Origin of the sequence: Asticcacaulis tiandongensis (genome assembly GCF_006475605.1) — a bacterium.
GTDB classification, from domain to species: domain Bacteria; phylum Pseudomonadota; class Alphaproteobacteria; order Caulobacterales; family Caulobacteraceae; genus Asticcacaulis; species Asticcacaulis tiandongensis.
Genome location: NZ_SSBC01000010.1, coordinates 173,014 through 634,386, shown reverse-complemented (window position 1 = coordinate 634,386; position 461,373 = coordinate 173,014). Strand labels below are relative to the sequence as shown.

The 461,373-nt window shown below is 55.9% G+C and carries 418 protein-coding genes and 12 tRNA genes (1 of these 430 only partly in view); 177 read left to right on the top strand and 253 right to left on the bottom strand.

Annotated elements, in window-relative coordinates; translation table 11 throughout:
• Positions 1–3: 3 nt before the first annotated feature.
• Positions 4–555 (bottom strand): HAAS signaling domain-containing protein, encoded by a 552-nt coding sequence (locus E5201_RS06950; protein WP_140985347.1) that lies wholly within the window; start codon positions 553–555, stop codon positions 4–6.
• Complete coding sequence (locus tag E5201_RS06945) at positions 552–923, bottom strand: PadR family transcriptional regulator (protein WP_140985346.1); 372 nt, start codon at positions 921–923, stop codon at positions 552–554. Before E5201_RS06945 ends, E5201_RS06950 begins: the two co-directional genes overlap by 4 nt.
• Before the next feature lie 165 nt (positions 924–1,088).
• Here E5201_RS06945 and E5201_RS06940 point away from each other — a divergent pair, with 165 nt between their 5' ends.
• From E5201_RS06940 to E5201_RS06925, 4 genes are read left to right on the top strand one after another with little or no spacing between them, the layout of a single operon-like run.
• On the top strand, positions 1,089–1,958 hold the full coding sequence (locus E5201_RS06940; RefSeq protein ID WP_140985345.1) for a pirin family protein: 870 nt from the start codon (positions 1,089–1,091) through the stop codon (positions 1,956–1,958).
• Between the two features lie 7 nt (positions 1,959–1,965).
• Positions 1,966–2,382, top strand: a complete 417-nt coding sequence (locus E5201_RS06935) for an OsmC family protein (protein ID WP_140985344.1) — start codon at positions 1,966–1,968, stop codon at positions 2,380–2,382.
• 15 nt (positions 2,383–2,397) lie between these two features.
• Entirely contained in the window at positions 2,398–2,922 is a 525-nt protein-coding gene (locus E5201_RS06930; RefSeq protein ID WP_140985343.1) for a hypothetical protein, read from the top strand.
• Between the two features lie 12 nt (positions 2,923–2,934).
• Positions 2,935–4,851 (top strand): M61 family metallopeptidase, encoded by a 1,917-nt coding sequence (locus tag E5201_RS06925; protein ID WP_140985342.1) that lies wholly within the window; start codon positions 2,935–2,937, stop codon positions 4,849–4,851.
• Here E5201_RS06925 and pelA read toward each other — a convergent pair.
• On the bottom strand, positions 4,848–5,990 hold the full coding sequence (gene pelA / locus E5201_RS06920) for a pectate lyase (RefSeq protein ID WP_140985341.1): 1,143 nt from the start codon (positions 5,988–5,990) through the stop codon (positions 4,848–4,850). The genes E5201_RS06925 and pelA overlap by 4 nt on opposite strands.
• A gap of 97 nt (positions 5,991–6,087) precedes the next feature.
• On the opposite strand from pelA, the gene E5201_RS06915 reads away from it, so the two are divergent.
• The 3 genes from E5201_RS06915 (at position 6,088) to E5201_RS06905 (ending at position 10,397) form a co-directional block, all read left to right on the top strand.
• Entirely contained in the window at positions 6,088–6,843 is a 756-nt protein-coding gene (locus tag E5201_RS06915) for a 16S rRNA (uracil(1498)-N(3))-methyltransferase (protein ID WP_140985340.1), read from the top strand.
• Positions 6,844–6,932: 89 nt separating this feature from the next.
• Entirely contained in the window at positions 6,933–8,300 is a 1,368-nt protein-coding gene (locus E5201_RS06910) for a glutamate--cysteine ligase (protein WP_425456567.1), read from the top strand.
• A gap of 240 nt (positions 8,301–8,540) precedes the next feature.
• On the top strand, positions 8,541–10,397 hold the full coding sequence (locus E5201_RS06905; RefSeq protein ID WP_140985339.1) for a peptide MFS transporter: 1,857 nt from the start codon (positions 8,541–8,543) through the stop codon (positions 10,395–10,397).
• On the opposite strand, the gene E5201_RS06900 is transcribed toward E5201_RS06905, so the two are convergent.
• The 4 genes from E5201_RS06900 to E5201_RS06885 form a co-directional block, all read right to left on the bottom strand.
• Positions 10,398–11,300: a YihY/virulence factor BrkB family protein gene (locus E5201_RS06900; RefSeq protein WP_140985338.1), complete on the bottom strand. Its 903-nt coding sequence runs from the start codon at positions 11,298–11,300 to the stop codon at positions 10,398–10,400.
• 93 nt (positions 11,301–11,393) lie between these two features.
• Positions 11,394–11,963: a bactofilin family protein gene (locus E5201_RS06895; RefSeq protein WP_140985337.1), complete on the bottom strand. Its 570-nt coding sequence runs from the start codon at positions 11,961–11,963 to the stop codon at positions 11,394–11,396.
• Positions 11,947–13,089: a peptidoglycan DD-metalloendopeptidase family protein gene (locus tag E5201_RS06890; RefSeq protein ID WP_140985336.1), complete on the bottom strand. Its 1,143-nt coding sequence runs from the start codon at positions 13,087–13,089 to the stop codon at positions 11,947–11,949. Before E5201_RS06890 ends, E5201_RS06895 begins: the two co-directional genes overlap by 17 nt.
• 192 nt (positions 13,090–13,281) lie before the next feature.
• On the bottom strand, positions 13,282–13,797 hold the full coding sequence (locus E5201_RS06885) for a peroxiredoxin (protein WP_140985335.1): 516 nt from the start codon (positions 13,795–13,797) through the stop codon (positions 13,282–13,284).
• A 200-nt stretch (positions 13,798–13,997) separates the two neighbouring features.
• Here E5201_RS06885 and E5201_RS06880 point away from each other — a divergent pair, with 200 nt between their 5' ends.
• Entirely contained in the window at positions 13,998–18,089 is a 4,092-nt protein-coding gene (locus E5201_RS06880) for a DUF3971 domain-containing protein (RefSeq protein WP_219993568.1), read from the top strand.
• Here E5201_RS06880 and E5201_RS06875 read toward each other — a convergent pair whose 3' ends face one another.
• The gene (locus tag E5201_RS06875; RefSeq protein WP_140985333.1) at positions 18,090–18,473 is read right to left on the bottom strand and encodes a pyrimidine dimer DNA glycosylase/endonuclease V; all 384 of its coding nucleotides are present in this window, start codon (positions 18,471–18,473) and stop codon (positions 18,090–18,092) included. It abuts the gene before it with no gap.
• 2 nt (positions 18,474–18,475) lie between these two features.
• Positions 18,476–19,729: a tyrosine--tRNA ligase gene (gene tyrS / locus E5201_RS06870; RefSeq protein ID WP_140985332.1), complete on the bottom strand. Its 1,254-nt coding sequence runs from the start codon at positions 19,727–19,729 to the stop codon at positions 18,476–18,478.
• Between the two features lie 77 nt (positions 19,730–19,806).
• On the opposite strand from tyrS, the gene E5201_RS06865 reads away from it, so the two are divergent.
• Positions 19,807–20,928, top strand: a complete 1,122-nt coding sequence (locus E5201_RS06865; protein ID WP_140985331.1) for an anhydro-N-acetylmuramic acid kinase — start codon at positions 19,807–19,809, stop codon at positions 20,926–20,928.
• On the opposite strand, the gene E5201_RS06860 is transcribed toward E5201_RS06865, so the two are convergent.
• Positions 20,906–21,508: an alpha/beta fold hydrolase gene (locus E5201_RS06860; RefSeq protein WP_140985330.1), complete on the bottom strand. Its 603-nt coding sequence runs from the start codon at positions 21,506–21,508 to the stop codon at positions 20,906–20,908. The genes E5201_RS06865 and E5201_RS06860 overlap by 23 nt on opposite strands.
• Positions 21,508–22,161: an alpha/beta hydrolase gene (locus E5201_RS06855; RefSeq protein ID WP_140985329.1), complete on the bottom strand. Its 654-nt coding sequence runs from the start codon at positions 22,159–22,161 to the stop codon at positions 21,508–21,510. Before E5201_RS06855 ends, E5201_RS06860 begins: the two co-directional genes overlap by 1 nt.
• A 166-nt stretch (positions 22,162–22,327) precedes the next feature.
• On the opposite strand from E5201_RS06855, the gene E5201_RS06850 reads away from it, so the two are divergent.
• The 8 genes from E5201_RS06850 (at position 22,328) to E5201_RS06815 (ending at position 29,324) form a co-directional block, all read left to right on the top strand.
• Complete coding sequence (locus tag E5201_RS06850; protein ID WP_140985328.1) at positions 22,328–22,840, top strand: Rrf2 family transcriptional regulator; 513 nt, start codon at positions 22,328–22,330, stop codon at positions 22,838–22,840.
• Between the two features lie 3 nt (positions 22,841–22,843).
• Positions 22,844–23,968, top strand: coding sequence for a cysteine desulfurase family protein (locus E5201_RS06845; protein WP_140985327.1), 1,125 nt, complete (start codon positions 22,844–22,846; stop codon positions 23,966–23,968).
• Positions 23,968–25,434 (top strand): Fe-S cluster assembly protein SufB, encoded by a 1,467-nt coding sequence (gene sufB, locus E5201_RS06840; protein WP_140985326.1) that lies wholly within the window; start codon positions 23,968–23,970, stop codon positions 25,432–25,434. Before E5201_RS06845 ends, sufB begins: the two co-directional genes overlap by 1 nt.
• Before the next feature lie 18 nt (positions 25,435–25,452).
• On the top strand, positions 25,453–26,202 hold the full coding sequence (gene sufC / locus E5201_RS06835) for a Fe-S cluster assembly ATPase SufC (RefSeq protein WP_140986069.1): 750 nt from the start codon (positions 25,453–25,455) through the stop codon (positions 26,200–26,202).
• Positions 26,202–27,248 (top strand): Fe-S cluster assembly protein SufD, encoded by a 1,047-nt coding sequence (sufD, locus tag E5201_RS06830; protein ID WP_140985325.1) that lies wholly within the window; start codon positions 26,202–26,204, stop codon positions 27,246–27,248. Before sufC ends, sufD begins: the two co-directional genes overlap by 1 nt.
• Entirely contained in the window at positions 27,238–28,455 is a 1,218-nt protein-coding gene (locus E5201_RS06825) for an aminotransferase class V-fold PLP-dependent enzyme (protein ID WP_140985324.1), read from the top strand. The genes sufD and E5201_RS06825 overlap by 11 nt, the downstream gene beginning before the upstream one ends.
• 8 nt (positions 28,456–28,463) lie before the next feature.
• Complete coding sequence (locus tag E5201_RS06820) at positions 28,464–28,862, top strand: SUF system Fe-S cluster assembly protein (RefSeq protein WP_246050447.1); 399 nt, start codon at positions 28,464–28,466, stop codon at positions 28,860–28,862.
• Positions 28,863–28,928: 66 nt separating this feature from the next.
• Positions 28,929–29,324, top strand: a complete 396-nt coding sequence (locus E5201_RS06815) for a HesB/IscA family protein (protein WP_140985323.1) — start codon at positions 28,929–28,931, stop codon at positions 29,322–29,324.
• On the opposite strand, the gene E5201_RS06810 is transcribed toward E5201_RS06815, so the two are convergent.
• From E5201_RS06810 to E5201_RS06765, 10 genes are all read right to left on the bottom strand, one after another.
• Positions 29,305–29,706 (bottom strand): hypothetical protein, encoded by a 402-nt coding sequence (locus tag E5201_RS06810; protein ID WP_140985322.1) that lies wholly within the window; start codon positions 29,704–29,706, stop codon positions 29,305–29,307. The two genes, E5201_RS06815 and E5201_RS06810, sit on opposite strands and share 20 nt — an antisense overlap.
• Before the next feature lie 86 nt (positions 29,707–29,792).
• Positions 29,793–30,536: a lysophospholipid acyltransferase family protein gene (locus E5201_RS06805; protein WP_140985321.1), complete on the bottom strand. Its 744-nt coding sequence runs from the start codon at positions 30,534–30,536 to the stop codon at positions 29,793–29,795.
• Between the two features lie 83 nt (positions 30,537–30,619).
• The gene (locus E5201_RS06800) at positions 30,620–31,681 is read right to left on the bottom strand and encodes a GGDEF domain-containing protein (RefSeq protein ID WP_140985320.1); all 1,062 of its coding nucleotides are present in this window, start codon (positions 31,679–31,681) and stop codon (positions 30,620–30,622) included.
• A gap of 92 nt (positions 31,682–31,773) precedes the next feature.
• A complete protein-coding gene (locus E5201_RS06795; protein WP_140985319.1) occupies positions 31,774–33,258 on the bottom strand; it encodes a DEAD/DEAH box helicase in 1,485 nt (494 codons plus the stop codon).
• A gap of 171 nt (positions 33,259–33,429) precedes the next feature.
• Positions 33,430–35,484, bottom strand: coding sequence for a DNA topoisomerase IV subunit B (gene parE, locus E5201_RS06790; RefSeq protein WP_140985318.1), 2,055 nt, complete (start codon positions 35,482–35,484; stop codon positions 33,430–33,432).
• Between the two features lie 146 nt (positions 35,485–35,630).
• Positions 35,631–36,302, bottom strand: coding sequence for a TorF family putative porin (locus E5201_RS06785; RefSeq protein WP_140985317.1), 672 nt, complete (start codon positions 36,300–36,302; stop codon positions 35,631–35,633).
• A 363-nt stretch (positions 36,303–36,665) separates the two neighbouring features.
• A complete protein-coding gene (locus E5201_RS06780) occupies positions 36,666–37,346 on the bottom strand; it encodes a TorF family putative porin (RefSeq protein WP_140985316.1) in 681 nt (226 codons plus the stop codon).
• 275 nt (positions 37,347–37,621) lie between these two features.
• Complete coding sequence (locus E5201_RS06775) at positions 37,622–39,067, bottom strand: ammonium transporter (RefSeq protein ID WP_246050440.1); 1,446 nt, start codon at positions 39,065–39,067, stop codon at positions 37,622–37,624.
• 331 nt (positions 39,068–39,398) lie between these two features.
• Entirely contained in the window at positions 39,399–40,805 is a 1,407-nt protein-coding gene (glnA, locus tag E5201_RS06770; RefSeq protein WP_140985315.1) for a type I glutamate--ammonia ligase, read from the bottom strand.
• Between the two features lie 41 nt (positions 40,806–40,846).
• Complete coding sequence (locus E5201_RS06765) at positions 40,847–41,185, bottom strand: P-II family nitrogen regulator (RefSeq protein WP_023463888.1); 339 nt, start codon at positions 41,183–41,185, stop codon at positions 40,847–40,849.
• A gap of 370 nt (positions 41,186–41,555) precedes the next feature.
• Between E5201_RS06765 and E5201_RS06760 the strand changes: the two genes are divergently transcribed.
• From E5201_RS06760 to E5201_RS06740, 5 genes are all read left to right on the top strand, one after another.
• Positions 41,556–41,640, top strand: a tRNA-Leu gene (locus E5201_RS06760).
• Positions 41,641–41,786: 146 nt separating this feature from the next.
• On the top strand, positions 41,787–42,134 hold the full coding sequence (locus E5201_RS06755; protein WP_140985314.1) for an ArsC family reductase: 348 nt from the start codon (positions 41,787–41,789) through the stop codon (positions 42,132–42,134).
• A 128-nt stretch (positions 42,135–42,262) separates the two neighbouring features.
• The gene (locus tag E5201_RS06750; RefSeq protein ID WP_140985313.1) at positions 42,263–42,613 is read left to right on the top strand and encodes a PadR family transcriptional regulator; all 351 of its coding nucleotides are present in this window, start codon (positions 42,263–42,265) and stop codon (positions 42,611–42,613) included.
• On the top strand, positions 42,600–43,169 hold the full coding sequence (locus E5201_RS06745; protein WP_140985312.1) for a DUF1700 domain-containing protein: 570 nt from the start codon (positions 42,600–42,602) through the stop codon (positions 43,167–43,169). Before E5201_RS06750 ends, E5201_RS06745 begins: the two co-directional genes overlap by 14 nt.
• A 10-nt stretch (positions 43,170–43,179) precedes the next feature.
• The gene (locus tag E5201_RS06740) at positions 43,180–43,893 is read left to right on the top strand and encodes a GIN domain-containing protein (protein ID WP_181404559.1); all 714 of its coding nucleotides are present in this window, start codon (positions 43,180–43,182) and stop codon (positions 43,891–43,893) included.
• Here the strand turns inward: E5201_RS06740 and E5201_RS06735 are convergent.
• Complete coding sequence (locus tag E5201_RS06735) at positions 43,880–45,673, bottom strand: monovalent cation:proton antiporter-2 (CPA2) family protein (RefSeq protein ID WP_140985310.1); 1,794 nt, start codon at positions 45,671–45,673, stop codon at positions 43,880–43,882. The genes E5201_RS06740 and E5201_RS06735 overlap by 14 nt on opposite strands.
• Before the next feature lie 154 nt (positions 45,674–45,827).
• On the opposite strand from E5201_RS06735, the gene panB reads away from it, so the two are divergent.
• The 5 genes from panB to E5201_RS06710 all read left to right on the top strand — a co-directional run bounded on the left by panB (position 45,828) and on the right by E5201_RS06710 (position 52,375).
• Positions 45,828–46,646: a 3-methyl-2-oxobutanoate hydroxymethyltransferase gene (panB, locus tag E5201_RS06730; protein ID WP_140985309.1), complete on the top strand. Its 819-nt coding sequence runs from the start codon at positions 45,828–45,830 to the stop codon at positions 46,644–46,646.
• Between the two features lie 159 nt (positions 46,647–46,805).
• The gene (locus E5201_RS06725) at positions 46,806–47,564 is read left to right on the top strand and encodes a tetratricopeptide repeat protein (protein WP_140985308.1); all 759 of its coding nucleotides are present in this window, start codon (positions 46,806–46,808) and stop codon (positions 47,562–47,564) included.
• Between the two features lie 49 nt (positions 47,565–47,613).
• Entirely contained in the window at positions 47,614–49,023 is a 1,410-nt protein-coding gene (locus E5201_RS06720; RefSeq protein ID WP_140985307.1) for a PQQ-like beta-propeller repeat protein, read from the top strand.
• Between the two features lie 74 nt (positions 49,024–49,097).
• Positions 49,098–50,675 (top strand): ribosome biogenesis GTPase Der, encoded by a 1,578-nt coding sequence (der, locus tag E5201_RS06715; RefSeq protein ID WP_140985306.1) that lies wholly within the window; start codon positions 49,098–49,100, stop codon positions 50,673–50,675.
• A gap of 125 nt (positions 50,676–50,800) precedes the next feature.
• Positions 50,801–52,375: an ABC-F family ATP-binding cassette domain-containing protein gene (locus E5201_RS06710; protein ID WP_140985305.1), complete on the top strand. Its 1,575-nt coding sequence runs from the start codon at positions 50,801–50,803 to the stop codon at positions 52,373–52,375.
• On the opposite strand, the gene E5201_RS06705 is transcribed toward E5201_RS06710, so the two are convergent.
• The 13 genes from E5201_RS06705 to E5201_RS06645 all read right to left on the bottom strand — a co-directional run bounded on the left by E5201_RS06705 (position 52,365) and on the right by E5201_RS06645 (position 67,264).
• On the bottom strand, positions 52,365–53,096 hold the full coding sequence (locus E5201_RS06705) for an SDR family NAD(P)-dependent oxidoreductase (RefSeq protein ID WP_140985304.1): 732 nt from the start codon (positions 53,094–53,096) through the stop codon (positions 52,365–52,367). The two genes, E5201_RS06710 and E5201_RS06705, sit on opposite strands and share 11 nt — an antisense overlap.
• Complete coding sequence (purF, locus tag E5201_RS06700; protein ID WP_140985303.1) at positions 53,093–54,595, bottom strand: amidophosphoribosyltransferase; 1,503 nt, start codon at positions 54,593–54,595, stop codon at positions 53,093–53,095. Before purF ends, E5201_RS06705 begins: the two co-directional genes overlap by 4 nt.
• A gap of 47 nt (positions 54,596–54,642) precedes the next feature.
• A complete protein-coding gene (locus E5201_RS06695; protein WP_140985302.1) occupies positions 54,643–55,140 on the bottom strand; it encodes a CvpA family protein in 498 nt (165 codons plus the stop codon).
• Between the two features lie 9 nt (positions 55,141–55,149).
• A complete protein-coding gene (gene radA, locus E5201_RS06690) occupies positions 55,150–56,526 on the bottom strand; it encodes a DNA repair protein RadA (RefSeq protein WP_140985301.1) in 1,377 nt (458 codons plus the stop codon).
• Between the two features lie 293 nt (positions 56,527–56,819).
• Positions 56,820–58,277: a replicative DNA helicase gene (locus E5201_RS06685; protein WP_246050438.1), complete on the bottom strand. Its 1,458-nt coding sequence runs from the start codon at positions 58,275–58,277 to the stop codon at positions 56,820–56,822.
• 110 nt (positions 58,278–58,387) lie between these two features.
• Complete coding sequence (locus E5201_RS06680) at positions 58,388–58,738, bottom strand: hypothetical protein (protein ID WP_140985299.1); 351 nt, start codon at positions 58,736–58,738, stop codon at positions 58,388–58,390.
• Positions 58,739–58,746: 8 nt separating this feature from the next.
• Complete coding sequence (locus E5201_RS06675; protein WP_246050436.1) at positions 58,747–60,270, bottom strand: S41 family peptidase; 1,524 nt, start codon at positions 60,268–60,270, stop codon at positions 58,747–58,749.
• Between the two features lie 262 nt (positions 60,271–60,532).
• The gene (locus tag E5201_RS06670; protein WP_140985298.1) at positions 60,533–62,953 is read right to left on the bottom strand and encodes a TonB-dependent receptor plug domain-containing protein; all 2,421 of its coding nucleotides are present in this window, start codon (positions 62,951–62,953) and stop codon (positions 60,533–60,535) included.
• Between the two features lie 403 nt (positions 62,954–63,356).
• The gene (gene rplI, locus E5201_RS06665; RefSeq protein ID WP_140985297.1) at positions 63,357–63,944 is read right to left on the bottom strand and encodes a 50S ribosomal protein L9; all 588 of its coding nucleotides are present in this window, start codon (positions 63,942–63,944) and stop codon (positions 63,357–63,359) included.
• A gap of 12 nt (positions 63,945–63,956) precedes the next feature.
• A complete protein-coding gene (gene rpsR / locus E5201_RS06660) occupies positions 63,957–64,235 on the bottom strand; it encodes a 30S ribosomal protein S18 (protein ID WP_140985296.1) in 279 nt (92 codons plus the stop codon).
• Positions 64,236–64,249: 14 nt separating this feature from the next.
• A complete protein-coding gene (gene rpsF / locus E5201_RS06655; protein ID WP_140985295.1) occupies positions 64,250–64,624 on the bottom strand; it encodes a 30S ribosomal protein S6 in 375 nt (124 codons plus the stop codon).
• A gap of 149 nt (positions 64,625–64,773) precedes the next feature.
• Complete coding sequence (locus E5201_RS06650; RefSeq protein ID WP_140985294.1) at positions 64,774–65,301, bottom strand: peroxiredoxin; 528 nt, start codon at positions 65,299–65,301, stop codon at positions 64,774–64,776.
• 46 nt (positions 65,302–65,347) lie between these two features.
• Entirely contained in the window at positions 65,348–67,264 is a 1,917-nt protein-coding gene (locus tag E5201_RS06645; RefSeq protein WP_181404558.1) for an alpha/beta hydrolase family protein, read from the bottom strand.
• Between the two features lie 238 nt (positions 67,265–67,502).
• On the opposite strand from E5201_RS06645, the gene fabD reads away from it, so the two are divergent.
• The 7 genes from fabD (at position 67,503) to gmk (ending at position 73,738) form a co-directional block, all read left to right on the top strand.
• On the top strand, positions 67,503–68,447 hold the full coding sequence (gene fabD / locus E5201_RS06640; RefSeq protein ID WP_140985292.1) for an ACP S-malonyltransferase: 945 nt from the start codon (positions 67,503–67,505) through the stop codon (positions 68,445–68,447).
• Positions 68,448–68,532: 85 nt separating this feature from the next.
• Complete coding sequence (fabG, locus tag E5201_RS06635; protein ID WP_140985291.1) at positions 68,533–69,273, top strand: 3-oxoacyl-[acyl-carrier-protein] reductase; 741 nt, start codon at positions 68,533–68,535, stop codon at positions 69,271–69,273.
• A gap of 165 nt (positions 69,274–69,438) precedes the next feature.
• Positions 69,439–69,678, top strand: a complete 240-nt coding sequence (locus E5201_RS06630; protein WP_140985290.1) for an acyl carrier protein — start codon at positions 69,439–69,441, stop codon at positions 69,676–69,678.
• A 99-nt stretch (positions 69,679–69,777) separates the two neighbouring features.
• Complete coding sequence (gene fabF / locus E5201_RS06625; protein ID WP_140985289.1) at positions 69,778–71,064, top strand: beta-ketoacyl-ACP synthase II; 1,287 nt, start codon at positions 69,778–69,780, stop codon at positions 71,062–71,064.
• Positions 71,065–71,181: 117 nt separating this feature from the next.
• Positions 71,182–72,195 carry an endolytic transglycosylase MltG gene (gene mltG, locus E5201_RS06620; protein ID WP_140985288.1) on the top strand — a complete coding sequence of 338 codons (1,014 nt, stop codon included), beginning with the start codon at positions 71,182–71,184 and terminating at the stop codon, positions 72,193–72,195.
• The gene (locus E5201_RS06615) at positions 72,192–73,082 is read left to right on the top strand and encodes a YicC/YloC family endoribonuclease (RefSeq protein ID WP_246050434.1); all 891 of its coding nucleotides are present in this window, start codon (positions 72,192–72,194) and stop codon (positions 73,080–73,082) included. Before mltG ends, E5201_RS06615 begins: the two co-directional genes overlap by 4 nt.
• A 2-nt stretch (positions 73,083–73,084) precedes the next feature.
• Positions 73,085–73,738, top strand: a complete 654-nt coding sequence (gene gmk, locus E5201_RS06610) for a guanylate kinase (RefSeq protein WP_140985287.1) — start codon at positions 73,085–73,087, stop codon at positions 73,736–73,738.
• Here gmk and rsmA read toward each other — a convergent pair whose 3' ends face one another.
• The 6 genes from rsmA to E5201_RS06580 are packed head-to-tail and all read right to left on the bottom strand — an operon-like array spanning position 73,739 to position 81,779.
• Positions 73,739–74,560 (bottom strand): 16S rRNA (adenine(1518)-N(6)/adenine(1519)-N(6))-dimethyltransferase RsmA, encoded by an 822-nt coding sequence (gene rsmA / locus E5201_RS06605; RefSeq protein ID WP_140985286.1) that lies wholly within the window; start codon positions 74,558–74,560, stop codon positions 73,739–73,741. It abuts the gene before it with no gap.
• Positions 74,557–75,555, bottom strand: coding sequence for a 4-hydroxythreonine-4-phosphate dehydrogenase PdxA (pdxA, locus tag E5201_RS06600; RefSeq protein ID WP_140985285.1), 999 nt, complete (start codon positions 75,553–75,555; stop codon positions 74,557–74,559). Before pdxA ends, rsmA begins: the two co-directional genes overlap by 4 nt.
• A complete protein-coding gene (locus tag E5201_RS06595) occupies positions 75,556–76,872 on the bottom strand; it encodes a peptidylprolyl isomerase (protein ID WP_246050432.1) in 1,317 nt (438 codons plus the stop codon).
• Positions 76,873–76,918: 46 nt separating this feature from the next.
• The gene (locus E5201_RS06590) at positions 76,919–79,459 is read right to left on the bottom strand and encodes an LPS-assembly protein LptD (RefSeq protein WP_181404557.1); all 2,541 of its coding nucleotides are present in this window, start codon (positions 79,457–79,459) and stop codon (positions 76,919–76,921) included.
• Positions 79,460–79,485: 26 nt separating this feature from the next.
• Positions 79,486–80,619 carry an LptF/LptG family permease gene (locus E5201_RS06585; RefSeq protein ID WP_140985283.1) on the bottom strand — a complete coding sequence of 378 codons (1,134 nt, stop codon included), beginning with the start codon at positions 80,617–80,619 and terminating at the stop codon, positions 79,486–79,488.
• Complete coding sequence (locus E5201_RS06580) at positions 80,619–81,779, bottom strand: LptF/LptG family permease (protein ID WP_140985282.1); 1,161 nt, start codon at positions 81,777–81,779, stop codon at positions 80,619–80,621. The genes E5201_RS06585 and E5201_RS06580 overlap by 1 nt, the downstream gene beginning before the upstream one ends.
• 241 nt (positions 81,780–82,020) lie before the next feature.
• Here E5201_RS06580 and E5201_RS06575 point away from each other — a divergent pair, with 241 nt between their 5' ends.
• The 3 genes from E5201_RS06575 to E5201_RS06565 are packed head-to-tail and all read left to right on the top strand — an operon-like array spanning position 82,021 to position 84,268.
• Positions 82,021–83,487, top strand: coding sequence for a leucyl aminopeptidase (locus tag E5201_RS06575; protein WP_140985281.1), 1,467 nt, complete (start codon positions 82,021–82,023; stop codon positions 83,485–83,487).
• A complete protein-coding gene (locus E5201_RS06570; protein WP_140985280.1) occupies positions 83,484–83,942 on the top strand; it encodes a DNA polymerase III subunit chi in 459 nt (152 codons plus the stop codon). The genes E5201_RS06575 and E5201_RS06570 overlap by 4 nt, the downstream gene beginning before the upstream one ends.
• Positions 83,939–84,268: a proteinase inhibitor i78 gene (locus E5201_RS06565; RefSeq protein ID WP_140985279.1), complete on the top strand. Its 330-nt coding sequence runs from the start codon at positions 83,939–83,941 to the stop codon at positions 84,266–84,268. The genes E5201_RS06570 and E5201_RS06565 overlap by 4 nt, the downstream gene beginning before the upstream one ends.
• Positions 84,269–84,290: 22 nt before the next feature.
• On the opposite strand, the gene E5201_RS06560 is transcribed toward E5201_RS06565, so the two are convergent.
• Entirely contained in the window at positions 84,291–86,186 is a 1,896-nt protein-coding gene (locus E5201_RS06560; RefSeq protein WP_140985278.1) for an ABC-F family ATP-binding cassette domain-containing protein, read from the bottom strand.
• A gap of 95 nt (positions 86,187–86,281) precedes the next feature.
• On the opposite strand from E5201_RS06560, the gene ndk reads away from it, so the two are divergent.
• Positions 86,282–86,698, top strand: a complete 417-nt coding sequence (ndk, locus tag E5201_RS06555; protein WP_140985277.1) for a nucleoside-diphosphate kinase — start codon at positions 86,282–86,284, stop codon at positions 86,696–86,698.
• 105 nt (positions 86,699–86,803) lie between these two features.
• Here the strand turns inward: ndk and purN are convergent, their stop codons facing one another.
• Together purN and purM are read right to left on the bottom strand one after the other, a co-directional pair.
• Positions 86,804–87,385 (bottom strand): phosphoribosylglycinamide formyltransferase, encoded by a 582-nt coding sequence (purN, locus tag E5201_RS06550; RefSeq protein WP_140985276.1) that lies wholly within the window; start codon positions 87,383–87,385, stop codon positions 86,804–86,806.
• The gene (gene purM, locus E5201_RS06545) at positions 87,378–88,412 is read right to left on the bottom strand and encodes a phosphoribosylformylglycinamidine cyclo-ligase (RefSeq protein ID WP_140985275.1); all 1,035 of its coding nucleotides are present in this window, start codon (positions 88,410–88,412) and stop codon (positions 87,378–87,380) included. The genes purN and purM overlap by 8 nt, the downstream gene beginning before the upstream one ends.
• 96 nt (positions 88,413–88,508) lie before the next feature.
• Here purM and rnd point away from each other — a divergent pair, with 96 nt between their 5' ends.
• A complete protein-coding gene (rnd, locus tag E5201_RS06540) occupies positions 88,509–89,657 on the top strand; it encodes a ribonuclease D (RefSeq protein WP_140985274.1) in 1,149 nt (382 codons plus the stop codon).
• 112 nt (positions 89,658–89,769) lie between these two features.
• On the opposite strand, the gene E5201_RS06535 is transcribed toward rnd, so the two are convergent.
• From E5201_RS06535 to E5201_RS06525, 3 genes are all read right to left on the bottom strand, one after another.
• Positions 89,770–90,330 carry a winged helix-turn-helix transcriptional regulator gene (locus E5201_RS06535; RefSeq protein WP_140985273.1) on the bottom strand — a complete coding sequence of 187 codons (561 nt, stop codon included), beginning with the start codon at positions 90,328–90,330 and terminating at the stop codon, positions 89,770–89,772.
• Between the two features lie 101 nt (positions 90,331–90,431).
• Positions 90,432–91,232, bottom strand: a complete 801-nt coding sequence (gene mazG, locus E5201_RS06530) for a nucleoside triphosphate pyrophosphohydrolase (RefSeq protein WP_140985272.1) — start codon at positions 91,230–91,232, stop codon at positions 90,432–90,434.
• A gap of 6 nt (positions 91,233–91,238) precedes the next feature.
• Complete coding sequence (locus E5201_RS06525; protein ID WP_140985271.1) at positions 91,239–92,585, bottom strand: MFS transporter; 1,347 nt, start codon at positions 92,583–92,585, stop codon at positions 91,239–91,241.
• Positions 92,586–92,824: 239 nt separating this feature from the next.
• On the opposite strand from E5201_RS06525, the gene E5201_RS06520 reads away from it, so the two are divergent.
• Positions 92,825–94,531, top strand: coding sequence for a cation:proton antiporter domain-containing protein (locus E5201_RS06520; protein ID WP_140985270.1), 1,707 nt, complete (start codon positions 92,825–92,827; stop codon positions 94,529–94,531).
• On the opposite strand, the gene E5201_RS06515 is transcribed toward E5201_RS06520, so the two are convergent.
• The 3 genes from E5201_RS06515 to E5201_RS06505 all read right to left on the bottom strand — a co-directional run bounded on the left by E5201_RS06515 (position 94,515) and on the right by E5201_RS06505 (position 96,009).
• The gene (locus tag E5201_RS06515; RefSeq protein ID WP_246050431.1) at positions 94,515–95,534 is read right to left on the bottom strand and encodes a glycosyl hydrolase; all 1,020 of its coding nucleotides are present in this window, start codon (positions 95,532–95,534) and stop codon (positions 94,515–94,517) included. The genes E5201_RS06520 and E5201_RS06515 overlap by 17 nt on opposite strands.
• A 73-nt stretch (positions 95,535–95,607) precedes the next feature.
• Positions 95,608–95,823, bottom strand: coding sequence for a DUF4287 domain-containing protein (locus tag E5201_RS06510; protein ID WP_140985269.1), 216 nt, complete (start codon positions 95,821–95,823; stop codon positions 95,608–95,610).
• A gap of 96 nt (positions 95,824–95,919) precedes the next feature.
• Positions 95,920–96,009 (bottom strand) — tRNA-Ser (locus E5201_RS06505).
• A gap of 169 nt (positions 96,010–96,178) precedes the next feature.
• On the opposite strand from E5201_RS06505, the gene E5201_RS06500 reads away from it, so the two are divergent.
• Genes E5201_RS06500 through E5201_RS06480 form a run of 5 tightly spaced genes read left to right on the top strand, consistent with a single transcriptional unit; the run spans position 96,179 to position 100,287 of the window.
• On the top strand, positions 96,179–96,970 hold the full coding sequence (locus E5201_RS06500; protein WP_246050429.1) for a septal ring lytic transglycosylase RlpA family protein: 792 nt from the start codon (positions 96,179–96,181) through the stop codon (positions 96,968–96,970).
• 55 nt (positions 96,971–97,025) lie between these two features.
• On the top strand, positions 97,026–97,664 hold the full coding sequence (gene tmk / locus E5201_RS06495; RefSeq protein ID WP_140985268.1) for a dTMP kinase: 639 nt from the start codon (positions 97,026–97,028) through the stop codon (positions 97,662–97,664).
• 2 nt (positions 97,665–97,666) lie between these two features.
• Positions 97,667–98,671: a DNA polymerase III subunit delta' gene (locus tag E5201_RS06490; protein ID WP_181404556.1), complete on the top strand. Its 1,005-nt coding sequence runs from the start codon at positions 97,667–97,669 to the stop codon at positions 98,669–98,671.
• Positions 98,672–98,695: 24 nt separating this feature from the next.
• Complete coding sequence (locus E5201_RS06485) at positions 98,696–99,475, top strand: TatD family hydrolase (RefSeq protein ID WP_181404601.1); 780 nt, start codon at positions 98,696–98,698, stop codon at positions 99,473–99,475.
• Entirely contained in the window at positions 99,472–100,287 is an 816-nt protein-coding gene (locus E5201_RS06480; protein ID WP_140985265.1) for an MBL fold metallo-hydrolase, read from the top strand. The genes E5201_RS06485 and E5201_RS06480 overlap by 4 nt, the downstream gene beginning before the upstream one ends.
• Before the next feature lie 140 nt (positions 100,288–100,427).
• Here E5201_RS06480 and E5201_RS06475 read toward each other — a convergent pair whose 3' ends face one another.
• Positions 100,428–101,579, bottom strand: a complete 1,152-nt coding sequence (locus E5201_RS06475) for a bifunctional 2-C-methyl-D-erythritol 4-phosphate cytidylyltransferase/2-C-methyl-D-erythritol 2,4-cyclodiphosphate synthase (protein ID WP_140985264.1) — start codon at positions 101,577–101,579, stop codon at positions 100,428–100,430.
• A gap of 182 nt (positions 101,580–101,761) precedes the next feature.
• Here E5201_RS06475 and dusB point away from each other — a divergent pair, with 182 nt between their 5' ends.
• From dusB to E5201_RS06440, 7 genes are all read left to right on the top strand, one after another.
• Positions 101,762–102,748, top strand: coding sequence for a tRNA dihydrouridine synthase DusB (gene dusB, locus E5201_RS06470; RefSeq protein WP_140985263.1), 987 nt, complete (start codon positions 101,762–101,764; stop codon positions 102,746–102,748).
• 178 nt (positions 102,749–102,926) lie between these two features.
• The gene (locus E5201_RS06465; protein ID WP_140985261.1) at positions 102,927–105,185 is read left to right on the top strand and encodes a sensor histidine kinase NtrY-like; all 2,259 of its coding nucleotides are present in this window, start codon (positions 102,927–102,929) and stop codon (positions 105,183–105,185) included.
• Complete coding sequence (gene ntrX, locus E5201_RS06460) at positions 105,185–106,585, top strand: nitrogen assimilation response regulator NtrX (RefSeq protein ID WP_140985259.1); 1,401 nt, start codon at positions 105,185–105,187, stop codon at positions 106,583–106,585. The genes E5201_RS06465 and ntrX overlap by 1 nt, the downstream gene beginning before the upstream one ends.
• Positions 106,586–106,588: 3 nt before the next feature.
• A complete protein-coding gene (locus E5201_RS06455; protein WP_140985257.1) occupies positions 106,589–107,482 on the top strand; it encodes a D-amino-acid transaminase in 894 nt (297 codons plus the stop codon).
• A 102-nt stretch (positions 107,483–107,584) separates the two neighbouring features.
• On the top strand, positions 107,585–107,833 hold the full coding sequence (gene hfq / locus E5201_RS06450; RefSeq protein ID WP_140985255.1) for an RNA chaperone Hfq: 249 nt from the start codon (positions 107,585–107,587) through the stop codon (positions 107,831–107,833).
• Between the two features lie 15 nt (positions 107,834–107,848).
• Positions 107,849–109,153 carry a GTPase HflX gene (gene hflX / locus E5201_RS06445; protein WP_140985253.1) on the top strand — a complete coding sequence of 435 codons (1,305 nt, stop codon included), beginning with the start codon at positions 107,849–107,851 and terminating at the stop codon, positions 109,151–109,153.
• Between the two features lie 43 nt (positions 109,154–109,196).
• A complete protein-coding gene (locus E5201_RS06440; protein WP_140985252.1) occupies positions 109,197–109,553 on the top strand; it encodes an iron chaperone in 357 nt (118 codons plus the stop codon).
• Here the strand turns inward: E5201_RS06440 and E5201_RS06435 are convergent.
• Genes E5201_RS06435 through E5201_RS06425 form a run of 3 tightly spaced genes read right to left on the bottom strand, consistent with a single transcriptional unit; the run spans position 109,550 to position 114,025 of the window.
• On the bottom strand, positions 109,550–111,049 hold the full coding sequence (locus E5201_RS06435) for a Ppx/GppA phosphatase family protein (RefSeq protein ID WP_342774713.1): 1,500 nt from the start codon (positions 111,047–111,049) through the stop codon (positions 109,550–109,552). The genes E5201_RS06440 and E5201_RS06435 overlap by 4 nt on opposite strands.
• 25 nt (positions 111,050–111,074) lie before the next feature.
• Complete coding sequence (locus tag E5201_RS06430) at positions 111,075–113,324, bottom strand: RNA degradosome polyphosphate kinase (protein WP_140985248.1); 2,250 nt, start codon at positions 113,322–113,324, stop codon at positions 111,075–111,077.
• Positions 113,325–113,356: 32 nt separating this feature from the next.
• Positions 113,357–114,025 carry a P-loop NTPase family protein gene (locus tag E5201_RS06425; protein WP_140985246.1) on the bottom strand — a complete coding sequence of 223 codons (669 nt, stop codon included), beginning with the start codon at positions 114,023–114,025 and terminating at the stop codon, positions 113,357–113,359.
• Between the two features lie 217 nt (positions 114,026–114,242).
• Here E5201_RS06425 and aspS point away from each other — a divergent pair, with 217 nt between their 5' ends.
• Entirely contained in the window at positions 114,243–116,024 is a 1,782-nt protein-coding gene (gene aspS, locus E5201_RS06420; protein WP_140985244.1) for an aspartate--tRNA ligase, read from the top strand.
• Positions 116,025–116,089: 65 nt separating this feature from the next.
• On the opposite strand, the gene E5201_RS06415 is transcribed toward aspS, so the two are convergent.
• The 5 genes from E5201_RS06415 to E5201_RS06395 form a co-directional block, all read right to left on the bottom strand.
• The gene (locus E5201_RS06415) at positions 116,090–117,424 is read right to left on the bottom strand and encodes a PepSY-associated TM helix domain-containing protein (protein ID WP_140985242.1); all 1,335 of its coding nucleotides are present in this window, start codon (positions 117,422–117,424) and stop codon (positions 116,090–116,092) included.
• Positions 117,425–117,433: 9 nt separating this feature from the next.
• Positions 117,434–119,497, bottom strand: coding sequence for a TonB-dependent receptor family protein (locus tag E5201_RS06410; protein ID WP_140985241.1), 2,064 nt, complete (start codon positions 119,495–119,497; stop codon positions 117,434–117,436).
• A gap of 62 nt (positions 119,498–119,559) precedes the next feature.
• Positions 119,560–120,042, bottom strand: coding sequence for a hypothetical protein (locus E5201_RS06405; RefSeq protein ID WP_140985239.1), 483 nt, complete (start codon positions 120,040–120,042; stop codon positions 119,560–119,562).
• Positions 120,043–120,053: 11 nt separating this feature from the next.
• Positions 120,054–121,613, bottom strand: a complete 1,560-nt coding sequence (locus E5201_RS06400; RefSeq protein ID WP_140985237.1) for an AMP-binding protein — start codon at positions 121,611–121,613, stop codon at positions 120,054–120,056.
• A 65-nt stretch (positions 121,614–121,678) separates the two neighbouring features.
• Entirely contained in the window at positions 121,679–122,509 is an 831-nt protein-coding gene (locus E5201_RS06395) for an alpha/beta hydrolase (protein WP_181404555.1), read from the bottom strand.
• Positions 122,510–122,739: 230 nt separating this feature from the next.
• On the opposite strand from E5201_RS06395, the gene lipA reads away from it, so the two are divergent.
• Entirely contained in the window at positions 122,740–123,708 is a 969-nt protein-coding gene (lipA, locus tag E5201_RS06390) for a lipoyl synthase (protein ID WP_140985234.1), read from the top strand.
• A complete protein-coding gene (locus tag E5201_RS06385; protein WP_140985232.1) occupies positions 123,708–124,172 on the top strand; it encodes a type II toxin-antitoxin system RatA family toxin in 465 nt (154 codons plus the stop codon). The genes lipA and E5201_RS06385 overlap by 1 nt, the downstream gene beginning before the upstream one ends.
• Here the strand turns inward: E5201_RS06385 and E5201_RS06380 are convergent.
• The 3 genes from E5201_RS06380 to E5201_RS06370 form a co-directional block, all read right to left on the bottom strand.
• Entirely contained in the window at positions 124,169–124,702 is a 534-nt protein-coding gene (locus E5201_RS06380; RefSeq protein WP_140985230.1) for a CinA family protein, read from the bottom strand. The genes E5201_RS06385 and E5201_RS06380 overlap by 4 nt on opposite strands.
• 95 nt (positions 124,703–124,797) lie before the next feature.
• Entirely contained in the window at positions 124,798–125,409 is a 612-nt protein-coding gene (locus E5201_RS06375; protein WP_140985229.1) for a superoxide dismutase, read from the bottom strand.
• Positions 125,410–125,571: 162 nt separating this feature from the next.
• On the bottom strand, positions 125,572–126,183 hold the full coding sequence (locus E5201_RS06370; protein WP_140985228.1) for a hypothetical protein: 612 nt from the start codon (positions 126,181–126,183) through the stop codon (positions 125,572–125,574).
• Positions 126,184–126,549: 366 nt separating this feature from the next.
• Between E5201_RS06370 and E5201_RS06365 the strand changes: the two genes are divergently transcribed.
• Positions 126,550–126,894, top strand: a complete 345-nt coding sequence (locus E5201_RS06365; RefSeq protein WP_140985226.1) for a DMT family transporter — start codon at positions 126,550–126,552, stop codon at positions 126,892–126,894.
• A 371-nt stretch (positions 126,895–127,265) separates the two neighbouring features.
• Complete coding sequence (locus E5201_RS06360) at positions 127,266–129,449, top strand: TonB-dependent receptor domain-containing protein (protein ID WP_219993566.1); 2,184 nt, start codon at positions 127,266–127,268, stop codon at positions 129,447–129,449.
• A gap of 37 nt (positions 129,450–129,486) precedes the next feature.
• Here the strand turns inward: E5201_RS06360 and E5201_RS06355 are convergent, their stop codons facing one another.
• On the bottom strand, positions 129,487–129,933 hold the full coding sequence (locus E5201_RS06355) for an META domain-containing protein (protein WP_140985222.1): 447 nt from the start codon (positions 129,931–129,933) through the stop codon (positions 129,487–129,489).
• A 166-nt stretch (positions 129,934–130,099) separates the two neighbouring features.
• Here E5201_RS06355 and trpC point away from each other — a divergent pair, with 166 nt between their 5' ends.
• Together trpC and lexA are read left to right on the top strand one after the other, a co-directional pair.
• Positions 130,100–130,894, top strand: a complete 795-nt coding sequence (gene trpC, locus E5201_RS06350; RefSeq protein WP_140985220.1) for an indole-3-glycerol phosphate synthase TrpC — start codon at positions 130,100–130,102, stop codon at positions 130,892–130,894.
• A gap of 104 nt (positions 130,895–130,998) precedes the next feature.
• Positions 130,999–131,697, top strand: coding sequence for a transcriptional repressor LexA (gene lexA / locus E5201_RS06345; RefSeq protein ID WP_140985218.1), 699 nt, complete (start codon positions 130,999–131,001; stop codon positions 131,695–131,697).
• Here the strand turns inward: lexA and E5201_RS06340 are convergent.
• The gene (locus tag E5201_RS06340; protein ID WP_181404554.1) at positions 131,678–133,831 is read right to left on the bottom strand and encodes a ComEC/Rec2 family competence protein; all 2,154 of its coding nucleotides are present in this window, start codon (positions 133,829–133,831) and stop codon (positions 131,678–131,680) included. The genes lexA and E5201_RS06340 overlap by 20 nt on opposite strands.
• An 84-nt stretch (positions 133,832–133,915) precedes the next feature.
• On the opposite strand from E5201_RS06340, the gene gltX reads away from it, so the two are divergent.
• Together gltX and gltA are read left to right on the top strand one after the other, a co-directional pair.
• Positions 133,916–135,334, top strand: coding sequence for a glutamate--tRNA ligase (gene gltX / locus E5201_RS06335; protein ID WP_140985214.1), 1,419 nt, complete (start codon positions 133,916–133,918; stop codon positions 135,332–135,334).
• Positions 135,335–135,403: 69 nt separating this feature from the next.
• Positions 135,404–136,696, top strand: coding sequence for a citrate synthase (gene gltA, locus E5201_RS06330; RefSeq protein WP_140985212.1), 1,293 nt, complete (start codon positions 135,404–135,406; stop codon positions 136,694–136,696).
• A gap of 41 nt (positions 136,697–136,737) precedes the next feature.
• Here gltA and lpxB read toward each other — a convergent pair whose 3' ends face one another.
• The 23 genes from lpxB to rplM form a co-directional block, all read right to left on the bottom strand.
• Positions 136,738–137,877: a lipid-A-disaccharide synthase gene (gene lpxB / locus E5201_RS06325; RefSeq protein WP_140986061.1), complete on the bottom strand. Its 1,140-nt coding sequence runs from the start codon at positions 137,875–137,877 to the stop codon at positions 136,738–136,740.
• A 34-nt stretch (positions 137,878–137,911) separates the two neighbouring features.
• Positions 137,912–138,772, bottom strand: a complete 861-nt coding sequence (locus E5201_RS06320; RefSeq protein WP_246050427.1) for an LpxI family protein — start codon at positions 138,770–138,772, stop codon at positions 137,912–137,914.
• A complete protein-coding gene (gene lpxA / locus E5201_RS06315) occupies positions 138,765–139,565 on the bottom strand; it encodes an acyl-ACP--UDP-N-acetylglucosamine O-acyltransferase (protein ID WP_140985211.1) in 801 nt (266 codons plus the stop codon). Before lpxA ends, E5201_RS06320 begins: the two co-directional genes overlap by 8 nt.
• Entirely contained in the window at positions 139,562–140,050 is a 489-nt protein-coding gene (fabZ, locus tag E5201_RS06310; protein WP_140985210.1) for a 3-hydroxyacyl-ACP dehydratase FabZ, read from the bottom strand. The genes lpxA and fabZ overlap by 4 nt, the downstream gene beginning before the upstream one ends.
• Before the next feature lie 5 nt (positions 140,051–140,055).
• Complete coding sequence (lpxD, locus tag E5201_RS06305; RefSeq protein WP_140985208.1) at positions 140,056–141,072, bottom strand: UDP-3-O-(3-hydroxymyristoyl)glucosamine N-acyltransferase; 1,017 nt, start codon at positions 141,070–141,072, stop codon at positions 140,056–140,058.
• 35 nt (positions 141,073–141,107) lie between these two features.
• On the bottom strand, positions 141,108–141,755 hold the full coding sequence (locus E5201_RS06300) for an OmpH family outer membrane protein (protein ID WP_140985206.1): 648 nt from the start codon (positions 141,753–141,755) through the stop codon (positions 141,108–141,110).
• Positions 141,756–141,805: 50 nt separating this feature from the next.
• On the bottom strand, positions 141,806–144,226 hold the full coding sequence (bamA, locus tag E5201_RS06295) for an outer membrane protein assembly factor BamA (RefSeq protein ID WP_140985204.1): 2,421 nt from the start codon (positions 144,224–144,226) through the stop codon (positions 141,806–141,808).
• Between the two features lie 71 nt (positions 144,227–144,297).
• The gene (locus tag E5201_RS06290) at positions 144,298–145,494 is read right to left on the bottom strand and encodes a M50 family metallopeptidase (protein WP_140985202.1); all 1,197 of its coding nucleotides are present in this window, start codon (positions 145,492–145,494) and stop codon (positions 144,298–144,300) included.
• The gene (gene dxr, locus E5201_RS06285) at positions 145,491–146,690 is read right to left on the bottom strand and encodes a 1-deoxy-D-xylulose-5-phosphate reductoisomerase (protein WP_140985200.1); all 1,200 of its coding nucleotides are present in this window, start codon (positions 146,688–146,690) and stop codon (positions 145,491–145,493) included. Before dxr ends, E5201_RS06290 begins: the two co-directional genes overlap by 4 nt.
• Positions 146,687–147,547, bottom strand: coding sequence for a phosphatidate cytidylyltransferase (locus tag E5201_RS06280; protein WP_140985198.1), 861 nt, complete (start codon positions 147,545–147,547; stop codon positions 146,687–146,689). The genes dxr and E5201_RS06280 overlap by 4 nt, the downstream gene beginning before the upstream one ends.
• On the bottom strand, positions 147,531–148,316 hold the full coding sequence (gene uppS / locus E5201_RS06275) for a polyprenyl diphosphate synthase (RefSeq protein ID WP_140985196.1): 786 nt from the start codon (positions 148,314–148,316) through the stop codon (positions 147,531–147,533). Before uppS ends, E5201_RS06280 begins: the two co-directional genes overlap by 17 nt.
• A gap of 63 nt (positions 148,317–148,379) precedes the next feature.
• Positions 148,380–148,937: a ribosome recycling factor gene (gene frr, locus E5201_RS06270; RefSeq protein WP_140985195.1), complete on the bottom strand. Its 558-nt coding sequence runs from the start codon at positions 148,935–148,937 to the stop codon at positions 148,380–148,382.
• Positions 148,938–149,014: 77 nt separating this feature from the next.
• Positions 149,015–149,746, bottom strand: coding sequence for a UMP kinase (gene pyrH, locus E5201_RS06265; protein ID WP_140985193.1), 732 nt, complete (start codon positions 149,744–149,746; stop codon positions 149,015–149,017).
• Between the two features lie 198 nt (positions 149,747–149,944).
• A complete protein-coding gene (gene tsf, locus E5201_RS06260; protein ID WP_140985191.1) occupies positions 149,945–150,847 on the bottom strand; it encodes a translation elongation factor Ts in 903 nt (300 codons plus the stop codon).
• Positions 150,848–150,982: 135 nt separating this feature from the next.
• The gene (gene rpsB, locus E5201_RS06255) at positions 150,983–151,771 is read right to left on the bottom strand and encodes a 30S ribosomal protein S2 (RefSeq protein WP_140985189.1); all 789 of its coding nucleotides are present in this window, start codon (positions 151,769–151,771) and stop codon (positions 150,983–150,985) included.
• A 209-nt stretch (positions 151,772–151,980) separates the two neighbouring features.
• Positions 151,981–155,415, bottom strand: a complete 3,435-nt coding sequence (dnaE, locus tag E5201_RS06250) for a DNA polymerase III subunit alpha (RefSeq protein WP_140985188.1) — start codon at positions 155,413–155,415, stop codon at positions 151,981–151,983.
• Positions 155,416–155,678: 263 nt separating this feature from the next.
• Entirely contained in the window at positions 155,679–156,377 is a 699-nt protein-coding gene (locus E5201_RS06245) for an ABC transporter ATP-binding protein (protein ID WP_140985186.1), read from the bottom strand.
• The gene (locus tag E5201_RS06240) at positions 156,370–157,680 is read right to left on the bottom strand and encodes a lipoprotein-releasing ABC transporter permease subunit (RefSeq protein ID WP_140985185.1); all 1,311 of its coding nucleotides are present in this window, start codon (positions 157,678–157,680) and stop codon (positions 156,370–156,372) included. Before E5201_RS06240 ends, E5201_RS06245 begins: the two co-directional genes overlap by 8 nt.
• A 3-nt stretch (positions 157,681–157,683) precedes the next feature.
• A complete protein-coding gene (proS, locus tag E5201_RS06235; RefSeq protein WP_140985183.1) occupies positions 157,684–159,000 on the bottom strand; it encodes a proline--tRNA ligase in 1,317 nt (438 codons plus the stop codon).
• Between the two features lie 83 nt (positions 159,001–159,083).
• Complete coding sequence (locus E5201_RS06230) at positions 159,084–159,347, bottom strand: DUF1467 family protein (protein ID WP_140985182.1); 264 nt, start codon at positions 159,345–159,347, stop codon at positions 159,084–159,086.
• Positions 159,348–159,360: 13 nt separating this feature from the next.
• Positions 159,361–160,311 (bottom strand): N-acetyl-gamma-glutamyl-phosphate reductase, encoded by a 951-nt coding sequence (gene argC, locus E5201_RS06225; protein WP_140985180.1) that lies wholly within the window; start codon positions 160,309–160,311, stop codon positions 159,361–159,363.
• Between the two features lie 238 nt (positions 160,312–160,549).
• Positions 160,550–161,035, bottom strand: coding sequence for a 30S ribosomal protein S9 (gene rpsI, locus E5201_RS06220; protein ID WP_140985179.1), 486 nt, complete (start codon positions 161,033–161,035; stop codon positions 160,550–160,552).
• 2 nt (positions 161,036–161,037) lie between these two features.
• Entirely contained in the window at positions 161,038–161,517 is a 480-nt protein-coding gene (rplM, locus tag E5201_RS06215) for a 50S ribosomal protein L13 (protein ID WP_140985178.1), read from the bottom strand.
• A 267-nt stretch (positions 161,518–161,784) separates the two neighbouring features.
• On the opposite strand from rplM, the gene E5201_RS06210 reads away from it, so the two are divergent.
• Positions 161,785–163,200, top strand: coding sequence for an alkaline phosphatase PhoX (locus tag E5201_RS06210; protein WP_140985176.1), 1,416 nt, complete (start codon positions 161,785–161,787; stop codon positions 163,198–163,200).
• 16 nt (positions 163,201–163,216) lie between these two features.
• Here E5201_RS06210 and E5201_RS06205 read toward each other — a convergent pair whose 3' ends face one another.
• The 9 genes from E5201_RS06205 to coxB all read right to left on the bottom strand — a co-directional run bounded on the left by E5201_RS06205 (position 163,217) and on the right by coxB (position 172,781).
• On the bottom strand, positions 163,217–164,905 hold the full coding sequence (locus tag E5201_RS06205) for a putative bifunctional diguanylate cyclase/phosphodiesterase (protein ID WP_140985174.1): 1,689 nt from the start codon (positions 164,903–164,905) through the stop codon (positions 163,217–163,219).
• 179 nt (positions 164,906–165,084) lie between these two features.
• Entirely contained in the window at positions 165,085–166,353 is a 1,269-nt protein-coding gene (locus tag E5201_RS06200; RefSeq protein WP_246050425.1) for a M16 family metallopeptidase, read from the bottom strand.
• A gap of 2 nt (positions 166,354–166,355) precedes the next feature.
• Positions 166,356–167,072, bottom strand: a complete 717-nt coding sequence (locus E5201_RS06195) for an SURF1 family protein (RefSeq protein ID WP_140985173.1) — start codon at positions 167,070–167,072, stop codon at positions 166,356–166,358.
• Positions 167,073–167,207: 135 nt separating this feature from the next.
• Entirely contained in the window at positions 167,208–168,068 is an 861-nt protein-coding gene (locus E5201_RS06190; RefSeq protein WP_140985172.1) for a cytochrome c oxidase subunit 3, read from the bottom strand.
• 177 nt (positions 168,069–168,245) lie between these two features.
• Complete coding sequence (locus E5201_RS06185) at positions 168,246–168,794, bottom strand: cytochrome c oxidase assembly protein (protein ID WP_140985170.1); 549 nt, start codon at positions 168,792–168,794, stop codon at positions 168,246–168,248.
• Positions 168,795–168,799: 5 nt separating this feature from the next.
• A complete protein-coding gene (locus E5201_RS14770) occupies positions 168,800–168,961 on the bottom strand; it encodes a hypothetical protein (RefSeq protein WP_181404553.1) in 162 nt (53 codons plus the stop codon).
• A 2-nt stretch (positions 168,962–168,963) separates the two neighbouring features.
• Positions 168,964–169,962: a heme o synthase gene (gene cyoE, locus E5201_RS06180; protein ID WP_140985168.1), complete on the bottom strand. Its 999-nt coding sequence runs from the start codon at positions 169,960–169,962 to the stop codon at positions 168,964–168,966.
• A gap of 94 nt (positions 169,963–170,056) precedes the next feature.
• A complete protein-coding gene (ctaD, locus tag E5201_RS06175; protein WP_140985167.1) occupies positions 170,057–171,733 on the bottom strand; it encodes a cytochrome c oxidase subunit I in 1,677 nt (558 codons plus the stop codon).
• A 22-nt stretch (positions 171,734–171,755) separates the two neighbouring features.
• Complete coding sequence (gene coxB / locus E5201_RS06170; protein WP_140985165.1) at positions 171,756–172,781, bottom strand: cytochrome c oxidase subunit II; 1,026 nt, start codon at positions 172,779–172,781, stop codon at positions 171,756–171,758.
• 483 nt (positions 172,782–173,264) lie between these two features.
• On the opposite strand from coxB, the gene tldD reads away from it, so the two are divergent.
• The gene (gene tldD, locus E5201_RS06165; protein ID WP_140985163.1) at positions 173,265–174,698 is read left to right on the top strand and encodes a metalloprotease TldD; all 1,434 of its coding nucleotides are present in this window, start codon (positions 173,265–173,267) and stop codon (positions 174,696–174,698) included.
• A 166-nt stretch (positions 174,699–174,864) separates the two neighbouring features.
• Complete coding sequence (locus E5201_RS06160; protein ID WP_140985161.1) at positions 174,865–176,853, top strand: TonB-dependent receptor plug domain-containing protein; 1,989 nt, start codon at positions 174,865–174,867, stop codon at positions 176,851–176,853.
• A gap of 50 nt (positions 176,854–176,903) precedes the next feature.
• Here E5201_RS06160 and prfB read toward each other — a convergent pair.
• From prfB to E5201_RS06145, 3 genes are all read right to left on the bottom strand, one after another.
• A protein-coding gene (prfB, locus tag E5201_RS06155) for a peptide chain release factor 2 (protein WP_140985160.1) occupies positions 176,904–178,026 on the bottom strand; the annotation gives its coding sequence in 2 pieces (ribosomal slippage) (positions 176,904–177,956 and positions 177,958–178,026; 1,122 coding nt in all).
• Positions 178,027–178,096: 70 nt separating this feature from the next.
• A complete protein-coding gene (locus E5201_RS06150; RefSeq protein ID WP_140986058.1) occupies positions 178,097–180,460 on the bottom strand; it encodes a penicillin-binding protein 1A in 2,364 nt (787 codons plus the stop codon).
• A gap of 261 nt (positions 180,461–180,721) precedes the next feature.
• On the bottom strand, positions 180,722–181,960 hold the full coding sequence (locus E5201_RS06145) for an N-acetylmuramoyl-L-alanine amidase family protein (RefSeq protein WP_140985158.1): 1,239 nt from the start codon (positions 181,958–181,960) through the stop codon (positions 180,722–180,724).
• A 622-nt stretch (positions 181,961–182,582) separates the two neighbouring features.
• Here E5201_RS06145 and E5201_RS06140 point away from each other — a divergent pair.
• The 3 genes from E5201_RS06140 (at position 182,583) to E5201_RS06130 (ending at position 187,586) form a co-directional block, all read left to right on the top strand.
• Positions 182,583–185,270 carry an Rne/Rng family ribonuclease gene (locus E5201_RS06140; protein ID WP_140985156.1) on the top strand — a complete coding sequence of 896 codons (2,688 nt, stop codon included), beginning with the start codon at positions 182,583–182,585 and terminating at the stop codon, positions 185,268–185,270.
• Between the two features lie 124 nt (positions 185,271–185,394).
• A complete protein-coding gene (locus tag E5201_RS06135) occupies positions 185,395–186,795 on the top strand; it encodes a M48 family metalloprotease (RefSeq protein WP_246050423.1) in 1,401 nt (466 codons plus the stop codon).
• Between the two features lie 14 nt (positions 186,796–186,809).
• The gene (locus tag E5201_RS06130) at positions 186,810–187,586 is read left to right on the top strand and encodes a DsbA family protein (RefSeq protein WP_181404552.1); all 777 of its coding nucleotides are present in this window, start codon (positions 186,810–186,812) and stop codon (positions 187,584–187,586) included.
• Positions 187,587–187,620: 34 nt separating this feature from the next.
• On the opposite strand, the gene E5201_RS06125 is transcribed toward E5201_RS06130, so the two are convergent.
• The 13 genes from E5201_RS06125 to flbT form a co-directional block, all read right to left on the bottom strand.
• On the bottom strand, positions 187,621–188,469 hold the full coding sequence (locus E5201_RS06125) for a peptidylprolyl isomerase (protein ID WP_281280208.1): 849 nt from the start codon (positions 188,467–188,469) through the stop codon (positions 187,621–187,623).
• A 4-nt stretch (positions 188,470–188,473) separates the two neighbouring features.
• Positions 188,474–188,956 (bottom strand): pantetheine-phosphate adenylyltransferase, encoded by a 483-nt coding sequence (coaD, locus tag E5201_RS06120; protein WP_140985153.1) that lies wholly within the window; start codon positions 188,954–188,956, stop codon positions 188,474–188,476.
• Between the two features lie 35 nt (positions 188,957–188,991).
• Positions 188,992–191,772 (bottom strand): DNA gyrase subunit A, encoded by a 2,781-nt coding sequence (gene gyrA, locus E5201_RS06115; protein ID WP_140985152.1) that lies wholly within the window; start codon positions 191,770–191,772, stop codon positions 188,992–188,994.
• Positions 191,773–191,881: 109 nt separating this feature from the next.
• Positions 191,882–192,385 (bottom strand): single-stranded DNA-binding protein, encoded by a 504-nt coding sequence (ssb, locus tag E5201_RS06110; RefSeq protein ID WP_140985151.1) that lies wholly within the window; start codon positions 192,383–192,385, stop codon positions 191,882–191,884.
• A gap of 129 nt (positions 192,386–192,514) precedes the next feature.
• Positions 192,515–192,967: a hypothetical protein gene (locus E5201_RS06105; protein WP_140985149.1), complete on the bottom strand. Its 453-nt coding sequence runs from the start codon at positions 192,965–192,967 to the stop codon at positions 192,515–192,517.
• 11 nt (positions 192,968–192,978) lie between these two features.
• The gene (locus E5201_RS06100; protein WP_246050414.1) at positions 192,979–193,539 is read right to left on the bottom strand and encodes a hypothetical protein; all 561 of its coding nucleotides are present in this window, start codon (positions 193,537–193,539) and stop codon (positions 192,979–192,981) included.
• Between the two features lie 165 nt (positions 193,540–193,704).
• Complete coding sequence (locus E5201_RS06095; protein WP_140985145.1) at positions 193,705–196,518, bottom strand: transcriptional regulator; 2,814 nt, start codon at positions 196,516–196,518, stop codon at positions 193,705–193,707.
• Between the two features lie 193 nt (positions 196,519–196,711).
• Entirely contained in the window at positions 196,712–197,641 is a 930-nt protein-coding gene (locus E5201_RS06090) for a flagellin (protein ID WP_140985144.1), read from the bottom strand.
• Between the two features lie 176 nt (positions 197,642–197,817).
• Positions 197,818–198,165: a flagellar protein FlaG gene (locus E5201_RS06085; protein ID WP_246050413.1), complete on the bottom strand. Its 348-nt coding sequence runs from the start codon at positions 198,163–198,165 to the stop codon at positions 197,818–197,820.
• A gap of 113 nt (positions 198,166–198,278) precedes the next feature.
• Entirely contained in the window at positions 198,279–199,214 is a 936-nt protein-coding gene (locus E5201_RS06080; protein ID WP_140985142.1) for a flagellin, read from the bottom strand.
• Between the two features lie 271 nt (positions 199,215–199,485).
• Positions 199,486–200,316, bottom strand: a complete 831-nt coding sequence (locus tag E5201_RS06075) for a flagellin (protein WP_140985140.1) — start codon at positions 200,314–200,316, stop codon at positions 199,486–199,488.
• A gap of 223 nt (positions 200,317–200,539) precedes the next feature.
• Positions 200,540–200,911 (bottom strand): flagellar biosynthesis regulator FlaF, encoded by a 372-nt coding sequence (gene flaF / locus E5201_RS06070; RefSeq protein ID WP_140985139.1) that lies wholly within the window; start codon positions 200,909–200,911, stop codon positions 200,540–200,542.
• A gap of 2 nt (positions 200,912–200,913) precedes the next feature.
• Positions 200,914–201,309 (bottom strand): flagellar biosynthesis repressor FlbT, encoded by a 396-nt coding sequence (flbT, locus tag E5201_RS06065; protein WP_140985137.1) that lies wholly within the window; start codon positions 201,307–201,309, stop codon positions 200,914–200,916.
• 236 nt (positions 201,310–201,545) lie between these two features.
• Between flbT and E5201_RS06060 the strand changes: the two genes are divergently transcribed.
• Positions 201,546–203,354 (top strand): tetratricopeptide repeat protein, encoded by a 1,809-nt coding sequence (locus tag E5201_RS06060; RefSeq protein WP_181404551.1) that lies wholly within the window; start codon positions 201,546–201,548, stop codon positions 203,352–203,354.
• A 3-nt stretch (positions 203,355–203,357) separates the two neighbouring features.
• On the opposite strand, the gene E5201_RS06055 is transcribed toward E5201_RS06060, so the two are convergent.
• The gene (locus E5201_RS06055; RefSeq protein WP_140985133.1) at positions 203,358–204,209 is read right to left on the bottom strand and encodes a universal stress protein; all 852 of its coding nucleotides are present in this window, start codon (positions 204,207–204,209) and stop codon (positions 203,358–203,360) included.
• Between the two features lie 178 nt (positions 204,210–204,387).
• On the opposite strand from E5201_RS06055, the gene E5201_RS06050 reads away from it, so the two are divergent.
• Complete coding sequence (locus tag E5201_RS06050; protein ID WP_140985132.1) at positions 204,388–204,954, top strand: YfbR-like 5'-deoxynucleotidase; 567 nt, start codon at positions 204,388–204,390, stop codon at positions 204,952–204,954.
• A 16-nt stretch (positions 204,955–204,970) separates the two neighbouring features.
• Positions 204,971–205,915 (top strand): NUDIX hydrolase, encoded by a 945-nt coding sequence (locus tag E5201_RS06045; protein WP_246050412.1) that lies wholly within the window; start codon positions 204,971–204,973, stop codon positions 205,913–205,915.
• An 8-nt stretch (positions 205,916–205,923) separates the two neighbouring features.
• On the opposite strand, the gene E5201_RS06040 is transcribed toward E5201_RS06045, so the two are convergent.
• The 7 genes from E5201_RS06040 to tpiA form a co-directional block, all read right to left on the bottom strand.
• A complete protein-coding gene (locus E5201_RS06040; protein WP_140985130.1) occupies positions 205,924–206,523 on the bottom strand; it encodes a hypothetical protein in 600 nt (199 codons plus the stop codon).
• A gap of 81 nt (positions 206,524–206,604) precedes the next feature.
• On the bottom strand, positions 206,605–207,039 hold the full coding sequence (locus tag E5201_RS06035) for a hypothetical protein (RefSeq protein WP_140985128.1): 435 nt from the start codon (positions 207,037–207,039) through the stop codon (positions 206,605–206,607).
• A gap of 150 nt (positions 207,040–207,189) precedes the next feature.
• Positions 207,190–207,573 carry a RidA family protein gene (locus E5201_RS06030; RefSeq protein WP_140985125.1) on the bottom strand — a complete coding sequence of 128 codons (384 nt, stop codon included), beginning with the start codon at positions 207,571–207,573 and terminating at the stop codon, positions 207,190–207,192.
• 9 nt (positions 207,574–207,582) lie between these two features.
• On the bottom strand, positions 207,583–208,854 hold the full coding sequence (locus E5201_RS06025; protein ID WP_140985123.1) for an O-acetylhomoserine aminocarboxypropyltransferase/cysteine synthase family protein: 1,272 nt from the start codon (positions 208,852–208,854) through the stop codon (positions 207,583–207,585).
• Between the two features lie 29 nt (positions 208,855–208,883).
• Positions 208,884–210,518 carry a CTP synthase gene (locus E5201_RS06020; protein ID WP_140986053.1) on the bottom strand — a complete coding sequence of 545 codons (1,635 nt, stop codon included), beginning with the start codon at positions 210,516–210,518 and terminating at the stop codon, positions 208,884–208,886.
• Between the two features lie 179 nt (positions 210,519–210,697).
• Complete coding sequence (gene secG / locus E5201_RS06015; protein ID WP_140985121.1) at positions 210,698–211,120, bottom strand: preprotein translocase subunit SecG; 423 nt, start codon at positions 211,118–211,120, stop codon at positions 210,698–210,700.
• 162 nt (positions 211,121–211,282) lie between these two features.
• Positions 211,283–212,032, bottom strand: a complete 750-nt coding sequence (tpiA, locus tag E5201_RS06010; protein WP_140985118.1) for a triose-phosphate isomerase — start codon at positions 212,030–212,032, stop codon at positions 211,283–211,285.
• A gap of 211 nt (positions 212,033–212,243) precedes the next feature.
• Between tpiA and E5201_RS06005 the strand changes: the two genes are divergently transcribed.
• Both E5201_RS06005 and trpE read left to right on the top strand, forming a co-directional pair.
• Positions 212,244–214,151, top strand: coding sequence for a peptidylprolyl isomerase (locus tag E5201_RS06005; protein WP_140985116.1), 1,908 nt, complete (start codon positions 212,244–212,246; stop codon positions 214,149–214,151).
• 1 nt (position 214,152) lies between these two features.
• Complete coding sequence (gene trpE, locus E5201_RS06000; protein WP_140985114.1) at positions 214,153–215,649, top strand: anthranilate synthase component I; 1,497 nt, start codon at positions 214,153–214,155, stop codon at positions 215,647–215,649.
• A 26-nt stretch (positions 215,650–215,675) separates the two neighbouring features.
• Here trpE and E5201_RS05995 read toward each other — a convergent pair whose 3' ends face one another.
• Positions 215,676–215,930 carry a hypothetical protein gene (locus E5201_RS05995; protein WP_140985112.1) on the bottom strand — a complete coding sequence of 85 codons (255 nt, stop codon included), beginning with the start codon at positions 215,928–215,930 and terminating at the stop codon, positions 215,676–215,678.
• Positions 215,931–216,041: 111 nt separating this feature from the next.
• Here E5201_RS05995 and E5201_RS05990 point away from each other — a divergent pair, with 111 nt between their 5' ends.
• From E5201_RS05990 to E5201_RS05965, 6 genes are all read left to right on the top strand, one after another.
• On the top strand, positions 216,042–216,635 hold the full coding sequence (locus tag E5201_RS05990; RefSeq protein WP_140985110.1) for an anthranilate synthase component II: 594 nt from the start codon (positions 216,042–216,044) through the stop codon (positions 216,633–216,635).
• Positions 216,628–217,644, top strand: a complete 1,017-nt coding sequence (gene trpD, locus E5201_RS05985; protein WP_140985108.1) for an anthranilate phosphoribosyltransferase — start codon at positions 216,628–216,630, stop codon at positions 217,642–217,644. The genes E5201_RS05990 and trpD overlap by 8 nt, the downstream gene beginning before the upstream one ends.
• A 38-nt stretch (positions 217,645–217,682) precedes the next feature.
• The gene (locus tag E5201_RS05980) at positions 217,683–218,912 is read left to right on the top strand and encodes a mechanosensitive ion channel family protein (protein WP_140985107.1); all 1,230 of its coding nucleotides are present in this window, start codon (positions 217,683–217,685) and stop codon (positions 218,910–218,912) included.
• Positions 218,913–219,032: 120 nt separating this feature from the next.
• Positions 219,033–220,382 (top strand): glycoside hydrolase 5 family protein, encoded by a 1,350-nt coding sequence (locus tag E5201_RS05975; RefSeq protein WP_140985106.1) that lies wholly within the window; start codon positions 219,033–219,035, stop codon positions 220,380–220,382.
• Between the two features lie 96 nt (positions 220,383–220,478).
• A complete protein-coding gene (locus E5201_RS05970) occupies positions 220,479–220,712 on the top strand; it encodes a sulfurtransferase TusA family protein (RefSeq protein ID WP_140985105.1) in 234 nt (77 codons plus the stop codon).
• 93 nt (positions 220,713–220,805) lie between these two features.
• Positions 220,806–222,131 (top strand): GGDEF domain-containing protein, encoded by a 1,326-nt coding sequence (locus E5201_RS05965; RefSeq protein ID WP_246050410.1) that lies wholly within the window; start codon positions 220,806–220,808, stop codon positions 222,129–222,131.
• Here E5201_RS05965 and mfd read toward each other — a convergent pair.
• Positions 222,128–225,631, bottom strand: a complete 3,504-nt coding sequence (mfd, locus tag E5201_RS05960) for a transcription-repair coupling factor (protein ID WP_140985104.1) — start codon at positions 225,629–225,631, stop codon at positions 222,128–222,130. The genes E5201_RS05965 and mfd overlap by 4 nt on opposite strands.
• Before the next feature lie 6 nt (positions 225,632–225,637).
• Complete coding sequence (locus E5201_RS05955; protein ID WP_140985103.1) at positions 225,638–225,931, bottom strand: FAD assembly factor SdhE; 294 nt, start codon at positions 225,929–225,931, stop codon at positions 225,638–225,640.
• Between the two features lie 76 nt (positions 225,932–226,007).
• On the opposite strand from E5201_RS05955, the gene recG reads away from it, so the two are divergent.
• Positions 226,008–228,083 (top strand): ATP-dependent DNA helicase RecG, encoded by a 2,076-nt coding sequence (gene recG, locus E5201_RS05950; RefSeq protein WP_140985102.1) that lies wholly within the window; start codon positions 226,008–226,010, stop codon positions 228,081–228,083.
• Here recG and E5201_RS05945 read toward each other — a convergent pair.
• From E5201_RS05945 to E5201_RS05935, 3 genes are all read right to left on the bottom strand, one after another.
• Positions 228,080–229,237 carry a DUF3089 domain-containing protein gene (locus E5201_RS05945; RefSeq protein WP_140985101.1) on the bottom strand — a complete coding sequence of 386 codons (1,158 nt, stop codon included), beginning with the start codon at positions 229,235–229,237 and terminating at the stop codon, positions 228,080–228,082. The genes recG and E5201_RS05945 overlap by 4 nt on opposite strands.
• Before the next feature lie 115 nt (positions 229,238–229,352).
• The gene (locus E5201_RS05940) at positions 229,353–230,273 is read right to left on the bottom strand and encodes a lysophospholipid acyltransferase family protein (RefSeq protein WP_140985100.1); all 921 of its coding nucleotides are present in this window, start codon (positions 230,271–230,273) and stop codon (positions 229,353–229,355) included.
• Positions 230,270–231,058 carry a glycosyltransferase family 2 protein gene (locus tag E5201_RS05935; RefSeq protein WP_140985099.1) on the bottom strand — a complete coding sequence of 263 codons (789 nt, stop codon included), beginning with the start codon at positions 231,056–231,058 and terminating at the stop codon, positions 230,270–230,272. The genes E5201_RS05940 and E5201_RS05935 overlap by 4 nt, the downstream gene beginning before the upstream one ends.
• Before the next feature lie 75 nt (positions 231,059–231,133).
• Between E5201_RS05935 and sseA the strand changes: the two genes are divergently transcribed.
• Together sseA and E5201_RS05925 are read left to right on the top strand one after the other, a co-directional pair.
• Entirely contained in the window at positions 231,134–231,979 is an 846-nt protein-coding gene (gene sseA, locus E5201_RS05930; protein ID WP_140985098.1) for a 3-mercaptopyruvate sulfurtransferase, read from the top strand.
• A 32-nt stretch (positions 231,980–232,011) separates the two neighbouring features.
• Entirely contained in the window at positions 232,012–232,605 is a 594-nt protein-coding gene (locus E5201_RS05925; RefSeq protein WP_140985097.1) for a LysE family translocator, read from the top strand.
• Positions 232,606–232,626: 21 nt separating this feature from the next.
• On the opposite strand, the gene E5201_RS05920 is transcribed toward E5201_RS05925, so the two are convergent.
• From E5201_RS05920 to E5201_RS05875, 10 genes are all read right to left on the bottom strand, one after another.
• A tRNA-Arg gene (locus E5201_RS05920) sits at positions 232,627–232,703 on the bottom strand.
• 14 nt (positions 232,704–232,717) lie between these two features.
• Entirely contained in the window at positions 232,718–233,023 is a 306-nt protein-coding gene (locus E5201_RS05915; protein WP_140985096.1) for an ETC complex I subunit, read from the bottom strand.
• A gap of 494 nt (positions 233,024–233,517) precedes the next feature.
• Positions 233,518–233,594, bottom strand: a tRNA-Pro gene (locus E5201_RS05910).
• Positions 233,595–233,657: 63 nt separating this feature from the next.
• Positions 233,658–234,155 carry a DUF192 domain-containing protein gene (locus tag E5201_RS05905; RefSeq protein ID WP_140985095.1) on the bottom strand — a complete coding sequence of 166 codons (498 nt, stop codon included), beginning with the start codon at positions 234,153–234,155 and terminating at the stop codon, positions 233,658–233,660.
• Between the two features lie 95 nt (positions 234,156–234,250).
• Complete coding sequence (locus tag E5201_RS05900; protein WP_140985094.1) at positions 234,251–234,820, bottom strand: cold-shock protein; 570 nt, start codon at positions 234,818–234,820, stop codon at positions 234,251–234,253.
• A 262-nt stretch (positions 234,821–235,082) separates the two neighbouring features.
• Positions 235,083–235,157 (bottom strand) — tRNA-Glu (locus tag E5201_RS05895).
• Between the two features lie 50 nt (positions 235,158–235,207).
• Positions 235,208–235,282 (bottom strand) — tRNA-Glu (locus tag E5201_RS05890).
• A gap of 69 nt (positions 235,283–235,351) precedes the next feature.
• Positions 235,352–237,193 (bottom strand): single-stranded-DNA-specific exonuclease RecJ, encoded by a 1,842-nt coding sequence (gene recJ, locus E5201_RS05885; protein WP_140985093.1) that lies wholly within the window; start codon positions 237,191–237,193, stop codon positions 235,352–235,354.
• A complete protein-coding gene (gene glpX, locus E5201_RS05880; protein ID WP_140985092.1) occupies positions 237,193–238,161 on the bottom strand; it encodes a class II fructose-bisphosphatase in 969 nt (322 codons plus the stop codon). The genes recJ and glpX overlap by 1 nt, the downstream gene beginning before the upstream one ends.
• A 29-nt stretch (positions 238,162–238,190) precedes the next feature.
• Positions 238,191–238,601 carry a hypothetical protein gene (locus E5201_RS05875; RefSeq protein WP_140985091.1) on the bottom strand — a complete coding sequence of 137 codons (411 nt, stop codon included), beginning with the start codon at positions 238,599–238,601 and terminating at the stop codon, positions 238,191–238,193.
• 213 nt (positions 238,602–238,814) lie between these two features.
• On the opposite strand from E5201_RS05875, the gene phaC reads away from it, so the two are divergent.
• Positions 238,815–240,932 (top strand): class I poly(R)-hydroxyalkanoic acid synthase, encoded by a 2,118-nt coding sequence (gene phaC / locus E5201_RS05870; RefSeq protein WP_140985090.1) that lies wholly within the window; start codon positions 238,815–238,817, stop codon positions 240,930–240,932.
• Positions 240,933–241,053: 121 nt separating this feature from the next.
• On the opposite strand, the gene E5201_RS05865 is transcribed toward phaC, so the two are convergent.
• The 19 genes from E5201_RS05865 to E5201_RS05775 all read right to left on the bottom strand — a co-directional run bounded on the left by E5201_RS05865 (position 241,054) and on the right by E5201_RS05775 (position 259,662).
• A complete protein-coding gene (locus tag E5201_RS05865; protein WP_140985089.1) occupies positions 241,054–242,718 on the bottom strand; it encodes a ribonuclease J in 1,665 nt (554 codons plus the stop codon).
• A complete protein-coding gene (locus E5201_RS05860) occupies positions 242,715–243,494 on the bottom strand; it encodes a type III pantothenate kinase (protein WP_140985088.1) in 780 nt (259 codons plus the stop codon). The genes E5201_RS05865 and E5201_RS05860 overlap by 4 nt, the downstream gene beginning before the upstream one ends.
• Positions 243,485–244,237, bottom strand: coding sequence for a biotin--[acetyl-CoA-carboxylase] ligase (locus E5201_RS05855; RefSeq protein ID WP_181404550.1), 753 nt, complete (start codon positions 244,235–244,237; stop codon positions 243,485–243,487). The genes E5201_RS05860 and E5201_RS05855 overlap by 10 nt, the downstream gene beginning before the upstream one ends.
• Before the next feature lie 78 nt (positions 244,238–244,315).
• On the bottom strand, positions 244,316–245,749 hold the full coding sequence (gene nuoN, locus E5201_RS05850; protein WP_140985086.1) for an NADH-quinone oxidoreductase subunit NuoN: 1,434 nt from the start codon (positions 245,747–245,749) through the stop codon (positions 244,316–244,318).
• 11 nt (positions 245,750–245,760) lie between these two features.
• A complete protein-coding gene (locus tag E5201_RS05845) occupies positions 245,761–247,257 on the bottom strand; it encodes an NADH-quinone oxidoreductase subunit M (protein WP_140985085.1) in 1,497 nt (498 codons plus the stop codon).
• Positions 247,258–247,275: 18 nt separating this feature from the next.
• Positions 247,276–249,360: an NADH-quinone oxidoreductase subunit L gene (gene nuoL, locus E5201_RS05840; RefSeq protein ID WP_140985084.1), complete on the bottom strand. Its 2,085-nt coding sequence runs from the start codon at positions 249,358–249,360 to the stop codon at positions 247,276–247,278.
• Between the two features lie 8 nt (positions 249,361–249,368).
• Complete coding sequence (nuoK, locus tag E5201_RS05835; protein ID WP_140985083.1) at positions 249,369–249,677, bottom strand: NADH-quinone oxidoreductase subunit NuoK; 309 nt, start codon at positions 249,675–249,677, stop codon at positions 249,369–249,371.
• Positions 249,674–250,306: an NADH-quinone oxidoreductase subunit J gene (locus tag E5201_RS05830; RefSeq protein WP_140985082.1), complete on the bottom strand. Its 633-nt coding sequence runs from the start codon at positions 250,304–250,306 to the stop codon at positions 249,674–249,676. Before E5201_RS05830 ends, nuoK begins: the two co-directional genes overlap by 4 nt.
• Positions 250,307–250,318: 12 nt before the next feature.
• Positions 250,319–250,810: an NADH-quinone oxidoreductase subunit NuoI gene (gene nuoI, locus E5201_RS05825; protein ID WP_140985081.1), complete on the bottom strand. Its 492-nt coding sequence runs from the start codon at positions 250,808–250,810 to the stop codon at positions 250,319–250,321.
• Positions 250,810–251,892 carry an NADH-quinone oxidoreductase subunit NuoH gene (nuoH, locus tag E5201_RS05820; RefSeq protein ID WP_140985080.1) on the bottom strand — a complete coding sequence of 361 codons (1,083 nt, stop codon included), beginning with the start codon at positions 251,890–251,892 and terminating at the stop codon, positions 250,810–250,812. Before nuoH ends, nuoI begins: the two co-directional genes overlap by 1 nt.
• A gap of 4 nt (positions 251,893–251,896) precedes the next feature.
• Complete coding sequence (gene nuoG, locus E5201_RS05815) at positions 251,897–253,954, bottom strand: NADH-quinone oxidoreductase subunit NuoG (RefSeq protein ID WP_140985079.1); 2,058 nt, start codon at positions 253,952–253,954, stop codon at positions 251,897–251,899.
• Between the two features lie 34 nt (positions 253,955–253,988).
• The gene (locus E5201_RS05810; RefSeq protein WP_140985078.1) at positions 253,989–254,426 is read right to left on the bottom strand and encodes a TM2 domain-containing protein; all 438 of its coding nucleotides are present in this window, start codon (positions 254,424–254,426) and stop codon (positions 253,989–253,991) included.
• Between the two features lie 10 nt (positions 254,427–254,436).
• Positions 254,437–255,756 carry an NADH-quinone oxidoreductase subunit NuoF gene (nuoF, locus tag E5201_RS05805; protein WP_140985077.1) on the bottom strand — a complete coding sequence of 440 codons (1,320 nt, stop codon included), beginning with the start codon at positions 255,754–255,756 and terminating at the stop codon, positions 254,437–254,439.
• Entirely contained in the window at positions 255,756–256,421 is a 666-nt protein-coding gene (gene nuoE / locus E5201_RS05800) for an NADH-quinone oxidoreductase subunit NuoE (RefSeq protein WP_140985076.1), read from the bottom strand. The genes nuoF and nuoE overlap by 1 nt, the downstream gene beginning before the upstream one ends.
• A 6-nt stretch (positions 256,422–256,427) precedes the next feature.
• Positions 256,428–256,808 (bottom strand): hypothetical protein, encoded by a 381-nt coding sequence (locus E5201_RS05795; RefSeq protein ID WP_140985075.1) that lies wholly within the window; start codon positions 256,806–256,808, stop codon positions 256,428–256,430.
• A complete protein-coding gene (locus tag E5201_RS05790) occupies positions 256,808–258,022 on the bottom strand; it encodes an NADH-quinone oxidoreductase subunit D (protein ID WP_140985074.1) in 1,215 nt (404 codons plus the stop codon). Before E5201_RS05790 ends, E5201_RS05795 begins: the two co-directional genes overlap by 1 nt.
• 81 nt (positions 258,023–258,103) lie before the next feature.
• Positions 258,104–258,709 (bottom strand): NADH-quinone oxidoreductase subunit C, encoded by a 606-nt coding sequence (locus E5201_RS05785; RefSeq protein ID WP_140985073.1) that lies wholly within the window; start codon positions 258,707–258,709, stop codon positions 258,104–258,106.
• A gap of 9 nt (positions 258,710–258,718) precedes the next feature.
• Positions 258,719–259,294: a NuoB/complex I 20 kDa subunit family protein gene (locus tag E5201_RS05780; protein ID WP_140985072.1), complete on the bottom strand. Its 576-nt coding sequence runs from the start codon at positions 259,292–259,294 to the stop codon at positions 258,719–258,721.
• Positions 259,285–259,662 carry an NADH-quinone oxidoreductase subunit A gene (locus tag E5201_RS05775; protein ID WP_140985071.1) on the bottom strand — a complete coding sequence of 126 codons (378 nt, stop codon included), beginning with the start codon at positions 259,660–259,662 and terminating at the stop codon, positions 259,285–259,287. The genes E5201_RS05780 and E5201_RS05775 overlap by 10 nt, the downstream gene beginning before the upstream one ends.
• 360 nt (positions 259,663–260,022) lie before the next feature.
• Between E5201_RS05775 and E5201_RS05770 the strand changes: the two genes are divergently transcribed.
• From E5201_RS05770 to E5201_RS05760, 3 genes are all read left to right on the top strand, one after another.
• Positions 260,023–260,099: transfer RNA gene (locus E5201_RS05770), tRNA-Asp, on the top strand.
• A 54-nt stretch (positions 260,100–260,153) separates the two neighbouring features.
• Positions 260,154–260,230: transfer RNA gene (locus E5201_RS05765), tRNA-Asp, on the top strand.
• 278 nt (positions 260,231–260,508) lie between these two features.
• Positions 260,509–263,817, top strand: coding sequence for an autotransporter family protein (locus tag E5201_RS05760; protein WP_140985070.1), 3,309 nt, complete (start codon positions 260,509–260,511; stop codon positions 263,815–263,817).
• A gap of 75 nt (positions 263,818–263,892) precedes the next feature.
• On the opposite strand, the gene E5201_RS05755 is transcribed toward E5201_RS05760, so the two are convergent.
• Positions 263,893–264,516, bottom strand: coding sequence for a redoxin domain-containing protein (locus E5201_RS05755; RefSeq protein WP_140985069.1), 624 nt, complete (start codon positions 264,514–264,516; stop codon positions 263,893–263,895).
• Between the two features lie 24 nt (positions 264,517–264,540).
• Positions 264,541–266,565: a protein-disulfide reductase DsbD family protein gene (locus E5201_RS05750; RefSeq protein WP_140985068.1), complete on the bottom strand. Its 2,025-nt coding sequence runs from the start codon at positions 266,563–266,565 to the stop codon at positions 264,541–264,543.
• 170 nt (positions 266,566–266,735) lie between these two features.
• On the opposite strand from E5201_RS05750, the gene E5201_RS05745 reads away from it, so the two are divergent.
• From E5201_RS05745 to E5201_RS05735, 3 genes are read left to right on the top strand one after another with little or no spacing between them, the layout of a single operon-like run.
• Positions 266,736–267,890 carry a hypothetical protein gene (locus E5201_RS05745; protein WP_140985067.1) on the top strand — a complete coding sequence of 385 codons (1,155 nt, stop codon included), beginning with the start codon at positions 266,736–266,738 and terminating at the stop codon, positions 267,888–267,890.
• Entirely contained in the window at positions 267,887–268,909 is a 1,023-nt protein-coding gene (locus E5201_RS05740; RefSeq protein WP_140985066.1) for a hypothetical protein, read from the top strand. The genes E5201_RS05745 and E5201_RS05740 overlap by 4 nt, the downstream gene beginning before the upstream one ends.
• 9 nt (positions 268,910–268,918) lie before the next feature.
• Entirely contained in the window at positions 268,919–269,746 is an 828-nt protein-coding gene (locus tag E5201_RS05735) for a hypothetical protein (protein ID WP_140985065.1), read from the top strand.
• On the opposite strand, the gene E5201_RS15115 is transcribed toward E5201_RS05735, so the two are convergent.
• The 8 genes from E5201_RS15115 to E5201_RS05695 form a co-directional block, all read right to left on the bottom strand.
• Entirely contained in the window at positions 269,743–270,015 is a 273-nt protein-coding gene (locus tag E5201_RS15115; RefSeq protein ID WP_140985064.1) for a hypothetical protein, read from the bottom strand. The two genes, E5201_RS05735 and E5201_RS15115, sit on opposite strands and share 4 nt — an antisense overlap.
• Before the next feature lie 179 nt (positions 270,016–270,194).
• The gene (locus E5201_RS05725; RefSeq protein WP_140985063.1) at positions 270,195–271,244 is read right to left on the bottom strand and encodes a hypothetical protein; all 1,050 of its coding nucleotides are present in this window, start codon (positions 271,242–271,244) and stop codon (positions 270,195–270,197) included.
• Positions 271,245–271,335: 91 nt separating this feature from the next.
• Positions 271,336–272,520, bottom strand: a complete 1,185-nt coding sequence (locus tag E5201_RS05720) for a helix-turn-helix transcriptional regulator (protein ID WP_140985062.1) — start codon at positions 272,518–272,520, stop codon at positions 271,336–271,338.
• A gap of 213 nt (positions 272,521–272,733) precedes the next feature.
• Positions 272,734–275,874, bottom strand: a complete 3,141-nt coding sequence (locus E5201_RS05715) for an efflux RND transporter permease subunit (RefSeq protein WP_140985061.1) — start codon at positions 275,872–275,874, stop codon at positions 272,734–272,736.
• Between the two features lie 10 nt (positions 275,875–275,884).
• A complete protein-coding gene (locus E5201_RS05710) occupies positions 275,885–276,856 on the bottom strand; it encodes an efflux RND transporter periplasmic adaptor subunit (RefSeq protein WP_140985060.1) in 972 nt (323 codons plus the stop codon).
• Entirely contained in the window at positions 276,853–278,142 is a 1,290-nt protein-coding gene (locus tag E5201_RS05705; RefSeq protein ID WP_140985059.1) for a TolC family protein, read from the bottom strand. Before E5201_RS05705 ends, E5201_RS05710 begins: the two co-directional genes overlap by 4 nt.
• Positions 278,143–278,209: 67 nt before the next feature.
• Entirely contained in the window at positions 278,210–278,611 is a 402-nt protein-coding gene (locus E5201_RS05700; protein ID WP_140985058.1) for a hypothetical protein, read from the bottom strand.
• A 189-nt stretch (positions 278,612–278,800) separates the two neighbouring features.
• Positions 278,801–278,891 (bottom strand) — tRNA-Ser (locus E5201_RS05695).
• 164 nt (positions 278,892–279,055) lie between these two features.
• Between E5201_RS05695 and E5201_RS05690 the strand changes: the two genes are divergently transcribed.
• The 8 genes from E5201_RS05690 (at position 279,056) to E5201_RS05655 (ending at position 288,569) form a co-directional block, all read left to right on the top strand.
• Complete coding sequence (locus tag E5201_RS05690; protein WP_246050409.1) at positions 279,056–280,663, top strand: undecaprenyl-phosphate glucose phosphotransferase; 1,608 nt, start codon at positions 279,056–279,058, stop codon at positions 280,661–280,663.
• A gap of 9 nt (positions 280,664–280,672) precedes the next feature.
• Positions 280,673–282,127 carry a lipopolysaccharide biosynthesis protein gene (locus E5201_RS05685; RefSeq protein ID WP_140985056.1) on the top strand — a complete coding sequence of 485 codons (1,455 nt, stop codon included), beginning with the start codon at positions 280,673–280,675 and terminating at the stop codon, positions 282,125–282,127.
• 4 nt (positions 282,128–282,131) lie between these two features.
• On the top strand, positions 282,132–283,061 hold the full coding sequence (locus E5201_RS05680) for a glycosyltransferase family 2 protein (protein WP_140985054.1): 930 nt from the start codon (positions 282,132–282,134) through the stop codon (positions 283,059–283,061).
• A complete protein-coding gene (locus E5201_RS05675) occupies positions 283,061–283,843 on the top strand; it encodes a polysaccharide deacetylase family protein (protein ID WP_140985052.1) in 783 nt (260 codons plus the stop codon). The genes E5201_RS05680 and E5201_RS05675 overlap by 1 nt, the downstream gene beginning before the upstream one ends.
• Before the next feature lie 289 nt (positions 283,844–284,132).
• Positions 284,133–285,347: an NADP-dependent isocitrate dehydrogenase gene (locus tag E5201_RS05670; RefSeq protein WP_140985051.1), complete on the top strand. Its 1,215-nt coding sequence runs from the start codon at positions 284,133–284,135 to the stop codon at positions 285,345–285,347.
• A gap of 371 nt (positions 285,348–285,718) precedes the next feature.
• On the top strand, positions 285,719–286,687 hold the full coding sequence (locus E5201_RS05665; protein ID WP_181404549.1) for an SGNH/GDSL hydrolase family protein: 969 nt from the start codon (positions 285,719–285,721) through the stop codon (positions 286,685–286,687).
• 192 nt (positions 286,688–286,879) lie between these two features.
• Positions 286,880–287,491, top strand: a complete 612-nt coding sequence (locus tag E5201_RS05660; protein WP_140985046.1) for a DUF2939 domain-containing protein — start codon at positions 286,880–286,882, stop codon at positions 287,489–287,491.
• A gap of 154 nt (positions 287,492–287,645) precedes the next feature.
• Positions 287,646–288,569, top strand: coding sequence for an AEC family transporter (locus E5201_RS05655; RefSeq protein WP_140985044.1), 924 nt, complete (start codon positions 287,646–287,648; stop codon positions 288,567–288,569).
• 1 nt (position 288,570) lies between these two features.
• On the opposite strand, the gene E5201_RS05650 is transcribed toward E5201_RS05655, so the two are convergent.
• Positions 288,571–289,191, bottom strand: coding sequence for a GyrI-like domain-containing protein (locus E5201_RS05650; RefSeq protein WP_140985042.1), 621 nt, complete (start codon positions 289,189–289,191; stop codon positions 288,571–288,573).
• 281 nt (positions 289,192–289,472) lie between these two features.
• Between E5201_RS05650 and E5201_RS05645 the strand changes: the two genes are divergently transcribed.
• Positions 289,473–290,048 carry a TMEM165/GDT1 family protein gene (locus E5201_RS05645; protein ID WP_140985040.1) on the top strand — a complete coding sequence of 192 codons (576 nt, stop codon included), beginning with the start codon at positions 289,473–289,475 and terminating at the stop codon, positions 290,046–290,048.
• A gap of 27 nt (positions 290,049–290,075) precedes the next feature.
• On the opposite strand, the gene E5201_RS05640 is transcribed toward E5201_RS05645, so the two are convergent.
• The 5 genes from E5201_RS05640 to E5201_RS05620 all read right to left on the bottom strand — a co-directional run bounded on the left by E5201_RS05640 (position 290,076) and on the right by E5201_RS05620 (position 298,730).
• Positions 290,076–290,855: a glucose 1-dehydrogenase gene (locus tag E5201_RS05640; RefSeq protein WP_140985038.1), complete on the bottom strand. Its 780-nt coding sequence runs from the start codon at positions 290,853–290,855 to the stop codon at positions 290,076–290,078.
• Between the two features lie 11 nt (positions 290,856–290,866).
• Positions 290,867–293,506 (bottom strand): alanine--tRNA ligase, encoded by a 2,640-nt coding sequence (gene alaS, locus E5201_RS05635; protein WP_140985036.1) that lies wholly within the window; start codon positions 293,504–293,506, stop codon positions 290,867–290,869.
• Between the two features lie 169 nt (positions 293,507–293,675).
• Positions 293,676–294,749, bottom strand: a complete 1,074-nt coding sequence (recA, locus tag E5201_RS05630; RefSeq protein ID WP_140985034.1) for a recombinase RecA — start codon at positions 294,747–294,749, stop codon at positions 293,676–293,678.
• Between the two features lie 172 nt (positions 294,750–294,921).
• On the bottom strand, positions 294,922–296,757 hold the full coding sequence (gene typA / locus E5201_RS05625; RefSeq protein ID WP_140985032.1) for a translational GTPase TypA: 1,836 nt from the start codon (positions 296,755–296,757) through the stop codon (positions 294,922–294,924).
• A 326-nt stretch (positions 296,758–297,083) separates the two neighbouring features.
• The gene (locus E5201_RS05620; protein WP_140985031.1) at positions 297,084–298,730 is read right to left on the bottom strand and encodes an ATP-dependent nuclease; all 1,647 of its coding nucleotides are present in this window, start codon (positions 298,728–298,730) and stop codon (positions 297,084–297,086) included.
• Positions 298,731–299,332: 602 nt separating this feature from the next.
• On the opposite strand from E5201_RS05620, the gene E5201_RS05610 reads away from it, so the two are divergent.
• The gene (locus E5201_RS05610) at positions 299,333–299,623 is read left to right on the top strand and encodes a nucleotidyltransferase family protein (RefSeq protein ID WP_140985029.1); all 291 of its coding nucleotides are present in this window, start codon (positions 299,333–299,335) and stop codon (positions 299,621–299,623) included.
• A 49-nt stretch (positions 299,624–299,672) separates the two neighbouring features.
• Here E5201_RS05610 and E5201_RS05605 read toward each other — a convergent pair whose 3' ends face one another.
• Complete coding sequence (locus E5201_RS05605) at positions 299,673–300,179, bottom strand: DUF4844 domain-containing protein (protein ID WP_140985028.1); 507 nt, start codon at positions 300,177–300,179, stop codon at positions 299,673–299,675.
• 69 nt (positions 300,180–300,248) lie between these two features.
• Positions 300,249–300,722 (bottom strand): VOC family protein, encoded by a 474-nt coding sequence (locus E5201_RS05600; RefSeq protein ID WP_140985026.1) that lies wholly within the window; start codon positions 300,720–300,722, stop codon positions 300,249–300,251.
• Positions 300,723–300,965: 243 nt separating this feature from the next.
• Between E5201_RS05600 and E5201_RS05595 the strand changes: the two genes are divergently transcribed.
• On the top strand, positions 300,966–301,517 hold the full coding sequence (locus E5201_RS05595) for a hypothetical protein (RefSeq protein ID WP_140985025.1): 552 nt from the start codon (positions 300,966–300,968) through the stop codon (positions 301,515–301,517).
• 105 nt (positions 301,518–301,622) lie between these two features.
• Here the strand turns inward: E5201_RS05595 and E5201_RS05590 are convergent.
• The 7 genes from E5201_RS05590 to E5201_RS05560 all read right to left on the bottom strand — a co-directional run bounded on the left by E5201_RS05590 (position 301,623) and on the right by E5201_RS05560 (position 306,088).
• Positions 301,623–301,699 (bottom strand) — tRNA-Pro (locus E5201_RS05590).
• 117 nt (positions 301,700–301,816) lie between these two features.
• A complete protein-coding gene (locus E5201_RS05585) occupies positions 301,817–302,290 on the bottom strand; it encodes a MerR family transcriptional regulator (protein ID WP_140985024.1) in 474 nt (157 codons plus the stop codon).
• A gap of 3 nt (positions 302,291–302,293) precedes the next feature.
• Positions 302,294–302,599, bottom strand: a complete 306-nt coding sequence (locus E5201_RS05580; protein ID WP_140985022.1) for an integration host factor subunit alpha — start codon at positions 302,597–302,599, stop codon at positions 302,294–302,296.
• Positions 302,600–302,710: 111 nt separating this feature from the next.
• The gene (locus E5201_RS05575; RefSeq protein WP_140985020.1) at positions 302,711–303,688 is read right to left on the bottom strand and encodes a beta-ketoacyl-ACP synthase III; all 978 of its coding nucleotides are present in this window, start codon (positions 303,686–303,688) and stop codon (positions 302,711–302,713) included.
• 2 nt (positions 303,689–303,690) lie between these two features.
• Positions 303,691–304,770: a phosphate acyltransferase PlsX gene (plsX, locus tag E5201_RS05570; RefSeq protein WP_281280207.1), complete on the bottom strand. Its 1,080-nt coding sequence runs from the start codon at positions 304,768–304,770 to the stop codon at positions 303,691–303,693.
• 154 nt (positions 304,771–304,924) lie between these two features.
• Positions 304,925–305,473 (bottom strand): DUF177 domain-containing protein, encoded by a 549-nt coding sequence (locus E5201_RS05565; RefSeq protein ID WP_140985019.1) that lies wholly within the window; start codon positions 305,471–305,473, stop codon positions 304,925–304,927.
• A gap of 3 nt (positions 305,474–305,476) precedes the next feature.
• Positions 305,477–306,088, bottom strand: coding sequence for a ubiquinol-cytochrome C chaperone family protein (locus E5201_RS05560; RefSeq protein ID WP_140985018.1), 612 nt, complete (start codon positions 306,086–306,088; stop codon positions 305,477–305,479).
• Between the two features lie 155 nt (positions 306,089–306,243).
• Here E5201_RS05560 and bamE point away from each other — a divergent pair, with 155 nt between their 5' ends.
• The gene (gene bamE / locus E5201_RS05555) at positions 306,244–306,732 is read left to right on the top strand and encodes an outer membrane protein assembly factor BamE domain-containing protein (RefSeq protein WP_140985017.1); all 489 of its coding nucleotides are present in this window, start codon (positions 306,244–306,246) and stop codon (positions 306,730–306,732) included.
• A gap of 318 nt (positions 306,733–307,050) precedes the next feature.
• Here bamE and rpoC read toward each other — a convergent pair whose 3' ends face one another.
• The 5 genes from rpoC to rplJ all read right to left on the bottom strand — a co-directional run bounded on the left by rpoC (position 307,051) and on the right by rplJ (position 317,905).
• On the bottom strand, positions 307,051–311,232 hold the full coding sequence (gene rpoC / locus E5201_RS05550; RefSeq protein ID WP_140985015.1) for a DNA-directed RNA polymerase subunit beta': 4,182 nt from the start codon (positions 311,230–311,232) through the stop codon (positions 307,051–307,053).
• 78 nt (positions 311,233–311,310) lie between these two features.
• The gene (rpoB, locus tag E5201_RS05545) at positions 311,311–315,384 is read right to left on the bottom strand and encodes a DNA-directed RNA polymerase subunit beta (protein WP_140985014.1); all 4,074 of its coding nucleotides are present in this window, start codon (positions 315,382–315,384) and stop codon (positions 311,311–311,313) included.
• A gap of 272 nt (positions 315,385–315,656) precedes the next feature.
• Complete coding sequence (locus tag E5201_RS05540) at positions 315,657–316,739, bottom strand: glycosyltransferase family protein (RefSeq protein WP_140985012.1); 1,083 nt, start codon at positions 316,737–316,739, stop codon at positions 315,657–315,659.
• A gap of 220 nt (positions 316,740–316,959) precedes the next feature.
• A complete protein-coding gene (gene rplL, locus E5201_RS05535) occupies positions 316,960–317,343 on the bottom strand; it encodes a 50S ribosomal protein L7/L12 (protein ID WP_140985011.1) in 384 nt (127 codons plus the stop codon).
• A gap of 46 nt (positions 317,344–317,389) precedes the next feature.
• A complete protein-coding gene (rplJ, locus tag E5201_RS05530) occupies positions 317,390–317,905 on the bottom strand; it encodes a 50S ribosomal protein L10 (protein WP_140985010.1) in 516 nt (171 codons plus the stop codon).
• 392 nt (positions 317,906–318,297) lie between these two features.
• Here rplJ and E5201_RS05525 point away from each other — a divergent pair, with 392 nt between their 5' ends.
• The 3 genes from E5201_RS05525 (at position 318,298) to E5201_RS05515 (ending at position 320,269) form a co-directional block, all read left to right on the top strand.
• Positions 318,298–318,606, top strand: a complete 309-nt coding sequence (locus E5201_RS05525) for a hypothetical protein (protein ID WP_140985008.1) — start codon at positions 318,298–318,300, stop codon at positions 318,604–318,606.
• Between the two features lie 81 nt (positions 318,607–318,687).
• Positions 318,688–319,659 carry a DMT family transporter gene (locus tag E5201_RS05520; protein ID WP_140985007.1) on the top strand — a complete coding sequence of 324 codons (972 nt, stop codon included), beginning with the start codon at positions 318,688–318,690 and terminating at the stop codon, positions 319,657–319,659.
• Positions 319,649–320,269, top strand: a complete 621-nt coding sequence (locus E5201_RS05515; protein WP_140985006.1) for a MiaE family protein — start codon at positions 319,649–319,651, stop codon at positions 320,267–320,269. Before E5201_RS05520 ends, E5201_RS05515 begins: the two co-directional genes overlap by 11 nt.
• Before the next feature lie 95 nt (positions 320,270–320,364).
• On the opposite strand, the gene proC is transcribed toward E5201_RS05515, so the two are convergent.
• From proC to E5201_RS05500, 3 genes are all read right to left on the bottom strand, one after another.
• On the bottom strand, positions 320,365–321,165 hold the full coding sequence (proC, locus tag E5201_RS05510; RefSeq protein ID WP_140985005.1) for a pyrroline-5-carboxylate reductase: 801 nt from the start codon (positions 321,163–321,165) through the stop codon (positions 320,365–320,367).
• A gap of 121 nt (positions 321,166–321,286) precedes the next feature.
• A complete protein-coding gene (locus tag E5201_RS05505) occupies positions 321,287–321,814 on the bottom strand; it encodes a type III secretion system chaperone family protein (protein ID WP_140985004.1) in 528 nt (175 codons plus the stop codon).
• A 9-nt stretch (positions 321,815–321,823) separates the two neighbouring features.
• Positions 321,824–322,111, bottom strand: coding sequence for an accessory factor UbiK family protein (locus tag E5201_RS05500; protein ID WP_140985002.1), 288 nt, complete (start codon positions 322,109–322,111; stop codon positions 321,824–321,826).
• A gap of 140 nt (positions 322,112–322,251) precedes the next feature.
• Between E5201_RS05500 and lgt the strand changes: the two genes are divergently transcribed.
• The 9 genes from lgt to E5201_RS05455 all read left to right on the top strand — a co-directional run bounded on the left by lgt (position 322,252) and on the right by E5201_RS05455 (position 330,999).
• The gene (gene lgt, locus E5201_RS05495; RefSeq protein WP_140985001.1) at positions 322,252–323,103 is read left to right on the top strand and encodes a prolipoprotein diacylglyceryl transferase; all 852 of its coding nucleotides are present in this window, start codon (positions 322,252–322,254) and stop codon (positions 323,101–323,103) included.
• Entirely contained in the window at positions 323,103–324,212 is a 1,110-nt protein-coding gene (locus E5201_RS05490; protein WP_140985000.1) for a class I SAM-dependent methyltransferase, read from the top strand. Before lgt ends, E5201_RS05490 begins: the two co-directional genes overlap by 1 nt.
• Positions 324,213–324,252: 40 nt before the next feature.
• Entirely contained in the window at positions 324,253–325,035 is a 783-nt protein-coding gene (gene pgeF / locus E5201_RS05485; protein ID WP_140984999.1) for a peptidoglycan editing factor PgeF, read from the top strand.
• Between the two features lie 122 nt (positions 325,036–325,157).
• Positions 325,158–326,093, top strand: coding sequence for a ribose-phosphate pyrophosphokinase (locus E5201_RS05480; RefSeq protein WP_140984998.1), 936 nt, complete (start codon positions 325,158–325,160; stop codon positions 326,091–326,093).
• A gap of 350 nt (positions 326,094–326,443) precedes the next feature.
• Positions 326,444–327,679, top strand: a complete 1,236-nt coding sequence (locus tag E5201_RS05475) for a hypothetical protein (protein WP_140984997.1) — start codon at positions 326,444–326,446, stop codon at positions 327,677–327,679.
• A 210-nt stretch (positions 327,680–327,889) separates the two neighbouring features.
• Positions 327,890–328,486: a 50S ribosomal protein L25/general stress protein Ctc gene (locus tag E5201_RS05470; RefSeq protein ID WP_140984996.1), complete on the top strand. Its 597-nt coding sequence runs from the start codon at positions 327,890–327,892 to the stop codon at positions 328,484–328,486.
• Between the two features lie 74 nt (positions 328,487–328,560).
• On the top strand, positions 328,561–329,175 hold the full coding sequence (gene pth / locus E5201_RS05465) for an aminoacyl-tRNA hydrolase (RefSeq protein ID WP_140984995.1): 615 nt from the start codon (positions 328,561–328,563) through the stop codon (positions 329,173–329,175).
• A gap of 70 nt (positions 329,176–329,245) precedes the next feature.
• Complete coding sequence (gene ychF, locus E5201_RS05460; protein ID WP_140984994.1) at positions 329,246–330,358, top strand: redox-regulated ATPase YchF; 1,113 nt, start codon at positions 329,246–329,248, stop codon at positions 330,356–330,358.
• A gap of 14 nt (positions 330,359–330,372) precedes the next feature.
• The gene (locus tag E5201_RS05455; protein WP_140984993.1) at positions 330,373–330,999 is read left to right on the top strand and encodes a hypothetical protein; all 627 of its coding nucleotides are present in this window, start codon (positions 330,373–330,375) and stop codon (positions 330,997–330,999) included.
• Positions 331,000–331,047: 48 nt separating this feature from the next.
• Here E5201_RS05455 and E5201_RS05450 read toward each other — a convergent pair whose 3' ends face one another.
• From E5201_RS05450 to petA, 5 genes are all read right to left on the bottom strand, one after another.
• A complete protein-coding gene (locus E5201_RS05450; RefSeq protein WP_140984992.1) occupies positions 331,048–333,051 on the bottom strand; it encodes a diguanylate cyclase domain-containing protein in 2,004 nt (667 codons plus the stop codon).
• A gap of 90 nt (positions 333,052–333,141) precedes the next feature.
• Positions 333,142–333,684 carry an adenine phosphoribosyltransferase gene (locus tag E5201_RS05445; protein ID WP_281280206.1) on the bottom strand — a complete coding sequence of 181 codons (543 nt, stop codon included), beginning with the start codon at positions 333,682–333,684 and terminating at the stop codon, positions 333,142–333,144.
• 111 nt (positions 333,685–333,795) lie between these two features.
• Positions 333,796–334,662 (bottom strand): cytochrome c1, encoded by an 867-nt coding sequence (locus tag E5201_RS05440; protein ID WP_140984991.1) that lies wholly within the window; start codon positions 334,660–334,662, stop codon positions 333,796–333,798.
• Between the two features lie 5 nt (positions 334,663–334,667).
• The gene (locus tag E5201_RS05435) at positions 334,668–335,960 is read right to left on the bottom strand and encodes a cytochrome b (protein WP_140984990.1); all 1,293 of its coding nucleotides are present in this window, start codon (positions 335,958–335,960) and stop codon (positions 334,668–334,670) included.
• Between the two features lie 10 nt (positions 335,961–335,970).
• Positions 335,971–336,510, bottom strand: a complete 540-nt coding sequence (gene petA, locus E5201_RS05430) for a ubiquinol-cytochrome c reductase iron-sulfur subunit (RefSeq protein WP_140984989.1) — start codon at positions 336,508–336,510, stop codon at positions 335,971–335,973.
• A 245-nt stretch (positions 336,511–336,755) separates the two neighbouring features.
• Between petA and E5201_RS05425 the strand changes: the two genes are divergently transcribed.
• From E5201_RS05425 to E5201_RS05415, 3 genes are all read left to right on the top strand, one after another.
• Positions 336,756–337,226: a tRNA (cytidine(34)-2'-O)-methyltransferase gene (locus tag E5201_RS05425; protein ID WP_140984988.1), complete on the top strand. Its 471-nt coding sequence runs from the start codon at positions 336,756–336,758 to the stop codon at positions 337,224–337,226.
• Positions 337,227–337,243: 17 nt separating this feature from the next.
• Positions 337,244–338,116, top strand: a complete 873-nt coding sequence (gene hemF, locus E5201_RS05420) for an oxygen-dependent coproporphyrinogen oxidase (RefSeq protein ID WP_140984987.1) — start codon at positions 337,244–337,246, stop codon at positions 338,114–338,116.
• A 96-nt stretch (positions 338,117–338,212) separates the two neighbouring features.
• Positions 338,213–339,121, top strand: a complete 909-nt coding sequence (locus E5201_RS05415) for a bestrophin family protein (protein ID WP_140984986.1) — start codon at positions 338,213–338,215, stop codon at positions 339,119–339,121.
• A gap of 66 nt (positions 339,122–339,187) precedes the next feature.
• Here the strand turns inward: E5201_RS05415 and E5201_RS05410 are convergent, their stop codons facing one another.
• The 5 genes from E5201_RS05410 to E5201_RS05390 form a co-directional block, all read right to left on the bottom strand.
• Positions 339,188–339,898, bottom strand: a complete 711-nt coding sequence (locus tag E5201_RS05410; protein ID WP_140984985.1) for a type 1 glutamine amidotransferase — start codon at positions 339,896–339,898, stop codon at positions 339,188–339,190.
• 33 nt (positions 339,899–339,931) lie between these two features.
• Positions 339,932–341,146, bottom strand: coding sequence for a CCA tRNA nucleotidyltransferase (locus tag E5201_RS05405; protein ID WP_246050408.1), 1,215 nt, complete (start codon positions 341,144–341,146; stop codon positions 339,932–339,934).
• A 102-nt stretch (positions 341,147–341,248) separates the two neighbouring features.
• Positions 341,249–341,785 (bottom strand): DUF1285 domain-containing protein, encoded by a 537-nt coding sequence (locus tag E5201_RS05400; protein ID WP_140984984.1) that lies wholly within the window; start codon positions 341,783–341,785, stop codon positions 341,249–341,251.
• Entirely contained in the window at positions 341,785–342,312 is a 528-nt protein-coding gene (locus E5201_RS05395) for a GNAT family N-acetyltransferase (protein WP_140984983.1), read from the bottom strand. The genes E5201_RS05400 and E5201_RS05395 overlap by 1 nt, the downstream gene beginning before the upstream one ends.
• Positions 342,313–342,400: 88 nt before the next feature.
• The gene (locus tag E5201_RS05390) at positions 342,401–343,150 is read right to left on the bottom strand and encodes an enoyl-CoA hydratase-related protein (protein ID WP_140984982.1); all 750 of its coding nucleotides are present in this window, start codon (positions 343,148–343,150) and stop codon (positions 342,401–342,403) included.
• A 210-nt stretch (positions 343,151–343,360) separates the two neighbouring features.
• Between E5201_RS05390 and E5201_RS05385 the strand changes: the two genes are divergently transcribed.
• Positions 343,361–344,764 carry a hypothetical protein gene (locus E5201_RS05385; protein WP_140984981.1) on the top strand — a complete coding sequence of 468 codons (1,404 nt, stop codon included), beginning with the start codon at positions 343,361–343,363 and terminating at the stop codon, positions 344,762–344,764.
• A gap of 128 nt (positions 344,765–344,892) precedes the next feature.
• On the opposite strand, the gene E5201_RS05380 is transcribed toward E5201_RS05385, so the two are convergent.
• On the bottom strand, positions 344,893–346,221 hold the full coding sequence (locus E5201_RS05380) for a dihydroorotase (protein ID WP_140984980.1): 1,329 nt from the start codon (positions 346,219–346,221) through the stop codon (positions 344,893–344,895).
• A gap of 187 nt (positions 346,222–346,408) precedes the next feature.
• On the opposite strand from E5201_RS05380, the gene ygfZ reads away from it, so the two are divergent.
• From ygfZ to E5201_RS05350, 6 genes are all read left to right on the top strand, one after another.
• Complete coding sequence (ygfZ, locus tag E5201_RS05375) at positions 346,409–347,233, top strand: CAF17-like 4Fe-4S cluster assembly/insertion protein YgfZ (protein ID WP_246050407.1); 825 nt, start codon at positions 346,409–346,411, stop codon at positions 347,231–347,233.
• A gap of 218 nt (positions 347,234–347,451) precedes the next feature.
• A complete protein-coding gene (locus E5201_RS05370) occupies positions 347,452–348,009 on the top strand; it encodes a DUF805 domain-containing protein (protein ID WP_181404548.1) in 558 nt (185 codons plus the stop codon).
• Between the two features lie 61 nt (positions 348,010–348,070).
• Positions 348,071–348,673: a DUF805 domain-containing protein gene (locus tag E5201_RS05365; protein WP_140984977.1), complete on the top strand. Its 603-nt coding sequence runs from the start codon at positions 348,071–348,073 to the stop codon at positions 348,671–348,673.
• Positions 348,674–348,691: 18 nt separating this feature from the next.
• Positions 348,692–349,333, top strand: coding sequence for a ribonuclease HII (locus tag E5201_RS05360; RefSeq protein ID WP_140984976.1), 642 nt, complete (start codon positions 348,692–348,694; stop codon positions 349,331–349,333).
• Positions 349,334–349,652: 319 nt separating this feature from the next.
• A complete protein-coding gene (locus E5201_RS05355; protein WP_140984975.1) occupies positions 349,653–350,768 on the top strand; it encodes a site-specific DNA-methyltransferase in 1,116 nt (371 codons plus the stop codon).
• A gap of 60 nt (positions 350,769–350,828) precedes the next feature.
• The gene (locus E5201_RS05350) at positions 350,829–351,803 is read left to right on the top strand and encodes a hypothetical protein (RefSeq protein WP_140984974.1); all 975 of its coding nucleotides are present in this window, start codon (positions 350,829–350,831) and stop codon (positions 351,801–351,803) included.
• A 4-nt stretch (positions 351,804–351,807) separates the two neighbouring features.
• On the opposite strand, the gene mutY is transcribed toward E5201_RS05350, so the two are convergent.
• Positions 351,808–352,896, bottom strand: a complete 1,089-nt coding sequence (gene mutY, locus E5201_RS05345; protein WP_140984973.1) for an A/G-specific adenine glycosylase — start codon at positions 352,894–352,896, stop codon at positions 351,808–351,810.
• Between mutY and E5201_RS05340 the strand changes: the two genes are divergently transcribed.
• From E5201_RS05340 to E5201_RS05300, 9 genes are all read left to right on the top strand, one after another.
• Positions 352,895–353,431, top strand: a complete 537-nt coding sequence (locus E5201_RS05340) for a DUF721 domain-containing protein (protein WP_140984972.1) — start codon at positions 352,895–352,897, stop codon at positions 353,429–353,431. The two genes, mutY and E5201_RS05340, sit on opposite strands and share 2 nt — an antisense overlap.
• Positions 353,432–353,528: 97 nt before the next feature.
• Positions 353,529–354,164 carry a DsbA family protein gene (locus E5201_RS05335; RefSeq protein WP_140984971.1) on the top strand — a complete coding sequence of 212 codons (636 nt, stop codon included), beginning with the start codon at positions 353,529–353,531 and terminating at the stop codon, positions 354,162–354,164.
• 2 nt (positions 354,165–354,166) lie between these two features.
• Complete coding sequence (locus tag E5201_RS05330) at positions 354,167–354,832, top strand: thioredoxin domain-containing protein (protein WP_140984970.1); 666 nt, start codon at positions 354,167–354,169, stop codon at positions 354,830–354,832.
• Between the two features lie 14 nt (positions 354,833–354,846).
• Positions 354,847–358,314: a chromosome segregation protein SMC gene (smc, locus tag E5201_RS05325; protein WP_140984969.1), complete on the top strand. Its 3,468-nt coding sequence runs from the start codon at positions 354,847–354,849 to the stop codon at positions 358,312–358,314.
• A gap of 147 nt (positions 358,315–358,461) precedes the next feature.
• Positions 358,462–358,788 (top strand): AtpZ/AtpI family protein, encoded by a 327-nt coding sequence (locus E5201_RS05320; protein WP_140984968.1) that lies wholly within the window; start codon positions 358,462–358,464, stop codon positions 358,786–358,788.
• 53 nt (positions 358,789–358,841) lie between these two features.
• Positions 358,842–359,603 carry a F0F1 ATP synthase subunit A gene (locus E5201_RS05315; protein WP_140984967.1) on the top strand — a complete coding sequence of 254 codons (762 nt, stop codon included), beginning with the start codon at positions 358,842–358,844 and terminating at the stop codon, positions 359,601–359,603.
• A gap of 43 nt (positions 359,604–359,646) precedes the next feature.
• A complete protein-coding gene (locus tag E5201_RS05310; protein WP_140984966.1) occupies positions 359,647–359,871 on the top strand; it encodes a F0F1 ATP synthase subunit C in 225 nt (74 codons plus the stop codon).
• Positions 359,872–359,989: 118 nt separating this feature from the next.
• The gene (locus E5201_RS05305) at positions 359,990–360,643 is read left to right on the top strand and encodes a F0F1 ATP synthase subunit B family protein (protein WP_140984965.1); all 654 of its coding nucleotides are present in this window, start codon (positions 359,990–359,992) and stop codon (positions 360,641–360,643) included.
• Positions 360,644–360,652: 9 nt separating this feature from the next.
• Positions 360,653–361,138: a F0F1 ATP synthase subunit B family protein gene (locus E5201_RS05300; protein WP_140984964.1), complete on the top strand. Its 486-nt coding sequence runs from the start codon at positions 360,653–360,655 to the stop codon at positions 361,136–361,138.
• Between the two features lie 71 nt (positions 361,139–361,209).
• Here the strand turns inward: E5201_RS05300 and E5201_RS05295 are convergent, their stop codons facing one another.
• Positions 361,210–362,289 (bottom strand): 5-(carboxyamino)imidazole ribonucleotide synthase, encoded by a 1,080-nt coding sequence (locus tag E5201_RS05295; protein WP_140984963.1) that lies wholly within the window; start codon positions 362,287–362,289, stop codon positions 361,210–361,212.
• Between the two features lie 3 nt (positions 362,290–362,292).
• Positions 362,293–362,805: a 5-(carboxyamino)imidazole ribonucleotide mutase gene (purE, locus tag E5201_RS05290; protein ID WP_140984962.1), complete on the bottom strand. Its 513-nt coding sequence runs from the start codon at positions 362,803–362,805 to the stop codon at positions 362,293–362,295.
• A gap of 174 nt (positions 362,806–362,979) precedes the next feature.
• Here purE and E5201_RS05285 point away from each other — a divergent pair, with 174 nt between their 5' ends.
• Positions 362,980–363,627, top strand: a complete 648-nt coding sequence (locus E5201_RS05285; protein ID WP_246050406.1) for a GGDEF domain-containing protein — start codon at positions 362,980–362,982, stop codon at positions 363,625–363,627.
• Here the strand turns inward: E5201_RS05285 and E5201_RS05280 are convergent, their stop codons facing one another.
• Positions 363,628–364,788: a deoxyguanosinetriphosphate triphosphohydrolase gene (locus E5201_RS05280; protein ID WP_140984960.1), complete on the bottom strand. Its 1,161-nt coding sequence runs from the start codon at positions 364,786–364,788 to the stop codon at positions 363,628–363,630.
• A 122-nt stretch (positions 364,789–364,910) separates the two neighbouring features.
• Between E5201_RS05280 and E5201_RS05275 the strand changes: the two genes are divergently transcribed.
• The 6 genes from E5201_RS05275 to E5201_RS05250 all read left to right on the top strand — a co-directional run bounded on the left by E5201_RS05275 (position 364,911) and on the right by E5201_RS05250 (position 368,431).
• Positions 364,911–365,237, top strand: a complete 327-nt coding sequence (locus tag E5201_RS05275) for a HesB/IscA family protein (protein ID WP_140984959.1) — start codon at positions 364,911–364,913, stop codon at positions 365,235–365,237.
• A 9-nt stretch (positions 365,238–365,246) separates the two neighbouring features.
• Positions 365,247–366,044, top strand: coding sequence for an exodeoxyribonuclease III (gene xth / locus E5201_RS05270; protein ID WP_140984958.1), 798 nt, complete (start codon positions 365,247–365,249; stop codon positions 366,042–366,044).
• A 55-nt stretch (positions 366,045–366,099) separates the two neighbouring features.
• Positions 366,100–366,672, top strand: a complete 573-nt coding sequence (locus E5201_RS05265) for a hypothetical protein (protein WP_140984957.1) — start codon at positions 366,100–366,102, stop codon at positions 366,670–366,672.
• An 81-nt stretch (positions 366,673–366,753) separates the two neighbouring features.
• Complete coding sequence (locus tag E5201_RS05260; RefSeq protein ID WP_246050405.1) at positions 366,754–367,425, top strand: hypothetical protein; 672 nt, start codon at positions 366,754–366,756, stop codon at positions 367,423–367,425.
• Positions 367,426–367,432: 7 nt separating this feature from the next.
• Positions 367,433–368,119 (top strand): NnrU family protein, encoded by a 687-nt coding sequence (locus tag E5201_RS05255; RefSeq protein WP_140984955.1) that lies wholly within the window; start codon positions 367,433–367,435, stop codon positions 368,117–368,119.
• 123 nt (positions 368,120–368,242) lie between these two features.
• The gene (locus E5201_RS05250; protein ID WP_140984954.1) at positions 368,243–368,431 is read left to right on the top strand and encodes a hypothetical protein; all 189 of its coding nucleotides are present in this window, start codon (positions 368,243–368,245) and stop codon (positions 368,429–368,431) included.
• Here the strand turns inward: E5201_RS05250 and E5201_RS05245 are convergent.
• On the bottom strand, positions 368,422–369,366 hold the full coding sequence (locus E5201_RS05245) for a Gfo/Idh/MocA family protein (protein ID WP_140984953.1): 945 nt from the start codon (positions 369,364–369,366) through the stop codon (positions 368,422–368,424). The genes E5201_RS05250 and E5201_RS05245 overlap by 10 nt on opposite strands.
• Positions 369,367–369,542: 176 nt before the next feature.
• On the opposite strand from E5201_RS05245, the gene E5201_RS05240 reads away from it, so the two are divergent.
• Positions 369,543–370,448 carry a cobalamin biosynthesis protein CbiG gene (locus E5201_RS05240; protein WP_140984952.1) on the top strand — a complete coding sequence of 302 codons (906 nt, stop codon included), beginning with the start codon at positions 369,543–369,545 and terminating at the stop codon, positions 370,446–370,448.
• On the top strand, positions 370,445–370,774 hold the full coding sequence (locus E5201_RS05235; protein WP_140984951.1) for a YnfA family protein: 330 nt from the start codon (positions 370,445–370,447) through the stop codon (positions 370,772–370,774). The genes E5201_RS05240 and E5201_RS05235 overlap by 4 nt, the downstream gene beginning before the upstream one ends.
• Here E5201_RS05235 and E5201_RS05230 read toward each other — a convergent pair.
• From E5201_RS05230 to gatC, 4 genes are all read right to left on the bottom strand, one after another.
• The gene (locus E5201_RS05230; protein WP_140984950.1) at positions 370,767–372,125 is read right to left on the bottom strand and encodes an MATE family efflux transporter; all 1,359 of its coding nucleotides are present in this window, start codon (positions 372,123–372,125) and stop codon (positions 370,767–370,769) included. The two genes, E5201_RS05235 and E5201_RS05230, sit on opposite strands and share 8 nt — an antisense overlap.
• A 42-nt stretch (positions 372,126–372,167) precedes the next feature.
• Complete coding sequence (locus E5201_RS05225) at positions 372,168–372,527, bottom strand: hypothetical protein (RefSeq protein WP_140984949.1); 360 nt, start codon at positions 372,525–372,527, stop codon at positions 372,168–372,170.
• A gap of 240 nt (positions 372,528–372,767) precedes the next feature.
• Positions 372,768–374,252 carry an Asp-tRNA(Asn)/Glu-tRNA(Gln) amidotransferase subunit GatA gene (gene gatA / locus E5201_RS05220; protein WP_140984948.1) on the bottom strand — a complete coding sequence of 495 codons (1,485 nt, stop codon included), beginning with the start codon at positions 374,250–374,252 and terminating at the stop codon, positions 372,768–372,770.
• The gene (gene gatC, locus E5201_RS05215; protein ID WP_140984947.1) at positions 374,252–374,539 is read right to left on the bottom strand and encodes an Asp-tRNA(Asn)/Glu-tRNA(Gln) amidotransferase subunit GatC; all 288 of its coding nucleotides are present in this window, start codon (positions 374,537–374,539) and stop codon (positions 374,252–374,254) included. The genes gatA and gatC overlap by 1 nt, the downstream gene beginning before the upstream one ends.
• Before the next feature lie 100 nt (positions 374,540–374,639).
• Between gatC and ruvX the strand changes: the two genes are divergently transcribed.
• From ruvX to dprA, 7 genes are all read left to right on the top strand, one after another.
• Positions 374,640–375,110 (top strand): Holliday junction resolvase RuvX, encoded by a 471-nt coding sequence (ruvX, locus tag E5201_RS05210; RefSeq protein ID WP_140984946.1) that lies wholly within the window; start codon positions 374,640–374,642, stop codon positions 375,108–375,110.
• Entirely contained in the window at positions 375,110–376,054 is a 945-nt protein-coding gene (locus E5201_RS05205; protein ID WP_140984945.1) for an AEC family transporter, read from the top strand. The genes ruvX and E5201_RS05205 overlap by 1 nt, the downstream gene beginning before the upstream one ends.
• 53 nt (positions 376,055–376,107) lie before the next feature.
• Positions 376,108–377,160 carry an NAD(P)-dependent alcohol dehydrogenase gene (locus E5201_RS05200; RefSeq protein WP_140984944.1) on the top strand — a complete coding sequence of 351 codons (1,053 nt, stop codon included), beginning with the start codon at positions 376,108–376,110 and terminating at the stop codon, positions 377,158–377,160.
• A 79-nt stretch (positions 377,161–377,239) separates the two neighbouring features.
• A complete protein-coding gene (locus E5201_RS05195) occupies positions 377,240–378,229 on the top strand; it encodes an aspartate carbamoyltransferase catalytic subunit (protein WP_140984943.1) in 990 nt (329 codons plus the stop codon).
• A 5-nt stretch (positions 378,230–378,234) separates the two neighbouring features.
• Positions 378,235–379,536: a dihydroorotase gene (gene pyrC / locus E5201_RS05190; protein WP_140984942.1), complete on the top strand. Its 1,302-nt coding sequence runs from the start codon at positions 378,235–378,237 to the stop codon at positions 379,534–379,536.
• A gap of 17 nt (positions 379,537–379,553) precedes the next feature.
• Entirely contained in the window at positions 379,554–380,192 is a 639-nt protein-coding gene (gene plsY, locus E5201_RS05185; protein ID WP_140984941.1) for a glycerol-3-phosphate 1-O-acyltransferase PlsY, read from the top strand.
• A gap of 5 nt (positions 380,193–380,197) precedes the next feature.
• Positions 380,198–381,361: a DNA-processing protein DprA gene (gene dprA, locus E5201_RS05180; RefSeq protein WP_140984940.1), complete on the top strand. Its 1,164-nt coding sequence runs from the start codon at positions 380,198–380,200 to the stop codon at positions 381,359–381,361.
• 93 nt (positions 381,362–381,454) lie between these two features.
• Here the strand turns inward: dprA and E5201_RS14765 are convergent, their stop codons facing one another.
• A complete protein-coding gene (locus E5201_RS14765; protein WP_181404547.1) occupies positions 381,455–381,628 on the bottom strand; it encodes a hypothetical protein in 174 nt (57 codons plus the stop codon).
• 228 nt (positions 381,629–381,856) lie between these two features.
• Between E5201_RS14765 and topA the strand changes: the two genes are divergently transcribed.
• The gene (gene topA, locus E5201_RS05175) at positions 381,857–384,472 is read left to right on the top strand and encodes a type I DNA topoisomerase (protein WP_140984939.1); all 2,616 of its coding nucleotides are present in this window, start codon (positions 381,857–381,859) and stop codon (positions 384,470–384,472) included.
• Positions 384,473–384,517: 45 nt separating this feature from the next.
• On the opposite strand, the gene E5201_RS05170 is transcribed toward topA, so the two are convergent.
• Entirely contained in the window at positions 384,518–385,567 is a 1,050-nt protein-coding gene (locus tag E5201_RS05170; protein ID WP_140984938.1) for a COX15/CtaA family protein, read from the bottom strand.
• Positions 385,568–385,726: 159 nt separating this feature from the next.
• Between E5201_RS05170 and E5201_RS05165 the strand changes: the two genes are divergently transcribed.
• The 3 genes from E5201_RS05165 to E5201_RS05155 all read left to right on the top strand — a co-directional run bounded on the left by E5201_RS05165 (position 385,727) and on the right by E5201_RS05155 (position 387,039).
• Positions 385,727–385,996 (top strand): GlsB/YeaQ/YmgE family stress response membrane protein, encoded by a 270-nt coding sequence (locus E5201_RS05165; RefSeq protein ID WP_140984937.1) that lies wholly within the window; start codon positions 385,727–385,729, stop codon positions 385,994–385,996.
• A complete protein-coding gene (locus E5201_RS05160) occupies positions 385,993–386,238 on the top strand; it encodes a DUF2842 domain-containing protein (RefSeq protein WP_140984936.1) in 246 nt (81 codons plus the stop codon). The genes E5201_RS05165 and E5201_RS05160 overlap by 4 nt, the downstream gene beginning before the upstream one ends.
• A gap of 90 nt (positions 386,239–386,328) precedes the next feature.
• Entirely contained in the window at positions 386,329–387,039 is a 711-nt protein-coding gene (locus tag E5201_RS05155; protein WP_140984935.1) for a DUF6445 family protein, read from the top strand.
• Positions 387,040–387,080: 41 nt separating this feature from the next.
• Here E5201_RS05155 and lpdA read toward each other — a convergent pair whose 3' ends face one another.
• The 7 genes from lpdA to E5201_RS05120 all read right to left on the bottom strand — a co-directional run bounded on the left by lpdA (position 387,081) and on the right by E5201_RS05120 (position 395,588).
• On the bottom strand, positions 387,081–388,481 hold the full coding sequence (lpdA, locus tag E5201_RS05150) for a dihydrolipoyl dehydrogenase (RefSeq protein ID WP_140984934.1): 1,401 nt from the start codon (positions 388,479–388,481) through the stop codon (positions 387,081–387,083).
• 15 nt (positions 388,482–388,496) lie between these two features.
• Entirely contained in the window at positions 388,497–389,771 is a 1,275-nt protein-coding gene (locus E5201_RS05145) for a pyruvate dehydrogenase complex dihydrolipoamide acetyltransferase (protein ID WP_140984933.1), read from the bottom strand.
• A gap of 21 nt (positions 389,772–389,792) precedes the next feature.
• Complete coding sequence (locus E5201_RS05140; RefSeq protein WP_140984932.1) at positions 389,793–391,175, bottom strand: pyruvate dehydrogenase complex E1 component subunit beta; 1,383 nt, start codon at positions 391,173–391,175, stop codon at positions 389,793–389,795.
• Positions 391,176–391,181: 6 nt separating this feature from the next.
• Positions 391,182–392,204: a pyruvate dehydrogenase (acetyl-transferring) E1 component subunit alpha gene (pdhA, locus tag E5201_RS05135; RefSeq protein WP_140984931.1), complete on the bottom strand. Its 1,023-nt coding sequence runs from the start codon at positions 392,202–392,204 to the stop codon at positions 391,182–391,184.
• Between the two features lie 171 nt (positions 392,205–392,375).
• Positions 392,376–392,684 carry an FtsB family cell division protein gene (locus E5201_RS05130; protein ID WP_246050577.1) on the bottom strand — a complete coding sequence of 103 codons (309 nt, stop codon included), beginning with the start codon at positions 392,682–392,684 and terminating at the stop codon, positions 392,376–392,378.
• A 233-nt stretch (positions 392,685–392,917) separates the two neighbouring features.
• Positions 392,918–394,195, bottom strand: coding sequence for a phosphopyruvate hydratase (eno, locus tag E5201_RS05125; protein ID WP_140984929.1), 1,278 nt, complete (start codon positions 394,193–394,195; stop codon positions 392,918–392,920).
• Positions 394,196–394,283: 88 nt separating this feature from the next.
• Positions 394,284–395,588 carry an AmpG family muropeptide MFS transporter gene (locus E5201_RS05120; RefSeq protein ID WP_140984928.1) on the bottom strand — a complete coding sequence of 435 codons (1,305 nt, stop codon included), beginning with the start codon at positions 395,586–395,588 and terminating at the stop codon, positions 394,284–394,286.
• Positions 395,589–395,851: 263 nt separating this feature from the next.
• Here E5201_RS05120 and E5201_RS05115 point away from each other — a divergent pair, with 263 nt between their 5' ends.
• The 4 genes from E5201_RS05115 to E5201_RS05100 all read left to right on the top strand — a co-directional run bounded on the left by E5201_RS05115 (position 395,852) and on the right by E5201_RS05100 (position 403,140).
• On the top strand, positions 395,852–396,745 hold the full coding sequence (locus tag E5201_RS05115) for a glycine--tRNA ligase subunit alpha (protein WP_140984927.1): 894 nt from the start codon (positions 395,852–395,854) through the stop codon (positions 396,743–396,745).
• A gap of 5 nt (positions 396,746–396,750) precedes the next feature.
• On the top strand, positions 396,751–399,030 hold the full coding sequence (gene glyS, locus E5201_RS05110) for a glycine--tRNA ligase subunit beta (protein ID WP_140984926.1): 2,280 nt from the start codon (positions 396,751–396,753) through the stop codon (positions 399,028–399,030).
• 294 nt (positions 399,031–399,324) lie between these two features.
• On the top strand, positions 399,325–401,991 hold the full coding sequence (ppdK, locus tag E5201_RS05105) for a pyruvate, phosphate dikinase (RefSeq protein WP_140984925.1): 2,667 nt from the start codon (positions 399,325–399,327) through the stop codon (positions 401,989–401,991).
• 141 nt (positions 401,992–402,132) lie between these two features.
• Positions 402,133–403,140, top strand: coding sequence for a tetratricopeptide repeat protein (locus E5201_RS05100; RefSeq protein WP_181404546.1), 1,008 nt, complete (start codon positions 402,133–402,135; stop codon positions 403,138–403,140).
• A gap of 68 nt (positions 403,141–403,208) precedes the next feature.
• On the opposite strand, the gene E5201_RS05095 is transcribed toward E5201_RS05100, so the two are convergent.
• On the bottom strand, positions 403,209–403,814 hold the full coding sequence (locus tag E5201_RS05095) for a glycine zipper 2TM domain-containing protein (protein WP_246050404.1): 606 nt from the start codon (positions 403,812–403,814) through the stop codon (positions 403,209–403,211).
• Positions 403,815–404,105: 291 nt separating this feature from the next.
• Between E5201_RS05095 and rpmF the strand changes: the two genes are divergently transcribed.
• Positions 404,106–404,288 (top strand): 50S ribosomal protein L32, encoded by a 183-nt coding sequence (gene rpmF / locus E5201_RS05090; RefSeq protein WP_140984922.1) that lies wholly within the window; start codon positions 404,106–404,108, stop codon positions 404,286–404,288.
• 69 nt (positions 404,289–404,357) lie between these two features.
• Here the strand turns inward: rpmF and E5201_RS05085 are convergent, their stop codons facing one another.
• From E5201_RS05085 to E5201_RS05075, 3 genes are all read right to left on the bottom strand, one after another.
• Complete coding sequence (locus E5201_RS05085) at positions 404,358–405,212, bottom strand: 4-(cytidine 5'-diphospho)-2-C-methyl-D-erythritol kinase (RefSeq protein WP_140984921.1); 855 nt, start codon at positions 405,210–405,212, stop codon at positions 404,358–404,360.
• A gap of 3 nt (positions 405,213–405,215) precedes the next feature.
• Positions 405,216–406,988: a tetratricopeptide repeat protein gene (locus E5201_RS05080; protein ID WP_140984920.1), complete on the bottom strand. Its 1,773-nt coding sequence runs from the start codon at positions 406,986–406,988 to the stop codon at positions 405,216–405,218.
• A gap of 90 nt (positions 406,989–407,078) precedes the next feature.
• Positions 407,079–408,761, bottom strand: a complete 1,683-nt coding sequence (locus E5201_RS05075; protein WP_140984919.1) for an electron transfer flavoprotein-ubiquinone oxidoreductase — start codon at positions 408,759–408,761, stop codon at positions 407,079–407,081.
• A gap of 124 nt (positions 408,762–408,885) precedes the next feature.
• Between E5201_RS05075 and E5201_RS05070 the strand changes: the two genes are divergently transcribed.
• Complete coding sequence (locus tag E5201_RS05070) at positions 408,886–409,737, top strand: uracil-DNA glycosylase (RefSeq protein WP_140984918.1); 852 nt, start codon at positions 408,886–408,888, stop codon at positions 409,735–409,737.
• Positions 409,738–409,868: 131 nt separating this feature from the next.
• Positions 409,869–411,638: a lytic transglycosylase domain-containing protein gene (locus E5201_RS05065; RefSeq protein ID WP_140984917.1), complete on the top strand. Its 1,770-nt coding sequence runs from the start codon at positions 409,869–409,871 to the stop codon at positions 411,636–411,638.
• On the opposite strand, the gene E5201_RS05060 is transcribed toward E5201_RS05065, so the two are convergent.
• Together E5201_RS05060 and E5201_RS05055 are read right to left on the bottom strand one after the other, a co-directional pair.
• Positions 411,639–412,313, bottom strand: coding sequence for a glycosyltransferase (locus E5201_RS05060; RefSeq protein WP_140984916.1), 675 nt, complete (start codon positions 412,311–412,313; stop codon positions 411,639–411,641).
• 15 nt (positions 412,314–412,328) lie between these two features.
• The gene (locus E5201_RS05055) at positions 412,329–413,570 is read right to left on the bottom strand and encodes a class I SAM-dependent RNA methyltransferase (RefSeq protein ID WP_140984915.1); all 1,242 of its coding nucleotides are present in this window, start codon (positions 413,568–413,570) and stop codon (positions 412,329–412,331) included.
• A 229-nt stretch (positions 413,571–413,799) separates the two neighbouring features.
• Between E5201_RS05055 and E5201_RS05050 the strand changes: the two genes are divergently transcribed.
• The gene (locus E5201_RS05050; RefSeq protein WP_140984914.1) at positions 413,800–414,219 is read left to right on the top strand and encodes a glycine zipper 2TM domain-containing protein; all 420 of its coding nucleotides are present in this window, start codon (positions 413,800–413,802) and stop codon (positions 414,217–414,219) included.
• A gap of 182 nt (positions 414,220–414,401) precedes the next feature.
• On the opposite strand, the gene E5201_RS05045 is transcribed toward E5201_RS05050, so the two are convergent.
• Positions 414,402–415,544 (bottom strand): type I restriction endonuclease, encoded by a 1,143-nt coding sequence (locus E5201_RS05045; protein WP_246050403.1) that lies wholly within the window; start codon positions 415,542–415,544, stop codon positions 414,402–414,404.
• A 7-nt stretch (positions 415,545–415,551) separates the two neighbouring features.
• Complete coding sequence (locus tag E5201_RS05040; protein WP_246050402.1) at positions 415,552–416,667, bottom strand: glycosyltransferase; 1,116 nt, start codon at positions 416,665–416,667, stop codon at positions 415,552–415,554.
• Between the two features lie 169 nt (positions 416,668–416,836).
• Between E5201_RS05040 and E5201_RS05035 the strand changes: the two genes are divergently transcribed.
• The 3 genes from E5201_RS05035 to E5201_RS05025 all read left to right on the top strand — a co-directional run bounded on the left by E5201_RS05035 (position 416,837) and on the right by E5201_RS05025 (position 420,551).
• Entirely contained in the window at positions 416,837–418,003 is a 1,167-nt protein-coding gene (locus tag E5201_RS05035; protein ID WP_140984912.1) for a hypothetical protein, read from the top strand.
• On the top strand, positions 418,000–419,169 hold the full coding sequence (locus tag E5201_RS05030; RefSeq protein ID WP_140984911.1) for a hypothetical protein: 1,170 nt from the start codon (positions 418,000–418,002) through the stop codon (positions 419,167–419,169). The genes E5201_RS05035 and E5201_RS05030 overlap by 4 nt, the downstream gene beginning before the upstream one ends.
• A 191-nt stretch (positions 419,170–419,360) precedes the next feature.
• Entirely contained in the window at positions 419,361–420,551 is a 1,191-nt protein-coding gene (locus E5201_RS05025) for a hypothetical protein (RefSeq protein WP_140984910.1), read from the top strand.
• A gap of 5 nt (positions 420,552–420,556) precedes the next feature.
• On the opposite strand, the gene E5201_RS05020 is transcribed toward E5201_RS05025, so the two are convergent.
• The 5 genes from E5201_RS05020 to E5201_RS05000 all read right to left on the bottom strand — a co-directional run bounded on the left by E5201_RS05020 (position 420,557) and on the right by E5201_RS05000 (position 427,020).
• Entirely contained in the window at positions 420,557–423,649 is a 3,093-nt protein-coding gene (locus E5201_RS05020; protein ID WP_181404545.1) for a tetratricopeptide repeat protein, read from the bottom strand.
• A gap of 80 nt (positions 423,650–423,729) precedes the next feature.
• Complete coding sequence (locus tag E5201_RS05015; protein WP_140984909.1) at positions 423,730–424,506, bottom strand: MotE family protein; 777 nt, start codon at positions 424,504–424,506, stop codon at positions 423,730–423,732.
• Positions 424,507–424,524: 18 nt separating this feature from the next.
• The gene (locus E5201_RS05010) at positions 424,525–425,232 is read right to left on the bottom strand and encodes a DUF6468 domain-containing protein (protein ID WP_140984908.1); all 708 of its coding nucleotides are present in this window, start codon (positions 425,230–425,232) and stop codon (positions 424,525–424,527) included.
• A 4-nt stretch (positions 425,233–425,236) separates the two neighbouring features.
• Positions 425,237–426,391 (bottom strand): flagellar motor switch protein FliM, encoded by a 1,155-nt coding sequence (gene fliM / locus E5201_RS05005; RefSeq protein WP_425456573.1) that lies wholly within the window; start codon positions 426,389–426,391, stop codon positions 425,237–425,239.
• A 23-nt stretch (positions 426,392–426,414) separates the two neighbouring features.
• Entirely contained in the window at positions 426,415–427,020 is a 606-nt protein-coding gene (locus tag E5201_RS05000) for a flagellar basal body-associated FliL family protein (RefSeq protein WP_140984906.1), read from the bottom strand.
• A 280-nt stretch (positions 427,021–427,300) separates the two neighbouring features.
• On the opposite strand from E5201_RS05000, the gene E5201_RS04995 reads away from it, so the two are divergent.
• Positions 427,301–427,624: a rhodanese-like domain-containing protein gene (locus E5201_RS04995; RefSeq protein WP_140984905.1), complete on the top strand. Its 324-nt coding sequence runs from the start codon at positions 427,301–427,303 to the stop codon at positions 427,622–427,624.
• On the opposite strand, the gene E5201_RS04990 is transcribed toward E5201_RS04995, so the two are convergent.
• The 3 genes from E5201_RS04990 to E5201_RS04980 all read right to left on the bottom strand — a co-directional run bounded on the left by E5201_RS04990 (position 427,611) and on the right by E5201_RS04980 (position 431,527).
• Positions 427,611–428,630, bottom strand: a complete 1,020-nt coding sequence (locus E5201_RS04990) for a sulfate ABC transporter substrate-binding protein (RefSeq protein WP_140984904.1) — start codon at positions 428,628–428,630, stop codon at positions 427,611–427,613. The genes E5201_RS04995 and E5201_RS04990 overlap by 14 nt on opposite strands.
• Positions 428,631–428,712: 82 nt before the next feature.
• Complete coding sequence (locus E5201_RS04985) at positions 428,713–431,094, bottom strand: TonB-dependent receptor (RefSeq protein WP_246050401.1); 2,382 nt, start codon at positions 431,092–431,094, stop codon at positions 428,713–428,715.
• Between the two features lie 250 nt (positions 431,095–431,344).
• The gene (locus E5201_RS04980) at positions 431,345–431,527 is read right to left on the bottom strand and encodes a YezD family protein (protein ID WP_140984902.1); all 183 of its coding nucleotides are present in this window, start codon (positions 431,525–431,527) and stop codon (positions 431,345–431,347) included.
• 321 nt (positions 431,528–431,848) lie between these two features.
• Here E5201_RS04980 and E5201_RS04975 point away from each other — a divergent pair, with 321 nt between their 5' ends.
• From E5201_RS04975 to E5201_RS04960, 4 genes are all read left to right on the top strand, one after another.
• A complete protein-coding gene (locus E5201_RS04975) occupies positions 431,849–433,018 on the top strand; it encodes a glycoside hydrolase family 5 protein (RefSeq protein WP_246050400.1) in 1,170 nt (389 codons plus the stop codon).
• Between the two features lie 67 nt (positions 433,019–433,085).
• Entirely contained in the window at positions 433,086–434,423 is a 1,338-nt protein-coding gene (locus E5201_RS04970; RefSeq protein ID WP_140984900.1) for a glycoside hydrolase family 27 protein, read from the top strand.
• 126 nt (positions 434,424–434,549) lie between these two features.
• Complete coding sequence (locus tag E5201_RS04965) at positions 434,550–434,939, top strand: hypothetical protein (protein WP_140984899.1); 390 nt, start codon at positions 434,550–434,552, stop codon at positions 434,937–434,939.
• Positions 434,936–435,157, top strand: coding sequence for a helix-turn-helix transcriptional regulator (locus E5201_RS04960; protein WP_140984898.1), 222 nt, complete (start codon positions 434,936–434,938; stop codon positions 435,155–435,157). The genes E5201_RS04965 and E5201_RS04960 overlap by 4 nt, the downstream gene beginning before the upstream one ends.
• A gap of 2 nt (positions 435,158–435,159) precedes the next feature.
• Here E5201_RS04960 and E5201_RS04955 read toward each other — a convergent pair whose 3' ends face one another.
• The 10 genes from E5201_RS04955 to E5201_RS04910 all read right to left on the bottom strand — a co-directional run bounded on the left by E5201_RS04955 (position 435,160) and on the right by E5201_RS04910 (position 443,421).
• Positions 435,160–435,597: a hypothetical protein gene (locus E5201_RS04955; RefSeq protein WP_140984897.1), complete on the bottom strand. Its 438-nt coding sequence runs from the start codon at positions 435,595–435,597 to the stop codon at positions 435,160–435,162.
• 21 nt (positions 435,598–435,618) lie between these two features.
• Positions 435,619–436,011: a DUF6491 family protein gene (locus E5201_RS04950; protein ID WP_140984896.1), complete on the bottom strand. Its 393-nt coding sequence runs from the start codon at positions 436,009–436,011 to the stop codon at positions 435,619–435,621.
• A 5-nt stretch (positions 436,012–436,016) separates the two neighbouring features.
• A complete protein-coding gene (locus E5201_RS04945) occupies positions 436,017–436,463 on the bottom strand; it encodes a DUF6491 family protein (RefSeq protein ID WP_140984895.1) in 447 nt (148 codons plus the stop codon).
• A gap of 120 nt (positions 436,464–436,583) precedes the next feature.
• A complete protein-coding gene (mnmC2, locus tag E5201_RS04940; RefSeq protein ID WP_246050399.1) occupies positions 436,584–438,326 on the bottom strand; it encodes a tRNA (5-methylaminomethyl-2-thiouridine)(34)-methyltransferase MnmC2 in 1,743 nt (580 codons plus the stop codon).
• 95 nt (positions 438,327–438,421) lie between these two features.
• Positions 438,422–438,652 carry a hypothetical protein gene (locus E5201_RS04935; RefSeq protein WP_140984893.1) on the bottom strand — a complete coding sequence of 77 codons (231 nt, stop codon included), beginning with the start codon at positions 438,650–438,652 and terminating at the stop codon, positions 438,422–438,424.
• Positions 438,653–438,921: 269 nt separating this feature from the next.
• A complete protein-coding gene (motA, locus tag E5201_RS04930; RefSeq protein ID WP_140984892.1) occupies positions 438,922–439,791 on the bottom strand; it encodes a flagellar motor stator protein MotA in 870 nt (289 codons plus the stop codon).
• A gap of 105 nt (positions 439,792–439,896) precedes the next feature.
• A complete protein-coding gene (locus E5201_RS04925; RefSeq protein WP_140986046.1) occupies positions 439,897–441,165 on the bottom strand; it encodes a lytic murein transglycosylase in 1,269 nt (422 codons plus the stop codon).
• A 122-nt stretch (positions 441,166–441,287) separates the two neighbouring features.
• Entirely contained in the window at positions 441,288–441,593 is a 306-nt protein-coding gene (locus tag E5201_RS04920) for a winged helix-turn-helix domain-containing protein (protein WP_140984891.1), read from the bottom strand.
• Positions 441,594–441,595: 2 nt separating this feature from the next.
• The gene (locus E5201_RS04915; RefSeq protein ID WP_140984890.1) at positions 441,596–442,231 is read right to left on the bottom strand and encodes a hypothetical protein; all 636 of its coding nucleotides are present in this window, start codon (positions 442,229–442,231) and stop codon (positions 441,596–441,598) included.
• Positions 442,228–443,421, bottom strand: coding sequence for an acyltransferase family protein (locus E5201_RS04910; protein WP_140984889.1), 1,194 nt, complete (start codon positions 443,419–443,421; stop codon positions 442,228–442,230). Before E5201_RS04910 ends, E5201_RS04915 begins: the two co-directional genes overlap by 4 nt.
• A 270-nt stretch (positions 443,422–443,691) precedes the next feature.
• Between E5201_RS04910 and ykgO the strand changes: the two genes are divergently transcribed.
• The 4 genes from ykgO (at position 443,692) to E5201_RS04890 (ending at position 445,727) form a co-directional block, all read left to right on the top strand.
• Positions 443,692–443,817 carry a type B 50S ribosomal protein L36 gene (gene ykgO, locus E5201_RS04905; protein WP_013479043.1) on the top strand — a complete coding sequence of 42 codons (126 nt, stop codon included), beginning with the start codon at positions 443,692–443,694 and terminating at the stop codon, positions 443,815–443,817.
• A gap of 173 nt (positions 443,818–443,990) precedes the next feature.
• Positions 443,991–444,257, top strand: coding sequence for a nucleoid-associated protein GapR (gapR, locus tag E5201_RS04900; RefSeq protein ID WP_140984888.1), 267 nt, complete (start codon positions 443,991–443,993; stop codon positions 444,255–444,257).
• Between the two features lie 79 nt (positions 444,258–444,336).
• Positions 444,337–444,714, top strand: a complete 378-nt coding sequence (locus tag E5201_RS04895) for a hypothetical protein (RefSeq protein ID WP_140984887.1) — start codon at positions 444,337–444,339, stop codon at positions 444,712–444,714.
• Positions 444,711–445,727, top strand: coding sequence for a glycoside hydrolase family 71/99 protein (locus E5201_RS04890; protein WP_140984886.1), 1,017 nt, complete (start codon positions 444,711–444,713; stop codon positions 445,725–445,727). The genes E5201_RS04895 and E5201_RS04890 overlap by 4 nt, the downstream gene beginning before the upstream one ends.
• On the opposite strand, the gene bla is transcribed toward E5201_RS04890, so the two are convergent.
• From bla to E5201_RS04870, 4 genes are all read right to left on the bottom strand, one after another.
• The gene (gene bla / locus E5201_RS04885; protein WP_181404544.1) at positions 445,717–446,544 is read right to left on the bottom strand and encodes a class A beta-lactamase; all 828 of its coding nucleotides are present in this window, start codon (positions 446,542–446,544) and stop codon (positions 445,717–445,719) included. The two genes, E5201_RS04890 and bla, sit on opposite strands and share 11 nt — an antisense overlap.
• A gap of 79 nt (positions 446,545–446,623) precedes the next feature.
• Positions 446,624–448,747: a S9 family peptidase gene (locus E5201_RS04880; protein ID WP_140984884.1), complete on the bottom strand. Its 2,124-nt coding sequence runs from the start codon at positions 448,745–448,747 to the stop codon at positions 446,624–446,626.
• 91 nt (positions 448,748–448,838) lie between these two features.
• Positions 448,839–449,399 (bottom strand): NADPH-dependent FMN reductase, encoded by a 561-nt coding sequence (locus tag E5201_RS04875; RefSeq protein ID WP_140984883.1) that lies wholly within the window; start codon positions 449,397–449,399, stop codon positions 448,839–448,841.
• A 117-nt stretch (positions 449,400–449,516) separates the two neighbouring features.
• Positions 449,517–450,260 carry an endonuclease/exonuclease/phosphatase family protein gene (locus E5201_RS04870; protein ID WP_181404543.1) on the bottom strand — a complete coding sequence of 248 codons (744 nt, stop codon included), beginning with the start codon at positions 450,258–450,260 and terminating at the stop codon, positions 449,517–449,519.
• Between the two features lie 290 nt (positions 450,261–450,550).
• Between E5201_RS04870 and E5201_RS04865 the strand changes: the two genes are divergently transcribed.
• Together E5201_RS04865 and E5201_RS04860 are read left to right on the top strand one after the other, a co-directional pair.
• Positions 450,551–451,315, top strand: coding sequence for a pseudouridine synthase (locus E5201_RS04865; protein WP_140984881.1), 765 nt, complete (start codon positions 450,551–450,553; stop codon positions 451,313–451,315).
• A gap of 121 nt (positions 451,316–451,436) precedes the next feature.
• Positions 451,437–452,699 carry a cation:proton antiporter gene (locus E5201_RS04860; protein WP_140984880.1) on the top strand — a complete coding sequence of 421 codons (1,263 nt, stop codon included), beginning with the start codon at positions 451,437–451,439 and terminating at the stop codon, positions 452,697–452,699.
• On the opposite strand, the gene E5201_RS04855 is transcribed toward E5201_RS04860, so the two are convergent.
• Both E5201_RS04855 and E5201_RS04850 read right to left on the bottom strand, forming a co-directional pair.
• Positions 452,700–453,716 carry a hypothetical protein gene (locus E5201_RS04855; RefSeq protein ID WP_140984879.1) on the bottom strand — a complete coding sequence of 339 codons (1,017 nt, stop codon included), beginning with the start codon at positions 453,714–453,716 and terminating at the stop codon, positions 452,700–452,702.
• 60 nt (positions 453,717–453,776) lie between these two features.
• On the bottom strand, positions 453,777–454,346 hold the full coding sequence (locus E5201_RS04850) for a DNA-3-methyladenine glycosylase I (RefSeq protein WP_140984878.1): 570 nt from the start codon (positions 454,344–454,346) through the stop codon (positions 453,777–453,779).
• 605 nt (positions 454,347–454,951) lie between these two features.
• Between E5201_RS04850 and E5201_RS04845 the strand changes: the two genes are divergently transcribed.
• Positions 454,952–455,389, top strand: coding sequence for a hypothetical protein (locus E5201_RS04845; RefSeq protein WP_140984877.1), 438 nt, complete (start codon positions 454,952–454,954; stop codon positions 455,387–455,389).
• A 142-nt stretch (positions 455,390–455,531) separates the two neighbouring features.
• On the opposite strand, the gene E5201_RS04840 is transcribed toward E5201_RS04845, so the two are convergent.
• Both E5201_RS04840 and E5201_RS04835 read right to left on the bottom strand, forming a co-directional pair.
• Positions 455,532–456,221, bottom strand: coding sequence for a LuxR C-terminal-related transcriptional regulator (locus E5201_RS04840; protein ID WP_140984876.1), 690 nt, complete (start codon positions 456,219–456,221; stop codon positions 455,532–455,534).
• A 1-nt stretch (position 456,222) separates the two neighbouring features.
• On the bottom strand, positions 456,223–458,388 hold the full coding sequence (locus E5201_RS04835) for a sensor histidine kinase (protein WP_140984875.1): 2,166 nt from the start codon (positions 458,386–458,388) through the stop codon (positions 456,223–456,225).
• A 290-nt stretch (positions 458,389–458,678) separates the two neighbouring features.
• Between E5201_RS04835 and E5201_RS04830 the strand changes: the two genes are divergently transcribed.
• The 3 genes from E5201_RS04830 to E5201_RS04820 all read left to right on the top strand — a co-directional run bounded on the left by E5201_RS04830 (position 458,679) and on the right by E5201_RS04820 (position 459,652).
• Positions 458,679–459,167 (top strand): TIGR02300 family protein, encoded by a 489-nt coding sequence (locus tag E5201_RS04830; protein ID WP_140984874.1) that lies wholly within the window; start codon positions 458,679–458,681, stop codon positions 459,165–459,167.
• 184 nt (positions 459,168–459,351) lie between these two features.
• Positions 459,352–459,427, top strand: a tRNA-Ala gene (locus E5201_RS04825).
• A 140-nt stretch (positions 459,428–459,567) separates the two neighbouring features.
• Positions 459,568–459,652 (top strand) — tRNA-Leu (locus E5201_RS04820).
• Between the two features lie 73 nt (positions 459,653–459,725).
• On the opposite strand, the gene E5201_RS04815 is transcribed toward E5201_RS04820, so the two are convergent.
• Together E5201_RS04815 and E5201_RS04810 are read right to left on the bottom strand one after the other, a co-directional pair.
• The gene (locus E5201_RS04815) at positions 459,726–460,472 is read right to left on the bottom strand and encodes an ABC transporter ATP-binding protein (RefSeq protein ID WP_181404542.1); all 747 of its coding nucleotides are present in this window, start codon (positions 460,470–460,472) and stop codon (positions 459,726–459,728) included.
• Positions 460,469–461,373, bottom strand: partial view of a FecCD family ABC transporter permease gene (locus E5201_RS04810; RefSeq protein ID WP_246050397.1) — the 3' portion only. The gene runs 91 nt beyond the window's last position; the window shows 905 of its 996 coding nt (coding positions 92–996); the start codon falls outside the window, past its right edge — the gene reads right to left on this strand; it ends in the stop codon at positions 460,469–460,471. The genes E5201_RS04815 and E5201_RS04810 overlap by 4 nt, the downstream gene beginning before the upstream one ends.

Here is a 461,373-nt window from a genome sequence, read left to right as displayed (position 1 = left end):
GCTCTAGGTATTTTGCAGGCTGGTCTGGCTGATGGCGCTCTTTGTCGCCCCGATCAGGCAGATGCGCGCGAGGTAAAGGTCAAGGCCGATCAGCGCGATCAGCAAGGGGTAAAGGGCCGGGCCGGTAATGAAATCCGTCAGCGGCCCCTGTCCGAACGAGCGGATAAAGTGCGGCAGCCAGCCCGGGTGCAGCAGGTTCAGCACCATCAGTAGGGCAATAATGACCGCGGCGGCGGTGAAGATGAACGCGCCGATCAGCCCCAGACTTGAGGACAGGCTACGGGTCGTGCGCGACAGCAGGGCCTTTGTCATGGCCACGTGGCCGTTGGAATCGAGCGCCTGCGACAGGCGGTGATCCTCAAGGAAGGGGCGGGCATAGGCCTCGGCCTTGCCGAAGCCCTGAAGGGCGGCGATGGCGGTCTGTCCGGCAGCGACCTTTTCTTCGAGGTGCGCGCGGGCTTCGTTGACAATATCGGCACGCTCATCGGCGGGCAGGGTGTGCAGGACCTCGTCGAGATATTTCAGCCAGAGGTCTATATCGGTTTGTTCAGTCATTTCCCCTCCTGCTTCAGAAAGGCGTTGAGGCGTTCGCTCATCTCAAGCCAGATGTCGCTTTGAACCTTAAGCTCGCTAAGGCCCTGCGGTGTCAGATGATAATATTTGCGCGGGTGGCTGGCTTCGGCTTCGTGCCGCCACTCCGCCTTTATGAGGCCTGCCTTTTCCAGACGGTGCAGCAGGGGGTAAAGCGTCCCTTCGGACAGATCGAGACCTGCGGCTTCGCGTAAGGCCTCAAGGATGCGCAGGCCATACTGGGCGTCATCACGCAACAGGCGCATCAGGGCCAGTTCCAGAATGCCCTTGTACATCTGGGTGCGACGGGCTTCGGTGGTTTTGACCTGAGGGGTGACCTGTTCGGGAGGCATGCCGGTTCGGAAAATGGTTGCTTTGTTATGCAAGATATATGGTCGGGCAAAAATTATGGCAAGTGTAAAATTACCCGAAGTCTCATCAGCCATCACGAAAATAGTACATGACCGGCTTTGAGAAACGGCTTAATCGGTTTGGGTAAAGACTTGTCGGGGTGTGTTATGAGCAAGATTGAATGGATTATTGAGCCACGGGAAAAGGATCTGGGCGGGTTTGTCGTAAGGCGTATTCTGCCGTACGCCAAAAAGCGTCAGGTCGGGCCGTGGCTGTTCTTTGATCATATGGGGCCTGCGGTATTTGCGCCGGGTGAGGGGCTGAATGTACGACCGCATCCGCATATCAATCTGGCGACCGTAACCTATCTGTTTGAAGGTCATGTGCATCACCGCGATTCGCTTGGGAATGACGAGGTGATTTCACCCGGCGATATCAATCTGATGGTGGCGGGGCGCGGGATTGTCCATTCGGAGCGCGAACCGGCGGAAACGGCGCAACAGACGCGTAAGACCCATGGGCTTCAACTGTGGCATGCCTTACCGGAAGCCGATGAGGAGACTGATCCGGCCTTCTATCATTATGATGCCGCCGATATTCCGGCGCTGGAGGTGGGGGGCGTACCTGTGCGGGTGATGATGGGCAGCGCTTATGGTGTTACGTCACCGGTCAAAACCTTTGCCGAGACGCTCTATCTGGAGGCACGTCTGGCCGCCGCCCAGAGCCTTGAGATCAGCGCCGATACGCCTGAGCGGGCCGTCTATGTGGTGACGGGGGCGGTGGATATTGACGGGACTGTGGTCGAGGCGGCGCATATGGCGGTGCTGAAAGCCGGTGAGGTCGTGACTCTGACGGCGGTGGCCGATTCGCAGATCGCGGTTGTGGGCGGTGAGCCGTTCACGGAGCGGCATATTTACTGGAATTTCGTCTCGTCACGCAAAGAGCGGATCGAGCAGGCCAAGGCCGACTGGCGCGAAGGGCGTTTCCCCAAGGTGCCGGGGGACGAGATCGAGTTTATTCCCCTGCCGGAGGCCTGAAAAAAACATGACTGATCGTATAGATGCAGAGGTACATGAAACCCACATAACCCCCTTTAGCGTCAGTATGCTGGTGGGGGGGCATCGCTTGTCGGGTGACGAGCCCGAAGCTAAGGGCGGGCATAATCTGGCGCCGTCACCCTATGATTACCTGTTGGCGGCGTTAGGAGAATGCACGGCCATGACCGTGCGCTGGTATGCGCGGCAGAAGGACTGGCCGCTTGAGGGTGTCAGGGTCAGTCTGAGTTACGACAGGCAGGTGGGGCACGCGTCGGGCAAGGCGGATATCTACAGCAAGACCGTGACGATCATTGGCGAAAAGCTGACGGAGGATCAGACGCAAAAGCTGATTGAGATTGCCGCGAAATGTCCGGTACACAAGACCCTGACGGCCGGTGTGCATATCGATACGGTGGCGGGATAATATTCAGGGGGCGCTATGTTGAAGCCTGTCGTTCTGGCGACTTTGTTGGGTTTGGGGCTAATGGGGCCGGTTGTGGCTCAGGAGGCCCCCATGCGGGATATGCGCGGGTTTCCTGAGGCGGATGGGCCCTTCAGTGCGGCTTTGGTGGTGGTTGATGAGGCCGGTCACACGGCGTTTAATGCGCCATCGGATCAGGGCTTGCAGCTTACGGATGTTTCCGAAGTGGCGGTGGGGCAGCGGGTTTTTGTCAAGGTACTGTTTACCGGTATGGCGCTGAGTGACGGCTTCGGTCTGGTGACCTATGATGTCCGTCTTCTGTCGCCGGACGGGGCAGTATACAGTGAAACGGATCACAAGGGGCTGACGGCGTTTCGTGGGGCGACGACGCGACCGGAACAGATATTCAATAACAGCGCCACCTTAGGCATTCGTTTTGAAGACAAGGATATGGCGGGGCCTTACCGAATCGAAGTCACTGTGCAGGATGTGAATGGCAACCGTCATGTGCCGCTTGTGACAACGCTGCGGCTGGTTAAGTAGGGAGCTGCGGCTATGGCATTAAAGGGGCTGCTGAGCGGGATAGCCATTGCCCTGGCTGTTGTGGGGCCGGTTGCGGCGCAGCCTTTCAAGGACAGGCCTGCGATTCCTGTGTCTCAGGATATTCCCTATGGTGGCACCTTGCGGCTTTCGGTCGATGCCACAGATACCCAGCAACGCATTATCCGTGTCAGACAGGTGATTCCCGTGACGCAGGGCGGGCCGCTGGTGCTGATGATGCCAAAGTGGCTGCCCGGAAAACATGCCGCGCCCCGAATTGTGGATAAGGTAGCCAATCTGCGGTTTACAGCCGGCGGCGAGACAATTGGCTGGCTGCGTGATCCGCTTGAGGTCAATGCGTTCCATCTGGAGGTGCCGGAAGGGACCACGGAGGTGGTGGCTGAGTTCGAGTTTCTGTCGCCCATGACGGCGGCGGCAGGGCGGGTCATTGTCACCGAGACCATGAGCAACCTGCAATGGGAGTTATTGTCTTTTTATCCGGCGGGATATTACACGCGCCGGATTCCGATCGAACTGACGCTTAAGCTGCCGCCGGGCTGGGGGTATGGCAGCGCACTTGAGGTGGCGGGGACGTCAGAAGACAACCGCATCACCTTCAAGCCGATCAGCTATGATCATTTTGTCGATTCGCCGATGTTTGCCGGTAAGCATTTCAAAACGGTGGATCTGACGCCAAAAGGGCGGGCGCCGGTCAGTCTGTTTTTTATGGCTGATGAGGCCGGTGATCTGGTCATAACTGACGAGCAGATCGCCCTTCACCGCAAGATGGTCGATCAGACGCTGAAGCTGTTTCAGTCCGAGCCCTATGATCGTTACAGTTTCCTGCTGCATCTGTCGGATAATCTGGGGGATATTGGGCTGGAGCATCATCGGTCGTCGGAAAATGGTCATTCGCCGGATTATTTCAGGCTGTGGGCCACGGAATTTGTGGGGCGTGATTTGTTGCCGCATGAGTTTGTTCATGCGTGGAATGGCAAATACAAACGCGGCGCTGATTTGCTGACGCCGGATTTTCAGACGCCTATGCAGGGGAGCCTGTTGTGGGTTTATGAAGGGCAGACGCAATATTGGGGCTATGTGTTGTCGGCGCGGTCAGGGCTTTATAGTCGCGAACAGACCTTACAGGCACTGGCGCACATAGCGGCACATTATGATCTTCAGGCGGGCGGCGAGTGGCGGCCGCTGATTGATACCACCAATGATCCCGTCATTGCCCAGCGTGCGCCAAAAAACTGGGTGAGCTGGCAGCGGAGCGAAGACTATTATAATGCCGGTTTACTGGTCTGGCTTGAGGCAGATACGCTGATCCGTGAGCAGACGCGGGGGCGTAAATCGCTGGATGATTTTGCCGCTACCTTCTTCAAGGGGCCGGACGGTGATTTTGAGGCCAAAGCCTATCAATTCAATGATGTGGTTTCAGCACTTAATGCGGTTTATGAATATGACTGGGCCGGTTTTCTGAGCGAGAGGCTATATCAGGCTGGCCCGTCTGCGCCATTGGCAGGACTTGAGCAGGGGGGATACCGGCTGGTCTATCGCGATCGGCCAAGTGACTGGACGCGGGCGCGGGAGCGTCTGTTAAGGCAGACCGATCTGAGCCATTCGCTGGGGCTGGTTTTGGGAACCAATGGCGATCTGCAACAGGTGATATGGAACAGTCCGGCTCACAAGGCGGGATTGGGGCAGGGCATGACCCTGATCGCGGTCAATGGCGAGGCCTATGAGGCGGAGAAGCTTCAGGAGGCCATAGGGGTGGCTAAGACCGGTGGGGCGTTGGACCTTCTGATCCGGCGTGGAAAGACCTATCGCACCTATAAGGTCGATTATCGCGAGGGCCTGCGTTACCCGCATCTTGAGGTCATTGAGGGTCGGAAAAGCTGGCTCGATGAGATTTTGCGCGAGAAGCGTTAGGGCGCGTTGCGTTTCAACCAGGCCGGATAGTCTTCCTCAAGCAGTTTGGCGGGCCATTCGCCATACCAGGCATAGCCGGTGCGCCGTTCGTGATGAATATCCTGATAGTTTGCCACCCTTACGCCATCACGATTGGCGAGGATAACGCTATTGTCATTCAGGTCATAAAAACGTGCCCACAGCGGCGGGGCGGTCGTGTCGCTGACCAGACGGCGGTCGGTGGTCGCGGTGTGATAATCATAGCGTATGGCTTCATCCAGAGTGTAGGTTTCCAGACGCAAGCCATTGAATTTTGAAGACTCGATCCATTCAACTGCGGCAATAATAGCGGTACGTATTTCCGGTGACGGATTGTCGATGCGCATCAGATAGCGGACGACCTCGACGGTTTCCTGCGTCACTATGGCGGGCAGTTCAAAGCTGCGGCCTTTAACAGGCAATAGGGTTACAGGATCATATTGTCCGGCCCATCCCGTCAGGCGGCCATTTTGACGGATTTGCAGGCGTAACAGGCAGGATTCGCCTTTTTGGAGTGCGTTTTCGGCGCGCTGGCGGTGCGATTCGTCGATATGGGTGAAGGGGGCTTTACGTTGCGAGATGGTGCGCAACAGGGTCAGGTTACCGGAAGTGACCTCATCGGCCAGCGTGATCATCGGGTGATAGGATTGACGGGCGGGCACCGTATGGGGCCAGCCACCGCAGGTGTCGATCTGATGGGTCAGAATCAGATCAAGGCCCTTGAGGGCGGCCTGACGATAGCGATTGTCCTGTGTGCGTTCAAAAACCGCAAAGAGATATTCGACCTGCGTATAGATGTTGCGGTTGTCAAAGCTGAAGTCAGGATCGGCTTTTTCAGCCAGCGCCTGCTGGATTTCGGCTTCGCTGAGTATCCTTAAGGGGTCGCGGTTTTCGATCCAGCCGCCGTTATCCCTCTGGAGGAGCAGAATCGTGTCCGCAATGGCGACATAATTATCCGGCTGAAGACGTGCATAACCATCCCCGTGCTTATTGCGCCAGTGATGCACAGCGTCATTAAAGCCGCTGATGTCCGGGGCTGAAAGATGTGTCGGCGTGGCGCAGCTGCTGAGAAGCAGGGCACCCATAAGCCACAAACGGGCAGGCAGGGGGGCAGACGTCATGGCATTTCCTCATATTTTTTGACAGCATATCAAGTGAAACGACAAAATATCAATCCACATGCTTGGCGGGCGGGCCGGACAGGCTTAAAACAGGCTTATGATCCGTCTGTTTATCGCTGAAAATACGCCACCTTTTACCGAAGGTTTGACCCTGGCCCTCAATCCTGATCAGGGGCGCTATCTGGCTGTGGTCATGCGACTAGGGGTGGATGATGAAGTTTTACTGTTCAACGGGCGTGACGGGGAATGGCGGGCGCGTATCCATCTGGTGACCAAGAAACTGGTGACGGTTGAATTATTGCGTCAGACCAAGGCCCAGCCGCAGACAGGATATCCGCCGGTGCTGGCTGTGGCGCTGGTTAAGCGGGCGCGGCTTGAGACGATCATTGAGAAGGCGACGGAGCTTGGGGTAGGAGCTATCCAGCTTTTGATTACGCGACGCACCAATGCCGATCACACCAATGTCGGGCGGCTTCGGCTTATTGCGCAGGAGGCGGCGGAACAGACAGAGCGTTTGGATGTACCTTTGGTTTTAAGCCCAGTTAAATTAGAAGCTTATGTAAAAGAGTTAAGTTCTGACGACAGGATTGTCTATGGGGACGAAGACTCGACCCATGAGACAGAAGGACGTCAGATCAGGCCTATGACAGAGGTTTTAGGCAGGCTTGAGGCCAGCGGTCGGATTATAATTCTGATCGGGCCGGAGGGCGGGTTTGATGATCATGAGCGCGGTAATTTAAGACAGCATGATCAGGCCGTGGCCGTCAATCTGGGGCCGCGTATTCTGCGGGCGGATACGGCGGCCATATCGGCGTTGACGCTTTATCAGGCGACGCTTGGGGACTGGCGATAAATTAGTGAAAATGACTTGTGCGCCTGCACACATAGGCCCATATAGCCAGAAATTGTAACAGTCATTATTCGATTTAAAGGATAGGGCGCTTGGCCAGTTCTCCTGTAATTTCCGGCGATATCGCGCCCGTGGATAGCCATAAAACCCTGATCGATTATTTTGCGGCTGGTGAAAAGCCACAGGCGCAGTTCCGGATTGGTGCGGAACACGAGAAATTTGTTTTCCATCACAGTGATCTGAGCCGTCCGGCCTATGAGGGCGCCAGCGGTATTGAGGCGCTGCTTAAAGGCCTGACGCGCTTTGGCTGGGCCGAGGTGTATGAAAAGGGCAAGCTGATTGCCCTGAGCCGTGGCGGGGCCTCTGTGTCGCTTGAGCCGGGCGGACAGTTTGAACTTTCGGGCGCGCCGCTTGAGAGTGTGCATGAGATAGCCGCCGAGACCGCCCGTCATCTGGATGAAGTGAAGGTCGTTGGCGGAGAACTGGGGCTGGGGTTTCTCGGGGCCGGATTTTCGCCGCTTTGGAGCCGTGAGCAAACGCCGGTCATGCCCAAGGGCCGTTACAATATCATGCGTGCCTATATGCCAAAGGTCGGGAATCTCGGGCTTGATATGATGCTCAGGACATCGACCATTCAGGCTAATCTGGATTACAGTTCCGAAACCGATATGGTGCTGAAGTTCCGCGTGGCCTTAAGTCTTCAGCCGATCGCCACGGCTCTGTTTGCCAGTTCGCCGTTTACAGAAGGCAAGCCGAACGGGTTTGTGTCGGCGCGCGCCAATGTCTGGACGGATACGGATGCTGATCGGACGGGGATGCTCGGGTTCGTGTTTGACGACGATTTTGGCTATGAGCGTTATGCGCAATATGCGCTTGATGTACCTATGTATTTCGTCAAACGTGACGATTATATCGATGCGTCGGGGCAATCCTTCAGGGCGTTCCTCAAAGGGGAATTGCCAGCATTGCCGGGGCAGCGCCCGACGATTGATGATTGGGGGGATCATCTGACGACGCTTTTCCCGGAAGTACGCCTCAAGAAGTATCTCGAAATGCGTGGGGCCGACGGCGGTCCGCAGAGCCATATCAATGCGCTGGCGGCCTTCTGGGCGGGTATATTGTACGATCAGACGGCGTTAGAGGCGGCATGGGATCTGGTGAAAAACTGGACGCAGGCCGAGCGGTTACTGTGGCGGACGCAGGCGGCGAAAACCGGTCTTAAGGGCGAGATCGCCGGACGCGCCGTCAAAGACTGGGCTTTGGATGCGTTGAAGATCGCCGAAGCGGGGCTTAAGCGTCGCGGGCAATTGTCAGACACCGGTCAGGATGAGTCGGTTTGTCTGGCACCTTTGTTTGATATTGCCGATTCGGGGCTGACTCTGGCGGATCGCTGGCTTGAGAAATATTATGGCGAATGGGGTGGGGTGGTTGATCCGATCTATAAAGAAGCGGCCTATTAGTTATGGTCACAGCCACTTAAGCCTATAAGGCACGTGGTTGTTGGCTGTGTAAAAAGATACCCCTCCGTCTTTTTTGCGGATGCAAAAAATCCACCTCCCCGCAGAGCAGGGAGGAGGGAGATTTTGCGCCTTTAAGGTTTATATATTCGTCCAGACTGAGAGGAGGGAAGCACGGGATACAAGGCTTGCCAAATCCCGGCTTTTGGTTTCTGATCCCCAGACAATGATTGGGGATGTCCTATGAATATTGTTATTCTGGTCGGCATAGTTATCACCGTTCTGACGGCTATTCCGGTTCTCAGTCAGTTGCGCAAACACCCTAAGGGGTTGTTTGTCCTGTTTTTTGCCGAGATGTGGGAGCGGTTTTCCTATTACGGCATGCGGGCGTTGCTGATCTTTTATCTGACGTCGCATTTCCTGTTTTCCGATGAAATCGCCAATACGCAATACGCCTCCTATACGTCGCTGATCTATCTGCTGCCGCTGATTGGCGGGCTTATGGCGGACCGCTATCTGGGGACACGTAAGGCGATTGTGTTCGGGGCCATATTGCTGGTGATTGGTCACGGCAGTCTGGCGATTGAGGGTAAGCCCAATATTGCGACCCTGACCTATGAGGCGCAGACCTATGAATTTGTGCGCGACGGGCATCATCTGGGGCCGCAAAAGCTTAAGGTCGGTGAGGGGCTGTATGCTGTGGCGGCGGCTGAAAATGGCGGGTTGCGGATTGTTGATATTCCGGAGAGTGCGCCCTTGCCGCCGGTGCTTGAAGCGGGCAGTTATACGCAAGGTGTGGTCAAGGTTACGCCCTGGGCCGAGCAGGCGTTTTTCCTGTCGATTTCACTGATTATTCTAGGGGTTGGTTATCTTAAGGCCAATATATCTTCGATTGTCGGGCAGCTTTATCCGGAAAAAGACCCGCGCCGCGATTCGGGGTTCACGCTCTATTATTACGGCATCAATCTCGGGGCTTTCTGGGCGGCGATATTGTGCGGCTATCTGGGGGAAACCTATGGCTGGGGCTGGGGGTTTGGTCTGGCGGGGCTGGGGATGCTGGCGGGACTTATTGTGTTTGTCTGGGGCAAGCCGCTGTTTGAGGGTAATGGCGAACCGCCGGAGCCTGAGAAACTGAAAGCGCCGGTTTTCGGGCCGTTTAACCGTGAAACCCTGATCTACGGTTTGTCGATCCTGTCCGTCCCGCTGATCTGGTTTGCGGTTCAGCGCAATGAGGTCGTGGGCTGGGGTCTGGGGGCGGCGTCCGTAGCCATTATCGGCTATGTCGTCTGGTATATGGCACGTTATTTCGCGCGCGAGGAGAATTTCCGGCTGGGGCTGGCCTTTGTGCTGATTTTTGCCTCGGTGATTTTCTGGACGCTGTTTGAACAGGCGGGGTCGTCGCTTAATCTGTTTGCGGCGCGTAATACGAATCTGGAACTGGTCAGTCAGGCCGTTGTGTTTGATCTGTTTGGGCAGCTGATGGTGTTCGGGACACCGGCGCAACTGGCGGCGGTTACGCTTCCGGCAGGCTACTGGCATTTCGATACGACCTTTACCGCGTCACAGACCCAGTCGTTTAATTCGGCCTTTATTCTGTTGCTGGCCCCGCTGTTTGCCATTGGTTTTACCTGGCTGGGTAAGCGCGGACGCGATCCTGATCCGGTCAAGAAATTTGCCTTTGCGCTGGTCAATGCCGGTGTCGGGTTCCTGATACTGGTGTGGGGCGCGGGCTTCGCTGATAATGCCTTCCGGTTGCCGCTGGTGTTTCTCGGGGCGACCTATCTGGTGCATACGATCGGGGAGTTGGCGCTGTCGCCGGTCGGTCTGTCGCAGATCACCAAGTTGTCGCCGCCCGTTATTGTATCCACGATGATGGCGATCTGGTTCCTCAGTTCGTCAGCGGCACAATATATTGCCGGTTTCATTGCCGCGACCACGGCGACGGAAACGGTGGGCGGGCAGGTGCTTGATCAGCGGGCCTCGCTTGAGGCGGCGCTCAGTACATTTGAGGTGATTGGCTGGTGGGGTGTCGGGCTTAGGGTGGCGCTGTTTGGCCTGTCCTATGTGATTAAACACTGGGATTACGGGGCGAACCGGTAGTTATTTCGATATATTCGAGCGATGCGTGCGGGGTGTAATTTCGGTGCTGAAGTGGCGGGTATAGACTTGCGTAAATTCAGCACCGAAAAAGAATATTTGGGTGGAATAATAAATCCAGACCAGAAGCACGATCAGCGACCCTGCGGCACCATAGGCCGAGCTCAGGGCGCTCTGGCCGAGGTAAAGTCCGATCAGATATTTGCCGAATGAGAACAGAATGGCAGTGATGGCCGCACCCACCCAGACATCCCGCCATCTGATTCTGACGTCCGGCAGGATTTTGAAAACCATGGCAAACATAAAGGTCGTAACGATAAAAGATACGGCATGATTGATTATTTGGGCCATGAAAACCGGCGTGTAATCAGAGACAAAGGCGTTAAGCGCCGTCAATGCGGCGGAAATCACCAGTGATATCAGCAGCAAGAAGCCTATGCCGACAATCAGGGCGAAAGACAGAACGCGCTTGCGGATGAACCATGACCAGTGGCGTTTTTGGTTTTCATCAACATTCCATACCGCATTCATGGCGTCCTGAAGCTGGGCAAAGAAGCCGGTGGCGGAAATGATCAGAGTCACCAAACCGATCAGGGTAGCGACTATGCCTGAGCTTTTGCTGGCGCTTGAGGCGATGATGGCCTGTATGGCCTGAGCGCCAATATCACCTACGAGATCGCGGATTTCTTCGTAGAGATACCCGCTGACCGCATCACGCCCGAAAGCCAGACCGGCAATGGCAATGACGATAAGCAAAAGCGGGCCGATGGACAGGACACTGTAAAAGGCAAGGGCGGCCCCGAGGCGGGGCACCTTGTCATTAAGCCATTCCTGTCCGCTCTCCTTAAGCATTTTCCACAACAGGCGGAAGGTCAGGGGCGGTCGTGTCGGAATAGAGTCGCTCATACAGTCCTCACATCGTAAGTCCCTGTATCAAGCAGACAAAAAACCGGAAAAGGTCAATACCTTTTCCGGTAAGTGTGTAGCGTCATCTGTTTGTTATTTCAGATCCGAAAGTGCGTTCAGGTCATAGGCACTTGAATGAGCGGTCAATGACTCGGGCACCTGCACGGGTTTCACCACGGGTGCGGCGACTGGGGCTAAAGCCGGTCGGGTTTGCAGGCAGCGCCCCTGAAAATAGGCACCAATATCGATCGACAGGCTTTCGTGGGTGATATCACCTTCGACATAGGATGAGGCCATAAGCCTGACCTGTTTGCCGCTGATGGCCCCAAGCACGCGACCGCGAATCTCGATGGTTTCCGCTTCGACCGCACCTTCGATATTGCCCGCTTCTCCGACAATAAGATGGCCCACCTTGACGTCGCCGTGTACATTGCCGTCAATCTGAAGGTGACCGGCACCGGTGACATTACCATTAATGCTGATTTGCGGCCCGAGTATCGACGGCGTGCTGCGCACCGGTGTGACGGCGGGAGCGGATGTCGCCACCGGAGCGGCCGCCACAGGGCTTGGGGGTGATGCGGGAAGATCAAGCGGTGGAACCGCCGACGTGTGCTTTACCTGTACGGGTTTGGCCTGACGGGTGGTTTTAGTTTTGCTGAACATAATCTCCGGCCTTTATAAAGCGAGCAGGGTTTTGAGGACGTCCGTTGATCCACACTTCATAATGAAGGTGCACCCCGGTAGAGCGGCCCGTTGAGCCCATGGCCCCTACACGGTGGCCAACACTGACACGCTGGCCGGTCTTGACCGAAAGTGTCTGCAAATGGGCGTAACGGGTTTTGAAGCCGTTACCGTGGTCAATTTCCACAGTACGCCCGTATCCACCGCGCGTGCCTGAGAACGAAACGGTTCCGGGGGCGGTTGCGTGAATAGGGGTCAGGTAGGGCGCAGCAAAATCGAGGCCAAAGTGATTTTTGGGTCGACGGGTGAAAGGATCAAGCCGCACGCCAAAGCCCGAAGTCGTGCGCGCATTGCGCGTCGGGCGGGTAAAGGGAATGTGCTCGGCCGAGGTTTCAAGGCCACGCATGTCCGAGAGGTTAAGCGCGGCGTTACGAATACGTTCGGCAAAGCCCTGATCAACATTTAGATAGGCCGCCAGTTCCTGCGCATTACGGTGTTCAAGCAGAGGGCCATTGGAGGTGCGTCGGCTATAGCCTGCTGGATTGAGACCGGCGGTGCGGAAGGCCAGCCTGAGGCGTTCGGCCCGTGTCTTGGCCAGTTCTTCGGCGCGGGCCACGACCCGTTCCTGATCTGCCCTGACCGCATAGATGCGCTCAACTGGCGGCAGTGTATCGTCAATGGCGGCGGGGGCAAGGACAGCGGCGGCCCCCGGAACCCCCTTGAAGCCCGGCAGCATCTGGCCAAGCGCTATGTGTCTGTTTTCAACGGTCTTTGCCAGTTGTTCCAGCGAGCCGGAGGAGACTTCGTTCTGGCGCATCAGCACATCAAGGCGCGCCTGACGGTCGGCGACCCAGCGTTCGGACTGGGCTTTTAACATAATGATCTGTTTTTCAGAACCAGAACCGGCAGAGGCCGCCATGAATATAACGGCACCGGTGCTCATGGCCAGCCAGGTGATCAGAAAACTGGCCAGAATGGCGAGGGTGAACTGCTTTCCGGTGCCAAAACGATAGCCACGCGTCTCATCGCCTGAGCGGATATAGAGGTGCCGCTCAGGAAAGGTGTGTTCAAGCGCGTCTTTCAGGCGCTGAAAACGGCTTCTGTGCATAAGTTCCCCACTCCCCATCCGCAAATTAATTATGGCTTAACCAAACCTGTCTTGGCAAGCCTTAATCGAATCACCGGAATTGACGACGATACAGGGGGCGGGGTTTCAAGAATAATGCCAGCCCTGACCTTGTCAGGTGATGTACAGCTGTGGGCGGTTTTGGGGGTAATTCGGGGATGGTTTTGGGGTAACTCAGGCGCGCCGCAGGGTTTTAAGGGCTTCGAGGACCGCCTCGACATGGCCTTTAAAGCGCACCTTTCGCCATTCGGCGCGGATAAGGCCTTCGGGATCAATCAGGAAGGTTGAGCGGTCAGTGCCCATATATTTCCGGCCATAGAGACTTTTTTCACCCCACGACCCCAATGCGGAAATCAGGGTGGTTTCGGTATCGGACAAGAGCGGAATGGTCAGATTATGTTTGGTTATGAAACGCTCGTGGCTTTTGAGATCGTCTTTGGATAATCCTGTTATGGCACAATCAAGGGCGCTGAAGTCGGCCTGAGCCGCATCAAACGCCACGGCTTCCTGTGTGCAGGTCGGGGTATTGTCTGCCGGATAAACAAACAGAAGCTGCCATTGGCCACGGAAGTCTTTGAGCGAACGCATATCGTGCTGCACACCGTCTTTTTCAGCCACGGCGACGGGCAGGCTGAAATCGGGCACCTTATAAGGGGGGAATTCCTGTACGGACTGTAATTTTTTTGCCATGACATCGCCTTCTGTTACGCTTATGACTTTAGGGTGCGTTCGGATTAGCCACTTTGATTGCGACCGCACGGGACAAAGTGGATTCGCCTGATACTATAATAGAATAATAAACCGCCTGAATGCCTCCATTGGTAATAAAAATAATCGGTACGATCAAACGGCGGTGGAAGCTTTGTCTTGCAGGCGGATTGATCCTGAGTGTGTTTGCGGGCGGTGTACGTCTGGCGCAGGGGCCTGTGCGTATTGATGGCCTGAAAAATATCATTATTACGCGCCTTGAGCGCACGGTGCCGGGCAGTGACGCCAGTCTGAAACATCTTGATCTGGTATGGTTTCACGACACCAATGCGCTGGGGCTACGCTTTGAGGGGCTGGTCCTTAAGGACGATAAGCAGCGCACTATTGCGGCGTCTGATCAGCTTGAGGCGGCGCTGGCCCTCGATAGTCTTTTACTTTTGCATCTCGCGCCGGCGCATATATCCGCCGAAGGTTTTGAGATCGTCCTGTCCGTATCGCCTGAAGGGCGTTATGAACTGGGCTATGACGCCAGTGGTGACCCCGAAGCCTTTGCCATTGACGAGATTTTCCGTGATCTGACGGGGGATGAGAAACTGGGCCGTCCGGTGTCGTTTACACGCGCCTTCAGCCTTAAGGACGGTTCTATCCGCCTTGGTCAGGTGGGCACTGATCTGAACTGGCGTGCCGAGGTGGCGCGGATTGATTTCTCCAAAAAGCGCGATGATGTGCGGGCGGAAATTGGTCTGGCTGTCGATACGGGCGGGCATTGGTCTTACCTGAGCGCCAGGGCTGTTTCCAAGACGGAGCTTAAAACCGCGCAGCTTGATGTCGATATCAAGGATCTGGTGCCTTCGGATATTTTCCCGAGCGTTGGGGTAACGCGGCCCCTGTCTAGGCTTGAGGCCACGGTAAATGGTACGGGCCACTTAAGTTACAGCACGGCCAAAGGTATCGAAAAAGCATCACTGAATATAAGCGCCGGTCAAGGCAGCTATGATTTTGGCACCAACCGGCAACCGTTTGAGGCGATTGAGGCCAGGGCGGATTACCTGCCTGAAAAAAAGGCGATTAATTTTTCGACCTTCCGTTTGCAGACGCATCATTTGGACACCGACTTAAAAGGTACGGTCTTGCTGGTGCCGGAGAACAAGGCGGCGGATGCGCCCTACAGCATTGCCTTTGACTTTCATGGGCCCAGAATATCAGGGCATCTGGCAGAGGATTTTCCGGCTCAGACACTGAGGGACGTGCATTTTATCGGGGCCTATATCCCCGAACGTCAGCGTCTGGAAATCAAGTCAGGGCGGGGCCTTTTGAATAATGCCCCGTTACATACCGAAGGCTTTGTCTATACGGACGACAAGGGGCAGGTGGGCGCGGAACTCAAGGCGCGGGTTTCGGGGCAATTTGCCAAGGAACAGGTGTTTGCCTTCTGGCCGGAAACCCTGACCTCTGTGCTCAGGGCCGATCTTATCCGGCGCATCGAAGGCGGAGTTTATTCCAATGCCCGTTTCACCCTGAAGGCCCCGCCGGGCAGCTTACGGTCAAACGGCCTTAAGGATGAGCACCTCGATCTGACCTTTGATTATGCCGACATGGCCTTGCTGGTGCATGATGACCTGCCCAAGGCGCAAGGGGTGCGGGGTCAGGGGCATTTGCGGGGCAACAGTTTTGATCTGAGTATTGCCGGTGGAGAACTGGGGGGGCTTCCGGTTAAGGACGGTCGGGTTTCGGTCGAAAGCTTTGACAAGGCCGATAAGGGGCGTACCCATATATGGCTGACCAGTGGCGGCGATGTGGTGCGGGCGGTTGAGATTGTCGACCCGCTCACTGGCGGTCAGCTGGCGCGTCAGGGGCTGACGCGAGACCGTTTATCCGGTGAGACGGACTTTCGGGTTGATATTGGCTTTGTCAGCTTTGCCAGCCCGCTGAATTATGACGTCATGGACATCAGCTTTAAGGCCGATATCCGTAATGGGGCTCTGAGGCAGGCGGCGCTTGGGTGGGATCTCACCAACGGTGAGCTTAAGCTGAGGGGGGATTTGCGCGATGATGTGATTGAGGTGCGCGGCCCTGCGGATGTCGGGCCTTATCGTGGCGAAATCGGGTTCCGTACCGGTTTTGAAAGCCCGAAGTCCTTTATCGATTTCACCGGCAGTTTTAATGCCCGTCAGTTTGGGGGCTCGCCGACGCGGCGGGTGGCGCTTAAAGGTAATCTGGAACTGGCCAATAATATCGGCACCGGTACTATCGCCTCGGATATTTTCAACGGACGCGTGGACTGGAGCGGCACTGACGCCCGCCCGAACCGGGTGACGCTGAACGGGGCCACGCTTTCGGCGGGCATGAAGGGGCAGGGGCTGCCGATATTTGCCCGCTTCAAACCGGAAATTCCGACCGAAATATATCTGATGCGCTCAGGCGATGTCTGGAGCGGGCAGTTGCAGGCCGAAGGGTTTACCGGTGAACTGGCCTATGTCGAAGGGCGTAATCCGCGTCTGGTCTATAATGCGCTGATCACGCCGGATCGGGCGCGTTTGCTGGGCATAGGGGCCTTGCCCATATTTAACAAACCCCGCCGCCTGAGCGTCAATATCGGGCTGGATGCCGACTCGCGAGAGGCCCTTATCCGCCTCGATACCATCAATGCGGTGCTCGGCTGGTCGGACATGGATATGGATGACGAGCCGACGCGGACGCTTAAGGCGAAACTGACGCCGCATGATCTGCATCTTTTGGGGCTGCCCGAAGACTGGTTCACGCCTCTGGCTGATCTTGAGGTCGATGCCCTGTGGGAGCAGGACCGTCGCGGCATAAAGGGACGGGCACGTCTGGGGAATGCACAGGACGTGTTTTTTGACCTGCCGGATATGGATGAAATGGTTCTGACGAACCGGCCTCAGCCCTGGGCGACCATCAGTGCCGATATTGACGGAGCCTTCCTGAGGCAGATCGGCTATCGCGGCCATATGCTTGAGGTCAACGGGCGCGTCGCTCAGCAGCTTAGCCTTTATCAGACCGAAAACACGACCGAAGGAGCGATATCAACCGGTGAGGTGTCAGCGGCGGTACTCAATCTGGATGCCCGGAATGCGGAACTGAGGCTGGGGGGGGCGGACTGGGTAAAGCCGGTTGGAGAGGCCGCAAGCCTGAATTTCAGCTTTGACGAGGGTGGGCCGGAAGGCGGGGTCAATATGACCCGTATTCAGGGAGCAGGTGAGCGGTTTGCCGTCGAAGGTCGTGCGGCACTCGGGGCCGATAGTGATCTGGATTTTGCTGATTTTTCGACCCTTTATCTCAAGGATGTGATGCAGGGCAGCGTGCAGGTCTATCAGGTCGGTGAGCCGCAAACACGGATAATATCCGTAAAGGGCGCATTGATGGATATGCGGCCCTGGCAAAAACCCGCAAAGACCAAGACCGTGGTGAATGCGCGAGGGGCGGCAAAACCGCTGACTGTGCCGGAACCTGTGCCCGTGGTTCCGCAACTGCCGACACGGGTCATACTCAGTCTTGACCGGTTGAAACTGGCCGGTGACGGCACCTTCAGGGATGTACGTTTTGAGGGTGAATGGGACGGCCTTAATAGCTTGCGCGGTGAGGGTAAGGCCCTGACGGATAATAACAATCAGATTTCACTGACACTCCGGCCTGAGGCTGATCTGAGCCGTTTTACCTTTATGGCGGATGATGTCGGGGATCTGTTCTATACAGCCACCGGTGACCGGCGCTTACGCAGCGGGACGCTGATGATGAATGGCGTCTATCGCAATGGTCAGGTGGATGCGACCCTGAAAGGCGAGGATATTCGGGTCAGCCAGATACCTTTTCTGGGGCAGCTGTTGTCACTGGCGTCATTGCAGGGGCTTTCGGATACGCTGACCGGTGAAGGGATCGGTTTCTCCGACTATGAATTTCCTGTGCGTTACCGCGATAATTTCCTGTTTGTTCGTGACGGCTGGGCCAAGGGCGAGGCCCTGCGCATCAATATCCGGGGCGGAATGGATACCAGGGCCAATGTGGTTGACTATAACGGGACGCTTATTCCGGCCTATGGCGTCAACGCCGCCTTTTCGCAGGTGCCGCTTGTGGGGGAGCTTCTGACCTCAAGCCGTGGTGAAGGCGTATTGGGGATCAAGTATCGTCTGAGAGGTCATGCTGATGCGCCTCAGGCGGAAATCGATCCGTTCTCACTGGTCTTGCCCGGTTTCTTCCGGCGTCTGCTGGATAAGGATCAGCCGGACTTGCTCGCGCCTGTCGAAGACGGGAAATAATCAGGTTTTGGCTGGCGTGCGCTCGGCGATACGGGCGCGATTGAGGCTTAAGGCGCGATCGTCCGGCTGCCAGTCTCCGCACCAGCAGGCATCTATGCCGCTCAGAAGTTCCGAAGGATTGGTAAAGCTGGGCTGATAACCTCTGGCCTGCATTTCCGCGATCAGTTGCGCCTGACGGGTCGCCAGATAGCCCAGACGCGGATAGAAAAAACGCACATGCCCCTTGCCCAGCACATAGGTGCGGGGGTTGCGCGGATCATCCGGCGTTTCGCCACGGCCTGAGGCCGCCCGCACCAGTGCGAATATACGCGGCAATTCGCGATATTCGGCCACCAGATGCGGGCCGCTCAGTTCTGTCACGGGGACACAGTTGATCCGCGTCACGATCAGACTGGCCTTACGAGGACGATCTTTTTCTTGCCCTGTGAGACCTTGATGACGCCATCGCTATTGAGGTCGTTCAGGGTAATGTTCTGATTGCCATCGGTGATGGCCGCGTCATTGACCCGCAGACCGCCGCCCTGTGCCAGACGACGGGCTTCGCCGTTTGACTGGGTCAGGCCAATCTGGGTCGCCAGAGCCGCAAGCATGATGCTGGCTTCAAGATCGCTGCGGGCAATTTCAACCGTCGGCAGGTCCGCCGACAACACGCCCTGTTCAAACGCCTTTTGGGCGGTGTCGCGTGCCGTCTGGGCAGCGGCTTCGCCATGCACCATGCGGGTCGCGGCATCGGCCAGTATCTTTTTGGCCTCGTTGATTTCCGCGCCCTGAAGCTTTTCGAGACGAGCAATTTCATCGAGCGGAATATCAGTAAACAGTTTGAGGAACTTACCGACATCGGCGTCTTCGGCATTGCGCCAGTATTGCCAGTAGTCATAGGGCGACAAGGCATCGGCATTGAGCCATACAGCCCCGCCCAGGGTTTTACCCATCTTGGCTCCCGAAGCGGTCGTCAGAAGCGGGGTTGTCAGGCCGAAGGCTGGCTTCTGATTGAGGCGGCGCGTCAGTTCAACGCCGTTGACGATGTTACCCCATTGATCCGAGCCGCCCATTTGCAGGACACAACCATATTTGGAATTCAGTTCGCGGAAATCAACGGCCTGCATGAGCATGTAGTTGAATTCAAGGAAGGTCATTGGCTGTTCGCGCTCAAGGCGCAGCTTGACGGAATCAAAGGTCAGCATGCGGTTGATGGTGAAATGCGTGCCGAAGTTGCGCAAGAATTCGATGTAGCCGAATTCGGACAGCCAGTCGTTATTATTGACCATGATGGCGTCGGTCGGGCCGTTACCAAAGGTAAGGAAGTTGGTGAACACTGACTTGATGCCGTCCATATTGGACTGAATCTGTTCGTCGGTCAGAAGCGGGCGCTGCGTGTCCTTAAAGGTAGGGTCGCCGACCTTAGTGGTGCCGCCACCCATCAGGACGATCGGACGGTGACCGGTCTTCTGCAGCCAGTAAAGCATCATGATCTGCACCAGATGGCCCGCATGCAGCGACGAGGCTGTGGCGTCATATCCGCTATAAGCCGTGATGGTTCCGGCGCAAGCCTGAGCATCTAAGGCTTCCGCATCCGTGCACTGGTGGATGAACCCGCGCGATTGAAGGATGTTGAGGAAATCGGATTTGAAGGTGGTCATGATCTTTTACTTGAAAGCGTTATGGAATACGACTGTGCCTTTACCATGCGCACCTTGCTTTTCCATAGGTATTTCAGATGAAAATTATCGGCTTTATGACCGGCACCTCGCTTGACGGGATCGACATGGCGGTTCTGGAAACCGATGGTGAAGCGCAAGTGACGTTCGGGCCGTTCGCCGAAAAGCCTATGCCGTCGGAGATACGCAGCGTGATCGAGGCGGCGACTCAGGCGGCGTTGAACTGGCCGCGCGAAACGCCTGAGCCTGAGATTTTCAATGAGGCGCGGCGGGTGATTGTTGATTTTCACCATCAGTCGCTATTGGCCTTTGTGACTGAGAACGGTTTGAATCTGGCGGATTTCGACCTTTTGGGCGTGCATGGCCAGACGGTTTTGCATGAGCGCCCTATAGCCGGTGTTAATGGGCGCACGGTTCAGCTTTTTGACGGGCAGCGCTTTGCAGATTTGACAGGTGTGCCCGTGGTGTCCGATTTCCGTAGCGCAGACGTGGCCGCAGGCGGTGAGGGGGCGCCTCTGGCCCCTGTGTATCATCGTGCGCTGGTTGAGGCGGCGGGTGTTGCCCTGCCGGTCGTGGTTGTCAATCTGGGGGGCGTGGCCAATATCACGGTCATTACCGAAGATGACCTCTATGCGCTTGATACCGGTCCGGCCAGTGGTCTGATGGATCAGTGGATGCGGCAGCATACGGGCAAGCTGTTTGATGAAAACGGTACCGTGGCGGCGCGTGGCGTGGCGCGAGAAGATATTGTCGCACAGTATCTTGCGCATCCTTATTTTCAGGCGTCTGCGCCTAAGTCTCTGGATCGGTATGATTTCACGCTTAAGGCGGTTGAGAGCTTAAGTCTGGAAGAGGGTATGGCCACGCTTATGAGCTTTACGGTGGAAAGCTTGCGATATGAAATCGAGAAGTTTGGTTTTAAATTGCAAGCTATTTTTTTGTGTGGTGGGGGGCGAAATAATACGCATCTGGTCAAGGTGTTGCGTCAACGCCTGAGCGATCTGGGGCCAGTGAAAATTGCCGAAGATATGGGCTGGCGCGGTGGAGCGATTGAAGCTGAAGCCTTCGCCTATATGGCAGCGCGGTCGGTGAGGGGCTTGCCGATTTCGTATCCGAAAACAACGGGGGTCAAAGCGTCTCTGACGGGCGGTATTTTGGCTAAGCCTTCAGGAAATCACTAACCACCGGCGCCAGATGGTTGGCGTGGCTATGGATCAGGTCATGTGCGCCGCCGGAGACAATATATAGCCGTGCATCCGGCAGCATGGATTTGAGGCGGTATCCGGTTTCCACGGGGCTTATCGGGTCATTGTCACCGAACAGCAAAAGGCAGGGCTGGGTGACATCAGGCAAGTCGGTTGCCGCAGGTGGCGCATAGTCCGTTATCCAGTTTGCAGCATTGGGGAAATTGCGGCGATAGTCTGGTCGCCAGTTGAAACGGTCTATGCCGCTCATGTCAAAGCCGCCCGAGGTCACCGCCAGAATCAGTTTGCGTACCCGTTTCGGGTATTTGCGCGCCAGATGCAGCGCGATAACCCCGCCCATGGATTGGGCGAATATATCTACCGGCCCATCCCCCATATGACTTTCGGCTAAGGGAGTGAGGGCGTCAAAACCGGTAATAGCGGGATCATGTGGCTGGTTGCCGAGGCCCGGCCAGCTGATGAAACGGCTGTCGGCCTCAGGCAAAAGGTCGGACAGCGGCTGCCATATCCGGGCATCGCCTGAGGCACCGGGTAAGTACAGCCGCCGCACGGTCATCAGTCTTCGGCTTTTTCAGCCAGACGGCGATCGAGATAAGAACCGACATGATATTCGACTTCGGAAAGCTGGTCGTTCCAGAAGTGGTTGGCATTATCGACCAGTTCGTGATCGATGATGATGCCTTTTTGCGAACGCAGCTTGGCAACCACACGGTCGACTTCGGGGGGCGGGACAATGGTGTCATTGGCACCGTGCAGGAACAGGCCGGACGCCGGACAAGGTGCCAGAAAGCTGAAATCATAGGCATTGGTTGGCGGTGACACCGAAATAAAACCATCGGTTTCAGGGCGGCGCATCAGAAGCTGCATGCCGATATAGGCCCCGAAGGAATAACCGGCGACCCAGAATTGCGAGGCGGTCGGGTTTTTGGCCTGAAGCCAGTCAAGCGCGGTGGCGGCATCAGCCAGTTCACCTATGCCTGAGTCAAATTCGCCCTGCGATTTACCTACGCCACGGAAATTGAAACGCAGCACCGAAAAGCCGCGTGTCATGAACAGGTGGAACAGTTGTACGGTCACCGGATTGTTCATATGGCCACCCGCCTTGGGGTGCGGATGTAGAATCAGGGCGATGGGAGCGTTTTCAGTCTTACCGGCCGTGTATCGGGCTTCGATGCGTCCGGCGGCGCCGGCAAGGATCACTTCAGGCATATATTCACCTAGCTGTAACAAAATGTGTCGTTGTGCAGTGCGCAATACTTGACTACAGTAGTCGGAATTATTAAGTCCTCTGCGCTAAGGCTGAAAGCCCTGCAAGTTCGTGCGGTGTAGCACACTCTTTTCGCTTTGCGCAGGTTTTTCGTCATAAGGATCGGATATGAAACTATCGACTAAAGGACGATACGCGGTCATGGCCATGACGGATCTGGCGATGAATGCACAGGGGCGTCCGATTTCCTTATCTGAGATATCAGAACGTCAGCAGATATCGCTGTCCTATCTTGAGCAGCTTTTTGCCCGTCTGCGCCGTGCCGGACTGGTGCGGAGCGCGCGCGGGCCGGGGGGCGGCTACAGTCTGGCGCGCTCTTCGGAAAGCCTGTTTGTGTCCGAGATCGTGCTGGCGGTCGATGAACCCATTAAGGCGACGCGGTGTGCCCACACCTCAAACAAGCTGGGGGCCAACAAGCGTCTGTCGCCGGAAAATGCCGCCCGTGAGATTGGCTGTATGCCCGGCGGGCAGCGCTGCCTGACGCATAATCTGTGGGAAGATCTGGGCTTTGCCATTCATGACTATCTTTCGACTGTTTCGCTAAGTGACGTGGTGCACAAGCGCACCCGTAAAACCGTACGTATCGAACCCTTTTCGCCCTCATTATTGGAAACCGCCTGACCTATGGCCCCTAAGCCGCTCTATCTTGATCATGCTGCCACTTCGCCCGTCAGGCCCGAAGTGCGCGAAGCCATGTTCGCGGCGTGGGACATCGGGGCTAATGCGTCTTCAGTGCATGCCTTGGGACGTAAAGCCAAGCTGTTGCTTGAGGAGGCGCGTGATGCGGTTTTACGCGCCATTAACGGTACGGGGCCTGCGCGTCTGGTGTTCACGTCGGGCGGCACAGAGGCCAATCAACTGGCGCTGCGTCAGGCGAGGGGCTTTGACCGCGTGATTGTATCGGCCACCGAACACGACAGTATATTCAAATCCGCCAGTGCGACGGGCGTGCCGGTGACGGTTGCGCCGGTGCTTGGGAACGGTTTGATTGATATTGCCGCACTGGAGGTGCTGCTTGCTCAGGAGGAGCGTTCGTTCGTCTGCGTCATGCGGGTTAATAATGAAACCGGCATTATCCAGCCGATTGAGGCCATTGCGCCATTGGTCAAGGCTGTGGGTGGGTGGCTGCATGTCGATGCCGTGCAGGCGCTGGGTAAGATCGAGGTCGATTTTGAAGCGCTTGGGGCCGACAGTCTGGCCTTTGCGGCGCATAAGATCGGTGGCCCGCAAGGGGTTGGCGCATTCGTTTATGATGCCGACCGCGATATTGCGGCAGCGGTCACCGGTGGCGGTCAGGAATTCGGTCTGCGGGCAGGAACGGAAAATATCGCAGGCATTGCCGGTTTTGCCGAAGCCGTGCGTCAGATGGGTTTTAAGGGCAATGACGGGCAAGCTGATGCCGAAGCGGCTCTCGTTGCCGCTGGCGTGACTATTATCGGGGTCGATGCGCCGCGCGCCGGTGGCATATCTTGTTTCACAGTACCGGATTGGTCGGCGCAGTTGCAGCTTATCCATATGGACATGAACGGCATTTGCGTGTCCTCCGGTTCGGCCTGTTCTTCGGGCAAGGTTAAATCCAGTCGTATACTTGAGGCCATGGGGCTTCAGGGTGTGGCAGATAAGGCCTTGCGTGTATCTTCGGGCTGGAATACCAGCCCCGATGACTGGCAGCGGTTCGTGGCGGTATGGTCGAAAGGCTATGCGGCGCATAGATCGCGCCAACTGAGTAAAGTAAAGGAAAGCGCCTGATGGCAGCGGTCAAGGAAACCATTGATACGGTTCAAAAACTTGAGACCTATGAGCATGGTTTCGTCTCGGACATCGAGATGGAATATGCGCCCAAGGGGCTTAATGCGGATATCGTGCGCTTTATTTCGGCGCGCAAGAACGAACCTGAGTGGATGCTTGAATACCGTCTGGCGGCCTTTGAGCGCTGGCAGTCGATGGATGAGCCTGACTGGGCCAAGGTCAATTACCAGAAGGTTGATTATCAGGACCTCTATTATTATGCCGCGCCTAAGGCCAAGCCGAAACTGAACAGCCTTGATGAGGTCGATCCTGAGTTGCTGGCGGTCTATGCCAAGCTGGGGATACCGCTGAAAGAACAGGAAGTTCTGGCCGGTGTTGTCGGCTCGCCGAAATATGCGGTGGATGCCGTGTTCGACAGCGTGTCAGTTGTGACGACCTTCAAGGACGAGCTGAAAAAGCATGGCGTGATCTTTTGCGCCATCAGTGAAGCGATCCGTGAATATCCCGAACTGGTGAAGCAGTATCTGGGGACCGTGGTGCCTGTGTCGGACAACTACTTTGCTGCCCTCAATGCCGCTGTGTTTTCGGACGGATCGTTTGTCTATGTGCCTGAGGGCGTGCGTTGCCCTATGGAGTTATCGACCTATTTCCGTATCAATGCGGAAAATACCGGTCAGTTCGAGCGTACCCTGATCATCGCCGACAAGGGGGCCTATGTGTCCTATCTTGAGGGTTGCACCGCGCCGATGCGTGATGAAAACCAGCTGCATGCGGCGGTGGTTGAACTGGTGGCGCTTGAGGATGCCGAGATCAAATATTCAACCGTTCAGAACTGGTATCCGGGCGATGCCGAGGGCAAGGGCGGTATCTATAACTTTGTGACCAAGCGCGCCGATTGCCGCGGGGCGCGGTCAAAAGTGTCCTGGACGCAGGTGGAAACCGGTTCGGCGGTCACCTGGAAATATCCGTCCTGTATCTTGCGCGGTGACGACAGTGTGGGTGAGTTTTATTCCATCGCCGTCACCAACGGGATGCAGCAGGCCGATACCGGCACAAAGATGATCCATCTGGGTAAAAATACCCGCTCACGCATTATCGCCAAGGGGATTTCGGCAGGGCGGTCGTCTTCGACCTATCGCGGGCTGGTGTCGGCCCATGCCAAGGCTTCGGGTTCGCGGAATTTTACGCAGTGCGACAGTCTGCTGATTGGTAAGACCTGCGCATCGCATACGGTGCCCTATGTGGAGTCCGATACGGCTTCGGCGCAGTTTGAACATGAAGCGACGACCACGCGCCTGTCTGAGGATCAATTGTTCTACGCACAGCAACGCGGCCTGACGCAGGAAGAAGCCGTGGCGCTTCTGGTCAATGGTTTCGTGCGCGATGTGTTGCAGGAACTGCCGATGGAATTCGCCGTTGAGGCACAGAAACTGGTGGCCATCAGCCTTGAAGGCTCGGTAGGCTAAAAAGAGAAAAAAATGACAATGCTGAACATCGAGAATCTGACTGTAGCGGTCGAAGACAAAACCATCCTCAAGGGCCTGACGCTGAATGTGCCCGCCGGTGAGGTGCATGCCATTATGGGCCCGAACGGGGCGGGTAAATCGACGCTCGGCTATACGCTGGCCGGTCGCCCAAACTATGAGGTCAGCGCCGGTTCGGCGACACTGAACGGCGAAGACCTGCTGGAGATGGAGGTGCATGAACGTGCCGCCGCCGGTCTTTATCTGTCGTTTCAGTATCCGCTGGAAATTCCCGGCGTTCCGGCCATGACCTTTATCCGCACCGCGCTCAATTCACAGCGTAAGCTGCGTGGCGAAGATGAAATGTCTGCACCTGAGTTTCTTAAAGAAATCAGGGCCATAGCCAAGACACTTAAGATCGATGCGGATATGCTCAAGCGTCCGCTGAATGTCGGTTTTTCGGGCGGTGAGAAGAAGCGCATGGAAGTGCTGCAAATGGCGCTTCTGAAGCCGAAATTCCTCATCCTTGATGAAACGGATTCCGGTCTGGATATCGATGCGCTCAAGGTGGTGTCCGACGGGGTCAACGCCTTACGTGCGCCTGATCGCGGGATGCTGGTGATCACCCACTATCAGCGTTTGCTGGATCATATCAAACCCGACCGCATTCACATTCTGGTGGACGGTAAAATCGTTCATTCCGGTGGGCCTGAACTGGCGCTGGAGCTTGAGGCGCATGGCTATGATCGCTATGTCAATGAGGCCGCCTGATGAACGCGCCTGCCCGTAAGCTGGATATTTTTGATCCCGCGACCTATCCAACGCGTCGTGATGAGGAATGGAAATATTCCGACCTGTCGCGTGCCTTGCGTGAAGCGCCAAAGGCCGTTGGCCTGTCGCATATTCAGGCCGAAGTCGCCGATTTCAACGGCTTTTACTGGCACTGTGCCGGTGATGGTCAGTTGGGCGGGCTTCAGGAAGCCGTAAATCAGGCCAAGGGCCGCCTGTATCTCGATATGGGCGATTTTGGCACCGAAGGTGAAGTGTCCGGTTATCAGGGTGAGGGGCATATCCGGCTTGGGGCCGGTGAAAGCCTGATCCTGCTGGAGGACTATACCGGCGCTTTTGATTATGCCGCCCATACGACGATCCATTTTGAACTGGCCGAGGGTGCCAGCCTGATCCGCGTGGTCATTCTCGATGAGCCGGAAACGGCGACGTCGGTGCGCCGGTCAACCGTTAAAACTGCGCCGGACAGCGTTTATAAGCAATATGTCTTTGCCACCGGTGCGGCGTTTCAGCGTTTTGAAACCCATGTCGATCACGCCGGTCATGGGGCGGTTGTCGAGATGAACGGGGCTTACCTGCTCAAGGACAAGGCGCATTTTGACTACACGACGCGCGTGCGTCACGCTGAGATTGACGGCGTTACAAATCAGCTCATCAAGGGCTTGGTCAAGGATCGCGCCACGGCTGTGTTTCAGGGACGCATACTGGTCGAGCGTGGCGCGGACGGCACCGACGCCCGCATGCACCATCAGTCCCTGATGCTCAATGACGGGGCGCGGGTGCGGGCTAAGCCTGAGCTGGAAATCTATGCCGATGACGTGCAATGCGCGCACGGCAATACCATTGGCGCGATGGACGAGGCGGCTTTGTTTTTCTGTCAGTCACGCGGCATGGATGAGGCCACGGCGCGGGCATTACTGATGCAGGCTTTTGTCTTGCCGGTGGCTGAACAGATCGAAGACGAAACCGTGCGCGACATGGTGCTGAACTGGATTGAACACAAGGCCGGAGGATTCTATGGCCTTTGATGTACAGTCTGTGCGGCAGGATTTTCCGATCCTGTCGCGGGAAATCAATGACAAGCCGCTGATCTATCTCGATTCCGGTGCGTCGGCACAAAAGCCTCAGGCCGTCATTGACGCCATGAGCGGGGCCATGGCCCATTCCTATGCCAATGTGCATCGGGGGCTGCATCGTCTGGCCAATGAGGTCACGGATGCCTTTGAGGCCGGTCGCGAGACTGTGGCTAAGTTCATCAATGCTGCCCGTGTTGAGGAAGTCATCTTCACCAAGTCGGCAACGGAATCGATAAATCTGGTGGCCCAGACCTTCGGGCAAACGCTTCAGGCCGGTGATGAAATCCTGATCACGGAGATGGAGCATCACGCCAATATCGTGCCCTGGCACATGCTGGCGCAACGCAGCGGCGTGGTATTGAAATGGGCACCGATCCTAGATGACGGCTCACTGGATATTGAAGCTTTTGATACGCTTTTGACCGATAAGGTTAGGATTGTCGCCATTGCCCACATGTCCAACGTGCTGGGAACGATCAATCCTGTGAAGGCCATTGTGGCCAAGGCTCACGCCGTCGGTGCAAAAGTACTGATCGATGGGTGTCAGGGGGTCGTGCACCTGCCGGTGGATGTTCAGGATATCGGCGCTGATTTCTACGCCTTTTCCGCGCATAAGCTCTATGGGCCAACAGGTCTGGGGGTTCTGTGGGGGCGTTATGACCTGCTTGAAACTTTACCACCCTGGCAGGGTGGCGGTGAGATGATAGGCAGCGTCTCGAAAGAGCGTATTACCTATGCGGATGTTCCGCACCGCTTTGAGGCGGGCACACCGGCCATCCTTGAGGTCATCGGCCTGAAAGCGGCCATTGACTGGTTGAACCAATGGGATCGTGAGGCGGGTGTCGCCCATGAACAGGCCCTGTATCAGCGCGCCCATGCGGGCCTGAAAACCATTAATTCGGTGCGAATCTATGGTGAAGCGGCGGAAAAGGGGTCGATTCTGACCTTTTCTCTGGCCTCTGCCCATGCCCATGATGTTGCGCAAATCCTTGACCGATACAATATAGCTGTAAGGGCAGGGACACATTGTGCGGAACCTTTGATGACCCGTTTGGGGGTAACCTCAACGGTTCGTGCGTCCATCGCCCTTTATAATACCGAAGCTGAAATCGACGCGCTTATTGCCGGTGTCGAAAAGGCGCAGGGTTTCTTTGAGTAAGGTGTAACATGACTGATGCCGCCGCTGATCACAGAGAACAGTCTGAGCTGTTCACCCAAGCCGAAGCTCCGCCAGCCGTAGAACCGCTGAGTGAAGATGAGATCTCGCGCCTGACCGAAGAAATCATCGCGGCGTTTAAAACCGTGTTTGATCCGGAAATCCCCGTCGATATCTATGAACTGGGTCTGATCTATCGCGTCGATATTAATGACAGCCGCGAAGTGGTGGTCGATATGACACTGACCGCGCCCGGTTGTCCGGTGGCTGGCGAAATGCCCGGCTGGGTGCAGAATGCCGTAAAGGGGGTTCGTGGCGTGGCCGACTGTCAGGTCAATCTGGTGTTTGATCCGCCGTGGGAGTCGTCGAAGATGAGTGACGAAGCCAAGCTGCAACTGAACATGTTTTAAACATCACCCCAAAAGCGATTCGCTAAGGCTTAGTGTCCTTTTGGGGTGGGTTAATGGAGTGATGAGATGGAAGCGTCCGGTCAACCCGTGATTACGCCGCGGATACGTCGCCCTAGACCGGCGGTAGTATCCCTGACTGACAAGGCAGCGGATCAGGTTAAGGCCATTATGGCCCGCACCGACAAGACGTGCATTGGCCTGCGTATCGGCGTGAAGCAGGGCGGCTGTGCGGGGCAGGAATATGTCCTGTCCTATGCGGAAGCCGCTGAACCGCTGGATGAGGTCATTACCGACAAGGGCGTGACCATACTCATCGAGCCTAAGGCCGTGCTTTATCTGGTCGGTACGGTTATCGACTATGAAACTACAAAACTGGCATCGAAATTTGTGTTCAACAATCCGAACGAGACCGATGCCTGTGGTTGTGGTGAAAGCGTTACCATCAAACCGGTATCGGCGTAGTTGCTTTTAGCCAGTCAAGGGCCTCGTCCATGGTCTCAAAGGCACGATTTTCGTCTTTGTGAAGCAAGGCCGGGTCAAATGTATTTATACGTGCGCGTGTAAGCGCGTCGGGTGAAAGGATGGCCGTTTTGCGGTGTGGGGCCGTGGGTGGTTTCTGATCAACCCACCAGGCTTTCAGGCGCTTAACATCCTCATATTCGTAATGGCCGATGGCGTGACGGTAATCAAATAACCGGTTATAGATCCACACCTCTTTAACAATACTATGTGCCGCAATAAGCTGATCTGTCAGTGTGGCGCTAACGATAGTCCCACGCACCGAAAATGAAATGAGCTTAAGTGTTTCATCCACCTCGGTCCGAACGCGAAATCCCTCTTGCATTGGTCACCCCTTATTTTTGATAGACAGTAAGGGGCGGGATATTAAAAAAGCCTGATTTTACGCATTTAACAAAATCATAATATGATTTAATCGTTGATCATTATCGACGCTTTTGCGGGTTCACCTGTGGCTTCGGCAATCAGATTTTGGGTTGCGGTTTCTATCTGATCCTGAAGGAGGGCCATAAATTCGGCCTTCTCCAGGCCGGGCATAATTGGTGGCAGAAATTCAAGAACCGCCGTGCCTGATTTCTTTTCAAATTTTTCTTCCTGCCAGAACAGGCCGAGATTAGTGGCTACCGGCACGACCGGACGGTCAAAGTTTTTATACATATGCCACACGCCGGAACGATAGCGGCGATAGGTGCCCGGCGCATTGAGATGGCCCTCAGGGTAGATCAGTATATGGCGTCCGTCTTTGGCGGCCTGAGCGGAACGGTCACTCAAGGCTCTGCGTGCTTCATGCCCGCCGCAGTTATTGACGACGATGGCGCCCAGCTTGCGCAGAAGTGTGGCCATGAACGGATATTTTTCCAGATGGTCGCCGGTGACAAAGGCCAGATCTGCAAACTGCGAATAGATGCAGAAGCCGTCACCCCATGACTGGTGTTTGGCGGCAAAAATGACGGGTGTATCAGGGATGTTTGCCTTCCCGCGTACCTCAAGGTGAATGCCGGCAATATGGCGCATGCCCCAAACCATCCGGCGTGTGTAGCGCTGAATAACCCATAAAACAGGCTTGCGTCCGGGCATAAACGACAGCCCTAAAGCGAGCAGGCTATAGAGGATGGAGGTAAGCCAGTAGAAGGCAGAGAACAGGAAAGAGCGCATATGATTATCACAGAGGGGACAGGATCACCTCTGTGTAAATACAATTTGAACAATGTTCAATATGTATTTTCAAATTGCGGGCCTCAGGCGGCCGTGACGTCTTTCTGATTTGTGGCGGGCGCGCAGGTAACGCGATTGCGTCCGGCATTCTTTGAACGGTAAAGCGCCTTGTCTGCCCGATCCAGCAGATCAAACGCGTCTTCACCGGCATCACGTTGGGCCAGACCTGCAGAAATCGTCACGGTCCCCAGATCTTCGTTAGTAGAGCGGCGTTTAAGCACGCGCGAGGATATTTCCTGACGCGCTTCGTTCAGAAGACGCTCAACCGTATCAACGGTTTCACCCGGGAAGATCATGCCAAATTCTTCTCCACCGTAACGCGCTGCCAGACGCGGCGGGCGACCCATGCGCGCCAGCACCGAAGCGACATAACGCAGAACCTGATCACCGGTCTGATGACCCCAGGTGTCGTTAAAGCGTTTGAAATGATCGATATCGATGACCGCCAGCGTCAGGACGGCTTCCGATTCGGATTCACAGAACTTATCCAGCGCTTCGTCAAATGATTTGCGGTTGGCCAGATTGGTCAGGGCGTCCGTCATGGCTTCCATGCGAACCTGATCGAGGTGCTTGCGCAGGCGGGACACTTCGCGTGAGGATTCGCTTAGGCGTGTTTCAAGCGAGTTATGCTGCTGAAGGACGCGCTGGGTTGCTGTGGACAGTTCATTAACAAGCGTTTTCAGGCGTCCGGTATCCACATCCACAGCCATATCTGTGTGGGCGGCCTGAAGGGTCTGGCTGTAATGTCTCTGGGCCTTTTGCGCTTCGCCGATAACTTCGGTAATCGAGGCGAGTTCACGCGTCAGCTTAAGACCGGCGTCACGCACCTCATCATTCAGCTTCATGCGCAGAATGAATTTCGACGCCAGACTTTCGGAAATTTCCTCGGTAATCGTCTCGCCTGCATTTACGAGGCGCAGGATTTCCTGTGACAGGGACGAACTGGGGTCGCCGGCGACATGAAGCCACAGCTCATAATTCAGTGGCGTCGGCCATACCCCATGGGCCTCCATTAATCGGAGCGCTTCCTGAGCGAGTGCATAGGCTTGCGGACTTCTTACGCTTACTTCTATGTCGTTTGTCATAGGGGCTCTCAGGGCTTACCTTGGGTCGCGATTTTACGACGCCTTGATCTTACTCAAACTTCTCTGACAGGCGGTTAACAGGAATGTCTTTTTTATTTTTCCTGACCGGCATAGGCGCTTCTGAGGAGAAATGCCGGGACATGAGCACCAAATCCGTTGCCCTCAATATCATTATCTGTTGATTTTACTGGCTTTTTATCGACTTTAATTGGTTCAAGATCACGGTCAGGTTTTGCAGATGTTTTCTTGTTTCCACGCGGTTTGCGTTCCGGTTTCACTTCAAGAGGCGTTTCAGGCGGCGTTTCTGGAAGTTTTTGTTCAGCCGGTTGTTCACTTTTGCGCGGCCGATCCCGTGGCGTGTCCTTGCGACGTGAAGGTTTTTTATCGGCAAAGGCGCGGTTCTGACGTTCGGCGGCTTCTTCAAGCCCGGTCCAGTCAACCTCAAGCTCAAGCGCCTGAGGTTCCTGCTTAATGAGCTTCAGAACCTTGTCGTAGTTTTTTTCGTCATTTGCGGCCAGCAACAGATAGGCTTCGCCGGTACGCCCGGCGCGACCGGTGCGGCCAATGCGGTGCACATAGTCATCGGCATGATGAGGCACGTCAAAGTTAAACACATGACCAACAGCCGGTATATCAAGGCCGCGCGCCGCTACGTCTGAGGCCACCAGCAAGGTCAGTTCGCCCTTGCGGAAGGCATCCAGCGTTTTCATACGCAGGCCCTGATCGAGATCGCCATGAATAGGGGCGGCATTAAAGCCGTGAACGCTCAGGGACTTGGCGACAATATCGACATCGGTTTTACGGTTGCAGAAGACAATACCGTTCTTAATGTCGAGCGTACTGATCAGGGTGCGCAAAGCCATGCGCTTGGCCTTGGCGACAACTTTTGTGCTGTTGTGCGGCACGCGATAGACATACTGGGTGATGTTTTCACCTGTTGTCGCGGGACGTGACACCTCGATACGCACGGGATTTTTCAGGAAGGCCTGAGTCAGACGTGTGATTTCCGGCGGCATGGTGGCCGAGAAAAACAGGGTCTGACGCGATGGCGGTGTCAGCTTGAAGATGCGCTCAATGTCAGGGATAAAGCCCATGTCCAGCATACGGTCGGCTTCGTCGACAACCATGATCTGAACGCCATTGAGCATTACCTTTGAGCGTTCAAAGAGGTCAAGCAGGCGTCCCGGTGTCGCGATCAGCACGTCCACGCCCTTATCGAGCTTGGCGATCTGATCGTTCATCGACACGCCACCAATCAGCAGCGCCCAGTTCAGCTTGCAGTATTTGGCGTATTTCTCAAACGCCTCGGCAACCTGATCGGCCAGTTCACGGGTCGGGGCCAGAACAATGGCGCGCGGCATACGGGCGCGGGAGCGGCCAGCCGCCAGACGTTCGATCATCGGCAAGGTAAAGGCGGCGGTCTTACCCGTTCCGGTCTGGGCGATGCCCAGCACGTCAAGGCCGGTCAGCGCCACAGGAATCGCCTGCTCCTGAATGGCGGTAGGTGTGTCATAGCCTGTATCGGTAACGGCTTTTAAAACATCTGGACTAAGGCCGAGTTCGGTAAATTTGGTCATATATACGTAAGGGATAAGAACCGGAAAAAGGACGGAAAATCGTCAGGGCACCGCGAGGGGGCGCAAATCCACGTATTTCACACGCGAGTTCGGGCTCTCTACTAACAGAATTTATGAAAAATGACAGAGATTTGTTTGGATATAATTACCGTCAAAGAACCTGAAGGGCAGTTACACATCCAGGTCTTCGGCGGCAAATTCGGCATTTTCCTGAATGAAGCGGAAACGCAGTTCCGGTTTGCGGCCCATCAGGGTTTCCACCAGATCCTCGATTTCTGTCTCGTTCTCAGGCAGGGTTACCCGCGCCAGCGTACGGGTTTTAGGGTCCATTGTGGTTTCTTTGAGTTGCGCCGGCATCATTTCACCAAGGCCTTTAAAGCGGCTGATTTCTGGTTTCTTGCCTTTGAATTCCTTTTCGAGAATTTCAAGGCGGTGCGCATCGTCGCGGGCATAGAAAATCTTTGTGGCCTGACTGATGCGGTAAAGCGGCGGCATGGCCAGATACAGGCTGCCCTGACGGATCAGGCTTGGCATGGTGCGGTAAAAATAGGTGATGAGCAGGGACGCAATGTGTGCCCCGTCCACGTCAGCATCGGTCATGATGACGATGCGTTCATAGCGCAGATCGTCATCCTTGAACTTCGCTCCCGGCTGAACCCCAAGCGCCAGACCCAGATCGGACAGCTCCTGATTCGACCGAGCCTTGTCGCCGGTAGCCGAGGCCACGTTGAGGATTTTACCACGCAAGGGCAGAATAGCCTGTGTCGTGCGGTTTCGCGCCTGCTTGGCGGAGCCACCCGCCGAATCACCCTCGACGATGAACAGTTCGGTGCCCTTGGCGTCCTGGCGAGAGCAGTCGGCCAACTTGCCGGGCAGGCGCAGTTTGCGCGTCGCGGAGGCGCGTTGCACTTCCTTGTCCTTACGGCGCTTCAGGCGGTCTTCGGCGCGCTCGGCAATGAATTGCAGCAGGCGGTCAGCCTGTTTGGGCGATGAGGTCAGCCAGTGATCAAACGGGTCACGCAGGGCGTTTTCAACCAGCTTTTGCGCTTCGCTGGAAGACAGGCGATCCTTGGTCTGACCCTGAAATTCAGGATTACGGATAAAGACGGAAATAACCACACCAGCATGGGCCACCACGTCTTCGGCGGTGATGATGCCGCCGCGCTTGTCGCCGGTCATTTCCGCATAGGACTTGAGCGAACGCGTCAGGGCGGCGCGCAGACCCGCTTCGTGGGTGCCGCCGTCAGGGGTCGGGATGGTGTTACAGTAGGACTGCGTAAAGCCATCATTTTCGCCGAAACCGGCCCCTGACCAGACGACGGCCCATTCCACGGCTCCGGCTTCGCCTTTACGTTCGACGCGACCGGAGAAAATGTCTGACAGGGTTTCGGTGTCCTGTACCCGTTCAGCCAGATAATCCGCCAGACCATTGGGGAAATAGAACTTGTCTTCGGTCGGGGTCTGATCGGTAATTTGCGAGGCTGCACATTTCCAGTGGATCTGAACGCCGCGGAACAGATAGGCCTTGGCCTTGGCCATGCGATACAAACGGGCCGGGCGGAAATGGGCACCGACGCCGAAAATTTCGGCATCCGGATGGAAGCGCAGGCGCGAACCGCGTTTTTTAGACGGAGAAATCTGCTCAATTGATTTCTGGGCGTGGCCGCGGGAAAAACTCTGGTGCCATTCAAAACCGTCGCGCCAGATGGTCACATCCAGATGGTCAGACAGGGCATTGACCACGGAGACGCCGACGCCATGCAGGCCGCCTGAGGTTTCATAGGCCTTGCCGGAAAACTTGCCGCCCGAGTGCAGAACCGTCAGAACCACTTCGAGGGCAGACTTGCCGGGATATTTGGGGTGTGGATCAACGGGAATGCCGCGACCATCATCGCGCACACTCAGGAAACCGTCAGCATCGAGTTCAACCCAGATCGCCTTGGCGTGACCGGCTACGGCTTCGTCCATGGCGTTGTCGAGGACTTCGGCGAACAGGTGGTGCATCGCCTTTTCGTCTGTACCGCCGATATACATGCCCGGACGCTTGCGTACCGGCTCAAGCCCTTCGAGCACCTCAATTGAGGCGGCCCCATAGCCACCGGGTTGCGCAGGCGCGGGCGTGGCAGCAGACGGGGCCGGTTTGGGCGCCGGGGCGCTGACGTCATTAGAGGCGACGTCATCAGAACCAAACAGGGAAGATAGCGGCGTAGGAGGTGAATTCGACATGAAACCATACTGAGGTGATTCGGTTGCCTTGATGAATCCGGCAGGTGGGATTCATTGGGGGCAGTTACCAATGCTTTAGACATAAAGAAAAGGCCGCAAACCCGAAAGGGTCTGCGGCCAATTTTTTAACAGCTTAAAGACAGGTCTTAGAAAGCTGCCTTGATGCCGAGAGTGACTTGTTCCTTCGCGAGGCCACGGCCAGCGGCATTCCATGCCATGTCGTGGTCGCCCGTGTCATGGTAACGCAGGTCAAGTGAGATAACTTCGGTCAGGTCGTAACCCAGACCAACGTTCCAGGTGGTGTAGTCACCACCATCAAACTCTTGCTTGCCGATAGCGCCCGACAGAGACAGCTTGTCGGCGACCGGATAGGCGGCGTTCAGTTCGTAGTATGGGTTTTCAAGTGTTTCCCAGTTTACGTACAGAGCCGAACCGATGGTGCCACGGCCGAGCGGGTGGTTGAAGGCGGCCTTCAGTTCACCGGTGTTGTCGATGTCGTCTGAATCCGGATAGGTGTAGTAAACAACGCCGAAATCGAAGTTCCAGTTACCAACGGTCGGCGTTACACCGGCATAGAAGTCCAGCTCAACGCTGGCGTCGTCGTCGAAATCAACGGTCGAAGCCCAGGCGCCGGCGTAGAAGTTGCCGTTGGTGTAGTCGATACCGCCCTGAACGGCGGCGTCTTTATTGGACTGCGAAATGCCGCGCCATACGTAGTTGTTCGTCGCGCCGATGTTGTAGCTGAAGGCGCCTTCGGCCATGGCAGGAGCAGCGACCAGTGCGCTGAGAGCTACGGCGGCAAGGAGGAGGTTTTTCATGATCTGTATCCCTAATTATGATTCATTCGGGCAAGGCCCAATACGCGGTAAATGTATAAGGCAAGCTTTATATGTGGTGTGTTTAAACCTAGCGTTAATCTAGACTTTTTTTTGTCGCATAACACCCCCCGACACACGTTTAGAGATGGTTTGATGTAAAAATGTCACGAAAGGTTAATGGGGGATGATTTTGTCTTATAAATATCTGGAGTTATTGGTTTTATGAGATTTTTATACGAATCGTGTTTCGAATTGATACCTTGAACGGCTGTGAGCATTTCTGGGCTTAGAGGTAACTATGTCACATGAAAAAGCCGCCCTGAAACAGGGCGGCTTTTCCGTTTTTGCACAGATGTGCAGGCCTTAGAAGGCAGCCTTGAGGGTAACGGCTACGCGTTCCTTGGTCAGGTTGTAGGCTTGAGATCCGCCCAGGCCAAAGTCCGAACGCTTGAAGTCTGTGTCGTGATAACGCACGTCAACCGAGAACACGTCGGTGATGTTGTAGCTGCCACCCAGGTTCCAGGTGCCGTAAGAACCGGCGTCTGCAACTTCATAGGTGCCGAAAGCGCCCGAAACAGCGAACTTGTCGTTGATTGGGTAAGCGCCGTTGATTTCAGCGTAGTAGGTGTCGAAGGTGTCGTCAGTGTTGGTGTAGTAAGCTGCACCAACCGAACCAGCGCCCATCGGATAAGACACAGCAGCCTTAAGCTCAGTTGCATTCAGGTCATCTTCTTGCGGGTAAGCATAGTAGATAACGCCGAAGTCGAAGCTGAAGTTACCAGCGGTAGGCTTGATGCCTGCGTACAGGTCAACTTCGTAGTCAGCGTCGGTACCGAAATCAACGGTCGAAGCCCATGCACCTGCGTAGAACAGATCCTTGTTCCAGTCGATGCCGCCTTGCAGGGCAACGTTTTCATCGCTCTGGCTGATGCCGCGGAATACGTAGTCGCTGGTCAGGGCAACATTGTAGCTTACTTCGGCAGAAGCTGCACCAGCAGCGAACAGGGCGGTAACGGCCGTAGCAGCCAAAAGAAGTTTTTTCATTTTTAATTCCTCAGAAGGGTTTTTAAACCGCTCCGAGACGTTTCTCCCAAAGTCATGACTTCATCTTATGTGAAGCTTTTGTGACCTTGTGTATTCACCATACAGGTTCCGCAGGCCTTGCCAAGATGGGTGTAATTGAAACACATTTTGTGTGGCAATTTTACACTAGCGCTAAAATAGCGCCCATTACAAATAACGTTAATATTTTGAAATATTAACAAAAAATGGAGCGCTCATTTCTGAGCGCCCCATTCATTTGTGCAACAGTCTTTAGATTAGTGATCCATGGCTTCGCCGTGCAGGGCGCGGTCAAGACCGGCTTCTTCATCCTCTTCGGAGACGCGCAGACCTGTGGTGTATTTACAGATCAGCAGGATGATGAAGGTACCTACACCCGACCAGATGATGGTGAAGATCAGGCTGGTGAACTGGGTCCACACGCTTGCACCTTCAGCCGCGGCATTGATCAGCGGATCGGCAAAGACGCCGGTCAGGATCGCACCGAGGAAACCACCGGCACCGTGGATGCCGAAAGCGTCGAGTGAGTCGTCGTAGCCAAGCAGCTTCTTGATCCATGAGGAGAAGATGTAGCAGACGGGGCCCGCAATCAGACCGATGATCAGAGCGCCGGTCGGGTTTACGAAACCAGCGGCCGGGGTGATGGCCACAAGACCGGCAACCATGCCCGAAAGGATACCCAGCAGCGAAGGCTTGCGACGGATGCTCCACTCAACGATTTTCCATGTCAGGCCTGCGGCACAGGCGGCGATCATGGTGTTGAGCAGGGCGGTAGCGGCCAGTGAGTCGGCGGCGCCTGCGGAGCCTGCGTTGAAGCCGATCCAGCCAACGAACAGAAGTGAGGCACCGATCAGAACGAAGATCAGGTTGTTCGGTGGCATTTCTTCGGTGCCGTAGCCTTTACGGCGACCCAGGAACAGAGCGGCTACCAGACCGGCTACACCGGAGTTAACGTGAACAACCGTACCACCGGCAAAGTCGAGCACGCCTTCTTCCCCCATGAAGCCGCCACCCCAGACCTGGTGACAGATCGGTGCATAGACAAACACGGTCCACAGCGACATGAACAGAATCAGGCCCGACAGCTTGATACGCTCGGCAAAGGCGCCGGTGATCAGGGCTGGGGTGATGATCGCAAATGTCAGCTGGAAGGAGATCCATAGCATTTCAGGCAGTGCAGGCACGACGTTGAAAGCGGTTTCAGGCGTGACACCGTTCAGGAAAGCCGCATCAAAACCGCCTATAAACATATTTACGGTTGAGGCGGGCAGGCCGAGAACGGGGCCGGTTGGCGTACCGAAGGCCAGACTGTAGCCAACGACAAACCACAGAACGGTAACCACGCAGGTAACGGCAACGGATTGGGTAACTGTGGCGATAACGTTCTTCTTGCGCACCATACCCCCGTAGAAGAGCGCAAGACCGGGAAGGGTCATCATAAGAACAAGTGCGGTGGAAATCAGAATCCAGCCGGTGCTGGCTTCATTTAGTTCAAGTGGCACCTGATGGCCCAGAAGGGCGGGAGCAGGGGCTTCCTCAGCTGCGGGCGCCTCGACGGGCGCAGCTTCAGGGGCGATGGCCGATTCCACTACCGCTTCAGCCGAAGCGACCGTGGCGTCAATGGCCGCGTTTGCGGCGGGTGCCGCCATGAGCAATGCAGCGGCGACCGCTGTGGCTCGAGATAGTTTTAACCAGGTTTTCAAGGTATCCCCCTTGGGTAAGCGAAAGTGGGGTGGCAGATATTGCACGTGCTAACAGTGCGTCTGGAATGCCCCTTCGCAAAGGGATTTCACGGTCATTTCAAGGCTATAGACAGTCTTGAAACGCGGGTGCGTCTTTTATGTTTCAAATTCAACTATATTGGCACGAAATAGCCTTAATTTGATTTGGTTTCATTTGATATTATATTGGTATCAATTGAAACTATAATTTTGACCCCTGGTTTTGGGCTGTGAAGAGGGTGAAAAACAACAAAAAACAAGCCGCCCAAATGGACGGCTTGTTCTTATAATTCAATGCTTTGAGGGGCTGTGTTTAGCCCTTGTAGTAAAGCTCGAATTCGATTGGGTGCGGACGCAGTTGCAGCGCCATCACTTCTTCGGTCTTCAGTTCGATGTAGGAATCGATGAAGTCGTCATCGAATACGCCACCCTTCTTGAGGAAGGCGCGGTCCTTGTCGAGGGCGTCCAGAGCTTCAGCCAGGCTGCCGGCAACTTCGGGTACAGACTTTTGCTCCTGGGGCGGCAGATCGTACAGGTTCTTATCGGCTGCGGGGCCCGGATCGATACGGTTTTCGATACCGTCAAGACCGGCCATCAGAAGCGCGGTAAAGGTCAGGTATGGGTTGCCGAGCGGATCGGGGAAGCGGGCTTCGATACGCTTGCCCTTAGGTGAAGATACCCAAGGAATACGGATCGAGGCCGAACGGTTACGGGCCGAGTAAGCCAGCTTAACAGGGGCTTCGTAACCCGGAACCAGACGTTTATAGGAGTTGGTCGAGGGGTTGGCGAAGGCGTTGATAGCCTTGGCGTGCTTGATGATACCACCGATGTACCACAGGCACAGGTCGGACAGGCCAGCATATTTATCACCGGCAAACAAAGGCTTGCCATTCTTCCAGATCGACTGGTGAACGTGCATGCCCGAACCGTTGTCACCATACATGGGCTTCGGCATGAAGGTTGCCGTCTTGCCATAGGCGTGAGCAACGTTTTGTACGACGTACTTATAGAGCTGTGTACGGTCGGCCATGGTAAGCATGTCCGAGAACTTCAGGCCAAGCTCGTGCTGGGCTGGAGCCACTTCGTGGTGGTGCTTCTCAGGTTCCATGCCGAGTTCGCCCATGATCGCCAGCATTTCGCCACGCAGATCCTGTTCGGAGTCAATCGGGTTGACCGGGAAGTAACCACCCTTAGGTCCAGGGCGGTGGCCCATATTGCCTTCGGCATAGGTTTTCGACGAATTGGTCGGCAATTCGACCGAGTCAAACGAGAAGCCTGTGTTGTAAGGATCGATCGACCACTTAACGTCATCAAAGATGAAGAATTCAGCTTCGGGGCCGAAATAGACCGTGTCACCCACACCGGCGGATTGCACATAGGCCAGCGCCTTTTTGGCGATGGAGCGCGGATCGCGGTTGTAAGGTTCGTTGGTGTCCGGATTGATGACATCACAGAACACGAACAGGGTCGTTTGCTGGTAGAAAGGATCGATATAGGCGGTCGACAGGTCAGGACGCAGCTTCATGTCGGACTCGTTGATGGCCTTCCAGCCGGCAATCGAGGAACCATCGAACATGGTGCCGTCTTCGAGGAATTCTTCATCTACAAGGGCGATGTCGAAAGTCACGTGCTGCATCTTGCCACGCACGTCGGTGAAGCGAACATCGACGTACTTGACGTCTTTTTCCTTGATGAGCTTTAAAATGTCGTTTGCTGTCATTTTTGACGCCTTGGGTGCCTTAAGTAAGTGAGGGGAGTGTCTTAGACCGCTTGAGGGCCGGACTCTCCGGTGCGGATGCGAACGACATCGAGGATATCGCTCACGAAAATCTTGCCATCTCCAATCTTGCCGGTACGTGCCGCGGTCTGGATGGCTTCCAGTGCAGCAGGGGCAAGATCATCGGCGACAACCAGTTCGATTTTGATCTTCGGCAGAAAATCAACGACATATTCCGCGCCTCTGTAAAGCTCGGAATGTCCTTTCTGGCGGCCATAGCCTTTGGCTTCCAGAACGGTCATCCCCTGTACACCGATTTCCTGAAGGGCTTCCTTCACTTCATCCAGCTTGAAGGGTTTGATAACAGCTTCGATCTTTTTCATTAGCTATCCTGATCACTGACCGTGATGTTAGAAATCTGTTGCATTGCAGCGGAATGCAAGTCGGATTCTCACGTAACGGCTCACTTGACTGTAAAGATTTATTACGTTGCGTGAACGCACGCGTGGGCTTTAGCGGTTGCGGGGTGTTTTCACAAAAGAAAAATGCTCTGAATCCGCTTTTTTGCATGCGGTGAGCAGAGACGTTGTGCCGTTTATTAGCTGTTTTTCTCTTGTTTGGCGAGTGTGGAATTTCACAAGAGGTGCATAGGGTGAGGCGCACCTTGTGGGCTGGGTTTTTCAGAAAAGATCACAGCTTATTCGTGCTTCGGGCTTGCCAAGTCCGCCGCATAAGGGTAACTGCCCCCTCAATGCGGATGTGGCGGAACTGGTAGACGCACTGGGTTTAGGTTCCAGCGCTGAGAGGCGTGGAGGTTCGAGTCCTCTCATCCGCACCATTATCTCCGTTCACGCTTATGTTCGCGGCACGCCTCAAGTGAGGTGCGCTGTTCGCTCACCGCTCCACTGGGGCGGCAAACGCTTGCCGGGCCGCGGTCGCGGCCTGTTGGAGCTGTTGGCTGATTTCATTTGGGAGATTTGATCTGTGACCATCACGATATATGGCATCAAAAACTGCGATACCATGAAAAAGGCGCGGGTCTGGCTTGAGGCGCAAGGCGTGGGCTATCAGTTCCATGACTATAAGGTCTCAGGCATTTCCCGTGATAAGGTCGTGGACTGGGTAAAGCAGGCAGGGCTGGCGGTTGTGCTCAACAAGGCGGGCACGACGTTCCGTAAATTGCCTGAGGATATCCGGAACGCTCTGGATGAGGCGGGGGCCATTGATCTGATGGTGGTGCAGCCATCGATGGTCAAGCGTCCGGTGCTGGAGGTGGAGGATCGGCTGATTGTGGGCTTTAAGCCTGAGATATATCAGGCGGTTTTTAAATAAAATGGGCAACCCGTCGGTGTTTCCGGCGGGTTTTTTCATACCTGGTCATTATTTATAAAAAGGTATCTTGCATTAAATGGTAGCTTGTTATACTCAATGGGTAAGAGGGCTGATCTGAAGGAGTTGTGATGCCTGAAATCATTGATGTGCAGTTGAAGAAGGGGGTGCTTGTCCTCTGTGTGCTGGCGGTGCTGGCGCGCAAGGAAAGCTATGCCTATGAGATTGCCAGTAATCTGTCAGATGCTATCGGCATGGGGGAAGGGACGATCTACCCCCTGATGCGGCGGATGCAATCGGATGGTTGGGTTGAAACCTATCTGGTTGAATCCTCGTCTGGCCCGTCACGTAAATATTATCGTCTGACCGAGGCGGGGCATGCCGCCTTGAAAGCCCAGCGGAGTGAATGGCGCACCTTTGTGGTCGCCGTCGATGCCTTGCTGGAGCCTGTATCTCAGGGAGATCAAAATGACCCGAAATGAATTTATAGACAAATTACGTAAGGGCCTGAGCGATCTGCCCGAAGTCAGCGTCAATGAGATCGTCGCTGATTATGAAGCGCATTTCGCGGATGCCGCCGCCGCAGGCCGCAGTGAAGCGGAAGTGGCCAGCGCACTTGGCGATCCTGAGCGGCTGGCGCGTGAACTGCACGCCGAAAGCGGGCTTAAGCGCTGGGAAAAGGCGAAGACGCCGTCTTCGGCCATAGCCGCCATCTTCGCCTTTCTGGGGCTTGGGGCCATCGATATTCTTATTTTGCTGCCGATCCTTATGGGGATTGCCGGATCGCTGGTTGGGATATTTATCGGGGCCTTCGGAACCTTCTTTGCCGGTGGCATCCTGTTTGCCGCAGGGCCTTTCCTGAGCCTGCCCGGTGGGGTGGCGGGGGCCTTGTTGGGTGGGGTCGGGCTTATGGCCGCTGCGGTTATGGTCATCGCCCTGACGGCCATAGTCACTATCTGGATGGTCAATGCGCTGGTCTGGTTTGCCCGCCTGCATTACCGCGTTTTGAAACCCGCCTTAGAGCCACAATCCAACTGAGGGCATGATCATGATCCGCAAGCTTTTTATAATTGCCGGTGCGAGTTTTGTTCTGGCGCTGGGCTGCCTGAGTGCGGCTGTGGTTCTGGTCGGGCGCGATGGCGTGGCCCAGGGCTGGGATTGGCGTAATTTTGAAAAATACACAATCAGAGGGCATCACGATCCTGATGCACAGGTGTTGACGCGTACCCTTGAATGGGGTGGCGGTGAACAACTGATCGTCGGGTTGCCGGTAAAGGTAGTCTATACGCAGGGAACGGTGCCTTCGGTTACCGTATATGGCCGTCAGTCCTTTACGGATAAGGTCAGGCTCGATAATGGCCATATCCGGCTTGAGGGGCAGCAGGCTGATCTGCATGATGCCCGCGTCGAGATTGTTGCGCCTGATGTCAGACGGTTTGACTCAAATGGTGCGGGCAAGCTTGAAATCCATGCCTATAACCACCCCGACATTGATGTGCGTATCAGCGGTGCCGGAAAGGTTGAGGCCAATGGTACGGTTCAGAGCCTTAAGCTTGATATTTCCGGCGCCGGAGACGCTGATTTGGGGCAGCTTAAGGCGGTGGATGCCAATCTGAGCATCAGTGGCGCCGGAAAGGCCGATGTCTTTGCCACAGGTAAGGTTCAGGCGGGCATTTCAGGAGCCGGTTTCGTTAATCTTGAGACGCCACCGGCTTCGCTGCAATCCAATATTTCGGGGGCAGGGCGCATCAATCAGGATTAGTGGTTTGCGCTTCGGCCTCGCGTCTCAGGTAAAAGCGCGGGGCCTTGCCGTTGAAATAGGCCTTGCCCGCCTCAGGGCCAGCGGCCAGTTCAAGCTCAAGGCGTGACTGGTCGCGTTCGCGGGTGTTTTCGGTGATTTCTTCGATGTCATCGGGTTCTACACCCAGGACCTCAAGCGCCTTTTGCCCCAGAATCAGCGCCGATTCGAAGGTTTCACGGATCTGATAATCGACACCCGCCTGAATGAGTCTGGCCATGTGGTGGCGGTCAAAGGCACGGGCCAGTACCGGAATAAGCGGAAATTCGGATTTCATCAGTTCGACGATCTTCAGGGCATCATCGGGCTTATCGACGCAGACCAGCACCGCCTGAGCCTCATGCGCACCGGCGGCGTGCAGAATATCCAGACGGGTGCCGTCGCCGTAATAGACTTTGAAATTGTACTCACCGGCGGTTTTGATCATTTCAACATCATTATCCAGTATCGACACCTTGAAGCCGCGCGCCATCAGAAGCTGGCTGGCGATCTGACCGACACGCCCGAAGCCGATAATCAGTACATTGGCGTTCAGTCCGTTAGGGCCTTCGAGGCCCTCATCGGAAATGACGGGCTTAGGCGTCAGATATTTCATGGCGATAATGGCAATTGGTGTCAGCACCATCGACAGAATGATAATCGCCGTCAGAAGCGCATTCTGTTCGGCCGAGATGATCCCTTCGGAGAAAGCCGTCGTGAACAGAACGAAGGCAAATTCGCCTCCCTGTGCCATCAGCACAGCACGTTCGATGGCGACAGCATGTGAGGCTTTGAGCAGACGGGCAATGATATAGATCGCCAGAGCCTTAACGACCATATAGGCCACGACATAGAAGGCGACCATCTGCCAGTTGGCGGCGACAACGCCGATATTGAGCGACATGCCCACCGCCAGGAAGAACAGACCAAGCAATATGCCCCTGAACGGCTCGATGTCGGCCTCAAGCTGGTGGCGGAAATGCGATTCGGACAGGAGAACGCCGGCGAGGAACGCCCCCATGGCCATGCTCAGGCCGCCCACCTGCATCAACCAGGCCGAGCCGAGCACCACCAGAAGCGCGGCGGCGGTCATGACCTCACGCGCCTGCGTATTTGCCAGCACTCTGAACAGGGGGTTGAGCAGATAGCGTCCGGCCAGCACCATGCCACCCAGACAGGCAAGCGCAATGCCTATAGCGGCCCAGTCTATGCCGGCGTTTCCCGCCTGACTGGCGGCGACCGGTGCCAGAAAGGCGACGGCGATCAGTAAGGGAACAATGGCCAGATCCTCGAACAGGAGGATGGACACCATGCGCTGACCATTCGGGGTGTGCATCTGCTTGCGTTCGGTAAGAATCTGCATGACGATGGCCGTTGAGGTCATGACGAAACCGGCACCGGCAACAAAGGCCTGTGTCAGCGGGAAACCCGTCAGAAGCCCGACGGCGGTCAGCAAAAGCGCACAGAGGCTGACCTGCAACAGACCAAGACCGAAAATCTGATGCCTCATGCCCCAGAGTTTTGAGGGGCGCATCTCAAGACCGATGATGAACAGAAACATCACCACCCCAAGTTCGGCGATATGCAGGGCCGATTCGGGGTGGGCAATGGCCTTGAGGCCGAACGGGCCTATGATGACCCCTGCCGCCAGATAACCGAGCACCGACCCGAGCCCGAGACGCCTGAAAAGCGGAACGGCGATAACGGCTGCCCCCAGAAGCGTTACCACAGGCAACAGGTCTATGGCATGGGCTTCGGATGACATGATAATGCGCCTTTGAAGGGTGTTAGGGATGTTTTCACTTATCGACCATGACTTGTCCAGTATGTGTGCGCGACAGACGAAGCGAAAACGCACCTTTTTAATGGTGCAAATTCCGCTATGTATAGGGCCGCTTTAATAACCGGGACCGCCAATCGTGAGTAGCCACACCCTATCCGTTAAGCGCCTGACCGCGCCCGAAATTCGTGCCCGTAAGGGGAAGACGCCTCTGGTTTGCCTGACGGCTTACACGACGCCCGTGGCCGAGATACTGGATGAGGCTTGCGATATTTTGCTGGTCGGGGACAGTCTGGGGATGGTCGTGCACGGTTTGCCATCGACCATCGGCGTGACGATGGAGATGATGATTCTGCATGGTCAGGCGGTGATGCGGGGGGCGAAAAAAGCGTTTGTTGTCATCGATATGCCCTTCGGTTCCTATGAAAGCAGCCCCGAACAGGCTTTTCAGAACGCGGTGCGCTTACTGAAGGAAACCGGCGCGCAGGCGGTAAAGGTTGAGAGCGGGCCTACGGTGCATGAAACCATTGCCTATCTGACGCAACGCGGGATACCGGTCATGGGCCATGTGGGCTTAAGGCCGCAGGCGGTTAATGTCGATGGTGGCTTCAAGGCCAAGGGGCGTACGGCCAAAGAACGTGACATTGCCTTGCAGGAGGCGCGAGACAGCGCGCAGGCCGGTGCCTTTGCCATTGTTGTCGAGGGGGTGGCTGCCGATCTTGCCGGAATCATCACCGCCGAGGTCGATGTACCGACAATTGGGATCGGGGCATCCAGTCAGTGTGACGGCCAGATTCTGGTGACAGATGACATGCTGGGCCTGTTTGACTGGTCGCCCAAATTTGTCCGGCGCTATGCCAGCCTCAGGGAGCAGATTCGCGAAGCCGCCCTTTCCTATGCCCGCGATGTCGCCAGTCGCGACTTTCCCGCCCAACAAGAGACATATTTTACCAAGTAATATGCAGGCGGGGGAGACGTTTATCCTTAATCGTGCCCTAAACGTGCCTAAACGAGATTGCGTAACATCGCCTCTGAGGGTAGGTTCGCGCCCAGATAAGCCCCAGATGAGACGGTGTCCGGCGGATCACCGTCACTATGCTAAGACAGAGGATTCTAAGTGAGCGATATTTTTGAAGAAGCCGAAGAGGGCCTGCGCCGCGACCGTTGGGTCGCCATTGCCAAGAAAAGCGCGCCCTGGGTCGGTGGAATCCTTGGCGGGGCCTTGATTCTGTCTCTGGGCTACTGGGGCTATACGGCCTGGCAGGACCAGCAGATGAACAAAAGCTCCGAGGCCTATAATGCGGCTCTGGAAATCGCGGAAACCGGTGATCTTGAGAAGGCGAAGGCTGAGTATCTCAAGGTGGTTGAGACCGGCTCGGATGGTTATAAGGCGCTGGCGCTGATGCAGCTTGCCGGTATTGCGCTTGAGGACGATAAACCCGCTGAGGCACTGAAATATTTTGATGACGCGGCCAAGGCCAGCTCAGCGCCGCTGGTTTCCGATCAGGCGGCTCTGAAAGCGGCCTTTATCGCTATTGATACTGGTTCACTTGATGACGTCAAAAAGCGTCTTGAGCCGTTGATGAAGGACGGGCGGCCCTATGCCCCTCTGGCGCGTGAGGCTCTGGCCATGGCCAAGGTGCAGCACGGTGATATGGCGGGGGCCAAGACCGACCTTCAGCTTCTTTCGGTAAGCCTTGATGCCCCTGAAGGGGTAAAGCAGCGCGCCGAAGCAACGCTGGCGGCGATTGATTCCGGTGCTGCTGAAGCGGCACGTGAAGCGCTTAAGTTACCTGAAGCCCAGCTTCCGCAACAACCCCCTGCCCAATCCGCGCCAGTTCCGGCACCGGCACCCGTGCCAGCACCGGCCCAGTAACACGATAATAAAGCCCCTGACGAAAGATCGCACACGCATGTCTGCCCTGATGAAATTGTCTTCTTATGCGAAAACGTCTCTGGTTAAGTCCTGCGCCGTCACGGCGCTGGCGTCAGCGGTGTTTCTGTCGGGCTGTTCGACGGTCAATCGCTTCAATCCGTTTACCGGAAGCGAAGAGCCGAACGATGTAGCGACACAGGGCGAGCGCATCTCCATTGTTGCCTTTGAAGAAGGCGTCACAGCTTCCGAGCGTCTGGCGGGGCAGGACTATTACATCCCTGCACCGCGGGCTGTGGCGGCCTGGACGCTTAGCACCGGCCCTCAGGGAGCGGAAATTGAAAACATCGCTGCCGCGGCTGATTTTGAGATCGCCTGGTCGAAATCCGTAGGCGTCGGCTCTAAGGGCGAGTCTCAGGTTCTGGCTCAGCCGGTATCTGACGGCCAGCTGATCTACACTATGGACGGTGAGGCGCGTGTATCGGCCTTTGACGCTGAAACCGGTCGGCAGGTGTGGAGCGAGAATCTCAATCCGGATATTCGTCGGGATAAAAATGCTTTTGGCGGCGGGCTGGCGCTGTCGGGGGAAACCCTGTTTGTCACGTCCGGCTTCAGGTTCATCAGCGCGATTAACGCCAAAACCGGCGCAACGCTGTGGACGAAAACGCTGGAAACACCGGTGCGTGCCGCGCCGACCGTGACGCCAAAGCTTGTTCTGTTCACCGATATTGACAATCAGCTGATGGCGCTCGATCAGGCCACCGGCGAAATGGTCTGGAACTATCAGGCCATTGTTGAGCCTGCGCGTATTCTGCGCGCCTCGGCACCGGTCGTGAAAGATAATCTGGTGATTGCGCCATTTTCATCCGGTGAACTGATCGCGCTCGATATCACCAGCGGCACACCGGTGTGGACACAGGTTCTGGCGCGTACCACCCGTACCAATGCCCTGTCTGAAATCCGCGATATTTCCGGTCGTCCGTTGGTACAGAATAATCTGGTCTACGCCGCCAGCCATTCGGGTATGTTTGCCGCGCTTGACCTGAAGTCAGGTCAGCCCCGCTGGACCATTCCGACCGATTCGATCAATGCGCCGTGGGGCGCAGGTGATGCCGTATTCCTGACCACGGTTCAGGGGGAACTTCTGTCGGCTAATGCCAATTCGGGTCAGGTCTACTGGATCAAAGACCTGAATGAAGGGCTGGCCAAAACGAAAAAATCCTTCTTCTCCATGGGCTCAGGCAAGAAGGCGGCAAATCTGCCGGTATGGACGGGACCGGTGCTGGCTTCCAACCGTCTGGTAATGGTCAATTCGGTGGGGGAGGCGGTGACCTTTGACGCCAAGACCGGTGAGCGTCAGAAAACCCTCAAACTGGGTGATCCGACCTATCTGGCCCCGATTGCGGTGGGTAACAAACTTTATATTGTAACCAATGCAGGTAAACTGGTGGCTATCCGCTAAGTCACGCCGATAACTGCGTCAGCAAAATGAAGTTCGCCATAGCCACGGAAGGTTTTCGTCTGTAAAGACGGGGCATGACTCTGAAAATTGCTATTGTCGGCAGACCGAATGTCGGCAAATCCACCCTGTTCAACCGCCTTGCGGGTAAAAAACTGGCGATCGTCGATGATCAGCCGGGCGTTACCCGTGACCGGCGTTATGCGACAGGTAATATCGGTGACATCGATCTGGATCTGATCGATACGGCGGGCTTTGAGGATGTATCCGACCAAAGCCTTGAATCGCGTATGCGTATTCAGACGGAAAAGGCGATCGAAGAAGCCGATGTCGCTTTGTTCGTCGTTGATGCCCGCGAAGGGGTTACGCCACTTGATCGCATCTTTGCCGATATCCTCCGTCTGCGCGACAAGCCGGTTCTGCTGATTGCCAACAAGGCCGAAGGTCACGCCGGTTTTGCCGGTGCCGAAGAAGCTCACGTACTTGGGTTTGGCGCACCGATCCATCTGTCGGCCGAACATGGTGAGGGCATTTCCGAGCTTTATGAAGGGCTTGAGAAATATCGTCAGCTGATCGAAGGCGATTATATGCCTTCGGAAGATGAGGACGAAGATGACGATAGCAAACCTATTCGTATTGCCATTATTGGCCGTCCCAATGCCGGTAAATCGACGCTGATCAACCGTTTGCTGGGCGAAGACCGCCTGCTGACCGGCCCCGAGGCCGGTATTACGCGCGATTCGATTTCGGTGAACTGGGAATATGAAGGCCGTAATATTCGCCTTGTCGACACGGCCGGATTGCGCCGCAAGGCACGCGTTCAGGAACGTCTGGAAAAGATGTCCACCGCCGACACCATCCGCGCCATTACCTTTGCCGAGGTCGTGGTTCTGGTTATGGATCAGGAAAACGCCTTCGAGACTCAGGATCTGCAAATTGCCGATCTGGTGGAGCGTGAAGGTCGGGCGCTTATCTATGTCATCTCCAAATGGGACACGACCGAGGAACCTCAGGCCCGTCTGCACGAAATTCAGGAAGTGGCCGACCGCATGTTGCCGCAGTTGCGCGGTGCGCCTCTGGTGGCGCTTTCGGCGCTTAACGGACGCGGTCTTGATCGCCTGATGCCTGCGATCCTCAAGGTTTACCGTAACTGGTCGGCCAAGGTGAAGACGCGCGACCTCAATGACTGGCTGGCTCTGGCTATTCAGCGTCACCCGCCGCCCGCCGTGGATGGCAAGCGTATCAAGCCAAAATATATGGCGCAAACCAAGGGGCGGCCACCGACCTTTGTGCTGTTTGCCAGCCGTGCCTATGCCATGCCGGATCATTACCGGCGCTATCTTATCAATAACTTGCGCGAATCTTTTGATATGCCGGGTGTGCCTATCCGTCTGACGGTGAAGGCCAATACGGGCGAAAACCCGTATGATGATAATTCGGCGTCCAAGACGACGTCCGGCCCGCCACGTGTGCGCAAGATCAAGCCTAAGCCCAACGTAAAGCCCGCACATCCTAATCGTGTGCGGCAAAAGCCAAAATCAGCACCGGCAGCGCCGAAGGTCGTCGTTAAGGCGCGTTCAGAGCGTAAAACGGGGCCATCAACCAAGCCGGGGGCCGCAGCGCCGGGCGGGCGGACGCGTCCAAAGGGGAAGTAAGGGGCTTGAAAACCTGAGGGGCAGACCTTAGGTTTAGTGATAGATCATCAGACGGAGACTGTGTGTAATTATGGATTTTTCTTTGAAAACAAAGACCTTGCCCCTTGTTTTCGGAGATTTTTTCCATGCCTGCATCTGTTGTTCTGTCCCGCCTGTCCTGGTCGACGCCTGACGGTTTTCGCCTTTTTTCCGAGCTTGATCTCTCATTTGGACCTGAGAAAACCGGCCTGATCGGGCGAAATGGCGTGGGGAAATCTACGCTTTTACGTCTGATTACCGGTAGGCTGACGCCACAGGGCGGGCATATTAGCGTCAATGGCAAGATTGGTTTGCTGCCTCAGCTTACGGAAGTCGGTTCCGGCCTGACTATCGGTGATGTCTTTGGCGTGGCTGAAAGCATCGCGTGCCTGAAGCGTGTAGAAACCTCTGAGGCCAGCGACGCGGATTATGCCGAAGCTGACTGGACGCTTGAAGCAAGGCTTGAGGTGGCGTTACGACATATGGGGCTTTCATTCACGGCAGATTCACTGCTGTCGGACATGTCCGGTGGTCAGCGTACCCGCACGCTGATTGCTGCCCTTATGTTTTCACAGCCTGATATTATCATACTCGATGAGCCGACCAATCATCTGGATCGTCAGGGGCGCGAGGCCCTTACGGATTGGATCAGGGGTTACAAGGGGGCTATCATTGTCGCCAGCCATGACCGTGAACTTCTGGAGGCAATGGACACTATCATAGAATTGTCCGGTACAGGCGCACAGGTATTTGGCGGTAACTGGAGCCATTATCAGCACCGTAAGGCGCTTGAGTTATCAGCACACCAGCACGACCTTAGTGCAGCGCAGAAGCAGATTGATCTGATTACGCAGAAAACGCAGCAAATCCGTGAACGTAAAGCGCGGAAAGATGGCGCAGGCGCACAAAAACGCGCACGCAATGATATGCCGCGCATTCTTATGGATGCCCGTCGTAACACCAGTGAAAATACCAGCGGTAATAATGCGCGTCTGGCGCAAAAGCGTATTGAAGCGGCCAGAACAACGGTAGAGCAGGCGCGGGAATATATTGAAATCCTTGAGCCTATGCGGGTTGATATGGCTTCGACGGGTTTACCTCTGGGCCGCGAAGTGGTGCGCCTGACACAGGTGAGCGGTGGCTATGATCCCCATATACCGGTGTTCAGTAATATATCTTTGGTGGTGAACGGGCCGGAGCGTATCGCCATAGAGGGGGCGAATGGTTCAGGAAAATCGACTCTTTTATCCCTGATGACTGGTGCGCTTGAGCCTGTTTCGGGTCAGGTGAAGGTCAGTCGAAGCCATGTGTTTCTCGATCAGGATGTCGCCCTGTTGACGGCATCGGAGACCATTCGCGACAATTTCAGGCGGCTTAATCCGGCAGCAGACGAAAATCAGTGTCGTCAGGCACTGGCGCGGTTTCGCTTTCGCGCCGATGCCGCGCTTAAGGTGGTGGGAAATCTGAGCGGCGGCGAAAAACTGCGGGCCGCATTGGCCTGTGTTCTGGGGGGGACGCCCCCTGAACTACTGATGCTGGATGAGCCGACCAATCATCTTGATCTTGAGGCCATCGCCGCCGTCGAGGCCGGGCTGAGGGCCTATGACGGGGCGCTGATCGTCGTTAGTCACGACGAGGCTTTTCTTGAGGCGATCAATATCGACAGGCGATTTAAGCTGTAGGCTCTGCCCATTCGCGGCGGTCTATGGTCTCAAGTGGCGGCACCTTGTCGGCGCGGGCCAGATCAATGATCAGTGGAATGATCTCTTCGGGCGGGGGAAGGGCGCTGGCGTCTTCGCCGGGATAGGCGGAGGCCCGCATCTGGGTGCGCATAGGCCCCGGATTGACGATGGCCGCGCGGATCGGTGTCACATCCACTTCATCGGCCCAAGTGCGCACCAGCGCCTCCATGCCCGCTTTCGAGGCGGCATAGGCTCCCCAGAAGGCGCGTGGCTTAGAGGCCAGCGTGGTGGAGATGAAAATCGCGCGTCCGGCGTCCGAAAACCGCATGACCGGCTCCAGTGAACGGATCAGGCGATAGGAGGCGTTGAGATTAAGCGTGATGACGCGATTGAAATCTTTAGGCTCAAAGTGCGAGACCGGCGTTAGCGATCCGAGGGTTGCCGCTGCATGGACAAAGATATCCAGTTTTTTGAAACGGTCATAGACCGCTGGCCCGATACGTTCCAGCGCCCCGCCGTCAGCCAGATCAAATGGCATCAGGGTGGCATGCTTGCCCGTGGCGGCGAAGATTTCGTCATCAAGTTCTTCGAGCGCGCCTTGGGTGCGGGCGCAGGCGATGATGTGAGCCCCCGCTTTGGCCATGCCTAAGGCCGAGGCACGGCCAATACCACGGGATGCGCCGGTCACCAGCGCAATGCGACCTTCGAGAATACCGGTCATGAGTTGGCCAGAAGCGAGAGTTGCAGGCCATCGGATTCGGATTCGCTGTCGGCGATTTCCTTATCGGTGAGGCGTGTCGGGTAATCGCCGGTAAAATAGTGGTCGGTATATTGCGGCGCCTTATTATCACGGCCTTCATGGCCCATGGCCTTATAGAGGCCATCGACCGACAGAAAACCCAGGCTGTCGACCTCAAGCATGGCCTTCATTTCTTCGATCGTATGCTGGGCAGCCAGCAATTTATGGCGATCGGGCATGTCGATACCGTAATAATCAGGCCACAGGATCGGCGGAGACGCCGAGCGCAGGTGAACCTCTTTGGCACCGGCGGCGCGTACCATGCGCACAATCTTTACCGAGGTGGTGCCGCGCACAATTGAGTCGTCAATCAGGATGACCTTCTTGCCTTCAAGCACGACCCGGTTCGGCGAGTGCTTCTTACGCACCCCAAGATCGCGGATATGCTGGGTCGGCTGAATAAAGGTACGACCGACATAGTGATTGCGGATAATGCCCAGCTCAAACGGCAGGCCCGATTGTTCGGAGAAGCCCAGTGAGGCGGGTACGCCGGAATCAGGCACGGGCACAACGATATCGGCATCCGCCGGATGCTCTATGGCCAGTTGGCGCCCCATGCGCTTGCGCACTTCGTAGATTGACTTGCCATTCACAACCGAGTCGGGGCGGGCGAAGTAAACATATTCGAACAGACAGGGACGGGCGGATTTACGCTCAAAAGGCTTAAAGGATTTCAGACCTTCGTCGTCAATCTGGACGACTTCGCCATGTTCAACGTCGCGTACAAACGTCGCGCCAATCATATCCAGCGCACAGGTTTCCGACGCCAGAACAAAGGCGTCCCCCAGACGACCGATAACCAGAGGGCGGATACCGAGAGGGTCGCGCGCACCGATCAGGCCGTTACGCGTCAGGGCCAGAAGCGCAAAGCCGCCTTCGATGACACGCAGGGCATCGACAAAGCGGTCCATGATCTTCAGGCCGCGTGAACGGGCGATGAGGTGCAAAATGACTTCGGAGTCAGACGTGGACTGGAAGATCGCGCCTTCGGCAACCAGCTTTGTCCGCAAGGTCATGAAGTTGGTCAGGTTACCGTTATGCGCAATGGCAATACCGCCTGAGTCGAGATCGGCAAACATTGGCTGTACATTGCGCAGGTGTGAGCCGCCAGCGGTCGAATAACGGGTGTGGCCGATGGCTGAACGGCCGGGCAGGCGCTCAATGAGGTCAGCACCGGTGAACACATCCCCGACCAGACCGTGGGCGCGTTCGGTATAGAAGCGTCGGCCATCGCTGGTGGCGATGCCGCAGGCTTCCTGACCGCGATGTTGCAGGGCGTGAAGCCCCAGCACCGTTACGGCCGCAGCATCTTCCATGGCATAGATACCGAATACGCCGCATTCGAGGCGCAGACTATCGTCGTCGGGGTCGCGTGAAATAAAACTTTCAGACAGTTCCGAAGGCGATGAGGCGTTACGCATGATGTGTCTCTTTGACCTTAGCCGCGCCCGTGAGTGAGACGCGAAAACTATTTTTTACCGCTGGCGACCTGATCGGCATAGTGCGCCCAGGAGGGGGCCACCGATAATATGGTCTTTGCACACTGAACACTCAAGGGGTAGGTCTTGGCGTCCGTGAACCACTCGGGCTTGTCTTTAGGCAAGACGACCGAAAAAAGCAAATGGATAAACCCAAGAAAAACCAAAGCCCGTGCTACGCCGAAGCCCACCCCTAAAATTCGGTCGGCATAGCTGAGGACGGATTGTTTGTTTACCTTCTCGGCAACGGCATTGCCCATAAGGCGTATGCCGAAATAGGTCAGTATAAAGACGATCACCAGCGCAATCAGCGACACCATCTCATCGAGATTAAAGGTTTCTCTGAGCCAGGGGCTTAGCCAGATGGCAATCAGTACCGCCAGTATGAAGGACGCCGTCCCGACAATCTCACGCGTACCGCCCCTCAAGAGGCCCGACAGGACCGAAAACAGTAATATACCGAGAAAAACCAGATCGTAGACCGTCATTTTACCCCCCTATGTTTCAGTCAGGTCAAACGCACCCAGCGCATTAACCATGTGTGCATAGGCTTTTACCTCAAGTGGCGCATTTTCCAAAGCCTGACCGGGGGCGATAGCGGTTGAGAAGCCGAGCTTGAGGGCTTCTTTCATGCGGGTTTCCATGCGGGACACGCCGCGGATTTCGCCAGACAGGCTGATTTCGCCAAATATTACAGAGGCTTTGGGCAGAGGTTGATCAAGAAGTGCCGAAATAAGCGCCATGGCAGCCGCCAGATCGGCGGCGGGTTCGTTAATTTTCAAACCACCGGCAACATTGAGGTAGACGTCTTTCTGACCGAAACCCATGCCGCAGCGCGCCTCAAGGACGGCGAGAATCATCGCCAGCCGGCCCGAATCCCAGCCGACCACCGCGCGCCTTGGGGTGCCATAGGCGCTCGGGGCCACCAGCGCCTGAATCTCCACCAGCACAGGGCGTGAACCTTCGATACCGGCAAATACAGCAGAGCCAGAGGCGCGTTCATCGTTTTCGCCTAAAAACAAAGCCGACGGGTTGGGTACCTCACGTAGGCCGATATCCCCCATTTCAAAGACGCCGATTTCATCGGTCGCGCCAAAACGGTTCTTGGAGCCGCGTAAGATTCGGAACGGATAGCCGCGCTCGCCTTCAAAAGACAGAACCGCATCGACCATGTGTTCGACCACGCGCGGGCCGGCAATTTGTCCGTCCTTGGTGACATGTCCAACAAGGATCATGGCGGTGCGGCTTTTCTTTGCCAGCCTTACAAGTTCACTGGCACAGGCGCGTACCTGAGACACGGACCCCTGAGCCGCTTCCACAGCATCACTCCATAGTGTCTGAATGGAGTCGATGATCACCAGATCAAAGGTTTCACGCTTAAGCGCATCAAGAATAGTACGCAGTGAGGTTTCTGCCGCCAGATCAACGGGCGCTTTGGAAAGGCTCATGCGGGCGGCGCGGCCACGCACCTGTTCAACGGCTTCCTCGCCGGAAATATAGGCAACCTTGAGGCCATTCAGGGCTGCGCGGGCAGTCACTTGTAGAAGAAGAGTGGATTTCCCGACGCCCGGGTCACCAGCCAGCAAAATGGCAGAGCCCGGCACAATGCCACCGCCACAGACGCGGTCAAATTCTTCGATACCGGTGGCCATACGCTGAGGCGCTACGTCCACCGTATCAAGCGTTTCAAAACTGAGTTTACCCATACGCGAAATGCGCGAGGGCGATGTTTCCACCTTCAGGGCCCCCGGTGGCGCAGAGGCGTTTTCCTGAACCAGCGTGTTCCAGGCCATACATCCAGTGCATTGGCCCGCCCATTTATTGTGCACTGTGCCACAGGATTGGCAGATATAAACGGCCTGTACCTTCGCCATGTTCGCCCCTTAAACCGGAATCGCGCACAACATAGGTGAAGGCACAGAAAATTTAAAGAACAAAATATGAACTTTTTGGCTATTCGTGATAACTCTCGTAACGATCCTGACGGACAAGGTTGCCAAACGCCCTCAAACAGCGAAGCGGTAGGGCCAATAAAAGCGATTTAGCCGAACGGGTTGCGACTATTCGTGATAGCTATCGTAGCGATCCTGACGCGCGAGGTTGCCAAACGCCCTCAAACAGCGAAGCGTTAGGGCCAATAAAAGCGATTTGGCCGAACGGGTTGCGACTATTCGTGATAGCTATCGTAGCGATCCTGACGGGCAAGGTTGCCAAATCGCGTGACATTTTCGTCGAAGGCCAGCCGGACGGTGCCGATAGGGCCGTGACGCTGCTTACCGATAATGACTTCGGCGGTGCCGCGTACCTTGTCCATCTCGTCCTGCCAGGTCAGGTGTTCGGGCGTGCCTTCCTTGGGTTCGGCACGGCCTAAATAATAGCTTTCGCGATAGACGAACATCACAATATCGGCGTCCTGCTCGATCGAGCCTGATTCACGCAGATCGGACAGTTGCGGACGCTTGTCGTCGCGGCTTTCGACCTGACGCGAAAGCTGCGACAGGGCGATTACCGGCACCTGAAGCTCTTTGGCGAGTGATTTCAGGCCCATGGTGATGGTGGACACTTCCTGCACGCGGTTTTGCTGGCTGCCTGTGTCACCGAGCGTCACCAACTGAAGGTAGTCGACCACGATACAGTCAAGCCCGGCGGTGCGTTTCAGGCGACGGGCGCGCGCCGTCAGCTTGGCCAGACTCAGGCCACCGGTATCGTCGATATAGAGGGGATAGGACGCGATCTCCATGGCCGCATCCTTGAGGCGGGAGAACTCAACGGCGTCTATTTCCCCCTTACGCAGGCGATCAGACGACACGCCGGACGCATCGGCCAACAGACGCGTAGCCAACTGATCGGCGGACATTTCGAGCGAGTAAAAAGCCACAACACCGCCATCTACATTCTTGCGTGTCCCGTCGGGTTGCATTTCAAAGCGATAGCGTTTGGCGACATTCATGGCGATATTAGTCGCCAGCGCCGTCTTACCCATCGACGGGCGACCCGCAAGGATGATCAGATCAGATTTGTGCAAACCGCCAATCTGACGGTCAAGGTCATCCAGACGTGTGGCCAGACCGGACAGGCCGCCGTCACGGTGAAAGGCTTCTTCGGCATTGGAGATAGCGCCGGTGACGGCTTCGGAAAAGGTTTTGAAGCCGGTCGATGAGGTGCCTTTTTCGGCCATGTCATAAAGCTGGGCTTCGGCTTTCTCGATCTGGTCACGGCCATTCTGTTCGGTGGACGCAGCACGGGCAATGTCGCCGCCCAGACGGATCAGATCGCGCCGGAGCGCCAGATCATAGATGACGCGGGCATAGTCAGAGGCATTGGCCGCCGGAGGGGCGCGGTCCACGAGATCGGCCAGATAGCGTATGCCCCCCAGATCGTTGAACGCCTGATCGTTTTTGAACTTATCCATCAGGACAATGGGTTCTGCCAGATGGCCGACCCGTATCTGTTCTTCGATGGTGGCAAACAGTTTCTGATGGAAAGGTTCGTAGAAATGCCTTGCCGCTAGCCCGTCATACAGGCGCTCATAGGCTCCGTTATCAAACAGAAGGCAGCCAAGCAGGGCCTGCTCTGCCTCAAGGTTGTGGGGGAGGCTTTGGGGGGTGTCGGATGCGGTGGGCATGGGAGAATCTAACATGGCCGCAATTAAGCAGGTGCGCCTGTGTGTGTCTTCGGCATGTGGTGGCTTATCTACAGCAATCCTGTCCACGGTCTGTGGGTAACGGGGATAAGTCAGTCGGCGGCAGGCACACAGGCCCCCTGAGGGAGTTCCCGACTGTCGCCGGTATCGTGTCGCACGACATAGCATTTCCCGTCGCGTAAAATGAGATCAAAGCGCACGGGCAGGGCGGCGCTGCGGGTTTCGTGCTGACTGACCGGCGGCGGTAAAACCGTTAGGGAAGTGCTTTGGGTCGGGTCCGAAGGCCCCAGATCGATGTGCCTTGTCTGCATCATTTGACTGAGAGCCGTCTTAAGATCATTCAGGCTGTCAGCCTTCGGGGTGAGCCATGCGGCCTGATCCGCGGCCACAGACTGACAGGCTGTGAAGCCTAACAGGCCTGTCAGGGTAAGGATCAATCGCATGGTCACCTCTATCGGCCGGGCATGGTCATATCGCGGTTCGTATCCATAATCGATCGTGAAGGCGGCTTTAAGGCCGGATAGTTGCTGTAAGCATTGCCGAGCCGTGCGTTTGACGATCTGATGGCCCGTGTCGCCAGACTAAGCGGTGCCGGACAGCTGTTGGTTTGCCGATAAGCCAGGGCCGTGGCCAGCAGGCCTTCGTTTATGTTGCCGAGATCGTGCGCAAGGTCATCGCTCATTTCGCACCCCGGCAGACGTACCCCGTATGGGGCGGAAGAGTTCTGGGGTACGAAACCGTCGGCATAGTCGCCAAAGTCCTTGTTATTGACACCTTCGAACTGGATGGTGAAATAGGTTTCGCCGCAGTTATCAACGGCATAGAAGCCATAGGGTTTGCCACAGGTCGTATTGCCGATGAGGATAACCTCAACATCAATGCCGCGCAGGCTGTTGATTACGGCCTCGCTGGCGCTACAGGTCATATCGGTTGCCAGAACAAACACACGCGACAGGTTCAGATTAGGCAAGGCCGTGCCCTGTGGGACACTGAAACCAAGACCGGTATTCAGAAACGGGACAGGTGTATTTACCTTACCCGTTACAGGGTTCAGATTCCCCGCCGATGCGTTGAACTTTTGTTTTTCAAAGATTTTTCCGTCCGTCCGCGACGGACCGGCGATCATGTAGCTCAGTTGTGAGGCAATCGCCAGAAGCCCGCCGCTGTTGTAGCGCAGGTCAAGTACCAGATCGCTGACCGACTGATCGCTCAGGCTCTGCATGGCGTCAACAATTTCCCGCTCACTGGAAAAGGGGCTGAAGGTATTGAACAGGATATAGCCCACCTTACCGGTGGGGGTATCAAAGACCTGTGTCTGGTTGACCGGCTTTTCCTGTACATTTGCAGATGTTAGCGTGACCGTGCGCAACGTGCCGTCGACTTCGCGTAAGGTGAAGGTTGTTGTCGTGTTCACTGCGGACGGAAACAAAGCATTATTTATAAGATCAATCTCGGCGGTTGTGGCACCGCCATAGACCAGATCCATGCCGTTTACCGTCAGTATACGCGCACCACGCTGAATTTTAGGGTGTCCTGAACCGTCGGCCTGAGACGCAGGTGAGTTCGGCTCGACATAGGCCACACGGATATCCCGGGGCGCGTACAGTGAGATTGGTAGCAGGGTCATGCCATAGGAGGCCGGTGCCGCTGAATTACGCGCAGCCAGAAATTCCGATGTCGGCTGGCTGAAGTGATGTTCGTCTTTGAAGCGACCCGAGGCCGTCATCCGTACCGTGCGCAGCATGGCGAAATAGTCGGTCGGTTTGGGGTAGAGAGCAGGATTAAGGTCAGCCACCTCTGTGTTCCAGAGATAGGTTTCCTGCGTCCAGCTGCGCAGCCAGTTTTTTTCATGCAGAAGCGTGCCCGGTGTGTCCTGAAAAGGGGTACCTTCTATATCGGCACCGGTGCGCGGCGCAGCACATTTGTTTTTGAAGGTGCTGGCGGGTTCGTAAACACCTGTTTTCCAGGCCGTCACAGTACCACCTGGCGTGGGAGCCGGCGGTGTGGGCGTGCTGCCGCCGCCTGAGGAACCCCCGCCACCGCCGCCGCCTCCGCCACAACTGGCTAAAAGCAGGGGGGCCAGAAGGCAAATAAGCGCCGGAAAGTGCGGTGTCATGGTATGTGTTTTTTTCATGGCTGAGAAATGACCATGTTATTCAGATTCAGGCAATACCCTTCATGCGAAAAAACCCCGCCGGTGCAACCGACGGGGTTTCGTCATTTCAGCCTGTGCAATTTTACCAGTTATGGTTCAGGCGCAGATAGACGTAACGGCCGTTAAACCCAAACGGCGAGAAGCGCGTGAAGGCCAGTGCGCCAATACCGTTACCCGAGCCAATGTTGATGTTTGCCGGTGTGGCATCGGGATAGACGTCAAACAGGTTGTCGGCCCCCAGTACAACAGACGTACCATTGCCGAAGCTGTAGGTTGCCGAGGCATCGAAAATCGTCTTTTCACCGGAATGCACATCATTGAGGATGTTGTTCGACGGATCAATGACGTCACCATAATAGGTGGTACGTGTATTGACCGTCAAAGGTCCACCCGTCCAGTCAACACTCAAGGTCGCCTTGTTCTCTGGGGCGGCATTGGTCAGGATGAACTGACGGTTACGCGGGAACAGGGCGGGCGGATTAGTCACAATGGCGCTCAGGTTGTACTGTGGGTACTTCTTGATGACGGTGTTAGAGCTGTTGAGCGCCAGCGAGACGTCAAAACGACCAAGGCTGTCCGTCAGGTGACGGTAGTTGGCGACGATATCCACACCTGTCGTCTGGGTGGTGACGCCATTGGTAAAGAAGCGGGCTGAGCGCACGCCATATGGCTCAAGCAGGGCCAGAATCTCCGCATCACCCGTAGGCGTGTTGTCCGAGAGTACAATGCGGTCATTGATGCGGATGTCATAGCCATCGACCGTCAGCTGGAACGGGCCTTTGCGGAAGACAAAGCCCAATGCGTAGTTCAGGGACTTTTCCGCCTCAAGCGGCGTGGCTCCGAGCGCTACGGAAGCCGGATGCGTCGCCGGGAACAGGCCGGTTTCAATCACAACCGAAGGCGTGACATTGGTGTTCACGACTGATGCGGTTGAAGTGAAGTATTGCTGAGCCAGAGACGGTGCGCGGAAGCCGGTCGAAACCGAACCGCGAACGGCAAAGGCGTCGTTGAAGTCATAACGTGACGACAGCTTGCCTGAGAAGTTTCCGCCGAAGTCCGAATAATGTTCGGCGCGGGCCGCGACTTCAAACTGGAGCTTTTCAGTCGCTTCGACTGAGACGTTGGCATAGGCACCGACGTTATCGCGGTTGACGTCAACTTCGTTTGACGGCTGGAAGCCTGTGAAGCCTTGCGAACCGGGCGAAGCACCCGCTATGCCGCCGAAGGCATAGGACTGCTCTTCACCGCGACCGATCTGATAGGTTTCATGACGCGCTTCAACGCCCAATGCCAGTGTCAGTGGGCCGTACAGGCCGATATCGAACGGGCGGCTGATGTCGGCGTTGAAAACCACCTGATCATACTGAATGTTACCGGCATAGAATTCGGTTTTCGAGTTGGTGCCGTAGGACGGGCTGACGCTGTTCAGAACAGTGTAATCCAGTTCATTGCGACCCCAGCCGATGCTGTAATCGGAATCCCAGTCACCCCATTGGCCTTTAACGCCACCGGTAGCCGAATAATCCTTGGATTTGGCATTGATGAGCGGCAGGAAGCCGTTCGGGTGGATGGAGGGCACGTTACCGGTGCTGGCGGCCGGACGCGAGAAAGCGGCCGAGGTCGAATCGAGATCCTGATAGCTGGCGAAGCCATAGAGTGACCAACCATTTTGCAGAGGCAGACCGGCATTGGCAAACAGGCCATAGGATTCGGTTTCAGGATCACCGTAACGCGACGTGACGCGTGCGGGCGTAACGGTGTTGTTGATGTCGCCGCGGCTCGTTGGGTTACGCTTGCGGGCTTCACCGGAAACGGTCAGAAAGCCGTCCTGACCGAGTGGCAGGCCAATCCAGCCGCTCAGATTGTAGGTTTCTCCGTCCTTGACATCACGTGAGGAATTGGCTGGCTCGACCTTGGTGATGTACTGACCAACCGTTGCGGAGATGCCGCCGCCTTCACGGGCTTCGCGCAGGCGCAGGTTCAGGACACCAGCAATGGCATCAGAACCATATTGTGCCGAAGCGCCGTCACGCAGAACTTCGATCGTATTGAGACCAGCGGTCGGGATGGCGTTCAGATCAACCGCGACCGAACCGCGACCGGCTGAGCCACCGACATTAACCAGAGCCGAGGTATGGCGACGCTTGCCGTTGACCAGAACCAGCGTCTGATCCGGCGACAGGCCACGCAGCGAGGCGGGACGGATGCTGTCGGTGCCATCAACCGCGGAAATACGCGGGAAGGTCAGGGCCGGAGCGATACGTGACAGGGCCTGAGCCAGTTCGGTTGATCCTTGCGCGTCCAGAGCGTCTTTGCGAACGACATCGACGGGAGCGAGCGTATCAAGCTTAGAACGCTGAACGCCACGTGCGCCGGTGACGACGATTTCTGTGACTTCTGTATCGGTTGAGGATTGGGCAGAGGCGGGCACGGCCAGAGCCAGCGAAAGGCTCAAAGCGGTCGTAAGGCTTAAGGCCTTAAGGGTAAAATTAGTCGTTTTCATAAAAGCACCTGTCAAAGGGGAGGAGAGGTTGACCGTAATTTTGTGCTTTTTTGGCCAAATTTAAAGTATCACAAACAGGAGTTGTTATGTGATCACTAATTAGAAAAACTAATTCTGCACGTATTGGTGAAAAAGTTTTGTAAATCTGAAAATGGAATGTGGTAAAGTTATCAAATAAGTTCAGTGTGTTATAACTTTTTGTATCTATGTGGTTTGGTTGCGGCGCCTAATTTTTGGTAGCCGCTTATCAAATCCATACAAAGGGCTGGGATTTATCAGTATTAAATTGATAGGAATAAGTGGCTTGTATGTGACACTTTTTGCGAACGAATGTCACATTTGAGCCATAAAAAAGCCCCCCGGAAAAACCGGAGGGCTCTTAAATCGTGTCTTCAAAGAGCGATTAGAGCTCTTCGTACGACTCAGCAACGGCCTGACCGGCGCCACCTTCAAGCAGATCAGCCGTAGCGGCTTCATCAGCCAGACGATCTTCTTCAAATTGGGCAGCGATCACGTTTTCACCAGCGGCCTGACGCTCAGCTTCGTCTTCCGAACGGGCAATATTGACCGTAATGGTGACAAAGACTTCGGCGTGCAGGCGAACCTTAAGCGGGTGAACGCCCAGGGCCTTGATCGGGGTGTCCAGAACGATCTGGTTACGCTCAACCTTACCGCCTTCGGCAACAATCACTTCAGCAACGTCACGACCGGAAACCGAACCGTAAAGGTGACCGGTTTCACCCGCCTGACGGATGATGACGTATTGCGTACCGTCCAGATCAGCCGCTTGCTTTTCAGCCGCTGCCTTTGCCGCTGCGTTGCGGGCAATGATCTGTTCCTTCTGCGCTTCGAACACAGCCAGATTGGCCGAGGTCGCGCGCAGTGCCTTGTGACGGGGCAGGAGGAAGTTACGGGCAAAACCGTCTTTTACGGTGACGACTTCGCCAATGGTGCCGAGATTATCGACGCGCTCTAACAGAACAACTTTCATAGGGGCGTCTCCTTACTTCACGACGTAGGGCAGGAGTGCCAGGAAGCGGGCGCGCTTGATGGCCTTGGCCAGTTCACGTTGCTTCTTTTGCGACACAGCGGTGATGCGCGAAGGCACGATCTTGCCGCGCTCGGAGATGTAGCGTTGCAGCAGCTTCACGTCCTTGTAGTCGATCTTCGGGGCATTGGCACCGGAGAACGGGCATACCTTACGACGACGGAAAAACGGACGACGGGCAGGGGCGTTACCAACGGGCGCGCCCGGTGTTGCGGCGATATTTTCTTCAGACATGCGTATCCCCTCTCTTATTCGGCGGTGTCAGCTGAGCGGTCGCTACGTTCTGAACGCTCAGGGCGGTCACGGCGCGACAGGACGGGAGACAGTTCAAGGTCGAGTTCCTCAACGCGAACGGTCAGGTAACGGATGACGTCTTCGTTGATCGACAACTGACGTTCCAGTTCCTTTACGGCAGCGCCGGGGGCGTCGATAGCCAGCAGGGAGTAGTGGCCCTTGCGGTTTTTCTTGACGCGATAGGTGAGATTACGCAGACCCCAGTATTCGATCTTGGCGACCGAGCCGCCTTGTTCTTCGATAAGGGCTTTGATGGTATCGTTCAGAGCTTCCGCCTGTTGCGGCGAAATATCCTGCCGTGCAATCACGACATGTTCGTATAAGGCCATATGATCCTCTTCCGATGAGCGAGGCGGCGTAATTTCGGGCGGAAGTCCCGAAAATCACGATGGATCAGTCCCGACAATCAGGAATGACCGCCTCGCAGGTGAAGCGCGGCCTATAGGGGATAAAACCCTGTAAGGCAAGCCGTATATGGCTATTTCAGCTTTTTCGTCGCCTCAAGCAGGCCCGGCACATGCGTCGCCTCGTTCATGGAATCATGGGCGTAAAGGATGCGCCCGTCCTGACCAATGAGAAAGGAGACGCGTCCCGACATATCGACCGCCGGAAGTTTGGCGTCATATTGTTTGGCGATGCGGGCCTTGAGGTCTGAGCCTACGGGGAATTTACCGGCGCAGTCTTTTGTCGAAAAATCGGTAAGGGTATCAATGCCATCCGCTGAAAGGCCGATAACGGACACGTTTTTGGCTTTGAACTGATCTATGTTTTCCGAAAACTGCTGAGCCTGTAGCGAGCAGCCCTTGGTGAAGGCCTTGGGGTAGAAATAGACCACCACGGGCCCGTTTTTAAGGGCCTGAGACAGGGAGAAATCACCGACCTTGCCATTGGTGGCGGCCTTGACCTTAAAGTCAGGGGCCTTATCGCCGGGCTTCAAGGCCGCCAGCGAGGGTGTCGCCAAGAGCAGGGCGCTGGTTAGCATAGCGGATAAAAGCACAGATTTCATGATGATCTCTCCCGATTTTGGAACAGCTTACACCCAAATCAGGCAGTTAATAAGGCGGATTATGTGTCTCCAGAAACTGTACCATGGTTTCAAGCGTCTGAAGGCGGGTTGGCTCAAGGGATAACCAGTGATCTTCTTCTTTCAGCATGACAAATTCAAACGGTTTAGCTTCCTTTTTTAAGGCATCGCGCATGCGGTAGGATTGCTCGATAGGCACAACCGTATCGTCCTTACCGTGAATAAGCAGGATGGGAACCGTAACATTAGCGGCAAAACGATCCGGAGAAATGTCATTCCAGCGGGATTCGTCACCCAGAAAGCGTTTCCAGTACAGGATGGTGGAGGCGTTTTTCTTTCCGCCCTGTTCGCTGATTTCCCAGTTAATCATAGCCTTGATGTTGGATACACCAGCGATAGACACCGCGCAGCGATAAACGCCCTTATCAAGTGTTACGCCTGCCAGAGCGGCATAGCCCCCGTATGAGGCACCGGCGATACAAACCTTTTGCGGATCAATAAGACCTTCGGAGGCCAGATGTCTTACGCCGTCAGACAGGTCAGTCTGCATCTTTCGGCCCCACTCGCCGTGTCCCGCATCGATAAAACTTTGACCGTAACCGGTTGAGCCTCTGAAATTGGGTTGCAGTACGGCATATCCGCGTGAGGCCAGTGCCTGCGCCTGCCAGTCAAAGCCCCACTCATCGTTCGCCTGAGGGCCACCGTGTGGCAAGACAATCAGCGGCAAATCTTTGGCGTCGCGTCCGGGAGGCAGCGTCAGATAGGCATGGATTTCCAAACCGTCGGCGGCCTTGTAGGTAATCGCCCTCTGCTCAGCGATCCATTCAGCCGGAATGTGTGGGCGGCGTGAGCCCACCAATGCAAAGTCTCCGGAGATAAAATCGACGAAATAATAGGTGCCGGCATCGTCATCACTTTCACCATATAGAATGACCTTGCGCGGGTCATCGGCCATGGAGACGATGCGCTTGATCTTATAGCCTTCCATAGCTTCATCAATCGGCCCCTGGAGCTTCTGTAAAACCTTGTCATAGAAGGTGTACCTGACACCATCAGGGTTATATTCGGCGAAACCGGCCAGTTTGCGTGTCGCAGGATGAAAAATAGGTGCCAGCTGATAGCTTTCGAAATCAAAAGCTTCAGAAAATGTACCGTCAGGCGAGACTTCGTAATAATAGCCGCCATCATCACCTGTCTTCTTATAGACAAGCACAGACTGTTCGTCTCTGCCGCGCCCGACCAGTGAGGGGTAATCAATGGCCTCCTTGACACTATAGATGGATTTCCATGATTTTCCCTGCCTGTATCGCAGGTTCCAAACCTTGGTGTCGCGGTCGTGCTCGGCGCGTGCCAAAAGCTCACCATCAGGTTTAATGACCCAGTCATGTATGTGATGTGGATCTTCATCAAGCAGAAAACCACGCCCTGTGTCGAGGCTGAAGCCATACAGGCTGCGGAAGCCATCCCATTCGATTTTTACATTTGACGCAGTGACCTGATATTTGTCCTTCACCTTGATGCGATTAAAATCACCCATAACCACGGGATAGAATTTCTCCATCCCGCGAAACATGCCATGAGTTTTCCCCTTACGGAGATTGATGATCTGACCGGTGTACCATTCGCTGCTGCCGCCGACGAACTCTCTGAGGTTGGCCGTTTGCGAGGCCACCAGAATAATATGGTCATCGTCACCCCAGAACAGGGTTCGGATTTTAGACTTGGAGACGCTGGCAAATTTATTGTCACCGGTGGCGAGGTCATGATCAATGATAATGCGCTGGTTATCAACATCCTTCACCAGCGCCACGCGTGTACCTGAGGGCGACAGAGCGACATCCTCGATGTCTGGCAATTTACCATAGGCAGAAAGCGGCGGACGCGTTTCAGGGGCAGGTGCCGATTTGGGTGGTGTCTGCGCAATGCCCGTTATAGGTACCAGCATGCAGGCAAATAAGGCACTTATGCCACAAGCTGACATCAGCGCAGATATTTTCTTTTTCATTATCTTCCCCCCGTTCAAGACGCTTACTTACCCTGAATTGTAAACGGCAAAATCACGCCTTAGGCAAGGTGATTTTTTAATCTGTATACAGGGTTGTATATACAGGCTTGTCTTGGCCCTGAGTTTCCCCTAACCCAAGTGAATATTTGAGACTCAGCGGCTTTAGAGGGATACCAAGATGACACTGGCATTTGTTTTTCCGGGACAGGGCTCACAAAGCGTCGGTATGGGCGCCGAGCTTTATGATAATTTCGCTGCCGCACGTGCGGTGTTTGATGAGGTCAACGAAGCGCTGGGGCAGGATTTGTTCCGCCTTATGCGCGAAGGGCCTGAAACGGACTTGACCCTGACAGAAAATGCGCAACCGGCGCTTATGGCGGCGTCTCTGGCTGTTGTACGTGTTCTGAAAACCGATTTCGGCGTTGATGTGTCAAAAGCCGCCTTTGTGGCCGGGCACTCACTGGGGGAATATTCGGCGCTGGCCGCTGCTGAGGCTTTTTCGCTTTCGGACACAGCCAGATTACTGAAGCGTCGTGGTCAGGCCATGCAACGTGCCGTACCGGTGGGCGTCGGCGCTATGGCAGCCCTGATCGGAGCCAAAGCCGATCTTGATCTGGCCGAAACCGCTGTGGCCGCAGGCCAGTTGGTGGGTACGGTGTCGATTGCCAATGACAATAATGCCGGTCAGATCGTTATTTCAGGCCAGAAAGAGGCGGTCGAGGCTGCGATTGAAAAGGCCAAGGAGCTGGGGGCCAAGGCTATGCTCCTGAACGTATCGGCCCCTTTCCACTGTCCTCTTATGCAACCGGCGGCAGATGAAATGGCCGAAGCCCTGGCTCAGGTCGCTATCCAGACACCGAAAGCGACACTGGTGGCCAATGTCACGGCGCGTCCGGTTGCGGATCACGCTGCCATTTCCGGCCTGCTGGTTGAGCAGGTGACGGGTCGCGTGCGCTGGCGCGAATCAGTGCAATGGCTGGCCGGTGAAGGGGCTGTGACGCACTTTGCCGAACTGGGGACAGGCAAGGTACTGACCGGTATGATCAAGCGCATCGCCCCGGACGCACAGGCCATAGCCCTCAATAACGCCGCCGATTTCGAAGCTTTTGCCAAGAGCCTCTAGGCTTTGTCACCGGAAATAGACTTGATCGTTACGGGGCTTTGCTATACGGGGCTGCCCCTTACGATTTTTATCGCAGGAGCCAAATATGTTCGACCTGACTGGTAAAACCGCCCTTGTAACCGGTGCAACCGGTGGCCTTGGGGCGTCTATTGCCCGTTCGCTCCATGCGCGCGGTGCGAAGGTTGTGCTTTCCGGCACACGCGAAGCGGTTTTACAGGAACGGCTGGCTGAGCTTGGCGAAAACGCCTTTTCTGTCACCGCCAACCTGTCTGACGCTGCCGAAGTTGATAGCCTGATCGGTCGCGCTGAAGAGGCCGCGGGTTCACCGCTGGATATTCTGGTGGCCAATGCGGGCATTACCAAGGACGGTCTTATCCTGCGCATGAAAGACGAAGACTGGGACGCAGTTATTCGCGTTAATCTGGAATCCTATTTCCGTCTGTCCCGCGCTGCGGTTAAGGGCATGATGAAGCGCCGTCATGGCCGCATTATCGGCATCACATCCGTTGTCGGTGTGATGGGTAATCCGGGCCAGACCAACTATGCGGCGTCCAAGGCCGGTATGATCGGTTTTTCCAAGGCCCTGGCGCAGGAAGTGGCCAGCCGTAACATTACGGTCAACTGCATTGCGCCCGGTTTTATTGCTTCGCCAATGACGGACGTATTGAACGACGCCCAGCGCGACGCTATTTTAACAAAAATTCCGGCCGGAAAGCTGGGGGAGGGAAGTGATATCGCTTCCGCCGCCGTCTATCTGGCCAGTGACGAGGCAGGTTATGTCACAGGACAGACCCTGCACGTCAACGGCGGCATGGTGATGATCTAAAATCACGCATTATGCCTTAGCCGTGAACGGTTGTGGGCGGGTGACCACTTAAAATCGCTTGAAACCCACACTTAAGGTGAATAAAAGCGAGTTAACCCGGATTCTATCGGCCCCTTCAAAGGCGTAATCGTCGGGTCGTATATTTAAACCTCTAGAGGGCCTAATATGTCTGAAGTTCTTGAACGCGTTCGTAAGATTGTTATCGATCATCTGGATGCTGATCCTGAAAAAGTCACCGAAAAGGCGAGCTTTATCGATGACCTCGAAGCCGACAGCCTCGACATCGTTGAGCTGGTTATGGCTTTCGAAGAAGAGTTCGATATCGAAATTCCTGATGACTCAGCTGAGCATATCCTGACGGTTGGCGATGCGGTCAACTACATCAAGGAAAAGCTTTCCGCTTAATCCGTTGACGGATTTAAAGGCGCGGTTTCGTACGGCTTAATGTGGCCGGATCGAAGCCGCGCCTTCTTAGTTCTGATTGATTTATAAGGATAAGGTTACATGGGGCGTCGCGTCGTCATAACGGGTTTGGGTTTGATTTCGCCTTTAGGGGCCGGAGTTGATATCTCCTGGAAGCGTCTGCTGGACGGACAATCCGGCGCCGGTAAGATCACGGCCTTTGATACGACGGACTATGCCTGTCAGGTAGCCTGTGAAATCCCGACCGTAGACGGTCGTGGCGGGGGTTCGCCCGATTACGAAGGTGCCTTTGATCCTTCGACGGTTCTGTCCAACAAGGAACGTCGTAAGGTTGATGACTTTATTCTTTATGCTATTGCCGCGTCCGACGAAGCCCTTAAGGACGCCAACTGGCATCCTGAGACCGAGGATGATCAGTTTCGCTCCGGTGTGCTTATTGGTTCGGGCATCGGTGGGCTGGGCGTCATTGCTGAAACCGCGCTTGAGCTTCAGGAAAAAGGCCCCAAGCGTATTTCGCCTTTCTTTATTCCGTCTTCGCTGATCAATCTGGCTTCCGGTCAGGTGTCGATACGTCATGGCCTCAAGGGGCCTAACCATTCGGTCGTAACCGCCTGTGCAACGGGTGCGCACGCCATTGGTGATGCCGCGCGTCTGATTAAAAACGGCGATGCGGATGTCATGGTCGCCGGTGGCGCTGAATCAGCCATTGTGCCGATCGGGATTGCTGGCTTTATCGCCTGCCGCGCTCTGTGTACGGCCTTCAATGACGAGCCCACCAAGGCTTCGCGCCCCTATGACAAGGACCGTGACGGCTTTGTCATGGGTGAAGGCGCAGGCGTTGTGGTTCTTGAGGAATACGAACACGCCAAGGCGCGCGGGGCCAAGATCTATGCCGAGGTTCTGGGCTATGGTCTGTCAGGCGATGCCTATCATATTACGGCCCCTTCCGAAAACGGTGAGGGTGGCTATAGGGCTATGATCTCTGCTCTGAAAGACGCCAGGACTGATCCGTCCGAAATCGACTATATCAATTCACATGGCACCTCGACCATGGCTGACGGCATTGAGCTTAAGGCCATTGAACGTATGTGGGGCGAACGCGCCAAAACCGGCACCGTGTCGTCCACCAAATCGGCTATAGGCCACCTGCTTGGGGCGGCTGGAGCGGTTGAGGCCATCTTCTGTACGCTGGCCATTCGCGATCAGATCGCGCCGCCGACAATCAATCTGGATAATCCGGATGTGGAAACACCGATTGATCTGGTGCCACATAAGGCCAAGAAGATGAAAATCGACAAGGTGATGTCAAACTCCTTCGGGTTTGGTGGCACCAATGCGGCCATCGTTCTGGGTAAGGTCACAGACTAGGTTACGGGGAGCTGCGGGGGCATGAGTGCGAACAAAAATGGTGTCGCTAAGAAGCGCCCCCCGAAAAAACGTCTGACAAAAACGCCTTCTGGACGGAAGGCTAAAAGCAACCGCCTGATGGCTCCTTTTGTGGGCTTATTGGGCGGTATCCTGCTTCTGGTTACGGCGGCGGGGCTTTATGCCTTTGGTCCCGGACCGGCTGCCCGTTCAGGCGAGCTTACTGAGGTGACGGTCGAGCGCGGTCAGGGGCTTAATGCCATTGCCAGCAAGCTTGAAACCGAGGGTGTGATACGCTCTGGTACGGCTTTCAAAATTGCCGCCCGTCTGAGCAACAAGCCCAAAGGCTTGCGGGCAGGCACCTATGAATTTCCATCACGCCTTTCGATGGTTGGGGTTTTGAACCACCTGCTTGAAGGGCGTGTGGTTCAGCACTTTATCACCATTCCCGAAGGACGTACCTCGGCGCAGGCCGTGCGCATTCTAATGGCGGCAGAAAAGCTTACTGGCGATGTTGATATTCCGCCCGAAGGGGCCGTATTGCCTGAAACCTATCAGTACGAACCCGGAGAAACCCGTCAGGCTGTACTGGAGCGCATGTTGTCGGCGCAGCGGAAAGTAATGGATGAATTGTGGGCGCAACGTGCGCCTGATCTGCCGGTCAAGACCAAGGAGCAGGCGTTGATACTGGCGTCTGTGGTGGAAAAGGAAACCGGCATTGCCTCCGAGCGTCCACAGGTTGCCGCCGTTTTTGTTAATCGTCTGCGGCTGGGTATGCGGTTGCAGTCTGATCCCACGGTGGTCTATGGCGTGTCAAAAGGTGAGCCTCTGGGCCGTGGCCTGAGGCGCAGCGAACTGGATACGCACACGCCCTGGAATACCTATCAGATTGATGGCCTGCCGGTGACGCCAATCGCTAATCCGGGTAAGGCGGCAATTCAGGCTGTGCTTAATCCGCCGAAAACCTCTGATCTTTATTTTGTCGCTGATGGAACCGGTGGGCATGTTTTTGCCCAAACCTATGATCAGCATCTTGAAAACGTAGCGCGGTGGCGCGCCATTGAATCCAGCGGCGTGGTTATTCCGGTGACGCGTCCTGAGACCTCCAGAGAACTGACTACGGTAGAGCCATGAGTATATCGGCATTCCATCCGTCATCCATGACCGGATTTGCCCGCCATGAAGGCAGTTTCGGTGACATTCAGTGGATGTATGAAGCGCGTTCGGTAAACGGGCGCACACTGGATGTGAAACTGCGTTTGCCCTCAGGTTTCGAAGCGATCGACCGTGCCGCCAAAGAATTGGCGCGCGCTCGTTTCCAGCGGGGGCAGGTATCCCTTACCCTTAACATCAAGCGTCCGGAAATCAGTTCTGATTTCACCGTCAATCAGGCGGTGCTCAATCATTATCTTGAGATTGGTAATAGCCTGCTGGCGCAGGGGCAGGCGACCATGCCGAGTCTGGATGGCCTTTTGGCGCTCAAAGGCGTTATCGAGACCCAGACCGATGAGGCAGGTAGCGATGAGGGGCTTGAGGCCGTATTGCTGGCGGGGCTTGAGGTCGCGCTTGATAAGCTCAAACAATCACGCCTTGATGAAGGGCAGGCCCTGTCTATGATACTGACGCAGCATCTGGCGGGGTTGTCCTTATGCGTGACGCAGGCTGAAGCGCTTGCGGCCCAGCAGGTTCAGGTGATACGTGACCGCTTTGAGCGCCGTCTGTCCGAGCTGTTGCCCGGCGAAGATTTGCAGGAGCGCATACTACAGGAAGCGGCGGTGCTTGCGGTGAAGGCTGATGTGCGTGAAGAACTTGACCGCCTGAAAGCCCATATTGTATCAGCGCAGCAGCTATTGTCCGAAAAAGCCTCTCAGGGCCGCAAGCTGGATTTCCTCAGTCAGGAATTCATGCGCGAAGCCAATACCCTGTGTTCCAAGGCGGCTTTCACCGAACTGACCCAAACGGGACTGGAACTGAAATCGATTATCGATCAGTTCCGTGAACAGATACAAAACGTAGAGTAACCATGCCCCATACCCAACGCCTTCGCTCACAAATTCGTCGCGGTCTTATGTTGATCGTGTCGTCGCCTTCGGGCGCAGGCAAGACATCCTTGTGCCGTCGCCTGATGGCCGACCATGGTGACCTTGATTTGTCGGTTTCGGTAACGACGCGCGAGCCGCGTCCGGGTGAAAAGCACGGTCGGGAATATCATTTCATCGATAACCAGAAGATGGATGAACTGGTTGAGAACGACGCGCTTCTGGAGTGGGCCGCGGTGCATGACAATCGCTATGGCTCTCCGCGCGAACCGGTAGAGGCCGCGCTGGCTCAGGGGCAGAATGTATTGTTCGACATCGACTGGCAAGGCGCGCAGCGTATTTCCGCCAAGGCCCCTTCCGATGTGGTGCGTGTCTTTATTCTGCCCCCAAGTATGGAAGAACTGAAGCGCCGCCTCTATGCCCGTGCACAGGATTCCGATGAGGTGATTGAGCGCCGCCTCAGTCGTGCAAAGGGTGAAATCTCGCATTGGGCGGAATATGATTATGTCATCCTCAATGATGACTTTGACCGTTCCTATGCCGAACTGGTGCATATCTATCATTCGGAATCGGCACGGCGGTCACGCGGTCTGTGGATCGCACCGTTTGTCGATGACCTGATGTCTGAGCCGATCTGATTATATTAAACTGGCCAGACGCAGAAAATCCGCAGGCGCTATGACTTCTGCCCGTGCGGTTGGGTCGATGTCTGCTTTTTCCAGCAGGGTTTCGCCCCCCAGACCCTTTAGAGAGGCTCTGAGCATCTTGCGGCGTTGTCCAAAAGCGGCCGCCGTGACTTTTTCGAGGTTCTTTATGAGGGCCTCTGTCGGACGGTTTGCTTTGGGCACCAGCCTGACGACGGCGCTATCGACCTTGGGCGGCGGTGTGAAGGCACGGGCAGGTAAATCCATGACCTTTTCACAGTCACATAAGACCTGAGAAATGACACTCAGGCGCCCGTAATCATTGCTGCCGACCGGTGCCACTATGCGCAGGGCGACCTCAAGTTGAAACATCAGCGTCAGGGATTTCGGCTGCCAGGGGCCGGTCAGCCATTTGATCAACAAGGGCGTGCCGACATTATAGGGCAGGTTGGACACCAGATGCGCTTCGGATGGCAGATTGCGTTCAGCAAGCAAGGTGCGTTCATCGACCTTCGTGGCATCGGCTTCGACGACATCGAAACGTGCCGGATAGGCGTCATTCAGTTCCGTAAGCAATTCAATAAAGCGCGGGTCTTTTTCAATGGCCACAACCTGAGCGGCGTCGGATTCCAGCAAGGCGCGCGTCAGGCCGCCGGGGCCAGGGCCGACCTCAATGACCGTATCACCGGTAAATGGCCCGCCCAGACGCACAATCTTACGCGTCACGTTCAGATCAAGCAGGAAGTGCTGCCCAAAGCTTTTCTTGGCCATCAGGCCGTGCTGTTCAAGGCTTTCACGCAGGGAGGGGAGGGTCATGATACTCGGTTCAGGCTTATGTGGTGCGCGGCTTCTATGGCCGCAATCAGGCTGTCGGGGCGGGCTATGCCTTTGCCGGCGATGCTAAACCCTGTGCCATGATCGGGTGAGGTGCGGACGATGGGCAAGCCCAGCGTGATATTGACGCCGCCCCAAAAATCCAGCGTTTTCAGCGGAATAAGTCCCTGATCATGATAGAGGCACAGAACGGCATCATAGGTCTGACGTGCCTCTTCGTGAAATAAGGTATCGGCCGGAAATGGCCCCCTGATGTCAATGCTTTCGTTTTGCAACTGAGTTATTAAGGGCGTCAAAAGATCGATTTCTTCTCGACCGATGTTGCCATCTTCACCTGCATGCGGATTTAAACCGGCCATAACCAGACGCGGACGGGCAATGCCAAAATCACGCTTTAATGCTTCATGCGTGATGCGCGCCAGACTATAGAGACCCTCTGCCGACAGGTGCGTCGTCACCTCAGACAGGGAAATATGGATGGTGGCCAGTACCACCCGCAAATCTTTGGCCGCCAGCATCATGACCGGCCCGCGCGTGCCGGCATAGGTGACAGTTTTCGTCAGGTCGCCTAGATATTCAGTATGGCCCGGAAAGTTGAAGCCTGCGCCGTATAGGACTGATTTGGCAATGGGGGCGGTCACAAGGGCGCGTGCTGCACCAGAGAGGCAGAAATCAACGCCTGTCCTGATCCAGTTGGTGATAAACGGGGCATGGATCTGATCCGGCTGGCCGGTTATTGCCGGTTGCGACAAGGGATAATCCAGCACCGGCAGACGGTTGGAAAAGCACGCCACTGCATGATCAGGCGTGGAGATTAACGAAATGTCCGTGCCCGCATTGGCAAGCGTCTGTGCATCACCAATGACGGCAAACGCCAGTTCAGGCCTGTGGCGCAAGCGCCTGTGGGCCTCGGCAATCAGTTCCGGGCCTGTACCGCAGGGATCACCGAGACTGATGACCAGAGGGGCATGAGGCATCTATCGCACTTCGATGGTGGCACCGGCACGGATATCACGCAGATAGCGACGGCCCAGCATGGCCACCTTATCGGCCATCAGCTTGTCTTCAATCTGCGCACGGGTCGGGGCATTGTCACCGGCCAGTGTCTTGTCGCAGACATAAAGGACGTTCATATTCAGGTCGTTACGCATCGGCTCCGTCACCTGACCCGCACGCAGGGGGCGCAAGGTTTCGGCATAATCGTCACGCAGATCACTCAAAGGAGTCTCACCCAGATCGCTGATGCGAATCTGACCTGAGTTTTCAAGCTTGTCGCAGGATGTATTGCGTTGCTTATAAGCCGTAAGCGCGCGCTGCGCCGCCTGTACCGCGCTGGCGTCCGCGTCAGCGGGCAGGGTGATGGCGGCCTGTCTCAGGCGCACCTTGGTGTCGGCATTACCTTCGGATTTTTCACGCAGATAATAGATGTAAACACCGTCTTCGGTCACGATCGGGCGGGTCAACTGGCCCGGTGTCATGTTCTGTAGGGTAGTTTCAATGCGTGGGTCGATCGTACCGGACACAAGCCAGCCCGCATCGCCGCCTTCCGCGGCTGAAGGGGCATGTGAAAACTGACGCGCCACGGACATGAAGGGCGCGGCCCCCTGAACGATTTGGTCGAACAGTTGCGCGGCACCGGCTTCGGCTTCGGCCATACCGCCATCCAGCAATGTCGGATCGAGATAGATTTCAGCCACCAGATACTGTGGTTTCTGGCTTTCTTCGGTCAGACGCGCCATGAACAGGTCAACCTGTTCCTTACTGACGCGGGCCTTGGAACGGAATCGGCCATTGACCAGATAGTTCCAGCCCACCTCGGCCTTGATCTGGCTACGCAGGGTCTGTGGCTCAACGCCAACGCGTTGCAGTTCTTCAAGCAGTTGCGCACTGGTCAGGCCACTCTGGGCCGCCATACGGGCAATTTCCTCGTCGATTTCAGCGTCGGTAACCTCAAGTTCCCAGCGCTCCATTTCCTGAAGCTCAAGACGCTCATCAATCAGGTTGCGCAGGGCCTGCTGCTGAAAGGATTGATAGTTCTGTTGCGTGACCTGTACGCCGGAGGTGACAATCAAAAGCAGCATGCGCTGGCGCAGGTCATAGGACGAGATCAGGCGGTCATTGACCGTGGCGATAATACCTTCACCAATAACCGGTTGCGTGGCGACAGGGCTTTGCTGGGCCGTGGCCGCAGGGATGCCGAAACTGCATGACAACAAAAGCGCCGCCACACCTGCACGCAGGCCAGCCTTACGGTAAGATGACGGTGCGATATTTTTTATGGTTTTTATCATCATGAGAAGTACGGCAAGGCCTTGGCGAAGGAATGTATGGCGGAGATGCTTAACGGAAATCAGTAAAATCAGAATCTGATGTCGTCAATGTGGCAAGACTGATGCGGACAGATAATGAGGATGACGAGCGGGTGTTCTGCCCGCCACCGACAAGGGTTTCATCACGCTCATACACCAGTTCGAGGCGTGTGCAATCATCCCGATAGATCAGGGCGACTTCAGATCGTGTCCAGTTCTGATTGTTTATATCTCTGTTCAGGCGGCCGGAGACCCCCCAGTTGCGGGTGAAGAAGTGCTGGCCGCTCAACTGAACTTTTTCATAACGGGTATTGTCGTCAACAAATTGCCCGCCCACCAGGCCCGGTTGGGTATTGTCGACGATGTAGCGTAAGGTGGCACGGCTTTCCTTACGGCTATAGCTCAAACCGGTTTCGCCACGCCTAACCTTGCCATTATCGCTGTCGAGACGATAGCGGCTGTAGCCTCTCAGGCCAATGGGTGTACTGACTTCAGCCTGTACGATCCAGTCGGATTTTGTGCCCGCCAGACCGGAGGGATCATATTCATATACGGTTGTGCTGCCGCTGGGGATATATGTTTGCAAATAAACCGGTTCGACTTCGGCGCGATAGGTGCGGCCAATCAGGGTGCTGATATTATATCCGGAATTGAATTTCAGTTGGGTCTTAAGCCCGAGGCTCAAGCGCTGACCGTCTTCATAGAGGTCAAAGCCCGGGGATTTGTTGGCCCTAAACAGAGTCGACGCATCAAATTCAAACACCTGACTGTCTTCGTTGGTCAGATAGGGTTCAACTTGTGAATCCGGCGATATGGCCACCTGTGCCATGGGTTCAATAATGGCTGTGAAGCTATTGAATTTACGTATTAAAGGGTAGCTCAGATCAATCCCCGCCGTGCTCAGAGTGCGGGAAACACGGTAATCCTGACCGCTATTGTCATATTCTGAGATATTATATTCGTCATGACGGACATCGATAAAAGGCGCGACCTTAAGACCAACCGGCGTGATGATATCCCGCCGCCAGTTACCGCCGACGCTTAAGCGCGAAGAGTCCACCGAGCCTGTAGCGCCCTGACCGATGTCAGCAATTGGTCTTACATAGCGTTTTATGGCCACACCATTAAGCATAAAGCTGGTTCTGCCGCCTAATACGCGCATGTCGGGTGACCAATGGGCCTCAACCATAGGCGCGATAGCAGGCATGGTGTTCGATTGTGGCGCTATCATTCGGTATTCATCTGTACCGGCAATGAGCGAACGTGTGCCTATCCTCAGGTTTTGAAACGTCATCATCGATAGTGACGCATAGGCGTTATCGCTTTGACGGATGAGATTCGCCTGATTGATCAGTTGTCGCGAACTGGCGCGGAACTCACCGGTTCTCGGGAAGCCGTCGCTTACTTTGTAGCGCTCAAAGAAATTGGCATAGGTGCGGTTCGGATAAGCATCGGAGTCATCCGTTCTATCAAACACGTGCTGCGCCGTAAAATTCCAGCGCCAGTCCGGATTGATCTTAAATTCCCCATCGGCCAGCACATAGCCACGATTGTCTTTTTCCCCGAACCGGTCACCGCGATTGGTGAAATAGGCTTCATTCGTAAAGCCGAACCGCGTGTTTAGTTCGCCGGAATAGAATTTCCGGTTTACTTCCATATTCAGAAGCGGATTGATCTTCTGATTAAGCTGTGGACTGATGATGATGTCCGTATAGGGTGATACCGCCCACAGATAAGGCAACTCCAGAGACAGGCCACGCCGCTTTGAATTGCTGTACTTCGGCATCAGGAAGCCAGAAGCGCGATTCATGCTCGGGTCAGCATGCCATAAGATCGGCGTATAAAGTACCGGCACGCCCTTAGCCTTAAAGACGGCGTGGCGGTAATAGACCATGCGCCGGTTCTTATCCTGAACGATCTTAGCCGCCTGAATGGACCAGGTGGGTTCCTGCGTCTTGTCGTCCTTGACGCACAACTCACACGGTGTGAAAATAACTTCACTCAGTTGGCTGGTGTTATCGTCAATCCGTTCAACCTTGTTGGCGAATAGCTTGCTGTTGTCTTCGCTGATGGAAGCTACACGATCGCCTGAGCCGGTCTGCTCGCTGTCAATGAACTCCAGACGGTCGGCATATTGTATCGAGCCGTCCGGATTTATGGTCTGGGTATTACCGCTGGCAACAATATGGCCGGTTTGCTGATTATAGCGCACTTCATCAGCGCGTATCAGGCGGCCGTCATAACGCATCTCAACCTGACCGCGGGCGACGATAAGGTTTTTTTCCTCAGCTGTGACTTCATTGGCAGAAATAAAAGCGCCGTCATCCTTAAGGCCATCATCGCCTTTTTGCGAATTGGCCAGCTCCGCCCGGGCCTTGGCGTCTGCGGCATCCTGAAACGGGGTGGCACGGGTGACAATCGGGGCATCTTCGAACGCGACCTGATCTGTGACGATCGGATCGACAGCGTCCTGCGCCCAGGCAGGCACAGTCAAGCTGGCTGCTGAAATAAGCGTCGCGACGGCTACACCGAATTTAAGCGTCGTTCTGAGGGTAAGACAGGGTCTTGTCATTGTGTTTCCTGAGCCGTCCGTGCCTTTTAACCGTCTTCCGTATAAACAAGCAAGGTCATGGCCGACAAAAGCGCCAGCACCGGCGTTGCCCATCCGGCCAGAAAAATAGGAATGACCTCGGCCTTACCCATGGCCCCGCAAAGCTGGTTCACGAAAAAGACGGCAAAGCCAAGCCCAACCCCTGAAACCGCCAGCCGCGCCATGCCCCCCAGACGCATAAGCCTGAGGGAAAATACGGCCCCAAGGGCGGCCATGGCGGCAAACATGACCGGTGTCGCCAGAAGCTGGTGCAGTCTGAGAATATAGGGTGCCGCCGTGAAACCGGAGTTTTCGATCTGACGGATGAGCAGGGGCAGTTTCCAGAACGGTGTCGATTGCGGTGAGGCGCGTTTATGGAACGCATTACGCGGGTTAAGCGTCGACTCAATAGACAGGGCGGCATATTCCCGCACGGGCTCACCGACAAAGGCCTCACGGGCATTTTTAAGCTGCCAGGTACCGGGCTTCAGTATGGCTTCACCGGCGTCAATACGGCTTTCGAATTGCGGCGTACCCTTATCGTCCAGCACATAGGTCCAGAAGGTGGCATTGGTCAGCTGATTGCCTGTCTGACCGACCATGGCGCGGATAACCGTCTGCTTATTATCCTCACCTTGCCTCAGATAAATGATTCCGCCTTCGCCATTGGCGACAATATCCTTGCCTTCAATGGTGTTCTGTATCTGGTCGTACCGCTCACCCAGTGAAGAGGCGATCGGATTAAAGATCGTAATGGTCAGGACGCCGATCAAAAACGCCATTCCGGCAGCGGGCAGTACAAAACGCCAGGCCGATACGCCTGCCGCACGCATGGCCACAAGCTCACTGCGCCGGTTAAGGGATACAAAGGCCCCCAGGGTGCCAAACAGAAAGACAAACGGCAAAAGCACCAGAATGACGTTCGGCGATTTAAGGAACAAAAGACCGATAACGTGAATGCTGGTCAGATCCGCCCGCTGGCCAAGATTTTTGGAAACCTCAACATAGTCGATCAGAAATATAACGCTGGTTATGATCGCCAGAGTTCCGCCGATTGTGATCAGGCACTGCCTGAGAATATAGGTCTCAAGGCGGCGGTTGCGCCAGGGATTGATACGCTCCAGTATGGCACCAAATGACATCAGGCGGCTCCCTTCGCGTTGGGGGCGCCAATTTCACTCAGGCCGACAAGCTGGGATTTGCGGGTCGTGGCAATGGTGCGGTCACTTTTGTTGATAGTACGGATGCACATGAAAATCAGGCCGAGCGGCACCGCATATTGCAGTATATTCAGGGCCGGCGTACCGGAACAGGCGGCTTCAACCGCAAAGCCGAATATACGCGTACCTGCGGCAATGGCGGAGACAATGGCGATCCGGCGCCCATAGCCGTGGCGGCTGAAATGTCCACCCAGAACGCCGACGACGGCCAGCAGGCTGAAGCCCAGATTATACAGAGGTCCGGTTATGCGCGCATGACCTTCTGCCATAAGCTTTTTCCATGAGCCGCGTTCCCACTCCATAGCGGTATTGGGGAAGAAAAGTTCATGCATCCAGCGGTCGGAATCCTTGTAATGCAGGAAATCATCCGATGAAAAATATTGCGCCACATTAAAAGAATATTCTTCGAAAGTCAGGTGATTGAGGACACTATTTTCCGCCACCTGCTGGGTGGAGCCGTCACGCAATATCAGAATCTGTCCGCCGCCTTCAGGCTTCACCAGACGACCTTCGCGTGCCAGATAGGTACGGTCAGCCCCGGCTGGGCCGGGGGTGCGGATATAGATTTGTCTCAGAAGCCCGTTTTGCTCAATGCGCTGCACATAGATGGTCATGTCCGAGGTCGTGGTCGAGAAGTCACCTTCACGTACCGCCGCCGCGATCAGGTCTGTCTTTACGCGGAACAGTTCCTCACGCATGGCGCGCGACGCTGCGGGCTGTAAAAACAGACTCATGAGCAGGCTGATGAGGGTGATATAGACACCAAAGCGCACCACGGGAGACGATATCTGCTTCAGGCTCATGCCGTTGGCATAACAGGCGACGAACTCCTGCTCGTTATGCAGGCGATTAAGCGCAATCAGCGTGCCGACAAAGATAGCGATGGGGAAGATCAGGCCCGTCAGTTGCGGCAAGGCGAAAACGGTGATCTTCAAAAAAGTCATGACGCTTTGGCCGCGTTCGATGATCACTTCGATCTGGCTCAGGGATTGCGACAGAAGCGCCACCAGTGTCATGGCCAGTATGGCCCCGATAATTGGCGAGCGCATCTGGCGTGATATGTAGCATTCAATCGTGCGCATAAACGGAAGAGGGCCTTAAAATCAGGGGCTGGCTTAGTAAATGAGGATGCTCAGGGCTGTTCTGGCCCTATCCGGTAATCAGATCAAGTGATTTGCAAAACAGGCCATAAATTAATCACCCGAATGTGGCTTAAAAACGCGCATGGCATATAAAGCTGTGTACGCCATTGTGAGTAAGGTTGAAATCGGTGTAGGTCACACCCAGACTTTAATGGTTATACCGTTTCAGGAGTGTTACAACATGCTTATTCAATGGGCGCAGGCGCCAGCCGCCAATTCAGTTCTGGCGGTCATTGCCGGTGAAACCGATACCTTCAGTCCGGCCGCAAAAAAGCTGGGGGAAGACGCCCTGAAGGCCTCTCTGAAGCTTTATAATTTCACGGGCACTGCCGGTAAAAATCAGCTGGTTCCGGCCCCTGAAGGCGTAGCTCACCCCGCAGTAGTTGTCGCGGGCGGAGGTAACCTCACGACACTTGAAGGCTTACGCCTCGAATCACTGGCGGGCAGCCTTTATCATGCGGTTAAAACCTCTGGCTTTGATCACCTGAGCCTTGATCTGACAGGTTTCACGGCGGCACAGGCCGCCACGGCGCGGTATGCCCTGACTTTGGCCTCGTACCGTTTTGATAAATATTTCGGCCCCGCCAAGCAGGACAAGGCACCGGCGCTTAAAACCGTCACGATCGTTACCGATAATCCTTCCGCTGCCGAAGCCGCCTTTGCGCCGCTCAAAGCCGTCGCCGACGGAGTCATTCTGGCGCGTAATCTGGTGTCCGAACCGCCTAATGTGCTTTACCCCCAAGCCTATGCTGATCTGATCAGGGGCTATGAAAATCTTGGTCTGAAGGTTGAGATTTTGGGTGAAGAAGAACTGAAATCTCTTGGTTTTAATGCGCTTATTGGTGTGGGGCAGGGATCTGAACGCGAGACGAAGCTTGTGGTCATGCAATGGAACGGCGCTGATGATCCTCATGCTCAACCGGTGGCTCTTGTCGGCAAGGGGGTAACCTTCGATACCGGCGGCATTTCCATCAAATCCGCTGAGGGCATGGAGGACATGAAGTGGGATATGGGCGGTTCCGCGACCGTGGTTGGCACGCTTGTGGCGCTGGCGGGTCGTAAGGCTAAGGTCAATGCCGTCGGCGTTGTCGGTCTTGTGGAGAACATGCCTGATGGTAATGCCCAGCGCCCGGGCGATGTCGTCAAGGCCTTGTCCGGTACGACTATCGAAGTGATCAATACCGACGCCGAAGGTCGCCTCGTTCTGGCGGACGCGCTGTGGTACACGCAGGAGCGTTTCAAGCCTCAGTTCATGATCGATCTGGCGACCCTGACCGGCGCGATGATCATTGCTCTTGGGATGGATTATGCCGGTGTTTTCAGTAACAACGACGAACTATCTGAGAAACTCATTGAAGCGGCCAAAGGTGAAAATGAAAACCTCTGGCGTATGCCTTTGCCCACGCAATACGAAAAGCAAATCGATTCCAAAATCGCTGATATCCGCAATATTGGCGGCCGTCCCGCAGGTTCGATTACCGCCGCCCTGTTCCTGCAACGCTTCGTCAATAATGTGCCCTGGGTGCATCTGGATATCGCGCCTACGGCCTGGACGAATGAGCAACGCATCCCGACGGTGCCCGAAGGCGGCACCGGTTTTGGTGTGCGTACGCTCAATGCGCTGATCAGGGATCATTACGAGGCATGACCGAGGGCGTTGAGGTCTGGTTCTATCACCTCGAGCGCACGGCGTTGAAAGACGCCTTGCCTGACCTTTTGGAAAAGGTGCTGGAACGCGGCCTGAAAGCCTATGTGCTGGGCGAAGGCGAGGGGCTGTTATCCGATCTCGATCAACATCTTTGGGCCTGTAAACCTGACTCGTTTATTGCCCACGGACTTGAGACCGAAGATCAGGCCGAGCGGCAACCTGTCCTGATCGGCAGTTCTGAAAAAGCGGCCAATGGTGCGGATATTCTGCTGTGTGTCAGTGCCATGAATTTGCCTGATCTGTCAGGCTATAAACGGTGTCTGATACTGTTTGAAGGTCATGATGAGTCTCATCTTGGCTGGGCACGGCAACAGTGGAAGCAACTGAAATCACAAAGCCTTAATCTGGCTTACTGGAAACAAAGCGAACAAGGCAAATGGGAGCGGGCGCAATGAAAAAATGGATAGGCTTACTGCCGTTCTGGGTACTGGCCGCCTGTGCCACCACCGACACGCCTGCGCCGCAACCCGCAGCCCCGGCCCCCGTCGCCAGACCGGCCCCGCCACCTGAGTTTAAGCCGGTTCAAACGGATTCCTGCGGAGCCTATGCCTTGCAGGAACTGATCGGTAAGCCGCGCAGCGAAATTCCGGTACCTCTGGAACCATCGCGCCGTCGCGTGCTTTGTTCGACCTGTGCCGCTACCATGGACTTCAATGCCCAGCGTCAAACCATCGTGTTTGATACGGATACGGGTATTATTAAATCCATTACCTGTGGCTAGGGTTTTGTAAAAGCCGGACTTATTACAGTCCGGCTTCTGTCTTAGCGGTTTCATAGATTTCAGCGGCATCCATCCAGGCGGCCTCAAATTCCGCCATTTCTGTTTCAAGCTTTCCTTTTTGTTTCCCAAGGCTTACGGCGCCATTCGGATCTTTTACATAAAGATCGGGATCGCCAAGTTTTAGCTCGATCAACTTGATCTGGTTGCCGTGGTTTTCGATCTTGCGTTCAAGATCATCGGCTTTTTTCTTGAGTGGAGCCAGTTCAGCGCGCTTTGCAGCCGCCTGTTTGCGAGCCTCTTTGGAATTAACCGAGGGTGCTTTTTTGGCGGCAGGTTCGTCGCCGCCCGTGGCCGTCTTGGCACGTTCCAACACCAGCTTGGCGTAATCGTCCATGGTGCCCGTATAGGGTTTCACTGTGCCGTCATTGACCAGCCACAGCCGGTCAGCCACCATTTCCATCAGCGAACGGTCATGGGTGATAATCAGCACCGCGCCTTCATAGTCATTGAGCGCATCAAGAAGCGCACGACGGGAATCGATATCAAGGTGGTTGGTCGGTTCGTCAAGAATAAGCAGATGCGGGGCATCCATGGCCACCATATTCAGAAGCAATCGCGCGCGTTCGCCACCGGAAAGATCGCGACAGGTGGTTTCCACCTTGGTCGCCGTCATGCCGAATGACCCGAGACGCGCACGTCGTTTGGCTTCGGTTTCTTCAGGACGGGCGCGGCGCATCATATCAAGAGGGGTTTCATCCGGATCGAGCGCTTCGATCTGATGCTGATGGAACCAGCCTACCGTCAGGCGTCGATCACGCCAGTGCGTGCCGTGTTTTTCCTTCAACGCACCGGCAATCAGCTTGGCGAAGGTCGATTTACCCGCTCCGTTCACCCCCAGGACGCCAATGCGATCATCGAGATCAAGCCGGATGTTCACATTACGCAAAATAACGCGATCATCGTAACCAATCGCTACATCCTCAAGACGTAATATGGGCGGCGCCAGCGGCTTTTCCGGTGACGGCAGGATGAACGGGGCCACACGGTCTTCGATGCTTGCAGAAATCGGCGGCAGTTTCTCAAGGCGTTTCAGGCGCGACTGAGCCTGAGACGCTTTGGACGCCTTGGCGCGGAAACGGTCGACGAAGGATTGCAAATGGGCGCGTTCGGCTTCCTGTTTGGCGATATTGGCGGCATTCAGACGCGCTTTTTCGGCCCGCAGACGCTCAAAATCGTCATAACCGCCGCTGTAAAGCTCCAGTTTCTGACTCGCCACATGGACAATGGCATTGACCGACTGATTGAGCAGGTCACGGTCGTGCGAAATCACCAGAGCCGCATTCGGATAGCGTTTCAGGCGCGCCTCAAGCCACAAGGCCCCTTCTAGATCGAGATAGTTGGTCGGTTCATCCAGCAGCAACAGATCAGGTTCGGCCAGCAAGGCGCCGGCCAGTGCCGCCCGCATACGCCAGCCACCGGAAAAATCCGAGATCGGGCGTCTCAGGTCTGAGGTTGAAAACCCAAGTCCGCTCAGGATTTCCGCGGCCTTTGAAGGCGCACGGTCTGCGCCAATGCTGAACAGTTCGGCATGGATTTCGCCCTGTTGCATCGGATCTGCGGTTTCCAGCGCCTTAAGCAAGGTCTCACGCCGCACATCAAGGGCCAGAACCTCATCAATCAAAAGCTTGGGCGAGGCGGCGATTTCCTGATCGACCGAGGCGATACGCCATGATTTGGGCGTGGTAATCTCACCGCCGCCGGGTTGCAGCTGACCGAGTATAAGCTTGAACAGGGTCGATTTGCCCACGCCATTAAGCCCCACCAGCCCCGCCTTGGTGCCGGGCGGCAGCGAGAGCGTTGCCTCATTGAAAAAGCGGCGGCCATAGGCGTCGAAGACAAGTCCGGTAATTTGCAACATTCAGGAAACTTTAATACGAAATCGGGTTGGCGAAAGGTGCGGGCCTCGCTATAAGCCAGCGCACTTCAAACGCAAAGACAATTCAGGAACTTTCAATGTCCCGTACATTCTCCATTCTTAAGCCAGACGCCACTCGCCGCAATATCACCGGTGCGGTTAACGCCGTGATCGAGGCCGCTGGCCTGCGTATCGTTGCTCAAAAGCGCGTTCACTTCACCAAGGCTCAGGCCGAGCGTTTCTACGGCGTTCACTCTGAGCGTCCGTTCTTCGGTGAGCTGGTTGAGCAAATGACCGCCGCGCCTGTCGTTGTTCAGGTTCTCGAAGGCGAAAACGCCGTCGCCAAGTACCGCGAAGTTCTGGGTGCCACCAACCCTGAACAAGCCGCCGAAGGCACTGTGCGTAAGCTGTTCGCTCTGTCGATCGGTGAAAACACCGCGCACGGTTCAGACTCCGACGAAAACGCCGCGATCGAAATCGCCCAGTTCTTCTCGGAAGCCGAAATCGTCGGCTAGCAGGCAGGGTCGCGTACCCTGCACCCGTTTGCCCCGAGGTAAATGGAGCTTTCCATAATGAAAAACCCCCGTCAGGTTTGATCTGGCGGGGGTTTTCTATCCGCATTACAACGCGGAAAATATCTTCCGTACTGCTGCCGGATAAAGCTGATGTTCCTGCGCAAGCACCCGTGCCGCAAGGGCATCAGGTGTGTCACCATCAAGAATCGGCACGCGCGCCTGAAGGATCACTTCACCATCATCGACACCGGCATTGACCCAGTGAATGCTGGCCCCATGCTCCGTGTCACCGGCTTCGATCGCGCGTTCGTGGGTATGCAGGCCCTTGTATTTTGGCAGCAATGACGGATGGATATTGATCATCTTGCCCGACCATTGCCCCACAAGCCAAGGGGTCAGGATACGCATATACCCCGCCAGACAGATAAATTCGACACCGCGCTTACGCAGTTCGGAATCTATAGCCTTTTCATGGGCTTCGCGGTCTTTGTTAAAGTCGCGATGACTAATGGCAATGGCCTCAATGCCCTGCTGACGAGCCCATTCAAGCCCGCCTGCCTCAGGATCATTCGCCACAACCACCACATATTCCAGCGGAAAGTCAGCGGCTCTGGCGGCGTCCACCAGAGCCATCATGTTCGATCCGCGACCGGAGATAAAAATCGCCGACTTAATCTTATCAGGCATCGACCAGTTGTCCGCAGATGAAGGCGTCTTCTTCGGCATTCAGCAGCGCCGCGAGAACGGCATCGGCCTTATCGGCAGCGACATAAAGCACAAACCCGATGCCGCAGTTAAAGGTGCGTCGCATTTCATGCTCGGTGATATTGCCGGTTTCCGACAGCCACTTGAATACGGGCGGCAGTTCCCACGCATTGTAGTCAAATTCAGCCTTAAGGCCATCACGGATAGCGCGGCCGGGGTTTTCGATCAGGCCACCGCCGGTAATATGTGCGCCGCCCTTGATCAGACCGCCCTTGATCAGTGGCAAAACCGACTTGATGTAGATATGGGTCGGTTCAAGCAGTGCCTGCGCCAGTGATTTTTCCGGTGCAAACGGCGCGTCACTGGCCCAACTCAGACCGGAGACCTCAACTACCTTGCGCACCAGAGAATAACCGTTTGAATGCGGGCCGCTGGAGGCCAGACCAATGATCACGTCACCGGCTTTTTGCGCCTCAAGATTTGGCAATACCTTGTCACGATCGACGGCTCCAACCGAAAAACCGGCCAGATCATAGTCTTCGCCTTCGTACATGCCGGGCATTTCAGCCGTTTCACCACCGACCAGCGCACAGCCTGCACGCTTGCAGCCTTCGGCAATACCGGCAATGACACGGCGCGCCACATCGACCTCAAGGCGAGACGTGGCATAATAATCAAGGAACATCAGCGGCTCTGCGCCCTGCGCCAGTAGGTCGTTGACACACATGGCCACCAGATCAATACCGACCGTGTCGTGACGGTTGGTATCAATGGCAATGCGCAGCTTAGTGCCAACGCCATCGGTCGTAGTGACGATCAGCGGGTCATTGTAACCGGCAGCCTTAAGATCGAACAAAGCGCCAAAACCACCAAGACCGGCTTCGGCCCCCGGACGGCGTGTTGATTTCGCCAGCGGCTTGATGGCATCGACCAACGCTTCGCCTGCGTCAATATCCACGCCCGCCTGCGCGTAGGTTAAGCCTTTTTCGGGTGCTGACGGTTCGGTCATAAAAAATTACCTTAAGTGTTCAGTTAGGGCACGATTTATGCGGTACATATCCGCAAAGCCGCTTTTCGCGGGATTAAACTTTGCTATAGCTACAAAATGACACCAATTACAAATACCAAAGCGCTGATTCAATTTTGTGAGCAGATTTCTTCCGCCCCGTTTATCACGGTGGACACGGAATTTATGCGCGAAACGACCTACTGGCCCAAGCTGTGCCTCATTCAGGCGGCGTCCGCAGACCATTCGGCGATTATTGATCCGCTGTCCAAGGATCTGGATTTAAAGCCTTTTCTCGATATTCTGACCGACCCGAAGATTCTCAAGGTGTTTCATGCCTGCCGTCAGGACATTGAAATCTTCTATAATCTCGGGGCCATGCCCACGCCCGTATTTGATACACAGGTCGCGGCAATGGCCGCAGGCTTTGGAGATCAGGTGGCCTATGATTCGCTGGTGCGTCAGGTTGTCAAAATCGAGATCGACAAGGGCTCGCGCTTTACGGACTGGTCGCGTCGCCCCCTGAGCGATCAGCAATTACATTATGCGTTGGGCGATGTGACCCATCTGGCCAAGGTTTACCCCAAGCTGGTCGATAAGCTGGTGGCACAGAAACGTTATGAATGGGTTGCGGCGGAAATGGCCGACCTGACCGACCCGAAGCTTTATAACACTTCGCCGGATGACGCGTGGAAGCGTCTGCGTCCGCGCAAGCACAGCACCAAATATATGGCCGTCTTCAAGGAGGTCGCCGCATGGCGTGAGCGTGTGGCACAAGAACGCGATCAGCCGCGTGGCCGTATCCTTAAGGATGAAGGCGTAGACGAAATCGCCACCCAATTGCCGCTGGATGCCGGCGCCTTTGATCGTTTGCGTTCAACGCCCAAAGGTTTTGGCGCGTCCAAATTCGGCAGCGAACTGATTGAGGTCATTCGTCAGGCGCTGGACGATCCTGACGCCTATGCCCCCAAGGTTGAGAAATCGGCCCCACCGGTGCAGGTGCCGGGTTCGGTAGTTGAACTGCTCAAGGTTCTGCTTAAGGTGCGTTGTGAGGAAGAAGGCGTGGCCCCGAAACTCATCGCCTCGGTCTCAGAGCTTGAGAAAATCGCCCTTGATGACGAAGCCGATGTGCCGTCACTTCAGGGCTGGAGGCGAAAAGTTTTTGGCGAAGATGCCTTGCGTCTGAAACGCGGTGAACTGGCGCTGGTGCTTAATGGCACCAAGGTCGAACTGGTCGAACTCGATTAGGCAGGCAGGGTCGCGGACCCTGCACCCCTATGAGCCGAGCCAGATGGCCGTTTCCATGGTAATGAAAGACGCCCCGCACCTCGGGTCTTACGAACAGGGCCTGAGGCTCTGCCTAGAAGAGGCTCAGGGTTTCGTCCTTGTCGGCGGGTTTGGGTTGTGGTTTGGGTGGAACGAAATCACGGACGACCTTTTGCGTGAAGCCCGCCTTGTTCTTTTGCAGGGCCACCAGAAAATCCTTAGGCGTATCGGTAATGTGGTGGCGGTTTGACCATAGCATGATCTCGACCAGCACCGGTGCCAGATCCGCCCCTTTTTCCGTCAGCCTATAGATATATTTGCGCGCATCTTCGGGGTCAGCCTGTTTGCTGATCAGACCGGATTGCTCAAGACGCACCAGACGGTCGGCCAGAATATTGGTGGCGATACGCTCTTCGGAATTGAGGAACGCCTTATAGGTCGAATGCCCGCGAAACATCAGATCACGGATGATCAGCAAAGACCAGCTATCCCCAGCGGCTTCAAGCAACAGATTAATCGGGCATTTTGAACGCGGCTGACGCGGCGGCAGGGGCGTGACATTGGTTTTTGGCTTTGCGGCTTTTGGAGCGGCTTTTTTGACCGCTTTAGCAACGGGTCGATTAGCGGGCGCTTTTTGCGCGACTGACTTTGACATGGCTTTCGGCCCTGTGAATTGCGTTTTGAAATCAATGTCGCGGTTAATGGCAGATGACAAGTTAATTTATTGCCACCTGCATATCGATTTCAGTTTACAATCTATCTGACTTCCATCCGTTTGGCCGCGTTCCAGAGATCGTCCATTTCCTCAAGACTTGACTGATCCGGCGTCTTGCCGAGTTTTGCCAGTTCGGCCTCTATGGTCTCAAAACGCCTGACAAACTTGGCATTTGTGCCCCTTAGGGCATCTTCGGGTTCAACCCCCATCTTGCGCGCCAGATTGGCCAGCACAAACAATATATCGCCCAGTTCAGCCCTGGCTTTTTCCGTGTCGCCCGCTTGAATTTCGACCTTAAGCTCGGCCACCTCTTCGTCCAGCTTGGCGAAGACCTCATCGAGCGACGGCCAGTCAAACCCTACACGCGCCGCGCGTTTGGTCAGCTTGGCAGCACGGGTGAGGGCGGGTAATCCCACGGGTACATCCTCAAGCAGGCCGGTTTTGGCCTTGGCCTTACGCTCTTCGGCCTTCTGATCTTCCCATGCCTGATTTTGCTCATCTGCCGTGCGGTCGCCGACATCACCAAACACATGCGGATGACGGCGGATCAGCTTATCGGCCATGCCCTGGGCCACATCATTAAAATCAAACAGCCCCTGTTCGTTGGCCAGATGGCTGTGGAACACCACCTGAAACAGAAGGTCACCCAGTTCTTCCTTAAGGTCGCGCATATCCTTGCGTGCAATCGCATCGGCGACCTCATAGGATTCTTCGATCGTATAGGGCGCGATGGTATCGAAATTCTGCTCACGATCCCACGGGCATCCCGTTTGCGGATCGCGTAGCGCTTTCATGACCTCAATCAGTGCCTCAATGGGGTGGGGTGTTGGCTTTGAGGTCATGTGCAATTAATCCTTTGGGGCACTTAATCCTTTGGCTTTCAACCCGTCCAGAATCTGCGCGTGGCGTTCAGGCGTCAGGTCATAGGATTTCATAGCCCACGCCCCGAGCAATAGGAAGACCACAGGCAGGGCCACGAAGAATATCTGCACCCACATCAGGGCTTCGGGCGTGTTTTGAGCGGCACGGTTATCAAAACCCACTAGCGCCAGCGCCGATAGGGTCAGGATCGACATGGCATAGCCGAGCTTGGTCGTGGCCGACAGGATCGACATCAGCGTCCCCTTGTGGTCATTGCCGGTCTCAAGCAGCACTTCGTCGCCAATATCGGCCATCAGGGCGCGGGTCAGCAACAGATAGGCAGCATAGGGGATGCCCGCCAGAAACACCAGCACGGCGGTCAGCGGGAAATTACCTGCGGGTAAGAACGCCAGACAGCCATAGATACCGGCAAAGATCAGGCTTGAGACGATCAGGGTCTTATGCTTGGTGTATTTTTTCGACGCCCAGCTCCATAAGGGGGCACCAACCAGACCGGCGACAAAATAAAGCGCCATGGCGGCAGAACATTCGGCACGGCTCAGGCCTTTGGTCTGCATGAAGAAAAAGAAGAACAGCGCGCCCATAATCCCCGGCGCCAGACCCAGCAACAGATCCGCTAGCAGCACGCGAATAACGTTCGGTCGCCGGATCATTTTGAAATAGTCGCCCAGCCGGATGTCATTGGCCGACGTTTCACTGACGCGCTCAGGCACAACCCACAGGGCTATGCCAATCATGATCGGCAACAGCACCATAATAAATACACCCATGGCCTGTACGGCTGTACGGTAGGACTCATGAAGCACTGATTGGGTGATAACCGGTATCAGCAGCACCAGTATCATACCGACAATATTGCCGACCTGCCAGAAGGCGAATATCTTGGTACGCTCGTCGTAATTATCCGACAGCACCGACCCCCAGCTGGCCTGACTTAGGGCGGCCATCGAAAAGCCGGTGTAGGTTATAAACAGCCACACCCCAAGATAGACGGCAGATGCTCCGACCGGTGCCAGAAATAAAAAGCCTGTGGCAATGAACAGTACCGGCAGACAGGCCAGCATCCACACCTTGAAGCGTCCAAAGCGTGTGCGGGTCTTGTCCATGCCCCAACCGATCAACGGATCGGTAAATATGTCCACCAGCCGCACCAGCATGAACACCATACCAACCACGCCCAGATTTATCCCGATTTCGGTGGTGTAGTATTCGGAAATGATCACCGCCAGAGGCAGGCCGAGCGCTGCAAAAGGCAGGCAGGGGCCTGTAAAGGCCAGCAATTGTCGAAAACCAACCGTGCTTTTGACCGTCATGTCACTGTATCCTGAACAAATGACTCCTGTACAAACTGGTAGCACAGGTTTTTGAAATGAACAATGTTCATAATCTTTTCGCCTTACGGGCGATTTATTCCGACCGGTGCGGGCATAAGGCCTTGACGCATCAGGATAATACCGGAATTATCTACCGGTTTACAGGTTTGCAAATATTCGCGTTATCCGCCAGATAACACCCGTCATTTTTAAGTGCGCACGACTCCAAAAGGCTGCGGATGGATCATCACAATATCTCGCTCATTACCACCATTGCCTCCGGTTTCGGGCTGGCGCTTGTGTTTGGCTTTCTGGCCGAACGGCTTAAATTGCCAGCGCTTTTGGGGTATTTGCTTGCGGGTATTGCCATTGGTCCCTTTACGCCAGGGTTCGTGGCCGATGTTCAGATTGCCTCTCAGCTGGCCGAAATCGGCGTAATGCTGCTGATGTTTGGCGTCGGGCTTCATTTTTCCCTCAATGATCTTTTGTCGGTGCGCCGGATTGCCTTGCCGGGTGCCGTCGTTCAGATGGGACTGGCAACCCTTCTGGGGATGGGGATGGCCATGTGGTGGGGCTGGGGCGTGTTTTCCGCGCTTATCTTTGGCCTGTCATTGTCCTGCGCCAGTACGGTTGTGTTGCTCAAGGCCCTTGAGGCCAGAGGTGTGCTTGAGACGCAGAACGGGCGCATCGCCGTAGGCTGGCTGGTGGTTGAGGATCTGGCGACCATTCTTGTGCTGGTTCTGATGCCGCCTCTGGCGCAAATCATGGAATCCAATACCAATGGCGGCGGCATTCCGGCGGGTCTGATCTGGACGGTGGGGCAGACGCTTTTGGGGGTAGCCGTCTTTATTGCGGTTATGCTGGTGCTCGGGCGCCGCTTTTTGCCTTGGGTTTTATGGCAGATTGCCCGCACCGGTTCGCGTGAGTTGTTTACGCTATCTGTCGTCGCGGCCGCCATCAGTATCGCCTGGGGGGCGGCAGAACTTTTCAGCGTGTCCTTCGCGCTTGGGGCTTTCTTCGCCGGCATGGTGATGCGCGAATCGAAATTCAGCCATCGTGCCGCCGAAGAATCCCTGCCTCTGCGCGATGCCTTTTCGGTGCTGTTCTTTGTCTCGGTAGGTATGCTGTTTGACCCGCAGGTCATCATTCAGCAGCCCGTACATGTGTTGGGTGTCGTGGCCATTATCATTGTCGGCAAGTCGCTGGCGGCGGCCGGTCTGGTGCTGGCCTTCCGTTATCCGCTGAATACGGCGATGATCGTCTCGGCCTCTCTGGCGCAGATTGGTGAGTTCTCGTTCATTCTGGCCGGACTTGGGGTCACCTTAGGCATGCTGCCTCAGGAGGGTATGAATCTGGTTCTGGCCGGTGCCCTGATTTCCATCGCCCTTAATCCGTTATTATTCGCCAGTATTGAGCCCGCGAGCAAGTGGGTGCTTAAACGCTCTGCTTTTGCCCGCAGGCTTAATGCTCGCGAAGATCCGTTTGCTGAACTGCCCATGAGCACCGAGCGCAAATATCTGCACGGGCAGGTCGTCATCGTCGGCTATGGCCGTGTCGGCAGACGCATCGCCAATGCCCTTGAGGCCCACGATATTCCCTATGTCGTTGCCGAGCAAAACCGTGAGCGTGTTGAGGATTTGCGTGAACGGGGCATGGCGGCCGTTTACGGCAATGCCACTGAGCCTGAGGTGCTGATACAGGCCCATATTGCCAATGCCGCCATGCTGGTGGTGGCCACGCCGGATCTGCTGAATGTGCAACAGATGGTGGACAACGCCCGCAAGTTAAATCCTGAAATCGAGATCGTCCTGCGTACCCACAGCGAAGACGAAATGAAGTTCCTGCGTGACGAAAAGCTGGGGGACGTCTTCTTTGGCGAAGAAGAACTGGCCAAGGGCATGACCAGCCATGTACTGCAACGCTTTGCACCTAAGGCGGCGGCTTGAACCCTTTGAGCTCATCCTTGGTCAGGTATCGTTCCGACAGGTATGCCTTACGCACTGATGCGTCGGTATTGTGCTCACCGGGCTTGATCCACTGCGTGTGCCAGGTCAGGAACCAAAGCCAATCAGCGTCAGGCCCGAGCCCATCAGGATCAGGGATCGGGCCGTTTTCGTGCAGGCAGATAGGCACGGTATCGCCGACCTGTCCTTTTACGAACTGAAACAACTCGTTCTGTGGCCCATGATCCTTGGCGTATATGTCCGCTCCGGCGATATCGACATATTGCCGGCCGGGATAGTAGCCGTCCTTAAGTATGTGCGCGTAGCCTAATACCCATATCAGGTTGTTGAGGCCACGCTCTGCGGTAAAATAGGTGTGCATGGCGCGCCACAACGCCTTGAAGGCTTCGGGGCCTGTCATGCCCCACCAGAACCATTCACCGGTAAATTCATGCAACGGGCGCCACAGAACTGGTACGCCCTTGTCGCGCAAAACCGTCAGATGATCGGCGATAATCGCCATATCGCGCCACATGGCGGCATGTTCAGGCGTGCCTTCGGTTAAGGCCGCAGGCAGATCAAAATAGGTTTGTGAACTTTTATAGCCGGTACCCAACAGCGGGTTGCCCCAGTGCCAGCAAATTGAAGGTATGCCGTTCTCACGGCGATACCAGCGTGCGGCGCGGCGATTGACGCCTTTGTAATCCTTGGGATCAATGTAATCGAGACCGCGAATGGCCGGTAGTTTTCCTGTCGTGCGCTTAATGTAGTTCAGTTCGTAGCGTGATCCGCGTACCCAGGTGGATTCCTGCTGTCCCGTCAGGGTTTTTTTCCCATAGATGCCCCAGAGATAGTCATACAGCGCTTTGGCTTCGGGCGAAGGTGAGGGCACACTTAACTGCCCTTTGGCCGGTAGAGGTGCTGAGGTGGCCGAAGCCTGAGTGGCCGCCATCACAGTGGGCAGGCTACTTAAACCCCCAAGAACGATACGCCGCGAAACTTCCATGTCTTATTCCTCACCTTCAAGGAATAAATAAATTTGAAATTGTAATTCGGCAAGCCGTATTTTTTACTAACTCTCAGGCATCCTTATCCTGCTTCAGGGTGTAAGCAACGATGGCATTGGCGTGGCCATGTCCCATACCGTGCTCGTTTTTCAACACCGCCACCAGTTTCATGTGCTTCGCCGGATAATTTTGGCGGACTATATCCTGCCATTCGGCAATCGGTCGGCCATAGGTTTTTTCTATTGACGGAAAATAAGAGGCCGGGCCTCTGACGGGCTTATCGGGCATGGTTGCCTCCCTTCGAATACGTCATCATCGACGGCTTTGGGGAAAAGCACAACTTTGAAGGCGCTAACCCGTATTTGTAATGGAGGGAATGGGAAGTGGCGGACAGGGTGGGATTCGAACCCACGGTAGGCTTCCACCTACGGCGGTTTTCAAGACCGCTGCCTTAAACCACTCGGCCACCTGTCCGGCTTTAGGTGAGTGGACGGCGCTTTTAGCTTGGGAATGTGGCTTTGCCAAGAGGCAAGACGCATAAAAAATCAGGCTGCACACAGAAACTGTCTTAATGTCTGTTAACCAAGCTTTTCCCTTTTATCCATAAAGCTTTAAACGGGTATTCGTCACACACAGGAAACCAGTGACCGGACATATTACATTGAACGCCACTTTTGCCTTATCGCGTAAGTCTGCTGGCTTGTGGGTAATGCTGGCCGGTTTGATTTTTCTGTCGGCCTGTGCTGGCCCCAAACCAAGGTTTAATGCTGGCGGAGTGCCTGCGCCCAAAGTGGCCGATGAAGCGCAATACAGGCCCGCCAATCTCAGGGCCTATGAGATCCGTGGTAAAACCTATCGTCCCTATATCCCGCGCACAGGTGAAACCCAGACCGGCACGGCGACCTGGTATGGTCATGAATCCGGAAATCTGACCGCCACAGGTGAGCGGTTTGTGCCCGAAGGCATTAGCGCGGCCCATAAGACCTGGCCTTTACCCAGCATTATCGAGGTTACCAACCTCGATAACGGGCGTTCGCTGCGACTACGCCTTAATGATCGCGGGCCGTTCGTCGATGACCGTATTCTTGATCTGTCCAAAGGCGCGGCGAAGCATCTGGGTATGCACGAAGCCGGTACGGCGCGGGTACGAATCAAGTTTCTCGGGCCCGCAGAAGGCGGCGTGCCCGCCGGACAAATCATCGCCTCGCGACCACAAAATTCGGATAGCGATCGCTATCGTGTCCAGATTGGTGCCTTTTCCAATCGGGATAATGCCGAGCGGGCCAAATCCATGCTGAACGGGCGCATAGAACGATCACGCGGGCTATATGTTGTCTATCTTGGGCCATTCAAAGGCACGCAGCAGGCCGAACTTGAGCGGCAAAAAGCCATGTCACAGGGCTATTTTGACGCCATCTTGACCCGTGCACAATAATTCTGTCCCTTAAGGCTTGTAATGCGCGCCGATTTGACGATTTATCGCAGGTCTTATGAGAGGTCAGTTCATCACATTCGAAGGCGGCGAGGGGGCGGGTAAATCCACTCAGGTCAAGGCTCTGGTGGCACGGTTACGTGATCAGGGGTTTGAGGTGGTGCAGACACGCGAACCGGGTGGCTCAGGCGGGGCGGAAGCCTTGCGTGAATTGCTGGTGACCGGTGAGGCGGGCCGATGGTCGCCCATTTCCGAAACCCTGATGATGTATGCGGCGCGCGCCAATCACCTTGAGCAGACCATAAGACCGGCCCTTAAGCGTGGTGCCTGGGTGGTGTGTGACCGTTTCTCCGATTCGACCCGCGCCTATCAGGGGGCGGGTGGCGGGGTATCCACGGCTTTCATTGATCACATTGATCAGAGCGTGGTCGGCAAGGATCAGCCTGATCTGACGCTGATCCTTGATATGCCCGTAGAGGCGGGTCTGAAGCGGGCACTGTCACGCGGTGATAACGAGAACCGCTTTGAATCCAAAGGACTGGATTTCCATCAGCGTCTGCGTCAGGGCTTTATCGACCGCGCGGCCACTGACCCGCAGCGCTATCATGTGGTGAATGCCGACAAGACGATCCCTGAGTTGGGTGAGGACATCTGGCGTATCATCACTGGCCGCTGGCCCGCCCTTAAAGGGGCCTGAGCATGAATGCCGAGGTCACAACGGTTGCCCATCCGCGCGCCATCTATGAACTGATCCATGCCGAGGCGCAGGAGCAGGCTTTTCTTGAGGCCGTTTCGCGTGGGCGACTGCATCATGCGTGGTTGCTGACGGGGCCGGAAGGGGTTGGCAAGGCGAGCTTCGCTTATCGCGCCGCACGTTTCCTGATGGGGCATGACCGCGATAAATCCTATGGTTTACTGGGCATGTCGCCGGATGATGCTGACGCGCGCCTGATTACCGCTCAGTCACATCCTGATCTTCTGGTTCTTGAGCGCGAAGAAAAAGACGGCAAGACCCGCAAAAACATACTGGTTGACGCTGTACGCGAAGTCGGGGAGTTTTTCTCGAAGGCTCCGTCGCGTTCGGCCTATCGTGTCTGTATTGTCGATGCGGTTGATGACTTGAATGTCAATTCTGCCAATGCCTTATTGAAAATTCTTGAGGAGCCGCCTGAGCGTGGCGTTTTGTTTCTCATTTCCCATTCACCGGGCAAGTTGCTGCCGACCATAAGGTCCCGCTGCCGTCGGCTGGGGTTTACGCCGTGGGATGACGAAGCCGTCAAATACTTCATCGAAAGCCGCGCTGAAATCCCGTCGGAATCGCTTGAGCGTCTGGTGGTTATGGCCAGAGGTTCACCGGGCAGGGGTTTGCGTCTCTGGGCCGAAGGTGCCCTTGAGATGGATCAACTGGCGGAAAAGCTACTGTCCGGCGAACCGCCTTCGCGCATGGATATGCTGCCCTATATAACCCTGTTTAAAACCAATTCTGCCAAGGTCGATGGGCCGCAGAAGTTTGCCCAGTTCATCGCGGTATTAAGTAATCGCGTTCAGGAATTGGCCTTAAGTGCGGAAACGCCCGCCAAGGCACGTCAATGGTCAGAAATGTGGGCACGGTTGAGTACAGTGATTGCGGAAACCGAAGGTATTAATCTCGATCGTGGTGAGTATTTCTGGTCTATATACAAATCATTAAGCGATATTTCTTAAGTTAATTTGTAAGGTAAATCGATGCTGCTTATCGACAGCCATGTGAATTTGCATGCGCCCCAGTTTGACGAAGACCGCGAAGACGTAATCGCACGTGCGCGTCAAAGCGGCGTCGGTTTGATGCTCAATATCTGTGATCGTGTATCGAACTTTGACGCCTGCTATCAACTGGCAGATGACAATGCCGATATATGGGCCACGGTCGGCACCCATCCGCATGAAGCCAAGGAAAATCCTGACTTGACGGTTGCAGACCTTCTGAAACTTGCCGAGCGCCCGAAGGTCGTTGGTATTGGCGAATGCGGTCTGGATTTTCACTATGATTTCAGTCCCCGTGATATACAGGCGTCGGTTTTCCGCACCCATATAATTGCGGCCCGCGAAAGTGGCCTGCCATTGGTGGTCCACACGCGCGAAGCGGATGAGGTTATGTGGGAAATACTAAGCGACGAGCATCGCAACGGTGCCTTCAAGCTTCTGCTGCATTGTTATACGTCAGGGGCTGAACTGGCTAAGAAAGCCGCAGATATCGGCGCATGGTTTTCGGTATCCGGTATCGCCAGTTTCAAGGCCGCACAGGATGTGCGTGATATTGTTGCCGATATGCCCGCCGCCAAGATCATAGTCGAAACCGACTGCCCCTATCTGGCGCCGGTGCCCATGCGCGGGCGGCGTAATGAACCGGCCTATGTCACCCATGTTTATGATAAGGTGGCGGATATTCGCGGCTGGACGCGGGAAGATACCATTACCCGCACTAATCAGTCCTTTTTTGACCTGTTCGACCGGATTCCACAGCCATGATACGGATTCTGAAAACAACCATTCTGGGCTGCGGCTGCTCCACCGGTGTGCCGCGCGCAGATGGCTATTGGGGAAATTGCGATTCACAGAATCCAAAAAATCGCCGCAGCCGGTGCAGTGCTTTGTTTCGGGTCTACAGCGACGGAGAACCAGTCCCAACCAGCCTTCTGGTGGACACCTCACCGGATTTTCGCGAACAGGCCCTCAAGGCTGAACTGACTCATCTTGATGCCGTTTTGTGGACGCATGATCATGCCGATCAGACTCACGGTATAGACGATATGCGCGCCTTGGCGGCCATGGGGAAGCGTCAAATCCCGGGCTTTATGGATCAGGCGACACACGATTCTCTGATGGCGCGCTTTGGCTATGTATTCACCGGTAAGCTCGGCTATCCGCCTATCTGTACACCTGAATTATTGCCGCCATTAGGTGCGGCATGGGCCATAGACGGGCAGGGTGGCCCCGTACCGGTCACCATCTTCGATCAGGCGCACGGCCCTATTCGTTCGGTCGGGTACCGTATCGGTGATGTCGCCTATTCAAGCGACATAAGCGACCTACCCGAAAGCAGTTTTGACATCCTTAGAGGCGTGAAGGTCTGGATTGTCGATGCCCTGAGATATAAGCCGCACCCGACCCACGCGCATCTGGATAAAACCTTGTCCTGGATTGAGCGCGTCAGACCGGAGCGGGCCATATTGACCAATCTGCATCAGGAACTGGATTATGAGGTCTTGCGCCAGCAACTGCCTGCAGGCGTAGAGCCTGCCTATGACCAGATGACGATAGAGACCGTTTTAGCTGATTAAGTGTCTGGCCGACCGAAAGAGAGGTTTAAAATAAGGCCCGCAATAATAGCGATTGCGTAAAAAAGCCGACCAGACCTGAGGAGCAAACCATTAGTTCGCAGGTGCGTCATCCCCTGAACAGGGGGGCTGCCCGCAATTATTTATAGCATTATCAAGCACACGGCCTGAGCCGCCAGACCTTCCTCACGGCCAGTGAAGCCCAGTTTTTCCGTGGTTGTGGCTTTGACGCTGACCCGTGAGACATCAACCCCCAAAATTTCGGCCAGACGTTGCTGCATAGCCTGACGATGCGGTTTGATTTTGGGCTGTTCGCAAATAAGGGTCACATCGACATTGATAATTTCACCCCCGCGTTCGCGAATAAGCCGCGCGGCGTGTTCCAGAAAAATATAGGAGGGTGCGCCCTTCCATTGCGGGTCGGTCGGCGGGAAATGTTCGCCAATGTCCCCAAGGCCTGCTGCCCCCATAAGCGCATCAGTGAGCGCATGAAGGCCTGCATCGGCATCCGAATGGCCGATCAGAGTCTTGTCATGACTGATCTCAATGCCACACAGCCATACGCTTTGACCGTCTCCCCAGCGATGAACGTCAAACCCCTGACCGACTCTCATATTTCTTAAGGACAGCGGGGGGGACATCAGAGCCTCCAGAACGGCAAAGTCATCAGGATAGGTTAGCTTTTGCAGGCGCGCATCGCCTTCGACGATCCCGACCGCTATGCCTGCATGTGCTGCCATCATGGCCTCATCCGTAGCCTCCTGATCGGCGGGCCAGAGTGCAAAACCATGCGAAATATCCGCCAGACGGAACGCTTGCGGGGTTTGTGCATGCCACAGGTTTTCACGTGAAGGAGCGTCTGTAATGACTTGATCTTTAATTCTTTTCAGGGAATCGGCAACCGGCAAGGCCAGTATGGCCGCACGCATCGTCTTAAGCCCCTCAAGCAAGCGATTGACCAGCTCAACCGTCAGAAGCGGGCGCGCCGCATCGTGAATAAGTACAATGTCTTTAGGCCCCGCCGTCGCCTCAAGCGCCTTCAAACCATTTTCGACCGACAGCGCGCGCGTGGCACCACCACTGACGATACGCACATGGGGCAAGTCTCCGACAATGCTTTCGGCCAGCGCCATATCATCCACAGGCACGACAACGACAATATCGTCTGATCCGGCCCGGACAAAGGCGTCGACCGGCCACCACAGAACCGGACGCCCGCAAAAGGCGCGCCATTGCTTCTTGCCGCCGGAACGCAGGCCCGAACCGCCCGCTACGATGATAGATTTAAAACTCATACGGCCTGTTTAAAGCCTGAATTGTTTTTTGCAAGGCAGGGCCTCAGGCCCTGCCCCCCTATGAGCCGAGCCAGATGGCTCTTTCCATTGTGGCACCTAAACCTCGGGGCTATCGGGTGCAGGGTCCGCGACCCTGCCTGCCTGTCTTGCGGAAACTGTGTTTCGGCGGCATAAGCGCGGACATGACGCAGAATGGCCTGGAAATTGGTGACGTTACGATAGGTGGGCGGGTGCTGATTGCGCCCATGACCGGCGTGTCCGATCTGCCGTTCCGGCGGATGGCGTCCAAATTAGGCGCTGCCTATGCGGCCACGGAGATGGTCGCCTGTGCCGAGCTTGAAAAGGGCCGTCCTGATGTGGTGCGCAAAGCCCAGCTTGGCGAACATGCGGGCCTAAAGATTGTTCAGCTTATCGGGCGGGACGCGGATTACATTGCGCGTGGTGCGAAACTGGCCGAAGAGTCAGGCGCGCATATTGTCGATCTGAATTTCGGTTGTCCGGCCAAGGAAGTCACCGGCGTGTTGTGCGGTTCGGCTCTGATGAAGGACCTGGATACGGCCTGCCGTCTGATGGAAGCGGCGGTTCAGGCGACTAATCGCCCCGTGACGGTGAAAATGCGTCTCGGTTGGGACGATCAGAATCGTAATGCCGCCGAACTGGCCCTTAAGGCGCGTGATATTGGCGTCAGGGCCGTTACCGTGCATGGCCGTACCCGCCAGCAATTTTACAAGGGTCAGGCCGACTGGGCCTTTGTACGTCAGGTTAAGGAGGCGGTGGATATTCCGGTTATTGTCAACGGCGATATTACTGACGCCGACACGGCCCGTCAGGCGCTTGCGGCATCGGGGGCAGATGCCCTGATGCTCGGGCGTGGTATTTATGGTCGACCCTGGCTGGCGACGCAGCTTGATCGGGCGCTTAAGGGTAATCAGGCGGTGGAACCTCACTCATCGCTACGGCTTGAAATTGTTTTAGAGCATATGCACGACAGCCTGAGTTTCTATGGCACCGCGCTGGGCCTTAAGATGTTCAAGAAGCATTTGGGGTGGTACATTGAAGCGGCCGATTATAATGCCGATCCGCTGATCCGGCGTCACGATAAGGCACGGCTGTGCCGTCTGGATTGTCCGGAAGCCATTACACGCGAATTGCAGACCATAATGGCCTGAAAGGCTAATTTTGCTTACACAATGTGATGAATTTCTGCCAGATTCAGAGCCTATGTGATATATTGGTGTTGATATTCAGACACAGTGGTGCGCAAATGCCATGTGTGTTTTTGGCAACTACTTTGCCTGAGCAAACTGCCAGAAGGCCCATTATGATCACCTTCACAGGACCCGTTTTTTGAAGGACACAGGTATCAAGCGTCGGTTTGGGGTTGAGTGGCTGCGCCTGCAACGGGCAGCAAAAGGTGCGCGTCCGCAAGGGCTGGGCCTGCCCGCTGGCTATGCCTTATCTGCGCTGACCACCCTGCTGATCATTGGCATGATTATCGCCTCGCCTGATGCCGGGCCGGGGCCTTCGAGCACATTCCTATTTGCTATGGTCTGTGCCAACCTGCTTCTGTTGCTGGTCCTGACCTTCTTTGTCATCCGCCGCGTATTCCGCATCGCCCAAAGTCGGGGGGTGGATGCCGGTGCACGGCTTCATGTGCGCTTTGTGGCCCTGTTTGCGCTGGTGGCGGTGACACCAGCCTTTGTTGTGGCCCTGCTGTTCGGCGTGCTGGTCAATAAAGGCGTTGAGACCTGGTTTTCGGATCGCGTTCAGTCATCAGTCGAAAACGGTGCCTATATTGCCCAGACCTTTCTCGATGCGCAGGTCAATACTGCCAGCGATACCCTTACGGATGTGGCGACAGACCTTGAGCACGAACACATGCAGGCACTCTATCCCAATCGCCTGAGCTTTTCACTGGCCCTGCGTGACCTGATCAGCATTCGCGGTGAGTTGACGGCAGTTTATCTCATTGATGATTCCGGACATATTCTTGCGCGTGCCGAAAACCCCGGCGCGCCGGTCTATCTGGCACCATCCCAGACCGCGCTTGATACCACCGCCGAAGGTGATATCGGCGGCGGTGTGTTTGCCGATCCGGATGCGGTGCGGCTGATCTATCCGCTCAAAGGCTATGACGGGGCGAAGCTTTATGGGGTGCGTTTACTGCAACCGGGCATTCTCGCGCGTCTGAAAACGGCAGAGCAGGCCATTGTTGACCTGCGCGAGGTTTCCGAAAACAATGCCCGTGTGCAGGGCGTATTTGCGCTGGCCTATATTGAGACGGTGTTGTTGGTGCTGGTGGGGGCCATCTGGGCTGGTATTTCCGCGGCTGATTCGATTGCAGTGCCTGTGGCCCGACTTGTGCAGGCTGCCGATAAGGTGGCCTCGGGGGATCTTAACGCACGCGTCATGACTGAAAAGCAATCCGAAGACATTGCCGTTCTGTCGCGCGCCTTTAACCGCATGACGTCTGACCTCCAGAGTCAGCAGGCCGCACTCAAATCGGCTGGGGAAGAGGCCGAAGAACGACGACGTTTCATTGAAACCGTGCTGTCAGAAATATCCGCCGGTATTGTCGGTATAGACACCAGCGAATCCATTTCGGCGCTCAATCGCCATGCCGCCAACTTCCTGGGGATCAATGCCGAAGACGCTATCGGCGCGCCAATTCGCGAACTGGCACCGGAAATTGCCGAACTTATCGATAATGTGTCACCGCATAAGGTTGAAGAGCGCGAGGTCGATCTGATACGCCACAGCGAGACGCGTCGTCTGCGTGTGCGCGCCTCAAGCCTTGAAACCGGCGGCATGGTGCTGACCTTTGACGATATTACACGCCTCGTGGCTGCTCAGAGAAATGCCGCTTGGAAAGACGTAGCACGGCGCATTGCCCATGAAATCAAAAACCCGCTAACACCTATTCAGTTGTCTGCCGAACGCCTTAAGCGGAAATATCGCTCACAGATTGAGACAGACGTCGAAACCTATGACCGCCTGACCGATACCATCGTGCGTCAGGTCGGTGATATTGGCCGCATGGTCGATGAATTTTCGGCCTTTGCGCGCATGCCAACGCCTAATTTTGCCGAAGAAGATGCCGCCGAACTGGTGCGTCACGCGGTCTTTGCGCAACGCGTTGCCAAGCCTGACATCGACATTAGGATCGTTGATCCCTTGCCGGACATCAAGGTAGTCTGTGACGGACGCATGCTTTCTCAGGTGCTGACCAATGTGCTGAAAAACGGCGGGGAGGCCATTGCCTCGCGTCATGCACAGGCAGGCACGAGCGGCCCTGAAACCGGTCAGATGCGTGTCGAAATGTATCAGGAAGCCGGATTTGTCACCATCGATATCGAGGATGATGGTATAGGGTTGCCGGAAAAAGATCGTGACCGCCTGACGGAGCCTTATGTCACCACGCGTGAAAAAGGCACAGGTCTGGGGCTGGCGATTGTAAAGCGGATTTTAGAAGATCACGGCGGTGAATTCCATTTACTGGATGCCGTTCACTTAAGCGGCGCCCGTGCCGTTCTGCGTCTGCCCAAGACGCAGGAAGGTACTGGCGTAACGGAGGCTCCTGACGGAGCCAGACTGATGAGGGTATAATGAAAGTCTCTTCGGGTGTAGATATTCTGGTCGTGGATGATGAGGCCGATATCCGTGAACTGATTGCGGGTATCCTTGAGGATGAAGGCTTTGCGGTACGTACTGCGCCGGATTCCACTTCGGCCCTTAAGGCGGTCAAGGCACGTAAACCGTCGCTGGTGGTGCTCGATATCTGGATGCAGGGCGGGGGGCTTGATGGTCTTGAGCTTCTGGATGTGCTGCGTGAGCTTGATCCGGATATTCCGGCGGTGATGATTTCCGGCCACGGCACCATCGAGACCGCTGTGTCGGCCATAAAGCGCGGTGCCTATGACTTTATTGAAAAGCCGTTCAAGACCGAGCGCCTGATCATGGTCATTGAACGGGCGTTGGAAATGGCTTCGCTTAAGCGTGAAAACCGTCGCCTGAGAAATCAGGCGGTTGTACCTGATGGTCTGATCGGTAATTCGGCAGCTGCGCAGCTTCTGCGCTCGACCATCTCCAAGGTGGCGCACGCCAATTCGCGCATCATGATTTCTGGCCCGTCAGGTTCGGGTAAGGAACTTGTGGCGCGGATGATCCATGACGCCAGCCCGCGCGCCCAGTGTGAATTCCTAGCCATTTCTGCCGCTGGCATGACGCCGGAGCGACTCGATATCGAACTGTTTGGCGAAGAAGGCGAGGAGGGGCGTCCACGCAAGATCGGGGTGTTTGAACGCGCCCACGGCGGCACCTTGTTCCTCGATGAAGTGGCCGATATGCCGATGGAATCGCAAAGCCGCATCCTCAGGGTGTTGGTGGAGCAGCGGTTTGTCCGTGTCGGCGGGGCGCAGGACGTTCAGGTTGACGTGCGGGTTATTTCCTCAACATCCAAAGACTTGCAACAGGAAATCGCCAATGGTCGCTTCCGTGAAGACCTGTTCCATCGCCTGAATGTGGTGCCGGTACGGGTGCCGGGTTTGTCCGAGCGCCGCAGCGACATTGCCGAACTGGTGACCTATTTCATCGATCGCATCTCCAAGGGGCACGGCCTGCCGAAGCGCACGCTCAGCGAGGACGCCATGGCCACCCTTCAGGTGCACGAATGGCCGGGTAATGTCCGCCAGTTGCGTAACAATATCGAACGCCTGCTGATTCTGGCTTCGGGTGACCCCAATGAGCTGATCACCGCTCAGATGCTGCCGGCAGAGGTTGTCGAATCTGCCGTGGCCGGTGCTATCCGTCCTGAACGAATCATCGCCCTGCCATTACGCGATGCGCGTGAAGTCTTTGAGCGGGAATATCTGTCCTCTCAGATCGTGCGCTTTGGCGGCAATATCTCCCGCACGGCCAATTTCATCGGCATGGAGCGCTCGGCACTTCACCGTAAGCTGAAGTCACTGGGTCTGGCTCATATTCGTGGCGCTGAGGACGAAGAATAGTTCATGTCGCGTATCGCCTATGTCAACGGGGCCTATGTGCGCCAGAACCATGCCTCGGTGTCCATTGAGGATCGCGGCTATCAGTTTGCCGACGCCGTCTATGAGGTATGGGCAGTATTTGACGGTCGGGCAGCGGACTTAACAGCGCACCTTGACCGGCTTGAGCGCTCATTGCGCGAGTTGCATATTGCGCAACCCATGGGGCGGGCGTCTCTGGTGGTCATCCTTGAGGAGGTCATTCGCCGTAATCGTATCCGTGAGGGTATGATCTATCTTCAGGTCAGTCGTGGCGTCGCCCCACGCGACCATTTCTTTCCGGCCACACCCGTGAAACCCTCAGTGGTCATTACGGCGAAACCGGTTGATCGTGACGCGGCCCGCCGTAAGGCTGCCAAAGGCATCAAGGCTATCAGCCAGCCGGATATCCGCTGGGGCCGCTGCGATATCAAGACGGTCGGGCTTTTGCCCAATGTGCTGGCCAAGCAAACCGCGCGCGAAGCCGGTGCGGACGATGTGATTTTGGTGGATTCTAACGGCTATGTCACGGAAGGCGGCTCGGCCAATGTCTATCTGGTGAGCGGCGACAAGACGATCAAAACCGCGCCCCTGACGGCTAATATATTGCCGGGCGTGACCCGCATCAGCCTGATCAGCCTGCTGAAATCGCAAGGCTATACGGTCATCGAAGAGGCCTTTACGCTCAAAGACGCCTATGCAGCCTCGGAACTGTTTCTATCGGCGGCCTCAACCTTTGTCATGCCGATTGTTGACCTTGACGGGCATGTGATTGGCGATGGCATGCCCGGTGACGTCGCCACGACCTTACGCGAAGCCTATATCCAGGAAGCCACACATTCTGCGGGTGTTTGGTCGGCATCCGGAAATAATAATTTATAGCCCGAAGGTTGAATTACGGGCATTATCCATTATCATATAGCTTCTCTGTCTGTGTGGGGGGCGCTGTTGCCCTTCGTCATTTTAAAATAGAAGGGCTGAGTAATGTCCCACGATAAAAAACAAAATCTGCAAGACACTTTTCTGAACAGTGTCCGCAAAACCAAAACCCCTCTTACCATCTTCCTGATCAACGGCGTCAAGCTTCAGGGCATTGTGAGCTGGTTCGATAATTTCTGTGTGCTCCTGCGCCGCGATGGTCAATCGCAACTGGTGTACAAGCATGCGATCTCGACCATCATGCCAGCGGCACCTGTTCAATTGTATGAACAGGAAGAAGATTCCGAAGACTGAGTTTAAGGCCACCTATTGAGCCAAAAATTTGTAGACCGTCTGCCTGAAATTCAGCGCGCGGTTGTTGTAGATCCCGATACCGGTTCCCTATCCGCCGCTTTGCGCAGACACGATGAGTCACGTCTGGACGAAGCGGTGGGTCTGGCGATGGCGCTGGATCTCAAAATCGTCGGTACCCATACGGCGCGTGTTCGCAAACCCAATCCGGCGACCCTGTTCGGTCAGGGTAAGGTCGAGGAACTGGCCGATCTTTGCGAGCAGCTTGAGGCCAATGTGGTGATTATCAACACCACCCTGACGCCTATTCAGCAACGCAATCTTGAAAAAGCGCTGGAGGTGAAGGTCATTGACCGTACCGGCCTTATTCTCGAAATTTTCGGCCTCAGAGCGCGAACCAACGAAGGTAAGCTTCAGGTCGAACTGGCGCGCCTTGAGTACGAACGGTCGCGTCTGGTACGCACATGGACCCACCTTGAGCGTCAGCGGGCGACCGGCACCACCGGCGGCCCCGGCGAAACCCAGATCGAACTCGACCGGCGAATGATTGCCGACAAGATCAAGCGCTTGAAGGGCGATCTTGAGGAAGTGCGCCGTACACGCAACCTGCATCGTAATGCGCGGCGTAAGGTGCCCTATCCGATTGTGGCGCTGGTTGGCTATACCAACGCCGGTAAATCGACCCTGTTCAACCACCTGACCCGAGCCGAAGTTCTGGCGAAGGATATGCTGTTCGCTACGCTGGACACGACCTTGCGGACGCTGAACCTGCCTAACGGGCGTCCGGCAATCATTTCGGATACGGTGGGTTTTATTTCTGATCTTCCACACGAGCTTGTGGCGGCGTTTCGTGCCACACTTGAGGAGGTCATCGAGGCCGACCTGATCCTCCACGTGCGCGATATGTCAAACCCCGAAGCCGAAACGCAAGGGCGTGACGTTGAGCAGGTTCTGGAGCATATACATCCAGACCTTGATCGTTCACGCTTTGTTGAGGTGTGGAACAAGATCGATCTGGTGGACGAAGAGGCGCGCGACACCCTTTATGCCCGTGCTATCACCAGCAAAATGGCTAAACGCCCGATTCCGGTGTCAGCCATAACCGGTGAGGGGATAGACGCCTTGCTTGCGGCTATCTCACAGGGCGTTGATTCGGATGGTGCCGAGATCGATATCGTTCTGGCCCCGCATGAAGGGCAAAAGCTGGCCTTTCTCTATGATCAGGCACGCATTCTGAGTCGTTTTGAGGATGATCAGGGGCGGGTTCACTTGCGGGTGCGCCTGTCGGATCAGGCACTGGGTCGTCTGGAGCGCATGGGCTAGCCTGACGGTTGTTTTCGGACAGACTCAAAGGCATAGTGGTGCCATGATCAGGCCAGTTGACCACGACACCTATATTGCCGCAGCACCGGAGCCGTTTCGCACCGTGTTGGATCGATTGCGCACGCAGCTAAGGCGGGCTCTGCCTGATGCTCAAGAAGTCATGAAATATGACATGCCCGGATTTCAGATCGATGGTGTGATTATCGCGGGCTATGCCGCCTTCAGCAAACAATGCGGGCTATATGTCGATCCGGGTGCCATAGCGGCCCATACCAATGAAATTGAGTCCTTGAAACTTAAGGCGACCAAAACCGGAATTACCTTCTCACACACCAAGCCGATACCCGATGGACTGGTGGCGAAACTGGCCGCTAGCTCACGTAAGCAAAAGGGGTTTTAGTACGAACCCATTTTCAGATTGAGCTTCAGGGCATTGGACAGGGCCTTGGCCCGCTTGCGCGTTTGCTCACCCAACAACAGGTCTTCCCAGCCCGCTCTGGCCTCAAGCACCAGATCTGCATCCTGTCGGGAAAGCTGGGCGTGGCGTAACAGTTCCGCAGATTTTGCCGACAAATCACACCCAAGACGTAGGGCCAGCCCCAACTGTGTGGCCATAACCAACCCTTCATCACCTAAAATCCGGCGTATAAGCACCGGTTCCTTGGTGTAGGCATCACCGGAATAACGCGTGAACAGCGTACAGGCGAGAAACACGCGTTCCGAATGGCTTTGGCCGGGAATAGGGGCGCGCAAGACCTGATCACAGACCAGTTCGGCCCGATGATCGGGATGCAGGCAGGCCCCCATATCCGCCAACTTCGCCGCGGCACGAATCAAACGACGTTCAGGGCGGCTTTCCGATGCGACTTCAGCCTGATCATAAAATTCACAGACCCAGCGTGAAAGCGCGGAACCAATCTGGTTGGAAATGCCCAGACGTGCGCCAAGGGCAGCACAGCCCTCAATCAGCGGGTCACGTTTTTGTAAATCCGCCGGCAGGGCATCAAACAACAGGCCTTCCCGCAAACCGTTGGCCGAGAAGATGACGGTTTCAAATTCAAAACATTCAGTCAGGCACTGAAGCACCAGCGCGGCATAGGACAGGTTTTCCATGCGCCGTTTGGTGACTCCTCGAATCTTTTCCAGAGACGACGGCGACTGACTGGCGATCAGGGCGCAGATATTGATGACTTCGCGGGCAGGAAGTTCAAACTGCTGAACAATTTCCAGCGGGTAATTGGCTTGCTGCATCCAGATGACCGCCAGATTGCGCCAGGCGCCGCCAACAGCATGGAACTCACGGTGGCTGAATCGCGCCTTATGGGGCCTCAGTACCTCTATAATCGCGGCGCGCGTCCTGGTAATATCTATGGGCTTAGGGGAACCCAATGCAAACGGCCCGAGTGGCAGAGTGATGCCTTTAAACGCATCTTCGCCCTCAAGCGCCAGCAATTCCAGACTGGACCCCCCCAGATCGCCGACTATGCCCCTGGCCTCATTATGACCGCACACCACGCCGGATGCGGAATAAAAGGCCTCTTCGGAACCGCTTAGAATACGCACCTTAAAGCCGCTGTGCGCTTCGATCTGACGGGCAAAATCAGGCCCGTCCTCGGCTTCACGTATAGCCGCGGTCGCCACGGTATGAACATGACTAAGGGCATAGGAGTCGACGATGGCCCTGAAACGCCTGAGGGCGATCAGGGTTTCCTCACAACCGGCCGGATTGAGTTTGCCCGTGACAAACAGGTTCTTACCCAGTCCCGCAAGAACCTTTTCGTTATAGACCGGCCAGATCGAACGCCCTTCAATGCGATAAATAACCAGACGCACCGAGTTTGACCCGATGTCAATGACACCGGAAAAGTAGCTGTCAACCGGAGGCCTGGCTGACAAAGCGGTAACGCCTGTCGGCGCAGAACTATTTACGGACACCGACATGATCAAAGGCCTGGGGCATATCTTTCACGCCGCGACCTCTACCGGACAGGGACGGGTTTGTCATGAAATAATCGTGGGCCGAGAACGGTTTTTCCAGATGTGACACATCGTGCCGGTAATAACTACCATCCGAATTGAGATGCCAGGTCTGGGCTTCATCGTTCATATTGGCAACCATGATCTGATCCAGAACCTGACGGTGCACGGTCGGGTTTTCGACCGGAATCAGCACCTCAACCCGACGATCAAGGTTGCGGCTCATCCAGTCTGCGGATGAAATATAGAGCCGCGCCTGATCGGACGGTAGTTCCTGACCGTTACCAAAGCAGACAATGCGCGTATGCTCCAGAAAACGCCCCACAATGGATTGCACGCGAATATTATCCGAATAACCGGGCACCCCCGGTCGAAGGCAGCAAATGCCACGAATAATCAGATCAATCTGTACGCCCGCCTGTGACGCCTGATAAAGCTTGCGGATAATCACCGGATCGACCAGTGAATTCATCTTGGCCCATATCTGCGCAGGCTTACCCGCTCTGGCGTTATGAATTTCCTGATCAATCAGATATGTTAAACCTTTTTTCAACGTTACCGGCGAGAAATAGAGCTTTTCCATTACATCAGGCCGCGCATAGCCGGTGATGAAATTGAAGATGCGCATGGCATCACGGCCCAGCGCCGGATTAGCTGTAAACAGGCTGAGATCGGTATAGACCTTGGCGGTTACCGGGTGATAATTTCCGGTGCCAAAGTGACAATATGTTCTTAAGCTTTCACCTTCACGTCTGACAACAACCGACAGTTTTGCATGGGTTTTGTACTCAACAAATCCGTAAACCACATGTACGCCCGCCCGCTCCATGGCGCGCGCCCACTTGAGGTTCGCCTCTTCGTCAAAACGCGCCTTGATCTCAACCAGCGCCGTAACATTTTTCCCCTGTTCGGCTGCCTCAATCAGGGCCGCGACAATCGGCGAGTCTTTTGAGGTGCGGTAAAGGGTCTGCTTGATGGCGATGACGTTCGGATCGCGTGCCGACTGACGTAAGAACTGCACCACCGCATCGAAGCTTTCAAACGGGTGGTGAACCAGAATGTCTTTTTCACGAATAGCGGAGAATATATCTCCACCGGAATCGCGAATACGCTCAGGGAAACGCGGCGTATAGGGCTTGAATTTCAGGTCATTACGATCAGGCGGAATGAGCTGAGACAGTTCTGCCATACCCAATATGCCGTTGATAACAACGACATCTTCCGGCTTGGCATGAAGCTGCTCGATCAGGAACTCGCGCAGATCATCCGGCATGGTTTGCGATATCTTGACGCGTACCACAGACCCCAGACGCCTTTGTTTGAGCAGGGCCTCAAACTCGCGCACCAGATCTTCGGCTTCTTCTTCCATTTCAATATCGCTGTCACGTACGATACGGAAGACGCCCTTACCAAGGATGTCAAAGCCTGGGAAAATCTGGTTGACGAACATCATCACCAGCCCTTCAAGGGTGATGAATTTGCGCTTGGTGTTTGATCCACGCGATACGTTTCCGATTTCCCAGAACCGTTTGACGCCCGTTGGAATGGGAATCAACGCATAAAGTAATTTCTGATCAGACCGGCGCAATAGTTTGAGCGCAATAGAAAAACCAAGATTGGGTATAAAAGGGAAGGGGTGCGCCGGATCAACCGCCAGTGGCGTCAGAACCGGAAACAGTTGCTCATTAAACCGTTTTTCCAGCCAGATGCGATCCGTCTTATTGATGTTCTTATGGTCGATAAGTTGCAAGCCGCTTTCGGCCAGTTCTTCGCGCAGGCGCGACCAGATGCTTTGCTGCTTGAGCATCAGGCTTGAGGCGACCTTATTGACGGCCTCAAGCTGTTCGGCGGGAGTATGGCCATCCTCGGACAGGATACGTACACCTTCGCGAACCTGTCCCTGAAGACCGGCGACCCGAACCATATAGAATTCATCGAGATTGTTGGCTGAAATCGATAAGAACCGCAGCCGCTCCAGAAGAGGATGACGCGGATTTTCCGCTTCCTCGATCACCCGCCGGTTAAAGGCCAGCCAGGACAGTTCGCGATTGATATAGAGGGCATCGCCAAGCGTTTCGAGCGCATCAAGATCAAGATCAGCCTGAGGCACATGCGGTGCTTCGGCACTAACGGTATTGATCTGCCGCTCCCCGGAAAGTTCAGATGTTTCCTTGACTGCATCAGGAGCCGACATGGCGTTTTGTATCCTCTTATTAAACGGGGAAATTAAATCGCATCCCCGTCACTTAACCAAGACAAATTTTCGGTCTTTTCAATATATTCACGGGCCAGAGCACGTGTAAAAGCCCGGCCTCCGGCATATGCCTCGATTTCTGTGACAATTTTTTGAATTTCGGAAAAACTGCGATCGATGCGTCGGCTCAGATAGTCGAGAAACTCATCCGAAGGCGTGATGGCTCGTGCGGCAAAACGACTTTTGAGGACAGCCTTAATGCCCTCATCATCCGGTTGCGGCATGTCGATAATTCGCATGGCCAGAAGCCGCGACCGGAGGTCAGGCAACTTTATGTCCCATTGCAGGGGGTGTTGGCGTGACAGTAGCAACAGACGGCCATTTTCCGCCGCCGTTCGGTTACACAGGTGAAACAGATTTTCCTGATCGAACATATCCGCGTCATCGACGACAAAACATTGGCCCTCAGGGGGTAAATCGTCTCCGGCGTACAGATAGTGACCGCCACACAGGCGGGCGAAGACATGCGCCGTATGGGTCTTGCCCGAACCTTCCGGCCCGACCAGAAACAGATGCGGATTAAGCCAGTCATCATAGTCAGTCAGAAGCGCATGCAGTTCCGCATTGGCGCTTGAAACGACATAGTCCTTTGTTTCAAAGCGCGACGGCGTTGTCAGGTCGAGGGGCAGTTGCTGAGACACGAGTGGCCTTAAATCCGGTGCAGTTCGTACACTCTATGTAAGCAGAGCCGTGCGGCGTGGCAATGTGGGCCGTTTTGATAATTGCGGGCTAAAGCGGGGATAAGACAGGGAAAATGTGCCTTCGTTTCACCCTCACATTTCCCGAAAAAGCTTGACAAGGCGCGGGGTTCATGTGTCCTGCGCCCAAACATTTTGTCTGCCGGATTCAGAGACTTTCATGCATATTTATCGTTCTCATACCTGTGCCGCCCTGCGTTTATCGGATGCCGGTCAAAACGTACGCCTGTCGGGCTGGGTACACCGTAAGCGTGACCATGGCGGTCTTTTGTTTATTGATGTGCGCGACCACTATGGTCTGACGCAACTGGTGTTCAACCCCGAAAGCGCAGGCTTTGCCAAGGTTGAGCGCCTGCGGGCCGAAAGCGTTATCCGCATTGATGGCGTGGTTGTAGCCCGTGAAGCCGAGACCGTAAACGCCAATCTGCCAACCGGTGAGATCGAAGTGCGCGTCTCAGACGTCGAAGTGCTTTCTGAAGCCGCCGAACTGCCCCTGCCGGTATTTGGTGAGCCGGAATATCCTGAAGAAATCCGTCTGAAAAACCGTTTCCTCGACCTGCGCCGCGAGACCCTGCACAAGAATATTGTCCTGCGCTCACGTGTCATTCAATCGATCCGCACGCGCATGGTTGAGCAGGGTTTCCTTGAGTACCAAACCCCGATTCTGACGGCATCATCGCCCGAAGGCGCGCGTGACTTCCTTGTGCCGTCACGTATGCATCCGGGCAAGTTCTATGCCCTGCCTCAGGCGCCGCAGCAGTTCAAGCAGTTGCTGATGGTGTCGGGCTTTGACCGTTATTTCCAGATCGCACCCTGCTTCCGTGACGAAGACTTGCGCGCTGACCGTTCGCTTGAGTTCTATCAGCTCGATGTCGAGATGAGCTTTGTCACACAGGAAGACGTGTTCGCCTCGATCGAGCCGCTGATGCACGGTCTGTTCACTGAATTTGGTGAAGGCAAACGCGTTTCGCCTTATCCGTTCCAGCGTATTCCCTATAAGGAATCGATTGCCAAGTACGGTTCAGATAAGCCCGACCTGCGTAACCCCATCGAGATGCAGGACGTGTCTGACCATTTCCGTGGCGGCGGATTCGGCCTGTTTGCGCGTATTCTTGAAAATGCCGCTAATGCGGTCTGGGCTATTCCGGCTAAGGGCGGCGGGTCGCGAGCTTTCTGTGACCGCATGAATTCCTGGGCGCAAGGCGAAGGTCAGCCGGGTCTGGGCTATATCTTCTGGTCCGAAGATCAGGGCGCATGGGGCGGGCCGATTGCTAAGAATCTGGGGGCCGAAGCCACACAAGGCCTGATGGCTGCTTTGGGCCTGGGGCAGGGCGACGCCGCCTTCTTCGCCGCGGGTGATCCGAAGGTATTCTATAAGTTTGCAGGCTCGGCCCGCACCAAGGTCGGTACCGATCTCAAACTGGTGGACGAAGATCAGTTCCGTTTCTGCTGGATCGTCGATTTCCCGATGTTTGAATGGAACGAAGACGAGAAGAAGGTCGATTTCTCGCACAATCCGTTCTCCATGCCGCAGGGTGAGATGGAGGCGCTTCTGACCAAAGACCCGCTCGATATCCTCGCCTATCAGTATGATATCGTCTGTAACGGCTATGAACTGTGCTCCGGTGCCATCCGTAATCATAAGCAGGACATCATGCTCAAGGCGTTTGAAATCGCCGGTTATGGCCCAGAGTTCGTCGAAGCCCAGTTCGGCGGCATGCTTAATGCTTTCAAATATGGCGCACCGCCGCACGGTGGTCTGGCACCCGGTATTGACCGTATCGTCATGCTGCTGGCCGGTCAGACGGCGATCCGCGAAGTCATTGCCTTCCCGCTGAACCAGCAGGGACAGGACGTGATGATGTCGGCCCCGTCAGAGGTTGATGACAAGCAGTTGAAAGAACTGTCAATCCGCACGGCCCTGCCGATCAAGGTCTCCTGATCGGCGAAAAGCGCCTAACGACGTAGCTTAAAAAAGCCCCCTCAGTTTCCTGAGGGGGCTTTTTGTTACCTGAGGCCGAGCCACTTCCGCACCGGCGGGATACGCTTCAGAACCAGAAATTCAATCAGTGCCATGACAATAAGTGTAATCGCCATCATCGGCAGGAACAGCCCCAGAATGACGATCAATATGCCAAAACCGGACCCCAACCGTTCCTCCGGTAAGGCGGCAGGCACGCCAAGCGTCTGATCATCGGGGCGCCTCTGCCACCACATGACCATGGCCGAAACACACAGTGTTATCAGACCCAGAGCCGTCAGAACGCCAATCAATTGGTTGAGCGGCCCGAATAACTGACCTTCATGCAGGGATATGCCGGTACCCACCACCTTATCGACGATCTTTTTGTCGGCAAAGGTTTCGCGCGACACCATGGCCCCTGTGTGCGCATCAAGCCTTACAGTGACGCCCCTGGGCCGGTTCTGAGTCTGCGACACGCCCTGCCAGTGAGGGGTGCGCTCAGTCGGGCTGGTCAGTACGACCGGTGGCGGCAGCTTAAGGTCACGTACCGCCTGCGCGTAGATGTCGATATGGCTCAAATCGGCCGCAAGCGGGGCGCTATGCCAGCCATGATGGCCTTTGTTGGTGACTTTTTCGGCAGCCCGACCGCTTGACCAGTCGGCCTGTACCTGATGGGTTTCGATGGCCTGACGGATATTGCGGAAATTACTCCCCCAGACATTGGTCCACGGCAGACCGGTCAGGATCAGGATAATGGCGAAGGCCGAAACATATATGCCAACAACCCCATGCAGATCGCGCCAGAAGATTTTCCGCCCCAGTCCGGTACGTGGCCAGAGCACACCCGCCAGTCCTCGGGCCTGATGCGGCCACCACAGATAAAGACCTGTGATGATCATGATCAGCGCCCATGAGGCGGCGGTTTCGACAATCAGCGTACCAAATTCGCCCATCGTCAGTTCACCATGAATGTTCTTTACGATGCTGAAAAAGCGATCTTTTTCTTTGATGGTTTTGAGAATGGCAAGGCTTTCGGGATGCACATAGACCCTGACCCGCTCATCATGCTGCATGAGGGTGACCCGCGCCGCATCATTAAGGTCTTGCCGGACATCAACGGAAACAAACTGGCTGTGCGGCAGGGAGGCAAGCGCTGCCTGAACCTGCACCTCAAGGCTTTTGGGTTGCCCGCTTAAGGCATTATAGGGGCGGTCAATGGCCGCCTCGATCTGCGGCTTGAACAGATATATCGGCCCCGTAAGCGATAGAATAATCACAAACGGGATACAGAACAGGCCGGCATAAAAGTGCCAGCGCCAGATCATGCGATAATTGATCATGCCCCGTTTGCTTTTTCTGACGGCCTGTTCGTTTGACATGGTTACCTCCTATTGACCGGTGAGCTTAAGGCCAATGAAAACGGCGCGCCCCTCACCGGGCCAGAAGGCGGCTTGCGAAGCGAAATTAGTCACCGAATTGACGCTTGAGATATAGCGCTTGTCGGCCAGATTGCGGCCTTCGGCAAATAGCTCAAGGGACGAGTTTACGCGCTTGGACACCGCCAAATTCCACACCGTATAGCCGGGTGCGGTTTTCGTATTGGTGTAATCGACCCAGACGTCTTCGGGTACCCATTCGACCGAGGGCGCAACGCGCCAGCCATCATCGTGAGTGAAACTCAGTTCCCCGCGATAATAGTGTTCCGGCACCACGGGCAATTGTCCATTGCCGTAGGTCTTGTCGTTGTCGAACTTGAAATCCGACCAGGTATAGGTCTGGCGCAGAACGCTGACCCAGCCGCCGATATCAGCGATCTTCCAGTCCAGCGCCGCTTCAAGCCCCTGATGGATGGTATTTTCCGCATTGAAGGTGCCGGGAAGGTCCGGCGTTGCCGTAAAGGCCAGCATTTCACCGTCAATCTCGGTCCGATAGATGGCTATGTCCCAGATAAACCGGCCGTTGCGGCCCCGCGTCCCGATCTCAGCCGTCACAGCTTCCTGAGGCTGAACCGAAGTGAATTGCGGGAAGGGAGTCTGCACCAGCGCGCCATAGTTTGGCGCTTCGACCGACTTGGTAACATTGGCAAAGACCTGCTGACCATTGGCGTTTTGCCAGATAAGGCCGATGCGTGGGGCAAACCAGTCAAAATCCTTAGATGTACTGTTGGCGGCATTCAGATGATTGACATAGTCACGCTTCGTCCAGCCATAGGAGCCACCCGCCGTCAGCGCCACTTCGTCCGTGACAAACAGGCGGCCTTCCGCAAAAACATCCCAGCTTTCGGCGTTTTGCTTCGCTTCACCCATCACCATACCGGCAACGCCGTTTGCATTTGCGGCGGTGTGGGCATCCACCAGACCTTTACGATAATTCGCTCCGAGGAACAGATCATAGGCCTTTGACCCGATCATACCCTTGCCATCAAAGCGGGCAAACGCGCCATAGTTTTGCGATTGCTGATCGATATGAATGACGATGGGATGCACCAGATGCTTCCACGCCGCATAGACACCCCCTTCAAACACCCAGTCGTCATTTAACCGCCACTCGGTCTGCACGGTTGTCCGCAAAGATTTGACATCGCGGCCATATTTCAAATCCGGATAGTTAGGTGCGGTTGTGATTTTTGGATTATTCAGTGCATTGGCCAGACTTAATGTGCCGGATATGCGCTGCTCGAGATCATTGCCCTGAAAGATCAGACGCACTGAACGATCTTCGCCAAAGCTGCGGCCGACATTCAGGGTTATACGTTTGGCATCCTGTTCGGCATTATCACGCCAGCCATCGGCATGAAGCACTGTGGTGGACAAATAAAGATCATAATCACCGATGGTATCGGCAAAGGCCAGATGCCCGCGCTTCGTGCCAAACGAGCCGCCCTCAAGACGCAGCAGCGTACGATAACCGGCATTCTGGCCATTTGTGGTCACGAAATTGACCGCGCCGCCTAGTTGCGATCCGCCAAAGCGCAGGGCATTGCCGCCTTTGTAAACCTCGACATAGCGGGCCGCCAGAGGGTCGATTTCCTGAAAATCGCCTGAACCATCGGCCTGATTAAGCGGGATGCCGTCAATGCTCAGCCATGAGCCACGATTATGGATATTGTTGCCAATGCCGGACCCCCGGATAGAGAAGCGCGCGTCTTCACCGAACTTCTTTTGCGCAAAGACGCCCGAGACGTTTTTCAGCGTATCAAACAGACCCATGGCATAGCTGTTTGAATAGGTCTCATTGGCCACGACCGATACCGCACCGGGGGTACGCGACAGTTTGGTACGTGTGACGCGCACAGCCTGCGGGTCTTCGGGATTAAGATAACCGGTGACGATAACCGTGGGAATGTCTTCGACAGAATCGTCAGCCAGCACAGCGGTGGCATTAAGCGCGATAACAGATACAGCACACAGCAGCGCAGTGTTTTTGCGCCACGCAATATTACGGGTTTTCATAAAATAAACCTTGTCAGAAACAGTCAATCAGTCCGCGCTGCACGCGCAGACGGCTTCAGATTTCAGACAAGTTGCGGTGGACCACAGGAATGCGGGCGAGGGGGGGCACGCGCCTTCGGACGTTCGGACTCACGATCAGGTGTGAGGACTGGTGTCAGCGCAACATAGATAACCGGTGTAAAGACCTGATCCGGTTGCGGTAAGGCCGTCATCGACAGGAACACACAGTCGGTGCACTTTTTACCGATAGCGTCGCCTTTTTGCGCTTTCTCAGCCTGAATAGCGGAGATCAGCGGCTGATCAACAGCCGGCGCATCCATATTACAGAGCATAAAGCCCGAGCCATCGACCTTGGCGGCAAACAGATGCGCGGGAAATAACACCTGCACGCTGATCGCCATCGCCACAGCCATGATCGTCCAGAAGCGTAATTCGCTCCGGAAGGCGTTGGTCAGGAATCTGGGCATGTACATGGCCATACCTGCGGCCTTACGCAAGCCCATAGGCCCTGTCAAGGCAAAGCTATTGATGACAGATTGTCGCACCGGCCACAGCCTCAGGCGGCCTCAACCATCACTTCTGCCAGCTTTTGCAAGGTGACGTAATCGGTCTTGCCTGACCCCAGAACCGGTATGGCTTCAACCTTCACCAGCTTTTTGGGAATGGCAATCGCGGGCGTACCATGCGTCTTCGCCCAGTCACTGAGACGATCCAGATCAGGGGTCGGATGATCGGTAATCAGAACCAGCCGTTCGCCTTTCTTGTCGTCTCGCAAGGCCACGACCGCGTGGCGGTTATCGGGCCAGACCTCATCGGCAATGCGCTCAACGGCGGTCAAGGACACCATTTCACCGGCAATCTTGGCAAAGCGTTTGGCGCGACCAAGAATGGTGATAAACCCGTCCTTATCGAGGCTTACTATGTCACCCGTATCATGCCACCCGTCATGCGGGGCTTCGATACGATCGGGATTTTCCAGATCAATATAACCGGCCATGACGTTCGGCCCCTTGACGTGCAGTCGTCCGCCTTCGGGGATACCTTCAATAATTTCAAGCCTTAGCTGCATGCCGGGCAGGGCGTGGCCCACCGTACCATGGCGATTGTCATGCGGATAATTGACCGCCAGCACCGGTGAGGTCTCGGTTACCCCGTATCCTTCCAGCACCTTAAGGCCGCCATATCGCTCTTTAAACAGCTTATGGGTCTCTTCGCGTACCTTTTCCGCGCCACAGACAACGAACTCAAGACTTGCAAAATCATCCGGTTCGGAATTGCGCGCATACTGGTTGAGGAAGGTGTCGGTAGAAAATATGAGCGAGGCCTTTGTCTCCTTAAGTAACCCCGGAATCTGCTTTACATGCAGAGGCGAGGGGTACTGAAAACTGCGCAGCCCCCTGAGCAACGGCATAATCACCCCGCCGGTCAGGCCGAGAGAATGGAAAATTGGCATAGGGTTAAAGCAGACCCATTCCGGCTTAAGGTCTATATGGGTTTTGATCTGGGCGACATTAAGCACCAGATTGGCATGGGTCAGCACCACCCCCCGCGGCGTGCCGAAACTGCCGGAGGTGAACAAAATCACCCCTATATCCGAAGGCTTTGCATGATGAGCATGAAGACGCGGTAAGGTTGAGGCCCTTAGGCCGTAAAGCTTATCCGTCACGCTTACGGTTTTACGCAAATCATCAAGATAGATAATCCGCACGAAATGGCCCATGGCTTCAACCAGTTCCTGAAGTTTGGCCTGTTCGACAAACCGGCGCGCCGTAATGACGGTCTTGACCTTAGCCGTCAGGCAGGCCGATTTCACATTGGCCAGACCAGAGGTGAAATTGATCATTACCGGCGTGCGGCCATGGGCATGCAGCGCAAAAAATGACAGGGCACCACCCACGGAGGTTGGCAACATCAGACCGATACGCTTTTCACGCTTCAGGACACGGTCAAACAGGCGCGACAGCACAAAGGTGCGCAGAATGAAATCCTTATAGGTAATGGGCTGGCGGTCCTGATCCTCGATGATCACCTTGTTCTTGCCAACCGTATCCGCGGCATCCAGCAGGGCCGTGAACAGGGATTTGGTTTCCGCTTCAATATTAAAGGCTTCCGACATTCGTCCCGGTGTCTCCGCTGCGAGGGCAAGGCTTATAACCTGCACATATATGCCTGTTATTCTAATCAGGCCGCAAGTTGCGAGGCAAGATAGGATTTCAAAGCATTACGGTCAGGAATTGTAATGAACTGACAAGATTTACTGCGTTCACAAACGCTTTGGCTGCGGGCGATGTCGCTTTCTGCCTCAAGCCAGTCCACAGCCATGCTCAGCTTACGCCCCTGTGCGGCTTTGCGCGCTTTGTCGGTTTCTTTTAGCCAGCGCTCCGTGACCCCTTTTAGCCTCAGATCAGGATTGGCCCTTTGCCAGCGATGGGCGATGCGCCCCCAGTCATCCTCAGGCAACGAATCACCCGACCAGCCTTCGCTCTCCGCCTTATCCGGCCCGCCCCAGACCTGATGCAGATAAAGCTTTTGAATGGGCGGCTTATCAAGGAGAATGGCCGTCCACGCACCGGAGCCATGCCCCAAGACATACAAGGGCTTATGTGTATCCGGCCGGATAATATCGGAAATCAACGCGTCGGCACCGTTCACAGAATGTCTGAAGTCAGGCGTATCAACCTGTTGATTTTCAAGCATATAACGACCCGACCCGCCCTGTCCCGGGGCTTCATATATCCACACACTCATATTTTCAGCCTGAGCCAACCGGCCTATGTCGAAATAAACCTCCGCCGGCCAGGCCGCGTCGGCCAGAATAAGAAAATGTGCCTTCGGATTTACGGGCGGCGCACCCACGCCATAACGCGCCTCGGGCATCTTGCCCACCTTTAGCCCGCTCCAGACGAAACCGGCAGGCGGATAATGTTCCGGTGAAAGTCCCGGCGGAATTTGCGGGTCAATAAAGGCCTTGCCACGCGCGTCTGCCTCCTGACGCAGGCCGCATCCAGACATACCTCCAGAGACCCCTAAAGCCAGGCCTCCCCATAAAACATGGCGACGCGATAGATGTGACGTGCGGGAACAAACGGGGAGGGCCATATCCTCAATCTTAGGCCAGATTCGACGGCCTTGCTATCGGCTTGTTACAGCTTGTGACCGCCCCGGCATGTGGAATTGACTTGATATATAAGTGTAATAAGCCCAATTAGGACACCAAGGTTTCATAATGTAACGGCTTATAGATGGTCACCCTAATCAACCGGCTGGCTTCAGCACCCAAAGGTGAATTGCGACATCCGGAAAAACAGAACCGGCCTGAAACGCCGGTTTTGAAAAAACCTGACTGGCTGCGTGTCCGCGCACCGGGGTCGGCTACCTTTAATGCCACGCAGAAAACCGTGCGTGACGCCAAACTTGTGACTGTCTGCGAAGAGGCGGCCTGCCCGAATATCGGTGAGTGCTGGTCAAAGAACCATGCGACCCTGATGATTATGGGCGATACCTGCACGCGGGCCTGCGCGTTTTGTAATGTCAAGACCGGCATGCCTCAGCCGCTTGATGTCGACGAACCGAACCGTGTCGGGCAAACCGTAGCGGCCATGGGTCTGTCGCATGTGGTGATCACCTCGGTTGACCGCGATGACCTCAGTGACGGTGGCGCCAACCACTTCGCCGAAGTTATCCGCCAGATTCGCGCCCAGTCACCTAAAACCACTATCGAAATTTTGACACCGGACTTCCTGCGCAAGGACGGGGCCGCCGAGATCGTTATCGACGCCAAGCCGGATGTGTTTAATCACAATCTGGAAACCGTACCGCGCAACTATCTGAAAATTCGCCCCGGTGCGCGCTATTTCCATTCCCTGCGCCTGCTTGAGCGCGTCAAGGAACGCGATCCGTCGCAATTCACCAAATCCGGCATCATGGTTGGCCTTGGGGAAACCAAGGAAGAAGTCATGCAGGTCATGGACGATATGCGCTCTGCGGGTATCGATTTCATCACCATCGGCCAGTATCTGCAACCCACGCGTAAACACGCAGCCATTGACCGCTTCGTTACGCCGGATGAGTTCAAGGCCTACGAATCCATTGCCCGTGCCAAGGGTTTCCTGATGGTCTCGTCTTCGCCTCTGACCCGTTCCTCACACCATGCGGGCGAAGACTTTGAACGTCTGCGCGCCGCGCGTGCCGCTCAGGGTGCGGCGCACTGATGGCACGCTTCCATCTGGATCGTGTACTGCCCTATAGGGCAGAAGATCTGTGGCGTATGGTCGGTGACGTCCAGCGCTATCCGGAATTCATACCCTGGATTACATCTCTGCGTACCTATAATCCCGTGACGCCGGCCGAAGGCGTCTGGGCCTTTGATGCCGATGTCGCCGTGGGCTTCAAGATGCTGTCCGAGCGCTTTTCCACGCGCGTTACCAAACACGAAGCCGGTCACACCATCCATATGGGGCTTCTGCGCGGACCTTTAAAACGGCTTGATGGTTTATGGCGTTTCACCACGGTCGAAAGCGGCACCCGTATCGATTTTGACATGGACATGGACTTCAGAAATCCGCTGCTCAACGCCATGCTCAGGGCCAACTTTAATCTCGCCGTCAGTAAGCTGATGAGCGTCTTTGAACAGCGCGCCCATCATCTTTATGGCCAGACACCGTCTAATCCCTAAGGCGCGGCCTTAAGGTGTTTTAATGCCCACTGCAGGGCAAAGCGCACAGACTGCTCACGTATATAGTCGCGTCCGTTGTTTTCAAACACATGTACGCTGGCCAGCGAGGTCGGTGTTCCATCGGCTTCACGAAACCCGAGCCCGAAACAGACCATACCGACGGGCTTTTGCTCAGTGCCGCCATTGGGGCCGGCAATACCTGTGACGCTCATGGACAAATCCGCATTCACCGCCTTTAAAGCGCCCTTGGCCATGGCCTGAGCGGTCTGAAGGCTAACCGCGCCATATTCAACGATCGTCAGTTCCGGCACCCCCAAAAGCCGTGCCTTGGCTTCATTGGAATAGGTGACATAGCCTTCATGGAAGCATTCTGAAGCGCCTGCAACCCGCGTAAGCGCCGCGGCAATCAATCCGCCGGTGCAGCTTTCAGCGGTCGTGACAGTGACTTTTCGCTCACGCGCCAGCTTTAGAATTTCAGTCGCCGTGGCATTAATATCAATTCCGGCGTCAAAACTTTCTGCATCAAGCATAACCGACCTCCTTTGATTTTGAGCATATCTCAGGAGAAATAAAAAAGCGGGACAAAATGCCCCGCCTTCCTGAAATTCTTAGTCTAAAGTCTGACTTAGACACCCGGATGCAAAGGCGCATCAAGGTTGTTATTAGCAAATTCCCAGTTCACGAGGTTGTTCAGATAGGTCTCAATGAATTTCGGACGCAGGTTCTGATAGTCCAGATAATAGGCGTGCTCCCAGACGTCGATGGTCAGGATCGGCTTATCGCCCTTGGTGAACGGGGTTTCAGCATTAGCCGTCTTGACGACCTTCAGCTTGCCGTCTTCACCCAGCACCAGCCAGGCCCAGCCGGAACCGAACTGCGTAGCGCCTGCGGTCTTGAAAGCTTCGGCAAAGGCATCAAACGAACCGAAATCGGCATTGATTTTTTCGGCAATCTTGCCGGTTGGTGCGCCGCCACCATTAGGTGACATGGAATGCCAGAAGAAGGTGTGATTCCAAACCTGAGCAGCATTGTTGAATACGCCCTGATTATTCCCCTCGGAAGCCTTAACGACCTCAACGAGGCTCTTGCCTTCGAATTCCGTACCAGCGATCAGCTTGTTCAGATTGTCCACATAGGCCTTATGGTGTTTGGCGTGGTGGTAGCTGAAGGTATTGGCCGACATGTGCGGCTCAAGGGCATCGGCAGCATAGGGAAGGGGGGGGAGTTCAAAGGACATGGCGACCTGCTTTTTGAAATGGAGCAAAAAATAATTAGCTACGCCATGATATATGGAGGGCAAAATACCTTTTCAAGCCATATTTAATTGATAATGATTCGCATAAATTTCCATATAATTGAAACGGTTATAGAAAATTCAGCGCTCACGCGGTGTTCGACTTCATTCCGTCAGGTCACAGCCCGAATTTCCGCCATAAAACCGGCGTCTGTCATCTGAAGCATTCCGCGTCCGGCATCGCTCTGTATCCGAGGTTTGCGGAAACATACGGCTGGCCGGGACATCCAGCGACCGCCCGGTAATTCGCGCGCCCGGTAAGTGATCTCCGTACAGGTATGGATCATATCCGTAAGGTGAATAGTCGTAGGGATAGCCGTAGCCATAACTGTTCTTGCCGTGATCGGTTTTACTGAAAGCGATTCCGAGCATGCCATTTTTACCGAGCGGAATCGTTGAGGCAATATAGCCACTCCGGTATCCGCCCGTACCGACGCTGACGCCGAACTCGCTGCGAATTCTGGGCTTTTCAATAACCGGTTCGGCAAACGAGTCTGAAACTGGCTCAGAGCTGCCAAACGGGTAGTTGGTCACACGTTCAACCGGAACATAGCCTGATAGACGGGATAATACCTGATCCTGCGCCAGTGCCGAAACCACCGGAGACTTATCGGTTGCGGAATTATCCGAAGATACATTCTGGCTAGATGGCCTCACGACAGTGCGTGTGGATATGGCGGCATCATCAGCAGCTAAAGCCTCAAAGGCAAATGGCATTAGAAGCATAGCCCCAAGGTACGTAAATCTCCGTTTCAACTGACGATTACGCATAGCACGTCCTTCAGGCCCTGAACTGTCATTGACGCAACATGGCCGACAATTAAGGCTGCATTATAACGAACAATCTTGCCTTATATCCAGTTTACGACGGTATAATTTCTCATAATCTATATTATGCGAGAAATAGGTTAGATCACCGATAGAAAGGACACGCCTCTCACGGATAGAAATGACACAGTCCGTAAGATTGTTCTGCCTGCCGGGCCAGTCTCCACAGTGTCACAGCTTTGTTTGGTTCCTTCTTGCACATCTCCACATGCCCTCATAAGAAACCGTATATTCGGTATATTTCTGGAGCCCTTTATGAGCCCGTCGTTCATTGCCTATTCCGCACTGGGTTTAGCCATTCTCTTTGAAATTACCGGCACAACTTTTCTGATGAAGTCGGTTCAGTTTACAAAGTTGATACCCACGGTAATCATGGGCCTTTGTTACTTATGCTCATTCTTTTTCCTGGCACAGGCTCTCAAAGTTGTCCCTCTGGGTATAGCCTATGCCATGTGGGGTGGACTGGGTATTGTTCTGACGGCCATTATCGGCGTTGTCGTCTTCCGTCAGTCACTGGACGTCCCTGCCCTTGCGGGTATCGGCCTGATTGTCAGCGGCGTTGTGGTTCTGAACCTCTTTTCACACTCGACGACGCATTAAACAGTAGCGCGTAAAAACAGCCCGAACCTGTACAGGCGCACTCTGCTTGATGTAGCACGCGCAGGCTGGCTGAGCTCTCTGGTGCAGATATACCTGAACGCGCCTTGATGCAGGCGCATCTGATTGGCGCGACACACCGTCATCCGCAAGGGTTACATCAACACACGCAAAGTTATTGCGAATTAGTTTCATTTCCGCAACACTCGCCCTGCTTTAGGCTTATTCCTGCGATTTATTATCATTATTGTTATCAGCCGCCCTTGCATAAGGGCGGCTTGCGTGATTGAGAGGCGCTCGCAATTATGGAGTACCTCATGCTTACGAAAATGAAACGCACCCTCCGCTCTTTGTTATTAGCCAGCAGCTGCCTGATGATCGGCACGCTCGCATTGGCGGCACATGCGGATTCTGTGTCTGATGTTGAGGAAGTGACCGAAGTCGTTGTTACGGCTGCCGGTTTCCAGCAAAAAATCGAACAGGCTCCCGCCTCTATCAGTGTCTTATCACGTGATGAGCTTGCGTCTGAACGCCATCAAAGTCTTGCTGAAGCTCTGGCAAATGTTGAAGGCGTAGATGTAGGTAACTCGGCCGGTAAAACTGGTGGCCTGAATATTTCTATTCGTGGCATGGGTAATGACTATACATTGGTTCTGGTGGATGGTCGCCGTCAAAATCCAGCTGGCAGTGTGACTCCAAACGGCTTTGGCGAGACGGCCTCCAGTTTTATTCCCCCCATGTCAGCCATAGATCGTATTGAGGTTGTGCGTGGCCCAGTATCGACGCTTTATGGCTCAGACGCCATGGGCGGTGTGGTAAACATTATTACCCGCAAGGTTGGGACGCGCTGGGGCGGGTCGGTAAATATTAATAGCACAGTACAAAGTGATGATCAGTTTGGTAATATTTATGGCGGAAGCGTCTATGCTAATGGCCCGCTGATTCAAGATAAGCTAGGCTTGGCTTTGCGTGGCAGTTATCAAACACGAGAAGAGGCATCCCTATCTTATGAGAGAGCGGATGGTACAACGGCAAATGTGAGCACACGCGGCGAAAGCCCGGTTGAAAACAAAATATGGTCTGCGGGAGGGCGTTTAAGCTTCACTCCCAGTGAGAACCATGACATTTTGCTGGACTATGACGTAAACAAGCAGTGGTACGATAATTCCAAGGGCCAACTCGGGGAAGTAGGTGTTCGTGGTTATGCCAAGGAGCAGGAATTTGAAAATCAGGAAGCCATTTTAGGCCACAACTGGCGTTTAGGTTTCGGTGAACTGCAATCGACCCTCTCATATGGTAAGCGTGAAACAATTGGTCGCATTCTGCCGGATGATGTTCCAGGAACTGACCGCAAAAAGGGTGATCCCCGCACGCTTGAAGCCACTAACATAATTTTCGACACTAAATTCTTTTCTAATTGGCGCAACCATACCTTCACGGTAGGCGGTCAGTACTGGGATGCTGAGATGGTCGACGGCGTAGCTCCGGCACCATATGAGCACCAGCAATGGGCATTGTTTGCTGAAGATGAGTGGCGTTTTACGGATACGCTGGCATTAACTATCGGTGCGCGACTGGATGACCACAGCGTTTTCGGCCAGCACACAAGTCCCCGCGCCTATCTGGTATGGAATGCCACTAACAACTGGACTCTCAAGGGCGGTATAAGTCAGGGATTCAAAACACCTTTACTCGATTGGATTGCACCCGGAATCACCGGTTTTGGCGGTCAGGGAACATCACCCAATATCGGGACGCCTACTCTGAAACCAGAAACCTCGACTTCAACAGAGTTTGCGATATTCTATGATAATCGTAGTGATTTCCGTGCAAACCTGACTTTTTTCCACAACAAGTTTGAAGACAAGATTGTTACCAGCACTGACCGGCTTCTTAGCTGCGCTTATAATCTCACGCGCGCTCAATATGAAGCTGGCGAGAGAACACCAAACTGTAACGCTGATTACGGATGGTGGCCCGGCAGCTTCTATGTCGGAAGACCTGTTGAGCCTAGTGATGTGAGCATGCACCAATATTTCACTCAACGTGTGAATGTCGGCGAAGTAGAAACTCAAGGTATTGAAGGTGCCTTCAGATACTTAATTGGTGAAGGTTGGTCTCTAAGCGGCAACTACACCTATACAACAAGTGAAGAGAAAGACACAGCGACAGGTGAAAATGTTCGATACCAGAACACACCTCGACATATGCTAAACGGATCAGTACGTTATCAAGCAACGGATAACCTGAACCTGTGGTTGCGGGGTGAGTACCGCTCTAAACGCTATCGTTCGGAAGATAGTGCTACTAGCTTTGCCAAAGCCACCTATGGCGATTACAGAGCTTATGGTTTGTTCCATGTCGGCGGATCTTATAAATTTAATGATAAGGTCAGCTTGAACGCTGCAATTTACAATTTGTTTGACAAGGATTTTGTTTCATATGGGCCGTACAAGACCTTGAATAATAATGGTGTCGCCTCCACAGCATATACACGCATCTATGCCAATAATCAGGAACCGCGTCGCCTGTGGCTGTCATTGACCACCGAGTTCTGATTGATGAAAAACCCCGCCGGAAACGGCGGGGTTTTTGTTACTTCAGATAAACCGCTTCGAAACGCGCCAGCGGGGTCATGCGCGCCTTATTGAGTGACAGGTTGTTGCCATTTAAGGAATAATTGTCCGCCGTCCGCAGCGCTTCATGCAGGCCCTGCTCAACCTCCATCCCCTCGGCGCAAGCCATAAGGGTTGACGCTACACCAACAAACCGGACACGCAATGTCTCTTCATTAAGCTCATAACCGCCGCTGAAACCGTTGCAACCACCGAAGCCTGACACACGATTACCTTCAGCCTTCAAAATAAGGTGAGGCTCGCGCTCCAGCGCCTTAACCGGCTGTCCGTTTAGTTCAACCAGTTTCCAGTATGTCCCTTTAATATTGGCGGTAGGGGGTTCGGTTGATGATGCACTTCCATCGGTAGCACAGGCCCCAAGGGCTAAAAAACCCGCACAAGATATGGCAAACAGAACCGATTTCATAACCGCACCATCCCAATATTAAACATGCGCGATAGTAATAGGTATCGCTCGCATAAAATGTCGATAGGGCTTTGATGAGTTCCCAACGCATGAAAGCAGTAGCGTTTTGCCGCTACCGCCTATAGAAAACCATCACAATTATGCGTTTGCTTTCAGGAACCGGATTATGACCGACATTCTCGCCCAAATTGCCGCCTACAAACGTGAGGAGGTTGCCGATCGCAAGGCACGCGTCTCTGACGGTGAACTGGCCGCCAATATCGCTCAGGCGGGTGCGCCAAGGGGATTCATGGACGCCCTTGTCCGTAATAAACGGCCCGGAAGCCTGTCTCTGATTGCTGAAATCAAGAAAGCCAGCCCTTCAAAAGGGCTGATTCGCGAGGACTTTGATCCGCCCAAACTGGCCCGTGCCTATGAGGAAGGCGGTGCCAGTTGCCTGTCTATTCTGACGGACTCCCCCTCTTTTCAGGGCCACGAATCGCATTTTCAGGCCGCCCGTCAGGCAGTCGCCCTGCCCTGTATCCGCAAGGAGTTTCTGGTTGATTCATGGCAGGTAAGGGAATCGCGCGCCCTGGGGGCTGACGCCATTTTGGTCATCATGGCCATGATTGACGACGCCCTTGCGGCCGATCTGATTGCCGAAGCCCATGCCCTTGGCATGGATGCTCTGGTTGAAGTGCACGACGCTGAAGAAATGGAACGCGCCCTTAAACTGGAATCAAAGCTTATCGGTATAAATAACCGTAACCTCAAAACATTTGATGTCAGCCTATCCACAACGGAAACACTCTCATCAATGGTCGGGCCAGAGCATATTCTGGTCGCCGAAAGCGGCATCTTCACCGTCGATGACGTCAGACGTCTTGAGGCGACCGGTGCCACTTCCATGCTAGTGGGTGAAAGCCTGATGCGTCAGGCAGACGTCACAGAAGCCGCTAAAAAGATTCTGTCACTTGCTTGACAACACCTGTGAACACATGCAGAACACGCAACACAGGTTCATGACTTGTTCACTTTTTGAGCGCCATTATGGCGCAGGTGGATGAATCCGTTAAGGGGTGTGACATGCTGACGACCAAACAACGCGAACTTTTGATGTTCATTCATGAGCGCATCAAAGAGACGGGCGTTTCTCCCTCATTTGATGAGATGAAGGAAGCACTGGATCTCGCCTCCAAGTCAGGCATTCACCGCCTCATTACAGCCCTTGAAGAACGCGGCTTCATCAGGCGTCTGGCGCATCGGGCACGTGCCCTCGAAGTCATTAAACTGCCCGATCAGGCCACAACCGCTGCGCCTCCGCGGGGACGTCAGGCCTTTGTCCCTCAGGTCGTCGAAGGCTCAAAACCGACTCCTTTAGCACAACCGGCTGTAGAAGATGGACGTGAGTTACCGCTTCTCGGTAAGATCGCCGCCGGTGTACCGATAGAAGCCATTGGCCAGGAACGCGATCGTATCCGCGTGCCGGACATGTTTGTCGGTGCCGGTGAACATTATCTGCTCGAAATCGAAGGCGATTCGATGATCAATGCCGGTATTCTTGATGGCGATTATGTCATCATCAAAAAGAGCGATACGGCACAATCCGGCGAAATCGTTGTCGCTCTGGTCGAAGGTGAAACCGCTACCCTCAAGCGCCTGCGCAAGAAGGGGGCGTCCATTGCCCTCGAAGCCGCCAATCCGGCCCACAAGACGCGCATCTATAATGACGGTGAAGTAGCCATTCAGGGTAAACTGGTTGGCCTTATGCGCCGCTATCATTAAGCTTACGCGTCCACGGCCTCTGCCCTCTTTGCGGTTCAGAGGCCCTTATCTGCCATTGCCCCTTTGTACGCCTTAGTTCCATAGCCCCCAGTCGCTTGAAGTCACTGCGGGTAATGCGGTTCACCTTAGCACAGGCGCCGGGCCATGCCTCTATGTGGCTACGTATGATCACAAGGTCACTTTTGCGGCACAGGGCCTCAAGCCGCTGAATATCTGGCGGCTGATTGCCAAAGGCAAAACCCACCGGAAAGGCGGCCTTTTCTGTGGGTACACAAACATGGCGCTTACAGGCATAGTGTTCACCTAACTGCGCATCGCCGTTTTTCAGATGATAATGCTGAACCCATTTTTCGTAGCCGAACTGTTGCACCTTCGGGCGCAGTGCGTAGGCACCCGCCTCTGTGTGTATAGCGGCATTGGCCCCTTGCGGATCGAGCCATATGTCGGGTGGTGTCACTCTTGGCCAATATAACACGGCACAGGCGGCCAACAGTCCGGCCCAACGCGCCTTGCCCCTTATCAGACACAACCAGATAATACCCGCGAAGGACAACAGTATCGCTATATCCGGCGGGCTTGCCACATTTGCCACGGCCCCGGGCAATCCGGCAATGCCCGTTGAAATCCGGTCAACCACATATAATCCTGCACCGGACACGTATAGAAAAGGTGCGCCAAGAGATGTGCCGCTTAAGGCCGTACCGATGGCCAGCGCGGGCATGACAATCAGCGCCGTTACCGGTGCCTCAAGCATATTGGCCGGCAGGCTATAAAGCTGTGCGCGGTTAAAATAGAATATTCCGAACGGTGCGGTCGCCAGACCGGCCACCGTACTGGCCGCAACCGTCAGCCTGACCCAGCGCCAGCCGCCTTGCCATAACTTGACCCACACAGGAACACTCAGTTCCTTAGGCATTGGCCTGATCGTTTCCGCCAGCGCCAGCAAAGCTGCGGTCGCGCAAAACGACATCTGAAACCCGACCTCAAACACCGCTTCCGGCGTGATCATCAGAACGATAATGGCCGCCAGCGCCAGCGCCCTTAAGCTTAAGGCCCGACGGTCAATCAATATGGCCCCGAAGGCCACAATGGCCACTATGGCGGCACGTATGGCCGGTGCCGGTGCGCCGGAAATTGCCAGATACAGACATACGGTTACGATCCCGAAACATGCCGCCAGCTTTTTGACCGGATAATTTAAGGCTATAGCCGGAATTAACGCCATTATCGCGCGCGCCAGAAAAAATGAAAACCCTCCGACAATCGCCATATGCAGGCCGGAAATAGACAATATGTGCGCCAGCCCCGAATCACGCATATCCGCCACCAGATCGGGTTCAAGAAACGCCTGATGTCCGGTCACCAGCGCCGCGGCAAAGCCGCCCATACGCGTTCCCTGCCCCCACTGCCCCTCTAGCCTGTCAACAATCGTCTGCGTCAGACGCCAGCGAAACCCGTTCAACGCCATCTGGCGCGCAAGCCTGCCGGACACCTCAGGGGCCTCTGAAATAGTAATACTTCCGGGTATAAATCCCACACCACCAAAGGCATCAAACCAGGCTGAACGCGCAAAGTCATACCCGCCGGGCATGGAAGGCCCTGCGGGGGGATGCACAATGGCAAAGGCCCTTATGCGCTGTCCCGGCATCAGCGCTGGTTCGGTATTGCGTAATCCCAGCCGCAAGCGGATCGGCGTATTCTCCGGCGATAGACCCGACACTCTCAATGGGGCAACGACAATGCGCGGGCTGACGCTATCCTGACCGGTTATATCCAGAACAACGGCATCTATAAAAAACTGAGTCTCTTCTCCGCTCAGAACCGGGGCCGCCACGCTCTCGGTGCGGGCCTTACACAAGGCCATGCCCAATACAAAGACCAGCACCAGCCAGCTTAAGGTAACAAGCCCCCCTTGACGGTCACCCCGCCGACTGAGCCACACGCCTGCCCCACTTAAAACCGTCAACAGGCCGATCACCACCCACAAAGGCTCAAACGGCAGACTGAGATAAACCGCGCAGCCGCCCCCCAAAGCCACAGGCACCCACAGCATCAATCGTCCCGACTGGGCCTCGCAAGCCTTACCAATGGCTGCCTGCAAAACAGCGAAACGCGAAAAAAATGCTGATTTCACCCCGTCTCCCCCTAAAAGACTGTTCTGTGGCCCCAAGAAGCGTATAAGAACGCCATTCATATCCCTTAGAGTTCCATTATCATCATGGCTTCTGCACCCTCGCAACCCGTAGTTACGCGCTTCGCCCCTTCGCCCACCGGTTATCTGCATATTGGCGGTGCCCGTACGGCGCTGTTTAACCGTCTCTATGCTCAGGCCACGGGCGGCCGGTTTCTGATCCGCATCGAAGATACAGACCGTGAGCGCTCAACACCCGAAGCCGTGGACGCCATCTTCAAAGGCCTTGAGTGGCTTGGCCTGACCAGCGATGAACCGGTTGTCTATCAGAGCACCCGTGAATCCCGTCACAAAGAGGTTGTGCAGGTCCTCTACGCCTCCGGTCATGCCTATGCCTGCTTTATGACGCCAGAAGAAACCGAAGTTGCCCGCGAAGAGGCACGCGCCAATGGTCATGCCCTGCGCTCGACATGGCGCGACCGCACACCGACGGCGGACGAACTCATGCAGCCTCATGTCATCCGTTTCAAAGGCCCGCTGGATGCGCCTCTGATTATCGAAGATGCCGTACAGGGTCGGGTCACCTTCAACACCAAAGATATGGATGACCTTATACTTCTGCGGTCGGATGGGACGCCGACCTATAATCTGGCGGTCGTGGTTGATGACCATGATATGGGCATTACTCATATCATTCGCGGCGATGATCACCTGAATAACGCCGCCCGCCAGACCCTGATCTATCAGGCCGCAGGCTGGGATGTGCCGACCTTTGCCCATATTCCACTAATCCACGGGCCGGATGGGGCCAAACTATCCAAGCGCCACGGTGCTCAGGCGGTCGGTGATTACGAAGCTCTGGGTTACCTGCCCGAAGCCATGCGCAACTATCTGGCACGTCTGGGCTGGTCGCACGGCGATGATGAAATCTTCACTGATGCGCAGGCGGTTGAATGGTTTGACATTACCGATATCAACAAGGCCCCAGCCCGTCTTGATTTCGCCAAGCTTGGCCATGTCAATGCGCACTGGATCAGGGAATGTGATACGGATCGTCTGGTGGAGCTTGTCTGGACTGAGCTTTTGCGGCGCGGGATCGATGAATCACAGCGCGAAACGGTAACCGAACGCCTGCGTCTGGCCATCCCTCAGGTGGTTGAACGCGCCCAGACGATTCCGCTTCTGGCCGATGCAACAGCATTTGCACTGGTGAAACCGCCTTTTACCCTTGATGAAAAGACGCAGAAGCTGCTGACGGAAGAGAATTTAGAACGACTTTCACGCCTTCACGAAAAGTTGTTATGTCTGACAAAATGGAGTGCGGAAACTCTTGATGCCGAATTAAAGAATTTCGTTGAAAATGAAGGTATTAGCTTCGGAAAAATAGGCCCTGTCTTGCGTGGAATCCTCTCTGGCGGACAGCCCGCACCAGATATTTCACGCACACTTGCGGCTTTGGGTGCCACAGAAAGTGACGCCCGTTTCAAGCAGGCCCTTTTCATTTAGAATTGCAGTTTATATAGCAGGCGCAGCGAAAATAGTTGCATTGCACACTAACACGAAGGTGAGCCAAAAATGACCCAAGGTTCCAATCCGGCCAAGATTACCATCGGTGAACAGGTCATAGATTTGCCCGTTCTGAAAGGAACGCTCGGTCCGGATGTCGTCGACATCCGCAAACTCTATGGCGCAGGCGATGTGTTCACCTACGATCCGGGCTTCACCTCCACGGCATCGTGCGAATCCAAGATCACCTTTATCGATGGTGATGAGGGCGTTCTGCTGCATCGCGGTTATCCGATCGATCAGCTGGCTGAGAAGTCAAACTTCCTGGAAACCTGCTATCTGCTGCTGCATGGTGAACTGCCGAACGCCGCCGCCTATGAGCAGTTTGAAAACACCATAACCCGCCACACCATGCTGCATGCGCAGTTTGACCGTTTCTTCGAAGGCTTCCGTCGCGATGCGCACCCGATGGCCATCATGACCGGTGCGGTCGGTGCTCTGTCGGCCTTCTATCATGATAGCCTTGATATTCAGGACGCCAAGCAGCGTGAAATTTCGGCCCATCGCCTGATTGCGAAAATGCCAACCATTGCCGCGCGCGCCTTCAAATATTCAGTCGGCCAGCCCTTCGTTTATCCAAAGAACGACCTCAGCTATTCGGAAAACTTCCTGCGCATGTGCTTTGCCGTTCCGGCCGAGGAATATGTGCCGAATCCGGTTCTGACCAAGGCTATGGATCGTATTTTCATCCTGCACGCCGACCACGAACAGAATGCCTCGACCTCAACCGTGCGTCTGGCCGGTTCATCAGGTGCCAACCCGTTTGCCTGTATCGCGGCGGGCATTGCCTGCCTCTGGGGCCCAAGCCATGGCGGGGCCAATGAAGAAGCCCTGAACATGCTCAAGGAAATCGGCACGCCTGAGCGTATCCCTGAGTTCATTGCGGGCGTCAAAGACCGCAAGTACAAGCTGATGGGCTTTGGTCACCGTGTCTATAAGAACTACGACCCACGCGCCAAGGTTATGCAATCGACCTGTCACGAGGTTCTGACGGCTGTGGGTGATCCAAATGACCCGCTGCTTCAGGTTGCCCGTGAACTGGAACGTATCGCCCTGAACGATGACTTCTTCGTTTCGCGCAAGCTGTACCCGAACATCGACTTCTATTCCGGCATCACCCTGTCGGCCATGGGCTTCCCGACCACCATGTTCACCGTGCTATTCGCTCTGGCGCGCACCGTGGGCTGGATCGCTCAGTGGAAAGAAATGATCGAAGACCCATCGCAAAAGATCGGTCGTCCGCGCCAGATCTATACCGGTTCTGCGGCACGTGACTTTGTACCGCTGTCACAACGCGGTTAAGTCGAACAAAAAAACCGCTGCAGTTATCTGCGGCGGTTTTTTTATAGATTTAAGTGTTTTATGACCGCCGCCGCCGCCAGTTCCGCAGGCGGCTTTTGTCCCCGCCCCATCAGATCAAGTGCCGCAAACTGTTCCGCCGTCTGACGCGCCCTAAGACTGGGGTCATTCAGCCTTGTGCTCACAGCTTGCACCAGATTATCGGCCGAGCAGTCTTTCTGGATGAATTCCGGCGCGATGTCCTTATCCGCCACGATGTTGAACAGGGTGACATATTTAAGCGGTGAAAAACGCTTGAAAATAAAATAGGTCAGCCATTCCACCTTATAGGCGATAATCATCGGACAACCCGATAGCGCCAGTTCCGTACTCACGGTTCCCGAACAGGCCAGAGCCACATCCGCTGCCTGCATGGCACTGAGTTTATCCGCTTCGGTGTCGGTCATAATCAGGGGCAGATCAAGTCCCTGAACCTGTTCAAGCACCCGCTTACGCACTGTATCGGCAACCGGCATAACAAACCGAAGTTCAGGATAGACAGCCGACAGATGTTGCAGGGTTTCGATGAAAACCGGCATCAGGCGTCTGATCTCCGCCGGACGGCTGCCCGGCAGGACCAGAAGCAGAGGTGTATCCGGCTTCAACCCGTGGGCGTCGCGAAAGCCCTCAGGATCGGCACGGGAAAAATCGACATTGAGCGCCGGATTGCCAACGACAACCGTCTCAAGTCCTTCGGCCTCGAAATAGGGCGCATCCATCTTATGTAAAGCCAGAAGCAAATCAACGCTTTGCGCCAATGTCTTCGCACGGCCGGGACGCGTCGCCCACACCTGCGGCCCAACATATTTGATCAGGGGAACGTCCGGCATGACCTCACGAATGCCCTTGGCCACCCGCAGTGTGAATCCCCATGAGTCGATCAGGACCACAGCATCGGGCTTTTCCGCCAGCGCCAGCGCCACGGTGTCCGCGACACGCGCCTTGACGCGTTTGTAGGCCTTAAGCCCCTCGCTCATGCCCAGAATGGACAGTTGGGCAATATCGAAAGGGCTTTCGACCCCCAGCGCGCGCATCTGATGACCGCCTACGCCACAAAAGGTCAGCGGCGTTTCAGATTGCGCCACCAGCGCCCGCATAAGCCCTGCCCCCAGCGCATCGCCAGAAGCCTCTGCCGCAATGATCATCAGTTTTTTGGGCACCCCGGCGTCAGCCGTGGATTTATCCGGCGATATGGCCATAGATGAAAAGCCCCAGTTCTTCTGCACGCGCAAAGGTGCGCGCCTTATCGACAACCAGTATAGAGCCCGCCTGACCAACTATACCACATAAACCGGCCTCAGAGGCGGCCTCGACCGTCGCCACACCAATCGTCGGCATGTCCAGTCGCCGATCCTGAATGGGCTTGCAGACCTTGGCCAGCACCCCTTTGCGGTTATATGCATTCCCTATCAGAGGCTGAGGCAGGGCGGGAATGCGGCGAAGCATCGCATCTGTGCCTTCCTGTGCCTCAACAGCCAGCGTAATCTTGCCGGCCACCACAGCCGCCTGCCCGATGTCTAGCGCCCCTATAGCCGTCGCAATGCGAAAGGCTTCTTCAAGGTCTTCCCGCACCACCGGTGACGGTTCAGGCCCCGCTAGTAAGCCCTCCGTCAGCAATAACTGCGGATTGGCCTCGTGCGCGCCTTCGATAACAAAGCCCTGAGCCTCGAACATACGGGCGACCTGCCGCAACAGACCGTCATCACCACCGCGCCCCGCTTGCTCAATGGCCGGCAGATGCGCCACACCGCCGCTATCGCGCGGCATGGTGCCGAAATCCGGTCGCTTAACATAGCCAACCATGCAGATATGGCGAACCTGCGCCTGTGCCAGAGCGGTAAAAATCTCGGCAAAATGGCCGACAGATATATCCCGCCCCGGATGATCCGATAGCTCTACCTCCGCCATGCCTTCAAGGCGAACCACATAATAGGCGCGTCCGCTCTGCTTCAGATAACGCGCCACCTCGACCGGCACGGCACCGCCGCCCGCTATCAGACCGATCTTGGGCAGACCGATTTTAGGCTGAACCTCAGGCATCCGGCAAACAGATCGGACGGTTGGAGTCCTCACGGATGTACTGAACAATCTCTACGATTTGCGGAATATCAGAGAAGTTTTCCAGCACATCGTCCAGTCGCTCCTGAAACGTGCCTTCGGGGGCAAACATCATGCGATACGCCGTTCGCATGGAATTGATCAGGTCGCGCGAGAAACCACGCCGTTTCAGCCCCACCAGATTAAGCCCCTCAAGACGCGCATGATTGCCCCAGACGGAACCATAGGGAATCACGTCCTTGGTCACCATAGCGGCGCCGCCGACAAAGCTGTAACGACCTATGCGCACATATTGATGCACGCCGCAAAGCCCGCCGAGAAACACAAAGTCCCCGACATGCACATGGCCACCGATAGAGGCATTATTGGCCATCACGACATTGTTGCCGACTTCGGCATCATGAGCGACATGCGAGCCAACCATAAACAGGCAGTCATTCCCCACCCGCGTCTCACCGCCACCGCTGACCGTGCCGGTATGCATGGTGACATGCTCACGTATCTGGTTGCGCGCTCCAATAATCAGACGTGTATCTTCGCCCTTATGCGCCAGATGTTGTGGCGCACCACCTAGAACGGCAAAGGGATGCACATGGGTATCTTCGCCCACCTCGGTAAGACCATCCACCACGACATGCGATTGCAGATGCACACCGTCCTTAAGCGTCACCTGCGGCCCGACGATCGACCACGGCCCGATACGCACATTGCGCCCCAGTCTGGCCGCGGAATCAACTATGGCCGTAGGATGAATGACGGGCGTCGCCTCACTCATTTAGGCACCTCAACGACCATGGCGGAAAACTCAGCTTCGCAAACGACCTTACCATTAACCTTGGCTTCGCCACGGAACTTGAAGACGTCACCCCGGTGACGCACCACCTCAACATGCAGCTTAAGCTGGTCGCCCGGACGGACAGGACTGCGGAATTTAACGCCATCCACCCCAAGGAAGAAGATAGTCTTGCCTTCGACGGACACATCGAGAGACTTGGACATCAGAACCGCACCGGTCTGCCCCAGAGCCTCGATGATCAGCACACCCGGCATGACCGGATTTTCCGGAAAATGACCATTAAAGAACGGCTCATTGAACGTAACGTTCTTGATGCCGACCATTGATTTGTTCTTGATCCAGCTTTCACCGCGATCAATCAACAGGAACGGATAACGGTGCGGAATCCGCTTCAGGACTTCCTGATAGCCGACATCCAGGCCACTTTCTGCTTCCGCCACATCTGACGTATCTTCGATTATCATATCCGTTAACCCTTATCCTTAGACGCCGCGCTCTTGGCCAGCCAGGCCGCTTCACGCAGAAACTGGCGCGACGGCTTGGCCGGAAAACCCGACCACATCTGCCCTGCCGGTACATCCTTAAACACGATAGCGCCCGCCGCAACGATAGCGCCTTCACCAATATCAATATGGTCGATAATGCCCGCCCGTCCGCCAAACTTGGCGCCGTCAGCCACCTTAACCGACCCCGAAAGCCCTGAGTGGGCCGCCACAATCACATTTCGCCCCAGCCTGACGTTATGCGCGATTTGCACCATATTGTCGATCTTGGACGCTTCGCCGATTACGGTGTCGTCATAGGCCCCACGATCAACGCAGGTACCGGCCCCTATACTGACATCATCCTGAATGATAACGCGGCCCAGCTGCGGCACATCCACCAGACCCCGGGAATCATGTGACACGCCAAAACCGGCCTCACCAATTCTTACCCCCGCAGACAGTTGCACCCGATCACCGACCAAAGCACAATAGATAGTCGCCTGTGCGCCTATACGGCAATTGCGGCCAATCGCACAGCCTGGCCCGATGACCGTATAGGCATCGATACGCGTCCCGCTGCCGATTTCCGCGCCCTGACCGATAACCACCCCTACCCCCAGCGTAACATCAGGCTCGATACGCGCATCGGGATGAATTGCCTGCGCGCCCTGATGAAACTTGGGACTATAAAGGCGCGCCGATAGCCGCGCCCACGAGGCCTGCGGCGAACCGCTGATCAGGGCCACACTGCCCTCAGGCACCAGAGCGACATCCTTGCGATGCACAAAGACGTATTCGGCTCTGGTTTGTTTAAGACTGGATAGATAACGCCGGTCACTGAAATAGGTTGCCTCACCCCTGCCCGCTTCAGACAGAGGTGCGCAACCGGTCACATAGCCACATCCCCGTTGTGCTTCATCAGCCACAACGGCACCCGAGAGTTCCAATATCTGATCGAGTTCAATCCGCGACCCGACATCAAAAAACCGCAGATCCGGCATGTGTGCGACGTACTTTCCCGGTATTAACCGCCTTATTAACCGCCTTGCTGCGCCTCTTGCTGGGCCTTGAGTTGCAGCAAACGCTGACGGTCGGCCTCATTGATGACCACGCGCTTGATGTCTACCGTTACGTTCGAAGCATTGAGCTTGTCAATCACTTCGCTGGTGATATCCATAGCCGGATTGGCGAACAAAACAGCCGCGCGATCAACCAGCATACCGCACTTACGGCTTTCATAGGTCGTATTCAGCACAGGGCCGATGACCTGAGCCAGTTGGGCATTGGCCTGCTGTTCGGTGCGCGACAGCTCCTGATTGACGATGAACGCCTTGTCAGAGAAGGTCTGCGCCTTGGTGCTCAGGGCCTGAACCAGCGGCTGAAGGGTTTGCTGGGTTGCACCGGCCTGCTGTTGTTTCACAATAGCCTCACGTTCCGTCTCAAGCACCTTGAGATCAGGGGCCAGTTCGGCTTCGGCAGCGGTCGAAAGCTGCTCAAGGCGCGTCATGGCCGCCTTGGAAACGTTAGCGTTACGCATAACGGCTTCGTTGGAATAGACGCAGACGCCCGGAATGACCGGTCCGGGGTTGGTTACAGGTGCCGGCGCGGCAGGCGCTGCGGGGGTTTGTGCCTGAGCCACAGAGGCCACAAGCATCAGGCTGAGCGGAAGAAGATATGTTTTCATGTTCGTTTACTCTGTAGACCTATGAGATAAGGCGTTAACTTGAATTTGACTTAGAATTGTGTCGATTGCGAGAAGCGGAAGGTTTCCGTCTTGTCGTAGTCTTCCTTGCGGATAATCTGGCTGATATCGAACTGGATCGGGCCCATGGGCGACTTCCAGCGAATGGTGACACCGGCCACAACGCGCAGGGACAGATCATCGACAATGTTTGCATTGCGTTGTCCGGCCGCACACTGTCCAGCCAGTGCCTGCGTAGAGGTGCAGTATTTAAGGCGATCATCTACGCCACCCAGTGTCCCGACATCCATGAACAAGGCGGTTTTCAGGCCATATTGTTCAGGCAAGCCGTTAGGAATCCCCAACTCCACCGTCCCGATGGCATAGGTTTCCCCGCCAAGCGCATAGGTCGTTGAGTTGTCCCGCGGGCCGATACCGGCGCTTTCAAAGCCACGGAAGGTCGTGCCGCCCTTAAAAAAGCGGTCGTTGATGCGGATCGAGTCACCTTGCCAGGCAGCAATATTTCCGACCTGACCATTTACACTGAGGATCATGTCCTTGCGGAAGCCATGATACCAGCTGCCTTCCAGTTCGGAACGGATATAGGAGACATCGCCCCCAAGACCGGCGAAGTCCTGACGCAGATTCACAACCCAGCCACGCGTCGGCAGCATATAGTCGTTACGGCGGTCGAACGACAGCGTATAGCCGACCGATGAGGTCAGGCCGTTACCGCAGCTATAGAGCAGGTCATCACAGTTGAAGCTGGTGCCATAGTTCAGCTTGTCCTGACGCAGGTTATAACGCAGACGCAGTACACTGAAACCATTCAGGTTATAACCGACACGTACGGCCGCACCGGTGCTTTCGGACTGATAGCCGGAATAGCGCGCATAATCGAGCTGGCTGTGGAACAGGTCAAAACCGGCGGAGACATCACGGCCCATAAAGCGCGGCTCAGTAAAGCTGAAGTCGATGTTTTTCTGGATTGACCCCCAGGACACCCGCGCCCGCACGTTCTGACCGCGACCTCGGAAGTTACGCTCGGTAATACCGACATCGAGAATGAATTTTTCATAGGACGAGAAGCCCGCCCCGAAGCTCAGTTCGCCCGTTGGCTGCTCGGTGATCGCCACTTCAATATTGGTGCGATCCGGCTGGCCCGTCGGTTTATCGGTGATCTCAACATCCTTGAAGAAGCCCAGCGAGCCCACGAACATACGCGAACGCTCAATCAGCGCCTTGTTGTAGGCATCGCCTTCGGACACCAGCATTTCACGGCGAATAACGCGGTCGAGCGTACGGGCATTGCCGACAACATTGATCTTGTCGATATAGACGCGCGCACCTTCACGTACATTGAAAGTGACATCAACCGTGCGGGTTTCAGGGTTTCCGGTATCCTGCGGACGCACGTCCACAAAGGCGAAACCGGCCTGTCCAGCGGCATAGGTCAGGCCTTCGACGGCCTTTTCGATCAGGTCGGATTCATAAAGCTGACCCGACTGAACCGGCAACATGCGCTCAAGGTTTTCGGCGCTCAGACGGTCGTTTTCCGTCTTTACCGTTACGCGGCCGAAATTATATTTCTCGCCTTCGTCAATCGTATAGGTGATGGCGAAGTCCTTGCGGTCAGGCGTCAGTTCTGCCACCGCCGAGACTACGCGGAAATCATAATAGCCGCGATTAGTATAGAATTTCCGCAATTGCTCGCGGTCATAGTCAATCCGGTCAGGGTCGTAGTTGTCGTTCGACGAGAAGAACTTCCACCAGGATGATTTACGGGTAACGATCACACCCGCCAGTTCATTATCCGAATAAGCGCGGTTGCCGACAAAGTTGACATTGGAAACGCCGGTCTTGACGCCTTCATTGATCTCAAAAATAAGATCGACGCGCTTTTGCGGCAGTTCAACGATCTTAGGCGATACAGTCGCCGAGATACGGCCCGAACGGCGATAAAGCTCGATAATACGCTGAACATCGGCCTGAACACGGGCGCGCGTAAAGATGCCGCGCGGGCGAATGGTGACCTCATCACGCAGTTTGTCTTTCGACAGGGCGCTGTTGCCCTCAAAGACCACCTGATTGATGATCGGCGCTTCGACAACGCTGACGACCATTTCCTGTCCTTCAAGTACGATCTGCACGTCCGAAAACAGTTCCGTGCGGAACAGGGTCTTTACCGATTCATCAATCAGCACGTCATTGACCGTCTGACCGACCTGCACCGGCAGATAAGATGTGACGCTGGCGGCATCGATACGTTCATTGCCCTCAACACGAATACGGCTGATGGTGATGGTCGGAGACGCCGGTGCGCGTGTCGCCACCGGATCAGCGGGAGCCGTCTGCAACGGATCCGTCGGCGCACCCTGCGCCAGAGCGGCAGGAGCCGAAAATGCCGTGGCCATAACGGCCAGCATGAGTGCCGGAAGGCTTACGCCTGAATAAATAGATGAATCGCGTTTCATATGGCCTGTCATCTGTGATCTGTTCGTCCTGCCGAAAAAGCTCCGGCAGGCATTCTTATAATTTGATCCGCTCACGAAAAAAGCCCCCCGAAGAATTTGACCAGCCCCATGCGGTTCAGGTCATTCCATGTAGCGAACAACATTAAGCCTAACAAGGCCATTAACCCAAATCTGTAGCCTATACCCTGTACAGCGGCGCTCAAAGGCTTACGGAACAAGGCCTCAAAGGTATAAAAAACCAGATGCCCGCCATCAAGAACTGGTATGGGCAGCAGATTGATAAACCCGATTCCGACCGAAATAATGGCAGCCATCTGGATCATGGTAAAAATCCAGTTGATCGCCTTATGACCGTTCGGCACATCATCCGCCGCTACCTGAGCGGTCATGTCTCCGGCGACCTTTGTCATGCCCAGCACGCCACTCAACTGGTCACCACTTTCCTTACCGGTGAAAATGCGCCCGATATAGGTCACGGTGGTGTCCAGAATATTGCCGGTCATCTGGACGCCGCTCCACAGCGCCTCATGCGGCCATAACATGCGACGCGGCCCGTCGCCGACACCGATCCCCAGTTGTCCGCCATAGACAGGCACATGTTCGTCCGGGCCGGACATCAGCTTACGCGCCGGGGTCGCCGTAATCGTCAGGGGTGACCCATCACGCAGGACATCCATCCGCACAGGCGTATCAGCCCTCAGATGAATAAGCATCACTACATCCTGAGACCGTTCGATCTTGCGCCCGTCAACCCTTAGGATACGGTCGCCAACCTTGAAACCCGCCGCTTCAGCCACACTGTCAGGCATTACCTGAGAAATTGTGCCGGGCGCCATGCCTTTGCCCGTAATGCCGAAAACGACGGCAAACAGGATAATCGCCAGTACAAAATTGGCCATTGGCCCTGCGGCAACGATCAGGAAGCGCTGCCAGACGGGTTTGAAATGAAAATAGGCCTTTTCCGCCCCATAGCCCTCACGGGCCGCAATGGCTTCGCGTGCCAATTGCAAATCCTCAGCCGTTGGCGACATCGAGGACACATGCTCATCGCCTGAAAATTTGACGTAGCCCCCCAAAGGCAGGGCGCTGATGCACCACAGCACACCATTCTTATCCCGACGCGACCACAACACAGGGCCAAACCCAACAGAGAACCGGTCAACCTTGGTTTTAAACAGACGCGCAACACTGAAATGCCCCAGCTCGTGAATGGTCACGATCAGTGAAATCAGCAACAGAAACGGGACAATACCAATCAGGAAGTTCATATAGCTTTTCGTGTCTCCGCCGCGCCCAAAGTTTCTGAAACCACCTGCCGCGTCAGCCGATCCGTTTCAAGTATCGTGTGCATATCATGGCTTGTTGCCTGACTTAAAGCCATAGTTGGCGATTGCGCCTTCATCATGGCCATTTCCACCGATTCAGCAATGGCCATAAACGAGGCTTTTCCGTCGAGAAACGCCTGCACCATGACCTCATTGGCGGCGTTATAAACCACAGGCATCAGCCCGCCCGCCTGTAGGGCCTCACGCGCCAGCCTCAGCATCGGAAACGCCGCTTCATCCGGCGCATCAAAGCTTAAGGTGCCAATGGTTTTGAGGTCAAGCGTCGGTGCCTGCCATTTCAGCCGGTTGGGCCACCCCAGTGCATGGGAAATTGGCACGCGCATATCCGCAGGCCCCATCTGCGCCAGTGTCGAGCCATCGGCATATTCCACCAGACTATGCACGACGGATTGCGGATGGATCAGCACGTCAATCTTTTCCGGCGGCATATCAAACAGATAAGCTGCCTCGATAAACTCAAGCCCCTTATTGGCCAGTGTCGCGCTATCGATCGTAATCTTCGCGCCCATGGCCCAGTTCGGATGCTTCAGTGCCTGTTCACGCGTCACAAAACGCAACTGGTCGCGGCTATAGCCTCTGAACGGCCCACCCGAAGCGGTCAGGATCAGCCGGTTGATACGCGCCCGTTCGGACTCTTCAAAGACCTGAAAAATGGCATTATGTTCGGAATCGACCGGCAGAATACGGCCGCCATGCGCCTCGGCCCGCGCCAATAATGATCGTCCGCAGCAAACAAGGCTTTCCTTGTTGGCCAGCGCCACCACAGCCCCCGTCCCTGCCGCCGCCCAGACCGGTCCAAGACCCGCAATGCCGACAATCGCCGCCATGACCCAATCGGCCTTACGTCCCGCTGCCGCCGTTACCGCCTCAGCGCCACAGGCAATCTCAAGAGCGGAGCCCTGCATCAGTTCTTTGAACAGCGGCCACTGGCTTTCATCCGCCAGTACCGTAATCGCCGGTCTGAATTTACGCGCCTGTTCGGCCAGAAGCGTGGCATTACGTCCGGCACACAGGGCCTCAAGGACATAGTCCTCACCGGGCCGGAGTGTTTCCTCAATCAGATTGAGGGTTGAAATACCGATCGAGCCGGTAGAACCCAGAATGGAAATACGTCTCATATCACCGTCCCGAGCATGACCAGAACCCTGATGCCGCCAATGGCGACAATCGCAAACATCAGCCCATCGACCCGATCAAGCAGTCCGCCATGGCCAGGTATCAAGGTGCCGGAATCCTTGACGCCATACCGGCGCTTGAGCATCGATTCCCATAAATCCCCGCCCATGGTCGCCAGTGCCGTAATCAAGCCGACCAGAAGCGCGGCGGTGTTGGATTTAAACAGATTGGTCAGATCCGATAATGTCCCCGCCGTCAGCATGCCCGCGATCATGCCCCCGGCAAAGCCCGACCATGTCTTGTTGGGCGAGTATTTGCGCCACAGCTTAGGCCCGCCGACCAGTTTACCTACCAGATAGGCCGCACTGTCTGCCGCCCAGGCAATCAGAAAGGCGAAAAACACCCAGTAGGTGCCGTTATCCGTCCCTCTTAGCCAGATCAGCACCAGCGCTGGCCAGCCTATATAAAACACGCCATAGGCCGCATCGAGATAAGGGCCTTTCAGCAGACGGATATAAACACCCGCACAAAGGGTCCCAATCCCCAGGACCACCAGCCCCAGGAACATGTTCCCGATATAGACCGTAAGGGTTGCGGCAATAATAGCGATACATATGGCCGCCGCCATCTGACGCGCCAGTTTCGGGGCCGCCATTACCCCCCATTCATAACTCAGAAGCGCAACACCGACACACAAAAGCCCAAGAAAAGCCCACTGCCCGATGACAATGATCCACAAAACCACCGGTATCAGCACCAGAGCCGAGGCCACCCGAATGGGCAATTCACTATAGCTTTTCTTGCGTCTGGACGTAGCCGTTGCTGGCGTCACAGACCCTTTATCAGGCTGAGACGACATGACCGGCTCCAACCGCGCCGAATCGGCGCTCACGCCGCCGGAATATATCCAGCGCCTCTTTCAATGCCTCAGGTCCGTAATCCGGCCAGAGAATGTCCTGAAAGATAAATTCGGCATAGGCGGCCTCCCACAAAAGGAAGTTCGACAACCTGTGCTCACCTGAGGTGCGGATAACAAGATCAAGCGGCGGCAAACCACTGGTCGACAACAGACCCGTAAACCGTTCGATCGTCAGGTCTTCAGGTGCGGCCTCACCTCGCTGTACGGCACGGGCAAAATTTTGTGCCGACGCCACAATATCGGCCTGAGCCCCGTAATTCAGCGCTACCTGCAAATAAAAGCGCGAATTGTGTCTGGTCTGTTCATGCGCCTCATGAATATCCTGCACCACATCGGCAGGCAGATTATCGGTCTGACCAATAATGCGTACACAGACCCCTTCGCGCCTCAAACGTTCAAGGTCAGAACGGATAAAGGCCTTAATCAGGCCCATAAGGTCAGAGACCTCGCTTTCCGGTCGCCGCCAGTTTTCCGTAGAAAAGGCAAAGACCGTCAGATGAGACACACCCATTTCAGCCGCGGCACTTATGGTCCGTTTCAGGGCATTGACGCCCGCACGATGGCCAAAACCGCGCAACTGGTGCCGTGCCTTGGCCCAGCGGCCATTACCATCCATGATAATGGCCACATGCAATCCGTCAGACAGCCCCGTCCGTCCGTCAGCATCTGCTACGGCTTCAGATAAGGTATCGGGGCCGCTTAAAGCCATAGATTTAATCCCCTGCACTTAGGCCCTGATATCACCGAACCGCCACGGATAGCAAACAGGTGCTTAGACCTGCATGATCTCCGCTTCCTTGACCTTCAGCGCCTCATCTATACGCTTGATGGCTGCGTCGGTAAGTTCCTGAACCTGCGTCGTCAGCTTCTTTTGTTCGTCTTCTGAGATAACCGAGTCTTTTTCGGCTTTTTTCAGGTCATCATTGGCCTCGCGGCGAATATTGCGCACAGCTACACGCTTTTCTTCGGCATATTTGCCAGCGATCTTTACCAGTTCACGACGACGCTCTTCGGTCAGCGGCGGAATAGGCACGCGCAGAACCGTACCATCCGTCACCGGATTAAGCCCCAGGCCTGAGTTACGGATCGCCTTTTCGACCGCAATAACCAAGGCCTTGTCCCAGACATTGACGCTGATCAGACGCGGCTCAGGCACGGAAATCGCTGCACAGGACGTAATCGGCATGCTGGAGCCGTAGGCATCGACCGTAATGGTTTCCAGAAGACCGGACGAAGCGCGTCCGGTGCGCAGACCACCAAAGTCATCTTTCAGCGCGGCGACCGACTTATCCATGCGGTCTTTATATTTGGTCAGTTCGGGTTTGCTCATGCTTACCACCCCTTTGGTTTTAAGTTTCTGTTGTCACGCCATGTTTCCGGTGGCCGTTTCGGCACCGAAAATAGCCTCTAATTCTTCTCGGCGATCACCGTATAGATACCGTCGCCATTTACCACCTGTTTCAGGGCACCCGCCTGACGAATGGAGAACACAACGATCGGAATACCGTTTTCACGCATCAACGACACCGCCGACGCATCCATGACCTTCAGGTCCTTAGAGAGCACCTCATGATAGCTCAGGTGCTCATAGCGCGTAGCGTCAGGCACCTTCTTCGGATCGGCTGTATAGACGCCGTCAACGGACGTCCCCTTAAACAGGGCATCACAGTTCATTTCCGCCGCCCGAAGCGCTGCCGCTGTATCCGTCGTAAAATAAGGCGCGCCCGTGCCCGCCGCAAAAATAACGACGCGCCCCTTCTCAAGATGACGCAGGGCGCGACGGCGAATAAAGGGTTCACAGACGGCATCCATCTGAATGGCCGACTGCACGCGGGTATCCACCCCAAGCTTTTCAAGCGCATTTTGCATAGCCAGGGCATTCATGACCGTCGCCAGCATGCCCATATAATCGGCGCTGGAACGCTCCATCCCGACCGCAGCCTTCGAAAGGCCTCTGAAAATATTGCCGCCACCGATGACCAGACATAACTCAACGCCGGTACGCGCCACTTCGGCCACTTCTTCGGCCACCGCCTTGACGGTGTTCATGTCGATACCGAACCCCTGATCCCCCATCAGCACCTCACCTGAAACCTTCAGCAGGATGCGTTTATAGGCAAGTTCGGCGGGTGCGGTCATAGCAGGGTCTTTCATCTAAATATCCGCTGCGGAAACGTCCGGCAGCAGACCACAGTGCGGGCATCTTGATTCTTCAAAATATATCCCGCTCTAGCCGAGATTCACGGCTTTGAACAGTCAAAGGGCGCAGGTTCCGACATGCGGACTGCGCCCTTTAAACTTATAGCCGGCTAAACTTCAAGCCGAAACAGGCCTGTATCAGCCCTGTCCCATCATCGAAGCGACTTCAGCCGCGAAATCGTCAACCTTCTTTTCCACGCCTTCGCCGAGGGCGAGACGGGTAAAGGCCGTAACCTTAACCGGTGTACCAAGCGTCTTGGCCGTTTCTTCAATCAGTTGCTCAACCGTCTGATCAGGGTTCATAACGAAAGGCTGCTTCAGAAGAACAACTTCACGCTGGAACTTGGCAACCTGACCTTCAACGATCTTGGCCAGCATAGCTTCAGGCTTGCCTTCTTCGCGGGCTTTTTCCGTCAGAATGGCGCGTTCACGCTCAACGGCTTCCGGATCAAGGTCTTCGGTCGAAAGCGACAGAGGCTGCGTTGCCGCAACATGCATAGCGATCTTGCGACCCATTTCGTTCAGCGCATCGGCATCACCAGCTGATTCAACGGCCACCAGAACAGCGATACGACCGAGGCCCGGAGCAATCGCGTTATGAACATAAGAGGCCACAACACCCTGAGACACCGTATGACGAGCGAAGCGGCGCGCCACCATGTTTTCACCGATATTGGCGATCAGGTTGGTGATTTCATCCGAAATCGCTGCCTGCACACCTTCGATAGAGTCGTTGTTCAGACCGGCCTGAGCCGCATTGCGGGCCAAAGCCTGGAACAGATCATTACGCGCAACGAAATCGGTTTCCGCATTGACTTCAACCGCTACAGCCGTCGTGCCATTGCTGGCCACAGCCACCAGACCTTCGGCCGCAACGCGATCCGACTTCTTGGCTGCCTTGGACAGGCCCTTGGTGCGCAGCCAATCCGCCGCCGCTTCAATGTCACCATTGTTTTCGGTGAGCGCTTTTTTGCAGTCCATCATACCTGCGCTCGTCTTTTCGCGCAGTTCCTTCACCAGAGAGGCTGTAATTTCCGCCATGGAATCCTCCATAAATCTTAAAGCTGAACCCTCAGACGGATATCTGACCCAAGGGTGTGTCAAACCAATGACAAAAGACCAATGACAACGGAGCCCGAAACAATCAGGCTCCGTTACATGGCACGTACGTAAATATTAGGCTTCGCCGGCTTCAGAGCCAGCTTCCGCTGCGGCCTGAGCCAAAACCGGCTCAATCGGTGCTTCAGAGGCACCAAGATCGATACCCGACGCCGCCTGACCGGTCGCCAGACCATCAAGTACCGTGTCAGCGATCAGGTCGCAGTAAAGCTGAATAGCGCGGGCGGCGTCATCGTTACCCGGAACCGGGTAGGTGATGCCGTCAGGATCAGAGTTGGAGTCCAGAATACCGATGACAGGAATATTCAGCTTGCGCGCTTCCTGAATGGCGATGGATTCCTTGTTGGTGTCGATGACAAACATCAGGTCGGGGATACCGCCCATGTCCTTGATACCGCCCAGCGACAGCTCAAGCTTATCGCGTTCGCGCGTCAGGGTCAGAAGTTCCTTCTTGGAACGGCCAGCCGGATTGTGGTCCAGAACCTGTTCCAGTTCACGCAGACGCTGGATCGAACCGGAAATGGTGCGCCAGTTGGTCAGGGTGCCACCGAGCCAGCGGTGATTGACATAATACTGCGCCGAACGCTTAGCAGCGGCAGCCACCGGGCCAGCGGCCTGACGCTTGGTACCCACGAACAGTACGCGACCGCCATTAGCTGCGACTTCGCGCACCTTCAGGAGCGCCTGATGGAACAGCGGCAGGGTCTGCGACAGGTCGATGATGTGGATATTGGAACGCGAACCGAACAGGTAACGCTCCATTTTTGGGTTCCAGCGGTGGGTCTGGTGGCCAAAGTGCGTACCGGCTTCGAGCAGCGCACGCATAGACAGTTCAGGCAATGCCATAATCATAATTCCTTGTTTATTCCGATAATCCGCCGCAGATTGAAAAGCCCCTGAGGAACCTCGGAACGGACGAACCGGATATTCCCATTGGGAAAACCCGCTCAACCGCATATCCGCGTGAGAGATGCCGCGCACCTAGGCACAATCATTGAAAAAATCAAGCGATTTTCAGGAAAAACACAAATTTTCAGCGCTACATCGCACTGATTTCAGACATCTTCACAATAAACCACGCCTGTCATGACATTTAAAGCCCCTCTTAAGGTGCCGTCCAGTCTGTACCGATCCGGCAACTTAAGTTCGACCTCACGCTGGTTATCAATATCACCAAATACGGTGATTTCTCCACCTTCGCGACTACGTGCCGCGTCCAGACTGGCCTTAAAGGCCGCCAGATCGAAATGACGGGCACTGACATGCACCCGTAAGCCCATATCGTCAGTCTTCAGACTGCCGCTCATCGGTTCCGCCGCCTCACCAAAGAAGCGCACCTCACCGTCACTGCCCTTACACCGCACCCTGACAATAATCGATTGCCCCGGCTCGAGGTTTTCCCGATATTTGCGCAAGGCTTCCGGTTGGAACAGCACTTCATATTCACCGCTGGGGTCAGACAAGGTCACAAAGGCGAACTTTTCTCCGGTTCGTGCCGAAGCCCGCTCCTGACGTCTGCGCACGACACCGGCCATACGGAAGGCCTCGCGCCCTTCCTGTGCCAATGCCATCGCCTCAGCAAACAAGGTCACATTACGGCGCTTAAATACATCAAGCATGTCCTGCAACGGATGGCCGGACAGATAAAATCCGACCGCCGACAGCTCTTCATCCAGACTGTCGGAAGATGCCGCCTTAGCCACATTCGGCAGGCGCGGGCGCGATGCAGCGCTGCCACCAAATAAACTGACCTGCGCGGCGGCGCGCTCCGCCGCAACCGATTGCGCATAGGCCACCAATATATCCGCCGATTGCACAATTTGCGTGCGGTTGGGATGGATCGAGTCAAATGCACCGGCCCGCGCCAGATTTTCGATTGCCCGCTTGTTTACCGATTTCGGGTCGATACGTTCAAGGAAGTCAAACAAATCCTTAAACTTGCCCCCCTCTTCGCGCACCGCAACCACGGTCTGCATAGCCTCAAGGCCAACATTGCGTATAGCCCCAAGCGCATAAAGCACTTCACCATTTTCCACATCAAAATCGGCCATGGAACGATTAATATCCGGCGGGCGAATGGTCACGCCAAATTGCCGCGCATCCTGATAAAATACCGCCAGTTTGTCTGTGTTGGCGATATCAAGACTCATGTTGGCGGCAAAAAATTCAACCGGATGGTTCGCTTTCAACCAGCCAGTCTGATACGAAATGAACGCATAGGCAGCGGCGTGTGATTTGTTGAAACCATAGCCGGCGAACTTGTTGACCAGTTCAAAAATACTGTCAGATTTTTTTTCCGGTACGTTCTTTTCCTTGGCACCCGAAATGAACCTTGCCTTTTGCCGGTCCATTTCGTCTTTATTTTTCTTACCCATGGCCCTCCGCAAAAGGTCAGCTTCGCCAAGGCTGTATCCGGAAAGTATCTGCGCGATCTGCATCACCTGTTCCTGATAGATAATCACCCCATAGGTTTCCTTGAGCACAGGCTCCAGAGACGGGTGAAGCATATCAATATCAGCGCGACCAAACTTACGGTCGACATAGGTATCGATATTGTCCATTGGCCCGGGACGATAGAGCGAAATCAGGGCGGTAATTTCCTCAATCGACCCACAGCGCATCTTGCGCAGGGTGTCACGCATACCCTGACTTTCAAGCTGGAACACCCCAATCGATTGCCCCGAGGCCAGCAATTCATAAGTCGCTTTATCGTCCAGCGGCAAGGTGGAGTAATTCACCTCAACGCCACGTTTTTTCAGATAATGCCAGGCGCGATTCAGTACCGTCAGGGTTTTCAGGCCCAGAAAGTCGAACTTTACCAATCCCGCGCTTTCAACCCACTTCATATTAAACTGGGTCGCCGGAATATCCGAGCGCGGATCGCGATACAGCGGCACCAGTTGCGTCAGATCACGATCACCAATCACAATCCCTGCGGCGTGCGTGGAGGCGTTACGATAAAGCCCCTCCAGTTTTAGGGCTGTATCAAGAAGCTTGGCTACAGCCTCTTCCTCGTCGCGGGCCTCACGCAGACGCGGTTCAATTTCCACCGCCTGAGCCAGTGTCGTCGGATTGGCCGGATTGTTGGGCACCATCTTACACAGACGATCCACCTGCCCCAACGGCAGTTGCATAACGCGCCCCGTGTCCCGTAAAACGGCCCGCGCCTGAAGCGTACCAAAGGTAATGATCTGCGCCACGCGCTTACGACCATACTTCTCCTGAACATAGGAGATGACTTCTTCGCGGCGTTCCTGACAGAAATCGATATCAAAGTCGGGCATGGATACCCGTTCAGGATTCAGGAAGCGTTCAAACAGCAGGCCAAACCGCAGGGGATCAAGATCAGTAATCAAAAGCGCCCAGGCCACAAGTGAACCGGCCCCCGAACCCCGCCCCGGCCCGACTGGTATATCATGGCTTTTGGCCCATTTGATAAAATCCGAAACGATCAGAAAGTAACCGGGAAACCCCATTCTCTGGATAACACCGATTTCACGCTCAAGCCGATCCCAGTAATCCTGCTCAGGAAACGCAGGTGTTACCTCAGTAAGGCGTTTTTTTAGCCCTTCTCGCGCCTGAAACGCCAGTTCTTCGTTTTCATCGCGCCCTGCCCCCGTATCAAATCGCGGCAGGATCGGATCATGTTTAGGCACCAGAAACGCACAACGTTTGGCAATTTCCAACGTATTATCACAAGCTTCCGGCAGATCAGAGAAACTTTCCCGCATCAGAGCCGCAGGCTTAAACCAGTGATCCGGAGTCACCTTGCGCCGGTCAGCAACACCTAAAAAGGTACTGTCAGAAATGCACAAAAGGCTTTCATGCGCCTTAAACATACCGGCTTCGGCAAAATAAACATCATTGGTCGCCACCAGCGGGACATCATGCCCATAGGCAAAGCGCACCAGCCCCACTTCGGCAGGACTATTTTTTACGCCTCCATGCGGGCTTCCGTCATGGCGTTGCAACTCAATATAAAACCGGTCGCCAAAAACCTCATGCATTGCCTTAAGGGCGCTGGCGGCTTCATCCGGCCGGTTTTGCGTGTACAGCGGATCAATCGGGCCATCGGGTCCGCCTGACAGCAATATAAGACCCTCACTACGCTTCGCGACCTCTTCCCAAAGAACGTGGGGCTCATCCGTCGCCTCTATATCCACATAGGCTTTGGAAGACAGTTCCGTCAGATTGAGATAGCCCTGCTGATTTTGTACAATTAGGACAATAGTCGGGATCTTGGCCCAGCGTTCCGCTGACGTCCCGCCTATACCTTTTACGGGTATGGCGCAGGCAATAATGGGCTGAACGCCAGTATCCTTGCAAAGCTGCGAGAACTCGAGGGCACCGAACAGATTACTACGGTCACATATGGCGACGGCCGGTTGCCCCGCCTTTTGCGCAAGCTTGCCCAATTCGGAGGCCTTGATGGCCCCCTCAAGCAGTGAATAGGCTGAGCGCACACGTAAATGCACAAATCCGTCGCTCATGTTTCAACTGCCCTTCTTCATCAATCAGGCGCAATGTCCGGTGATTCACGCCACCAGAGAAGCCACCTGACACATCACGACTACAAAAGCGGTTACGGAAGCGAATGACAACAGGTTATGCAGAACAGCCATGGGATTATCCACCTTTTGATCCGAAGATTAATTCATGATTTGTTCTATATTCTCCATTTGTTCCACACGCAAGTCAAAACCATCCACACCGTGAACAAAAAATGTACACCGTTGTTTTATAATGAAATTATTTAAAACTCTTCCGGCATCATTTCGACCAGTTTGCCGTCCTGTAGACTGACTACCCGATCCATATGCCGCGCCAGACCCAGATTATGGGTCGCAATCAAAGCCGCAACCTTTTGTTCATGAACAATGTTCCGAAGCGCATCAAAGACGTTCTGTGATGTCTCAGGATCCAGATTTCCGGTTGGCTCATCGGCCAGCAGCAGCTTCGGTTGGTTCGCCAGCGCCCGTGCAATCGCTACCCGCTGCTGTTCGCCACCTGACATCTGATTGGGTTGGTGCTCCAGACGCGCGCCCAGCCCCATTTGCTCAAGCAGTGCCTGCGCCCGTGCCTCGGCCTCTTTCTGTGAACGCCCCAGAACCCTTTGCGGTAAGGCCACATTCCCCAGAGCCGTAAATTCCGGCAAGAGATGATGGAACTGATAGACAAAGCCGATCTTATGCAGACGGGCGCGTGTCCGCGCCGCATCGGAAGCCCGCGTGAAATCTTCATCATCAATGATCAGCCGCGCCTCTTCAGACGCTTCAAGCAGGCCAACACAATGCAGCAGCGAAGACTTGCCCGACCCCGAAGGCCCGATCAGCCCAACCACTTCACCGGCGCGCAGTTCCAGATCAACCCCTTTGAGCACCTGAAGTTGTCGACCGTCCCCCAGGGCATAGGCATGGGTCAGGCCCGTCAGGCTGAGAATGACATTACTCATTACGCAAGGCCTCCACCGGCTCCAGTTTCGAGGCCCACAGGGCGGGGAACAGGGTCGCCACACAGGTGGATAACATGGCAAAAACAACAATGATCGCGACTTCGCTGACCTCGACCTTGGCCGGAATATAGGCAAGATAATAGACTTCTTCGTTGAACACCTTGACGTTAAACACGTATTCAACCGCCTTCTGAATAGGCTGAATGAAGATGCAGAACAGCGTCCCGACCACCAGACCGGTCAGCGTCCCCCCTGCCCCGATTATCGAACCGGACAGAAAAAAGACCCGGGTAATTGACGCCCTGTCAGCCCCGAAGGTCCTTAGAATGGCAATGTCACGCGTCTTGTTTTTAACCAGCATGACTATGCCGGAAATAATGTTCATCGCCGCAATCATGATAATCAGCATAAGGATCAGACGCATCACATTGCGCTCAACCTGAAGCGCATTCCACATGGCTGCATTACGCTGCGTCCAGTCCTGCACCAGCGCCCCTTGCCCTGCCGCTTCCATCAAGGGCTGATGATAGTTGGCGATATGATAGGGATCATCGACCTTGATTTCGATGACGTCCCATTCGCCTTCACGGTCAAAGAACAGCTGTGCCTGCTCGATCGGCATAAAAACAAAGGCGGCATCCAGTTCACTGACGCCACTTTTGAACACGCCGCCGATCGTATAGGCCTTGCGGCGCGGCATGGCACCAAAAGCTGTTGATCCTGAAGGTGATAGAAGTGTTAATTCATCCCCTGCATTAACGCTCATGCTGCGCGCCAGCCCCTCACCAATCAGGATCAGGTCGCCGCCGAAATCACCTTCACCAAAGCCCTCAAACGAACCCTGCTTGATATTATCGCGAATGATGTCGGTATTTTTAAGCGCTTCGGCATCAACGCCACGCATATAGGCCAAGCCGGCCTGAGAATGCGGCCCCTGCGCCAGTCCGGGGGATTCAATATAGGGCGACGCCTTGTTGACACCCGGTATGGCCTCAAGCCGTTTCAGGGTTTCGTCACGATTTTCCCAGTCAGTCAAAGGCGCACCATAGACATAGGCGTGACCGTTGAATGCCACCAGTCGCGACACCAGTTCGTCGCGAAAGCCGCCCATAACGGACATGACGATAATCAGCACCGCCACCGCCAGCATGATACCGACAAAGCTGATTATAGCGATTAGGGCAATGCCACCATCCTTACGCTTGGTGCGCAGGTAACGCAGGGCCAGATCGAATTCCCACGCGGAAATTGAAAACAACGACTTCAGATCAAACGACCCTGCCTTGGCCCCTGCTTTTGCCATGGGTTATTCCGCAATCAGACGCGCCAGAAGCGCTTCATAATTTTCGGTTACGCGCTCACCGGTGGCACGAACCTTAAGCTCTGCCTGACCTTCGGCAATACCCTTTGGGCCAATGATCAGCTGCTTGGGTACGCCGATCAGGTCCATAGAGGCAAACTTGGCACCGGGCCGTTCGTCAGTGTCGTTATACAGAACATCCTTACCGGCTGCCGTCAGCGCCTTATAGGCTTTTTCACAGGCCTCATCACAGGCTGCATCGCCGACACGCAGATTGACCACGGCGACATCAAAGGGGGCCACGCTGTCGGGCCAGATGATGCCGTTCTCGTCATGGCTGGCCTCAATGATACCGCCCACCAGACGCGAGACCCCGATACCATAAGAACCCATATGGACATTGACCTGAGTGCCGTCGGGCGCACTGACTTTTGCCCCCATAGGCGCAGAATATTTCTCGCCGAAATAGAAGATGTGACCCACTTCGATACCGCGTGCCGAAAGCTGCTTATCGGCAGGCACCGCATTAAACGCGCTTTCGTCATGCATTTCTTCGGTCGCCGCATAGAGTGCCGTACGCTCATCGACAAGCGCTTGCAGGTCATCCCAGTCCACATCATGACCGGGTGCGGCCATGTCCACCAGATCCTTATGGCAGAAGACGGCACTTTCGCCCGTATCGGCCAGAATGATGAACTCGTGACTCAGGTCTCCGCCAATAGGGCCGGTATCGGCACGCATCGGTACGGCCTTGAGGCCCAGACGGTTAAAGGTGTTCAGATAGGCGATAAACATGCGGTTATAGGCACGTCGTGCCGCCGCTTCATCGATATCGAAGCTATAGGCATCCTTCATCAGGAATTCACGCCCGCGCATCACGCCGAAACGCGGACGCTGCTCGTCACGGAACTTCCACTGGATGTGATAGAGATTAAGCGGCAGGTCCTTATAGGATTTCACCGTGCCGCGGAAAATCTCGGTGATCATTTCCTCGTTGGTCGGCCCGTATAGCAGATCGCGCTCATGGCGATCCTTGATACGCAGCATTTCCTGACCGTAGTCGTCATAACGACCGGACTCACGCCACAGATCCGCAAGTTGCAAGGTTGGCATCAAAAGCTCGATAGCCCCTGCCTTTGCCATTTCCTCATGCACGATCTTTTCGATCTTGCGCAGCACCTTAAGCCCCAGCGGCAACCAGGCATAGATACCGGCGGCTTCCTGACGGATCATGCCGGTACGCAACATCAGGCGATGCGAGACAATCTGGGCTTCAGAAGGGTTTTCTTTGAGCAGGGGCAGCAAAAAGCGCGACAGGCGCATGGAGATATTCCGGTAACAGCAGGTTTGAGTTGGGCGAAAGCTAAAGCGCTTTGGCCGGTTTAATCAATGAGAAAAGCAGGCCCTTAGCCCGCTGCCGATGGAAATACCGGCAACGGAATGAGGTTGAAGTGAATAATGACCATCACCACGGTAAACACCACGGTGGCCGCAACCGTGGTAATGATCGCCTTTTTCTTGAGATTATGTACAACGGGCGCGCCGGGATCACCACCATCTGTGACCTCAAGACCGGCTTCGTGATGGCTGATATTGCCAATCGGCAGCACCATGAAGAAGCAGACCCACCAGATGATGAAATAGATGGCAAAAAACGTAAACGGCCCCATGTCAGCGTCCTTTTCAGATCAGGCTCAGGGTTTCATCCAGCCCCAGCACAATATTCAGGTTCTGCACCGCCGCCCCTGATGCCCCCTTGCCGAGGTTATCGAGAAGCGCCACCAGACGCGCCTGCTGGCCCGCCTCATCGCCGAATACATGGATGCGCAGGTGATTAGTGTCATTCAGGATTTCAGGCTGCAGGCCTTTCAGGGCTTGCGTTTCCTCAAAATCTGCCACCGTGACAAAGGTTTCACCGGCATAATAGTCGTCATAGACTTCAAACAGACGCCCCAGTTCCGGCTCATCGGGTAAGGCCCAGAGCTGCAACGGGATTTCAACAATCATACCCTGCGCATAGCGTCCCACGGCAGGCGTAAAGACCGGCGGAGACTCGAGGCCTGAATACTGCGTCATTTCCGGCAGGTGCTTGTGATTAAGCCCCGTGGCATAGATGCGATAGGCATCATCCGTGCCACCTTGAGCCGCTGATTTTTCAAACTCGGCGATCATCGACTTGCCGCCACCGGAATAGCCGGACACCGCATTACAGGTCAGTGGCCAGAACGGCGGCAGAATCCCCGCCTCCGCCAATGGCCGCGCCAAGGCGATAAATCCCGTCGCATAGCAACCGGGATTGGAAATGCGCTTTGACGCCGCAATCAGGTCACGCTGATCTGCTGTCATTTCGGCAAACCCGTAAACCCAGTCAGGATGCGTCCGGTGCGCTGTTGAGGCATCGATGACCTTAACCTCAGGACTGCTTATCAGGGACACAGCTTCCCGCGCCGCATCATCCGGCAAACACAGGATCACCGCGTCGGCTGAATTCAATGCCTCACGCCGAGCCTCAACGTCCTTACGCTTGTCTTCCGGCAGGCGGATCAGCTCAATATCCGTCCGGCCTTCCAGCCGCTGACGGATCTGCAATCCCGTTGTACCGACATCACCATCAATGAAAACCGTATGAGACATATTTTTATCCTGACCGCTGGGCCTTTTTATCCCTCCCATGACTTCGCACAGGCAGGAGAAGAAATTATGGCACCAGCTAAAGTTCATCAGCGTTTTGCGCAATAGAAAACCGCGCTCAAACAGCGAAGCGGTAGCGCAATAAAAAAGTGCGGAGCCTTTCGACTCCGCACCGGATAGTCCGTTTGGCGCAAACAGCCGCCCCAGACACCCGGTTTCGGGTGCAGGGGCCAAGCCCCTGCTAGCGCTTCGAGAACTGGAAGGAACGACGTGCCTTGGCGCGACCGTACTTCTTACGTTCAACAACACGCGAATCGCGGGTCAGGAAGCCAGCGGCCTTCAGGGCCGGACGCAGGTCAGGCTCAAAATAGGTCAGCGCCTTCGACAGGCCGTGACGGATCGCACCGGCCTGACCGGAAAGACCCGAACCCTGAACCGTGACGAATACGTCAAACTGCGTGGCGCGTTCGGTCAGGTTGAGCGGCTGGGCAATCATCATGCGCAGAACGGGACGTGCGAAATACACTTCCTGCTCGCGACCATTGATGATCCACTTGCCGGAACCTGGCTTGATCCATACGCGGGCAATAGCGTTCTTACGCTTGCCGGTAGCATAGGCGCGGCCGTACTTGTCCAGTTGCTGAACGCGCGGTGCCGGTGCGGCAGCGGCTTCGGAAGACAGAGCCTGCAACGACTCCAGACCTTGGGATGTAGTGGCTTCGGTCATAATCAGACGCTCCGGATGTTTTTACGGTTCAACGCCTTGAAGTCGATGACTTCCGGCTGTTGCGCTTCGTGAGGATGCTCTGAACCGGCATAGATACGCAGGTGCGTCATTTGCGTACGGGCCAGTGGGCTTTCCTTCGGCAGCATACGCTCAACGGCCTTGGTCAGGACGCGCTCAGGGTACTTGCTGTTGAGGATTTGCCCCATGGTGCGTTGCTTAACGCCGCCGGGGTGACCGGTGTGCCAGTAGAAAATCTTGTCAGCCAGCTTGTTGCCGGTGAAATGCACCTTGTCGGCATTGATGACGATGACATAATCGCCAGAATCGACGTGCGGTGTGTAGTCGGGCTTGTGTTTGCCGCGAAGACGGTTAGCGATGAACGCTGCCAGACGGCCGACAACGGCGTCCTGTGCGTCAATCACGATCCATTTCTTCTCGACTTCGGCGGGCTTAAGCGCCGCCGTGTTCGATGACAGGGCCATGGTAACTTCCTTAAAGATCAGGGGACGAAACATGGCCACGGAGACCGCCACACACCTTCCGTCCGGAAAGAGTTGTGCGCCTATAGACGACCCCAAACGCATCGTCAACCACTATTTTCACATAAACCTTATAGATGCCACTGAATTTATTGATATTTTCGCCAATGGTATTAAATTACCGCAATATATTGTCATAAAAACTTGACTGTTTATAAAGTCAGACACCGCCCATAGACAAACTGAAGATAAATGTTCCGAGGTCATCCTATGTCCGCCCTCTCCCGTCGTCGCCTCCTAAGCTCTGCACTGGCCGTTTCCACCGGCTTTTCAGGCATAACCCAACTGGCCCACGCCCATCGCATCACCGAAGGGGCCGCGGACACCTATGTCAACGAGATTGCGGGCTATGGCCCCCTTGTCAAAGACCCCGCCGGACTGATCGATCTGCCTGAAGGTTTCAGCTATCACATCTTTTCCCGACAGGGCGAAGAGATGAACGACGGCTTTCTGGTGCCCGGCATGCATGACGGCATGGCGTGCTTTCCCTATGCGAAGAATAAGGTCGCTCTGGTGCGCAACCACGAGATAAAGCCCGCCAGAACCGGCATCGGCCCCTTTGGCCCGAACAATGAGCGCGCTGACCGCCTTAAATCAGGCCTTGCCTATGCCTCAGCGCCCGACGGCACGCCCCTGCACGGCGGCACAACGACCCTGATCTATGATATCCAAAAGCGCGAACTGGTCAGGCATCACCTGTCCCTGACCGGCACCTCAACCAACTGTGCTGGCGGGCCAACCCCGTGGGGCTCATGGCTCAGTTGCGAAGAAACCTCCGACCGTGCGGGCGAAATCTCTGACAAAAACCACGGCTATGTCTTTGAAGTGCCGTCAAAATCCAGACGCCCTGTCAAACCGCGCCCGCTCAAGGCCATGGGACGCTTCGATCATGAAGCCGTGGCGATCGACCCGAAAACCGGCATTGCCTATATGACCGAAGATACCGGCGACAGCGCCTTTTACCGGTTCATCCCCAATGACCGCCGCCGTCTGCATAAGGGCGGCAGGCTTCAGGCTCTGGTCATTCGTGACCATCCGCACGCCCTGACCGACAACCGCACCGGCGGCCTGATCTGGCAGGCCGGACAAGCCTTCAATGTTGACTGGATCGACCTCGATGAGGTTGACAGTCCCAATAACGACCTGCGTCACCGCGCCCATGCCAAAGGGGCGGCGCAATTTGCCCGTGGCGAAGGCATCTGGTTCGGAGAGGGTGAGCTTTATTTCGCCTGCACCTCCGGCGGCGTGCATCAGAACGGTCAGTTAATGCGCTATGTCCCCGGCCCCTATGAAGGCACCGAGCACGACGCTACCCTCAGCGGCAAGCTTCAGCTGTTCGCCGAACCGAATAACGACCTGCTGTTCGATTACATCGATAATGTCACGGTCGCGCCGTGGGGACATATCTATGCCTGTGAGGATCGCTATTCCGACACGCTGAAAAACCACATCCGCATCCTGACCCGCGACGGTAAGGTAGCCACCTTCGCCCGCAATACGGATGTGAAGAATTCCGAATGGGCCGGTGCCTGCTTCTCACCCGATGGCTCGACCCTGTTCGCCAACCTTCAGGCCAATGGCTGGACCGTAGCCATCACCGGGCCTTGGGATCGTTTCAGGGCGTAACCTCAAAGCCCGAACCTCAGACCGAAAGCGCACCATCAGGCGTTTGCTTCAATGACCCAAGCATATAGCTTTCGGCCTCACCTTCCTTAAGGGCCTTGGCAAAGCCCCAACCCTGCCCGAAATGGCACCCAAGCTGCGCCAGATTCTCGGCAAGAACCATATCCTCGACCCCTTCGGCCACGACCTCAAGTCCGAAGTCACGCCCAAGCGTCAGAACCGAGCGCACAATCTTCTCAGACGCCCGTTCGGTGATCATGGTGCTGACGAACGACCGATCGATTTTCAGCGTATCGAGCGGCAGGCGCGCCAGATAGCTTAAGGAGGAAAAACCCGTACCGAAATCATCCAGAGCGATCCCTGCCCCCGCCTCCCTCAGCGACCCCAGCACCCGCGCGGCGGCATGCGGGTCACGCATGACATCGCTTTCGGTCACTTCCAGCTTGAGCGCCTTTACCGGCAATGCATGGCTGCGGATCAGGCGGGAAATATCCTCCACCAGATGCGCCCGCTCAATATCCGCCGCCGACAGGTTGACGCTGATGAAAAAAGAGTCCGGCAAATCATAGGCGGCCCGCCATTTCGCCAGATTTTTTACGGAATGACTGAGGATGATATTGGTCAGATCGCACAGCAATCCCATATCCCGCGTCAGCCCGAGAAAATGATCAGGGCGTATCAGGCCCCGCTTGGGGTGCGCCCAGCGGGCCAGCGCCTCAAAACCGGCGATACGTCCCGAACCGAGGTCGATAATCGGCTGATAGTGGGCGATAATCTCACCGCTGACAAAGGCCTTTCGCAACTCGGCCTCCAGCGCCAGTTGCGTCAGGCCGTCCGTCTCAAGATCGTGCTTGTATGACGCCACACTGCCGACGCCCTTGGCCTGAGCCACTTCAACGGCCATCTCGGCACGTCGCAACAATTCACCGGCCTCAAGGGCGTGCTCGCCCCCATCAACGGACACCGCGCCCATGGAAAAGGTCGGGTGAATATCAAAACCGGCCACCGTAATAGAACGCTCAAGCGCTGTGCGCATACGCTCGGACACACGCGGAAAACCGCGCAGGGTGAGAACGGCAAATTCGTCTTCGCCAAGCCGCGCCAGAAGTGCCTTATCGTCGAAAACCTCCCTGAGCCGCCTAGCCAAAAGCCCCAGAACCAGATCGGCGCGCTCATGCCCCAGCGCTTCGTTCAGACGGCGAAACCGGTTAAGATCACCAACCACAAGATCAAATTCACCCGACTGCTGCAAAATGGTTTGCGCGGCTTTAAGAAATCCGTAGCGGTTATAAAGGCCTGTCAGCGGATCGATATGCTCACTCGGCACCTTAAGCCCCTGCATCGCATGCATATGTGCCGGAAGGTCATCCGTCACATCCGTAACAAGGCCACTGATCAACGGCTGATCATGGCGCTTATTGCCTTTGAAATAGAGAACCCTGTTCGCCTCTGTCGTAAGAAAGCAACGTACCGCTTTCCCCTGCTGCATACCCGAAGTCAGGCTACTTAAGGCATCCGCTGCAAAAAGCGCATTCAGATCACTGAGGTCTGAGCCCTCAAGTTTACCCTGAAAATCAAACTGAGCGCGGATCAGGTCATAGGTCCAGGCCACGAACCCTGCGGCTTCGACATCACCCGCTAGTTGCGCCGCCCCTGCGTTGTGTGCAAGCACGCCGGATTTGGTATCCGATTTGGAAGCCGACTTCATCTGCACACCTGCCGCACGGCTCTCCGTCCCCCGACGGCTGAACCCAAAAAGACTAACGCCTGACATTACTCAACTCGGCAGAAAATAAAACTAAAGGCGGTTATAGCGGCCATTTATTTATTTTCAGATAAAATCAAAGTTTATTGAATAAAAATAATAAGAAATTCCCCTCGGTTTTCTCAGCCCCTCAGAAAGTCTGCCGGATCTTTTTTCATGGCCGGCCCTACAATGGCCGAAGCTATTCCACCAGACAGTACCCGCGCCCCTACCCGTTTCAGATCATCAACCGAAACCGCATCCAGCCGCTCAGACTGCGTGGTGAGGCTGTACACCTGCCCATAGGTCAGCATCTGACCGGATAAGGTGCCCGCGCGATGCGCCGCATTCTCGTCATTCAGATAAAGACCGGTCTTATACTGCGCCCGCGCCCGCTCAAGCTCTGCCTCAAGCGGCGCGTCCGCCAGATCGTGCATAACCGAGCAAATCAGCTGACAAAGTCCGGCGGCATCCTGAGGCGCACAACCGGCATAGACCCCCAAAAGCCCCGTATCCCTGAAGGCAGTGGTAAAGGCATCGATACTATAGGCCAGTCCGCGATTTTCACGCGCCTCCTGAAAAAGCCGTGACGCCATTCCACCCCCCAGTATCTCGCCATAGAGCTTAAGGGCATAGAGATCGTCATCATACCGGTTAAGCCCCGGAAACGCCAAAGCCATATGGGTTTGCTCGATTTTGCGTTTCTGACGCTCATGTCCGGCCATAAATACCGGCATCTGCGTGGCCTCACGCCCGCCGCGACCTTCGACCTCACTGAAATGACGCCCAATGGCCTCAAGGTCCTCCGGCCCGATACTGCCGGACACGCAGACAACCGTTTCCGATGGATTATAAAGCCCTTCAATATAGGCCCTGAGACTTTCCGACCGTGCCGGTGCCAGACTGTCAGACGTTCCCAATATAGGTCGCCCCAGGCTGTGATCGCCAAAGACCGCCGCCTGCAACAGGTCGAACACATGATCGTCAGGCGCATCAAAGGCTTCGGATATTTCCTGCTCGATGACCTTCTTTTCGCGCTCAAGCTCAGCCGCATCAAGCACCGGGCGGAACATCAGGTCACTGACCACCTCAACCGCCAGCGGCAGCAATTCACGCATGCCCCGCACTTCAAACCGCGTATGCTCATAGCCGGTTGACGCATTGATCGTACCACCCCGATGCTCAATGGCTTCGGCCAGTTCCCGCGCATTGCGACTGCCTGCGCCCTTGAAGACCATGTGCTCGCTTAAGTGCGCCCAACCGGATTGCGCCGGCGTTTCAAACCGCGCCCCGCCATGAATAATGGCCGTAAGCGCAAAGGTCTTGATCGGCATAGGGTCGCAAACAAGGCGTAGCCCATTCGGCAATGTGAGGGAAAATACACCGCCCGCTGCCGAAGAACTTGATAACATGGTCAAACTTTTTCCTTAGGTGCTGCCCGTAAACGGCGGCGAATAACAGCGACATAGATGGCCACAAGCGTCAGCCCCAGCGCATACCAGGTCAGGGCATATTCCAGATGCCGGTTGGTCAGGTTACGCGTCAGATCGACCGGCTTCGCCCCCAGCACATTACCTTCGGACAGGGCCAGATAGTAGTCATCGCGTAAAGTCACACCCCAGCGGGCCGATAAATCCTCAACCCGCCGCTGATACCAGTCATCGGCAGCCGGATTATTTGGCGGCATGAAACTGTTGGGAGTCTCAAAGGGCCGCAGGCGGCCCAAGACACCAGAAACAGTCACAGGCGCAGTCTCAGATGACTTTTCACGCAAGAAACCGATATCAGTGAGAATATATCCATCCGCCACCGGACAAGGGGTCAGCAGATGATACCCTGCCTCGGCATCGGCGACGCCATGCAGATAGACTATCCGTTCAGGTGAAATTTCACAGTCCCGCAACACCGCCTGCCGCCAGGCTACATTTTCCGGGCGATTAAGCAGGGCCTCGATGGCTACCGGCGGCACGACCTCGGTGCGCGCATAATCCGCAAGCAGGGCCTGCTTCCAGCCGAGACGCTGCAATTGCCAGGTCCCCAGCCCCACTAAGATGACCAAAGCGACAACGGTGGCAATGGTCAGACCGACCGGAAAACGTCCGGATGCACCCGATTTAAGCCCGTCCGACATGCGTCACCCTGCCCGTTCTCCGTATAAAAGTTCGCGGCCCTTATAGCCTATCAGAATCACAAAGACGACCGGAACAGTTCCGGTCGTCCTGTAATCATTATCTCAGTATGGACCGGTCGGCCATAAATGTTTGATCTACACAAACACCACATAGATGAAGGCAAAGAGGAACAGCCACACCACGTCAACGAAGTGCCAGTACCAGGCCGCCGATTCAAAACCAAAATGCTTCTGCGGGGTGAAATCGCCATTGAACAGACGGATCAGGCAAACCGCAAGGAAGATGGTTCCGACAATAACGTGGAAGCCGTGGAAGCCGGTGGCCAGAAGGAAGGCCGAGGCATAGAGGCCGGAATTGGCTGCTGCTTCGTTGAAGAAGTAATGGTGGTGGAAAATGTGGTGATATTCATAGGCCTGCACCGCCGTGAAGCTGACCGCCAGAACCAGTGTAATCGCCAGAGCCAGCTTGGCCCCACTGCGATCGTTTTTCAAAATCGCATGGTGCGCCCAGGTAACCGTTGTACCTGACAGAAGCAGAAGCAGGGTATTGACCAGCGGCAATTGCCAGGCACTGACGGTCTCAATACCTGCAGGAGGCCATGCCGACCAGGCCAGACGGACTTCTTCGATCGCCGAAGCCGCGCCCGCACGGTGTTCCCAGAACAATGCGCCTTCAAAGAAAATCCAGAACCAGGCCACGAAGAACATCACTTCCGAGGCAATGAACATGATCGAACCATAACGCAGACCAAGCTGCACAACCGGCGTATGGTCGCCCGCTTTCGATTCGCGGATCACATCACTCCACCAGAAATACATAACCGCCAGGACGCCTGCCAGACCAAGGATAAAAACCAAAGGCCCTTCCTGTCCAAAAAGCCCCTTCATCCAGATCACTGCCCCAAGGAACAGAACGACCGTTGCAATCGAGGCAAGCAAGGGCCACGGGCTGGGGTTGATGATGTGATAATCGTGGTTCACGCCGTGCTGGGCCATGTTCGCTCAACTCATCTCTGGTGTGTCGCGCGAAAACCTTGCGCGAACGGTTATTGTCTATCGGGACTAAAACCCTGAATGTCCGGTCTTAATCCAGATCGTTTTTAAACACAATCGGTTCGCGGGGCGTATCTGTTACTTTTTGCCACACCCTGCGCCATAAGGTCGCAGCTGCGTCTATTTCCCGGCCACCGCAGCCACATTTTGCGATTCAAAGAAGGTATAGGACATGGTGACATTGGTTGTCCCCTTGGTGTCGCTATTCTTCAGCATCTCCGGATCGAGGAAATAGACTACGGGAAAGGTGCGTTCCTCACCCGGTTGCAGCGTCTGATCGGTAAAACAGAAGCATTCCAGCTTCATGAAATAAGGCCCCATGACATCCGGCACGACATTATAGGTCGCCCGCCCCGTCTGCGGCTTATCGGAGTTATTCTTTACGGTAAAATAGAGCATGTTTGTCGCCCCGACCGTGGTCAGTTGCGACGGCTGCTCAAATTTAAACGTCCAGTCCAGCCCGTTCACATTGGTATCGAACAGGACCTTCACCGGCTTGTCCGTCACCAGCGTCGGCGCTGATTCGGCCTTCATAGTCGTGCCACCAAAACCCGTCACCTGACAAAACAGGCGATAAAGCGGCACTGAGGCATAGGCCAGACCAACCATGAAGGCCGGAACAATGAGAAACCCGATAAGAAACTTCTGATTACGCGACAGTTTCTTCATTGCATTTAATATCCCAGCCCTTGCCGGATGCGCACAACCGTCACAACAAACACCAGCACAATAAAGGCGGTCAGGGCCAGCCCAATGGCAATGTTGCGGCGTTTCTGAGCCGCCAGATAGGCCTTTTTGTCGGCATCCGTAACCGGAACAACAGGTTTATCAGTCATGGCTATACTCCCGTAAAGGCGTGGTGCAGCAACAGAGCGGCAAACAATGCCGTCAGATACAGAATGGAATAGGCAAACAGGTTACGCGCGGCGACCGCTTCCTTTTTCACATCATAAAGCGAATTTTCCCCACCCTCCGGATGGTCACCGGCCTTCGACAAAAACACCCGCATGGCCAGAAACACAAAGAACAGACCGCCAAGAACCGATACAACCGCATAGGAAATGCCGCCCATACCAAACAGGATCGGCACGCAGGCCACCGGCGCCATGACAAGGCTGTACAGCAGAATTTGCAGGCGCGTTGATTTCGCGCCTTTGGCCACGGGCATCATTGGAATACCGGCATTGGCATAGTCTTCGGTCGTATAAAGCGCCAGCGCCCAGCTATGGGGTGGCGTCCACAAAAAGATGATAGCAAACAAGACCCAGGCCTCAAGCGGCGCAACACCGGTTGCCGCTGCCCAGCCGATAACCGGTGGAAACGCCCCTGCCGCCCCGCCAATGACGATGTTCTGCGGCGTGCGGCGCTTAAGAATCATGGTGTAAAGCACGACATAATAGACAATGGTCAGCGCCAGAAGTCCCGCCGCCAGATCATTAACCGACAGCCACATCATCGACACGGACAAAAACGCCAGTACCCCGCCAAAGGCCATGGCGTCCTGCTTGGTGACGCGCCCTGCCGCCACAGGCCGACCACGTGTCCGGCGCATCAGGGCATCGGTCGTCCCTTCAAGCGCCATATTCAGCGCCCCGGCCGAACCCGCCCCAAGCGCAATACACAGCACCGCCACAAAGGCCAGCAACGGATGCATGTCCACAGGTGCCACCACCAGTCCCGTCAGACCGGTGAAAACCACCAGTGACATGACGCGCGGTTTCAGAAGCTGGAAATAATCCGCCGGAGAGGCCCGCAGCGCCTTTTGCGCATAGACGGCCTCAGCGCCGGATGCGGCTTCTTCGGGTCTGTCTTCAGTCAGGGCGGTGTTTGGGATCATGGCGCTCAACAGTATATAGCCGTTTAGATACGATTGGGGGATGAGGTGCCAATGCGCCCCATCCCCCGATAGTTTTCCCTAAAAGTTCAGGGAATTAGTGGTGACCGTCATCCTTGATCACAGGCAGTTGCGAGAACTGGTGATAAGGCGGCGGTGAGGACAGTGTCCACTCAAGGGTCGTAGCCCCTTCACCCCAAGGATTGGCCTCTGCCTTGCGGCGACGGATTGCGGCTTCAATCAGAAGGATAAAGAAGACGCCCACACCGACGATGGTGATCAGGTAACCAATGGTCGACACCTTGTTCCAGTAGGCGAAGCCTTCCGGATAGTCGATGTAACGACGTGGCATACCTTGCAGACCGAGGAAGTGCTGCGGGAAGAAGATAACGTTCACGCCAATGAACATGATCCAGAACTGGATTTGTCCCAGAAGTTCATTGAACTTCACGCCGAACATCTTCTCGAACCAGTAGAAGAAGGCCGCAAAGATCGAGAACACAGCCCCAAGCGACAACACGTAGTGGAAGTGTGCCACGACATAATAGGTGTCATGCAGTGAGGTATCGATAGCGTTGTTGGCCAGAACCACACCCGTCACACCGCCAACGGTGAACAGGAAGATGAAGCCGATGGCCCACAGCATAGGCACCTTGAAGTCAATCGACCCGCCCCACATGGTCGCGATCCACGAGAAGATCTTAACCCCGGTAGGCACAGCGATGATCATGGTCGCCATAACGAAGTAGGCACGCAGGTTGAAGCCCATACCGACGGTGTACATGTGGTGCGCCCACACGACGAAACCGACAACACCGATGGCCACCATAGCATAGGCCATGGCCAGATAACCGAAGACCGGCTTTTTCGAGAAGGTCGAGACGATATGGCTGACGATGCCGAAGCCCGGCAGGATCATGATGTACACTTCGGGGTGACCGAAGAACCAGAACAGGTGCTGGTACATGACCGGATCGCCGCCGCCAGCCGGAATGAAGAAGCTGGTGCCGAAGTTACGGTCGGTCAGCAGCATGGTGATCGCACCCGCCAGAACCGGCAGCGAGATCAGCAGCAGGAAGGCGGTGACCAGCAAAGCCCACGCAAATAGCGGCATGCGGTGAAGCGTCATGCCAGGTGCACGCATGTTAAAGATCGTGGTGATGAAGTTGATCGCACCGAGGATCGACGAAGCACCGGCTACGTGCAGGGCAAAGATCGCCAGATCAAGCGACGGCCCCGGATGGTATTGGGCGTTCGACAGAGGCGGATAGACGGTCCAGCCGCCCCCGAAGCCCTTATCAGAAGCACCGACACCGCCCGGAACGAACAGCGAGATAACCAGCAGAACAAAACCCGCCACCAGAAGCCAGAACGAGATATTGTTCAGGCGGGGGAAGGCCATGTCCGGCGCACCGATCATGAGCGGTACGAAATAGTTGCCGAAACCACCAACCGTTGCCGGCATGACCACAAAGAACACCATGATCAGGGCGTGGGCGGTAACCACAGCATTATAGCCGTGCTTGCCTTGGAAAATACCCAGTGAGTCGAGCATGCTGCCTTCAACAAAAAGCTGAAGACCCGGCTCATAAAGCTCCCAGCGGATCAGACCCGACAGGCCACCACCGATGATGGCGGCAAAGATCGAGAAGAAGATGTACAGAAGCCCGATATCTTTGTGGTTGGTCGAATAGAACCAGCGCTTAAAGAAAGGCGGCGTATGGTTGTCGTGATCGTCGTGATGATCATGAGCGACTGAAGCGTTCGTAGCCATTGCGTTCGTCTCTCTTTACTAATTATTGGGCCGCAGCGGCGGCAGAAGCTGATCCACCATCGGTGGCAGCGGCGGGCGCGTCGGAGGCAGCTGTGGCCGCGTCGGTGGCAACCGCCGAAGCACCAGCCGCTTCAGCCGTGTCCGCCGCGGCAGCGGCTTCTGCAGCCGCCTGTTGTTCAGCAAGCTTGGCCGCAGCCGCTTCCTGAGCGATCTGGGCGCGGGTCTTGCCACCGGCAGCGATGATATAGTCGTCAAATTCTTTTTGGGTCACAACGCGGATAGCGATCGGCATATAGGCATGGTCGATACCGCACAGTTCCGAACACTGGCCATAGAAGATGCCGGTTTCACGGGCCTTGAACCACAGATTGTTCAGGCGCCCCGGAACCGCGTCAATTTTCACACCAAAGGCCGGAAGGGCAAAAGCGTGGATAACGTCATAGGCGGTAACCTGAACCTGAACAACACTGTTTACCGGCACGATCAACTCATTGTCGACACCCAGCAGGAACGGCACATTGGCGGCACGCGCGCTCTCCAGTTCACGGGCTTCGGGCAGCAGCCGCGATTCGATACCTTCGACACCCAATTCAGGGAAATCATAGGCCCAGTACCATTGATAGCCGGTCGCCTTAACCACCACGTCAGGATCAGGCATATTCTCGTATTTACGCATCAGCGAGAACGAAAAGAACGCAATATAGACAAGGATCAGAACCGGAACGACCGTCCACAGAATCTCAATGGTCGTATTGTGTGAGAAGCGCGCCGGGGTTGGATTGGTGCGCTTGTTGTAACGCAACACGATCCAGATCAGCAGGCCCAGCACCAGAACGACAATCGCCGTAATGATGGGCAGCAAAATCCAGTCATGGAAGAAAATAGCGTCGTCCTTAAGCTCCGACACAGACTTTTGCAGATGGATGGCCTTATCAGTCGGCAGCCCTGCCACCTCTTCGGCGAAGGCCATACCGGCCCCCACAAACCACGCGCTCAAAGACGCTAGTATAGCGCCGATCCCAGCCTTACCGGCCCGGACGCCAGCCATGGTCAGCCTTCGGATGCCCATTCCCACTATCCTCAATAATGACGGCCTTTTGCCTGCCGCCTTTCAATCAAGGTGCGGCAGGTGCAAAGCCAGTTAATCCTCGGTCGCCGTCCCTGCCCTTATGAAACCGGTCAGGGTGACAGCGAAGGTGACGACTTATGACAATATGTCTCACCTTTGCGTACGGTTCCCATAATGCCATATGAGCAAATTGCAAAGGGCTAAAACGCGGATTCCCTGATATGAACAGGGAGAATTATTTCAAATCCCCTGCATCACCCTGACAGGTGCGATCTTTTGTCGCGGCTTTGAGCGCATGTGCGCCCGCCTCCCCATCTGACGGCTCATCTGACAATAAATTCGTACGCCCCATAGCCTTTGACCGATTTCGCACCTAAATAAAGAACAGTTTCAGGAATAATGACCGGTTTTGATATTCAGGCGAAACGGTCGCCGTTACCCGTTGTACAGAAGTGAGTTTCAATGCCCTTAGACCACGCCACCTCACCCGCTGCCTTCAAGGATCTGGACATTCAGGCCTGCCAGCGTCTTTTTGACGAGGCCATGACCGGTGCGGATGACGGGGAAATCTTCTTCGAATCACGTGAGACAGAATCACTTGTTTTCGATGATGGTCGCCTGAAGGGAGCCAACTATGGGGCCGATCAGGGATTTGGTCTGAGAATCGTCTCCGATGAGACCATAGGTTTTGCCAATGCCGCCGAACTGAGTCTTGAGGCCATCCGTCGGGCTGCCGATGCCGCTGCGCAGGCCAAACAGGGCAAGGCCCTCTCCTTAAGCCTGTCCACGTCTAATCCGCCGCGCAGCAACCAGCGCTATTACGGCGCGCACGATCCCATCAGCGACATGGATTTTGCCGCCAAGATTGCCCTGCTCGAATCCATCAACGCCTATGCCCGCGACAAGCATTCCGGCGTCGTACAGGTATCAGCCTCCATTGCCAGCGATCAGCGCCACATAGCCATTCTGCGTGCAGGCGGCGAAATCTATCATGATTACCGCCCTCTGGTGCGCATCTCGATTGGTGTGTCTGTCGAAAAGAACGGATGTCGCGAAACCGCCTCTACCGGCGGCGGTGGACGCATTGGCCTGACCGAACTGGTTGATCCGAACAACTGGCAGGCTCAGGTCGATGAGGCCTTAAGACAGGCTCTGGTCAATCTTGAGGCCATTCCCGCCCCCACCGGTGAAATGGACATTGTCCTCGGCAATGGCTGGCCGGGCGTACTGCTGCACGAAGCGGTCGGTCACGGCCTTGAGGGTGACTTCAACCGTAAAGGCACCTCGGCTTTTTCAGGCAAGATGGGACAGCAGGTTGCCGCCAAAGGCGTCACGGTCGTTGATGACGGCACGATTACCGATGCCCGCGGCTCATTGAATATTGACGATGAAGGCACGCCCACACAGGCCACAACGCTCATCGAAGACGGCGTACTGGTGGGCTATATGCACGACCGTCTGTCCGCACGTAAGATGAACGTGAACGTCACCGGCAATGGTCGCCGTCAGTCCTATGCCCACCAGCCCCTGCCGCGCATGACCAACACCTTCATGACCGGCGGCAGCGATACGCGCGCCGACATGATCGCCTCAACCAAACGCGGTCTCTATGCGGTTAATTTTGGCGGCGGTCAGGTGGACATCACCAACGGCAAGTTCGTCTTTCAGTGCACCGAGGCTTATCTGATCGAAGACGGTAAGGTCACCACGCCCGTCAAAGGTGCCTCGCTGATCGGTGACGGCCCCGCCGTCATGCGCCAGATCGAGATGATCGGCAATGACTTTGCCTTTGACCCCGGTGTCGGCACGTGCGGCAAGGCTGGTCAGAGTGTGCCGGTCGGAATCGGTCAGCCCTCGTTGAAAATTCGCGGCATTACGGTGGGCGGCACCCAATAAATCTCAATTATAATATAAATTAACCTTTTGTGTTTAATCGTATTTAGCCGCACATATGCCGCATTGAGGCTTTATGGGCTTGTGAAACTGTATCCGTTGTTACATAATGTAACCTATTGCCGCATCGGTATTTTTCGTAAAACCATATTCAAGGGTATCTGGTTTAATGCGCCTGAAGGCCATGACATCCGCATCGGTTCTGGCGCTTTGCCTTGGTTTCGCAGGGGGGCTTATGGGGCCGTCCGCCGCGGCCGCACAGGTAAGCTATACCCTTTCTGACTTTACCGGCAAATCTGTACATTCCGCTGAAGACATGGTGCGCCATATACCGAACTTTGTGCTTTCGGGCTCAAATGGAAACGGAAATGTACTGATTGATGGCCAGCGTCCGGGCGAAGGCCTGTCTGAGGCCCTGCGCCGTGTCCCCGCCTCTATGGTTGAGCGTATTGAACGCATCCCCGCAGGCACCGGCAGTCATGATTTTCAGGGCCACAACGAACTTATAAACATCGTGCGCAAGCCGACCGATAAGCCCGTCGTGACCCTCAACTACGGCGGCAATATCTATACCGGCGGACGCGTCAAACCGCAGTTCGGCCTGACATGGCTGAAAAAACGTGCGGGCAAAACCCTTGAAGCCGGTCTCAACTATTTCCAGAACAATGACGACGGCACAGGGCGCGGTGACAAATACACCACCTATGCCGACGGCACTGAGAAACACCACATCACTCAGTCACGCGGCAACAGCGAAGGCCTTGAGGCGCGGGTGAAATGGGCCGGTTCGGCCTATGGCGGCTATATGTCTCTCGAAGGCAAGGTGCGCCCTCAGGTGTCGGGTTTCGATGCCGACTACACCGGCGACACGCTGGAAAGCGAAGCCCGTAAGACCGAAAACCTGAACACTGAATTTTCCGGCAGCTATAACCGCGACGTCGTGAATAACGTCAACCTCAGGCTCGATATGTGGGCGCGTGAAAACCGCAACACCTATGAGCGCAACTACCTGAGGCCGACCTATACGTCGGATTATGTTGAGGAAAAAATCACCGCCGAAGGTAATCTCAGCGGTCAGGCCACATGGCGTAAGAATTCTGCCCTGACCCTTCAGGCCGGTGCCGAACACCGTTACAATGTCTTCGACAGCGAAAGCCTCTCGACCGGATCATGGATGACGCCTGACGATATTGTCACCCCCGGTGTGGTTCACGGTGAGGAAAACCGTGGCAAGGTCTATATCAGTTCCAACTGGCGGCCTGCAGACAATATAACCATCGATGGTGGTCTGATGGTTGAAACGGCCGATATCTATCATCGTGGCACCTATAGCGCGCGCGAGACCTACAGCTATTCCAGGCCGCGCCTGTCGGTGAACTGGCGTCCCGATGACCGCCTTCAGGTGCGCATCAGCCGCGAACGCGAAGTCGGCGGTCTGGGCTACTGGGATTTTGTATCTGTCGCGCAATGGCAATATGAAAAGCCCGAACAGCTTCTGGCCCCTGTCAATCTTGTGCCCTACCGTCAGTGGGCCGACCAGATCAGCCTCGATTACCGCTTTGCCGATAAGGGGCAACTGGTCATCAACTATCAGCAGTATCAGATCGAAGACGCCATTGAACGTGTCCCCGTTTATACCGAAAACGCGGTTCATGACGCCGTTGGCAATATCGGCGATGGTGAAAACCAGCGCCTGAGCACACGCCTGAGCCTGCCAACCGATGGCCTGCTGACGGACGAAGGCGGCATGGTGCATTTCAATGCCACCTGGAACGAATCCGAAGTCACCGATCCGGTCACCGGTGAAAAGCGCCGCATCTCTGGTCAGACGCCTGTCACCCTCTCCCTGAACTTCTCTCAGGACAAGCCGCTCTATTCGTGGGGCTGGTCGGTCGATAAGGGCTGGGACAACACCACATGGCGCTATAATCAGGTCAGCCGTTCGCTGGGATCACCGTGGGTCAGCCTCTATGCCGAATACCGCCCAAACCATAAACTGGCTATTCGTGGCGAGTTGCAAAACCTTGGCTCGCGCACCTCGACCTATGAGGCCACCCGCTATGAGGGCCTGCGCGGCATCAGCGAAGTCGCTTATCACGAAAGCTCAGTGCGCGATTCCGAGCCCCGCCTCTACCTGCGCATCCGCAACGAACTTTAACCAGCGCCTAAGGCAGGGTCTGAGACCCCGCCCCATAGAAGGCCCTGTTTTTACGATTCTGCCCCGTCGCGCGTTGCCCCGACGCGCTGCGCCAGAGCCGCCCCCATAAAGGCATCAAGGTCACCATCCAGAACCCCCTGACTGTCAGAGGTTTCCACGTCCGTGCGCAGATCCTTGACCATCTGATAGGGTTGCAGAACGTAGGATCGTATCTGGTGTCCCCAGCCAATGTCTGTCTTCTGGTCCTCAAGCGCCTGCTGGGCAGCTTCGCGCTTTTGCAGTTCCACCTCATAGAGCCGCGCGCGCAACATCTTCCAGGCTTCGTCACGGTTCGCATGTTGCGAACGACCGGCCTGACAGGCGACGGCGATACCGGTCGGAATGTGCGTCAGGCGCACCGCCGAGTCGGTCTTGTTGATGTGCTGACCGCCTGCGCCTGAGGCGCGATAGGTGTCGGTGCGCACATCCGCCGGATTGATATCGATTTCGATTGTGTCATCGACCACAGGATAAACCCAGACCGAGGCAAACGAAGTGTGGCGGCGCGCGTTGGAATCGAAGGGTGAAATCCGCACCAGCCGGTGCACACCGGCTTCGGTCTTCAACCAGCCATAGGCGTTCGGCCCCTTGATAGTCAATGTTACGGACTTGATGCCCGCCTGTTCGCCCGGTGTTTCTTCTTCGATTGAGACGCTCATACCATGCTGGGTCGCCCAGCGCGTATACATACGCAACAATATACCTGCCCAGTCACAAGACTCCGTGCCACCGGCACCGGAATTGATTTCGACATAGGCGTCATTACCATCGGCCTCACCGGACAGGAGGGCCTCAAGCTCGGCACGCGCCGCCCGCTCCTTGATGCCTTTAAGCATCGCACGGGCTTCCTCAAGCAAATCCTCGTCGCCTTCCATATCCGCCAGTTCGGCGTATTCGAGCGCGTCTTTCAGGTCTTTGGACAGAGCATGAACCGCATCCATGGCACTGGCCAGACGCGTGCGTTCCCGCATGACGGCCTGAGCGTCGTCCGGCTTGTCCCACAGGGTCGGGTCCTCGACCCGCGCATTCAGTTCGTCGAGTTTTCTGAGCGCCACATCCCAGTCAAAGACGCCTCCTGAGCAATCCGATGGATTGCTCGATGTCGGTGGCAGAAGCCTCCACATCCAGTCGCATGTTAATTCCTTAAGTCCTGAATATTCAATTGGTCGGGATACGCACCCGCGTTCAGCTTGGCAAGGCTTTCCTAATCCTCATCCACATAGCGCGGCGGTGGTGTCGCACGTGACGGATCAAACGGCACCAGATCAGGCGCGGTTTCGGTCAGACCATCACGCCATACTTCCGTGTAGGGACGTGGCCCCTGCTCGACCACAGGCGCTTCGACCGGTTTTGGTTCTGTGCCGGGACGGAAGGCCTCTTCGTGACCGCGAACTGAAACGTAGACCGCGTCTTTCGGTTTGTGGAACTCTTTAACCGGTTTGCCTTTGTTTGCCGTTTTCATAAAGTCGACAAAAATCGGCAAGGCCGTCTGCCCACCAGTTTCAGACGAGCCCAGCGGCCGGTTATCATCGAAACCGATAAACACGCCCACCACCAGATCGGGTGAAAAACCGACGAACCAGGCGCTGCGATATTCGTTGGTTGTACCGGTCTTGCCGCCAATCGGGCGCTCAAGTACCCGCGCACGCGTCGCTGTGCCGCGTTGAACCACGCCCTGCATGAAGGAATTGACCTGATAGGCAACAATCGGATCCATCACCTGCTGACCATCGGGAACAAGGCGCGGCGATTCCGTACCATCAAACGCCCTGCGACAACCCGACGGACAGTTACGGCGTTCGGCCTTATAGATCATCTTGCCTTCATGATCAGAGACCGTCTCAATCAGGTGCGGTGTCACCCGACGCCCACCGTTGACAAATAACGAATAGGCCGAAGTCAGCATAAAGGGTGTCGTTTCGGCTGCCCCCAGCGCGTTGGGCAGATAGGGCTCCATCTTGTCGACCGCGCCATAGGATATGACCTTTTGCGCGACATTCTTCATGCCCACCTTATCGGCCAGACGCACTGTCATGGCGTTACGCGACAGCTCAAGCCCCTTACGCAGGGTCTGCGGCCCGTAATAGGTGCGCGAATAATTGCGCGGCGCCCAAACCGAACCGCCCGCACCACGGAAGCTGATCGGGCCATCGACCACGATAGAAGCCGGTGTGAAATCCCCCTCAAGCGCCGTGGCATAGATGAACGGCTTGATGGCCGAACCGGGTTGTCTGCGGGCCTGCGTCGCCCGATTGAATTTCGACAGAGAATAGCTGTAGCCGCCGACCATAGCCATGACGCGGCCCGTCCACGGATCAACCGCCACCAGCGCACCATTGACCGCAGGTACCTGATGCAGCCGATAGACGCCATTGCTGCCCGTCGGTGAGACAAACACCAGATCACCAGCCTTAAGGCCCGCCCCGCCCCGTGCCCAGCTCAGGTCTTCACCGCGCAAGGTGCCACTGTCGCCATTGGACACCAGACGGATGCCGCCCGCGCCGGGACGATCGACCTGAGCCGCCTGCCATTCAGGCCGCTCAAACGGGGCCTGACGGTTCTCAGCCAGCGCCGTTTCCGCCTTACCGGCCAGATCCTGCCAGCCTTCGGAAAGCTCGACATTACCCCACGCCCCGCGCCAGCCATGGCGGCGGTCATAGACCTCAAGTCCATCCATCAGCGCGATACGCGCCGCTGTCTGCAACCTGGGGTCAAGGGTTGTTTTAACGTAATAGCCCGAAGAATAGATATCTTCACCAAACAGATTTTTCGCGCGGCGCTCAACTTCGGCAACAAAGAAATCGGCATCGCGGTACTTGGCCCGCTGGGGGGCAGCCTGCACCACAAGGTCTTCTTTTTGCGCGGCCTGCGCTTCGACCTGCGTGATCCAGCCGACCTGTGCCATTTCCCCCAGAATCCAGTTTCGGCGGGCAATGGCCTGCGCCTTACGGCGTGACGGATGATAGTTGGACGGCCCCTTGGGCAGGGCCGCCAGATAGGCCATCTCAGACAGAGTCAGTTGATCAACCGATTTGCCAAAATAGTTAAAGGCGGCGGTCGCCACACCATTGGAACGATAGCCGAGATAGATATCATTCAGATAAAGCTCAAGAATCTGCTCTTTACTGAGGGAGGTCTCAAGCCTGCGCGCCAGAATCACTTCTTTCAGCTTACGCCCCAGCGTCCGCTCATTGGTCAGAAGGACGTTTTTAGCCACCTGCTGGGTGATGGTTGATCCCCCCTCAAGCCTGCGCCCCTGCGCGGCATGTGAGACGTTTTTCATCATGGCGCGACTCAGGCCGCCAATATCCACACCCGAATGCGTGAAGAAATTACGGTCTTCCGCCGCCAGAAACGCCTGAGTCAGCCGCTCAGGCAGACGGTTATAGGGCACAAATATCCGCCGCTCCTGCGCATATTCGCCAATAAGCGTGCCATCCCAGGCAAATACGCGGGTGGAGGTCGGTGGCCGGTAGTCAGCGATTTCATTACCATCCGGCAGATCGTGAAACAGCCAGGCTGCATATATAGCCATGGCAAATCCGGCCACAGCGACGGTGACCATCATGATCACGCCCGCTACGGCAAACCAGCGTTGTGACAGCAGGTGTGACGCTGACCGGTGTTCTGAGGGTTGTGGCAAACGACCTCCGTAGCCTCGGGTGAGGCTTAATCATAGTTCTGCGCCGTATGTACCAAACCGTACGCAGCAGGCATAGCCATTGTCTGAAATTTCACCCTGTTGCGGCTTTTTTTCGGCATACCGATCATGAAAAAACCTCGCCACAAAGGACGAGGTTGATCCGGAAGACTATAGCTTTTTGGCTTTTTAAGGGATCAGCGCAAAGGAGGCATAGGCCACATCATTAGCGAAATACTGATCAATGGCCTTGGTCACCTGCCCCATCATCCGCGACTGATAGCCCGAATCATTGAGCAGTTTTTCATCCTCGACATTGGACATAAAGCCCATTTCAAACAGGATGGCCGGAACATCGGCCGCCAGCAGAACCACAAAACCGGCCTGCCTGTGGCTCGATTTCACTAACGGCGTGGTGCCCTCAAGTTTACCCAGCATCAGTTCCGCAAACGTCGCCGAGCGGTTCTTGGTCGCCCGCTGCGTCAAATCGACCAGAATACGATTGACCATCTTGTCATCAGACGCCTTGGGCAAGGACCAGTCACCGGCATTCATGGCGTTGCGCGCTGCCCGTTCTGTACCTGAGTCAGACAGGGTATAGACGCTGGCACCGCGCGTACCCGGACTGGCGCTGGCGTCGGAATGCAGTGATATAAACAGATCAGCATTGGCGTTGCGCGCAATACGCACCCGTGCCACCTTATCCACATAGGCGTCTGTCTCGCGCGTCATGATGACCCTGTAACGACCGGTGGCCTCAAGCTTCTTTTTCAGAGTCTTGGCTGCCGCCAGATTGACATCTTTTTCCCACGAAAAACTGCCTCTGGCCCCGGGGTCCTTGCCGCCGTGTCCGGCATCGATAACAATGATCTTCTTTGCGTTACGCTTATCGACGACCGGCACCGCAGCGGCACGCGGCTTGGGCGTGGGGGCTACAGCAGCCTGAACCACCTGAGGGGTAACGCCATTTTTCGGCACAACATCAATCACGTACCGGTAATGACCAACGCCATCACCTGGCGGCAATAAAAACCGGCGTGAAATTCTGGCTTCGCCATTAAATTCAATTTTCAGACGCGTGATACCGGCCATGCTCTCAAGCTTCCACGAACGGATAAGCCCGCGGCCCTCACCGGACTGCCCCTTAGGGATACCGCCCCCCGAAAGACCGAGCACCGCCTGTGAATAGTCTGTGTCACGACTTAAAAGTTCACCACGCACACTGGTGTCCAGATCGATGACCAGACGGGTCTGAGATTGCGTCCCCCCCAGTCTGACCTTTAACGTATCTGCCTTGTCTGCGGCGGCTACGGTGGGCACCTCAGCCACGGCCACACTTATGGTGGCGGCCATGAGCGCGCCAGCCCAGACCTTACCGGCTGCCTTAAAGCGGCCTATTCCTACAAAGCGGCAAAATTGCCGGATCATATAATTGCTCCACGCATCACGTATTTTATGTTTGTGTGTAAACTCTTACGCCACACCCGTAGCTATCCCGTTAACGCAGAAAATAATTGACGACTTTTCTTTTTGAGGTGCATGTTGCATAGTAACATGTCCTCTTTGAGACCAAAGGCGGGGTTTATTTCTCCCCGGCCGTATGATCAAGGTGACATGTTGCAGATTTCGGGGCAGACTCCGGGCCGGTTCGCTTAGTTCAGCGCCTTATATGTCCGACTGGTATTTGTGAAACGAAATGAAGAATTCAAAGCCCTGACGGCGACGCACTCGCGCTCAAGATCAGGCTTTGCACAGACGAAGATATCCGGTTGGTTTTCCCCTCAGGATATAAGCGTCACCCTGAATAGATTTAACGCCACGCCCCTTTAAGGGCCGACGCGTCCAGTTTTTAAGGTATCAACCTCCCCTATGGGCTGTGCTGCTATTATATTGCCGTTGTCCTCAGTGACCCGATGCGCCACGCGCGCCGGATCGGCCAGATGCGCACGCCTCTCAACCCAAATTCGTCACCGTTCATTATCGTCCCCAGTCCCCAAGGGTTCGCCCGGGCTTCTGTGCGCGCGACTGACACGGTGCCGAGGAGCACTCTATGTCCAAAACCATGTTAATAGATGCGACGCACGCGGAAGAAACCCGCGTCATCGTGTTGAACGGATCCCGCGTCGAGGAATTTGATTTCGAAAGCCACGCACGCAAACAACTGCGTGGCAATATATATCTGGCCAAGGTAACGCGCGTGGAGCCCTCGCTTCAGGCGGCCTTTGTTGAATATGGCGGAAACCGTCACGGTTTTCTCGCTTTTAATGAAATTCATCCGGACTATTACCAGATTCCGGTCGCTGACCGCGAAGCCCTTATGGCTGAGCTGGCCCGTGAAGCTGCCGCCAATCAGAGCGCCAGGGATAACGGCGATGAAAATGGCGAGGAAGAGGATCATGATGATCATGACGACCTTCCTGACGAAGAGCGCCGCCTGCGCGCCCACCTGATCAAGCGCTACAAAATTCAGGAAGTCATCAAGCGCCGCCAGATTCTTCTGGTGCAGGTCGTCAAGGAAGAGCGTGGCAACAAGGGCGCGGCCCTGACCACCTACATGTCGCTGGCCGGTCGTTACTGCGTGCTGATGCCCAATACGGCTCGTGGCGGCGGCATCTCGCGCAAGATCACCAATTCCAGTGACCGTAAGCGCCTTAAGACCGTTGCGGCGTCGCTTGAGGTGCCGCAGGGTATGGGGCTGATTATCCGTACCGCTGGGGCCAAGCGCACCAAGCAGGAAATCAAGCGCGACTATGACTATCTGTTGCGCGTCTGGGAAAACATCCGCGAAACGACTCTGCAATCCAATGCACCGGCGCTGATCTACGAAGAAGAAGATCTGGTCAAACGGGCTATCCGCGACCTGTTCGACAAGGACTTTGATTCGGTTCTGGTCGAAGGCGAGGACGGTTACCGGTCGGCCAAAGAATTCATGCGCATGATCATGCCGTCCCAGGCCAAGAAGATTCAGCTCTATAAGGCCAATTCGCCACTGTTTGCCCGTTATGGCGTCGAAGATATACTGAACCGTATCTATTCGCCGGTCGTACCCCTGAGATCGGGCGGCTATCTGGTTATCAACCAGACCGAAGCCCTGGTGGCCATCGACGTCAACTCCGGCAAATCGACCAAGGAACGAAATATCGAAGCCACGGCTTTGAAAACCAACCTTGAGGCCGCCGAAGAAGCCGCCCGTCAGATGCGTCTGCGCGATCTGGCCGGTCTGGTGGTCATCGACTTCATCGACATGGATGAGGCGAAAAACAACCGCGCCGTCGAAAAGAAACTGAAAGACGCGCTGTCCGAAGATCGTGCCCGCATCCAGATGGGCAAGATTTCCGGCTTCGGCCTGATGGAAATCAGCCGTCAGAGACGCCGCACCGGTTTCCTTGAAGGTACAACCGTTGTCTGTCCGCACTGCGAAGGTCAGGGGCGTGTACGTTCGGTCGATTCTTCTGCCTTGACGGCCATGCGTGCCATCGATCTTGAGGCCATGACCCATGGCGCCGGCGCCATCACCATCAAGCTGCCGCAGCCTGTGGCGCTTTATGTGCTGAACGAAAAGCAGGTGCATCTGGCCAAACTCAGGCTCGAATGGGGCCTGAAGGTCAATGTCGAGATCGATCCGGATCTCAGCCATGCCGAATTTGAAATCACCCGCACGGTTCATGCCGATGAGGTCGATTTCACACCGCCGGTACGCCCTGAGCCGATTATAGATCTCGGCCCCGATATCGAAGAAGACGAAATCGACGACGAGGAAGTTGAAGACGAAGCCGTCTCTGAACGTGACGGCGACGACAGCGAGGCGTCATCTGAAAATGGCAATGGCGATCGCAATGGCCGCCGCAATCGCCGCCGCAGACGTCGCGGCGACAGGGGCGACCGCGAAGAGCGCAAGACCGACGAAACGGCCTCCGATGAAGCCTCTGACGCAGACAATGACGATGGCGAAAACGGCAGCGAAGGCGAAGACCCGCGTGGCCGCAAACGTCGCCGTGGCCGTCGCGGAGGTCGTCGTGGGGGCTTCGACAGCCGTCCGCGCGAAACCTATGGCTGGGTACGCGCCCGCACGCCGTCGCTCGAAGACCCCTATGTGTGGATCGATCCGCATGAGGAGCACCAGAAGCGTTTTGAAACCCCTCAGGGTGAAGACAAGCCGCAGGTGACGGACACGACCACCTCTGAGGCCTCCGTTCTGGGTGAAGCCACGCAGTCACCGACCTCTCTGGTGCCTGAAGGTCTGCAAAATCAACCGGCACGTAAGGGCAAACGCCCACCACGTCGCGGTCGCAGGGGTTCCGGTGCTGAGGAAGCAGTCGCTGAAACCGTCACCGAACAGGCAACTCTAGCCGTTGAACTTGAGGCCCCGCTGCCCGAAGTCAAAACGGAAAGTGCGGAACCTACGGAGGCAGAAATTTCCAAACCTGCCCGCCGGACACGCACGCGCCGCAAGAAAACCGACGTGACGGAAACATCTGAAAACACAGAAGCTGAAGCACCTGTGGCTGTGGCTGAAACAGTTGCGCCCGAACAGCCCCCAGAGCCCGTAGCGGAAACGGTTTCAGAACCAGCCGCCGTAGCCGAAGCGCCCATCGAAGCGTCTGCACCAGTATCCGCAGAGCCTTTGGTGACCTCCTATGCACCAACCGTGAGCGAACCGGTGGACACGCCTGTAGCTGATCCATCCGAAATATCCACCCCGCCGGAAAAACCCAAGCGCGGCTGGTGGCGACGCTAACCCACTGCAAAGCCTCCGGTTTTTACCGGAGGCTTTTTCATTAAGCGCAGCGGACTTGCCTCAGGGCCTTAGATTTGTCACTGTTGCCGCTATATATTGCGGATTGGGGATTCATAGGGCGTATATGATGGCGTTTGGCGATCTGATCAGAAACAGGTTTAAACCGCTGGCGGCGGCCTCAATGATGGCGCTTGGCCTGATCAGTTTTTCGCCCAAGGCTGACGCGCAATCGATCATCCGTGACACCGAAATCGAATTGTTTCTGAAAACCGAAACAAAGGTTATTCTCGACGCCTCCGGCCTCAATCCTGATCAGGTGCTGTTCCTGCTTATTGCCGACAATCAGCTTAACGCCTTTGCCACCTCGCGTCAGATTATCGGCCTGAATACCGGCCTGATCCTTGAGTCTGAAACCCCGAACGAACTGTTTGGCGTTATCGCACACGAAGCCGGTCACCAGAGTGCCGGTCACACAGTTCGTTCGGACGAAATCTATCAGGCGGCCAAGGCCCCCATGGCCATATCACTTGGTCTAGGGATTATCGCCCTGCTGGCCGGTGCACCGGATGCCGGTGCGGGTCTGCTGGCCAGTTCGCAGACCTTTGGCACGCTTGGCGCGCTGCGCTACATGCAGACGCAGGAATCTGCCGCTGACATTGCTGGCATCAAGGCCCTGGAGCGCGCGGGCATGTCGGGCAAGGGCATGCTGACCTTCTTTGAGCGCTTCCGTAACGCCGAAACCTTCAGTAATGCCGAACGCTATCAGTATTTCCGCAGCCACCCCCTGTCACGTGACCGGATTGGCGTCCTGCGCAAACTGGTCGAGGCGCAGCCCCATTACAATGCCGTCGATACGCCGGAAACCATCTATCAGTTCGATATCATGAAGGCGAAGCTATCAGGCTTTCTGGAACATCCGATCTATGTCTTCCAGAAATACCCCGAAAGCGACACCTCCTACCCTGCCCGTTATGCCCGCGTCATTGCCTGGTACAAACAGACCGATCTGAAAAAAGCCCATTCCGAGCTTGATCTGCTGCTGGCTGACTATCCGGACAATCCCTATCTGTGGGAACTTAAGGGGCAGATATATTTCGAAACCGGTCAGATTGATCAGGCGATACCGGCGCATCAGCGGTCTGTCGAGCTCATGCCCGGTGCGCCGCTGCTTCAGCTTAATCTCGGTCAGGCGCTGGTAGCCAAGGGTGACCGCCCCAATCTGGAAAAGGCAGTATTTCACCTCAAAGAATCGCTCAAGGCCGAATCTGACAACAGTTTCGCGTGGAACCTGCTGGCACAGGCCTATGACGGACAGGGCCTGAGCGGCGAAGCGCGTCTGGCGGCCGCTGAGGCCGAATTTCATCGCGGCAATATTCAGCAAGCCCGCACTTTTGCCGTCTGGTCGCAGAAAAATCTTGAGACCAATTCACCGGAATATCGTCGGGCACGTGACATTGTGCTGACCACCTCATCACTGATGGGGATTGATCCGGTTGATGGCGAAACCCCCTCACGTCGCAAATAAACACAGGACTAATCGTGACCGACACCCCGACCGAACCGGTAATCTCATCGGCTAAGCCCACCGCTAATTTTTTCAGCAAAACCAATATTGCTCTGGCATTAGCTGCTAGTGCCTTTGTGCTGGCGGCAGCCCCTTATGTCGTACCACAGGTTCAGAGCCTGATTGTGCGCGGTGGCGTGCTGTCCGGCCCAAAAGTTCTTGAAGACGGCTACGAGGCCTTGCAGGCTCACAACGAAGCCGAAGCCGCCAAAGCCTTTGAGACCGCCTACAAGGCCAATGAAAGCGTCCTGATTCACCCCGAAGACCCGATTCTTGGTAATCCGAACGCACCGATCACCATCGTCGAATTTCAGGATTACCTGTGCGGCTACTGCCGACGCATCGCGCCACAATTGGCGACTTTTCTGAAAGAAAATCCGGATGTGCGCATTGTCGTGAAGGAATATCCGGTCATTACCCAAAACTCACGCCTGCTGGCGGCCTTGGCTCTGGCGACACGTGACAGCGGAAAATATGAGGCGGTTCATAACGCCATCTATGCGGTTGATCTGAAATCCGATGAGGACGTTAATGCCCTGCTGTCCTCAGTGGGACTTAATCCGGCAGAGATCATCGCCAAATCACAATCCGCCGAGGTTCAGGGCCATATCGACGAGACCCTGAAAATGGGTAACAGTCTGGGCCTTACGGGCACACCGGCTTTTATTATCGATGGCGTTCTGGTGGGGGGGGCCGATATGAAGCAGATTGAAACCCTAGTGGCCACGCAACGCTCCAAGGCCAAAGGATAAAAAAAAGCCCCGTCCGATAGACGGGGCTTTTACTTTATTCGACAACCCTTGCCGGAACCGACAGATCGCAACCGGAGAAATCCGCGCTGCTCTCTTTACGCTTCTGATCGATCAGCGCCTTAAACGCCGTACCCGAAGTATCCATGACCTCGACCTTCGGGCGTTCGGCTTCAGGAATATCCGCCAGAATCTGCACCTTAGTCATCTTGTCGGGATCAACCGGCGGTTCACCGAGTTTCAGCTTACGCACGACATCAAGGCCCACCAACGTCACCCCAAAAGCCGTATATTTGCGTTCCAGCACATTGTTATAGTTACGCATCAGGAAAAACTGGCTATTAGCAGAATTAACATCACCAGCCCGCGCCATACCCAAAACACCGGGGCAATATAAGCCCCAGGCATGCACCTTACCATCCTTGGTAATGGCCATCAGGTCATCAGACTGGGTCTGAACGGGCATGGCCTTAAGGTAGCCCACGACCGAACCGCGCGGCGAAGCGGCAACCGTCATCGGAAAGCTGGTGTCGCGACGAACGGTGAATTCTGCCGACAGGTTAGGCAAGTTGGAACCGCCTTCACCTGTGCCTTGCGGATCTCCGGTCTGGGCCATGAAGCCTTCGATGACGCGGTGAAAAATCTGGCCGTCATAAAAGCCCTGACGTGTCAGAGTTTTCATTCGCTCCACATGCTGCGGTGCCAGTTCAGGGTACATCTCAACAATGACGCGCCCCTTGGTGGTATCAATCACCAGCGTATTTTCCGCATCCGCATCCCGATAACCGGGTGCCGCGGCTAATGCGCTACCCGCCGTCATCACTGCGGCAGCCCCCAATACCATCACACGCGAAATCGTGCGCTTCATCCCCATAGTGAAAGCCATACAGTTATTTCCCAACCTTAAGCAAAAGCCGCTCTGCCACCAGTGGTGACACGAATGGCGAGATATTGCCGCCCAATTGGGCTATTTCTTTGACCAGACGCGACGCAATCGCCTGATGACGCGGATCAGCCATCAGAAAAACCGTTTCAATCTCACGGTTGAGTTGCTGGTTCATCGCCGTCATCTGGAACTCGTACTCGAAATCCGCCACCGCACGCAAGCCACGGATAATGACATTGGCCTCAACCTCCTGCGCAAAGTGCATTAGCAAGCTGTCAAACGGCAGAACATCAATCCGATCGGCATGCGCGCCACAGGTTTCACGGATCAGTTCAACCCGTTCCTCAAGGCTGAAAACCGGTGCCTTGCCCGTGTTTCGCGCCACGCCGATAACCAGACGGTCAACCAGCTTGACCGCACGACCGATAATGTCGCTATGGCCATTGGTGATGGGGTCGAATGTCCCCGGATAAAGCCCAATGCGCATGAACGGCTATCCCCTTACTTTACCCCAAAGCCTTATCAGGCTTCAGGCGCGTTATCCACATCGGGTGTATTATTGCCGTCGCTATCTTCGCCAGTCTCATTACCGGCTGCATCCTCAGCACTTTCGGCCAGACGCTCAACCGACACCACCTTATCGCCAGAGGTGCGGAAGATCGTCACGCCCTGCGTATTGCGTCCGGCGATGCGTACCTGCCCGACCGGCGTGCGGATAAGCTGGCCACCGTCGGTCACCAGCAAGAGCTGATCGCTGTCGTCGATAGGGAAGGAAGCCACTAGCTTGCCACCACGCTTGCTAAGATCGATAGCGACAATCCCCTGCCCGCCCCGACCGGTGCGGCGGTAATCATAGCTGGAGGTCCGCTTGCCAAAACCGGTATCGGCAATGGTCAGGATAAATTCTTCGGCGGCACCCAGTTCAGCTATACGCTCAGGCGGCAGAACGGCATCCTCAGTTGCTTCATCGCCCTCATCCTCAACGGTTACCGCAACATCTTCGCCCTCGCCACTGATCGCCGCACGCATAGCCGCCGCATGTTTCAGATAGGCCGCCCGTTCCGCAGGCGTTGCATTGACCCGACGCAGAATAGCCATCGAAATGACCGTATCGCCTTCGCCCAGACGCACGCCACGCACCCCGGTCGAACTCCGGCCCGCAAACACGCGAACCTCATCAACGGCAAAGCGGATCGAGCGCCCCGAAGCTGTGGACAAAAGCACGTCCTGATCGTCACGGCACAGGGCGACGCCGACAATTGCGTCATCGTCCTCAAGCTTCATGGCAATCTTGCCCGCCCGGTTGACATTGACGAAGTCGCTCAGCTTGTTACGCCGCACATCGCCGGAACGCGTAGCGAAGATAATATCCAGATTATCCCATGCCGCCTCATCTTCGGGCAGGGTCAGAATATTGGTAATGGTCTCTTTTGACTCAAGCGGCAGCAGGTTGACAAAGGCCTTACCCTTGGATTGCGGCGTCCCGAGCGGCAAACGCCAGACCTTAAGCTTATAGGCCTTACCCGCCGATGAGAAAAACAGCATTGGCTGGTGCGTAGACGCCGCATAGATGCCGGTGATGGCATCTTCGTCCTTCATCGCCATGCCCGAACGACCCTTACCGCCGCGATGTTGGGTACGATAGGCGCTTAAGGCCGTGCGCTTGACATAGCCGGTGTGGGTAACCGTGACGACCATGTCCTCACGCGGGATCAGGTCTTCGTCCTCAAGCTCAGCCTCACCATCCACAATGGTTGTGCGGCGCGGCACGGCGAACAGTTCACGCACCTCAAGCAGTTCATCGCGCACGATCCCAAGAATACGCTCACGCGACGACAGGATCGCCAGATAACCCGCAATGGCATCGGCCAGAGTGCGAGCTTCCCCAAAGATTTCATCACGCCCAAGCCCGGTCAGACGCGACAGGGTAAGCGCCAGAATGGCACGTGCCTGCTCTTCGGTCAGACGCACTTCACCGCCATCAAGGACGATGGAACGCGGATCGGCAATCAGGTCGATCAGCGGCGACATGTCACCGGCAGGCCAGTTGCGCGTCGTCAGACGTTCGCGCGCTTCGGTCGGATCGGCGGACGAGCGGATGATGTGGATGACTTCGTCGATATTGGCGACGGCAATCGCCAGACCGACCAAGACGTGCCCGCGGTCACGGGCCTTGTTGAGTTCAAACTTCGTGCGACGGTAAACCACGTCCTCACGGAATTCGAGGAACAGTTCCAGAAGCTTGCGCAGGCCCATCTGCTGTGGACGGCCATGATCAAGCGCCAGCATATTAACACCAAAACTGGTCTGAAGCTGGGTGTAACGATAAAGCTGATTGAGGATCACATCGCCCGAAGCATCGCGCTTAAGCTCAACAACCACGCGCATACCCTGACGGTCGGATTCGTCACGAATGTCGGAAATGCCTTCGATACGCTTGTCGCGCACCAGTTCGGCAATATGCTCGATCATCGTTGCCTTGTTCACCTGATAGGGAATTTCAGTAATGATGATGGCTTCACGATCCTTGCGGATGGTCTCCACCGAAGCCTTGCCGCGCATGATAACCGAGCCGCGCCCCGTCAGAAGCGCCTGACGTGCACCGGAACGGCCGATAATTTCAGCACCGGTCGGGAAGTCCGGCCCAGGCACGAACTCAAGCAGTTCCTCAAGCGGAATCTGGGGGTTATCCATAAGCGCCACACAGGCGTCAATGATTTCCCCCAGATTGTGCGGCGGAATATTGGTCGCCATACCGACCGCAATACCGCCCGCACCATTGACCAGCAGGTTCGGGATGCGCGACGGCAGGACCGTCGGCTCTTCTTCCTTGCCATCATAGTTCGGCTGGAAATCGACGGTATCTTTTTCAATATCCGCCAGAAGCGGCATGGCCGCCTTGGCCAGGCGACATTCGGTATAACGCATGGCCGCTGGCATATCGCCATCAACCGAACCGAAGTTCCCCTGCCCCTCGATCAACGGCAGCCCCATCGAGAACGACTGGGCCATGCGCACCAGCGCCATATAGATGGCCGAATCGCCGTGCGGGTGCAGGCGACCCATGACGTCACCGACCGGACGGGCGCACTTCACAAACGATTTTTCAGGCGTATAGCCTGACACCGACATCATATACAGAATACGCCGATGCACGGGCTTCAGGCCATCGCGCGCATCCGGCAAGGCTCGCGATACGATCACGCTCATGGCGTAATCGAGATAGGAACGCTTAAGCTCATCCTCAATCGAAATATGAGCTATGCCAGAAGGTAAAACGCCGGAAGTATCAGAATCGGTCATCAGGTCAATTTCTGTTTATTTTCATGCGGATAAAAGGAATCACAAGGTGGCTCCTTATGCAGAAGCCACCCTATCACCCTTAGGCGTGAATCCCAAATTTTCCTGAAATCTAGAACGGGATTTCATCATCCAGATCGAAATTCTGCGACGGGCCGGAACCTTGTGCCTTTGGCCCTGCCGATGACGGCGCACCATAGCCCGAATCGTCGCCGTAACCGCCGCCCTGATCATAGCCGCCGGAGGACGCGCCACCGCCGTCACCACGACCGCCCAGAAGCGTCAGGTTGCCGTTGAAACGTTGCAGGACGATTTCAGTCGTATACTTTTCAACGCCTTGCTGATCTGTCCATTTGCGGGTCTGCAAAGACCCTTCGAGATAGACCGTAGAGCCCTTGCGCAGGTACTGCTCGGCAATCTTCGCCAGACTATCATTAAAGATAACCACGCGGTGCCATTCAGTTTTTTCCTTGCGCTCGCCCGACATCTTGTCGCGCCATTGCTCAGAGGTCGCCACCGTCAGATTGGCCACGCGATCACCGGAATTCAGTGTGCGGATTTCAGGGTCACGGCCCAGATTACCAATGATAATGACCTTGTTGACTGAACCCGCCATGCCGGTTGTCCTTCTTTCTGGAATAGATATGCCTCAGGCGGAGATAAGCCGAAGGTGAAGCGCGGACACTAAAACGAAACGCCAGCCCCCGCAAATGACGTTAACTTTTTATTCACACCTAATCGACACTTAGCGCTTTTGCGCCGGAAGATTGTCCGGCACCGCTGTGACATCTGAAAAATCGGGCTTTTCCTGAACAATAGTGCCCGGCATCACCAGCCGTCCATCCGGTGCCTTAACCAGAAGCACAAACCGCGGCCCCTCATAGGTCTGACCGGTGCGGACACCGCGCGAATCAACAAAAAGGAAGGTGCCCTGATAGGTGCCCACCAGATTGGTGCGGGGTGATCCCATACGCAGGAAATCAATCCGCAGCTTGTCGAGATGCGCTGCGCAATATTCAATACTTTCAACGTCTTTTTCAACGACATTGAACTTGGGGGCCTGATCCTTGGGGAAGCCCACATGATAACACACGCCCCGATCCTTTGGGGCAATCAGCCGGTTATTGTCGCAGGCCGCAAGCCCCGCTACAGAGACAACCGCCAGCCCCCCGATAATCAGTCTGCTTACGACACGCATCGGATATGCTCCTACTTTACCGAACATCCGGCACCCTGCTCGACCAATGTGCGGAAATTGCGGTTGTCTTCAGAAATTTCTACCCGCTTGGGCACCAGACGCAGGCTTTGTGCACCCCACCGTCCGTAAGACGCAGATCCCGGACGCTCACAACGCCCATCATAGAGCAGCGTCACACACGCACCCAGGGTGAGCGAATCGGACAAACGGTTCCACTGACCACCCGAATAACGCAGGCATGCCGCCACAGGCCCTGATGCGGTTCTCGGAGCTTCTGGCACGATCTCCGAAGGCTCATTTGATACGGGCGCGGCACCGTCACCGGTCGCATCAAGCGATGGCAGTACCGGCGGCGGGGCAAGTGACGCCGTTGGCGCGGCAATCATTTCACCGCTTTCGTCAATACCAACATCGAGCGCCTGAGCGGCTACGCCGTTACGCTTGGCACATTCCGGAATCGATAGCATGCCGACGAATTCGCCATTCACAAAGCAACGCAATTCTTTCTGGGCATCAAGCGTTGGTGCCTCATCTATATTCAGCACCAGTCCGGGTGATGTCCCCTCGTTCATGCGGGGGCCGTCCTTATGTCTTGAGGAAAGGGAGAGCGCGAGAACAATAGCCAGCACTAAAGCGGCAGCGCCGCCAATTGCCAGCCATATCAACCGCTTTCTGTCCTGTACTGCCATAGAATGCGCCTTTGAATTGGGAAAACCAGTTTCCCTTTAAAGGCCTGTTTATCCGCCGCCTGTCAAGCGCGACAGCGCGGCCTGATAATTGGAAAGCTGGCTCGTCAGATAGGCCGGAACCTGACCGCCGGTTTTGCCGGGGGTATTTGCGCCGTCCTCTGACTGGTCACCATAGCGTACATGACGATAGGCACTACGGACATTGCGCATGGCCGCCGCAATCAAATCCTTGGTATCAGCCAGGGTATCGATATTGCCAATACTCAGTCCGGAATCGAGCGACAGACCAAACAATTTCATATCATTCTTACCCAACTTGGTCGCCGGAGAGGCTTTATTCGTCACCAGCCCCTCGCTTAAGCCCAGACTATCCAACGCATCACGACCATCCGCACCGCGCACAATCTCGATTTCAGCGTTCTTGTATTTTGGGGTAATGGTCAGAACCGATTCACCGCCTGATCGTGTAACCTTAACGGACATCTTGTGACCGGTGGCGCGGGTAATTTTGGTCGCCAAACTTTCGAGCGTGTCCTTACCGTCGATGGTGATTTTCTTTTTCACACCGGTTTTAGGATCACGGATGAAAAATTCATCGCCGGCACGGGCCGAAGTACCCGAGGTAACTGTGGTTGAATCCTTATATAGCAAGGTGCCCCCGGGCAGACCCAGTTGATCCAGCACACTGGTCGAATTTTTGGAAACCGCTATGGCATTGGGATTAACCTCGCCATCCTTACCTGTATAACGGGTTTGCCAGCCCACCTGACCGGTGGCAACATCCATACGCGCCAGAACCGCATCCTTTTCACCCAGCTTTGTCGTTCCCGCAACCTCGCCCGTCGTCTGGAAAGCAATCCAGGCCTGACCTTCCGAGAAAGTGACCTTCGCATCGCGCTCGGACTTATCCGAGCCGTAATAAGCCACCGTATCATGAGCCGTCTGGGCAAAATCCGTACTGACAGACAAGGCAAAAGCGTCGAAGCCACCCTTATGGGCACTGGATACGGCAGCACCACTCATCAGTGCGGGCTGACCGCCCGTAGACGTAATATCCGCACTCCCGCCCAGATAAACCTTATTGTCATGGATAGAGATCGAACTGATGCTGCCCCCTCCCAGATGCCCGAGATTACGGCTGTCAGTCAGAACCGGCTGGCCTGAACTCAGGTCATAACGATGCAGAACCGCCTGACCGTTTTCATTAGAGGCCACATAAAGATTGCTCCCTTCAACGGTCATGGCACTGACGGCGTCCGTACCGGTCGTGCCGAATTGTGTGGTGGCCTGATAGGTACCATCAGCCCCATAGGACATGACATAGGCATCCCAACCGCCCTGTGAACCAACGGCGGCAGGCGCGTCTGTGCCATCGGTTGCACCGGTCATCACACCTTGTGCCCGCCCGCCAACATAGACAGAACCGTCCTCACCAAAGGCAACCGAAAGACCCTCATCCTGTCCGATTGAGCCACGCCGTTGCGTCCACTCTTCGACACCACTGGCGTCAAAGACCGTCACGAAGCTATCGGTAATGGATTTATCGTATCCTTTTGAATAGTTGTAACTATTCTGACTGTAGACCGCCCCGCTATCCGTAGTAAAAGAGTATGTCGTTTCCGTTGTTAACTGCCCTTTGACCGAACCGGTAATAGCGACGCGCCCATCATCACTAATGGCCATAGCGTAGCCCGAAGCCGTATCGACCGCTCCAAGCGTACGCGTATAAACGACATTACCCGCTGAATCGTATTTAATAAGGGCGACGTCCTGCGCCCCCTTAATGCCCTGCCCGTCAATTTCACCATCGACATTCGCCAGCACATAAACCGAGCCATCCGGCCCTGAAACGGTCTGATGCACCGCCTTTATGGAGTCCTCAAGTGAGGATTGCGTAGACCGGCCCTCTACCCAATAGCTATCGCCCACGCCAGATCGCGTGACCGAGGCTTGAGTATCGGAAATATCAGCCTGAAACTTCAGTATCTGCCGGCTCAGGTCGTTAAGGGTCTCAGGCTTGTTTTTATTGTCATTATCTGTGTCACCGCTTGTTTGCACGACATAGACGGAATCAGACATTTTTTCCGCTGAAAAGCTGAGGATTTCAGTTGTCGACCCATTTACCTTAAGGGCAAAACTGTCCTTACCCTTATCAATGATCACTTCCTTGCCATTGACCATCGCCTTTTTGGGCACCGCCGGTGTGCGTTCAACGGAAAAGCGTGTGGACACGCCCTCTGCGCCAAGCTTTTCATTGATGAAGGCCGTGACATTTCCCATGCTGCGGGTAAGGCCGGGCTCCATATCCGCCAGATTAACTTCGATAACCTTGGGCTCGTAGATACCCGCCTTGGGCGGATCAATGCGGATGGTAAATTTAACATCGCCTTCAAATGCCTTAACCGAATCGGTCGCCGTTCCCTGATGCACCGGCTTGCCCACATAGGTCGGGTTGGCGCGCGGCACACCGGTCGTGCTTTTGAGGCGTTCAGTCAATTGCCCCTGAACCAGCCCCACATGTTCCAGTGTGGTCTTATCCAGATAGCCCTGTATCTCGTTCATACCCTTGGCAAAGACACGTTCCAGCGTCCGCATAGAGGTTGCCGAAACATTTTTTTCCTGCGCCCGCTCAACAATGCCCTGAAGGGTATTTAGCGCCTGATACAGGGTGAACAACTTTTTGTAATCCTGAGACGCGCCGGGCAAATCAAGGGAAATGTTGGATTCCCTGATAAATTTGGCCCCCAAAAGGGCTTTTTTAGCCAGATCAGACGACCCGTCTGCATTGGATTTGGCATCCCAGGGCGCCGTCGGTGCCTTGGTGGTACCGGTAGGTGATGCGTTTTTGACAGGGATATTCATCGCCGAGCCAGTACCGTTTTTGGCAGCGTAATAACTTGTCAAAAAGCTGGCATCGAAGGTGATCAAAACAGATAGGCCTCAGGTGCAAAATGGTTCTGACCGAGTATGCCGATACAGTCCTTAAAATGCGTTAATAAACGACAGAACCACTTGCGCAAAGGCTTTGAAAACAAGCCAAAGCGCTATATCTCTATTAACCGCCCCGGAAAAGACTCAATATGACCTGTGGCGCCTGATTGGCAATTGAAAGCGCTTGCGTACCCAGTTGCTGCTGTACCTGTAGTGCCTGTAGTCGCGCACTTTCCTTTGCCAGATCCGCATCCACCAGATTACCAATACCAGCCGTCAGAGAGTCTGTTAGTTTGCTAACGAAGGTCAGGTGCCCCTCAATCTGCTTGGCCTGCGCTCCAAGTGCGCCCAAGGCCGAATTGACATTTTTAATTGTCGTGTCCAGCCGACCCAGTATTTCCGTCGCTGCGGAAACCGACGCGCTTTTGCTTCCGGCAACGTACAATGAATCATCCGAGAACAGGCGGATATGCGGGATACTGGTGGTTGCAGGTGATGCCGTCGTAGCGACCGAAGCCGCCGATGCCGCCCCCGCAGCAGAAGATGTTGCATAGACCTTGAAGTTCTGCGAGCCAAGATTAATGGTCTGGCCTGCGTCCGCGTCAGCAATGAAATCAATGCCGGCGGGAAGCACACCATTGAGAATATTCGCGCCATCAAACTTGGCGCTCTCGCTCATCTGTGCAATTTGACGCAACAGAGCCTGAAACTGATCGTTATAGGCAATGCGTGATTGCTCATCGATAGAGGGGTCCATTGCCGCAACAACGTTCTCACGCATCTCATTCAACAGATCAGAGATGCTTTCCCCCGCCGCCATAGCTACATCTGCAATGGAAGTGGCGCGGTTCAGGCTGGTGGTCACCGCTGAAAGCGAACTGAGGTCAGCACGTTGCCCCTGCGCAATGGAATAGACGGACGCATTGTCCCGGGCGCCACTGATATTGAGGCCTGTGCTGATCTTATTTTGCGTTGACTCAAGCCGCGTCGTTGACGCGTTCAGATTCTGCAACGCAATCATTGCAGACTTGTTTGTGTGTACACTGGCCGTCATGTGCAAGCCCTCCATAATTCTGCGTTCCGGAGACCGATTCGTTTAACGGCCATAACTATAAACGCGACTCACAGTCTTAAGAATTATGGTAACCAAATAGTTAATGCACGCAAACAGCAATATCCGCACGCAGTTAAGCGTACGGTGGATAACAAACCTTAACCACAAACCGATGGTCAGATATCGGTCGTAATTACCGATCCTGGCTGATAGGCTGCTGAATGACGCATACTGACCAGTTCTTTCTGCGGAAGCTGACGCACCACTTCACCGGTATGACGATCTATCGCCTTATAGATAAACTCTCCCGTATCAGGGTCCTTATCTACCGTCAGTTTAAGCATGTAATTAGGCTGAGGATGCGCGTGCGATCTTTCAGATAAATCACTGCGCTTATCAGATTTTTTTGCCGCCTCTACAGTCGCGACACCGTTCACCTGCTTCACCAGTTCCGGTGACGCCCGTACCTGAGACACCTCAGGCGATACAGCAGGTACACTGACTATGTTGTTGATCATCTCCATAATTACGTCCGTTGAAGCCTGGGCTGCAACCAAACGCCCTCTGTTTACATATGGGCCTAAAGCAGACAGCGCCAGCTTCCTTTTCAGGGAGCCGGCGCCGCTGGTTTTTACGCTTAGCGGAACAGGCTCAGAACCGTCGAAGTAGACTGGTTCGCGATCGAAAGCGCCTGGATACCAAGTTGTTGCTTGGTTTGCAGCGCTTGCAGTTTCGAGCTTTCCTTCGCCAGATCGGCATCGACCAGGTTACCGATACCGGCCTGCATTGAATCCGACAGCTTCGAAATGAAGCTTGCCTGATTTTCAAGCTGCTTGGAACCCGTGCCCAGTGTGGACAGTGCCGAAGAGACATTGTTGATTACGGTGTCAATTTCCGCCAGACGGGTAGCTGCCAAAGCAGCAGAACTGGCATCCGTAGCAGCAGAGAAAGCGGCAATGCTGGCCATGTTCACACCGTCACCGGCACTGGACGTCGATGTGAAGTTAAATGACTTCAGTGAGATCATGTCCTTAGCCGATACTGCAGCCGCACCAGCCGTACCGGAAGGCCCGGTCGCGCCAGCAGCGGATCCTGCTGTTGGGCTAAGCCCTGAAATAACATTCAGGTTTTTGGTTGCATCAGCCTTATCACCGGTCAGCAGGTTCACACCATTAAAGGTGGCGCCGTTTGCTGCATCGTTGATTTGCGAGATGATCGACGTATAGCTCTCAACCAGAGCCTCACGCGCCTCATCCTTAACACCGGAGTCAGCAAGCGAAACGGTTACTTCTTTCAACTGACCCAAAAGATCAGAGATAGATTCACCGGCCGCCAGGGCTACATCAACGACAGATTGACCACGGTTCAGAGATTGAGACACCGCATTCAGAGCCGTCACGTCGGCACGCTGCGATTGGGCGATGGCATAGATAGCGCCATTGTCCTTGGCAGACGAAACCGCCAGACCGGTATTGATGCGGTTCTGGGTCGTCGTAAGTTGTGAGTTGGTTTTATTGAGGTTTTGCAGAGCTACGGCCGCGCCGAAGTTCGTATTAACGCTATTGAGCGCCATGAGGTCATTCCTTATTCTGGATGAACCGACGACATTTTGTCTGTCGGTAGGCATTTTGCCTGATGGAAAGATTGCAAAGAACGTTCCACTCGCAACTCTCAACTAAAATAATTTATAAAAATTTGATTTAATTGAATTTTTTTTAAATATTCAACCGAAACACCCCGGTAATTTTTGCCTCAACGCACAATTACCGGGAAGATTCTGCCGACCATGAGGAAAAATTTTCCTCATAAAAAAATGGCGGGAGCTTTTGCCCCCGCCTTTGTTGTCATTGCCCAAACAGGCTAAGCACCATTTGCGGTGCCTGATTAGCAATACTAAGCGCCTGAATGCCCAATTGCTGCTTGGTCTGCAACGATTGAAGCTTGGCACTCTCTTTTGCCAGATCTGCATCGACAAGATTGCCGATACCCGCCTCCATGGAATCCGACAGTTTGGATACGAATGTAATGTGGCTTGATATCTGCTTGGATGCCGTACCAAGCGACGACAAAGCCCCCGACACGTTCTTAAGGGACAGCTCAACCGCAGCAAATTGTGCCGCTGCCGCCGTAACACTTGCGAAAGTAGCTGCTGAGGACAGGGTCACAATAGTGCCACCCACATCCAGGTTTTTAGCCTCTACTCTCATCTTATCCCCCTTAGTGGAGGACAAGGGTGAAACAGATGTCTGGCTTCCGTCAATAATGTTTACACCATTGAAAGTCGCCCCCTGCGAAACCTGTCTGATCTGATTTCGCAAAGCCTCAAAGTCTTCTGCAAGGGTTGCCCGTGCCGTATCATCAAGCCCCGTATCCTGCGCGGCTAAGGTTATCTCCTTCATCTGAATAAGGATATCTGAGATACCTTCACCCGCCGCTAATGCCACATCCACTATAGATACAGCACGATTCAGGGATTCAGTGACCGCATTAAGGGCCTTAACATCGCTACGCTGGCTCTGGGCAATCGCATAGATTGCCCCATTGTCCTTAGCGCTGGCTACCTTCAGGCCTGTATTAATACGCGTTTGACTCTCATTTAGTGCCTTATTCGTTTTATTTAAGTTCTGGAGCGCAACCATTGCGCCCACGTTCGTGTTTACCGATACAGTTGCCATCGGTTATCCTTTCCATTCTGGTCGGGGATTTTAAGCGGCAATTTTACCGCAAAGCCATTTTGGCCCAACGACACTTTTGCAAACCAAATGCCAGCCAGAAAGGAAAAATTAACTTTCCAAGTAATTGATTTTATTTAATAAAATATAATTGAAAAAGGGCAGGAATCAAGATTCCCGCCCTTTAATCCGATATTCACCCGGCAATATTAGCCGAAAGGAAAAATTAACCGACCTGTTCCGTTCCTGCTGCGGGCATCAACCCCTGCATGATTATACGGTTGATCTCAATCAAAGGACCAATATCTTCCTTATTGCGGATAACCAGCGAAGTGTGACGACCAACCCAAAGGGACAATGAAATAATCTGCGCCCGTAGCGCAGGTGACAGACCATTTCCTTCCCCTGAACAGTCATTGGCAAAAACGGTCCAGACCTGACGATTATGGTCCAGAGCCGTTATACGGGTCTGCATATCAGTCTTATCAGCGTGTTCCGCCGCCATAAGTGCGCGTGTAACCTGAGCGAGCAGCCGGTACTCAGTTTGACGCGGATCTTCGTTGCGCGTTATCGCTGTTTGATAAGCCTGTAACGACATGCCTACTCTTTCGTCCCTAACCTGATATCTTCATAATCAATCAATTTGCGGCACCCCATAAGGGCTTTGTAGTATTCACCAGCCATAACAGCCCGTGAAATAGCTACACAATTCTGGAGAATCTCCGGATTGGAAATCACACCTACAAAATCATTCATACGCAGCAGGAACTCTTCCTGATACTTCGCGGCACCACCTTCATCCAGATACATCATCATTACGGGAAAATATATTCGTCTGGCTGGCGAATTGACTTCATTCTCTTGCATGATGTCTTTTTCACGCAGGACCGATGCCTTGTTCTGCAAAACCAGTGAACACCGTCTGTCACCGTTTTGAACAACCGCACCATTCAGAACAAACTTTTCTCCGGGCTTCAGAGACAGCTTCAGAGGCATATGGCTTTCCTTGGATCTGATCCGGCACAGACCTATAGTAAACCATAGCTTTGGCCGGGTTAAAACTTAGTTCATGCGCCTTAGAATTCCTTAGGGGTTCAGGCCCTATAATTCCTTAGGTAAGTGCGGCACGAATCTCTTATGACGTAATGACATGATTTACGCGTAATCGCACTATTCACCTTACGCACGAACCTTGCCGAATTATGCAGAACCCTGACGTAGCGGAGAAAAAAATGAACAAATCCTCCTTACCTTTTTCTCAGCCCACAACACCGGCCGACCTGAGTCAGGACATTCTGAACAATCTGCCAAGGTCGGATTTTATCAAGCCCTCCCTCATTGCTGCCGGTATGGTGGGCGACAGCGGGTCCCGTGATTCCCTCAAACGGCTCGAGGTTATTACCGATAAAAACAAACTCTCAAAGACTCTGAAAACACTTCGCGCTGCCCTGAAAGCCCTCCATCGCAATGATTGGAAAAAAGGCGCAGAACTGGCGCAGGAGGCGCTGAAACTCGATGCGGCCGCTGCTGATGCCTGGCATATTCTGGCTATCACGCAAGAGAAACAAAATCTTCTTGAAGATGCCTTTCACAGCTATGAACAGGCGCTAAAAATCCGCCCGCACAACTTGCCTGTTGCCAATGATCTGGGGCGTCTGGCCTACAGGCTCGGCCATTTGCCTATCTGTGAGAAACTGTTCAGTTACGTCCTCAGGCACGAACCGGATAACGAAGAAGCCGCGAACAATCTGGCGACGTCCCTTAGAGACCGAAGCCAGTTTGAAGATGCCATAGATATATTGCGTAACGCACTTCATTTTCACCCCCAAAGCGCTTTGTTATGGAACGCTATCGGTACGGTTGTGGAAACGCAGGGCGATTTAGAAAATGCGCGCATATTTTACAACGAAGCCATTACCTATGAGCCGCACAATTCACTGGCCCTGTATAATATGGGCAATACCCTTAGAGAGACCGGAGACTTTGAGGAAAGCATTTCGCACCTGAAAAAAGCGCTTCCCCATGCGACAACCGAAGAACGAAACAAAATTAATCTGTCCATCAGTTTTTCCAGCATGTGCATGGGACGCTTTGCATGGGATTATTACGAAGGCCGCCTGTACAAAGGCACCGATACCGAGATCATTCACCTGATCAACCGCCCGCAATGGACCCCCGAAATCGATATAAACGGTAAGCATGTATTTATATGCGGCGAACAGGGTCTGGGGGATGAGGTTCTGTTTGGCTCATTACTTCCCGATTTAATCAGGGATGTGGGGCCCTCAGGTAAGATTACGCTCGCCGTAGAGCCGCGTCTGGTATCGCTTTTCGCCCGTTCTTTCCCAGAAATGGATGTGATTGGCCATATTACCGTTAAATGGAACCAGAAACGCTTGCGCGGCTTCTCAAACCTGCCCGACCCCAATATCTTTGATGCATGGACACTGCTGGCTGAACCCGCCAAAAAATACCGGAACAGTGTGGCTGATTTCCCCGCTGAAAACGTTTTCCTGAAGCCTGACCCTGAACGGGTGGCGTACTGGAAGGCCGAGCTTGCCAAACTCGATGATGGCCCCAAGATCGGCATTCTGTGGAAATCACTCATCAAGCACTCTCAGCGGGACCGGCATTATTCACCCTTCGAGCAATGGAAACCATTGCTACACACGCCCGGAGCGCATTTCATCAATCTGCAATATGGTGACGCGAGCGCAGAACTGGCTGAGGCCGAACGTGAAGGCCTGAAAATCTGGAACCCACAGGGCATTGATCTCACCAAAGATCTGGATGACCTGTGCGCCCTGTGTCGTGCGCTCGATCTGGTCATTGCCCCGCCTAACGCCACCAGCAATCTGGCCGCCGCAGCGGGCGTCAAGGTATGGAAATTCAGCGCCGCCCATTCGTGGGTAAGACTGGGCACAGACTATTACCCCTGGTACCCGACGGTCAGAGCCTTTAAATATTACAATTATGACTGGTCAGCAGTAATTCAGGAAATACGCGAGGCGCTAATTAAGGAATTCAACCTGATCACCTGAGGATCAATGCGCCATATAGAGGTTCAGGCTCGTGTTTTGCAGCAGCGCACGGGTCGTGCCACCAAAGGCGAACTCCCTCAGACGTGACCGCCCGAACGCCCCCGCGACCATATATTGCGCATTATGCCGCTGATTTGCCTCAACAAGCGCGCCGACCAGATCATTGCCCTTGGACAAAAGGTCAATTTCGGTCGTCAGGCCATGATGGGCATAATATTGCGCCAGACGGCCCAGATCGGCGGGGGCATCCCCTACCGGCGCACCGGCTATGACCACCTTAGAGGCTTTCTTGAGTAATGGCACCGCACGGCGCGCCGCACGTGAGGACGGCTCCTTACCATCCCATGCCACCAGTGCCACGCCGCCAACCTCAAGGGGCTGACGCGCGATAAACACCCCTGCGCGCTCTTCCATCAGCACCTGCTGAAACGCCTCAGCCAGCAGCCCGCGACCGCGTGCGCTGTCGGCACCAAACACCACCAGATCAGACAGGCGTACCTCGGTAGCCAGATCCTGCCACACAGGTGATTTCAGGAACGAAAAAGCCTTATCCGGATAAGCTATTGCCTCATAAACTTCGCGTGCCGCCGCCTCGGCCTCATCGGCAGCGTTTTTCAGGCCATCCAGCGCCGCCATCTGCACGGTACCCATAAAACCCTCCCCCAGCCAGGGGGCCAGTTCTGCCGGATCGGGCGGTGTAAACAGCACATTCAGATGCGCACCAAAGCTTTCCGCCAGCTTCGCAGCGATTTCCAGCCCTGAATTCTCCGCCACAGCACCGGATACAGGCGTACTGACCCGCGCCCAGGATGTATGGTGATGGGCTGTGGATTTTGGTGCGATACCGGCAGACATGGCGCATCTCCGTTTGTATTATTAAGGCCTTGAGTATAGGCCACATAGGGCCGCAAGGGTACGCGGCATATGATCACGCACCTGCCGTTTCCGTCAATCTTTTGTGAGTTCAGCCTTGAAAGCCCCCGCTTCCCGCTCCCGCACTAATAAGTCGCCAGCCCCGCGCGCCTGGCAGCGTATGTTGTCGGGACGCCGGCTTGACCTGCTCGATCCGGCGGCGATTGACATTGAAATCGATGATATAGCGCTCGGGCTGTCACGGGTCGCCCGCTGGAACGGTCAGACCACAGGCGAACATGGCTTCAGTGTCGCCCAACACAGCCTTGTGGTCGAAGATATCTGCGGCCACCTCGATCCGCATCTGCCGGTAAGCTGGCGCATGGCCGCCCTCCTGCATGACGCTTCTGAATATGTCATCGGCGATATGATCTCGCCGTTCAAGACCGCGCTCGGCCTTGATTACAAGCGTTTTGAGGCGAGCCTAGAACAGGCAGTGCATATCCGCTTCGGCCTGCCTGCGCGTATGCCCCCTCAGATGAAAACCCTCATTAAACGGGCCGATCGCGCCTGCGCCTATTTTGAGGCCACGCAATTGGCGGGATTTTCGGATGCCGAAGCCCGGCAATATATCGGTGAACCGCCCAAAGGTTACAGTCTTATCCTCACTCCGCTTGCCGAAGCCGAGGTGCGCAGGCTATTCATAAGGCGCTTCAATGAATTGAACGCGAAACTTGTCAGGGAATAAAGGGAGCCAATACGGCGTGAGTATCGAACTATCCATCGAGCTGTCCGCCGTTGTCGTGACCATTAAGGACAATGAGGCGATGGTGCTGTGCCTGAGCGGTGCCGCCGACATGCCTGTTCCGGCCCTGCCGTCCGGCCCGTTTATACCCTCGGCCCACCGAACCTTTGATCTCGCCGTTCGGGCCTTTGTGACCGAACAGACCGGTTTTGATGTCGGCTATGTCGAGCAGCTCTACTCCTTTGGTGACGAAGGCCGTCAGGCCTTAAGTACCGGCCCCCAGTCGTCTCAAAGGGTCGTGTCGCTTGGTTATCTGGCCCTGACGGCGGACAGCGCTTTTCAGTCAGCCCTGAAGGCGCAATGGCGGCCCTACAGTGCCTTTTTCCCGTGGGAAGACTGGCGACGCGGAGAACCGCGCAACCTGAAGGACAATCTGCGCCCTGCCCTGAAGGACTGGTGTGCACAGGCCTCAAGTGAGACAACCCGTGATCTCCGGCAAGGCCGGATCGACACCCTGTTCCCCGATGATTTCGATCACTGGAACGAGGAACGGGTGCTGGATCGCTATGAACTGCTCTACAGCGCCGGATTAGTGGCCGAAGCCTGGCGCCGGACACCTGGAAAACCTGTGATTAATCACGGACTGAATATGGCCTCTGATCACCGGCGCATTCTGGCGACAGGTCTGTCACGCCTCAGAGGCAAGGTAAAATATCGCCCTGTTATTTTTGAACTTATGCCCGAACGCTTTACTTTGCTGGAACTGCAAAAATCACTTGAAGCCATAGCCGGTTTCAATCTGCACAAGCAAAATTTCCGCCGCGCACTGGAACGCACCGGCTTTACGGCCCCCACGGGACTATATCGCGATGATACCGGCGGACGACCTGCGGAACTCTATGTCTATAACCGTGACCAGTTCCGCTTTAGCCCCTCATTGGGCCTGAGCCTGCCACGGGTTTAGTGCGCCTCTCAGGCCGCCCTCTGCGCCAGACGTGCCGCCTGTGAAATCCAGTTTTCCCTGACAATACGCGGCGCAAAATGCAGGTGCCTGGTGAGCCACCTGACATGCTCAGGGTTCCAGCTTGCAATTTGCCAGTAATGAAAAATCCCCAAGCGATTCAACTCGTTTTCATTGACCATACCAATACCGGAAATAAGCTTCAGGTCATCGGCCATGCCTTCCGGCTCCGACAGCAGCACCGGCTCAAGGCTTTCGTCCGCTTCGCTGACCTTAAGCTCAACGACCTCAGGCGTCATATCGGCCAGCGCCGACCGTTGTGGTCGATCCGTTCGGTCAATGGGTTCACTTAAGGTATCATGAATGTCACTGACCGGCTCCTGAACCTCATTCGCAACCTGAGCGCTCTCAACGTCCGGCGCGGGGGTTATCCTGACCTCATCAAAGGGCGTATCAAGTCCGGAAAAGTCAGATTTTTCGCTAACCTCATCAAACAAACTGATACGACGCCTTTTCACTTTCGGTTTGGGCGCAAGACTCCAGCCAATAACCCCACTGATCAAAAAGGTGACCAGCAACAGCCCCAGTGAGTGTATCCACAGAATGATCATGACTTAACCTTCTGTGCCCGACGCGCCAGAAATCCGGTAAACAGGCCCAATAGGGTGGCGATTCCAATGAGCCAACGCAACTCAAAGACCAGATACAACATCAGTGATCCTTTCCTGTATGCGTTCAATGGTAAGGGGCTTACGCTCAGGCGCGGTGATGGCCTCCAGCACAGGGCCATAGACATAGCCGCCGCTTTGATTGATTTCAAAACGCAAGCTTTCCGGCAATTTCGCTGACATCCGCTCCGGCCAGTCATCCTTAAGCGCCAGAACCGTGTCCGCCGCTTCTTTCAGGCGTGCCTTTGGCTGAGGATGCGTCGCCCCGTCCTTCATCACAAGATATACCGACAGGCCGGACACCTCAGCCGTGACATCATCAACGCCTGCGGCAATCAGGGCATTATCCGCCCGTTCCTGTAATTCAGCTTCAATTGGTGGCAGCAGCTTATAAAGCCCGACAGCCGAAAACATCGCCAGCCCTAAAAACCCCAGACTCCAGACCGTTTTTGCAGACATACCCCTCCCCGTCCCCTTGCCACCCGACAGTTCCCGTCAAGGTTAACGCCATATGGCTCACAAAACAATGGCCGCAGGGCATAAACCCTGCGGCCATTAACCTAATGACGAATGATGTCATTGCCAAGACTTACGCCCAAAAGGCGAAAATCAGTCCTCGATCTGAGCCGAAGCTTCGATCTCGACCAGCCATTCGGGATTGATCAGGCCGGACGTACCAATGAACGACGACGCCGGACGGATTTCGCCAAACACTTCACCGTGGGCACGGGCTGCACCCTCCCACTGGGAAATATCGGTCAGGAAGATACGCGTGCGGATGATGTCCGTCACCTTACCGCCCGCCTGCTCAACAGCGGCAACGATGGTTTCCAACACAACCTTGGTTTGCTCATAGGTGTCGGAACCTACGACCTTGCCTTCGCGTACCGGCGTCGTGCCGGACACTTCGATACGGTTGCCGATACGCACCGCACGGGAAAACCCGATCTTGGGCTCAAACGGTGATCCCGACGTAATCAACTGACGCGCCATGTAAATTCCTTATGCCTTTTCAAGTGCCTGATCGACATCGGCAATGATGTCGTCGATATGTTCAATGCCTACCGAGATACGTACCAGATCTTCGGAAACACCGGCCTTGGCCAGTTCTTCGGGTGACAACTGACGGTGGGTTGTCGACGCCGGATGACAGGCCAGTGACTTGGCGTCACCAATATTCACCAGACGCAAAATCATCTGAAGCGCATCGATGAAACGGCCACCGGCTTCCTTGCCGCCCTCAATGCCGAAGCTCAGAATCCCCGAGCCGGAGCCCTTGCTGATCTTTTGCGCAAGCGCATTGTAAGGGCTGTCGGACAGACCGGCATAGTTGACCCATTTGACCTTGGGATGGTTTTTCAGATGCGTCGCCAGTTTGAGCGCATTGTCGCAATGGCGCTCCATACGCAGACCAAGAGTCTCAAGCCCCATCAGAATGTTGAACGCATTGGTTGGCGACAGGGCCGCGCCGGTATTACGCAGTGGCGCGACACGTGCACGGCCGATATAGGCCGCCGCACCCAAGGCCTCGGTATAGACCACACCATGATAGGACGGGTCAGGCTCATTAAGGATCGGGAAGCGCGCCTTGTTGGCCACCCAGTCGAACTTACCGGAATCAACAATGACACCACCAATCGATGTACCATGTCCGCCGATATATTTGGTCAGAGAATGCACGACAATGTCCGCACCGAAATCGAACGGGCGGCACAGGTAAGGCGTGGCCACCGTATTGTCGACGATTACCGGCACACCATGACGATGGGCAATTTCCGAAATCTTCGCAATATCAACAACATTTCCTGCCGGGTTACCAATGGACTCAAGGAACACCGCCTTGGTGCGGTCGTCGATCAGCTTTTCCAGACCTTCGTAATCGTCAAAGGCCGCCAGACGGCATTCGATACCCTGACGCGGGAAGGCATGGACAAACAGATTATAGGTGCCGCCATAAAGCTGCGAGATCGAGACAATATTATCGCCGACACCGGCAATGGTCTGAATGGCATAGGTGATCGCCGCCATACCTGACGCCAGCCCCAGCGCTGCAATCCCGCCCTCCATCGCCGCCACACGCGCCTCAAGCACGGCGGTGGTCGGGTTCATGATGCGCGTATAGATATTACCCGCCACCTTAAGGTCAAACAGGTCGGCCCCATGCTGGGTGTCATCAAAGGTATAGGAGGTCGTCTGATAGATCGGCACCGCCGCCGAACGTTCCGGCGCTGCGGACTGATAGCCATGATGCAGGGCAAGGGTTTCGAGTTTCATAGGCGTTTCCTTTGATTTATGATTACGGCTCAGACCAGACGGCTACGTTCCAGTGCCGCCGCAATGAAGCTTTTGAACAGCGGGTGCGGCGTAAAGGGACGCGATTTGTATTCAGGGTGATACTGAACGCCAACGAACCACGGATGGTCGTCACGTTCAACAATCTCAGGCAGCAGACCGTCAGGCGACAGGCCTGAGAACTTGAGGCCAACGGCTTCAAGTTGCGGAATATAGTCGCGGTTGACTTCGTAGCGGTGGCGGTGGCGCTCGGAAATCTCGGTCGAACCATAGATTTCAGCCACTTTTGACCCCGGACGCAAGGCGGCATCAAACGCGCCCAAACGCATAGTGCCCCCCAGATTGCCACCGGCGGCACGCTGATTAAGTTCATTGCCATTGAGCCATTCGGTCATCAGACCGACCACCGGCTGACCGCCTTCGCCAAACTCACTTGAGGTGGCCTTTTCGACACCGGCCAGATGCCGTGCGGACTCAAGCACGGCCATCTGCATGCCGAAGCAGATACCGAAATAGGGGATATTATTCTCACGAGCAAAGCGGGCCGCCGCGATCTTGCCTTCCGCGCCACGCTCACCGAAGCCACCGGGCACCAGAATGGCGTGAACCGTCTCAAGGCGCTGACGCACCGTATCGGGTTCATCCTCAAACAGTTCTGATTCTACCCACTCAATATTGACGCGGGCGCGATTGGCCATGCCGCCATGATAAAGCGCTTCGATAAGCGACTTATAGGCATCCTTGAGGACGGTATATTTACCGACCACGGCAATGCTGACCTCGCCATCCGGATGGGCATAACGCCCCGTAATGTCTTCCCACAGACCGAGATCAGGTTCCGGCGCATCATCAATGCCGAACACGTTCAGCACCTCGGTATCAAGGCCTTCCTTGTGGTAGTCGATGGGCACCGCATAGATATTTTCCGAATCCAGCGCCTGAATGACCGCGGTTTCACGCACATTACAGAACAGACCGATCTTCCGGCGCTCTTCTTTTGGGATTTCATGTTCGGTACGGCACAGCAGGATATCCGGCTGGATACCGATCGAGCGCAGTTCCTTCACCGAATGTTGGGTCGGCTTGGTCTTCATCTCACCGGCGGTCTTGACGAACGGCAACAGCGTCAGGTGAATGAAGCAGCATTGGCGACGCGGCAGTTCCTGCCCCAACTGGCGAATAGCCTCAAAAAACGGCAGGCCTTCGATGTCACCAACCGTGCCGCCAATTTCCACCAGAATGAAATCGGCATCCCCCTGATCGGACAAAACGAACTGCTTGATCTGGTCTGTGACGTGCGGAATGACCTGCACCGTCGCACCGAGATAGTCACCGCGCCGCTCTTTTTCGATGATATTGGAATAGATACGGCCGGTAGTGATATTGTCCGATTTACGCGCATTGACGCCGGTAAAGCGCTCATAGTGGCCGAGATCGAGATCCGTCTCTGCGCCGTCATCGGTGACGAAGACCTCACCATGCTGATAAGGCGACATGGTGCCGGGATCGACGTTCAGATACGGATCAAGCTTACGCAGACGCACCTTATAGCCACGCGCCTGAAGCAACGCCCCCAGAGCGGCCGAAGCCAACCCCTTGCCCAGAGAAGACACCACGCCCCCCGTAATAAATACAAAGCGCGCCATATCCTTGGTCTGAGCCGGCATATCAAGAAAGCCTCATACACGTCAGGGAAGGCGCGAACATACACGCAATCCCCGATGATCAATATTTAAAAAAAGAGTGGCCCAAAAAAATGTTTTTGCAAACACCCCTATGGGCCACCCACGATTATAGCTTCAGGCCCGAACAGCCTGAAAAGAGATTATTCTGCCGATTCCGAAGCGGTGCCTGCGGAAGGGGCCACGGTAACCGGTGCCGGAAGATCCGTCAGTGACGGCGCGGCTTCACGTGGTCCGGCAGGGGCCTGCGCACCACCCTGAGCCGGTGCCGTGGTCGCAGGGGCATCGAGCGTGATGGAATCAACACCGACGCGATCGACAACCGATGTCCCTTGCTGATCGTAGTTACCCACAATGGTCAGGGCGATACAGTTGATAAAAAACGCACCAGCCAGAAGCGAAGTCGCCTTGGTCAGAAGATTGCCTGCCCCCCGCGCCGACATAAAGCCGCCACCACCACCGCCGCCAATCCCCAACGCGCCGCCTTCGGAACGCTGAACAAGAATCAGCCCCACAAGCGCGAGACCAATAAGGATTTGTATGCAGAGGAGAATGACAAACAGCATCGGAGTTTTCGTATCTTTCGCCAGGCGATGAAGAGTTCGCGCTTACCTGAAACGCAGTTGGTGACGCCCTTAGCATCCTGCAAGGGGTTTTGCCATAGCCAATTGCATTACAAAATTCAGTTTTCGTGCCAAATTCAAGACAGCCTCAAGACAGATTTGAGACTAAGCCTGATCCGCACTGCGAATTATGCTGAGGAAATCCGGCGCTTTGAGCGAGGCCCCGCCAACCAGCAATCCGCCCACGCCCTCAAGTGACAAAAGATGTTGGGCATTATCGGGTTTTACCGAACCACCATACAAAAGATGCGGCACCACATGCCCCTGAAACCGCTTGTCCAGCACCTTGCCAATAAGGGCAAAGGCATCCCTGATCTGATCATCGGTCGCAATCAGCCCCGTGCCGATCGCCCAGACCGGTTCATAGGAGACATGAAACCTTTGCCCCTCCAGTTCCGCAGGTAAACTGTCGCGCAACTGACGACGCAAAACCTCGTGGGTACGACCGGATTCGCGCTCAGAGAGGGTTTCCCCGATGCAGATCATCGGCTCAAGCCCCGCTTTCAGGGCGGCCTTTACCTTCAGGGCTACCTGTGAACAGGGCTCCTTATGGCCATGACGACGTTCGGAATGCCCCAGCAGCACAAGCCCCGCGCCTGCGTCCTTAAGCATGGTGGCGGAAATATCCCCGGTAAACGCCCCTTGCGCCTCATAATGGCAGTCCTGCCCGCCCAATTCGATATGGGGGGCATCTTTAAGCGCCTCACTGAGACGCGACAAAAGCGTTGCCGGCGGACAAATCGCCAGACGCGCCGTCGACTTGCGGCTTTCGCGCGCAATCTCTTCGGCAACAGACACGGCTTCGCTCAGGCCGTGCATCTTCCAGTTGCCGACTATAAAGGGGGGATTTGGCATTTCTATTCTGATGGCTTTGTTTTTGTTTATGAACCTTTTTTGTAACCCACCATCGATCAGAAGGCCAACAAAAACCCCTCAACAAATAAATTCCTATTGTAACAGCCTTGATCCGGCCCTGATTGCTGCCTTATATGGCCGGATGCACTCCGGGGCGGGTATGGTGACTGATACCTCACGCCCCTGCTCACTTTAAAAGGTTCCTCGCCTCATGATCAGCGCTTTCCGGGCTTTCACCAAATCATTCGCCTTCAAGATACTTATGGCGTTGCTGGTTCTGAGCTTTGCCGTCTTCGGCATGAATGACGTTTTCAGAGGCGGCGTCAGCAACAACGTAATCGAAGCCGGGCCGCGCCATACGACGGCGGCGGACTTCAAACGGTCTTTCGACCTTCAGAAATCCAGTATCGAGGAACGCGCCGGTCGCCCCGTTTCCTATGAGGAACTGGTCAAGGAAGGTGTTCACCAGAACTATCTGAATCAACTGGCCAGCGACGATTCGCTCTATGGCGCGCTGCATAAGGCGGGCATTCGCCCCTCACCTTCCCTGATCGTCAGTCGCATCCAGAAATTTCCGGTATTTTTTGATTCGATCACCGGTCGCTTTGACAAGACCCAGTATCAGACCTTCCTCGGTCAGCAGGGGCTGAACGAAACGCGTTTTGAACAGATCATCAGCGATGAAATGGCCGGTGATCATTTCAGCACTGCCGTGGCCGCGGGCTTTAAGCCCCCACGTATCTATGCCGCGCTTCAGTCGTCTGTCTTCCTTGAGACACGCGAAACCAACTTCGTCATGCTGACACCGGAATCGGTGGAAAAGCCGGGTCAGCCGACCGAAGCCCAGCTCAAAACCTTCTATGAAGAAAACAAGGAACGCCTGCGTCGCCCTGAACGCCGTCAGTTCACCCTTGCTCGTTTCTCCGTAAAGGATTACCTCCCGCGCGTAACGATAGACGAAGCGGCCCTGCAATCGCGCTATGAGTTCCGCAAGGATTCGCTGTCGACACCTGAAACCCGCTCTTTCGTTCAGATCACCGTCCCTGATCAGGCCACGGGCCAGAAAGTGGTCGACGCCCTGAAAAAGGGTCAGGAACCTCAGGCTGTTGCGCAGGCCAACAAGGGTACCTCCCTTGTCTATGACGCCAAGCCAAAATCGGCCGTGGCAGACCGTAAGGTCGGCGATGCCGCCTTTGCCCTGAAAGAAGGCGAAACCTCTGGCGTCATTCAGGGCGACCTCGGTCTGGCGGTTGTACGCGTCAACAGCATAAGCCTCGGGGCCACCCCAAGCTTTGACAGCGTGCGTGAGCAACTGACGGCGGAATATCGCGAAGATCAGGCCAAGGAGCTTCTCTACAAGCAGGTTGAAGCTTTTGAGGCTGAGCGCGCAAATGGTCTTGATGTTCTGGCAGCCTCCAAAAAGCTGGGCGTCCCGCTTATGGAAATGCCGGCAGTGACCGCCGAAGGTGAAACCGCCGATGGCCAGCGTTACACGCAGTTCCCGCAAATCCTGAAGTCGGCTTTCGAGCAGCCCAAGGGCGGCGAAACCGATATTGCCGACCTCGGCAACGGCGAATATTACGCCCTGCGCGTCACCGAAATCTTCCCTTCAGAACTGCCGCCGCTCGAAACCGTCAAGGCTGATCTGACCGAGGTGTGGGTGACTCAGGAATGGAACAAGCGCGTTTCAGCCAAGGCTGACGAAGTAGCCGACAAACTGCGCAAGGGCGAAGACATCGCGGCTGTAGCTACGGCCGCCAAGGGGCGCGTTGAAAAGGTCCCGGCTCTTGATCGTCAGTCGGCCGGTCAGGCACTTGGCCCGCAATTGTCCGCTCAGATTTTCAATGCCAAATCCGGCGAAGTGTTCAAGACACCGTCACCGGATGGCCGCGCCTATCTGGTGGGCAAGCTTGAAAAAATCACCCGTCCGTCACCGGAACAGATCAATCAGGTCTCGGCTATGGTTGGCCCGCAACTGGCGCAAGGCTTGTTTGCCGATATTGGCGCAAGTTCACGTAACGGCGCACGCGCCCAGCTTAAGACCCGCATCTATCCTGAAAATGCGGTCAGGGCGCTGGGCCTGTCCGAAGACGTTACTACTTCCCAAGCTGCGAAATAAGATGGCCCAGACCGACCCCGATTCCGCAACGGCGCCTCTTTCTGAGACACGCCGCCCCCTTATTGTATCACGTCGACTGACGGACGATCTTGAAACCCCGGTTTCGGCCTATCTGAAACTGGGGCGGCAGCAGCCCTATTCGTTTCTTTTCGAATCGGTTGAAGGCGGCGCGCTTGCCGGTCGTTATTCAATCCTGACACTGCGCCCTGACCTGATCTGGCGCTGCGTCGGGGAAAAGGCGGAAATCGCACGTGGCGAAGCGGCCATTGCTGCCGGGACATTCACCCCCGAAACCCTGCCGAGCCTTGAGTCGTTAAGGGCATTGGTCAATGCCAACAAGCTCACCATTCCCGATGATCTGCCCCCTATGGCTTCGGGTCTGTTTGGCGTGTTCGGCTATGACATGATCCGGCTGTATGAACCTTTGGGGCCCGCCAATCCCGATCCGCTGAACTTACCGGACGCGGTGATCGTCAGGCCTTCGGTTATCTGCGTCTTTGATAATGTCAAACATGAGATCCTGCTGGCGACTACCGTATGGCCAGATAGTAACGATACGGTCGATGCCGCCCATGCGCGTCTTGATCGCGTCGAGGAAGACCTGCGTCAGTCGCTGCCGCCCAAAGCGGTTCCGGTTGAAAAGCCACAGGCACCATTCACCTCGCCTACATCTGCGGCTGATTATGGTAACATCGTCGAACGCGCCAAATCCTATATCGCTGCCGGTGATATTTTTCAGGTCGTCCCCAGCCACAGGTTCTCCGCGCCCTACAGCGCCGATCCCTTTGCCTTTTACCGATCACTGCGCCGTCAGAACCCCTCACCCTACCTGTTCTATCTGAACTTTGGCAATTTCCAGCTGGCCGGTTCGTCGCCGGAAATTCTGGTGCGGGTACGCGATGGTAAGCTGACCATTCGTCCCATCGCCGGAACGCGTCCACGTGGCCAGTCGGTCGCCGAGGACAAGGCGCTTGAGGCCGATCTGTTGGCCGATCCTAAGGAACTGTCCGAACATCTGATGTTGCTTGATCTCGGGCGCAATGATGTCGGGCGCGTCGCCAAACCCGCCAGCGTGCGCGTGACCGATAAATTCTATATCGAACGCTACAGCCACGTCATGCACATCGTCTCCAATGTCGAAGGCGACGCCCCCGAAGACCTTGATCCGGTCGATGCACTTCTGGCGGCGCTGCCTGCGGGTACCGTTAGTGGTGCGCCCAAGGTACGGGCCATGGAAATCATTGATGAGCTTGAGTCCGTAAAGCGCGGCGTCGGCTATGCCGGAAGCGTCGGCTATATCTCAGGCTCCGGCGCGGTTGATCTGTGCATCGTCCTGCGCACAGCCCTGTTCACCGAAGGCCAGATTCATGTTCAGGCCGGCGCCGGTGTCGTCGCCGACAGCGTGCCGCAGAGTGAATATAACGAGACCGTCCATAAGGCGCAGGCCCTGATCCGTGCGGCCTCCGACGCCTGGCGTTACGACACGGGCAATAGCTGACTTCGTGCCCCTGAGGCTTTACAGCCTTAGGGGATACGCGAAATCTCAAAACCGCCTGCCTCACCTGAAGTATCTGAGGGCCCGGGGATAAGGTCTGCGATGGCCTCCGCCTCACTTACCGCGCGCGGCCTGTCCCTGTCAGGGCCCAGAATCATCATCCCCGCCAGTGCTACAGCCGAAATCGCCAGTGCCACGGATGCCCCAAAGGCATAAAGCGGTGATGCCGGTCGCCTTTCGGGCGTCGTCAACATCTCTCTTATGGATTTGAGCCTGTCGGTCATTGCACAACTGTAGAATGATTCCCCACCACGCCCCAAACACGCCTCTTTCACTTTTTGACTGGATTTATGCCACCAAACGCCTATGTAAACAGGGATAACGGAGCCAAACCCATGATACTGGTCATCGATAATTACGACAGCTTTACCTATAATCTGGTGCATTATCTGGCCGAACTGGGGGCAGAGACCAGGGTCTATCGCAATGACGCCTTAAGCGTGCAGGATGCTCTGGCTCTTAAGCCCAAGGCGATATTACTGTCCCCCGGCCCCTGCGCACCGGATCAGGCGGGCATCTGCCTGCCGCTTCTGCGCGCCGCCCCCGAAGACCTGCCTATTCTTGGGGTGTGTCTGGGGCATCAGTCCATCGGTCAGGCTTTCGGCGGCGATGTTGTCCGCGCCAAAACCGTGATGCACGGTAAGACCAGCCAGATCAGCCACAACGATATCGGCCTGTTCAAAGGCTTGCCGGATCCGTTTACTGCCACACGTTACCATTCGCTGGCGGTAAAGCGCGAAACCCTGCCCGAGGAACTTGAGATCACGGCATGGACCGAAGACGGCGAAATTATGGGTCTTCAGCACCGCACCCGCCCGATCCACGGCGTGCAGTTCCATCCCGAATCCATCGCCACCGAAGGTGGGCATCAGTTACTGTCCAACTTCCTGTCTCTGGCCGGTCTCGAAAGCAAGCTTGTCTATGTCTGACGCCTTTAAACCGCTTCTGGCCCGCCTTGCTGACGGTCAGACCTTGTCCGAATCCGATGCCGAGGTGTTTTTCGCCGCCTGTTTGCGCGGTGAACCCACCGAAGCCCAGATTGCCGCCGCCCTGACCGCCATCAAGATTAGAGGCGAGACGGTGGGCGAAATCGCCGCGAGCGCCCGCGCCATGCGCGCGGCCGCTAAAATGCTTCAGCACCCTTATCAGGTGATCGACGTCTGCGGCACCGGCGGTGACGGGCTGCATACGCTCAATATCTCAACCGCTGTCGGTTTTGTCGCTGCCGGTGGTGGCCTTAAGGTCGCCAAGCACGGCAACCGCGCCGTAACCTCCAAATCAGGTACGTCTGATGTCGTCTCCGCCTTAGGTGTCAATATTGACGCCAGCCTGGAACAGCACCTTAAGGCGCTGGGCGAAGCGGGCATATGCTTCCTGTTCGCCCCTGCCCATCACGGCGCCATGAAGCATGTCGCACCCGTGCGTCAGCAACTGGGCTTCCGCACCATTTTCAACCTTTTAGGGCCCTTGTGTAACCCTGCCGGTGCCCGACGTCAGGTCATGGGCGTGCCCTCGCCACGCTTTGTTGAACCTATCGCCAAGGCGCTGGGCCAGCTTGGGGCTGAACGGGCATGGGTTGTGCACGGTTCAGGCCTTGATGAACTGACGACCACGGGCGAAACGGAGGTTGCCGAATGGTATGACGGGCGCATTCGCCTGTTCACCATTACCCCCGAAGCGGTTGATCTGCCACGCGCCGCTCTGGCCGATATTACCGGCGGCGATCCGGCCCATAATGCCGAACGCCTCAAGGCGCTTCTCGATGGCGAAACCGGCCCCTATCGCGATATTGTTTTGCTCAATGCCGCCGCCGCGTTTCTCGTCGGCGACAAGGTCGAAACCCTGCGTGAAGGCGTGGCACTGGCTGCCGAAAGCCTCGATAGCGGCAAGGCTAAGGCCGCCCTTGAGCGCCTTATTCGCATTACAAACGCGGCTTAGGTTTTGACAGGGCGGTAAGCTCTCCCTACAAAGGCGGCATGACTTTTCAAAGCCTGAATGCCGCCCTTTCCGACCTGCAGCCCTGGATGCAAAGCCTGATCGGCATGGCGGTCCTGCTGCTTATCGCGTTGGGCAGCCACATCATCCTTAAATTCGTTATTCTGCGCACGCTGAAAAACCTGTTCGGGGTTTTTGTCCGTACAAGCCATTCAGACCTTGTCGGCCGCATGGTGTCGCGTCTGGCCAATATTCTTCCGGCCATAATCATTGCCCGGGGCATTGAATGGATCGCCCACCTGCCTGAAGGCGTGGTCACGGTGGTCAACAACGTCTGTACAGCCTTTATCGTCGTCAGCATGTCCATGGCGCTGGGCAGCCTGCTTGATATCTTCAATCTTCTATATCAGAAACGCCCCGAAGCGGCGACCAAACCCATTAAGGGCTACATAGAGGTCGTCAAGATCGCCATCTATTCCATTGCCGCGATACTGATGATTGCGGTTCTGATTGATAAATCCCCGCTCCTGCTGCTGTCTGGCCTCGGGGCCATTGCCGCCGTCCTCATGCTGGTCTTCAAGGACACGCTTTTGTCGCTTGTGGCCTCGGTTCAGATCAATGCCAATGACATTTTGCGTGTCGGTGACTGGGTTGAGATGCCGCAATTAAACGCTGACGGCTTTGTCATCGACGTGGCTCTGCATACCATCAAGATACAGAACTGGGACAAGACGATCACCACCGTGCCGACCCAGAGGTTCATTTCCGATTCGTTCAAAAACTGGCGCGGCATGTTTGAATCGGGCGGGCGACGCATCAAGCGGTCTTTGTTTATCGATCAGCGCAGCATCAAATTTCTCAATGAAGAGGAAATCGCCCGTTTAAGGCGCTTTGCCCTGATCGATGATTATCTCGATGAAAAATCGAGAGAGCTTGATGACTATAATCTGCGCCTGACCGAAGCCGGACGCGATCCGGTCAATACGCGGCGCGTCACCAATATCGGCACCTTCCGCGCCTATATTCAGGCCTACCTGAAGTCGCACCCGCAAATTCATCAGGACATGCTGCTTCTGGTGCGTCAGCTGCAGCCAACCTCTCAGGGATTACCGCTGGAAATCTATTGCTTTACCTCCGAAACCGCGTGGGTGCTGCATGAAACCATTCAGGCCGACATATTTGATCACCTGCTGGCAACCATTGATAAGTTCGATCTGAAGCTGTTTCAGGAACTTAGCGACTCAAGCTTTCTTAAATCCGAAGCCGATTAATCTGCGCCCCAATTGCGCTCGATATAAAACAGCCTGAAAGGCACATTAAATATTTCAATTTTATTTAATGTGCCTTATAACAGGCTTACAAATACGATCATAAAAAAGAGAGGAAACATCATGACCTTTAGTCTGTCCCGACGTACGGCCCTGCTCTCCACCCTCAGTCTGGCCGCCCTTGCAGCAACGGGGTGCTCTACCAAGGCCGATAACAAAGCCAGCAAATCTACCGGTTTCATTACGGTTGAAGGCCCGCATTTCAAGCTCAACGGCGAAACCTATCGCTTTGTGGGCGCCAATATCTGGTACGGCGCCTATCTCGGGGCCGAGGCCGCTTTTGGCAACCGTGAACGCCTGCATCAGGAACTCGACACGCTGAAAGCGCTCGGTGTGACTAACCTGCGTGTTTTGGCTTCCTCCGAACTGTCCCCGCTTAACAATTCCCTTGATCCGGCCTTCCGCACCAAGGAAAACGGCAATTACAACAATGACCTGCTGACAGGCCTTGATTATCTGATGGCCGAGATGGCCAAGCGTGACATGAAGGCCGTACTCTATCTGACCAATTTCTGGGAATGGTCAGGCGGCATGGTGGCCTATATGGATTATGTCACCGGCAAATATATCAACAACGGTGATCCGAACCACCCTTGGCCCGCCTTTGCCAAGTTCTCATCACAGTTCTACGCCAATGCCGAAGCCGTAGCGCTCTATCATGATTATGTGCGCTTCCTTGTGTCGCGCACCAACAGCATCACGGGTAAGGCCTATGCCGACGACCCCACCCTCATGGCCTGGCAATTGTCCAACGAGCCACGTCAGGGTGGCGACGAAGTGGATGCGGCCGCCAATTCGGCTGCCTATCTGAAATGGATCAAAGATACGGCTGACCTGATCCGCTCTCTCGATAAAAACCATCTGGTCTCACTGGGCCACGAAGGCACCATGGGTGCCGTTGGCAGCGAACAATATGTCATCGACGCCCACGAACATATTGACTACCTGACTGCTCACATCTGGCCGCAAAACTGGAGCTGGGTTGACGGCAAGGACCTGCCCGGCACCTTTGACGCGGGCATGGAAAAGGTTCAGGCCTATATCGACCAGCATATCGCACTGGCCGTTAAGCTGAACAAACCCCTCACCTTTGAGGAATTCGGCTTCCCGCGTGACGATGTGAAATATGAACCGGGCACGCCAACGGTCTGGAAAGACAAGTTCTACGCCATGATCTACAAGGCCGTGGAAGACGCCGTGAAAACCGGCGGCCCGGTCGCAGGCTCCAACTTCTGGGCATGGGGCGGCTCAGGACGCGCGCTTAATGCCGATTACCACATGAAGCGCGGCGAAACGGCCTATATGGGTGACCCGCCGCATGAGCCACAAGGCTGGTACAGCGTGTTCAACACCGATACCTCCACTCAGGAACTGATCAAAAATCACGCCGCCGCCATAGCTGGTATTTCCTGAGCAAACCCACTTCTGACCGACTGACTGACAAGCCTTCTCCTCCGTGAGAAGGCTTTTTTCTTTTCAGCCTGTGAAATCTGGCGTATGGGCCCCGTTATGACCGCCCCCACCTCCAGCCTGAACATTGACGCCCGTGGCTTTCATTGCCCTGTGCCGACTCTTAAGCTGCGTAAGGCCATGGCCGATAATCCCGATACAAACGTCGTCGTCCTTATGGCCGACGATCCCATGGCCCGCATTGATGTTCCGCATTTCTGCAATGAAAACGGCTTCACTCTGACCGACATGCACGAAGACGGCACCGCATGGACATTTACGATCCACCGTTAAATCCGTGCCATCACAGACACCCATTGCCCCTTTACTTATAAGCGCAACGAATCGATATAGTTTCCGGGCGGGGACATTTCAGGAGCATTCAACTTGACGATACAGGCGCGTGTCCTGATGCTGACCAAAAAGCAGGACCCGGAGCAGGACTGTTTTGGGCGTCTGGGGCAGGAGCTCGACAGACTCGGGTGGCGTACCATTACGACATCGGATGCGGACGCCGCACAGGCCTGCGTCAGCGACCTGCAAATCGAAGCCATACTGATCGACAGCGCGCACCCCTCGGCAACCCCCGAAGGCCTGAGCCTCCTGCGATCGGCCTGTGCGCCGCGCCGCCTGCCCGTCTTGCAAATTGCCCAAAGCCGTGATTTGGAACTGCCTGATGGCTGGGACATGGTCTTTGATTATGACGCCCACGCCCAGCAAATCGCCCTCAGCCTTGAACATATTGTCCGGGCCAATGTCGCTCAGGAAGAATATGAGCTGCGCCTGAAAACCCTTGCGGCGCAAAATATTCCCCTCCCCGCACCGCCCGAAGACAGACCATTGTCTGTTTTATCCGTCGGCCCGCCGGTACCGGATTTTCTCGCCTTAAGTCATCATATGCGCGCCAGAGGCGCCGATGTACTGGCGGCTTTTTCCAGCTACAGCGCCTTTGATTACCTGCACGACCATACCTTTGATGCGGTCGTCCTGTGGGGCACCGATTCCGTCAGCGAGCCCCTGTCCATCGCCACAGGTATGCGCCGTAATACACGGCTTTATCATATGCCGGTGTTTCTGCGCCTGCAAAAGCCGGTGACGCTTGATCTGGGCGATGCCTATCTGCGCGGCGTCAATGATATTTCCGCACCGGATGCCAGCGAACCTGAAATAGCCGATCGCGTCATCCGTCTGGCGCAATCCTATCGCCGCCAGACCAATACCCGTCGCGCCCTTGAGGACATCCGCCATAATCCGCGCATGGATACCGATACCGGCCTGTTCACGCGTGAGCTGTTTGCTGCACATCTGGCGCGCCTGTCCGCTGCCGCATCCGAACGCAACCGGCCCTTAAGTGTCTGCGTACTGAAAATAGCGGAAACGCCCGAAGTCACTCAGGCAAGACAGCGCAAGGCCCTGCAACGCGCGATCCCTCAGATCGGCAACATGATCGCCCGCCTTGTCCGCGCCGAAGACACCGCCGGTCGCCTGTCGGATGAAGTCTTTGCTCTGGCCCTGCCGGCAACCCGTCTTGAAAACGCCCGCATTGTCGGTGAGCGTATCGCCGCCGTCATTAGCTGCACCGCCTTTGAATCCGGCGGTACCGAGCGCCCGTTCGTTGTCGAGTTTGAAATCGGTGTGGCTGAGCTTAAAGAAAATGAACCGGCGGCCGTTGCCCTGATGCGGGCCGCCGAGTCCATGAGCGTTTCCGCCTAAAGCGCCGCAATCCGCGCCAGTTCGCTTACGATTTTTTCCGCCGCATTGAGGCGTAAAGCCGCATCCGGCCATTCCCCCGGCACCAGCAACTTCTGGTCAGGACGTAACCGCCAGCCGGAACGGCTCTGGATCAACGCGATCAGGCCTGCCGGATTGGCAAAATGATCCTGCCGGAAGGTAAGCACGGCCCCCTTCGGCCCGACATCAAGCTTTGAAATATTGGCCTCACGACACAGGCCCTTGATGGCCACAACCTTGAGCAATTGCTGCGCTTCCTCAGGAATAGGCCCGAACCGGTCAATAAGCTCCGCCGCCAGCGCTTCACGGTCATCGCGCTTTTCGGCCTCGGACACGCGCCTGTAAAGCGACAGGCGGATATTAAGGTCGGGAATGTAATCCTCAGGGATCATAACCGCAGCACCGGCATTGATCTGTGGCGACCAGCCGCGCTGATCGGTCAGGGGTTCACCACTTTCTTTCATCTCGGCCACGGCGTCTTCGAGCATCTGCTGATAAAGCTCAACACCGATTTCACGGATATGGCCGGACTGCTCATTGCCCAACAGGTTGCCCCCCCCGCGTATATCAAGGTCATGACTGGCCAACTGGAAGCCAGCCCCCAGATTATCCAGAGACTGCAGCACCTTAAGACGCTTTTCCGAAGCCTCATTGAGAATCTGGTGCGGGCGCGTCGTCAGATAGGCAAAGGCGCGCGTTTTAGAGCGACCCACCCGTCCCCTGATCTGATAAAGCTGCGCCAGACCGAACATGTCGGCGCGATGCACGATCAATGTGTTGGCCGTCGGTACATCAAGGCCCGATTCGACAATGGTCGTCGCCAGCAGCACGTCATATTGCCCGTCATAAAAGGCGGTCATGACGTCCTCAAGCTGGGTAGGAGTCATCTGGCCATGTCCAACGATGAACTTCACTTCCGGCACCTGCTCACGCAGATACTGCTCAATGTCCGGCAGGTCTTTCAGGCGCGGCACGACATAATAGGCCTGCCCGCCGCGATATTTTTCCCTGAGCAGCGCCTCGCGAATACTGACACTATCAAACGGCAGAACATAGGTGCGCACCGCCAGACGATCGACCGGCGGCGTAGCAATGATCGACATATCGCGTATGCCCGACAGCGCCATTTGCAAGGTCCGCGGAATAGGCGTCGCACTTAGGGTCAGCATATGCACATCGGCCCGGAAACTTTTCAGTTTTTCTTTGTGCGTGACACCAAAATGTTGTTCTTCATCAACAATTACAATGCCTAAGTCCTTAAAGCTCACCTGATCCGACAACAGGGCATGCGTACCGATAACGACCTCTATCTCGCCGTTTTTCAGCCCCTCACGGGTTTCATTGGCTTCCTTTCGGGCGACCATACGCGACAACTGACGCACCTTGATCGGCCAGCCCTGAAAGCGCTGGGTAAAAGTCTTATAGTGCTGACGTGCCAGAAGCGTGGTCGGGCATATGATCGCCACCTGCTGACCGGACATGGCGACCACAAAGGCCGCCCTGAGCGCCACCTCGGTCTTGCCGAACCCGACATCCCCACAGATAAGCCGATCCATAGGCTGCCCTTTAGACAGGTCATCCAGCACATCATGGATGGCATTGAGCTGATCGTCAGTTTCTTCATAAGGAAACTGGGCGCAGAACTCGTCATAAAGCCCCGAAGGCGGATCGATCTGCACGCCCACCTTGAGCGCCCGCGCTGCCGCCAGCTTGATCAGGCCATCAGCCATTTCACGCAGTTTTTCCTTGGCACGGGCCTTACGCCCCTGCCAGCTGGCCGAACCCAGCTTATCAAGCTGTGCACTCTCAGAATCGGCCCCGTAACGCGTCAGCAGGTCAATATTCTCAACCGGCAGATAAAGCTTGGCGTCAGCTGCATATTGCAACTCAAGGCAATCATGCGGCGCATCATTGACATTCAGGGTTTTCAAACCATCATAGCGCCCGATGCCGTGTTCAACGTGAACCACCAGATCGCCCTGCGATAGGCTTGAAGCCTCCGCCAGAAAATTATTTGCTCTCCGACGCTTACGCGGACGGGCTAATCTGTCACCTAAGATATCGGTTTCGCTAATAACCACCAGTGCATCGGTTTCAAAGCCCTGCTCAAGCGGCAATATGGCCCGCTGAACCGGCTTGGCCTTGGTTCCTGCCACACCAAATGACACCGCATCGGCAAAGTCTTTGGCCAGACGCGTCTGCCCCAGACCGTGATCGGCCAGCATGACCCCAAGCCGGTCAGAAGACCCTTCAGTCCATGAGGCAAACAAGACGCGCTTACCTGACTTCGACAGAGCCTTGGCGTGATCAGCGACCGCGGTAAACAGATTGACACTGTCCTGCATACGCTCGGCCGCAAAGCTGCGCCCGACCCTCGCCCCAATATTGATGTCTGCCGCCTTACCGGCATCAAAGGCTTCGAACTGCCGCACGCGTCCGCGCGCCAGCCCTGATTGCCATTGGTCAGGATTCAGATACAGAAACGCTGGCGGCAAGGCGCGATAGCCGCCCTCCATTTTGACGCCGCCCTTGGCCATAACACGGGCGTCGGTCGATTGCGTGCGGGTCTCATACGCGTCCTGAATGGTTTTCTGCCGCTCGTTAAAGGCCTCCTGTGCCAAGGCATCAAGCAGAATCAGGCTCTTTTCCGGCAGATAATCAAACACGCTGTCCAGTTGCGCATAAAACAAAGGCAGCAACGGCTCGACGCCCTGACGGCGGATGCCCGAAGACACCGCGGCATAGATCGGGTCATCCCCCGGTGCGCCAAAATTTTCCAGATAGCCCTGACGGAAACGGCTGATACTGGCTTCATCCAGCAATATCTCGCTGACGGCCATAAATTCTATGGCCTTCAGTTGCTTCAGAGAACGCTGGGTTTCCGGATCAAAGCTGCGGATGGTTTCCAGCGTATCACCAAAGAAATCAAGCCTGACCGGCTCCTCATGCGCCGGTGAAAAGACATCAATAATCCCCCCACGCACCGCAAACTCACCGCGTTCAGACACGGTCGAGACACGGTTATAGCCATTACGGGTAAAATAGGCCTCAAGTTCTTTTGTATCTATGACCTGACCGGCCTTAAGGCCCAGATAGCTGTCAGCGGTAGCACTGCGCGGCGGCACCTTCTGGCTTAAGGCCCCCGCCGTGGTGAGAATAAGCACCGGCTTTTCCGTCTTACCCGCCGTCAGGGCCTGAAGCCGTGTCAGACCCGCCATACGCTGGGCAATCAAACCGGCGGTTGGGCTTACGCGATCATAGGGCAGACAATCCCACGCCGGAAACCGGATAATATCGAGATCAGGCGCATAAAAAGCCAGTTCCTCGGCTATGGCATTCATACGCGCATAATCACGCGCCACAAAGGTGATCAGACCTTCGGCGCGACACGTATCAGCGGCCACAAGACTGTCATAGCCCGGCGGACAACCGGTGATCGACAAATGGCCAGAGGCCTCGGTTATTCGGCGAATATCGGACATATGAACTTAAATCTTGGTGTAAGCCGTTTTATAGTACTGATTGAGCATATTCATGATTTCTGATTTATGCTCAGGCGGCGTCGGATCGCGCTCAATGATCCAGCCATAGAGATCCTGATCAGGCACCTCCAGCAGAACTTCAAAAATATCCAGTTGCTCAGGCGTCAGAACGGACAGGTAATCGTCGGCGAAATTACCCAGAATAATATCGGCCTCCTTGAAGCCGCGCCGCCAGGCACGAAACGACAATTTGCGTAAACGTGCCTGATGCGCATCATTCGTCTGATCGGCGTCGGTCATGCGTTATCCTGTCCTTTGCGATAATACGGACGCAATCAGGCTTCTCATCAGCCCCGTTTGGTGCTTGATAAGAGCCATGACTCGCGACCTCACATCCGGGCGGCGTCCCGAAATTCTGTTTCCCTATTACACGTCTTTGACCGCCCTGAAAGGGGTCGGGCCAAAAATCGCGCCGCACCTGATCAAACACACCGGCCCCTATGTACGCGACCTGTTGTTCACCCTCCCCGTACAGATGATCGAGCGCCCCGTCACCCGCATAGCCGAGGCCCGCGCCGGTCAGGTACAGACAATCCGGGTAACGATCGGTGCCTATCATACCTCAGCGGGCAAAGGCCCCCAGCGCATCAGCGTTTATGACGACAGTGGCGACTTGCAACTGGTCTATTTCCACGCCATTCGCGGCTTTGAGCAAAAGCATCCGGTCGGGTCACAACGCTGGATCAGCGGCAAGATTGAAGCCTTCGGTCAAACGCTTCAGATGACCCATCCGGACTATGTCGTTGATCAGGATTCCCGTGACCAAATACCGGAATTTGAGACTGTTTATCCGGCGACCGCCGCCGTGTCTTCGCGCCTGATGCGCAAATTTGTGCAGGCCGGTCTGCAAAACGTCCCCGATCTGCCCGAATGGCTGTCTCCGCCACCCGATAGTGGATTCTCCGAGGCCCTGCGTTCCGCCCACAGCCCCACGGCCCCCTCAGACCTCCTGCCGCAGGCGCCTGTGCGGCAACGTCTGGCCTATGACGAAGCGCTGGCGCATCAACTGGCGCTCAAATCACGCAAACAGCACCGGCAAGCCAGCCCGGCCCTGTCGATCAGTGAACACCTGTGGGCCGACAAGGCACTGGCAGCCCTGCCCTTTACCCTGACACAGGCTCAGTTTCGCGCCCTTGAGGATATACGTGACGACCTGCGCTCAGGCTTTCGCATGAACCGCCTGATTCAGGGCGATGTCGGCTCAGGCAAGACACTGGTAGCCCTCATGGCCATGATCGATGTCGCCGAGGCCGGTCATCAGAGCGTGATGATGGCCCCGACCGAAATTCTGGCGCGTCAGCACTATGAAAAATCCTTGCCGATCCTTGAAGCCTTGGGAATCAACACCATCCTTCTGACCGGACGCGACAAGGGCAAGGAACGCGAAGCCCGCCGCGCACAGGTCGCGTCCGGCGATGCGCGCGTGGTGTTCGGCACCCACGCCGTTTTTCAGGATGGAGTGGATTTCCAGTCCCTGCACTTCTGCGTCATAGACGAACAGCACCGCTTTGGCGTCGGTCAGCGCCAGCGCCTGTTTTCCAAGGGCGAAAGTGTACACTATCTCTCCATGTCGGCCACGCCTATTCCGCGCACACTGGCCCTGACGCAATATGGCGAAGCGGACTTAAGCATACTTGATGAAAAGCCTGCCGGTCGTCAGCCTATCCACACCGCCGTTATCCCGCGCGCGCGCCTGTCCGAGGTGTTTGACCGGTTGAAAGCGGCCATAGCCAGCGGCTCACAGGCCTACTGGATCTGTCCGCTGGTTGAGGAAAACCTCGAATCTGACCTGATTGCCGTCGAGGCCCGTCATAAATCCCTTCAGGACGCCTTGGGCCATGAGGTCGGGCTGGTTCATGGGCGCATGGCCTCTAACGATAAGGAAGCGGTCGTCAGCCGTTTCGCCAGTGGTGATCTGCCGCTACTGTGCGCCACCACGGTCGTTGAAGTCGGCATCGACGTGCCCAATGCCTCGATTATCATCGTTGAACAGGCAGAACGCTTCGGTCTGGCACAGTTGCATCAGCTGCGCGGGCGCGTCGGACGCGGTGCGGCCAAAAGCGCCTGCATCCTGCTTTATGACACACCATTGGGTGCGACAGCCAAGGCCAGACTTGAACTGCTGAGGACCACCGAAGACGGCTTTGTTATCGCCGAAAGTGACTGGAAACTGAGGGGTGAAGGCGACATTCTGGGGGCGCGGCAATCCGGTTTTCCGGCCTATCGCTTCGTTGATCCCGTCGCCCACGCCGACCTGATCAGTAAGGCAGCCCGAGAAGCCCAATATATATTACAACAGGAATCACAGCTTTCACCCGAACGGCTGAAAGCGCTGGATGTTCTACGCGGTCTGTTCGACTGGCGCGCCGATCAGGCCGATAAGGCCGATTAATTATCTTCTGCGTTTAATTCAATGCGGCGATAAGCGAACCATCTGGCCTCACTATCCACCTTAAGATCACCATAGAACAGATTATAATTATAAACTTTTTTCTTATCCGCCCACGACCCTTCACTATTGAAGGATGACAGTGATCTCTTGTTGACCGCCAGCACCCCGCCCCGACAGCGGGCACTCACTTTTCGCGGGATCAAGGCCGGCGCGACGCCCCACTCAAGTCCGGTGGCATTCGCCGCCCCCTGACTATGGCGCACATCGATATCTTCGTTAGTCACTGTGCCAGACAACGGATTAACACACAAAGGCCGTGCATTGCCCAGAGGCTCCAGCCAGTCGCCTTTCCAGGTCATGGCGCGTTGCAGACCCTGAATGGCCTTATCCGGTCGCACATTATCGACGCTGAAATAGGCAACCACACAACCGGCCTGTTCCCGCGCTATACAGGCCGGAACGGCTTGTGTTGGTCCATAGGCGTCTGACGGCGCCAGCGTCTCGAGAAAATAGGCCGCCACCAGTTTTTGCCGCAAAGCTTCATCCGGAATAATCACATCGTTGAGCAGACGCTGAGCGATCAGCCCCCCCTGCTCGACGCCAACAATTATAAATCCATCATCGTTTCGTCTCTGCCGCAGGAAGGCCTGAAACGCCTTTTCCACATCCCCATAAGCAAACTGCCGGGCTTCCCGTGCATCTTCACGACGCGTAAGTTGCGTATAGAGGCTGGCCTGACGGTATCGCGGCGCATAGACGTAGCCAATGGACGAAAACGGAGCGGCATAGTTCGGCAACTGAATGTCGACCACCTCACGTGCTGCCGCGCTATCATCCACGGCCCCAAGCCAGGCCTTGCCGTCGAAGCTGGTAGCATGGATGAAAAACACATCCACCTTCTGTGCATTGCGGTTACGCCGTATCTCACGGCTTTCGAGCGCCGGATTGAGATACCAACCGCTGCGTGTGGCATAGTCCGGTGCCCTTGGCGGCTGATAGGTCTGAAATGGCACCTTGGGGTCAAGATTGTGCCGCATGATATCGTCGCCCCAGAAGACAACGATCATGAGAAACACCCCAAGGCTGGCGATAATCACACCCACCAGAGCCAAAGGCTTAGCCTGCAACCATTTTCTATTGAACTTGATAGGCATATAGTAAAGCTATCCCACCGGACGCCTGCGTGACGAAAGGGCCATCTTGAAGCTATAGCCCCAAGTTACAAGCCTTCTTTTCTCACATATTGTGACGACAGTTGTCAGTCGGGCATTACCCGTCGATCCGGCGCTTATAGGCCGAATTGGGCCAGCGCTTATGCACCCAGAACCATTCTTCGGGGCGATCACGCACAACCTGCTCGACAAAGGCGCTGACCTTTTTGACCGTCGCCTCAATATCACCCGCACGGCTGCCGGTTTTCTCGACCTCAATTGGCTCGTGCACAATTACGCGAAAGCGCGCCTTGTTAAGCCGCTCAACCGTCATGGGCTGCAACACCGTACCAAATCTGAGAGCCAGCCGTGTCGGCCCCGGTGCCGTATCTACAGGCGTGCCAAAAAACGGCGTAGACACCCCACGATTGAATTTCTGATCATTCATCAGGGCGACCGATTCACCCTTACCCATAGCCAGCAACAGCTCTCTGGCCCCCTCTTCGCCCTTGGGCGCAAACAGATCGACGCCATAGCGCTTGCGACCTTCCTTTATGCGCTGATCGACATAGGGGTTATTGGCTTCACGATAGGTCATCTGGCAGCGCACACCGCAATCGACGATCGTAGACGGCATGATCTCCCAGTTGGCAAAATGGCCTGAAATAAACACCACCGGTTTGCCGGACTCCGCTATGGCCTTTAGCCGCTCAAGCCCCACGACCTCGACACGGCCATTGCCGATACGAATACGATCCATAATGGCAAATTCGGCAAAGGTGCGCCCGAGATTATCCCATTGCGCCCGGATGACACGCGCCTTCCACGCCTCATCCTTATCAGGAAAGGCGATGTCGATGTTCTGACGCACCGTCTTCTGCACCGGCGACAAAGGCCCGATAGCCTTGAGCAGCCAGGCCCCGAGATCCGAAGCCGTATCGACCGGCAGACTGCGGACAACAGCAACAAAGGCGTCATAAAACACCGCCTCAATGCGCCAGCTCAAATCCTGCCAGAATGAAGGGGGTTTTCTGCTCATTGTACCTTGGATAATCCGTTTTTACTCTGTTTGGCCTTCAATATGCGCCAAAGGCGTTTGACCCGCGCCTCTGCCGCCAGATGACTGCTGATCAGTCCGTCGATTCCCCCCGTAAAATGGCAGCGGAACAGGAAATACTTCACAAAAACCAGCGGATATTCAAAAGGCAAACGCAGCAAAATAACCCACGCAGGCTTTTTCAAGGCCTTGGCCTGTAACTGGGTATAAGAATCGAGCTTTTGACGAATGTGCGCATAGGAACGGGCGGAAAAATGCGTCGCTGAGCCTTTCAGTTGCCCAACCTTTTCGTCTTTGGTGTCAACCGTGTCATGCACGGGCGATTCGCGAAAGCGTACCTTTGTCCGGTCATAGAGACGGACATAGTTATGATAATCCGCCCAAAGACGCGGCTTTGATTTTCCCGGATAGACGTTCTTCAGCTTAAACCGATAGGCACTCAACGCCGGCCCCGTTGCCATCAGCGCCCTGATTTCGGCAAAAAGCTCTGGCGTCACCACCTCATCGGCATCAAGATTCAACACCCAGTCATGGCTGGCACAGTCTTCACTGAAACGCTTTTGCGGCCCGTAGCCCGTCCAGTCATTATAAAAAACCTTCGCGCCCAAACCGGCCGCCACCTCACAGGTCTTGTCAGTCGAGCCACTGTCAACCACCACCACCTCATTGGCCAGCCCTTCAACCGCACGAATGCAATTACCGATACGATCGGCTTCATTTTTGGCTATGATGCACACACTTAACGGCGCAGGCTTCGGGCGGGGCATATCCTATACCTTTATTCGGTGATAAGGCTTTGTCACCCGTACAAGGCCGCGTCAACCCCATCTGCCGGAGTCCTCATGAAAGCGCAAATCAGTGTGTCCGAACTGTCGCCCCTTATCGATGAGGGTAAGGTGAAAATTCTCGACGGCAGTTGGGCGCTGGATGGCACCGACATGCAGGCCCTTTACCGCGCTTCACACATACCGACCGCGCAGTTTTTTGACCTTGAGGCCATTAGCGACCGGCAAAGTTCTCTACCGCACATGGCCCCGCCCCCTGAGGTTTTTGCCGGGGCCGTCAGCCAGATGGGCATTGCGCCCACGGACCATGTTGTAATCTATGACCGGCAAGGCCTGTTTTCCGCCGCCCGCGTCTGGTGGACATTTCGACTGATGGGACATGAGACCGTACAGGTTTTGCGTGGGGGGGTGCCCGCCTGGCAGGCTGCGGGCCTGCCTGTATCTTCTGATATGTTGCCTAAACAACCCGCGTCATACCCCACCCCTCAGGTCAATAACTTATCCATTAATATCAATGATCTGAAAGATATTCTTAAATCAAACACGTCGGCAATTCTAGACGCACGACCTCTTGCCCGTTTCAAAGGTGAAGCGCCTGAGCCCCGCGCAGGCCTGCGGTCAGGCCATATCCCTGAAAGTCTTAGCCTGCCGTTTTCTGCCTTGCTGCATGACGGTGCCCTGAAACCGGAAAATGAACTGAAAACCCTGTTCAGTGCGCTTGGCCTTAACAAAGACACGCCGGTCATTACCACCTGCGGGTCAGGCATTACCGCCGCCATTATCGCACTGGCGCTTTTTGAAGCCGGCTATGACAAGGTAAGGCTCTATGACGGCTCATGGGCCGAGTGGGGGCAGGAAGGCCTTGATACGCCCGTTGCCACCGCCGCCTCATCGCTAAGCTGATCTACCCATCGCGTTTGAAGGGCACGCATTTCATGTCCGCTGATACCCTTATTGCCCTGATACTCTTTGCCTTCACCACCTCCATCACCCCCGGCCCAAACAACATGATGCTGCTGGCCTCCGGCGTAAACTTCGGCTTCAGGAGAACAGTCCCTCATATGCTGGGGATAGGCGCAGGCTTCTTAAGCCTGTTACTGGCCACAGGCTTTGGCCTCGGCGCCTTGCTGCATTCTGTTCCTGTTCTCTATACCGTGCTAAAATTCGCTGGCGGTGCCTATCTCTTGTGGATCGCGTGGAAAATCGCCACCTCAAGAACCCTCTCCGAAGGCAGGACGACAGCCACGCCCATGACCTTCACTCAGGCGGCTATTTTTCAATGGGTCAACCCGAAAGCCTGGGTCATGGCGGTGACGGCCATGGCGACCTATACTGACGAAACCAATTATGGTCTGAGCATCGCTGTCGTCAGTCTGGTCTTTACGCTGATCAATGTCCCGAGCGTGTCAACATGGGCGGGGTTTGGCTCAGCCCTACGCGACTGGCTGTCTCATCCGCTGCGCCTGAAATGGTTCAATATCACCATGGCCTGTCTGCTGGTTTTCAGCCTCTGGCCTATGCTGAAATAGGTTGCCACATCCCCTAAGAAATGGCGACTCCGACAGGAATCGAACCTGTAACCGTCCGCTTAGAAGGCGGATGCTCTATCCAATTGAGCTACGGAGCCATTAAAAAAGCGAATCAGTGCGTCCAGCTTTGACGGCGATTAGGCGCAAAATTATCTGCATAGGCCTTGATAATCTTGGGCGGTACTTCCGGTTCAATCAGACGGAACGGAATACCGTGCGTCTCCGCATAGGCAATAGCCTGATCCTTGGAATCAAAGGTCAGACGTACCTGAGCCTTGGTATCAGCGGAACTCGTCCAGCCCATTAGCGGATCCGGCTTGCGCGCCGTCGCAGGCACAAACTCGAGTATCCAGTCTGTGGTCTTGGCCCTGCCAGACTGCATAGCTGTTTTTGCCGGTTTATAAATACGCGCGAACATGGCCGAACCTCTTGCCACCGGGGACTGATAACGCCCCCTGTTACTATTAACCCCGCCCCTTGCCAAGGGGTAGAGACCGGTTTCCGTGAGAAAGAGAGGAAAAGGTTTGCACATCGCGAGGCGAGAAGATTGGCTGCGCCGCGTCTGAGCCCAAGCAATGTTCGGAAAAGTGTGCAGCGGTTTTCCGCAAAACATTGCGATCAGCAAAAAATGCAGAGGCCTGATGCAATCAGGCATATGCACCGTCGAACCTCTTAATCGGTTCGAACCATGCGCTGAATATTCATTAAAAAAGCCTGCCCCAGAATAAGGAAGAAAGCGGCCTGTGCTAAAGCGAGAGGATTGGCTCCACTTCGCTCCGCCGCGTCTGCGCGTAAATAGTATGCAGACGCATACTATTTCCTACTGGTCGTCGAACCTCTTAATCGGTTCGAACCATGCGCTGAATATTCATTAAAAAAGCCTGCCCTTTGGGGGCAGGCTTTTTTAATGAATGGTCGGGGCGAGAGGATTCGAACCTCCGACCTGCTGCACCCAAAACAGCTGCGCTACCAGGCTGCGCTACACCCCGAACATTACCCTCTTACGAGGAGGCCGCTTATTGCCACTTTCGTATTCGCTCTGCAAGTGGAAATTACTGCGGTTTTGGCCCCTTTCCCTCGAAAAAGCGATGTTCGATGCGATCTCCGGGCTTTATCCCCAACTGATCGCTTAATCCGCCGTTGATTTCGAGCACCGCTACCGCTGCCCCAAAGGAAGGCAATGGCGTCCGGTCATAGGGAATCGCATTTCTCTGAATGGAGACCACCTGCGCTGACGACGAAATATAGATAATATCAAGCGGCAACGGCGTATTGTGCATCCAGAAACTGCGCTCAGCCATATCCGGGAATAAAAACAGCATCCCGTGATCCGCAGGCATGGATTCACGATACATCAGCCCTTTGGCACGCTCATATTCATCATCCGCGATTTCCACCTTGAAATCACGCACCCCGTCGGCGGTTACGACCCGAACCGGCTCCAGCGCCACCTTGGCCACCGGTGCCGATGTTTGCGCACACGCACTTACCGGCAACGCCCCGGCCAAAGCCAGCGCAAGAATCAGCGCCTTAACAAATCCGGTCTTCATTTTTACGTCCTGAAAAAGCAATGACCACGGAATCCGATGAATCCGTGGCCATTTCAAGGAAATAGTTTTTTATCAGTCCTGAAACCTCAGACCCATCAGGCCATGGCTCTGGGGCGCACCTCGGTTACCACAAGCCCCTTGGGGCCCTCACCAAAGCGTACCTGCAACACGTCGCCTTGCTGGGCATCTTCGATACCAAACCGGCGCAAGGTCTCAATATGGATGAATATATCCGTAGGATCATTGCCACGCACCACAAAGCCATAACCCTTGGTGCGGTTGAACCACTTGATTGTGGCTTCCTCAAGTTCGCCAACGGCGACCGAATGCGTATTAACGTAATGACTAGAACGAACCGCAGACGGATCACGCTCAGGCCTTACGGGCGGCGCACCGGTTTCTTCAAGCGATTCAATCGAGATAACCTGCCAGCCCTTGGCGCGCTTGGCGATGGTGCAATGAATAGCCGCCCCTTCAGAAGCAAAATCGCGCCCCATGTCCCTGAGCGTGGACACGTGCAACAATACATCACGCATCCCCGTCAGGGTCGCATTCTCGGGAACAATAAATCCATACCCCTTGCCCGTATCAAACCATTTCACACGACCCTGAACCTCAAGGCGTTCTTCGGAGTCGTCACGGTCATTATAATCAAACAAACTCATTATCCTCACCACACCCCATAGCTGAAGACTTTGGGACACCCTCTAATATAACGTCGGTATATATAACAGGCAAAATTATACGCCCGCCAACTTGTCGTTTTGCGGGAAACTACACCAATAAATCGCTTATAGCGAGAGAAAAGTGAACAGAAAGCCCTCTGCGGTTTCCAAATATCCTTGCCCGCAGTAAAAAACAAATCGCAGAACAACATTCTGCATAAATATCTGGCAGGTGCAATTGCAAGTTTTGGGTGAAATACCTTGGCAGTCCCTAGGGGAATCGAACCCCTCTTTTCAGGTTGAAAACCTGACGTCCTAACCGATAGACGAAGGGACCGCACTTAAGGTCTTAGCCAGCTTGATTCAGCGGCTTATGTAAAATCTCTTTGGCAGTCCCTAGGGGAATCGAACCCCTCTTTTCAGGTTGAAAACCTGACGTCCTAACCGATAGACGAAGGGACCGCACTTAAGAGGTGCGCTAGATAGCCTCACAAAATCAGTGATGCAAGCGCTATTTTCACCTTTATTGCCCTAGCTTGTGAATATATGGGCAATATCCTCAATTTCAAACTGCACACCGTTACGTCCCATATAATCATCGGCCTTAAGTCTGCCGACAACATGTACAGCACCGGCCGGACGCAGCAGGGCCTGACCAACGGGCGTATCCTCGGCCCGCCAGGCCATGGCCTTTATTTTACGCCCCTGCTCGTCCACAAGTTCACAGCGTACATGCCCGCCCTTGAGCGCCGAGGCATAGCCTACCCGCATATTGGGCAAAGCAAATACCGGCTCAGGGTTTCCCTGACCAAACGGGGCCATGACCTCAAAATGATTAAGCAGGTCACGCGTTGCGCCGGCCCCACTTAAGGCGGCGTCAATCTCAAGCCGCTCGCGACGGTCTTCTTCGGACGTCCGCGATGACACATAGTCATTCAGAAACGCACGCAGTTCATCAATGCGATCCCGGCTCACACTTAAGCCCGCCGCCATGGCATGTCCGCCGCCGGCCATAAGGATGCCTGCCTCATAGGCCGCCCCGATAGCCTGCCCGAGATTTATACCGGTCTGCGAGCGTCCGGAGCCCTTGCCCACGCCGCCGACCGGATCAATGCCAATCACGATGACCGGCTTGCGCCAGCGCTCACGCAAACGCCCCGCGACAATGCCGATAACCCCCGGATGCCAGTCTTCGTGCGACACCACGATCACCGGATCATCTGTCGGCCACAGCTTGCGCGCTTCAGCCAGTGCCACCGCCTGTTCCAGCACAGCGGTTTCCACATCACGTCGCGTCTGGTTCAGTTCATTCAGTTCCTGCGCCAGCTCCAGCGCTTCGGCCTCATCTTCGGTAGACAAAAGCCTGACCCCGAGATCAGCCCGCCCGATACGCCCCCCCGCATTAATGCGCGGCCCCAGCACAAAGCCGGAATGAAACACGCTCATCAGTTGCGGTGTCTTTTGCGGATCACTCAGGCCGGCCACCTGCATCAGGGCCTTAATGCCCTTGTTCTCAAGGCGCGACATGACCTTAAGGCCCTGTGTCGCCAGCGCCCGGTTAAACCCCGTCAGTGCCGTAACATCACAAATCGCCCCCAAAGCCCCTAGATCAAGCCATTGTGTCAGATCGGGCTTGGGGCGGTCGGCAAACAGGCCGCGTTTTTCCGCTTCACGATTAAGCGCCGCCAGCACAACAAACACCACGCCCGCCGCCGCCAGGTTACCCTGCCCCGATGTACATCCGGGCCGGTTCGGATTAACAACCACCCGACATTTCGGCAGGTCTTCGCGCATCAGGTGATGGTCGATGACCACGACCTCAAGACCGATTGACGCGGCATAATCCAGCGCCTTATGGGCCGAAGCGCCGCAATCCACCGTAATAACCAGTTCCGCCCCTTCGGCCTTTAAGCGGTCAAAGGCCTTTTCCGTCGGCCCGTAGCCCTCAAGAATACGGTCGGGCACATAGACGTTCAGTTCATGCCCCATATGCCGGAACCAGCGCACCAGTTGCGCCGCACTCGTTGCCCCATCGACATCATAATCGGCAAAGACATAGGCCTTGCGCCGCGCCACAAGCGCCTCAAGGATCGCCTCCACCAACAGCGACATATCCAGAAAACTGTCCGGTTCAGGAAACAGAGCCTTCAGGGTCGGCTTAAGATAATGCTCCAGCGTTTCCGGTGTTATGCCGCGTCCGGCAATCGAACGGGCGACCGGATCGGCATAGGCGTCAGGCACCACATTTTTAAGACTCAGTTGCTGGGTGATATGCTGAAGGTGACGCGGGTTAGTACCTCGCGCTGCCCAGAAACGGCCCGATACCGAGGCTTCAACCCCGAGATAGGCTTGTGGCGTTTGCGTATCGGCCATCACCACACCAGCGGACGGCGGGTATGTATCTTGCGGCTGGTGCGTGTGCGCGAGTCAAGCACGAGGCTTTCGGTGGTGACATAGATATCCCCTCCAGTCGCCACTTCCTTTTGCACCCCGCGCAACAAAGCCCCGTTTGTCACGCCCGTCGCCACGAATACAGCGTCACCACTGACCAGATCGTTCAGGCCATATTTGCGATCAAAGTCCGTCAGACCAAGCCGCTCGGCGCGTTTGCGCTCTTCATCGCGCTTAAAAACCAGCCGCCCCTGAAACTGACCGCCGACCGACTTCAGCGCGGCACAGGCCAGCACCCCTTCGGGTGCCCCACCCTGCCCCAGATAGATATCAATGCCGGTTTCCGGCTGCGCCGTATGGATGACACCCGCCACATCACCGTCGGTAATCAGATGCACCCGCGCACCGGCCTTACGCAGTGAGGCAATAATGCCTTCGTGACGCGGTCGATCGAGCACACAGGCGACAATCTCATTGACCTTGACGCCCTTGGCCTTCGCCAGAGCCTGCACATTGTCTTCGGGGCTGGCATCGAGATCGACCACATCCGCGGCATAGCCCGGGCCAATCGCCAACTTGTCCATATAGGTATCCGGCGCATGCAAAAGTCCGCCACGCGGCGCAAAGGCAATGACCGCCAGCGCATTGGCCTGCGCCTTGGCCGCAAGGGTCGTCCCCTCCAGCGGATCAAGCGCGATATCGATCTCCGGCCCTTTGCCTTTGCCAACCTTTTCACCGATATAAAGCATAGGGGCCTCATCACGCTCCCCTTCCCCAATCACGATACGGCCGTCAATATTCAGCGCATTCAGCGCCGTGCGCATGGCGTCAACAGCGGCCTGATCGGCCCGCTTCTCATCGCCGCCACCGACCTCACCATAGGCAGCGACCGCTGCATCTTCGGCCACGCGGACAATATCGAGACTTAAGGTAAACTCACGGTTTGGCATTGTTTCTACCCGTTTTTTTATTATGTGGATCAGTCAATCAACGGCGGCGGCACGGCACGCGCGGCCTGTTCGGCTGCGAAGCGATTGGCCGCGTCACGTATATTCTGCGTGACAGGCTTGCTGAGTTCGGGATCAAGCCGGGCAATCGTACTCAGCGAAAAGCTGTCCGGATCATGGCGATCCCACTCAATGGCCGCCACCTGCGCCAGTAACTGACGCTCGCGCGCATAGATATCGCTCACTTGCGCCCTGATCACGGTGGTGCTGGGGACGTTTTGCGGCAGGGGCGGAAATTCCGACCATCGCGGATAGCCCTGTGCACCCGGGTTCCCACCTTGGGCCATTACCGGCGCAGCCAACACGCCAGCCGCCATCAGGCCAAGCGCCAGACACGATATTTTCGGCCGGTTTCCGGCACGTTGTAAAACCTCACGGGTCATAGAGAACCCTCCTGATGATTTACTCAAAAGCAAAAAAGCGCCTCGATGAACAGTCATAAAGTGCGCCGTGCGGCATTTAAATGGCTTTGCACTGAAATGCGTTCACATTTGTGACCACAGACCGACATGAATTGATTACCCGAAGCGCGTTTAATGTCGCCGCCCGCCCCTCAATTGGTCTAAACAAAGATACGCGATTCACAGGAGACCGTCATGCCGAGCCCCCGCCGTCCACGCCCCTCAGCCCAAAAGACCGTATCCGCACCTGAAAAAACACAGACCGAGCCGTCGGCAAAGGCTGCGGCAAAAGCAAAACCGGCGCCTAAAAAAGCCGCTGTCAAAAAAGCGCTCCCTGAGAATACGGCGCCCGTTAAAAGCGCCCCCGTTAAAAGTTCCGGGGCAAAACCAGCACCGAAAAAAAACACAAAGCCAAAGCCTGAGCCTAAAGCACCTGAGCTTGAAACGCCTGTGTCACCGCCGCCTGCCGATAAACCGCCTCATGAACAGACAGGCCGCGAAAAGCCAGAGGCGGCGGCATCCGCAAGCCCGTTCGATACTGAAATGTTCCGGCGGCTTGAGGACATTTCGGTCAATATCACCAAGGCGGCCCTGACGGCGCAAACCGCCCTCGCCCAGGCAGCCGTAAAGGCGCAGGACCTCAATCAGGCAGGCAATGCGGTCGATCCGATGCAGGTCGGCCCTGCCATGACCAATGTCATGACCTCTCTGGCCTCGAGACCGGAAAAAATCGTCGAAGCGCAGGCTGACCTGCTGAACGGCTATATGTCGCTGTGGTCGGACGTCACCCGCCGCACCCTAAGCGGTGAAACAGCCGCTGACGGCACCACTCAGAAAAAAGACAAGCGCTTTGCCGACCCGATGTGGGAGCAGAACATCGTCTTTGACATGATGCGTCAGTCCTATCTCTTGTCGTCAAACTGGATCAACGGCCTCGTCTCAAGCGTCGATGACATTGACCCGCTTGAAAAACGGCGTGCCGAGTTCTTCACCAAGCTGGTGACCGACGCCTTTTCGCCGTCTAATTTCCTGATGTCCAATCCGGCGGCTTTGCAAACCCTTATGGAAACCAATGGCGAGAGCCTTGTCAAAGGCATGCAGAAATTCGCCGACGATCTGGCACGCGGCAATGGCAAGCTGAAGATTTCACAGGCCGATTATGAGCATTTCGAGGTTGGTAAGAATGTCGCCACCTCCGAAGGCAAGGTCATCTGGCGCGGGCCTCTGTTTGAACTGATCCAGTACAACCCCACCACGGAGACAGTGCGGGAAATACCGATTCTCATCTTCCCGCCGTGGATCAACAAATTCTATATACTTGACCTTCAGCCTAAAAATTCACTGATCAAATGGCTGACGGATCAGGGCTTTACCGTCTTCATTACCTCATGGATCAATCCGGACGCTTCCCTGAAGGACACCACTTTTGAGGATTATATGTTCGGCGGCATCTATCAGGCCGCCCACAAGGTAAAGGAACAGACCGGCGCCAATAGCGTCCACGCCGTCGGCTACTGTATCGGCGGAACCCTTCTGGGCGTCGCGCTGGCCCACATGGCGGCCAAGGGCGACACAAGCATCAGCTCAGCGACCTTTTTCACCGCCCAGCATGATTTCTCCGAGGCCGGAGATCTTCTGCTGTTCACCAATGAGACATGGTTGAAAGAACTTGAGCGCCAGATGGATGCGGCAGGCGGCGTCCTGCCCGGTGCCGCCATGGCCGATACCTTCAATGCCCTGCGCGCCAATGATCTGGTGTGGTCGTTCTTTGTCAACAACTACCTGCTGGGCAAGGATCTGACGGCGTTCGACCTTCTGTGCTGGAATGCCGACCAGACGCGTATGCCCAAGGCCCTGCACATGTATTATTTGCGCAAGTTCTACAATGAAAATGCGCTGTCACAGGGGCTTATGAAGCTGGCAGGCGTCGATATCGACCTGAAAAACGTCACCATCCCCATTTTTGAGCAGGCAGGTCGTGAAGACCATATCGCGCCGCCGGTATCGGTGTTCAAAAGTTCACGCCTGTTCGGCGGGCCGGTTAAGTTCGTGCTCGCCGGTTCCGGTCATATCGCCGGCGTGGTCAACCCGCCTGCCGCCCAGAAATACATGCACTGGGTCAATGACGAACCGGCGGAAACCTTTGGCGAATGGCTGGAAAAGGCCGTCGAACATAAGGGGTCATGGTGGCCGCTTTGGGCCAAATGGCTGCATGAACGCACCGGAAAGCTGATCCCGGCCCGCGATCCCTCCAAGGGCAAGCTCAAGCCAATCGAAGACGCCCCGGGCAGCTATGTACGTGTAAAAAGCTAGGCAGGGCCTCAGGCCCTGCACCCATATGAGCCGAGCCAGAGCCCCCTTTCCATTGCGATGGAAAGGGTCACTTACCTCAGGTGTGACGGGTGCAGGGTCCGCGACCCTGCCCCTGCCCTGCTTAGAGCCTTAAGATAATCGTTTCCACGATCGGACGACGACCCCAGATATTCTGAGCTGCCTTCTTCAAAACGCGGGCCACGGTAATTTCTACCGTTTCATCGTCTTCACGCTCTTCGCGCGACAACTTGGTGATCGCCTTTTCCACCAGATCGCACATCATCTCCAGTTGATCCGAAATGGTGTCATCATTCTCAAAGGCCAGCCCCAGACCGCGCACATCCACATAGGACGCCAGCTGGTTTTTGGCATTAAGCGCGAACGAGACAAACAGCATACCATTATGTGCCGCATGACGGCGCTCACGCAGGGCATCAGAGGCTTCGGATACAAGCACCCCCCCATCAACGAACAAACGGCCCGCAGGCACTTCGTCGATGATCTCAGGTTTGCCCGGAGCCAGACGCACCATGTCACCGTTGCGCGGCGTCACCTGCTCGGGCACACCGATTTCGGCGGCCAAACTGGCGTGCTTTTGTAAGTGGCGACGTTCGCCATGGGTGGGCACAGCAATTTTCGGCCGCGCCCAGCCGTACATCTCGATGAGTTCCTCACGGCACGGATGGCCTGAGACGTGAATACCCGGATGATCCTTTTCGGTGTGGATTTCGACCCCAAGATCAGACAAACGGTTCTGAAGCGAACGGATACCGATCTCGTTGCCCGGAATAACGCGCGAGGAGAACACGCAGGCGTCACCCTCTTTCAGCTTCACCTGCGGATGGTTGCCATCGGCAATACGCGACAGAGCCGCACGCGGCTCGCCCTGCGATCCCGTACACAGATAAAGCACTTCATTGTCTTTCATCCGCGCCGCTTCGCCTTCGGTGACGAACTCATTAATACCGGCCATAAGCCCGACCGACTTCGCCGCTGCCGCCATACGGTGCATGGAACGCCCAACCAGACAAACCGAACGGCCACAGGCTTCGGCGGCACGGATCACGCTATCCATCCGCGCCACGTTTGACGCAAAACAGGCCACCGCCACACGCTTTTTCAGCGTCCGGATCAGCTTTTCCAGTTCCACCTTCACATCGGCTTCGGAACCGGCACGGCCTTCGACAAAGACATTGGTCGAATCGCAGACCATAGCCAGCACGCCCTCGTCCCCCAGCGCCGTAATGGTGCTGATGTCCGTAGGTTTGCCTGTGATAGGATCGGGATCGATCTTCCAGTCACCGGTATGCAGGATCGTCCCCAGTGGGGTCTTGATCGCCAGTCCGTTCGGCTCAGGAATCGAATGGGTAATCGTCACATAGTCGATGCCGAATGGCCCCAGATCGACATGCCCACCCAGCGGTACTTCGGTCAGTTTGAAATCATCCACACCCGCTTCACGCAGCTTTTCACGGATCAGGAAGGCGGTAAACGGCGTGGCATAGAGGGGGGCCTTAACCTTGTCCCACAACCAGCCGAGCGCCCCGATATGGTCTTCGTGCGCATGGGTCAGGATGATCCCGAGAATTTCCTCGCCCTCAAGGAATTTCGGATCGGGCACGATGACCTCAATGCCCGGCGTCGTCAGATCACCAAAGGTCACGCCGACATCGACGATGATCCATTTACGGTCATGCTCCGGCCCGAACCCGTAAAGGTTCAGGTTCATGCCGATTTCATTCGATCCACCCAGCGGCAGAAACACCAGTTCGTTGTTATTTTTCATCTTTTGTTGTGTTCAATCGTACGTTTATAGATTTCAAGAAGACCCTTAAGGGTCAGGTCAGGATCAAAGTGATCAATTTTTGTGGTTGCGCCTTCAAACAGTGAGGCCACGCCTCCCGTTGCCACAACCGTCATGGACTGGCCGTATTCGGCCTTTATATGGTCAATCAGATATTCAATCAGGCCGACATAGCCCCAATAGATACCTGACTGCATGGCAGACACCGTGTCCTTACCAATATAGTGTACCGGTTTCTCAATTGCTATGCGCGGCAGCTTGGCCGCCGCCTGATGCAGGGCCTGCACCGACAAATTGATCCCCGGAGATATGGCGGTCCCCTCAAGCGCTCCATCCGCCGCCACAACATCAAAGGTCGTCGCCGTACCCGAATCGATGACAATCAGCGGCCCGCCATGTTCGATAAAGGCCCCGATGGTGTTCACAAGCCGGTCAGCACCCGCCTCAGAGGGCTTATCAATACGCACCTCAATCCCAAGGTGGGTATTGTCACCCACAACATAGGGCGTAATCTGGAAATAGCGTTGCGCCAGCTTGCGCAAATTAAACAGGGACTGCGGCACAACTGACGAAATAATACAGGCATCAATCCCGCTGAAATCCATGCCACGCATCTGTAACAACTGATGCAGCCAGACCGCATATTCATCGGCCGTGCGCGTAGATTCGGTCGCCGCGCGCCATTGCGCCACCCAGTGCGCGCCGTCATGTACGGCAAACAGCGTATTGGTATTGCCCTGTTCAATCGCTAAGAGCATGAAACCTCCTGATAACGCACTGTCCCCGAAGATACCGCCTGAGTGACACCTGATTCGGTCTCTATAAGCAAAGCCCCATCCCCGTTGAGACCCGCCATCCGTCCCGTAATAAGGCCCTCATCGGCGATGCACTTCTGGTCACGGCCATAGGCCACAGCGAACCATTCTTTGGCCATATCGCCAAAGTCCCCCGCCTGCCATTGCGCGAAACGGATTTGAAAGTGATGACTCAGGCGCATCATCAGAAAATCAGCGCTCACATCTGCCTGAGCGATATCATTGAGCGCAGCCGTGCCATAGGCCTCAAGCTTCGGAGCCGATGTCACATTCACACCGATCCCGACCACGACCCCCGTCCGACCCGTCTCCAGAGGCGCACTCTGAACCAGTATGCCACAGAGCTTATGCCCGTCATAAAGCACATCATTGGGCCATTTGATGCGTAACCGGGCGGCCTCACGCACCAGAGGCCGCAGCACATCATGCACGCTTAAGGCCGCAACAAAGGCCAGTTGCGGCATGTGCCGTAAATCCAGTTCAATCGCCTGATACCATGAGGCGAACAGATTGCCCTCCAGACTTTGCCAGACAGGCCCCTTGCGGCCCAATCCGGCCGTCTGCGTACGCGCCTGTATCCAGCGCGGGCCATAATCCCCCGTCCTCAGACGTGACAAGGCTTCGGTCTGAGTGGACTCAAGACGGTCAAATACCTCTATGGGCACAATGGCTGGATGATCGACCAACCGACCTCCGTAAAAGAAGCAACGGGGAAAGCGCTGAAGCACCCTCCCCGTTATACTCAGGTTAAATTAACTCAACGCTCAATTCAGTCCGAAACTTTTGATCGCGTTTTCCGCCAGCGGATAGAGCCAGATCAGGGCAAAGGCTGACAGCGGGAAGGCAAAAGCGGCACTGGCATACAAAATCCATTTTGTCGCTGCCGGTGCGGCGTCGATCTCTTCGGCCCCGCCATCAAACCACATCAGCTTGATGATGCGCAGATAGTAGAAGGCCGCAACAACCGAAGCCACCAGACCAATGGCTGCAAACACCCAGTGACCGGCTTCGATGGCTGCCCCAAAGACGAATACCTTGGCCCAGAAGCCTGAGAAGGGCGGCATGCCCAGAACCGACAAACACAAAAGCGTAATGGCGATAGTGATCGGCATGCTGACCTTCGACAGGCCCGCCAGCTGATCGATCCTTGTCAGCGGAACACCCTTACGGCTCAGGGCCATCTGCGCCGAGAACAGGCCGGTCGTGTCGATGGTGTAAAGCACCATGAACAGCAACAGAGCCTGAACGCCATAGCCTGTACCTGCCGCCAGAGCCAGCAGCGCATAGCCCATATTGGCAATCGACGAATAGGCCAGCAGACGCTTAATGTCTTTCTGCATCAGACCACCCAGCGCGCCCACAAGGAACGAGAGTGTCGCCAGCAGCAGGATAACCTGTGACCACTGGCTGTACAGATCGGCAAATGTATCGGTCAGGACACGGGCAAACAGCACCAGTGCGGCAAACTTCGGCACACCGGCAAAGAAGGCCACAACCGGTGTCGGCGCCCCTTCATAAACGTCCGGCGTCCACATATGGAACGGGGCCGCCGAAATCTTGAAAGCCAGACCGGAGATCAGGAAGACGAGACCGAAAATAACGCCAACTTCGGTATTGACCTTCAGCGCCTCAGCAATGGCTTCAAAGTTCATCGAACCGGTGAAGCCATAGATCAGCGATGCGCCATAAAGCAGCAGACCCGACGCCAGTGACCCAAGCACAAAATACTTCAGACCGGCTTCAGACCCCTTGGGGTCGTCACGACGGAAGGCCGCAAGGATATAGGCCGACAGGGACTGAAGCTCGAGGCCGACATAAAGGGCAATCAGATCCCCCGCCGACACCATCATGCTCATGCCGAGCGTCGCCAGCAGGATCAGGATGGGGAACTCGAACTTGGTCTGGTTCAGGCGGTCAAAATACCCCTTGCTCAGAACAATAATGGCAACCGCCACAATATAGATGAACACCTTGGCATAGACGGCCACGCCATCGGAAATGAACGAGCCGGAAAAGCCCGAACCGTGGCTGCCGAAAGCCGCCGCGAATGCCGCAGCAATCAGGGCCGCACCCGACAGGGCATTGACCGTAAAGGCCGACTTGTTACCGCGCAATGCGCCGTAAACCACTATGCCCAGAACCGATATCGCAAGGATCAGTTCAGGAAGGGCCAGATTAAGGGAGGCAGATAAATCCATTAAGGCCGCTCCTATCCGCCGATCAGTGTCTGATATTGCGCAACAAGCGCATCAACACTGGCGGTGGTAAAGTCAAAGACAAAGGCCGGATAGACACCCAGCGCAATCGTACCGACAATCAGCGGTACAAAGATGAGAATTTCCCGCGCCGTCAGATCAGGATGACCTTTAAGCGCCTCGTTGGTCACTTCGCCGTACATGACGCGCTTATAGAGCGTCAGGGCATACATGGCCGACAGGATTACACCGGTCGCGGCGACAAAGGCCGCCCAGGTCGACACCTGATACAGGCCGGTCATGGTCAGGATTTCCCCGACAAAACCGGACGTACCGGGCAGACCGACATTGGCCATGGTGAACAGCAGGAAAACAAAAGCAAAGTGCGGCAAAAGCTTCGTCAAACCGCCATAGAAGACGATCTCACGCGTATGCCAGCGGTCATAAACCACACCCACACAGAGGAACAGCGCACCTGAAATCAAGCCGTGGCTGATCATCTGATAAACCGCGCCCTGCACACCTTCCTGATTGCCGGCAAAGATACCCATGGTCACAAAGCCCATGTGCGCCACAGAGCTATAGGCGATCAGCTTCTTGATATCCGTCTGGCGGAACGCAATCAGCGAGGTCACGACAATGGCAATAACCGAAAGCGTCAGCACGAACGGCGTGAACATTTCCGACGCCAGCGGGAACATCGGCAGGTTAAAGCGAATAAAACCATAACCGCCGAGTTTCAGCAAAATACCGGCCAGCATGACCGAGCCCGCGGTCGGGGCCTGAACGTGGGCATCCGGCAACCAGGTATGCACCGGCCACATCGGCATCTTGACGGCAAACGAAGCAAAGAAAGCCAGCCACAGCCACGGCTGCGCCGCTGCCAGAAACTCGTATTGTGCAAGTTCCGGAATGCTTGAGGTACCAGCCACGCCAACCATGTACAGCATGGCCGCCAGCATCAACACCGAGCCCAGAAGCGTATAGAGGAAGAACTTGTAGGACGCATAGATACGGTCCTTGCCGCCCCAGATACCAATGATCAGGAACATCGGCACCAGACCGAATTCAAAGAACATATAGAACAGGAACAGGTCGAGCACGGTGAACACACCGATGACCGCCGTTTGCAGCACCAGAAACGCGATCATATATTCGACCAGACGTTCCTTGATGTTCGTCCATGAGGCCAGAATACACAAAGGCATCAGGAAGGCCGTCAGGGCGACAAACAGAACCGAAATACCGTCAACGCCCATATGGTAGCTGAGGTAAGAGAACCACTGCGCCTTTTCCACGAACTGATAGTCCGTCGTCGTGCGGTCAAACTGCGCCAGCAGGACAATCGTAAGCGCCAGCGTTGCCAGCGTCGTCCACAGGGCAATCCATTTGGCATTGGTGCCGATCACCGCCTCATCGTCTTTACGCGACAGGGCCTTGACCGCCAGTATCACCAGCGCCCCCGCCAGAGGCAGGAAAGTGATCAGACTAAGGAGATTGGGAATAGCCATTGTAAAACCTGAAACTCCTTAGCGTGCCAGAAAGAAGACAACCCAGGTCAGAAGACCGGCGATGCCAAGGAACATGACGAAGGCGTAGTGATAGAGGAAACCGGTCTGTGATTTGACGAGATTCTTAGCCGACTTAAGCGCCGTAGCCGCCACCCCGTTCGGCCCAAGCCCGTCAATGATCTTCACATCCAGAATCTTCCAGAAGAAGTCACCCAGTGCCTTGGAACCCTTAACAAACACAACCTGATACAGCTCATCGAAGTACCACTTGTTGTACAGGAAGCGGTAGAAACCACCCTGTTTTGCGGCCATGGCCTTGGGCACATCCGGACGCATCAGGTAGTAATAGACCGCCCCGAGCGTACCGAGCAATGTGACCACCAGCGGGGCAAACTTGACCCACTTTTCTTCGATATGGTGCGCATCATGCAGCACATGATTATGCGGGCCATGGAAAATGGCATGCCCCCAGAAATCGTGCGCATGATCACCGACAAAGTAAGGTGCGAACACGAAACCGGCAGCCACAGCCCCGACCGACAGGACAAACAGCGGGATCAGCATGACCAGCGGACTTTCATGCGGCGTATGGGCATGGTGCCCGTGCCCGTGATCATCATGCGCATGATCATCGTGCGCATGGTCATCATGATGCGCTACAGCCGCATGCGCATGATCGCCATGAGCCTCATCATGGGAGTGATGATCGTCATGACCGTGTTCCCACTGCTTCTTGCCGTGGAAGGTCATGAAAATCAGACGCCAGCTGTAGAAGGCCGTCAGCAGAGCCGCAACAACACCAATCCAGAAGGCGAACATGCCTTGCGGTGTACCGGCTGCCGCCCATGCGGTTTCGATGATCGTATCCTTCGAGAAGAAGCCGGCAAAGCCGATTTGCGTATAGGGAATCCCCAGACCCGTGATGGCAATCGTACCGATCATCATGACGGCATAGGTCGCGGGCAGATACTTATAAAGCCCGCCCATATTCCGCATGTCCTGCTCATGGTGCATGCCATGGATAACCGAACCGGCCCCAAGGAACAGCAGTGCCTTAAAGAAGGCGTGCGTAAACAGGTGGAACATAGCGGCCTCATAGGCCCCTACGCCAGCGGCAAAGAACATATAGCCGAGTTGCGAACAGGTAGAGAAGGCAATGACGCGCTTGATGTCGTTTTGCGTGAAGCCAATCGAGGCGGCAAAGATCGCGGTGATCGCACCGACATAGGTGACAATCATCTTGGCGACCGGTGCCAGTTCAAACAATGGCGACAACAGACAGACCATATAGACACCGGCGGTCACCATGGTGGCCGCGTGGATCAGCGCCGACACAGGCGTCGGACCTTCCATGGCGTCAGGCAACCAGGTGTGCAGGAAGAACTGCGCCGATTTACCCATGGCCCCGATGAACAACAGGAAGGCGGCCAGATCAAGCGCCGAGAAGTGCCAGCTTAAGAACGCCCAGCTTGTCGCCTCTTTCGAAGCCAGCAGCGGGAACAGTTCAGCAAAGTTGATCGTGCCAAATTGCCAGTAGATAGTCATGATCCCGAGCGCGAAACCGAAGTCACCGACGCGGTTGACGACGAACGCCTTGATGGCCGCGCTTGAGGCAGAATCCTTATGGAACCAGAAACCGATCAGCAGGTAAGACGCCAGCCCCACCCCTTCCCAGCCGAAGAACAGCTGCATGAAGTCAGCGGCGGTCACCAGCATCAGCATGGCGAAGGTAAACAGCGACAGATAGGCAAAGAAACGCGGCTTGGACGGATCTTCGGCCATATAGCCCCAGCTATAAAGGTGCACGAGCGATGATACGCTCGTCACCACGATCAGCATGGTCGCCGACAAAGCGTCTATGCGGATCGACCAGGCCGACTGGAAAGTGCCTATATTAATGAAGTCCAGCAACTTGACCGTGAACGGCTCAAGCCCACCCCATGTATGCTGGGCGAACACATACCACGACAGGGCACAGGACAAGAACAGAAGACCGGTCGTCACACCCTGAGACAGGGTATTGCCGATGCGGCGACCAAACAGGCCCGCAATCAGTGCACCCAGAGCCGGTGCCAGAACCAGTAAAGTAACAAGCGTTTGCATGATGATGCTTACCCTTTCATCATGCTGGCGTCATCGACTTCGATGTCACCGCGATTACGGAAGAAGGTCACAAGGATCGCCAGACCGATAGCCGCTTCGGCAGCCGCGACGGTCAGGACGAACATGGCCATGATCTGCCCCTGCACATTATGCAGGTGCGCCGAGAAGGCCACGAAATTGATATTCACCGCCAGAAGGATCAGTTCGATCGACATCAGGATGATGATGATATTGCGCCGGTTCACGAAGATGCCGAACACCCCGATGGTGAACAGCATGGCCGACACGACCAGATAGTGCGTCAGATCGATGTTCATTTGTTGATGTCCTCAGGGATTTGGATGCCTTCGCCGGATTTGACCGAAACAATTTTCACCGCGTCCTTACGACGGCGTGTGGTTTGTTCGTGAATATCCTGACGCTTGACGTGCGTGCGGTGTTGCAGGGTCAGGACGATCGCACCGATCATCGACACCAGAAGCACCAGACCCGCCGCCTGAAACAGATAGACGTAATCGGTATACAGAACGCGCCCGATGTCCTCGATATTGCTCATCTCAGGGCCATAAACCTTAGGCCCCTTGCCAGCGGCGGCCCCGCGTGTCGCGACCGCATTAACAATGAGCACCAGTTCCACCAGCAGGAAGGTTCCGACCACGCCGCCAATCGGCAGATAGCTGGCGAACCCCTTGCGCAGTTTCACAAAGTCCACATCCAGCATCATGACAACAAAGAGGAACAGCACTGCCACCGCGCCGACATAGACGACGACCAGCAGCATGGCTAGAAACTCGGCGCCCATCAGCACGAACAGACCGGCCGCGTTGAAAAAGGCCAGAATGAGGAACAGAACCGAATGCACCGGATTCTTAGACAGGATGACCATAGCGCCGGAAAACACCGTCACCGTGGCCAGTAAATAAAAGGCTATCGCCAAAACACTCATGATCCGCGCCTCTTACCTGTAGGGGGCATCAAGTTCAAGCGCACGGGCGATTTCGCGTTCCCAGCGATCGCCGTTGGCCAGAAGTCGTTGCTTGTCATAATAAAGTTCTTCGCGCGTGTCGGTGGAGAACTCAAAGTTCGGTCCCTCGACAATCGCATCGACCGGACAGGCTTCCTGACACAGGCCGCAATATATGCACTTCACCATATCGATGTCGTAACGCGTCGTGCGGCGCGAGCCGTCCTCGCGCGGTTCAGCCTCGATGGTGATGGCCTGCGCCGGACAGATGGCTTCACACAGCTTACAGGCGATGCAGCGTTCTTCCCCGTTTGGGTAGCGACGCAGCGCATGCTCACCGCGAAAACGTGGGCTGAGCGGCCCCTTCTCGAACGGATAGTTGATCGTCTTTTTGGGCCTGAACATGTATTTCACCGCAAGGCCCGTGGCCCCGACGAAATCCAGCAACAGAGCGCCTTTGACGGCTTGGGTCAAACGGCCGATCATTAGAAGTCACCTCCGAATACGCGGTAGGCCGCGATCAGAACAACCGCACCCAGCGAGGTCGGCAGGAAGATTTTCCAGCCCAGACGCATCAGCTGATCATAGCGGTAACGCGGAACAATAGCCTTGGCGATGGCGAACATGATGAACCAGAACACAACCTTGAGCACGAACCAACCGAGGCTGATCAGGTTGAACCAGATCGTGCCAGGGGCCACGAAGCTGTCCATCGGAATGGGCGAATGCCAGCCACCGAAGAACAGAAGCGTGATCATGGCGCACATCAGAACGATGTTGGCATATTCGCCGATCATGAACAGAAGATAGGGGGTCGAGGAATATTCAACCTGATAACCGGCCACCAGTTCGGATTCCGCTTCAGGCAGATCGAACGGCGGGCGATTGGTCTCGGCCAGTGCCGAAATATAGAACATGATCATCATACCGAACATGATCGGCAGCTTGATGATCCCGAGGCCCAGCAAACCGCCGCCGCCAAGGAAGTTCCAGTTCCAGAACCCTGCCCCTTGCGCATCAACAATCTCGGTCAGGTTCATCGAACCGGCCAGCAGTACGACCGTGATGATGATGAAGCCGAGAGACACTTCATAAGACACCATCTGAGCCGCAGAACGCAGACCGCCAAGGAACGGATATTTCGAGTTCGACGCCCAGCCACCCATGATGATGCCATAGACACCAAGCGACGAAATCGCGAACAGGTACAGGATACCGACATTGATATCCGAGCCGACCCAGCCCGGTGCGAACGGAATAACCGCCCAGGACATAAAGGCCAGAATAAAGGTCAGCAGCGGTGCCAGCAGGAAGACCGGCTTATCGGCGCCGGCGGGAATGATCACTTCCTTGAACAGGAACTTGAAGAAGTCGGCAAAGGACTGGAAAAGTCCGAACGGGCCAACCACGTTCGGGCCTTTGCGCATCTGCACACCGGCCCAAACCTTGCGGTCGCCCCACAGAAGAAAGGCCAGCGAAACCATGACGCCCATGATCACCGCCAGAGCCTGAAGGCTTGCGAGAATCGTCCAGCCGATCGGGCCTGCCCAGAATGAGGGTTCAGTCATCATCTTACTCCGCAGCCTGAATCAATGGGGCCGCTCTTACGCCCGAACATTCCGCCATCGCCGTAGAGGCGCGGGCAATCGGATTGGTCAGATAGAAGTCGCCAATATTCGACGCCAGAACACCTTCGGCAACATCGCCCTTAGCGCCCAGAGCCTTAATGTCAAATACCTTCGTCGAAGGCTTCACATCTACACGGCCAAAAGTCGGGTGATCGGTAATCAGGGCCTGACGCAGATCGGACAGGCTGTCATACGGCAAGGTCTTACCCAGACGCGCCGACAGGGCACGGAAAATTGACCAGTCTTCCTTGGCCTCGCCCTTTGGGAACACCACGCGCTCGGCAATCTGAACGCGCCCCTCAAGGTTGACATAGATGCCGGTCTTTTCCGTATAGGCGGCACCGGGCAGAATAACATCGGCCACACTGGCCCCCGCATCCCCATGCGTACCGACATAGACGACAAAGCTGTCCTTCAGCTTCGTAGTGTCAATTTCATCGGCCCCGATCAGGACAACGACCTCTAATCCACCATTGACAATTGCGCGTGTATTCAGCCCGCCCTCACCCGGCACAAACCCGAGATCAAGCGCCCCCACACGGGCCGCCGCCTGATGGACAATATTGAAGCCGTTCCAGTCGTCACGCACCACATTGGCCGTCGCCAGAACCTCAGCAGAGATCAGGTTCAGAAGCGCCGCGCCATCTTCACGTGACAGTGGGCCGGAACCGACCAGAACTACCGGATTTTTGGCCTGCGCAAAGCGCTTGCCGAAATCAGATTTCTTAAAGCTCTTCAGGGTCTTGGCATCCGTCCCCAGATGTTCGTACTCATAGGTCAGGTCATAGGCTTCACCGATCACAGCAATATCGACCGCGCCCTTAAGCCATGTTTTGCGAATGCGGGCATTGATCAGCGCCGCTTCGTGACGCAGATTCGTGCCGATCAGCAGAATGGCATCGGCCTGTTCAATACCGGCAATGCCCGTATTGAACAGATAGGTTTCACGCTGTGAACCCGCCGCGCCAAAGGCCTCGCCATACTGACGTGAGTCAATATTGATAATTCCAAGCGACGTGAACAGATCCTTGGCCGCCTTAAGGCTTTCGGCGTCCTGAAGGTCACCGGCAATTACCCCCACCTTGTCCGCAGGCGCAGCCGTCAGTTTCGCCGCCACCGTATCAAGCGCTTCGTCCCAAGACACGGGCGTCAGTTGACCGTTTTTACGCACATAGGGGCGATCCAGACGCTGACGCGCCAGACCATCAACCGCATAGCGTGACTTGTCGGTGATCCACTCTTCGTTGATCTCTTCCTTGAGACGCGGCAGAGCGCGCAGAACCGCCGCCCCGCGGTTATCCACGCGGATATGCGCCCCCAGAGCGTCATGCACGTCAATCGTTTCGGTCTTGGTCAGTTCCCACGGACGGTAGTTAAACGACCAGGGCTTGTGCGTCAGCGCACCGACCGGACACAGATCATTAAGATTACCTGAAAGCTCCGAAGATACGGCCTGCTCCAGATAAGACGTGATCTCAGCGCCTTCACCGCGCGAAATCATACCCATTTCCGTCACACCGGCGACTTCGGTCGAGAATCGCACACAGCGCGTGCACTGAATGCAGCGGGTCATATAGGTCTTGATGGTCGGGCCGAGATACTTTTCTTCAACGGCGCGCTTGTTTTCCGAATAGCGCGAACCGTCACGGCCATAGGCCATGGCCTGATCCTGAAGGTCACACTCACCGCCCTGATCGCAGATCGGGCAATCCAGCGGGTGATTGATCAGCAGAAATTCCATCACGCCTTCGCGGGCCTTTTTGACCATTGGCGTATTGGTGAAAATTTCCTGCCCCTCGGCAGCCGGCAGCGCACAGGAAGCCTGCGGCTTCGGTGGTCCGGGCTTTACTTCCACAAGGCACATGCGGCAGTTACCCGCAATCGACAGGCGCTCATGATAGCAGAAACGGGGGATTTCCTCGCCTGCCAGCTCCGCGACCTGAAGCACGGTCATGCCGGGATCAAATTCGACCTCGACGCCATTTACTTTGGCTATGGGCATGGGCCTTAAACCTCACACTTCGTCATAAGAGGGATCAGAACCATGTCCGTTTTCCCACAACATATTCTTCGTAAAATTTCTGATCCGACTTCACCAGATAGACGATGAACTCGATGAAAGCGATGACACAGACGGCCAGACCGGGCAGAACCAGCAGCCAGCCGATCGTTCCGCACACCAGCATGATTATACCGGCGGTCGTATAGCCGAGGTAGAATTTGTGAACTCCGAACATACCCAGAAAGAAGGCCAGCAAAGCCGCTACGATCTTGTTCTTCTCGCTGCCGGTCTGCAGGATATAGACGCTGCGCCCTACACCGTTATCGCCTTCAAAATCGACCGTGGTACCGGCCGCGACCGAACGCGCCCCGCCCCCCAGATCGCCACGCGTAAAGCTGTAACGGTTACCGTCATCGCCGGAAATCAGGCCCTGAGCGGTATTATCGTCAAAAGATAGAACCTTGCCACGCATACGCCCGCTCCTATTCTGCCGCTATGGAATGACCGGCGAAGTTGGACTTCGTCGAACGATAAAGCGTAATGCGGTCTTCGATCTCGTGACGGAAATGACGGATCAGGCCCTGAATAGGCCAGGCCGCCGCGTCCCCGAGCGCACAGATGGTGTGCCCTTCGACCTGCTTGGTAACCTCAAGCAGCGTATCGATCTCCTTCGGATCGGCATCGCCCTTGACCATGCGCTCCATTACGCGCCACATCCAGCCGGTGCCTTCGCGGCACGGCGTACACTGACCACAGGACTCGTGCTTGTAGAAATAGCTCAGACGGGCAATGGCCTTGATGACGTCAGTGGACTTGTCCATCACGATCACCGCCGCCGTCCCGAGACCGGAACCGAGCGCACGCAGGCTGTCGAAATCCATAGGCAGGTCTTCGCATTGTTCTGCCGTAATCATCGGTACGGACGAGCCGCCCGGAATAACCGCCTTGAGGTTGCCCCAGCCGCCACGAATACCGCCGCAGTGATCATCGATCAGCTTGCGGAATGGGATCGACATGGCCTCTTCGACATTACACGGACGCTCGACGTGACCGGAAATACAGAACAGCTTGGTGCCCGCATTGTTTGGCGCGCCAAAGCTTGTGAACCACTCCGCCCCGCGACGCAGGATCGTGCCAACGACGGCAATCGATTCGACATTGTTCACCGTTGTCGGGCAACCATAAAGACCGGCACCGGCAGGGAAAGGCGGCTTCAGACGCGGCTGGCCTTTTTTGCCCTCAAGCGATTCCAGAAGCGCTGTTTCTTCACCACAGATATAGGCCCCGCCGCCGTGATGGACGAAAACGTCAAAATCCCAGCCGTGGATATTATCTTTACCGATCAGCTTCGCCTCATAGGCCTGCTTGACAGCAGCCTCAAGACGCTCACGCTCATGGACATATTCACCGCGCAGGTAAATATAGGCGGCATGGGCCTGCATGGCAAAAGACGCGATCAGGCAACCTTCGATCAAAAGATGCGGATCATGACGCATGATCTCGCGGTCCTTACATGTGCCGGGTTCGGATTCATCGGCATTGACCACGAGGTAATGCGGGCGATCCTTGACTTCCTTCGGCATGAACGACCACTTGAGACCGGTCGAGAACCCTGCCCCGCCCCGACCGCGCAGGCCGGAGTTTTTCACATTGGTGATGATCCAATCACGGCCAAAGGATAGAATATCCTTGGTAGAATTCCACGCCCCGCGCTGCTTCGCGCCTTCAAGGCCCCAGTCATGGAAACCATAAAGGTTGGTGAAGATACGGTCCTTGTCTTCGAGAATACCCTTGAGTGCCATTACGCCTTCACCTCTGCTTCGGGAGCGTTGGGAATTTTCACCGGCTTGGCCGCCGAACCGTCATAGAGCGACGCCTCAAGCAGGCTCGTCGCGCCCCCCAGAGGCTCAGACGTATGACGACCATTATACGGGCCGGGCTTTGGTTCTTTACCCGCAGCGAAATCATCGATGATCTGAGTCAGGTTTTCCGGCGTCAGGTCTTCGTAATAATAGTCGTTGATCATGGCCATGGGCGCATTGGTGCAGGCCCCCAGACATTCAACTTCCTGCCAGTAGAACTTGCCGTCCGCCGACAATGTGTCCTTCGGCCCGATCTTGTCCTTACAGACCTTCATCAGGGCTTCGGAACCGCGCAACTGACACGGCGTCGTACCACACACCTGAATGAGCGCTGCGGAACCCACCGGTTCCAGCATGAACATCGTATAGAAGGTCGCAACCTCATAGACGCGGATTTGCGGCATATTAAGCAGCTTGGCCACGGCAGTAATTGCAGGTTCTGAAACCCACCCTTCCTGCTTCTGCACCAGCCACAAGGCCGGAATAACCGCCGATTGACGACGGCTTTCAGGATATTTCTTGATCCACCAGTTCACTTTTTCAAGCGTTTCCGGCTTGAATGCGAAGCTTTCCGGTTGGACGGCACTGAGACGGCGAACGGACATCAGGTCTTACTCACCCTTTTGGTCTGAAGGCATTTTATCCGCTTCCCAGCGCTTGTTACGCGCATCCAGAAGGCGGGCAGACGCCGCTTTGGCAACCGGCAGACGACGCGCCACAAGCATGGCTGCCACCGCAATGACCACCGATCCGAGGATCAGCGGTGAATTATCCGGCTGAGGATTATATTCGAGGTAAATACGCACCCCGAAAATGATGATCAGCAACGGCACATATGAGGCAAACACCTCAAGCAGAATATCATTCAGATATCCCTTTGCGCCGCCACCGTGATAGGGCCAGGCCGCCTTGCCGAGGCGGTAGCGCAGGAACACCGCCAGCGCCAGAAACACCGCAACGATGCCTACGGAAAAAAGAATGTTACCTTCCATCAGCGATCCACCTCTCCAAACACGATATCAAGCGAACCGAGGATCGCCGATACGTCAGCCAGCATGTGGCCGCGATTCATCCAGTCCATCGCCTGAAGGTGCGCAAAACCGGGCGCTCTGATCTTGCAGCGATAGGGCTTGTTGGTGCCGTCAGACACCAGATAGACACCGAATTCGCCCTTAGGCGCTTCAACGGCGGCATAGACTTCACCCTCAGGGGTCTTGAAGCCTTCGGTATAGAGCTTGAAGTGATGGATAAGCGCTTCCATCGAATTCTTCATTTCGGCCCGGCGCGGCGGGGTATATTTGTGGTTCTGCGCCAGCACCTCACCATCGGTTACCCGAAGCAAATCAATGACCTGTTCCATTATCTTCAGAGATTCGCGCATTTCTTCGATGCGACAGAGATAACGGCTCCAGCAATCGCCCTTCTGACCGAGAACAATGTCGAAATCCAGTTCGTCATAGCACTCATATGGCTGCGAACGACGCAGATCCCACTCAATGCCGGAACCGCGGATCATGACGCCTGTCATGCCCCAGTCAAAGGCCTCCTGAACACTGACCACACCGATATCAACATTGCGTTGCTTGAAGATGCGGTTCTCAGTCACCAGCGCCTCAAGATCCTTAAGGAACGGCGGGTATTCCTTGCACCATTTTTCGATGTCATCGATCAGTTCAGGCGTAATATCCTGATGTACACCACCGGGGCGGAAATAGTTGGCGTGCAGACGCGCGCCCGACGCACGCTCATAGAACACCATCAGCTTTTCGCGTTCCTCAAAGCCCCACAGCGGCGGCGTCAAAGCGCCCACGTCCATGGCCTGAGTGGTGACGTTCATCAGGTGGTTCAGAACACGACCGATTTCACAGAACAGCACGCGGATAAGCTGACCGCGTCTGGGCACTTCCAGCCCCAGAAGCTTTTCGATCGCCAGACAGAAGGCATGCTCCTGATTCATCGGCGCCACATAGTCGAGGCGGTCGAAATAGGGAATGTTCTGCAAATAGGTGCGATATTCCATCAGCTTTTCGGTGCCGCGATGGAGCAATCCGATATGCGGATCGACGCGCTCGACGATTTCTCCGTCAAGATCAAGCACCAGACGCAAAACCCCGTGCGCAGCCGGATGCTGCGGGCCGAAATTGATCGTGAACTTGCGGTTATCGAAATCCGCCGCTGCCGATCCTTGTCTTACATCATCCGCCATGGGTAAAACCCTTTACTCCGTTTGCCGCCCCCTTATCGGAAGGCGGCGATTTTGCTTTCGTCCCTTGCGGGCCAATACGCCTTACTTCTGCTGCGCCTTCTCGTCGCCGGGCAGCACATACTGCGCCCCTTCCCACGGCGACAGGAAATCGAACTTGCGGTATTCCTGCATCAGCTTCACAGGCTCATAGACCACCCGCTTCTGCTCATCGTCGTAACGCACCTCGACATAGCCGGTCATCGGGAAGTCCTTACGCAGCGGATGTCCCTCGAAACCATAGTCCGTCAGGATGCGACGCAGATCGGGATGTCCTGAAAACAGGATACCGTACATGTCAAAGGCTTCGCGCTCATACCAATCTGCGTTCGGATAGACATCCCGCGCGCTGGCGACCGGAACGGTCTCATCGGTCTCAACCTTGATACGCAGACGAATATTCTGCGTCATCGACAGGAGATGATAGACCACATCAAAGCGACGCTCGCGCTTTGGATAATCCACACCCGTCAGGTCGATCAGTTGCTGAAAATTATAAGGCGAGGCCTTAAGCTTGGTCAGCACTTCAATCAGGCGCTCACGCGCGAAGGTCACCGTAAGCTCACCAAAGGCGAACACCGATTCGATCAAGCCGTCTTTAAAGTCGGCCTTGAGCTTTTCCGCGAGGTTCAGGAGTTTTTCTTCAGACATGCCCTGCTCCTAGCGCCGGATATTGCCGTTACGGCGAATCTTTTTCTGCAATTGCAGAAGACCGTAGATCAGTGCCTCAGCCGAAGGCGGGCAACCGGGCACATAGACATCCACCGGCACCACGCGGTCACAACCGCGCACCACCGAATAGCTGTAGTGATAATAGCCGCCGCCATTGGCGCAGGAGCCCATCGACAGGACATAACGCGGATCAGGCATCTGATCATAGACTTTGCGCAGCGCCGGTGCCATCTTGTTGGTCAGGGTGCCCGCAACGATCATCAGGTCGGACTGACGCGGTGACGCGCGCGGGGCCATACCGAAGCGCTCCATATCATAACGCGGCATCGAAGCCTGCATCATTTCCACAGCACAGCACGCCAGACCAAAGGTCATCCACATCAGCGACCCGGTACGGGCCCAGGTGATGACGTCATCGGCCGAAGCGACCAGAAAACCCTTGTCGTTCAACTCAGCCGAAACGGCCTCGAAAAACTTGTCATGCACGGCGGGATCATAACCCTCAACCGTGCTGCGCCCAGCCTGACCATAGTCCAGACCTTTTGGGGGAACGATTACTCCCATTCGAGCGCTCCTTTATTCCACTCATATATAAAGCCTACGGTCAGAACCCCCAGAAACACCATCATCGACCAGAAGGCGAACTGCATCTCGGCCTGAGGCAGATCGAACATCGATACCGCCCAGGGGAACAGGAACGCCACTTCAAGGTCAAAGATAATAAAGAGGATCGAGACAAGATAAAAACGCACGTCAAACTTCTGACGGGCGCTGTCGAAGGCATTGAAACCACATTCATAGGCCGACAGCTTTTCCGTGTCCGGTGCCTTAGGGGCGATAATCAGCGCCCCGATCAGGAAGGCCAGACCCAGAACAAGGGCGATACCCATAAATATGACGATCGGCAGATAATTAATAAGCAGGGCTTCCATAGGACGTATGAACCTCACCTTGCCGCCGCGTCACCGGTTTTACACTAAAAACACGTCTGCCGGAGCGGATTCGTCAAAACAGCCGCAAATCAGTGCAGCCACAATCGAGTGCCTATTAGACCACCTCGCGCCAAGCTTCAAACCATACAAACAAAGAAATTTACCTAAATGCCCTTTTTATACCAATTTTATTAGCGATTGAAAATCAGTTGCAGATTAAAGGCTTCCATCCACAGCCAAATCGAAAAACCACTGGTTTTATAAACTCAGCGCTTGACACCCCACCTGCTTGCGAACTATCTAGCGCACCTCCTCGGCAGACACCTTCGGGCAAACGCTGAGGCGGTAAAATTCAGGACTGCGGGTGTAGCTCAGTTGGTTAGAGTATCGGCCTGTCACGCCGAGGGTCGCGGGTTCGAGTCCCGTCACTCGCGCCATCCTTAACCGGATGGCTTCGCAGCCTGAATTGAACCATATATAAAAAGTGTGATGCGGGTGTAGCTCAGTTGGTTAGAGTATCGGCCTGTCACGCCGAGGGTCGCGGGTTCGAGTCCCGTCACTCGCGCCATCCTTAACCGGATGGCACCGCATCTCATCACTTTTCCTTTTCTTCCTGAAAATTTGCATAGGCATTCCGGACGGATTGCGTATAAATCACCGGCAACACGTCTTTGCGGGGGAAGATGCCTTTGGGTGTTTCGAGTCTTGGTCACTGAACCGGTTCATAGTTTCCGGCTTGTGACTTAATGACATAGAATAGCCCACATTCCTCCGGAAACATTTCCGCCATCGGACTCAGTGCCTGATCCATTCAAACACAATTTATAACGAGTGAAACAAAAGACCATGCGCAAATCCCACCTGTTCAACGCCACCGCCCTCGGCCTGATCACCGCGTCTGGTCTGATCTTTACCGCGCAGGCTCAGGCGGAAACAACGATTTCGACCGCGCGCACCACGCCTGCGCTGACGGCGACTATCAATTCCGGCAATCCGGATGACATCAAAATCGCCTCGGCAGGCAGCATAGCCCTCGAAAGCGGGACCGCCCTGACGATCAATTCGAATCATAAGGCCGTCATCGAAGGCTCTATTACCATCGCCAAACCGGCTGATAATGCGACCGGTGTACTGATTGACGGTGCCCGCACAACCGGCCTGACCATGAATGGCGGCACCATCAGCATCACCGACGACTATACGGCGACCGACACGGATGACCCCAAGGACGGCCTGATCGACGGTGATTTCGCCAAGGGCACAAACCGTTACGGTATTCGCTCTACCGGCGCTGTCACCGGCGATATCGCGATTAACAACACCACCACAACCACGGCCCGCATCGTTGTCGAAGGCAATCAGTCAGCCGGTATAGCCCTTGAAAACGGCCAGACTGGCAATTTCACCTTCGATGGCAATCTGAGCATCACCGGCACTGATGTCACCGGCATCCGTCTGGCTGGCGACCGTACCGGTAATGTCTATGTCAGCGGTGCGATCACCTCTCAGGGGCCGAACGCGACAGGTCTGGATATTTCCGGCACCCAGACCGGCTCGGTCATTATTGATTCGAGCATCGGCAATTCCGGCTATCGCTATCCTAATGGCGTGAGCACTGACCTGCTTGAAAAGCTCAAGGCCGAGCACAAGCAACAGGGCAAGTCCGCTGTCTCCATCTCCGGTGATGTCACCAAAGGCATCCTGATTGGGGGTGCCGTGGCTGATACGGACGCAGACAAACCCGTCGCCGAGAGAAACAACGATGAAAACGGCAACGGTCTGACCGATTCGACCGAAAGCACTGCGGCGATTGTCCAATACGGCAGCGCGCCAGCTTTCCTGATTGGCTCAGCGACGCAGGACATCACCATCGGTGCCGTGACATATAACTCTAATGCCACCGACCGGTATAAAAACCAGACCTATGGACTGGTCAATCGCGGTTCGATTTCCGCCAACGGCGTCTATAGCGGCATGAGTGCCACAGCCCTGCAGGTCGGCGGCCTCGGTCACACAGTGACGCTCGAAAACGGCATCTACTCCTCCGGCACCCTGAGCGCCGCGTCTCTGGACGCTGATGCGCGTGCTGTCGCCCTGTTGGCAGGCACACAAGCGGATAAATTCATCAACGCCGGAAGCATCACTTCCGGTGCCGGAAGCGCCGAAGGCGCACATTCGGCCTATGGTCTGTCCATTGGTTCGGGCGCACAGGTTCCGGCCATTGAAAACTCAGGCGCTATCACAGCTCAGGCCACGGGCAAAAACATCAAAGCCTATGCCGTGCATATTGGCTCGGGCGGTCAGACCACTTCACTTCTGAACAGCGGTGCCATTGGCGTTCAGGCCACAGGCAAGGATGCTCAGGCCGTGGCTATCTTTGATGGCGCAAATACCCTCACCAGCCTGACCAACACCGGCAGCATCTCTGCGGCTATTTCCGGTGGTGCCGACAGTGACGGTAATGCCCAGACGGCGACCCATCGCCCGATTGCCATCGACACCCGCGGCAATACGGTTGGCCTGACCCTGATCCAGAATGATACTTCGACCACAGAAGCCCCAAAGCCTGCGCCCTTCATTGCCGGCGACGTTCTGCTTGGGGCAGGCAATGACGTCATCACTATCAATGGCGGTTATATGCTGGGGACACTTGATTATGGTGCCGGTCAGAACAGCCTGACCATCGATAAGGGCGGTCGTGTTGGTGGCATCCTGAAAGGCACGGGTACACTTGCGCTTGATATTATCGACGGGCGTCTGGAGCTCGGACGCGGCACAATCGCCAATCTCAGCCAGTTGAACGTCCGCAAAGACGGTGCCCTGCGCTTTAATCTGAACACCGAAACGCCCACTCAGGCCGTGCTGATCTCCAGCGGTGCCGCCACCTTTGAAAATGGCGCAAAGGTAGAACTGGGCTTCGACAAGATCGTCCGCAGCAGCACCCGCTATACCCTCCTCACCGCCTCGAACATTTCGTTCGGCACGGTGAATGTTGAAAACCTCGATCAGTCCCTGCCCTATCTGTACATGGCAAGCCTTTCGACAGACACAGCCAGTACGGCCCTCTATGCCGATGTGCGTGTCCGCACTCAGGCCGAGTCCGGCCTGTCCGCAAGCGAATACGGCGCGTTCGATGCCGTTCTGACGGCGGCTCAGGGCAGCACAGCGGCGACCAATGCCCTTCTGGCCCCCACAACAGAAGCCGCTTTCCTCAAATCCTATATGTCCTTCCTGCCGGACTTCTCGGGTGAAAACATCCTGACGCTGGCCAAGGGTAACGAAGCCCTGAGCCGCACCCTGTTCGCCCAGTCGGTCGTCCCCTCTGCCGGTGAAACCCAGTACTGGCTTCAGGAATATGGCTATGAAATCACGCGCGAGCGTGGCGACAGCGCCGGTTTCGAAGCCCGTGGCTTCAGCTTTGCCGGTGGCGTTGAACGCGGCCTGAGCTCCACACAGGCCGTCGGCCTGTTCCTCGGCTATACCGCCGCCTCTCCGACCGATTCCTTCGCCACCCCCGAAGAAGACCTGAGCGCCACAGACCTGAGCCTCGGCCTTTACTGGCGCGTGGATAACGGCAGCGGCCTCAAGGCCTGGGCACGCGGCGGCGTTGGTCGCGCCAGCTTTGAATCTGAGCGTCATATCCTTGAGACCAACTTTATTGCCAACGGCAAATCAAAGTGGAACGGCGTCTCCTATAACGGCAGCGTCGGCGCCAGCTATGAATTTGGCGCCGGTTTCCTGACGGTCACCCCCTCGGTCAGCGCCGACTACTATGGCCTGAAGGAAGATGCCCATGACGAAACGGGCGGCGGGGCCGCATTTGACCTGTCGGTCGAAGAACGCACCAGCCATCTGTTCAGCGGCACGGCCCTGCTTAATGTCGGACGCGCCAACAAAGACGCCCTGTTCAAGCCTGAGGTCTGGGTAGGCTACCGCAATAACTTCTCGGCCGAACTGGCCGACACGGTCGCCAGCTTCGAAGGTGGCAACCCCTTCACCCTCACCGGCGGTGAGGTCGAAGGTGGCGGGCCGGTCGCGGGTGTGCGCATTGCCGCCAGCAACCAATACAGCTACTTCGGCATCGAAGCCGAATATGAAAAACAGGATGCCTACGAGAACAAGTCTCTGGCCATCCGCGTGCGCTTCCAGTTCTGATAAGCGCAACGATCAAAATAAAAAAAACCGCCAGTTATCTGACTGGCGGTTTTTTTATGCGTCCCTGCCTCAGGCCTATGAGTCAGGAAACTTGATATTACAGCCATAGGGTTGCGTAGCGGCCGGACTGGGCTTTTTGCCCGCCAGAACCGCATCAATGGCGTTGGCCCCGTGCGGCACCGCCTTGGCCAGTGTCTCCGCCTTGGCCGAAGGAATGCTGTCTATAGCCCCGTTATATTGCAGGACTCCTGCCTTATCGATGACATAGATCTGCGGCGTCGTCTTGGCATCATAGGCCCGCGCCACCTTGCCGTCATAATCGGTCAGCACATATGTGGCCGCATTTTTCACCCGCACATTTTCCTTTTTCATGTCTGCGGGCGCATGATAGCCCTGCTTACCCGGAGCAGACGAATGGATGGTCAGCCAAACCACGCCCTTGTCTGTATATTTCTTCTGCAAGGCAGGCAGGTTGCCACTCTCATAGTGCATCTTGTCAAAGGGGCACTGATAATTGGCCCAGTCAATGACCACGACCTTGCCCTTAAGGGACGCCAGCGTAACGGTCTTGCCGTCAACGTCCTTAAGGCTGAATGCGGGGGCCGCAGTGCCCGGACGGGCAGCATGGGCGATATAAGGCCCAAAGCCTATGGCGGCTGCCATCAAACCAACGCTTACTAATCTACGCGAATATTTCATAAGACTAACTCCTTCTTGTATAAATCAGGACAGTTTTTCCCGCACAATGGCGGGGGTCAGGACTTGGGGGAGGACAACCGGCTCACCAGATGGCGGATAATAGACATAGAGCGGCACGCCATTACGGCCAAATTGCGCCAGCCAATCCGTGATCGCCGGATCGGCATTGGTCCAGTCGGCGCGGATAACCGTTATATTCCTTTCGGCCATAAACGCCTCCACCTCAGCCGTATCAAGCGCCACGCGCTCATTGACCTTACAGGTAATACACCAGGCCGCCGTGCCATAGACAAACACCCCCTCGCCGCTGGCCCGCGCCTGTTCAATGCGGTCTGTGGAAAAGGCCGTGCCTGTATTCTCAACCTGTGCCTCCCCGCCGCGCGCCAGAATCACAAACGGGAACAGAGACACAAGCGCAATAAGCACAGCCATCACGACCCGCACCTTTCCGCCCGATACACGCCGCCATACCCACACGGCCAAAGTGAAGACCACTAACCCCGTAAGCACCAGAGCCGCGGCATTGATGCCGCCCTGCTGCCCCAGTACCCACAAAAGCCACACCGCCGCCAGATACATCGGAAAGGCAAGAAACTGCCGGAAGGTTTCCATCCACGGCCCGGGCTTCGGCAACTTACGCAACAGGGCAGGAAATACGGACAGCAGCAAAAACGGAAAGGCCAGCCCAAGCCCCAGCGCCGCAAATACTCCAAGCGCGCCTATTGCTGGCAAGGTCAGCGCTGCCCCAAGAGCCGTAGCCATGAATGGGGCCGTACAGGGCGTGGCCACCAGCGTCGCCAGCGCCCCTGTGGCAAAGCTGCCGCTCCAGCCATCCGTCTGCGTCAGGGACTGTCCACCGCCAAAACTGAGCGTAATATCGTAAAGGCCCGACAGATTAAGCCCGATGACAAACAACAGATAAATCAGGGCCGTCACCACCAGAGGTGACTGCATATGGAACCCCCACCCCACCGCATCACCGCCTACCCGAATAAGCAGGAACAGCCCGCCGATCAGCAGGAAACTGATCACCACACCCGCCGTATAGGCCAGCCCATCACGGCGGATATGCGCATCGCCCTGTCCGGCTTTACGACTGATAGCCAGCGCCTTAAGCGATAAAACCGGAAAGACGCAGGGCATGGCATTGAGAATGATGCCACCGGCAAAGGCCGACAACAGAATCAGCCAGAATCCCGTGCCGACATCGGCGGATGCGCTGACCGGCGATACATCCGGTGCTGTGATGACATAATGCCGCAAACCGTCCGCATCACGCACTTCCAACAGCCCCTCAAAAGCGTCGGGCACCTCAAGCATGCCACGCGTCAGCCGCACCGTCAGGACATTGTCCTTAAGGTCAAACGGCTGGGCGGCCACGGTTTCAATGACCCCCGCCTCACGCGGGTAAATGTATAAATCCTGAGGCCGTGCACCCTGATAAGGCAAACGCAGTGTCAGGCTGGTCTCATCACTCGTGAGTTCAGTTATCGGCAGGGCCTCTAGGCTTGCCGTCTGCACCAGCCGTTTAATATCCTCAGACTGTGCAGACGCCACGGACACCTCGCCTACAGGCACTGTCAGGCTTAGTTCCGCCTCCTCGGGGATACATTCCTCCTCACAGACCAGCCAACTCGCACTGACCTTAAGCGGCAAAGAGCCTTTTAGCCCCTCTTTAGGCGGCGTAATCTGCACCAGATGATAGGCTACATCACTGTAACCATAGTTCATAAGCGGCCCAAAGGGCTGGCGGTGCGGCGGCTGCCACACGATCTCACCGGCCTGAACGCCCTCAGGTAAATCCCACTCCAGAGACGGGGCAAGACCCGAATCCCCCGGATTAATCCAGTAGGTGTGCCAGCCCTCCTGAATATCCAGCCGGAACAGCACCCAGAACGGTGACTTACCAGCAATCTGGCCATCAATCTGGCTATATTCGGACACAAGCGACGCTGTCGTGTGCTCAAGCGCAACCCGCTCCGCCGCCAAAGCCCGCAAAGGCATAAGCGCGGCCAGCATAAGGCACAGGCTGAGGAACCATCTGTTCATGCGTATATCTTCCGTGATCAGGCATTAAACGCACGCCACACGCATTTCCGTCTGCTTTCCTCAATGAACACGCCTTAAGCTTATAAATAATCACCTCCCTCCTCCAGATTGAGGAGGCAGAGACACCGCGCATAAGGCTTAGTGTCCGTCTGGTAACCCGGATGTTGCAAATGCGCTCATTGATGCTGATCCCGTCGTTGATTTTCAGTTTTGTTAGCGTGCCGCTGCACGCTCAGACCATCAACAGGCCCACCACCAGCGTCAGGCAAATCCCTAACAACATCGCGTTTAATAAGGCCGCCACCTTATGCCGGATTGATAACTTCAAACATTCCGAAAAACTGATCCCCGGCGGGCTTTTTTTTGTCAGCACGCAACCCAAACGCGCCGCCGCGCCGGTCGTGGCGAGAACCGGCAATCAAGTGCTTTATGGCATTCCTGCCGATGCCCAGCAGAACACGACCGGTCCGACAATCAAAAAAGTCTATTTTTCATATGAAGTGGTTAATCCCTATAGCCACTGGCGGGTGGCTTCGGTCGAAACCGTACAGGGTGCCATTCCCACAGGCACGACCGACTGGGTGGAATTCCGCGTCCCGCCCCTCAAGGAACCCTTCCTGCCACAGAAGGTTACGGTGCACGTTGAAACCAGCCAGTGCAACACACATTTCAGCATGGATATTGAACCAAAATATGTTCGCCAGCGCTGGTTTCCGCCTGTAAATACAACCGTTTGCAGCCAACCCGAAGGCCCGAACCGGCATCTGTGGCGTGAATTTCAGCCCGGACCCACCGCACAGACACGCTTTGGCGGCATGCGCACCAATTTCTGCGGCCCCTGGACAACCTATCATTACGCAGATGCGGCCCTGATTGATTCAAACGGCCGAGTGTCCAATAAGCGCCGTGATGCCTATGAAATATGGCACGGCGGCGTGGCCCGCGACATACGCGTCGGCATTGTCCATCTGACAAGTGACGCCTGCACATTTGAAGAAACCATCACTCAGGCAGCCGTCTCAGAGGGTCAGGGCGGGCCATATGCCCTTAAGGATAAGGTCGCTAACGGCGTCTCCAGAGCCAGCACGCATATCTCGGTCGATTGGTATTCCAGAACGCGCGGCGGCGCCATGTGCCCCTACCATCTGTTGTTCGAAGCCTCGGTTCCGCGCGGTTTTCCGGCAGACTGGTCGACGCCCGTAAAATGGACCGCGTCAGGCCGCCCCACCCAAACCGTACGCATGACTCATGATCAATCCGCGTCCGTTTTCCGCTGGCTTGATGATAATGGCAAACTTCAGGAGCAAAGGCTGAACCTCAAATGAGTCCCCTTTTCCTTCGTAGTGCCCACATCCTAACGGCACTCAGCTTTCTTCTGGCCTCATCAACGCACGCTCTAACGCTTCCGCGGAGCGAAACCCTGCGCCAGCCACCTGATATTTTACGCGGGCCAGTCAAACGCCTGAGTCCAGATCCTTGCGGCACCGGACGTATCGCCTCCACACAAATATATCCAGGCACACCAACAGGTAATCTCAGGATTGATCTGGCCCCCGGCGCGGCAGATTATCTCAAGACGAAAATCGACATAAAATCGGCCTATATTGAGTATTCCAAGGCACAACGCGGCAACAGCTGGTCGAAGGCCGACCCCATAAAGGTCGATCTCATCAAGGTTCATGCCACAGGTTCAACGGCAGAATTCAAGGTTCCGGATAGTGTCTCACAGCACCTGACGCAAACCGTACGCGTAACCCTTTTTTCCGGCACCTGCATCATACGCTTTAATACCGAGCTGAAAACCTCGCCGCTGGGTACAGGGCGCTGGTTCCCTCCGCTCAGGCGCGTTGCCTGTGCGGCTAAAGCCGCCAACAGCGGACAGGGCAGTCTCCAGTTTCAGGGGCGGGTCAATACGCAGGTCGGTACGGCGGACATCTGTCCGGCGGATGACTGGATCGGCGCCCATACCAAAGGCGGTACCCATACCGGCAGCGGGGGCTGGGCCGAAGACCGCATCCAGATCATAGACGACGGGCAGATTCATGGCCGCAAGATCAGTCTGGTTGATAATGGGGCCTGTGATTATCAGCTTAGGGAAACCCCGATCACCACGCACCACAGCTATGGCGAAAGGCCGGTGGGCTTTACAGGCAGGGCGGTCGAGCTGAGCGTTCGCTTCAAATACAAATCCGGCCAGAACTTCTGCTGGTACAGCATTGTCGTCAAAGGCCGCGCGCCGGAAAACCTGTTCAGCCGCAGCCACGCCGGGTCGTGGAACGGCGCAGATCAGAAAACCTCGACACTCGAAATCGGCGGTCGCAAACACGTGCTTCGCAACAACTAGGGGAACCTAATGAAGGCTTTGTTTTTAACGGCCATATCAGCCTCGTGCCTCGTGGCCCTGCCCGCCATGGCGGCCACAGAATCGACACCGGTCAAATGCCGAAATGTATTTGAACCCTATACCGGCCCTGCCGATGAATTAGGCTCCGGCGGTTACATTGTTGTGACACAATTTCAGATTCCCGACATGCCTTACCCTAAGGATTTTGTGGCCAGAGGCGACTTACTGTTTCGCGGTGACGACTTCAAAAAGCTGATTAACAAGCTTCCTGAATCTCAGTGGGTGCGTGGCGGTTGGGGACAGGTGGGCCGTAACCGTGTTGGCGTGAATTGGGCCTATGGCTGCCGGGCAACCCTCAGCTGGACAAAACCAACGATGACGCTAGGCACCCCCGTTCTGTCAAACCGTCCCTCAGACCTGACACAGAAAAGGCAACTGATTGTTCCGTCGGCGCAAGCACCGCTCGTTAAACTTGCCGACGGCAGCTACATCAGCAATGTCGATGGCAAGCGCGAAAATATTGTCTTCAAACTGGGCAGTACGCACCGTATCAATGGCAAGGGCTTGTCCGGCGGTACAGCCGGATGGATTCTCGGGACAACCTATGGCGGCTCAATGCTTGAAATCGTCAGCGAAAGCGATACGCAACTGGTCGTGAAGGTAACAGCAGTCTCAGGTGCCCGAACCCGCTGGCCCGCCAACCAGATTCAATATAAAAACCAAAGCAGCGTCCGGATGCGCATTGAGGCCAAACACGGTGATCGTGTTTTTGAATTCAGCCTGCCCAACTCTGTCTATGACTGCAAACGCACTGAAGCCAATTGCATCGGCAATTAACTGACAATCTGAGGCAATGTAGCTTTCCGCCCGGGCCACAGTATAAACAACCCCAGTAAAAGGAAAAAACCGGCAAAGCCGGCAGCCAGCAATGGCTCAAACCACAGGCGCAGAAAGTCCGCAGGCATGGCCGTCTGCGGCACACCCGGCTTATACACCACCTCAAGTATCTCCCGATCCTTAAGTGCCAGAAATTTAAACTGGGTCCTGTAAGGCGCATTAATCAGACGCCCTTCCGGCGTTTCAAAAGCGATCAGCGCATGATGCATAGTGCTGCTTCGGCCTCTGGGCGGAACCTCCCATGTATGTATAGTCTCGGCCTGCACCCGCAGCGCCGTCTCAAGGAAACGCCGCCGCTCATTAATTTTATCGGCGCCAAACCATAAAAATGCGCACTGGGCAACAACCAACCCAATGATCAGCCACCGTGCATAAACCGGTTGACCCGTCACCGGAGTGGCACACCACGCGGGCCGTTGATATTCAGCGTCAGGCGATAGATCGATTCACACTGTGACGCCCCTGCATACAGGGTCCACGGTGCCGATCGCCTGCGCTGCACCCCCCAGTCAATCATAATGTTATCGCCGTCCCATCGGTGGCTGTACTGGCCAAAGCCGGTATAGCGTATCTCGCCAACGTCGGTATCGACACGGGATTCGAGCCTGGGGAACCAGACATCGAAACTATGCACCCAGAAACCGGGCTTGAGGTTGAGCTTTGTCGTATCAATACGGTCGGTGCCCGGCTGAAAACAGGCGTCATTAGCGCCTTGTTCGACATAGCGCCTTATGGTCGCACCATTGGTAGCATTGGTCACCGTATCGGCAAAGCGGCCCTTGGGATAGCCCAGAACCCCTGCCGGAAACACCGTCAGCCTGTGCTCCTCACGCGCGGCATAGAAACCATTGCTGCGGTTTTCGAGCGCGTTCGCCCCGACCGGCCCGACCACCAATGTTACCTTCGGCACATCCGGCACGCCGGAGAGGTCGGCAGGGATTTCGGCATAGATACGCTCATCCGACCAATGCAGAATGTTGAGCGCAATGGACTTACCGAGCGCATTTTCCTTGAGGAACACCGTGCCCTTACGCGTCCCGAAACCCTTACCGCGGATCTGGTATTGCCCGCCCGGTTCATAACGCCCGTTATCCACGCCATCAATGCGCGCAATATGCGGGCCGGTGATCGTAAGCGGCACTGTGATCGTGGCAATCGTTTTCGTTTTGGCGTTGGCTGCGGCTACCCGCGCTTTCTGCTGCGCCGCATTTTCCTGTCGTCGCGGATGTACCAGGCGTTGTGGCGCCCGCGCCTCCAGCCGTGATACCGGCTCAAGTTGCCTCGCCTTGTACTGCTCAAGCCTTTTGGCATCCACAGTCACCACCGCCTTCGGCGCAGTCTTGAGGGTGGGTCTGGGTGACGCGCTCTGGGCCAAAGCCGCAAACGGAGCCAAGGCCACACACCCACTGAACAGCAACGACACGGCATATGGTTTCATGTAAATTCCCGCAATTAACACTACAGGGATTTACGATAGCCATCTGACACGCATGACTGTCATCCTTCAGATTAAGGAGGCGCACAAATAATCACATCTCGTCACGCTTGAGGGCTGGCAGGGCAAGCTGCGACATCAGCGCCAGCAACTCCCCCTGATGCCTTACGTCCGCCTTCGCCAGAATACTGGAAATGTGCGATCTCACCGTAGATAACCTGATGGCATACAGTGCGGCCACTTCCTGAGCCTGAAGCCCCTTACCCAGAGCGACCGCGACACGGGCCTCAGCCGCCGTCAAACCAAAAACACTGATCAGATGATCTGCCTGATGCACCTGTGCCTCAACAGGCTTGAGGAGTATCAATGCACATTTACCGCCGTCTGCACCCTCAGGGGACGCAAAGGGGCTGACATGCGCCGTCACCATCGCGTCACTATCCTCTGGCGTACGCAGGGTGACATAGCCGCTTTGGCCAATAGCCGCGTTACTGGCGCCAGCCAGAAGCTGCTCCCACTGCACCCGGCAATCAGGCCGGCGCACATAAAGTTCACCGCGCATACAACGGAATACCCCATCCGCTCTTGACACAATACGGTCGCCCAGACGGTTAGCATATTGCAACCGCCCCTGAGCATCCACCAGTATTGCCCCTATCGACAGAGCATCGAGCGCCCCTGCGGCATGGGCATGTTCAATACGCAGGCTTCCCAGTTGTTCCCGTAAAGACAGCGCCCGCTGCACGGTGCGCCCGATAACGCGCAAAAGACGGACATCGGCCTCATCAAACTCCGCCTGGGTACGTCCCCGCTCAAGATCGAACAACCAGCTTTCGCCTTTGTCACTTTTCAGTCTGTAACCAAGTGTGCTGTGGAAATCCTGCGGCGCCATCCACTCATTCCAGAACGCCGTCCGGCGTAATTCGCCGCCCTGCACAGGAATGTCATGGCTATAGACCGTGTCGGGCCTCAGACGCTCCGCCGCCTGCCAGAGCAGGTTGTGATCCACATAATAATCAAGATAGGCAAACTGAAAATCGGCATCAGCGGCGCTGGCTAAAACATTTCCGGCCGCCCGCCCCGACCTGCCGATACATACCCCCGAAGCGTCAAAGGTCTGCCTTATGCCCTCAAGCGCCACTGGCCAGCACTGATCGTCGTAGGCTGCCTGATAGATGGTATCCACCACACCGGAAATGGCGTCGAAATCACTCAGACTCAGATTACGTGGCAAATCCTGAGAGAAAGGTGTTACCGCAACTGGTGGATTTCGGCGCATACTGACTTCCCAACCCTCTCCCCGCCTGACAAAGCATTTGTCTAAGAATTCACCGCTACGCACACATTACAGGAACATTAAAATAGGCATTATCCTTATACAACCACGAACTTGCGCCAAGGTGCTTCGCTGAAATCAACCATCGGCCCCGCCCGTGAGAGCCGCAGGCCAGAGGGGCCGGATCTGACAACAGAGCCCGCCCCCCTCCGTGCATTACACGCTTTCTTCGGCTGCCCTTTTGACAGGCCGGCCATGCACCAGACGGTAAAGCGCCGGCAGCACCACCAGTGTCAGAAGCGTCGAGGAAACGATACCGCCGATCACCACCGTCGCCAGTGGTCTTTGCACCTCTGAGCCAACACCAACATTGAACGCCATAGGCACAAAACCCAGTGACGCCACCAGTGCCGTCATCAGCACCGGCCTGAGACGCGTAAGCGCCCCCTCGCAGATGGCCGGTTCGAGCGGCTTGCCTTCCTCACGCAAGGCCTTGATGAAGCTTAGCATCACCACCCCGTTGAGCACCGCTACCCCCGACAGGGCAATGAACCCTACCCCTGCCGAAATCGACAGCGGAATATCACGTAAGGCCAGCGCCACCACCCCGCCGGTCAGCGCCAGAGGCACGCCGGAAAAGACAATCAGCGCATCGGTCAATGACCTGAAAAGCAAATACAAAAGACCGACAATCAGCAACAGTGTCATCGGCACCACGACCTGAAGCCGCTTGGCCGCCGAGGTCATATGTTCAAACGTACCGCCGTAACTGAGCCAGTAACCTTCGGGCAGCTTAACCTCACGTGCCACCTTGTCCTGCACACGCGACACAAAGGTCCCCAGATCCTCACCCCGCACATTGGCCGTGACCACAACGCGGCGCTTGCCCTGTTCACGACTGATCTGGTTGGGGCCATTGATCATCTCAATAGTGGCCACATCCGACAGGGGTATGAAGGCCACCGCCTCCCCATTGCGCACCGGCACCCTGAGACGCCCGATTTCCGCCAGATTGGCCCGACGGTCTTCGGGCAGGCGCACGATCACGTCAAACCGCCGGTCCCCTTCGAATATCTGACCGGCCTGCGTCCCCCCAAGCGCCGTCGCAACCACATCCTGCACATCCGCTACACTCAGACCCAGACGCGCCATGGCCGCCCGATCAGGCGTGATCTGCAACATAGGCAGACCTGACACCTGCTCAACGCGGACATCCTGCGCACCGGGCACAGTCGCCATGACCTTTTGAATGTCGTTGCCAGTTTCCAGCAATTGATCCAGATCATCACCGAAAATCTTCACCGCCACATCCGAACGCACCCCTGAGATCAGTTCGTTAAAGCGCATCTGAATCGGTTGCGTGAACTCGTAATTATTGCCGGGAATAGTTTCGACCGCTGTCTGCATCCGTTCGACCAGACTGTTTTTCGACTCCTTGGGATTGGGCCATTCTTTGCGGGGTTTAAGGATCACAAATGTATCCGCTACCGAAGGCGGCATAGGATCGGTCGCCACCTCTGCGGTACCAATCTTGGCAAAGACCCGTTCGACTTCGGGGAAGGCTTTCAGTTTCGCCTCAACCGCGCCCTGCATCGCCACAGATTGCGTCAGGCTGGTGCCGGGGATACGCATGGCATGTAAGGCCACATCACCTTCGTCCAGTTGCGGAATAAACTCCGCCCCCAGACGTGTGGCCAGAAAACCGGCCAGCACCGTCAGCACCACCGCCCCACCGATCACCACCACACGCGCCTTCAACGCCCAGCGCAAGACCGGCGCATAAAGGTTACGCGCCCCGCCCATGATCGGGCTTTCCTTTTCCTGCACCTTGCCTGTAACAAACATAGCCACAGCCGCCGGCACAAAGGTCAGCGATAGCACAAGCGCCGCCGTCAATGCCATGACAACGGTCGCTGCCATCGGATGGAACATCTTGCCTTCCGTGCCCGACAGGGCAAATATCGGCACATAGACCAGCGTGATAATCAGCACCCCAAACAAAGACGGACGGATGACCTCGGCCGATGCTTTTGACGCCAGTTCAAACCGTTCTTCACGTGTCAGCAGGCGCCCCAGATTATGTTGCGCCTCACCAAAACGCCTCAGGCAGTTTTCAATAATAATCACGGCCCCATCGACGATCAGGCCGAAATCAAGCGCCCCAAGCGACATCAGATTACCGGACACCCCTGCCTGAAGCATACCGGTCAGGGTCATCAGCATGGTTATGGGAATAACCATCGCCGTAATGATCGCCGCCCTTATATTCCCCAGCAGCAGGAACAGAATAACGATAACCAGCAAGGCCCCTTCGGCCAGGTTTTTCTCGATGGTATTCAGCGTGCGCTCCACCAGCGTCGTACGATCATAGACCGCCACCGCACTGACCCCTTCGGGCAGGGCGGCATTGGCGACCTTAAGCTGCGCCGCGACGGCCCTGGCCACGGTGCGACTGTTCTCGCCGATCAGCATATTGACCGTGCCGATGACGACTTCCTGACCGTTCTGGGTCGCGGCACCGGTGCGCAATTCCTCACCGAGTATGACATCGGCAACATCCGCTACCCGCACCGGAACCCCCATACGGGTCTCAACCACTATCTGCGACAGATCAGCAATGGTGCTGGCCTGACCGGGGACGCGCACCAGAAACTGCTCGCCGCTTTTTTCGATATAGCCTGCGCCGCGATTGGCATTGTTGCGCTCTAACGCAGCAATCACATCACTGAGCGTCAAACCATAGGCTGATAACCGTTCCGGATAGGGTGTGACATGATATTGCCGCTCAAAACCACCGATCGTATTAACCTCGGTGACCCCTTGTGTGTTGCGAAGTTGCGGACGGATCACCCAGTCCTGAAGCGTACGCAAATCCTCAGCGCTATAGGGCGACCCATCGGCCTTGCGGGCATTGGCTTCGGCCTCAAGCGTGTACATGAATATCTCGCCCAGTCCGGTCGAGATCGGCCCCAGTTGCGGCTCAAGACCTTCCGGCAACTGGCTGCGCACCGATTGCACCCGCTCATTGACAAGCTGCCGCGCGAAATAGATATCCGTGCCTTCCTTGAAGACCACGGTGACCTGCGACAGGCCATAACGCGACAGAGAACGGGTATATTCAAGCCCCGGCAATCCGGCCAGCGCCGTTTCAACCGGATAGGTAATCCGCTGCTCGGCCTCAAGCGGTGAATAGCCCGCCGCCTCGGTATTGATCTGAACCTGAACATTGGTGATATCCGGCACCGCATCAATCGGCAGGCGCAGGAAGCTTGAGACACCTATGGCCGACAAGGCCAGCACAACCACCATGACGATCCAACGATGCCGGATCGATTGCGCAATTATCTTTTCCAACATAATGCGCCCCTTAATGCTCATGCCCCGCAGCGGACTTTTCAATGTCCGCGCGGATCAGGAAAGCGCCTTTGGTGACATAGGTTTCCCCCGCCTCAAGACCGCTCACTATCTCGGTCGAAGTGCCGGTCTGACGTCCGGTCTGAACAGGCCTTGCCCTATAGGTCGTACCGGTTTTCACAAACACAACGCTACGGCCTTCATAGGTCTGGATTGCATCGGCAGGTACTACAATGTTGGCCTCGGTACTGCCGGTGACAAACTGGCCTTCGATGGCCATACCCGCTCGAAACGCCCCTGCCGCCGAGGCAGGCAGCTTCACAATCGCCGTAGTGGTCTGCGTGGCCGGATCAAGCGACGGCAAAAGGGCGGATACCTTTGCCGCAATCACCTTCCCCCCCAGCGTACGAATATTCACCGACTGCCCCGCCCGCACCGTTTCGGCATCACGCGGAAACAAAAAGAACGCCGCCCGAAGACTGTTCGGATTGGCAATCACATAGATAGGCCGGTCATAGGCCATATCACCGACATTGGCGTTCTTCTCAACGATTACGCCCGAAATGCCCGCCGGTATCGCATAGGTCTGAAGGCTCTCGCTTGATTCGACCCGCGCCAGTGTCTGGCCCTTCTTAACCGGCTGCCCCACCTGTGCAGACAAAGACATGATGCGCCCCGGATACCAGGCCCGCACCTCACCGCGTCCTTCGGGTGAAATTTCGATACGACCGGCAATGTCAATGCTCTGCTCAATCAGGCCAGCACCGGCAATGCCAACCTCTACCCCCGCCGCCCTGGCGGCTTCGTCCGTCAGGCTTGTGCTATCGCTTCCTTCATCGCCGTGCTCATGACCATGGCCGTCATCGTGGCTGTGCCCCTCTTCGGCATGGTCATGGTCGCCCTTGGCAGACACAGGTTTGTCACCGCAGGCGCTCAGAGCCAACAGGGCCGCACCAATCACCAAAAAAGATTTTGTCGTTTTCATTGTGCATCCCCTGATACGTCACCAGCCCTGTCAGTCACAACAGAGGCAATCAGCGGCACCCATTGCCCCGTCAGACGGTCACGTTGCGCGCGCTCCAGATGATAGTCTTTAAGCACCTCAAGACGTCGGGCCTTGGCGGCAATCAGCACCTCCTGAGCCCCCATTACGTCACGATAGGTAAAGCCGCCCCGGGCAAAACCGGCCCGCACTTGCGTCACCGCCCGCTCGGCCTGTGGAATAAGCTCGGCCTCTATGCGCCGCACTTCTTCGGCATAGCCCTGCATGCGCGCCGTGCTGGCAGCTATGTCCCGCGCGCGCTTCTGCTCCCAGACGGTAATATCTGCCGCCGTCGCGGCATTTTCCGCCTGCGCTCTTTCGATATTGCCGCGATTGGTGTCGTAGATACCCAACGGAATGGAACCGCCTACTAAAAAAGCCACAGCCCCATCCGCCCGATAGTGACGCACCCCGACCTGAAGGGTCATGTCCTGTGTTGTGCGCGTGCTTTCCACCCTGACCTGTGCCGAAGCCAGACGGGTCTGCGCCCGCATGACCTCAAGCTCCGGCGTATCCCTTATAACCGGCACAAGATGCGCCGCACTTGTGTCCCCAAGCCAGCCGGCATCCAGTTCAAAATCCGCCGCCCCACCCCAATAGGCCGCCAGTTGCGCCCGTGCCTGACGCGATTTGGCTTCTGACTGATCAAGGGCAATCTGCACACGGGTAACCTCCGCATCCGCCAGAGAACCGGCAAACAGAGGGTCACGCGCCGCCGACACCCGACGCCCGATCTCCGACTGCGCCTGCCGCGCCATCATCAGCCGTTCCCGCGCCAGATTAACCTCGGACGCCGCCACGGTCGCCTCGACCCATAGTGTCTGAACCTCGCCCATCACCCCATAGGCGCGAAGACGGCCCTGAGCGACAGTGACATCCCGTTCAGCAGACGCCGCGCCGATACGGGCCTGACGCTTGCCGCCCCGCTCAAGGGTGTGCTCATAGCTGAGGGTCGTTTCGACCTGATCAATCCCGCTGTAGGGATTTGATCCCAGCATGTTTTCCACTTCCAGACCAATGGACGGATTAGGCCGCACACCGGCCTGACGCACACCGGCGTCAGACGCCGCTTTGCGCTGTTGCGCCGCTTCACGCGCCGGATCAGCACTGGCCGCACGGATCATGGCCGTGGACAGGCTTAAGGGCTCAGCCTGAAGTGCGCCTGGCACACCCGTCCACACCAGCGCGGCACCTGCCAGAAGCAGATGGCGCATATATTTGATTTTCATAAGGAAGTATCTCTCTACACCATTTCTGAACGCACCGCGACGGCGGCGCACGAATTGTCAGAAAGGCTCAGCCTCGTGGCGGCTGATCGAGAGAAGACGGCAAAACACCTGTAAGAGAAACAGTCTCCCCCGGCCGTAAGGTCAGGTTACGCACACAGCCCGACGACGAAGCCTGCGCCATCTGAGGCAAGGGCGCAGACACCGTCTCGCTGAAATGGTGGTGGTGTTCAACGCCTGTATTGTCGCTGTGATGTTTCACAAGCGGTGCGTGGTCGTGGCAACCGGCACCTTCGCCGCCACAGGCGGTTGCCCAACCACCGTCAGGCAGCAGAATATCGCCGCTGGCCATATGCACGGTGTTCTGAACCTGCGCGTCCACGGTGATGACGGACATGTTGACCACAGCCGCCAGGCACAGGGTCAGGCAGAACATCCAGTAGCGCGACAAATGATGGCGAAACGCTTGCATAATGCAGTAACTCAGGGGCGTACAGACCCCACCTATCACACAACAAGAAAAAAGCAACCCTTTTCAATATGTTACGTGATAACAGAACCATATCCCTGCCTGACACGCGTCCCTATTGCGGAACCATTCGGCTACGACACAGCAAGGCTTACCCACCTCAGCTTAGTTTATGTATTTTAAGAGGGAAGATGGCGGAGACGGTGGGATTCGAACCCACGGTACCCTTTTGGGGTACGCTCATTTAGCAAACGAGTCCCTTCGGCCTCTCGGGCACGTCTCCGTTAAAACCCACTTAGCGTGATCATTTATAAAACGCAACGGGCAAACGTGCGCCAGTCGTTGATAAAATCCCACGCCTGCAGCATTCACCGTTTCAAACCCTCCTGTATAAAAAAGTGCGGGCCGTTAACCGAAGCCTAAGCCCGTTAGGATTAGGTTGCCCCCATGACACCCGATCAGCCCAGACAGAAGGTTATGCTGGAAGCTTTGAAACGCGATAAATCTGCAAAACCAGACGCATCGCGCCCCACTGATGACTTCGAGCCTGTTGATCCGGCCCTGAAACCACAGATCAGGGCCGTTTCACCGCACGCACCCTCGCCCCGTGACCGGCGCGGGCCTTTTCGACCTGAGCGACTGATTTCCCTGCGCGAACGCCGCGCCAATGACATGTACGCCCGCATGTTCCGCTTTGCCGATGCGGTTGTGCTGGCCTTTCTCAGCTTCATCTGCGCCAGCCTGACCTCAAGTGCGGGCTGGCTTGAGGCGCATGTTTCCGAAACCCTGCCCTTCCTGACCGCCCTTCTTCTGGCTTGCTGGGCCTTGGGCAGTTTTGGCCTTTACCGCTTTGCCCGTACCGAAAGCCTCGGCATCCACATAGCCAAGGTCAGCCTTGCCGTGGTCGTTTCCGCAGGCCTGAGCGCCATTGTGGCGCGGGTTTCATATGACGTCACTCAGGTTTTATCACTTCTGGGCCTGTGGGCTCTGACCGCTCTGGGCAGCCTTATCCTGTTACACCTGTCATGGTTTTTGTGGGTTACCCGCTGGCGGCGCTTAGGGCTCCTGACGCCCAATATTGTTATTGTCGGGGCTACAAAGCACGCCCGCCGACTGGTTGATGAGGCCCTGAAACGTCGCGACGTCAATATTCTCGGTGTGTTTGATGACCGCCTGTCGCGCAATCCGGACTCAATCGGCGGCGTACCGGTTCTGGGCGATACACAGTCCCTCCTCAGCCACAAGATCACCCCCTATGTCGATCAGATCGTCATTGCGCTCGATCCCTCGGCCAAGGCGCGCGTCAATGCGATCATTGAAAAGCTGAAAGCCCTGCCCAACGACGTGTCGCTGCTGGTCGACATCCATAACGAAAGCGGCCGTCAGGCCGCCCTGTCGCGCATGGCTGACCTGCCGCTGGCCAAGGTCTCCGGCATCTCCGAAGACGAGAAAAAAGCCTTCCATAAGCGCGTACAGGATGTCTTTATCGGCACCACCGCCCTGATCGTGTTTTCCCCGATCATGCTTCTGGTGGCACTGGCCATCAAACTCGACAGTCCCGGCCCGATTTTCTTCCGTCAGCGCCGCCACGGCTTCAACAACGAAGCCATAGGCGTCTGGAAATTCCGCTCTATGCGCGTCGAAGCGACCGATGCCACCGCCTCGCGTCAGGTGACAGCCGGAGATGACCGCGTCACCCGGGTCGGCCGCTTCATCCGTAAAACAAGCCTCGATGAACTGCCGCAACTGTTCAATGTGCTTGCTGGCGAAATGTCGCTGGTCGGCCCCCGTCCGCATGCGATTGGCATGAAGACAGGCCCTGACGAATCCGCCCTGCTGGTCGCTGAATATGCCTGGCGTCACCGCATGAAGCCCGGCATGACCGGCTGGGCCGCCATTCATGGTTCGCGTGGCCCGCTGCACAATGCTGAAGACGTGCGCCGTCGCATTACGCTTGATGTCGAATATATAGAGCGTCAGTCGGTATGGCTTGATCTGTACATTATGGCCCTGACCGTTCCGTGTATCCTCGGCGACCGCCAGACCATAAGATAAAGGCGTCAGATGTTCTGGAAAGGCTTATGGGGTTATCTGCCCGCCAATATCCTGCAAGGGGTGATCGGTTTCGCCACCCTCACCGTCTTTACGCGCATATTATCGCCGGATGACTATGGCCGCTATGCGCTGGCCATGGGAGTCTCCAGCCTTGCACAGACGCTGTTTTTCACCTGGATCGAAGCGGCCATGGCTCGCTTTTATCCCGCTGAATCCCTGAAAAACCCCGAAGCGCCCCGCCTTTACGGCACTCTCTATCGCCTGTTTGCCGTCGTCACTGTCCTGTTCGCGCTCGTCTGTGGCTTAGGCTTATGGCTGTGGCCCGCCGAAACCGAAGGTGCACAGGCCCTGAAACTGGCCATTGGCTGTGGTCTGGGGGCCGTGGTGTTCCGCAGCCTCATCAAGATGGTGCAGGAACAACGCCGCTCCGCCGGACGTGTTGGCCCGGCCTCTCTTATTGATATGGTTCAGACCGCAGGCGGTTTCGGCTTTGGTGTGTGGCTGGCCACGCTCGGCCTTGGCGGTGGTTCGCCCCTGCTTGGGGTCGCCCTCATCGCCGCCCTGACCCTGCCCTTTATCGTCTGGGAAGACTGGGGCCGCGCCTTTAAGGGGCGTTTTGATAAGCGCCGTGCCCGTCACTATGCCGCCTATGGCTTTCCCGTTGCCGCCAGCCTCATTCTGACACTTATTCTCTATACAATTGACCGCTTCCTGATCGCGCACTTCCTTGATGAGGCTCAGGCCGGTGCCTATCACGCAGGCTACAGCCTCGCCTCACGCATCCTCGATGTGCTGTTCATCTGGTTCGGTGCCGCCGGAGGTCCCGCCATGGTACATGCGCTGGAAAACGGCGGCTATGAAGGCCTGAAGGCCACCGCCAGAGAACAGATCAACACCATGGCACTTGTGCTGTTTCCATCTGTCGGCGGCCTGATCATGGTTGCCCCGCCACTGGCAGAACTTCTGATCGGTGAAGGCCTGCGGGCACAAGCCCTGTCGATTACCGGCATCATCAGTGTGGGCGCGTTATTCTCCGGCCTGAATACCTACTACTTCCTTCAGGCCTTCACCCTGTCAAAAAAGACAAAGCTGCTGATACTGGCCATGAGCGTACCGGCGGTCGCCAATATAAGCCTTAATCTGCTGCTGATCCCGCTGTGGGGCCTGTGGGGCGCAGGTGTCGCCACCACCCTAAGCTTCGCCATCGGCCTTGTCGGATCATGGCTTATCGGTTTGCGCACACTAGCCCTGCCCGTCCCATTCTGGAATCTGGCAAAAATTGCGCTATGTACTCTGGCCATGATGGCTGTGCTTTACATCATCCCGTCACTGGGCGGCATAGTCGAACTGCTGCTCAAAAGCATTATTGGCGTGATCATCTATGCCGGACTGGCCCTGCTGCTGAACCTGAATGGCGTTCGCGATGTTGGTCATCGGATCTTCAGACGTTTCGGTATAGGTTAGGCCCATGACCCGTTCTGCCGCCCGCCTGACCGATAATCCCGCCTATGAAGCGGCCACACCGCGCCTGTCGGTGCTGATCCCTTTCTACAAAGAAAGCCCCGTCGCCCTGTTCAAGGCTCTGTGCCTTGAGGCCACGCCGGATATCGAAGTCATATTGCTTGATGACGGTTCACTCATGCCGGAACTGACCCATGAGGTCGAGACAGCCATCGAAACCGCCCCTCTGGCGGCGCGACTAATCACCTTACCGGCCAACGAAGGCCGCGCGCGGGGCCGTAACCGCCTGACCACCGCCGCCCGCGGCGGCTATTTCCTCTGCCTCGATGCCGACATGCTGCCCGACAGCCCGGACTTCCTGCGCCGATGGTTGGACACCACCACAGATAATCCGGCGGTCGTCTTTGGCGGCTTCAGCCTGCTTCAAGCCCCGAAGGACAAACGCTTTGATGTCCATCGCCTGATGGCCACCAAAAGCGATTGCCTGAATGCCGCTACCCGTTCGCAGCAACCTGAAAAATACGTCTTTACCTCGAACCTCCTGATCCGCGCTGATGTCTTCGGCGCTCAGGATTTCGATGCTGATTTCACAGGATGGGGCTGGGAAGATGTTGAATGGGCGATGCGTATCGCCAAGACATATGGCGTCGGCCACATCGATAATACCGCCACCCATATGGGCCTTGATACGCCTGAGACCCTGACGCGCAAATACGAGCAGTCGGTGCCTAACTTCGCCCGCGTGGTCAGAAAACACCCCGAAGTCGTCTCTCAATATCCCAGTTATAAGGTCGCAAAACTTATCAGGAAACTACCCTTCCGATCCCTGCTGCGCCAAAGCGTTAAATCCGCAGGTCTTAATACCAAACTGCCGGTCAGAAGCCGCGCCTTTGCCCTCAGGCTTTACCGCGCTGCCCTTTATGCCGAGGTGGTCTGATGCCAAATGACGTTTCTGAGACTTACGCCAGCGCCTATTCCGCCGACCGCTCGCTTTATGGAAAGCTGCGTCGTCGCGCCTCAAAGCTCATGCATCGCAAACCGGCACAGCTGAGCGGCCTCGAACGCCCGCTCCTGACCTTTTCGTTTGATGATGCCCCCCTGACGGCTGCCACCACTGGCGCGGACATCCTCGAAGCGCACGGCTTCAAAGCCACCTATTATATTTCTGCGGGCCTGATGGGGCAGGACAGCCATTTCGGCCCCTACGCCGACGCCGCACACATCAAGGCCCTCAATGACCGTGGCCATGAAATCGCCTGTCACACCCTGCTGCATATCGACTGCGGACGCGCTTCCGCTTCAGAAATCGCCTTAAGTACAGACGAAAATCAGAAGCTTATTCAATCTCTTGATATAAAATCCTCAGACACTTTCGCCTACCCCTATGGTGACGTCTCGCCTCAGGCCAAGAAGGTACTGAAAACCCGTTACACCGCATCCCGCGCCTTGCACCACGGCCTGATCACCACCGGCACTGACCTCAATCAGACACCCGCCGTAGGTATTGAAGGCGACAACGGCAAAACACTGGCCCTTGACTGGATGCACCGCGCCATCAACGCCCCCCAAAGCTGGCTCGTGCTCTATACCCATGACGTGCGCGAAAATCCGTCACCGTGGGGCTGTACACCTGATACCCTTCGCGAACTCGCCGTCACCGCCGAACGCCTCGGCTTCGAGGTCGTCACCTACACCCAAGGCGCCCACCGCGCCTCTTAGGCTTCATACCTCCCCATCTGTGATGGGGAGGGGGACCGCTTTGCGTATGCAAAGGGGTGGTGGGGCATCTTCCCCCCCCCAAAACCCCCTTCTCTCACCCCGATTATTTTCACCAGAACAACACCGCTTCACGGGTGACAAACCAGCATCCGCAAAACCACAATTTTACGAGTAAAAACACTCTCCACCCCCGCGCCACGCGTTTTCCCCTTTGCAGCCCTGCGGCCTTGGGGCTATAGGAAGCGCGAACCATTCCCGCCCATCTGACTTTAATTAAAGGATATTCTTCATGGCGAAGATCAAGGTAGCCAATCCGGTCGTTGACATCGACGGCGATGAAATGACGCGCATCATCTGGCAACTGATCAAGGATAAGCTGATTTTCCCTTACCTTGACATTGACCTGAAATATTTCGACCTCGGCATCGAAAAGCGTGACGAGACGAACGACCAGATCACCATCGACGCCGCCGAAGCCATCAAGCAATACGGCGTGGGCATCAAGTGCGCCACCATCACCCCTGACGAAGCCCGCGTTGAAGAATTCGGCCTGAAGAAGATGTGGAAGTCGCCAAACGGCACCATCCGTAACATCCTCGGCGGCGTTGTCTTCCGTGAGCCGATCATCTGTAAGAACGTACCGCGTCTGGTACCGGGCTGGACCCAGCCGATCATCGTTGGCCGTCACGCCTTTGGCGATCAGTACAAGGCCACCGACTTCCTGTTCCCGGGCAAGGGCACCCTGTCGATCAAGTTCGTTGGCGACGACGGCGAAGTCATCGAACACGAAGTCTTCAAGGCCCCGTCTTCGGGTGTGGCCATGGGCATGTATAACCTCGACGAATCGATCCGCGACTTCGCCCGCGCCTCGTTCGAATACGGCCTGAACCGCAACTATCCGGTTTACCTGTCGACCAAGAACACCATCCTCAAGGCCTATGACGGTCGCTTCAAGGATCTGTTCCAGGAAGTCTTCGACGCCGAATATGCCGATAAGTTCAAGGCCGCAAAGCTGACCTACGAACACCGTCTGATCGACGACATGGTCGCTTCGGCCCTGAAGTGGTCCGGTGGGTTCGTCTGGGCCTGTAAGAACTACGACGGCGACGTACAATCCGACACGGTGGCTCAGGGCTACGGCTCGCTCGGCCTGATGACTTCGGCTCTGGTGACACCGGACGGCAAGACCCTTGAGGCCGAAGCCGCCCATGGCACCGTGACCCGCCACTATCGTCAGCACCAAAAGGGCGAAGCGACCTCGACCAACTCCATCGCCTCGATCTATGCATGGACGGTTGGCCTGAAACACCGCGCCAAGCTTGATGGCAACGAAGAGCTTAAGGTCTTCGCTGAAACCCTTGAGCGCGTCACGGTCGATACGGTCGAATCCGGTTTCATGACCAAGGATCTGGCCCTGCTGGTCGGCGATACCCAAAGCTGGCTGACCACCGAAGGCTTCCTCGACAAGGTTTCCGAAAACCTGTCGAAGGCTCTGGCCAACTAAGCCCCGTACATACCTCCCCATCTCTGATGGGGAGGGTGGCATCGCGAAGCGATGACGGGTGGGGCAACCCTTAAACATTAAAACCGTCGGTCAACCATGACCGGCGGTTTTATTTTGTCCTCTCACAACATCCTCCCCTGTAGCGCAGCGTACGGGGGAGGTGCCGAGCGAAGTCGAGGCGGAGGGGGCAATCCCTTGACTCCCCCTGCCTGACGGTATTCATTGCCGCAAACATAATTGCGGGGAATATCATGTATAAAACGGCGGCTTTCTTACTACTCGCCTGTACCAGCCTGTCCTTCTCAGCCTGCGCTCAGAAAACCGCTGAAAACCTAACGCTACACATAGAAGGTCGCGTAGCTGAATCTGATATGGTTTTGCCGGATACGACCATCCCCCGTTACACTCACCAATGGCCGGGCGTATATTTTGAAGCTCCATTCAAGGGTACCAGCGTTACCCTGCATTTCGAAGACCCGCATAATCGCTATAAGCTTTACATTGATGATCAAGCCCCACGCCTTATTGATCGTCCCGGTAATACACCTGTTGAAATCAAGGGCCTTAAAAACGGACGGCATAATCTGAGGCTTGAAAAAATCAGCGAAAGTCAGGCCCATCAGGGGTCTTTTTACAACATTACTTCCGCCGGAAACCTGAGCGCCGCTCCCCGCGCCCGTCAGATCGAATTCATCGGCGACAGCTTCACCGTAGGCTACGGCAACACCTCAACCACCCAGACCTGCACCGAAGCCGAGGTCTGGAAAACCACCGACACCTCTCAGGCCTTCGGCCCCCTGACCGCCAAGGCCTTCAGCGCCGATTACCAGATCAACGCCTTCTCAGGCCGTGGCGTTGTGCGTAATTACGACAGCTTCAAAGGCCCGACCCTGCCCGAGCTTTACCCCTACGCTCTGTTTGATGGCCAGACCGTCTATAATAACCCCGACTGGCAGCCTCAGATTATTGTCATCGGTCTTGGCACCAATGACTTTTCGACCCCTGTCAAACCAGACGATAAATGGGCCGATACCGAAGCCCTGCACGCCGATTACCGTCGTGGCTATGTTGCTTTCGTCAAGGACCTGCGCACCCGCAACCCCAATGCGCATTTCATCCTGATGTCGTCTGACCGCTTTGACGGCACTTTGCGTGATAATGTCCGTCAGGTCGCCGATACCTTGCGCGCCGAAGGCGAAACCCGCGTCGATACGCTGTTTTTTGAGGGCCTCGACTATGGCGGCTGCCATTTCCACCCGTCACTGGCAGATCACCTGAAAATCAACGCTCTGCTGAAAACCCACCTCACCGCCCACCCCGAACTCTGGCAAAATAAATAACGCCCCCTTTCATACCTCCCCCTGCTTATAGGTGCTGCCCCTTCTACTCCTCCCTGCCTTTGGCGGGGAGGGGGACCGCGATCCGTCAGGATCGGGGTGGTGGGGTATCTTTCTTTTTCACTCGGCCTCTCCCTGACAAATCCGATTTTCATGCTACGATAGGGTTAATACCGGTCATGGGGGAACAGGCGCGTGTTGAAACTCTTATCTCTAACTATTGTATTGCTGATTGCCGGTGCGCTGGCCGCCTTTGCCATAGGGCCGGTCTGGGCGTTCTACGACCTGCGCTCAGCCGCCGAATCCGAAGACATCAAAAGCCTATCCGAACTCGTGGCCTTCGATGACGTGCGCACCTCCCTGCGTAATCAGCTTCTGGCCGATGCCGCCGGTCAAACCACTGCCTCTGCCCCGCCCCCCAGCGTCCTCAAAGACCCCGTAGGGGCATTAGGCGCGGCCATCGGCAAGACCATTACCGACATGACCGCCCCCCCGGCCCTGAAACCTGCTGCCGTCAATCCCGATGCCTATCTTACGCCGCGTGCGCTTCTGGCCCTGTCCTATGGGGCCGGCAAATCCGCCAGTACCGCAGACCCCAAATCGGTAATTTCCGGCAAACCGCCCCTGCCCAAGGTCTTATACTGGAGCATCGACCGCGCGCGCCTCGGCGTTGTTCATCCCGATAGCGGCCAAACGGTCTTTTCCATGAAGCGTCGCGGCCTGTTCAGCTGGCAGGTGACTCATATCGGCCTGCCCAATCCCGAAACCATCCCTGATGTTCCAACATCAGCTTCAGCGGTCGAATAGAGGGTTTGCCTGTTCACCCTGAACGCTCTTGGGATTTTGTCTTGTCGCGTATCCGAAAAGCGCTTCACACTTTTCAGAATGCGCTATTTACCTTGTCGCGCATTTTGATCTGAAAAGCTCTTCACACTTTTCAGAATGCGCTATAGGACGACGCATGTTTGACAGCCTGAGCCGCGTTCTCCTTTTTTTCAGCTTTGTCGGTCTCGGCATTGTGCTGGTCAGGCTTGGGCGCCTGAAATCCGAAGGCCTCGATGGCTTAAGCGCCTATTTCTACTGGCTGGGCTTCCCCGCCTATCTCATCCATGCCTTTTCCCATACAGCCCCGCTAACCCTGACATCGGTCAAATGGCTTGGCGTCTATGGTTTGGGCTTTCTGATCACCGGCCTGTTGTGTTTCCTCACCGTCCGCAAACTCGAGGGCACCACAGGTGACGCCAGCGGTGTCGGCATGGCCGCCTTCATTTCCAACTCGGCTTTTCTCGGCCTGCCCATAGCTACCGGCCTGTTTGGCGCAGGCGTACGCGATATCGGCCCGGTCTTTTTTATCGCCGATTTCCTGATCCTGTTCTTTATCGGTTGCGCAGCCCTGTCGATGGCGGGCGGCAAGGGCACAGGCTTTGCCCTGAAACAAACCGCGCGCAACCCGACGGTGATCGGCAGCCTGACCGGCCTCGCCATCCTGTTTTCCGGCATCACCTTGCCCCCCATGCTTGATCAGGCCCTGAATATTATGGGTCAATCTTCGGTGCCTGTGGCACTGGTCGCGCTCGGCGGTATGCTCGGCCTGATGCCGGCTTCCAAACTCCTGAGCCTCAACCGTCTCAACAGCATCGCCGTTGTCGGCAAACTTCTTCTCGCGCCCGCCCTGATCGCGCTACTGATGTGGGCCTTCGGCGCACCACCGCTTGTCCTCAAAACCGCCGTCCTTTTGTCCGCCTGCCCTACCGCCGTCAGCGTCTTCATTCAGGCCCGCATGTACGGCCTGTGGTACGAAGGCGCAGCCATTTCCATCGCCCAGAGCACCCTTCTGTCTCTGCTCACCCTGTCCGGTCTGGCCATTGTCCTGACGGCTTTCTGAACTAAAACGGCCTCACGGGCTGACGTAAAAGGGTCTTGAGCTTACGGGCTTCCGTCTTGCGCGGGTCGCTCAGATAAATCTCATGATGCGGGCCATTAAACGTCAGCCCTGCCTGCGGCATGACCTCATGATGCAATCTGGCCAGCAGTGGCCCTTCATCATCATAGCTGCCGACATGCAGGGCCTGAAGCGCCTCCCCTTCCGCATAAATCTCAAGACGTAAACTTTCCGGCGGCCTCGCTCCCTCGCGCTTCAGAGCCACGCGTCTTACCGCCTCAGCAAACATTTCATCCGTGATAAAATCGGGCGCCATGATCATCATCGTCCAGCGCCACATATCCTTTTGTCGTGTCAAGAAATGCGCAGGGTCATCCGCCCACCAGAGCCCTTCAAGCGGCGGCACAACATAATCCCGCCCAAAGCCTGTCTTTGCCGCAAATTTCAGGCTAAAACTCACTCCATAAAGCCACACAACGGCATCCCTGTATGCCGGTGACGTATTTGGGTCTCCCTCGCCATCCACCTTCAGAAACTGCATCGACGGCACCTTAACCGACACAAACCTGTCCACGGGCGCACTAAAAAGCGGCTTCAGCGTCTTTTTGTAATCGATCTTTTCCATCTCACCCCTGCTTCGGTAAATACCGGTAAAAACCCTAACATCCCTTGACCCCTGTGCAACAGGTGGCTAGAAACACGCCCATCCCTAGGGGAGTAACCGCGTCGGGCCAAGCACCCGATGGATAAGGTCAACATACTTGTCCGGCATGGACATGGCCTTATCGCTCTGATGTCTTATGACTTCAGGATCAGGTGAGACCTGCGATCTGCCTTGTCGCCAAAGATTGGCCGCGACAGTGCGGATTGTTGTGTCTGACCTTTGGCCGATCCTGATTGCACCCTATGCCCCCCTATCTCGATGCCTTCCTGAATTCCACACTTCTGGTGGCCGTCTCTGAAATCGGCGACAAGACGCAGATTCTGGCCCTGATCCTCGCTGCCCGATACCGCAAATCCGTACCCATAATATGGGGCATATTCATTGCGACCCTGGCAAATCACGCTTTAGCAGCATGGGCCGGACATTTTATCTCCGGCCTTGGTGTTACGGATTATTTGCCCTGGCTTGTGGCCATTGCGTTCATCGTTCTGGGCTTATGGATACTCATCCCCGATAAGGTCGATGATGACGAAACCCCGAAACGCGATTTTGGCCCCTTCCTGACCACCCTCGTAGCGTTTTTCCTCGCTGAAATGGGCGATAAGACCCAGATTGCGACGGTCTTTCTCGGGGCTAAATACGATGCCCTGTTTGCGGTTATCCTCGGCACCACGATCGGCATGATGATCGCCAATGTGCCCGCCGTCCTGTTCGGCGATAAACTCCTGTCGCGCATACCTATGCAATGGGTACGTTACACAGCCTCGGTTCTGTTCATAGGCTTTGGCCTCTTCAGCCTGTGGCAAGTACTCAGTTAATCGGGGCGCGGGACGGCACTTTCCGCCCTATTTAGGCGAAGAGGCCGTCCCCGCCAGGACCCCACCGTCAATATTGAACTCGGAACCGGTAATAAAGGTCGCTTCATCAGAGGCCAGTAATAAAACCACAGCCGCCACTTCATCAGGGCGTCCGAACCGGTGCAAGGGCGTACCCGCGGCCACCGCTTCCCTGTCGGCCTCGTCCTTAAGCATGGCTTCCCACATCGGCGTAAGGATTGCCGCCGGATGTACGGAGTTACAGCGGATATTCAGCTTTTGCTCAGCACAATAAAGCGCCACTGTCTTGGTGTGATTACGCACCGCTGCCTTGGACGCCGCATAAGCCGCCTGATGCGGTATGCCTACCAATCCTGATCGTGACGACATATTGATTATGGAGCCGCCATTGGGTTTCATCACCCGAATGGCGTGCTTACAGCCCAGAAACACCCCGTCCAGATTAACCCGCATGACCCGTCGCCAATCCTCAAGCGAGGTATGTTCGGGATCATTCGGCACCCCATTGCCGCGGCCCGTGATGCCGGCATTATTGACCAGAATATCCAGACGGCCGAACTCCGCAATGACATCATCCAGCGTCTTTGCCCATTGAGTCTCTTCGGACACATCCAGATGACGATAAATCGCCGCCGCGCCAATATCCGCCGCCAGAGCTTCCCCGTCATCCGGATCAATATCGGTGATGATAACCCGGGCACCTTCATTGGCAAAAGACCTGACTATGGCCTCTCCAATACCCTGCGCCCCGCCGGTGACTAACGCTACCTTGTTATGCAACCGGCCCATATCATCTCCTTTTAAACCAAAGCGGCCCTTATAGCCTCAAGCCCGGCCTCAGCCTTTGACGCATCCGGCGCACCACCTTGCGCAAAATCAGGCTTGCCACCCGCCCCCTGCCCCCCAAGAGCAATCACCGCAGCCTTAGCCAACTCCGCCGCATTGAACCGGCCCACCAGATCAGGTGTAATCGCCACCGTCACCGCCGCCTTGCCCTCAAGCACACCCACAAGCGCGACAATACCAGACCCGACCTGCTTTTTGAAATCCTCCGCAAGGGGCCGAAGATCTTTACCGCCTACGCCCTCAAGCACACGGGCAATCAGCTTAACGCCATTGACCTCTTCAGGGCCGGAAGCCGCCCCACCGCCGCCCACCGCCAGTGCTCGCTTGGCTTCCGCCAGTTCTTTCTCCAGACGCTTGCGCTCATTGACCAGCGCCTCAACCCGCGCGCCAACCTGCGCCACCGGCACCTTGAACTGATCCGCCAGAGCCCTTGCCACACCGGCCTGTTCCAGCAAATACTGACGCGCTGCCTCCCCGGTCAGGGCTTCAATCCGGCGCACACCCGCCGCAATGCCACTTTCCGAGACGATCTTAAACAGCGCAATATCACCGGTGCGGGCAACATGCGTCCCGCCACACAACTCCACCGAGAACCGGCCTTCGCCCTCAAGCGCATGCCCAAGCGTCAGAACACGCACTTCCTCGCCATACTTCTCACCAAACAACGCCACCGCACCGGCTTCAATCGCCGCCTCAGGGGCCATCAATTCGGTCCGCGCCGCCTCATTTTGCAAAATGACCGCATTGACCTCAGCCTCAAGACGCTCGATCTCTTCCGGAGACAAAGGTGCGCCATGACTAAAGTCAAAACGCATGCGCTCGGCATCAACCAGTTGCCCCTTCTGCGCCACATGCGGGCCAAGTACCCGTTTCAAAGCGGCATGCAGCAGGTGCGCCGCCGAGTGATTGGAGCGCGTGGTCGTGCGCTTGTCACCATCGACCTCCAGATGCACCAGATCACCTACCGCCAGAATACCATCCGTGATTTCCACATGGTGCACATACAGGTCACCGGCCTGTTTCTGCGTATCCACAATCCGGCCTTCGCCACCCTGCCAGCTTAAGCGGCCCGTATCACCGGCCTGCCCGCCGCCCTCGGCATAGAAGGGGGTGCGATCAAACACGACCTGCAACGCCTCACCCACCAGACCTTCGGAAACGCTTTCGCCATCACGCACAATAACACGGGCATGGGCCTGCGCCCCCAGATGCTCATAGCCGACAAATTCCGTCGCGCCGACCTGATCACGCAGACCAAACCATTCCGTCGCAACAAACTTTTCACCGGAACCCGTCCAGTTGGCGCGTGCGCGGTTACGCTGCGCTTCCATAGCGGTTTCAAAACCATCGACATCCACGGTCAACCCCTTGGCCCGAACCGCATCCTGCGTCAGATCAAGCGGGAAGCCATAGGTGTCATAAAGCTTGAAAGCTGTTTCGCCCGCCAACATACCACCTTCGGCAAGGTTACGCGTCGCATCATCCAACAGGTTCATGCCACGACCCAGGGTGCGACGGAAGCGCTCTTCTTCCTGACGCAGGGTTTCGACAATCGTCGCTTCCGCACGCTTGAGTTCACCGTAATGATCGCCCATTTCGCGCACCAGCACAGGTGCCAGACGCGGCAGCAGCGGAGTCTCGGCCCCCAGCAGATAGGCATGGCGCATGGCCCGACGCATGATCCGGCGCAGCACATAGCCGCGACCTTCATTCGATGGCGTCACCCCGTCGGCAATCAGGAAGCTTGTAGAACGCAAGTGATCAGCAATAACGCGATGTGACGGCAAGGCCTCACCCTCAGCGGCCACACCCGTTTCAGACACACTGGCAGAAATCAGGTTACGGAACAGATCAACATCATAGTTGTTATGTACGCCCTGCATGACCGCTGCCACGCGCTCAAGGCCCATGCCCGTATCAATCGACGGCTTCGGCAGGTTCAGGCGTGTCCCGTCTTCCTGTTGATCATACTGCATGAACACGAGGTTCCAGATTTCGACGAACCGGTCACCATCCTCTTCCGGTGTTCCCGGAGGGCCACCCCAGATATGATCGCCATGATCATAGAAGATTTCGGTACACGGGCCACAGGGGCCGGTATCCCCCATGCTCCAGAAATTGTCAGCCCCCGCGATCCGCGCAATCCGCGACTCAGGCAGGCCGGCAATCTTCTTCCAAAGCGCAAACGCTTCGTCATCATCCACATAGACCGTCGCCATCAACCGGTCAGGATTAAGTCCATATTCCTTCGTAACCAGCTTCCAGGCATGCTCAATCGCCTCCGCCTTGAAATAGTCCCCGAACGAGAAATTGCCGAGCATTTCAAAGAAGGTGTGGTGACGTGCCGTATAGCCGACATTATCCAGATCGTTATGCTTGCCACCTGCCCGCACCACCTTCTGCGCCGTCGTCGCCCGCTTGTAGGGACGCGTCTCTGCACCGGTAAAGACATTCTTGAATGGCACCATGCCCGCATTGGTGAACATGAGTGTCGGATCATTCTGCGGCACCAGCGAGGATGACGAAACGACTTCGTGGCCATTGGCAGCAAAGTAGTCCAGAAAAGTCTTACGGATATCGTTTAAGGAAGGCATGGGACTCCGGAGGGCTCAACGCGTTTGCCACAAGGCGCAACTGACAGATTCAGCCGTATATAAAGGGGCCTGAGAGCAATCGCAAAGACCTTTGATGCAGAGCGGATATTTTTTACAAATAAGGCGCTTTTCCATCATGGGAAAAACGCCTTACTGTGTTCAAAACGACCTATTCGTCGCCATCGCCATCAACTTCAGGCGTCCCGAGCAATTCCTCCGAAAGCACACCCGACTTGGAACGAACCGCGTTTTCGATCTCCGCCGTCATTTCGGGATTGGCCTTCAGGAACTCACGGGCATTTTCCCGTCCCTGCCCAATACGGGTCGAATTATAGGAATACCAGGAACCGGATTTTTCAATAATACCGCCCTTGACCCCAAGGTCGATGATTTCCCCAAGCTTGGAAATACCTTCGCCATAAAGAATATCGAACTCGACCTCACGGAACGGCGGCGCCACCTTGTTCTTGACAACCTTGACGCGGGTGCTGTTGCCCATCACCTCATCACGCACCTTAATGGCACCGGTGCGGCGAATATCCAGACGTACCGAGGCATAGAACTTCAGCGCATTACCACCGGTCGTCGTCTCAGGCGATCCATACATCACACCAATTTTCATACGTATCTGGTTGATGAAAATGACAATACATTTCGACTTGGAAATCGAGCCGGTAAGCTTACGCAGAGCCTGAGACATCAGGCGCGCCTGAAGACCAGGCAGGCTGTCGCCCATATCGCCTTCGATTTCAGCCCGCGGCGTCAAGGCGGCCACCGAATCGACCACGACGATATCCACCGCGCCCGACCGCACCAGCGTATCGGTAATCTCAAGCGCCTGCTCACCATTATCAGGCTGCGACACCAGCAGATTATCGAGATTCACCCCCAGTTTCTGGGCATAGGTCGGATCAAGCGCATGCTCCGCGTCGACAAAGGCCGCTGTCCCGCCCGCTTTTTGAATTTCGGCCACCGTATGCAGGGCCAGAGTCGTCTTACCTGACGATTCCGGGCCATAGATTTCAATGACACGCCCTTTGGGCAGGCCACCAATACCCAGCGCAATATCAAGCCCGAGTGAACCAGTGGATACCGATTCAATTTCGACCACCTTGCCGCCTGTGCCCAGTTTCATAACCGAACCCTTACCGAAGGCACGGTCGATCTGCGCCAGCGCCGATTCAAGGGCGCGTTGTTTTTCTGCGTCGTCTTTTGCCACGAGTTTCAATACCGCCTGAGACATAACCAAACCCTCCTATGTCACGATTCCCACCCCGAAGGTCTATCCCTCATCGTGAATCTCCGGGTTTTAGTCGTACCCCATTTGTTCCAAGTTCGCAATATGTTCTCAAAAATAATTTCCCCCCCCATCACACACCATAAAAAAACGGCCCCGTTTCCGGAGCCGCTTAATCCTAGTCCACCTTTTCGCGACGCTTGCGGAAAGTCGGGTTCAGGGTCTTCTTACGCAGACGGATGTTCTTCGGTGTAACTTCCACCAGTTCATCGTCCTCGATATAGGCAATCGCCTGCTCAAGGGTCATGCGGCGCGGCGGCGTCAGGCGGATCGACTCGTCCTTACCCGAAGCGCGCACGTTGGTAAGCTGCTTGGCCTTCATCGGGTTGACATCGAGGTCATCCGAACGTGAGTTCTCACCGATGATCATGCCCATATAGGTCTTCTCACCCGCATTGACGAACATAGTCCCGCGCTCTTCGAGGTTCCACAGCGCATAGGCCGCCGTTTCGCCGTCCGAGTTAGAGATCAGCACGCCCTTACGCTGCTGGTCGATCGGGCCCTTATAGCCTTCATAGTGGCTGAACACACGGTTCAACACACCCGAACCACGCGTATCGGTCAGGAACTCGCCCTGATAACCGATCAGCGACCGCGAAGGCGACTTGAGGGTGATACGGGTCTTGCCCGCGCCCGAAGGCCCCATGTCCTTCAGTTCAGCCTTACGCGCCGACAGCTTTTCGATCACGATACCGGTATAGTCATCGTCCACGTCGATCATGACGTCTTCGATAGGCTCCATACGCTCACCCGTCTCAGGGTCCTGCTGGAAGACCACGCGCGGACGCGAGATCGCGACTTCAAAGCCCTCGCGGCGCATGTTTTCAATCAGAACGCCCAGCTGAAGTTCACCACGACCGGCAACTTCATAAGCGTCTTTTTCAGCCGTTTCCGTGACGCGGATAGCCACGTTGGACTCAGCTTCCTTCAACAGGCGATCACGAATGATACGCGACTGAACCTTGTCACCTTCACGACCGGCCAGCGGCGAGTCGTTAACCGAAACGGTCATCGAGATGGTCGGCGGATCAATCGGTTGCGCCGGCAGCGCATCCGTCAGCGACATGTCACACAGCGTATCGGCAACCGTTGCCTTAGCCAGACCCGCAATAGCCACGATGTCACCAGCTTCGGCACCTTCGTCAATCGGCTGACGCTTCAGGCCGCGGAAAGCCAGCACCTTGGTGATACGGCCGCGCTCGATTTCGTTACCGTCACGATCCAGCGCCTTGATGGCCAGACCCGGCACCGCCTTACCCGAAGCAATACGGCCGGTCAGAATACGCCCGAGGAACGGATCGGATTCGATCAGCACCGACAGCATCTGGAAAGGCTCGTTGACCTTCTCGACCACCTTTGGCGCAGGCACGTGATCGACAATAAGGTCGAACAAAGGCGCCAGATTATCGGACGGCTGATTAAGATCGAGCGTCGCCCAGCCCGAACGGCCCGAGGCATAGATGTGCGGGAAATCGAGTTGTTCTTCGGTCGCGCCCATAGCGGCGAACAGATCGAAGGCTTCGTTGTGCACGCGGTCAGGATCGGCGTGAGCGCGGTCAACCTTGTTGATACACAGGATCGGACGCAGGCCGAGCTTCAAAGCCTTACCGAGCACGAACTTGGTTTGCGGCATGACGCCTTCTTCGGCGTCCACAAGGATGACGCAGCCGTCAACCATGCCCAGAATACGCTCAACTTCACCACCGAAGTCAGCGTGACCTGGGGTGTCGATGATGTTGATGCGGGTTTCACCGGCCTTGCCGTTCCACAGAACGGACGTACACTTGGCCAGAATGGTAATGCCGCGCTCACGTTCCTGATCATTGGAGTCCATAGCGCGTTCGACGGTCGCTTCGTTGGCTCGGAAAACGCCGGACTGGGCCAGAAGGGCGTCGACGAGCGTTGTTTTACCATGGTCAACGTGGGCGATAATGGCGATATTGCGTAAGTTCATGTGACTCCGGGGGCACCTTGGGTTTCGGTAAGAACCTGTTCTTTTCCAACGAAAAAAGGGCCTTTCGCTTTCGCGCACCACAAAAGGGATGCCCGACAGGAGGCCCAGAAAAGAAGCAATTCTGAGTGGATTTCGCGCGCTCTATAAACGAATCGAGACCATAAAGCCACCCCTGCCCCGCATTTTTTCGCAGATGCGGGAGGAGAAGGTTTATGAGACGTTCGGAAACTGTAAGTCAGATTTGCGCCCAATGCGGATCTTGGCGGTGGGCTACGATGAAACACCAAAAACAGACATTCCGGACTGTTCTGGACGCAAGTCTACACTTAAGTCCCCTTTCGACCCGCGTCTTTGATCCATCCAACAACCTTTTCAATGAACGCCCATACGTCATCCGTTCCCGCCTTGACGTAATCCTCTGCCACGGGATCGCCGCCTAGTCGTTCAAGCATCGCTATGGTCCAATCTGTTTTCTTACCAGGCACATTTAAATTTGGCAGCCAGTCCTCCAGCTCACCGCGTCGCACTGTAAACACGCCATATTTTTCGAGGCTGCTAAAAAACTCATCTGCGGCCGCTAGCTTATCGCCTTCTAATATTTCCAGACCGCCATCGTTTTTCATGTCCTTACCGGACTCTTTTAGGGCTTGGAGCACTGAAGCACGCTGCTGCCCCAACCCGATATGGAGCATTTCCGGCATTTTGGCTCCTGTCAGCCAGTCTGTAAAAACCTTGCCTCCATCTTTCACGATATCAATGTCAGGAATGGCCGCCGCTGGAACACCAAATTCCCTCAATGGCCCCATGATGTCCTTGATGGTTTGCTTGTTCTGTGCGTTTACGAATAGAATTGAGGGATAACCGGAGCGCCCTTCTGACAGGCGATAATAAATCTCCGAGTAAAATGCACGATCGTTATCTGACTCTAGGATCACGACACCATCGTGAAACAAGGCGGAAATCACGTTCGCGCTCCGCATCAAGGGACGCTTTAGGAAGCCCTCAAGTACCTTATGATTGATTACGCGTGCGCGTGACTTACCGTTGCTATATTCGAGGCGAACCACCTGAACAGGCGTTGAACCTTGAACGCAGCCCATTAAAAAATCCGAGCTGTGTGTAGATGCCATTAGAATACCATCGCGCTCACCAGCGATCTCGCTTAAGTTCTTACCTAGTTTTCGCGCCAGCGGCGGATGGAGAAACGCTTCGGGCTCGTCGATCAAAATTGTATGAAATTCACCTGAACAGACGGCCGTGACGATACCCGTAAATGCTTGAACACCGTCACTCGCATCCTTAATGTGGATGGCCTCAGAGAAAAACTTCCGTGCTTCCGCGTTCAGGGATTGCTCATCTGTAAGCACCGGTTTCGTGGAAAGCCTGACCCTTAGCTGTCCAAGATTTGTTGGATCGATAACGAAATTGAGATCAAAAGCTTCATTGACGAGCTTTCTAACCTTACGCCTCGTCGGATCATCCTGAAACAAATGAGCCAAGGTATTCTGGGGCGGGCCGAGAAGATCTTCTCCTAATTGGTCATTAGTCAGATTGAACCGGGATCGTCCATCCAGCCTTAACACACCCCATTTGAGATATTGATTCATCAGATAATGTTTATTAGATCTGATTTTTACTTGGGATCTAAAGGATTCCTCGTGGATGTGGTGGACCTCTCTTCCCCCTTGGCTAATCCGCGCCATTTCAACATGCCCAGTGGGTACTTGTTTCGAGGATCGAATACTGTTTTTTGTTATGGACAGATTTACCTGTTCTATCGTGGGCCACGAGACCTGAAAGTCTTTCAAAATTATAGATTTAAGTGGCCCTTGGAATAGGCTGAAGGCTTCCTCAATTTCTTTGAGGACAAGGCTCTTTCCTGAATTATTAGGACCGACGAACACCGTAATACCTTTCGTGGGCAATACGAGCTTACCGGTCTCGGTGAAATTCAGTTCAATTGACTCAAGCATACTTCCCCCGATTATCACACTGGTGCATATCTACCGCTAGATAGAGGTGCCCTTTTCCGAACAGAACAAGTTATATTGTCTTTTTGGTATTTCAAGGCAATGATTCGAGGTTGTAATATCCGCCATAAGGCGCGCAGGTGGTGAGGCGGTTCGTAGTTGATCTCCGAATTTACGAAAGCGTTGTCGAAATCCCCGCTAATAGCGCTGGCAATCATTGTACTACCCAAGACTGCTTCGCATTGACGACGGTGTGGATTAACAACGACGGGTAGCTTAACACTCTTGGTGAAGAGGCTCACATCGCGACGCCAATAAATGTGCGGCCCGTTACTTCCAAGCGGTAGCTGACGCGGAATGGAGCTAGGAAGTCAATGGAATATAGCTCCGCCGTAGCGCTGCAAGCATGTCCACTTTTCGCGCTTTGAACAAATGTGTGAATGTAGCCTTAGGGCTATTACGCGCCCCCATATCCTAACCCCGCACAGCCGCCTCGATCTTGGCGACATCGATCTTGTGCATCTGCATCATGGCCTCAAAGACGCGTCGCGCCACCTCACACGACAGATTGCCACCTGCGCCATGATTGGGTACATTCCATACCCATGAAGCCGTCTGACGCCTTAAACCTTAACCGCAGAAGTATCCGACGCCTCACTGAGCGCTTCGGGCTCAAAAATCCGCGTGTTTTCGGCTCAGTCCTCAAAGGCACCGATAAGGAAACCAGCGACCTCGACCTTCTGGTTGAGCCACGCCCTGAAACCACCCTGTTTGATATCTGCGGCCTTCAGGTCGAACTTGAGGAACAACTGGGGGTGCGTGTCGAAGTTCTCACCCCTGACGACCTGCCCCCGCGCTTCCGCGATCAGGTCGTCCGCGAAGCCGTCGCCATATGACTGCCCGCGATAGCCGTTTAGTCTGAGCCTGACCTAAGCCCTTATCACACTACAGGATACGACGCGGCTGATCTGAAGCCGTCCAACCCGGCGGAAGCGGCTCTCCATACCCTTCAGGCAATGTATAATAAGAGCCGTAATTGAAATGACCTATCGCCCCCTTAAACCCTATAATGTACCAGACTTCCCGAAAATAATCATAGGCACGGTCACGGTCTGCCGTTTCCAGCCACGCCACGGACTTGATCCCCTTACCAATATGGTCTGATGTCTCTTTTGCAGAAACCTTGTCATTTGGCATGGCCAGAACGCCATCAATAAGGGCATGAATAGCCGCATTGGCTATCCTCTCATCCTCAGGCGTTGCCATGCCCGTGTACATATCATCAGCGGCAAACTTCTTTTCCGAACGCAAGCGCTTGAGCAACGCACGCTTTTCAGCCGTAAGGTAAACCACCTCGTCAGAAGCGATTTGCGTTGCATCTGTCATTCTGAACGCCCCAAGCCCTATGACCCCTGCTATCAGCGCGATGATTACAATAACCGCTATCCGCATAGTCGATCCCCCGTTTACCCTCAGCACATTACCTGAACCTCACGCTTTCACAAAGCAGTTCTAAAAGACCTAACCCCGCACCGCCGCCTCGATCTTGGCGACATCAATCTTCTGCATCTGCATCATGGCCTCAAAGGCGCGTCGCGCCACCTCGCCACCTTGCGCCAGCGCTTCGGTCAGTACACGCGGCGTAATCTGCCAGGACAGGCCCCATTTGTCCTTGCACCAGCCGCATTCACTCTCAACACCGCCATTGCCGACAATCGCGTTCCAGTACCGGTCGGTTTCCGCCTGATCTTCGGTGGCAATCTGAAACGAAAAGGCTTCCGATTGCGGGAAGATATCCCCGCCATTAAGCCCGATACAGGCCACACCGCACACCGTAAATTGCACCGTCAGCACATCACCGGCCCTACCACCCGGAAAATCCGCAGGCGCCCGAAACACCGCATCGACCGAACTGTCCGGAAAGGTCTCGGCATAAAACCGCGCCGCCGCTTCCGCATCGTTGTTGTACCACAGGCAAATCGTATTCTTGCTCATCACGTCCTCCTTTTGGTTATCCGACACTTCCCCACCAAAACCGGACATCATTAAGGCAAAAAATCATACCTCCCCAATTCATTGGGGAGGGGGACCGCGCCGGTTTACCGGCGGGGTGGTGGGGTATCTTCCAGTCCCCCCTTCATGGGGCGGGGGCAAAACCGGCCTGCCGTGGGTGGCTCTTTTTTCGCATTTTCCCACCCGTTTTACCCCCGTTTTCGCATCTCACCCTATGATAATCCCATGGCTATGAACCCACGGACACCGCAACAGTTGACTCCCGAAGACCGCAGAGCACGCCTGTGCGCCTTTGCCGACCGGATGCTCATCTGTGCCGAGAACATGGCCCCTCCCGAAGACATGCTTGAGCTGGAACGCGCCGTGCGCGTCGCGACCCTCATTGAACGCATCTATGCGCGTGTTCACCTTACCGAAGTCAGGGCACCCGCTCTCGCCGGTGAGCACCTGATGAACCGCCTTAAGCTTCAGGAAGACAAACACTATGTGCGCACCGTGCTCAAAAGAACGCCTGAACTGAAACCCGTCAGGGCCTTAAGCACTGCGGCTGCGGTCCCTGCAAAAGCCCCAATAGCGGGCGAAACCTTCAACGATGACGATTTGCTGGCCCTGCACGCGCTGCTGATGCCATTTGCGCCTCAGGCAACGCCGTTACGCGCCCCCTCTTTTCAGACTCCTGAAAATCCGCTACGGCAGAGAGATAAGCCCGAAAAACGGGTGCTCTCAGGATTGCCGTCTACATGTCAACCGCAGCCGCCCCCACCTCGAAGCCCGTAAATTCACCGGCTCAGGTTCTGCTTGCCAGCCTTGACCATGCAACCGCATTACCCACCCTAATTAAAAAAGGGACGCCCTTAAAAGGACATCCCTTTTTTAATTAAATGGTCGGAGCGACAGGATTCGAACCTGCGACCCCTTGACCCCCAGTCAAGTGCGCTACCAGGCTGCGCCACGCTCCGACATCTGTTCAAATATATGAAGCAGAGGACGGCGCTTATAGAGAGGAAACCGCCCCCCCGCAATAGCGGAAAAGCCTTTTTCCACCCAAAACCGTAAAACTTTCCGCACGCTGAGGCTTAAGACGAATGCCGACCGATGTGCCGCCCCAAAAGCGCCTGCGCGATCTCAAGATTTCGCGCAATCTCCAGAAACTGCGCCCGCGTCTCGTCCCCGAGCGCCTGAATACGTGCCTCACTGAACACGACTCCTTCAGGCGTCTCTGCAACCGGTTCCGGCTGAACTGACGAGCCCCGAACCGGCTCAACCTCAGGCGCGACAGCCCCCTTGTATGCCACCACCAGCGCCTTCAGACCTTCCTCGGCATAGAGCTTCTGCACGCCACGGATCGTATAACCCTGATCATGCAGCAAAGCCTTTACACCCGCCAGAACCTCAACGTCCTGCGGGCGATAAAACCGTCGTCCGCCTGCACGTTTCGTTGGCGTGATAAAAGAGAATTTGGTTTCCCAAAAACGCAGCACATGCTGAGGCACGTCCAGAGTTTCAGCGACCTCGGAAATCGTGCGAAAGGCTAAGGGGCCCTTTGACACGTCCTACTCACCTGCCCCTGCATCAACACGGGCTTTCATGATTTGCGAAGCGCGGAATGAAATCACCTTGCGCGGATCAATGGCCGCAGGCTTACCCGTCTTTGGGTTCCGTCCGACGCGGGCGTTTTTCTCACGCACCTGAAACACACCAAAGCCAGACAGCTTGACGGTTTCGCCTTTTTCGAGCGACTCAATCACCAGATCAAGCGTGCGCTCGACCAGAGCCGCACATTCCTGACGGGGCAACCCCAGATCATTATGGACACTTTCGAAAAGTTCTGCCCGCGTTAAGGTAGGCCCCTTGCTCATCATCCACTCCCGTTAGAGTCATGCAACCCGAACAGGATACGCATTTTTTCCCGTTCGCGTCAAAGACTTATGCGCGTCACATCATCAAATATCAGAGAAGACACAAAATCTCTAAACCCGGATGGCCGCCGCAGCCCATGTCAAACCGCCCCCCAGCGCCTCGATGAGCACCAGATCACCGGTCTTGATCCGACCGTCTTTCGTCGCCTCATACCAGGCCAGCGGAATAGACGCCGCCGAGGTATTGGCATGGTTAGCCACCGTGGACACCACCTTGGCCCGATCAAGCCCCAGCTTGTCCGCTACGCCATCAAGGATACGCTGATTGGCCTGATGCGGCACAAACCAGTCCACATCGTCATGGGTGATACCGGCCTTTTCAATGGCTGCCTCGGTGGCCTGCGCGATTTTCTGCACGGCGTGACGGAAAATCTGATTCCCGACCATACGTATCTTGCCGATGTGGTTGTTATTTTCGAACACGCCGCCATCAACATACAAAAGATCGGTCTTGGTACCGTCGCACTGCAGGTCAAAGCTGAGAATGCCGCGATCCGCAGACGTCCCCTGCCCTTCAACCGGCTCAAGCACCACGGCACCCGCCCCGTCCCCGAACAGGATACAGGTGCCCCGATCCGTATAATCGATGATCCGGCTCATGACCTCAGCCCCGATCACCAGCGCCGCTTTGGACAATCCGCGCGCCACGAAACCGTCAGCTACACTTAAGGCATAGACAAAGCCCGAACAGACCGCCTGAACGTCAAAGGCAGCGCCCTTGGCACCCATCTTTGCCTGCACGATCGACGCCGTAGACGGAAAGGTCATGTCGGGCGTCGTCGTCGCGACAATGATCAGATCAATGTCAGAAATATCACGCCCCGACGCCGCCAGCGCCACCTTGGCCGCCTCTACCGCCAGATCACTGGTGACCTGACCTTCGGCCGCCTTATGGCGCTGCTTTATACCGGTGCGTTCGACAATCCATTCGTCAGACGTATCGACCATGCGCGTGAAGTCAGCATTGGTCAGAACCTGCTCGGGAAGATATCCCCCGATGCCCGTCACAGCTGTACGTATCACACTCATGCTCACGATACCTTTTCGTCCGCCCGTTCAGCCACTTCGGCTGTTTCGGCCATGGATTGCCTGACCTGCGCCAGAGCGCTGCGAATGTCGTTCACGTAATTGGATGCCGCCAGCGAAATCGCCACCGACACCGCATTGGAATAGGCCCAGGCCTCAGCCCCGCCGTGGCTTTTGACCACAATCCCATTCAGCCCCAGAAGCGGCCCGCCATTAGCCTGACCGGGATCAACCCGACGCGCCATTTTCTTTAGCGCCGGTGCCGCCAGAAGCGCGCCCAGCATAGCCAGAGGTGATGACTTTAATGCGTCCTTAAACAGATTTTTGACAAACCGCGCCGTACCTTCGGCGGTTTTCAGGGCGATATTACCGGTAAAACCGTCCGTCACCACGACATCGGTCGTCCCGAGCGCAATATCATCGCCCTCGACAAAGCCATGATAATTGATACCGAAGCCACCTTCCCGCAGAAGGCGATGGGCTTCACGCACCTCTTCATGGCCTTTCACATCTTCCGAACCGACATTCAGCAGGCCCACGGTTGGCTTATCGACACCGCGCACCGCGCGATGGAAAGCCGTGCCCATGACGGCAAATTCAATCAGTTGCTGCGCATCCGACGTCACATTGGCCCCGACATCAAGCACCGTGCCCATGCCCTTGAGATTCGGCCAGCCACAGGCAATCGCCGGGCGCTCAAGATCCGGCGCCATCATCTTGAGGATCATTTTCGACAGCGCCATCAACGCGCCAGTATTGCCCGCAGACACAACCGCACTGGCCTCACCGGACTTGACGGCGGCAATGGCCATAAACAGGCTGGTGCCCTTACGACGCAGCGCCTGCGCTGGCTTTTCATTCATCGCCACAGACTGATCTGTATGCACGATGCGGCTGATCGCCTTAAGCGCCGGATAGCGCGCCAGTTCAGGCGCAATCAGGGCTTCGTCACCATGAAACTGAAAGCCCAGGCCGGCGATATTTTCGCGCTCAAGCGCCTGCGCCGCGCCAGCAACCGTGACACGCGGGCCATGATCTCCCCCCATGGCGTCAATGGCTATGACCACACCCTCCGTTTTTTTCACGGATGGGCGCAGACTATCGGAGGGTTCAGACGTATTTTCAGATGACGAAGACAAAGGAAACGCTCAAAACCTCTCACAACGGAAAACCGTGATAACAATGCTGTGAAACACCTATTCATAAGAAAACGCAACGGAAAAACGCGTTTCCCGATGGTTAGTCGTTGGGCTTTAACTGCGACAGCACCGCGAACGGTGACGGTTCCGGCGCGACATCAGGCTCCTCGAATACCGCACCCGGTTTGCGCGCAAAGGGATCATAGGCCTCTCCCAGCGCTTCAATGACATATTGCCCGATATCGATCTGACCATTTTCAATACGATCCGGCTCATCAAGATCATCAAGGCTCAGTTCCTGCTCAGGCTCATCGCCCTCAGCCGACCGGCGCTTTTCCACCAGCGCACAGACCACATCAATGTCAGCCTCAATTTCGTGACGGAACAGATCAAGCGTCACCCCACATTCCTGCGAGACCTCGGCCTTTACCGCGACGCTGACGACCACCACCTCGCCCCGATTGCCTTGCGTGCTGCGGGTTTTTATACGCGCCTCAAGGTGATGCAACTCACTCATGCCAAAGCCCTCGGCAATGACCTTAAGCCGCGCCGTATCGGCCCCAAGCGTCAGATCAAGCCCGCGCGCGGCTTCATCGAAACGCACCGTATGCGGCCACAATGGCGAATCAGGTGTCTGGGTATCAGTCATGGCTTAAGCCTCTGCGTTAAGATGTGATGTTTCGCTGACCGGCGGCCAGTCCGTCTGCAACCAGTCAGCCTGACCGGTCAGCAAACGCGACGGCTCAATGCCTGAGCGTATACGTGTAATATAGTGGCTAAAGGCCTCCGCCCAAAGGGGACGCCGCGAATCAGCCTCTTCTTCGTCCCCAACGGCATACACCGTGCGCAGCAGGTAATCAGTCTGCACAGCATGGTCACCGCCCTGATCCCAGATATCGATCCAGGCATGCAAACGCGCATTGACGGTTTCCGTCAGTTTCTTCATCTTCTTTGGTACAGTCAGGTCACCCACCCCCTGCTCACGCAAGGTGTTGTCCAGCGCCAGAAGAAACGCATCAAACAAAGCCTGAGCCGTTTCCTTACGCTGCTCGTCATCGGCCTCGGCCCGCAATATGCCAATAAGAATCAGCACATGGACGGTCAGCACCTCAAACCGCGCCCCGATCTCGTCCTTGACGCCATAATCGGTGAAAAGACGTACATCACGCGCCTGAGCCACCGTCTGGGCATAGAGCGTACGGCCAATCGCATCCGATGGACGGGGCTTAAGCCCGATAATGGCCTTCATTAGCTTGTCGAGCATGATGCGAACCTGTAAACTGACTTGCAAAGCACATATAAATATGGCCTTCATTCAGCCTTAACTATGCAGTAAGTGCCTTAAGTGCAATGCGAAAAGTGTGAAGCGCTTAAAGTGTTTCGCGTGCTGTACAGGTCAAACCCCGCCTATGGATTAATATGAAAAAGCTGTCGTCTCTTCTGCCCCTCAGTCTTGCTGCCCTCTTAGGCCTGAGCGCCGCTGCCTGCGCGCCTACCATGTCACGTCAGGGCTATCTGGCTATCGAAGCGGACCCGGCCAAGGACATCAAGGTTGGCGAAGACACGCAAACCTCGGTACGCACAAAATTCGGCTCCCCCTCTCAGGTCGCCACCTATGATCCGGGCATCTGGTACTATATTAGCCAGAGCAATATGAAGATGACCTATAAGCCGACCACCGTGACCGCCCGCAGCGTCACAGTTGTCGAATTTGATCGTGACACGCAGGTCGTCAAGGAAGTTCGCAACCTGTCACTGGCCGATGGCCGTGACTTTGCCCTCAACCCCAACAAGACTCCGACCCGTGGCCGCGAACTGACCGCGTTGGAACAGATTCTCGGTAACGTCGGCCGTCAGACCATCGTCAACGAAGAAGACCAGCTGGGTGGCCAACGCCGCCGCGAGTAGGCAGGGTGCTAGCACCCTGCACCCGTTTGCCCCGAGGTGTGGGGCTTCTTCCATGATTAAAAAAGCTCCGAAACTTCCTCGGAGCTTTTTTGTTGTCTTCATCCTCCCCTGAAAGCGGCGGAGGGGGCATCTCTCCTCCCTACGCTTGCGTGGGGAGGTGGCTCGGCGCTTTAGCGACGAGACGGAGGGGTATAAACCCAATCGCCCCATACGCTTTCCCCCTTCCAATTACCCACAAAAAAACCTCCGCAGTTGCCTGCGGAGGTTTTTTTCATATAACCGGCCCCACATACCTCGGGGCTAACGGGTGCAGGGCTATTAGCCCTGCGGCCCCTCAAGCAGAACTTCTGCCGGCAACGGTTCCATAGCTTCTTCACGCTGGTGCGCCAGAGCTTCGTCACGCTTGGTGGCGATACGCTGGAGCGAGCGCAGATAGGCACCCGTACCTGCCGGAATCAGACGACCGACGATTACGTTTTCCTTGAGGCCGTCGAGCGTATCGATCTTGCCGTTGACCGAAGCCTCGGTAAGAACGCGCGTCGTCTCCTGGAACGAAGCCGCCGAAATGAAGCTGCGCGTTTGCAGCGATGCCTTGGTGATCCCGAGCAGAACCGGCTGCGTAAGTGCCGGACGGCCCCCACGACGCTCGGCCTTAAGGTTTTCGAGGTCAACTTCCGGCTTGTCGAGGTGATCACCCTTGATCAGGCCAGTATCGCCCGGCTCAAGGATTTCGACCTTTTGCAGCATCTGACGCACGATGACTTCGATGTGCTTGTCGTTGATCGGCACGCCTTGCAGGCGGTAAACTTCCTGCACTTCGTTGACCAAATACTCAGCCAGAGCCTCAACACCCTGAATACGCAGCAGATCATGCGGATCTGGGTTACCGTCGATGATATAGTCACCCTTCTGGATGATATCGCCGTCATGGACGGAGATATGCTTACCCTTAGGGATCAGGAACTCGACGGCTTCACCACCATCTTCCGGCGTGATCTTGATGCGGCGCTTGTTCTTGTAGTCGCGACCAAATTCTACGCGGCCATCCATTTCGGCGATGACGGCGCAATCCTTCGGACGACGGGCTTCAAACAGTTCAGCAACGCGCGGCAGACCACCGGTGATGTCGCGGGTCTTGGCACCTTCTGTCGGGATACGGGCGATGATTTCACCGGGGCGAACCTCATCACCGTTACCGACCGACAAGATAGCCCCGACCGGCAACAGGTAGCGGGCTTCCGCACCACTGGCCAGACGCAGGTAAGCCCCATCGGCATCAATAATGCCCATGGTCGGACGCAGTTCCTGTGCCTTGGAGGCGGCACGGAAATCAACAACGACGCGGTTGGTGATGCCGGTGGCTTCGTCGGTTTCCTCACGGACGGACTGACCGTCATTAAGGTCTTCGAAGCGAACCTTACCACCCACTTCGGTGATGATCGGGTTGGTATAGGGGTCCCACTCGGCCAGACGCTGGCCTTTTTTGACCTCGTTACCCGCCTCAACGCGCAGACGCGAACCATAAGGTACCTTATAGGATTCACGATCCTTGCCATCATGATGGATAGTGATGATCAGGTTACGGCTCATGGAGATCAGATCGCCATGCGAACCGCGAACGGTCGGCGCCGTATTGAGCTTCACCACACCGTCAGAGGTGGTTTCGTAGAAGGACTGTTCAGCCACCTGAGCCGTACCACCAATGTGGAAGGTACGCATGGTCAGCTGGGTTCCAGGTTCACCGATAGACTGAGCGGCGATAACACCGACCGCTTCACCCATGTTGACGCGGGTACCGCGGGCAAGGTCACGACCATAACAGGCCGCGCAGGTACCTTGTTCGGCTTCACAGGTCAGTACCGAACGTACCTTGACCGACTGAACGCCCGAAGCGTCAATGGCATCGACAACATTTTCGTCAATATAGGTATCGGCAGGCACCACGACTTCACCGGTAGCGACGTCCTTGATGTCTTCCGCAGCCGTACGACCCAGAACGCGCGCGCCCAGAGACACCAGCACATCACCGCCTTCGACCACAGCGCGCAGCGTAATGCCACGTGTCGTGCCGCAGTCTTCTTCCATGATGATACAGTCTTGTGCCACGTCCACCAGACGGCGGGTCAGGTAACCGGAGTTAGCGGTCTTCAACGCGGTATCCGCAAGGCCCTTACGCGCCCCGTGGGTCGAGTTGAAGTATTCCAGAACCGACAGGCCTTCCTTGAAGTTCGAGATGATCGGCGTTTCGATGATCTCGCCCGAAGGCTTGGCCATCAGACCGCGCATACCCCCCAGCTGCTTCATCTGGGCCTGAGAACCACGAGCCCCTGAGTTGGCCATCATATAGATCGAGTTGATCTCTTTTTCGCGGCCATCTTCATGCAGGTGCTTACGGCTGATTTCCTTCATCATTTCGTCGGAAACGCGATCGGTCGCCTTCGACCAGGCATCAACCACCTTGTTGTACTTCTCACCCTTGGTGATCAGACCGTCGGCATATTGCTGCTCGTATTCTTCAACCAGCTTACGGGTTTCTTCAACGATCCCCTTCTTGGTTTCAGGGATAACAATGTCGTCCTTACCGAACGAGATACCGGCGCGCGCCGCTTCCTTGAAGCCCAGAGCCATGATCTGGTCAGCAAAGATCACCGTCGCCTTCTGGCCGCAGTGGCGATAAACCACGTCGATCAGGTTACCGATTTCCTTCTTGGTCAGGTTCTTCTCAAGAACCTTGAGGCCAATCGAAGCGTGACGCGGCAGAAGCGCAGCAATTTTCATGCGGCCCGGTGTCGTATCAACAACGCGGGTGCGGGTGACGCCGTCAGGGTCCACTTCGGTGAAGCGGCACTTGACCTTGGCATGCATCGACACCACAGCAGCATCGAGAGCCGACTGAATTTCGTTCAGGTCGGCAAAGATCATGCCTTCGCCCTGCTCGTTGTCCTTAACCAGCGACAGGTAATAGAGACCCAGCACGATATCCTGCGAAGGCACGATGATCGGCTTGCCGTTGGCAGGCGACAGGATGTTGTTGGTCGACATCATCAGGACGCGGGCTTCAAGCTGGGCTTCAAGCGACAGCGGTACGTGCACAGCCATCTGGTCGCCGTCGAAGTCGGCGTTAAAGGCCGAACAGACGAGCGGGTGCAGACGGATCGCCTTACCTTCGATCAGCTTAGGCTCAAAGGCCTGAATGCCAAGACGGTGAAGCGTCGGTGCGCGGTTCAGCATCACCGGATGTTCGCGGATAACCTCTTCGAGGATATCCCAGACCTGAGGCTGTTCGCGCTCAACCATACGCTTGGATTGCTTGACGGTACCCGACAGGCCCTTGGCATCCAGACGCGCATAGATGAATGGCTTGAACAGTTCCAGAGCCATCTTCTTCGGCAGACCGCACTCGTGCAGTTTCAGTTCAGGTCCAACTGTAATAACCGAACGACCGGAATAGTCGACGCGCTTGCCGAGCAGGTTCTGACGGAAACGACCCTGCTTACCCTTAAGCATGTCAGCCAGAGACTTGAGCGGACGCTTGTTGGCACCGGTGATGACACGGCCACGACGACCGTTGTCGAACAGGGCGTCAACCGATTCCTGAAGCATACGCTTTTCGTTGCGGATAATGATGTCCGGCGCACGCAGTTCCATCAGACGCTTCAAACGGTTGTTCCGGTTGATAACGCGACGGTACAGATCGTTGAGGTCGGAGGTGGCGAAACGACCACCATCCAGCGGCACCAGCGGACGCAGTTCCGGCGGGATCACCGGCACAACCGTCAGCACCATCCACTCAGGCTTGTTGCCGGACTCAAGGAAGGCTTCGATCAGCTTAAGACGCTTGGACGCCTTCTTGGCCTTGATTTCCGAAGGATTATCCGCCAGTTCCGCGCGCAGCTTGTCGGCAACCTCATTGAGGTTCATGCCCATCAGCATGTTGCGGATGGCTTCAGCACCGATTTCAGCCGTGAAGCTGTCGTCGCCGAATTCTTCCTGATAGCGATAATATTCGTCTTCGCTCAGAAGCTGGTTCAGCTTCAAAGGTGTCAGGCCAGGCTCTGTGACGATATAGTTTTCAAAGTACAGAACGCGCTCAACGTCCTTCAGTGCCATGTCGAGGAACATGGAGATACGCGAAGGCAGAGACTTCAGGAACCAGATGTGGGCAACCGGCGACGCCAGTTCGATGTGGCCCATGCGCTCACGACGCACGCGGCTGAGCGTAACTTCGACACCACACTTTTCACAGATGATGCCCTTGTACTTCATGCGCTTGTACTTGCCGCACAGGCATTCGTAATCCTTGGTCGGGCCAAAGATACGCGCACAGAACAGACCATCACGCTCAGGCTTGAACGTACGATAGTTGATGGTTTCCGGCTTCTTGATTTCACCGAACGACCACGAGAGAATTTTCTCAGGTGCCGCCAGTGTGATGCGGATCTGGTCGAAGGTCGGGGCGACCTGTACCGGATTAAAGATATTGAGGACTTCCTGGTTCATTCCAGTGACTCCATGTGCGCCTAGGCGCCTAAAAATTCAGCAGATAGTGGCGGAGGGTTGGGGGGTAAGGCTTGCGCCCTACCCTTGACCGTTTTCCAGTTCCACATTCAGACCCAGCGAACGCATTTCCTTGATCAGGACGTTGAACGACTCAGGGATACCGGCTTCGAAGCTGTCATCGCCACGGACGATGGCTTCATAAACCTTGGTACGACCGGCGACGTCATCGGACTTAACGGTGAGCATTTCCTGAAGGGTATAGGCGGCACCATAGGCTTCAAGCGCCCAGACCTCCATTTCCCCGAAGCGCTGACCACCGAACTGCGCCTTACCACCCAGCGGCTGCTGCGTGACAAGCGAGTACGGCCCGATAGAACGTGCGTGGATCTTATCGTCAACAAGGTGGTGCAGTTTCAGCATGTAGATGATGCCGACCGTAACCGGACGCTTGAACTGCTCACCCGTCAGACCATCAAACAGGATCGACTGACCCGAACGCTCAAGACCGGCAAACTCCAGCATGTTCTCGATGTCACCAATGTGGGCCCCATCGAATACCGGTGTGGCAATCGGCACGCCGCGTGCAAGGTTCTTCGCCAGTTCAATCAGTTCTTCTTCCGTTTCCGGAAGTTCCTGATCGGCGCCATAGGCCCCCTTCAGGTGATCGATAAGCGCCTGCTTCTGGCCGCCATTCTGCCACTCTTCAAGCAGGTTAGTGATCTGCTTGCCGATGTTGGCGCAGGCCCAGCCGAGGTGGGTTTCAAAGATCTGACCAACGTTCATACGCGAAGGCACGCCCAGCGGGTTCAGAACGATGTCCACATGCTCACCATCCGCAAGGAACGGCATGTCTTCCACGGGAAGAATTTTCGAGATAACCCCCTTGTTACCGTGACGACCGGCCATCTTGTCACCGGGCTGAAGCTTGCGCTTCACGGCAACGAAGACCTTGACCATCTTCATGACACCAGGAGGCAGTTCATCACCGCGTTGCAGCTTCTCGACCTTGTCTTCAAAACGACGGTCAAGACGCTTACGGGCTTCCTCGAACTGACGCTTCATGGCCTCAAGTTCGCCCATGACCTTTTCGTCTTCAAGGGCGATCTGCCACCACAGCCCGCGTGAGATTTCCGAAAGCTTGTCTTCGGTGATCACGCCACGACCAAGACCCTTAGGGCCAGACAGGGCGTTCTGACCGAGGATAACCTCTTTCAGACGGCCATAGATGTTACGCTCAAGAATCGTCAGTTCGTCGTCGCGGTCCTTGCCCAGACGTTCGATTTCATGACGTTCAATCGCCAGAGCGCGTTCGTCTTTTTCGACACCGTGACGGTTGAAGACACGTACTTCAACGATCGTACCGGCAACGCCGGGCGGCAGACGAAGCGAGGTATCGCGAACGTCGGACGCCTTTTCACCAAAGATGGCGCGCAGGAGCTTTTCTTCCGGCGTCATCGGGCTTTCACCCTTTGGTGTTACCTTACCGACCAGAATGTCACCCGGTTGCACTTCGGCACCGATGGCCACAATACCGGCTTCGTCGAGGTTACGCAGGGCTTCTTCACCGACATTCGGAATGTCGCGGGTGATTTCTTCAGGCCCAAGCTTCGTATCGCGGGCCATGACCTCGAATTCCTCAAGGTGGATCGAGGTGAAGATGTCGTCACGCACGATACGCTCGGAGATCAGGATCGAGTCTTCGAAGTTGTAACCGTTCCACGGCATGAAGGCCACGAGCACGTTACGACCCAGTGCCAGATCACCCAGATCGGTCGAAGGACCGTCAGCGATGATATCGCCACCGGCCACCTTGTCGCCAACCTTAACGATCGGACGCTGGTTGATACAGGTGTTCTGGTTCGAACGCTGGAACTTCGACAGACGATAGATATCGACGCCGGGCTTGGCCGGATCGGTTTCTTCGGTTGCACGGACAACGATACGGGTCGCATCCACCTGCTCGACCACACCGGTACGGCGGGCAGCAATGGTTGCACCGGAATCGCGGGCCACGACTTCTTCCATGCCGGTACCGACGAAAGGCGCATCGGCCTTAACGAGCGGAACGGCCTGACGTTGCATGTTCGAACCCATGAGGGCGCGGTTCGCATCGTCGTTTTCAAGGAACGGGATCAGGGCCGCCGCGACCGAAACAACCTGCTTCGGCGAGACGTCCATATAGTCAACCTGTTCAACACCCGCCAGCGTCACGTCGCCGTTGATACGAACCGTCGTCAGATCGTCAATGAACTTGCCATTGGCAATCGACACATTCGCCTGAGCGATGGTGTGCTTGGATTCTTCCATGGCCGACATGTAGGTCACGTCTTCCTGAACCACACCGTCGATCACACGACGATAAGGTGATTCAATGAAGCCGTACTTGTTGACGCGGGCATGGGTAGCCAGCGAGTTGATCAGACCGATGTTCGGGCCTTCCGGCGTTTCAATCGGGCAGATACGGCCATAGTGAGTCGGGTGAACGTCGCGGACTTCAAAGCCGGCGCGCTCACGCGTCAGACCACCAGGGCCCAAGGCCGAAAGACGACGCTTGTGCGTGATTTCCGACAGCGGGTTGGTCTGGTCCATGAACTGCGACAGCTGCGACGAGCCGAAGAATTCACGCACCGAAGCCGCGGCAGGCTTGGCATTGATCAGGTCATGCGGCATGACCGTGTCGATATCGACCGAGGACATACGCTCCTTGATGGCGCGTTCCATACGCAGCAGACCGATGCGGTACTGGTTTTCCAGCAACTCACCGACCGAACGTACACGACGGTTGCCGAGGTTATCGATGTCATCGATTTCGCCACGGCCGTCACGCAGACCAACGAGGATTTTCAGAATCTTAAGAATGTCGTCCTTGCGCAGGGTGCGCTCGGTGTCGGCAACGTCCTGCTCAAGACGCATGTTCATCTTGACGCGACCAACGCTCGACAGGTCGTAACGCTCAAGTTCAAAGAACAGGCTGTTATACATGGCCTCAGCCGCTTCGATGGTCGGCGGCTCACCCGGACGCATGACGCGGTAGATGTCAAACAGAGCATCTTCACGTGACGTGTTCTTGTCTACGCGCAGGGTCGAACGCATGTACGGCCCAACCGTTACATGGTCGATATCGAGCACGTCGATGGTCGAGAAGCCCTGCTCCTCAAGCACAGCAATCGCCGCCGCATCCAGTTCATCACCGGCTTCGGCATAGATTTCACCAGTTTCGAAGTTCACGGCGTCACGGGCCAGATAACGGCCATTCAGCGCGTCCGGCGACAGCAGCAGCGAAGAAACGGTTTCCCCCAGCTTCTTGGCGGTACGGGCCGAAATCTTGATGCCGGCCTGCGCAATCACTTCGCCAGTATCAGCATCAACCAGATCAAACTCCGGCTTCACACCGCGCCAGCGTTCCGCCTTATAGGGCGTGACCCAACCGGTCTCGCGCTTCTCGTAAGGCACAACATCGTAGAAGGTTGTGAGAATCTCTTCACCGTCCATGCCCAGCGCCATCAGGAACGATGTGGCAGGCAGCTTGCGGCGGCGGTCGATACGCACATAGACGATGTCCTTGGCGTCGAATTCAAAGTCGAGCCACGAACCACGATAAGGAATGATACGCGCCCCGAACAGAAGCTTGCCCGAAGAGTGGGTTTTGCCCTTGTCGTGATCGAAGAATACGCCCGGCGAACGGTGCATCTGGGAAACGATAACACGCTCCGTACCGTTGACGACAAAGGTACCCTTGTCGGTCATCAGCGGGATATCGCCCATATAGACGTCCTGCTCCTTGATGTCCTTGACCGAACGGGCGCCTGTGTCCTCGTCGGTTTCAAACACGATCAGGCGCAGCTTGACCTTCAGGGGTGCGGCATAGGTGATGTCACGCTGAATGCACTCTTCGACATCATATTTCGGCTCTTCGAACTCGTAGGACACATACTCAAGCGTCGCCCGATCGTTGAAATCCTTTACCGGAAATACGCTCTTGAAAACGGCCTCAAGCCCTTCGTCATTGCGCTCCACGGCGCGAACGAAGCGTTGCAGGAACTGTTCATAGGATGAGCGCTGAACCTCGATGAGGTTCGGCATGCGGATAGCTTCGGGGATACGGCCGAAAGACTTGCGAATCCGCTTTTTCTCGGTGAACGATAAGGTCATCGTTATTCCTTGTGCGTGGGACGCGATAAATTTTCAGGTTTACCACCCCTTGCGGGGCGTTTTGAGAAACGTTCAACGTGCCTGCTCTTTTATGATGATGGCTCATCAAAGACACTGTTTTTCAAAGGCTTTCAGTTCCGAAAGCGTAAGCCCCTCGCCGGTAGAAAGAGCATAAGACCGGCTTCAGGCCTATATTCAAGGCGCAATACGCCTCAAAGGGGAGCGTGCCATACCGCACTTATCCCCGTTTGTCGAGGGGAAACTTCATGCAACTACAATCGGTTTTTATTCAACAATTCATGAGACAAAGCCACGTGAGCCGCCACATAGGCTTGTGAGGAATAATCTGCCCTTGTTCTTTGCGCTGCACGTTTCGCCTTACCTGTTGCTTCATCACGGTTTTGGCGAATATGCACGGCAGAATCATACAGGGATGTATTTGAAGCGTGTTCCGCGAAATAGACCTCGTCATTAGAAAAATAACCGTCGATTCCACCAATATCTGTAACGATGAGCGGCTTTTCAAACAAATTTGCCTCAAAGATAGCCGTTATCCCCGAAGCATGCAGATTATGCTTCAAAGGCACAATGGCAATATCAGCCTCCATATAGGCCTCAATCAAATCGGCTTGCCGTGAAACGGGGCTTATATTAATATTTGAAGGCAAATCTCTTTTGCTGACGCGCGTAGATACAATGCGCACATCAAAATCGGTATTGGAAAATTGCGCAATAAGGGCATTCCAGTCACGGTGCCTGTCATTCCCAACCGCCATGATTTTGCGCCGCTCTTTTGCCGGAACGCCGCTATTTAAGACACCAAAACCGTCAGGATTAATGCCAAAATGTACCATGCGTACATCTTTGTCTGGTAACAGCTTCCGACAGGCGTCCCTGTTCCACTCAGAAAGAAAAGTTAAAACATCGGCCTGCTTTAGTAATCTCAAATACAACCACTTATGCAGCGGAGACAAACGGTTAAATTCGTCCATAAGCCAAACACTTTGACATATCATTTTGGGGCGCTTGATGTTGAAGAGCATACACAGGCACAAAATAGATAGATGCTGACTTTCGGTATGCGTCCAGATTACATCCGCCTTCTTCCATTCACCACGATTTCGATAGGCATGCAAAATATCAAACCCAAGCAAAAGGCGCAGCGCGCCTCTTACGAGCATTTGTAGAAAATTATACGAATGATCCGTTGAATAGGTAACGCGACATCCCAATGCCTGTGCCAGATAATATCCGTAGGCGTAAGCATCATTACAGCCTACCAATTGCCCGTTGATATATTTTTTGTGCCAGTTTTCCGCACCAAATCCATAGGCAACATGCACAAATACATTCATAAAACCCTCTTGAAATTGCCCAACATTATCACCGTACAATCACGCCTTCACATTTCCAGAAAAATAAAACTGGCGACACTTTGCCCCAGATTTAAGGCCCGCCACACCCGTTCAATCGAAAAAACAGCCCGCCACAAGTGTACCGTACATTCTAAACACAAAACAGGCCCGAAGGTTTCCCCTCGGGCCTGCTGTCTTGTAAATTTGGCAAAAGCCGGAATTACTTAACTTCGATCTTGGCGCCAGCGTCTTCAAGCTTCTTCTTGATGTCGGCAGCTTCTTGCTTAGAAACGTTTTCCTTAACGTTCTGAGGTGCGCCCTCAACCAGATCCTTGGCTTCCTTCAGACCGAGGTCTGCACGGATGCCACGGATTTCCTTGATCACGTTGATCTTCTTGTCGCCGCCGTCAACCAGAACAACGGTGAACTCGGTTTGCTCTTCAGCAGCTTCAGCCGGAGCAGCAGCAGCGCCGCCAGCAGCAGCAACAGCAACCGGAGCCGCAGCCGAAACGCCCCAGGCTTCTTCAAGAGCCTTCGACAGCTCAGCAGCTTCGAGAACGGTCAGGGTCGAAAGTTCTTCGACCAGCTTTTCAATCTTAGACATGGTATTTCCTTAAAAGGGTAGTGTGTGTGAATTACGGAACAGCTGATTAAGCGGCGTCTTTGGTCGCGTAAGCGTTGAACACGCGAGCCAGTTGACCTGCCGGAGCCTGCAGTACGCCTGCAACCTTGGTTGCCGGAGCTTGCAGAACGCCAACGATCTTGGCGCGGAGTTCGTCCAGAGACGGCAGAGTGGCCAGAGCCTTGATACCGGCTTCATTGAGGACTTCCGTCCCCATCAGGCCGCCAATGAGCTTGAGCTTGTCATTTTCTTTGGCGTACTGAGCGGTAATCTTGGCGGCGGTCACAGGGTCTGAACCATAGGCCAGAGCGACAGGGCCTTTGAACAGGGCATTGCCTGCGTCACCGACCGAGCCATCAAGCGCCTTAACGGCCAGACGGTTTTTGAACACCTTAAGCACAGCGCCTTCTTTACGAAGACGGTTGCGCAGTTCAGCTAATTCCACAAAGGTCAGACCCGAGTACTGGGTCACAACCACGACGCCGGATTCGGCGAAGACGCCCTTGAGCTCTTCGATCGAACTGGCTTTTTGTGCGCGGTCCATTGCGGCCTCCAATTGAGGTGGTGCCTTGCAGGAACAGCCCTGCAAAGCGTAACAACGACAAATACGCCAGAGACTAAACTCTGACGGCCTGCCGACTGTCCATGTGATGAGAAGCTATACCCCAATAAGGCTGCACCGCTTTCCTTTTAACGGGAAAACCATGTAAATCCTTGTGGCGTTGCGTCCCGTCTATTTTCGGCGTCTGAAGGCTTTCAGACAATTATGGCTCAGGTGGCCCCTGCGCCCCGAAGGTCTCGGACAGAACGACCTGAAGGTTGCCCTTCATGCCGAAGGCCGCCCAATACACACAATGCCCGGTGAAATCAAGCCTGTTCCGCGCACTTGCTTAATCTTATAAGGAATTTCAGAGTGAGAGGGGAGCTAACCGGCTAATGAAACTACCACTTATTTTTCAACGATCACATCGCGCCAAATCGCTTAAATTCATAGGCATTATGGTCGTATTACTCGTTTTGTTTTTTGTGTGCGATGAAGAATTTATCAGCAATTCCCGAAAATTAGGCCGCCTTGCAGAGGCAATTGGCGTGACGCCTGTCATGTGGGGAATGCGTATATTCTTCATGTCCCTGTTTCTCCTTTTACTTTTGGCATTACCGGACGGCGCAAAAACGGATGAAACTATCGACCGCATGGCCCGCCAAAAACATCAATTCGACAACAGTATCCGGCGCGAAAAATAGCCCCTACTCTTTTACCGCCCAACCGCCTATAGGGAGCGCGTTTCCCACTTACCCCGCTCCGTAGGCGGGGATGAGGCCCCTATGCGTAACCCTGCCGTTGTCGCCTGTATACTGGCGCTGTTTTCCGCCCTGTGCTGGGGCATTGCCGGTACGCTGGCCCAGTTTCTGTTTCACCACAAAAACATAAGCCCCGAATGGCTGGTCACGGCGCGTATGCTTGTGACCGGTGTTCTGATGACTGCCTTTGCCCTGATACGCCGCCCCAAAGTAACCTTGTCTGTTTTCTCAGATCGCAAAGACACCTTGCGGCTCTTATCCTTCAGCATCCTGGGCATGTGGTCGGTGCAATATACCTATTTCGCGGCTATAAATGCCTCGAATGCTGCCACCGCGACCATCATACAGTATGTCGGGCCGGTATTGATTGCGGGCTGGTACGCGGCCATAGAAAAACGCTGGCCCCGCCCCCTTGAGTTCCTGTGTCTGTTCATGGCTATCGGCGGCGTCTTCCTTCTGGTGACGCACGGGCGTCCGGACAGCCTGAGCCTGTCGCCCATGGCCCTGTTCTGGGGCTTGCTCGCCGCCGTCGCACTGGCGGTCTATACCATCCAGCCCCTGCAACTGATGTCGCGCTATCCGACCGAAGCCGTCATTGGCTGGGCCATGCTCATCGGCGGCGGCCTGTTCAGCCTCATAAGCCAGCCCTGGCATATCGAAGGCGTCTGGGACCCTCAGTCCTTAAGCGCCTTTGCCTTCATTGTCGTCTTCGGCACGCTTTTGTCGTTTCACGCCTATCTGACTGCCGTAAAGCTGATCGGTGCCCGCCCCGTCAGCCTGATGGCCTGCGCCGAACCCCTGGCCGCGGCAGGCATAGGCATTGTCTGGTTGAAAATACCCTTCGGAGCCTATGACTGGCTGGGGGCGACCCTTATTCTTGGCACCATCCTTATTCTGACGCTTCAGGAACAAAAACCGCCAAACACAGAGACCGTGAAACCTGCAACCGCTTGCACACCTTCAGACCTGCTGGCAAAAGACGCTCATGCTGAGTGAGATACACGCCTTTTTGCAGTCCGAAACCCCGCCGGAGTGGGTCGATGCCGCCCTGTCTAATCAGGAGCTTCTGCTGCTGGATCATAAGGCCTGCGAATACAAGGCCGCCTCCAATGCGCTCAACCTGATGGCCAAATACAATACCCATGTCGAACTGATCGACGCCATGAGCCGTCTGGCGCGTGAGGAGCTTGTGCACCACGAACAGGTCATGAAGCTGATTAAAAAGCGCGGCATCGCCTTAAGGCCGATTTCCGCCGCCCGTTATGCTTCGGGCTTACGGGCGCATATCCGGCGCAAAGAGCCGCACATGCTCGTCGATGTATTGGTGATTTCAGCCTTTATCGAAGCCCGTTCCTGCGAACGCTTCGCCGCCATAGCACCGCATCTCGATGCAGAACTTTCAAAGTTCTATTTCGGCTTGCTGGCCAGCGAAGCCCGTCATTATCAGGGATTTCTGAAACTGGCGCATCTCTATGGCGACGCTGATGACATTGCCGCCCGCATCCAGACCCTTCGCCCCATCGAACAGGCGTTAATTGCTGACCCTGACCCCGAATTTCGGTTTCACTCAGGGAAGCCACAGGGCCTCAGGCCCTGCACCCATTAGCCCCGAGGCAGGTAACGCCTTCCTTTATCCTCCCCTGTAGCGCAGCGTACGGGGGAGGTGGCGAGCTTGTCGAGCCGGAGGGGGCAAACAGGCGATTACCCCAGTTCCCGTGATCGCTTTTGCGCCGCCAACACGGTTGCGGTAATCAATTCATTCAAGCCCTGCCCTTCGGCCCGCAGAAATTTCAGACCCGCTTCGGTCGTTCCACCGGGAGAGGCGACTTTCTTGATCAGCGCCTCAGGCTCCTCACCGGAAATATCCAGCAGGTTAGCCGCAGAAATCAGTGTCGCCCGCGCCAGCACCCGCGCATCATCCGCCTCAAGACCGGCCTCAAGCCCCGCTGCCTCAAGCGCTGCCGCAAAGGCATAGACATAGGCAGGCCCCGATCCGGAAACCGCCGTCGCCGCATCAATCAGCCCCTCATCACCCAACACCACCGTCGAAGCTATCGGCTCAAAAATACATTTGGCCGCCTCAAGCGCTTCGCTTTCAGCTGCATAAAGACTGGCCACGCCCTTGCCGGTCGCCACGCCTGTGGTCGGCATGACCCGTGCCACCTTGCGCGCGCCAAAGGCCGCCGACAGATCAGTGGTGCGCACACCGGCCATAACCGATACGATCACGGCATCAGCCCTCAGCTTGTCACCAAAGGCTTCCGCCACCGCCCGCCAGCCCTGTGGCTTGACGGCGACGATCACGGTTCGGGCTTCGGCCAGCACATCAGCCTCAGGATTAAGCCTTGCCCCCAGTTCGCCATAGGCCTGCGCCTCTGCCTGTGGATGAAGATCAAGGATAATAACGTCTGACGGATCAACCGTCGTCGTCACCCGCAACCCCTTAAGGATCGACCCTCCAAGCGCCCCTGCGCCGATAATCATCAAAGGCAAAGCCAGCATCTTAAAATCCGGAAATTAAAGTCATATTCAGGCGACGGGCCGCCCCGAGCCTGAATATGTCAAATCAGAAACCATGAAAAACGTATTTTGGCCAAAGGCCAAAAACTTTTTCATGATCCCCCTATGCCTCCCCCACCGTCTCAAACAGACAGGCCGTTATCGCGTCAGCAGGCGACTGCCCGCCACGAATAAGGAAATCAAACGCTGGATAGAAACGGTCAACCGTCTCTGCCGCGCTGTTGATCATGTGGGCGGTTTGCATTGGGCTTGGGCGCTCCGCCGGACTAAAGGCCATGGTGTGCCTGAAGACAATATCCGCCACAGACGCGCCATTGCCGCCGATTTCATCCTGATACAGTTCAAAATGCCCGAACCACACCCGCTGATTAACCAACGTCAGAAGCTCATAGAGCCTGAGCAACTGCACTTCGGTAAACGGCAGATCAAGCGTGCAACACAACTGTATGCACTCGCCTTCCGGTCGCCAGGAAAACCACAGGTCATAGGTTTTCCAGTCCCCTTTAAGCGAAAAGATCACCTCGCCCTCAGGCGTGCGTTCAAAATTCAGCCCTTCATCGCTCAGAATGGTTTCGACCATCTCAAGCGGGTCGGAACTCATGTCGGCATCATAGGCCTGTGGCAAATCCATAATATGTACTTACTCTGCGTCAGTCTCGGGGGTAGTGTTTTCTGGTGTCGCTGTCTTTTTGGCCGCAGGCTTCTTCACTGAAGCAGACCTTAGTTCGGCAATCTCAAGCCTTAAGGCCGCGATCTCATCCTTCAGCGCCAGTAATTCATCACGGCGCACCAGATCAAACTCGGCGACAAACTTGTCCCCCTGCGCCTGAAACGCGGCCTTGGCCTCATCGCCTGCCGATTGCATCAGCGACATGGCATTGGCTGACATCTTGGCAAATTCATCGAGGAACGGATTTTTCGACTGCACGACTAAAGCTCCTGTTAAACGGGTGTCACGCCCCGCCTATACGCGTTACGCCTACTGAAAGAAAGTTTTTCACGATTCTTGCCCCGCTTCGATGATTCCTTTAGGTCTGAAGCAACTGTTTCACAGGTTTGCACCACATCATGACATTACCGGATATCGATCCTATTCTCCTGCAGATCGGCCCTGTGGCGATCCATTGGTATGCTCTGGCCTATATTGTCGGTATTGCGCTGGGCTGGTGGTATCTGCATCGCCTGATCAATAACGAAGCCCTGTGGGGCCCCAAGGGCGCGCCGCTTGATAATACCCGCCTTGAAGACATGGTTCTGTGGCTGGCGCTGGGTATTATTGTCGGCGGGCGCATCGGTTACATTCTGTTCTATGATCTGGCCGCTGTCATGGCTGATCCGCTGCGCGCCTTCCGCGTCTGGGAAGGCGGCATGGCCTTCCATGGCGGTTTTATGGGCGTGGTTATAGCCGCGCTCCTTTATGCCCGTGCCCAAAAGATCAATCCATGGTCTCTGGGGGATTTGCTGGCCTGTGCCGCTCCTATCGGCCTGTTCCTTGGGCGTATGGCCAACTTCGTCAATGGCGAGCTTTGGGGCCGCCCGACTGATGCACCGTGGGGGATTGTCTTCTGCAACAGCTATACGCCAATTAACGCACAGGGCGCGTGCATTGCCGGTCTTGCCCCCCGCCACCCGAGCCAGCTCTACGAAGCCGCCCTCGAAGGCCTTCTGTTGTTTGTCATTCTGTTCGTCCTCACCCATGTCTATAAAAAACTGCGCCAGCCGGGCCTGCTGATGGGCATTTTCATCGCCGGTTATGGCCTCAGCCGCATTCTGGTGGAAACGGTTCGCAACCCCGATGAGCACATGACCAATTTTCAGGTCATCACCATGGGCATGATCCTGTCGACGCCGATGGTGCTGGCGGGCCTGGTGATCATCGCACTGGCTCTGAAAGGAAAGACGCAGGGAAAGCCTGACTGATGGCTGACCTGCCCCCCCTCAAAGTCCGCCTGACCGAGCAAATCCGCCTCGATGGCCCGATGACCATTGCCGACTATATGTGGGCCTGTCTGCATGACCCATATGGCGGCTATTACGCCACCCGTCCGGCTCTGGGGGCAGAGGGTGACTTCATCACCGCCCCGCTGGTTTCTCAGGTATTTGGCGAACTGTTGGGCCTGTGGGTGTTGCAGGTCTGGCAGGATATGGGCGCGCCAGAGCGTATAAATCTTGTCGAAACCGGCCCCGGTGATGGCACCCTGATGGCCGATATGCACCGCGCCTTTGCACTGATGCCCGCGTTTCAGACCGCCGCCACTATCTATATGCTTGAGGCCTCCGCCCCTCTCAAAGCCCGTCAGCTTGAGCGTCTGCCGCATATCAAACACCTCGACAGCCTGCACCATATCCCGACCGACGCGCCGGTGATTGTTATCGGCAATGAAATCCTTGACTGCCTGCCCGCCCGTCAGTTCCAACTGGCCCCTGATGGCTGGTTTGAACGCCGCGTCGGCCTGACTGAAACCGGCGAACTTTGTATCGGCCTGATCCCTGCCCCCGAGGGCTTTACCGCCCCGTTTGACGCCGTATCGCCACAGGTGGCCGAAATCTCTCCGGCGCAAAACCAGTTTATCGAAGCCATTTCCGGCATCGTCAAATCCGCCAGCGGGGCCGCCCTGTTCATCGACTATGGCCGCGACACCCCCGAAGCCGGCGACACGCTTCAGGCCCTTTACCGCCACGAAAAGCGCGACCCGCTCGAAGCCCCCGGCGAACATGACCTGACCCAGTGGGCGGATTTTCCCTCGCTCATGGCCACCGCCGCCCGTTCCGGCCTGCATGTCGCCCCCCTGACGCCTCAGGGTCTGTTCCTGCAACGCCTTGGCATTGAGGCCCGCTTTGAGGCGCTGGCCTCGCAAAACCCTGATCAGGCCGAAAAACTGTTCCATCAGTTTGAGCGCCTGACCGCCGAAGATGAAATGGGCACCCTCTTCAAGGTCATGGGCCTCAGCTACCCGCCCAAGCCCTTACCCGCTCTGGATCCGTCTTCATACTCCCCTATCTCTGATGGGGGAGATGTCACGAAGTGACAGAGGGGGAATCTTACTTACTAAAAAGGCATAATGCCCCATGACAGCCCCCCTGCCCCCGCGCATCCTGCACCCGCTCCTTGACCTGCCGGAAATCACCCACGGTTTCTTCACGCGTCTGGGCGGCGTCTCCGAAGCGCCCTACCTCAGCCTCAATGCCGGAGCCGGTTCCAAAGACGCCCCCGAAGCCGTCGCCGAAAACCGTCGCCGCATCGCCTCTGCCTTTGATCAGCCCCCTGAACGCCTCCTGACCTGTTATCAGGTACATTCAAGCCGTGTCGTGACCGTAGATGGCCCATGGGTAACCGATGCCCGACCTGAAGCCGATGGTCTGGTGACCCGCACCTCCGGTCTGGTGCTCGGAGCACTGTCCGCCGATTGCGCGCCGATATTATGGGCAGATCCGGTTAATGGCGTCGTCGGGGCCTGTCACGCAGGCTGGAAGGGGGCGCTTCACGGCATGATCGAAGCCGAATACGACGCCCTGATCGCTCAGGGCGCACAGCACGACCACCTCAGAGCGGTCATTGGCCCCTGCATCGCACAAGCCTCCTACGAAGTCTCAGCCGACTATGAGACCACCTTCCTTGAAAATGACGCCGATAGCGGCGCGTTTTTCCTGATGGGAGACACGCCTGACAAACGCTGGTTCGACCTGCCGGGCTTTTGCCTGATGCGCCTGAAACGTCTCGGTCTGACGCAAATCGCCGCCACCGGCCACGACACCTGCGCGCAGGCCGACCTCTTTTTCTCAAACCGCCGCACCTTCAAACAGGGCGAAGCGGACTATGGCCGCCTGATCAGTGCGATCGCCTTGCGTTAAACTCACCAAAACCACACCCGACGGATATTTTAACACTTTTGAGACAAAGCCCTTGCCCCTGTCGACGCACCTGTTAAAAGCCCCGAAATAATCCAAACCTGCTCCGCACCGGAATTGATATCATGAAACTTCTGTCGGCAAACTCCAACCGCTCTTTGTCTCAGGCCATTGGCAAATATCTCGATGTCCCCCTGACCAAGGCCCGCGTTCAGCGCTTTGCCGATAATGAAATCTTCGTCACCATCGACGAAAACGTGCGCGGCGAAGACATCTTTGTCATTCAGTCGACCAGCTATCCGGCCAACGACAACCTGATGGAACTGCTGATCTGTATTGACGCCCTGACCCGCGCCTCGGCCAAACGCATCACCGCCGTCATCCCCTATTTCGGCTACGCCCGTCAGGATCGCAAGACCGGTGGTCGCACCCCTATCTCGGCCAAGCTGGTTGCCAACCTGATCACGCGTGCCGGTGCGCACCGCGTCCTGACCATGGACCTGCACGCCGGTCAGATTCAGGGCTTCTTCGATATTCCGACCGATAATCTCGTGGCCATCCCGTTCATGGCGCGTGACATCAAGGACAATTACGAAAAATCAAGCGACATCATGGTCGTTTCCCCCGATGTCGGCGGTGTGGTGCGCGCCCGCGCCCTGGCGGACCGCCTCGGCGGCGATCTGGCCATTGTCGACAAGCGCCGCCCCAAGGCCGGTGAATCCGAAGTGATGAACATCATCGGTGAGGTCGATGGCCGCGACTGCATCCTGTTCGACGATATCGTCGATTCCGGCGGCACGCTGGTCAATGCCGCCAAGGCGTTGATCGATCGTGGTGCAAAATCCGTTTCGGCCTATATCAGCCACGGCGTCCTGTCGGGCGAAGCCCTCAACCGCGTCGACAGCTCCGTCCTCAAGGAACTGGTCATCACCGACTCCATCGAGGTACCGGAAAAAATCCGCAATCACCCGAAGATCCGCATCGTCAGCGTTGCCCCGCTGATCGGTGAGGCCATCCGCCGTATCGCCAACGAAGAGTCGGTCTCAAAGCTGTTTGACTAAAAGAGTGGCAGCAGGTCCTGATCCTTACAGGCTTTTTACATCTGCTTAACGTCATATTAACCCTGAAACCGCGTCATAAGGCCGTAACATTCGCGCCGTTAAATGAGGCGGTTCGGGTGTGCATTTCCGTTTTCCTCCCCTGAGTCCCTCAGACACCACGTCATACTTTTGGCGCTTTTGTCTGGGTTCTTTCTCATTTGGGGAATCGTATTCTGTCAGCGGTTGTAATTCATTCCTTTCGGCGCAGCATATGCTGAATTACCCGCAGGGATTGCCCAAAGGCAGAGTGCCGATGACAGAGTGTCAATAAATCGTTTTACCTGCCCAGGGCCACAGGGGAGTAATAGGTTATGAATTTCGCTATCGGGGCATCGCAACCCGTCTCAAAGAAACGCTTCTGGTTACGCTTAAGCGCCGGTGTTGTGACACTGGCCATGGTTGCGGCCTGTAAAACCGTTGAGCCACCTCCCCCGCCACCGCCGCCTCCAGCGCCTGCTGGCCCACCGGTGTCCCTGTCGCCGCATGTGTCTGATGCGGCTTCGATCTATGTCACCTATGTCAATCTGGCCCGCAATATGGGTTCGGGCCTTGCCGATGGTCAGGCGGTAGCCACCCGTCTTCAGGAAGGGGCCAGCTACGAACCCACCCAGATGGCCACAGGTGCGGTGGCCTATGGGGCCATTGTCGCCATGCAGGAACCGGCTTTCCGCTCACAGCTGCGCGGCTACGCCTCCGATGAAGCCACCCGTCGTGAGATGGTTGATCGCCTGATCCGCGACCCGTCTTACGCGGCCTCGATCCCCGGTGCCAATATCGCCGCCCGCCGCGTCATTCTGGCCCTGTCGTCTGACGGCGAAGCCATCTACAAGAAAGGTGCCGAGTTCAAACAGGCGGCCTATTCCATCCAGAAAGAAAAATGGGCCAAGGGCGTTGTCACTGGCCCTGCCGAGCGTCTGGCAGCCACCAAACTAGCCTCATCAACCAAACAAAGCGTCTTTGCAGACGAAAGTGCCCACCTTATGGCTTCGGCCCTGTCGGGTCAGGGCCTGAAAACCTACGCCTCAACTGGTGCCTTAAGCGCCGAAGCCTCGGCCTATGACGCAGGCACCGCCACCACTCCGGCACCTGTCGCAGATCAACTGGTTACCACGGCAGCCACCCCCGGTGCCTTTGCCCGCGAAGACCTGTTTACCACGCCCTATACGGCCGGTGTAAACCGCTCACTGGCCATTGCCGCCCTCTCCATTCTCGGTGAAGGCACAGGCGCTAACGAAGAAGCCATTCAGGCCATGCTGAATGACGGCCATTCCTCGCGCTGCCTTAACGAATCAAAGCTGAACCTCAACCAGTGTCTGGCGGCCTCGCGCTTCCATTTTGATGATGTCTTCTGTGTCGGACAGCACATTCTGATGGATACGGGCAACTGTATCGGCGAACTGTCTTCCAATGCGCTGGACCTCTCCCCCAAGCGTCAGGTGGCCCTGAATGCCGATGGCACCGAGGCGATGAAATACGCCAACGCCAAGCCCTATATACAACCGGCAAAACCGGCGGCCAGAAAGACAGCGGCCAAAAAGAAGAAATAACCTGCCAAAAGCGGCCCTGACGGGCCGCTTTTTTTATCATTGCCTCTGGACAAAGGCATAAAGACAGGTTTTAAGCGCCGCAAATGGTTGCGTTCTACGCATATTATGTGTATCTACGCGCCTCTTGAGATTTACGGGATATTCCCACGCTGCGGTTGTCGGGCGTTATGTCATGACGACGGCGGCGCGTTTTGTTTGAGGAAATGGCTGATGGCCGATATCGTTTTAGACGTAGAAGTTCGTGAGCGTACCGGTACCGGTGGCGCCCGTGAGACCCGCAATGCAGGTAAGGTCCCCGGCGTACTGTACGGTGGCAACAAGGAGCCTGTGGCCATTGCGGTCAAGCTCAATGAGTTCAAAAAGGCCCTCTTTACCGGTCGCCTTAACGGTCACCTCGTGACCGTTAAGCACACCAAGGGAACCGAGAAAGCCATCGCCAAGGCGATTGACTTCCATCCGGTCACCGACGTGCCCCTGCACTTCGACCTGTACCGCGTCGAAGAAAACCAGTCGATCAAGATCAATGTGCCGGTGCACTTCAAGAACAACGAAGCCTCTCCCGGCCTGAAAAAGGGCGGCGCCCTGAACATTGCTCTGCACGAAGTTGAAGTTCAGGTTCCGGCTGGCCACATCCCTGAGGATATCGTGGTTGACCTGACCGGTCTCGAAATCGGCCAGAGCGTTCACATCAGCGACCTGAAGCTGCCTTCAGACGCCGCCGCCACTCAGGCAGGTGACGTGGTTGTGGCTTCGATCACCGGCGTTGCTGCTGCTGAGGAGCCTGCCGAAGGCGAAGCTGAAGCCTAAGGCTTTCAAAAACATTGCAAAAAGACCCTGTTCCTGCCAAAGGGACAGGGTCTTTTTGTATCTGAGGGTTCGATATGTATCTGATCGTGGGCCTGGGTAATCCCGGTGGGCAATATGCCAAAAACAGGCACAATATCGGCTTCATGTTCATCGACGAGTTGATCCGTTCCTCAGGCTTCGGCCCTGAGCGTAACAAGTTCCAGTCGGTCATGTCCGAAGGCACGGTGCAAACCGCCAAAGGCCCCGTAAAGGCTCTCGCCCTCAAGCCCCAGACCTATATGAACCTGTCCGGCAATGCCGTGAAGGAAGCCGCTGCCTTCTACAAGATCGATCCCGACCACATCATCGTCTATCATGACGAGCTTGATCTCGCCCCCGGTCGCCTGCGTATGAAACTCGGTGGCGGGCATGCCGGTCACAATGGCCTGCGCTCGATCATGAGCCACCTAGGCCCCAACTTCGTCCGTGCGCGTATGGGCATCGGCCACCCCGGCCAGAAAGAACTGGTACATAGCTGGGTGCTGTCAGACTTCTATAAGGCTGACACATGGGTTGAACGCCTGAATGACGCCGCCGTATCCGCCCTGCCGCTGCTACTGGCCGGTGAAACGGAAAAATACCAGACCGAGGTGATGCGTCTGGCCCCCGCTCCCAAACTCGACCCGAAACAGGCCAACCCTCAACCATAGTCTCTGGTCAAAACCCGTCTGGCATGTTAGCCACGCGCCAATTCCTTTTTACAGACACCACCGGATTATCATGGCCCTGAAAGTCGCTATCGTCGGTCTGCCCAATGTCGGCAAGTCCACCCTGTTCAACGCCCTGACGCAAACCGCTTCAGCACAGGCTGCCAACTATCCGTTCTGCACCATCGAACCGAATACCGGTGACGTGGCCGTGCCGGAACCGCGCCTTGAGGTGCTGGCAAAGATCGTCGGCTCAAAGGAAATCATCCCGGCCCGCATCAACTTCGTTGATATTGCCGGTCTGGTGCGCGGCGCGTCAAAGGGCGAAGGTCTGGGCAACCAGTTTCTCGCCAATATCCGCGACTGTGACGCCATCGCCTTTGTCGCCCGTTGCTTCGTCGATACCGACATCACCCATGTCGAAGGCCGCATTGACCCCTTAAGCGACCTTGAGATCATTGAAACCGAGTTGATGCTCGCCGATCTCGAATCGCTCGAAAAGCGCTTGCCGCAACTGGAAAAGCGCGCCAAGACCGGCGGTGACAAGGAAGCAGCGCTTACCGTGTCTCTAATCAATGCCGCTCTGGCCGAACTGCGCGAAGGCCGTCCGGCGCGCATCGCCGACGAAAAGGGCAAAATATCCAAAGAAGACCGCAAGGCGTGGGAGATGCTCCAGCTTCTGACCTCAAAGCCTGCGCTTTATGTCTGCAACGTCGATGAAGGCTCCGCCGACAAGGGCAACGACCTGTCCGACTCCGTCGCCGTCCGCGCCAAGGCAGACCATGCCAATTCCGTGGTCATCTCGGCCCAGATCGAATCGGAAATCGCCCTGCTTGATTCTGAAGAGCGTAATGAATTTCTTGAAACCCTCGGCCTTGAGGAACCTGGCCTCAACCGCCTGATCCGCGAAGCCTACAGCCTTCTGGGCCTGCAATCCTACTTCACCGTAGGCCCCAAGGAAGCCCGCGCCTGGACCATTCCCGTCGGAGCCACCGCCCCTCAGGCCGCCGGTGTCATCCATTCGGATTTTGAAAAGGGCTTCATCCGCGCTGAAACCATGGCCTATGACGACTTCGTCAAGTTTAACGGCGAAGCGGGCTGCAAGGAAGCCGGAAAATTCCGTCAGGAAGGCAAGGAATATGTCGTCAAGGACGGCGATGTCCTGAACTTCCGCTTTAATGTCTAGTTATTTGAAGCTCAATGCCGGAAATCACACGATGTCGTAAACGCATTGCTCTCCTAACTGTTTTAGCAGGCGGAAATATACTGGTTTCTCTATTGATTATCAGTTCCGCATGGTGGACCGATGCTCCGGTTTATATGCGTATAGCTGGCCCATTCTTTGGCATTTTCTGGCTTATATATAGCTCTAGAGAGATGTTCAGCCGATTTAGGACGTCTCTCTACATAGCCGATTATGGTGTGGGGATAAGCTATGGCAATGGTCCCTTAAAATGGATACGCTGGGATAGCCTGAATAACGCGTCTGAGATTTCTTTGTCGCATGTCCGCTTCTTACGGTTTCGCCTGAAAAACCATACCGACTGGTTATCTCAGTTCACCGACAAGGAACTAAAATATTTATCGCACGTTATGATGTTCAATATATTTTCCCGGCCCTTCAAACGGCTAACTCATGCGCATGTTGAAAGCACTACAGTATCTTTTCCAGAAAGCAGGCTGAGAAAAAAGCTGACAGAATTTTATCTGCGCGATCGTCAGGATCAAGGGCTGGATATAACCTTTAGTCACCTTCTTTGTTCAAAGGACGATTTAAGAAAAATCGAAGCATCCTACCTAAAATGGGTAAAAGACCATTCGAAATGACCGCCCCCCTTCCTGCGATGCTGAGCGAATATAACGAAGCTACCCTACCTAATGAATCAACTGATCCGGCGGCACCTCATGCACCCTGTGCCCGCCGCGCCCGCCGCGCTTGGCCTTATACAGCGCACCATCGGCCTGCTTGAGTATCTGGTCAGCGCTATCATTACTGCGGATAAGACTGATACCGACACTGGCCCCGATGCTCACCGCATGCCCCTCGATCCTATAGGGCGCACTCAGCTTCTTCACCAGACGCCGCGCCAGCCCTTCGGCATCGTCTTCAGACTGTATATCCGTCTGGATAATGGCAAACTCATCGCCCCCAAGACGTGCCACCGTATCGCTTTCACGCACCAAAGCCCTGATACGCGCCGTTACCGCCACCAGCAGCGCATCGCCCACCGCATGGCCCATGGTGTCATTGACGGCCTTGAAGCGATCCAGATCAATATAGTGCATGGCATGCAACCGCCCCTCACCTGATGTCTCAATGGCCTCCCCCAGCCTCTCCCTCAGCACCACACGGTTACACAGCCCCGTCAGAGCATCATGATGCGCCAGATAGGCAATGCGGCTCTCGGCCTGCCTGCGCTCGTTGACGTCCTCGAGGACACCGATCCACTGCGTCCCACTTCCCTCACCTGTTCTGAAGCGTGCACCGCGTGCCCGCACCCATACCCAACCACCCTGAGCGGTGCAGACACGAAATTCGACATCAATGTGCCCCTTGCCGTCCAGAGCTTTTTTCCATTCAACCGCCACGCCGCTACGATCATCGGCATGGATTTTCCCCATCCAGCCGTCCCCCAGCGCGTCCGTTTCCGTCTGCCCTGTAAGCTCTTTCCAGCCGGTCACCGTGCGCACCTCACCGGTTTCTTCACGTATCCAGAACACCAGCGCCCCCGCCTCAGCCAGCGTCCGGTAGCGGCGCTCACTTAAGGCCAGAGCCGCCTTCGCCTGCTGCTCAGCCTCAACCTTTTGCCTGAGCACGTCTTCGGCCCTTTGCAGGCTCTCACGCAACTGATCAAACTCCCGGACAAAGCTTTCCGGTACATGGGGCGGAATGTCGTGATCCGCGCCCTCGTTTTCAGCAATATATTGCGCTCGTTCTGCCAAAGCCCTGACCGGCAGCAACAGCTTGCGCGTCGTCCACAGCGCCAGAAAAACCCCCAGCAACAGGGCAAAGGTCAGAACAACTATCAGCACCACCAGAGGCGGCGCCCACCTGGCTGTATGAGAGCCGGACGCCTCACCCACCGTCACCATCCACCCTGTACCGCCGACAATGTTTCGGGCGGCATAGGTGACCGGTTCCCCAAACAGGGTATAGCCCTGAAAGCGGTCCCCGTCGTCCGGAAGATGCTGAAGTTTGCTCCAGTATTTCGTCTGCCTGCCGATACTCTCGGCAGCCTTTTCTGAGCGCGCAATAACACGGCCATTGGCATCCGTTACCGTAATCAGAAGCCCCCTGCCGCTCTGCTGATCACGCTGAATCCCCCTCAGAAGCCGCTCTGCCGGTATAATCTGAACCGCAATGCCCGAATGGCCTCTCCCGCGTCCCTGAGGCACGGACATGGCAATGCTGGGTTTGTCTGGCCACGCAGATCCGGCGTCCGGCACAAACACTTCCGACAGAGCCATTTTGTTGGGAAAAGCTATCTGTGCGGCAATTGCCTGCGAAAGGCCCTGAGCCTTTAATTCTTCGACCCGATCCGTACCGGCGGCGAATATAACCGGATTGCGCAGGGCTTCAGTATCGGCGTAGCTGTGTATATCCGAAGCGGTGCCCTCGCCATCGATGAGCAACGCATTAGCCCTGCTACGAAATATAACGGCATTGATCGACAATTCGCTACCGATACTCTGCGATAGCGACCGTGCGGTTTCCGAAAGCTGCGCCCCTGCGGCATCCTGATAGGCCTTACCCGCCCACCACACCGCCACTACCGAGGTGGCGACAACCGGCAGGAAGGCAATAATGAAAGACCCAACCGCCAGTGTACGGGCACGTCTGCCCTTTAACAAGCTGCCGAAGAAGTGAGTAATTTTCACACGCACCTGCCTGATCAATGTGAATCGGGCGTCATAGCCAACAGGCCAATACTATCAGGCCTTTATAATTTTTCGATAGACAAGCCAGACTTAATCAAAACTTACCAGCGTCACAACCTCATGTCCTGCCGCTCTTAACCGCGCCGCCCCACCCAGCTCGGGCAGATCAATCACAAAGGCGCAGGCCACGATCTCAGCCCCCGCCTGCGTCAGAAGCTCCACTGCCGCCAGTGCGGTCCCGCCCGTGGCAATCAGATCATCCATCAGCAGAACCCGCTCACCGGCCTCAATGGCATCGGCGTGCATTTCTATGCGGTCATGACCATATTCCAGTTCATAGCTCGTGCTCAGGCGCTCCCCGGGCAGCTTTCCGGGCTTGCGCAACGGCACCATACCCGCCCCCAGCTGATGCGCCAGTGCGCCCCCCATAATAAAGCCCCGCGCCTCAATACCGGCAACCTTGTCGATATGCAGACCGCTGAAATGGCCCGTCAGTTCATCCACCGCCTGCGCAAAGGCGTGCTTGTCCCCCAAAAGCGTGGTGATGTCGCGGAACATGACACCGGGCTTCGGATAGTCGGGGATGGTGCGTATGGCGTTTTTCAACATATTTGCCGTAACGGAAGGTTTCACTTGCGGCCCCCATAGGCGTTAAAAGCGTCAGGATTGCGACACCCTAACAAAAAACCCCCTGAGTCGCCTCAGGGGGTTTTTACATCTCAATCAGACCCTCAGGCCTGCACCTTAGTGCTTGCCGTGCCAAAGCTGACGGTAGGCCGCATAGGTCAGTCCGCCGAACAGGAACAGGTAGATCAGAACCGCCACACCGGTCTTCTTGCGAAGCGTGGTGTGCGGGTCGCCTGCCCACTGAAGGAACGCCGAAACGTCCTTGGCATAGTTGTCGACTGTTTCCGGCGTACCGTCATCATAGGTTACCGCGCCCTGATTAAGCGGCGGCGCCATGGCCAGAACCCCACCGACGGGCACGTGATGTGGATCACCATCCCATTGGGTAGCCAGCGAACCGGCCATATAAGGGTTATAGTACTGGCCCGGAGCGACATTCAGCCCCTTAGGCGGCGTCACATAACCTGTCAGCAGCGAATAGATATATTCCGCGCCACCATGACGGGCCTTGGTGATAACCGACAGATCGGGCGGGATAGCCCCACCGTTACCGGCAGCGGCGGCATAGGTGTTCGGATATTTCTCAGGGAAGTTATCCGAAGGCGTGGCCGGACGGGTGATGTCTTCACCGGTGTCGGTGTCGATATCGGGCACTTCAAATTCCGCCGCAATCGCCTTCACGACAGGGTTGTCGTTCGGGTTCTTGTACTTCGGATCGTAGAAAGGCCCGCCCTTCTGCCCCAGGTTACGGAACGACATAAGTGTCGCCGAGTGGCAGTTGGCACAAACTTCCTTATAGACCTTATAGCCGCGCTGAAGCTGTCCCTGATCAAAGGTGCCAAACGGCCCCTTGAACGTGAAGTCAACGTGCTTGGGGTGTTCGGCCCCACCGGCCGCATAGGCGCCCGAGGCCCCGGCGAGGGCAGCGGCAACAGCCACCGCTCCCAATACCTTTTTGAGGCTTTTTGTCATAAAAGCAGACATCTGACTTAGCCCTTCTTCTTGGCATGTTCGGCGAGAATAGCCTCGCTGATGGACGCCGGTACCGGCAGAGGTTCTTCCTTCAGACCGATCCACGGCATGATGACAAGGAAGAAAGCGAAGTAGTAGAGCGTCAGGAAACGCGTCAGCCACAGATAGGAGTTAAACGCCCCATCGATCAGGTTGAAGCTTGGCAGGCCAGGGATAACCGGCGTGTCAGGCAATTGCGCCCCACACCAGCCCAGCGCCAGACAGACCACAACAAAGATCACGAAGAACCAGCGCATTACCGGACGGTAACGCATGGACTTCACCTTCGACGTATCAAGCCATGGCAGGATGAACAGCACGGCAATAGCCGCGAACATCGCCACAACCCCAAGGAACTTGTCCGGAACAGCGCGCAGGATGGCGTAGAACGGCAGCAGATACCATTCCGGCACGATGTGCGCAGGCGTCACCAGCGGGTTAGCGGGGATATAGTTATCCGCGTGACCCAGTGAGTTCGGCAGGAAGAAAACGAAGATGGCGAACAGGAACAGGAAGATAATGATCCCCAGACCGTCCTTGACCGTTGCATAGGGCGTGAACGGAACCGTGTCTTCTTTCGACTTGATCTCAACGCCTGCCGGGTTGTTCTGGCCGGTGACGTGCAGCGCCCAGATATGCAGGATAACCACACCGGCAATAACGAACGGCAGCAGGTAGTGCAGCGAGAAGAAGCGGTTCAGTGTCGGCTGGTCGACGGCGAAACCACCCTGCAACCAGGTCAGGATCGGGCCACCGATGACGGGGATCGAACCGATCAGGTTGGTGATAACCACCGCGCCGTGGAACGACATCTGGCCCCAGGGCAGAACATAGCCCATGAAGGCGGTCGCGATCATCAGGAAGAAGATGATACAGCCGAGGATCCACAGAACTTCGCGCGGGGCCTTGTAGGACCCGTAATAAAGACCGCGGAACATGTGAATGAACACGGCAAAGAAGAACATGGACGCGCCGTTGGCGTGTACATAACGGATCAGCCAGCCATAGTTGACGTCGCGCATGATACGCTCGACCGACGCAAAGGCGTGATCGATATGCGGCACATAGTGCATGGCCAGAATGATGCCGGTGACGATCTGAATGACGAGACAGACGGACAGAATACCGCCGAAGGTCCACCAGTAGTTCAGATTACGTGGCGTGGGATAATCGACGAAGCTGTCATAGGCCAGCCGCACGATCGGCAGACGCTTGTCGAGCCATTTCTCGACACCCGTCTTGGGGTCGTAGGTTGAAGGATGTTCGCTCATGATGTCCTCGTTAACCGATCTTTACGCGGGTGTCGGTCAGATATTCATAGGTCGGCACTTCCAGATTGGTCGGCGCAGGGCCAACGCGGATGCGGCCCGACGTGTCATAGTGCGACCCGTGGCACGGGCAGAACCAGCCACCGAACTGACCTTCACCGAAGGTCGGCACACAACCAAGATGCGTACAGGAACCGACGAGGATCAGATATTGTTCCTTACCGGCGGTCACGCGATCGGAATCGGCCTGCGGGTCCTTAAGGTCAGACAGCTTGACCTCCTGCGCCGCAGCAATTTCCTTGGGCGTGCGATAGCGGATGAACAGAGGCTTACCGCGCCACTTGATCACCACCTGCATACCTTCGCTGACCTTGCTGAGATCAAACTCGGTCGAAGCCATAGCCAGTGTATCGGCTGCCGGATTCATTTGCGCCACCAGAGGCACAACCACCGCACCGACCGCACCGACCGCTGCCGCGCCCGCCGCTATATAGATAAAATCGCGGCGGTTAGGGTCACCTTCGCCGCCATGATCCTTTTCAGGTTCGCTCACCTTGACACCTCATTCGTCTTGCGCAGATGCGCAGCCCACATTTCGGGGCATATATTTCAGACACGTCTTGCGGCGGATTACCCCAAGCCCGTATCCTTGAAATTCCCAAAGAACCGTTTATGCCCCTGTTGGCTGTTGGACACAGTCCATGAAGCAGGCGCGACTCTTTGAAGCAAGCCTCGTCGTCTATAACCACAATTGCGTGACGGATACAAACCACCGCTCGCAAAAAACATGGCCTTAAAATGCGTTTAGCTCTTTTTCAACCGGATATTCCACAAAATCTCGGCAGCGCTATCAGATTATCGGCCTGTCTGGGGGTGTTTCTTGACATAATTGAGCCTTGCGGCTTTCCGCTAGACGACAAAGCCATAAAAAGAGCGGCCATGGATTACACCACCTGCGCCAAAGTGTCGCGGCACGCCTCATTTGACGCTTTTTGCGATTTTCGCCGAAAACTCGCCGATGATGGGCGCGTCATCCTGTTTACGACCAAAGCGGCACAGCCCTATACGGACTTTGCCTTTCGCCCCTCGGACATCCTGCTGATGGGCCGCGAAAGTGCAGGTGTCCCTGACAATGTCCATGCCTATGCCGACGCACGGCTCTATGTCCCCATGCAAGCGGGTGCGCGCTCCATCAATGTCATTAATACCGCCGCCATGGCTTTGGGCGAAGGCCTGCGGCAAACAGGCGGCTTTGCAGCCCCGCTCTGAGAGGCTATAGGCGACCCATGACCGATATTTCTGATCTTGAGACCCGCCGCGCACAGGCCGCCACTTGGTTCAAATCCTTACGTGATTCGATCTGCGCCGCCTTTGAAGCCCTCGAAGATGACGCCCCCCCTGCCCTTTACGGCGATAAGGCCGGACGCTTTGAGCGCACCCCCTGGACGCGCGAAGCCGGCGGCGGCGGTGAAATGTCGATGATGACCGGCCGCCTGTTTGAAAAGGTAGGCGTACATATCTCGACCGTTCACGGCACCTTCAGCCCTGAATTTGCCCAAACCATTCCGGGCGCTGCCGGAGACCCGCGTTTTTTCGCCACCGGCATCAGCCTGATTGCGCACATGACCAATCCGCACGTCCCTGCGGTGCATATGAACACGCGCTTTATCACCACGACCATGAGTTGGTTCGGTGGCGGGGCCGACCTGACCCCGCTTCTGGCGCAGGATCGTTCTCAGGACGCCCCTCAGGCACAGGCCTTTCATGCAGCCTTCAAAGATACCTGCGACCGCTTTGACCCCGCCTATTACGATAAATTCAAAAAATGGTGCGACGAATACTTCTTCCTGCCCCATCGCAATGAACCGCGCGGCATCGGCGGTATCTTCTACGATCACCTGACCTCTGGCGATCATCAGGTGGACTTTGACTTCACCAAAGCCGTGGGTGAGACCTTCCTCGATATCTATCCCCGTCTGGTGCGTGAAAAAATGCACCATCCATGGACCGAAGACGAACGCGATCAACAGTTGATTCAACGCGGACGCTATGTCGAATTTAACCTGCTCTATGATCGTGGCACCTTGTTTGGCCTGAAAACCGGCGGCAATATCGACTCTATCCTGTCGTCCATGCCCCCCCTCGTCAAATGGCCCTGACCCTCACATTCATACTCCCCTAGCTACGCGGGGGGAGATGTCACGAAGTGACAGAGGGGGTATCTTCCTTTTTGTCGCCACTTCCGGAAACACCTGATGATCGTCCGACCGCGCCCGACCCTTTTACACCTATTTATCGTCCGGCGCGGTTCGATCCTCATCCGTATCTGGCCCCAGATTCTGGTTGTCGGTTTGCTCTCGGTTCTGGTGGTCATCAGCCATGACCTGTGGCCACGTTATCTGCCGGGCTTCAGCAGCGCCCCCTTCGCCCTGCTCGGTATCGCCCTTTCCGTCTTTATGAGCTTCCGCAACGGGGCCTGTTACGACCGCTGGTGGGAAGGCCGCAAACAGTGGGGCGAACTGATCTTCCTGACCCGTAACCTCGCCCGTCAGGCCCTGATCCTGCCCGAAGCCCACCGCGAACGCCTGATCCGCCTGACCATCGCCTTTACCCATGCGCTGGTTCAACACCTCCGCCCCCAAAGCGATACCCGCCCGCTTGTGCGCCCCTTCGTAACCTCCGAAGACATGGCTTTTCTTGAGGCCAGCCCCAACCGACCCAACGCCGCCCTGCACATCTTAGGCACAGACCTGAGCCAGATGCACAAAAGCGGTCAACTAAATGACATCCCCTTTCAATTGCTCGATAAAACTGTTTCTGAAATGGCGCTCGTTCAGGCGGCCTGCGAACGCATACGCTCAACCCCCGTGCCCTTTGCCTACAGCCTGCTGCTGCACCGCACGGCTTATCTGTTCTGCTTTCTGATGCCGTTTGCCTTTGCCGATACGCTCGGCTGGCTGACACCTCTGGCGGTTATGCTGGTCGCCTATACCTTCTTCGGCCTCGATGCCTTGGGTGACGAACTTGAAGAACCCTTCGGCCTTGAAGAAAATGACCTGCCCCTGTCAGCCCTGGCCACCACCATAGAGCTAAACTTACGCGAAGCTCTGGGCGAGACCAACCTCCCGCCCTTACCACAACCCGTTGATTATCAACTGACTTAACAATACCTCCCCATCTCTGATGGGGAGGGGGACCGCTTTGCGCAAGCAAAGGGGTGGTGGGGTTTCTTATTTACCCTCCAGAAACCGCGAAATAGCCGTCAGCATGCTGTCACGCGTTGAGTCTTTCTCAAGGCTTTCCACAGCCTGATCAATCAGCTTGTCGCCAATCTTGTGCCTGCGTCCTTCCCACAGATCACGGGCATAGGCTGCCGAGAACTCAGGATGGCACTGAAACGAAATCGCCTTGCGATCCGTATAGCGCAACGCCGCATTAGGCGTAAAATCAGATGTCGCCAGAACCTCCGCCGTTTCAGGTTTTTTCACCACCTGATCCTGATGCGACACGGCAACCCGTATCTGCGCCTCATCCTTACCCGTCAGGGCTTGCCAGGTATTAAGGTCGCAAACCTGATAGTCATGCAGCCCCACGCCCCAGCCCTTGTCTGATTTCTCGACATGCCCGCCCCAGGCCTGTGCCATGATCTGATGACCAAAGCAGATACCGGCCACTGGCACAGACGGATCAAGGGCCTTAAGCCACTCAATCAGGTCTGAAATCCACGGATCATCCTCATAGACCCCTGCCGGAGAACCGGTAATCACCACCCCATCCAGCGGTGCGCCCTCAGGCGGCAATTCCCCTTCAAGGGTTTTAAAAACACGAAATTGACGCCCCGGCCCTGCCAGCCCCTCAATGAACATATCCGCATAGCTGCCATGCGCCTCATCAAGCCCGTTAGGTGGCACACCGGTTTCAAGAATGGCAATATAGGACATGATTAAACTCTCGGGCTACGCGCTCAATTTAACTTACCCGCCTATGTTTGTCCGATTTCTTATATCGTCAACGGCCTTTGTGATCACATTTTGCGAAAAACCATTATTAAGCCAATCGGTCTCAATGCGTTTAAGCTCACGCCCCAGTTCCGGCCCTGCTGATATCCCTGCTGCCATCAGATCCGCAGCTTTCAGCGGAAACACCGGCACAGTCATATCCGCCAGCCTCGCCTGTCCCTCAGCCCATACCTCCGGCGTCAACCCATCTCGTGCGGCCCTGAGCGTCAACACATCCTGAAGCACCGCACGCCCAAGTACATAAAGCGCCTTGTAGTAATCACCTTCATAATCAATATGTTCAAGTGCATTTTTAAGTCTAGAACTGAACTTACCTGAAAGCCTTAAACGCCTGACAACCGCCTGTATGGCCTCCGGCGTCGCCCCTTCCGGCCACAGCAATCCGGCCAGTCGCAGTTCAGCGTAAGGCGTCAGGGCGCACACCGCCCTCAGCAACCGCCCACTGACCGCGACACCGCCCAAGGCCTGCGCCATAACGCCGTCCGCGATCATGCGTTCACACACCGCCACCGGATCAGGCACGGCTAAAATCCGCAGTAACTCCTGCGCAACCCGCTCCCCCGACAGATGATCTATCCCCGCCTTCAGCGCCTCACAGGCCTTAAGTGACGCCGCATCAAACCCGTGCCCATAGCCTGCCGTAAATCTGAAAAAACGTAATATCCTCAGATAGTCTTCGCGGATTCTTGTCTCGGCATCTCCGATAAAGCGCACCCGTCCCGCTTCGGCATCCTTAAGGCCCTGTCCGGTCGGATCATAGACCTGCCCGCGAATATCGGCATAAAGCGCATTGATATAAAAATCGCGCCTGAGCGCATCCTTGCCCCAGTCATCGGTAAAACTGACCACCGCGCGTCGGCCATCGGTTTCAACGTCTTCGCGCAATGAAGTGATCTCATAGGACACCCCCTCAACAATGGCGCTTATGGTGCCATGTGCCTTGCCTGTCGGCACATGGCGGATACCCGCAGCACTCAAGGCCGCCTCGGTCTCATCAGGCAAAAGCTGCGTACAGAGATCAATATCGCCCGCCACGCGTCCCATTATAACATCACGCACGCAGCCTCCGACAAAGCGCACACAGCCCGCCCCGCCCTGAGCCTCCAGCGCAGCAAACACCCGCTTCACGGCAGGCTCAGTCATGGATTCGGGTAAATCAATCTGTTTCACGCATACAGGTTAAAGCCCATTCCCCCTGTTAGGCAACTCTCTTCATACTCCCCCGGCTTGCAGGGGGAGATGTCGCTGCGGAGCCGCGACAGAGGGGGTATCTTACTTACCGCCCTCACACAAAGGCACCTCAAACCTTTGCCCCTCAAGCGTCAGCCACACACAGCCCTCGCCCGTCTCAATCTGCACGGCATCAAATAACCGATAGGTTTCCGCCCGCGTCATCCGCGCCCAGAGATCGCCTCTGACCCGCAGGCGCGGCAACCATTCATCGCCGAGTACATCGATCATCAACGGATGCGCCTCCCCCAGAGGCAGCCGCACCCCCTGATCGCTGACAAAGGTCAGCCCGTCCCTGTCCACAATACGAAACGGCAGATCCTCGACGGTGATCCGCAGCTTCTCAACCGGCGTCACAAGGAAATAGCCCCGGTCCTCGTAACGCAACAGCTTGGCAAACAACCGCACGATCTCCGCACGTGCAATCGGACGGCCTTCATGCAACCAGGTGCCATCCTTTTGGATCAGCACATCCATTTCCCCACACAGGGTCGGGTTCCACTTATCTACCGGATAGGTTTTATCAGGGAACCGCTCTGCCTCGGCCCAAAGCGCCGATATGTCGGGTTCCCTGTCCATCAGCGCCGAACCAGCCCCGTCAAAGGCTTGCCCTGAAAGGCCGGACTATAGGCGATCATCACCCGCCGGTAATCGACCGGCCCGGGCAGGCTCAGGTCCTCTGCCCCTTCAAAACCGAATTTTTCAAAATAGGCCGGCGTCCCCACCAGCACCACCGCCCCAAGGCCTTTGGCAAACGCCGCCTTCAGCGCCGCCTCGACCAGCAACCGCCCGATCCCCGTTGACTGACAATCCGGATCAACCGCGATGGGGCCTAAAAACGCCACTTCGGTACGGGTTTCCTTTACGGGATCATGAACCGTAACCGGCCACAGACGCACAGAGGCGACAAGCTGAGGCACACCGTCCTCAGGCAACTGACGCGCCACAAAACTCAGATCCGCATAGGGCGCATTGTTTTCGCGCAACCGCTCCGCGGTCTTGGCGAAGCGTCCCGGCCCGAAGGCGCGCCCTACCACCTGCTCAATCAAGGGCGCATCGGCCTCGGCCTCAGGTTCAATCAGACGCTTAAAAGATAAGGTATCCAAGCTGAAAACACCTGCGGTCACACGGATAACAAAAAAACGCGATTACGCTCAAACCTTCAGCGGGTCAACAGAATCGGCAAAGAAAACCCTATCCCCTGCTGGCAAAGGCAGCAAAGGCGGCCTGCGCCTCAGGCGACGCCAGCTGCTGCCGGAAAATAGCCCCTTCACGCAGTATGTGCTGCCAGACCTGATCGGGATTGCGCATCAGCGCCTTGGTATGCACCACCGCCTGCGGCGACAATTGCGTCAGCCTGTCTGCTGCCGCCTGCGCCTTGTCCCCAAGCGTCTCCCCGTCACATATGCCATTGGCCAGCCCCCAGCCAAGCGCCGTTTCGGCATCGATCACCCGCCCCGAGGTCAGCCAGTCAAAGGCCCGCACATGCCCGATACGCTGCCTCAGCAACAAAGATGACCCCGCTTCCGGCACCAGCCCCAGCCGCACAAACGGCAGGCTCAGGCGTGCGTCCGGCCCCAGCCACACCTGATCACAATGCAGCAGCATCGTTGTGCCGATACCCACAGCCTGTCCCTGCACCGCCGCCACCAGCGGCTTGGCAAAAAAAGTCAGGGCTTTCAGGAAACGGAACACAGGCATATCTTCGGGCGCGCCCTTATGCGCTGCCATGGCCGGAAATTCCATAATATCATTACCTGCACAGAAATCAGGCCCCTCTGCGCTGATCAGAACGGCACGCACCTCCCTATCCTCACCGGCCCGCAGCAACTGGTCGCTTAAGGCCCCATAGGCCGCCCCGTTTAAAGCGTTCTTTTTCGCCGGCCGATCAAGCCTCAAGCTCAGAACCCCGTTCTGTAAATTCACGGCAATATTGTCAGACATTTACACCTCCTGAGCCTTTATTTGTCATATAGTTAGCCCCTGTTTCAGACAGTTTTTTCGCTTCACCCCCAAGACCTTATTTTTTCCTTACTTCGGGTGAGTCATTGCCTTGCCGTGGTCACATCTTGCAGATAAACCATGCACAGGTTCAATACCGGCCTCAATGCCGGTCCAAGTTAGACATGTATGCACTTCAGGGAAGCCCCTTCTATGATCAAACTTAGTTTACCAGTCGGGTTCACGCGCAGCCTGAAGCCTCTGGCCTTGACGCTTCTTATGGTTGCCGGCTCCGGTCTGGCCACCGCCAATGCCCAGCAGGCTCAGCCGAATGACAAGAACCGCGAACGGGCTCAAAAAGATGTGCCTGCGCTTATTGCCGCAACGGGGGCCACCTGCGCACTCGCTGACACCTTTTTCGTCGGCGAATCCAAGGGCAAAAACGCCGAAGGCAAGACCACCAAGACTCTGGTCTACGAAGTCGCCTGCACCGGTACCAGCGGCTACATCCTGAGCCAGACGGAAGGCAGCAACAGCATTGACGTCCTAAGCTGCACACAGGCCCACGCCCAGAACGCCGCTGACCCTTCACGTATCAAATGCGTCCTGCCGGGCAATCAGCCACACCATGCCTGGCTGAACACCCTGATCCAGACCAAAACCCCTGACTGTACCGTCGCTGACGCCCGCTGGCTCGGCAGCGTACCTGACCAGAAATTCGACCGCTACGAATATAGCTGCACCGATAAGGCCGGTGCGATTGTTGACGTGCCTCAGGCCGGTTCCACCTATCCCCTGACCCTGACCCCGTGTCTTCTGACCGTTGGCACCAGTTCGGCCTGTACCCTGAGCACCGCGGACCAGATTGCCCAGACCCTCAGCCCTCAGGCCAAACAGGCCTCGGCAAGCTGTCAGGTCAATAATGCCCGCTGGCTCGGCCGCATTGCCGCAGAAAGCACTGACTATTATGAAATCGGCTGTGCCAATGAGCCGGGCTTCCTTGTCGCCACGGACCTTCAGGGCACCTTCAAAACCACCGTCGGCTGTGACCGCGCCGGTACGCTCGGCCCTTGCCAGTACACGGACTCAGCCGCCCTCGAGCAGGCAGCCAATACCAAGCTTGCCAATACCCTGAAAGCCGCAGGCCGTACCTGCACCGTCAGCGACTATAAGGTTCTTGGTACCCAGACCGGCACTAACCGCGACCTGATCGAATTCCAGTGCCCCGAACAAACCTATGGTGTAATGGCTTTCATCCCTAATCCGGGCAGCACCTCTCAGGCAGATATCTTCGACTGCTACACGGCCGCGGGCCGTAACCGCGCCTGTGAATTTGTCACCGAAGACGTTCTGATGAAAAACATCGACGCCCTGGCCAAGGCTGAGAAAAAAGACTGTGACGTCAAGGAAATCCGCTACGTCGGTATTGCCGATGATGACGCCGTAATCCTCGAAATCGCCTGCACCAACAAGCGTGGCTACATCGCTGATCTGCTGAAATCCCGCAAAGGCTTCGGTGCGATCGTTTCCTGTAACATAGCCAAGAGCCGTGGCTATGAAACCTGCGCCATCCCCGGCAACGGCACCTACGTGTCCACCGTCGGCGCCAACGACTGATCTATAGCCAGACCTGAAAAAAAGCCTGCGAGGATCACCTCGCAGGCTTTTTTCTTTTAATCCGGCCCCGTTTACGGGGAAGGTGGCAGGCCAGCCCTGAGGCTGCGCTGTCGGAAGAAGGAACGTGTCTAAAGCGTTTCCTGAAAACGACAGGCCTCACCCTGTGACGGCAGTACAATCTCATCGTCACGCATGACCACCTTGCCGCGCACGATCGTCGCCTTGGGCCAGCCGTGAGCCTCAAAGCCATCAAACGGCGTCCAGCCACAACGCGACCGCTGCTGCGCATGGGTAATGACCCGCTTTTCTTTCAGATCAACCAGAGTGATATCGGCATCATAGCCCTCGGCCATGCGCCCCTTGCCCGCCACACCAAATACACGCTGCGCCCCTGCGGACGTCAGATCCACAAGCCGCTCCAGCGACATGCGCCCCGCCGCCACATGAGTCAGCATCACCGGCAACAGGGTCTGCACCCCCGGCATCCCCGAAGGCGACGCCGGATAGGGTTTGGATTTTTCCTCAATCGTATGCGGCGCATGGTCAGACCCCAGCACATCCGCAATACCGCCATTGATCCCGTGCCACAGACCATCGACATGATACTGGTCACGGATAGGCGGGTTCATCTGCGCATAGCCCTTCAGGCGCTGATAGGCCTCAGGTGCCACCAGCGTCAGATGCTGCGGCGTGATTTCCACCGTGGCAATATCCTTGTTCTGCGCCAGAAATTCGATTTCCTCAGCCGTCGTCACATGCAGGACGTGAATACGCTTACCGGCCTCACGCGCCAGCTTGACCAGACGATGCGTCGATTGAATGGCTGACTGGGCATCGCGCACAAAGTCGTGGCTCGTCCAGTCCCCTTCACGCGCCAAAGCCCGACGCTCCGCCAGACGATATTCGTCTTCCGAATGGAAGGTCGCCCGACGCCGCACGTTCTTCAGAACGTTAAACACGCCCTCGTCATCGGCGATCAGAAGCGTCCCCGTTGAGGCCCCCATAAACACCTTGACGCCGCAACAGCCGGGCAAACGCTCAAGCTCGCCCAGTTGCGTCACATTTTCATGCGTCCCGCCGACATAAAAGGCATGGTCACAATGCATCCGGTGACGGGCGCGTTTGATCTTGTCCTCGAAATTCGCCACATCTGTGGTGTTCGGATTGGTGTTGGGCATTTCAAACACGGCCACAACGCCACCTAATACCGCCGCCTGCGATCCGGTCTCGAGGTCTTCCTTCCACTCAAGGCCCGGTTCACGGAAATGCACCTGCGTATCGATGACCCCCGGCATGGCCAGCAGCCCCGAAGCATCAAACACCTCCGCCGCCGACGCCTGAGACAGATCGCCGAAAGCAGCAAACTTCCCGTCACGAATACCAATGTCGCCCGCCCCCCGTCCGGCGTGATTGATGATGTCGGCATTTTTGATAATCAGATCATAGGTCGCGGGCATGTCTTATCTCTCAGTAATCATATGCCTGTTACATATACCCATATGAATGTCTTAAAAACGATAATCCGACTTGCCGTCTGAAAAAACACCCTCATCTTATATTATACCTCATGCCTCCCCATCTGTGATGGGGGGACCGCCGCGCAGCGGGGGTGGTGGGGCTTCTTCCTTTCTGACTGAGCATCTCATGACCCTGATCGCCCTGCCCCATCGCGCCCTGATTGGTTTTACCGGCCCTGACTGGGCCGTATTCCTCAATGGTCAGACAAGCCTGAATACCGAATCTATCCTGCAGGACGTGTTAAATAATACGGCCACCCCCCTGTATTACGGCAGCATTCTAACCCCTCAGGGCAAGCTGATCTGTGATTTTTTCCTGCACCCGCTTAATGCCGAAGAGGCGTGGATCGAAGTCCCCGAAGCCTTGCGCGACGAACTTTATAACCGCCTGAACCTCTATAAGCTGCGGGCGAAGATCAAGCTCTCCAAACCCGACGCCCGCGCCTATGCCGCTATCGGTGACGCTTCCGGCCTGCTGCCCGACCCGCGTGCCACAGCTATCGGCCGCACCGACCTCTATCGCGGCTATGGCGATTTTACTGCCGACACGCCCCTTGACACCTACATCGATTACCGCCTGACCTATAATCTGGCTGATCCGCTGGCCGACTTCCCCAAAGAATATCTCTATCCGATCGACATCAATCTTGATGTCTTAGGGGCGATCGACTTCAAAAAAGGCTGTTTCGTGGGGCAGGAAACCACGTCACGCATGAAGCGACGCGGCACCATCAAAAACCGCCTCCTGCCCCTGACGCACACTCACCCGTCACTCCCCTTCGGCGCTGAAGTCCTGCTGGGTGATCGCCGTGCCGGTGAAATTCTCGCCTCCGCCAATGGCCGCTCACTGGCCCTGATGCGCCTTGACCGCATGGACGGCGACCTGACCGCTGAAGGCCACGCGGTCACCCTGTCCCTTCCCGACTGGCTCAAACCTGTCGTTACAAGCTAACCCCACCAATCCTTCCTTGTTTACGGGGAATGTGGATTTTTTGCGTTAGCAAAAAAGACGGAAGGGGCATTGCAGCCTCTCAGGGTTTCAATTGTCCCAAGCGTTTCAATTGCCCCAAGGGTTTCAATTGTCCCAAGGTTTCAATTGTCCCAAGGGTTTCATTTGTCAATGATGCGGCCTGTCTATATGGTCAGGCTGTTACACCATTGAGGATTCCCATGACCGACCTGAGTCTCGCCATTCAGCCGCTGAAAAAATATTTCGATTTCAAAGGCCGCGCACGACGCACCGAATACTGGCTGTTCTTCGCTCTTCAGGTCGCAATCAGTGTCGTTTTCAACCTGTTTCAGGCCGCAGGCGGGGCCACCGCAGGCATCGCTACAGGTTTAGGGATGCTTGTCTCGCTCGGGCTTCTGATCCCTTCGCTGGCCGTCGGCGTGCGCCGCTTCCATGACACTGGCCGCACCGGCTGGTGGATTATCTTTTATCCGGTTGTCTATATCATCAGTGTGTTTGCCTTCGCCTTCACTCATCCGCATCTGGCCGAAGGTCTGGCAGGCCTTGACCCCAGCACCCTGGAATCCGGTGATCCCGAAGCCCTTACAGCCTTTTTCAATATTCTCGGCCCTCAGGCAATTCTCTGGGTCGTGCTGCCGACATGGATCGCCAGCCTTGTGACCTTTGTGTTCCACGTTCAGGACGGGCAGCCTCAGCCCAACAAATTCGGTGACGACCCCAAAGGCCGCGGCGTCACCAGCAACGAATATATTTTCTAGCCCCCTTGCGTCCCAAAGCGGCCTCATTTACCCCTGTCTGACCATCAGGGAGGGGAAATTCATGTCATTACAACTTATGTTCCAGCCGCTGCGTAAGTATGCGGATTTTCACGGTCGCGCCCGCAGGACTGAGTACTGGTTGTTTATGCTGTTTCAATTTATGCTGCTCGGAATCATTCAGGCCATTCTGATGGTGTCCGTATTTTCAAACTTTGCCGCTATCGATATGACATCGGATACGCCTCCTGATTTTGCAGGTCTGACCGGATTAATGCTTATTGGCAATCTGGCTAATCTGGCGTCATTGGCATTTTTAATCCCAAATCTGGCCGTCGGTGTGCGCCGCCTGCACGACACCAACCGCACAGGCTGGTGGTTAGTCATGCCGACGGGCGTATTGATAGCGGGCTTTACCTTGTTTTTGATTCTCAATGCCGCCACAATTGGTGAAATATTCCGTGCAGAAAACCCGCCTCAGGAGGCTTTCTTTTCGATTATCGGACAAGCCATTTTATTGATCTGGCTGCCAGCTGTTATTGCCGGTCTGGTGGTGTTTGTGTTCACGGTTCTGGAAGGCACAAAAGGCCCCAACAAATACGGCCCTGATCCAAAAGCGCCCGCAGCGCCTCCATCACCTGCTTTCGAAGCTGACGCCCCCGCCTGAATCGGCTAAGACACATACATGCCTGATTTTTCGATTGAATCCGCTTTGATCGGCCCTATATGCGGCGTAGATGAGGCCGGTCGCGGCCCCTGCGCCGGCCCCCTGTGCGTCGCCGCAGTTATACTCGACCGCGACAACCTGCCCGAAGGTATAGGCGATTCCAAAAAATTGACGGAAAAACAGCGCTTTGCCCTTGAACCGCTGATCAAACAAAGCGCTCTGGCCTGGTCGGTCGTGGAAATATCCCCCGCCGACATCGACCGCATGAATATCTTTGCCGCCACCATGTCCGGCATGTCACGCGCGGTGGAAACCCTGTCGCTTAACGCCGCCCATGCCCTGATCGATGGCAACAAATGCCCGCCCATGTCGATACCGGCCCATGCCATCGTCAAGGGGGATGACAAATCCCTGTCGATTGCCGCCGCGTCTATTCTGGCGAAAACCGCCCGCGACCGCATCATGATCGACATGGATATCCATTATCCGGTCTATGGTTTCAAAAAGCATAAGGGTTATCAGGCGGCCGCGCACATCGAAGCCATCCGCCTCCACGGCCCCTCGCCCATCCACCGCATGTCATGGGCGACGGTTAAAAACGTCCTAGCCCCTTCATACTCCCCCATCAGAGATGGGGGAGATGTCACAGCGAAGCTGTGACAGAGGGGCAGCAGGGTCGCGGACCCTGCACCCGTTAGACCCGAGGTGCGGGACTTCTGACATCTCCCGCTCACCTCTCCTCCCTATGCGTCAGCATGGGGAGGTGGCTGGCCAGAGGCCAGGCGGAGGGGTATCCTTCCTTAGCCAAAAGAACAAAACGAATCCAAAAGTGAGTCTTTTTCGACTCACCCCGATTAAAATGCACCAGCCGATTCGCACCGAGTCAAGTTTTTACCTTTTGTTAACCGCTAAAGATTCTATTCCTTAGGATTCAGCGCCTTACTCTTTTGAGGCTAACCGCTTATCCCAAGGATCGACCATGACCCGTCCGGTTTCCACCAAGTCCGTTGTCAATTCAACCGCGCTTGAACTGGATACGATTCTGATCGGCGAATGCGTCGAAAAGCTGAAAACCCTGCCGGACAAATCGGTTGATCTCGTCTTTGCCGATCCACCCTACAACCTGCAACTCGGCGGTGATCTGCTGCGCCCCGATAACTCAAAGGTCGATGCGGTTGACGACGAATGGGATCAGTTCGCTTCATTTGAAGCCTATGACAAATTCACCCGTGAATGGCTCAAGGAATGTCAGCGCGTCCTCAAAGACGACGGCGCCATTTGGGTCATCGGCTCCTACCACAACATTTTCCGCCTTGGGGTAGCCATTCAGGATCTGGGCTTCTGGGTGATGAACGATGTCATCTGGCGCAAATCCAACCCGATGCCAAATTTCAAGGGCACACGCTTTACAAATGCCCACGAAACCCTGATCTGGGCCACCAAGGGCAAGGGCCAGAAGCGCTATACCTTCAATTACGATGCCCTCAAGGCGTTTAACGAAGACACCCAGATGCGTTCAGACTGGACGATCCCCCTGTGCACCGGCGAAGAACGCCTGAAAGACACCAACGGCGACAAGGTACATCCGACTCAAAAACCCGAAGCCCTGCTCTATCGTGTGCTGCTGGCCAGCACCAAGCCGGGCTATGTCGTGCTTGACCCCTTCTTCGGCACCGGCACCACAGGCGCTGCCGCCAAGCGTCTGGGCCGTCACTTCATCGGCATCGAACGCGATCAGACCTACGCCAAGGCCGCTCTTGAGCGCATCTCCAAAGTCGTTCGCGCCAATGAATCCGACCTCAAGGTCATGGGCTCGAAAAAAGCCGAACCCCGTGTACCTTTCGGTGCACTGGTCGAAGCTGGCCTCCTGCAACCGGGCGACACGCTTTATTGCCCCAAGGGTCAGAAAACCGCCCGCGTCCGCGCTGATGGCTCATTGGTACATGGCGAACTAAGCGGCTCGATCCATAAGCTGGGCGCCATGCTGGAGCAGGCCCCGGCTTGCAACGGCTGGACCTACTGGCGCTTCAAATCCGATGCGGGTTTGAAACCCATCGATGACCTGCGCTCACGCATCCGCGCCGACATGAACTGAGACTTGATTTCCCCCTTAGATATATGCTCATAGACGGCATATACTTAAGGGGGAAATTCCATGACAGGTTTCATTTTCGACAACCGCGCTAATGGCGCAATGGCTATCATTCTGGGTCTTTTGCTGTCCTTCAGCCCAATAGCAGGCGTAAGTTTACCCAAAGCGCAGGCCCAGACGCGCCCTCCCGTAACCTACACCCCACCGACACGCCCCTTACCCCCTCCCAATTCACGCACCAGAACGGACGCCTCTGGTCGCACGACCTTCAACCGCCCGCCCGCTGCCTTAAAGGCAGGCAATCTGAAAGTTATACAAAAATGGGCGACACAGGCGGATGCGGCATGCGAAGTCATTAGCGAAACACAAAACAAAAACGATACCGTCATCCGCGACGGAAAACCTCTGCCCGGTCAAATTTACGAAGTCGCCTGCCACAACACGCGCGGCTACATTCTGTTGATCAAAGGCTCAAAACTATCCGAAGCCATCCCCTGCCACATAAGCTGGGAAATGCGTGGCCAGAACCCCAAATCCTACGCCTGCCGTATTCTGGCCAACCGCTATTCCCCTGACTGGATCAGCGATCGGGCCAATGCCAAATTACCAGACTGCAGCCCGGTTGACGCCTTATGGATCAGTGGTTTTGGCAAGGACACCAGTATCATCGAAATCCATTGCGCCAACGGTCTGGGGGGCGTCCTGTCCTTCCCCTCCCGACGCGACACCTCCGATTCTCAGGTGACCCTGATTTCCTGCCTTAAACTTCTGGACACTGAGGCCAAATGTCAGAACACCAATGCCACACAGGCGGCAAAGACCTTCGGTGCAGTATTCGCCGACAAACTACCGGCCTGTACGATCAATAATGGCCGCTTTATCGGTGCGAATGCCACGGTCGAATTTTACGAAATCGGCTGCGCCGACGCTCCGGCGTTTATTCTGGCCACCTCTGGCACCGGCCAGTTCCTTGATCTTCTTGGTTGCGAAAAAGCCGCCAATGTCGGTGGCTGCCAGTTTAGCCCAACGCGAAACTGAGCGCTTAGGCCATATCGATAAATTTCAAAGCCTTGCCGAAAACCGTCGGCAGGGCTTTTTTATCGCTCCACGTCAATAGTTGATACTTATTGTGCTGTCGCAAATATTCGGTCATTTCGGTCACGGAAAGACAACGCACCAACACCTCCTGCCTAAGGGTGAAGTGGGTAAAAACATGGGTGTAATTTCCGGCACAAATTTCGCCGTTTTTTGCCGAAATTCCCTCATTTTCCCCTATGCGCCCCCACGGCTCCACCCGCCACTCCAGATGCGGCAAACCAAGCATCCCCCCCAGCAATCCTTTGTCGGGGCGACGCTCGACCACCACCCCTTCCTCCGAATAAACCACAAAGACAACCCCGTGCCGTACAGGCTTCGGCACCTTCACCGCCTTGACCGGATAGGCCTCCGGTCGCCCTTCCACAAACGCCTGACACCCTGAATTTAAAGGACATTTTTCACAAAGAGGTGACTTTGGCCGGCAAACCAGGCTGGCCATATCCATCAAAGCCTGCGGCCAGTCCCTTGCCCGTTCCGGCCTGACCCAAAGCGCCGCCAGACGCCGCAATTCCGGCCGCGCCTCAGGTACTGCGGTTTTTACCGCATAGAACCGGCTCATGATGCGCTCAACATTACCATCGACCACATTGGCCGCTTCACCAAAGGCAAACGCCATCACCGCCGCCGCTGTATAGGGGCCAAAACCCGGCAATTTCAGCAACTTACTTTCATCTTCTGGGAAAGCACCTTCATAATCAGAAACCACTATCCGCGCACATTTCAGCAGGTTTCTGGCCCGTGAGTAATAACCAAGTCCGGCCCATTCCGCCATGACCTGCGCATCTTCTGCGGCGGCTAAATCCCTGACCGTCGGCCACAACTGTGTAAACTTTTCAAAATAGGGCGCGGCATGGGGCACCGTTGTCTGCTGAAGCATGACTTCGGACAGCCAGACCTTATAAGCATCAGATTTTTCTTGAGATTCAGGCCCAACACGCCAGGGCAGCACCCGCGCATGCGCATCGTACCACGCCAAAAGGCGCTGACGGAAAACCGAGACATCATCCGCCGAAGCCGCTATAGTCATATCCATGAAACGCGACCTGCCGTCCCTTGAAGAAGCCGTACACATCTTACGCTCAACGCGTACCCGTCGTGCGCCAAAACCGCCACCGCCGGTTAACCGACAGATAGCGCCCCTTTTGAAATCGCTCAATGAGAGATTTGAAGCCTATGACACTGGCGCAGGCCGCCTCAAAAGCCGCTGGCCTGAGATCGTCGGCGAAACCGTTGCCCGCCTGAGCGAACCGGCCAAAATCATCAAGGGCAAGGCCGGCACCCTGGAACTTAAGGTCGAAGGGGCCTATGCCGCTGCCATCCAGCACCAGAGCCAGCCCATCATAGACCGCGTCAACCTGTTTCTGGGGGCAGGCACCATCAGCCGTCTGCGTATCGTTCAGGGGCCGGTGACCAAGGCCAAAACCACAACCGCACCACAACCCCTTAAACCGCTTCCTGCCGCCGAAGACCTGAAACTTCAGCAAAGTCTGAGCGATATAAGCGATGAGAAACTGAAACGCGAGCTTCTGAAACTGGGACGCGCGGTTTTACAAAAAGGTAAATCCTAGAACGCCTTACCGCGGGCTGTAATCACTTGCCAAACGCCCCGATATGGCTCTAGGAATGAGACCCAAGGATTCCGCCACAAAACACAAGAGGCCCCTCATGACCCTGACTCGCAAAACCCTTGTCAAAAGCGCATTGGCGACTGGCCTTCTGCTCGCGGGGCTTGGACTCGCTGCCTGTGGCAACAAGGCCGCAAATATCGGTGCCGATGACATGAGCATGGGTCCGGCAGACGCCAAAGTGACCCTGATCGAATATGCCTCGGTCACCTGCGTGCATTGCGCGACCTTCAATGAAAAGGTCTTTCCGGCCATCAAGGAAAAATACATTGATACCGGCAAGGTACGCTACGTATATCGTGAATTTCTGACTGGCCCGGCCGATGTCTCCGCTGCGGGTGTACTGGTTGCCCGCTGCGCCGGTAAAGATAAGTATTTTCAGGTAATTGACGCGGTGATGCGTTCTCAGAACGAAATCTTCACTTCGGGCGATTCCAAAGGCGTTCTGATGCGCATTGCCTCATCGGCAGGCCTGTCGGAAGAGCAGTTCACGCAATGCGTAAACGACCCCGAAGGCGTAAAGCGCATCAATGACAATATGGAAACCTACGTCAAAACCTATAACATTACCGGTACGCCGTCGTTCTTCATCAACGATAAGAAATACGAAGGTGATATTACTGATCCCAATGCGCTCGGGGCTGCGCTTGATGCCGCCCTGGCCGAGGCGAAATAAGCATGAACCTCTCGGTCCGGCATAGCCGCAAACTCGGAGCGCTGGTCATAGCTGGCGCCATCATCAGTGTCGCGGCGACCCTGGCCTTTCAGGTTTTTGCCGACACGAAGCCGGTTCTGATTTCGCCTTCCAAAGGCTCGGATAAGGCACCGGTTACCCTGATCGAATATGGCTCTGTGACCTGTAGCCATTGTGCCAACTGGCATAAGACGGGCCTGCCCACCATTGAGAAAAAATATATCCGCACCGGTCAGGTCAGATATGTCTTCCGCGAAGTAGCCACCTCGCCGGCCCCGATTGCCTTTGGCGTCTATCTGATCGGTCATTGTGCGGCCAATAAAAAGACCCTGTTCGGCACAGGCGGGCAAAAGGCCTACTTCACTGTGATCGACGGCTTTTTTGCCAATTACGACAAGGTCATGGAGACAGGTGACGCCCAGCCAACGCTGAAATCTCTGGCCAAAAAGGCGGGCCTGTCCACGGCCGAATACGATGCCTGCCTTAAGGATGAAGCCCTGCTTGAGGCCATTTCATCACGTATGCAAAACCGTATGGAAGCCGATGATGTCAAAGGCACACCGTCGTTTTTCGTCAATGGCAAACGCGTCAGCGGCCATGGCCTGAAGGACGTCGAAGCGGCCATACAAACCGCACAAAAAGCGCAATAGACGTCAGGTGCGGTTTGCAGTTTCAACGGCTGAAACTTTCAGGCTTTAAATCCTTTGTTGAGGCCACGGAATTTCGCATTGAACCCGGCCTGACGGGCATTGTCGGGCCGAACGGTTGCGGCAAATCGAACCTCCTCGAGGCTCTGCGCTGGGTCATGGGCGCTACCTCTGCCAAGGCTATGCGCGGCGCGGGCATGGACGATGTGATCTTCGCCGGATCGGACAAACGTCCGCCGCGCAGCCACGCCGAAGTTACCCTCACGATTGACAACAGCTCCCGTCTGGCCCCACAGCCGTTCACTGATCAGCCTGTGCTCGACATTGCGCGGCGCATAGATCGCGGTCAGGGGTCAACCTATCGCGTTAATGGCAAGGAAGTCAGGGCGCGCGACGTTCAGCTTCTGTTTGCCGACGCTTCGACCGGCGCCAATTCTCCGGCTCTGGTGCGTCAGGGGCAGATTTCCGAACTGATTGCCGCCAAACCGCAAAACCGCCGCCGCGTGCTTGAAGAAGCCGCAGGCGTCTCAGGCCTGCATACCCGCCGCCACGAAGCCGAACTGCGCCTCAGGGCAGCGGAAACCAACATGTCGCGTCTGGACGACATATCCCGCGAACTCGATTCGGCCCTGTCGCGCCTGAAACGTGAAGCCCGTCAGGCCGATAAATACAAGAAAATATCGGCAGAAATCCGTGCCTTGCAAAGGGCAATCTGGCACGCCAAATGGCTTGAGGCCATTACCGCTTTTCAGGCCGCCAATGCCGATATGCAGGCACGATCCCTTCAGGTTGAACAAACCGCCAGTGCCGTGGCTCAGGCACAGGTCACAGCGCTAAAAGCCGCAGAAGCCATCGGCCCCTTGCGTGAGGAAGAAGCGGTTGCCGCCACCCTCACCCATCGCCTGAACATTGAAAAAGAACGCCTGGACCTTGAGGCACAACAGGCACAGATTGAGATCGAACGCCTGAAAAGCGATCTGCGTCGGCAACAAACCGACCATGCCCGCGAGCTTGAACTGGCCGAAGACGGCAAAAGCCAGATCGCCCGCCTGACCGATATGCTTGAGCGTGTGCGTGAAGACATCAAAGACGCCCCATCGCGCGAACCGGAACTGAAGGCCGCCGTGCTGATTGCCGAGGGCGAACGCGTCGAAGCCGATCAGCGCATCGAAGAACTGGCGGCGGAACTGGCGGCCCTGACCGAGCGTCAGCGCCTTGAAAGTACACGCCTGAAAGAAGCTCAGTCACGTTTTGAGCGTCTGCTGGCCCAGTCCAATCAGGCCGAGCGCGACAAGCAGGCCCTGGGCCTGTTCGACCACAGCGCTCTTAGAACGCTTCAGGACGCCACGCTTACCGCTCAGACCACCCTCGATGCCGCCCGCGAACAGGCCGAGACGCTGGAAAGCGAACGCCCAACGCACGTCAATGCAGAGGCGCAGGCGCGTAAGACGGTGCGTGATATCGAAGACCGGCTGGGGCGTCTGACGGCTGAGTCACGCGGATTGGCCCAGATACTCAACACCAATGCCCATAAGGCGTCGAAGCCTGTGCTCGATACGGTGCGCGCCGATAAGGGCTATGAGCTGGCGCTCGCCGCCGCGCTCGGGGATGATCTCAATCTCAGCCTGTCGAAACGCAGCGCACAGGACTCACTTGCCTTCTGGAGTGAGGACTTTGCCTCCGAAGCCACCCTGACCGACCTGAAAAATCTGGGCGTCAGGCCGCTGGCGGAGGTCGTCACCGCTCCCCCTGCCCTTGCCCTGCGCCTTAAAGCCATCGGCATTGTCGATCAGGCACAGGGCGATGACCTGCAATCACGCCTGCCTGCGGGCGCACGCCTTGTGTCCATCGAAGGCGATCTGTGGCGCTGGGACGGCCTGATTGTCCGCGCCAGGGCCCCAAAGCCCGCCGCCATACGCTTGTCGCAACGCACGCGCTTTGAGGAGCTGGAAAACGAGATTGATGGCCTGAAACCGCAACTGACGGACGCGCAGACACGGTTGACGGAGGCCACCAACCGTCTGAAAGACTATGAAGACCGCCTGCGTCAGGCCCGTCAGAAACTGCCGGAACTTGAGCGCGATCTGCGGCTTAAGGTGAGCCAGTCCGAAGAAAGACAACGCGCCAAGGCCCAGCATGAGGTGCGCCTCGAAGGCCTTGAGGCGACGCTTAAACGGCTTGGGGACGAATTGCGTGAGGCCAAGACCACCTATGAACAACTGGCGGACGCGCAATCGACACCGGAAAACCTGTCGGAACTGAATGATACCCTGATCACCGCCCGTCAGCAGGCGCAGGAAAAGCGTCAGGCCGTCCTGTCAGCACGCTCCGCACTGGATGAAGACAATCGCAACCGTACCGCCCGCGAAGGGCGCGAACGTAACCTCAGCCGCGACCTCAACGACTGGACGCGCCGCCACGCAGACTCAGGGGCACGGGTGGCAAAGCTGTTGGCTGAGCAGGAACAGACGGCTTCATTGCTGCAAAAAGCCGAAGCCGCACCGGATAGCTTTGAAACCCGACGTCTGCAACTCGTTGATTCGCTGCATCAGGCTGAAACGCGCCTCAATGCCGCGCGTGAAGCCCTAAGTCAGGCCGAGCAGGCCAAACGAGACGCCGATCAGGCCGAGAAAGCCTCCGAACAGGCGGCGTCTCAGGCGCGTGAGCATCGCGCTACGGCTCTGGCCCGCCTTGAGGCCGCGACCACTAAAAAGGACGAGATCACCAGCCTCATTGCTGATCAGACGGGCGATACGCCTGAAACGCTCGGTCATAAGCTTAAGGAAGAGGCCATCGCGACCCCTGCCGATGCGGCAGGTGCCGAATCACTGCTCTCAGGCCTTGAGCGCGAACGCGATCAACTGGGGGCCGTGAACCTCAGGGCCGAGGAAGAGGCCAGCGAATATCAGGAGCGCCTTGAAAACATAAGCCGTGAGCGCATTGACCTGACGACCGCCATCGGCAAACTACGAGACGGGATTGATGAACTGAATGCCGAAGGGCGTGAGCGGCTTCTGGCAGCCTTTGAGGTCATCAACGCCCATTTCAAGACCCTGTTTGTTGCCCTGTTCGGCGGCGGCTCTGCGGAATTGCGGCTGGTCGAATCAGACGATCCGCTTGAGGCAGGCCTTGAAATCTATGCCTGCCCCCCCGGAAAGCGGCTTTCGACCATGAGCCTGATGTCCGGTGGCGAACAGGCCCTGACGGCTACGGCCCTGATTTTCGGGGTATTTCTGGCCAATCCCGCACCCGTTTGCGTGCTCGATGAAGTCGATGCACCGCTCGATGATGCCAATGTCGATCGCTATTGCCGACTGCTGGCGGAAATGCGTACCCGCACCCAGACGCGCTTCATTGCCATCACCCACAACCCTGTAACCATGGCGCGGATGGACAGATTATTCGGTGTGACCATGGCAGAACGCGGCGTATCACAGCTGGTCAGCGTTGATTTATCTCAGGCCGAAGCGTTGGTCAGTGAATAGAAACCGCTGAACAGACTTTATAATTCAAATAGATCAACTTTCTGTCATTGCGTTGCTTGACCTTTTAACGCACTACGATTAGGTTCCGCGCCGTTCGAAACAGGGTAGCGGCCTCAAAACCGTTCACCTGCCTGCAAAGTTCTGAACATGACACATGACCCCGATCAGCAAGACTCCGAACTGGAGAAGCTTGAGGATATCGACCGGAAACTTAAGGCCATTGAGGCCCGTAAATCCGCGAAGACATCTTCTCATGCTGAAAATGAAGTGGGCGCCGGTAAGGGCTATCAGGCTCTGGGCGAACTTCTTGGGGGGATATTTGTCGGTCTGGGGCTTGGGTGGCTAAGCGATACCTATCTGAACACCGGCCCTTTCGGCGTGATTGTCGGAACCATCGGCGGGATGATTATCGGGGTCTATCTGGTTGCCAAAAGCGCCAATGGCCATAGTCGTCAGGATTCGAAAAAAGATTAAGGCCGCTATTTGTGCGGTTTCTAGTGCTTAAATATAGATGAGGTTGAGGGCTTATGGCCGATCCGTTGCACCAGTTCCAGATTCAAAAAGTCGTGGAACTTCCGGCGTTTGAAGTTGCGGGTATCCCTGTTGACCTGTCAATTACCAACTCGGTTCTGGCGATGATGTTCGCTGTCGCCGCTGTAATTGTTTTCTTTTCGCTTTCCACCGCCCGCGCTGGGATCATTCCCGGTCGCGGACAGGTGATGGCCGAGGGCCTGTTCAAACTGGTAGACGACCTGACCGAGTCCATTATTGGTCATGACGGTCGCGCCTTCTTTCCGTTCGTCTTCACTCTGTTTCTGTTTGTCCTGAGCTGTAACCTTATCGGGATGACCACCTATTTCACGGCGACGTCACAGCTGGCGGTCACCCTTACCCTTGCACTTCTGACTATCGGTACAGTGATCGTGGTTGGCGTACTGCGCAACGGTCTGGGCTTCTTTAAGCTGTTCTGCCCATCGGGCGTGCCTCTGCCAATCCTGCCGATCCTCATCCCGATTGAAATCATTTCGTTCCTGATGCGTCCGATCACCCTTACCCTGCGTCTGTTCGGGAACATGGTTGGCGGTCACATCGTTATGAAAGTCTTTGCAGGCTTCATCGTGTCTCTGGCGTCTCTGGGCTTTCTGGGGTATCTCGGCGGCTTCGTGTCTCTGTTTGCGGTCGTAGCCCTTACCGCGCTCGAATTCCTTGTCGCCTACCTTCAAGCTTTCGTGTTCGCGGTTCTGACGTGCGTTTACCTCAATGACGTGGTCAATCTTCACGACCACTAATTATCTAATACTGTCTTTCTGATCCCTACTTCTGGAGTTTAAAATGGATCTCACGGCTTACAAGTTTATCGGTGCTGGTCTGGCTATGCTCGGTATGATCGGCGCTGGCGTCGGTCTCGGCATCCTGTTCGGCAACTTCTTTCAGGGTGCTATGCGCAACCCTTCGGCTGCAAAGTCGCAACAAACCAACCTCTTCATCGGCATGGCGCTGACCGAAGCTCTGGGCATTCTGGCGTTCGTTATCGCCATCATGATCCTGAACGGCTAATTCAGCCTTTTGCCTGAATTTAACGGCGGGTCAGGCTTGAAATATCAGTCTGATCCGCCCGTTTGTTACAGACCCTGACTTCGCAAATCCTGTTTTGCGGATCATAAAGGATCACTCCATGAGCGTTACCTCAAGTTCTGAGGCACCGGTGACCACGGTCGCTACGCTTGAGCCAATTGTTACCGCACCGGCTTCGGCTGAAGCGGCTCATGATGCGGCTCATGCGGACAGTCACGCCGCGACAGCCCACACCGAAGAAGTCCACGGTCACGGCGATGCACACGCATCGGGCGGCCTCCCACAGTTCCAGATGGAACACTGGGCCGGTCAGATGATCTGGCTGGTTATCCTGTTCGGTATTCTGTTCCTGCTGATTGCCAAGGTATTTGCCCCGCGTCTGCGCAAGGTCATTGATAATCGTGGCTCGACCATTGCCGAAGATCTGGCCAATGCCCGCGCTATCCGTGATGAGGCTGAGGCTCAGGCCAAGGCCGCGGCGGCTGAAACCGCTCAGGCTCAGGCCGCTGCACGCAAACTGGCGTCTGACGCAAAGTCAAAGGCTGCGGCTGAACTGGCTGCCGCTCAGGCGGCCGAAGATGCCCGTCTGAACGCGGTTCTGGCCGAGTCCGAAGCCCGTATCCGTACGGCCCGTGACGAAGCTCTGTCGCATGTCGCAGAAATTGCGACTGACACCGCTTCAGCTCTGGTTGAAAAGCTGACCGGTAAGGCCCCGACCAAGGCCGCCCTGTCCGCAGCCGTGAAAAAAGCGTAGGAGACACCGATGTTTGAAAATCCCGAAACCTGGGTACGCATCGGTATCCTTTCGTTCTTCGCACTTCTGTTTGTTCTGAAGGTTCCGCAAAACCTGTGGAAATCCCTCGGGGCTACAGGCGATGCCGTACGTGCCGAACTTGATGAAGCCGTGCGCATCCGTCAGGAAGCGCAAGGTCTTCTGAACAGCATCAAGGCCCAGCGCCTTGAGGCCGAACAAAAGGCCAAGGAACTGGTGGCGTTTGCTGAAGACGAAGCCAAGCGTCTGGCAACCGAAGCTCAGGCTAATCTTGAGGAGTCGATCAAACGCCGTCAGGCTCAGGCCGAGGCCAAGATTGCTCAGGCCGAAGCCCGCGCCGCTTCGGACGTTAAGGCCGCTGCGGCGGATCTGGCAACCCAGATCGCCGAAGATGTTCTAGCCAAGCGTGCCGCCAGCCTGAAAGGCGACACTCAGGTTGATGCCGCTATCAGCCAGATTGGCAAGCGCTTCGCCTGACAGGCATACGCCCAATAAAAAACCCTCCGGTTCTGCCGGAGGGTTTTTTATTGGGCGTATGCCTGCACATACTACAAAGTCGATTTGATACGGTTGATATGGCCCATCTTGCGGCCTTCGCGCGGCTCGTCCTTACCGTAGATATAGAGACGTGAATCCGCCTCCTGAGACAGGGCCTCCCACGCCAGAATGTCCGGCCCCAGAAGGTTTGTCATCTCAACCTGAAAACGGGCCATCGTATCGCCCAAAGGCCAGCCAGCAACCGCCCGAATATGCTGTTCGAACTGGTCACACAGGCACCCGTCCTGCGTCCAGTGGCCGGTATTGTGTACGCGTGGCGCAATTTCATTGAGGATCAGCTGGTCGCCCTCAAGCACAAACAGCTCGACCCCCAGCACGCCGACATAATCAAGCCCTTCCAGCACACGTCGGGCAATATCTTCGGCGCGGCCTTTCAGGGTCTCTGACACCTCAGCCGGTGCCAGTGTCGTCGACAGAATACCCTTAATGTGATGGTTTTCACCGACCGGATAGACGCGTACCTCGCCGTCATATCCCCGGGCAGCAATCACTGAAATTTCACGCTGGAAATCAGCCCTGGCCTCAAGAATAGCAGCGCGGCCGTTCAGGCTGCTGAAAGCCGCTTCGGCCTCGGACACATCCCTGATCCACACCTGCCCCTTGCCGTCATAGCCTTCACGGCGGGTTTTCAGCAAAGCGGGCACACCGTTTTCAGCTAGCGCCGCCTCAAGATCGGACAGGCTGTTGATTTCATAGAAATCGACCGTGCCTATCCCTGCCTCACGGGCAAAGCTTTTTTCGAGCACGCGATCCTGAGTGATCCCCAGCGCCCGCGCATTGGGGGCGACCCGTGCGCCCTTCCCCACCAGATATTCCAGCGAAGATACAGGGACGTTTTCGAATTCAAAGGTAATTACATCACAGGCGGCGGCAAAACGATTCAGCGCTTCCTGATCCGTATAGCGGGCCACCTTGGACACCGCCGACACATTGGCCGCCGGTGACATGGCGTCAGGGCCATAGACCACGACATTGAACCCTAGACGGGACGCAGCCTGAGACAACATACGGCCCAACTGGCCATCACCCAGAATGCCTATTTTCGAACCTAACGGAAGCGGAGCCGTCAAAACCTAATCCTCAACACTATCGGGAACACCATCGGTCTGCGCCGCCCTTAAGGCCTCGACACGCGACATCAATTCGGGATCGTTCAGCGCCAGTATCTGCGCCGCCAGTAGACCGGCATTTTTCGCGCCCGCCTCACCTACCGCCAGCGTACCGACCGGCACACCGCCCGGCATCTGGACAATCGACAAAAGGGAATCGATGCCTTTCAGGCCATCACGTACCGGCACAGGCACGCCCAGCACCGGCAAAGGCGTCAGGGATGCCGTCATGCCCGGCAAATGCGCTGCACCGCCCGCACCGGCAATAATGACCTCAAAGCCATTATCTTTTGCCGATTTGGCAAATTCGACCATACGCTCAGGGGTACGGTGCGCCGAGACGACACGGGCCTCATAGGCAACCTGAAGACTATCCAGTGCTTCAGCGGCTTTTTTCATGACCGGCCAGTCCGACCGCGATCCCATAATGATCGCGACTTTCGGTTTTGCGGCCGGATTTGCGGCTAAAGACCCCATGATTCGCACCCTTGTATGTGGACAAAGCGAAAAGACGGCGTAGTAAAGCCATATAGGCTTAACGGCAAGCCTAAATCAGTCTGCAAAAGAATCCGTTACGCCAGCAGTGAATCAGTTCATGAATCACGCAGAACGGCTTTATTCACTCTGTGTTTGCGGAATCCGGCTCGCCTCATGAACCTCAGTCGCCACGTCCTTACACTTATGGATACGCCCAAAGATACTGAGGCGCAGACGGGTGACGCCTGGCCATTTGCGGCACGCGCCCTGATCGACAGCCTGTTGCGTGAAAATGCCAACCTCAGGACTGAGATCAAAAAGCTTAACGAACGTATCGAACTGGCCGAGCAGACGGCCTCACAGGATGTGCTGACGCCGACCCTTAACCGGCGGGCCTTTGTGCATGAAATGACCCGCGCCATGGCCGATTGCAGACGGTATGGCGAGGAGGCGTCGCTGATCTTTCTCGATATGGATGGCTTCAAGGCGGTTAACGACACCTATGGCCATGCCGCCGGTGACGCCGCCCTGATTTATGTCGCGGAAACCCTTAAGTCCAATATCCGCGAAGGCGACAGTGTCGGGCGCATTGGTGGCGATGAATTTGCCGTGCTGCTGCGCCATGCCGATGCCGATATTGCCCGCGCCAAGGCGGGTAAGCTTGAGGCCGAGCTTGAAATCGGCACGTTTGCGCATGGCGGGCTTTACCTGAAGATCGGCGGATCGTTCGGTGTGCGGGCCTATGAAAACCACCACAGCGCCGAAGCCTGGCTGGCCGAAGCCGATGCCGCCATGTTCCTCGTGAAGAAATCTTCTCGCTGATTATATAGAAAACAGGCTGCGGTGCTGCTCGATGGCATAGGCATCCGTCATGCCCGCAATGTAATCACAGATCACCCGCGCACGTCCGGTTTCATTATCGCGGGCCTGTAACCGGCCATACCAGTTAGGCGGCAGCACCTGTGGCTCACTACGATAAAGCTCGAACAACTGATTGAGAATGCGCCGTGCATGGGAACGTGAGCGATTGACCTGCCAGTGCTTGTACATCCGGGCATGCAAAAACAGTCGCAACTGCTTCAGGCCGCGCTGTGTCTCACCTGAAAAGGCCACCATCTGGCGTTTGGCGCGCCTGACGTCTTCGGCGGTTTCAATGCCGTCTTCGGTAATGCGCCGCAGGGTTTCATCATAGACATCGACAATCATATCACCAATGACACGCCGCACCGCCTCAAGCCGCCACATGCGTTTGTCCATCAGCGGCCAGTCAGCCTTAACCGCCTTAAGCGCGGGGCCGATCAGTGGCACCTCAAGCAGGTCTTCGATATCAAACAGGCCTGCCCGCAAACCATCATCAACATCATGGTTGTTATAGGCAATGTCGTCGGCAATGGCAGCAATCTGCGCCTCAAGCGAGGCATAGGTGTCAGGCCGCAAATCCCAATCGGCGGTGAAATCACTAATCGCCTTCCATGACGGCTTATCCAGCCGGTTGGCCACCGGCCCGTTATGCTTGACTATGCCCTCAAGGGTTTCCCACGTCAGGTTAAGCCCTTCAAAGGCTGGATAGCGGTGCTCGATGCGCGTAACGACCCGAAACGCCTGTACGTTATGATCAAACCCGCCCCACGGCTTCATCAGCACATGCAGTTCGTCCTCACCGGCATGACCAAAGGGCGGATGGCCCATATCATGCGCCAGAGCAATGGTTTCGGTCAGGTCTTCATCCACCTTAAGGCTATGAGCCAGCGAACGGGCGACCTGCGCCACCTCAAGCGAATGGGTCAGGCGATTACGGAAATAGTCGCCTTCATTAGCCACAAACACCTGTGTCTTTCCCTTTAGGCGGCGAAAGGCGGTCGAATGGATGATCCGGTCACGATCCCGCGCAAACGGTGTGCGCGTATGGCTTTCGCGCTCCTCATGCAGGCGCCCCCGGGAGGCGGCAGCGTTTTCAGCGTAAGGGTTCAGAAGCTGGGTCATGGATCGAAAACGGCTCAGGTGACAGGGTATTGAAGGCGGCTATACCGCAATATTTGCATTTGATTTAAAAATAAGCCGATTCCCCTCTAAAAACCTGCGCGCTCATGGATTATATTGCCTGCATGACCGATATCAGCCTCTCCCGCGCCGCCGCCCGTCAGATCAATCACCTGAGTGATGAGGCTGGCCACACGATTATGCTCCGCGTTGCCGTGGACGGTGGCGGCTGCTCCGGCTTTCAGTACACTCTTGATCTGGTCGAAGTCTCAGAACCTGAAGACACCCTCATCGAGCTGGATGGCGCGAAGGCGCTTGTGGATGAGGTCTCCGTGCCCTTCCTGAGCGGTTCAATTATCGACTATGTCGACGAACTGGCCGGTTCGCAGTTCAAGATACTGAACCCTAACGCCAAAACCTCCTGTGGCTGTGGCGTCAGTTTTTCGATATAAGTCCGCTTCATGAAAATCTTTACGTTCAACGTCAATTCGGTCAATGCCCGTTTGCCGGTCATTCTTGACTGGTTCCGCGAAGCCGAACCCGATGTCTGCGCCCTGCAGGAACTTAAGTGCATCGACGAGAAGTTCCCTTACGAAGCGTTTGAATCGCTTGGGTATAATGTCGCTGTACACGGCCAGAAAACCTATAACGGCGTAGCACTTCTGTCGAAATACCCCTTGAGTGAAGTGACCAAAGGGCTTGCGGGCGAAGACGAAGACGACCATGCCCGCTACATAGAGGCGCTGGTCGAAGCCCCTGTGCCGGTTCGGGTGGCGTCTGTCTATCTGCCGAACGGCAATCCGGTGGGCACCGAGAAATATGCCTACAAACAGCGCTGGTATAAACGCCTGCAAGACCGTGCGAAGGCGCTTTTGGCATTAGAGGAACTGACCGTCCTCAGCGGGGACTTCAACACTATTCCGGCGGCTGAGGATTGCTATCGGGAATCGGTCTGGCTTGATGACGCGCTCTATCAGCCGGAAATCCGTGCCGCTTACCGTACCTTGAAAAACCTCGGCTATACCGATGCGTTTGATGCCATGCCCTGCGCTGACAATCGTTATACCTACTGGGATTATCAGGCCGGTGCCTGGCAAAAAAACGAAGGCATCCGCATCGACCATCACCTCCTGTCGCCACAGGCGGCCGACCGGCTAAGGGGTGTTGAAATCCACAAACATGTACGTGGCTCTCAGCACGAAAGCGCCAAGCCGTCCGACCATGTGCCGATCGGGGTCGATTTACATACCGAAAATTAACACCCGCGCCGTAAGGTTTGATTAAGCATATCTTTTTCAAGGCATTTGAGTACGGATGGAACAGGCGGCGCGCGTCGTATTATGGTTTGTCTTTGCTGGCGTCGTTTTGCTGGCGGTGACATCGACGCTGTTGTGGTGGTTTGAAAACATCCGCAGATTAACGCGGGGCCTGACCGGTGCGCTGGGTAAGCCCGCCGACGCCACCGTTTATGATGTCTATGCGCAAAAAGCCGCCGGGCTTGATTTTACCCACGGCGATCTGGCGATTTTGTGGAACACAGGCCGCAACGGTCTGGTCTTCGCCTTTGACGAGATCGACGGAGCGGAACTGATTGTCGATGAGCGTGTAGTCGCCCGTGCGCAAAAAGGCGAACCACGTCGGGTACTGGAGGAAACCTACCCCAATGCCTCGCAGGTGGTATTGCGCCTGCTGTTTTCGGACATGCGCACACCTGAGTTTGAACTGCACCTCTATGGCGACCTGCCAAGCGGCAATGTGCAGCCCAAAACCGCGACCGAAGCCGTGCAACTGGGGCGTAAATGGCTGTCGCACATTGATGCCGTGATCAAACGCCAGCCTGCCAGCCGCGCAGATCCCGAATACGCCCCCGAAGACGCTTCCGCCTGAATTCCCCTTAACTCTTTCCTGCATTTATGGTTAAGATAAGGCTGCACTTGTGATGGGGGGAATTGTCAGGTGGATCCGTTCATGCCGACATTGATCATACTTACGGCGGCAGGACTGGCGATTTTGCTGATCATCTATCGCATCTGGGATTCCCGCGTTGAGGCCCCGCGCAAGCTTGAAGATGAAATCAGCGATGCCCTTGAGGGGCGACGTCCTGATGTCGAATCCATAGAACCCGTGCGCGCGGCTGCGGCGGCCTTAAGCTATTACAGCAACAAGATCGTCATCGTGCGCAATTTCGGAAAGACCCCGACCAGGGTTTATCCGATACGCGACCTCATCGGCATTGAGGTCTTTGTCGACGATAAGGTTGTCGCCCGTATATTGCGCTCAGGCCCGCACAAGATGTTTGACGACATCGCCCCTCAGGTGACGCGCGTCACCATCCGGCTGGTCTTCAGCGATCCGGCCCATCCGGATTTTGAGCTGCCCCTGTGGGACCCACAGGATGCGCTCACCGCCCGCGCCGAAGGGCCTCGGCGGGCTATGGAGACGGCACGACGCTGGTTTTACCATGTCGAGGCGATTATCCGCCGCCCCCTCGATGAAATCGTCAAGGAAATCGAACCGCAACCGGTTGTACTGGCGGCCCCAGCCCCGTCCATAACGCAAAGCCCCTCGCCCTCACCGGCAAAGCCTGCTAAGACCGACGAAGGCGATATATTAAACGCCCCGATCATCCCTTATCTGTAAGTTTCCCATGCTTTTACTGGCTTTAGCCTGCGCTTTCTTTCTGTTTCTGCATCTGTTTGTGGCCGGTACATCCGTCAAGGCACGGATCATCGCCCGCATAAGCGCCCCTGCCTATTTTGCGCTCTATGGTCTGGCCTCATTGTTTGGCCTGATCTGGATATTTTTTGCCTATTTTGGTGCCATGGGTGACCCGCTGAATGCCCAGCTTTGGCACGCGCCCTACTGGCTTAAGATCGTCGCCCTGCTGGTTAATTTCCTGGCCATACAACTTATTGTGGTCGGCACCTTAAGCCCGTCGCCCGTGCGCCTGAAAGCCAATGCCGTACAGCCGGACAAGCCCATCAGCGGCATTATCCGTGTGACCCGTCATCCGGTTCTGGCGGGCCTGAGCCTGCTGGCTTTCATGCATATGATCTGTAATGGCAATCTGGCGTCATGGGTCTTTTTCGGCACCGTTCTGGCTCTGAGCTATCTCGGGTCCTACAATCTCGACCTGCGCCGCGAAGACCGTTTGGGCGATCACTATCGCACCATCCTGAAACACACGTCTTTCCTGCCCTTTGTTGCCATAATACAGGGCCGCACGCGGTTTGAATTTCTCGAACTGGGGCTCCTCAGACTGCTGGTCGGGACGTCGCTTTTCGCCGTTTTAGTGACCTTGCATGAACTTCTGTTCTTGCGTCAGGCGCTTTAAGCGCATTTTTTTGCCTGAGGCACAGGCTTGCCTGAAAGTAACCGTTGAAATTATCCCCACAGTCTGAATAATTCAGACCACCGCTGGCGGGAGCGGACAGGTGTGATCGGGCATTGGGGGCACATGAAACCGACAGCTGAAACCTTATTGCTGTTTTTCATATCGGCAGCACTGGTTATGGCCAGTCTGATCGGCCACTTCCGCCTGTTTGATGCGACGGCGGTCGATGTCATGACCCATTACAAATATCCGCTGATGGGTGTGGGCTATGGAATCCTGAGCCTGAGCCTCATCCTCAGGGATCAGCCCTGAGGCGCCACCGCCGCATCCACCATTAACGCCAGCTCCAGCGCCAGAAGCGCCTCATCGCCACCGGCCAGCGGACGCCCGCCCTCACCCCGCACAGCGCTCAGGAAACGCCCGACACTGGTACCCAGCGGATCACGGGCAATATCAGCCTCAGCAAAATCCGGATTAAGCGCAAACGGCGTGTGGTTTTCGAATTTGCGGTTGAGCATATCGATGAACACTTCACCGGACGGGTAAATAAGCTTCATCGTGCGTTCGCGCGCTTCGGCCATGCGTGAGGCTGAGAAGCTGGCACTAAAACCATCGCCAAATTCGACCTCAGCCTTAAGTTCATCCGCCCCCACGGCCTTATAACCTTCGTCCTGACGGTAGCGCGCGGTGGCGGTCACCGCCTCTGCCTGCCTGCCCGCCAGTGTAAGGCCCAGATCAAGATCATGGATCATCAGATCAAGCCCCACCGACACATCGAGATTACGCGTCGAGGCCGTGCCATTTCGTACCGCCTCAAGGCGGATCGGACGCTCAGGCACATCATAAAGGCCCATGGCTTCAAACACCGCCCGCTCCTGATGGCCACAAGCCAGAACGAGTCCCTTTTCCGCCGCCAGAGCGACCATGGCCTGACCGTCCTCAAGGCTTATGGCCAACGGCTTCTCGACATAGACATGGACGCCCGCCTCAAGCGCCTTAAGCACCACGCCGGCATGTGCAAAGGCCGGAACCGCTACGGTCAGTACATCGATCTGCGAAACAAATTCGCCCCACTGATCCCCGGAAAAGGCTTGCGTGCCGACATTTGCCGCCGCTGTTTCGGCGCGGGCGGTATCAAGATCATAGATGCCCACGAAGGTTATGGCGTCAGCCTGTTTATACTTGTTGGCATGATAGCCGCCAAATACCCCAGCGCCTGCAACACCTGCGCGCAACACCTTTGTCATATCGTCCTCATGAGTCGGGTCTGATTACCGTGAGCCGTTTTACACAGCTTTCCCAAAAACTTTAAAACAGAAATTGATAAAAACCGGCGCTTATCCATAAACGGGCTTTAAACAGCGCATGGTTTCGGGATACAACCGCGCCGGATTATTCTAACTCAGACTGGAGCCTGTGCGCTGTGTCCCGCTTGTTCGGAGCCTATGTGATTGTTGACTGGAGTGCCGCCGAAGGTAAGAAAACCGGCGAGTCCTCCGTTTGGATTGGTGTGGCCAAACGCGATGTTCGTTTCCGCCTGACCTATGAGGCGCATAATCCGGCCACGCGTGCCGAGGCCGTCACCCTTCTGAAAACGATCCTTGCCGACCTGCATAAGCGCGGTGACCGCATTTTCCTGGGCTTTACCTTTGCGCTGGGCTTCCCGCGCGGCACCGCCTCAGCCCTGAAACTCGAAGGCACCCCTTGGGAAGCCATGCGCGATTTCGTGCTGAAAAATATTGTCGATAAGGCGGACAATACCAACAACCGCTTTGCCGTTGCGGCCAAATTCAACCGCCTGACGACCGATGAGGCCTGGCCGTTCTGGGGCGCGCCCAAGTCACAGGCCCAGAAATGGCTCTCGACGCTTAAGCCCGACAGTTTCGGCAACTTCCCCGAACTGCGCCTGACGGATGAAGCCACCCACCACCTGCCCAAACTGGCACAGGCCAGGAGCCTGTGGCAGATGCACGGGGCCGGTGTCGCGGGCGGACAAACCTTCTTAGGCCTTCCCGCCGTTAAGGCTATCAAGGATACACTTGGCGACAAGGCGAAAATCTGGCCATTTGAAACCGGCTTTGGCGCATTGAATGACGCCGCACTTGAGGGCATCAATACAGTCATCGCCGAGGTACATCCGCCGATGTTCTCAGGCACGCCCGAACCGCTTGAGGTCAAGGACGCCACTCAGGTACGCCTGACCGCCACGGCCTTTGCCGAACGCGACGACAAGGGTGAGCTTGGGGCTCTGTTTGCGGCCCCCAAAGCCCTGTCAGAAGCCGACCTGAATACGGTTCAGACCGAAGAAGGCTGGATACTCGGTCTATGAAAACCCTGATCATATATGTGCTGGCGGCCTTAAGCGAAATTGCGGGCTGCTATAGCGTCTATATGATCCTCAGGCTGCAAAAGACGCCGCTGTGGCTGATACCGGCGGCGATCTTTTTGATGCTGTTCGCTTATTTGCTGACGCTGACCGATACAGATACGGCGGGCCGGACCTATGCCGCCTATGGGGCCATCTATATTGCCGCCTCCATTACATGGATGTGGCTGGTCGAAAAGCAGCGCCCCGATACCTGGGATATGGGTGGGTTGTTACTGTGCTTGATTGGCGCGGGTGTTATCCTGTGGGCACCCCGCGCCGTTATATGACCGCCTTGATCGGACGCTTATCAAGCCAGAAAAACCGCCCGACGAGGAAGGTGCCAGACATCAGGCTGGCGACAATCACCGCATAGATCAGGCCGGGCACACCGTGCTTAAAGGTTATGGCAAACAGCCACCCCAGCGGCATCATGATCAGGCCGTAGGAAATGTAATGGATGACGGTCGGCATGACGACATCCTTACGCGCCCGAAGCGCCTGAGCCGCCACAACCTGAAGCCCATCCGGCAGGAAAAACAGACACGACAGCAAGAGCGCCGCCTGAACCCCCGCAATGAGCGCCACATCATCGGTATAGAACCGCGCCAGTGCCCCTGCCCCGATCACCACCCCTAAGGTCACCATGATCATAAAGGCCGCTGCGGTCATAAAGCTCACGCGTCCCATCATCCTGATAGCCTGAGGATCACGCGCCCCAAAGGCCCGTCCGACCAGCACCGAACAGCCCACGGCTACGCCCATCGGCACCATGAACACCAGTCCGGCAAAATTGAGCACAATCGCCCACTGCGCTACCTCGACCTCCCCCAGACGACCGGCAAAGAAGGTCATGGCCGCAAAGGCCCCGACCTCGATGAAATAAGACGCCCCTGCCGCGTAACCAATCCGGCGCTGATCGACCGCCGCAGGTTTATCGGCAGGATGTTTTTTGAAAATACCATATTCACGCGCCTGAGGCAGGCGGGCGACATAGATCAACATGGCGACCATCATCATGGCCCGCGCAATCAGGGTGGCTATGGCCGCCCCCACAGCGCCATGTATCGGTTCAATATGACCCGGCACCAGCAGAAACAGCAGCGCGACATTGACGACATTGGCCCCCATCATGATGAACATGCTCTGACGCGTGCGCCCAAGGGCTTCAAGGAACTCTGAGCAGCCTATAGACACCATATAGAAGGGCATGGACAGGGCAAAGATCATCAGCGGCACGGTCGCACCCGCCGCAAGGGTTTCGGTGACGCTGGCACGGAAAAGCGGCGGCGCAAACAACATCATCAGAACCATTGAGCCAACACCCAAACCCAGCGCATAGCCCATGCCGCGCCGGAACACCGCCCCGATACGGTGGGTTTCCCCTGCCCCCAGATAGTGTGAGGTCTTGACCTGAAGTCCCACCAGAAGCCCGATGGACGTCACCAGAAATACACTGGTCGGTGCCCAGGCCATCGAATGAAACCCAAGCTCAACCGAGCTATAGTGACCGACAATCACCGTATCCATCAGGCCCATCAGCATGATGCCAAAACGCGCAATCACCACCGGCCAGGCTAGGGTGAACAGCGCACGGAAGGCAGAACCATAGGTCGAGGCAAGGGGCACAGATACGGACATGTGCGCCCTGTACCTCAGTCCGGCCCAAAGGTCTATCTGTGATCACTTATGGCGCGATGAAGCTTTTTTGTCAGGCCGCAAACCGACGGCGCGGGCCGAGTCCTTAAGCTGATCGGCAATCAGGCCTTCGTCTTCGGGACGAAGCTTGCCGTCATCAAAAATACGCGCAATGACATCGCGATATTCACGATAGTGACGCAGTTCATAGGCCGCCGCCATCTTATCGGCCTGACTGGCGTCTTCACGGCTCAGGTCACGCATGATCTGGTAAAACCGCTGGTAGCGTTCGTGGCGTCTGCGCTCAAGCGTCGTCTCGATATAGACGCTACCCGCCCACGCAAGCACAATCAGGGGCAGAACCAGAAGCCCCCATCCGATCATGTCCTGAACACTTACCAGCATATGTCACCTTACCAGAGGAAGCCTCAGTTTACGCACTTCACGCCGAAAACTAAAGACATTCTCCTGAGGCGGTATTATGGCTCAGGTGATCACAGCCCCTCCTCCCTATCGTGTAACGATGGGGAGGTGGCGGCGAAGCCGTCGGAGGGGTACTTTCTTTGGGTTGCCCCTAAGAAACCCTCTCGTCACCTTGCTCACATCCCCCCTTCCGCACAGCACGAGGGAGAAATCACAAACAACCTACCACCACTTCGACGGTTTTTGCGTGAAACCTGCCGCCTGTTCCAGCACAGAAGCGATGGACAGGACGGTACCTTCGTCCAGCGCCTTACCAATGACCTGAAGGCCAAGCGGCAAACCTTTGGAATCAAGCCCCGCAGGTACTGACATGCCCGGCAATCCAGCCAGATTGGTTGTAACCGTGAACACATCGTTCAGATACATCTGTACCGGATCGGCCGCCTTGGCCGTATCCCCCAGTGCGAAGGCCGATGACGGTGTCGCAGGCGTCAGAATGACATCGCAAGCGTTGAAAGCATTGGTGAAATCTTCGGCAATGCGGCGACGCACCTTAAGGGCCTTGACGTAATAGGCATCATAGAAACCCGCCGACAGCACATAGGTGCCGATCATGATGCGGCGCTTCACTTCCTTGCCGAAGCCTTCCGAGCGCGACAGCTCATAGGTATCGGTCAGGCCCGTAACGTCTTCGGCACGATGACCGAAACGCATGCCGTCATAACGGGCAAGGTTCGACGAGGCCTCAGCGGGGGCCACAATATAATAGGTCGGCAGGGCATATTTGGTGTGCGGCAGCGAGATTTTGACGATCTCGGCACCGGCATCCTGAAGCCATTTGATCCCCTGCTCCCACAGGGCATCGATTTCCGCCGGAATACCATCCAGACGATATTCGTCAGGAATACCAATGCGCAGGCCCTTGACGGATTTACCAACAAACGAGGCAAAGTCCGGCAGTTCAATGTTCAGGCTGGTGGAATCCTTAGGATCGTGGCTGCACATGGATTGCAGCAGGATCGCGGAATCCTCAACCGTCTTGGTGATCGGCCCCGCCTGATCGAGCGAGGACGCAAACGCCACCATGCCGAAGCGTGAGGCACGGCCGTAGGTTGGCTTGATGCCCACCGTGCCGGTAAAGGCCGCCGGTTGACGGATTGACCCACCGGTATCCGAAGCGGTCGCCGCCAGACAGAAATCAGCGGCTACCGCTGCTGCAGACCCGCCCGAAGAGCCACCGGGGGTCAGTTCAGCATCCGAACCACTGGCCTTCCACGGATTGACCACCGCCCCCCAGTAAGAGGTTTCGTTCGATGAGCCCATGGCGAACTCGTCCATGTTGAGCTTGCCCAACATAACTGCGCCCTGATCCCACAGGTTCTGCGTGACGGTTGATTCGTAAGGCGGGATGAAGTTGCCGAGGATTTTGGAACAGGCGGTCGTGCGCACACCCTTGGTGGCATAGAGATCCTTGATGCCCAAAGGTGCGCCTTCAAGCGCGCGGGCCTCACCCGAAGCGATACGCTTATCAGAGTCTGCCGCCTGTTCACGCGCCTTGTCAAAGGTCGTCAGCACATAGGCATTGATCTTGGGGTTGCCCGCTTCGATCGCGCCAATAAAGGCTTCGGTCAGTTCGCCCGAGGAAAATTGCTTGCTTTTCAGGCCATCAACAGCGGCCTTAAGCGTCAGTTTGGTCAGATCGGACATTACTCAACCACCTTAGGCACAACAAAGAAGCCATCTACGGTTTTGGGCGCATTGGAGACGACATCAGCGACCTTATTGCCATCGGAAACCACGTCATTACGCAGAGGGGCCGCGACCTCAACTGCCGAGGTCATGGGCTGAGCGTCGGACACATCGACCTCATTGAGCTGTTCAATCCAGCCGAGAATACCGTTCAGTTCCCCCGCAAGGCTTTCCAGCCGCTCATCCGCTTCGCGCAGACGCGACAGGCTGGCTACTTTCTTCACCGTCGCCACATCAATGGCCATGAGATAAGGCTCCTTAAAATCTATGGTTCTCGGTTAGCTTTTGACAGCCGCTTTGACAAGGGGTAAGCCCCAAAAACCCTTTTCTCTTTTGATCTGTATCATGGCCGTTGTCGATATCACCGAACTGAAATCCGCCCTCACCCCGCGCACGGGTTTGCTGGGGCTTGATCTGGGAGAAAAGACCATCGGCGTTGCCGTGTCCGACATTTCCCTGATAATTGCCACGCCGCTGGAACTGATTAAAAAGACCAAGTTCACCCATGAGGCCGAGCGCCTGTTTGCCCTGATGGCGAAGCGCGAAGCCTCGGGCCTGCTGATCGGTCTGCCGGTCAATATGGACGGCACCGAAGGCCCGCGCTGTCAGTCGGTAAGGGCCTTTGCCCGCAACATTCTGCGCCTGCGCGATGTGCCGATTGCCTTCTGGGACGAACGCTGGTCCTCAAGCGTCATGAACCGCTTTCTGATCGAAGAAGCCGACCTGACCCGCGCCAAACGGGCCGAGGTCATCGACCGCTCGGCAGCGGCCTATATCTTACAGGGCGCACTGGATCGGATGCGCAGCTACGACTGATGGGCTTCTGGAGCACGCTCACCGGCATAGCCCCCGTCTTCATGCTAATTGCGCTGGGCTATATCCTCAAAAAATCAGGCTTCCTGCCGCTCAATGTCTGGGGGCCAATTGAGAAATTTGCCGTCTATGTCCTCTATCCGGGCTTTCTGGTTCCCGCCATCTGGCACGCCAACCTGAGCGGGGCATCCGCCGGAGCGGTCGGCCTGTCGGTTCTGGGGGCCGCGCTGATTTCAGCGCTTCTGGCCATCAGCCTGCGCCCCGTCCTCAAGGTCACCGGCCCGACCTATACGAGCGTGTTTCAGGGCCTGATCCGTTTCAACACCTTTGTTTTCATCCCTGTGGCTACCACGCTTTTTGGCGAAGGCGTCATGAACATGGCGGCGGTAGGCTTAAGCGTTCTTATCCCAACCACTAACTTCATCGCCATTGTGGTTCTGGCGAAATGGGGGGAGCCGGTGGGGGGCAAAACTCATGACGGCAGCCTCATAAGCCTTTTATGGGTGGTGATCAGAAATCCGATCTTTGCCGCCTGTATGCTGGGGCTGGCGCTCAATTTCCTGAAAGTACCGCCCACTCCGGTCTTTGACGCCTTTCTGCAAAGCCTTGGCGAAGCGGCCATCCCTACCGGCCTGATACTGGCGGGCGCGGGCCTGAGCTTCGCCTATGTCGCCGCAAGACCCTGGCTGGTCAGCGCCGTATCGGTCTATAAGATACTGATCATGCCCTTGATCGCATGGGGGCTTTGTTATCTGCTGGGAGGCGATCAACTGGCGCAGGGCGTTGCCATGATGATCGGTGCCGCGCCGTCCGCCGCAGCCGCCTATGTTCTGGCGCGGCATATGGGCGGGGATGCCACCTTTATGGCGGGCGTCGTCGCCATCACCACCACCGCCTCGGCTGTCACCATGCCGCTTTTACTGTGGGTATTTTATCTGGTATCCTAGGGCGCAGGCTATATCACCCCATATTAAGGGCGAACCACCTCACGGAGCAAGCCATGTCCCTCGCCAAAGCCTATGCCGCCCACGCCCCCAAAGAACCACTTAAGCCCTTCACCTTTGAACGTCGTGAACCTAATGACGATGATGTCGTCATCGACATCCTGTTTAGCGGCATCTGCCACTCTGATATCCATCAGGCGCGCGAAGAATGGGGCGAAGCCATCTTCCCAATGGTCCCCGGACATGAAATCGTCGGTCGCGTCGCAAAGGTCGGCGCCAAGGTCACGAAATTCAAGGAAGGAGACACCGTTGGCGTCGGCTGCTTCGTCGATTCCTGCATCCATTGCCAGACCCGCGACGTCGACAAGGAACAGTATAATTTCCCGGAACTTGTTCTGACCTACAACAGCCTTGACCGCGATGGTCAGCCAACGCAGGGCGGCTATTCGGATCATATTGTCGTCAAGGAAGGCTATGTCCTCTCGGTGCCGGATAACCTGCCTCTGGATGCCGCCGCCCCCCTTCTCTGCGCAGGGATCACCCTCTATTCGCCGCTCAAGCATTGGCAAGCCGGACCGGGTAAAAAGGTCGCCATTATCGGCCTTGGGGGTTTGGGCCATATGGGCGTCAAGATCGCCCATGCGCTAGGGGCTGAAGTTACCGTGCTCAGTCGCGGCACAGCCAAACAGGCGGATGCCTCACGTCTCGGGGCCGATCATTATCACGACACCACCGACGCGCAAACCTTCAAAACTCTGGCCAGCACTTTCGACCTGATCATCAACACCGTCGCCGCCCCTATCGATTGGGGCGCTTATCTGGGCCTCCTCAAAGTAGACGGCACCATGGTTCTGGTGGGGATTCCTGACGCGCCTGTGCCGCTGCATGCCTTCCCGCTGATCCTTGGCCGTCGCAGCCTTGCCGGCTCCAATATCGGCTCGATCAAGGAAACGCAGGAGATGCTCGATTTCTGCGGTAAGCACAACATCGTCTCGGATATTGAACTGATCAATATTCAGGACATCAACGAAGCCTATGAGCGGGTCATCAAATCCGACGTCCGCTATCGGTTCGTGATTGATATGGCGTCACTGAAAAACGAAGCCTGAGCCGCATAAGCTATGGGCCGCTGATTTTCGGATCGCGGCCTATTCCCTTTGGCTAATGTGTCGGTTATAGCAAGCTTTTATGACCACACGCGCCCTCACCGACCCGCAAGCCTTACGCGACCTTATTGAATCGCGTCTGTTCGCTTTTCCCAAACGTCATTTTCTCGCCTCTCAGGATCTTGATCCGCCTGACATTCTGGCGCTGCTTGATCTGGCCGACGCCTTTGTCGATCTGAACCGTCAGACGACCAAGAAACTCGATATCCTCAAGGGGCGCACACAGGTCAATCTGTTCTTTGAGAACTCGACGCGTACCATGTCGTCGTTTGAACTGGCGGGGAAGCGTCTGGGGGCCGATACGGTCAATATGAACCCGCGCACATCCTCCGTGGCCAAAGGCGAAACCCTAATCGACACAGCGGTAACGCTGAATGCCATGAAGCCCGACCTGCTGGTGGTACGTCACTCAGCGTCCGGTGCCGCAGAACTTCTGGCGCAGAAGGTCGGCTGCAGCGTGGTCAATGCCGGTGACGGTCAGCACCAGCACCCGACTCAGGCGCTTCTGGACATGCTGTCGATCCGCCGCGCCTTTGGCCATGTCGATAGCCTGACGGTGGCCATCTGCGGCGATGTCGGCCATAGTCGTGTTGCGCGCTCGAACGTCATATTGCTGAATGCCATGGGGGCCAATGTGCGCCTAGTCGGCCCGCCGACACTGATCCCGTCAGATGCCGATCAGTGGGGCGTTGAGGTCTATCACGACATGCGCGAAGGCATTGCCGGTGTCGATGTGGTGATGATGCTGCGTCTTCAGCTTGAGCGCATGGACGGGGCCTTTATCCCTTCGGCACGCGAATATTTCCGCTTCTATGGGCTTGATCGTGAAAAGCTAAGTGTGGCTTCGCCAAATGTGCGGGTTATGCACCCCGGCCCGATGAATCGTGGCGTCGAAATTGATTCAGAAATCGCCGACGATCTGAGTGTGTCACTCATTCAGGATCAGGTCGAGATGGGCGTCGCTGCCCGTATGGCCGTTCTGGCATCCCTTGCTGCACGTCTGGAGGCCTGAAGATCATGCTCAAACAAACCCAACCTATCGCGCTGGTCAATGCCCGCCTGATCGACCCCGAAAGCAACTATGACGGCCCCGGAAGCCTGATTGTGGCGGATGGCGTCATTACTCAGGTCATCCATTCCGCGCACCTGCCGTCAGGCTCCTCGGACCTTAAGGTCATTGACTGTGACGGCCATGTGCTGGCCCCCGGCCTGATCGACCTGCGCGTCAAGACCGGCGAACCCGGTGCCGAACCTAAGGAAACCCTCAAATCTGCCAGCCTTGCCGCCGCCGCCGGTGGTGTGACCTCAATGGTCGTGCAGCCCGACACCGATCCGGTGATCGATGAACCGGCGATGGTTGATTTCATCCTGCGCCGCGCGCGTGATATCGAACTGGTGCACGTCTATCCCGCAGGCGCTGCCACCAAAGGCCACAACGGTAAGAAAATGGCCGAGATCGGCCTGATGCACGATGCCGGTGCCGTCTATTTTACCGATGTCGAACACCCCATCGTCAATTCAAAGACCTTGCAGCGTGTATTGTCCTACGCCAACGGATTCAACGCCCTTGTGGCTCACCGCCCCAAGGAGCCATGGTTGTCCGAAGGCGCTGTCGCGACCTCGGGCGAAATGGCCTCACGCATGGGACTGAGCGGCGTTTCAGCACTGGCGGAACGTATCGCCCTTGAGCGTGATCTGGCGCTGGTGGAACTAACCGGCGCAAGATTGCTCGTCGATCAGATCACCACGCATGAGAGCGTTTCGGCCATTAAACGCGCTCGCGCCCGTGGCCTTGAGGTCTTTGCCTCGGCCTCAATCAACCATCTGGTGTTCAATGAATATGACATCGGGGATTATCGCACCTTCTACCGTCTTGATCCGCCCCTGCGTTCGGAAAATGACCGTCTGGCGCTTACCGATGCTCTGGCTGACGGCGTAATAGATGTCGTGGTGTCCAACCATTCGCCCGCCCCAGCCGAAGACAAGCGCCTGCCGTTCTCCGAAGCCACCGCCGGTGCCATCGGCCTGCAAACCCTGCTGCCTGCGCTGATCGGCCTGCACCATGACCGGAACATTCCGCTGATCGATCTGCTGCGCACCGTGACGTCCAATCCGGCGAATCTCATTGGCCTTGCGGCTGGACGGTTGAGCGTCGGGGCACCGGCTGATCTGGTGCTGGTGGATATCGATGCGCCGTTTTCGTTGCGCGAAAAAGACATCCTGTCAAAATCGAAAAACTCCCCCTTTGAAAACCGCACATTGCAAGGCAAGGTGGAACTGACACTGGTGGATGGCCGAATCGTCTACCAAAATAACTGATATCAGGAACGCCTTTTATGACCGATCTGCCCGCATGGTCGATCTTTGCCCTGTCCGCATTTGGTGGCTATTTTCTGGGCTCCATCCCGTTTGGTGTCCTGACCACCCGCATGGCAGGCATCAATATCCGCGACATCGGTTCGGGTAATATTGGCGCGACCAATGTCTTAAGAACCGGACGTAAGGATCTGGCGCTGATCACCTTTTTAGGTGACACAGGCAAGGGGGCCGCCGCTGTCGGTCTGGCCTGGTTCCTGTTACTAGGTCTTGATCAGCCCACACGTCAGGCAGGAATGGCGCTGGCCGGTGGCGGAGCATTTCTCGGCCATCTGTACCCCGTCTGGCTTAAATTCAAAGGCGGCAAAGGGGTTGCGACCTTCATCGGCACCCTGTTTGCCGCGGCCTGGCCGCTGGGGCTGATTGCGTCTGTGACATGGCTTTTGACGGCCTTTATCTTCCGCATCAGTTCCTTAAGTGCGCTTGTGGCTGCCGCCCTGATTGCGCCGCTGGGCCTTTTGTTTGATCAGCCCTATCCGTTTCTCGTCATGGCCATATTCATGTCGGTACTGATCTATCGTCGTCATAATGAAAATATCCGCCGACTGCTTAAGGGCGAAGAACCTAAGATCGGCCAAAAGAAAAAAGCAGAGAGCTGACGCCCATGAGCCTGTTTGATGAGGATTTCCCACAGACAGGCTTTCCCGCCTGTACAACGGACGCAGAACGCTTTGCCCGCCTGCAATTGTCGCGCACACCGCGTATTGGCCCCGTTCATTTCCAGCAGCTTATTCGTCGTTTCGGTAGCGCCCTTAAGGTCATTGAGGCCCTGCCCTCCATTGCCAGACGCGCGGGCGGTGCCATTCAACCCGCCAAACCCGAACAGGTCGAAGCCGAAATCGCCCGCGGTGAAGCCTCAGGCGCACGGCTTGTGGTTCTCGGCGATACGGCCTACCCGAAACTTCTGGCGCAGATTTCCGCCGCCCCGCCGGTCTTATGGATATTGGGCGAACACACCGCTTTCCCTGCGCGGGCTGTGGCCATTGTCGGCGCACGTAATGCCTCTGCCGCCGGTCAGAAAATCGCCCATCAACTGGCGGCCCAACTGGGCGAAGCCGGTTATCTCATTGTCTCAGGCCTTGCGCGTGGCATAGACACACAAGCTCATCAGGCCAGTCTGAAAACCGGCACGGTTGCCGTTCTGGGCGGTGGCATTGATGATATCTACCCACCGGAAAACACCGATCTTTATCATTCGGTCAGAGCCTATGGCGCCCTCGTGTCCGAAAGTCCCATGGGCTATCGGGCACGTGCCGGTGATTTTCCCCGCCGTAATCGCCTGATCAGCGGCCTGTCACTCGGCGTCATTGTCGTCGAAGCGGAACTACGCTCCGGTTCACTGATTACCGCCCGTCTGGCCGGCGAACAGGGGCGCAATGTGTTTGCCGTCCCCGGCTCCCCGCTTGATCCGCGCTGTCGCGGCACCAATGGCCTGTTGCGCGAAGGGGCCACTCTGTGTGAAACGGCCTCAGATGTGCTTGAGACGCTTGAGGCCCAGAGTGGCTTTGATGAGCCACTGCACAATTATCGCCTGTCACAGAACTGGGCGGCAGACACCCTGAATCATGCCAGCAATGAGACGCTTGAAACCACTATCGACAGTCTGCGCGACCGGCTTTTCCACCTGATCAGCCTGACCCCCACCTCACGTGACGAACTTCTTCGTCTGGCTCAGGCGCCGGCCCATGCAGGCTTTGCCGCCCTTGGGGAACTGGAAATTGCCGGTGTCATTACACATACCGGCAACGGCCACTATGTACGCGTCTAGAGCGTTTTCCCATCAAGTGGACTCACTTGATGGAAAGAGCGACCACTAAAAAACTAGAGCAAAATTAGCGATCCAATAGGATCGAAATTTACTCTAGTTATCGCTCTGCGGCTGCGAGGCAAATTTGGCTGCCTGCTTTAATTGCTGAGAGAGGTCCTGATTTCCAGCCACCGCCGCCAGTTCTGCCAGTTGCGTTGCCATGTCGGATATATAATCATGTACCAGTTTCGGCTCAGAAGGCACCGCCGTATTATCCTTAGTCGCCATACTCACCTCCAGCGTGCAACCCTTAATAAAGAAACCAGATATCAACTTAAAGACGAATTACAAATAAATCAATCTTAAATTGCAAAACTCTTGCAGTGGGCGAGTTGACAGAATTTAGTGCCCGCGCCATGACTGATCCCATATAGCCATGCGCCTGTCTGGCGATTTTACCGCTGATATGTCTTAAAACCGATTGAACTTCTTTTATTCGCCCCTATTAGTGATTTCATGAACCTCGTCATCGTCGAAAGCCCGGCCAAGGCCAAAACCATCAACAAATATCTGGGTAAGGACTTTACGGTTCTGGCCTCTTACGGCCACGTACGTGACCTGCCGTCCAAGGACGGGTCCGTAAAGCCTGACGATGACTTTGCCATGATCTGGGAGGCCGACCCAAAGGCCACCAAGCGTCTCAATGAGATTGCCGACGCGGCTAAGAAATCCGACCGCATTATTCTGGCGACCGACCCCGACCGCGAAGGGGAAGCGATTTCCTGGCACGTCCTTGAGGTGCTTAACAAAAAAAAGGTTCTAAAAGAAAAGTCGGTTGAGCGCGTTACCTTTAACGCCATTACCCAATCAGCGGTTCAGGAAGCCATGGCCGCCCCGCGCCAGATCGATATGGAACTGGTCGAGGCCTATCTGGCACGTCGGGCGCTTGACTATCTGGTGGGCTTTACCCTGTCGCCGGTTCTGTGGCGCAAGCTCCCCGGGGCGCGTTCGGCAGGCCGTGTTCAGTCGGTGGCGCTGAAAATCATCGTTGACCGCGAAATCGAGATCGAGAAGTTCAAATCCGAAGAATACTGGACCGTGGACGCCGAGGTATCGGCCAATTCCCCGCCCTTTACGGCGCGTCTGGTCACTCTTAACGGCAAAAAGCTCTCTAAGTTCGACCTGAACACCGCCGACCTGGCCGAAGGCGCACGCAAGGCCATTGCCCTGTCGAAATTCGCCGTTGAATCGGTTGAGCAAAAACCCGGCAAGCGCACCCCGCCCCCGCCCTTTACGACCTCGACCCTGCAACAGGAAGCGTCACGTAAGCTCGGTTTCAACGCCTCCCGCACCATGCAGACGGCCCAGAAACTGTACGAAGGCGTCGATATCGGCGGTGAAACGACCGGCCTGATTACCTATATGCGTACGGATGGCGTCTATATCGAGCCTGCGGCGATCAATGAAACGCGTAAGGTCATCGGTGATCGCTTCGGTGCTGCCTATGTGCCGTCCGAGCCACGTCTCTACAAGATCAAGGCCAAGAATGCGCAGGAAGCCCACGAGGCCATCCGCCCGACGTCTCTGCATCGTCGCCCGGAAACCTTAAGGCTTGAGGGCGATCAGGCACGGCTTTATGAGTTGATCTGGAAGCGCACCATGGCCTCGCAGATGGAGGCCGCCCGCGTTGAACGCACGGTCATCGAACTCCTGAATCAGGACAAGCAGACAGGCCTCCGGGCCACCGGTCAGGTCATTACCTTCGACGGTTATCTGGCGCTGTACGAAGAAGGCAAGGACGACGAAACCGACGAGGATGGCGGCCGTCTGCCGCAGCTTCGCAACGGGACTCTGGTCGATGTCCATGACATCAAACCGGTCCAGCATTTCACAGAGCCCCCCCCGCGTTATTCCGAAGCCTCACTCGTTAAGCGCATGGAAGAGCTGGGTATCGGGCGACCTTCGACCTATGCCTCGACCCTGACGGTTCTGCGTGACCGCGACTATGTGCGCATGGATAAGAACCGCTTCATCCCTGAGGACAAGGGACGGCTGGTAACCGCCTTCCTCGATGAGTTCTTCAATCGCTACGTTCAGTATGATTTCACGGCCAGCCTTGAAGAAAAGCTGGATCTGGTATCAGCGGGGGAACTCAACTGGAAGGCCCTGCTGCGTGAATTCTGGCAGGAGTTCCACGCCAAGACCGGTGAGATTGCCGAATTCCGTGTCTCCGAAGTGCTCGACAAACTGAACGAGGCTCTCGGGCCACATATCTTCCCCGACAAGGGTGACGGATCCAATCCGCGCGCCTGCCCATCCTGTTCCAATGGCCTCCTGAGCCTCAAGACCAGCCGTTTCGGGGCCTTTGTCGGTTGCTCCAACTATCCGGAATGCAAATTCACGCGCCCCGTGGGCAATCCCGAAAACGCTTCAGATGATGCCGCCGCGTCCGGCGACCGCGAATTGGGCACCGATCCTGAAACCGGTAAGGTCGTGGCTCTGAAAATCGGGCGCTTTGGCCCCTATGTGCAACTGGGCGAAGCCGAATCTAAAGACGATAAGCCCAAGCGCGCCTCACTCCCCAAGGCATGGCCCGCACCTTCTATCGATCTTGAACGCGGCCTGAAACTGCTGGCCCTGCCGCGTGAGGTGGGCCTGCATCCCGAAGACGGTAAGCCGATCACCGCGGCCAATGGACGGTTCGGGCCGTTCATCGCCCATGACGGCACCTATGCCAACCTGCAAAGCTTTGAGGATATCTTCGAAGTCGGCATTAACCGCGCCGTGGTTCTGCTGGCCGAAAAGCGCGCCAACCCCAAAGGCAAGGCGACCTCGGTGGCCCCGCTAAAGGAACTGGGCGACCACCCCGAAAGCGGTGACAAGATTCAGGTCATGGCCGGACGCTATGGTCCCTATGTCAAATGCGGCAAGGTCAATGCCACCATCCCCAAGGACACCAAACCTGAGGACGTGACGCTGGAACAGGCCCTCGCCCTGATCGAAGCCAAGGGCGGCGTGAAGAAAACGGCTGCGAAAAAGGCTCCGGCGAAGAAGACAACCGCCAAGAAGCCAGCGGCTAAAAAGGCCCCCGCTAAGAAGGCACCTGCTAAAAAGGCCAAGACGGAAGAATAAGGTTATGGGGCCATTGGCCCCAAACCCCATAATCTTACAGTCTCCTTAAAACGATCTCTGCCTGAACACACGCTCGGCACGGGCAATGTGCCAGGCCAGCAGTGTGGCGATGATCAGGACGATTACCGCCCCCATCTGATGCGCCAACCCGGTATGGATATGTACATTGGTCACAAGGGCGGCGACCCCAAGGGCCGCCTGCACCCAGCACAGAACCGCCAGTCCCGCCGCCAGCCCCTTGATACGGCCATCAAGGCTTTTACGCGCCACCATAATGGCAAAAATGGTCACAAATACCAGAAGCCCATAGGCCGTCAGGCGGTGCAGGAACTGCACCATACCCTGATCGTGGAACAGAACCAGCCAAAGCCCCTTGGAATAATCGACATAGGGCGCGAACCGGCCATTCATCAGTGGCCAGTCATTATAGACAAGCCCCGCATCGTTACCGGCCACTAACGCGCCAAGCAGGGCCTGAAAAAACACCAGCCCTAGCAACGCATAAGCGGGCACCTGCCATTTCGCTGACGCGCCGCGCCCACGCGACTGCCCCGCCCACGCCTCAAGCGCCGTCCAGATACACAACACCAGCAGCACAAGCGCCAGCCCCAGATGGGTCATCAGACGCTCAGGCGCCACATCCACACGCGCCGACAAGCCGGAATAGACCATCCACCAGCCAACCGCACCCTGAAGGCCAATCAGCAGCATAATGGCCCCACAACGCCAGATCAGGCGTTTCGGAACTTCTTTTACAAACAGGAAGACCGCAAACGGAATAATGATCGCCAGACCGATGACACGACCTAATATCCGGTGCGCCCATTCCCACCAGTAAATGCCCTTAAACTCATCTAAAGTCATATTGGCATTTATCTGATTATATTGAGGAATCTGCTGATACTTGGCAAATTCTTCTGTCCATTGCGCAACCCCCATCGGCGGGATAACGCCATGAATGGGCTTCCATTCGGTGATCGACAGACCCGATCCGGTCAGACGCGTCGCGCCGCCCACAAGTACAATCAGCACAATGAGCGCCGCTACCACATAAAGCCATGACGCTACGATCGGGGATTTCAAGGGCAGTCTCACGGATATTACGCCTCACAAAATATTGTCGTCGCCTTTACACGGCCTGTTCTATTTGTACCGGATTGGCTCTATAAGCAATTAAACCGGCAGGCGCGATTTGCCCACAGAGGGCCGCGCTTTTCAAGTTCGGACGGTGATTAAACAGAAAAGGTTCCACAAATGGGTGTTCAGGACTGGATTCTTGCCGCCATGACCGGTTTCATTATCGGCTGGATTGCCAACGCCCTGACCAAAAGCCGCTACAGTTTTATCGTCAATATGTTTGTTGGCATTTTTGGGGCCATTTTACTGAATTATTTTATTCACATAATCGCCATCTATCCGGAACGCTTTTTTCTGACCCTGCAAACCTCAGCCATCGGCAGTTCGGCCTTGTTACTGCTGTTTCATTTGACACGTGCGCTTGAAAAGACAAAAAAGCGCCTATGACCGAACCCACGCCCCCCCCTGTCAAAGGCCTGAGCCTCCCCGTCCGTCGCGTCATTGCGTGCGTAGGCATTGTTGTATTCCTGATTTTCTATGTGGCGCTGATTTCAAACATCGGTCAGGCCCTGCCGGATAATCAGGTCATCCGCATGCTGTTTTACGGGCTGGCCGGCATTCTTTGGGGCATACCGGTATTACCCATTATCAGCTGGTCGGAAAACTATAAAAAGCGTCCTAAATCCTGAGCGGTAAACGCGCAAAACCTGTTTTACATTTGCGGTCATCACCCGACACTGGTAGCCTTTGTCCTACATTGGTACTTAAACAGGGCGATCATGGCTAACGACCCACTCCGGCTTAACATCAATACGGCTGCCCGCCCGCGTATCGGCCTGACCGGACGGGACAAATCCCCCGTCACCATCATTGATGATGTCCTGATCAACCCCGAAGCGCTCAAGGCCGAAGGCCAGGCCGCGACCTATAGCACCGAACACCGCACCTTCTATCCGGGTCATAATGGCGTCATCGACCGTGAAAGCGTGTTGTCGGTCATCAGCGCCCTGAAGCCCGTCATTGAAAACGTCTATGACCTGCCGCTCACTAACCAGATTCGTTTAAGCGGCTATTTTGGTCTGGTATCCACCCCGCCGGAACGCCTGCATCTGGCGCAGACCATCCCGCATTATGATACGACCAATCCCCGCATGCTGGCGGTGCTGATCTATCTGTCAGGGCCTCCATACGGCGGCACCGGTTTCTATCGCCACAGGGCCACCGGCATTGAACGCATGACCCGCGAGAACATAGCCGACTATAATACGGCTCTGGCAGACGAGATGGCCGAGCGCGATGCCCTGCCCCGACGTTACTTCGATAATTCGGATGATCAGTTTACCTGCATCGCCAAGGTGGATGCGGCCTATAACCGTGCCGTGATTTACCCTGCCAATTTGCTGCACTCCGGCCTGATCGATCCAGCGCATCTGTCGGATGATCCGCGTAAGGGCAGGATCACGGCCAACATGTTTCTTACGATGCCCTAAGCATAAAAAAAACCGGCAGATCACTCTGCCGGTTTTTCATTTTACAGGTTAATCATCTTTCCGTCGGCATCAAGTGACGCCTCAAGAATGGCTTCCGACATGGTCGGATGCGGGAAGATCGTCCCTTGCAGGTCCTCTTCGGTGGCTTCCATAGTGATCGCCAGACAGAAACCCTGCACCATTTCGGTGACATTGGCCCCGATCATGTGCGCCCCCAGAAGGGCACCGGTTTTCTTATCGAAGATCACCTTGACGAACCCACCCGGCTCACCGGCGGCAATCGCCTTGCCGTTGGCCTTGAACGGGAAGCGGCCGATTTTGACATCGAGCTTCTGTTCCTTGGCCGCCTGTTCGGTGATACCAACCGAAGCGACTTCGGGGGTGGCATAGGTGCAGCCCGGAATCGGTGGATTGAGGTTCGACAGCTTCTTACCCGCCATATAGTCAGCGGCATGAACGGCTTCGTGCGACGCCTTATGGGCCAACCAGGGCGGGCCAGCGCAGTCACCGATAGCGAACAGGCCCTTGACGTTGGTCTTACCGTGGCTGTCGTTTTTCACGTGGCCACGATCAAGCTCGACGCCCAGCTTTTCAAGGCCGAGGTTTTCGGTATTGGCGACGATACCAACCGCAACAATAGCGACATCAGCCTTAAGGGCTTCGGATTTGCCACCGACCTCAAGATTGACGGTTACGCTGTCTTTCGACTTCTCAAGCTTGGTTACCTTGGCGCCTGTACGGAACTTGATGCCACGCTTTTCAAAGGCTTTTTTGGCCTCAGCCGAGACTTCCTGATCTTCAACCGGCAGAATGCGGTCAAGGGCTTCGATCACCGTCACATCAGCACCCAGCGACGTATAGAAGCTGGCAAATTCGATGCCGATAGCGCCGGAACCGATGACCACCATCGTCTTCGGCAGGGCCGTCGGCGTCAGGGCATTACGATAGGTCCAGATGCGCTCGCCGTCAGACACCGCGCCAATGGCCGGAATCTCACGCGCTCGCGCCCCGACCGCCAGCATGACGTTCTTCGGCTCAAGCACCTGCTCGCCGCCCTTATTGAGCTTTACGCGCACCTTGGGGGCGTCCTTACCGGCTTCAAGCGTAGCAAAGCCTTCAATGACGTCGATCTTGTTCTTCTTCATCAGATAGCCGACGCCGCCGTTCAGTTGCTTGGCAACCGCACGTGAACGTTCGACGATCTTTGTGAAGTCAAAACCGGCCTTTTCCGCCTTGAGGCCATAGTCCCCAAGGTGATTGACCTTATCATAGACTTCAGCTGACTTCAGCAGCGCCTTGGTGGGGATACAGCCCCAGTTCAGGCAGATACCGCCCAGAAGTTCACGCTCTACGATAGCGACCTTAAGGCCGTTCTGAGAGGCGCGGATCGCGCCCTCATAACCACCGGGGCCGGAACCGATAACAACCAGATCATAAGACATGTTTTCGGTCCTTTCCTACGCCAGCAACTTGATGGGGTCTTCGAGCAGGCTCTTCAGTGCGGTAATATATTTCGCACCGATAGAACCATCGACCACACGGTGATCGCAGGTAAGGGTCACGGTCATGACCGTTGCCACGGCCAGTTGTCCATGTCTGACCACCGGACGCTGCTCACCGGCACCCACCGACAGGATACAGCCCTGCGGTTCGTTGATGATCGAGGCAAATTGCTTGATGCCGAACATACCGAGGTTGGACACCGAGAAGGTGCCGCCCTGGAATTCTTCGGGCTTCAGCTTACGGTCACGGGCGCGTGCGGCAAGGTCTTTGGTTTCCTTGGCGATTTGCGACAGCGACTTGGTTTCAGCCTTACGCACGATAGGCGTAATCAGCCCCCCATCAATAGCCACCGCCATAGCGATGTCCGCATTGTGGTGCAGGGCGATACCTTCAGGCGTGAAGGAAGCATTAGCTTCCGGCACCTGCTTGAGAGCCTGAGCCACGGCCTTAATGACGATGTCGTTGACCGAGACCTTGATCCCTTGAGCTTCCAGCGCCGAATTGATTTTCGCGCGGGCTGCCAGCAGGTTGTCGAGTTCAATATCAACGGTCAGCGGGAAGTGCGGAATGTCACGGAAGCTGTCGGTCAGACGACGCGCAATCACCTTACGCATGCCATCGAGCGGCACGAGGTCATAGGAACCCGGCGCAATACCCAGTTGCTCAAGGCTTTGGGCCTTGCGCGGTTCAGCCGCAGGGGTCGAGGCCGAAGCCGCGCCAGCCTTACCTGTGCCTGACTTAAGCGCTTCGTCGATATCACGCTTGATGATACGGCCACGCGGGCCGGAGCCTTTGACAGCCTTAAGGTCAAGCTTGTTGATATCGGCCAGACGGCGGGCCAGAGGCGAGGCCTTGATGCGATCTCCCGACGAAGCCGCCACAGGTGCGGCCTTTGGTGCTTCGGCTTTTGGGGCAGGCGCAGCTTCAGCCTTGGGAGCCTCAGCCTTAGGGGCTTCAGGGGCCTTTTGTGGCGCAGGAGCAGCAGAACCACCTTCACCGGCCAGACGCGCGATAGGCGTGTTGACCTTAACGCCTTCAGTACCGGCTTCGATCAGGATGGCCTCAACCACACCTTCATCGACGGCTTCAACTTCCATCGTCGCCTTATCGGTTTCGATTTCAGCAATCACATCGCCAGCGTTGACGGTATCGCCAACCTTAACGTGCCACTTCGCCAGAATCCCCTCCTCCATGGTGGGGCTAAGGGCGGGCATTAAAATGTCTGTCATTTCAAATTCTTCCCTGTTGTCCTAGCGATAGGTCACGGCCTTGACGGCCTTGATGATCTTGTCAACCGAAGGCACCGTAAGGGCTTCGAGGTTTGCGGCGTAAGGCATGGGCACATCTTCCTGATGCACGCGCGCGGGCGGGGCATCCAGTTCGTCAAATGCCTGCTCGGTCACCAGTGCCGACAACTCGGCCCCGACGCCACACGGACCCCAGCCCTCTTCTACGGTCACCAGACGGTTGGTCTTGCGAACCGAGTTGATGATGGTTTCCGTATCGAGCGGACGGATCGTGCGCAGGTTGATGACTTCGGCAGAGATGCCTTCTTCCTCAAGCTTTTCAGCCGCCTTCAACGCGAAGCCGACCATGCGCGAATAGGTGGCGATAGTCACGTCCGTGCCTTCGCGCTGGATCTTGGCTTTGCCGATTGGCAGGATGAAATCTTCAACGTCAGGGATTTCGAACTCGTTGCCGTACATCATCTCGTGCTCAAGGAACACGACCGGGTTCGGATCACGAATAGCCGCTTTCAGCAGGCCCTTGGCGTCCGCCGCATCATAAGGCGACAGAACGATCAGGCCGGGAACATTGGCATACCAGGCCGTATAGTCCTGAGAGTGCTGGGCCGCCACGCGCGACGCGGCACCGTTCGGGCCACGATAAACGATGGATGACTTGATCTGACCGCCGGACATATAGAGGGTCTTGGCCGACGAGTTGATGATGTGGTCAATCGCCTGCATGGCGAAGTTAAACGTCATGAACTCGATGATCGGCTTGAGGCCCGCCATGGCCGCACCGGCACCGACACCGGCAAAGCCCATTTCGGTAATCGGCGTATCGATAACGCGACGATCACCAAATTCGTCCAGCAGACCGCGGGACACCTTATAGGCCCCCTGATACTGAGCGACTTCCTCACCCATCAGGAAGACGCGTTCATCACGACGCATCTCTTCGGCCATAGCGTCACGCAGGGCGTCACGTACGGTGATCTTGATGGTCGGCGTGCCTTCGGGGATTTCCGGATCGCGCAGTTCTTTTTTCTTAGGCGCTTCAGCCGCTGCTGGTGTCGTATCGGCATAGGTCTTTTCGCCGCCCTCGGCCTTGACCTCATCGGCACCACCGGCGGCACCTTCCGAAGCGGTCGGGGCTGGCGAAGCACTTTCACCACCAGCTAAACGGGCGATCGGGGTATTGACCTTGACGCCTTCGGTACCGGCTTCGATCAGGATGGCCTCAACCACACCTTCGTCAACAGCCTCGACTTCCATGGTCGCCTTGTCGGTTTCGATTTCCGCAATGACCTGACCAGCGGAGACTTCATCACCGGCCTTGATGTGCCATTTGGAAAGGGTGCCTTCCTCCATGGTCGGAGAAAGCGCGGGCATAAGAATGTCAGTCATATCGGATTATGCCTCAAGATAAACGTCGGTATAAAGCTCGGACGGATCGGGTTCGGGGCTGGTTTGCGCGAACTCGACAGCCTCAAGCACGATGGCCTTGACTTCGTTGTCGATGGTCTTGATCTCGTCTTCGGCCACGCCTGCCTGTTGCAGCATGGTCTTGATGTGATCAATCGGGTCACGGGTCGTCTTGACCTCATCGACCTCTTCCTTGGTGCGGTACTTGGCCGGATCGGACATCGAGTGACCACGATAGCGATAGGTCTTCATCTCAAGGATGTAAGGCCCCTTGCCCGAACGGGCATGTTCCGCCGCACGCTGGCCAGCCTCGATGACGGCAAATACGTCCATGCCGTCTACCTGCTCGCCCGGAATACCGAACGAAGCGCCGCGCTGATAAAGCTCAGTGGTGGCCGAAGCGCGCGCCAGAGCCGTGCCCATGGCATATTCGTTGTTTTCGATCACATACACGACCGGCAGCTTCCACAGCTGGGCCATGTTGAAGCTTTCGTAAACCTGCCCCTGATTGGCGGCGCCGTCACCGAAATAGGTGAAGGAGACATTGCCGTTCTTATTGTAGAAATCGGCGAAAGCCAGACCGGTACCCAACGACACCTGCGCGCCGACGATACCATGCCCACCATAGAAGCCGGTCGCGATGTCGAACATGTGCATCGACCCGCCCTTGCCCTTGGATGAACCACCGCTACGGCCGGTCAGTTCAGCCATAACTTCCTTGGGGTCCATACCGGCAGCCAGCATATGGCCGTGGTCACGATAACCGGTGATCACCTGATCGCCGTCAATGGAGATTTCTTCCATGCCCACAGCAATGGCTTCCTGCCCGATATACAGGTGGCAGAAACCACCGATCAGGCCCATGCCATAAAGCTGGCCCGCACGCTCTTCAAAGCGGCGGATGAGAACCATCTCGCGATAATATTTAAGCAGGTCGTCTTTCGACACATTGCGGTTGAGTTTGTCACCGGCAGTCTGAGTTCCGGTGTCTGCCTTGGCGGCACGCGCCATATAAGCCTCCCTAAGAAATAGGCCTAAGAAAATAGGTTTAAAAAAAGCCCAGCGCCTTAAGCGAAATGCGAGAGCTGTGGATTTTTGACGGCAACGGCAATTTCTGCCGCAGCCAAAACCTTGCCTAACCTCTTAGGCAAAGCTTGAACGCGCGTAAAGTCCCTCAAATGCTCAGGATTGATCGTCTTTCACGACTCGATCACGGATGACGTACTCATCAGGCGCATTAAGCCCCAGAAGAATACGCGCCCGCTCCTCAAGTAATTCTTTTGATAAATTATCAGTTCTAAGGAAACGATCACGCGCCTCAAGGTCCTTTCGGACCGCCTTAAGCTCCGTGAGTCTTTTTTCCTTTATAGCCAGTTCGACCTGTCTTGATTCTTGTGAAAAGAACCCTTTATCACCGGTCAAATACTGAACACTACAATAGGCAATGACTATAGCGATAAAAGCCGTAGGCAAATATGGCCTTAATTGCATAAACACGTCTTATGCCCCTTACGTACTGCAAAGCGAACCTGATCACCATTTCGCTCACGCAACTTTAACAAACTGTTACCAATCATGTCACATCAGATGAAAGAATTTATCACAAAACCGCGCTAAAGCAGCGAAGCGGTAGCGCAAAAAAGGAGCGGCACGGGGCATCCGTACCGCTCTTTTTGTCATTTCTGTAAAAACCGTTCTCCACAACGATCCCTAAGCCGGGGCGATTAACCGCGAATAACGCTCAAACCAGCATAGACCGCTTCGTCATCAAGCTGGGATTCGATTCTCAGAAGCTGGTTATATTTGGCCAACCGGTCTGAACGCGCCAGCGAACCGGTCTTGATCTGACCGCAGTTGAGCGCCACCGAGAGGTCGGCAATCGTATAATCTTCGGTTTCACCCGAGCGGTGCGACATAACCGAGGTATAGCCCGAACGGTGCGCCAGGTCGACGGCATCGAGTGTTTCCGACAGGGTGCCGATCTGATTGACCTTGACGAGGATCGAATTGGCCAAACCTTCGACAATGCCGGTTTCCAGACGCAGCGGGTTGGTTACGAACAGATCGTCACCAACCAATTGCAGGCGATCCCCCAGACGATCCGTCAACAGCTTCCAGCCTTCGAAATCATCTTCACTCATGCCGTCTTCGATCGAGGCAATCGGGAAAGCATCCGCCAGTTTCGCCAGATAATCGACCATACCCTCAGGCGACAGGGTCTTGCCTTCGCCCTCAAGATGATATTGGCCCCCTTTGAAGAATTCCGTCGAGGCGACATCAAGCGCCAGCCAGAAATCCTGACCGGCCTTATAGCCTGCATTTTCACCGGCCTTAACGACAAAGGCCAGCGCTTCTTCGGCAGATGACAGGTTCGGCGCGAAACCGCCCTCATCGCCGACATTGGTGTTGTGGCCAGCGGCCTTCAACGCCGACTTCAGGCTGTGGAAGATTTCCGCCCCCATGCGCAGGCCTTCCGAGAAGCTCTCGGCACCGGCCGGAACGATCATGAATTCCTGAATGTCGATGGGGTTGTCGGCGTGCGCCCCACCATTGATGATGTTCATCAAAGGCACAGGCAATACGCGGGCAGAGATACCGCCGATATACTTATAAAGAGGCAGGTTAGCGGCATTGGCGGCTGCCTTGGCGGTCGCCAGAGACACACCGAGAATGGCATTGGCCCCAAGGCGGCTCTTGTTAGGTGTACCATCAAGATTGATCAGGGTCTGGTCGATGCGACGCTGATCGCGGGCATCAAAACCGGAAATGGCGTCATAGATTTCGTTATTGACGGCATCAACAGCCTGACGCACGCCCTTACCGAGGTAACGTGACTTATCGCCATCGCGCTTTTCGACCGCTTCGTGTGCGCCCGTTGAGGCCCCCGAAGGCACAGCCGCACGGCCAAACGAGCCGTCTTCAAGCGTAACATCGACCTCAACGGTCGGATTACCACGCGAATCGAGAATTTCACGGGCGACGATATCGATAATTTCGGTCATGCAACGGTTCCCAAACCAACAGAAATAAAACAGACCTGCTCTAGCAAGAGCCTGTGACAGTTACAAGCGTGTTCCCACATAATGAAACTCACGCAGGCCTGAACAGCCCCTTGCGACGCAGGATCAGGCACAACACAAGCGCCGGCACTCCACACACCGCCGTACCGATGAAAAAGGCCTGATAGGCGCCGAACAGCCCCATATCCGGCGTCAGGCTATCAACGATCTGACCGGAAAAGCCTTTGAGCAGCTTGCCCGAAAAGGCCGCCATCGAATACATCAGAGCATAGTGGGTCAGGGAAAACTCACGCACCGCCAGTCGCGTCATAAAGGCGATAAAGGCGGTTTCAGCAATACCATTGGCGACATTGTCGATGACCAGCGTCGCCCCGAACACCGTCAGATCGCCCGGATAGACCGCCATCATGGCAAAGGCGACATTGGACAAAGGCCCCGCCAAAGCGCCTATCCAGAACGACCGCTCAATGCCCAGCCACAATATACAGCCCCCGCCCAAAGCCACCCCAATCAGAGACGCGGTCAGGCCTACGGTTGAACGCATATAGGCTATGGCCGAATTGCTCAGGCCCGTATCTTCGTATAATGGCCCCGCTACCGGCCCGATCAGATAGTCCGGCAGGCGATACAACGCCAGCGTCAGCAATATTAATAAAGACAGCCCGCCATATTCCCTGAAAAAGCTCTGAAACGGCTCAATCAGCAAGGTTTTCAGATTTTGTGGCTTGGGCGTGACCGACAATTCGGCTTCGGACGGTCTGGCCAGCAGCGTGGCGATCACGCCAATCCCCATGACACAGGCCAGACCAATCACGGATTTTGGCCACCCGTGATGTTCTGCGGGAATAAGGATCAGCGAACCGCTCAGCAGAACGGCAAAGCGAAACCCATAGGCATAGAAGGTCGGATTCAGCCCCTCATCGGCCAGTGTTTTTGTCTGCTCAATCCGCCAGGCATCAATAGCGATTTCCTGTGAGGCAGAAGCAAAGGCGACAAACAGGGCCGACAGGGCAAAGGCCGTCAAATTGCCCTTGGGGCCTATGGTGGCCATCAGTATCAAGCCTGCGGCGATGGCGATCTGTGAGACCAGCATCCATGACCGCCGCTGCCCCAGCCACCCATAAAGCAACGGCAGACGCACCTTATCCATCCACGGTGCCCACAGAACCTTTAGGCCATAAAGCAGGCTCACCCACGACATAAAGCCGATGGCCGTCAGGCTGACGCCTTCCTCGCGCATCCAGAAACCGAGCGTCGCGCCGGTCATCAGGAACGGCAAACCGGCCGAGAACCCCAGTGCTAGCAACAACCACGACGGCGCGTGTTTAAGGGCCGTCAGTATATCCCGCCAATGTGCTGATCGCGTTTCACTCATGGGCGGATGGAAGCGCGATTCTAACGTTGGAAAAATAGGGGATATTTCTCTTCATCCTACCCTGTTTACGGGGGAGGTGGCGAGCCTGTCGAGCCGGAGGGGGCATTACCGGTAGAGCCCCCCCCTTCCGTTAGCAGCTTCGCACTGACACCTCCACCATGAACAGGGGAGGATGTTTAACCGCTTTTCTTTATAATGCCCGCTTGCCTGCCCCTGCCCGCCCCTTTATGTTCGCGCACAATTATAACTGCGTGTGCATACTCATGGCCAAAGCGACCTCCACCCCCTTGTCTTTTCAGGATCTGATCCTGACCCTGCATCATTACTGGAGCCAGCAAGGCTGCGTCATTCTCCAGCCCTATGACGTCGAAGTCGGCGCAGGCACCCTGCATCCGGCCACCGTCCTCAGGGCGCTCGGTAAAAAACCGTGGAAAGCCGCCTATGTTCAGCCGTCACGTCGTCCGGTTGATGGACGCTATGGCGAAAACCCCAACCGCCTTCAGCACTACTACCAGTATCAGGTGATCCTCAAGCCGAACCCTGAAAACCTTCAGCAGCTTTATCTCGGTTCGCTTGAGGCCATTGGTCTGGACACTAAGGTGCATGACATCCGCTTTGTCGAAGACGACTGGGAAAACCCGACCGTCGGCGCGTGGGGTCTCGGCTGGGAAGTGTGGTGTGACGGCATGGAAGTCACCCAGTTCACCTATTTTCAGGGCGTCGGCGGCATCGAGGTCGATGTCGTGTCCGGCGAACTGACCTATGGCCTCGAACGTCTGGCCATGTACCTTCAGAATGTCGATAATGTGTACGACCTGAAATTCAATAATGACGGCGTAACCTATGGCGAGGTTTTCAGGGAACAGGAACGCCAGTTCTCAGCCTTCAATTTTGAGGCCTCGGACGTCGAAACCCTCAAACGCCAGTTTGAAGACATGGAACGCAACGTCACCCGCATCCTGAACACGGAAAACAGCCTCGGCTATAAGCTGGTGCTGCCCGCCTATGACCATGTCCTTAAGGCCTCGCATCTGTTCAACCTGATGGATGCGCGCGGCGCGATCGCCGTGGCGGAACGTCAGTCCTATATCGGCCGTATCCGTGACCTGTGTAAGGCATGTGCACTCGAATGGGCTGCGCAGGAAGAGGCGCGTTAATTTAAATGACTCAATTACTTATCGAACTTTTCTCAGAAGAAATCCCCGCCCGTATGCAGCTTGGGGCCGCACGCGACCTTGAGCGCCTGTTTGACGCCAGACTGAAGGCGCAAGGCATCGCGTACAAAAGCCTCAAGGCCTATGTCAGCCCGCGCCGCCTGACCCTTCATGCCGAAGGCCTGCCGCTCGAACAGGCGGCGATCACCGAAGAGGTCAAAGGCCCCAAGGAATCCGCGCCCCCTCAGGCACTCGAAGGCTTCCTCCGCAAGGTAGGTCTGACGCGTGAACAACTGGTGATCGAAAACGGTGTATTCATTGCCCGCATCGAAAAGCCTGCCAAGAAAACCGCCGACGCTCTGCCGGATATTCTTAAGGACGTCATCTTAAGTTTCCCGTGGCCGAAATCCATGCGCTCGGGCACCTCGACCTTCCGCTGGGTGCGTCCGCTTAAGCGGATCATTTTCCTGTTCGACGGTCAGGTTCTGCCGTTTGAAATCGGCGGCGTGACGGCCAGCAATATCACCGAAGGTCACCGTTTCCTCGGAACCGGCGAACCTTTTGAGGTCACGGACTTTGCGTCCTACAAAAAAGGGCTGAAAGACAACTTCGTTGTTCTCGATCACCTTGAGCGTCAGTCGATCATCCTCGACAAGGCCCACGAAGTCACCGCCGCTGCCGGTTGCAGCCTGATCGAAGATCATGGTCTGCTTGAGGAGGTTGCCGGCCTTAATGAATGGCCGGTGCCGCTTCTGGGGGACATGGATGAAAAATTCCTCAGCCTGCCGCCCGAAGTCATCCGCACCTCGATGCGCACGCACCAGAAATATTTCGCGGTGCGTGACCTGACGAACGGTAAGATGGCAGCGAAATTCGTCGTCGTCTCCAACCTTAAGGCCTCCGACAAGGGCGCGGAAATCAAGCGCGGTAACGCCAAGGTGCTTTCGGCCCGCCTGTCGGATGCCGTCTTCTTCTGGTCAGAAGACAACCGCGCCGGCAATTTCGATGCGTGGAATGAAAAGCTGAAAGGCGTCACCTTCCACGCCAAACTGGGGACCATGGCGCAGCGCGTTGAGCGTATCATCGCTCTGGCTCAGAAAATCGCGCCGGTTGTCCGCGCAGACGTCAGCATGACCGCAGATGCCGCCCGTCTGGCCAAGGCCGATCTGGCGTCCCAGATGGTCGGAGAATTCCCTGAGCTTCAGGGCATTATGGGCGGCTATTATGCCGAGGCCGCAAAGCTTCCGCGCGACATAGCCGATGCCGTTCGTGATCATTATAAGCCTCAGGGGCCGTCCGACAGCCTGCCCGAAGGTGCGGTATCGGTAGCGGTGGCGCTGGCCGATAAGATCGACACCCTGACTGCCTTTTTCGCCATTGACGAAAAGCCGACGGGTTCAAAAGACCCCTATGCCCTGCGCCGCGCGGCCTTAGGTGTTCTGCGTATCCTGCGTGAGCATAATGTGCGTCTGTCGCTCAATGACCTGCTTGAGACCTGGTACTACAGCCTGCTGAACTATGCAGGCCCCAAGCGCGCCGTCTATGTCGATACGGATAACTGGCGCGGATCGGCTGGCCCGCGCTGGAATCACAATGGGTCGACGACCTATGACAACTATCTGCGTGATTTCCGTCAAGGCCTGCTCGAAAGTGCGGTCTATGTGCTGGAAACCGACCGTGACCACGACCTCGACATCACCTTTGAGCATGTCGAAAACCAGACGCCGGTTGAAAACGCGCTCCTGACCTTCCGTGATTATAAAACCGTCAGCGCCGAATTTAACGCCTTCTTCGCCGACCGCCTCAAGGTCATGCTTAAGGACGAAGGCGTGCGCTTCGATGCCATCGAAGCCGGTTTTGCCGTAGCCGACACGGACATTTTACGTACCGTATCGCGTATCCGCGCCCTTGAGACGGCTCTGGCGTCTGCAGACGGCGACAATCTTCAGGCAGGCTTCACACGGATTAACAACATCCTGAACGCCGAAGCCAAAAAAGGCCAACTGCCCGAAGGCCAGCCTGCCTCCCTTGCCGACGCACCGACAGTTGAGGCCGAACTGATCCGGCTGTTTACCGTCACCCAACCGGCGGTACAAAAGCTCGTCGCCGAAGAAAACTATGCGGCGGCCCTCACGGCTCTGGCCAGTCTGAGACCCGCCATTGACGCCTTCCTTGACGGGGTGCTGGTCAATGCCGAAGACGCCGCCATCCGTGACAATCGCCTGAAACTGCTGGGAAGCCTAAGAAAGCTGTTTGGCTCGGTCGGTGATCTATCGAAACTGGTGTAAAAACATAAGGCGCGAAAGTTCAGGCTTTCGCGCTTTTTTATTTTTGCTCAAGGGCTTGTGATTGGTAACCAAATGAGATTCGAGCATAAATGCTGCACCGCAACGCAAAAACGCACAAAATCAGATGTGGATATATTTTTTTACACGAATCTATTCAGACCAGAGATCATTTTGCGTATAAGGGCGTTAAATCCGTCTGAAAAAGACTGAAAAAACAATATAATCATACAATTACCGCCTGAATTGATCACATATCAGACAGGTTTCGGGAAAAGGAAAGAGGGATAGTTTTCCATGTCCAAACACTGGGTTTACGCCTTTCAGGCCGGAAAAGCCGACGGCGATGCAACCATGAAAAATCTGCTGGGGGGCAAAGGTGCCAACCTCGCAGAAATGTCATCTCTGGGTCTGCCGGTACCGGCGGGCTTCACCATCACCACTGAGGCTTGCGTCCACTATTACCAGAACAGTCAGGCCCTGCCGGACGGTCTTGTGGCTCAGGTCGAAGAGGCCTTGAGCGCCCTTGAGGCCTCAACCGGCAAAGGTTTCGGCAGCGTCGAAAACCCGCTGCTGGTGTCAGTACGTTCCGGTGCCCGCGCCTCGATGCCCGGTATGATGGACACGGTTCTGAATCTCGGCCTGAACGATGCCACGGTGGGTGGTCTGGCCGATCTGACCGGTGACCGTCGCTTTGCGCTCGATTGCTACCGCCGCTTCATCACCATGTATTCAAACGTCGTACTCGACGTAAAGCATCATGCTTTCGAAGACATTCTCGATGATCATAAGGATCGTCTGGGGATCACGATTGACACCGACATCACCGCCAAAGACTGGGAACGCATCATTGCCGACTACAAGGCACTGGTGAAGCAGGAACTGGGTCACGACTTCCCGCAGGACCCCAAGGACCAGCTCTGGGGCGCCGTTAAGGCCGTGTTCGGTTCTTGGATGAACGACCGCGCCAAGTTCTATCGTAAAATGCACGATATCCCCGAAGACTGGGGCACCGCCGTCAATATTCAGTCGATGGTCTTTGGCAATATGGGTGATACCTCCGCGACGGGCGTGGCCTTTACGCGTAACCCCTCGACCGGCGACCCTGCCCTTTACGGTGAGTTTTTGCTTAATGCGCAGGGTGAAGACGTGGTGGCCGGCATCCGCACCCCGCAAACCCTGACGCAAAAGGCGCGTGAGGAGATGGGCGAGCGTAACCCATCAATGGAAGAAGCCCTGCCCGACGTGTTTGCCCAGTTCCGCGACACGGTGGAAACCCTCGAAAAGCATTACCGCGACGTTCAGGACGTGGAATTTACGGTCGAACAGGGCAAGCTCTATATGCTCCAGACCCGTAACGCCAAACGCACCTCACGCGCGGCACTGAAAATCGCGGTCGACATGGCCCGCGAAGGCCTGATCACGCCTCAGGAAGCGCTTCTGCGTCTTGACCCCTCAAGCCTCGATCAGCTTCTGCACCCCATGCTTGACCCCAAGGCGGATCGCACCCTGATCGCCCGTGGCCTCCCCGCCTCTCCGGGGGCCGCTGCCGGTAAGATCGTATTCACTGCCGATGATGCCGTGCGTCTGGCGGCGGCGGGCGAAGACGTCATTCTGGTGCGCGATGAAACCAGCCCCGAAGACATCCACGGCATGCACGCCGCCAAGGCCATTGTCACCGCGCGGGGCGGCATGACCTCGCATGCTGCCGTGGTGGCCCGTGGCATGGGCCGCCCCTGCGTCTCCGGTGCCGGTGAACTGACGATTTCGACCGAGCGCGGTGAATTTACCGCGCGGGGTGAAACCTACAGCCACGGTGACCTGATTACGCTTGATGGCTCGACCGGTGAAATCTTCAAAGGCACGGTGCGTATGATCGAGCCGGAATTCTCTGACGATTTCCATCAGATCATGGCCTGGGCCGATGAGTTCCGCACGCTTAAGGTACTCACCAATGCCGAAACCCCGACCGATGCGAAAACCGCACTCGGCTTCGGTGCCGAAGGCATAGGGCTGTGCCGTACGGAGCATATGTTCTTCGACGAAGAGCGTATCACCGCTGTGCGTGAAATGATTCTCGCCGATGACGAAGCCGGTCGCCGCAAGGCACTGGCCAAACTCCTGCCCTATCAAAAGGCCGATTTCGTCGAACTGTTCCAGATCATGGACGGCCTGCCGGTCACCATCCGCCTGCTCGATCCGCCTCTGCATGAGTTCCTGCCGCACACCGCAGACGACATCAGGGGTGTCGCCGAAGCGCTTGAGGTTTCCGAAGACAAGCTGGCCAAGCGCGTCAAGGAACTGTCGGAAACCAATCCGATGCTCGGCTGGCGCGGCTGCCGTCTGGGGATCACCTTCCCTGAAATCTACGAGATGCAGGTCGAAGCCATTTTCGAAGCGGCTTCAGATGTGCGCGCCAATGGCCTGAACCCTCAGCCTGACATCATGCACCCGCTGGTCGGTACGCGTGAGGAAATGGCCAATCTGGTTGCCCTCACCCGCCGTATCGCTGAGGCGGTTCTTGAGCGCCGTGGGGCTAAGGTGGACTATAAGGTCGGCACCATGATCGAACTGCCGCGCGCAGCCCTTCTGGCCGACAGGCTGGCGGAAGCAGCCGAGTTCTTCTCATTTGGCACCAACGATCTGACCCAGACCACCTATGGCATCAGCCGCGATGATTCGGGCCGCTTCCTGAACCCGTACATTGAAAAGGGCATCTACGAAAAAGACCCGTTCGTCTCGCTTGATCCCGATGGGGTCGGCGAACTGATCCGCATCGCCACCACCAAGGGCCGGGCCACGCGTCCTGACATCAAGCTCGGCATCTGTGGTGAGCATGGCGGTGATCCGGCGTCGATCACCTTCTGTCAGTCAGTAGGCCTCGATTACGTCTCCTGCTCGCCTTACCGCGTGCCGGTGGCTCGTCTGGCCGCCGCTCAGGCCGCCATCCGCGCCAATAGCTAAGACACTTAAGACTATTGTTTATTTTCACCCTGGCAGCCTCGGTTGCCGGGGTTTTTTATAGCCAGAAACCGGTCACGCATGATAATGCGTTCCTGGTATTTTTTGACCATTGGTCACGCTTAAATGGGGGAGATAAATATAATGTCTTATCGTCAGCTATGGCTTACCGCTTCGGCGCTTGTCTTTTGTACGCTGGGGGCCACAGGTCCCTTGTCTGCCGCCCCGACCACTCCGGCAAAGGCATCAGGCGCGTCAGCGAGCGAGTCGCTGAAGGCCGCCGAAACGGCTTTCGAAGCGCGGGATTATGAAACATCCTTTCCCCTCTATCAGGATCTGGCGCGTAAAGGCGATGCCGAAGGCCAGTATATGCTCGCGATCAGCTATGACTTTGGCTATGGCGTAGAAAAGAACGAAGCCACTGCCGTAGACTGGTACAAGCTGGCCGCTGCGCAAGGCCACGCCAAGGCGCAATATAATCTGGCCATCAGCTACGACGAAGGTCAGGGCACGCAGAAAAATCCGAAAAAGGCTGAGGAATTCTACGAAAAGGCCGCCCTTCAGGGACATGGCAATGCGCAATATAATCTGGCGCAGCTCTATTACGCCGAAGACTCAGGCATCCCCCAAAACTATCCCAAGGCATTTAAATGGTACCTTATGTCCGCTGAACAGGGGGAACCCAAGGCCCAGTTTCGCATAGGCTATATGTACGATGAAGGCGAAGGGGTAGAGGTCGATAAACCGAAAGCCGCCGCTTGGTATAAAAAAGCGGCGATAGCGGGCCACCAGTGGGCACCGTTCAATCTGGCACTTATGTACGATACGGGCGACGGCGTGGCGGTTGATAAGAGCGAGGCCCTGAGGTGGTATCAGCAATCTGCCTATGCCGAAGACGAAAAGGGTCAGTATAACCTGGGGGTGATGTACGACAACGGCGAAGGTACGCCGGTTGACCACAGGGCGGCGGCCTTCTGGTACAAGCAGGCGGCGGCTCAGGGCCATAAGGGGGCGCAATATAATCTGGGCATCAGCTACTATAAGGGCGAAGGCGTCGATGAAGACGAAGCCCTGGCGATTGAATGGCTGACCAAGGCCGCCGAACAAGGCCACGAGGGTGCCGCCGACGCCCTGAAAACCATCGCCGAATAGCAAAAAAAGCCTCCACTGTTGCGGAGGCTTTTTTCATTCAGCATACCCGCCTGTTTGCAGGCATGTGGTTAGCGACGGTCGTAACGCCGACGATCGTGATGACGGTCATTACGCCGGTGGTCATGACGATCATAGCGCCGGTGGTCACGCCGGTCATAATGCCGATTGTGGCCCCTGTGATGATCATAATGATCCCGGCGGCCATGGCCATAGTGATGATGATGATGGACGGCGCGCGGCGGGGCATAGTGGCCATAGTAGCGGTCACGATAAACGCTGCGATAACCATAGTTCGGACGCTGGTTATAATAGACCGTCACATAGCCGCGTGGCGGCGGTGGCGGATCATAATAACCGGCATCATAGCTGTAATAACGGTCTTCATAGCAACTGACGCTGGCATTACCCGCCATGCCCCCGACAGCGGCGCCTACGGCGGCACCGGCCACTGTATTACCGCCGCGATCCCAGCGGTTTGAGGCTTCGTTGCCGATCACGCCCCCGACCACGGCCCCAAGAATGGCACCGGTCGCCGTGGCGTTTGATTTTTTCTGATAACAATAGCCGTCATATCTCTGGGCGCTGGCAACAGACGGCAGACTTACAACAAATGCCAGCCCCAGCCCCATAAGGGCCTTGGGCATATGGCGGGACAGGAAGGATTTCACTTGCATGGCACTACCCCTTTGGGCGAAATTTACGCTATAGCCCATGTAACAATTTTGAAACTGAACATTGCCTGAATGAAATATGGCCGGATTGGGGCCAGTTTCATCGCTTTACCCTCAGGCTATGACAACCAAAGTTGTTTTTTAGGGTTTCCAACAGCGATTGCCCCTTGATAAGCCGCTTGGCTTGAGGCATAAGGCCCGCCTTCCGGACGGTTTTCCGCCCGACATGATTTGCGTGCCTGAGAGCATACCTCAAAAAAGCTTTCGGCGATTTGAAGAATAAGAGAGACGAAAATGGCCGTACCTAAGCGGAAAGTATCGCCTTCACGGCGCAACATGCGTCGTTCGCACCATGCGCTCGGTGCCAACTCCTTTGTTGAAGACAAGGACACGGGCGAGCTGCGCCGTCCGCACCATGTTGACCTGAAGACCGGCATCTATAAGGGCCGTCAGGTTATCACGCCTAAGAAAGACTAAGTCTTCTTTTGGTGTGTACTAAGCGTTTTAAACGCGGCTTTCATTATGAAGGCCGCGTTTTTCGCATGCTTAACCTAACCGACAGGCCCTGATCCACGCCTCAGGCCACAGAGCGCTTAAGGCATCCGCCAGCGCATGGGCATCCGCATCTGAGGCGCACAGGGCAAAGCAGGTCGCCCCTGACCCCGACACACGCGCCAACTGCGTCTGAGGCTGCGCTCTCAAAGACGCCAACACCTCACCAATAACCGGATTTAATCCGACCGCAGGGCTTTCCAGATCATTACGTCCCTGTTTCAGGCAATCAATCAGTGCCGCCGCCTGTTGAACAGGCTCAAACCTCAGTTCCGAAGGCGGAAAAACACCTTGCCGGTCATAGGCGGCATAGACCGCAGGCGTCGGTGAGGCCACCAGCGGGTTAATCAGGACACACGCAAGCGTTGGCAGACTAACAAAGCGTAGCTTTTCGCCATACCCCTGAGCCATTGCCGGTCTTGACCACAGACACATCACCCCGTCCGCGCCCGTAGAAGCCGCTATGGCCTCAAGCCGGTCGTCAGGCATGTCCGGCGCATAAAGCGCTCTCAGCCCCCTTAAAACCGCCCCAGCGTCGGCACTTCCGCCACCGACCCCCGCCGCCAGAGGCAGGTTCTTACTGAGGTGAACGCGATGGCTGATTCGCGTGCCCGTCTCTGCTTCAAACCGGCGCAAGGCCTTAAGGATGAGATTGCCCTCCCCCGCCCCCAACCCTGCGGAAAACGGCCCGTCAATGGTCAGCAGAGGCCCCTCGCCATCGTCTGTAAACCTGATATCGTCACCGATATCGGCAAAGGTCACAAGGCTTTGCAGCGGATGATAGCCACGATGATCCGGTGCCTCGACATGCAGACACAGATTGACCTTGGCTTGAGCCAGAACCTGCATGGATTACGGCGCTTTGGCGGTGGCAAGCCTTGGCTGAGGCATCTTAGCCGCCGCATCCAGTTTTTTCTGAACACTGGCAATCTGCTTTTCGTCGGCATCGAGCGTCAGCACACGCGCCCATTGATAACGGGCCTCAATGTGACGGCCCATCGCCTGATAGACGTCCCCCAGATGCTCATTGACCTCAGGATCAGCCGGCTCAAGGGCAATGGCCTTTTCAATCCACTCCAGCGCCTCGGCATATTCGCCCTGGCGGTAATAGCCCCAGCCCACCGAATCCATAATCGCCCCTGAATCCGGACGGCGAATCAGGGCGCGCTGCACCATGCTCAGGGCCTCATCAAGGTTCTGGTTACGCTCGATCCAGCCATAGCCGAGGAAATTCAGCAGGTCGGGATTTTCCTCATCCAGCGCCAGACCTTTTTTCAACGCCGCTTCCGACCGTTCCCACTGATCCAGTTCGTGATAGATAATGGCCTGAATGAACCAGCCCTGCCAGCTGACGGCCTCTTCGCCTTGCGCGGCAACAAAGCCCTCAAGCACCTCAAGCCCCGCCTGATAGTCCTTCTTTTCCCACAACAGGCTTACCCGCTGCACCACCAGATCGATGTCAGCCGGATTTTCCGCCGAAAGCTGTGAAAACAGCGCCAGCGCCCCGTCATGGTCATCCTGCTCCTTAAGGCTCCAGGCCATGCGCAGACGGGCTTCGTTATAATAGACCGAAGACTCGGCCACCTGTGCCCATTCGGCCTGAGCAGAGTCATGGTCACGCAGTTTAACAAGCACCTGCCCCAGCAACAGGCGAGTGCGGTCATCGCTCAAACTGTCGGTTTCAGGGGAGGCATATTGCGCCATCCTCAGGGTCGCCAGCGCCATTTCCGGCTGCTGCTCGCTGGCATAGAGCGTCCCCGTCATAAACAGGTTATCGGCCATGATCTGACGGTAGGACGGCTTTGGCGGTTTTCTATAGCCTTTGCGCTCCAGCGCCTGATAGGCGCGACGCACCTGCGCATCCTCCGATGAACTCAGGATGCTGGCATAGAGGTCTTCAGCCTCGGATTTACGACCACGCCGTTCAAGAAACGCCCCGTAATAGGGGCCGAACAACACGGTTGCCGGCCCCGGCTCACAAATCAGCTTATAGAGTGCTTCGGCTTCTTTGTGCTTGCCCCGCAGTTCCAGAAGCCGCGCCTGATCCGCTGCCTGAAGGTAAAGCATAAGGCCGTCGCGTTGCGTCAGACCGCCCGTCAGTTTGGCGGCCATATCCTTGTCTATGGCCTTGTCCCACTGTCCGGCCATGGCATAGGCTGCCGGTTGCAACAGAAGACCTGAACGCTCATCGGCATCGATATCGAGGGCTGCCGCCAGTTCCGGTAAGGCCTCACGTGGTTTATTGGCACGAATGGCCCTGAGTGCCTTTACCTCATGGCCGACCATGCGTGAAAAACGGCTTGAGGAATCCGACTGAGGCGCATTATCCGCCGCAAAATCGAGATACCCCCCCAGAACGGCCGACAGGAAAGCCTTTTCCTGAAGGGCGCGATTATCGGGGTCTGATTCTGCTGATTCCATCAGGGCGCGCGCCGAAATCTGCGTGTCGCCTGCATAGATGGCATATTTGCCAATCAGATACTGACCGTAGGCGCGATTAAAATCGGCCTGAGCCGTTGAGGCCGTCAGCGGCGTCAGGCTGAAGGCCAGCATCGCCGCCCCGGTCAGAAGATATTTTCCGGCGGTCTTTCGTGCCGGTGAGCACAGGGTCAACTGAGCGGGCATATGATCAAAGGCACTTTCTGTAAGCGTGTATTCTGAGTGAACCTCTGAATGACGGCCGGATCAAGTCCCCCGCTCGCTTTTACCGCTAAATTACATATTCGGATAGTTGGGGCCGCCCCCGCCTTCGGGCGTCGTCCAGACAATATTCTGTGTCGGGTCCTTGATATCACAGGTTTTGCAGTGAACGCAGTTCTGGGCATTGATCTGGAAACGCGGCTTGCCGTTCTCCTCCACCACCTCATAAACCGCCGCCGGACAATAGCGCTGCGCCGGTTCGGCATATTTCGGCAGGTTGATGGCGATCGGAATCTCAGGGTCCTTAAGTTTAAGGTGAACCGGCTGATCTTCTTCGTGGTTGGTGTTGGAGACAAATACCGACGACAGCTTGTCGAAGCTCAACACCCCGTCCGGCTTCGGATAGGCAATCGGCTTGTAGTCCTTAACCAGTCCCGTGGATGCGGCATCGGTCTTGCCGTGCTTAAGCGTTCCCCACGGTGAAAAACCACCCAGAAGCCCCGTAAGCGTCATGTCCACACCGCCCAGAATCGTACCGGCGAAGGTGCCGAAACGACTCAGGAGCGGCTTCACATTGCGCACCAGCTTCAGTTCGCGGGCAATGTCGGACGCCTGATAGGCCTCGTCATAGGCCGTAAGCGTTGCCGGTGCCTCAGCGCCGGTCAGGGCCGCAAAGGCCGCATCTGCCGCCAGAATACCGCTTTTCACGGCATTATGACTGCCCTTGATGCGCGGCACATTTACAAAGCCTGCCGAACAGCCAATCAGCGCCCCACCGGGGAAGCTTAAGCGTGGTACGGATTGATAGCCGCCTTCGGTAATCGCCCGCGCCCCATAGGACACGCGTTGCCCGCCCTCAAGGTGTTCACGCACCACCGGATGCTGCTTGAAACGCTGAAATTCATCGAACGGCGACAGATAGGGGTTCTTGTAGTTCAGATGCACCACAAAGCCCACGGCGACATACCGGTCACCAAAATGATAAAGGAACGAACCGCCCCCCGTGGCATTATCCAGCGGCCAGCCAAGCGTATGCTGCACATAGCCCGGACGGTGCTTGTGCGCCGGAACCTGCCACAGCTCCTTAATGCCCGTGCCATATTTCTGAACCTGACTGTCGCGGGCCAGATCGAATTTTTTGATGACCTGCTCCGACAGCGATCCGCGCACCCCTTCGGCAAAGAAGGTGTATTTTGCCCTGAGTTCCAGACCGGGCTGGAAATCGGCTTTTGGCTTGCCCTCACGATCAATGCCAAACACACCGGCCACAACACCGGCCACAGCCTCGTCTTCGTTATAAAGCACTTCCGAACAGGCCATGCCCGGATAGACCTCGACGCCTAAGGCTTCGGCCTGCTCAGCCAGCCAGCGCGTCAGATTGGCCAGAGACGCAATATAGCAGCCGTGATTTTTCATGTAGGACGGCATAGGCAGCCATGAAATATCCAGCGCACCTTGCGGCCCAAGATAGATAAAATGATCCCCGGTCACGGCGGTCTCAAGCGGCGCACCGCGTTGTTTCCAGTCGGGGAAAAGCTGATTAAGGCCCGACGGATCAATCACCGCTCCCGACAATATATGCGCACCGATTTCAGAGCCTTTTTCCAAAAGCGCGACACTAATATCTGTGCCCGCCTTTTCCGCCTGCTGCTTCAGGCGAATAGCCGCCGAAAGGCCCGCAGGGCCGCCCCCGACGATGACCACATCATAGTCCATCGACTCGCGCTCAATGCCTGCAATGGCCGCCGCTTCGGTCATGCCGTCGTTCCTTCTTCCTTGACGCCTCGGTATTTATATGGCGATTGGTTGTGACACAGCTTCCGCAAGGATAGTCAAAAGCTGTCTTTGATTATTGTGGCAATTTCTTCAGGCATTAGGGTTCATGTCTTCTTCCGTCAACAGCCTGTCTTCGGAATGGGAAAGCTATCTGCGCTTTTTCCTCGATCATGAGCTTGAAGAAGCCTATGAATTACAACCTATTAACCGAACCGTCGAAGAAAATAAATCCCGTTTTGCCCCAAAGCCGCCCGAAGTGGTCGCCACCCTTGTGGCACCGGCGGCTACAGCGGCCACGGGTGCGGCCTTACGTCCTGAAAATCTTAAGTATTTTGACCTTGATCTGGCCATATCTCAGGCCAAAGACCTGATAAGGTCAGCTACGGACATGACCGGCCTTTATAAGGCGCTCGACGATTTCGAGGCCTTTCCGCTCAAATATGAAGGGGCCAGACAGAGGGTTTCAGGACGGTTTGCGAATCCGGAAAGTCAGACCTCAGACTATCTGATTATCGGCGATGTCCCCGACACAGACGAAGACAGCACCGGCCGCGTCTTTTCCGGAAAAACCGGTCGCCTGATGGATACGATCCTCAAGGCGCTGGGCATTTATGACCAGAGCTATCTGTTGCCGGGCCTGTACTGGCGACCGGCAGGCGGGCGTCCGGCCACCGACGAAGACGTGCAGCTTACGGCCATCTTTACGCAAAAAGCCATAGAGCTTCTGCGGCCTCATCGGGTGATCCTGCTGGGCGCGACCGGCGCACGGGTGACGCTCAATACCACCGAAGGCGTACAGAAACTCAGAGGCCGCCGCTTTGATATTTCCTGCACGGATGGCCACAAAATCCCCGCATTCGCCAGCTACCACCCCTCCCTTGTCCTGACGCAACCTATGGCCAAAGGCCTGCTGTGGCGGGATTTACTGCGTGCCACGGCCCCCTCGCCCAAGGCATAAGGCTAAACCGCGACCTGAGGGGTTGCCCTGTTATTAATATTTGGTTAGGTTTCCCCCCTCACCCTGGGCGGGCCCTTACGACAGCTTAACCGATCGGCAGTTTTGTCGAAACTCTGCGAAGGAAGCAATGCATGATGACTGCAGGTTTGCGTCCGCTTTTTTGCGCTGTATCTGTCTGGGCTCTGCTCAGTGTTCCGGCCCTTGCCTCAGACACCGTTACCACCGCCTCAGATGACGCCAACATTAACGCCTTCCTGCAATCCAAAACGGCGGTTAAAACCCCCGATAAGCTACTGGCCTCCGCCCCGACATCTGAGTCCGGCCCCAAACCCTATACCAGCCTGCGCCAGTCACGCCCCCTGAACTCCCCCCTCCGGGGCATGAGCCTCAGTGATACCGAAGCCTACCGCACGGCCTTTACCCTGATTGACAAGGGCGATTTCACCGCTGGCGAAGCGGCAGTGGCCAATGTCAGTGATACATCTCTCATGGGCTATATCAGCTTCAACAAGCTGTTTCACGCCAACTACAGTTCGACCTACGAAGAACTGATGCAATGGCTTGATCTCTATCCCGATCACCCTCAGGCCATGCGCGTCTGGAATCTGGCAAAACGTAAGAAACCCCAAGGAGCCGAAGACCCGCCCTTCCCGATTCTCGCGGCCAATTCAGGCACTGCGCGTAAACTGACCATCACCAGCCAGAGCCTTGGGCCGCGCACCGAAATCAAGGCGGCCACCGCTGGCCCCGATTCGAACCTGACGCCGAAATCCGCCCGTTCCGCCTATAATAATAATCAGCTCGAAGAGGCTATCCGCTTAGGCATTCAGGTAGGCGACCGCTGGGTGGCCGGTCTCGCCGCCTGGCGCTTGAAACGCTATGCCGAGGCACAAAAACACTTTGAATTTATCGTCAATGACCCAAGCCAGAACGCCTGGAGTCAGTCTGGCGGGGCCTATTGGGCCGGTCGCAGCGCCCTGAAACAGAAAAAAGCCGAAGAGGCTGATTTCTATTTCAAAATCGCCGCCTCATTCCCCTTTACCTTCTATGGTCTGGTGGCCGAGCAAAGTCTCGGGGTTGAACCGGCGGTCGTACGTGCCCAGCGCGGGCTTCATCCCGTCCACAGCGCGGACACGCGCGGCCAGTATAGCGCCAGCCTCAAGGCTGATCTGAACTGGACAAGGGATGACCCGCAGGCACTACGCGTCAATCACCTCATTCAGCTGAACCGCCGCACCGATGCCCGCACCGAACTTCAGGCCGCGATCCAGAGTTCACCGGACGAAGAGGCGCGCAACCGCTGGCTGGCCTATGCCAGTCTCCATGATCTGTCGATCAGCAAGATCAAGCCTACGGACCGTTTGTTTGATCCCTCACTCTATACCATGCCGGAATTTGAACCCTCCGGCGGCTATAAGATCAATAAGGCATTGATCTTCTCTCTGGCTAAAAAAGAGAGCAAATTCAATCCCAAGGCCAAGAGTTACGCTGGCGCCTACGGCCTGCTGCAACTGGCACCGGCCACAGCGGCCATTGTCACCAAAGACAACAGCCTGATGCGCAATCCTGACCGGCTGCTTGATGCCAACTATAATATTACCATTGGTCAGGACTATATTTTACGGCTGCTGGGCACCAATATTGTCGATGGCGATCTGTTCCGTGCCATTGCGGCCTATAATGCCGGTGAGAAGTGGGTCCTTGAGGCCAAGCGGTCACTGGGGGAAGATGCCGATCCGCTACTGTTCCTTGAATCGATCCCTGTCGCCCAGACCCGCCAATATACCGAAGAGGTCATCGCCAGCTACTGGATCTACCGCCAGCTTATGGGCAAGGAAAGCCCCACCCTTGAGCACGCCGCCACCGGCGCACGCCGCATCGATATCCTCAAAGACCTCTGATCAGTTGGGTTTCTTCGTTGGCGGCTTGGGCGGAAAGCCCAGACCATAAAGCACCAGACGGCTAAATCTGGTCACCAGCGACAGATACCAGCCGCCCCTGCGGAAACGCTCCCCATTGGTGACAAGCGCTGCCGGTATGGCCCGCAAACGCGCCCGACCGAGCGCCAGATCCATCCCCAGATCCTCATAGACCACCCGCTCCTTATAGCCGCCCACCGCATCATACAGCGGCCGCGACAACAAAAGCCCGTGATCACCGGTCGGCAAGGCCAGCCAGCGCGAATTAAAGGCTACAACCTCACCCCACAATCGGGCAAACCATGACGGATCATCAAAGCTCAGACGGAAATATCCGGCACGCAGCGGATGACGTTTGATATGCTCCTCCACATGGCTCATCCAGCCCTCCGTCAGCAGGGAATCGGGATGAAGGATCAGAAGCCAGTCCCCCCTTGCCTCACGACAGCCCTGCCACAGTTGCAGTCCACGATTGGCGTCGGTTCTGACAATGCGGCAACCGGTCGAATCGGCGATCTCAAGCGTGGCGTCTTCGGAACCCCCATCGGCAATGATCACTTCCTTGATCAGCCCGTCCACCACCGCAGGCACCAGACCTGAAAGGGTGCGCACCAGCGTCGCTTCGTCATTGAGGGTCGGGATGATAACCGAGATCAAAACCTGTGCCTTTAATTATCGTGAGAAGACGGCCACCAGTTCCACATGGGTTGACCATAAGAACTGATCTATAGGCGTCACCTTATCGAGTTTAAAGCCCGATTGCGTCAAAATCTGAGCGTCGCGGGCAAAGGTTTGCGGATTACAACTGACGCCTATAACCTTACTGACCTTTGACTGCGCCAGTTCACGGGCCTGCGCCTCGGCACCGGCACGCGGCGGATCGAACACCACCGCATCAAACACCGACAGTTCTTCCCTCACCAGCGGACGCCGGAACAGGTCACGCGTCTCCGCCCGAATGGGCTTAAGACCAGGCGCACGGCCAATCGCCGCCTTAAGCGCACTCACAGCCCCACCCGCACCGTCAACGGCATAGACACTGGCAATTTCAGCCATCGGAAAGGTAAAGGCACCCGCCCCGCAAAACAGATCAGCGACGTTTTTACAGCCGGCAATCGCCTCTTTCACCAGTCCGACCATATCCGCTTCGGATTTGGCGGAAGCCTGTAAAAACGACGCCGGCGGCAAGTCGACCAGTGCCCGACCAAAACGCACGCTCGGCAAGCGGCTCTGATAGAGGATTTCCTCAGACAGGGTAATGCGCGCAATATCATGTTCGCCCGCGATCATAGCAATCTGCATACGAGCATCAGCACTTAAGCCGCCGCTTTTGTTGCGCTCAACCCCCCTGATGTCGATATCCAGCCCCGTCTGCGACAGGGTCACCTGAAGGATCGGTGCCGATTTCGGATGCTCAAACAGCACCGACGCAATCTCAGACAGATAGGGTATGGCCCTGATCAGCGCCGGATCGGCCACCGGACATTCCTCAATGCGGACCTGTTCCCAGGATCTGCGCATCTTGAAGCCCAGTTCGGTGCGCCCCTTTATCTTTTTGGCATGAAGCCCAACACGGCGACGCGTCTCAGGCGGTGTCGTCAGGATTGGCCCAAATTCGGTCTCAAGGCCAGCCTTTTCAAGGACAGATATAACCATGTCGCGCTTCCACGCGCTGTAAGGGGTCATCTCCCAATGCTGCAAGGCACAGCCACCGCAGACACTGAAATGCTTACAGGGTGGCTCTGTTCGCTCAGGGCTAAGGCTTAATACCTCAAGCAGGCGAGCCTGATTGTCCTTACCCACGGCAATACGCACCTGTTCATCCGGTAAGGTTAAGGGCACAAACAGGCCCTCAGGCGTAATACCATCGCCCTGAAAGCCTACGCGCGTGATTGTACTGACCTGTTCACCCATAACCTGTGCCTTTAAAAACCAGCGCTGTCATAAGGTCAAAGCCGCGCCGGAACCAAGCCCTAATTCCCGTTTCATCCGCTTTTCTAAAAAAATGCCCGATGAACGAAGATGAACGAACCTCTCAAGTGCCGTTCAGGTTCGCCCCCTTATAAAGGGTCTCATCAACGGCCCCACAGACGAAAGTCCCCCAGACAAAAGTCTTTAAGGCCAGAAATGAAGGAATTAGATCATGTTCAAGACCAGCAAAACCCAAAAGATTATCATGTCGGCATTGGCGTCTGGCATGATCCTCAGCGCAGGCCTGGCCGGTACGGCCTCTGCCCGTGACTACCGTCATTACGATAACCGCTACGAAACCTGCGGTGATCGTAAGAGCACCAACAAGACCAACGGTGCGATCATCGGCGGTCTGGCCGGTGCGGCCCTGGGTAACGGCGTCGCCGCTGACAATGCCAAGACCGAAGGTATGGTCTTAGGCGCGGTTCTGGGGGCAGTTGTCGGCTCTAAGGTCGGTAAGGACAATACGACCTGCGCCAATACCCGCTACTACAGCAATGACCGCCACTATGACCGCCGCGACAACCGCCGTTATGACAATCGTCGCCACGACCGTCATGACCGCTACGACCGCTACGGTCGTCGTTACTAGATTATGACTTCATACTTCCCCATCTTTGATGGGGAAGGTGGCAGCGAAACAAATGTTTCGCTGACGGATGGGGTTTCTTACTTCCTTTTAAGGTAAGGTAAAAATTCCCACCGCCACTATTGAAGCATACAGACTTGGATCCAACTCCCCCGCGTCACCCCACGACGCGGGGATTTTTTTACTCACACATAGCCCTTCGCCGTTACTAACAGTTCGTCAGCAAACCTATAGATATCGTCCAATGACTCGATCTCATAACGGGTTTCTTTTTTATCCTGATCAAACAGTCCGATGTATTTTTTAGCCCTATTAAAGTGCCGGCGGCATAAAGGCTTTCTATTGTTATCGTCAATTAGCACACCAAAATACGATCTGGTGTCACGGCTACTCACCCTGCCAATATCAATTTCTTTTCTGACTATTGCTTTAACAATATGAAATCCATCAACCTCATCTTGTGTGGTCACAATATCTTCGCCACTCTCTTCGTCACTCTTTATCTCAACATCAACTTCGTCTGCGACCGTCGTTGCATTTGAGCTCTTCAGAGCAGCTTTTAAACGATCACTAACTTGATCATTAATGTATTGGGAGAGTGATTTTTTGACCAAAACAGAAAACTGGTCTCTTACTTTTTTCGTAAGCGTGCCGTCATAAACTTTTGTAGCAAAAAATCTTACCAATCCTTCTTCAGGATGAAGAATTTGGTTAGAAATTTCCTTTTTAATCTGGCCAATATATTTCAATTCGCCAGCAGAGCTAATAATTGAATCAATATCAAAATATTCTTTTGTTAGCTTCTTTAATTCCACAATATGATTGTCGTTTACGGACAATAAATCCAATTCCAAAAATGGACGTTCATCCATTTTATTAGGCGCGTCCAGATCGGTGAAAAATTTGTAAATACGTCCATTCGTAAGAATGGATATTCTAGCTTTTTCAACGTGGAAATATCTGAAAAGCTGAGACGCATTATTAATATTCAGCTCTTCACCAACCTTCTTACACTCAATCAGAATTTGTATGTCGCCACGATTCACAATTGCGAAGTCTATTTTTTCGCCTTTTTTTGTGCCGATATCGCATATGTGTTCAGGAATGACCTCATTAGGATCAAACACGTCATACCCAAGTACGTTGCTTATAAACGGTAAGATTAGGGCATTTTTCGTGGCCTCCTCCGTTTTAATAAAGGGAGCCTGTTGTTTCACTTTTTCCGACAGAGCGTAAATTTTTTTTGGGTAAATTCCATTTTTCCCCTCCATAAATAAAGCATAAATATGGAGGAGAAATGTTAACTTACGGTTGCCTAGGCCGATCACACAACCACTAACTCCCTTTTTTCTGGTTCCACGCCAGAACGCGCGACGCCCAATAGTTCAGGATACCGATCAGGAAGGCCGGAATAACGCCCGCCAGAATGAACTCGACCTGCGCGGACTTAAGCAAAATGCCGATCCACCAGTTCAGGATCGCCCCCGGCGTACAGACCAGACAGAAGATAATCAGCCCCTTAAGGATCGGACCAATACCTTTCAGGCGATGATCACGGAACGTCAGACTGTTATTAAGGAAGAAATTCCACACCATGGCCAGACCAATGGCCACAATCTGGGCATGGCCAAATTCCGTAACGGTTGAATAACCGATCAGCTTGAAGAAAGTCAGGATCAGTGCGCTGACAACCACACCAGACATACCGACGGCGGCAAACAGCACGAAGCGCGCCGGAAGCAGCCCGCCGGTGCCTTTTTCAACCAGCAGCGCCCCCAGATCGAGGATGACGCGCAGGTCGAGCTTTGATTCGCCGCCCTGACGCTGACGCAGAGCCGCCTTAACTTCGGCAAAACGCGGCTTGACCTTGGTCGACGCCACCAGATCGACCAGAATTTTGAACCCCACCCCAGTAAGATTGGGCCGCGCCGTCTCATACCAGTCGCGCGTCATCATAAAGCAGCCGCTCATCGGATCGGAAAGCGGCGCTTTCAGCACCAGATGCGTCGCCTTTGTGGCCAGACGCGAGGCAATATCACGCCCGAAACTTAAGCCTGTATCGGATTTCCCCAGATAGCGCGACACACACACCAGATCCTTGTCACCCTTAAGGATAATGTCCGCCAGTTGTCGAATCGCCTGAGGGTCGTGCTGCCCGTCGCCATCCATAATGCCCAGTATCCGGCCATGCGCGACTTCCCAGCCCTTTATGGCCGCAGACGACAGGCCGCGCTCCCCCACCCGCACCTGAAGGCGCACACGTGGATTTTCCTCGGCCACCCGCAGCACTTCAGCCTGCGTATTATCCGAAGAATCATCATCTACGACGACGATTTCGTAATCAATCCCTGTTAGGGTATCACAAATTTCATTGACAACACTGGCAATGGCGGCACCCTCATTAAGGGTGCAAATGATCAGACTAAGATCGGGCGAAGAACGCGTTGACAAGAAAAACTCCTGAATTCTTTTCTATATGCCATTTTTCGGGCCCATATGATCGTCTATTGGGGCAAAACCAAGACCAGCCTTATAGCTTCTTTTCTGCGAAAGCTACACATTGTCTCCAGTCGCCAAACGCATTTTTCCGTCACATATAAAACAGTGGCTGATCGCTCTTTTGTTCCTGTTACCACTTACCGGTGGACTGATAGGTAAGCTGGATCGCTCAGACAGCTGGTTCGGAGATTACAGGGCTATAGCCTGCGGCGCCCAAAAGGTGATGGAAAACGGGCGTCTCTATGACATGGGCCTGCATTGCAAAGGCTTCGACAAGACGGCGGTCTATGTCTATTTACCGGTCGTCGCTGAAGCCACCGCTGAAATTGTTGAGCGTGTTGGTCAGCAAGGCCTCCTGTTCCTGCATATAGTCCTCTATGGCCTGAGCCTTTGTGTTCTTTTAGGAGGCGTATATCTTCCCACCTTCAACCGCCTAAGCCTGATGCAGAAGATACCCTTTGCCGCCTTTCTGACCGGAAGTGCGATCTCATGGGGCAATGTCGCCGTGGTCTGTCACGCCTTAATTCTCCTGACCGCCCTGAGCGCAAAAAGGTTCCCGTGGCTGTTTGTGGGGGCGGTTGTGCTATGTGGCATCATCAAGCCGGTCTTCCTCACCTATCTTATTGTCCTGCTGCTTCTGGACATACCGGTCTGGAAACGGGTCAGTTGGTTCTCTGCCGGAGCCATTGCCGGCGTTGCACCTACGCTTTGGTTTGCCGCTCAGGACACGGCTTTGTCGCAACAATGGGAGGCAACTCTTTCCTATTTTGTCTACGAACTTACCCCCGGCGACAGCTTCTATGGCTGGCTCGACCTGATCGGCATCAGCGCCGACAACCCCTTCGCCGCGTTGGGCTGGGCTTTGTATGCGGGCCTGATGACCTTAAGCGGCATAAGCCTTGCCGAAGGGCTAAAACTTGATGCCCGAAGCCGTATCTGGCTGGGCCTGAGCCTTGGGGTGTTGCTGATTCCGCGCCTGATGTCACAGGACTTTTTTCTGATCGGGGTGGGTCTGGTGATCATCGCCCTTAATACGCACACGCTCGAAAGCGCAAACCGGTCTGTCCGGTTTATAGCCGATCGGGGACAAACCGTCCTTACCACCATCTGTGTGTTTGCGCTGATTGGCGGCGCGGTTGATCTTGGGGACTATACGACACGCATCGCGACACTGGCCCTCAGTCTCTATGTACTTGCCTTGGGCGGACTGACCTTCACCCAGCGTTATGGCGACATTCTCGGGTGTCTTTTCCCCTTGAAAACCAACCTGCTCAAGGCCCCCCAATGACGACGAACGTGCTTGAGCGCTACACCCGCAAGCCCTGGCAGATAAGCTTGTGGGCTTTCTTTTTCACCATGCCCGTATGGTCAAGTCTTCTCGGGCGTCTGGTTAAGGGCAAGTGGTGGTTTAACGATTTCGATGCGCTCATTTGCGGTGCCGACCATTTGCGGCGCGGCCTGTCACCCTATAGCCTTACCCCTGTATGCGAAGGCCTCAACCCTGCCCCTTACGTCTATGCGCCGCAGATCGGTCAGGCCTTTGCCCCCTTGCTTGAAATGCTCGGCTTTTCCGGCCTGAAAGCCCTTTATGCCCTGGCACTACTGGCAGTACTGGGGTTCTCCTTCTGGTTTATCCTGATCAGGAAATGGCCACGCGTACCGCTGGTGTGGCGGCTTCTGGGTTTTGGCGTTCTGACCGGCTCATCGATTGCCAGCGGCAATATCGGCCTGATGCTGCACGGCCTGATCCTCATAGCAGCCCTGAACCTGCATCGTTCCCTTATTCCGTTCGTTATTATAGTTCTGCTGGCCGCCTGCATTAAGCCCTTCCTGCTGACCTATATGATCGTCCTGATGTTTACCGAACAGCCTTTCAGAGCGCGCCTTGTCCAGACTGCGGCCGCAACTATGGTAGGCGCAGTTCTGGTGGCCGCCCTGTTTCTTAATGCCCCCTATGCCGCCGAATGGTCCACCTTGCGCGATTCGATCGTCGCTCAGGAACAAAGCGGCATGAGCTGGTTCAGCTGGATGAATGCGCTGGGCTTTGACACCTATTCCCCCACAAGCCTCGGCGGACTGGTGATCTATCTGGCATTGACCAGCCTGTGCGGCCTGATAATTGCCGAACGCTCCGGCGCGGACCGAACCGAACGCATTATCATTGGCCTGACCTTTGCCCTGCTGCTTAATCCGCGCCTGATGGACTATGATCTTCTGCTCATGCCACTGGGTATGGCGGTGATCGTCGCTTTAAGCGCTTCCGCCGGAACCAAACCCTTCCGCCTGATCAGCCTCAGCTATCTGGCTCTGTCCGCCCTGTGTCTGGTTCTGCGCATGGCGGATATTTCAGGCTATGCCCCCGACAGTGTCGCCGTACTGGCCTATGTGCTTCTGGCTTATACACTGGCATTTTTGCAACGCCGTCAAAGCTTTATCATACCGCCTTCACGGTAATTTGCCTCCCATAGGCTACATCCGCCGCATTGATAACACAAATGCGCCCCCTTCGCCGCAATGCGAACGCAAACGCCTTATTGCGGCTGCAATTTGTCTTATTGCGCAAGCGCACAACACATTTCGCACGAAATATCTCCTTAATTCCGGAGCTGATTGGAGAGAATAATAATCAGCCTCCGATCCATAACATGCCGCTCAATGCTGCCCTTTTTCGCTTCACGCCCCTATGGTGGGGTTTAGTTTGCACCCTGCCCCTCATCAGCGGCCTGCTGGGACGTCTGATCAAACAAAAGCCGTGGTTTGTCGATTTCGACGCCATTGCCTGCGCGGGCATGACCTTATCGCAAGGCGGCAATCCCTACAGCCTGTCTCCGGCCTGCGAAGGGATGCACCCGGCTGTATTCGTCTATGCGCCAGTAATCGCCGAGAGCCTTTCGGCTGTAGTCGCCTTTATGGGCCTTGAGGGGTTCCGCGTAATATATGTACTGCTATGGCTGGCGGCTCTGACGGGCATAGGGCTTTATGTCTGGAAAAGTAATGATCAGGACTGGCGACTGAAATTACCGGTCTTTGCGCTTCTGACCGGCGGCTCTCTGGCCTCAGGCAACATAGCCCTGCTGCTGCACGGTCTGATTCTGGCCGCCGCCCTCAGCCTGCCCAAACGGGTTTCACCTTTTATTATTGCCGTCACTATGGCCGCCTTAATCAAGCCGACCTTGCTTACCTATCTGATTGTACTGGTCTACCTTGATAAGCCGCTGCGCTGGCGTATAGGCACACTGGTTACAGGAAGCCTGACCGGCCTTGCCGGCTATGCGCTTATATCCACCGGAACCGGCGACCTTCACACCCACTGGCACACCGCCCTTGATCAGGTGGTCCTAAGCCAGCAGCCCGGCATCAGCTTCTTCAGCTGGATCGACGCCACCGGCCTCAATCATACAGGCCTGCCGTCACTAATCGGGTTGGTCCTGTTCATGATCATCTTAAGCCTGTCCGGTCTGGCTCTCGCAGAACTCGGCAAGGCAGGCCCCGCAGGCAGGCTGGCTATTGGCCTCGGCATGGCGCAATTACTTAATCCGCGCCTGATGGACTATGACCTGTTGCTGGTTATACCTCTGCTCGTCACCGCCGTCAGCCTCAGTCAGGCCACAGGTCAGTCATGGGCGCGCTATAGCCTTCTGACTTTAAACGGGCTTATGGCGTCTGTCCTGATTCTGAATATGCTGGACGCACCACCGGTTATGCCCGTGCCACTGGGTGTCTTGGGCATCAGCCTTATGGTCATCGTTCAGGCCGGTGCACTGGCCCTGAAACGCCTTGAATTTCCGGCCTACCTCAAACCGGCCTTTTATGCGCAGAAACCGTCAGACAGTTAGCGAACCTAGCCCGCCGCCGGCTCCGGTGCCTTGGCCGCCGCCTGCTTGGCAGCGGCGTCATCCTTCTGACGGAACCTGACCTTCATGCTGGTGACCCAACCGGCAAAGCTGTCGCTCTGGCTGGCGGCCAGCGAAAAGTCTTTCACATCAAGCGGGCCATTATCCATCCCCGCCAGAGCCACCCGAATGGCATCGCGGTTTTGGGCTTTTTCGGCATAGCGTCCGTAACGCGTCGACAGGCGCGTCAGACCGGCCTGATCTTCGGCAAGGCTATAGGCCACCCCCGCCCGAATCAGCAGGGCTTCTTCAGCGAGACTTAGGGGCGCTTCCCGTTTCCAGCGCTCCCCCAGACGTTTCTCAAGCAGATCACCGGCCTTTTCCCAGGCCTTGTCGTGCCAATAGATATCCGCCCGCACTTCCGTGGCCTCAGGCGATTTGTCTGCCCCCAGAACCTCAAGCGCATGCTCGGTGCGATTAAGCTCCGTCAGCGCCCGCGCCTCGAGCACGCGGCGCTCGGACAGAACCGCCCGTGGCAGCAAACTATTGCGCGTCTTCCACAGCGCCTGAAGGGCTTTTTCCGGCTGACGGTTCATTAGGTAAATACTGGCCAGATCCGTAGCGACCGACGCTTTGGCCACACCCACCAGACGGTTATCCACCTGATACTCCAGCAGATCCGCCGCCTGATCCAGCAAATCAACATCCACCAGACGCCGCACCAGACGCCGCACCATCTCATCGCCGTCCGCGCCCACCGGCGTCAGTTCACGGAAATCATAAAACAGCCCCAGCGCCTCAACCGGTTGCAGGCCATCGGCCCGCCCCTCAAGGAACAGGTTACGGAAAGCGGCATTTAAACGCTGCGTAATCCCCAGCGCCTCTGGGTGATTAAGAAAGGCCGTGCCGCCACTGCGCAACACCTCAAGGGCGTCGCGATACCGGCCCTGCGACAGGTAGATATCGCCCATGGTACGGACGATTTCGATTTCCGTATCGTCACCCCGCCAATGAAACCGCAAGGCGTTCATCTGCGTCAGGCTGTCTTCCGCCTTCATCTCGCCCAGTTCATACTTCAACCGCGTGGCCCTGAGTTTTGCCGGTGTGCTGATACGCGCCGAAGACGCCTTGCCCACGGCATTATAAACCCGCATGGCGCGTTCCTTGTCGCCCTGCGCCTCTATGACCTGCGCCAGCACAAGCTGCGCCTCAAGCCGTTCCAGCGGCGGCACTTCCTGAGTGACGGCATAGTTGATCAGTTCCGCCGCCGCCTTGGTATCGCCCGTCATCAGCGCCGCATAGGCATTGGCTGCGGCAAACCGCGTCCGCCACACCGGTGGAAAGCGCTCCAGCGCCCCTGCACCACTCTGAAACGCCTTACGCGCCGCTGCATAGTCACGCGCCTTGGCGGCAAGGTAACCACGCCACAAAAAAGCCGCCGGATCATTGGCCAGAACCGGCGACATCAGATCGGCCCGTGCCTCATTCAGACGCCCGCTCAAAATCTTCGCCTGAGCCAGCAAGCCCCGCACATGCGGGTCATTGAGGCTGCGCGGGTTTGTCCGCCCCAAAAGCTCAAGCACCCCCTGAGCCTCGAAATTCAGCCCCTGCCCGATGAGAAATCGCGCCAGATCAAGCCGTGACGTATAAGGCCCCTCCGCCCCTTCGGCGGCTTCGTTTGCAGCTTCTGCCTGCAACAGATTATAGTGCGTCAAAAACCCTTCCGGCGGCAAGGCCTGCCAGTTATCCATATTCATCAGGGTCGGATAGGCCGCCGGCACATAGGCGGCGCGTACCGGCACACTGGTGCCGCCTTCATTGTCACCAGACAGGGACAGACCACCCGGACGGCTTATTTCAATGACATCACTTCTGACAGTCACCGTAATGTCAGGCGTCATGCGCTCCACAACCACCCCATGCGCCGTGGCTCCCAAACTGGCTTCAGGCGTCAGACGTCCACTCAGGAGCGGCTTGATCGGCCCGGGCGCCGTAATCACCGCCATACGATCACCGACCGCCGGATCCCGAATCCACGCCACTTTACGTGCCCCCGCCAGATTGACCGTCATGGCCGGTGCGCCGCTGCTGTCATCACGTGCGATGCGGACCTCACCGGTCTGGCTCTTCAGCGGGCTACCGCCCAGACGAACCGACCACAGGCCACCTTCGGCATTGACACTCAACTGACCACTGGCCGGAGCCATAAGCCTGAGGGCTGTAAAACCATCATTACGCGCCCAGTTGGCATCACGCACGATCTTGCCGTCCTTGAGACTGGCGGGCAGACGCAGGTCAACTTCGCGGTCAAACACAATCCACACGGCCTCACCGCGCCGGAACACCGCTGCGGCAGCCTGATCGGCAAAAGGAAAGTCAATGTGCATGCCACCGTCGATCATCGCCGCACGCAGGGCCACAACCGGCACCTGAGCGGTAGCGACGGGGGCTTGAGAACCTGAGGAAGCCGCTGAATTTGCCGCCGCCGAGCTTACAGAGGGCTGATTCGCCGTACCGTCCGTTTTTTCCGAGGCTGGCGGCGTCAATCGGGCCTGAGTCTGTTGTGCGGCCTTCGGCGTATCAATCTGAACGAAGACCGCCACGCCGGAACGACCGAATCGCGCCTTGGCGGTATCATCCAGTGTCAAAACGATTTCCGTGGCCCGATCATCGCGCCTGAGGTTTATACTGCTAACCCCTGCAGGCGGATTGGCGCGCAGGGAACCGATATCCGGCGTCCGGTTTCCGGGTAAGCGGATGACCACACGCTTACCGTCCATGCGTACCGAGGCCCGCGCCCCCAAAGACCCGTATATCTCAAGCCGACCACCACTGGCATTACGACCGACGCGTATATCAATTTCAGATTTCGGGGCGGTTGCCGCCGCCACAGACCCGTTTGACGCGGGCACGGAAGGCGCCGAAACCGCCAGTCCCGATGCCCCGAAACCGGTCAGGGCAACCATGGCAATAGAGGCCTTTAGCCCGCGTGTACGCCAGACATTCCCCTCAGGTACGGCTTCACCGCGCCACCGGCTATGGGTGTCGCCATCAAGCGCAGCCTTAAGCCGCGAGCGTTGGGGGTCGGAATGTCGTGTCATCTGGGGATGAACTGTGCGTTAAGCCGTTTAAACTTTGGTTAATCCGATATTAAAATTCACCCGACAGGCGCATTGGCGGATTAATTCGCGGGGCGATTGGCAGGGGCCCCCGTTTGGGGCGCTGTCCCCATCTTATCAAGCTCGGCGCGTATCCCCCCTGCCTTATCCATACGCGTCGCCAGCTTTTCCGTCAGATCCCGCGCGCCTGCTGGCGTCATATAGGACAGGATGGCCGCCAGAGACCGCTCCTTCATCCGCGCCGCGATGGGCAAACGCACATCGTCCTTCATGCTTTCAAATACCTTGGCAGCATCCTTGGGTTTCATGGTCTCATAGACCTTGATCATCCTGAGCGTATCGGCATCCGCCACCTTGGTGGCCTGATCAAGCATGCCCTGAAGCTGCCCTTTCATGCCATTCATCTGCTTGATGCGGCCATCAAGCTTGGCCTCGGCAGCCGCGACCAGATTTTCCCGCGTATCGAGTTCTTTCTGCCGTGCATCGAGATCGGTACGCCGCTTGCCCAGACTTTGCAGAATCCTTAACTCCGAAGGCGACATGCCCGCCTGACGCGCCAGTTCATCAACCGAGGTCGCACATACCGCTGCCGCCGCTTCACTGGCAACCTCATCGACGCTTGGGGCCGCTTCAGACGCAGACGCACTCAAGGCGACTTCCTTGGCCGCCTCACTGGTGGCCTCGGCGTCACCGTCCGGTGTTTCCGTCCGACCTTGCGCAAACGCCACGGCTGATTTCAGCGCTTCGGGCACAACCTCAAAGCTTGAGACCGCGCGCAAGGCAATGACCCCGCCTACGGCAATGGCGATCAGCGGTAAAAGGCGGGGAAGATTGGACATGGGGCGATGGCCTGTGGATTAGCGATAACGGCGGAACAGTGACGCCGCAGATGGGGGTGTTGAGGTTTCCGGCACCGTCTCAGCTGGCGTTTCAGGCGATGGCGTATTGCCCGATACGGGTCTGTGCGGGCGGGAAATTTCGGTATCGAACAGATCGTCTTCGCCGGGATAGGGTTGACGGCGACTGGGGTTAACCGCCGGACGCAAGGGTTCTGCGCGCGGTGCCTCGGCAACAGGGTTTGATATTTCAGGCTTTGCGCTTTCCGGCCGCGCGAACGTCCGCAGCATCTCGCTGATCGCCGCCAGCCCGACCTCACTGACGTCCGGACGGGCATCCGCTTCCGCTTCGACCGGATTATGAAAGCGGTCATTGGCGTCACGCACGTCACGCTTTACCGTTTGCGGCGCCACTTCTGTCCGGCTTTGCAGCCCCGTCTGCACCCGTTCGGCGCGCTCAATCTGAACCTCTAGTTTCTGAATGAGGTCACGCGCCGCCAATATACGCCCATGCAGCAGTTCCTGCGATTCATCGGCATCGGTGCGCAAATCCTTAAGGCTGGTAAAGGCCTTGATTGCCGCAGTATCCAGTTCCGCTACCGCCCTGGCAAAGCCCTCCTGCCCCGCCTTAAGCGCCTTGAGCCGCCCATTGAGCCGCACGCCGAACCACAGGGCGGTCAGCAACAGCCCCATCAGCAGCAGATCCATGATAATTCCGGCGGCGGACATGGCGTTATTTCTTCTTCATCTGTATCAACCGCCTGCGGGTTGATGTCGTCAGCGGCGTATCGACCCGCACAGCAATGGAATGACCCTTGCGCCCCATGCGACCGTGGGTCAGGGGAATGGTGCCACACCGCAACTGTACCGGCGAATCAGCCTGTGCATTCAAAACGATAGTATCACCGACCTTGAGATCAAGCACCTGCGATAAGGGCAACTGATGCTCATCCAGAACGGCACGCACTTCCATCTGGGTCGTCCACAGTTCGGTAGCGAGGTGGCTTTCCCAGATATTATCGCGCCCGAACTTTTCGCCCATAAACTGCTGGAGTAGCATTTTACGGATCGGTTCAAGCGTCGCATAGGGCAGCAAAAGCTCCACGCGCCCGCCACGATCTTCCATATCGATCCTGAGCTTGACCAGAATGGCGGCATTGGCAGGCCGCGCAATGGCCGCAAAGCGCGGATTGGTCTCAAGACGATCGAGATTAAAATTCACCGGCGTCAAAGGCTCAAAGGCCATGCGGGCATCATTGAGGATCACCTCGACCATACGCTGCACCAGCACGCGTTCAATGGTCGTATAGGGACGCCCTTCGATCCTGAGCGCCGCTGTGCCGCGCCGCCCGCCCAATAACACGTCAACAATCGAATAGATCAGGTTGGAATCAACCGTCAGAAGCCCGTAATTATCCAGTTCCTCGGCACGAAACACCGCCAGAATCGCCGGCAGCGGAATCGAGTTCAGATAATCGCCAAACCGGATCGACGAAATATTATCGAGCGACACCTCGACGTTATCTGAGGTAAAATTACGTAAAGATGTCGTCATCAACCGCACCAGACGGTCAAAGACAATTTCCAGCATCGGCAGGCGTTCATAAGACACCATGGCCGAATTGATGATCGCCCGGATACCTGAGCGCTCATTATAGTCGTCTTCGCTGAGATCAAACCCCAGCAGGCTGTCGATTTCGTCCTGATTGAGAATACGCTCGGCACCGGTAGGCATATTGAAGCGGGAATCCGCCTCCCCGCCGCCGACCATGGCTTCCCATTCCGCCGCCAGATCGGCCCCGTCCTGCGCGCCGCCGCCACCACCGCCGGTATTAACGGCTGCGGCTTCCGCCTCGGCGGCCAGCTCGGCCTCCCATTGGGCCATCATGGCTTCCTGATCGACTTCCTCGGTCACGTTATTAACATTTCCTCGATCAGAACGGCCTTAACCTTGTGCGGGGCGAGCACCAGATTGATACGGCGCAGGATTTCAAGCCTGAGCTGGAAACTGCCCTGAGAACCCGCCAGATCTTCGGGGCGCAGTTCGCGCAGAAAGCCCTGAAGCACATCATCGACACGCGGCATATTGGCCTCAATGGCATGCACAGCCTCTTCGTCTGTGCATTCAAGCGTCAGCTTGAGCTTAAGATAGCTGGTCTTGCCTGATTGCGTCTGCATATTGGACAAAATGTCCGGCAGGCTGACATAGGTCACCCCGTCAGGCCCCGGCGTCACGACCGGCTGGGTCTTCGGATCAACCGCACCACCGCCCTTGCCATGCCCACCCTTGTCGGCTTTTTTTGTCTCTTTTTTCTTTTCGGCCTTGGCCTCACCCTCGACAGCCGGTTTCGGCTTCATCAGGAAAAAGGCACCGGCACCACCGCCCCCCAGCACCAGAACCCCGGCCGCAATGGCAATAATCAGGATCGGCAGTTTCTTCTTGGCGGGCGCAGCTTCACCGTCTTCACCCTCAACGGGCGGCTCAGTCTCATTTTTCGGCTTTTTTTCCTTGGCCATGACTTGCGTTCGACTACGCCCCAAAAACAGGTTTAGGCAGCAGGTTAGACCAAAGCTTTAAACAAACCTTAACGCCCGCCGCACGACTTAGGGCATCTTTACAAAACATGGTTAATGATTTGTTTTTATCGACCCTGTCGAAGCCTTGGCATGATTCTGAAGCCAATGGAATTTATGCCCGCAGTGACGCACCGAAGCGATGCACCCCTTCCGGTTGACCGGCTCAAATAATGGCCTTAAATCGAAGCTATCTTTTCCGCACAGACAAAGGCCCCCACGCATGACCCAGACCATTAAGAACCTTAGCCCCGCTGAGGTTGCAGACGCTCTGGGCGCAGGCACTATCCACCTGATTGACGTGCGTGAACCAGCTGAGTTTAATCAGGTCTCTGTCGAAGGCAGCCTCAGCCTGCCTCTGTCACAATTTCATCCGGATGACCTGCCGCCGCCTGACGGTAAGGAAATCGTCTTTATGTGTGCGGGCGGTGTGCGCTCGATCAAAGCCATAGAGTTGACGCGCGCCTATGGCCGCGATGTTTCAGCCCATCTGGCCCCCGGTATCCGCGGCTGGCTGATCGAAGGCTATCCGGTTATTTCTGCATAATCCGGTCGTAGATACCGCCATTGTCAAAATGGCGGGCCTGCACCGCGGCCCAACCGCCCAGATCGCGGATGTTGATCAGCCGCGTCTGCACAAAGCGGTCAGCAAACCGAGACGCAATCGCGGGATCAGACGGCCGGTAATAGTGCTTCCCCGCCAGAACCTGCCCTTCCGCACTATAGAGTTGCTCCAGATAGGCTTCGGCCACTGTACGCGTGCCTTTTTGCTCTGCCACCTTGTCAATCACCGCCACCGGCGGCTCCGCAAGGATCGACAGCGACGGCACCACCACCTCGAACGCATCGGCCCCCAGCTTCTCCAGCGCCAGAAACGCCTCGTTTTCCCAGGCCAGCAACACATCCCCTATGCCGCGTTCGACAAAGCTGGTCGTCGAGCCGCGCGCACCGGAATCAAGCACAGCCACATTGTGATAAAGTCCACGAACATAATCTTCGGCCGCCGCCTCAGTGCCGTAGGTCTCAAGCGCCCAGCCCCACCCCGCCAGATAGTTCCAGCGCGACCCGCCGCCTGTTTTCGGATTGGGCGTGACAATGCCGACACCGGCCTTCACCAGATCACCCCAATCGCGGATATGCTTCGGATTGCCCTTGCGCACCAGAAACACAATGGTCGAACTGTAGGGACAGGAATTGTACGGCAACCGGCCCTGCCAGTCTTTGGGCAGCAAGCCGATTCGGGCCGCTATGGTGTCTATATCGTGCGATAGCGAAAGCGTCACCACATCTGCCGCCAGACCGTCAATCACCGCGCGGGCCTGTTTACCCGACCCACCATGCGATTGCTTGACTGTGACTGATTGCCCTGCGTTCTCCCGCCATTTACCGGCAAACACCGCATTATAGGCCTCATAGAACTCACGCGTCGGATCATAGGACACATTGAGCAATTCAATCGCACGGTTCGCCTGAGACCCAGACTGAGGCTTTGGCTGACATGCCCCCAAAAGCCCGACACCCACCAACCCCATAAGCACATTCCGACGATGCATCGGCACTTTTCCTCTTTTAAACACTAAAAAGCCGGCGCAACGCCTGAACGTTACACCGGCCTGACTCATCAGATGAAATCGATCAGAAAGCCTTACGCAGGGTGATACCAACAAAGCGCGGGTCACCCGGATCACCGAAGATAGCACCCGAATTGCCTTGCTGGATGCTAACGAACTTCAGATATTCTTCATCGAGGACGTTCTTGACATAGATGAACACTTCCGTGCCTTCGCTGGCGCGGTAACCCAGGCGCAGGTTGAGAACCGTAGATCCCTCGATTTCAGCATATTTCGATACCGATGCGTCCGAGTTCCAGCTGGAACGATAGGTAGCGTCGGCGCTGATATAGGCCTGCCCCTGAAGCGAATTAAACGGTGCAGCGAAGCTGTATTCCCCGCCAAGAGTCCCCGCCCACTTGGACACACCCGGTAATGGTGTCCCCGAAAGATCGGCAATGGAGGTTCCCGACGACTGCAACTCAAGCGGAGCCGGCGCGTTGGCAAAGGAGGCATATTCTGCATCCGTATAGCTTACGGCACCATAGAGATTGAGGTTGTCCGTGGCCCGCAGGCGCCCATCGACTTCAATCCCCTTGACCTCAACCTTATCCACATTGGCCAGATAGCCGCGCAGCGAGCCGGTGCCGGAGTCAACGACATTGGCCTGATAGTCCTTGATCTGGCTGGTATAGGCCGCGAAATTGAGCGTGCCGCGCTTGTCCCAGAACTGGGTCTTGAGACCTGCCTCAAGGCTTGTAACCTCCTCGGGATCAAGCACCGCGCTCTGGATGACCGGATTACCGCTGGTGTCGGTCGGGATACCGGCCGCATTGATACCACCGGACTTATAGCCCTTCGATACACTGACGTAACCCAATACGGTCGGCGTGAAGCTGTAGGACGCACTCAAAAGACCCGACGGGCTGCCGTCAGACAGTTCCGCCTGATAGAAATAGGTGCGGGAAATAGCGTTTTTTGCCGCAATATGTGACGGCGTGGTCGTCGCCAGACCACCCGAGGCCACCTGATCGTAAATCTGCTCTTTTTCCTCATGCGTGTAACGCAGGCCCGCCGTAACTTTGAGGCGCTCGGAGACATTCCACACCAACTGACCAAAGGCCGCATAGGACTTGGTTTTGGATACGGCATGGATGGACTGCGTATAGCCGTCCAGCAGGTTTTCCGGCAAACTCGTGTCCGCATTGTACCAGCGCGTCGCGTGGAAGCCCCAGGCTTCGGTGCCATTGGTTTCAACCCTTTGTGTAAAGGCATAAAGCCCAACTACCCAGTCAATCGTCTTTTCGCCATTAGACGCCAGACGGAATTCCTGACTGTACTGCTGCTGCTTTGACGGATTGGAGGAACGGGTGCGAATAGACAGAGATGTGTAATCGCGGTCGTTCTGCGGCCACCATTCCCACTTGCGCCAGGCGGTGATCGAGGTGAAGGTCGCCCCGCCCAGATCCCAGTTTACCGTGCCTGACAATCCATTGATGCGTTGCTTGGCCTGAATGATGTCATTCACATCCACCAGACGATCATAGGGATTGCTCGAGGCTGGCTGATAGTTATAAAGACCCGCCAGATAAGGGAACTGACGGTTAGCCGCACGCAAGGTCGGGCCATAGCGTACAAAGGCCTGCGTATTGGCTTCGGGATCAGACAGGGCAAAGTCATAGCTGAGGCGAACCTTCAGCGCATCAGACGGCGTAAACAGCAATTGCGCCCGCAACACCTGACTGTTCTGGTCATTTTGCTTGGTGCCGGTCGTCACATTCTTGAACAGGCCGTCACGGCGCGTCGCCCCGAACGACAGACGCCCCGCCAGCTTGCCATTGATCAGCGGGCCGGAAATAGCGCCCTTGGCCTGCACAAAACCATAGTCACCGACTGACAATTCCGCGCGACCTTCCGGCGTAAAGCTCGGCGCACGGGTCGAGATACTGATGGCACCGGCAGTGGTGTTCTTGCCGAACAAGGTACCTTGTGGCCCGCGCAGGACTTCGACACGATCAATGTCGATCAGATCAATCAGCGCCGAACCCGGACGCGCATAAAAGACTTCATCGACATAGATGCCCACCCCCTGCTCAAGACCGTCATTGGTCAAACCGATCGTCGAACCGAGCCCGCGGATCGTCGTGGCGGTATTACGGGCATTAGACGTAATAAGCTGCACACTGGGTTGCGTGCGCTGAAGCTGATCGATGTTGTTGATGCCCTGCCGGTCAAGCTGCTCGCCACCGACCACCGATACGGCAATCGGCACGGTCTGCACATTTTCAGAGCGACGACGGGCGGTGATATAGACTTCGGTTATATCGCTGTCGGCGGTGCTGACAGCAGCATCCGCCACTTCATCGGCAAAGGCTGGTGCCGTCTGGATTGCGCCATAGGAAACGCTGGCCAGCAAGGCCAGAAGCGCGGTTTTAGTCCCCTTGCGGGCGGAACGGAAAGCGGTCACGGTGGTATCTCCTTGAGATGTCATGTCTGTGTTTTTTTCGCTCTAAGCCGCCGTGTCTCTGGTGGGCAAATGGGCTTGTTTTTTAAAGTTCGCTTTACGCCTGACCGGACTGAAGCTGTCTTCTGGTCACAGTCTGACGGTCTCCGGCTATGCAAACCGGAGGGACAAAACGGATAGGAAAGAATGCGCTTACTGGATGACTCTACGCGGAAGCCCTGCGACTTCGGGGACAGGTTTCAGGTTCGCCCCCTCAGGCTTCAGACGTTTTTTTACTATCGAAACGGAACTTTTCGCTCTTCTCGATCTGCACGATACGAGAGTCATGAATGACGACCTCCACTGTCCCGAAACGGATTTCGGAAATGGCATTCAGGATATGCTGTTCCGCTTCGCTCAAACGGGATTGCGGAGCGGACGGATGGGCATCACTCATAACTTCTCCTGGGGTACAAATCAGATAGGGGTACAATTAAAAGACGACTACATAAGTTTTATATAACACTATTATTGTCAATAAAAATAAGCTTCAGTTTAGAAAACATGTACATTCAAAACCTTCCCCCAGCTTAACAATGTCCCTCTGAGGGTGACCCGGATAATCCGCATACAAACCAGCCGAAAGCCTCTATAATGACGGAAATCAAAAGCCACACAGGCAGGAAATATCATGGTCTGGCCCCTTAGATCCGTTCCATTACATCAATACGACCACAACACCGCCCTCAGGAAATGTTTAGCCAAACTATCCAGATTATTGACCCTAACGGTAACTTTAATAGCCACCCTCTCGACCCCCTTAAAGGCAGCTGACCTTATAGGATTTTGGGGCACACCTCAACGCGGGGCCAACAGCTTTAACGGCTTACCGCCCGATCAGGCTTATTTCGACGCCCTCTCGGCCACGGGGGCCACATGGGTGCGCCTGACCTTCAGCAAATGGAAAGGCGAAGGCCGCGATTTCCTGATAGGGGATATAGATAATTATCAGGGACTGGTGACCTCCGACCTGAAGGTTCTCACCGATACGCTGGATCGCGCCCATGCGGCAAACCTTAAGGTCGTCATTGTGCCGCTGGGCATACCCGGCACACGCTGGGCCCAACAAACCCCTGACGGCAAGTACGACAGCCGTCTGTGGCGCGAGGAGGTCTGGCAGGAACCCGCCATACGATTCTGGGGCGATCTTGCCGCCGCCCTCAAAGACCATCCGGCCATCGCCGCCTATAACCTGATCAACGAACCGGTGCCAGAACACAAAAGCAGCCTTGAACAACATAGTGACTACGCCGCTATGGATGCATGGTACACACAGCATCAGGGCAGCTCCCGCGACCTCCTGAAGTTCTACGACCAGACAACAGACGCTATACGCAAGGTTGACCCCCTCACGCCCGTAATGGTCGATGCCGGCTGGTATGCCGACGCCCGCACCTTTGGCTACTGGCCGCGCGCCCTTAAGGATCAGCGCACCCTATATGCCTTTCATATGTATGAACCCTATGAGGCCACCTCAGCGCCAAATATGCAGCGCCGGATACCTTACCGCTATCCCGGCACAGAGCTTGAACAGAAGAAGTGGACCCAACTCGCCGTCTGGGCGCACATAGACGCCCCTGTGCATTGGGCTGCCAAACACAATATCCCTACAAACCGCCTTGTGGCCGGTGAGTTTGGCTGTATGCGCCTGTGGGCCGACTGCGGCACCTATCTTGAGGATGTCCTCACAAGGCTTGAGTACCGTCAGATGCACTGGGCCTTCTACAGCTTCCGCGAGGACGTCTGGGACGGCATGGATTACGAACTCTCGCCTGACCTTAAATCCGGTCAGTTCTACTGGATGACTGAACAAGGCCGCAGCGATGAATTCAAACGCGACAACCCCTTGTTCGATATCATTAAAAACTATCTGAAACGCAACGACTGAAAAGAGTTGGCAAGCGCGGCCAAACCGTCAATACTCAGACAAAACAAACCTACAGGGAACGTGTCTTATGTCTGTGAAATTTGACCGCCGCGCCATGATGTTCGGCGCCGGAAGCCTGCCGCTGCTCGCCTCAGCGGCCTCGGCGCAGCCAAAGCCCGCCAAAGCGTCTTTAGCGCCTACCCCGCCTATGGGCTGGAATAGCTGGAATTCGTTTGCCACCACCATCACCGAGACCCAGTCGCGCGAAAACGCAGCCATCATGGCCGACAAATTGCTGCCCTCAGGCTACGATGTGTTTACCGTTGATATTCAATGGTATGAACCCAATGCCACCGGCTATGACTATCGTCCGGGGGCTGAGCTGACGATGGACGAATTTGGTCGCCTGTGGCCTGCCGTCAACCGCTTCCCCTCGTCTGCCAATGGTGCCGGTTTCAAGCCGCTGGCCGATTATGTCCATAGCCTTGGCCTGAAATTCGGCGTCCACCTTATGCGCGGCATTCCGCGTTTGGCCTATGAGCGTAACCTCAAGGTTTTCGGCACCCAGGTTCGCGCCCGCGACATAGGTAACCCCAATTCAACCTGCACCTGGAATACCGACATGTACGGCGTCGATATGTCCAAAGACGGCGCACAGGCCTATTACAATTCGGTCTTTAAGCTATTTGCCGACTGGGACATAGATTTCGTCAAGGTCGATGACCTCAGCCGTCCCTATGGCAATAACTGGGCCGAGGTCGAAGCCATCCATAAGGCCATCAAGGCCTCAGGCCGCCCGATGACCCTGAGCCTGTCGCCCGGTGAAACCGACCTGAAATGGGCCGCACACGTGGCCGAACATGCCCAGATGTGGCGTATTTCAGACGATTTCTGGGATGAATGGGAACTGCTGTTTGATCAGTTCAAACGCCTTGAGAACTGGAATCCCTATCGCAAGTCCGGCGCATGGCCCGATGCCGATATGCTGCCGCTGGGGATGCTGGCCATGGGCAGCCGCCAGACGCGTTTTACCCCTGATGAGCAGCAAACCGTCATGTCCCTGTGGTCAATCGCGCGCTCGCCATTGATCATGGGCGGCGATCTGCGCCACCTCGATGCGCCGACATTGGCCCTGCTCACCAATCCTGAGGTCATTCGCCTCAATCAGCATAGCTACGGCAACCGGCCCGTCTCCAATGACGGCAAGGCCGTCGTCTGGACCGCTCAGGACGATAACGGGCATTATCTCGCCTTGTTCAATATTTCAGACGCGCCCCTGACCATCAGCCAGCCCCTTAAGGCGCTGAACCTCCCCATCCGCCTCAAGGCCCGTAACCTGTGGACGGGCGAAAATTTGGGCGACATCGACATGGCTCTGACCGCAGAACTTAAGCCGCACGCCAGCGCCCTCTATTATCTGAGTTAAGCCCACCCCTCATGTAAAACCAGCCTGACATTTCTTTTTAATGTCAGGTTGACTTTACATTTTTTGCAATGTAAGCTTTGCCTTACATCCGGCCGGATGTCTTTCCCATTCTGAAGGACAACCTCAATGAACCTGAAAACCCCGCTTGCCCGCTACACTATCGGCATGACCGTGTGGATGCTGCTCTATGCCGTCTGCCTGATAGCCTCCATCACCTTCATCCGGCAGTATCACCCCGAAGGCATTGTGCTATACGCCGTTGCTATCCTGCCCAGCCTGCCCATAGGCGGCACCATCCATGTCGTTATGCGCTACATGAAAGAAGCCGACGAATATATCCGCGGCCTGATGAGCCACCGCTTCATACTGGCGACGGGCATGGTTTTGTTTATCTGCACCTTCTGGGGGTTTGCCGAAAACTTCGCTCAGGCTCCACAGATTCCGCTCTATCTGGTGTACCCCATGTTCTGGGCCAGTTTTGCCCTGATCTGTCCGTTTGTCAGGCATGCGAAATGAAAAACAGTTTACGTGAATTGCGCGCAGAACGCGGCCTGACACAGGCTGATCTGGCCGCCCTGATTGGGGTGTCCCGTCAGGCGGTGATCGCCATCGAAAGCGACAAACACGATCCATCGCTCGATCTCGCCTACCGCATCGCCTCTGTATTTCAGTTAAGCGTAGAGTCTGTGTTCCCCAATCCGCACCGTCCGCTTCAGGACAGCCCTACGGCCTGATTCTATTTCCGATGGCTCTCAAACTTCTGCTTTGACAGCTGCTTGGCTTCCTCAACCGAAACCGGGGTGACCGATTGCGCAAAGCAGGGGCTTTGGAAACCACCCGGACTGCGCACCGATACATCGACATCGATCGGATCGCAAATCTGGGTGGTGCCACGATACTTGAAAATCAGCGGGTCATGTGGATTGAGGCGACAACCGGCCACTTCAACCCTCACAGCGCTGCGGTTGTGGTCGGTAATCAGCAAGGTCTTTTCATCAAGCACATGCGTATCCGCGCCTGCCCCGTTAACACAAGCCCGAATCTCAGGCTTTCCGGCTTCGTCTGAGGCAGGGGCCTGCGCCAGACTTGGCGCCACAACCATGGCTGATAACGCCACAGCCACCCCCGCCGCACAGGCCATCCATCCGCCATTGGATTTCAACAACTTCGACATGTAACGCATACTCCGGATGAATTAATAGGCCTTGGCCTGCTCAGGCGTCAGCGGTGTGACCTTTGAGATCAGGCAACGCACAGGCTTTTCGGAAAAACGGGAATAGAGAATTTTCACATCCCGCTTATCGCAAATCATCGAAGATCCGTTAAATTCGAAACCGATCTTGTCCAGCTCATCCAGATTCGCACAAGGGGACGAAAGTGTAAGCAGGGCCGCCCGCCCGCCGTCTTCGACAAACAGGGTCTGCTTGTCGACCACGCGCTTGGTCATCAGGCGACCGGCATCGACGCATTGTTTGTTGTCAAGCCGCGGCTCAGTCGTCGCGACAGGACGCTCACCGGCGGCAAAGGCCCCGAGCATCAGCGCCGCTACGCCCCCGGCCATCAGTATCTGTACCTTAGGAAAACGCATGTGATCTATCCTTTGTCAGGTTTTTTGCGGCCAAACTCGATTTTACGCGCTTCATTTTCTTCGTGGGTAAAGGGCCGCACATTGGTCACCTGACAGCGGCTCAAACGCCCGCTGCCGAGTTCACGATAGAGGATTTCGGCATCAAATCCGCCGCAGACACGATCCGAACCATTGCGTCCGCGGAAGCCAAGCTTCATGGCATGGTCAATATCCATGCAACCGCCCATCAACCCCAGTTCGTAGAAATCACCGCTATAGGTTTCAACAATCAGCTTGCGCCGGTCGTCATTGTCAAACCCGCGTATGTCATTCGTACGAAAGCACTGGGAAATCTCACGCGGCTTGGCCGCCGGTTTTTCCGACGTTTGCGCCTGAGCAAAGCCCAGTCCTGTAATCAGCAGGGCACAAGGGGCCAGAACCGCCAGTGTTTTTACAAATTTTTGCTTCGGCATTTGGGTACAGAGCCTCTTTGCAGGTAATCGCAAAGTAAATCCTTTACGCTTCAGCCTCTACGGAATACCCGAATTCCGGCCATTTAATGACTAAGCTATGGCCGTGGCGTTTCCCTTCCGCTAAAACCTTTCGATCCTTAGTATTTGTCGGGCACTGTGGCTTAAAGGCGACGGCACCTTCAACGCCTGACACACCAGTGCCCGCCCCAGAAGCGGGCCAAGACAAAAGCCACGCGCCCCAAGCCCTGTCAGCACAAAAAGCCCCTCCTCCACCTGTCCCATGACCGGCAGATGATCGCGTGTCGTAACCCGAACCGAGGCGCGTGACGTCAGTTCATCGGGCGCGACAGCCGCCTCATCCGGAAAAACCTGCGTCAGGGTATTGAGGTTATACAGACGATCCTCAGTCCTTAAATCCGTTTGCCGGTCACCACGGATATGGGTTGAGCCAAAGACATAGCCCTCCGGCACCGGCACATAATAGCCGCCCCAGGCTGTCGCCTGAGGTGACCTTTTGGTTGATTGCGCCATTTCAATCTGTCCGCGCACCGGCCTGAGATCAAGGCGCTCAGTGACATCCGGCCTGAGATCAAACACCCCGTCCCCGCAGGTAAGATAGAGCTGGTCATAGCCGCCGTGGGTTTTATGGCCCCGTAAACACCACCCGTCTGCCTGACGATCAATATGCGTGATCCCCTCAATAATGAGAGCCTGCGTCCCCTTTAACGCCTCCAGCACCTTAAGCGGCGCAATCGCCAGCGCTTTACGCATCGACAACCCGTCGTCATCAGCCACTAAATCGTCAGGGGCAAAACAGGCCTGTTGCGCGATCTTTTGGAACCGCCCCATATCGCGCGGGCCGGAAGGTCTTTGCCTGACGCCTTCTGACAGAATAGCCTCAGGACAAAGCCGCCGATAAAGCCCGTGCGAATAATAAAAAGCATCGGCAAACAATTGGCTGATCACGCCACCACCGGCATCAAGACGCGGCGTCATCAAGCCTGCCCGATTCCCCGAAGCGCCGCCCCCCAGCCCATTTGCGTCGAAAATATCGGCCTTAATACCCACGTCTTCCAGGGCATGGGCTACCGAAAGACCGGCAATGCCTGCGCCTATGATCGCCACACGTGCGGGCCGTGAGGTCGAAACCTCAATGCCCGCATCAGGTTGATGCACCGCTTCCAGCTGCTCACGCTTTTTACCAAAGCCCGGCACCTTGCGCGGCACAAAACCCGCCGCCTCAAGCCCGCGCCGCACGCCACCCGCCACCGTGAAGGTCGCCAGACGGCCACCCGTCACCGTGTGCTGGCCGATGCGCTGCAATACATCCTCGGCCCACATGTCCGGATTAAGCGCCGGCGAGAACCCGTCAAGGAACCACGCATCCGCCTGACCACACCAGTTATCAAGCGCATCCCGCACCTCCATCAACGCCAGAGTCAGACTGACGCCCCACTGCGGGAAAGACATATGATGAAAGCCGCGCCGATGCGGTGGCCACTGCGCCAGTATGGCCTCACTAAATGCAGCCAGTTCCGGCCAGGCGCTCAGGGCCTGACGCGCCTCATGCGCCTGCATCAGAAAGCCTTCGACCGAAAATATATGCAGGTGCCCGTCCTGCGGACGATTCTCTGCCCACAAAGCCATCAGGGCGCAAATATTCAGCCCTGTCCCGAACCCCAGTTCCCCTACCGTAAACTGTGGCCGTCCAGCCCATATCTCAGGCATATGACAGCCCTTAAGGAACACCGCACGGGTTTCACTCAGGCCGTCCTCAAGCGAGTAATAGATATCGCCAAACCGTTCCGAACGTGGCTGACCATCCTCAGCGAAATAAAGACCGGGATCATGGCTTTCGCTCACCTGACACACATCCTGAATAACAAAAAAAGAGGAATGCCCGCGGGACATTCCTCTTTTCATAAACTCAATCAAAGCGCCATGAAAGGCGCGATTGATTATTGAGCAGCAACCGAAGCGGCAGCAGCGTCAACAGCTGCGTCGGTAGCAGCCGAAGCCGCTTCAGAAGCGGCTTCAACAGCAGCAGAAGCGTCAGCAGAAGCGTCAACAGCAGCTTCAGAAGCGGTGTCAGCAGCTTCAGTAGCGGCTGGTTGCGAACAAGCGGCAACCGAAAGAGCAGCAACAGCAGCAGCAGCGATCAGGGCTTTACGGATGATTTCGGAGGTCATGGATCCAGATCCTTAATTCTAACGTTAGAGCGCTAAAGGCTATCTCTGCGCCCGACCATAGTCATACGATAATTCCGGTGTTTTCCGCAAGAGGGATTCTCACAAATATGTGATCAAAACCTGCCCTATGGGTCAAACATTGGCCTAAAATAAAGCAAAATAACGGAAAAAAAGCTGAAAAAACGCCGTTTAACGCTTAAAAAAGCGTGACAAAAAGGTCAACCCCACCCAAAAAGCGCCCCCACACCCCTCGCGATCACGTTTCGTGATCACGAATCGGCAGGGATATTATTCAGGGCTTCTTCCATCTCAAGGAAGGTCGGTTGCAGCGGTGTCGGGATATGGCCGCGTCCGATTTCAACCGAAATCTGCGCTGCGTTTCCGTGTAAATGCGCCACCAGAACGGCCTGAATGATCTTGTAGAACGAACCCTCTTCGTTGACCACAGCCCCCATACGTGAGGCAAAAGGCCCCACCAGACCATAGGCCATAAACACCCCAAGGAACGTCCCCACCAGCGCCCCGCCGATCAACGCGCCCAACACTTCGGGCGGTTCGGTGATCGACGCCATGGTCTTGATAACCCCCAGAACGGCAGCAACAATACCCAGCGCCGGAAGGGCATCAGCCATGTTTTGAAGGGCATGAGATGGCTCAAGCGCTTCATGGTGGTGCTTTTCCAACTGCTTTTCCATGGCGTCTTCGACCTGATGCGGGTCTTCGAGGTTCATGGTCATCATACGCAAGGTGTCACAGATGAAGTCCACCGCGAAGTGATCCTTCATGATGCGCGGGAAGCGGTTGAAAATGGTTGATTCAGCAGGCTTTTCGATATGGCTCTCAAGCGCGATAACGCCTTTGGATTTCATGGTCTTGGTCAGCAGGAACAGAAGCGACAACAGGTCCTTATAGTCCGTTCCCTTCCATTTCGGCCCGGAAAACACCTTACCGAAGGAACCGGCAATACCTTTGAGGGTTGTCAGGGAATTACCGATCAGGGTCGCCGCGATAGCCGCGCCCCCAATGGCGATAAGTTCATGCGGCGCGGCATGAATAATAGGATCCATCTTACCGCCGAAGGCGATATAACTGCCGAACACGGCCCCGAAAAGGAGCACAATACCGATAATCTGAAACATTAAACGCCGCTATCCCAAGCCCTGTACGGCGTTTACCCTAAGGATTAATCATTAAGGCAGGTTTAAACACACCTCCAAAAGTGCGCGACGGAATGCTAATTAACCTTAGTATCCCGCAGGGATTTTAAGCCTCAGTTCTTCGGCCAGTTCCGGCGTCAGATAGCCATCCGCTGGCCGGCCATTGGCCTTTTGCCATTCGCGCAACGCCTTACGGGTACCTACGCCGACAACTCCATCGACCGTTCCGGCATTAAAACCGAGCGCATTAAGCGCCATCTGCGTGTTTTTACGCTGATCAAGTGAAAGGGGCTGCTCAGCGGGCCACGGGGTTTTGAGGGCCGGTTTTCCGGCAATACCATCGGCGATGAAACCAACCGCCAGGGCATAGGCCGTCGAATTATTATATTTGCGGATCACATAATGATTAGGCAGTGCGAGAAACGCAGGCCCCTTGGCACCGGCAGGCAGAATCAGGGTTGCATTGACCGCCTTTTCGCCTTCGGTCCATGCGGCACCATCAGCGCGTATAATCCCGCGTTCAGCCCACCACACAGGCGTCTGGCTTTCGGTTTCCGCCAGATAGTAGTCAAAGTCTGTCGGCAAGGTGACTTCGACGGCCCAGGCCTGACCGCGCTGCCAGCCCGCCTTACTCAGCAGATTTGCCGCAGACGCCAGCGAATCAGATTCTGACGCCCATATATCGATGACGCCATCATTATCGCCATCAACCGCCAATTTCAGATAGTTTTCCGGCAGGAACTGCGTCTGGCCCATGGCCCCCGCCCAGGAGCCCTTGAGGCGCTCACGCGTCGCCTTGCCGTCACGAATGGCGGTCAGGGTATAGAGCAGTTGCGTTTCCGCCCAGTCGCGGCGACGTCCGTCAAAGGCCAGCGTAGCAAAGGCCGTGACAACATCAATATCGCCCTGCACGCGACCAAAGTCGCTTTCCATGCCCCAAATGCCGCCTAAGATCGCCGCAGGCACGCCATAGGTATTTTCAATGGTCGGCACATGGGCATTAGCCGCAAGGCGTGTGCGCCCGCCGTCGATGCGTCCCTGAGACACCGCATTGCGGATATAGACACTGACGGGGCGGGAAAATTCCGGCTGTGAGGTATCGGCACGCACGACCGAGGCCTGAGGCACGACATCCCTGAGCTGAAGTTCGACAAACCCGCGCTCAAACCCGCGCGCCACGGCCTTATCGATAAAGCTGCGCTTCCAGGCCTCATAGGGCGCTTCACTCACCAGAGGCGACGTCTGCGGGGGGGCAGGCTGAGGGTTCAGGGTCGGAGTTTGCGCCGTGTCCGGTGTGCTGGCCGCCGTCGAACATGCCCCCAGAAACAGACATAAGGTCACAATACGGCTGGTCATCATCAAAGTGCCTTTGGTCACGGGCAATATTTCCTGCTGTTAAATCTGGCCCGATTCCTTATCGCAGGATTGTGGCGGTTTCCAAGCCGCGGCAGATAACATAACTGTTATTTATTGGGGCCTTATTTATCGCCGGTGTCCACAAGCGCCGCCAGAACCTCAAGATAATCGGCAAAGGCCTTACGGCCCGCAGGCGTGACCAGCACCCGGGTCAGGGGTTTGCGCCCCTGATACCCCTTCTGGATGTCAACATATCCCGCCTCTTCAAGTTTACGCAGGTGCACCGACAGATTGCCCTGAGTGGCCTCCAAAACCGCTTTCAGCTCGTTGAAATCCGCCACCTCGGCATCCATCAAATAGGCCATGATCCCCAGACGCAACCGCCCGTGTATCGCCTCATCCAGACGCTTGATATTAAAGCCAGCCATATTTACGCCTGCACTGCCTGCCGCGCCTGACGCATCATGATATAGCCGGGTACAGCCATTAATCCGAACAGGGCCGCCGAAAGGATCAGCATATATTCCGCCGTCTCGATCCGCCAGGCCAGAAGCAGCGCGGTCACAAACCACCCTCCCGCCACCAGAGCCAGCCACCCCTTACGCCGGATCATATAGGCGACATAGAGAGCCGCCCCCAAAAGCGCACACAGCACCGCCGGATAGAGCATCCATATCAGCCACATCTGGTATTTGAAGGCGACATAACCGAACACCAGATTCATGATGAGATTGGCCAGCCCTGCCCCGCCAAAGGCCGCATTGAGCGCGCGTGTCGCGACGCCGGAATGCTTCACCCGCCGGTCACGCCACATGACCACCGCTACGACGATCAGAAACAGGACGGTAGGCAGTATGCCGTTGATCAAATGGGCCATATCGCTGAAGGCATACAATCCCGCAAAATGAAGCCAGTGCACCAGACATTGCAGGCCATAGAGCACGCCCCCCGCTATCAGCACGACCCCGCCATTAAGTTGCGCGCGCGTGCCCTCCCCAACCAGAGACCGTACATAGGCGATATCCTTCAGGTTTTCGGAGACTGATGCCTGATGATTTTCGGTCATTGACCTGCCTCCTGAGACAAACCCTGTGGACGGGCGCGCCTACCATTCAACAAGCGCCCGATGATAGTATAACGCACCTGATATCTGTAACTGACAAGGGCCACAATCGCCGTGCCCGCCACCACAAGAGCGAACTTGACCAGCGCCGGCAAGGCTACCCCCATCAGCAGATACTGACCCAGCAAAACCAGTGGCAGATGCACGATATAGACCCAATAGGACGAATCGGCCGCGAACCGCCAGAAAGAACTCGGGCGTGACAGGAGACTCAGGGCCATGCCCGTAAGCCCCAGAACCCATGACCAGATCGCTACCACATAGGCCAGCGCATAGACCGGCATAGCCTTGCCTGCCACGCTTTCATAGGTCGGAACCAGACCGGCTTCCTTTAGACACCAGGCCGAACAGATCACCCCCAGCAGGACATAACCCGCCCAGCCTTGTTTCAGGTACCGCAGGCAGTCTTGCAGACGATGCAGCACCCAGCCGAAACCAAAGGCCGTGCCATAGGCCACCAGCGCCAGATTATTGGGCATCAGGCCGATATCGGGTGTCGGAATGCCGCCCCAATAGCCCCAGACCGGCGTCACCATTAACAAGGCAAACAACGGCAGCCCCAGCACCAGCGGCCCCAGATGAAAGCGTAATATGGCGGTGATCAGGCCATCCACTCCCCGTCTCAGATATTGGCCACGGTCAATAAGGGCCGCAAGCCCGCATAAAATGACCGCTGCCGCATAGAACCACAGAAGCAGATACAAAAACCACAGATGGGCCAGCGGAAAGGTCGATATAGTCAGGGGCGGTTGTGGCGGCGGCGCCTGTCCGGCCAGTTCAGGATGCGCCTTGAGGGCTGCAAAAATCAGCAGGGCCACAATTGAGGCCATAACCGGCAGCCAGAAGATCACCAGCGGCAAGCCAACCCGCTTCAGGCGATTAGTCATAAAACCTGCCGCCCCGCGCTTCTCATAGACCAGTCGCGCGAAAAAGCCCGCCAGTACAAAAAACAGGCTCATACGGAATATATGTATCAGGAAAAACACCGCCGCCATGACCGGCGACGAGGTCTCATCATTGACCACCCAGAAATGTGGCTCGGTATAGGCCAGTGCGGCATGTACGCCGATACCCAGAAACAACGCCCCTGCCCGCACAGCATCCAGCGCATGAAAACGGTTCACATCCGTCATTTTATTCTCCTGACTGAGCACACCCCGATGCTCACATATCGTCGATATATAAACAGGTTTATTTTTTAAACAAGAATAAAATATCTGGGCAAACGCATTGCCCGGCTGATTTTTGCCCCCCTCGTTTAGTGAAATGTGCAAAAACCGTTACGGCCGCGTTGACTTGCGCCAGCCTTTCCGTTAAGCACCCGCCCTCACAACGCCTGTAAGACGTGTTTCGCATGACTGACCGGGCTCAGGTTTTTTTATTTAACAAGTCAGGTTGGGACCATGAAAGTCCGTAGCTCGCTCAAGTCGCTTAAGACCCGTCACCGGGACTGCAAGATCGTGCGCCGCAAGGGCGTGGTCTATGTCATCAACAAGACCGATCCGCGCTTTAAAGCCAAGCAAGGCTAATATAGCGCGCACGTTTTGTGCGACCAATTCAAAAAGCGCTTAGAGCACCGGCTTTAAGCGCTTTTTGCATGTCATTTCATCCACAAGCTATCCCCATAAATCCGGTGGCTTGCGGATTGAGGCTCAGGCCCTGAGGCCTTATGGTTAAGCCACAGCTTTCACAGGTTTCCTTAATGTCCGAAGATTCCAATCACCCCGACGTCATCACCGCTGCCGCCCAGGGGCGTCTGCGCACCATCATCGAGCGCGTCGAGCGTCTTGAGGAAGACAAGGCCGCCATCAGCGCTGACCTCAAGGAAGTCTATGATGAAGCCAAGGGCGAAGGCTTTGACGTGAAAATCCTGCGCAAGATCGTCCGCCTGCGTAAGCAGGACAGAATCAAGCGCGAGGAAGAAGAAGCCCTGCTCGATCTTTATCTCTCGGCTATTGGCGGGCTATAGGCGTCACCTTGACGTTTTATGCAATTACCGTTTCTTATGGACGGTATGGGCACCTATCCTAATCTGAGCGGACAGACTTATGGCGTTTAGTTCAAAAACGCCACGTAAGCCCCTGCGCCAGAAAGCCCCCTTGCAGTCCAAAGCCCCCCTGCAAAGCCGTACCGCGCTAAAGGCAGCGCCCCCTACCTCTGCCGATCAGAAAAAGGCCCTGCAGAAATCAACGCTCAGGGCGCTGGAGCGGGCAAGGCTGGCGGCGGCTGAGGCCGGTGTCGATCTGTCGGAATGGGAAACCGACTTTATCGACACTGTGTCCGAGCGTGTAAAAACCTATGGCCGCGCCTTTGCCGATCCGGACAAGGGCGCGATGAATGGCACTCTGTCATTGCGTCAGGGCATAAAACTCAAGGAAATCCGCAAAAAAGCGAAAGGCCATACAATGAAAGGCAAGGGCACATGAACCGCCGACATCTGCTGGCCGCCCTGTGCGCCCTGCCCTTTATTGGCCCCGTATTCGACCGCGCCCTTGCCCAGAGCCGTCGCAAGGAGATTCTGGCTTTCTATTATGGCTGGTATGCGACCCCCGATATCAGCGGCAGCTATCAGCACTGGCTCAATCCCGACCTTAAGGCGCGTACGCTTGAGGAATCGCCGGACTATCCAGCATCAGGCCTGTATGACAGCCTTGATCCAAAGGTCATGCAGCGCCATGCCGATGAGGCCAAAAGAGCCGGTCTGACGGGGCTTATCTGCTCGTGGTGGGGACAAAACGATCACACGGACAAACAGTTAGGCCCGTTTCTTAAAGTGCTGGCCGCACAGGGCTTAACGGCTACCGCCTATATTGAGCGGGCCGAAACCGTAGAGATGCTGGTCGAAGATATCGCCTATCTGCATAAACGCTATGCCGATCATCCCGCCTGGCTGAAGGTCGATGGGCGACCGGTGCTTTTTCTGTTTGATCGGGTGATCCAGACCATAGGCCTTGAAGGGTGGCAAAAGGCGCGTGAGGCGGTCAGATCGCAATTGGGTGAAGCCTTTTACTTTGCGGGAACGGCCAACACGCTTGAGGAAATAGAAGAACGCACGCCGCATTATGACATTCTGCATATCTACTCCATCCAATTCGAAGCCGCTGAATGGCGCCTGAGCCGCAGCCTGTGGCGCGGACGGTTTTACAAAAACTGGGTTGAGGCACAAAAAAACCCGCCTCTGGTGCGCACCACCGCCACCCTATTACCGGCCTTCGATGATCGCGAACTGGGGCGCGGCAAAAAACGCCCCGTCGTGCCACGCGATAATGGCGAAACCCTTGCGAAATTCTGGCTGGCAGCAATTGACGCCAGACCTGATTGGGTATTGCTGGTATCCTTCAACGAATGGCATGAGGACAGCCAGATTGAACCGTCCGACACCTATGGGGAACGGGATATGCTGATTAACGCCAAAATGGCCAGACAGTTTATGCCTTAAGACGCAACTTTTTGAATATGTAAGTGGTCAGATTGGCAATGACCGCATTATGCTGCTCAGCCGTCAGGGTGCCTCCCGTCGTATAGATGCTGAGGAATAACGGACCATATTTCGGCATACGAATGATGGCCACATCATTGACCGCGCCATTGGCTCCGCGTCCGGTTTTATCGGCAACAACGGCATTTTCAGGCGCCCCCGCATGGATCATCGCCTTACCGGTCTGGGATTCGCGCATCCAGTTCTCAATTCGTCTTGTATGGCTGCGACTTAGTGACTCACCTGTGAAGACACGCTGCATCAGTTGGGACATCGCTTCCGGCGTAGTCGTGTCGCGTTCGTCGCCCGACAGATTACTGTTGAGTTCCGTTTCATAGCGATCAAGGCGTGTGACCGTGTCTCCATTATCCCGACAGAACTGCGTCACAGCCTCAGGGCCACCGATCTGCCTCAGCAAAAGATTAGCCGCCACATTGTCGCTATGGACCAATATGGCGTGACAAAGCTGCTCAACCGTAAGCCTGCCATCCGCGAGATATTTTTCGGTGACCGGCGCGTGCGGCACCAGATCAGCCTTACCGAAACTAATCATCTGATCAAGCCCAAGGCGGTTCTGTTGCACCTCACGCAGGACAGTCGCCGCCAGCATCCATTTAAAGGTCGAACACAGGGCAAAGCGATGATAATCACGGTAACCGGCGAACAGCGAGCGACCGGCAATGTGTACCCCGATTGTCAGCCCCGTCTCTTCCTCAATTTTAGAAATCTCGGGAAACACTTCTGGTAAACAGGCACAGCCTGTGGATGGTAGCGCCAATAGTGACAGTCCCCCCACCCCAGCAGCTATACCCGCTGTGGTTAGCCCTCCGATCATCATCCCCCTGCGTGAGACCATCTTACTGGCCCGCCTCTGTATGTTCCTTAAGCCAGTCAAACACCGTCTGGTGCCATTTCAGCGAATTATGCGGCTTGAGCACCCAGTGATTTTCATCGGGAAAGCGCAGCATCCTTGATTTGACGCCGTTCATCTGAAGGGCGGTAAAGGTGCCTATCCCCTGTTCCGGCATGACTCGGAAATCATTGTCAGAATGGATAACCAGCATCGGCACCGACCAGTCCTTGGCATGCAGTGCCGGATTGAATTTATCGTAGTTTTCGGCGTGATTATAAACGTCCCCGCCGTTCTCCCACTCAGAGAACCACAGTTCCTCAGTGGCATAGCCCATGCCGCGCGTATCAAACACGCCATTATGGTTGACCAGACACTTCCACGGGTCTTTCCACTGGCTGGCGATCCAGTTGACCATATAGCCGCCATAGGAACCACCCAGCGCACAGGCCCGATCCGCATCAAGGAACGGATAGGCCTTAAGTGCGTGGGCATAGCCTTTTTGCAGGTCCTCAAGCGGCCGATCGCCCCAGTGCTGTGTAATCGAATCGGTAAAGGCCTGCCCGTAGCCGGTTGAGCCGTGGAAATCGATCATCACCACAGCAAAGCCTTCACCGGCATAGGTCGCAGGATTCCAGCGATAGGACCATGAATCCGAAAACGACCCTTGCGGCCCGCCATGGATCAGGAAGGCTATAGGGTACTTTTTCCCCTCAATAAAGTTTGCCGGTTTGATGACATAGCCATAGACGGTTTCATCGTTCCAGCCTTTGAAGCTGAACTGCTCATAGGCGCCAAAGGTGCGGTTATGCAGGACGTCATTATTGATCTGCGTCATGGCCTGAGGTTCATGATCTATGAACATATCGCGTGGGGCCTGACGATAAAGCTGCGCCGGACGGTTCAGGCTGTTCTTCAGGAAAACAAAGCCGTCATCTTTCTGCGCAAAAGCATCGATGCGACCTGAGGCTGACAGTGGCGTTACCGTTTGCGTCGCCACATCAATACGGAACAGCCGCGTAATGCCGACATCTTGCGCGATGACAAACAGGCTCTGACCATCTTCTGACCACTCAAGGCTATCGGCCGAGCGATCCCAGTCGGCGGCAATACGGCGGGTTTCACCGCTTACGAGGTCTTTGAGATAGATGCCAAACTGATCGGCCTCAAACCCCGGACGCTTCATGGCGCGATAGGCCAGTGTCCGCCCATCCGGCGATACCACCGCGCCGGTATCCCACGCCTTATTGGCTTCGGTCAGATTGGTCAGATGCACCGCCCGCAACAGGTTCGGATTAAAGGCAATGTCTTGCGGATGCACCAGATCGATCTGGTAAATGTCGAAATTGGTCGAACGCGGCTCATCCTGTCCGGCCACGCGGCCTGAGAAAAATACTCTGCGCCCGTCAGGTGAAAAACTATACTCACTTTCGTCGCCGAACGGTTTTGACGGCACATCCCCATCAAAACCACCAGTCAGGGCCAGAGGCTCACCACCGGCAAATGAGATATAAAACAGATGGTTGCGCGTGCCATCTTTCCATTCATCCCAATGGCGTACAAACAGACGATCATAGATCACGCCGCTGGTTTTTGATGCTTTTTGCTCAGCCTCACGCCGCAAGGTGCAGCCGATTTCCCCTTCAGGATCGGTATGGCATTCCGGAAATACCGAAAGAGACACAATCAGGCCCTTCGCGTCCGGCGACAGCTTATATGACCCTACCCCCAGTGGCAGATCGGTAACCTGCGTGGCCTTTGTGCCTTTGAGGTCGGTTTTCCACACCTGCACCGACCCTGAGCGGGCAGAAAGAAAATACAGCGCCCCATCCCTCCCCCATTGCGGCGCAAAGGCACCGCCGTCGGATATCGCCAGACGGTATTCAACGGTTTGCGGATGATCGACATCCTTAACCCACAGTGACGTTACGCCCCTGTTGGCCTCAAGGTCGGTGGCCCGCACCTGAAACGCCGCATAACGACCGGTGGCATCAAGCGTCAGGCCGGACATCCGGTCAAGCGACACCATGTCCTGATAGGTGAAGGGCTTAAGCGGTTCGGCCTGTGCCAGCGGCGTCAGAAGAACCGTCGCCAGACAGGCGGCTTTGAACGACAAGACAAAGGGCTTCATATCCATTCCTGATCCGCTAAAAAACAAAGGGCATCACCCTTACGGAGAATGCCCTATTTAGCCTTGATTTTGTAAGCCCTGTCGAGCGCCTTTAGGCCGCCTGACGTACCCTGATTTCAGCCTTAAGCCGTTCGAGGCTCTCAGCGATAAATGTCAGATTGGCTTCGTCTGTGAAACGCCCATCAGTTATTTTCTTATCTACCGCGGCAATAATGACCTCGGCGCCCCCAAGCGGATAGGCACCAATAGCCGCAAGCGTGCTGCGAATTGGCGATTGCGCCCGCACGCCGCCGGTCGAACCGGGCGAAGTCGTAATAATCAGTATCGGTTTACCAACCACTGCGGCCTTGCCATAGGGACGTGACAGCCAGTCGATGATGTTTTTAATCACACCCGACATGGTGTAATTATATTCCGGGCTGGCAATGATCAGGGCATCGGCAGCCGCAACCTGATCGCGCAGGGTCTGTATGGCAGGCAATACCGGCTCAACATCGATGTCCTGATTATACAGGGGAATTTCGCTGATGTCGGCCACTTCGACTTTAAGGCCGTCATAATCGGTAGCCGCCAGCGTATTCAAAAGTGCCGTATTAAACGAGGCCTTACGCAGGGAACCGGTAATCGCCAGAATTTTATAAGGGGCAGACATAATAACTCCACACAAACTGTACTCAATAAAGATACAGTATTGTGTGTTCGCACCCGCAAAATCAATGGGTAGATAACAAAAAATATTGCTTCAAACTGAACCGCCTTAAGGTCCTTATCACTTATCAACCGATCGGCCTGAGAGTTCTATGTGCGTCAGGATCGGATAATGATCAGAACCTATGTCGCCTAATATGCGGGTTTTGCCTTTCGGAATATTTTTAATGAACGCATGATCAATCTGCGTCGCCAGAGGCCAGAACTTCGTTGGCCAGGTGTAGCCCCAGCCTGACGGCGACAGCGATTTTATGTTGTTTCCGGCCAGGGGCTGCAAGGCATGAGACCAGAGGCTGGCATTAAAATCGCCTGTGATCAGAACGGGCTTCTGGCTTTGAGCCGTCAGGGCCACGAGGGTTTGCATATATAGCTGATTATCGAGCGCAAACTTACTGTTCAGAGGCGGTATAGGATGAACCGCAAGCAACACATAATGCTCAAACTCGGCATAGACCAACGGTAACTGCAACGCGCCTACATAATGAGTCTGCGCCTTGAATGGCTGATCGGCATATATGGCCATACCGAAAAGATCGTTGCGCGGCTCTAAGTGGCGGTAGGGAAAATCAGCCTCGGCCAATTTAATACCGGTAATCCAGTTGGAATCGGCTTCCGCCAGCACGACCACATGCGGCGCTTCGGCTTCAACGACCTGCCGCAAGCCATCATAATCCGTGTTGTTTTGATTTACGTTGGCAAAGAGGACAGTGCGGGAAACCAGAGCCTGATCCGCTCGTGCCTCTTGTGATGGCGTCGGGTAAAAGGTCGCTATTCGCCCGCCCATAGCCATCAGATTCAAGATCATGATGATTGCGGATAAGGTCAAAGCCGGTTTTGACTTCAGCCACCACCCAAGTGGCAGCATCAAAACAGCCCATATGAGCGCCTGTGGCCTGAAGGGCGTGAATAGATCAAAGAACCACCACTGGGATGCCGCAAAGCCTACAAGGGTGCAAAAGAGCACTACCCACAGGCTCAAAACTATAGTTTGAGATAATAACCGCCGCATGCCCCCTCACCCTTATTCTCTGCCGCCGCTTTTATCGTGGCAGAACGGATTGATTTTGGCTAGGGAGGGGTGCAGGAGTTTTACCCATGTCCCTTACCCGCACCTATGACGGCGACGAACCGCAACGCATCAACAAATGGCTGGCGCAGACCGGCGTCTGTTCGCGGCGTGAAGCCGATACCCTGATTGCCGAAGGTTTCGTGACCATTGACGGCGAAGTGGTGAAAGATGCCGGTCGCAAGATCGAAAAAGGACAGACCCTGACGCTTGAGGAAGATGGCGGCACCAAACTGACGGTCATCTATAATAAGCCTCTGGGCATTGTCTCCGGTCAGCCCGAAGCCGGTGAAACCCCCGCCGTGCGCATGATCCGCCGCCCCAATCACTACGGGCAACTGACTCAGTGGCCCGACCAGCATTCACGACTAGCCCCTGTCGGTAGGCTGGATAAGGACTCGCACGGACTTCTGATCCTGTCTGAAGACGGGGTGATCGCCAAGGCCATCATCGGCCCCAACAGTGAGCTTGAAAAAGAATATATTGTACGTGTGCGCGGCCCGATCTTTGAGGCTAAGCTGAAATGGCTCAGGCACGGGCTGGAACTTGACGGCCGCAAGCTCAGGCCCGCAGGCGTCGAACAGATTGGCGAGCAGACGCTGAAATTCATCCTGACCGAAGGCCGCAATCGCCAGATCCGGCGCATGTGCGATATGTGCGAACTGCGGGTTATTGACCTTTATCGCCACCGCATCGGCCCCATTCATATCGGCGATCTGCCCGAAGGTCAGTGGCGTCTGATCAGCGACACTGAGCGTACTTCCCTGATTTCCGGCACCAAACCAGACCGGTAACCTTTTCGTTCCCTGAGAGGCATTAGCTTGCCTGACGCCCCCTTTCATGCCAAGCCTGCTGTCAAAAAATAATGCCACCAGACTAATCGGTGAGTAACTGACTGTATTTTTGGGGAATTCGATGCAAATCGCGGATTTGGGCGTACTTTTTTTCATCCAGATGTTCGTTATTCTGGCGTGTTGCCGGTTAATCGGCTGGGGTCTGAACAAATATCTGGGGCAACCACAGGTCATCGGTGAGATGATTGCCGGTGTGTTGCTGGGGCCATCACTGTTTGGCCTTTTACTGCCTGATCTTCAGGCTGCCCTGTTCCCCACTGAGTCCCGGCCCATACTTTATGTGATATCGCAATTCGGCATCGGCCTGTTCATGTTTATCGTCGGCATGGGGTTTCATACTGACCATTTCAAAAGCAACACCAAAAGTGCTTTTACCATCTCGCTGTCCGGTATTATCGCGCCGTTTATTATCGCCTTTGCGATTACGCCCCTGCTGTTCAAGGTGCCGGGACTGTTTTCAGAAAACATTACACTCTATCAGGCAAGTCTGTTCCTCGGGGCCTGTATTGCCATCACCGCCTTTCCGGTTCTGGCGCGCATAATTCACGAAAAGAAACTGCAAAACACGCGTATCGGCACGCTCACCCTGTCATCAGCCGCCATTGATGACGCCGGTGCCTGGTGCGTGGTCGCTCTGGTTCTGGCGACCATGGGCGAAGGCGCAGGCGTGGCCATTAAGGCCGTGGCCGGCGGCGCAGCCTTTGTCGCCTTCATGATCCTTTTGGGGCCAAAGATTATGGCGCCTCTGGCAAAGATAGTCGAACGCGAAGGTCAGATGACACCTCTGGTGCTGTCCTTCATGCTGATGCTGTTTATGCTCAGTGCCTACGCCATGGATGTGGCAGGTCTGCATGCGGTGTTTGGCGGGTTTATACTTGGAACTGTCGTACCACGCGGCAAGCTGACCGAAGAATTAAAGCGTGCGCTTGAGCCCTTCGCCATTCTGGTGCTGGTGCCTATTTTCTTCACCTATTCGGGACTTCACACGCAGTTAAATATCATCGGTTCGCCCCAGATGATGCTGATCGCGATGGGGGTTCTGGTCGCCTGTGTGCTGGCCAAGGGCGGGGCCTGTTATCTGGCAGCCAGACTGACCGGCGAAGATAACAAGACCGCCTTAAGCGTCGGCACATTGATGAACGCGCGCGGCCTGACCGAGCTGATCATCATCAATATCGGTCTGCAAAAGGGCATCATACAGCCCGGCCTGTTCACGGTTCTGGTCATCATGGCCATTGTCACGACCCTGATGACCTCGCCGGTGTTCGACCTGATCAACCGCAAGCGCATCCCGATTAAGGACGCCGTCGAGACGAACGTCTGATCAGCGCCCTAAGCGTTCATAGGTCTCAAGCGTGGTGCGGTAACTCGTCAGGGTTTGCCGCGCCAGTTGCTCGTGATCAGGCTGATATTGCGGCAGGAAGAAATAAGCCCCCGCAGGCTGGTTGCCGATTTTTTCAATAAAGACCTCCAGCCCCTCAACCTGACGACGCAGCATGGCGGTTTGGGACGCCGCGTCAACACGCGTCCCCGCAGCGGTCTGCGTCAGGCGCTGCACATCCCACCAGCCAAAGGGCAATTCAGGGTCGATCTGACGTGCTTTTTCATACAGACGCTGCGCTTGCGCTTCATCCGGCGCATTGCGGCCCGCAACAACCAAAAGCGTGGCATCCTTCTGGCGCTCCCCCAAAAGCTCTGCTTGTTTAATGAGATCATTGCGCCCTTTGGTTTCCCGGCCGGTGGCAAAATAAAGCTCCGCCGCATCCAGTTTTTTGGGTGCAAATTTTGCGTACATTTCCTCAAGGGCCGCATGGGCCTTTGACTGATCGCGGTGAATATTGGTGTATATCCACGCATTGGCAAAATAGTCTTCAGCCGTTTTCGGATTAGCTCTGATTTTCTGGGAGCGGGTGATGTCGCCGAGACCCGACACTTCATGGCCGATCTCACCAACCCCTTTTTCTATCAGGCCCAGCCTCTCGCCTACAGTTTCCGTGGCCGTCTGCCCCTGACCGATCAGCATCAGTACACCGAAGGTGATCACCGCAAACAGGCTGAAACGCAGGGTGTCGCATGCCTTGCAATGCGCCCGTTCCGCCACAGCCTCTTCGGTCAACGGCTTTTGCCCGAAGACCTTTTGCAGACAGAAAAAGGCAAACACCGCCGCTGCCAGCAGAAAAAGCACCGCCAGCAGATTAGGATTAAGAATACTGGTAAAAAAGCCCGCCAGATCACCCGCCAGACCAATGGCCCCGCCTATGAGCGCAAATACGCCCGTCTGATGGGCCGAGATATTTTTCGGCCAGATAATATATCGCAAAGATTTGAGTTTGATCGCCATGTTTTCCCCTCCACATCCCTGGACAGGGAAAACCAAAAACGGCTTAAGGTCAAATCCTGACTAAACGCTACAGCGGAAGCAGGTCTGCACATGGTCATCGACCATGCCCACAGCCTGCATATAGGCATAGATAATCGTCGATCCGACAAAGCTCATGCCACGTTTTTTCAGGTCTTTGGACAGGGCATCCGATTCCGGCGTGGAAGCGGGTACGTCTTTCTGGGTCGCCGGCCGGTTGATTTTCGGCTTACCACCGACAAAGCGCCACACATAGGCGTCGAATGACCCGAATTCTTTTTGAATGTTCAGGAAGGCAACAGCGTTTTTCCTGACCGACCAGATTTTCAGGCGGTTACGGATAATGCCGCTGTCGGACATCAGGGCTTCAAGCGCGTCATCGGTCATGGCCGCGCACTTGAGCGGATCAAAATTATGAAAGGCCTGTTTGTAATTATCGCGGCGTTTGAGGATGGTTTCCCAACTCAAACCCGCCTGCGCCCCCTCAAGAATCAGCATCTCAAACAAAAGCCGGTCATCGTGAACCGGCACACCCCATTCATGGTCGTGATAATGGATATAATGCGGTTTGTCCTCATTTACCCACCCGCAACGTGAAACCAGCCCCTTCATTATATCGCCTCACCTCTGAAAAACGCGCCACATCTAGCCGTTAAAGCCACCGAAACCTGTCAGTAAGGCTGATTTCCCACGCTGATTGTCTATAATTTCGAACACATTGTGGGCCATTTTTATCATTTCCTTATGCCTGCTCACACTGCATGAAATCAGCCCTTTTGGCCTCAGTTCACTTGCAATGCTCACTGCCGTAACGCCGATTTTGCAAATCATACGCAGGCAACCATTCGGGTTTGTCTCCGCATGGCCACACTAATGCGACCACTTTCATCATCAAAGGCGTTACTTCACGCCACAGGTCACACAATCGTGTCCTGAATGCCTCAGCGCATATGCCTCTGGAAAAATCGCCCCCTACGTAATCACGGGAGCGCCTCAGGTTACCGCTGCGGAAATAAGGCCGAAACGTGTTTTACGCCGCTCCCCGTCTCGGGTGCAGGGCTTATGGATCGTTTCCTTATCCAGGCTTTTCTAACCTGATCTCAACAAGGCGATCCTGGCCCGAAACGGCCAGACAATAATCCGGATCACCTCTGTTCCCAATTTCATGGGGTTTCGCTGAAGCCTCTCCCTCCATTCAAGGACTAAAGGAACATATTATGAAAACCCAGGTATCAAAGATTGCTATCGTATCTGCTTTTGGTGCGGCTCTGGCTTTTGGCCCGGCCATGGCTCAGGACGCGACCACCGATGCGGCGACCCCCGCTATGCCGGGCGCTGAAGCCACGACGCCAGCCCCTGCTCCCGAAGCTCAGGCCAGCGATGCCGTGAGCGTCACCGGCACCGTAGCCGCCGTAGAAGCCAATGGCGCCTATACCGTCACCGTGCCGACACAATCAGGCTCTGTGCGTGACATCGCTGTTGACGCTTCCGCCGTCTCCGCGGCTGAAACTCTCGCAGTCGGTGACGAAGTGACTATTGTTGGTACACTCGATGCCGAACAAACCAAGCTGACGGCCTCTTCGATCACCAAGGCAGCTGCTGAAGATGCGGCTCCAGCTGCCCCAGCCGCTCCGGCTGAACAACCTGCGGAATAAGGCATACTGATCTTATAATCTGAGATTATGCCTGAACAAAAGCGCTCTTCAGACCCTGTCCGAAGGGCGCTTTTTCGCACCTCCCAGTCTTCCGCACCTCCCAGTCTTCCGTGCCCCCCAGTCTTCCGTGCCCCCCAGTCTGTCAGGCCAATCCGCGCTGAACGGCAGCCAGAGTGGCTTCAGCACGCGATGAGATGTTTAGTTTCTGATAGATGGTTTTGACATATGAAGCCACGGTCTGGCTTTTCAGGTCAAGATTTCGGGCAATTTCGTTGATCGTCAGGCCCCTTGCCAGCAAGGTCAGGGTCTCGGTTTCACGGCTGGTGAGGTTAACAGTAGTGCCGATGGTGCCTGCCGGACGCGCTTTCTGATGGAAATAGGTCAGAAGGCGTCTGGCCACCGAAGGCGAAAGCGGCGGCTCGCCCAGTTCGATACGTCTGAGGTAATTCAGAAAACGGGCCTTATCCTGATCCTTCAGCAAGTAACCTTTCGCCCCAGCTGAGATAGCTTCAAACAGGTGTGTATCATCATCATATATGCTTGAGACGACACTGAGGGTTTCCGGAAATTCCTGTGTCAAACGATAGATCAGGCTGATCCCCGAACCATCCGGCAACCCCAGATCGATCAGGGCCAGCCATAGGGCCTCTGGGCTACGCCTGTATCGGTCAAGCCATTGATTAGCCTCGCGGCGGTTCGCGGCTTCGATAATCTCCGCATCCGGATAGGCCTCGCCTATCAGCGCACGCAGCCATTCACGGGTAGCGACCTGATCCTCCACCAGCAAACACACCCTGCGCGCGTCACTGCCTGCCATCGGCCCAACCGACATGTTACACTCTCCCCGTTTGCGACGGCACGACTATGAGCGGAAGCCTGAGGGAAAAACAGACGCCCCCTTCTGACTGCCCCCCTTCTGACTTAATGGCGACGGTACCCCCGGCATCGGCAAAGCGCTGACGTATCCCCCTAAGGCCCTGCCCCGTACCATCCGCCAGCTGACTGTCAGGCATAAGCCCCCGGCCATTATCGGCCCATTCGAGATAAAGCGTATCATGGGTGTGTTCCACACGCACCGTCACCTGCGTCGCCGCAGAATGGCGGATTGTATTCGAGACAATCTCCCTGAGGCCTGACAACAGGGCCTTTTGCCCCTGCGGGCCGATCAGGCTCGGCTCATCCGGCCACCCGTCCCACACAAACCCGATATCGGCAGCCTCAAGACGTTCGGCAGCCTCATGACGGGCCGAAGCCAGTATGTTCTCAAGCGGTGCCGGTACCGCCAGCATGGCCGTCGAAATGGCACGAATATCGGCCAAGGCCGCCTGAAATATGGGCCGTGTCCGCTCGTCAGCCACCACAAGACCGGACAGCAGGCGCGCCCCGACATCGTCATGCAGGTCCTGCGCCACCTTGCGCCGCTCTTCAGTCGCCCCGCGCTCATAGGCCTCACGGCTCGAAATGGCGCGGCTGACCAGTTCAAGCACATGCTTCATGAAGCGCAGGTGGGCAGGCGTAAACAACCCTACGCCATATCGCGGCCGCGACAGGCTTAAGGCCTGCCCCTCAATGAGCGATGGCAAACGCATGACTTGCCCCTCACTGAGCATCTCCACTTCGGACAGGTGTAAAGGCACGATCTCAAGCTGTCGCGGCTGAAACAGGCTTTGGATCAGGCCCGACCAACGCTCGGCACGGGCTTCGGGAGACGGCGCATAGACAATCTCAAACACCGATGCAAACAAGGCCTGATCATCCGGCTGCTTCATGCGCACAAAGCGTCGCCACATATAGTCTCGCAGGGGCAGGTAACCGAAGGCGGTCAAAAGCACGGCAAAGGTCATGGCCGGTGCCTGCTCCATGTGGGCGACATAGACCAGCCCCGCATCCACCATGACGAAAACGACCGCCGCCACAACAAAGAACAGGGCACGAAAGGCCCAGTCTGAAATCTCGAACAGACGGAAACGGCTGACAGCAAAGGCCAGCCCCATATAGATCAGGAGAAAACTGAGAAAGGCATAGGCCTCAGGCATGGCCGACAGATCACCTGAGGCGGCATAGAGGGTGACAATAACCACCCAAAGACAGGTGCCGACCCCTATCGACATCCCAAGCCACAAAAGCGCAGCCCTGTGGGACGGTTCATGACGCGTAACATAGGCCTGAAGGGCCAGCAGACACAGGATACCAAGGGTTTCAATGCCATGAATAGCGTAGCTGCCGCCGGGGATGCCCAGCAGGCGCAACTGATCGGCGGCAAAGAGCGGCACAAAGCTGGCCAGCATGACCCATGCCCAGAACGGCCTGACCAGTGACTTGGGGTAGATCAGCAGCAGGGCCAGAATGGAAGAACCAAAAAGCTGTGCACCGGCGTGGTTGAGACTCATAAGCGATCTGAACCACTCCCCCTCTATCGCCAGAGGCCGCGCCCCGTATACAGCCAGCGGCAGGGCCGACATGGCCAGCCCCAGCGCATTGATAAACAGAAGCTGCGTGGCTTGGGCGCCGGGCTTAAGCGCCCAGACCGTACCGCCGATAAAGAACACCAGAATGCCCGTTAGAAACGGTGCCCAGAAGGCGGGGGGCAATTGCGTCAGGGAGCGCGAGCCTGCCATCAGATTAACCGGTTCGCCGTCGACGATGATCTTCAAATCACCGGCATTCAGCATACGCTGATAGATGTCCTGACGCTCGATGAACCGGTCATAGGCGGCATAATCGGGTAAGGTATCCGGCTCATGCACCAGATCAGTCGTTTCTGGCACCAGACTGAGACCCGCACCGGATATCAGGCTGACCGTACCGGCATATGCCTCACTGCGGGTATGAACCGCACCCTCATCAACATAAAAAACCCCGCCGGTCGTGCGCAGGCCCAAAGCCCCCCACAGGGTAAGACCAATAATAAACACCCCCAATAAAGCCACAATCCAGAGAGCGGCGTTATGCAGGTTGATCGCAGTTGTTTTACGCTCTGCCTGAACAGCGAAAGTCACCTGATTACTCTTGCCTGAATGTCTTGGTTTACCGGCAGGCCCGCCCCACCCCTTTTACATCTGAAAGAATAGCCCTAAATCGGCGATTTTGCCAAACGACAAATCTTAGGGCACATCAGATAAAATCAAGCGCCTATGGCCTCTGACAGGGTGCTTTTCAGGCTGCCAAAGCACCGAACACGATAAATTTCCTGCCGATTGTGCAATTGGGGTTTTGACAGGAGGCCTTTCTGGTGGCAAGGGAGCCAAAGCAAATACATTTTTCACCGAATTTCCAACGAGGACGATCCGTGGCTGACCCCGCCTTAGGCACCAAGCAGATTTGCCCGAACTGCACGGCAAAATTTTATGATTTGATGAAGCGTCCCGCACATTGCCCGAAATGTGCCTTTGAATTCGACCCCGAAGAAGCCCTGCGCACCCGCCGCACACGCGTGCGTCCTGTCGCACCTGATGAATATAGCGACGACGATACCGAAGATCAGGTCAAGGGTAAGGCTTCAGGTGATGAGGACGAAGACGACGAACCCGAAGTCACCGCACCGGAAATCGACGAAGTGGTCGCCGATGATCCGGTTCTGATCGACGAGGACGATGACGACCTTGATCCGGCTGATCCGGCCCGCGTCACCCCCGACAGCGTCGATATGGATATCGAAGATGCTGATCTGGTGGATGATGCCGACGACGACGACGTCCCCTTCCTTGAAGACGATGACGACGATAGCTTCGACGAAGAAATCGACGGCCTTCCCGGTGAAGGCGACGACGACAACTAATCTGAACAAAGGCCGCAGCATCCGCTGCGGTCTTTTTTTGCGTCCTTTCAACGGTGACAGCACCGTTCTTCACGGACCTGTGAAAAACTCGGGAAAAGGATGAAAAAGGGCTTGCAAGTCAATTTGGGCTGCACTAGAAGTCGCCACCTCAGGACGACACAAGGTTCTGATCCATCGAAAAGATGGGGCTATAGCTCAGTTGGTAGAGCGCTTGAATGGCATTCAAGAGGTCAGCGGTTCGACTCCGCTTAGCTCCACCATTTTCCAGTTTTCTCTGAAAATATGCAAAATGGTGCGCCGGATTTAGGTCCGCAGCTATCCACACATGTCCTGTATCCGCCCAGCGGTTTGCGCTTGCGCGCCCCATCAAAACCCATTAACACAACAGCTTCTGACACAGGCCCCTGTGGTGGAATTGGTAGACGCGCCGGATTCAAAATCCGGTACCGAGAGGTGTGTCGGTTCGAGTCCGACCGGGGGCACCATATCCTGAAATTAGATAAATACTCAGCGGCTTACAAAATGTTTGTAAGCCCGGATAGGCCGACGAATTGCAGCCTACCCCAGCCCCACCGGCTCGGCATCAACCCAAAGATGCCCCTCGTGTAACACACCCGACAAACCAAACACCTCACGCAGCACCTCAGGACCGATGACCGCCTCAGGTGCACCTTGCACCACAAGATGCCCGTGATTCAGCACCAGAACCTCGTCACACATCTGCACCGCCAGTCCCAGATCATGCAGACTGACGACCACCGTATGCCCGTCTGCCGCCAGTTGTTTTAACAACCGCAGCACCTGCCTTTGCCAGGCCGGATCAAGTGCCGCCAGAGGTTCATCAAGCAGCATAACCGGACACTGCGTCGCCATAAGCCGCGCCAGCAGCACCCGCGCCCTCTGCCCGCCCGACAGATTAAACACGCCTGTTTCTGCATGCCCGCCCAGGCCGACCCGCTCAAGCATGGCCTCAGCCAGCGCCGCCCGCTCACTCACCGCCCGCCCCATCAACCCCAGTTCGACGATCTCGCGCGCGCTCAGGTTCCACGCCACCATGCGTTCCTGCGGCAGGTAGCCGGTCTTTGCCGCCCGCTCAGACAGTGGCATATCCCCCAGAGAGGCGTCGGCAATGCGGATGTCGCCCTCATAGGGCAAAAGCCCCGCCAACGCTTTCAGAAGCGTCGTCTTGCCCGACCCGTTAGGACCGATCACCCCATAAAGCTTACCGCTATCAAGCCGCGTCGTCAGCCGGTCAACCGCCAGAGTTTGGCCGATCCGTACCGAGACCGAATTTACATCAATCATTGATTTCCTCCGACCCAGACCCGTGCGCTTTTCCATGCCAGCAGCACAAACAACGGTGCCCCCACCAGTGAGGTCAGGACGCCCAGCCGGATGTCATTTGATGTCGGCAACAGCCGGATAGCGCTGTCGGCCATAAGCACCATGAACCCGCCTGCAAAGGCCGATGGCCAGATCAGACTGTAGGGGTCTTTGACGCCTAACGCCCGCACAAAATGCGGTGCTGCTAATCCGACAAAGCCGACCACACCGGCCACAGCCACCGAAAGTCCAGCCAGCACACTGATGCACACCACCGACATGGCCGCCACGCGCCTGAGGTTAACCCCCATCGACCGGGCGGTTTCCTCCCCAAGCGTCAGAAGGCGCAACCCCTTCCCCAATGCCGGTATCATCAGCGCAGCTACCCCAAGGCCAAGCACCGCCAGTCCCGCATCGGCCCAGCTGCGGTTTTCGACAGAACCCATCATCCAGCCCAATATTTCCGCCGTCGTCACCGGAGACGGCGACAGATTGAACACCAGCGCCATCAGGGCCCCGCACAGGCTCGATAACCCGACCCCCAGCAATATCAGGGTCTGCCGGTCAGGAAAGCGGGCAACGAACCCCAGAATAATCAGCGACACCAGACCTGAAAACAACAGGGCCGATACCTCCACCGCCCAGGGCGTCAGCCCCAGCCCCAGTACAATGGCGATCGCCGCCCCAAGCCCCGCCCCGGCCGATACGCCCATAATACCGGGCTCGGCCAGAGGATTACGGAAATAGCCCTGCGCAATCGCCCCCGCCACACCCAGCATGGCCCCCACCCCAAAGGCGCAGAGATTGCGTGGTAACCTAATCTGCCAGATAATCTGTCCGGCGATACTCTCAGGTTGCGACATCGCCTGCGTATAATCGGCCC

Excerpts from the sequence above, each read along its gene's own strand:
- E5201_RS06950 (WP_140985347.1), bottom strand. The coding sequence starts at position 555 with ATGACTGAACAAACCGATATAGACCTCTGGCTGAAATATCTCGACGAG.
- E5201_RS06945 (WP_140985346.1), bottom strand. The coding sequence starts at position 923 with ATGCCTCCCGAACAGGTCACCCCTCAGGTCAAAACCACCGAAGCCCGT.
- E5201_RS06940 (WP_140985345.1), top strand. The coding sequence starts at position 1,089 with ATGAGCAAGATTGAATGGATTATTGAGCCACGGGAAAAGGATCTGGGC.
- E5201_RS06935 (WP_140985344.1), top strand. The coding sequence starts at position 1,966 with ATGACTGATCGTATAGATGCAGAGGTACATGAAACCCACATAACCCCC.
- E5201_RS06930 (WP_140985343.1), top strand. The coding sequence starts at position 2,398 with ATGTTGAAGCCTGTCGTTCTGGCGACTTTGTTGGGTTTGGGGCTAATG.
- E5201_RS06925 (WP_140985342.1), top strand. The coding sequence starts at position 2,935 with ATGGCATTAAAGGGGCTGCTGAGCGGGATAGCCATTGCCCTGGCTGTT.
- pelA (WP_140985341.1), bottom strand. The coding sequence starts at position 5,990 with ATGACGTCTGCCCCCCTGCCTGCCCGTTTGTGGCTTATGGGTGCCCTG.
- E5201_RS06915 (WP_140985340.1), top strand. The coding sequence starts at position 6,088 with ATGATCCGTCTGTTTATCGCTGAAAATACGCCACCTTTTACCGAAGGT.
- E5201_RS06905 (WP_140985339.1), top strand. The coding sequence starts at position 8,541 with ATGAATATTGTTATTCTGGTCGGCATAGTTATCACCGTTCTGACGGCT.
- E5201_RS06900 (WP_140985338.1), bottom strand. The coding sequence starts at position 11,300 with ATGAGCGACTCTATTCCGACACGACCGCCCCTGACCTTCCGCCTGTTG.
- E5201_RS06895 (WP_140985337.1), bottom strand. The coding sequence starts at position 11,963 with ATGTTCAGCAAAACTAAAACCACCCGTCAGGCCAAACCCGTACAGGTA.
- E5201_RS06890 (WP_140985336.1), bottom strand. The coding sequence starts at position 13,089 with ATGCACAGAAGCCGTTTTCAGCGCCTGAAAGACGCGCTTGAACACACC.
- E5201_RS06885 (WP_140985335.1), bottom strand. The coding sequence starts at position 13,797 with ATGGCAAAAAAATTACAGTCCGTACAGGAATTCCCCCCTTATAAGGTG.
- tyrS (WP_140985332.1), bottom strand. The coding sequence starts at position 19,729 with ATGACCACCTTCAAATCCGATTTCCTCAACATCCTTCAATCGCGCGGG.
- E5201_RS06865 (WP_140985331.1), top strand. The coding sequence starts at position 19,807 with ATGAAAATTATCGGCTTTATGACCGGCACCTCGCTTGACGGGATCGAC.
- E5201_RS06860 (WP_140985330.1), bottom strand. The coding sequence starts at position 21,508 with ATGACCGTGCGGCGGCTGTACTTACCCGGTGCCTCAGGCGATGCCCGG.
- E5201_RS06855 (WP_140985329.1), bottom strand. The coding sequence starts at position 22,161 with ATGCCTGAAGTGATCCTTGCCGGCGCCGCCGGACGCATCGAAGCCCGA.
- E5201_RS06850 (WP_140985328.1), top strand. The coding sequence starts at position 22,328 with ATGAAACTATCGACTAAAGGACGATACGCGGTCATGGCCATGACGGAT.
- E5201_RS06845 (WP_140985327.1), top strand. The coding sequence starts at position 22,844 with ATGGCCCCTAAGCCGCTCTATCTTGATCATGCTGCCACTTCGCCCGTC.
- sufB (WP_140985326.1), top strand. The coding sequence starts at position 23,968 with ATGGCAGCGGTCAAGGAAACCATTGATACGGTTCAAAAACTTGAGACC.
- sufC (WP_140986069.1), top strand. The coding sequence starts at position 25,453 with ATGCTGAACATCGAGAATCTGACTGTAGCGGTCGAAGACAAAACCATC.
- sufD (WP_140985325.1), top strand. The coding sequence starts at position 26,202 with ATGAACGCGCCTGCCCGTAAGCTGGATATTTTTGATCCCGCGACCTAT.
- E5201_RS06825 (WP_140985324.1), top strand. The coding sequence starts at position 27,238 with ATGGCCTTTGATGTACAGTCTGTGCGGCAGGATTTTCCGATCCTGTCG.
- E5201_RS06820 (WP_246050447.1), top strand. The coding sequence starts at position 28,464 with ATGACTGATGCCGCCGCTGATCACAGAGAACAGTCTGAGCTGTTCACC.
- E5201_RS06815 (WP_140985323.1), top strand. The coding sequence starts at position 28,929 with ATGGAAGCGTCCGGTCAACCCGTGATTACGCCGCGGATACGTCGCCCT.
- E5201_RS06810 (WP_140985322.1), bottom strand. The coding sequence starts at position 29,706 with ATGCAAGAGGGATTTCGCGTTCGGACCGAGGTGGATGAAACACTTAAG.
- E5201_RS06805 (WP_140985321.1), bottom strand. The coding sequence starts at position 30,536 with ATGCGCTCTTTCCTGTTCTCTGCCTTCTACTGGCTTACCTCCATCCTC.
- E5201_RS06800 (WP_140985320.1), bottom strand. The coding sequence starts at position 31,681 with ATGACAAACGACATAGAAGTAAGCGTAAGAAGTCCGCAAGCCTATGCA.
- E5201_RS06795 (WP_140985319.1), bottom strand. The coding sequence starts at position 33,258 with ATGACCAAATTTACCGAACTCGGCCTTAGTCCAGATGTTTTAAAAGCC.
- parE (WP_140985318.1), bottom strand. The coding sequence starts at position 35,484 with ATGTCGAATTCACCTCCTACGCCGCTATCTTCCCTGTTTGGTTCTGAT.
- E5201_RS06785 (WP_140985317.1), bottom strand. The coding sequence starts at position 36,302 with ATGAAAAACCTCCTCCTTGCCGCCGTAGCTCTCAGCGCACTGGTCGCT.
- E5201_RS06780 (WP_140985316.1), bottom strand. The coding sequence starts at position 37,346 with ATGAAAAAACTTCTTTTGGCTGCTACGGCCGTTACCGCCCTGTTCGCT.
- glnA (WP_140985315.1), bottom strand. The coding sequence starts at position 40,805 with ATGACAGCAAACGACATTTTAAAGCTCATCAAGGAAAAAGACGTCAAG.
- E5201_RS06765 (WP_023463888.1), bottom strand. The coding sequence starts at position 41,185 with ATGAAAAAGATCGAAGCTGTTATCAAACCCTTCAAGCTGGATGAAGTG.
- E5201_RS06750 (WP_140985313.1), top strand. The coding sequence starts at position 42,263 with ATGCCTGAAATCATTGATGTGCAGTTGAAGAAGGGGGTGCTTGTCCTC.
- E5201_RS06745 (WP_140985312.1), top strand. The coding sequence starts at position 42,600 with ATGACCCGAAATGAATTTATAGACAAATTACGTAAGGGCCTGAGCGAT.
- E5201_RS06740 (WP_181404559.1), top strand. The coding sequence starts at position 43,180 with ATGATCCGCAAGCTTTTTATAATTGCCGGTGCGAGTTTTGTTCTGGCG.
- E5201_RS06735 (WP_140985310.1), bottom strand. The coding sequence starts at position 45,673 with ATGTCATCCGAAGCCCATGCCATAGACCTGTTGCCTGTGGTAACGCTT.
- E5201_RS06720 (WP_140985307.1), top strand. The coding sequence starts at position 47,614 with ATGAAATTGTCTTCTTATGCGAAAACGTCTCTGGTTAAGTCCTGCGCC.
- der (WP_140985306.1), top strand. The coding sequence starts at position 49,098 with ATGACTCTGAAAATTGCTATTGTCGGCAGACCGAATGTCGGCAAATCC.
- E5201_RS06710 (WP_140985305.1), top strand. The coding sequence starts at position 50,801 with ATGCCTGCATCTGTTGTTCTGTCCCGCCTGTCCTGGTCGACGCCTGAC.
- E5201_RS06705 (WP_140985304.1), bottom strand. The coding sequence starts at position 53,096 with ATGACCGGTATTCTCGAAGGTCGCATTGCGCTGGTGACCGGCGCATCC.
- purF (WP_140985303.1), bottom strand. The coding sequence starts at position 54,595 with ATGCGTAACGCCTCATCGCCTTCGGAACTGTCTGAAAGTTTTATTTCA.
- E5201_RS06695 (WP_140985302.1), bottom strand. The coding sequence starts at position 55,140 with ATGACGGTCTACGATCTGGTTTTTCTCGGTATATTACTGTTTTCGGTC.
- radA (WP_140985301.1), bottom strand. The coding sequence starts at position 56,526 with ATGGCGAAGGTACAGGCCGTTTATATCTGCCAATCCTGTGGCACAGTG.
- E5201_RS06685 (WP_246050438.1), bottom strand. The coding sequence starts at position 58,277 with ATGCCCACCGCATCCGACACCCCCCAAAGCCTCCCCCACAACCTTGAG.
- E5201_RS06680 (WP_140985299.1), bottom strand. The coding sequence starts at position 58,738 with ATGCGATTGATCCTTACCCTGACAGGCCTGTTAGGCTTCACAGCCTGT.
- E5201_RS06670 (WP_140985298.1), bottom strand. The coding sequence starts at position 62,953 with ATGAAAACGACTAATTTTACCCTTAAGGCCTTAAGCCTTACGACCGCT.
- rplI (WP_140985297.1), bottom strand. The coding sequence starts at position 63,944 with ATGAAAGTTGTTCTGTTAGAGCGCGTCGATAATCTCGGCACCATTGGC.
- rpsR (WP_140985296.1), bottom strand. The coding sequence starts at position 64,235 with ATGTCTGAAGAAAATATCGCCGCAACACCGGGCGCGCCCGTTGGTAAC.
- rpsF (WP_140985295.1), bottom strand. The coding sequence starts at position 64,624 with ATGGCCTTATACGAACATGTCGTGATTGCACGGCAGGATATTTCGCCG.
- E5201_RS06650 (WP_140985294.1), bottom strand. The coding sequence starts at position 65,301 with ATGAAATCTGTGCTTTTATCCGCTATGCTAACCAGCGCCCTGCTCTTG.
- E5201_RS06645 (WP_181404558.1), bottom strand. The coding sequence starts at position 67,264 with ATGCTGGTACCTATAACGGGCATTGCGCAGACACCACCCAAATCGGCA.
- fabD (WP_140985292.1), top strand. The coding sequence starts at position 67,503 with ATGACACTGGCATTTGTTTTTCCGGGACAGGGCTCACAAAGCGTCGGT.
- fabG (WP_140985291.1), top strand. The coding sequence starts at position 68,533 with ATGTTCGACCTGACTGGTAAAACCGCCCTTGTAACCGGTGCAACCGGT.
- E5201_RS06630 (WP_140985290.1), top strand. The coding sequence starts at position 69,439 with ATGTCTGAAGTTCTTGAACGCGTTCGTAAGATTGTTATCGATCATCTG.
- fabF (WP_140985289.1), top strand. The coding sequence starts at position 69,778 with ATGGGGCGTCGCGTCGTCATAACGGGTTTGGGTTTGATTTCGCCTTTA.
- mltG (WP_140985288.1), top strand. The coding sequence starts at position 71,182 with ATGGCTCCTTTTGTGGGCTTATTGGGCGGTATCCTGCTTCTGGTTACG.
- E5201_RS06615 (WP_246050434.1), top strand. The coding sequence starts at position 72,192 with ATGAGTATATCGGCATTCCATCCGTCATCCATGACCGGATTTGCCCGC.
- gmk (WP_140985287.1), top strand. The coding sequence starts at position 73,085 with ATGCCCCATACCCAACGCCTTCGCTCACAAATTCGTCGCGGTCTTATG.
- rsmA (WP_140985286.1), bottom strand. The coding sequence starts at position 74,560 with ATGACCCTCCCCTCCCTGCGTGAAAGCCTTGAACAGCACGGCCTGATG.
- pdxA (WP_140985285.1), bottom strand. The coding sequence starts at position 75,555 with ATGCCTCATGCCCCTCTGGTCATCAGTCTCGGTGATCCCTGCGGTACA.
- E5201_RS06595 (WP_246050432.1), bottom strand. The coding sequence starts at position 76,872 with ATGATGATAAAAACCATAAAAAATATCGCACCGTCATCTTACCGTAAG.
- E5201_RS06590 (WP_181404557.1), bottom strand. The coding sequence starts at position 79,459 with ATGACAAGACCCTGTCTTACCCTCAGAACGACGCTTAAATTCGGTGTA.
- E5201_RS06585 (WP_140985283.1), bottom strand. The coding sequence starts at position 80,619 with ATGTCATTTGGTGCCATACTGGAGCGTATCAATCCCTGGCGCAACCGC.
- E5201_RS06580 (WP_140985282.1), bottom strand. The coding sequence starts at position 81,779 with ATGCGCACGATTGAATGCTACATATCACGCCAGATGCGCTCGCCAATT.
- E5201_RS06575 (WP_140985281.1), top strand. The coding sequence starts at position 82,021 with ATGCTTATTCAATGGGCGCAGGCGCCAGCCGCCAATTCAGTTCTGGCG.
- E5201_RS06570 (WP_140985280.1), top strand. The coding sequence starts at position 83,484 with ATGACCGAGGGCGTTGAGGTCTGGTTCTATCACCTCGAGCGCACGGCG.
- E5201_RS06565 (WP_140985279.1), top strand. The coding sequence starts at position 83,939 with ATGAAAAAATGGATAGGCTTACTGCCGTTCTGGGTACTGGCCGCCTGT.
- E5201_RS06560 (WP_140985278.1), bottom strand. The coding sequence starts at position 86,186 with ATGTTGCAAATTACCGGACTTGTCTTCGACGCCTATGGCCGCCGCTTT.
- ndk (WP_140985277.1), top strand. The coding sequence starts at position 86,282 with ATGTCCCGTACATTCTCCATTCTTAAGCCAGACGCCACTCGCCGCAAT.
- purN (WP_140985276.1), bottom strand. The coding sequence starts at position 87,385 with ATGCCTGATAAGATTAAGTCGGCGATTTTTATCTCCGGTCGCGGATCG.
- purM (WP_140985275.1), bottom strand. The coding sequence starts at position 88,412 with ATGACCGAACCGTCAGCACCCGAAAAAGGCTTAACCTACGCGCAGGCG.
- rnd (WP_140985274.1), top strand. The coding sequence starts at position 88,509 with ATGACACCAATTACAAATACCAAAGCGCTGATTCAATTTTGTGAGCAG.
- E5201_RS06535 (WP_140985273.1), bottom strand. The coding sequence starts at position 90,330 with ATGTCAAAGTCAGTCGCGCAAAAAGCGCCCGCTAATCGACCCGTTGCT.
- mazG (WP_140985272.1), bottom strand. The coding sequence starts at position 91,232 with ATGACCTCAAAGCCAACACCCCACCCCATTGAGGCACTGATTGAGGTC.
- E5201_RS06525 (WP_140985271.1), bottom strand. The coding sequence starts at position 92,585 with ATGACGGTCAAAAGCACGGTTGGTTTTCGACAATTGCTGGCCTTTACA.
- E5201_RS06520 (WP_140985270.1), top strand. The coding sequence starts at position 92,825 with ATGGATCATCACAATATCTCGCTCATTACCACCATTGCCTCCGGTTTC.
- E5201_RS06515 (WP_246050431.1), bottom strand. The coding sequence starts at position 95,534 with ATGGAAGTTTCGCGGCGTATCGTTCTTGGGGGTTTAAGTAGCCTGCCC.
- E5201_RS06510 (WP_140985269.1), bottom strand. The coding sequence starts at position 95,823 with ATGCCCGATAAGCCCGTCAGAGGCCCGGCCTCTTATTTTCCGTCAATA.
- tmk (WP_140985268.1), top strand. The coding sequence starts at position 97,026 with ATGAGAGGTCAGTTCATCACATTCGAAGGCGGCGAGGGGGCGGGTAAA.
- E5201_RS06490 (WP_181404556.1), top strand. The coding sequence starts at position 97,667 with ATGAATGCCGAGGTCACAACGGTTGCCCATCCGCGCGCCATCTATGAA.
- E5201_RS06480 (WP_140985265.1), top strand. The coding sequence starts at position 99,472 with ATGATACGGATTCTGAAAACAACCATTCTGGGCTGCGGCTGCTCCACC.
- E5201_RS06475 (WP_140985264.1), bottom strand. The coding sequence starts at position 101,579 with ATGAGTTTTAAATCTATCATCGTAGCGGGCGGTTCGGGCCTGCGTTCC.
- dusB (WP_140985263.1), top strand. The coding sequence starts at position 101,762 with ATGACGCAGAATGGCCTGGAAATTGGTGACGTTACGATAGGTGGGCGG.
- ntrX (WP_140985259.1), top strand. The coding sequence starts at position 105,185 with ATGAAAGTCTCTTCGGGTGTAGATATTCTGGTCGTGGATGATGAGGCC.
- E5201_RS06455 (WP_140985257.1), top strand. The coding sequence starts at position 106,589 with ATGTCGCGTATCGCCTATGTCAACGGGGCCTATGTGCGCCAGAACCAT.
- hfq (WP_140985255.1), top strand. The coding sequence starts at position 107,585 with ATGTCCCACGATAAAAAACAAAATCTGCAAGACACTTTTCTGAACAGT.
- E5201_RS06440 (WP_140985252.1), top strand. The coding sequence starts at position 109,197 with ATGATCAGGCCAGTTGACCACGACACCTATATTGCCGCAGCACCGGAG.
- E5201_RS06430 (WP_140985248.1), bottom strand. The coding sequence starts at position 113,324 with ATGTCGGCTCCTGATGCAGTCAAGGAAACATCTGAACTTTCCGGGGAG.
- aspS (WP_140985244.1), top strand. The coding sequence starts at position 114,243 with ATGCATATTTATCGTTCTCATACCTGTGCCGCCCTGCGTTTATCGGAT.
- E5201_RS06415 (WP_140985242.1), bottom strand. The coding sequence starts at position 117,424 with ATGTCAAACGAACAGGCCGTCAGAAAAAGCAAACGGGGCATGATCAAT.
- E5201_RS06410 (WP_140985241.1), bottom strand. The coding sequence starts at position 119,497 with ATGAAAACCCGTAATATTGCGTGGCGCAAAAACACTGCGCTGCTGTGT.
- E5201_RS06400 (WP_140985237.1), bottom strand. The coding sequence starts at position 121,613 with ATGTCGGAAGCCTTTAATATTGAAGCGGAAACCAAATCCCTGTTCACG.
- E5201_RS06395 (WP_181404555.1), bottom strand. The coding sequence starts at position 122,509 with ATGTCTGGATGCGGCCTGCGTCAGGAGGCAGACGCGCGTGGCAAGGCC.
- lipA (WP_140985234.1), top strand. The coding sequence starts at position 122,740 with ATGGTCACCCTAATCAACCGGCTGGCTTCAGCACCCAAAGGTGAATTG.
- E5201_RS06385 (WP_140985232.1), top strand. The coding sequence starts at position 123,708 with ATGGCACGCTTCCATCTGGATCGTGTACTGCCCTATAGGGCAGAAGAT.
- E5201_RS06380 (WP_140985230.1), bottom strand. The coding sequence starts at position 124,702 with ATGCTTGATGCAGAAAGTTTTGACGCCGGAATTGATATTAATGCCACG.
- E5201_RS06375 (WP_140985229.1), bottom strand. The coding sequence starts at position 125,409 with ATGTCCTTTGAACTCCCCCCCCTTCCCTATGCTGCCGATGCCCTTGAG.
- E5201_RS06370 (WP_140985228.1), bottom strand. The coding sequence starts at position 126,183 with ATGCCATTTGCCTTTGAGGCTTTAGCTGCTGATGATGCCGCCATATCC.
- E5201_RS06365 (WP_140985226.1), top strand. The coding sequence starts at position 126,550 with ATGAGCCCGTCGTTCATTGCCTATTCCGCACTGGGTTTAGCCATTCTC.
- E5201_RS06360 (WP_219993566.1), top strand. The coding sequence starts at position 127,266 with ATGATCGGCACGCTCGCATTGGCGGCACATGCGGATTCTGTGTCTGAT.
- E5201_RS06355 (WP_140985222.1), bottom strand. The coding sequence starts at position 129,933 with ATGAAATCGGTTCTGTTTGCCATATCTTGTGCGGGTTTTTTAGCCCTT.
- trpC (WP_140985220.1), top strand. The coding sequence starts at position 130,100 with ATGACCGACATTCTCGCCCAAATTGCCGCCTACAAACGTGAGGAGGTT.
- lexA (WP_140985218.1), top strand. The coding sequence starts at position 130,999 with ATGCTGACGACCAAACAACGCGAACTTTTGATGTTCATTCATGAGCGC.
- gltX (WP_140985214.1), top strand. The coding sequence starts at position 133,916 with ATGGCTTCTGCACCCTCGCAACCCGTAGTTACGCGCTTCGCCCCTTCG.
- gltA (WP_140985212.1), top strand. The coding sequence starts at position 135,404 with ATGACCCAAGGTTCCAATCCGGCCAAGATTACCATCGGTGAACAGGTC.
- lpxB (WP_140986061.1), bottom strand. The coding sequence starts at position 137,877 with ATGATCATTGCGGCAGAGGCTTCTGGCGATGCGCTGGGGGCAGGGCTT.
- E5201_RS06320 (WP_246050427.1), bottom strand. The coding sequence starts at position 138,772 with ATGCCTGAGGTTCAGCCTAAAATCGGTCTGCCCAAGATCGGTCTGATA.
- lpxA (WP_140985211.1), bottom strand. The coding sequence starts at position 139,565 with ATGAGTGAGGCGACGCCCGTCATTCATCCTACGGCCATAGTTGATTCC.
- fabZ (WP_140985210.1), bottom strand. The coding sequence starts at position 140,050 with ATGATAATCGAAGATACGTCAGATGTGGCGGAAGCAGAAAGTGGCCTG.
- lpxD (WP_140985208.1), bottom strand. The coding sequence starts at position 141,072 with ATGCCGGATCTGCGGTTTTTTGATGTCGGGTCGCGGATTGAACTCGAT.
- E5201_RS06300 (WP_140985206.1), bottom strand. The coding sequence starts at position 141,755 with ATGAAAACATATCTTCTTCCGCTCAGCCTGATGCTTGTGGCCTCTGTG.
- bamA (WP_140985204.1), bottom strand. The coding sequence starts at position 144,226 with ATGAAACGCGATTCATCTATTTATTCAGGCGTAAGCCTTCCGGCACTC.
- E5201_RS06290 (WP_140985202.1), bottom strand. The coding sequence starts at position 145,494 with ATGAACTTCCTGATTGGTATTGTCCCGTTTCTGTTGCTGATTTCACTG.
- dxr (WP_140985200.1), bottom strand. The coding sequence starts at position 146,690 with ATGAGACGTATTTCCATTCTGGGTTCTACCGGCTCGATCGGTATTTCA.
- E5201_RS06280 (WP_140985198.1), bottom strand. The coding sequence starts at position 147,547 with ATGTCGTCTCAGCCTGATAAAGGGTCTGTGACGCCAGCAACGGCTACG.
- uppS (WP_140985196.1), bottom strand. The coding sequence starts at position 148,316 with ATGGCTTTAAGCGGCCCCGATACCTTATCTGAAGCCGTAGCAGATGCT.
- frr (WP_140985195.1), bottom strand. The coding sequence starts at position 148,937 with ATGAGCAAACCCGAACTGACCAAATATAAAGACCGCATGGATAAGTCG.
- pyrH (WP_140985193.1), bottom strand. The coding sequence starts at position 149,746 with ATGACCGCACCCGCCGAACTTGCCTATAAACGCATCCTGCTGAAGGTT.
- tsf (WP_140985191.1), bottom strand. The coding sequence starts at position 150,847 with ATGGCGGAAATTACAGCCTCTCTGGTGAAGGAACTGCGCGAAAAGACG.
- rpsB (WP_140985189.1), bottom strand. The coding sequence starts at position 151,771 with ATGGCATTGCCTGAACTGTCTATGCGTGCGCTGCTCGAAGCCGGTACG.
- dnaE (WP_140985188.1), bottom strand. The coding sequence starts at position 155,415 with ATGAGCGACGGATTTGTGCATTTACGTGTGCGCTCAGCCTATTCACTG.
- E5201_RS06245 (WP_140985186.1), bottom strand. The coding sequence starts at position 156,377 with ATGAGTAATGTCATTCTCAGCCTGACGGGCCTGACCCATGCCTATGCC.
- E5201_RS06240 (WP_140985185.1), bottom strand. The coding sequence starts at position 157,680 with ATGGCAAAAGCAGGGGCCAAGGCAGGGTCGTTTGATCTGAAGTCGTTG.
- proS (WP_140985183.1), bottom strand. The coding sequence starts at position 159,000 with ATGCGCCTGTCGCGCTTTTTGCTGCCCCTGCTCAAAGAAAACCCTTCT.
- E5201_RS06230 (WP_140985182.1), bottom strand. The coding sequence starts at position 159,347 with ATGGGGCCGTTTACGTTTTTTGCCATCTATTTCATCATCTGGTGGGTC.
- argC (WP_140985180.1), bottom strand. The coding sequence starts at position 160,311 with ATGTCTCATACGGTTTTCATTGATGGTGATGTCGGTACAACGGGATTG.
- rpsI (WP_140985179.1), bottom strand. The coding sequence starts at position 161,035 with ATGACCGAAGCCACTACATCCCAAGGTCTGGAGTCGTTGCAGGCTCTG.
- rplM (WP_140985178.1), bottom strand. The coding sequence starts at position 161,517 with ATGGCCCTGTCATCGAACACGGCGGCGCTTAAGCCCGCCGAAGTCGAG.
- E5201_RS06210 (WP_140985176.1), top strand. The coding sequence starts at position 161,785 with ATGTCCGCCCTCTCCCGTCGTCGCCTCCTAAGCTCTGCACTGGCCGTT.
- E5201_RS06205 (WP_140985174.1), bottom strand. The coding sequence starts at position 164,905 with ATGAAGTCGGCTTCCAAATCGGATACCAAATCCGGCGTGCTTGCACAC.
- E5201_RS06200 (WP_246050425.1), bottom strand. The coding sequence starts at position 166,353 with ATGTTATCAAGTTCTTCGGCAGCGGGCGGTGTATTTTCCCTCACATTG.
- E5201_RS06195 (WP_140985173.1), bottom strand. The coding sequence starts at position 167,072 with ATGTCGGACGGGCTTAAATCGGGTGCATCCGGACGTTTTCCGGTCGGT.
- E5201_RS06190 (WP_140985172.1), bottom strand. The coding sequence starts at position 168,068 with ATGGCCCAGCACGGCGTGAACCACGATTATCACATCATCAACCCCAGC.
- E5201_RS06185 (WP_140985170.1), bottom strand. The coding sequence starts at position 168,794 with ATGAAGAAACTGTCGCGTAATCAGAAGTTTCTTATCGGGTTTCTCATT.
- E5201_RS14770 (WP_181404553.1), bottom strand. The coding sequence starts at position 168,961 with ATGACTGATAAACCTGTTGTTCCGGTTACGGATGCCGACAAAAAGGCC.
- cyoE (WP_140985168.1), bottom strand. The coding sequence starts at position 169,962 with ATGATCCCAAACACCGCCCTGACTGAAGACAGACCCGAAGAAGCCGCA.
- ctaD (WP_140985167.1), bottom strand. The coding sequence starts at position 171,733 with ATGGCTACGAACGCTTCAGTCGCTCATGATCATCACGACGATCACGAC.
- coxB (WP_140985165.1), bottom strand. The coding sequence starts at position 172,781 with ATGGCTGGCGTCCGGGCCGGTAAGGCTGGGATCGGCGCTATACTAGCG.
- tldD (WP_140985163.1), top strand. The coding sequence starts at position 173,265 with ATGCCCTTAGACCACGCCACCTCACCCGCTGCCTTCAAGGATCTGGAC.
- E5201_RS06160 (WP_140985161.1), top strand. The coding sequence starts at position 174,865 with ATGCGCCTGAAGGCCATGACATCCGCATCGGTTCTGGCGCTTTGCCTT.
- E5201_RS06150 (WP_140986058.1), bottom strand. The coding sequence starts at position 180,460 with ATGATGGTCACCGTCGCTGTGGCCGGATTTGCCATGGCTATATATGCA.
- E5201_RS06145 (WP_140985158.1), bottom strand. The coding sequence starts at position 181,960 with ATGATCCGGCAATTTTGCCGCTTTGTAGGAATAGGCCGCTTTAAGGCA.
- E5201_RS06140 (WP_140985156.1), top strand. The coding sequence starts at position 182,583 with ATGTCCAAAACCATGTTAATAGATGCGACGCACGCGGAAGAAACCCGC.
- E5201_RS06135 (WP_246050423.1), top strand. The coding sequence starts at position 185,395 with ATGATGGCGTTTGGCGATCTGATCAGAAACAGGTTTAAACCGCTGGCG.
- E5201_RS06125 (WP_281280208.1), bottom strand. The coding sequence starts at position 188,469 with ATGGCTTTCACTATGGGGATGAAGCGCACGATTTCGCGTGTGATGGTA.
- coaD (WP_140985153.1), bottom strand. The coding sequence starts at position 188,956 with ATGCGCATTGGGCTTTATCCGGGGACATTCGACCCCATCACCAATGGC.
- gyrA (WP_140985152.1), bottom strand. The coding sequence starts at position 191,772 with ATGACCGATTCTGATACTTCCGGCGTTTTACCTTCTGGCATAGCTCAT.
- ssb (WP_140985151.1), bottom strand. The coding sequence starts at position 192,385 with ATGGCGGGTTCAGTCAACAAGGTCATTATCATTGGTAATCTGGGCCGT.
- E5201_RS06105 (WP_140985149.1), bottom strand. The coding sequence starts at position 192,967 with ATGCGTGTCGTAAGCAGACTGATTATCGGGGGGCTGGCGGTTGTCTCT.
- E5201_RS06100 (WP_246050414.1), bottom strand. The coding sequence starts at position 193,539 with ATGAACGAGGGGACATCACCCGGACTGGTGCTGAATATAGATGAGGCA.
- E5201_RS06095 (WP_140985145.1), bottom strand. The coding sequence starts at position 196,518 with ATGAATATCCCTGTCAAAAACGCATCACCTACCGGTACCACCAAGGCA.
- E5201_RS06090 (WP_140985144.1), bottom strand. The coding sequence starts at position 197,641 with ATGACGGCCAGTGTACACACAAACAAGTCTGCAATGATTGCGTTGCAG.
- E5201_RS06085 (WP_246050413.1), bottom strand. The coding sequence starts at position 198,165 with ATGGAGATGATCAACAACATAGTCAGTGTACCTGCTGTATCGCCTGAG.
- E5201_RS06080 (WP_140985142.1), bottom strand. The coding sequence starts at position 199,214 with ATGGCGCTCAATAGCGTTAATACGAACTTCGGCGCGGCCGTAGCTCTG.
- E5201_RS06075 (WP_140985140.1), bottom strand. The coding sequence starts at position 200,316 with ATGGCAACTGTATCGGTAAACACGAACGTGGGCGCAATGGTTGCGCTC.
- flaF (WP_140985139.1), bottom strand. The coding sequence starts at position 200,911 with ATGTCGTTACAGGCTTATCAAACAGCGATAACGCGCAACGAAGATCCG.
- flbT (WP_140985137.1), bottom strand. The coding sequence starts at position 201,309 with ATGCCTCTGAAGCTGTCTCTGAAGCCCGGAGAAAAGTTTGTTCTGAAT.
- E5201_RS06060 (WP_181404551.1), top strand. The coding sequence starts at position 201,546 with ATGAACAAATCCTCCTTACCTTTTTCTCAGCCCACAACACCGGCCGAC.
- E5201_RS06055 (WP_140985133.1), bottom strand. The coding sequence starts at position 204,209 with ATGTCTGCCGGTATCGCACCAAAATCCACAGCCCATCACCATACATCC.
- E5201_RS06050 (WP_140985132.1), top strand. The coding sequence starts at position 204,388 with ATGTTGTCGGGACGCCGGCTTGACCTGCTCGATCCGGCGGCGATTGAC.
- E5201_RS06040 (WP_140985130.1), bottom strand. The coding sequence starts at position 206,523 with ATGATCATTCTGTGGATACACTCACTGGGGCTGTTGCTGGTCACCTTT.
- E5201_RS06035 (WP_140985128.1), bottom strand. The coding sequence starts at position 207,039 with ATGTCTGCAAAAACGGTCTGGAGTCTGGGGTTTTTAGGGCTGGCGATG.
- E5201_RS06030 (WP_140985125.1), bottom strand. The coding sequence starts at position 207,573 with ATGGCGCGTCAGTTGATTACGTCGGGATCACCGTTTGAGCCCAAGATC.
- E5201_RS06025 (WP_140985123.1), bottom strand. The coding sequence starts at position 208,854 with ATGAAACTCGAAACCCTTGCCCTGCATCATGGCTATCAGTCCGCAGCG.
- E5201_RS06020 (WP_140986053.1), bottom strand. The coding sequence starts at position 210,518 with ATGGCGCGCTTTGTATTTATTACGGGGGGCGTGGTGTCTTCTCTGGGC.
- secG (WP_140985121.1), bottom strand. The coding sequence starts at position 211,120 with ATGCTGTTTGTCATTCTCCTCTGCATACAAATCCTTATTGGTCTCGCG.
- tpiA (WP_140985118.1), bottom strand. The coding sequence starts at position 212,032 with ATGCCAAATCCCCCCTTTATAGTCGGCAACTGGAAGATGCACGGCCTG.
- E5201_RS06005 (WP_140985116.1), top strand. The coding sequence starts at position 212,244 with ATGATCAGCGCTTTCCGGGCTTTCACCAAATCATTCGCCTTCAAGATA.
- trpE (WP_140985114.1), top strand. The coding sequence starts at position 214,153 with ATGGCCCAGACCGACCCCGATTCCGCAACGGCGCCTCTTTCTGAGACA.
- E5201_RS05995 (WP_140985112.1), bottom strand. The coding sequence starts at position 215,930 with ATGACCGACAGGCTCAAATCCATAAGAGAGATGTTGACGACGCCCGAA.
- E5201_RS05990 (WP_140985110.1), top strand. The coding sequence starts at position 216,042 with ATGATACTGGTCATCGATAATTACGACAGCTTTACCTATAATCTGGTG.
- trpD (WP_140985108.1), top strand. The coding sequence starts at position 216,628 with ATGTCTGACGCCTTTAAACCGCTTCTGGCCCGCCTTGCTGACGGTCAG.
- E5201_RS05980 (WP_140985107.1), top strand. The coding sequence starts at position 217,683 with ATGACTTTTCAAAGCCTGAATGCCGCCCTTTCCGACCTGCAGCCCTGG.
- E5201_RS05975 (WP_140985106.1), top strand. The coding sequence starts at position 219,033 with ATGACCTTTAGTCTGTCCCGACGTACGGCCCTGCTCTCCACCCTCAGT.
- E5201_RS05970 (WP_140985105.1), top strand. The coding sequence starts at position 220,479 with ATGACCGCCCCCACCTCCAGCCTGAACATTGACGCCCGTGGCTTTCAT.
- mfd (WP_140985104.1), bottom strand. The coding sequence starts at position 225,631 with ATGTCCGATATTCGCCGAATAACCGAGGCCTCTGGCCATTTGTCGATC.
- E5201_RS05955 (WP_140985103.1), bottom strand. The coding sequence starts at position 225,931 with ATGACCGACGCCGATCAGACGAATGATGCGCATCAGGCACGTTTACGC.
- recG (WP_140985102.1), top strand. The coding sequence starts at position 226,008 with ATGACTCGCGACCTCACATCCGGGCGGCGTCCCGAAATTCTGTTTCCC.
- E5201_RS05945 (WP_140985101.1), bottom strand. The coding sequence starts at position 229,237 with ATGCCTATCAAGTTCAATAGAAAATGGTTGCAGGCTAAGCCTTTGGCT.
- E5201_RS05940 (WP_140985100.1), bottom strand. The coding sequence starts at position 230,273 with ATGAGCAGAAAACCCCCTTCATTCTGGCAGGATTTGAGCTGGCGCATT.
- E5201_RS05935 (WP_140985099.1), bottom strand. The coding sequence starts at position 231,058 with ATGCCCCGCCCGAAGCCTGCGCCGTTAAGTGTGTGCATCATAGCCAAA.
- sseA (WP_140985098.1), top strand. The coding sequence starts at position 231,134 with ATGAAAGCGCAAATCAGTGTGTCCGAACTGTCGCCCCTTATCGATGAG.
- E5201_RS05925 (WP_140985097.1), top strand. The coding sequence starts at position 232,012 with ATGTCCGCTGATACCCTTATTGCCCTGATACTCTTTGCCTTCACCACC.
- E5201_RS05915 (WP_140985096.1), bottom strand. The coding sequence starts at position 233,023 with ATGTTCGCGCGTATTTATAAACCGGCAAAAACAGCTATGCAGTCTGGC.
- E5201_RS05905 (WP_140985095.1), bottom strand. The coding sequence starts at position 234,155 with ATGAAGACCGGATTTGTTAAGGCGCTGATTCTTGCGCTGGCTTTGGCC.
- E5201_RS05900 (WP_140985094.1), bottom strand. The coding sequence starts at position 234,820 with ATGAGTTTGTTTGATTATAATGACCGTGACGACTCCGAAGAACGCCTT.
- recJ (WP_140985093.1), bottom strand. The coding sequence starts at position 237,193 with ATGGCCGATACGCAAACGCCACAAGCCTATCTCGGGGTTGAAGCCTCG.
- glpX (WP_140985092.1), bottom strand. The coding sequence starts at position 238,161 with ATGCCAAACCGTGAGTTTACCTTAAGTCTCGATATTGTCCGCGTGGCC.
- E5201_RS05875 (WP_140985091.1), bottom strand. The coding sequence starts at position 238,601 with ATGACCCGTGAGGTTTTACAACGTGCCGGAAACCGGCCGAAAATATCG.
- phaC (WP_140985090.1), top strand. The coding sequence starts at position 238,815 with ATGCCGAGCCCCCGCCGTCCACGCCCCTCAGCCCAAAAGACCGTATCC.
- E5201_RS05865 (WP_140985089.1), bottom strand. The coding sequence starts at position 242,718 with ATGAAAAATAACAACGAACTGGTGTTTCTGCCGCTGGGTGGATCGAAT.
- E5201_RS05860 (WP_140985088.1), bottom strand. The coding sequence starts at position 243,494 with ATGCTCTTAGCGATTGAACAGGGCAATACCAATACGCTGTTTGCCGTA.
- nuoN (WP_140985086.1), bottom strand. The coding sequence starts at position 245,749 with ATGGATTTATCTGCCTCCCTTAATCTGGCCCTTCCTGAACTGATCCTT.
- E5201_RS05845 (WP_140985085.1), bottom strand. The coding sequence starts at position 247,257 with ATGGCTATTCCCAATCTCCTTAGTCTGATCACTTTCCTGCCTCTGGCG.
- nuoL (WP_140985084.1), bottom strand. The coding sequence starts at position 249,360 with ATGCAAACGCTTGTTACTTTACTGGTTCTGGCACCGGCTCTGGGTGCA.
- nuoK (WP_140985083.1), bottom strand. The coding sequence starts at position 249,677 with ATGAACATCGATCTGACGCACTATCTGGTCGTGTCGGCCATGCTGTTC.
- E5201_RS05830 (WP_140985082.1), bottom strand. The coding sequence starts at position 250,306 with ATGAGTGTTTTGGCGATAGCCTTTTATTTACTGGCCACGGTGACGGTG.
- nuoI (WP_140985081.1), bottom strand. The coding sequence starts at position 250,810 with ATGATCGGCCGTTTGACCCAAGCCGTCAAAGGCGCTCTGTTGCTGGAT.
- nuoH (WP_140985080.1), bottom strand. The coding sequence starts at position 251,892 with ATGACTGAACCCTCATTCTGGGCAGGCCCGATCGGCTGGACGATTCTC.
- nuoG (WP_140985079.1), bottom strand. The coding sequence starts at position 253,954 with ATGCCCATAGCCAAAGTAAATGGCGTCGAGGTCGAATTTGATCCCGGC.
- E5201_RS05810 (WP_140985078.1), bottom strand. The coding sequence starts at position 254,426 with ATGCGTGGCAAGGTTCTATCTTTTGACGATAATACCGCTCAGGGCCTG.
- nuoF (WP_140985077.1), bottom strand. The coding sequence starts at position 255,756 with ATGGCACTCAAGGGTATTCTCGAAGACAAGGACCGTATCTTCACCAAC.
- nuoE (WP_140985076.1), bottom strand. The coding sequence starts at position 256,421 with ATGTCCGTTCGCCGTCTCAGTGCCGTCCAACCGGAAAGCTTCGCATTC.
- E5201_RS05795 (WP_140985075.1), bottom strand. The coding sequence starts at position 256,808 with ATGGAAGGTAACATTCTTTTTTCCGTAGGCATCGTTGCGGTGTTTCTG.
- E5201_RS05790 (WP_140985074.1), bottom strand. The coding sequence starts at position 258,022 with ATGGCGGATGATGTAAGACAAGGATCGGCAGCGGCGGATTTCGATAAC.
- E5201_RS05785 (WP_140985073.1), bottom strand. The coding sequence starts at position 258,709 with ATGTCTGAAGAAAAACTCCTGAACCTCGCGGAAAAGCTCAAGGCCGAC.
- E5201_RS05780 (WP_140985072.1), bottom strand. The coding sequence starts at position 259,294 with ATGGGAGTAATCGTTCCCCCAAAAGGTCTGGACTATGGTCAGGCTGGG.
- E5201_RS05775 (WP_140985071.1), bottom strand. The coding sequence starts at position 259,662 with ATGGAAGCCCTGCTTATTAATTATCTGCCGATCGTCATATTTATGGGT.
- E5201_RS05760 (WP_140985070.1), top strand. The coding sequence starts at position 260,509 with ATGCGCAAATCCCACCTGTTCAACGCCACCGCCCTCGGCCTGATCACC.
- E5201_RS05755 (WP_140985069.1), bottom strand. The coding sequence starts at position 264,516 with ATGAAATATTCGCGTAGATTAGTAAGCGTTGGTTTGATGGCAGCCGCC.
- E5201_RS05750 (WP_140985068.1), bottom strand. The coding sequence starts at position 266,565 with ATGAACAGATGGTTCCTCAGCCTGTGCCTTATGCTGGCCGCGCTTATG.
- E5201_RS05745 (WP_140985067.1), top strand. The coding sequence starts at position 266,736 with ATGCGCTCATTGATGCTGATCCCGTCGTTGATTTTCAGTTTTGTTAGC.
- E5201_RS05740 (WP_140985066.1), top strand. The coding sequence starts at position 267,887 with ATGAGTCCCCTTTTCCTTCGTAGTGCCCACATCCTAACGGCACTCAGC.
- E5201_RS05735 (WP_140985065.1), top strand. The coding sequence starts at position 268,919 with ATGAAGGCTTTGTTTTTAACGGCCATATCAGCCTCGTGCCTCGTGGCC.
- E5201_RS15115 (WP_140985064.1), bottom strand. The coding sequence starts at position 270,015 with ATGCATCATGCGCTGATCGCTTTTGAAACGCCGGAAGGGCGTCTGATT.
- E5201_RS05725 (WP_140985063.1), bottom strand. The coding sequence starts at position 271,244 with ATGAAACCATATGCCGTGTCGTTGCTGTTCAGTGGGTGTGTGGCCTTG.
- E5201_RS05720 (WP_140985062.1), bottom strand. The coding sequence starts at position 272,520 with ATGCGCCGAAATCCACCAGTTGCGGTAACACCTTTCTCTCAGGATTTG.
- E5201_RS05715 (WP_140985061.1), bottom strand. The coding sequence starts at position 275,874 with ATGTTGGAAAAGATAATTGCGCAATCGATCCGGCATCGTTGGATCGTC.
- E5201_RS05710 (WP_140985060.1), bottom strand. The coding sequence starts at position 276,856 with ATGAAAACGACAAAATCTTTTTTGGTGATTGGTGCGGCCCTGTTGGCT.
- E5201_RS05705 (WP_140985059.1), bottom strand. The coding sequence starts at position 278,142 with ATGAAAATCAAATATATGCGCCATCTGCTTCTGGCAGGTGCCGCGCTG.
- E5201_RS05700 (WP_140985058.1), bottom strand. The coding sequence starts at position 278,611 with ATGCAAGCGTTTCGCCATCATTTGTCGCGCTACTGGATGTTCTGCCTG.
- E5201_RS05690 (WP_246050409.1), top strand. The coding sequence starts at position 279,056 with ATGACACCCGATCAGCCCAGACAGAAGGTTATGCTGGAAGCTTTGAAA.
- E5201_RS05685 (WP_140985056.1), top strand. The coding sequence starts at position 280,673 with ATGTTCTGGAAAGGCTTATGGGGTTATCTGCCCGCCAATATCCTGCAA.
- E5201_RS05680 (WP_140985054.1), top strand. The coding sequence starts at position 282,132 with ATGACCCGTTCTGCCGCCCGCCTGACCGATAATCCCGCCTATGAAGCG.
- E5201_RS05675 (WP_140985052.1), top strand. The coding sequence starts at position 283,061 with ATGCCAAATGACGTTTCTGAGACTTACGCCAGCGCCTATTCCGCCGAC.
- E5201_RS05670 (WP_140985051.1), top strand. The coding sequence starts at position 284,133 with ATGGCGAAGATCAAGGTAGCCAATCCGGTCGTTGACATCGACGGCGAT.
- E5201_RS05665 (WP_181404549.1), top strand. The coding sequence starts at position 285,719 with ATGGTTTTGCCGGATACGACCATCCCCCGTTACACTCACCAATGGCCG.
- E5201_RS05655 (WP_140985044.1), top strand. The coding sequence starts at position 287,646 with ATGTTTGACAGCCTGAGCCGCGTTCTCCTTTTTTTCAGCTTTGTCGGT.
- E5201_RS05650 (WP_140985042.1), bottom strand. The coding sequence starts at position 289,191 with ATGGAAAAGATCGATTACAAAAAGACGCTGAAGCCGCTTTTTAGTGCG.
- E5201_RS05645 (WP_140985040.1), top strand. The coding sequence starts at position 289,473 with ATGCCCCCCTATCTCGATGCCTTCCTGAATTCCACACTTCTGGTGGCC.
- E5201_RS05640 (WP_140985038.1), bottom strand. The coding sequence starts at position 290,855 with ATGGGCCGGTTGCATAACAAGGTAGCGTTAGTCACCGGCGGGGCGCAG.
- alaS (WP_140985036.1), bottom strand. The coding sequence starts at position 293,506 with ATGCCTTCCTTAAACGATATCCGTAAGACTTTTCTGGACTACTTTGCT.
- recA (WP_140985034.1), bottom strand. The coding sequence starts at position 294,749 with ATGTCTCAGGCGGTATTGAAACTCGTGGCAAAAGACGACGCAGAAAAA.
- typA (WP_140985032.1), bottom strand. The coding sequence starts at position 296,757 with ATGAACTTACGCAATATCGCCATTATCGCCCACGTTGACCATGGTAAA.
- E5201_RS05620 (WP_140985031.1), bottom strand. The coding sequence starts at position 298,730 with ATGCTTGAGTCAATTGAACTGAATTTCACCGAGACCGGTAAGCTCGTA.
- E5201_RS05610 (WP_140985029.1), top strand. The coding sequence starts at position 299,333 with ATGAAGCCGTCTGACGCCTTAAACCTTAACCGCAGAAGTATCCGACGC.
- E5201_RS05605 (WP_140985028.1), bottom strand. The coding sequence starts at position 300,179 with ATGCGGATAGCGGTTATTGTAATCATCGCGCTGATAGCAGGGGTCATA.
- E5201_RS05600 (WP_140985026.1), bottom strand. The coding sequence starts at position 300,722 with ATGAGCAAGAATACGATTTGCCTGTGGTACAACAACGATGCGGAAGCG.
- E5201_RS05595 (WP_140985025.1), top strand. The coding sequence starts at position 300,966 with ATGGCTATGAACCCACGGACACCGCAACAGTTGACTCCCGAAGACCGC.
- E5201_RS05580 (WP_140985022.1), bottom strand. The coding sequence starts at position 302,599 with ATGAGCAAGGGGCCTACCTTAACGCGGGCAGAACTTTTCGAAAGTGTC.
- E5201_RS05575 (WP_140985020.1), bottom strand. The coding sequence starts at position 303,688 with ATGAGTGTGATACGTACAGCTGTGACGGGCATCGGGGGATATCTTCCC.
- E5201_RS05565 (WP_140985019.1), bottom strand. The coding sequence starts at position 305,473 with ATGACTGATACCCAGACACCTGATTCGCCATTGTGGCCGCATACGGTG.
- E5201_RS05560 (WP_140985018.1), bottom strand. The coding sequence starts at position 306,088 with ATGCTCGACAAGCTAATGAAGGCCATTATCGGGCTTAAGCCCCGTCCA.
- bamE (WP_140985017.1), top strand. The coding sequence starts at position 306,244 with ATGAAAAAGCTGTCGTCTCTTCTGCCCCTCAGTCTTGCTGCCCTCTTA.
- rpoC (WP_140985015.1), bottom strand. The coding sequence starts at position 311,232 with ATGAACCAGGAAGTCCTCAATATCTTTAATCCGGTACAGGTCGCCCCG.
- rpoB (WP_140985014.1), bottom strand. The coding sequence starts at position 315,384 with ATGACCTTATCGTTCACCGAGAAAAAGCGGATTCGCAAGTCTTTCGGC.
- E5201_RS05540 (WP_140985012.1), bottom strand. The coding sequence starts at position 316,739 with ATGAATGTATTTGTGCATGTTGCCTATGGATTTGGTGCGGAAAACTGG.
- rplL (WP_140985011.1), bottom strand. The coding sequence starts at position 317,343 with ATGTCTAAGATTGAAAAGCTGGTCGAAGAACTTTCGACCCTGACCGTT.
- rplJ (WP_140985010.1), bottom strand. The coding sequence starts at position 317,905 with ATGGACCGCGCACAAAAAGCCAGTTCGATCGAAGAGCTCAAGGGCGTC.
- E5201_RS05525 (WP_140985008.1), top strand. The coding sequence starts at position 318,298 with ATGAAACTACCACTTATTTTTCAACGATCACATCGCGCCAAATCGCTT.
- E5201_RS05520 (WP_140985007.1), top strand. The coding sequence starts at position 318,688 with ATGCGTAACCCTGCCGTTGTCGCCTGTATACTGGCGCTGTTTTCCGCC.
- E5201_RS05515 (WP_140985006.1), top strand. The coding sequence starts at position 319,649 with ATGCTGAGTGAGATACACGCCTTTTTGCAGTCCGAAACCCCGCCGGAG.
- proC (WP_140985005.1), bottom strand. The coding sequence starts at position 321,165 with ATGCTGGCTTTGCCTTTGATGATTATCGGCGCAGGGGCGCTTGGAGGG.
- E5201_RS05505 (WP_140985004.1), bottom strand. The coding sequence starts at position 321,814 with ATGGATTTGCCACAGGCCTATGATGCCGACATGAGTTCCGACCCGCTT.
- lgt (WP_140985001.1), top strand. The coding sequence starts at position 322,252 with ATGACATTACCGGATATCGATCCTATTCTCCTGCAGATCGGCCCTGTG.
- E5201_RS05490 (WP_140985000.1), top strand. The coding sequence starts at position 323,103 with ATGGCTGACCTGCCCCCCCTCAAAGTCCGCCTGACCGAGCAAATCCGC.
- pgeF (WP_140984999.1), top strand. The coding sequence starts at position 324,253 with ATGACAGCCCCCCTGCCCCCGCGCATCCTGCACCCGCTCCTTGACCTG.
- E5201_RS05480 (WP_140984998.1), top strand. The coding sequence starts at position 325,158 with ATGAAACTTCTGTCGGCAAACTCCAACCGCTCTTTGTCTCAGGCCATT.
- E5201_RS05475 (WP_140984997.1), top strand. The coding sequence starts at position 326,444 with ATGAATTTCGCTATCGGGGCATCGCAACCCGTCTCAAAGAAACGCTTC.
- E5201_RS05470 (WP_140984996.1), top strand. The coding sequence starts at position 327,890 with ATGGCCGATATCGTTTTAGACGTAGAAGTTCGTGAGCGTACCGGTACC.
- pth (WP_140984995.1), top strand. The coding sequence starts at position 328,561 with ATGTATCTGATCGTGGGCCTGGGTAATCCCGGTGGGCAATATGCCAAA.
- ychF (WP_140984994.1), top strand. The coding sequence starts at position 329,246 with ATGGCCCTGAAAGTCGCTATCGTCGGTCTGCCCAATGTCGGCAAGTCC.
- E5201_RS05455 (WP_140984993.1), top strand. The coding sequence starts at position 330,373 with ATGCCGGAAATCACACGATGTCGTAAACGCATTGCTCTCCTAACTGTT.
- E5201_RS05440 (WP_140984991.1), bottom strand. The coding sequence starts at position 334,662 with ATGTCTGCTTTTATGACAAAAAGCCTCAAAAAGGTATTGGGAGCGGTG.
- E5201_RS05435 (WP_140984990.1), bottom strand. The coding sequence starts at position 335,960 with ATGAGCGAACATCCTTCAACCTACGACCCCAAGACGGGTGTCGAGAAA.
- E5201_RS05425 (WP_140984988.1), top strand. The coding sequence starts at position 336,756 with ATGCGTTTAGCTCTTTTTCAACCGGATATTCCACAAAATCTCGGCAGC.
- hemF (WP_140984987.1), top strand. The coding sequence starts at position 337,244 with ATGACCGATATTTCTGATCTTGAGACCCGCCGCGCACAGGCCGCCACT.
- E5201_RS05415 (WP_140984986.1), top strand. The coding sequence starts at position 338,213 with ATGATCGTCCGACCGCGCCCGACCCTTTTACACCTATTTATCGTCCGG.
- E5201_RS05410 (WP_140984985.1), bottom strand. The coding sequence starts at position 339,898 with ATGTCCTATATTGCCATTCTTGAAACCGGTGTGCCACCTAACGGGCTT.
- E5201_RS05400 (WP_140984984.1), bottom strand. The coding sequence starts at position 341,785 with ATGGACAGGGAACCCGACATATCGGCGCTTTGGGCCGAGGCAGAGCGG.
- E5201_RS05390 (WP_140984982.1), bottom strand. The coding sequence starts at position 343,150 with ATGTCTGACAATATTGCCGTGAATTTACAGAACGGGGTTCTGAGCTTG.
- E5201_RS05385 (WP_140984981.1), top strand. The coding sequence starts at position 343,361 with ATGATCAAACTTAGTTTACCAGTCGGGTTCACGCGCAGCCTGAAGCCT.
- E5201_RS05380 (WP_140984980.1), bottom strand. The coding sequence starts at position 346,221 with ATGCCCGCGACCTATGATCTGATTATCAAAAATGCCGACATCATCAAT.
- ygfZ (WP_246050407.1), top strand. The coding sequence starts at position 346,409 with ATGACCCTGATCGCCCTGCCCCATCGCGCCCTGATTGGTTTTACCGGC.
- E5201_RS05370 (WP_181404548.1), top strand. The coding sequence starts at position 347,452 with ATGACCGACCTGAGTCTCGCCATTCAGCCGCTGAAAAAATATTTCGAT.
- E5201_RS05365 (WP_140984977.1), top strand. The coding sequence starts at position 348,071 with ATGTCATTACAACTTATGTTCCAGCCGCTGCGTAAGTATGCGGATTTT.
- E5201_RS05360 (WP_140984976.1), top strand. The coding sequence starts at position 348,692 with ATGCCTGATTTTTCGATTGAATCCGCTTTGATCGGCCCTATATGCGGC.
- E5201_RS05355 (WP_140984975.1), top strand. The coding sequence starts at position 349,653 with ATGACCCGTCCGGTTTCCACCAAGTCCGTTGTCAATTCAACCGCGCTT.
- E5201_RS05350 (WP_140984974.1), top strand. The coding sequence starts at position 350,829 with ATGACAGGTTTCATTTTCGACAACCGCGCTAATGGCGCAATGGCTATC.
- E5201_RS05340 (WP_140984972.1), top strand. The coding sequence starts at position 352,895 with ATGAAACGCGACCTGCCGTCCCTTGAAGAAGCCGTACACATCTTACGC.
- mutY (WP_140984973.1), bottom strand. The coding sequence starts at position 352,896 with ATGGATATGACTATAGCGGCTTCGGCGGATGATGTCTCGGTTTTCCGT.
- E5201_RS05335 (WP_140984971.1), top strand. The coding sequence starts at position 353,529 with ATGACCCTGACTCGCAAAACCCTTGTCAAAAGCGCATTGGCGACTGGC.
- E5201_RS05330 (WP_140984970.1), top strand. The coding sequence starts at position 354,167 with ATGAACCTCTCGGTCCGGCATAGCCGCAAACTCGGAGCGCTGGTCATA.
- E5201_RS05320 (WP_140984968.1), top strand. The coding sequence starts at position 358,462 with ATGACACATGACCCCGATCAGCAAGACTCCGAACTGGAGAAGCTTGAG.
- E5201_RS05315 (WP_140984967.1), top strand. The coding sequence starts at position 358,842 with ATGGCCGATCCGTTGCACCAGTTCCAGATTCAAAAAGTCGTGGAACTT.
- E5201_RS05310 (WP_140984966.1), top strand. The coding sequence starts at position 359,647 with ATGGATCTCACGGCTTACAAGTTTATCGGTGCTGGTCTGGCTATGCTC.
- E5201_RS05305 (WP_140984965.1), top strand. The coding sequence starts at position 359,990 with ATGAGCGTTACCTCAAGTTCTGAGGCACCGGTGACCACGGTCGCTACG.
- E5201_RS05300 (WP_140984964.1), top strand. The coding sequence starts at position 360,653 with ATGTTTGAAAATCCCGAAACCTGGGTACGCATCGGTATCCTTTCGTTC.
- purE (WP_140984962.1), bottom strand. The coding sequence starts at position 362,805 with ATGGGGTCTTTAGCCGCAAATCCGGCCGCAAAACCGAAAGTCGCGATC.
- E5201_RS05285 (WP_246050406.1), top strand. The coding sequence starts at position 362,980 with ATGAACCTCAGTCGCCACGTCCTTACACTTATGGATACGCCCAAAGAT.
- E5201_RS05280 (WP_140984960.1), bottom strand. The coding sequence starts at position 364,788 with ATGACCCAGCTTCTGAACCCTTACGCTGAAAACGCTGCCGCCTCCCGG.
- E5201_RS05275 (WP_140984959.1), top strand. The coding sequence starts at position 364,911 with ATGACCGATATCAGCCTCTCCCGCGCCGCCGCCCGTCAGATCAATCAC.
- xth (WP_140984958.1), top strand. The coding sequence starts at position 365,247 with ATGAAAATCTTTACGTTCAACGTCAATTCGGTCAATGCCCGTTTGCCG.
- E5201_RS05265 (WP_140984957.1), top strand. The coding sequence starts at position 366,100 with ATGGAACAGGCGGCGCGCGTCGTATTATGGTTTGTCTTTGCTGGCGTC.
- E5201_RS05260 (WP_246050405.1), top strand. The coding sequence starts at position 366,754 with ATGCCGACATTGATCATACTTACGGCGGCAGGACTGGCGATTTTGCTG.
- E5201_RS05255 (WP_140984955.1), top strand. The coding sequence starts at position 367,433 with ATGCTTTTACTGGCTTTAGCCTGCGCTTTCTTTCTGTTTCTGCATCTG.
- E5201_RS05250 (WP_140984954.1), top strand. The coding sequence starts at position 368,243 with ATGAAACCGACAGCTGAAACCTTATTGCTGTTTTTCATATCGGCAGCA.
- E5201_RS05245 (WP_140984953.1), bottom strand. The coding sequence starts at position 369,366 with ATGACAAAGGTGTTGCGCGCAGGTGTTGCAGGCGCTGGGGTATTTGGC.
- E5201_RS05235 (WP_140984951.1), top strand. The coding sequence starts at position 370,445 with ATGAAAACCCTGATCATATATGTGCTGGCGGCCTTAAGCGAAATTGCG.
- E5201_RS05230 (WP_140984950.1), bottom strand. The coding sequence starts at position 372,125 with ATGTCCGTATCTGTGCCCCTTGCCTCGACCTATGGTTCTGCCTTCCGT.
- E5201_RS05225 (WP_140984949.1), bottom strand. The coding sequence starts at position 372,527 with ATGCTGGTAAGTGTTCAGGACATGATCGGATGGGGGCTTCTGGTTCTG.
- gatA (WP_140984948.1), bottom strand. The coding sequence starts at position 374,252 with ATGTCCGATCTGACCAAACTGACGCTTAAGGCCGCTGTTGATGGCCTG.
- gatC (WP_140984947.1), bottom strand. The coding sequence starts at position 374,539 with ATGGCCATTGATGTGGCGACGGTGAAGAAAGTAGCCAGCCTGTCGCGT.
- ruvX (WP_140984946.1), top strand. The coding sequence starts at position 374,640 with ATGGCCGTTGTCGATATCACCGAACTGAAATCCGCCCTCACCCCGCGC.
- E5201_RS05205 (WP_140984945.1), top strand. The coding sequence starts at position 375,110 with ATGGGCTTCTGGAGCACGCTCACCGGCATAGCCCCCGTCTTCATGCTA.
- E5201_RS05200 (WP_140984944.1), top strand. The coding sequence starts at position 376,108 with ATGTCCCTCGCCAAAGCCTATGCCGCCCACGCCCCCAAAGAACCACTT.
- E5201_RS05195 (WP_140984943.1), top strand. The coding sequence starts at position 377,240 with ATGACCACACGCGCCCTCACCGACCCGCAAGCCTTACGCGACCTTATT.
- pyrC (WP_140984942.1), top strand. The coding sequence starts at position 378,235 with ATGCTCAAACAAACCCAACCTATCGCGCTGGTCAATGCCCGCCTGATC.
- plsY (WP_140984941.1), top strand. The coding sequence starts at position 379,554 with ATGACCGATCTGCCCGCATGGTCGATCTTTGCCCTGTCCGCATTTGGT.
- dprA (WP_140984940.1), top strand. The coding sequence starts at position 380,198 with ATGAGCCTGTTTGATGAGGATTTCCCACAGACAGGCTTTCCCGCCTGT.
- E5201_RS14765 (WP_181404547.1), bottom strand. The coding sequence starts at position 381,628 with ATGGCGACTAAGGATAATACGGCGGTGCCTTCTGAGCCGAAACTGGTA.
- topA (WP_140984939.1), top strand. The coding sequence starts at position 381,857 with ATGAACCTCGTCATCGTCGAAAGCCCGGCCAAGGCCAAAACCATCAAC.
- E5201_RS05165 (WP_140984937.1), top strand. The coding sequence starts at position 385,727 with ATGGGTGTTCAGGACTGGATTCTTGCCGCCATGACCGGTTTCATTATC.
- E5201_RS05160 (WP_140984936.1), top strand. The coding sequence starts at position 385,993 with ATGACCGAACCCACGCCCCCCCCTGTCAAAGGCCTGAGCCTCCCCGTC.
- E5201_RS05155 (WP_140984935.1), top strand. The coding sequence starts at position 386,329 with ATGGCTAACGACCCACTCCGGCTTAACATCAATACGGCTGCCCGCCCG.
- lpdA (WP_140984934.1), bottom strand. The coding sequence starts at position 388,481 with ATGTCTTATGATCTGGTTGTTATCGGTTCCGGCCCCGGTGGTTATGAG.
- E5201_RS05145 (WP_140984933.1), bottom strand. The coding sequence starts at position 389,771 with ATGACAGACATTTTAATGCCCGCCCTTAGCCCCACCATGGAGGAGGGG.
- E5201_RS05140 (WP_140984932.1), bottom strand. The coding sequence starts at position 391,175 with ATGACTGACATTCTTATGCCCGCGCTTTCTCCGACCATGGAGGAAGGC.
- pdhA (WP_140984931.1), bottom strand. The coding sequence starts at position 392,204 with ATGGCGCGTGCCGCCAAGGCAGACACCGGAACTCAGACTGCCGGTGAC.
- E5201_RS05130 (WP_246050577.1), bottom strand. The coding sequence starts at position 392,684 with ATGCAATTAAGGCCATATTTGCCTACGGCTTTTATCGCTATAGTCATT.
- eno (WP_140984929.1), bottom strand. The coding sequence starts at position 394,195 with ATGACCGAAATTATCGATATCGTCGCCCGTGAAATTCTCGATTCGCGT.
- E5201_RS05120 (WP_140984928.1), bottom strand. The coding sequence starts at position 395,588 with ATGAGTGAAACGCGATCAGCACATTGGCGGGATATACTGACGGCCCTT.
- E5201_RS05115 (WP_140984927.1), top strand. The coding sequence starts at position 395,852 with ATGGCCAAAGCGACCTCCACCCCCTTGTCTTTTCAGGATCTGATCCTG.
- glyS (WP_140984926.1), top strand. The coding sequence starts at position 396,751 with ATGACTCAATTACTTATCGAACTTTTCTCAGAAGAAATCCCCGCCCGT.
- ppdK (WP_140984925.1), top strand. The coding sequence starts at position 399,325 with ATGTCCAAACACTGGGTTTACGCCTTTCAGGCCGGAAAAGCCGACGGC.
- E5201_RS05100 (WP_181404546.1), top strand. The coding sequence starts at position 402,133 with ATGTCTTATCGTCAGCTATGGCTTACCGCTTCGGCGCTTGTCTTTTGT.
- E5201_RS05095 (WP_246050404.1), bottom strand. The coding sequence starts at position 403,814 with ATGCAAGTGAAATCCTTCCTGTCCCGCCATATGCCCAAGGCCCTTATG.
- rpmF (WP_140984922.1), top strand. The coding sequence starts at position 404,106 with ATGGCCGTACCTAAGCGGAAAGTATCGCCTTCACGGCGCAACATGCGT.
- E5201_RS05085 (WP_140984921.1), bottom strand. The coding sequence starts at position 405,212 with ATGCAGGTTCTGGCTCAAGCCAAGGTCAATCTGTGTCTGCATGTCGAG.
- E5201_RS05080 (WP_140984920.1), bottom strand. The coding sequence starts at position 406,988 with ATGCCCGCTCAGTTGACCCTGTGCTCACCGGCACGAAAGACCGCCGGA.
- E5201_RS05075 (WP_140984919.1), bottom strand. The coding sequence starts at position 408,761 with ATGACCGAAGCGGCGGCCATTGCAGGCATTGAGCGCGAGTCGATGGAC.
- E5201_RS05070 (WP_140984918.1), top strand. The coding sequence starts at position 408,886 with ATGTCTTCTTCCGTCAACAGCCTGTCTTCGGAATGGGAAAGCTATCTG.
- E5201_RS05065 (WP_140984917.1), top strand. The coding sequence starts at position 409,869 with ATGATGACTGCAGGTTTGCGTCCGCTTTTTTGCGCTGTATCTGTCTGG.
- E5201_RS05055 (WP_140984915.1), bottom strand. The coding sequence starts at position 413,570 with ATGGGTGAACAGGTCAGTACAATCACGCGCGTAGGCTTTCAGGGCGAT.
- E5201_RS05050 (WP_140984914.1), top strand. The coding sequence starts at position 413,800 with ATGTTCAAGACCAGCAAAACCCAAAAGATTATCATGTCGGCATTGGCG.
- E5201_RS05030 (WP_140984911.1), top strand. The coding sequence starts at position 418,000 with ATGACGACGAACGTGCTTGAGCGCTACACCCGCAAGCCCTGGCAGATA.
- E5201_RS05025 (WP_140984910.1), top strand. The coding sequence starts at position 419,361 with ATGCCGCTCAATGCTGCCCTTTTTCGCTTCACGCCCCTATGGTGGGGT.
- E5201_RS05020 (WP_181404545.1), bottom strand. The coding sequence starts at position 423,649 with ATGACACGACATTCCGACCCCCAACGCTCGCGGCTTAAGGCTGCGCTT.
- E5201_RS05015 (WP_140984909.1), bottom strand. The coding sequence starts at position 424,506 with ATGTCCAATCTTCCCCGCCTTTTACCGCTGATCGCCATTGCCGTAGGC.
- E5201_RS05010 (WP_140984908.1), bottom strand. The coding sequence starts at position 425,232 with ATGTCCGCCGCCGGAATTATCATGGATCTGCTGCTGATGGGGCTGTTG.
- fliM (WP_425456573.1), bottom strand. The coding sequence starts at position 426,391 with ATGATGGCCCAATGGGAGGCCGAGCTGGCCGCCGAGGCGGAAGCCGCA.
- E5201_RS05000 (WP_140984906.1), bottom strand. The coding sequence starts at position 427,020 with ATGGCCAAGGAAAAAAAGCCGAAAAATGAGACTGAGCCGCCCGTTGAG.
- E5201_RS04995 (WP_140984905.1), top strand. The coding sequence starts at position 427,301 with ATGACCCAGACCATTAAGAACCTTAGCCCCGCTGAGGTTGCAGACGCT.
- E5201_RS04990 (WP_140984904.1), bottom strand. The coding sequence starts at position 428,630 with ATGCATCGTCGGAATGTGCTTATGGGGTTGGTGGGTGTCGGGCTTTTG.
- E5201_RS04980 (WP_140984902.1), bottom strand. The coding sequence starts at position 431,527 with ATGAGTGATGCCCATCCGTCCGCTCCGCAATCCCGTTTGAGCGAAGCG.
- E5201_RS04970 (WP_140984900.1), top strand. The coding sequence starts at position 433,086 with ATGTCTGTGAAATTTGACCGCCGCGCCATGATGTTCGGCGCCGGAAGC.
- E5201_RS04965 (WP_140984899.1), top strand. The coding sequence starts at position 434,550 with ATGAACCTGAAAACCCCGCTTGCCCGCTACACTATCGGCATGACCGTG.
- E5201_RS04960 (WP_140984898.1), top strand. The coding sequence starts at position 434,936 with ATGAAAAACAGTTTACGTGAATTGCGCGCAGAACGCGGCCTGACACAG.
- E5201_RS04955 (WP_140984897.1), bottom strand. The coding sequence starts at position 435,597 with ATGTCGAAGTTGTTGAAATCCAATGGCGGATGGATGGCCTGTGCGGCG.
- E5201_RS04950 (WP_140984896.1), bottom strand. The coding sequence starts at position 436,011 with ATGCGTTTTCCTAAGGTACAGATACTGATGGCCGGGGGCGTAGCGGCG.
- E5201_RS04945 (WP_140984895.1), bottom strand. The coding sequence starts at position 436,463 with ATGCCGAAGCAAAAATTTGTAAAAACACTGGCGGTTCTGGCCCCTTGT.
- E5201_RS04935 (WP_140984893.1), bottom strand. The coding sequence starts at position 438,652 with ATGACCTCCGAAATCATCCGTAAAGCCCTGATCGCTGCTGCTGCTGTT.
- motA (WP_140984892.1), bottom strand. The coding sequence starts at position 439,791 with ATGTTTCAGATTATCGGTATTGTGCTCCTTTTCGGGGCCGTGTTCGGC.
- E5201_RS04925 (WP_140986046.1), bottom strand. The coding sequence starts at position 441,165 with ATGACCAGCCGTATTGTGACCTTATGTCTGTTTCTGGGGGCATGTTCG.
- E5201_RS04920 (WP_140984891.1), bottom strand. The coding sequence starts at position 441,593 with ATGGCTGGCTTTAATATCAAGCGTCTGGATGAGGCGATACACGGGCGG.
- E5201_RS04915 (WP_140984890.1), bottom strand. The coding sequence starts at position 442,231 with ATGACCGAAAATCATCAGGCATCAGTCTCCGAAAACCTGAAGGATATC.
- E5201_RS04910 (WP_140984889.1), bottom strand. The coding sequence starts at position 443,421 with ATGACGGATGTGAACCGTTTTCATGCGCTGGATGCTGTGCGGGCAGGG.
- ykgO (WP_013479043.1), top strand. The coding sequence starts at position 443,692 with ATGAAAGTCCGTAGCTCGCTCAAGTCGCTTAAGACCCGTCACCGGGAC.
- gapR (WP_140984888.1), top strand. The coding sequence starts at position 443,991 with ATGTCCGAAGATTCCAATCACCCCGACGTCATCACCGCTGCCGCCCAG.
- E5201_RS04895 (WP_140984887.1), top strand. The coding sequence starts at position 444,337 with ATGGCGTTTAGTTCAAAAACGCCACGTAAGCCCCTGCGCCAGAAAGCC.
- E5201_RS04890 (WP_140984886.1), top strand. The coding sequence starts at position 444,711 with ATGAACCGCCGACATCTGCTGGCCGCCCTGTGCGCCCTGCCCTTTATT.
- E5201_RS04880 (WP_140984884.1), bottom strand. The coding sequence starts at position 448,747 with ATGAAGCCCTTTGTCTTGTCGTTCAAAGCCGCCTGTCTGGCGACGGTT.
- E5201_RS04875 (WP_140984883.1), bottom strand. The coding sequence starts at position 449,399 with ATGTCTGCCCCTTATAAAATTCTGGCGATTACCGGTTCCCTGCGTAAG.
- E5201_RS04870 (WP_181404543.1), bottom strand. The coding sequence starts at position 450,260 with ATGATCTTGAATCTGATGGCTATGGGCGGGCGAATAGCGACCTTTTAC.
- E5201_RS04865 (WP_140984881.1), top strand. The coding sequence starts at position 450,551 with ATGTCCCTTACCCGCACCTATGACGGCGACGAACCGCAACGCATCAAC.
- E5201_RS04860 (WP_140984880.1), top strand. The coding sequence starts at position 451,437 with ATGCAAATCGCGGATTTGGGCGTACTTTTTTTCATCCAGATGTTCGTT.
- E5201_RS04855 (WP_140984879.1), bottom strand. The coding sequence starts at position 453,716 with ATGGCGATCAAACTCAAATCTTTGCGATATATTATCTGGCCGAAAAAT.
- E5201_RS04850 (WP_140984878.1), bottom strand. The coding sequence starts at position 454,346 with ATGAAGGGGCTGGTTTCACGTTGCGGGTGGGTAAATGAGGACAAACCG.
- E5201_RS04845 (WP_140984877.1), top strand. The coding sequence starts at position 454,952 with ATGAAAACCCAGGTATCAAAGATTGCTATCGTATCTGCTTTTGGTGCG.
- E5201_RS04840 (WP_140984876.1), bottom strand. The coding sequence starts at position 456,221 with ATGTCGGTTGGGCCGATGGCAGGCAGTGACGCGCGCAGGGTGTGTTTG.
- E5201_RS04815 (WP_181404542.1), bottom strand. The coding sequence starts at position 460,472 with ATGATTGATGTAAATTCGGTCTCGGTACGGATCGGCCAAACTCTGGCG.